This is a genomic window from Sphingopyxis sp. GW821-FHT12F08 (assembly GCF_058806755.1).
This window is the reverse complement of the sequence record NZ_JBXAQA010000003.1, coordinates 228,147-642,505: the sequence shown is the minus strand read 5'-3', so window position 1 is coordinate 642,505 and position 414,359 is coordinate 228,147. Positions and strand designations below refer to the sequence as shown.

Genomic DNA, 414,359 nt, shown 5'->3' with positions numbered 1-414,359 from the left:
TTGCCCACCGAATACAACATCACCGGAGCCACCGCATCCGCCAAAACCTCACGCATTATGTGAATGCTCTCCGACTCGAGGCGGTCAAGGTGGGTCAGGTTCGATGGACTTTGCGGCTGGGGAGACGACAAGCTCCGGTTCCTCTTTATTCGATGGCGCTGGATTGGCGACATACGCGCCAATCCAGCGTAGAACATTCCCAAATGGGAGCCACGCGGACAAACGCGCCGATCGGCCCTAGCCATTCCGCGCGCCGACAAGCAAGCAGGATGGGCTTTGCGGCAAAATAGTCTGGCTTGTGCATCCCCTTCTGTTTGCGGCACCTTCCTGCTAGTCGCAACCCGAACAGAATAGAGGATTCCATGCGCGCCACCCCCGATTTCGACTTCGCGCTCGGCGAAAATGCCGAGATGATCCGCGAAAGCGCCGCCCGCTTCGCCGACGAGAAGATCGCACCGCTGGCGGCCAAAGCAGACGCGGAAGACTGGTTTCCGCGCGACGAGCTGTGGACCGCGATGGGCGAACTCGGCCTGCACGGCATCACCGTCGAGGAAGAGTTCGGCGGCCTCGGGCTCGGTTATCTCGAACATGTCATCGCGGTCGAGGAAGTGTCGCGGGCTTCGGGCGCGATCGGCCTGTCGTACGGCGCGCATTCGAACCTGTGCGTCAACCAGATCCGCCGCTGGGGGAATGAAGAGCAGAAGGCGAAATATCTGCCCAGGCTGATTTCGGGCGAGCATGTCGGCAGCCTCGCGATGTCCGAGGCGGGCGCGGGCAGCGACGTCGTGTCGATGAAGCTGAAGGCCGAGCGCGTCCAGGGCGGCTATGTGCTCAACGGGACGAAATTCTGGATCACCAACGCGACGCATGCCGATACTTTGGTCGTCTATGCCAAGACGAGCCCCGAGGCGGGGTCGCGCGGGATCACCGCCTTCCTGATCGAGAAGGACATGCCGGGCTTTGCGATCGGGCAGAAGATCGACAAGGTCGGCATGCGTGGATCGCCCACCGCCGAGCTGGTGTTCACCGACTGCGAGGTGAGCGAGGAGCAGGTGATGGGACCCGAGAACGGCGGGGTCGGCGTGCTGATGTCGGGGCTCGACTATGAGCGCGTCGTGCTCGCGGGGCTGCAACTCGGGATCATGCAGGCGTGCCTGGACACCGTCATCCCGTACGTGCGCGAGCGCAAGCAGTTCGGCAAGCCGATCGGCGGCTTCCAGCTGATGCAGGCCAAGGTCGCCGACATGTATGTGATGCTCCAGTCGGCGCGCTCCTATGTCTACAACGTCGCCAAGGCGTGCGACGCCGGGCAGACGACGCGCTTCGACGCCGCGGGCTGCATCTTGCTCGCGAGCGAAAATGCGGTGAAAGTCGCGGGCGAAGCGATCCAGGCGCTGGGCGGCGCGGGTTACACCAGGGACTGGCCGGTCGAGCGTTACTGGCGCGACGCCAAATTGCTCGATATCGGCGCCGGGACGAACGAGATTCGGCGCATGCTGATCGGCCGCGAGCTGATAGGCGCGATTTAGGTCTTCACCTGAAAACTTGGGGGGCAAGTGATGATGAAGGGACATAGCAGCATCGATCATCCGTTGGAGCGGACGATTTTTTTCTCCGATGCGGTCTTTGCAATCGCAATCACGCTTCTCATCATCGAAGTTCATGTGCCGCACCTGCCCCACGGCGCGCCGGTAGCGGCGTTCGGGGATGCGCTTTCCCAGCTCTTGCCGAGCTTTTTTGCCTTTGCCCTGAGTTTTCTTGTCATCGGCCGCTTCTGGATCGGGCATCACAATGCCTTCAGCCTGCTCGACCATTATGACCGGCGGCTGCTCTGGCCGAACCTTCTGTTCCTGATGGGCATTGCCTTTACGCCATTTGCGACCGCTTTTTTGGGCCTTAATCTCGGCGCGTTGGTATCGGCGTTGTTCTATAACGCCACGATGCTCGCGCTGGGGCTGCTCAACATGCTCCTGATGTGGGCCGTAACACGGGCGCTGCGCGACAATGTCGAAGTTCCCGAGGATCAGATACGCGACCTGTCGGCCCGGCCGCGCAGCCTCGCGCTCGCGGCTCTGGTGTCGATCGCCTTGTCGTTTCTCGCGCCGATGTACAGCCAGGCGGGCTTGCTGACCATGCCGCTTTGGCGGCGGCTGCTTTTGGCCTGGTCGGCGTCTCCGAAGCCAGCGCCGACCGACGAGGTACGCGCATGACCGACCGCTCGCCGAAATCGTCGGGACGAGGCGTATGAGGATCGAACGGAAGCAGATCGCGGCGTGACGTGGCTATGGCTATCCGCCGCGGCAATGGTCGCGTCGGCCCTCACCCATTCGATCCTCGGCGAGAAAAGGCTGATCCAGCCGCTGCTGCGCATCAAGCGTGGCATTTTGTTGGCCGATATGCCGCGCAAGGTCTTCCGCTTCGCCTGGCACGCGATGGCGGTGCTGATGCTGCTCTCCGCGGCGACGGTCGCCTGGCCGGACACCCCGCGCGGGCTGCTCGTCGTCATCGGTTTCGGCTGGGTGGGAACCGGACTGGTCAATGCGGCGTGTACCGGGGGACGGCACATCATCTGGCCCTTCCTCGCGGGGTCGGGGGTGCTGGCCCTGATCGGAGCATGGGTTTGAGCGATTTTACGGTGCGCGGGTTCGACCATATCGTGCTGTGCGTGCGCGATGTCGGGACGACGTGCGCCTTTTACGAACGCGTGCTCGGCATGGCGGCGCGCGAGGAGCGGCCGGGCAAATTTTCGCTGCAATTCGGTCCGCACAAGATCAGCCTGCAGGATGCAGCGACCGCGCCGGGCATCGCGCGCGATACGGTGCCGGGCAGCGGCAATTTCTGCCTGCTCAGCGACACTCCGGTCGCGCGGTGGCGCACGCATCTGGCGACCGAAGGCGTCGCGGTGATCGACAGTGGGCTGCGCGACGGGGCGACGGGGACGATCGACTCGCTCTATTTCCACGATCCCGACGGCAATCTGGTCGAGGTCAGCAACCTCGTCGAAGCGCGATGAACGATACGCTGCTCACGGCGCTGCAATATTATGGCGCGGGCGCGGCGACGCTCGCGGCGCTGGTGGTGTCGCTGAACCTCGGGCGGCGCTGGACCGGCTGGGCGTTCGTCGTGTTCGTGACGAGCAGTATCGCGCTGATCCTGTGGGGGTTCCTGCAGGAGGACAGCGAGGGGATCGGGTGGCAGAATATCGCGCTGCTGCTCATCAATACGATCGGGGTGTATCGGTATCTGATCTTGAAGGAAAAGCCGGAGGGTGACCAGCCTCCCCTCCCTGAAAGGGAGGGGTAGCGAGACTTGCCAGCTTGCTGGCTAGTCACAGCTAGGGGTGGGTCTGGCGGATAGCGCAGACGCTCGCTGCGCTCGCGACCCACCCCCAACCCTCCCTTGCAGGGAGGGGGGTATCTTACCCCCACACCCGCACGCGCCTGTCGGGCGCCAGATACAGCTTGTCGCCTTCCTTGACGTCGAACGCCTTGTACCAGGCGTCGAGGTTGCGCACGGTCAGCGCGCGGTACATGCCCGGGGCGTGGCCGTCGGTCGCGACGCGGGCGCGGAGCGCTTCGGCGCGCATCTTGGTCGCCCAGGTTTGCGCAAAGGCGATGAAGAAGCGCTGGTCGCCGGTGAAGCCGTCGATCACCGGCGCCTCCTTGCCGCCGAGCGAGGCGCGATAGGCGTCGTAGGACGCCTGTAAGCCGGCAACGTCGGCGATATTCTCGCCCAGCGTCAGCCGGCCGTTGAGCGCGAGGTCGGGGAACGGCTTGTAGGTGTCATATTGCGCGGCGAGCGCGTCGCCCGCGGTGTTGAACCTGGCGAGATCGGCCGGCGTCCACCAGTTGCGCAGCGCGCCCGTCGCGTCGAACGCCGCGCCATTATTGTCGAAACTGTGGCTGATCTCGTGGCCGATGACGGCGCCGATCGCGCCATAGTTGAACGCGGGGTCGGCCTTGGCGTTGAAGAAAGGCGGCTGGAGGATCGCGGCGGGGAAGTTCATCGCATTCTGGACGGGCAGGTTCACCGCATTGACCGTCTGGGGGACCATCCACCATTCGCCCTTGTCCATCGGCTTGCCGATCTTGGCGAGCTGGTGCGCGGTCTCGGCCTTTTCGCCGGCGACGACATTGGCATAGGCGTCGCTTGCGCTGATCTTATACGCGCCATAGTCGCGCCAGGTGTCGGGATAGCCGACGCCGACCGCGATCGTTTCGACCTTCCTGATCGCTTCTTTCTTGGTTTCGGGCGCCATCCAGTCGATCGTCTCGACGCGTTTCGCAAAGGCCGCCTTGATCCCCGCGACCATGTCGCCGACCTCGGCCTTGGCCGAGGCGGGGAAATATTTGTCGGCATAGGCCTTGCCCACCGCGTCGCCGAGATAGATGTCAAGCGCATCGAGCGCGCGCTTGTCGCGGGCACGCTGCTGCGGCGTGCCCGCGAGCGTGGTGCCGTAAAAGGCGAAATGCGCGCGATCGACCGCGGTCGGCAGCACGTCGCTGTGGCTGTTGATCTGGTGGAAGACGAGCCAGTCCTTCCACGCGTCGAGCGGCTCGGAGGCGACGAGCGCCGAGAGGCCGGTGATCGCATTCGCATGATAGGCGCCGAATTTGGCGGCGCCGTCGAGCCCGGCGGCGCCGAACCAGGCGTCCCAGTCGATCCCCGGCGCCTTCTTGGCGAAATCGCCCTTGGCCCAGACCGCCGCCGATTTGGTGAAATCCTCGCTCGCCTCGCGCGTCGCGTGCGCCTTGGCGATCTTCACTTCGAGGTCGTAAATGCGCTTCGCCTTCGCGGCGGCGTCGGGTTGGCCCGCGGCGGTCAGGAGCTTGGCGATATAGGCCTGATATTCGGTCCGGATCTCCGCCATCTTGGGATCGGCGGAGAGATAATATTCGCGCTCGGGCAAACCGAGGCCGCCTTGCAGCACATAGGGGATGACCTCGCCCGGAGTAGCGAGGCCCTGCGCCACGAAGAGGCCGAAGAGATTTTCGGTGCCGAAATCGGTGGCGTTGAGCGGATCGACGTCGGCGCGCGTCTGTTCGCCGAGCACCTTCGACAGCGCGGCCTTGTCGGGAATCGCGTTGAAGCGCGCGATGTCGGCGGCGACGGGTTTCATCCCCGCGGCGTCGATCGCCTTCGTGTCGGTATAGGCCTTGTAGAAGGCGGCGATGCGGCCCTCGTTGGTGTCCGGGGCGGCGTCGCCCTTGACGATCGCGTCGACCAGTTCGCGGTTGCGCTTCTCGGTTTCGAACTGCGCGACGTAAAAGGCGCCGATCGACGAGCGGTCGGCGGGGATTTCGGTCGTCTTGTCCCAATTGCCGTTGGCGTAGGCGTAGAAATCGTCGCCGGGCTTGGCGGTGATGTCCATCGCCGCCTTGCTGATGCCGAGCTCGGTGCCGACGGTATAGGCGGCGCTGCTTTCCTCCTTGCCGCTGGTGCAGGCGGCGGTGGAGCCGAGGATCGTGGCGCTGGACAGCAGGATAGCGAGAAGGCGATGGTTCATAACTGACGACCTTGTGTTTGGAAAATATGCCGAAGCAACGGGCCTGTGTGCCGATGGTTTGGGCGCCACCCGATTTCGGCCTGCGGCGCTTTCCAATCGACGAACGACCGGCTAACCCGGCCATTCTGAACGGGAGAGAAATCGACGTGAGTGCACCGGTCCTGGGAACCATGATCAATGCCGATAGCGAGACCTATCGCGCCAATGCCGCGCATAATATCACGCTGAAGGACGAACTGCGCACGCGCGTCGCCGAGGCGGCGCTGGGCGGCAACGAGAAATCGCGCGAACGCCATACGAGCCGTGGCAAATTGCTGCCGCGCGAGCGCGTCGAGCACCTGCTCGACCCGGGTTCGCCCTTCCTCGAAATCGGCCAGCTCGCGGCGAACGACCTGTACGAGGGCGAAGTGCCGGGCGCGGGGCTGATCTGCGGCATCGGCCGCGTGTCGGGGCGCCAGTGCATGATCCTGTGCAACGACGCGACGGTGAAGGGCGGCACCTATTATCCGATGACGGTCAAGAAGCATCTCCGCGCGCAGGAAATTGCCGAGGCGAACCGCCTGCCGTGCATCTATCTGGTCGACAGCGGCGGCGCGAACCTGCCGCATCAGGACCAGGTGTTTCCCGACCGCGACCATTTCGGGCGCATCTTCTTCAACCAGGCAGTGATGTCGGCGAAGCGCATCCCGCAGATCGCGTGCGTGATGGGGAGTTGCACCGCAGGCGGCGCCTATGTGCCGGCGATGAGCGACGAAACCGTCATTGTACGAAACCAGGGTACGATCTTCCTCGCCGGTCCGCCGCTGGTGAAGGCGGCGACGGGCGAGGAGATCAGCGCCGAGGATCTGGGCGGCGGCGATTTGCACGCGAAGAAATCGGGCGTGGTCGATCATCTCGCCGAGAATGACGAGCATGCGCTGACGATCGTGCGCGATATCGTCAGCCATTTGGGGAGCGACGCGGGCTTCGAGGTCGCGATCAAGGATCCGCGGCCGCCCAAATATGACGCGGCCGAGCTTTACGGAGTGATCCCGCAGGATGTGCGCGCGCCTTATGATGTGCATGAAGTGATCGCGCGGATCGTCGACGGTAGCGAGTTTCACGCGTTCAAGGCGAATTACGGCAGCACGCTCGTGTGCGGCTTCGCGCATATCTGGGGCATCCCGGTCGCGATCCTGGCCAACAATGGCGTGCTGTTCAGCGAATCCGCAGTCAAGGGCGCGCATTTCATCGAGCTCGCGCAGCAGCGGCGCATTCCCCTGCTCTTCCTCCAGAATATCTCGGGCTTCATGGTCGGTGGCAAATATGAAGCCGAAGGCATTGCAAAACATGGCGCGAAGCTGGTGACTGCGGTGGCGACCGCGACGGTGCCCAAAATCACTGTGCTGATCGGCGGCAGCTTCGGCGCAGGCAATTATGGCATGTGCGGACGCGCCTATTCGCCGCGCTTCCTGTTCACCTGGCCCAATGCCCGGATTTCGGTGATGGGGGGCGAGCAGGCGGCGTCGGTGCTGGCGACGGTGCACCGCGATGCCGACAAATGGACGGCGGAAGAGGCCGAGGCCTTCAAGGCGCCGATCCGCCAGAAGTACGAGGATGAGGGCAATCCCTATCATGCGACCGCGCGGTTGTGGGACGACGGGATCATCGACCCGGCGCAGACGCGCGACGTGCTGGGACTGGCCTTTGCGGCGACGCTGAATGCGCCGGTCGAGGAGCGTGGGTTTGGCGTGTTTAGGATGTGATGGAGGAACCGGCCAAGTTCCTCCCCGGGACGGGGAGGTGGCGCCGCGAAGCGGTGACGGAGGGGTCGGAGCCTCTCCGGATGGCGCCGGCGCATGATCGATAGGTCCCGGCCCCTCCACCATCCTTCGGATGGTCCCCCTCCCCGTTCCGGGGAGGAATTGGGGCGGGTTCGACATCGAACGGTTGGTGCCGACGACAAGACTGTGAGCCTGGCGCGAAGATTGCGTCGCGAGATGACCTTGCCGGAGGGGCTGTTGTGGCGTCAATTGCGCGGTAGGCAGACAGGATTGAAATTTCGACGGCAGTTTCCCGTTCTGGATTATGTCGCCGACTTTGCCTGTGTCGAACACCGCCTGCTCGTCGAGATCGACGGGCTGGCGCATGACTTGGCAGATCGCCCGGAACGAGACGCGCGGCGCAACCGAATTTTGAACGAGAGAGGATGGCAGATCGTGCGAATAGCGGCGAGTGAAGTCTTGAAGGACGCGGCGGCGGTTGCCCAATCGATCGCAACCTTCGCCGATAGCTTGCGGCCCCTCCACCATACTGCGGATGGTCCCCCTCCCCGTACCGGGGAGGACCGGCTGTGATTGGGTCCCTCCTCATCGCCAATCGCGGCGAGATCGCCTGCCGTATCATCCGCACCGCGCGCGAGATGGGCATAAGGACCGTTGCGGTCTATTCGGACGCCGACGCCAAGGCGCTGCATGTGCGCGAGGCCGATGAGGCAGTGCATATCGGGCCGTCGCCGGCGCGTGAATCCTACCTCGTCGGCGAGAAGATCATTGCCGCCGCGAAAGCGACCGGGGCCGAAGCGATCCACCCCGGATACGGCTTCCTCTCCGAAAACGCAGAGTTCGCGCAGGCGGTCGCCGATGCCGGGATCGTTTGGGTCGGACCAAAGCCTTCGTCGATCACCGCGATGGGGCTGAAGGACGCCGCCAAGAAGCTGATGGCCGCGGCAGGCGTACCGGTGACGCCGGGCTATATGGGCGAGAATCAGGACCCGGCCTTCCTCGCCGAACAGGCCGGGCAGATCGGCTATCCCGTGCTGATCAAGGCGGTCGCGGGCGGCGGCGGCAAAGGGATGCGCAAGGTCGACGCCGCGGCGGACTTCCTCGACGCGCTCGCCTCGTGCCAGCGCGAGGCGGCGTCGTCGTTCGGCAACGACCATGTGCTGATCGAAAAATATATCCTGACCCCGCGCCATATCGAGGTGCAGGTGTTCGGCGACACCCACGGCAATGTCGTCCATCTGTTCGAGCGCGACTGCTCGCTTCAGCGCCGCCACCAGAAGGTGATCGAGGAGGCCCCTGCCCCCGGCATGGACGAGGCGACGCGTGCCGAGCTCTGCGCCGCCGCGGTACGCGCCGCGAAGGCGGTCGACTATGTCAGCGCGGGGACGATCGAATTCATCGCCGACGCCTCGGAAGGCCTGCGCGCCGACCGCATCTGGTTCATGGAGATGAACACGCGGCTGCAGGTCGAGCATCCGGTGACCGAGGAAATCACCGGGGTCGATCTGGTCGAATGGCAGCTCCGCGTTGCGTCGGGCGAGCCGATCCCGCTCAGGCAGGAGGAACTCGCGATCAACGGCTGGGCGATGGAAGCGCGGCTCTATGCCGAGGATCCGGCGAAGGGCTTCCTGCCCTCGATCGGCACGCTGGAGCTGTTCCAGTTGCCCGATCAGATGGGGCGCGTCGACACCGGGGTCTATGAGGGCGCGGAGGTCTCGCCGTTCTACGATCCGATGATCGCCAAGGTCATCGCCTGGGGCGAGGATCGCGAGGAAGCGCGCGAATTGCTGTCGGAGATGCTCGAGGACAGCGCGATCTGGCCAGTGAAGAGTAATTCGGCCTTTCTGATCAATGCGCTCGACCACCCCGATTTCGTCGCGGGCAGCGTCGACACCGGGCTGATCGGCCGCGACAGCGACGGCATGACCGCCGAGCCCGAACCCTCGGCGCAGGCGCTGACCAACGCCGCGATGGCGATGACGCCGCGCGCGCTGCAGGCGGGCTTCCGGCTCAACGCGCCCGACGTGCGCAGCGCGCCCTTCCTGCTCGACGGCCGACGCGTCGAGGTCGAACTCCACGGCCCCGGCGCCGAGGACCCCGCGCCCGCGATGCTGGTCGCCGAGAGCGGATCGGTGTGGCAGCTCACGCCGTGGCGCACCGCGGGAAGCACCGGCGGCGCGGCGGGCGACGGCGCGATCCTGTCGCCGATGCCGGGCAAGGTCATCGCGGTCGACGTCGCCGCGGGTGACAAAGTGACCAAGGGGCAGAAATTGCTGACGCTCGAGGCGATGAAGATGGAGCATAGCCTGACCGCGCCCTTCGACGGGGTGGTGGCCGAGCTCAACGCATCGGCGGGCGCGCAGGTGCAGGTCGAGGCGCTGCTGGTGCGGATCGAGAAGGAAGAATGATCCCCTTCCCCGTTTGTGCTGAGCTTGTCGAAGCACCGCTCTTGCCTTTGACGTCGCGTGAAAAGAACAGCCCTTCGACAAGCTCAGGGCGAACGGAGTTTTGAAATGGCCGGCAAATATTTCGACGAATGGGCGGTCGGCGACACGCTGACGCACGATATCCGCCGCACGGTGACCGAGACCGACAATCTGCTGTTCACGGTCATGACGCACAATCCGCAGCCGCTGCACCTCGACATCGAGGCGGCGAAGGCGTCGGAGTTCGGACAGATCCTGGTCAACGGCACCTTCACCTTCAGCCTGATGGTCGGGCTGTCGGTCGGCGACACGACGCTGGGGACGCTGGTCGCGAATCTCGGCTACGACAAGCTGGTCATGCCCAAGCCGGTGTTCATCGGCGACACGCTCTACGCGACGAGCGAGGTCGTGGCGCTGAAGGAGAGCAAGTCGCGGCCGGGTGCCGGGATCGTGACCTTCCTGCACAAGGCGATCAACCAGCGCGGCGAGACCGTGTGCCAGTGCGAGCGGTCGGCGTTGCTGAAGAAGCGGTCGTAAAATCCTCGCCACTCGTGGGGAGGTGGCAACCCGCAGGGTTGACGGAGGGGGGTGGCGGCCTCAAACCTCGTTCCATGACGAAAGCCCCCTCCACCATCCTCCGGATGGTCCCCCTCCCCGTTCCGGGGAGGATCGGATCATGAGACTCCGCTCGCTCCTCTTCGTCCCCGGCGACCGCCCCGAACGTTTCGCCAAGGCTGCGGCGTCGGGCGCCGATGCGATCATCCTCGATCTCGAGGATTCTGTCTCGCTCGCCAACAAGGATGCGGCGCGGCACGCAATCGCCGATTACCTGGCGGGAACACGCGAGGTGATCACGCTGGTGCGCGTCAACCCGCTCGACGGGCACCTGACCGCCGCCGATGTCGCCGCGATCGCCGGCGCGCGGCCCGATGCGATCATGCTGCCCAAGGCCGAGGGCGCGCCGAGCATCCTGCAGCTCGACACCATCCTGCGCAGCGAATCCGCCGCCGATGCCTCGCTGCCCGCGATCCTGCCGATCGCGACCGAGACGCCGGCGGCGATCTTCACCTTGGGGAGCTACCGTGAGGTCAGGGACCGGCTGCTCGGGCTGACCTGGGGCGCCGAGGATTTGCCTGCCGCGATCGGCGCGGCGGCGAGCCGGGAGGCCGACGGCAGCTATACCGCGCCCTATGAGGTCGCGCGCGCGATGACCCTGTTCGCCGCGCACGCGGCGGGGGTCGCGGCGGTCGATACCGTGTTTCCCGCGATCAAGGACGACAGCGGTCTGGCGGCTTATGCCGCGCGCGCGCGACGCGATGGCTTTACGGGCATGATGGCGATCCATCCGTCGCAGGTCGGCACGATCAACGCCGCCTTTACGCCTGCCGCCGAAGAGGTGGCGCGCGCGCAGGCGATCGTCGATGCCTTCGCCGCCAATCCCGACATCGGGGTGCTGCAGGTCGACGGCAAGATGGTCGACGCCCCGCACCTCAAGCAGGCGCGGCATATCCTGTCGCTGGCGGATTAAGCTCGCCCTCCCCCTCGATGGGGGAGGCAGCGAGACTTACGAACTTGTTCGTTAGTCGCAGCGGTGGGGATGCGCGCTCGGCCTGAAACCCCGGGGGAGGGGCAAGGACGCGTCATCACCCTCATCCAACTTCGCCTAATCGCTTCGCGATAAGGCTTCATATCCTTCTCCCATCAAGGGGGAAGGGATCAGCTCCCAAACGGTCGATGCCGCCGCATCCACACCTTGCCCCGATGCCAGTTCTTGCGGAGTCCGCGTTCGGGGATCGCCTCGAACATCGCGTCGGGGCTTTCGGGGTCGAGGAGTTCGTGCTCGGCGATATATTCGTCGAACGGGCCGGGCTCGATCAGGTCGAGCAGTTCGAGCGAACGCCCCTCGCCGCGCAGCGCCTCGATCGTGTCGATCAGCGACCCGCTCGCTTCGAAGCCGCGCCCGACCATCACCGGCTCGACCCCCAGATGCTCGGCGATCAGCGATTCGCGCAGGCGCCGGATCGTCGGCTCGACCCCGGTGTTCGCCGCCAGCGCGGCGTCGATCGTCACGTCGCATTCGCTGTCGAGCCCCATCGAACGGTTGTTCATGTTCGCCGAACCGACGCGGATCAGCCGGTCGTCGACGATCGTAGTCTTGGCGTGGACATAGATGGGCTCGCCGCCCGCGGTGTGCGGGACATAGACGCGGAGGCGGTCGCCGTGCTTCGCCTTGGCGATCTCGCGCACCAGTTGCACGCGCGCGGCGTCCATCGCCATCTGCTCGAGCCAGCCGTCGGCCTGCTTGGGCATCACCATGACGAATTCGGGCGGATAGTCCTCGTTCAGCCGCTCGGCGATCGCGGCGGCGATCCTGGCGCTCGTGAAATATTGATTCTCGAAATAGATGAAGCGCTTCGCCGCCGCGATCATATCGAGATAGAGCTGCTCGATCTCGCGGATTTCCTCGTAACCGTCATATTCGGCGCGGGTGCGCGAGATGGCGACGTCGACGCCGAAGAAATCGGATTCGAGCGCCTCGGGCCAATTCTCGCCATCGCCCTCGATTTCGCGGAGCGGCTTCCTGGTTGCACGCTGCCAGCGTTCGTTGCCGAGTTCGGCGAGCGCGCTCCCGACGGGGCCCGCGAGGATCATCGTCGAATCGTGCCAGGGCATATAGGGCTTGCCGCCGGGGTCGATGCGATGCGCATCGCCGTCGGCGTGCTCGCACGTATCCCAGCGCCGCGAACTGACGTCGATGCCGCCGCACACCGCGAGATGGTCGTCGAACACCGCGACCTTCTGGTGATGGCTGCAGCCCACGGGATGCGCGCTGTCGAGGCGGAAGCTGATCGCGCGCGTCAGCTTCCAGCGTGCGATCATCGCGACGATCGCGGGCGAGAAGAATTGCTTCAGCCCGCCGAAATTCCAGCGGAGGATGTCGATATCGCGGTCGGGGGCATCATGCGCGAGCCGGAGCAGATAGTGGCCGAGCGCTTCGCCCTTGCCCTTGCCGTCGGGACAGAGCGGGATGCGTGGGTCGAAATCCCAGCCGATCAGCAGGATGCGCTGCTTCGCGCCTGCCATCAGGTCTTGGAGCAGCGCATAATAGTCGGCGGCATCGACGATCATCCGCGCCTTGTCGGCGCGTTCGATCCGCCAGCAATTGCGGCCTTCGACGACGATCGGGGAAAGCGCGCCCTCGCTCATGCTCGCTGAGACGCGCTGCGGCTGAATTGGTTGCGGGGATCAGTGGCAAAGATCCTCCCCCACCGGGGGAGGGGGACCACCCGAAGGGTGGTGGAGGGGCACGGGAGTTTTGCGCTATGCATCACTGAAGGGACCGTCATCTCCAACTGCCGGAGCGGAGCGCTCGGCATCGACGGCAAGGCAAACCGCCTGTGCCCCTCCACCAGCTTCGCTGGTCCCCCTCCCCGTTACGGGGAGGACCGGTCAGGCCGCGTGGAACTGTTCCGGGGTCAGCGCCATCATCGCTTCGCTGCCCGCCTCGATCTTGCGGCGGAGCGCGCCCGCGTCGGGCATGAAGCGCTCGGCGAAATGGCGTGCGGTGATCAGCTTGGCTTCGAGGAAGCCCTTGTCGCCGCGGCCTTCGGCGAGCGCCTTTTGCGCCGCTTCGGCCATCATCAGCCACATCGAGCCCAAGGCGACGATGCCCATGATGTGCATATAATGATGCGCGCCGGCGCCGACATTGTTGGGGTTCGCCATGCCGTTCGCCATGAACCACATCGTCGCGGCCTTGAGCTCGCCATTGGCCTTTTCGAGGCGTCCGGCAAAGTCGGCGAGTTCGGGGACGTCCTTCGCGCGCGCGCACTCGCCATCGACCACGGCGAACAGCGCTTGCACCGCGCGGCCGCCATTCTGCGCAAGCTTGCGCCCGACGAGGTCCATCGCCTGGACGCCGTTGGCGCCCTCGTAGATCATCGTGATGCGGGCATCGCGGACGTACTGGCTCATGCCCTGCTCTTCGATGTAGCCGTGGCCGCCGAACACCTGCTGCGCGTTGGTCGCGACGTCATAGCCCTTGTCGGTGCCATAGCCCTTGATCACCGGGGTGAGCAGGCTGACGAGGTCGTCGGCCTGCTGGCGCTCTTCCTCGGTCTCTGCGGCGTGCGCGAGATCGACCTGCAGCGCGCCCCACAGGCAGAGCGCGCGCAGACCCTCGACGGTCGCCTTGGCGTCCATCAGCATGCGGCGCACGTCGGGATGGACGAAGAGCGGGTCGGCCTTTTCCTGCGGGTCGGCGGGGCCGGTGAGTGCGCGGCCCTGACGGCGGTCCTGCGCATATTGGACGGCATTCTGGAAGGCGATGTCGGCCTGCCCCAGCCCCTGGATGCCGACGCCGAGGCGCGCGGCGTTCATCATCACGAACATCGCGGCGAGGCCCTTATTCTCCTCGCCGACCATCCAGCCCTTCGCGCCGTCGTAGTTCATTACGCAGGTCGAATTGGCATGGATGCCCATTTTGTGCTCGATCGAGCCGCAGATCAGGTCGTTGCGGTCGCCGAGTGTGCCGTCCTCGTTGACGAGGAACTTGGGCACGATGAACAGCGAGATGCCCTTGACGCTGTCGGGCGCATCGGGGGTCTTCGCGAGGACGAGGTGGACGATATTGTCGGTGAGGTCGTGCTCGCCCGACGAGATGAATATCTTGGTGCCGGTCACCGCATAGCTGCCGTCGCCGTTAGGGACCGCGCGGGTGCGGATGAGGCCGAGGTCGGTGCCGCAATGCGGCTCGGTCAGGTTCATCGTCCCGCCCCACTCGCCCGAGATCATCTTGGGGACATAGACGGCCTTCTGCTCGTCATTGCCCTTGACGAGGATCGCGGCGACCGCGGCCTGGGTGAGGCCCGGATACATCGAAAAGGCCTGGTTCGCGGCCATGCGATATTCCTCGACCGGGAAGCCGACGACGTGCGGCAGCGCCTGGCCGCCGAACTCCTCGGGCGCGGTGAGCAGGGTCCAGCCGGCGTCGCAATAGGCCTTATAGGCTTCCTTGAAGCCCTTGGGCGTCGTCACGCTGCCGTCGTCGTGGCGCGTGCAGCCCTCCTGGTCGCCCGAATAGTTGATCGGGAAGAGCACTTCCTCGCAGAATTTGCCGGCCTCGGTCAGCACCGCCTCTACCAAGTCGGGGCTGGCGTTGGCGAAACCCGGGAGGTTCGCATAGCGTTCGATGCCAAGCACGTCGTTGATCAGGAACAGCGAGTCTTGAATGGGGGCGCGATAGACGGGCATGCCGAATCTTTCCGAAAAATCAGGGGTTGGCGATATCTCGCCCGGGGAGGCTGTGGCTTCGGGTTCAGTTCGCGGTCTGGCGCGCGTCGACCTTTTTGACCATGTCGATGAAGCGCGCCAGTTCGTCGACCGCACTGTCGATATCATCGCGCTGGCGCTGGAGCAACGCGATGCGCTCCTGGCATTTCTCGATCGTGACCTGGCGCTGGGTCTTGCGCCCGTCGCCGACGTCGTAGAGGTCGATCATCTCGCGGATGTCAGCGAGGCTGAAACCGGTGCGCTTGGCGCGCAGAATCCAGGCAAGCCGCGCGCGGTCGCGCTTCGAATAGATGCGCGACAATCCCCGGCGCGAAGGGCTGATCAGCCCTTCATCCTCGTAGAAGCGCAGCGCGCGGGCGGTCACCCCGAATTCGGACGACAGATCGGTGATGCTGAACTGTTCGCGTCCGAGATGGTCGGGGGTGTCGATATGGGCGTGGCCGTATTCGTCGGTCATCGCGCGAGTCTAGTTTCCGTTGACGTGAACGTCAAGGCTGGCTGGCGCTGGGAAAGGCCCGCAGATCAGGCGCCGCAGGGCCGTGTCATATTGCCGTCATCACCCTTCATCTGCAAGCCTTTTGCGTCGGCCTCGGACCAGCTGGCGCGCGGCAGGCGCAGGCCCGACAGCGAGGCACGTGCGGGACAGAGATTGTCGCATTGCGACGGCAGGCTGCCGGGCAGGCGCAGCTCGTCCTCTTCCTCGCGGACGAGTGCGCTGCACCCCTCGGCGCCCGCAAAATCGAGGCGCCAGCCGTCCCCGTCGCGCGTCACACCGCCATGCGCCTCGCAGGTGAGGCCGGGGCCGTAAGCGGCGGTGAGCGCGAAGCGCCAGCGCCCGGCGCCGTCGGGGACGACGCACATCGCGTCGCGGCCGATATCGTGGCGCCGCTCATAGGCGCCGGTGAGGTCGGCGGCCTCGGGGCGCACCACGCCGCGCTCGCGCGCCGCCATCTCGAGCGGATTGTCCGCATCGCCCTTCCCCGCCTCGGGCGCAGGGCGGTCGCAGGCGGCGAGCAGCAGCAGGAAAGCGAGGCTAGCCCTGCGCATCGTCGTCCAGAAAGGTCAGCGAGCCGTCGACCTCGACGCGGCGGTAGAAGCAGGAGCGGCGCCCGGTGTGACACGCCGGCCCCGCAGGAGTCACGCGCAGCAGCAGCGCATCCTGGTCGCAATCGACGCGCATCTCGACGAGCGTCAGCCCGTTGCCCGAGGTTTCGCCCTTGCGCCACAAGGACCCCCGCGAACGCGACCAGAAATGCGCCTGCCCCGTCTCCTGCGTCAGCCGGATCGCGTCGGCGTTCATATGCGCGACCATCAGCAGCGTGCCGGTCGCGGCATCGGTGACAATCGCGGTCACCAAGCCGGTGGTGTCGAAACGTGGGTCGAAACGGTCTATACTGTCGCGCAGATCGGTCATGAAGCGCGCTTTAGAGCAGGTCGCAGGGCGCTGTCACGCAAGAGTCCAAATTGGGGGGGCGACATTTGCGATTCCCCTCCCTATATGCGCCGCAGCCGTTGCCCCGAAGCTGGACACAGATGCTCACCACACACCCGTTCGACGACGACAAGCTCCGCGAGGAGTGCGGCGTCTTTGGTATCCACGGCGCCGAGAGCGCCGCAGCCGTGGTCGCGCTGGGCCTCCACGCGCTCCAGCACCGCGGCCAGGAGGCGGCGGGCATCACCGGCTTCGACGGCAAGGACTTCCACACGCACCGCGCGATGGGGCATGTCGCGGGCAATTTCGACCGCGACGACATCATGCGCCAGCTCGCGGGCGCCTCGGCGGTCGGGCATGTCCGTTATTCGACCACGGGCGAGACCGCGCTGCGCAACGTCCAGCCGCTCTACGCCGACCTGTCGACCGGGGGCTTCGCCGTCGCGCACAACGGCAATATCTCGAACGCCACGGCGCTGAAGAAGATCCTCGTGCGCCGCGGCTCGATCTTCCAGTCGACGAGCGATACCGAGGTGATCATCCACCTGGTCGCGACGTCGAACTATCGCACCCTGCTCGACCGCTTCATCGACGCGCTGAAGCAGGTCGAGGGCGCCTATTCGCTGATCTGCCTGACCGCCGAGGGCATGATCGGCTGCCGCGACCCGCTCGGCATCCGCCCGCTGGTGATCGGCAAGCTCGGCGACGCGCATATCCTGGCGTCGGAAACGGTCGCGCTCGATGTCGTCGGTGCCGACTTCGTCCGCTCGGTCGAACCCGGCGAACTCGTCATTATCCGCGAAGGCCAGCTGACCTCACACCGCCCCTTTGCCGAGCGCCCCGCGCGCCCGTGCATCTTCGAATATGTCTATTTTTCGCGCCCCGATTCGATCGTCGACGGCACCAGCGTCTATTCGGTGCGCAAGGCGATCGGCGCCGAACTGGCGCGCGAGAATGGCGTCGAGGCCGACCTGGTCATCCCGGTCCCCGATTCGGGCACCCCCGCGGCGATCGGCTACGCACAGGAATCGGGCATTCCCTTCGAGCTCGGCATCATCCGCTCGCACTATGTCGGGCGTACTTTCATCCAGCCGGGCGACAAGGTCCGCCACCTGGGCGTCAAGCTGAAGCACAACGCCAACAAGGCGCTGATCGCGGGCAAGCGCATCGTCCTGATCGACGATTCGATCGTCCGCGGCACGACGAGCCTCAAGATCGTGCAGATGATGCGCGATGCCGGCGCAACCGAAGTGCATATGCGCATCGCGAGCCCGCCGACCCAGCACAGCTGCTTCTATGGCGTCGATACGCCCGAGCGCGCGAAGCTGCTCGCGGCACAGATGACGGTCGGCCAGATGGCGAACTTCATCAACGCCGACAGCCTGTCCTTCATCTCGATCGACGGCCTCTACCGGGCGCTGGGCGAGGCCGAGCGCAGCGACCGCACGCCGCAATATTGCGACGCCTGCTTCACCGGCGACTATCCGACCACGCTCACCGATTTCGACGAGCATGGGCTGGAGGATCAATTTTCGCTGCTCGCCGAACGGGTTGTCTGACATCATGCTTATCAAGTCTGAAGAACTGGCGGGGCAGGTCGCGCTCGTCACCGGGGCGAGCCGCGGCATCGGCGAGGCGATCGCCGAGGCGCTGGCGGCGCGCGGCGCGCATGTCGTGATCACCGCGCGCACCGCGGGCGGGCTCGAGGAGCTCGAGGACCGCATCCACGAAGCCGGCGGCAGCGCGACGATCGCGCCGCTCGACCTGACCGACGGCGACAGCATCGCGCGGCTGGCGAGCGCGATGGCCGAACGCTGGCAGAAGCTCGACATGCTCGTCCTGAACGCGGCGATGCTCGGCACATTGACCCCGGTCGCGGCGATCGACGGCAAGGAATTCAACAAGCTGCTGACGCTGAACCTGATCGCGCAGCAGGCGCTGATCGCCAATTTCGACCCGTTGCTGCGCCGCGCCGCGAGCGGCCGGCTGGTCGCGCTGTCGACCGGCGTCGCGCGCGAGCCGCGCGCCTATTGGGGCGCTTATGCCGCATCAAAGGCGGCGTTCGAGACGCTGGTGACGAGCTATGGCGCCGAAATGCGCAATATTTCGGGGGTGCGCACCGCGATCCTCGACCCCGGCGGCACGCGCACCCAGATGCGCGCGCGCGCCTATCCGGGCGAGGATCCGCAGAGCATCAAGGAGCCCGCGGCGGTCGGCGCCTTCGTCGCGCAGCTGATGGTCGATGGTTTCGACAGCACCGCCTATCATGCGCTGCCCAAGGTGATGGCGGACGCTTAACGCGATCTTTGCTTTCCTGCCCTAGGACGTCCGCCCATGCGGATTTTCATAGGGGCGTTTCCATGACCCAGGGTCTTGTTCGGTCGATCATCGCCGCGGTCGTCGGCATCGTCGTCGCCTTCGGCCTCGTCTATCTTTTCCAGATCGCGGGCAGCAACCTGTCGCCCGCCGAATATGACCTCGAAACGGGCGAGATCCTCATCCCGCTCGGCTCGACGATCGCGCTGATCGTGGGCTGGTTCGTCGGCACCTTCGCGGGCAGCTGGCTCGCGATGCGCGTGTCGGGCGGCAATGGCGCGGGCTGGATCGTCGCGGGCGCCGTCATTGGCGCGGCAATCTACCGCGCGATCACGCTGGCCGATGCGTGGTGGATCATGGCGCTGGCGGTGCTGCTGCCCGCCTTGGCCGCGTGGATCGCGCAGCGCGCGACGGGGATGGCCGAGCCGGTGGCGGCCTGAGCGTCATCATTGCTCTCTCCCCTTCAGGGGAGAGATACGAAGGCTCGGCAGCTTGCTGCCTAGCCCGCAGTTGAGAGCGGGTTGCCATGCCCCTCTCCAAGCTTCGCTAGCTCCTGACGGAGCAAGCTGCGCTATCCTCTCCCCTGAAGGGGAGAGGGCGACGCTACTTCGCTTCCTTGTCCACCGCCGTCTGCACCGCCTTGTAAAAGGCCTCGCGCGCGGCGCCCACGCCCTCGGGATCGGTCGCGGTGGGCCAGTTGCCGTTCGACGCGATGACGAGCCCCCGCTTGGGATCGATGAAGATCCCCTGCCCGAAAATGCCCTGCGCGGCGTAGCTGCCGTCGTCGTTGGTCCACCATTGATAGCCATAGCCGCGGCCCGGGATATCGATGCCGGTCTGCTTGACGGTCGCCGAGGCGATCCAGTCGTCGGGCAAGACCTTCTGCCCGCCCGCGACCCCGCCGTTCAGCATGAACTGGCCGAAGCGCGCATAATCCTTGAGGCTGGCCGACATGCAGCAGCCGCTGATCTCGTGCCCCGTGGCGCCGAGCATCCACACCGCATCCTGTTCCATGCCGAAGGGCTTCCAGACCTTTTCGGACAGATAGGCCGACAAAGTCTTGCCCGTCGCGCTCGACACCAGCACCCCGATCAAATTGGTCTCGCCCGTCTTGTACACCCACTTCGACCCCGCGGGCGCTTCGCGCGGCAAGGTCTTCATATAGCTGACGGTGATGTCCTCGCCCGCGACGGGTTTCTGCAGGTTGAACAGCGCGACGTCGGACTTGGGATCGGTATAATCCTCGTTCCATTTGACCCCCGAAGTCATGGTGAGCAGCTGCTTCACCGAGACATCGTCGTACGCCGAACCCTTGAGCGTCGGGATGTAGGTGGTGACCTTGTCGTCGAGGCTCTTGATATAGCCGTCCTTCACCGCCGCGCCGACGAGGGTCGAGGTGAAGCTCTTGGCGACCGAGAAGCTGGTCCAGCGACCCGACGCGGCATAGCCGAGCGCATATTTCTCGACGCGAATCTTGCCGTCCTGGACGATGATCAGCCCGGCGTTGCGCTGTTTCGCCATATAGGCGTCGACATCCTGCCCGACGTCGAGCGCCTTGCCCTCGGGCAGCGGATAGACGGTGCCGCCCGCCTTGACCGTGTTGACGACGACCTTGGGCACCGTCTCCATCGTGCGGAAGGCGGCGTCGCGTTGGTCCTGGGTCCAGAAGAGCACGTTGAGATCCTTTGGCAGAGTGTCGGTCTTTGCGGGTTCGGGGGACGAGCATCCCGCCGCCGCCGCGCACAGCAGCGCCGCCGCCAGAAATCTTCGCATGTCTGTCCTCCCCTGTTCTGTTTTCAGGCTGTTTTTTCGAGCGTGACCTGCGCGACGTCGATGCCGCCGCCGCGAAAGCCCCCCTCGCAATATTGCAGATAATAGCGCCAGAGCCGCACGAAACGATCGTCGAAGCCCGGCGGCAGGCGCCCCTCGCCCACCGCCTTGTCGAAACCCTCGCGCCACAGCCGCAAGGTTTCGGCATAGTCGCGCCCGAAGCGGCGGACGTTGCGCCAGGCGAGCCCGCGCGCCTCGGCCAGCGCGCGGAAACGGCTTTCGGAGATCAGGCAGCCGCCGGGGAAGATATAGGCCTGGATGAAATCGCTGCTGGCAGCGTAGCGTTCGAACAGCGCGTCATCGATGAGGATATACTGGATCGCGGCCTTGCCGCCCGGACGGAGCAGCCGCGCGATCGCGTCCAGATAGGCGGGCCAATATTCCTGCCCCACCGCCTCGACCATCTCGACGCTGGCGATGGCGTCATAAGGACCCTGCGCGTCGCGATAGTCGCAAAGCTCGACGCGGCTGCGCGCCGACAGGTCGACCGCAGCGAGCCGAGCGTCGGCGACCTCGGCCTGCGCGGGCGAGAGGGTGATGCCGGTGTAGAGGACGTCGTGGCGCTCGACCGCGCGTTCGGCAAGCGCGCCCCAGCCGCAGCCGATTTCGAGCAGCCGGCTGCCCGAGCGGAGATCGAGCCGGTCGAGGATCGCGTCGAGCTTTTCGGCCTGCGCCTCTTCCAGCGACTGGCCGGGGTCGGCGAACAGCGCGCTCGAATAGTTCATCCCCGCGTCGAGCCACAGACGGTAGAAATCATTGCCGAGGTCGTAATGCGCATGGATGTTGCGCTTTGCGCCGCTGCGACTGTTGCGGTTGAGGAAATGCGCGGCGCGGTTGACCCAGCGCCACGGCCCGCGCGAGCGCGCGGCATTGCCCAGCGTCTCGCCGTTGCGCATGAAGAGGTCGAACAGCGGCACCGGGTCGGGCGACGACCATTCGCCCTTGTCCCACGCGCGGTACCAGCCGACCGAGCCCGAGAGCGCGAGCCGTACCAGCGCGGCCCAGCTGTGCAGATACACCACCGCGGTGGGGCCGCGGCCGCGGCCGCCGAGGATGCGAATGCTGCCGTCGGGCAGATGCCCCTCGAGCGTGCCATGTTCGAGCCCCGCGTCGATGCGGTCGAGCCGACGGTGGAAAAAGGCCGCAGGCGCGCGCGCCATCAGCGCCGCAGCCACCCCGCCCGAGCGGAAGGCCCGGTCCGCCTGAAGCAGCGCTCCCCCGCGCTTCCGCCTGACATGCGTGTTCATAAGCGTCTTGTCGCGCAAGCAAGGTTAAAGCGCAATCCGCCATATGCCGTTGTCGCGGCGCCGGGAGGCCGCTATTTGTCGCCGCGGGGAGGGTCGTAGCATGCAGAATCCCATCGTTCGCGCCATCGTTGCCGTCGTGGCGGGCGTCGTCGCCGCCTTTATCGTCGTCGCCCTGCTCGAGGGTCTCGGCCATATGATCTTTCCGCCGCCGCCCGGGCTCGACCCGATGAAGCCCGAGGATCAGGCGAAGCTGATGAGCGTGATCCCGCTCGGCGCGAAGATCGCAGTCGTGGTCGCCTGGTTCTTCGGGTCGCTCGCCGGGGCTGTCGTCGCGGCGAAGATCGGGCAGAAACCGCTCTATGCCTGGGTGATCGGCGTGATCATGATCGCGCTGAGCGTCGTCACGACGACGATGTTCCCGCATCCCGTGTGGATGGTGATCGCGGCGGTCGTGCTGCCGGTGGTCGCCGCGGCGATCGCGATCCCGCTGAGCCGGCCGCGCGTCAGCCCTTGATTCGCGCATAGGCCGCGAGCGCGCGTTCGCGCGCCTCGCGGTGGCCGATGCGCTTTTCGGGATAGGCCGGCGGGCGCGCGCCGTGCGCGTCGGGATCGTGGATGGCTGTGCCGTCGAGACCCGCGAGTTCGGGCACCCACGCGCGGATATAGTCCGCCGCGTCGAATTTCTCCGACTGGGTGAGCGGCGCCATGATGCGCGGGAACATGTTCGAGTCGACCCCGGTGCCGGCGGTCCATTGCCAGTTCACGGCGTTGTTGCCGTAATCGGCGTCGACGAGCGTGTCCCAGAACCATAATTCGCCGCGGCGCCAGTCGATCAGCAGATGCTTGATGAGGAAGCTCGCGGCGATCATCCGGACGCGGTTGTGCATCCAGCCGGTCGCCCAGAGCTGGCGCATGCCGGCGTCGACGATCGGGTAGCCGGTGCGGCCTTGCTGCCAGGCTTTGAGGTCTTCGTCGGCGGACTTTCCGGTGTACCATGGGAAAGCGTCGAACGCCTCGCGGGCGTTGCGGGCGCCGTAGTCGGGGAATTGGAGGATGACATTCTGGGCATAATCGCGCCAGGCGATCTCGCTCAAGAAAACATCCGTATTTCCAGAGGCTTCGGATATGCGGCGCCAGACGTAGGCGGGGGAGGCTTCGCCGAAGTGGAGATGGGGAGAGAGGCGCGAGCTGCCTTCCTCCGACGGAAGGTTGCGGCGGCGGTCGTAATCGGCCGCTTCGTCGACGAAATCGGCCACGCGCGTGCGTGCGCCTTCTTCGCCTGGGGTCCATGCGCGGCCGAATCCCGTGGCCCAGTCGGGTTTGGTGGACAGGAGGTTCCAGTCGGCGAGTTTGTCCGAAGCCGGCCACTTCGGCGGCGCGGCGATCTCGCGCGGGCGGTTGGTCGGCGGCGGGGGCGGCATGCGCTCCTTGAGCGCGCGCCAGAAGGGGGTGTAGATCTTGTACAGGCCGCCGGTGCCGGTGGTGACCGAACCCGGTGGGGCGAGATAATTGCCGTCGTGGCAGATGAGGTCGAGGCGCTTGCCTACGGCGCGCTCGGCGTTACGCCACCAAGGCTCGTAATGGTGCAGGCAATGGACCTGCCATGCCCCGCATTCCTCTGCAATTCGAGCCAGTTGCTCGTCGCTCTTGCCGCGGCGCAGAATCAGGCGCGAGCCTTTTTCGCGCAGGCTCGCGTCGAGGCTGGCCAAGCTGTGGTGGAGCCACCAGCGCGACGCAGCGCCCATCTTGCGATGCTTCGGCGTTTCGTCGTCGAGGATATAGACGGGAATTACCGGGCCCGCCGACGCGGCGGCGAGCAGCGCGGCCTGATCGGAGAGGCGAAGGTCGCGGCGGAACCAGACGATCGAGGGCTTGGTCAGGGCTTGGCTTCCGGCTGAGGGTCGATGATGACCTCAAACTGTCCGCGGCTGAGCGGGTTCCCGAAGCGCTGGTCGGAGAGGATCAGGCGGCCCTTTGCGTCGAATTTGGCGACGGGCATGCGCGACCAGAAGAGGAAGGCCTGCGCGACGGGGCTGGTGGCGATCATCGGCGCGACGCGCGGGTCTTCCATGCCGGTGGGCGTACCGCTGATGTCGACATTGCCGCCCGCGCCGAGGTCGAAGCTGGCGCTGCCGTAACGGTCGCCGCTGCGCCAGAAGACGTCGCGTTTCCAGAATATCAGCGGCGGCGGACTGGCGACGACGAGCGCGTCGGGATGGCCGCCGCCGTGGAGCACCGCGGCGATCTCGCGCTCGGCGGTACCGGTGATTGCGCCGTTGAAGAGGATATAGGCGCAAACCGCAGTGAAGCCGACCCACGCGGGACGCGTCCACGCCGCGACCTTCGCGCGCTCGCGGCGCAGCGAGAGCCAGATCGACAGGCCGAGCGCGATCCAGATCCACAGGTCGATGATGAAGATGCTGTCGCCGTAGAACCAGCGATGGCTGAAAGGCTCGAGGAGGCGGATGCCGTAATTGTTGAGCCAGTCGAGCGCGGGGTGGCTGAGGCAGCCCACATAAGCGAGCGCGAGCAGCCAACCCTTATGGATGGGCAAGCGGTTTTCGGGGCGCTTGCCGCGTCTGGTCTGCCAGCTGTCGAACGCGATCATCGTCGCCCAGAGCAGGACCGGCAGGAGGATCAGCGCGATCGGGCCATGGGTGATGCCGCGGCGCATCGACAGCGAAAGCTGGCCGTAGGCGGCGCAGGCAGCGTCGATATCGGGGATATTCGCCGCGATGACCAGCGTCGGCATCGCGAGCCCGGTCCTCTTCTTGAGCCCCATCTGGCCGAGCACGGCACCGACTAGGCTGTGGGTCAGGTTGTCCATTTTACCTCGATCTTGTGTCTGGAAATGACTCGCACAAAGCCACGAAGCCACAAAGGGGTTTATGGGCTCAAGGGACGATAATAGTCGTTGGCGAGGCGCTTGACGCCTTCTTTGAAGCTGGGTGCGCCGAAGTTCATGAGCAGTCCGAGGGGCAGGTCCATCAGGCGGAGATAGGTCAGCACCTGCTTGGCGTGCACCGGGGCATGGCGTTCGGTCGATTTGAGTTCGATCACCAGCCGGTTCTCGACCAGAAGATCGACGCGGAAGGTCTCGTCGAGCAATTTGCCGCGAAAGATGATCGGGACGATCTTTTGCCGCTCCACGCGGAGCCCGCACTCAACCAGGAACTCGGCAAGCAGAAGCTCGTAGACCGTTTCGAGGAGGCCCGGCCCGATTTCCCGATGTAGCTTGTAACCGCAGTCAGCGCCATCCGGGCCAGTTCTTCAACATCCGTCGTCAAACCGGCCCCCTTTGTGGCTTCGTGGCTTTGTGCGAGTCTTTTACAACTCCGGCCCGCCCTCGGTTACCGTCCAGGTCTGGCCCTTTTTGAGCAGGCTCTGGAGGTCGGCTTTCTTGCCTTCGGCCGCGGCCTTGTTCTGGCGCCAGACGTCGGCTTCGAAGGTCGGGCGGGGGTCGTCGTAGAGGACGCCGAGGGCCATCGGGAATTCGCCGAAGCGCATTTCGACGAGCATGTGCGCGACGCTGCGGTTGGTGACGTCGTGGACGATCACGCCCGCGGACTGCCAGTCGCCGTCTACGACGTCGACGACCTTGAGGTGCAGTTCCTCATTGTCGAGCGCGATGCCCTTGGTGCCGCCAGTCTTTTCATTGCCGAAGAGCATCGGTTCGCCGTTCTCGAGCCAGAGCTGGCGGTCCTCGGCACCCTTGGGGGCGGCGAAATCCTCGAACACATCCTTGTTGTAGACGATGCAGTTCTGGAAGATTTCGATGAAGGCCGCGCCCTTGTGCGCATGCGCGGCTTTCAGCACGTCGGGCAGCTTCTTTGACACGTCGAAGCCGCGCGCGACGAAGCGCGCGCCGGCGCCGAGCGCGAAGGCCGCGGGCTGTGCGGGACGGTCGACCGAGCCATAGGGCGTCGAGGGGCTGGACGTGCCGACGCGGCTGGTCGGCGAATATTGGCCCTTGGTGAGGCCATAGATCTCGTTGTTGAACAGCATGATCTGGCAATCGAGGTTGCGGCGGATCAGATGCATCGTGTGGTTGCCGCCGATCGACAGCCCGTCGCCGTCACCGGTTACGATCCAGATGTCGAGACCCGGATTGGCGAGCTTCAGCCCCGTCGCGAAGGCCGGCGCGCGGCCGTGGATCGTGTGGAAGCCATAGGTTTCCATATAATAGGGAAAGCGCGACGAGCAGCCGATGCCGCTGATGAACACGGTATTCTCGGGCGCGGTGCCGATTTCGGGCATGGTGCGCTGCACCGCCTTCAGGATCGCATAGTCGCCGCAGCCGGGGCACCAGCGGACTTCCTGATCGGTTTCCCAATCCTTGAGCGTCGTCGGGCGTGCGATGGTGGTCATCTCGTTCATCAGAGGGCTTCCTCGATCGCGGCTTCGATTTCGGCGATGGTGAAGGGCTGGCCCGACACCTTGTTCACCGGCTTCGCATCGACCAGATATTGGTCGCGCAGCACGGTCTTGAGCTGGCCGGTGTTCATTTCGGGCACGATCACCTTGTCATAGCTCTTCAAAAGCTCGCCGAGATTGGCGGGCAGCGGCCAGATGTGGCGGATGTGGATGTGGCTGACGTCGGCGCCCTCGGCGCGCTTGCGGCGCACCGCCTGGTGGATCGGGCCGAAGGTCGAGCCCCAGCCGACGACCGCGAGCCTGCCACCCTCGGCGCCGAGTTCGACGACCTGGTCGGGCACCTTGACGCCGTCGACCTTGGCCTTGCGGATGTCGGTCATCGCCTGATGGTTCGACGCCTCATAGTTGATGTGGCCGGTATCGATTTCCTTCTCGATCCCGCCGATGCGGTGGAGCAGGCCCGGCGTGCCGGGCTTGACCCACGGACGCTTCAACTTTTCGTCGCGGCCATAGGGCTTGAAGCCGTCCTCGGGCACTTCGGTGAGGAACTCGACCGGGAAGGCTTCATAGCTCGTCAGGTCGGGCACCGCCCAGGGTTCGGCAGCGTTGGCGATATAGCCGTCGGTGAGCAGCATCACCGGGGTCATATATTGCACCGCGATGCGAACCGCCTCGATCGCGCATTCGAAGGCGTCGCCGGGCGAGCGTGCCGAGATCACCGGCATCGGCGCGTCGCCGTTGCGGCCGTAGACCGCCTGGTAGAGGTCCGACTGCTCGGTCTTGGTCGGCAGGCCGGTCGAGGGGCCGCCGCGCTGCGAGTTGACGATGACGAGCGGCAGTTCGGTCATGATCGCGAGGCCCATCGCCTCGCCCTTCAGCGCGATGCCGGGCCCCGACGAGCTGGTGACGCCGAGCGAACCGCCGTAGCTGGCGCCGATCGCCGAACAGATGGCCGCGATCTCGTCCTCGGCCTGGAAGGTCGTGACGTCATATTCCTTGAGCCGCGACAGGTGATGCAAAATTGCCGAAGCAGGCGTGATCGGATAGCCGCCGAAGAACATCGGCAGCTTCGCGAGCTGCGCGCCCGCGACGAGGCCGAGCGCGATGCCCTCGGCGCCAGTCAGCGTACGGTAGAGGCCGGGCGCGACGGGGGCGGGATCGACATGATGCTGCTTGAGCGGCCCCGCGAGCTCGGCGGTCTCGCCATAGGCGTGGCCGGCGTTGAGCGCGGCGACGTTGGCGGCGGCTAGGTTCGGGTCTTTGGCGAATTTGGCATTGAGCCAGTCGATCAGCGGCTGACGGTCGCGGTCGAACATCCAGAGCGAAAGTCCCAGCGTCCACATATTCTTGCAGCGCAAGGCTTCCTTGTTGCCGAGGCCGAAGGGCTTGACCGCGTCCATGGTGAGCTGGCTGATGTTGAGCTTGAGGAGCTGCCATTTGGCGAGGCTGCCGTCGTCGAGCGGGTTGGCGTCATATTTCGCCTTGGCGAGGTTGCGGTCGTTGAACTCGCCCTCGTCGGCGATGATCAGGCCGCCCTGCCTGAGCTGGGGCACATTGGTCTTGAGCGCCGCGGGGTTCATCGCGACGAGCACGTCGGGCGCGTCGCCCGCGGTCTCGATCGCCGAGGAACCGAAATTGATCTGGAACGCCGAGACGCCGAAGAGCGTGCCCTGCGGCGCGCGGATCTCCGCCGGGAAATCGGGGAAGGTCGCGAAGTCGTTGCCCGCGAGCGCCGACGAGAGGGTGAACTGACCGCCGGTCAGCTGCATCCCGTCGCCGCTATCGCCTGCAAATCTGACTACCACTGCGTCCGAAAGGGGGGACTGCCGATCGTCGGCCCGGTCCTCTACCGCACTCGCCATTTTTTCTGTCTGCCTTTGAATCTTGCGAACCTGTGACAGTGGCCTAGGCCTCTACGGCACGGGCCGCAATTCAGAAAAAATTGTGCGCTGCAAAGCGAATGCGCGGCGCGAGCGGCGCGATCGGTTGCCAATTGCCATTGAATTATCGGCCGCGATGCCGAATAGCGGGGGCAACTATAAAAGCGGGAGAGACTGAGATGACCGACGGCCCCACCCATTATACGCGCCCCGATGTCGCGGGCTTCCTCGCCTTCCTGAACGCGCAGGAAGGCCCGAAGATGGAGGAGCTGCCGCCCGAGGGCGCGCGCGAGATGTTCCGGGTGATGACGCAGATGGCCGACAGCCCGCGCGGCGAGATCGCGAAGGTCGAGGATCGCACCATTCCGGGACCCGCGGGCGAAATTCCCGTGCGGCTCTATGATACGCGCCCCGACCGCGGAGTCGGGCCGGTGCTGGTCTTCTATCATGGCGGCGGCTGGGTGATCGGCGACCTCGACACGCACGACGGCTGGTGCGCCGAGGCGGCGCGGCAGCTCGACATGCCGGTGGTCGCGGTCGATTACCGCCTCGCGCCCGAACATCCCTTCCCCGCCGCGCCCGAGGATTGCGAGGCGGCGACGCGCTGGGTCGCCGACAATATCGCGTGCACGGGGCTGGTGCTCGCGGGCGAGAGCGCGGGCGGCAATTTGACCATCGCGACCGCTTTGACGCTGCGCGACACGCCGGCGTCGAAGCCGGTTCTGGCGATCCATCCGATCTATCCCGCGGTGACGACGCACGACGACTGGCAGAGCTATCGCGATTTCGGCGAGGGGCATCTGCTGACGCAGGGCAGCATGACCTGGTTCGGCAATCATTATGCCGCCGACCCGGGCGACTATCGCGCGTCGCCGCTCGATTTCCCCGCCGAGGGCCTGCCGCCGACGGTGCTGGTGACCGCGGGGCTCGACCCGCTGCGCGATCAGGGGCGTGCCTATGCCGCCAAGCTGGTCGCGGCGGGGGTGACCACCGTGTACCGCGAGGGTGCGGGCACCATTCATGGCTATATCAACCTGTCGCAGGCGATCCCGAGCGCCAAGGACGACATCAAGGGCGCGCTGACGATCCTGAAGGCGCTGGTCGCCGAGGCTGGTGCGGCCGCATGATCGATCACAGCGCCCTGCCCTATCGCCCCTGCGCGGGCGTGATGCTCGCCAATCGCGACGGGCGCATCTTCGTCGGCCAGCGGCTCGATACGACCAGCGAAGCCTGGCAGATGCCGCAGGGCGGGATCGACCCCGGCGAGGATGCCGAACAGGCGGCGATCCGCGAGCTGGGCGAGGAGACCGGGGTGCACGGCGGGCTGGTCGAGATCATCGCGCGCAGCAAGGAAGAATATTTCTACGACCTGCCCGACCATCTGATCGGCAAGATGTGGGGTGGAAAATATCGCGGCCAGCGCCAGCACTGGTTCCTGATGCGCTTCATGGGCGACGACGGCGACGTGAATATCCACACCAGGCACCAGGAATTCCGCGCATGGAAATGGGCCGAGCTGAACGAAATCGAGAAACTGATCGTGCCGTTCAAGCGCGCGCTTTATCGCGGGCTGGTCGAGGAATTCGGGCCGCTGGTCTGATCCCTTAGCGCGAACGCGGTGCGGAAGACGTCGGCGAACATGTCGGCCGTCAGGCGGCCAGTGTTCGTGTTGTAGCGCGAGCAATGATAGCTGTCGACGAGATGGCGGCCATCGGGGAGCCGGTGGACCGCGCCATGGGCGAAGGGAAAGGCGGCAAGGCGGCCGCCCGCGGCGCGCACCGCGGCGTCGTGGGCGATCCGGCCCAGCGCGATCACCACGCGGACGCTGGGCAAGGCCGCCATCTGCGCTTCGAAAAAGGGGCGGCAGGCGGCGATTTCCTGCGGCGTCGGCTTGTTCTGCGGCGGCAGGCATTTGACGCTGTTGACGATGATCGCGCCGTCTAGGGTGAGCCCGTCGTCGATGCGCGCATCATACGCGCCACGGCTGAGCCCGAATTCGGCGAGCGTCACGAAGAGCAGGTCGCCGGCATAGTCGCCGGTGAAGGGGCGCCCGGTGCGGTTGGCGCCATGCTTGCCCGGCGCGAGCCCCGCGAGCGCGAGCCAGGCGCCGGGATCGCCGAAAGCGTAGACCGGGGCGTTCCACCAGTCGGGATAGTCGGCGTGGCATTGCTCGCGAAACGCGACCAGCCGCGGGCAGCGCGGGCAATCGCACGGCGGCTCGGTTCCCGGCAGGGGGCTTACAATCTCCACCCCGCTGCGATAGGCGCTGGGCCATGTCCGACGCAACGCCGCCTTCGCAGACTCCCTTGGCCCTCTATGCCATCGGCTTAGGCTCGAACCGCCGCCACGCGCGCTTCGGCCATCCGCGGGGGGTGCTGATGGCCGCGCTCGCGGCGCTCGAGGGCGACGATATCGAACCCGTCGATGCGAGTCCGATCATCGCGAGCGACCCCGTCGGCCCCTCGCGGCGACGCTATGCCAATGCGGTCGCGCTCATCGCCTCGCCGCTGTCGCCGCCCGCGATGCTCGAACGGCTGCAAACGATCGAAGCCGATTTCGGGCGCCGCACCGGTCAGCGCTGGAGCGCGCGAACGCTCGACCTCGATATCCTGCTCTGGTCGGGCGGCGCGTGGAGCGACGCCGCGCTGACCATCCCGCACCCCGCAATGACGGAGCGCGCTTTCGTGCTCGGCCCGCTGCGCGCGGTCGCGCCCGACTGGCAGCACCCGCTGCTCGGCCGCAGCGTCCGCCAGCTCGCGGCGCGGCTGGTGCGGGCAAAGCCGGTTGACCGCCGCGCATCGGCGCACTAGGGCGGCGGCTCACTTCGAGGCAGCCTTTGTGGCGCCGCGATGGGGCCCTTAGCTCAGTCGGTAGAGCAACTGACTTTTAATCAGTAGGTCGCTGGTTCGAACCCAGCAGGGCTCACCATCCAACCCTTTATCGGCGAACCAGCGAGTCTTGTCCGGCCCAATCGCCAAGCCGATTGGGCGTGGTTCAAACCCAGCAGGGCTCACCACTCCCCTCCCCGTCATCCCGGAAACGCCGGCGCCTTGCTGACCATCGCGGGCAAGGGACGACCCATCACGCCCGTGAACCAGGTCGCCGCCTCGACGATGGCGGGCAGCGCCAGCCCGGTCGCCACGCCAGCGCGTTCGAGCATGTAGACGACATCCTCGGTCGGGACGTTGCCTGCGGCGCCGGGGGCGAAGGGGCAGCCGCCGAGGCCGCCGAGCGAGGCGTCGACGGTGGTCGCGCCCTCGGCGACCGCGGCCCAGACATTGGCGAGGCCCGTGTTGCGGGTGTTGTGGAAATGCACGCGGACTGGGAGGTCGCCCACCGCTTCGCGCACGCGGCCGACCATTTCGGACACTTGCGAGGGCACGCCGACGCCGATGGTGTCGGCGAGCGCGATCTCGCGCGGTGCGGCGTCGGCGGCGCGCTTGGCCATGTCGACGGCGCGGGTGATCGCGACCTCGCCTTCGAAGGGGCAGCCGAAGGCGGTCGCGATGGTGATCTGGCCGCTGCGGCCTGTTTGCTTTGCCAGCGCAACGATCTCGATCGCGGCGGCGAGCGATTCGTCGGAGGTCTGGCCCTGGTTGCGGATGCCGAAGCTGTCGCTGGTGACGCACACCGCGCCGAGTTCGTCGATGCGGCCCGTCGCGAGCGCGCGTTCGGCGCCGCGGCGGTTGAGGACGAGGCCCACGTAAGTGACGTCGTCGCGATCGGGCAGAAGCGCCACTAAATCCTCGGCGTCGGCGAGTTGCGGGACCTTCTTCGGGTTGACGAAGCTGGTCACCTCGATGCGGCGTGCACCGTAAGCGATGGCGCGCTCGACCAGTGCGAGCTTGTCGGCGGTGGAGACCGCAAGCGCTTCATTTTGCAGGCCGTCGCGGGGGCCGACTTCGACGATTTCGATGCTGCTCTGCTTCACGATTATGCCTATCTTCACGCTCATCCGAGATTGCGGTTGCCAATTACATAGCATTCTAAGTATATTATGGCCACAGGGATGAGGAGGACCGCGGGCGGTCCCTTCCTAGGCGAAATATGGGCCCGAAGGGAATGATATGACGGAGACGAGCGGCGCCGGGGCGCTGGACGGGGTGAAGGTCGTCGAGATGGGGCAGCTGATCGCGGGCCCCTTTTGCGGCCAGCTGCTCGGCGACATGGGCGCCGAGATCGTCAAGCTCGAGCCGCCCGGCGGCGGCGACCAGATGCGCCACTGGGGCCAGGGCGACAAGCCGAGCTGGTGGCGCGTGATCGCGCGCAACAAATATTCGGTCGCGGTCGACCTGCGCAGCGAAGAGGGGCAGCAGCTCGCGCGCGAGCTGATCGCCAAGGCCGACATATTGATCGAGAATTTCCGCCCCGGCACGCTCGAGAAATGGAACCTCGACCCCGCGGAGCTGCGCAAGGCCAACCCCGGACTGATCGTCGTGCGCGTGTCGGGTTACGGCCAGACAGGCCCCTATTCGGCGCGCGCGGGTTTCGGCGGGATCGGCGAGGCGATGGGCGGGTGGCGCGGGATCGTCGGCTATCCCGAACTGCCCCCCGCGCGCATGGGGGTGTCGATCGGCGACACGCTCGCGGCGACCTACGGCTGCCTAGGCGCGCTCGCGGCGCTGCACCACCGTAGCAGGACCGGCGAGGGCCAGATCGTCGATTCGGCGCTGTACGAGGCGGTGCTGCAGGTGATGGAATCGACGGTGTCCGACTATTCGGCGAGCGGCGTGAAGCGGCGGCGCACCGGGTCGACGCTGCCCGCGATCGCGCCATCGAACGTCTATCCGTGCAAGGACGGTGAATATCTGATCGGTGCGAACCAGGACGGCGTCTTCGCGCGGCTGGCGGCGGCGATGGGGCGGCCCGAGCTGGCAACCGACGAGTGTTATGCGACACACCGGGCAAGGGGTACGCGGCAGGAGGAGCTCGATGCGCTGATCGGCGAATGGACCGCGACGCTGACGATCGCCGAGCTGGAAGCCAAGATGCTCGAGGCGGCAGTGCCCGCGGGGCGCGTCTACGACGCCGAGGATATGCTCGCCGACCCGCATTTCGCCGCGCGCGAGGCGCTGGTGACGGTGGCGGATGCGGAGCTGGGCGAAGTCACGATGCAGGGGGTGTTCCCGAAATTGTCAGGCACCCCAGGAAGCGTGCGGCGCCCTGCCCCGCTGATCGTCGGACAGGATGGGCCCGAGGTGCTGAAACGGTGGCTCGGCCGGGAGGGCTGAGGCGATGATCGTGGCCCGCGTAAAGGGGCGGGTGTTCGCGACGGGGCGGGAGCGACCCATCGCATAATGAAGGTCGATCATCAGAGTATCTCGTGGATCTGGTGGCGGACGCCGAAACCGGTGCGCTCGCCGACGCCGACCGCGAGCAGCCCGTTCAGCCAGCCGTATTTCTCGCTCGCGGTTTCGAAAACCGGGGCGATTCGCAGATAATAGAACGACGGGTCGACCGGCGGCGCGGCGGGATCGGCGAAGGCAGCGCGGACGGCGTCGGGAACGACGCTGCGGCCATTGTAAGTGAGGTAGATGAGCGCGCCGTCGTCGGTCTGCCACACCGCGCGCGCGTCGAAGGTGCCGACCGCTTCGCCCGTGGCCAGCCGCCCGGCGCGCGACCAGTTGCCGCCGCCCGGCAGTATGATGCCATTGATTCGCGGCCCGAAAAATCGCCCGCCCGTCACATAGCCGACGCGCTGGTCGCCGAAGGGCGAAGCGCCGATGCCGAAGATGCCACCCCCGACCTCGAACTCCACCGTGCACAGCGGGCGGCTCGCCAGTGGCGCAGCCGCGCCCGCTTTCTTTTCCTGCTCCATTCTTTCGACTCCTGCTCGTGGGGCTCTGGACAAGCATAAAACAATTAGTATACTAAGGGTCAATCAGATTGACGGACCGGAGGGCATTTCCGGCACCGTCGGCAGCATATCAATGGGAGGGTCATGATGAATATTCGCAACCGGATTCTGTTGTCGGGCGCCGCGTCGGCCGCCGTGCTGGCCTTGGCCGCGCCGGCGAGCGCGCAGGACAGCGCCGCCCCCGCCGACACCGGCGAAACCGCCGACGATGCGGGCACCGACGAGATCATCGTCACCGCGCGTTTCCGCAACGAAACGCTGCAGGACGTGCCGCAGGCGATCTCGGCGTTCGGCGAGGAGCAGCTGACCAATATCGCGGCGCGCGACATCACCGATCTCGCCCCCTCGACCCCGAACATTAGCATCCAGCCGGTCGCGACCTTCTCGAACTCGGCGGCGATCTTCATCCGCGGGCTCGGCGCGCAGGGCATCGAATCGACCGAGGAAAGCCCGGTCGGCGTGTCGATCGACGGCGTCTATGTCACACGCCCGGTCGCGACGATGCTCGACACCTTCGACCTCGACCGCATCGAGGTGCTGCGCGGCCCGCAGGGGACGTCGTTCGGCAAGAACTCGCTGGCGGGCGGCATCGCGGCCTATACCAAGAACCCGGGGCGCGACTGGGGCGTGCAGGCCGAAATCACCGTCGGCAATTACGGCCGCATGGACGCGCGCGCCGCGGTCGACATGCCGCTGATCCAGGACACGCTGGCGGTGCGGCTGGTGCTGAACAAGGAAACCTATGACGGCTATTTCACCAACCGCCTGAACGGCAAGAAGATCGGCGGGCAGGACCGGCTGACGCTGCGCGGCACGGTGGTGTTCACCCCGACCGACAATCTCGACATCAATCTGAAGGCGTTCCTGCTGCGCGACCGGTCGAGCGCGCCGGGCGGCGACGCCGCGCCGAACCGCAACCAGCTGCTATGGCAGGTCTTCCGCTTCGAGGAGCCGAACGACGGTGCCTATACGATCGGGCGCGATTTCCCCGCCGACCACGACACCGACCAGCTGGGCCTGATCAGCAACATCGGGCTCGACATGGGGTCGTGGCAGGCCAAGTCGATCACCGGCTATATCGAGACCGACGATTTCAACGACAGCGATTTCGACCAGTCGGAGATTTTCTTCTTCCCGACTTTCCGCCTGCAATCGCACCGCCAGTTCAGCCAGGAGCTGCGCCTGCAGTCCGATTTCTCGGACCGCACGGACGCGCTCGCCCGCCTGAACCTCGTCTTCGGCGGCTATTTCCTCAAGCAGAGCTTCGAACTGGCGCAGGCTTTTCCGACGCTCCCCGTGCTGCTCGCACCGGCGTTGCGCTTCGGCAGCCAGGATTTCGTCACGCAGGACAATATGGCCAAGGCGCTGTTCGCGCAGGCGATCTATGGCATCACCGACCGGCTGAACGTCACGCTGGGGGTCCGGCAGAGCTGGGAATCGAAGGATTATTTCCGCGACCCGACCGGGACCTTGCTGTCGCCCGCCTTCTTCAGCTCGCGCTCGGTGGTGAAATCGCTCGCCGAGATGGAGGCGATCGCCAACACCAACCTCGCCGCCGGCCGCGCGTTCAAGCTCGGCTACGACCGCGACCGCATGACCTTCAAGGCCGGGATCGACTATCGCCTGACCGACGACGTCATGGTCTATGCCGGCTTCAGCCAGGGCTATAAGGGCGGCGGCTTCGGCGCGCGCTCGGCGACGACGACCACCGCGGGGCCGACCGAGGACAATACCGCCGACCTGTTCGAGGCGGGTTTCAAGGGCGATTTCTTCGACAATCTGCTGCGGCTCAACCTCACGGGCTTCGTGACCAAGTTCAAGCAGCTCGAATTCGGGGTCTTCTTCCCCAACCCCAATGTCGCGTCGGGGCAGGAAACCGCGCAGCTCAACATCGGTTCGGCGACCACCAAGGGCCTCGAGCTCGAGGCGACGCTTAAGCCGACGCAGGATTTCCGCCTGTCGGCCAATGTCGGCTATCTCGACGCGAAATATACCGACTTCTGCGCCGACATCGACGGCCCATCGGCCTTCCCGACCCCGCCGACCTCTACCTGCGGCGACGTCACGCTGCTGCCCAACGGCACCTATCTGGTCGACGTCGACCATAGGGGCAAGAAGCTGGTCCGCGCGCCGAAGTGGCAGACCAATTTCTCGGCCGAATATAGCGTGCCGCTGGGCAGCGCGGGGACGATCAACCTGCGCGCGTCGATGCTCTATCGCAGCACCTATTATTCGACCGTCGCCAACGACCTGGCGGGCAAGACCGGCGACTTCACCCTGTTCGACGGATCGATCGGCTGGGAGAGCGCGGACGGGCGGTTCCGCGCGCAGCTGTGGGGCAAGAACCTGACCAACAAGACCTATGTCGCGGCGCTGACCCCGACCGCGCAATTCTTCACCCAGCGCTTCTACAACGCGCCGCGGACCTTCGGCCTGACGCTCGGCGCGAGCTTCTGAGCGGAGGGCCGGACGGCGCTCCTTTCCACGTCCGGGTCCCACGGACGAGGGCCCCCTGCCCCCGCGGGCGGAGGGGCTTTTCCTTGGCAGCCGAGATAGGGTGGCTAGGCGCGATCCTCCCCCGCAGGGGGAGGGGGACCATGCGAAGCATGGTGGAGGGGCACAGTCGGCTTGCCTTGCCGTCGAGGTCGCGCATCACGGAACCATTGCCGGAAATGAGGAGCTTTTCGCTTCATCCCCGCGCAAACCTCATGTGCCCCTCCACCACCCTTCGGGTGGTCCCCCTCCCCGTTCCGGGGAGGATCGCTTATGACTCCCAGCCACCGTAAAGCGCGTTGACAGATAAACTTAAATACCTAAGTATTTTTCGGGCGAAGACTCATGTTGTCAGGGAGAGTTATGAGCGAGGCCACCACCCTCCACGGCGCCGCGGCGCCCGACAGCGGGCTTGCGCTGCGGCGCAACGTCGCGCTGGCGATGCTGTTTGTGGTCGGCACGATCAATTTCGTCGACCGCCAGCTGCTCGCGATGCTGATCGAGCCGATCCGCGCCGATATCGCGCTCAGTGACACGCAGTTCGGGCTGCTCACCGGCCTCGCCTTCGCGCTTTTCTATGCCGGCATGGGCGTGCCGGTCGCGATCCTCGCCGACCGCTGGAACCGCGTGAAGCTGGTCGGCATCGCGTGCATCGTGTGGAGCGGCTTCACCGCGGCGTGCGGGCTGGTGTCGAATTTCTGGCAGCTGGCCCTCATGCGTTTTGGCGTCGGGGCGGGCGAAGCGGGCGGCACCGCGCCGTCGGTGTCGGTGCTCGCCGATTATTATCCGCCCCACCGGCGCCCGATCGTCATGGCGCTGTTCACCTGCAACGGGCCGTTCGGGGTGTTCGTCGGCGCGGCCTTCGGTGCCTGGGCGGCGTCGACGATCGGCTGGCGCAACGCCTTCCTGCTGATCGGCGCGGTGGGCATCGTCGTCGGGCCGCTCTTGATCTGGCTGGTGCGCGAACCCACGCGCGGCCAGATGGACAAGGGCGCGAGCGACGAGGCGGTACCCTTTTCGCGCGCGCTGGCGCTGTTCGGCGAGCGCCGTTCGCTGATGCTGGTCCTGCCCGCGACCGCCTTTGCCGCCTTCGTGAGCTATGGGATGCTCAACTGGATCCCCGCCTATCTGATGCGCGTGCAGGGCATGCCGCTCGCCGCGATGGGGACGTGGTTCGCGCCCGTCGCGGGCATTACCTTCGCCGCGGGGACGCTGGGCGGCGGCTGGCTGGTGGCGCGGCTGTCGCGCAAATCGCCGCGCGCCTATGGGCTGGTCCCGGCGATCGCGACCGCGATCCTGATCCCGTCGCTGATCGCCGCGCTGATGCTCGACGGCTGGCCCGCGGTGCTGGCGCTGATGGTGGTGCCGCTGACCGCCTGCACCTTCTATATCGCGCCGTCGCTGGCGCTGGTGCAGAATCTGACCCCGCCGCGCGCGCGCGCCACCGCGACGTCGATCCTGATGCTGATGTTCAACATCATCGGGCTGGGCTTCGGCCCGCTGTTCGTCGGCTTCGTCAGCGATGCGCTGAAGCCCGAATATGGTATCGACAGCCTGCGCTGGGGATTGATCGCGCTGATGCCCTTCGCGCTCGCGGCGTGCGCGGCGCAGCTGGCGATGACACGGCATCTGGAGCGGGATTTCGCAGCCTGATGATGGAGAGCAAGATGAGCGAGCTGGACGAGATCCGCGCTATGGCGACGCGCTTCTTCGACGCGATCGAGGCGGGCGATATCGAGACGATGCGCGAAAGCTTCGCCCCCGATGCCGAGATCTGGCACAACACCGACGAGCTGGCCGTGACGCGCGACCAGACCGCGGCGACGCTGACCGGCATGGTCGCCCGGATCGGCGAGCGCGAATATGCCGACCGCCGGCTGACCGTCTTTCCCGGCGGTTTCGTGCAGCAGCATGTGCTGAAAGGCGTGCGCACGCACGACGGCGGCGCGGTGCGCCTGCCCTGCGCGATCGTCTGCAAGGTCGAGGGCGGCCGGATCACGCGCCTCGACGAATATTTCGACAGCGCGCATGTCGCCGAGTTCCGCAAATTCGCCAACGCCTGAGGAGTTTTTATGCCCGTCCTGCGCCAGGTTCCCCGCTCGGAAGTCACCGACGAGACCGTCCTCGCTTATTACAACCGCCTGTTCGGCGAGCGCGACCCCGTCGCCGAGCCGGGCACCGCGACCGGCACGCCGGGCGACTGGTGGACGGTGTTCGCGCTGTCGCCCGACATCTTCGAGCATGCGGTCAAGGGTTTCGCGGTGTATCGCAACCCGGCGCGCACGATCGATCCGGTGCTGCGCGAGCTGGGCCAGACGCGCGCGGGGTGGGTCAAGGGCAGCCAGTTCGTCTTTTCGCAGCATTGCAAGTCGCTGCGCGGGCTGGGCGTCAGCGAGGAAAAGATCGCGGCGATCGCCTATTGGACCGTCGCCGATTGTTATGACGAGCAGGAACGTAGCGTGCTCGCCTATGCCGATTGCCTGAGCCAGGCGGGCGGGCGCGTGCCGCTCGAGGTCTTCGAGAAATTGAAGAGTTTCTGGAACGACGAGCAGATCTTCGAATTCACCTACATCACCTGCCTGTACGACATGCACGCGGTGATCACCCGCGCGCTGCGCATGGAATATGACGCACGCGAGGACCCGATCGTCGAGGTCGCGGCGCCCGAGGGCTTCAGCGCCGCCGACTTCCTGAGCGCGCCGCGGCCGGCGGGTGAATAACCGTCAATCTACTTGACGATTATTCACCGATGCGATAAGAAAGAAACGAGAGGATGGGCATGAAATTTTATAACTCCATCGGCCCCAACCCGCGCGTCGTGACTTTGTTCATGGCCGAAAAGGGTATCGAGATCCCCGCGGTCGAGGTCGACCTGCGCGGCGGCGAGAACCGGCGGGCGCCCTATACGATCGAGGTCAATCCCGCGGGGCAGACCCCGGCGCTCGAGCTCGACGACGGGTCGGTGATCACCGAGATCACCGCGATCTGCGAATATTTGGAAGAAGTGTTCCCCGACACGCCGCTGATCGGCACGAGCGCGGAGGAGCGCGCAACGACGCGGATGTGGACACGGCGCATCGACCTCAAGATCTGCGAGCCGCTGACCAACGGCTTTCGCTTCGCCGAGGGGCTGCCCTTGTTCGAGCCGCGGCTGCGCTGCCTGCCCGAAGCGGCGGCGGGGCTGAAGGCGACCGCGCAGGACGGGGTGCGCTGGCTCGACCCGCTGATCGCGGGGCGCGAGTTCGTCGCCGGCGAGCGGCTGACGCTCGCCGACCTGATGCTTTTCGCCTTCCTCGATTTCGGGATTTCGGTCGGCCAGCCGATCGATGCCTCGGCGACCAACGTCATCGCCTGGTACGCGCGGATAAAGGCGCGTCCCACGACCTGAATATATGGAATGCACAAGGAGACCGATCATGGCTGCAGCGAATAGCGAGTTCGAATTTCTGGGGGTCAACCACCTGGCGCTGGTGTGCAAGGACATGGCGAAGACGGTCGAATTCTATCGCGACATATTGGGCATGCCGCTGACCAAGACGATCGACCTGCCCGGCGGGCGCGGCCAGCATTTCTTCTTCGACATCGGCAATGGCGACAGCCTGGCATTCTTCTGGTTCCCCGAGGCGCCCGAGGCGGTACCGGGCATTTCGGCGCCGGCGCATCTGCCGACGCAGGGCAGCTTCGTGTCGGCGCACGGGTCGATGAACCATATCGCGATCAACATACGCGCCGACAAATTCGACGATTATTACAACCGGCTGGTCGAGAAGGGGATCGAAGTCAGCAAGATCCTGAACCACGACGACAGCCCGATGCAGTCGACCGACGAACTGCACCCCGGGGTGTTCGTGCGCTCGGTCTATTTCTTCGACCCCGACGGCGTGTGCCTGGAATTCGCCGCGTGGACCAAAGTGTTCGACGAGAGCGACGTCGCGCACGACCCGGTGCAGGCCGACGGGACGAAGCGCGAAGGCTTCATCACCCGGCGGACGCCGGTGCCGGCGGAATAACAGCTCCTCCCCAGCTACTCCTCTTGGCCCGGTGTGCGAGCATTGGGCCTTTTTTGAGAGCGGCGATCCTCCCCGGCACGGGGAGGGGGACCAGCGAAGCTGGTGGAGGGGTACAGGCGGTCTACACTTCGCCAAGACCGTGACGGAGGGATAAGGACGCACCTGCCCCTCCACCATCCTTCGGATGGTCCCCCTCCCCGTGCCGGGGAGGATCGCCGCTCACCCCACCGCCCTGCCCTTGCCTTCCCAATAGGGCGCGCGGAGTTCGCGGCGGAGGACCTTGCCCGAGGGGTTGCGCGGGAGGGCTTCGATGAAGTCGATGCTCTTGGGCGCCTTGTACGCCGCGATGCGTTCGCGTGCCCAGGCGATGACCGCGGCGGGATCGGGCGCGCCGCCCGCCGAGGCGACGACGAGCGCCTTCACCGACTCGCCCCATTTGTCGTCGGGGACGCCGATCACCGCGACGTCGGCGACGCCGGGGCAGCCCATGATCGCGCTCTCGACCTCGGCCGGATAGACATTCTCGCCGCCCGACACGATCATGTCCTTGATGCGGTCGTGGACGAAATAAAAGCCGTCGGCGTCGCGGTAACCGACATCGCCCGTGTGGAGCCAGCCGCCCGCGAGCGTCTCCTCGGTCGCCGCGGCGCGGTTCCAATATTCCTTCATCACGATCCCGCCGCGGATCGCGATCTCGCCGATCTCGCCGTCGCCGAGTTCCCTGCCCTCGCCGTCGAGGATCGCGAGGTCGACGTTCGGCCAGGGCTTGCCACACGAGGTGAGCTTGCCGGGAATATCGTGCGCAGAGGGCGACAGATAGGAGCCGCCGCCGGCGGATTCGGTCATGCCGTAGAATTGCACGAAGTCGCAGCCAAAGGCGCTGCGCGCGCGGCGCAACACGTCCTCGGCGATCGGCGAGGCGCCATAGGCGATCGACTTGAGCGCGGGATAGCGGCCGGCGGTCGCCGAGGGCTGCATCAGCATCATCTGGATCATCGCGGGGGCGAGGAAGGCGTGGGCGACGCGCTCGTGACGGAGCATCTGGATCGCGTCGTTGGGGGTGAAATCCTTGACGAGCAGCAGGCGGCCGCCCTGCGCCAGCCCCGAGAAGCTGACGTTGGTACCCGCGACGTGGAAGAGCGGCATGACGATGATCACCGTCTCGTCCTCGCCATAGGCGAAGCCGTCGACCTCGGTCGCGGCCTCAAGGAAGCTCCGGTAGTTGCGGTGGGTCAGCACGACGCCCTTGGGCAGGCCAGTGGTGCCGCTGGTGTAGAGTTGCAGCACATCGTCGGCGAGGTCGGGGCCGGGCAGCGCGGCGTCGGAGGCGTCGCCGAGCCACTGGTCAAACGGGGTGAATTGCGGATGCTCGCCATAGAGCGCGACCAGGCGCGGCGGGTTCGCGAGGCCGGCGACCGCAGCGAGCGCGCAGTCGAAGAAATCCTCGCCGACGAAGAGATATTCGGGCGCGGCGTCGCCAACGATGAAGCCGACCTCGGCGGGCACGAGGCGGTTGTTGATCGGCGCAAAACAAGCGCGTGCGAGCGCGGTGCCGAAGAAGAGCGGATACCAGGCGTCATGGTTCTTGGTCAGCGCCGAGACGCGGTCGCCGGGCTGGATACCCGCGGCGATCAGCGCGTTGGCGACGCGGTTCGAGCGCTGGTCGAGTTCGCTGAAGCTGGTTTCGCGCTCGCCATATTTCACCGCGATCGCGTCGCCGCGCACGCGCGCCTGCGCGCCCGGGATGTGGGCCAGGGTCCGGATGGCATCCAGATCGATCATTTCGCTCTCCCTCGGTTCATTTTTCTTGAATTAGATAGAATACTAAGCAAATGTTTGGCCAGCCCAAAAATCGAGAGGATTGGCCTTGTTCGACCACCCCATATTGCCGACAACGATCGTCGGAAGCTACCCCCAGCCCGACTGGCTGATCGACCGCGAGCGGCTGAAGGCGAGCCTGCCGCCGCGGGTGCGCGCCGAGACCTTGTGGCGCATCCCCGAACCCTGGCTGGCCGACGCGCAGGAGGCCGCGACGCTGATGGCGATCCGCGACCAGGAGGAGGTCGGCATCGACATTATCGGCGACGGCGAGATGCGGCGCGAAAGTTACTCGAACCGGCTCGCGACCGCGCTGTCGGGGATCGATACCGAGAAGCACGGCACCGCGATCGACCGCACCGGCAACGCCAACCCGGTACCGCTCGTCTCGGGCCCGATCCGGCGGGTGGCGCCGATCGAGGCGCAGGATGCGGCGTTCCTGCGGCGCCATTCGGCGCGACCGGTGAAGCTCACCCTGCCCGGCCCGTTCACGATGACGCAGCAGGCCGAGAATGGCTGGTATCCCGACGCGAAATCGCTCGCGATGGACTATGCCGACGCGGTCAATGCCGAGGTGAAGGACCTGTTCGCGGCGGGGGTCGACGTGGTGCAGCTCGACGAACCCTATCTGCAGGCGCGCGCCGCCGAGGCCAATGCCTATGCGATCGAGTCGATCAACCGCGCGCTCGACGGGGTCGGCGGCACGACCGCGCTGCACATCTGCTTCGGCTATGCGCTGGTGCACCATGGCGCGGGCGCGACGGGGCCGAAGCCCAAGGCATACGACTTCCTTGCCGAGCTCGAGGCGTCAGCAATCGACGTGATCTCGATCGAGGCGGCGCAGCCGGGGCTCGACCCGTCGATCCTCGCCGAGCTGCCGACCAAGACGATCATGTACGGCGTGCTCGACCTGTCGATCCCCGAGGTGGAGACACCCGAGGCAGTCGCGGGGCGCATTCGTGAGGCTTTGCGTTACGTCGATGCCGAACGGCTGTGGATCGCGCCCGATTGCGGGATGAAGTACCACAGCAGGGCGCATAGCCAGGCCAAGCTGAAGGCGATGGTCGATGGGGCCGCGATGGTGCGGGCGGAGTTGAAATAGCCCCGCCGTCATCCCCGCGTAGGCGGGGATCCAGCTCTCTTTTTTGTCTTTTCTTCGTGCCTTTGCGCCTTTGCGTGAAACCAGAAAAATCTCACGCAAAGGCGCAAAGGCACGAAGAAAGAAAAAGCTGGATCCCCGCCTACGCGGGGATGACGGATTATGCGTCGATAAAGTCGGTTAGCAACGGCACCACAACCTCCGGTGCCTCGACCGTCGGCAGATGCCCGGCTCCCGCGATCACCTCAAGCCGCGCGCCGGGGATCGCGTCCAAGATTTCGTCATGATGCGCGCGGCTGGTGATGCCGTCCTTTTCGCCCCAGATCAGCAGCACCGGCACGGCGATCTCGCCGAGGCGCGGGCGGCTGTCGATGCGCGCCATGATCGCGCGCTGCTGGGCGAGGAAGGTGTCGGCGCCGGTGTCCGCTGCCATCCGGCGCGCGATGCCGAGCAGGCGAGCGTCGCCGCGCTTTTCCTCGGGGAAGAGGATCGGGATGCGCTCCTCGACGACCTGGTCGAAGTTTCCGCTCTCGACGAGGTCGATATAGCCCTGCCGCCGCGCGGTCTGCGCGGGGCCGTCGGCGGAGGCCAGCGTCGAGATCAGCGCGAGCTTGACGACGCGCTCGGGGGCGCGGCGCATGATCTCGAACGCAACGAAGCCGCCCATCGCGTGGGCGATGAGGACGAATTCAGGCGGGGCGTTGTCGAGGAGGCGCTGGGCGAAACCATCGATCGTGTCGTCGCTTTGATTGTCGGCGACGATGATCTCGCGGTCGGACCAGGCGTCGAGCAAAGGTTGCCAGACGGCGTCGGTCAGAAGCTGGCCGGTGATGAGGACGATGGGGAGAGTCATGGTTGGCGATCCAATAGGTCGTCATTGCGAGCGCAGCGAGGCAATCCAGAGTAGGCGTAAACCGCTCTGGATTGCCTCGCTGCGCTCGCAATGACGGGGTTTTTCATATGACTTGGTGCAACAGAGATTCACCGGCGGCGAGGCGGCGGCAATTTTCATGCGCCACCGTCAGGCTGCGCACGAGCGTTTCGGGGGTGAGCCAGGCGATATGCGGGGCGAGCACCGCGTTGGGCAGGCCGAGCAACGGATTGCCGCGCGGCAGCGGCTCCTCGGCGAAGACGTCGAGGCCGGCGCCGCGGAGATGGCCACTGGTCAGCGCGTCGACCAGTTTCGCCTGATCGACGAGTTCGCCGCGCGCGGTGTTGATCAGCACCGCGCCTTTCTTCATCGCGAAGGGATCGATGCTGGCGCGCGTTTCGTCGGTGAGCGGGATGTGCAGCGAGACGATGTCGCTTTCCCCGAGCAGGCGGTCGAGCGATAAGAATTCGTAAGGCACGTCGCGCTTGCTGCGCGCGGTGTAGACGATCTTCGCACCGAACGCGGCAAGCGCGGGGGCGAGAAGCTGCGCCGAATGGCCGAAGCCGACGAGGCCGATGGTGCGGCCGCCGATCTCGCCGACCTGATCGAGCTCGGACGGGTCGGCGGTCCAACCCTCCCCGGCGCGAGTGCGCGCGTCGAAGAAGCAGGTGCGGCGCAGCACCGCCGTCATCAGCGACAGCGCCATTTCGGCGACCGCCTGGCTGTTGGTGCCGGGCATGTTGCACACCGCGACACCATGCTCGCGCGCGGCATCGAGCGCGATGGTGTTGACCCCGACGCCGAGTTTCTGGATCAGTTTGAGCTTGGACGCCGCGGCGATGAAATCAGGGGTCACCGGGGTCAGCACGTGGAGCAGCGCGGTGATCTCGGGCGCGACGTCGTCGAGCGGGGCGGCCTCGTCGACATGCGTCACGACGCCCGCGCCGAAGATCGTGTCGACCGCGTCGCGAAAGCCGGGGCTGGGGCGTGCGTGGAGGACGATCATGCCTTCACCGCGCCGATGGAGCCCGCGAAGGCCGAGAAGCCCGCGAACACCGCGTCGGCGCCCATCGCCTCCTCGATGCGCAGCATCTCGTTCCACTTCGCCATGCGCTCGGACCGGGTGAAGCTGCCGACCTTCAATTGCCCGGCGTTCCAGCCGGTCGCGAGATGCGCGATGGTGACGTCCTCGCTCTCGCCCGAGCGCGCCGAGACGATCGCGCCCCAGCCGCGCGCGACGGCGGCGTCGAGCGCGGCCTTGGCCTCCGTGACGGTGCCGACCTGGTTAACCTTGATCAGCGCGGCGTTGCACACCCCCGCGTCGGCGGCGCGGACGACGCGTTCGGCATTGGTGACGAGCACATCGTCGCCGATGATCTGGACCCGGTCGCCGATCGCGGCGGTGACGGCAGCCATCGCCGTCCAGTCGTCTTGCCCCGCCGGGTCCTCGATCGACAGGATCGGATAGCGCCCCGCCCATTCGATAATGCGCGCGGCCATCGCTTCGCTCGTCATGCGCCCGTCGTCGAGCGCGAGGCTGTAGCCCGAGGCGTCGCCGAGTTCGTTGGCGGCGATGTCGAGCGAGATGAAGACATCCTCGCCCGCGCGGTGGCCGCTCGCCTCGATCGCCTTGGCAAGCGTGCCCAGCGCATCCTCGTTCGAGGCGAAATTGGGCCACCACCCGCCTTCGTCGGCGACGCCGCTGAGCGGGCCTTTCGCCTCCATCAGCCTGCCCGCGGCGCGATAGACATCGTCGGTGATTTCGAGGGCGCGGCGGAAGCTGCCCGCTGTGGGGCACATGATCATGAAGTCCTGCACATCGGTGCGCCGCCCCGCGTGAGCGCCGCCGCCGAAAATCTGGATTTCGGGCAGCGGGATGCGGACCTTGGCATCGCCCGCGAGATAGCGCCACAAAGGCTGGCGGGCATCGGCGGCGGCGGCGTGGAGCACCGCCATCGACACCGCGACAACAGCGTTGGCGCCGAGGCGCGCCTTGTTCGTGGTGCCATCGAGCGCGCAGAGCGCGGCGTCGACCGCCGCCTGATCCTGCGCGTCCATGCCGGCGATCGCTCGCGCGATTTCCGATCCGATGCCCGCGACCGCGCGCGCGACGCCATAACCGCCGAAGGCGGTGCCGCCATCGCGCAGGTCGATCGCCTCATGCGCGCCGCGCGAGGCGCCCGCGGGGGCGATGGCGCGGCCGACGGCGCCCGAGGCGAGCGTGACTTCGGCCTCGACCGTGGGGCGGCCGCGCGAATCCCAGAGCTGGCGGCCGGTGACGGAGGCGATGGGCGAAGTCATTTCAAATCCTTTTCCAATTGGCGGCGAGCGCGTCGATGGGTTGCGACGCGCGGATCAGCGCGCGCGCTTGATCGCACACGATATGCTTGTGTTCGGGATCAGTGAGATAGGGAGCGGGCGACTTGCCCTCAACGCGCGCGAGGAGCAGCGCGGCGGTGAGCTTGCCCGCGCGGAGCAGCAGGTCGTCCGCATCTTCCCAATCGATGCCGGCGCGATAGGCGGCGACGAGCGCGGCTGCGGCCGCGTTCAGCCGGGCGTCGCCCGACCAGACCGCCTTGAGCAACAGGTGCGTGGTGCAGAAGGCGAGGTCGAAGGCGGGGTCGCCATAGACCGCGCATTCGGCGTCGAGAAAGACCGGACCGTCGGCGCCGACGAGGATATTCTTCGGGCTGACGTCGCCATGGACGAGCGCGATCTTGCGCCCCGACAGATCCGCGGCGAGCGCCGTCAGCGCGGGCGCGAGTTCGGCGTCATGCTGCGCAACATAAAGCAGGAAGGGATCGACGCGCAGCGCGCGGAACATGTCGTCATTGGGGAAATCAGCGCGGTCGCTGTCGCTATAGGCCGTGGCGGCGTGGACGGCCGCAATGCCCTTCCCGACCTGTGCAGCAAAACCGGCGTGGACGCGGCCCGCCATCAACTCGTCCTTCCACACAGGGCGGCCGGGGAGGAAGCGCATCGCGAAGGCGTGGCCCGGCAGTTCGGCGAGCACTTCGGGCGCGATATGCGGATCGACGCCGCGCGCGCGGCGCAGCCAGCGCACCTCGCTGGTCCCGCGTTCGACGGGGGCGAGCCATTCGGCGGCGACGCGCAGTTGCGGCAGCGGGCGCTTGACGACGATCGGGCCGGCGGGGCTGTCGACCTTCCACACGTCGCACGACACGCCGCCGGTCAGCGGCTCGAGGGCGACCTCGCCCTCCCCCGCCAGCCCGGCTCCGCGCAGCGCGGTGATGATGTCGGCGTCCGCCGTTTCCATAACAATTCTGCCCATATTGAACCGTAGCCCTGAGCCTGTCGAAGGGCGCTTCTCGGATAGGCGCCCTTCGACAAGCTCAGGGCTACGGTGATTGCTTACAGCTTCTCCCGGATCCACGCGCCGACGAGGTCGGCGGCGTCCTGGCGTTCCTTGATCGAATCCTCGAAATAATGCGCCCCGGGGATCAGTTCGATCCTTTTGTCGGTCGAGCCCAAAAAGTCGAAGATCTTGCGTGCGTCGCTGGGGAAGACGCCTGTATCGGCAAGGCCCTGCACCACCAGCGCGGGGGTGTCGTGCTTCGCGAGATGCGGCTGGCCCTGGCACGGCGAGGTTTCGAGGCTCCACATGTTGAGCCAGGTCTTGAGCGTGTTGGCGCGGCCGATGCTGGGGGTGCGGTTGGCGATCGCGGGGTCGCCGCGATAGCACCAGTTGGGCTTGCGCTCCGACGGGTCGATCGCGGGATCGACGCAGCGGATGTCGCCCCAGCAGCGGAAGAGCGGGAAGATGCGGTCGGGGATGCCCGCGGCATTGAGCCGCGCGAGCTCGGCCTTGGCCCAGTCGGTGATGCGCTGGTTGCGCGCGCGCTGGCCGGCGCGATATCTGGCGATGAACGCGTCCGAATAGGGCGGGCCATTGTCGGGATTGAAGGGGTCGAGTTCGGGATCGGTCAGCGTCGGATCGTTCTCGTCGACCACCGAGGCGTCCATCCAGTCGGTGAGGACTTCGGGGCGCCCCTGGTGCGCGTTGAAGCTGATGTAGAGGTCGCCCTTGATCAATTGCGCGAGCGCGTCCTGGCCGACGGACGGCAGGCGGTCGGTGAGCGTCGGCGCGATCGCCTCGGCCTGATAGGCGCCCATCAGCGAACCGCCGCCCGAATTGCCGAGGATGACGACCTGTTCGACCCCCGCCTCTTCCTTCAGCCATCGCACGCCGACGCCGATGTCGAGCACCGCATGTTCGAGCAGGAACTGGTCCTCGAAACCGCGATAACGCGTGTTCCAGCCGAGGAAGCCGAAACCCTGCCGCGCGAAATAGGGCGCGATATAGTGTTCGGAGAAATCGACGTTATAATGGGTGGCGATGATCGCCACTTTCGGGCGCTTGCCCGCCTCGGTCCAATAAATGCCCTGGCACGGGTGGCCGCCCGCCTGGATGCGCGGCGCGGTCGGCGGCGCGCGGCCGATGAAGTGCGCGTCGAGGCCCTCGATGCCATTGGGGTCCATTCGTCTCTCTCCTGTTTATCGTTTATGGATTTTGGCGGAACGCACGCAGAAGCGGCGGATATTTAGGTTCACGCGGAGACGCGAAGGCGCGGAGGGTTCCTGCCTTCGTCACCCCGGACTTGATCCGGGGTCCGCCTTGCTCCGCAAGAAGAGGCGGATGCCGGGTCGAGCCCGGCATGACGGAAACAAGCGGTGGCCGACGCTCCGCGTCTCCGCGTCTCCGCGTGAACAATATTATCCGGCATTCCGGTCACCGGCTCACCTCGAAGGGCAGCTTGTATCCTTCCAGCCCGGCGCGGATCGCCTTTTTGTCGATCTTGCCCGTCGGGCCGAGTGGGATGTCGTCGACGAAAAGCACGTCGTCGGGCATCCACCATTTGGCGATCTTGCCGTCGAGGTAGGCGGTCAGGTCGGCGGCCGTGGCGCTCGCGCCGGGCTTCAATTGGCAGAGCAGGATCGGACGCTCGTCCCATTTGGGATGCGACACGCCGACGACCGCGGCGTTGGCGACCGCCTCATGCCCCATGGCGATATTCTCGATCTCGATCGAGCTGATCCATTCGCCGCCCGACTTAACCACATCCTTGGCGCGATCGGTGATCTGCATATAGCCTTCGCCGTCGATCGTGCTGACGTCGCCGGTGTCGAAAAAGCCCTCGGCGTCGAGCACATCGCCGCCTCCACCGCCGAAATAAGCGCCGGCGATCGTCGAGCCCTTGACCATCAGCCGGCCCGGGGTCTTGCCGTCGTGCGGCAGGCGATTGCCGGCATCGTCGACGAGCTTCATCTCGAGCCCGCAGAGCAGGCGGCCCTGCTTGAGCTTGTAGGCCAGCTGTTCGGGATCGGATTTCGCCGCGACCGAGGCGTTGGGCACCGACACGGTGCCGAGCGGCGAGGTTTCGGTCATGCCCCAGCCCTGGATGACGTCGACGCCATAATCGTGGCGGAAGGTGCGGATGATCGATTCGGGGCACGCCGAGCCACCGATGGTGACGCGTTCGAGCGTGGTGAAGCTTTTGCCGTTTTCCTGCATATAGGTGAGCAGCATCTGCCACACCGTCGGGACGGCCGCGGAATAGGTCACCCCCTCCTGCTCGATCAGATTGTAGATCGATTCACCGTCCATCCGCTGCCCCGGCAGCACGAGCTTGGCGCCGACAGCGGGCGCCGAATAGACAACGCCCCAGGCATTGGCATGGTACATCGGGACGACGAGCAGCACCGTATCGCGCGCCGACAGGCCGAGCGCGTCGCGCTGGAGCGTCATCAGCGCGTGGATATAGTTGGAGCGGTGGGAATAGAGCACGCCCTTCGGATTGCCCGTCGTGCCGCTGGTGTAGCAGAGGCCGCAGGCGGCGTTCTCGTCGAAGCCGCCCCACGCATAGTCGCTGGGCTGGCCGGCGATCCAGTCGTCGAAGGCGATGGCGGGAAAGCTCGTCTGCGGCAGAGAGGCGGCGTCGCAGAAGAAGATCACCTGCTCGATGCTCGGCACCTGGGGCAGCAATTGCTCGACCAAATCGGCGGTCGCGGGATCGGCGATCAGCAACCGGTCGCCGGCGTGGTTCGCGATATAGGCGATCTGTTCGAGGAAGAGTCGCGGATTGAGCGTGTGGAGCACCGCGCCCATGCCCGCGGCGCCGTACCAGGCCGACAGGTGGCGCGCGCTGTTCCAGCCCATCGTCGCGACGCGGTCGCCCTGCTTGATGCCCTCGGCAGCGAGCGCGTTCGAGACGCGCTTCGCATCAGCATGGACCGCGTCATAGGTTGAGCGGGTGACATCGCCCTCGGCGTCGCGCGACACGATTTCGCGCGCGCCGTGCCAGTTCGCGGCATGACCCAGGATGCGGTCGACCGTCAGCGGCACATCCTGCATCAATCCCATCATCACTTCGGCCTCTCCTGTCCCGCGCTGCGCCTAGCGTCTCTTATAAGGATAGTATACTAAGTATTTTACCGTTGCAACGCCGCGCTGCCTTGCGTCCCCCCTGCCCTTCTTCTAGCGTTGCGGCAAAGGCAACGGGGGCCCATCGCAGCATCTTATGCGCACCAACCAATTGATCATCGCGCTGTTTCAGCGCTTCTGCTGGCTCGACGAGGGGCTGCAGGCGCGGCTGCACGATCGCGGTTGGCCCGACGTCAATCGCCCCCAATCGATGGTGATGACCAATATCGTCAGCGGGGTCGTGCGCCCGTCGGACATCGCGCGCAACCTGGGCGTATCACGCCAGGCGATCCACAGCACGATCGGTCAGATGATCAAGCTGGACATGGTGAAGATGGAGACCGACCCCGACGATCGGCGGCACATGATCGTGTCGCTGACCGAGACCGGCGCGCGCATGCGCAAGGACGCGCAGCGCGCGATGGACACGCTGACTGCGCAGATCGCCGAGGTGCTGGGGCAGGAGCGTTTCGATGCCCTGCTGGCCGCGCTCGAGGCCGACTGGGGCGACAATATCGAGCGTGATCCGGCGGCGGGGAAGAAGAAGCGGGCTTGAGATAAAGCCCCTCCCCTTCAGGGGAGGGGTTGGGGTGGGGCCAGAGGCCTTGCGCAAGGCCTCTGGCCCCACCCGCTGCGACTAACGAACAAGTTCGTAAGTCTCGCTGCCCTCCCCTGAAGGGGAGGGCGTGATCATTTGAGCGCCTTCGCCACCGCGACCAGCCGCGCCGCGGTCATGTCGATGAGCGAGGCCGGGAGCGCTTCCTTGAGCTGGCCGGCCTCGTCGAAGGCGGCGTGGGCATTGGGCACCAACACCTGGTCGGGGATCACCAGCATCTGGATGGTGCCGAGGATCTGGCGCAGGTGCGCAAGCGCGCGGATGCCGCCGAAGGGGCCGATCGAGGCGCTCATAATGGCCGCCGCCTTGCCGCGAAAGGCGGTGAGCGCGACCGGCCCCTCGCCGCCGGTGGGGCGCGAGGCCCAGTCGATCGCGTTCTTGAGCAGTGCCGGGATCGAACCATTATATTCGGGCGACACCATGAGCAGCCCGTCCTGCGCGACGAGCAGCTCCTTGAGCTTCAGCGCGTCGGCGGGAAAGGCGTTCGCTTCGAGCGCGGCGGTGTAGATCGGCAGGTCGAGCGCCGCGAGGTCGACGACGGCGACCTCTGCGCCATGCGCCGCGAGCCGCGCCGCCGCGAGCGCGCCGAGCGCCCGGTTGTACGATCCGTCGCGCGTGCTGCCGACGATCACCGCGATTTTCGTCATGATCCCTCCTGAAACGAATAGTTAGAATACTAACCTATTCGCGCCGGGCATGGCAACTCCGAATGCCGCGATCAAGCCTTGACGTCGGAGAGTATCGCGAGGTTGCGCGTCTCGTCGGCGAGATTGCCGATCACGCGGCGCATCAGCGCCTGCAGCTGCTCGACTTCCTCGTCGCTCATCCCGCGCGTCGCGATCTCGTGGATCTCGGCGTTCATCGGCGCGAGCACCAGTTCGAGCTTGCGCGCGTGCGGGGTGAGGAAGATGAAGGTCTTGCGGCGGTCTTCGCTGGTCTTCTTGCGCGTGATGAAACCGGCCTTTTCGAGGCCTTTCAGCGCCACCACCGTGGTCGGTTCGCGCATGCCGACGCGCTCGCTGAGCTCGCGCTGGGTGATGCCGTCCTCGCGCCACAACTGGCGCAGGAAACGCCATTGGCCCGCCGATACATCGTGCGTCAGCGTGCGGCGTTCGAGCAGCCGCGAAAAGGAGCGGAAGACCACGCGCGCAAGATAACCGATACTGTTTTCGGGATCGGTGTAATATTCGGCGGGATGCCGAAAGCTCTGTTTGGTCTTGGCCAATGCACTGCTCCCCTGTGGCCGATTGGGCGGCCTTGAGCCTTCAATTCTTAGTGGCCGAAGATTCGGGCGGCAACCTCTATCGTCGCCGCGATGGCCCAAAGGATTGGTTGGACAAAGCGGCGATCCGATATTACTTAGAATACTAATCTATGGCAAGGGAGGCTCGGGTGCGGAAGTTCGATCGGGTGCGCGGGGTCACGGCATGCTTGCCGCTGGCCAATATCGACACCGACATGATCATCCCCGCGCGCTTCATGAAGGCACTGACCCGCGACGGGCTGGGCCGGCATCTGTTCGAGGAATTACGCTATGCGCCGGACGGCAGCGAGCGCGTGGACTTCGTGCTGAACCGCCCCGCGGGCCGCGCCGCACGGATATTGATTGCCGACCGCAATTTCGGCTGCGGCTCGTCGCGCGAGCATGCGGTGTGGGCGCTCGCCGATTTCGGCATCCGCTGCGTGATCGCGCCGAGCTTCGGTGACATCTTCGCGGGCAATGCGCGCAAGAACGGGCTGCTGCTGATCCGCCTGCCCGAGGAGATGTGCGCCCGGCTGGCGCGCGCGATCGAACTGGCGCAGCATGCGCCGGTCGAGATCGACCTGGCGGCGCAGGAAATCCGGCTGGCCTCGGGCGAGGTCGTCGCCTTCGCGATCGATGCGGGCGACCGGCGGGTGCTGATGGAAGGGCTCGACGATATCGGGCGGACGTTGCGATATGAGGCGGCGATTGCGCGGTTCGAGGGGGTGGCCTAGTCCAGCATCTCCGGCGAAGCGATCGCGCCGGCGATCGCGCTCGCCGCCGCGAGCGCGGGGCTCATCAGATGGGTGCGGCCGCCGCGGCCCTGGCGGTTTTCGAAATTGCGGTTCGAGGTCGAGGCGCAGCGCTCGCCCGGCGCGAGACGGTCGGGGTTCATGCCAACGCAGAGCGAACAGCCGGGCTCGCGCCAGTCGAAACCCGCGGCGCGAAAGATCCTGTCGAGGCCCTCGGCTTCGGCTTGCTTTTTCACCAGACCCGACCCCGGCACGACCATCGCACGAATATGCGGCGCGACCGTGCAGCCGCGCACCACGGCGGCCGCGACGCGCAGATCCTCGATCCGGCTGTTGGTGCAACTGCCGATGAAGACGCGGTCGAGCCGCTGCCCGGCGATCGGCTGCCTTGGGGTGAGGTCCATATAGGCGAGCGCGCGATACGCGCTCTCGCGCGCTTCGGCGTCGTCGAACGCGGCGGGGTCGGGCAGAAGCTCGCCGATGACGACGACCTGCGACGGGTTGGTGCCCCAGCTGACCATCGGGCCGACACCGGCGGCGTCGACGCGGAGTTCGCGGTCGAAGCGCGCATCGGCATCGCTGGCCAGCGTGCGCCAGCGGGCGACCGCCCTTCCCCATTCCGCACCCTGGGGCGCCGACGGGCGTCCCCGAAGATAGGCGAAGGTCTGCTCATCGGGCGCGACCAGCCCCGCACGCGCGCCCATTTCGATGCTGAGGTTGCAGAGCGTCATCCGCGCCTCCATCGACAGCGCGCGCACCGCCGATCCCGCATATTCGATGACATGGCCGGACGCCCCGTCGACGCCGATGCGCCGCAGCAGATGCAGCGCGAGGTCCTTGGCCGAGACATGCGGCGCGAGCGCCCCGTCGACGATGATCCGCATGTTGCGCGCGCGGCGCTGGCGGATCGTCTGCGTCGCGAGCACATGCTCGACCTCGCTGGTGCCGATGCCGAAAGCGAGCGCGCCGAAGGCGCCGTGCGTCGAGGTGTGGCTGTCGCCGCAGACGATCGTCATGCCGGGCAACGAGCGCCCCTGTTCGGGGCCGGCGACATGGACGATGCCGCCCCGCGGGTCGCCCATCGCGAAGCGCGCGATACCGAAGCGGTCGGCATTGGCCTCGAAAGCCATCAGCTGCGCGCGCGCCGCTTCGTCGGCGACCGCCGGCACGCCTGCCGATTGCCGTTCGGTCGGGACAACATGGTCGGAGAGCGCCAGCGCGCGTTCGGGCCGGCGCACCGCGCGGCCCGCGGCGGCGAGCGCGGCGAAAGCCTGCGGCGAGGTCACCTCGTGCAGCAGGTGCAGATCGATGTAGAGGATCGCTTCGCCGTCGTCGTCGGCGACGACGTGCGCGTCCCATATCCTGTCGTAGAGCGTCCTCGCCGCGCCGCCCTCTCCCCGATCCCGCACCCTGTCGCCGCCTTCGCATAATAGTTAGATATCTAACTATTATGCGAAGGCGGCGCGAACGGCAAGGGAAATTGCGGCCGGTCAGGCGATGGAGAGTTCGCCGCGCGCCTGGCGGAAGACCTCGAGGCTGCCCCAGATCGCGAGGCCGGCCATGATCGCGGCGACCGCGAGATCGGGCCAGCCGCGCCCGGTGCCGAACACCCCGAGCGCGGCAGCGAGCACCGCGAGGTTGCCGATCGCGTCGTTGCGCGAGCAGATCCACACCGAGCGCATGTTCGCGTCGCCGGTCCGCCAGCGGTAGAGCATCAGCGCGACGGCGGCATTGGCGGCAAGCGCGGCGCCGCCGACGATACCCATCGTCTCGGCATGCGGCGCGGTACCGCTGAGGAAGCCCCAGACCGTCGCGCCGAGCACGCCGAGGCCGAAGGCGAGCATCGTCGCGGCCTTGAACAGTGCGGCGCGGGCGCGCCACGCGATCGCCATGCCCGCGACGCCGAGGCTGATCGCATAATTGGCGGCGTCGCCGAGGAAATCGAGCGCGTCGGCCTGGAGCGCGCGCGAGTCCGCCGCGACCCCCGCAGCGATCTCGACCGCGAACATGCCCGCGTTGATCAGGAGCGCGATCCACAGCACGCGCCGCCATTGGGGGTCGTTGAGTGCGGTGGTCCCGCTTTTACCGGCGCAGCATTGGTCGGCCATTGCCGAATCTCCTTGGGATTTCGAGTCGCCCGCCTATATGGACCCTGTAGCAACTACAGGGTCAAGGCATGAAAATCGGCGAACTCGCGCGCGTTACCGGCGCCAATATCGAGACCATCCGCTATTATGAGCGCATCGGCCTCCTGCCCGAACCGCATCGCACCGCGGCCAATTACCGCAGCTATGGCGAGGCGCACCGGTCGCGGCTGGCGTTCGTGCGCCATTCGCGCGACCTGGGTTTCACCATCGAGGAAATCCGCTCTTTGCTCGATCTGTCGGACCATCCCGAGCGCGACTGCGGCGAGGCCGACCGGATCGCGACGCGCCATCTGGAACAGGTCGAGGAAAAGATCGCGCAGTTGGGCCTGCTCCGCGACGAGCTGGCACGGATCATCGGGCGCTGCCGCGGCGGGCTGGCGGGCGATTGCCGGGTGATCGAGGCGCTGGGCGACCATGGATATTGCGAAAGCCACCACGCATGAGCGTGCCGCTGACGACGATCGGCTGGTATGTCCTCGCGGCGCTCGGCGAGATTGGCGGCTGTTTCGCTTTCTGGGCGGTGCTGCGGCTGGATAAATCGCCGTGGTGGCTGGTGCCCGGCGCGCTCGCCCTCGCCTTTTTCGCTTATGCGTTGACGCGCGTCGAGGCCGAGGCGGCGGGGCGCGCCTTTGCGGCCTATGGCGGCGTCTATATCGTCGCGTCGCTGGTATGGCTCAGGTTGGTCGAGGGCGTGTCGCCGGACCGCTGGGACCTGCTCGGCGGGCTGATCTGCCTCGGCGGCGCGGCGCTGATCCTGTGGGGGCCCGGCCGCAGCTAGCGGAACGAAAGCGGGCGCCCGATCGCTCGGCCGCCCGCCCCTTTGGCCCGGTCAGTGGCCTCCATGATCCTTGTGCGGATCGCCGTCGGCGGCGGGCTTCGGCGCTTCCTTGTCGCCGTCGCAGCACTTCATCGCGCCGTCCGCCTTCATCTTGGCGCAGCATTCGCACTTGGGCTTCTCGGCGGCCGGTTCGGCGGCGAGCACGGGGGTTGCAATCGCCAGCGCAAGCGCGGCGACAAAAATGCGGTTCAACATGATATGTCTCCTGAAATCTGAAAATTCGAATGAATGTCAGTTCTCAGGCGCGCCTCGGCGGCGGCGTCGCGGGAGCGGTCGCATGGTCGTGGCGGGCCGCCGGCCATGCCGATGGCTGCGCCGACGGTAAGGCAAACCGCGCGGCAAGGCCCGGTTCCGCCACCGCGACGCCAGCGAGATAGCACAGGCGTTCGCAGCTGTGCGGCGCCTTGTCGCCAGGCGCCTCTTTGTCGGTGTCGGGGTCGGCTTGCATCGCCTCCATCGACGCGCAATGGTCGGGGGGCGGCGCGGGCGACGCCAGCACCGCGGCGCACCCCGCCGTACCGTGCAGCGACAGCATCAGCGCCAGAAGCATGCCGAGAAACGTGCGCATCATGCAGTGGTTATGGCGGCTTCGGCGCGGCAGCGCAATGCACCGTCCCCTATTTGGCGGGCCAGTAGCGCTGGCGCACCGCCTGCTTGTAGAGCTTGCCCGTGTCATGCCTGGGCAGCGCGGGGTCGAAGTCGACCGAGCGCGGGCATTTGACCGGGCTGAGATGTGCACGGCAGTGCGCGATCAGCCGCGCGGCGAGGTCGGGGCCGGCGGCGCTCCAGTCTTTCGGCTGGACCACTGCCTTGACCTCCTCGCCCATCTCGGCGTGCGGGACGCCGATGACCGCGACGTCGGCGACCTCGGGGTGCTGGATGAGCAGATTCTCGGCCTCCTGCGGATAGATGTTCACGCCGCCCGATATGATCATGAAGCTCTTGCGGTCGGTGAGGTAGAGATAACCCTCTTCGTCAACATGGCCGATGTCGCCGAGCGTCGACCAGCCCGGGTGCTGCGGGTGGCGCGCGTCGCGGGTCTTGGCGGGGTCGTTCAAATATTGGAAGTCCCAGCCGCCCTCGAAATAGACGAGACCGTCGACGTTCGGACCGACCTCTTCGCCGTCGTCGCCGCAGATGTGGAGCGTGCCCCAGTCGGCGCAGCCGACCGAGCCGGGATGCGCGAGCCACTCCTCGGGGGTGATGAAGGTCGAGCCATTGCCCTCCGACCCGCCATAATATTCGTAGACGATCGGGCCGAGCCATTCGATCATCCGGCGCTTGACCTCGACCGGGCACGGCGCGGCGGCGTGGACGATCTTCTGGAGTGACGAGATGTTGTAGCGGATACGCATTTCATCGGGAAGCGCGAGCAGGCGGATGAACATCGTCGGCACCATCTGCATGAAGGTGACGCGGTGTTTCTCGATCAGGCGCAGCACCTCTTCCGCGTCGAACTTGTCCATGATGACGAGCGTCGCGCCGAGGCGGTGCGCCGACATGCCATAGGCGAGCGGCGCGGTGTGATAAAGGGGTGCGGGCGAGAGCAATGTGCTGGTTTCGCCGATACCGTAGCGCGCTGCCATGCGCTCGGCGAGCATATGCGGCGCGTCGGCGGGCTCGCCCGAGAGCGGCAGGCGGATGCCCTTGGGCCGCCCTGTGGTGCCCGAGGAATAGACGAGATGATAGCCCGCCGATTCGTCGGCGATGCGGGTCGCGGGCTGGGCGGCGACGGCAACCTGCCATGAGGGTACGAGGCCAGTGCCGAGTTCGTAGATATGCGCGACATTGGGGACCAGTTCGGCACGCGCCGCAATCAGCGCCGCGACGGCGGGCACATCGGCGTGGGTGACGAGCAGCTTCGCGCCGCTGTCGTTCAGGATATAGGCGGCTTCGTCGGCGGTGAGTTGGCTCGAGATCGGGCAGAGATAGAGACCGGCGCGCTGGGCGGCCCAGTAGATTTCGAAATATTCGCGGACATTCTTCAACCAGACCGCGACGGTATCGCCCGGGCCGATTCCGAGCGTGCGGAACAAGTGTGCGCCGCGGTTTGCGACCACCTCGAGTTCGGCGTAGCTTGTCGCCGCGCCGCTCGCCGCCATGACGATTGCCGGGCGATCGGGCGCCGCTGCCGCAAAATGCCGTGGATGCATCGCTCTCCCTTTGCTCTTTTGAGTTATATAACTACGTTTACTTTCTATGTCGATTGACATATTGGCGAAGCAAAGGCGACAGACGGGCGCCACGGGAAAGGATCGAGTGACATGGAACTGAAGCCGGGTTCGCGCTGGAAATCGGCGGTGTGCGATGCACAGCTGGTCGTCGTGCGGCCGCCGAGCGCCGCCGGCGAACTGCAGTGCGGCGGGGCGCCGGTGCTGCCGATCGACGATGCGGCCGCGCCGAGCGGCGACGTCAGCGCCGATTTCGCCGAGGGCGTGATGATCGGCAAACGCTACACCGACGAGGCGAGCGGGATCGAGGTGCTTGGCGCCAAGGCGGGCAAGGGATCGCTGGCGTTCAACGGCACCGCGATGACGATCAAGGGCGCGAAGCCGCTTCCCGCTTCGGACTGATACCATGCGCACGCCGCTGCTTCTCGACATCGCCGCCGACGCCTGTTGCGACCGGCAGGCGCTCGGCGGGCGCGCTGATGGCCTCGATTTCGGCGGCTATCGCGCGCGGGCGACGCAGGTCGCGGCGTGGCTGGCGGCCAAGGACAAGGCGAACACCGCCTTTCTGGGGATGAACGGCAATGCCCTGCCCCTGCTGCTGTTCGCGAGCGGGATGGCGGGAACGCCCTTCGTGCCGCTCAATTACCGGCTGGCCGATGCCGATCTGAACAAGCTCGTCGCGCGGAGCGCACCCGCGGTGCTGATCGCCGACGACGACATGCTGGCGCGAATCGCGCCGGTCGAGGGCGTCGAGCTGGTCGCGCGCAGCGACTTCGAGGCGCAGTTCATGGGCGGTGAGGCGCCCGCGAAGCTCGACCTGCCCGAGGCCGGGAACGATATCGCGGTGCTGCTGTTCACCAGCGGCACGACGGGCGAGCCCAAGGCGGCGGTGCTGCGCCACGGCAACCTTACCTCCTATGTGATGTCGACGGTCGAGTTCCTCGGCGCCGATGCGGACGAGGCGGCGCTGGTCAGCGTGCCCTCCTACCATATCGCGGGGATTTCGGCGATCCTGACCGCGGCCTATGGCGGGCGGCGGATCGTCTACCTCCCCGCCTTTACCGCCGAGGACTGGGTCAGGGTCGCGGCGCGCGAGGGCATCACACACGCGATGGTGGTGCCGACGATGCTCGGTCGCATCCTCGATGTGATGGCGGCGACGGGCGAAAAATTGCCGAGCCTGCGCGCGCTCTCCTATGGCGGGGGCAAGATGCCCGAGCCGGTGATCGCGCGGGCGCTGGCAACGCTGCCGCATGTCGCCTTCGTCAACGCCTATGGGCTCACCGAGACGAGCTCGACGATCGCACTGCTCGGCGCCGAGGATCATCGCGCCGCCTTCGCCTCCGACGATCCGCAGGTCCGCCGGCGCATCGCCTCGGTCGGCCAGCCGCTGCCGAGCGTCGAACTCGAGATTCGGCGCGAGGACGGAACCTGCTGCGACGCCGGCGAGCAGGGCGAGATCCATGTCCGCGGCGAACAGGTGTCGGGCGAATATCTGCACAAAAAGGCGATCGCCGACGACGGCTGGTTCGCGACCAACGACGCGGGCTGGCTCGACGCGGGCGGCTATCTGTTCGTCGAGGGGCGGCTCGACGATGTGATCATACGCGGGGGCGAGAATATCTCGCCGGGCGAGATCGAGGATGTGCTGCGCGGTTTCGCCGATATCGCCGATTGCGCGGTGCTGGGCATCCCCTGCGAGAAATGGGGCGAGAAGGTGGTGGCGGTGATCGTGTCGCGCTCGGGCACTCCCGATACCGAGGCCATGACGGGGGCGATCCGGAGCAAGCTGCGGTCGACCAAGACGCCGGAGCAATGGTTCGTGCGCGACGAACTGCCGTATAACGAGACCGGAAAGCTGCTCCGCCGCGTGCTCAAGGCCGAACTGGCGGAAGAAGCCTGCGCCGGGTAGGACGGCGCGATGACGACGCCCGATCATCGCGCCGACCATCTTGGGGCTGATCGCCTGTCCGCACCGGGCGGCGAGCCGGTGCTGGTCGTCGATGCGGCGCGCTGGGTGCGGCCGAGGGTTCATCTGCAGGCGGTGGTGATCGGCGTCGATCGCGAGGGCGTGCTGCCCGCCGTCGTGGCCGACGATTTCGATCTGTTGGTGACCGCCGCGGTGGGCGCCCCGCGGCCATGGGTGTCGCTGGGCGGCTTCGAGCAGGTCGAGGAGTTGGCGGCCGCGGTGCGGGCAACCCCGCTGGCGGCGACGATCGCGGCGCAGCTGTTGCGGCTTTCGGCGAAGATGCCGTTGGCCGATGCGCTGACCGCCGAATCCCTGGCTTATTCGACGCTGCTGGGCGGGACCGAATTTGCGCGCTGGTTGAGCGCGGCGAAGATCGGCGATGGTCCGCCGCCGCCTGCCGAGCCGGTGACCGCCGAACGCGACGGCGACCGGCTGACGCTGACCTTGAACGATCCGGCCAATCGCAATGCGATGACGGCGGCAATGCGCGACGCGCTGTATGAATCGCTTGCCAATGCGCTCGACGATCCGAGCGCGCCCGCGGTGCTGCTCGCGGGCGCTGGCAAATGCTTCTCGACCGGCGGTGCCCTGCCCGAATTCGGCACCGCGCGCGACCTGGCCGAGGCGCATATGGTGCGGACACTGCACAGCTGCGCGCGGGCGCTCGACGCGCTGGGCGAGCGGGGGACGGTGCGGCTGCACGGCGCGTGCGTCGGGTCGGGGATCGAGGTCGCGGCGGCGGCGCATCACCGGATCGCGGCGCGCGATGCCTGGTTCCAGCTGCCCGAGCTCGGCATGGGGCTGATCCCCGGCGCGGGCGGCACTGCGACGGTGGTGCGCGCGATCGGGCGGCATCGCACGCTGTGGATGCTGCTGTCGGGCAAAAGGCTCGGCGCCGCGCAGGCCTGCGACTGGGGGCTGGTGCACCGGATCGAGGACGCTGCGTGACCGCGTTGATGGATGCGGTCGCCGCAGCGGGCGAACGGCTGGTCGCGGCGGCGGGCGGGCGCATCGCATTCGATCCGCGCCGCGCGCTGTCGCGCCACGACGACCTCAAGCTCGCTGCGCCGGGCGAGTGGTCGCCGAACCGGCATTGCCGGATGGTGCGCTGCCGCGACGGCTGGATGGCCGTGTCGCTGGCGCGTGACGAGGACCGCGAGCTGGTGCCGGCGTGGACGGGTTGCGGTTTCGACGATGCGCCGTGGGACGCGATCACGGGTGTCGCCGCCAGGCGCGATGTCGCCGCGATGGTCGGCGCGGCGGCGGAGCTGCATATGCCGGTCGCGCGGACCGGCGAAGCGGAGCCGCTGGCGGGTGCGGCGCTGCCCGCTTGCCAGGCGAGCGACGGCATCGTCGTCGATCTGTCGGCGCTGTGGGCCGGGCCCTATTGCGGGGCCTTGCTCGCCGAGGCTGGCCAGGCGGTGATCAAGGTCGAGAGCGCGGGTCGACCCGATCCGACGCGCCTGCATACGCCCAAGCTCGATGCGCGGCTGAACGGTATGAAACGGCAGGTCCGGCTCGATCTCGATGGCCCCGAACTGCGCGCGATGATCGGCGCGGCGCGGGTGCTGATCACCTCGGCGCGGCCGCATGCGCTGGCGCGGCTGGGGCTCGGCGAAGAGCGGCTGTTCGAGATCAATCCCGACCTGCTGTGGGTCGCAATCACGGCGCATGGCTGGACCGGCGATGCCGCGATGCGCGTCGGCTTTGGCGACGATTGCGCGGCGGCGGGCGGGCTGGTGCGGTGGGAGGACGACCGACCGCATTTCATCGGCGACGCGCTGGCCGATCCGCTGACGGGGCTGACCGCGGCCACGCTGGCGCTCGAAGCGCTGGCGGAGGGGCGGTGCGGGTTGCTCGACGTTTCGCTTGCGCGGACCGCGGCGGGTTTTGCGAAAGCGATGGCGTGAGCGAGCGCTTCGACCTCATCATCCGCAATGCACGCGGGGCTGATGGTGCACCGCTGGCGCTGGCGGTGCGCGGCGGACGGATCGCGGCGATGGGACCGGCGGTCGAAGGGCATGGCCTCGAATATGATGCGCAGGAGCGGACGTTGGGCGGCGGGCTGCACGATCATCATCTGCATCTGCTCGCGACGGCGGCGCGGATGGAGTCGGTCGATCTGGTCGATTGCCCGACGGTCGATGCGGTGATCGCCAGGCTGCGTGCGGGAGCGAAGGCGCCGGGGACATGGGTGCGCGCGGTCGGTTATAACGAGCGGGTGGCGGGGCTGCCCGACCGGGACATGCTGGATGCGTGGTTGCCCGAGCATCCGCTGCGCGTACAGGACCGAACGGGCGCCTACTGGCTGCTCAACAGCGCGGCGCTTGCCAGGCTCGGCGGACCGCCCTTCCCCGATTGCGTCGAGCTGGGTACCGACGGCGAGCCGGTCGGGCGCATCTGGCGCGGCGATGCGTGGCTGCGCGAGCGGATCGGCGGGGCGCCGCCTTCGCTGGCAGCGCTGGGCGCAAAGCTCGCCGCATGGGGCGTGACCGGGGTGACCGACGCGGGGGCGTCGAACGGCGCGGACGAGGCGGCGCTGCTTTCGGGGGCGATGCCGCAGCGGCTGGTGATGATGGGGACCGAGGATTTGCCGGCGGGCGACGGCTATGCCTTGGGGCCGGTGAAGCTGCTGCTCGACGAGAATGATTTGCCGCCGGTCGAGGCGGTGGCGGGGCGGATCACGGCGGCGCGGGCGCTGGGACGGAATGTCGCGGCGCATTGTGTGACCTTGGGGGAACTGGTCTTCTATCTGGAAGCGTTGGCGGTCGCGGGCGGCGCGAGGCGCGGCGATCGGATCGAGCATGGCGGGATGATCGCCGCGAGCCTGATCGGCGATATTGCCGCGGCGGGGCTGACGGTGGTGACGCAGCCCAATTTCATTCACCACCGCGGGGATCGGTATCGGGCGCAGATGGAGACCGACGATCTGGATGATCTGTACAGACTGGGGTCGCTGATGCGCGGCGGGGTGCGGGTGCTCGGGGGGTCAGACGCGCCTTATGGCGATGCGAATCCGTGGGTGGCCCTGCGCGCGGCGACCGACCGGCGGACGCGGGCGGGCGATGTGATCGGTGGCGGCGAGGCTGTCGGTCGGGCGGAGGCTTTGGCGCTGTATCAGGTGCCGCTTGCAATCGGGGCGCCTGCCCACCTGATTCTGTACGAATGGGCAGAGGGTTCAGAGGCGCTGGGGGCAGTGTCGCTGACGCTGATCGGTGGCAAGATCGTCTGGCAGCGGTAAACCGCCCATACCGACTATCCCGTCATTCCCGCGAAGGCGGGAATCCAGCTTTTCTCTTCCCTTCTCTTTGTGCCTTTGTGCCTTTGTGTGAGAAAAATGAAATCTCGCGCAAAGGCACAAAGAAGGAGCTGGATCGTGCCGGGAGTCACGTGCCTCCCGTCACCCTTCGCGGGGATGACGAATAGAGATTGGGGATGGGAGCTGGGGGACTTCTAATCGCGCACCAACAGCATCGCCCCCGCGAGTGGCCCGCCCGAGGTCGAGGTCGCGCAGACCTGCGGGTCGCCCTTGACCTGCCGCGCCCCTGCCCGGCCCCACAGCTGGGTGCAGGCTTCGTGGACTGCGCCATAGGCGTGGAGGCGGCCGCCCGATAGCGCGCCGCCGCTGGTGTTGACCGGGAGTTCGCCGTCGAGCGCGATGCGTGTGCCGCCGTCGATGAACTCCTTGGCGCCGTAGCGTTCGCAGAAGCCGAAATTTTCGAGCCAGTTGATCGTGTGGAAGCTGAACCCGTCGTAGAGCTGCGCGATGTCGACGTCGGCGGGTTTGAGGTCGGTGCGGCTCCACAGCATCTCCGCAACCCTGGGCTGCGCCTGGGTGTCGAGTTCGCTTAGCTGGGTCCAGCTGTTGCGGTAGCGCATCGACGAGCCGATCGCCTCGATCCGGATCGGCGGATTCCTGAGATCGCGTGCGACGTCCATGCGCGAGACGATGATCGCGGCGGCGCCGTCGATGGGGACGTCGCAGTCGTAGATGCGGAGCGGGGTCGCGATGAGCGGCGAGGCCAGATAATCGTCGATGGTGATCGGCGCCTTGTAGATCGCCTTCGGGTTGAGCGCGGCGTTGCGGCGCTGGTTGACCGCGATCTGGCCCACTTGCTCGGGCCGGATGCCGCTCTTGTGGGCATAGAGGTTGAAGAAGAGCGCCTGCTGGAGCGCGGCGGCGTAGGTGTAATAGGGGGCGTACCAGGCGAAGGGGCCGGCCTGCCGCTGGCCCTCGCGGAGCAAAGAATTGGCATAGGCACTCTTGCGCGCGGTCGCTTCGTACATGGAGCGGAAGATCAGGACGTTGCGGCAGAGGCCTGCCGATATGGCACCGATCGCATTGAACACCGCGCCATATTGGCCGGGTGCCTCGCTACCGCCGCCGTACCAGCCGACCTCGAGCCGCAACGCGTCCTGCAACGCCGCGCAGCCGACGGGCGAGAAGCCCGAGCCGTCGGCGCGCTCGCCGGGCCAGGTCGCGATGCCGTCGATATCGGCGCGGGTCAGGCCCGCGTCGGCGATCGCCTCGAGCGCGGCATCGACAGTCAGCGCGAGCGCCGACTTGGTCGCGCCGCGCGAGACGTCGGATAGGCCGACGCCGGTGATCGCGGTGTTCTTCTCCGCGAAGCGGGTCATGATTGCACCGGACGGAAGAGCGGGATCCAGAGATCCTCGGCGGGTTCGAAGACGACCTCGACCTCCATGTCGAAATCGACCGCATCGGGGGCGCAGTCGACGATGTTGCAGGCGAGGCGCACATCGTCCTGCTCCTCGATCGCGACCAGCGCGAGCACATAGCGTTCGGTCAGGTCGGGCACCCAGGCCTTGTGGTTGACGGTGAACGTCACCACCCTGCCCCGCCCCGACACCGCCTGCGGCGCGACGTCGCGGCTTTCGCAGCGCGGGCAGAAGGGCACCGGCGGATGGACATAATATGCACAGGCGGCGCAGCGGTGGATCGCGAGATTGCCGTCGCGGCCCCACGTCCAATAGGCCTCATTGTCCCGGTCGATCACCGGCAGCGTTCGCGCGATCATGCCTCTCTCCACTTATTACACTATGTCATACTTCAAGAGTTGACACTTCGTCAATTTTTGCGATGATGAGCCCAACAACAAACCATTTGAGAGGAGAGTCGCCATGCAGATGGACGATATGGTGATCATCAGCGTCGACGATCATGCGGTCGAACCGCCAGAGGCGTTCATCCGCCATTATCCCGAAGGAAAGAAAGACCGCGCCCCGCGCATCGTGCAGGACAATGGCAAGGACATCTGGTCGTGGAACGGCCAGCGTTTCCCGACCATCGGGCTCAACGCCGTCGTCGGCCGTCCGCGCAGCGAATATGGGATGGAACCGAGCGCGTTCGCGCAGCTCCGCCCCGGCACTTACGATCCCAAGCTGCGCGTCGATGACATGAACGCCAATGGCGTGCTCGCCTCGCTGAACTTTCCGACGATGCCGAGCTTTGCCGGCGGGACCTTCGTGTCGATGGCGCAGAAGGACCCCGAGGAAGCGCTGCTCGCCTGCCGCGCGTGGAACGACTGGCACGTGCAGGAATGGTGTGCAACCGCGCCGGGCCGCTTCATCCCGATGTGCCTGATCCCAATGTGGAACATGGACGACACGCTCGCCGAGCTGAAGCGGATGCGCGATCTCGGCGTCCATGCGGTCAGTTTCTCCGACAATCCGTCGAACATCGGCCTGCCGAGCATCCACAATGAATATTGGGAGCCGTTCTGGAAGGCGTGCAGCGACTACAAGATGGTGATCAACTGCCATATCGGCACCGGCGCCCGCGCGATGCACCCCTCGCCCGAAAGCCCGATCGACGCGTGGATCACCGCGATGCCGATCTCGATCGCCAATTCGGCCGCCGACTGGACCTTCGCGAAATTCTGGCAACGCTACCCCGACCTGCGCATGGCGCTGTCCGAAGGCGGCATCGGCTGGATCCCCTATTTCCTCGAGCGTGCCGATTTCACGCACGAGCATCATCACGAATGGACCTTCACCGACTTCAACGGCGAGCGCCCGTCCGACCTGTTCAAGCGGCACATCATCTGCTGCTTCATCGACGACCAGTTCGGGGTGAAGAATCTCGACTATATGAACACCGACATGGTCGCCTATGAATGCGACTATCCGCATTCGGACACGGTTTGGCCCAATGTCCCCGAATATCTATGGGCGTCGGTCAACGGGCTCGACAAGCAAGTGATCGACAAGATCACCCACCTCAATGTGATGCGCGAGTACAGCTTCGATGCCTTTGCGCTGAATGGCGGGCGCGAATATTGCACCGTCGCGCACCTGCGCGAACTCGGCAAGGACGTCGATGTCAGCCCGCGGCACAATCTTGGCGGGCTCAAGACCGACAGCATGGATGCGATCGGCCAGGCGCGGCGTCCGGTGACGTCGGGCGACATCGAACGCATGTTCGCCTCGGCCTGAGCGGAGGAAGACATATGACCGAGACGATTCTCTCCCGCTGTCCGATCGCGCATGCTCCGGCGGACGCTCCGCCGGTGCCGGCGCATGTTCCGCCCGAACTGGTGCTCGACACGCGCTTTGCGCAGGGGCAGATCGAATATGACCTGCCCGACCCCTATCTGCCCGCCGACGTGATGCGGTCGCCCGATGTGCCGCGGATCCTCTATTATCCGTGGCCGACGAGCGGCCGGCAGCACGGCGCGTGGACGGTGTCGCATTATGACGACATCCGCCGCGTCTATGAGGACAATGACATCTTCTCGACCGAGGGTGCGGCGCAGTTCCAGGCGCTGGCGGGCGAGACCTTTCCGTCGATCCCGCTCGGCATCGATCCGCCCGACCATGGCCGCTATCGCAAGTTCCTGAACCCATGGTTCACCCCGGTCGCGATGAACGACATGGAGCCCAAGATTCGCGTGATCGTCACCGAGATGATCAATGCGATCGTCAAGGACGGCGAGGTCGATATCGCCTATGATTTCGGGCGCATCTATCCGGTTCGGGTGTTCCTGAACCTGATGGGTTTTCCCTTCGGCATGTTCGACCAGTTCCTCGAATGGGAATATGCGATCCTGCACAACCCCGACATCGGCGCCAAGGCCGAGGCGGTGAAGGGCATCCTCGCCTACCTCCGCGGCTTCATCGCCGAGAAGCAGGCGAGCCCCGACGAGACGCTGGGCAGCTATATCGCCAACGGGTCGATGGACCGCCAGCCGCTGACCCCCGACGAGACGATCGGCATGACCTGGTTCCTGTGGCTCGGCGGGCTCGACACCGTCGCATCGACGATCAGCCAGATGTTCCGCCGCATGGGGATGGACACCGAACTTCAGGCGCGCATCCGCGCCAATCCGGAAATCATCAACAGTGCGGTCGAGGAATTTTTGCGCGTGCAGCCGCTGGTCAACAGCGGGCGTCGGATCAGGAAGGATTTCACCTGGCACGGCGTCGACCTCAAGGAAGGCGACTGGATCGCCTGCATCAACAGCGCGGGCAATTTCGACGAGAAGCAGTTCGCCTGTCCGCGCGACTTCGACCCCGAGCGCAAGAACAACCGCCATTTCACGCTGATCGGCGGGGTGCATATCTGCCTCGGCGCGCATCTGGCGCGGCGCGAGCTGCGCGTGCTGCTGCAGGAATTCCTGTCGCGCGTGCCGCCCTTCACGATCAAGGAGGGCGCCGACACGACGGTGATCCCGGGGCTGCTGTCGATCCGCAACCTGCCGATCGTCTGGGACGCAAAAGCCGTTTCATAAGGACAACAACATGGCTTTCTTGAAATATGACGACGCCATCTATGTGGGCGGCGAATGGCAGAAGACCGACCAGCGCGAGGCGGTGATCAACCCCGCCGACGAAAGCCTTCTCATCGAGGCTCCGGTCGGCAGCGCGGCGCAGGTCGACGCCGCAATCGGCGCGGCACGCACCGCGTTCGATCAAGGCGATTGGGCCTATATGCCCGTCGCCCAGCGGCAAGCGGTGCTGACGAAGTTCCTCGATGCGCTCGACGCGCGCAAGGGTGCGATCGTCGACATGATCGTCGCCGAGGCGGGCGCGACACGCATGCTCGCCGAGTTCCTGCAATATGGCATCCCGATGAAGCATGCGCGGCGGACGATCGAGGTCGCCTCGCGCCCCGCTGTGTCGTCGTTGCCCGTCGAGCTCACGCCCAATGCGCAGGGCCGCACGACGCTGGGCACCGGGGTGGTGAGCCGCGAGCCGGTGGGTGTCGTCGCCGCCATCTCGCCGTACAACTTCCCGTTCTTCCTCAACATCGGCAAGGTGATCCCCGCGCTCGCGGTCGGGTGCACGGCGGTGTTGAAGCCGTCGCCCTACACGCCGATGCAGGCGTTGATCCTCGGCGAGATCGCCGACGAGGTCGGGCTGCCGAAGGGCGTGCTGAGCATCGTCACCGGCGATATCGAGACGGGCAAGCTGCTCACCACCGATCCGCGCGTCGACCTGGTCCATTTCACCGGGTCGGACAAGGTCGGATCGATGATCCAGGCGCAGGCGGCGCCGACGCTGAAGCGCATCGTGATGGAGCTCGGTGGCAAGTCGGCGCTGATCGTGCGCGCCGACGCCGATGTGCAAAAGGCCGCAGCGGCGGGCATCATGGGGTTCACGACCCATGGCGGCCAAGGCTGCGCGCTGACCACGCGGCATCTGGTCCACAACAGCGTCCGCCCGCAGTTCGTCGAGGCGATGAAGGCGATGCTCTGCCATCTGAAGATCGGCAATCCGGTCGATCCGAGCGTCAATTACGGGCCGCTGATCCGCGAAGTCGCGAGGCAGCGCACCGAGGATTATGTCGCGATCGCGCAGGACGGGGGCGCGACGTTGGTCGCTGGTGGCAAGCGGCCCGCGGGGCTCGACAAGGGCTATTATTACGAGCCGACCTTGTTCGACAATGTGAAGAACGACAGCCGGATCGCGCAGGAAGAGGTGTTCGGGCCGATCGGCGCGGTTATCGGCTTCGACGACGATGCCGAGGCGATCGCGATGGCGAACGACAGCGATTTCGGGCTGTCTGGCGCCATTTACTCGGCCGATGCGGGTGAAGCCTATCGCATGGCGCTGAAGATCCGCACCGGCGGCGTGTCGATCAACGGCGGCGCGGGCACGATGCAGTCCGACGCGCCCTTCGGCGGCATCAAGCGCTCGGGCTATGGCCGCGAATATGGCGAGGATGGCCTCAACGAATTCACCTATCAAAAGGTGATCAGCTTCCACGCCGAATAGGGAGAGACGGCGATGACAAAGGTCATGGAGGGCATCCGCGTCCTCGAGGTCGCGCAATTCACCTTCGTTCCGGCGGCGGGCGGGGTGATGACCGACTGGGGCGCCGATGTGATCAAGATCGAGCATCCGGTGCGCGGCGATGCGCAGCGCGGCATCCAGATGCTGCAGCGGCTGGCGGTCAATCCGCAGCGTTCGTCGCTGATGCAGCATCCAAACCGCGGCAAGCGCAGCGTCGGGATCGACATTTCGACCGAGGAAGGCCGCGAGCTGCTCTATGAGATCGCGAAGACCGCCGACGTCTTCCTGACCAATTACCTGCCCTCGGCGCGGCAGAAACTCAAGATCGACATCGAGCATATCCGCGCCGCGAACCCCGACATCATCTATGTCCGCGGCAGCGCCTTTGGCGACAAGGGGCCCGAACGCGACAAGGGCGGGTTCGACAGCACGGCTTATTGGGCGCGCGGTGGATCGGCGGTGCTGGTTACGCCGAAGGAGCTCGACGGTCCGCTGACGCAGCCGGGGCCGGCCTATGGCGACACGATCGGCGGCATGAACATCGCGGGCGGCATCGCCGCGGCCTTGTTCCACCGCGAACGCACCGGCGAAGCGACCGAGGTCGATGTGTCGCTGCTGTCGTCGGGGATCTGGGCGACCGCCTGTTCGGTCGACGTCGCGATGGAACTGGGGAAGGATCCGTTCGAGAACCTCATGCCCGGTGGCGGGCAGTCGGTCGGCACCAACCCCTTCATGGGGGTGTTCAAGACGGCGGACGGCAAGTTCATCAACCTGACCGTGCTGTCGCCCGGACCCTATATCGACGATGTGTTCGGGCATCTCGGCATAGCCGAAGCGGCACAGGACGAACGCTTCTCGACCGCCGAGGCGATCATGGCGAATGCGGCGGAGGCCTATCCGCTGGTCAAGGCGGCGATCGCGGCACAGCCCTATGCCTATTGGATCCAGCATCTCAAGACGATGCGCGGGCAATGGGCCGCATACCAGTCGGTCCACGATGTCGCGAGCGACGAGCAGGTGCTGGCGAACGACCTGATCTTCGAAGTCGAAAGCGCCGACGGCGGGGCGCCGATCCGGCTGGTCGCGAACCCGGTGCAGTTCAATCGCGCGGGCGTCGAAAACACCCGCGCGCCCGAGGCGTCGGAGCATACCGAATTGTTCCTGATGGAGATGGGGCTCGAATGGGACCGGATCGAGGATCTGAAGAACAGGAAGGCGATCGCCTGAGGGCGTAAGCGCGATGGCCCCTCCCCTGCGCGTCGGCATCATCAGCGCCGCCTGGGGCGCGAAGGCGCATTTGCCCGCGTGGCGCAGCCTCGACGGGGTCGAGGTGACCGCGATCTGCACCTCGCGGCCCGAAACCGCAGCGAAGGCGGCGGATGAGTTTAAGGTCGCGCGCGCCTTTCACGATTTTCGCGCGATGGCCACCGATCCCGATATCGACATCGTCGATTGCGGGACGCGCCCGCCGCTGCGCTACGCGATGGTGATGGCGGCGCTGGGCGCGGGCAAGCATGTCTATAACGGCATTCCCTTCACCAAGGATCTGACCGATGCGCGGGCGATAACCGAAGCGTGGCGGCGTGCCGGCACTGTCGCGGTGGTCGACGCCTTCATGCAGGCGGTGCCGGCGATGGTGCAGATGAAGGCGATGTTGGGCGCCGGCTGGATCGGCGAGGTCTTTGGCGCCGATGTCGCGTTCGAGGTGCCGCTGTTCAGCGCGAACCAGACCAATGTGCCGGGTTATGTCTGGTTCGCCGATCCCGCGAACGGCGCGAGCGCAGGGCGCAATCTGGGGAGTCATGTGCTGCACCTGCTGGTGCATTTTTTCGGGCCGGTGGCTTCGGTGACTGCCGACCAGTCGCTGGCGCTGAAGGCGTGGCCGCTGGACTGCGAAATCATCCGTCCCGCGGTGCCCGACCGCGCATCGATGCTGCTGCGCCACGCGTCGGGATTGCCGACGCGGGTCGAAGCGAACTGGTGCAAGATCGGCGGCGAGGGGTTCCGTTTTTCGGTGTGGGGATCAAAGGGGCGGATCGAAGCGCGCGCGCCGGTGTTTCCGATGGCGCATGATACGCGGTTGTTCGGAACGCGCGATGCGGCGCTTGGCACGGCGGCGATGGACGAGATTGCGGTGGAGACGGAATATCGGACGGTGCTAGGTTGCCATGCGGTGGCCGAGCGCCCCGAGAGCGGGTTGTTCGCGCTCGCGTCGATCTTTGCGGCGATGCGCGATGCGATCAATGGCGTGGGTATGGTGGCGCCCGATTTCGCGCAGGGGTTGCATGTGCAGGAGGTGGTTGAAGCGGCGGTGCGGGCGAGTGATGAGCGGCGCTGGGTTGATCTGAGCTAACCCACTCTCCCCTTCAGGGGAGGGGCTTTTCATTATCAATCCCGCCGCAGCAGCATCGAGCCGGCGATAAAGCCGCCGCCCATGCCGCACGCCGCAACCTTGGCGTCAGCGACCTGACGTCCGTCGGCCTGCCCCCAAAGCTGCATGCAAGCCTCGTGCAGCAACCCGAAGCCGTGCAGCCGCCCCCCAGACAATTGTCCGCCGCCGGTGTTCACAGGAAAGCGTCCGCCGGGGCCGATATTGCCCTCGGCGATGAAATCCTTCGCTTCGCCATGGCCGCAGAAGCCGAGCGCTTCGAGCCAATAGGGCACAAAAATGCTGAAGCCGTCGTAGAGCGCGAGCATATCGACGTCGGCGGGCTTCAGGTCGGTGCGTTTCCACATGTCGGCGGCGCTGTCGTGCGCGCCCATCGTCGTCAGGTCGGTCCGCTGATCCCATGTTTCCTGCGAGCCGAGCGCGGCGCCCATCGCCTCGATCGTCAGCGGCGCGCGCGCGCAGTCCTTGGCGGCGTCGGCGGCGGAAACGATCACGACGCAGGCGCCGTCGATCGGCACGTCGCAGTCGAACAGCCCGAGCGGCGACGAGATCATGCGGGCGCCAAGATAATCCTCCATCGTCAGCGGGGTGCGCATGACGGCCGACGGGTTTTGCTGCGCAAAGGCGCGCTGGCCAGTGGCAACGAGGCCGAGATGCTCGCGGGTCATGCCGAATTCATGGAAATAGCGCTGCGCCATCCAGCCGGCCCAGTTCGAGGCCGACATCGCATTGGCGGGAACGAGATAGGAGTACCAGCCGCCGAGCCGCGCGCGGCCGGCGCCGGGGATACTCGCACGCCGGGTCGCGGTCTGCGAACTGCTTTCGGTGAGCGCGCGGAAGCAGAGGACATGCCGCGCCTGTCCTGTGGCGACCGCCATCGCCGCCACTTGTATCGGCGCCATCTGTGAGGGGCCGTCGGGGACGGCACTGTGCCAGCGCGTCTTGAGGCCGAGGGCGTTACGGACTTCTCCCGTGCCGAGCGGCGACATACCCGGCGAATTGTCGGCCTTGCCCGGATAGGTCGAGATGCCGTCGATATCGTCCTTCGTCAGCCCGGCGCTTTCGAGCGCGCGCTTCGCGGCTTCGGCAAGGTGGAGGATCGCGGCGCGGTTCGTCTTGCGGCCGATGTCGGACATGCCGACCCCGGTGATGGCGGCGTTCAGGGTCATTGCGCCGGCTCCCATAAAGGCAACCAGACATCGTCGAGGTTGAGGAAGCTCACACGCATCTTCTGTCCGATCGCGACGCTCTCGGGGTCGGCGTTCACCACTTCGGCGGTGACGCGAACGCCGGGGGCGCCGTCGAGGTCGACGACCGCAAGCGCGAAAGGGACCGGCAGGTCAGGCATCCATGGCTGGTGGTTGACGGTGTGGGTGTAGACCGTGCCTGTACCGGGAACCGCTTTGCTTTCAACCGCTTCGCTCCAGCATTTGGGGCAGATGAGTTGCGGCGGGTGGATCGCGTGCTGGCAGTCGGCGCAGAAGGCGATCATCAGCTTGCCCTCGGCACCGCCGGTCCAGAAGGCGGTGTTTTCGGGGGTGAGTTCGGGGAGTGGTCTCATGGGTTTTCCTGCAAAACGATCTTGGAAGTTCAAACCTGGAGCGTGGCACCGCCGCTGACGCGGAGCGTTTCGCCGGTGACGAAGCTTGCGCCCGGCGACACGAGCCACAGCATCGCCTCGACGATGTCGCGCTCCTCGCCCTCGCGCGGCAGGATTTGCATCGCCATCACCTGGCCGATCACCGGCGGCGGCAGCTCGGCGCGGATGGTGTCGGTAAAGATCAGCCCGGGCGCGATCGCGTTGACCCTTATGCCCTCGGGCGCGAGTTCGTGGGCGAAGGACGCCGTGAGGCCGCGCACCGCGAGCTTGGACACGCCATAGGCCTTGGCCGCGCCATAGGCCGCCATCGAGGCGATGTTGACGATCGACGCGCCCTCGCGTCCGGCCATGAAGGGCCGCGCGCCGAGGGTGCAATAGACGACGCCCCAGACATTGACGTCGAACATGCGGCGTGTTCGCGCGGTCCCGAGTTTGCCGATGAACTCATTGGCTTCGGCCGAATGGATGCCGGCGTTGTTGATCAGGATGTCGATGCCGCCGTGGCGCTCGGCAATGCCGGCCATCGCCGCGTGAACGCCCTCCTCTTCCGCGACATCGACCATGATCGCTTCGGCGCCGCGGCCGATTTCGGCGGCGGCTGACTTTGCCGCGGCTTCGTCGAGATCGAGCTGGACCACCTGTGCGCCGCGCTCGGCCAGCGCCATGCCGAAGGCCTTGCCGAAGCCGCGCCCGCCACCGGTGATCGCGGCGACCTTTCCGGTCAAATCATGCTGGGTCACGGACTTGTTCCCTGGCTGTTACGGGCAGCGCGAACGCGGTCAGCACCGCGGCGGTGCACAGCGCGGCGATGACCGTGACGGTGATGTCGTAGGCAAAGGGCGACGGGTAGATTTCGCCGCCGCGGCGGACGATGTCGGCGGCGAGCAGCGTCGTCACCATCTGCGCGCCGATACCCATGAAGAGCTGGCGGATGACGGTGAGCAGGCCCGAAATCTCGCTGATCCGCTCGGGCGGCGAGGCCTGGGCGATGATCGTCGGCGCGACCGAGAAGAGCATCGTCGTGCCGAAACTGATAACGATCAGCTGCACGACCACCTTGGCGAAGCTGTCGACATCCATGACGAACCAGAGCAGCCAGCCGGCGATCGTGATGACGCCGCCGGCGATCAGCGCGAACCGCCCGCCCCCGCGCGCCGCGAGCCAGCCCCCGAGCGGCCCCGCGAAGACCGAGCTGATGTTCGAGGGCAGCTTGGCGAGCCCCGCGAGCGTCGCGGTGAAGCCGAGCCCGGCGAGCGTCCACAGCGGCGCCTGCATCAACAGCGAGAAGAAGACAGTGATCTGGAGCGTGCTCATCGCGACGAGCGCAGTCACCGCGCCGCCGATCGCGATGGTGCGGTCGGAGAAGCTGCGCACCGCGATCAGCGGGTTGGGGCTCGCGAGGCTGGCACGCAGCCACCAGAGGGTGAGCAATATTCCCGCGCCGAGCGCAGCAAGCGGCAGCGGGCTGGCCCAGCCCCAGTCCTTGCCCATGCTGAAATAGACGAGGACGAGCGCGACGCCGGGGGCGAAAGCAAGCCCCGAGAGCCAGTCAACGGGCTCGGAGGCGGTCTGACGCGGCGAGCGCGGGAGCAGGCCACCGATCGCGAGCGCCGAGACGGCGCAAAGGCCTGCGCTGGCGAAGAAGACGCCGTGCCAGCTGAAATTGTCGACGATCATGCCGCCGGCGACCAGCCCCGCCGCGGTGCCGATCGACGCGCCCGAGATCATCAGCCCGATCGCCATCGGCGCGCGGTCCTTGCCGGCATTTTCGTGCACGAGGCCGATACAGAGCGGCAGGATCGCGCCGGTGACCCCCTGCATCAGGCGCCCGGTGAGCAGCACCGGGAAATTGGTCGACAACGCGCTGATCAGCGAGCCGACCGCGCCGATCATAAGCACGACGACCAGCACCTGCCGCCGCCCGAACAGGTCGCCGAGGCGGCCGACGATCGCGGCGATCGCGGCGCCGACGATGAGGTAGCCGGTGATCAGCCAGCCGACCATCGCGGGGTTGCCGAAATCCTCGATCAGCTTTTTCAGCGCGGCGAGGATCATCGCGGTTTCGAAGGAGCCGGTGACCTCGGCGATCCAGAGGGCGCCAATGATGAGCGGGAGGTTGGTGCGGGGGGTCATTGAGAGCGCAACCTAAAGCCCCTCCCCTTCAGGGGAGGGGTTGGGGTGGAGGCTCGCGGCGTGGCGCACGGCCGATGGCGCCCACCCGCTGCGACCAAGCAGCAAGCTGCCAAGTCTCGCTGCCCTCCCCTGAAGGGGAGGGCGTGATTGTGGTCTCGTCTCACGCCTCCAGCTTCTTCGCGCCCTCGGGCACGCCGACCTGCGCGGCGCGGACCTCGATCAGGTCGACGCCGATGTCGGCGGGCAGGCCGATCACCGACAGCAGCGCCTGCGCCATCGATTCGGGAGTCGCCCCGTCGCCCGTCATCGCCGCATGGCCGGTCTCGACGATCTTCTTGTAGAAGGCCGCGACGGTATCCTGCGACCAGCTCTTGCCCCCCGAGCCGCCCTTGACCGACCCCGAGCGCAAGATGGTGAAGCGGATATCCTCGCTGCGCAGTTCGTCGCGCAGGCCGTGGCACAGCGTTTCGACCGCAGCCTTGGTCGCGGCGTAGAGCGCGAGCATCGGGAACGGCATATTCACCGACTCGCTGCTGATCGCGATGATCTGTCCTTTGGTGGCGCGCAGATGCGGAATCGCGGCGCGGACCAGCCACGAGACGCCGAGGATGTTGATGTCGACATGACTGCGGATCATGTCATCGCTGCCGGTTTCGAAAGCGAAGGGATGATAGACCGCGGCATTGGCCACGACCACGTCGATGCGGCCAAAATGCGCGGCGGTCCGCGCGATGGCGGCGTCGACCGCCTCAGACGAGGCGACGTCGCACGCGACCGGCAGCACCGCATCGCCGAACTCGGCGGCGAGGCTGCCCAATTCTTCGGAGGCGCGCGCGAGGCACGCGACCTTCACCCCCGATGCGACGAGCGCGGCGACGAAATGCCGCCCCATGCCTTTCGATGCACCGGTCACGACCGCGACCTTGCCGGCTAGCCTCTCCATGTCGAATCCCCAATTTGCTATCGTTTTCGTATCTTTTTTGACGATACGTCAATTTTTTGCCATATCGCAAGCCCGCTGTTAGGATGGCGGACGAATATCGGGGCAGGATCATCCATTTGGCGCAGACACAGTCCATCATCGCGGCGGAAGCCCCCCCCGAACGCAAGCTGGGCGCCAAGGGACAGCGGACGCGGCAGCAATTGATCGACGCGACGGTCGACCTGCTGGAGACGCACGGGCTGCGCGATGTGTCGGTGGTCGACGTCGCGCGCGCGGCGCAGACCTCGCCCGCGACCTTCTACGTCTATTTCAAGGGGGTGCCCGAGGTCGTGCTCGCGGCGCTCGAACATGCGAGCCAGACCTCGCCCGAACTCGAGGCGATCGTCGCGCGCGACTGGCTCGCGCCGGAGGCCGAGGCGGCCGCGGCGGCGTTCGTCGAGGAATATACCGGTATCTGGAACCGCAACCGGACGATCTTCGTCGTGCGTAACCTGGCGGCCGAGGAAGGCGACACGCGCTTCTACGAGGCGCGGATGACGCAGGCGCGGCCGATGATGGACGCGATCAGCAAGCAGGTCGAGCGCGCGCAGGCCGCGGGGCGCACCCCGGCGCATCTGTCGCCGCGGTCGTGCGCGGGCACGGTGCTGATGATCCTCGAACGGCTGTCGGCGATCGGACCGATGAGCAGCCATAGCGATGGGGTCGGCTATCCGGATCTGAAGGCGGCGGCAGCGCATAGTATCGCGATGATGCTGGGGGCGCGGGGGTAGGCTCCGTGTAACCCGCTCCCCCGAGCCGAACGCTTCAATCTTCGTCATGCTGAACTTGTTTCAGCATCCATGGCCCGCGCTCTCGTTCGACGCGGCGTCGAAGCAAACGGCAGGCCATGGACCCTGAAACAAGTTCAGGGTGACGAGAGAAGATAGGCCGGATAGCGGGTTCACGGTGACGACTTATCCCCCCGCTGCCTCGGCAATCATCTTCTGGATGTCGAGCACGCCCGTCGCGAGACCGCCCGCGAGGCCGGCGTCGACGGGCAGGCACACGCCGCTGATGAAGCTCGCGGCGTCGCTGTTGAGCAGGATCAGCGGCAGCGCCTGTTCCTCGGCGGTCGAATAGCGGCCCTTGGCCTTGGCGAAGGCGCCGAGCACCGCGTCGCCCGCGACTTTCCGGAATTCGCCGAGCATCGGGGTGTCGATCGGGCTGGGCATGGTGCAGTTGATGCGGATGTCGCGGCCGATCAGGTCGGGCGCGCGCACCTGCGTCCAGGTGTTGATCGCTTCCTTGGCGAGGCTGTAGGGGTCGCCGACTTCCTCCTTGCGGTCGAGATACCATTGACGCGCCTCGGCGAAATCCTCGAGTCCGATAAACTCGCGCAGCAGCGGCTGGCGCGTGAGCCATTTCATGCCGCCGAGCGACGAGACCGAGACGATCGCGGCGCCGGGGTTGAGGTGCGGAACCCAGCCTTCGGTCCAAGCGCGGATGCCGAGGAAGTTGACCGTAACGACATCTTCGCCGGGAAAGGTCTGCGGCAGGCCCGAGACGTTGAAGACGGCGTCGATCTTGCCGCCGATCTTGACGATGCCCGCGGCGATGGCGTCGGGGTCCTTGAGGTCGACGGTGGTGAAGCTCGCGAGATTGACCGGCGAGGGCTTGACGTCGGCGCCATGGACCTCGGCGCCAAGGTCGACGAGCGCGCGGGCGCAGGCCTCGCCGGTGCCCGAGAAGCAGCCCATGACGACGACGCGCTTGCCCTTGTAGCCCAAGATATCTTTCGACATGTCCTCAACCTTCCTGATCTTATTGTAATGGTGCGAATTTGGTGTCGGCGAGGCCGCCCATCGCGTCGGCCATCAGCGCCGCCTCGCGCGTTTCATGCGCGTTGCAGAGGATGATCGCGGCGTCGGTGGCGATGCGATCGCCCGCGACGGCGTCGCGGAAAGCCGTCCAGGCTGTGCGATAATCGGCGAATTCGAGCGCCAGCGCGGCTTCGATCTCGGCCTTTTCGGCGGCGTGGAAGCCGGGTTCGAAGCGCTCGATCGCACGCCACCATTTGATCAGGCGCGCCATGCCCTTGGCTTTCACCGCCGCCTGCTGGTCGGCGAGGCGCGGAACGATGGTGTCGCGGATGTCGTCGAGGGCGATGGCGAAGCTCTTGTCGTGCGCGCCGACGGGGGCGTCGGGCAGCGCGACGGGCGGCAGGTCGATACCCGCGGCGTCGGCGAGCGCCGACGAAAGCACGCGGCGGTGGATCGTCGAATAGACGAGGTTCATGCCGAGATTGGGCGGCGGCGGCGCGTCGGGATCGTCGTAGCGCGAGCGGCGCGCGAAGCTCGTCTGGAAGAGCAGGCGCCAGTAGACAAGGCGCGGCAGATCGACCGTGTGTCCGCCCGCGGCTTCATAGGCGGCGAAGGCCTGCGGCAACGGCACGAAGCCCTGAAACAGCATACGGATCGCGAGCATCGCGAGGTCGGCCATCGGGTCGCCATAATGGACGAGTTCCCAGTCGAGCAGCGCGGTGACCTTGTCGCCTTCGTAGAGAAAGTTGCCGGGGCCGGCGTCGCCATGGACGATGACGGGGGCGGGCATGTTCGCGGGAATATTCGCCTCGAGCCAGTTCAGTGAGAGGTGGATCAGCGGGTCCCAGCCCTTGCCGCTGTTGCCCGCGCGCAGCTCGGCAATGCGGCGGCGGATAAAGGTCTCGGCGGGTTCGACGGGGCCCATGCCGTCGACTGGGCTGGCCGCGACGTCGATGCGGTGGAGCGCGGCGAGCTGGGCCATGAAATCGGCGGCGAGCGCGTCGCGCTGCGCGGGGTCGGCGATGGCGCCGAAGCGGTCCTTGCCCGCGACCATGCCGCAGACGAGCGCGCGCTGATCTGGGACCGACGCATAATAGGGTGCAACGCGGACGCCGGTGTGGGCGAGCGGGCCCGAGAGCGCTCGCAGGACGGCGGCCTCGCGCAGGAAGGCGGCGTCGTCGCCTGCGCCCGCCTTGTGGACGTCGTAGTTCATGTAGGCGCTGGCGGCGCGACCGTCGGGCCATTGAAGGTCGAGCTCGGCGCCCTCGCGCGACGCGCCGCCGCCGCCGCGTGGGCGTACCGCGACGACGCTGGCGCCGCTGGCACTTTCGACGGCGGTGGCCAGTCCATCAGGGAGGAGGTCGTGCGGGTTCATCTTCTCTCCAACATCCCTCCCCTTCAGGGGAGGGCAGCGAAACTTGCCAGCTTGCTGGCTAGTGTAGCGGGTGGGGGGCAGCGGCCTTGTGCGAGGCCGCGGGCCCCCACCCCAACCCCTCCCCTGAAGAGGAGGGGCTTATGGTACTCAGCCCACGATCTTTGCCTCCCGGAAGGCGGCGATTTCTTCGTCCGAATAGCCGATTTCGCGGAGGATTTCGTCGCTATGTTCGCCGACGGCGGGGCAGCAGCGTTTGAAGACGACCGGCACCCCGCCGAAATTCCAGAAGGCGCCGGGCTGCTCGACGATGCCGTAGAGCGGCTGCGGCAGGACCGAGATCAGATTCAGTTCGCGATTGAACGGGTCGTCGAAGAAGCGGTGCATCGCATTTTCGAAATTGACGCTGTCGCAGGGCACCCCCGCGGCTTCGAGCGCGGCGATCAGTTCGCCGGTCTTGCTGCCCCTGGCCGCGTCGGCAAAACCCGCTTCGTCGCTGCCCATCGCTTCGCGCATCGCGGCCTGCTGTCCGAGCTTGAGCGCGGCAACCGCGACCCAGCCGTCGATGCATTCATAGATGCGGTGGTAGGGCGAAAAGCCGGTCTGGTCGCTGGTCAGGTGGTAGGTGTCGGTGAGGTCGCCGTCGGCGCCGATCAACCGCTCGCCTTGGGTGAAGGCGGCCATGCCGAGCAGCGAGGTCTGGGTGGTGTAGCCGCGCCCCGTCGTGCGCTTGGCATAAAGCGAGGCCATCAGCTCGACGAGGCAGCTTTGCGCGGTCGAGACGTCCATCGTGCCGGGGCGGTTGAAGACGGGGCGGTTGCCCTCGCCCGCATTTTCGAACTCCCAGCCGGCGATCGCGTTGAAGATCGAGTCGTAGCCGGGCCAGTTGCCGCGCGTCCCGCGCTGGCCATAGGCGCTCGAATAATTAAACGCGATGTCGGGATTGTATTTGCGGATGCCCTCTTCGCTGAGGCCCAGCTTCGCGGCGCCCTTGAAGCGCATATTGTGGTGGACGAGTTCGGCCCATTTGAGGAGGCGTTCGAGGATCGGCTGCGCTTCGGGCCGGGTCAGGTCGAGCGCAAGGCTGCGCTTGCTGCGCGCGGCCGCCTGATAATAGCGGTGCATGAAGCGGATGCGGTCGCCGGTCAGCGCCTCGACCTTGATGACGTTGGCGCCCATATCGCCCATCATCGACGGCCCCATCGGCCCGGCGAGGAACATGCCGAGGTCGAGGACGCGGACGCCGGTGAGGACTTCGGCGGGGGTGGTTCCCAGCGCGGGCGCGGGTTTAGCGGGCCATGGAACGTCGCCGCCTTCGCCGAGGCGCGGGGCCGGGCGACCCTGTGGCAGGTCGGCGTCGCTGTGGAAGGGCGTGTTCGGCTGGCGCGTCAGGCCGAGGTCGGGATCGTCGACTTCGATCACGTAGCGGTTCGCCTCGGCATCGTCGTGGCGCAGCACTTCGCCCATCGGGAAGGCGGGTTCGGCGGCGATGTCGGCGGCGCGGAGGTCGGCGAGCCAATTCTCGAGCGGGCGGAGTTTGAAGGCGGCGGCCTGCCCGGCCTCGGTCTCGAGATCGACCTCGGTTTCGGCCATGACGTCCCACATGGTGGGCATCGTCGCGTAATCGAACTGGCGGGTCGGATCCATGATCTGCAGCCAGTCGCCGCCCGCGCACTGAAACAATTGCTGCGCGATCGGGCGCGGGCCAAGCGGATAGGTGACCGGGTTCGGCATCGGGCCTTCGCTGTTGCGCGCCCAGACGAGCGGGAGCGTCGCGAGGAAGCCCTGGAAGATCGAGGTATGCGCGGGCCCGCCCTGCCCCGTCTGCAACCGCATCACAAGCCGCGCGAGCAGGCCCGCGGCGGCGAGATGCGCGGCGGACCAGCTGCCTTGGCGGTAGCGATAGGCGATCGGGCCGGCGCGGTGGCCGTCATTCTCGTACATCGCGCCGACGCGCGCGGCGACGAGCAGCTCGTCGTCGCTGCGTTCGACATCGGGATGGTTCGCCGGCGAGCCGGTGATCGCGGTGACGACGAGATGCGGGTGGCGCGCCGCAAGGCTCGCATCGTCGAGGCCGAGCGCCCCGGCGCACAACGGGGTGAACTGGTGGAGCAAGGCGTCGGCGCCGGCGAGGCGTTCGTCGAGCGCGGCCCTGCCCTCCGCGCTATCGAGATCGAGGGCGACGCTCTTCTTGCCGCGGTTCCAGTTGGCGAAGGGCGCGGTGCCGCGCGCGGGGTCGCCGGTGGGACGCTCGACCTTGAGTACGTCGGCGCCGAGTTCGGACAGCATCAGCCCGGCGACCTGGACCGCCATGCCCTCGCCTATCTCGACGATGCGAAGGTCGCCCAGCATCGCGTCAGGCCTTGAAGTTGGGGAGGACCCAGCCGTCCTGGATCGGGGTCCAGTCGACGCTGACCTTCATCCCGATATGGACGTCGTCGGCATCGCAGCCCGAGACATTGGCGTTGAGGCGCGTGCCCGGGGCGCCGTCGAGATCGACGACGACGGGAACATAGACATAATCCTCGCCATTTTTGGGGTTCTTGCTGCAGATAGCGTAGCTGAACACCGTCGCGGTGCCGGGGAGCGTCGGCCAGTTCTTGGCGCGGCTGCCGCATTCGGGGCAGATCGCGGTCGGCGGCATGCGGAAATGGCCGCACTCGCCGCACTGGCACGCCGTCAGTTTACCCTCCTTCGCCGCCTGCCAGAAAGGCTCGGTGTCGGGGTTGGTGGTGATGCGGATCTGGTCGCCGGGGAGCGCGCGGGCGGGGCCATAGGTCATGTCGGTCAGTCCTTGCGCAGGATGAGGCTGGAGACGGGCAGCGACGCCGGGCCGCCCGAGACGAGCGCGAATTCGGCGTCCTGGACCTGGTTGATCGCGGTACCGCGCACCTGTTCGACGCCCTCGACGATGTGCGTCATGCCGATGATATAGGCTTCGTTGAGGTTGCCGCCGTGGGTGTTGACCGGGGTACCGCCGTTGACGCCCTTGCCGGTCGCGGGATCGTAGCGCAGCTTGCCCGAGAGGACATAGTCATTGCCCTCGCCCTTTTCGCAAAAGCCATAATCCTCGAGCTGCATGAGCACCATCGGGCTGAAATGATCGTAGATCAGCGCGACATCCATGTCCTTGGCGCTGAGGCCCGACTGCGCCCAGACGCGGTCGGCGGTGAACTTGTGGCCCGAACTGGCGAAATGCGGGTCGGGCATCCCCATCCACGCAAAGGCGCGGCCCCATTCGCGCTGGCCGCCATGCGCGGCGGCGTGGACGACCGCGGGTTTGTGGCGACAGTCCTTCGCACGGTCCATCGTTGTCGTGATCACCGCGACCGCGCCGTCGGTTTCGAGGCAGAAGTCGAGACGGCGCAGCGGGTCGGCGAGCATCACCGAGGCGTCATATTGCTCCTTGCTCAGCGGCTCCTTGCGCACCGCTTTCGGCCGGTTGTGCGTGTTGGCGCGGGTCGCCATCACCACCTCGCCGAACGCGTCCTGCGTCGTGCCGTAGAGGTGCATGTGGCGGCGCGCGAGCACCGACATCAGATGGCCGGGGCCGACGAGGCCCGAGGGCTGGAGGAAGCTGTTTTCGGGATTCGGCGCGGCAGCGCCGAAGACGACGCCGAGGCGGTGCTGCGGCAATTGCTGCAGCGCCATCAGGGTGACGGTGTAGGTGCAATCCTCGTTCATCAGCCCTGCGGTCGCGAGGCCGATCGCGCCGGGGCAGCCGCCGCCGCCGCTGGTCAGCGTCGCCGACCAGCTGATGTGCGGCATGCCCAGCGTTTCCATCAGACTGGCGGTGTCGAACTTGTCGAGATAGCCCGCGCCCGCGGTCGAATAATAGGAGAAGCCGTCGATCTGCTTGTGGCTGATCCCCGCATCGGCGCAGGCGTTCATGATCGCCTCCGCCGCCATGTCGTTGATCGTGCGCGGCCAGCTTTTGCCGCGAACATAATAGTCGGTCGCCCCGACCCCCACGATCGCGCATTTGTCCTGATTGACCCAGGCCATGCTTCTCTCCCGATTCCCAGTTATCTAACTAGGTTGGATATGATGCCTAGGCCATTTTGTCCAGCCGTCAAGCAAAATGGAGTTTGCGATATTTGCCGCGGAAGTAGAGCAAAGGGTCGCGGCGCGGCTCGAAAATGGCTTTCAGCACGCGCCCGACGAGGATGAAATGGTCGCCGCCGTCGTGCACCGCATCGCGCGCGCATTCGAAGCTGGAGAGCGAGCCGGTGAGCACCGGGGTGCCATATTCGCCGACTTCCCACGGGGTGACGCCGAAGCGGTCCTCGCCCTTGCCCGCGAAGCGGTTCGACGTCGGCTGCTGGCCAATTTGCAGCACGTTGACCGCGAAGCGTTCGGCGGTGCGCAGATAGTCGGCGCTGCCCGAACTGTTCGCGATGCAGACGAGCAATAGCGGCGGGTCGAGCGACACCGAGGTGAAGCTGTTCGCGGTGAGCCCGACCGGCGTGCCGTCGGGGCACATGACGGTGACGACCGTGACCCCGGTCGCGAAACAGCCGAGCGCGTCGCGGAAGGTGCGCGCGTCGCTGCCGGCGCGGAATTCGGGCGAGCCGCGTGGGGCGCGGCGTTCGAGAAAGTCGATGAGATAGCCGCCGAGCGCGTCGGCGCGGTCGTCGGTAACCACCAAGGCGCTATTCTCGACCTCGACCAGTTCGCCGTCGGGCAATTGCGCGACGAAGGCGGCGGCGGCGTCCTTCGAGACGAGTTCGCTGATCGCGCCGCGCACATAGAGCGTCGGCAGCGCGATCTTGGTCGCGACGCCATCGAGGCGGTCGGCCATGGCGGAGGTGTCGAGCGTGTCGAAGAGGCGGACGTCCCATTGCGCCTGCCCCGGCGCGAGCGTCGCGGCTTCGCGGAGGCGATCACCGACGCGCTGTGCGAGTGCGGGATCAACCTGGACGGGCGAGTCGACGAGGACGAGGCCCGAGGCGAGCACCGCGGCATCGCGTTCGAGCGCGGCGCTGGCGATCCAGCCGCCGAGCGTCGAGGCGACGACGACGGGGCGCGTGCCCATTTGCGACAGCACGGCGCGCAGGTCCTCGACCAGCGCCTCGAAATCATAACGCGCATCCTCGGGCCATTCGCTGCCGCCATGGCCGCGCAGGTCGAGGCTGATGACGCGGCGGCCCGCCTTTTCGAGGGCGTTCGCGACGCCCGACCACACCGCGCGCGTCTGGCCAGCACCGTGGAGCAGCAGGACCGCGGGGTCGTTTTCGGCGCCGATCACCTCGGCCTCGAGCCGGACGCCGGCAAACCCGCGATATTCGACGATGCTCATGCCTGCTTCTTCTCCTCAGTGGCGCCCAGATGCAGCCATGCGTCGAACTGATCCGACCGGCGGCGCATCATCAGCCGCGCGATGTCGGCATCGCCGTCGATGATCGCTTGGCACAGGCTGCGCTGCATCGCGCGGGTGCGCGCGCGCCGGTCAGGATCGGCGTAGAGGTCGCCGCCGCGTTCGTCGAGACCAAAGCTGTAGCCGATTTCGAGGATCAGCTCGACCACCGGATTGCCGCTCATGCCCGAGATCAGGCGCGCCATCTCGACCTCCGCGGCGATCAGCTCGCGCGGGGTGTCGCGGGCGTCGATAGTGGCGACGAAGGCCCGCAGCGCGTCGACGTCGGCGGCGCCGCGGTGGCGCGCTGCGGCGACGGCGGCCTCTTCGGATACGGGACGGGTGACCTGGATGACATGACCGAGGTTCGCGCCCTTCATGCGCAGGAAGCGCGCGAGCGACTGGATCGCGTCGCGGGCGTCGGGGCGCTCGGCATAATAGCCGCCCTGTGCGCCGCGGCGGATGCTGATCAGGCGGTCACGCTCGACGAGCTTGGCGGCCTGGCGCAGCGTTGGGCGGCTGACCCCGAAGCGCGCGAGCAGATCGTCCTCGGCGCCGAGGTGGGTGCCGGGGGTGGCGGCGAGACTGAGCTGCGCGAGGTCGCGGGCGGTGCGGGCGGCGAGGGTTTCGGTTGCGACGGCCATACAGGTATCTGTTTAAGCTTCATACGGTGTGATGTCCACCCCATGTGGCGCTTGACTTATATAACTAGGTATCTTTTAATCGCGCCAAGACCGATAGCGAGTCGCGAGGAGACTGCCCGTGAAACCCTTTGTGTTCAGTGCCGACAGCCACATCATGGAACCGTCGGACATCTTCCTCGACGGCCTGCCCGCCGCGCTCAAACATCATGCGATCCATGCGCGGATGGAGGGCGAATATCTGGTCACCGGGACCAGGGACAAGATCATCTATCGTCTGCGCGTCGGCCAGCATCGCGAAAAGCAGCTCGGCGATGCGCAGCGGCGCGGCATCCGCGAGATCGCGGGGCGGCTCGAGGATATGGAGCTGGAGGGGATCGACAGCGAAATCTGTTTCCCGTCGCTCGGGCTGTGGCTTTACTGCCTCGACAGCCCCGATGCCGAGGCGGCGTCGGCGCGGCTCTACAACGACTGGAACGACGGCTTTTTGGGCGGGCACCCCAATCGTTTCGTGCGCTGCGGCATGCTGCCGGTGCTCGATTTCTCGAACACGCTCGCGGAGCTGGACTACCTCGCCTCGAAGGGTTTTACGGCGGCGATGCTGCCCGCCGTGACGCCGCCGGGGCTGCCCAAGTACAACAATGAGGCGTGGGATCCGATCTTCGCCAAGGGTGCGGCGCTGGGCGTGGTGTTCGTGATGCATACGGGCACGGGGCTGGAGAGCGTGATCGTCGAGCGCGGGCCGGGCGCGGGGATCATCAACTACACCAACCAGATGAACGATGCGCAGCACAGCGCGATGTATCTGACCGCGGGCGGGGTGCTCGACCGCAATCCGGGCGCGAAGGTCGCGTTCATCGAGAGCGGCGCGAGCTGGCTCGTCGCGCTCGCCGAGCGTATGGACGAGGTGTCGGTGGCGCACGCGAACTTCGTGTTTCCCAAGCTGACACGCTCGCCGAGCCAGATCGTCGACGACCAGATCTGGGCGAGCTTCCAGCACGATCGTGCGTGCATCGCGTCGGCCGCCGCGGGGTTGCCGGGGGCGAAGAATGTGATGTGGGGATCGGATTATCCGCACGCCGAGGGCACCTTCCCGATCAGCCGGCGGATCGTCGACGAATTGTTCGAGGGGATGGAGGTCAGCGAAGAGGTGCGGCGGAACATCCTGGGGTTGAACGCTGCGCGGCTGTTCGGGCTGGAGCCGCAGGTGGCGACGAGCGAGCGGGTGGCGGCGTAACATTAAGCCCCTCCCCTTCAGGGGAGGGGTTGGGGTGGGGTCCATCGGCCTTGCGCAAGGCCGATGGACCCCACCCGCTGCGACTAACCAGCAAGCTGGTAAGTCTCGCTGCCCTCCCCTGAAGGGGAGGGATTTATGTTATTCCGCCAGCGGCTTTGCCGTCCGCCCCGCCATGATCGCGGCGATCCCCCCGACCAGCAGGCATCCCGACAATATCGCCAGTGACGGCTGCAGCGACAGTTCGCCATAGCCCGGCGTGAAGGCCTTGCTGAGATAGCCGGCGACCGTGCCGCCCAGCCCAACCCCCGCCAACCCGATGAACATGTTGATCGTCGCCGACATCATCGCGCGCATCTGCACCGGGACCTGCGCGAAGCAGAGCGCGATGATCGGGCCGAGGTGAAGCGTCATCATGAACTTCACCACGACGAAGCAGGCGAGCGCGACATAGGCGCTCTCCGCGAGCGCGAAGCCCACGCCGAAGGGGAAGCTGACGAGCAGGCCGATGCCGGCGAACCAGCCGTTAAAGCGCGGGTCGGCCTTGCCATAGCGGTCGCTGACCCAGCCCGCGACGAGATTGCCGATGACCAGCCCCGCTGCCATCGCGCCGCCGAGCCAGAAGCCGGTCTCGGTCTTGTCCATGCCGTGGACGCGCTGGAAGAAGGAGGCGCCCCACAGGATGAAGGCGAAGCCGGTGAGCGGGACCATGCAGAGCAGGAGCCCGACCCAGCGCAGCGAGGTGCTGGCGGCCATCGTTCGGAGAACCTCGCCGAGGCTGGTTTGCGGCGGGGCGACGGGCTCAACCACCCCGCGGCGGCGCGGTTCGGCGGCGAGCAGATAGACGAGCAGGCCGACCGCGATCCCCGGCAGGCCGACAATCAGGAAGACGGTGCGCCAGTCGTACCATTGCGACAGCCAGCCCGCGAGCGCGAGCCCGCCCGACAGGCCGACGGCGTTGGCGGCAAGCATCACCGAGATGATCGTCGTGCGGCGATCCTTGGGGAAGATGTCGGTGAGCAAGGACATGCCCGCGGGCCCCGCCCCCGCCTCGGCCGCGGCGAGGCCGATGCGCGCGAGCAGCATCTGCCAGAAACTGTGCGCGAAGGCCGACAGCGCGGTCGCGGCGCTCCAGATCGAGACGCAGACGGCGATGACCAGGCGGCGATCGCCGCGGTCGGCGTAGCGCGCGATCGGAAAGGCCGCGAGTGCATAGAAGGCCGCGAAGGCGATGCCGGTGAGCAGCCCGAGCTGGCCGTCGTCGAGCCCGAGCTCGACCTTGATATCGTCCTGGAACAGGGTGAAGACTTGGCGGTCGACATAGGAGAGGATCGCAACGACGACGAGCAGGCCCAGCGTCAGGCCGCGGCGGCTCGAGATTTCCGAAGACATGTCATTCCTTTCGCGGGGGTACGAAGGCAAAGATGGGGGCGGAAAAAAAGAGGGGAGGTCCGGCAAGCCGTCCCTCCCCCAATGCTCCCTAGAGAGCGCCCTGTGGTCCTCAGAATTTCACGGTACCCGTCACGCCGAAGGTGCGCGGTTCCTGGCGCGTCGACGAGACATAACCCACCGGCGCGACGAGCAAGTTGTTCACATAGGATCGGTCGTTGGTGATGTTGCGGACGAACACCGCGAGCTCGTACATATCGTCGGCGAAGCTGACCGCCGCGCGCGCGCCAAACAGATCCTGTGCATCGCGCGTGGTCGTGGCGACGACGGCGGGGTTCTGCGTGTTGACCGCCCCCGGAACCGCTGTCGATCCCGGCGGAACCGTCGCCGCATTCTGCGCGAAGAAATAGGATGCCGTCGGGCTCTTGCCGAGGTGGCTGTAGTCGGCGTGGAGCTTGAGGCGGAAATCGCCGAAGTCGCGGTCGAAGTCGAGCGCCGCGCCCCACTGCCAGCGCGCGATCGATTCGAACCGTTCGAAGCTGCGGTCGCCCGATAGGTCCGAATAGCGGACATATTTCGGATCGACATGCGCGAGGAAGCCGCTGAGCCGCAGATCGTCGGTGATGGCGAACATCGTTTCGGTCTCGAAGCCGCGCACGCGCACCTTGCCCGCGTTGCCGAGGACGGTTGCCGATGCGCCCTGGTTCGCGCCCGGCTGCGCGATCAGCGTGCTGCGCTGAATGTCGTTGATGTCCGACTGATAGATGGCAGCGTTGAAGCGCAGGCGGCGGTCGAAGAATTCGCCCTTGAACCCCGCCTCATAGGAATAGGCGACTTCGGGTTCGAACGGGATGAGGAATACCGCCGACGGCGCGCGAAGATTCTGGCCGCCCGAGCGGAAGCCCTTCGCGGTCTTGAGATAGACCATCGTGTCGTCGGTCAGCTTATATTCGAGCCCCGCGGTATAGGACCAGCCCGAGAAATCGTCGCGGCGCTTGACCGCGCATTGCGGCGTGGCGACGAGTTCCGGACCAACGATCGGCGGCGCGGTGAACAGCGAACAGGTCGTCGTCTGCGTCGTGCGGTTGAAATTGTTGTTGAGGCTGGTGATTCCCTTGTCGTCCACCGAATAGCGCAGGCCGCCGGTGAAGGAGAAGCGATCGGTGAAGTGGTAGGTGCCCTGCGCGTAGGCACCCATGCTGTCGTTGTCGATATTGGCATAGAAATGCGAGGTCACGGGGTTGATCGCCGGCGCGACGATCGAGATCGACTGGTCGAAACCGGTTTCGTGGAAGGCGAAGAAGCCCGTCGCAAAGTCCAGCTTGTCGTCGAACGCCGTGCCGGTGATCTGGAACTCGCCCGAATATTGTTCGACCGACTGCTGGCTTTCGGTGAAGTGGATCGCAAAGCGGCTGCCGTCGAGGTCGACGCCGGCATAGGCGTCGATCTTGCGATAGCCGAGGATCATCTGCATCTGGCCGAAGCTGGTGTCGAGGATGCCCGTCGCGCCGAAGGTCTTCGTCTTGGCGAAGGCATAGCCCACTTCGTTGTTCGAGGTGATCGACGGGTCGGCGGCGAGCGCCGCGATCTCCGGATTGATCAGCGACAGCCCCAGCGCGGTCGCCGTCGCGGGCGGCGCGCCATTGATCAGCCCGACGAACAGCGCGCCCGTGCCGCCCAAATTATAGGTGGAGTTGGACGCGGTGAAACCCGAGGTCGCGAGACGGATCTGGCGCGACGGCGACTGCTCGTCCATCCGGAAATATTCGCCCGACAAACGGAGCGTGAAATTCTCGGTCGGCTTGAAATCGACCTTGACCCGGCCGTTCCAGCGGTCGCGATTGTCGAGCTTGACGCCGTTGGGCGTGCCAACGAACGGCGCCTTGGCGACAACGGGGTTGTTGGCCGGGATCGCCGACACCGTGCCCGCCGGCACCACATTGGTGGTGTAGCCGTCGCGGGTCAGGCGCTGCAGCGCGACGCGAATGCCGAGCTTGTCCTCGACGATCGGCAGATTGAGCACGCCGGTCGCCTGAAATTCGTTGAAGCGACCGTAGGTGAGCGACAGGCTGCCGCCGAACTCGCTGAGATCGGGGTTGTTCGAGTTGATCAGCATCGCGCCGCCGGTCGTGTTGCGGCCGAACAAAGTGCCCTGCGGACCTTTGAGCACCTGCACCGACTGGACGTCGAGGAAGTCGCCGTTCAGGCCATAGGAACGCGCCCAATAGACGCCGTCGACATAAGTGCCGACCGACGGGTCGAGCGTAATCAGCGTATCGGTCTGGACCTGGCCGCGCAGCGTGACGGTCAGCGCGCTCGGCGTGTTCGAGCCCGAACGGATCAACAGGCCGGGGGTGAAATTCGTCAGGTCCTGCACCCGCTGGACATTGCGGTCGGACAGATCCTCGCCCGAGAGCACGGTGACCGCGACCGGCACTTCCTGGAGGTTTTCGTCAACCTTGCGCGCCTGGACGATGATCGCTTCGAGACCGCCATATTCGTCGGTGTCATCGGCAGGCGCGGGTGCGTCCTGCGCATAGGCGGGGACCGACGACAGTGCCAACGCCGCCATCGACGCGGCGACGAGCAAGCGGGCCGAATCGCGCTTTTGCTTGAAATTCATGGTCAACATCCTCCCCGCGAGGCTTCCTGGCGTCCTCGCTTGGCCAGTTATATAACTAAGTCTAACACGTCAGACAAGTGGATTGCGGCAAATTGTCACAATACGCTACGGAAACGGTGTCAATCGTGGTTTTCGGGCAACATAAGTGCGAGCGCCGGAACGTCGGCCAGCGCGCGCAACACATCGTTGAGGTGGGTGCAGCCGATCGTCCCGACGAGCGTATCGAGCACCGCCTGGCGGAAGCCAGCGACATCCTGCCCGACCATGCGCGCCGCCTTCATCGAGGCGCCGGGGCACTCGCGGAACGGCAGGATCAGCGGCAGCGCCTGCAATGCGAGCAACGTCCCGTCGGCCTCGTCGATTTCGGCATAGACGCGATATTCGTGGATCGCGGTGCGCGTGCCCTGCGGGTTGGGGCCGCTGTCCTGGAAGCCCGCGTCGACCTTGAGCACCCCCTCGGCGCGCCACAGGTCGATGCGGCGCGCGCGGCGCGCGAGCGGATGCCCCTCCTGCACCGGCATCTCGTGCCAGCCGGTGGGATCGTCGGGGTTGGCGAGCGGGCCGACCTCGGTCGCCGACTGGTCGCTGTGGTCGACGCTGCCGTCCTCGCTCAGCGAACTGCCGCCTTCGGTGAAGCCGGTGCAGATATTGACCATGCGCCCCTTGTTGCCCGCGGTCGATTTGAGTTTCTGGCTCGCCATGCGCGCGTGCCAGTCGTCGCTCCAGCGCGACCAGATCCACCCCGCGACGAGGCTGGCGCCCGCGAAATCGTCGAGCACCTGGAACAGCGGCGTGCCGCGCAGGTCGCCGAGCGTCGCGGCGAGCGCCTGGCGGCTGGCGCCCCCTGCCCGCACCCCGACCATCTCCTGCGCGCGGACGTGATGCGGCGCGACGTCGATCTCGAGAATCTCGCGGATCGGCGAGGTGCGGATGCGAAACTCGCCGCTCGCCAGCACCGCCGGTGCACCGTCGAACGGGGTGAGCAGGTCGCGCGCGCGGCCCGCCATGATCCATGGCTGGCCGAAGCCGTCGGGCCAGTCCGAATCGATCGAGCTGGTGCGGCGGATCGAGCCCGGGCGGCGGAGCGGCGCGGGGCCGGCCGACTGGCGCGCGAAGGGGAATTGCTGGGGTGCGTTCAAATCATCGATCCTATTTGGGGGGCATGCGGATGGCGCCGTCGAGGCGTAAGGTCTGGCCATTGAAATAGCCGTTGCGCGCGAGTTCGAGGACGAGCGACCCGAATTCATGCGGATGGCCGAGGCGTTTGGGGAAGGGCACCGACGCCGCGAGGCCTTCGAAGATCGCGGGCGCCTTGTCCTTCACCGCGAGCATCGGCGGGGTCGCAAAAATGCCGGGCATGATCGAATTGACGCGGATGCCGAGGTCCATCAGGTCGCGCGCCATGGGGAGGACGAGGCCGTTCACGCCGGCCTTGAGCGAGCCGTACCCGACCTGCCCGATCTGTGCGTCCTGCGCCGCGGCCGAGGCGGTGAGCACGATCGCACCGCGCTCGCCATCCTCGTTCAGCGGATCGGCATTGGCCATGCCGAGCGCGGCGAGCGAGGCGAGGCGGTAGCTCGCGATCAATATGCCCTGCGCCGAAAAGGCATAATCGTCGGTCGCGTAACGGACATAGCCGCCGCTCGCCTTGTCGAAACGCACCGTCTTGCCGCCCTTCGATATCTGCGCACAATGGACGAGGATACGCTCCTGCCCGTGCGCGGCGCGGGCGGCTTCGTAGCCCGCGACGACGCTGTCCTCGCTGGTGATATCGACCTTGCAGAAGACGCCACCAATCGCCTCGGCGACCGCCTTGCCGCCCTCTTCGTTGACGTCGAAGATCGCGACCTTCACGCCCTCGCCAGCCAGCGCCTCGGCGCTCGCGCGGCCGAGGCCCGAGGCGCCGCCGGTCACCACCGCCGATATGTCGTTACCCAGCTTCATACCACTTCCTTCGATTGCTAATCGTTACTGCAGAACTTCGAGATTGCCACCATCGATCACGAGCACCTGCCCGGTGATGAAACCCGCGCGGTCGGAGCAGAGAAATGCAGCCGCGGCCGCCATATCCTCGGGCGTGCCCATGCGCGGGATCGGATAATGGCTGGTGCGCTCGGCGATATGCTCGTCATAGGTCTGGCCGTGCTGGGCGGCGATCTTCGTGAACACCTCCCTGAACTGCGGCGTCGCGATCGCGCCCGTGCCGAGCGTGTTGACGGTGATGCCCATCGGGCCAAGCTCGGCCGAGATCGTTTTCGACAGCGCGAGCGCACCGACACGGTAGGTGTTCTGCGCCGCGCGCGCGAGCTTGCGGTGCGGCGCCTTCACCGAATTGGTGCCGATGGTGAGGATGCGGCCCCAGCCCTGCTCCTGCATATGCGGGATGACCGCCTGCACCGCCCAGCGGAAGGCCATGACATTGTTGGTGTTGGCGGCGGCGAAAGTGTCGTCGTCGACCTCGAGGAAGCTGCCCTTGGGGCCGGAATCGACGTTGAAGATCAATATGTCGGGCGGACCGAAGGCGGTGCTCGCCGCCAGCGCCGCTTGCCCGATGCCATCCTTGGTCGTGCAGTCGGCGGAGATGCCGACCGCCTGCCCGCCCGTGGCCTGGATTTCGGCGACCGCCGCGTCGATCGTCGATTGCGTGCGCGCGGCGATGACGACACGACAGCCTTCGCGCGCGAACTCCTGCGCGCAGCCGAGACCGATGCCTTTCGAGCCGCCGAAGACGAGCGCGACCTTGCCGGAAATACCGAGGTCCATCAGGGTGCCTTTCCTTGCTGGAGCTTGAGCCGTTCCTGCAGGACGTCGCCCCGCCCCGGCGACGCCGCGACGGTCGAGCCGCCGTCCATCTTGATCGTCGTTCCGGTGATGTAATCGGACTTCGCCGAGGCGAGGAACAGGCAGGCGTGCGCGATATCGGCGGGCGTGCCCGCGCGGCCCACCGGGACGGTCGCGCCATAGGCGGCGAGGCCTTCGTCGCCGAGCACGGCTTTGGCGCGGTCGCTGGCGACGAGGCCGGGGTTGACCGCGTTGACGGTGATCCCCTCGCCCACCACGTCGCCCGCGGCGGCGCGGATGAAGGCGTCGAGCGCGGCCTTGGCCATGCCGTAGGCGGTCATGTTGGGGACGACGTTGAAGGTGCCGTTGATCGAGCCGATCGCGATAAAGCGGCCGCCGTCGCGGGCCTGCGCCAGATACGGGCGCGCGGCGTCGAGCAGCCACCAGGCCGCCTTGGCGATGCTCGCGAAGCCCGCCTCGAGGCGCTCGTCGTCGACATGGCCGACCCCGCCGTGCGGGATATCAGCCGCGGCGTGGACGACGATGTCGACCCCGCCGAACGCCTGCACCGTCGCCTCGACGAGCGCGCGGCAATCGGCGTGCCTGGCGATGTCGGCGGCGAAGCATTCGGCGATACCGCCGGCCTTCTCGATTCCCGCCTTCACATCCTGTGCGGCGGAAATGGTGCGCGCGCCGAGCATGACGTCGGCCCCGGCGGCGGCAAAGGCCTCGGCGATGCCCCGCCCGACGCCCTTGCCGCCCCCCGTGACCATGACCGACTTGCCGGAAAAATCTTCCATCAGGCTGCTCCTTCTTCGAACAGGGCGCGCAGCCCCGGCGCCGACGGCTTCATCGACGGAGTGCGCGGAAAATCGGGGACGATGCGGATATGGACGGGGACCTGATAGGCGATGAGCCGGTCCCTGAGCCACGCCTTGAACTCGTCGGCTGCAGGCGCAGCAGCACCGTCCTTGAGGATGATCGCGGCCGCCGGGACGGCGCCGAGGCGATCGTCGGGGACACCGACGACGGCGGCTTCGCGCACCGCGGGATGATCGTTGAGCGCGTGGACGACATCGTCGGGATGGACCTTGAAACCACCGCGGATGATCGCATTGTCGGCGCGGCCCTTGATGAACAGGAAGCGGTCGGCGTCGAGTACGGCGCGGTCGGTGGTGCGCAGCCATTGCATCGCGTTGCCGAGCTGCTCGCCCCTGAGTTCGAGCAGACCTTCCTCGCCGTGCGGCAGGATCGCGCCGCTCTCGGGATCGACGATCCGCGCCTCCATATTGGCGTGAACGCGGCCCACTGCGCCGCGCTTTTCGGCCCAGTGACGGTGGAAATCATCGATCGTCCAGCCGGCGATCGCGCCCGCGAATTCGGTCGCGCCATAGTTGCTGCAGATTGGGATGCGGTACCGCGCGTAAAAGGCATCGACGAGGTCGGGGGCGAGCGGCGCCGTGCCCGAGATGAGCGATTTGAGGCTGGCCAGATCGGCGAGATCGACATCGGCGTCGAGCAGCATCCGCACCGCCGAAGGTACCGCCGAGGCGACGGCGGGCCGGTGGCGCCGTACCGCATCGACCCATCCGTCAACGCTGAATTTTTCGAGCAGCGCAATTTTCCGCCCCGCCATCAGCGCGCCGATGCAACCATAGATGCCGCCGATATGGGTGAGCGGGTTGATCACCATCGTGACCCCCGACCCGAGCCGCGGCGGATCGTCGAAGCTCTTGCCGCGCTCATATTGGGTGAAGCCGCGGAAGCTGGCGTCGAAGGCGTCGCGGCTGAGCGGGACGCGCTTCGGGGTGCCGGTGGTGCCGCTGGTGAGCATTTCGATCGCCACGCCGGGCGAGGTGTGGATGGCGCTGTGCGGTTGCCCCTGCACGACGCGCACCCCTTCGAGGCACGGGCCGATTTCGATCACCGCCGATCCGGCGCGGGTCAGCGCTTCGGCAAGACCGGGGCGGGCGAGATCGGTGGCGTCGGCGATGACGAGCGGGAGACCGAGCGTTTCGACGTCGGCGAAGAGCATCGCATCGGGCAGGATCGGGTTCAAGGTGACGAGGCAGCGGTCGGTCGATAACACCGCGACGATCGCCGCCACATGGCCGGGGCGGTTGCGCAGCATGACGCCGATCCGCGCATCCTCGGGCAGGCGCATCGCTTCGAGCGCGGCCTCGATCGCGCGGACATTGTCGGCGATCCGGCGCCAGCTGTAATCGACGCCTTCGAAATCGATCTGGGTGCGATCAGGATCGAGCGCCATGATCGCGCGCAATTTTTCGGTCATCAACGCCATCAGAGCGCAAGGCCTCCGCTCGCTTCGATGATCTGCCCCGTCACCCAGCGCGCGTCGTCACCGAGCAGCAGCATCACCGCGCCGGCGATGTCCGCGGGCTCGCCGAGGCGGCCCATCGGTGTGTGTTTCGCCGTCGCTTCGTCCCAGCCGGGCTGGTCGCGCAGCGCGGTGATGAAGTCGGTCGCGACCGCGCCGGGGGCGACGCAGTTGCAGGTGATCTGGCGTTTCGCCACCGCGAGCGCGGTCGAGAAGGTCAGGCTCTGCACCGCGCGCTTGGTCATCGCATAGCTGGCGGCGAAGGGCTGGCCGACCTTGCCCGACATCGACCCGATGTTGACGATGCGGCCGCCGTCGCGGAGCCGCGGCAGCGCGCCCTGCGTCACGAAATGCGGCCCCTTCACATTGACCGCGAACAGCTCGTCGAACAGGTCCTCGCCGGCGCCCTTGAGCGTGCCGTCGCGCCCGCCGCGCCCGACCCCGGCATTGTTGATGAGGATATCGAGGTTGGGGCCACCACCGAAGGCGGCATCGCAGGCGGTGAACATCGCCTCGATCCCCGACAGCGAGGAGACGTCGGCCTGGACCGCGAAGGTCTTTCCGCCGGCGGTTTCGATTTCGGCGACGAGCGCGTCGGCAGCTTCGCGGCTGCTCGCATAGTTGATCGCGACATGCGCGCCCGCCTGCCCCAGCCGCCGCACGATCGCGGCGCCGATGCCGCGCGAGCCGCCGGTGACGAGCGCGGTCTTTCCGGACAAATCGCTCACAAGAATAATCCTCCGCTGGCTTCGACGATCTGGCCGGTGACCCAATGCGCCTCGTCGCGGCAGAGCATCATCACCGCGCCCGCGATATCCTCGGGCACGCCCAGGCGTTTCATCGGGGTCAGCTTCGAGGTCGCTTCGGCCCAGCCGGGCTTTTCGGACAGCGTCTTGTTGAATTCGGTGTCGACCGCGCCGGGGGCGACGAGGTTGCAGGTGATGCCGCGCGGACCGACGACGACCGCGGTCGATAGGGTCAGGCTCTGCAGCGCGCGCTTGGTGGCAGCATAGGCGGCGAAGGGCGGCAGCGCCGAGCGGCCGCCGAGCGAACCGATGTTGACGATGCGCCCGCCGTTGCGGAGGCGACCCAGGCAGAGCTGGGTGATGAAGTGCGGCGCCTTCTGGTTCACCGCGATCATGCGGTCGAACAGCTCCTCGCTGCATTTCTTGAGGCTGCCGGTATCGCCCTCGCCGCCGACCCCGGCGTTGTTGACGAGGATATCGAGATTGGGGGTGCCGCCGAAGGCCGTATCGCAGGCGGCGAGCATCGCTGTGATGCCGGCCATGGTGCCGACGTCAGCCTGCACCGCGAAGGCCTGGCCGCCCGCCGCGACGATCTCTGCCACCAGCGCTTCGGCAGCGTCCTTGCTGCCGGCATAATTCACTGCGACATGCGCGCCCGCCTCGGCGAGTCGGCGCGCGATCGCGGCGCCGATGCCGCGCGATGCGCCGGTCACGAGCGCGGTCTTTCCGCTGAGCTCCGCCATTTTTCTCTCTCCCCGTGTCTTTCAACATAATTGACTTAGTTATATATGTCGTGCAAGCCCTGTCGCAAAGAAAAAGGGAGCGGAGATGTCCGGACTGATCCTGAGCGAGCGCGAGGGCGCCCTGCGTATCCTGACGCTGAACCGGCCCGACCGGCACAATGCGATGGACGACGAAATGTCGTCGCTGTTCCAGAAATTGCTCGGCGAGGCGCTGGAAGAGACGGAAACGAGCACGATCCTGATCCGCGCCAATGGCAAGAGTTTCTGCTCGGGGCGCGACACCAATGTGCTGGGGCATCGGGCGCGCGACGAGAGCGATTTTCACTTCGTGCGGCGGCATCAGGAGGGACGGCTCCGGATGCAGGAATCGACCAAGCCGATCGTCGCGGCGCTGAAGGGCGGCGCGATCGGCGGGGGGTGCGAGCTGGCGCTGGCGGCGGACATTCGCATTGCCGACACGACGCTGAAGATGGCGCTGCCCGAGATTTTGTACGGCGTTTTGCCCGACACCGGCGGGACGCAGATGATGACCGCGCTGATCGGGCCGTCGCGGACCAAATTCATGGTGATGTCGGGGCAGAAGATCGACGCCGCGACCGCGATGGAATGGGGCGCGGTCGATTTTGTCGTCGCGCCCGAAGATCTGGATGCGAAGGCGCTGGAGATCGCGCGCGATATCGCCGCCAAGCCGCCGATCAACCTCGCGCTGGCGAAGGAGATGATCAATCTGATGCACGGCCCGACGATCCGCACCGGCACCCGCGCCGAACTTTATGCGCAATCCTATCTGTTCAAGACCGACGATTATCGGGAAGCCCGCGCCGCGATCCGCGAGAAGCGCGCGCCGCAGTATAAGGGGAAATAGGATGGGGATTCGGACGATCCTCCCCGGCACGGGGAGGGGAACCATGCGAAGCATGGTGGAGGGGTACGCGGTGTCGAGCGCGGCGTATGACCTCCTGTGCCCCTCCACCACCCTGCGGGTGGCCCCCCTCCCCCGTTGGGGGAGGACCTGATGCTCCCCTCCCCTCCGCCCCTCGGCGCGAAAGCATTGCCCGACGGGACTTACGACGGACAGGTTGTCGCGGTCACGGGCGGCGGTACCGGGCTCGGCAAGGGCATGGCGGTCGAGTTTGCGCGGCTGGGTGCGAAGATTGCGGTGTTGAGCCGGAAACCCGAACATCTCGAAGCCGGGCTTGCGGCGATCCGCGAAGTCGGGGCCGAGGTCATCGCCGTCGCGTGCGACGTGCGCGATCCCGACGCGATCACCAAGGCCTTCGATGCGATCGAGGCCAAGCTGGGGCCCGTCGATGTGCTGATCAACAATGCCGCGGGCAATTTCCCCGCGCCCGCCGAGGAGATGACCCCGAACGGCTTTCGCACCGTCGTCGATATCGTGCTCAACGGCACCTATAATTGCAGCCGCGAGTTCGCGCTGCGGCGGTTGGCGGCGGGGCTGCCGGGGGCGATCCTCAATATCGGGGCGACCTACAGCTGGACCGGCGGGCCGGGGACGTCGCATTCGGCGGCGGCGAAGGCGGGGGTGACCAACCTCACGCAGAGCCTGGCGGTCGAATGGGCGCCCGACGGCATCCGCGTCAATTGCATCGCGCCGGGGCGCTTCCCGCACGACGATCTGCCCGATCATATGACGCGCCACCGCGTCGGCGAGCGCGGCGACAATACGATCCCCGGACAGCGCGTCGGCGAAGTGCGCGAACTGGGCTGGGCGGCGACGTTCCTCTGCTCGCCTTATGCGAGCTATATCAGCGGGCACACGCTGGTCGTCGATGCCGCCAACTGGCTGCGGCGGTCGCTGGTGATGCCCGAGTTCGTGCCCATCCGCGAACAGTTCGGCAAGCGCGCGCGAGCGAGTGGGACCGCGGCGGCGGCGATCGCCAGGACGCGCGGAGACAAGGCATGAGCGACGCTCTGGTCCTGCGCGAGGATGCCGATGGCGTATGCACGCTGACGCTGAATCGGCCCGACAAGCGTAATGCGATCGACCGCGCGCTGTTCCGCGAATTTCGCGCGCAGATCCGCGATATCGAGGAGGGCACCGGCGAGGCCGGGCTGGTGGTGATCACCGGCGCGGGCGAGCATTTCTGCGCGGGGCATGACCTCAAATCGGCGCCGCACGCCGATGCGCTCGGCTGGTTGCGGCAGGAGATGCTGATCATCGAGCGGCTGACCAGATTGCGCCAGCCGGTGATCGCGAAGGTGCGCGGGACTTGTTACACGGGCGGGCTGGAACTCGCGCTGGCCGCCGACTTCATCGTGTGCGGCGAGAGCGCGCGGTTCGCCGATACGCATGGTAAATGGGGGCTGGTCCCGGGCTGGGGGCTGTCGCAGCGGCTGCCGCGGCGGATCGGGCAGGCGAAGGCGCTCGAGATGATGCTGACGTGCCAGCCGGTTTCGGGCGTGGATGCGGCGGCGATGGGGCTGGCGAACCATTGTGTCGCCGACGATGCGCTCGATGCGAAGGTTGCCGAGCTCGCGGCGCTGATCCTCGGCAACAGCCGGCACAGCAATGCCGAGAACAAGCGGCTGATCTATGACACCGATGGGATGGCGATCGGCGCGGGGCTGAACCATGAGCTGATGCGCAATGCGGGGTTCGATCCGGCGATGCGCAAGAAGGGCGAGCCGATCGCGGCCGCAAAAGGGGCCGGCTGATGGATATCGGTTTCTCGCCCGCGGAGACTCGCTTTCGCGAGGAGTGCCGCGACTGGCTGCACGCCAATGTGCCCGCCGAAAAACGACCGCTCGATGCGAGCGATGCGATCGGGTTCGACAAGGCGTGGCAGCGGCGGCTGTTCGATGCCGGTTGGGCGGGGATCAACTGGCCCACGGACTATGGCGGGCGCGGGCTGTCGATCGTCGAGCAGGTCATCTGGCTAGAGGAATATGCCAAGGCTCATGCACCGTGGATCGGGGCGAATTTCGTCGGGGTGAACCATGGCGGGCCGACCTTGATCCTCAACGCGAGCGAGGAGCAGAAGGCCTATCACCTGCCGCGGATTCTGCGGGGCGAGGCGATCTGGTGCCAGGGCTTTTCGGAACCGGGCGCGGGGTCGGACCTGGCCGGGATCAAGACGCGCGGGCGGGTTGAGGGCGACGAGCTGGTCATCAACGGATCGAAGATCTGGACGAGCTTTGCGCATGTCGCCGACTGGCAGGAACTGGTGCTGCGCACCGAGGAAGGGTCGGTGCGGCACAAGGGGCTGAGCTGGGCGATTTGCGACATGCATGCGCCGGGAATCACGATCCGGCCAATCAGGAAGATGTCGGGGCAGACCGAATTCGCCGAGGTGTTTTACGACGATGTGCGCATCCCGCTGGCCAATGTCGTCGGCGGGCTGGGCAATGGGTGGAAGGTCGCGATGTCGACCTTGAGCTTCGAGCGCGGCACGGGGTTCATCGCCGATCAGGTCAAACAGTCGCAGGAAATCGCCGAGCTGATCGCGGCGGCGCGCGGCAACGGCATGATCAAGGACGACCGCATCGCCGACAGCCTCGCACAGATGCGCGCCGAAGTCGCGGCGCTGCGCGCGATGACCTACCGCAATATTTCCGAAGTCGTGCGCACCGGCCAGCCGGGGCCCGAGGCGTCGGTGATCCGGCTGTTCACCTCCGAACTCGGCCAGCGGCTCGAACGCATGGCGGTGTTACTGATGGGCGAGCAGATGATCGACTTTGCCTATGGCGACGACAATGGCGTGCAGGACTATCTGCGCGGCTTTGCCTCGACGATCGCGGGCGGCACGGCGCAGATCCAGCGCGACATCATCGGCGAGCGCTTGCTCGGCCTGCCGAAGTCGAGGTGAGATCATGGACCTGACCCCGAACGACGACCAGATCGCTTTCCAGACCGCCGCTGTCGATTGGTGCCGCGAGCATATGCCGCTGGAGCAGGCGCGCGGTCGCCCCCCCGGGCTGTGGGATCAGCTCGAAGCGATGGGTCTGCCGCGGCTCACCGCGCCCGAGAGCAATGGCGGGCTGGCGCTCGACCATGCGACCGAGGCGCTGGTGTTTGCCGAGCTGGGCCGCTTCCTTGCGCCGGTCGGGCTGCTTTCCTCGGCGGTCGCCAACCGCTGGTTTGCAGAGCCTTTCGACGGCAAGGTCGCGCTGGCGCTGGCGAGCGACGAGCCCGATCCGATGCGCGTGCTCGACCCGGTGGATTCGGCGGCGGTGCTGATGCAGCAACCCGGATCGGTGCGGGTCTTCGATATCCCCGACAGCTTTACCAACCAGGTCAGCGGACGGCTCCACGTTACCGAGCACCGCCCGACGATCGACCTGTCGACGATGCAGAGCCGGCAGGAGTGGACCACGACCGCCGTGTGGACCGAGAACGATGCCCGCCCTCCCCTGCAACTGCAGTTGCTGGCGGCTGCCTATGCGGTCGGTTGCGCCGATGCGGCACGCGACATGGCGGCGGACTATGCCAAGCTGCGCGAGCAGTTCGACCGGCCGATCGGCTGGTTCCAGGCGCTCAAGCATATCTGTTCGGACATGGCAGTGCGCGCGGCGGTAGCGCGGTCGCAGCTCTATTATGCGGCGTGCGCGCTCGACGAAAATGCTGCGGATGCGGCGTTTCATGTCGCCGCAGCAAAACGGCTTGCCGATCAGGCGGCGCTCGACAATGGGCGCGCCAATATCCAGGTCCATGGCGGCATCGGGATGACCGACGAAGCCGCGCCGCACCTCTGCCTCAAGCGCGCGCATCTGTTGCAGTTCATCGCGCCCGCCGATGCGGCGCTGCTGCTCGATTGACGATGTCAGTCGTCGACGATGGCCTGGAATTCGCGCTCCAGCCATCGGCGCAGGCGCGGTTCGACGCGGCCGGCGAATTCGGCGAGCGGAAGCTGGTCGCGATAGGCGAAGAAGCCGAGCGAGACCATCATGAAGCGCGCCGCCTTCACATCGGCATCGCCACCGCCGAACCAGTCCTTCAGCGGTTCGAACACGCGGTCGCGCAGCAGGCGCTGCGCGACCGCACGCGCCTCGCGGTCGGAGGCGGCGCTGAACATCATCGGCAGCGGGCTGACACGGTCGTCCTCGTCGGCGAAGCGCGCGACGATCATCTTGCCGAACTGCGCCTTTGGGAGATCGGTCATCAGCCGCGGGTCGAGCGCGGCGTCGAGCGCGGCTTCGAACAATTTGAGCTTGCCGCCGAAATAGCGGCTGACCAGCGACGGGTTGACCCCCGCGAGCGCGGTGATGTCGCGCACCCCGGCTTCGGCAAAGCCTTTCTGGGCAAAAATTTGCTGCGCAGCAAAAAGGATCGCCGCTTTTGTGCGGTCGGCATCGCGGGCGGGCAATTCAATCGTCGTCGGCATCACATCTCCCCGTTGACTCCTTATGTAAACACTCGTTTACTTACGTCAATGGGAGAGAGAAAATGACCGAGTCGCAGGCGCCGGCGCGTTCGCCGGTCTATGAATTCGATTATATCGCGGACCCCGCGCTGCTGGTCGATTGCCACGACCGCTATTGGGATTTGAAGGCGACCGCGCCGCCGGTGTTCTGGACGAGCGCGCATGGCGGGCATTGGGTGTGCAACACCGGCGCGTCGGTGCAGCATGTCGTGCGGCATCCTGAGATCTTCTCGAGCCGCTACCTGTCGATCCCGCCCAATCCCGACCAGCCGAAGATGATCCCCGAGATGCTCGATCCGCCCGAGCACCGGCCCTATCGCCAGATGCTGCGCCCCTTCTTCGAATCGAAGGCGATCGAGCCTTTGGAGCCGCGCGTCGCGGCGTGGACCGACCAGTTGCTGGACGAGGTGGTCGGCAAGGGCGAATGCGATTTCGTCGAAGCGATCGGGTCGCGGCTGCCCGTCGCGGTGTTCATGGAATTGTTCGGCTTCCCGATGGAAAAGTTCGAGGAATTCCGCCGCCTCGTCACCGGATTTTTCCATTCGCAGGCGAGCAACGAGAACCGCAACGAACTGGCGCAGGCGATCGTCGGCCATCTCGCCGAACTGATCCAGCAGCGCATGGCGACCCCACGCGACGACATGATTTCCAGGATCGTCGTGAGCGAGGTCGACGGGCGCAAGGTGACGTTCGAGGAGCTGATGTCGATCGGCTTCCTGATGTTCCTCGCCGGGCTCGACACGGTGACCAATGCGATGAGTTTCGGCATGCGCCACCTCGCGCATGACGAGAAACTGCGCCAGCGTGCGATCGACGACCCGGCGGTGATCCCCGATCTGGTCGAGGAATTGCTGCGCCGCTATGCCTTTGTCGCGACGCCGCGTTATGTCACCGAGGATGTCGAGCTCGGCGGGGCGCAGCTGCGCGCGGGCGACTGCATCCTTGCGCCGCTGCCGCTCGTCGGCTGGGACGAAGGGCTGACCGAGGACCCGAAGACAGTATCGGTCGAGCGCCAATTCTATCGCCATGCGGCGTTCGGGTCGGGCATCCACACCTGCCTCGGCCTGCATCTCGCGCGCATGGAATTGATCGTATTCTATCGCGCCTGGTTCAGCCGCGTCGGCCATTTCCGGCAGGTCGAAAAGGGCGACGAGACGTGCCGCGGCGGCAGCGTGATGGCGCTCGAACATCTGCATCTGGCGTGGAACGCCTGAGCTTTTCATTGGGAGATAGAGACATGGCCAGCGCACCCGCAGTTCACCTGCATCTGGGGCACGAACAACGCAGCAGCGGCAGCGGCGGGACGCACTCGCATCTGCACCCCGTCACGCAAGTGACGCAGGCCGATATCCCGCTCGCCGGTGCGAAGGAAGTCGAAGAGGCGGTCGCCAAGGCGGAGAGCGTCCGCGAGGATTGGCGCCGGACGCCGCCCGAGACCCGGCGCGACATTTTGAACCGCCTCGCCGACCTGCTTGAGGCGAACAAGAGCGAACTGGCGCGCATGGCGGCGCTCGACGGCGGCACGACCCTGATGGTCGGCGAGCGCGGGGTCGATACCGCGGTGGGCTGGACGCGCTATTGTGCCGGCTGGTGCGACAAGATGTCGGGCGAGCTGATCTCGACCTTCGATACGCGCGGCGAGCTGAGCTACACCGTCCCCGAGCCGATCGGCATCGTCGGCATCATCATCACCTGGAACGGCCCGCTGATTTCACTGGGCATGAAGGTCGCGGCGGCATTGGCGGCGGGCAATTGCGTGATCTGCAAGCCCGCCGAAATCACCCCCTTCGCGCCCGAGATGTTCGCGCAGCTTTGCAAGGAAGCGGGAGTGCCCGACGGGGTGCTGTCAATCCTGCCCGGCACCGCCGAGGCGGGCGAGGCGATCGTGCGCAACAAGAAAATCCGCAAGATCAGCTTCACCGGCGGGCCGATCACCGCGCGCAAGATCCTGATCGCCTGCGCCGAGGAGATCAAGCCGTCGGTGATGGAACTCGGCGGCAAGTCGGCAAGCCTTGTCTTCCCCGATTGCGACGTCCAGGCCGCGGCCGAGCGCGCGGTGTTCTGGACCGTCGGCTGTCTGTCGGGACAGGGCTGCGCCCTCCCCACCCGCCAGCTGGTCCACGCCGATATCTATGACGATTTCGTCGCGCGGCTCAAAGCGATCATCGGCCAGTTCAAGGTCGGCGACCCGATGGACCCGACGGTGATGGTCGGGCCGGTGATCAACAAGGCTGCGGTCGACCGCATCACCGGCATGTTCGACCGCGCCAAGGCCGACAAGGCCGCGACCTTCCTGCTCGGCGGCGGACGCTGCGGCGGCGACCTGGCCGAAGGGAATTTCATCGAGCCAACCTTGATCGTCGATGCCGACCCCGATCACGAGATCAGCCAGGTCGAAATTTTCGGTCCGGCGGTGGTGGTGATCAAATTCCACGACGAGGATGAGGCGATCGCGATCGCCAACAACAGCGAATATGGCCTCGCCGCGATGATCCAGTCGAACGACCTGCAGCGCGTCCACCGGCTGTCCGAACGGCTCAACGCCGGCGGCGTCTATGTCAACGGCGGGTTCCAGATCAATCCCTACACCCCCTTCGGCGGCATCGGCATCTCGGGCTTCGGCAAGGAAGGCGGCAGGGCGGGGATCGACGAATTCCTGCACTACAAGACCGTGACCATCGGAGTCGGCGCGCCGATCTTTCCCAAGCAGGAGGCTTGAGCATGGCCGACTTCAGCAACGATCAGTTCCGGCTCGACGGCAAGGTCGCGATCGTCACCGGCGCGGGCGGGCGCGGCAACAGCATCGGGCGCGCCTATGCGGTCGGGCTGGCCAATGCGGGGGCGAGCGTCGTCGTTGCCGATCTCAACAAGGAGGGCGCCGCGCGCGTCGCGGGCGAGATCGAAGCGGCAGGCGGCAAGGCGCTGGCGGTCGAGGTCGATATCGCCGACGAGGCTTCGGTCGCGGCGATGATGGAAGCGACGCAGGCGGCGTTCGGCGGGCTCGATATCCTCGTCAACAATGCCGCGCTGATGGTCGAGGCGGTGGGCACGCCGGCGATCCAGACGAGCATCGCCGATTTCGACAGGCTGATGCGCGTCAACCTGACCGGGGCGCTGATCTGTTCGAAAGCGGCGGTTCCCTTTTTTCAGGCGCGCGGCGGGGGGAAGATCGTCAACCAATTGTCGGCGGGGGGTTTTCCGGCGCAGACGACCTACGGGATCAGCAAGGTCGCGCTGCTCGGGCTGACGACGACGCTCGCGACCGAGCTCGGGCGGATGAACGTCAACGTCAATGCGATCGCGCCGGGGATGACGATGTCCGACGCCGGCAAGGCGCTCACCCCCGACGAAAGCCCCTTCGTGCAGGCGGCGATGGCGCGGGTGGTGAAACAGCCGCGCGGGCTGCCCGAGGATCTGGTCGGAGCGCTGCTGCTGCTCTGCTCGCCGGCGGGGGACTGGATTACCGGGCAGGCGCTCAACGTCGACGGCGGGTTTATCATGCGGAATTGACCGGCCCCACCCTCCCCTTCAGGGGAGGGCAGCGAGACTCGGCAGCTTGCTGCCTAGTCGCAGCGGGTGGGGGCCAGCGACCTTGCACTATCTCGCGGGCCCCCACCCCAACCCCTCCCCTAAAGGGGAGGGGCTTTAAGCTGTCCGCCGCAGTTCGTGCTTCAGCACCTTCCCCGACGCATTGCGTGGCAATTCGGCGAACAGGCTCAGCCGTTCGGGCGTCTTCTGCTTGGCGATGCCCGCCGCGAAGAAATGGTCGCGCACCTCGTCAAGCGTCAACGTCGCATCCGGCGCCAGCACGACGCAGGCGCGCACCACCTCGCCCATGCGGTCGTCGGGCGCCGCGACCACCGCCACGTCGGCGATTGCCGGGTGCGCCAGCAGCACCGCCTCGACCTCTTTCGACGAAATATTCTCGCCGCCGCGGATGATGATGTCCTTCTTGCGGTCGGTGATCAGCAGATAGCCGCCCTCGTCAAGCCGGCCGATATCGCCGGTGCGGTACCAACCGCCCGGCAGGAAGGCGCTTTCGTTGAGCGCGGGGTCGAGATAGCCCATGAACAGTTCGGGCCCGCGGGTGCAGATTTCGCCGTCCTCGCCGGGCGCGACGTCATTGCCGTCATCGTCGACGAAGCGCATTTCGGAACCGATGATCGCGCGCCCCTCGGTATGGAGCTGTTTGTCGAGCGGATCGTCGACGACGCCCGAAGTCACGGTCGGATGCTCGCTCGAACCGTAGCAATGATAGACCGCGAGGCCCAAAGCCTGACAGCGCGCGATCAGCGACGGCGGCACCGGCGCTGCGCCGACGAGATATTGGCGGAGCGACGTCAGATCATAGCCGTGGGTATCGGCGGCGGCGATCATGCCCGAGAGGTGGAAGGGCGTGCCCGACGAGGAGGTTACCTTGTGCCGGTCGATCAGCTGCGCGGCGAGCACCGCGTCCCACTGGTCCATCAGCACCAGCGGCACGCCCTGCGTCAGGAAGCGATACATCGACAGCGCGCCCGCGACATGGCCGGGCGGCCAGGGCGAGATGACGGCATCGTCGTCGCTGCCCGCGCGCATCGCCCGCATCGTCTCCATCTCGGCGAGGAAGCCGCGCGCGCTGTGCATCACGCCCTTGGGATCAGCTGTGGTGCCCGAGGTATAGACGAGCAGCGCGAGGTCGTTGGCGTCGACCGGCGCCGGGTCGGCGATCGGCCCCTCGGCTTCGAGTGCGTCGAAATCGGGGCCGCTCACGATATGGCGTTCGAGCGCGGGCAAGTCGCCGCAATCGGCCACGACCTGTGCATAATCGACATTACGAAAGCGGCCGGGCGTGAACAGCCATCGTGCGCCCGACTGGCGCAGGATGAAGCCGAGTTCCTTGGCGCCATAGATGGTCACGACCGGCAGCATCACCGCGCCCGCCTGCGCCGCGGCGACCGCGACGACGGGCCATTCGCGCCAGTTGGGCAGCATGCACGCGACAATATCCCCGCGCCCAATTCCGGCGGCCGCCAAGCGCGTGCCCATGCGGCGGCCTGCGGCAACGACTTCGCCGAGCGTGGTTTCGGCAGGATTGCTGTCCGACGCGACGGTCAGGCCCGCGTCCGGCGCGCGCGCCGCCGCGGCGATCATCGCATCGGCGAAGTTCATCCGTGCAGGGAGTCGACGGTCCGCTCGCCCTCGCCGCGCGCCGCCCAGGTCTCGTTGGCGTTGCGCAGGTGGAGCCGCCAGTGCGACACCGCGCCCTCGACGTCGCCCGCCTCGATCATCGTCACCAGCTTCTCGAAGGATTTGAAGCCCGCGCGCAGGCTCTTGAATTTGTCCTCGGTCGTGCGCGGATGGCGGCGCTGATAGTCGTTCTGGTGATGGCGGCCGAGGTTGAGCAGCATGCGGTTCATGAAGCTCAGCGTCTTGTTCCCCGTCGCCTCGACCAGCGTCTGGTGGAAGTGCGAGACATTGTCGACGAACTCGGCATAGGCTTCGGTCTTCAGCATTTCGTCGAGTTCGCCGAGCACCTGCTTCAGCCGCGCAAAGCCGGGGGTCTGCCCCTTGGCGGTCGCGAGCCAGCGCACGACGGTCGGCTCGATCGCGAGGCGCGCCGCATAGAGATCGGCGATGGTCGTGCCCTGCGCCTCGAGCACATAGCCGGCGTAGCGCGAGACGAGTTCGGTCGAGGGCTGGTGGACGCGCGCGCCGCTGCGCGAACCGCGCACGACGCTGATCAGATTTTCGGCCTCGAGGATGCGGAACGCCTCGCGCAGCGTCGGGCGCGAAATTCCGAGCGTCGCCATCAGCGTGCCCTCGGGGGGCAGCGAGTCGCCTTCGGTCAGTTCGCCGCGGATGATCTGCGCCCGAATCTGGTCGGCGACCAGTTCGGACGTCTTCGGCACCCGGATGCGCGCGCTGCCATTTTCCATATTCACTTATCCTGCCCCTGCTCCGGCCATTCTATAATTAACCGTTACTCAAGCCGCGTCTGTAGGGCTTTTGTCAAAGGGCCGCAATGTCGCTGCCATTTCCTCATTTTAGGCCCCAAAAGACAGTCCTTCGTTGAGCGTCCATTTACCATCGCGCCCACGCACCCAGCCCGACGCGCCCCAGGTGCCACCGTCGACGGGCAGCAGCACGCCGGTGATATAGCTCGCCATCGCGCTCGACAGGAAGACCGCGGCGTCGCCGCATTCCATGTCGGCGCCTTCGCGGCCGAGCGGGATCAGGCGGTTCATCGCATCGGCCGCTTCGGCGCTGTGTTGCTTCCAGGTCGCGCGGTCGACCGGGCCGGCGCGATTGCCCTGGTTGCCCGGGGTGACCGTGTGATCGGGGGCGATGCAGTTGACGCGGATGCCGTGGCCCGACAGCTCGACCGCCATCGATTTGGTAAAGCTGAGCATGCCCGCCTTGCACGCGGCGTAGACCGCGAAATTGGGCGCGGCGCGGCTCGCCTCGATGCTCGCGACATTGACGATCGAGCCGCCGCGCCCGCCGGCGACCATATGCTTTGCGGCCGCCTGTGTGGCGACGAGCATCGACATCAGGTTGATGTCGATATGCTTGCGCATGCTGCGCTCGCTCTGCTCGAGGAAGGGGCGTGCAGAGACGCCGCCGGCGTTGTTGGCGAGGATGTCGAGGCGGCCGAACTCGGCGGCGGCAGCCTCGATGGCGGCGCGCAGGTCGTCGCTGTCCATCACGTCGCCGGGGATGGCGAGCGCGCGAGCTCCGGCCTCGCGGACGCGTGCCGCCGCCTCCTCGGCGCGTTCGGGGAAGATGTCGTAGATCGCGACGTCGGCGCCGGCCTCGGCCAGCCGGATCGCGATCGCGCGCCCGATGCCGCCCCCGCCCCCCGTCACGAACGCCGCCTGCCCGGCGAGGCGGATGCGGTCAGTCATCGAGGGCGATGCCCATGACCGCGCCCGTCACATAGGCGGCATAGTCACTCGCGAGATAAGCGGCGAGCGTGCCGAGCGTGTCGCCCGTCTCGCGGGTGAGAATGCTGTTCACGCGAATGCCGTCGCGCGCCCATTCGACGCCCAAGGTCTTGGTGAGGTTGCCGAGCGCACCCGCGGCGGCAGCCTGATCGGCGCCCAGCGCTTGCTCGGGGGCACCGACGAAGAGCACCGCCCCGCCCTGCCTACGCGCGCGGCAGGCGGCGGCGAAATCCTTGGCGCCGAGGAAGCGCCGGTCAAGCCCGGCGTCCATACTCGCGCGCCATTCGGCGTGGGTGAGTTCGTGCGCGGCCTTGGCTGCGGGCGGCGCGGCAACATGGACCCAGATATCGGCCTCGCCATCGCCGACCAGAACCGCTCCTGCTGCTTCGAAAGCCCTGGTGATCACGGGGCTGTTCCCCTCGATCCGTGCGTATTTGCCCGCCAGCCAGCCGCTCATTTCCACCCCCAGGGCCCGTCGGCCCGTTCGCGCGGCGGGACATAGTCGGGCATGATCAGCGAGCGGCGCAGGCTTTCGCCGCCATCCTGGACGATCACCTGGCCCGTCATGTCGCCGAACAGCGGGGTGCACGTCATCGCCGAGAGCCAGCCGAACTCCCAGATATTGCCGGTGCGGCCCGCGGGGATCATGTTCTGCAACACCTCGGTCCCGCCCTCGCGGCGACCCGACACCGAGCCCTCGTGCGGGAAAAAGCCCGCCGCAATCGCGTTGACGCGGATACCATAGGGCGCCCAGTCGGCGGCCATCTTCTTCGTCATCGTCGCCTGCGCGGTCTTGGCAGCGGCGCTGTGCGCGTCACCGGGAAAGCCCGTCCAGATATATTGCGCGCTGTTGTTGACGATCGCCCCGCGCTCTCCCGCGGCGATGCGGCGGCGGGCATATTCGGCCGAGCAGAGGAAGGTGCCGTCGATCGCGATGCGCGTGACCGCGCTCCAGGCGTTGAGCGAGATATCCTCGGCGAGCACCGGAAAATTGGCGCCGGCATTGTTCGCGAGCAGGCTGATCGGCCCGAGCGCTTCCTCGGCCTCGTCGAAAGCCGCGGCGACCGCTTCGGGCAGGCGGACGTCGCAGCTCATCGCGAGGGTGCGCACGCCGAGCGCAGCGATCTGCGCGGCGCCTTCCTCGGCACGCTCGATGCTGCGGCCCAGGACCGCGACGTCGGCGCCGCCCTGCGCAAAGGCCTTGGCCATCGCGAGCCCCATGCCCGATCCGCCGCCGGTGACGAGCACCACCTGCCCCGCGAAGATGTCGGCGGGATAGGGCGGCGCGTCGAGGGGTGGCGGCGTGGCCACGATATGATGGGCTGGAACCGGCAATCTGTCTCTCCCTGTGCGCAGGGTTGCGCCCTGCCCCGCCGCGTGTCAAGACATACATAACTAAGTTATACAGGAGAGGTCCTTATGGTCGATATCGCGAGCGACCGCGACGAAATCCGCGACCTGCTCGCGCGCTATACCTATAATGGCGACCGCGGGCGCCTCACCGAGATGACCGCCTGTTTCGCCGAGGACGGCGTGCTCGAATATCCCGGCAAGGCGCCGCGGGGACCCGCCGCGATCGAGGCCGCGCTTGCGTCGGGAACGCGCGACGCGCGGCTGACTTTCATCCGCCACCATATCACCAACCCGCTGATCGCGGTGGACGGCGACGGCGCGACCGCGCGCAGCTATTTCACCGTGCACAGCAATTTCGGGCCCGACCATAGCGGCACCTATGACGACCGGCTGGTGCGCACCGCGGGTGGCTGGCGCTTCGCGCATCGCCGGGTGCGGATCGACTGGCAGGCCGAGGGGTCTCTGTTCGAGACGATGACGACGCGCTGATTCACCCTCCTCCGTCATCCCGGGCTTGACCCGGGATCCGCCTTTTTTCCTTCAAGACAAGGCGGAACCCGGATCAAGTCCGGCGTGACGAGATAAGATATATTGACACTATAGTGTCAATTTGACATCGAAGTGCCATGTCCGAACGCTTCACCGATTTCGAACGATTCGCCGACGAGGTCGCGCGGCTACGTGGGCGGATGCGGGCGCTGTTCACCGACACGCGTGCCGAAAGCGGGCTGCCCGAAATGGAGCTGACGGTACTGACCGCGGTGGTGAACGCTTCGGCACCGCCGACCGTCGCGCAGATCGGGCGCAGCCTCGGCCACCCGCGGCAGGTGGTGCAGCGCGCGGCGAACCGGCTCGCCGAACTGGGGCTAGTCGAATTTTCCGATAATCCGGAACATAAGCGCGCGTCGCTGATCGTCGCGACCGAGGCGGGGCGTGCGCTGAAAGCGGCGGACCATGATCGCGCGCAAGCGGTGACGCGCGCGGTGATGGCGCGGATCGACAGCGCGACCTTCGCCGATGCCGCCGAGCGAATGCACAAGATCCGCACCGAGATCGAAGCCTATTTGCGGGAGCGCGAGGCATGAGCGACGATGTAGCGGCGCTGGCCGATCCCGAGCGACTGACGGCTTGGCTCGACGCGAATATTCCCGCGCTCGGCGACGGGCCGCTAGCGATCGCGAAGATCCATGGCGGGACGTCGAACGTCATTCTATCGCTCAATCGCGGCGGCAAAACCTTGATCCTGCGCCGCCCGCCTGCGGTGCCGCCGCCGGGCAGCGAAAAGACGGTGTTGCGCGAGGCGCGGGTGCTGACCGCTTTGAATGGTACCACCGTCCCCCACCCCGTTTGCCACGGCAGCTGCGCCGATGCCGAGGTGATCGGCGCACCCTTCTATGTGATGGATCTGGTCGAGGGTTGGCCCGCCGACCTGACCGACGGGAAGATCCACGACCAACCGCCCTTCGACAAACCCCCGCATGCGCGCGAGGTGCCCTTCGCGATGGTCGATGGGCTGATCGCGCTCGCCAATGTCGATTATAAGGCGGTCGGGCTCGAGGATTTCGGGCGGCCCGACACTTTCCTCGAACGGCAGGTCGACCGCTGGGAAGGCCAGATCAAAAGCTACAAGCAGCTCTATGATTTCGAGTGGCGCGAACTGCCCGGCTTTGCGCTCGCGCGCGACTGGCTGCGCGCGAACCGGCCCGCCGATTTCCGCCCCGGCATCATCCACGGCGACGTCGGCACGCCGAACGCGCTCTTCGCTTTCGCCCCGCCGTGCCGGCTCACCGCGCTGATCGATTGGGAGCTGTCGACGATCGCCGATCCGCTGCTCGACCTCGCCTGGTTCTGCAACGGCATATGCGACGAGCGTTTCCCCGGCCATGTCCCCGAAAAATTGCTCTACAATGTCATGGACTGGCCGACGCGGCAGGCGCTGATGGCGCATTATGCCGCGGGCACCGGGCGCAGCATGGCGAGCTTCGATTATTATCTGATCCTCGCGATGTTCAAGGGCGGCTGCATCCTCGAGTACAAGGTCGCGCAGGCCGCCAAAGGGATCTTGAGCGCCGAAACCGGGCGCTTTTTCGACCGGCTGGTCCGCGGCAATTTCGCCGAAGCCGAAAAGCTGATCCGGTGGATCGGGTGATGCACACCCCTTCGTCACCCCGGCGAAGGCCGGGGTCTCGACGTCGATGGGAGACAGATAGGGAGAGATCCCGGCCTCCGCCGGGATGACGAGGAGCAGACATGATCGATTTCCGCATCGAACCCGAATTGCAGGCGAAGCTCGACTGGATGACGAAATTCGTCCGCGAGGAATGCGAGCCGATGGACCTGCTCTTCCCCGGCCACGGCGCGCCCTATGACGTCGCGCACACGGAATCGCGGGCGTATATGAAGCCGCTGCAGGATCAGGTGAAGGCGCAGGGATTGTGGGGATGCCACCTCGGCACCGAGCTTGGCGGGCCGGGCTTTGGCCAGCTGACGCTCGCACTGATGAACGAGATCCTCGGGCGCAGCTATTGGGCGCCGACGGTGTTCGGCACTGCGGCGCCCGATACCGGCAACAGCGAAATCCTCGCGATGTTCGGGACCGAGGAACAGAAGGCGCAATATCTGCAGCCGCTGATGGACGGCACGATCGTCTCGACCTTTTCGATGACCGAGCCGCAGGCAGGCGCCGATCCCAAGGAATTCACCTGCCGCGCGTGGCAGGAAGGCGAGGAGTGGGTGATCGAGGGCGAGAAATGGTTCTCGTCGAACGCGCGCTTTGCCGCCTTCCTGATCGTGATGGTGGTGACCAATCCCGAAAACCCGCCGCACGGGCGCATGTCGATGCTGATCGTGCCGACCGACACGCCGGGGGTCGAGTTCATCCGCCATTCGCAGACGATGGGCGACAGCAAGGGCGCGGACGACGGCACCCACGCCTATATCCGCTACAACAAGGTGCGCGTGCCATTGGACGCGATGCTCGGCGGGTCCGGCGAGGGGTTCAAGGTCGCGCAGGCGCGGCTCGGCGGCGGGCGCGTTCATCATGCGATGCGCACCGTCGGCAAATGCCAGCGCGCCATCGACATGATGCTCGAACGCGCGGTGTCGCGGCGGACGCAGGGCAAGATGCTCAGCGAATTGCAGTTCGTGCAGGGCGCGATCGCCGATTCGATCATCGAGCTCGAGCAATTTCGCCTGCTGGTGCTCAAGACCGCATGGATCATCGACAACGAGCCGCACGGCGCGGCACGCACGCATATCGCGATGTGCAAGGTTCAGATGGCGAAAGTCTATCACGACATCGTCCAGCGCGCGATCCAGCTGCACGGCAGCCTCGGCATGACGCTCGAACTTCCGCTCGCCGATATGTGGATGGGTTTGCCCGCAATGGCACTGGCCGACGGCCCGACCGAAGTGCACAAGATACAGGTCGCCAAAGCCTATCTGAAGAATGCGACGCCCGCGCCGGGGCTGTTCCCGAGCGAGCATATCCCGACCCGGCTGGAGGCGATCCGGGCGCGGGGCTGAGAGGAGAGTTCGCCATGGGTACCCGCCATCTGGTCGACCGCGAGATCGCGCCGCTGCTCGACATGTTCCCGCCGGTCGACCTCGAAGCCGCGCCGATCGCCGAAATCCGCGAGAAGGCGGGACAGGTCTATGCCTTCATGCCGCCCCCGGCGATCCTGCCCGAAAAGCTGGTCGTTCCGTCGGTCCATGGCGGGCCGGACATCGACGTCTACCTCTACCGCCCGCCCGAGGCGAAAGCCGGCGGCGGCGCGATATTGCATATCCATGGCGGCGGCATGGTGATGGGATCGGCGCAGCAGATCCAGTCGGTCCCGGCGACGCTCGCCATGGCGGCGGGGGTGCCCGTGGCGTCGGTCGAATATCGGCTGGCACCCGAACACCCCTTCCCTGCGCCGCAGGAAGATTGCCATTCGGCGCTGGTGTGGCTGGCGGGGCAGGCTGACGAGCTCGGCTTCGACGCGCGAAAGATCATCGTCGCGGGCGAGAGCGCGGGCGGCGGACTGGCGGCGGCGCTGGCGATCCTGGCGCGCGATCTCGGCGGACCGGCGATTGCGGGGCAGCTTTTGACCTACCCGATGCTCGATCATCGGACGGGGAGCGACGCCTGTCCCTATGCCAACCCGAACACCGGCGAGTTCATCTGGACGCGCGCGAGCAACCGCTTCGGATGGGGTGCGCTGCGCGGCGATTATGCCGCCGACGATGGACGCAAGGGCTGGTTCTCGCCGAGCCTGGCCGACGACCTCGCGAACCTGCCGCCCGCCTATATCGCGACGGGCAGCCTCGACCTCTTCTTCGACGAAAATCTCGATTATGCGCGGCGGCTGACCGCGGCGGGGGTGCCCGTCGAACTGCACAGCTATGCCGGCGCGATCCATGCTTTCAACGCGGTGCCCGGCGCCGCGGTTGCCGAGCGGTGCAACGCCGGGCTGATGGCCGCCGCCGCCGCGATGACCGCCCCGACAGGAGAATAGAATGACCCCCGATCCGCTTTTTGATTTCACCGGCAAGGTCGCGCTCGTCACCGGCGGGTCGCGCGGGCTCGGCTATCGCATGGTCAAGGCGCTGGCCGAGCGCGGTGCCGACGTCATCGTCGCGAGCCGAAAGCTGGAGAATTGCGAGGCGGTCGCCGAAGAATGCCGCGCGCTTGGGCGCAAGGCGATGGCTTTTGGGGTGCATTGCGGGCGCTGGGACGAGATCGATGCGTTGATCGCGGCGGCTTATGCCGAATTCGGGCGCGTCGACATCCTGATCAACAACGCCGGCATGTCGCCCGCCTGCCCCAGCCACGAGATGCCCGAGGCATTGTTCGATTCAGTGCTGAATCTGAATTTCAAAGGGCCGTTCCGGCTCGCGAGCCAGGTCGCGCACCGGATGAGCGAGGGCGATGGCGGGTGTATTATCAACATCAGCTCGTCGGGCGCGTTGATGGCGCTGCCGATGGTCATCCCTTACGGGTCGGCGAAGGCGGCGCTCAACGCGATGACGGTGTCGCTGAGCCGCGAATATGCGCCCAAGGTGCGGGTCAACACCATCAGTCCCGGGCCGTTCCTGACCGATATCGCCGAAGCATGGGACGAGCGGAAGCGTGAGAAGCAGCCGGTCGCGCTGGGGCGGCCCGGCTATCCCGAGGAGATCGTCACCGCGGCGCTGATGCTGGCGAGCCCCGCGTCGTCCTACACGACGGGGGCGCTGGTGCGCGTCGATGGCGGGCAGCAGTGACGCCTATAAGCCCCTCCCCTTCAGGGGAGGGGTCGGGGTGGGGGCCATCGGCGTAGCGCAAGGCCGCTGGACCCCACCCGCTGCGACTAGGAAACAAGTTTCCAAGTCTCGCTGCCCTCCCCTGAAGGGGAGGGCATGGTGCATGTCAGCGCCGAAATCCCGCCAGCCTCTGGTCGAGGATCGCTTCGGCTTCCGAAATGATCCGGTCGATCAATTCCTGACAGGTCGGGATATCGTGGATCAGCCCCTGGATCATGCCCGCCCAGAACACGCCCTTGCTGAGGTCGCCGGTCTGGAGCAGTTCGCGGCCCGCGGTGCCCGCGACCAGTTCCTGCACATCGCTGAACTTGGCGTCGGGCTGGGCGAGGCGGCGGACGACCTCTTCGCTGACTTCGCTCTTGCCGACGCGCGCGGTGTTCTTGAAGTTGCGAAAGATCAGGAAGCTGCCGCGCTCGTCATTGTCGACATAGGCCTGCTTGACGTTGTCATGGACCGGTGCTTCCCTGGTGGCGCAAAAGCGCGTGCCCATGTTGATGCCCTCGGCGCCGAGGCTGAGCGCGGCGATGAGGCCGCGCCCGTCGCCGAAACCGCCCGACGCGAGCATCGGAATCTTGACCTTGTCGGCGGCGACGGGAATCAGGATCAGGCCGGGGACATCGTCCTCGCCCGGATGACCGGCGCATTCGAAACCGTCGATCGAGATGATGTCGCACCCGGCTTTCTCGGCGGAGAGTGCATGACGAACCGCGGTGCATTTGTGGAGGATCGTGACGCCGTGCGGCTTCACCCGTGCCCAGATTTCACGCACCGCCGGGGTGCCCGCGGTCTCCATGATCTTGACCCCGCTTTCGACGATGGCATCGGCATAGGCGTTATAGTCGGGCGAGTTGATCGTTGGAAAGACGGTAAGGTTCACCCCGAACGGCTTGTCGGTCATCGAGCGGCAGCGTTCGATCTCGTCGCGCAGCGCCTGCGGCGTCGGCTGGGTCAGCGCGGTGATGATGCCGAGGCCGCCGGCGTTCGACACCGCGCTTGCCATGTCGGCGGTGCCCACCGCCTGCATGCCACCTTGGACGATCGGATGTTCGATGCCCAGCATTTCCGTGATCCGCGTCTTGAAGCCCATCAGCTTTTCCTCCAATAGTTATATAACTTGGTTATACTTCTAAATCCATGATGACAAGAGGTGTCCGATGACCGTTCCCCTGCCCCGCGCCGTTCGCGCCGACGAACTCGGCCCGCCCGAAAATTATGCGCTCGTCGAGCATGATCCGGGCCCACCCTCGCCCACTCAAGTGAGCATTTCTATCAGGGCGGCGGGGATCAGCTTCGTCGACGTGCTGACCGCGAGCGGCGGATATCAGGTGAAGCCGCCCGCGCCCTTCATTCCGGGCAGCGAATGCGCCGGCGTGGTCACCGCAGTCGGCGGCGAGGTTTCGGGGTTAGCGGTCGGCGACAAGGTCGTCGCGAGCGGCTGGGGCGGGATGTTCGCCGAGGCGGTGAACCTGCCCGCACGGACGGTGCGCAAGATGCCCGCGGCGCTGTCGTTCGAGGAGGCGGCGGTGTTTCCGGTGAGCTATGCCACCGCGTGGCACGCTCTGGTCGATCGTGGGCGACTGCAGGTGGGCGAAACGCTACTCGTGCTCGGCGCGGGTGGCGCCACGGGCTATGCGGCAGTGCAGATCGGCAGGCATCTGGGCGCGCGGGTGATCGGGTCGGCGTCGAGCGAAGCCAAACGCGCGCTGGCGACAAGGGGCGGCGCCGATGCAGTGATCGACGCGCGCGGCGACGATTGGCGCGATCAGGTCAAGGCTGCGAACGGCGGCAAAGGCGTCGACGTCGTGTTCGACCCCGTCGGCGGCGAGGCGACCGATCCGGCGTTCCGCTCGCTGGCGTGGAACGGGCGGCATCTGGTGATCGGCTTTCCGGGCGGGATCGCGGCGCTGCGGACCAATCTGCCGTTGCTGAAGGGCGCAAGCCTGGTCGGGGTCGATGTGCGGCAGTTCGGGATTTTCGAGCCCGAGAAGAGCGAGAGCAATCGCGATACGGTGTTTGCGCTGGCGGGTGAAGGCAAGCTGCGGCCGGCGGTCGAGCGGACTTACAGGCTGGAGGATTTTCGCGCGGCGATGGCGGATGCCGCGGCGGGGAAGAGGGCAGGAAGGATCGTGCTGGTGATGGGCTGAAAGCCCCTCCTCTTTGAGGAGGGGTTTGCATATCAACCCCAGCCTGCCGTCACTGCAGCAATCCGCGCGCGCCAGTCGGGGCGGGCAGGCAGCGCCTCGAATTCAGCCTTCAACCGCGCTACCAGCTCCGTCACCGGCTCGACCGCGTCGATCAGTCCGGCGCTCTGCCCCGCGCTCCAGATGTCGCGCCACGGCATCACGCCTTCGGGCATATCCGACCGCACGTTAGGCAGTGTTTTCGCGTCGAGCCCGACCGCCTCGATCGACTGGCGCATCCAGTGTGCGGGCACGCCGTTCATCGCCGCCGAGGCGATGATGTCGTCGGCGCTGACGTTCGGGATCATCGCGCGATGCCCCTCGACGACGCCGCTTTCGGGGGTCGCGATGAAGCGCGTTCCCATGCAGGCGATATCGCCACCGAGCGCCAGCGACGCAGCGATGGCATGCGCGTCGGCGATCCCGCCCGCGACGATCAGCAACCCGCCGAACATCCGCCGCACCGCGGGCACGAAGGCCATCGGGGTCAGGAAGCCGGTGTGCCCGCCCGCCCCGGCACAGGTCAGCATCAGGCCGTCGGCGCCCGCCGCGATCGCCTTTTCGGCATGCTTCATCGTCGTCACATCGTGGATCAGGCGGCCGCCCCAACCGTGGACGCGCGCAGCCAGCGCCGAGGGATCGCCGAGGCTCGAGAGGACGAGCGGGGCGCGATAGCGCTCGAGCAGGTCGAGGCGGTCGGCGGCTTTGGGATCGCTGCCCCAGCGCGCGGGCATGTTGACGATCGGCGGCGCGCCATCGACATCGGCGATCGCCTTCAGATAATCCTCGAACTGTTCGAACGGTGTTATCGTGCCGCCCTGCCAGCCGCCGATCACACCCGCTTTGCAGCAGGCGGTGGCGAGGGGCACCGACGAGGCGAAGCTCATCGGCGCGCACATCAGGGGAAGCGACAGGTTCGAAAAGATCGTCATCCGCCCGTCTTGGCAGATTTTTTGGCGTCCTGCGCCTGTTTGAACACCGCCTTGTGCGCCGCCTGTTCGGCCGCCGGATAGACGCGCTGGTGAATGTCCTGGTAAAAGATGATCTTGCCGTCCTTCACCTGATAGACGCCCACCCACGGTTGCTCGTCGCCCGGTGCGTGCAACGTCCAGAAGGCCCAGCCGACATTGCCGTCGGTCACCAGCCGGTCGAGCGTACAGCAGCCATCGCCCGCGCCCTCGAACTGCGCGAGGAATTTGGTGGCGGCGTCCTTGCCTTCGTAGCGGCCCCAGATCGGGTCGATGAAGACGATGTCGTCGGCGAGCAGCGCGCCATTGGCGCCGAATCGGTTCGCGTTGGTGTTCTTCCAGAACTCCTCCATCACCGCCTTGGCATCGCGCGCCGGCGCGGCGGCTCCGTGTTTTGGTTGGCATGCTGAAAGCGCAAGCGCCGCCGTGAGGCCCAGCAAGATCTTCCGCATCTCTCTTCTCCCCCTTGGTATCAGACGGTCGCCTTCAGCGCGTCGAGCACGCGGACATAATGGACGGGATTCCACACATCCTGATCTTCACCCCAGCCGATGCCGCCGTCGATGTCCCAGCGCATCAACTGGTTCACGCTATAGCCGGCCTCGCTCATCGTGCTGACGGTGAAGCCTTCGCTCTTCATCTCGCGGCCATGCTCGTCGACGAGTTCGACCTGCATATGCGTGCTCCAGCCGGTCTTCGGGCTGCGGAACACACGCATCCGCGATTTGCCCGCGTCGAGGCTGCCGAAGCTCCCGTCGCGGCGGATCCAGCCGGCGTTCATCGGCGACCAGCCCTCGGCGTCGCCATCCTGCACCCGCGCGAAGCCTAGAAAACCGGTGCCGTCGCGGCGATGGCCGAAGATGTACTGGATACGCCCGCGCCCACGCTCGCGCTCGATTTCGCGCCAGCGGGCGCCGCCGGGATTTTTCACGCGCTCCATGTCGTTCGCATAGACTTTGGGGCTCGCCGCATAGGGGCCGCCGCGCGGGCCCCAGGTGCGATCGCGCACGCCGATGCCGTCGATACGGATGCGCTCGCCGCGCAGCGTCATCCAGCCCTCGACATGGCCGAGTTGGTCGTAATGCGGCGTCGCCATGAAGGGCGGCTTGCCGGGCGGGAAGCGGTGCGGTTCGTGCAGGCCGGTGTGGGTGCAGTCGAGCGCGAAGCCGCGCGCGGAATCCTCGTACTGCAGATGATATTTCATGCCCGGCTCGAGCATCTTGAGGCTGTAGCCTGGGCCGTTCTTGTCGCCGGGAAAGACGATATCAGTGAGGTCGGGGGCGTCGGGCATCGGCGCTTCCTCGACCTTGCGGTAATAGGCCATGCGCGCCTGGTCGTATCCCTCGTCGTCCCAGGCGAAGATGCGCCAGGTGACCGCCTTGCGGTTCGGATAATAGGGCGCGTGGATCCAGCAACCGATCTTGCGTTCGGGAATGTTGAATGACCACCAGTTGGTCTCGGTCTCATAGGGATCGTCGGACAGCTGGTGGTAGCGGTCGTCCTCGGGCTTGAAGGCGAGGTCGTCGGTCATGCAAGGGACTCCAGTTCGCCGAGCGCGGCGGTGAACAGCGCGGCGATGCGGCCGACGTCGGCCACTTTCTCCGCATCGGTAATCACGCCCATGTCGAGATTGTCGCCGCTGCGCCGCGAGGTGATGTTGAGGAAACGGCCCGAGCCGATGATCGGCACCGGATAATTGTGGCGCTGGGCAAAGCCCGCATAGCTACGCGGCTCGGCAGGACCCGGCACATTCGACAGCGTGAGGTTGCCGGGGATCAGCCTTTTGCCGCCCGCCATGCGGTCCGCGAACGCAGCGCGGCGGTCGCGCGCGCCGAACGGTTTTTCGGCGGCGTCGAGCAACGCCTCGTCGTGACCGGTGCGGCGCATTTCGGCGGCCATCGAGGCCCGGATCGCGCGCAGGCGTTCGAGGGGGTCAGCGAGGTGCGTGGCAAGATGCGGGTGCAGCGCAACGATGCGGTTGCCGAAATCGCCATGTTCGGGGCGGCGGTAAGATCGCGCCGAATTGATGACGAGCGGGGTGTCGGGGAGGTCGCCGGTCTCGATCAGGTAATGGCGCAGCGCGGTGCTGGCGAGGGTCAGGAAGATGTCGTTGATCGTCGCATCGAGCTTTTTGCCGACCGCTTTCACCCGCACGAGCGGCAGGCTGATCGTCGTATAACGGCGTTCGGCGGAGGTCGGGCCGGAGAGCGCAAATTCGGGGGTGGGCTCGCGGTCGCCCTTGAACGCTTCGAGCGCGGCGAGCGCTTGCTTGCGCCGCGCCGATTGTTCAGCGCGCAGTTCGGCTTCGGCGGCGAAACGTGTGTCGGCCTTTTCGCGCCATTTTTCGGGTTCGGGCAGGATCGCATTGGCGAAACGCGCGGTGGCGGGCGGGGTACTGTCGCTCAGGAGGCCCATCACCGTCTGGAAACCGATGCCGTCGGCGACGCTGTGGTGCATCTTGAGATAGAGCGCGCTGCCGCCGGTCGCGAGCCGTTCGAAGATATGCGCGGCGAAGGGCGGTGCCGATAGGTCGAGCCGCCACATGTTGAGCCTGGCGACCGCAGCGTAGAGCTCGGCGTCGCTCCATGCGCCGTCATGCGGTTCGACCGCGACGAGGCTTTCGAGATCGGCGCGCGCCACATCGGCCCAGACGTCGCTGTCATAACCGTCGGGGGCTTCGTGCAATCGGACGAGCAACGGCGTCGCGGGGAGTCGGTCGGCGAACTGGCGGCGGATCGCCGCGGCGACTCCGTCCTGCTGGTCGGCTGGCGCATCGAGCAGGATCAACGCGCCGACATGCATCGGCGAGGCGTCGGTTTCGGACAGGATCATGAAATGATCGTCGGGGCGCAGGCGGCGGACGCCCGGCGCGAGCCGCAACGGATCGGCGGCGCTCACGCCCTACCAGCCGGCCAGATCGGCCGCGCGGGCGCGATGCTCGGCGGGGCTGCCGAGCCAGGCGCGGTCGGCCATCGCGCGGCGGAACCAGTAGTTGAGGCCATATTCCCACGTATAACCGATGCCGCCGTGGGCGGCGACTGCGGCGCGGGTGGTGTGGACATAGGTGTCGCACAGATGCGCCTTCGCCATCGCGGCGGCGCGCGGCGCGTCGGGGAGCCCGGCATCCCAGGCGTAGGCCGCGTACCAGACGAGCGAGCGCGCGGGTTCGACGGCCAGCGCCATGTGCGCGAGCTGGTGCTTGAGCGCCTGGAAGCGCCCGATCGGCTGGCCGAACTGCTCGCGCTCCCTGGCGTAAGCGACGCTCATGTGGGTGACCTTCTGCGCGCCGCCGAGCGCATCGGCGGCGACGAGGACGAGCGCGGCGTCGGCGAGGCGGGCGGTCATCGGGTCGGAGGCGGAAAAGAGCGTTTCGCCTGCGTCATCGGGAATGGCGACTTTCGACATCGGGCGGGTGCGATCGGCGGCTTTCACGGGTTCAATGGTGGCTTCAGCGGCAGAAACGAGGCGGACGCCGGAGGCACGGTCGACGATCAGGAACAGATCGGCGGCGCGCGCCGAGGGCGCATAGGCGCTGCCGCCGTGGAGCAGCGTCGCGACTTTCGCGCCGCTCGCCAGCGCCTCGGCGTCGCCCCTGCCGCTCGCCGCCACCGCCGCGACTGCCAGCAATTGCCCGATCAGCGGCCCCGCCGCCGCCGCTTCGCCCGCGACCTCGCAGACGAGTGCCGCGTCGAGCAGGCCCATGCCGCTATCGGGCGCCAGCATGCCGCCGAGGCCGAGCGCCATCAGCGCAGCCCAGCTCTCGCGGTCAAAATCCTCGTCGCCATCGGCGAAGGCGTGAATGCGTTCCATCGGCCAGCTGTCGGCGAGCGTGCCGCGCACCGCGTCCTGGATCGCCTTCTGCTCTTCGGTCAGGTGGAAATGCACGTCAGCGCTCCCCGCTCATCGCGAGGTCGCGCGGCAGGCCGAGGCCGCGTTCGCCGATGATGTTGCGCTGGATATTCGACGCGCCGCCGGCGATCGAATTGCCGAGGCTGCCCATGATCTGGTCGAGCCACTTTTCGGGACCGCGCGGCCCGCGATTGCCGCGCCCGCCTGCACCCGCGGGTTCGAGGAAGCCGTGCTCGCCGATGAGGTCCTGAGCGAGCAAAGCCATATCGTGACCGATCTCGGTGAGCAGCAATTTCATCATCAGCGCGACCGGGCCGGGGTCCTCGCCCGCGGCGGCGCAGCTGAAGATGCGGTAGCTCGAATAGCGGTGCGCGAGGACCGAGCCCTCGATTTGCGCCAGTTTGTCGCGGACGATCGGATCGTCGATGCGGTCGACCTCCTTGGCGAGATCCACCAGCTTGGCGAACTGTTTGCCCAGCCCGTCGGCGCCGCCGATGCTCGCACGTTCGTGCTTCAGCGTCGTGCGGCTGACATACCAGCCCTGTCCGCGCTCGCCGACCTGCCAGGACACCGGGGTCTCGGCATTGTCGAAGAAGAATTCGCAGAAGGTGTGATCGCCCTCCTCGCCGGTCATTTGCCGGATCGGGCGGCGGGTGACGCCGGGCTGGTCGAGATCGATGAGCAGATAGGTGATGCCGTCGTGCTTGGGCGCCTCGGGTTCGGTGCGCACGAGCATGAACATATGCGTCGATTGCATGCCCTGCGAGGTCCAGATTTTCTGGCCGTTGATGATCCATTTCGTGCCGTCGGCGGAGAGTTCACCCTTGGTCCGCACGCTGGCAAGGTCGCTGCCCGATCCGGGCTCGCTATAGCCCTGCCCCCAGACATAGTCGCCCTCGACGGTCTTGCGGATGAAGAACTCCTTCTGCTCGTCCGTCCCCTTTTCGAGCAGGGTCGGCACGGTCATGTTCATGCCGTTGCCCCCGACCTCTGTCGGCGCGCGGGCGCGCGCGAACTCCTCGCGGATCACCTGCGCCTTGATCACGTCGACCGGCTGTTCCGAGCCGCCGTAACGCCTCGGGATCGCGCGATAGAGATAGCCCTCACCCGTCGCGAGCGCGCGAAAGGTGCGGATGAACGCCTTGAGGTCGGCGCCGCGCGCGTCCGACGGCGGTGGCCAGTGCAGCGACAGGAAAGCGCGGACCTCCGCGCGAAAGGCTTCGGCGGCCGCGCCATAGCTCAGGTCCATCGCTCGCTCTCCCTCATGCCCGGCGATTCTATGCTTGAGTTATATAACTACGTCAACCATGTTGTGTGCCGCGTGGGGACTGGTTTTTGCTCGACACGCGTACCGAGGATGCGGGCAACGGCCATGCGGTGGCGCAGAGCGTGTTTGCGGACGAGCGCGGCGTCTATGCCAAAGGGGCGCAGATGGTGTTCATCGGGCCGGGGCGGCCGCGCAACTAATACCGTAGCCCTGAGCCTGTCGAAGGGCGCCTATCCGGGAAGCGCCCTTCGACAAGCTCAGGGCTACGGTGCCTAATCTGGCGTTATTCCCCCCGGAAAACGGGCGCGCGCTTTTCGGTCACCGCCGCCAGCCCCTCGCGATGATCCTGGCTGCCGAGCAGCAGCGCCTGGTTCAGCAGGTTCGCCTGCCATTCGGCCTCCATGCTGCTTTCGAGCGCGCGCTGGATCGATTGCTTGACCGTCGCGTAACCAAGCGGCGCCGAGGCGGCGAGTTCGCGCGCCAGTTCCATACCGCGCGCCGCGAGATCGTCCTTCGCGGCCACCTCGCCGACCAGCCCGATGCTCAACGCCTCCGCAGCGCGGACCTGGCGCCCACGCAGGCACATCTCCATCGCGTGGCCGAGCCCGACGATGCGCGGGAGCAGGAAGGTGCCGCCGAGCGGGGGCATGATCCCGAGCTTGATCCAGCTTTCCTGGAACATCGCCGTATCGGCGGCGATACGGAAGTCGCAGGCGAGCGCGAGCTCGCAGCCGACGGTGACCGCCGCGCCCTGTACCAGCGCGAGCGTCGGTTTGGGACAGCGGTAGATGGCGCGCGCGGCGCCCTGGAAATTGGTGTAGACCGTGTCCTTGATCTCGCTTGCAGACATGGACGTAAGCCGCTGCAAAAAGGCGAAATCGGCGCCGACCGAGAAATGCTTGCCCTCGGCGGCGAAGATGATCGCGCGCACGTCTTGGTCCGTGGACAGCGCGGCAAAGGCGTCGCGAATCTCGCCGAGCATTTCGGGTGAGGAAGCATTGCCAATATCGGCGCGCGCGACGACGACCGCGGCGATCCCGCCGTCGTGACGGTCGATGCGGATATGATCGAAGTCAGCCACCCTGCTCGTCCTGCTTCTTCTTCTCGCGCCAGATCATCGCGGTCGCGCTGGTCGACAGCCCCATATTGAGCGCTTCGGCGTCGAGCGCGGCCTCGAAGGCCCAATCCTCGGCATTGTTGAGGTTCGCCTTCATATAGCGGTAGCCCATGCGCGGGCCATCGGCGAGGCGGCGGGCGGCTTTCATCGTTTCTTCGCGCAGCGCCGCGTCGTCGAACAGGCGGGTGTAGAGGCCCTTGGCGAAGGCGTCGTCGGCCGACAATTTCTCGCCGAGGAAGAAGAGTTCGCGCGCGACGCCGGTGCCGACGATCTTGGTCCAGAACCAGGTCGAGCCGAAATCGCCGCCCGCGCCGATGCGGTCGAAGGCGGTGAGGAAGCTTGCGCTCTTCGCGGCAAAGCGCAGGTCGCACGCGCCCGCGATGCCGATGCCCGCGCCCGCGACGGGGCCGTTGACCATCGCAATGGTCGGCTTGGGCATTTCGTGGAGCAGGCGCGAGGTTTCCATGAACCCGCGCAGCCGCATATGGCCCTGTTCGGTGCGGCTGCCGACCTCGGCATTGGCGGGCACGACCGCCTTGTCGGCGCCGCCTTCCTTGAGATCGCCGCCGGCGCAAAAGCCCCTGCCCGCGCCGGTCACCACGACGCAGCCGACCGACGCATCGCGCGCCGCATCGGCGCAGGCGTCGGCAAGCGGCGCCATGATCGCGCTGGTCAGCGCGTTGAGCCGGTCGGGCCGGTTGAGGGTGATGGTGCGGACCCCCGCATCATCGTCGATCAGTATTTCGTCAGCCATAGTTCCTCCCCGGCCGTCACGATGCTGGTGTGGGTTTACGGGTAGTAGGCAGCCCTTCTCAACCCCTCCTCTTCAGAGGAGGGGCAGCGAGACTTGGTTCGGCGCAGCCGGACCTAGTCGCAGCGGGGTGGTGGCCGAAGGCGCACGCCCAGCCTCGAACACCACCCCGCTGCGACTAGCGAACACGTTCGCAAGTCTCGCAGGCCCCTCCTCTGAAGAGGAGGGGCTTGGCGTTTGCCGCCCGGTCAATCCCCGCCGAGCTCGCGGTGGCGCGCGAGCATGGCCACCGCCTTTTCGGCGAGTTCCTCGGGCACCTGCGGATAGAGTGGCAGCGGACGGGTCTTGCTCGGCAATGCGATCGTCGCGGTCGCGCGCACCGTTTCCTCGTTGCGCTGGTTGGTGAATTTCACCGCGACGTCGACCAGGCTCTGACCGCCCTCCTGCCGCTTTGCGAGTACCTCGCCGGTGACGCGCTGGACGTCGCCCATATAGTTGAACTTGCGGATCTCGTCGTGGATGTGGGTGATGACGGCGTCGTCGCCCGCCCAGTCGCTGAGATATTGCCACAGGTAATTTTCGCGCATGACGCCATAGTCATAGGCCATCGGGTTGCCGATCGCCTGCGCCCATAGCGGGTCCCAGTGCAGCCGCTGCGCGACATCGGGGATGCCATGTTCGTTCTTCACATAGAAGGCGGGGATGCGCTGGCGATTCTTGTGCGCGAGGCGGTTCGCGGTCGGCGCATAGGGCACGAAGCCATAGCCGCCGGCGTGGAAACAGATGACGTCGGTGACGGTCAGCGGGCCCTTGGCCTGCAAGCCGACCGAATCGCCCTTCTCGACGCTTTCAAACCAGCGCTTCTCGGCACCCTGTACGCGTTCGGCGGCATAGATGTCCTCGATCGCCTGCATTTCCTCGTCGGTGTAGCTCGCGGGTTCGATCGCCGAATATTTGCCCTTCTTCACCGCGGTCTTGCGCTCGGTCAGGACGCGCAGGATGCGGTAGACCGCTACGACCTCGCCACGCTGGTTCATTTTGACGTCGCGCCGCACGCCGATCACCGATCGGCCGGCGAATTCGGACTGCTTGACCTCGCACGATTCGTCGCCGTTGAAGCTGTAGATCGTGTCGCCCGGAAAGATCGGGCGGTAGAAATCCCATTGCGAGCCCGACACGAAGACATGGATGCCCTTGAACAGGCTCTTCTTGAGCGCCTTGATCTCGTCAGGCACGGGGTCACCCAGCATCGGGCGATTGATGATGCCGGCCATCATGCCCGGCGCGATCACGCTGCCCCAACGGGTCTTCTTCGCATAATGCGGGTCGGTGTAGAGCGGCTTGTCGTCGCCCATGCCGTGCGCGAAGTTGCGGATATTATCCTCGGTCGCGGTCTGGATATATTCGCGCGTCTTCGCCGCCTGGTCGAATCCCAGCAATTTGCGCTGCCGCTCGATATCCGCATCGGTAATCTCGTAGGCGACGGCTTTCTGCCACTCATCGCTCTGCTTGATGTCGGTTTCTGCCTCGGCCATCTTTATCTCCCTTGTCACGAGTTATATAACTAGGTAATACATCCCCAGAAGTGACGCAAGGGGATTAAGCCGAATGGAAGTTCGCCGCATAAGCGATGCATTGAAGGTGCGCGCCGCGCACCAGTCGGACGACATCGCGCACGACGATACGCAGCGGCAAATCACCTTCGCCGAATGGGATCGCGAGGCCGACGAAGTGGGCGGCGGGCTGGCGGCGGCGGGGCTGGTTCCGGGCGACCGCGTGTTCCTGCCGATCAGCAACATGCATGCGGTCGAAATGGCGATCGCGGTGTTCGCGGTATTCCGCGCCGGCGGCATCGCCTGTCCGATCAGCACAAGGCTGAACCCGCGCGAAATCGCCGATTATGCGGCATTGTGCATGCCGCGATTCTGCCTGACCGACGCGCCCGATCTGGTGAAGGACTTGGGTCTCGCGGGCTGCTGGCATGTCGCCGATATGCCGCGCGATATCACCGCCCTACCCGATCAGGCGCGCCTCGACCCCATGGCCGACGCCGAAATCCTCGGCACCTCGGGCACCACCGGCAAGATCAAGGGCGTCGTCGTGTCGCATCCCGATTTGATGACCAATGTCACCGGTTATAATATGGACCGCTCGCGTTCGACGCTGAACGCGCTGCCGCTGACCGGGTCGGGGGGTAATATCGGCATCGTGATGCTGCCCGCGCGCGGCGGCGCGACCGCGATCACCCAGCAGAAATTCGACCCCAAGGGTTTCCTCGAGCTCGCGCGCGAAAAGCGGCCGAACCTCGTCTATCTGGTGCCGTCGATGCTGCGGCTGGTGCTCGATCACCCCGATGTCGCCGACTACGACATGGCCGGGGTCAAATATCTGATGACCGGCACCGCGCCGCTGCCGCATGATTCGGTCAAGCGCGCCGCCGACCTGTGGCCGCACCTGCGCATCCGCAACAGTTACGGCATGTCCGAGGGCGGCGTGGGGCTTGGCACGACGAGCCAGGAGCAGGTCCTGAAACCCGGCTGCGTCGGCAAGCTGCCCGCGCATATGCAGATCCGCGACGAGGCCGGCCAAGTCGTCACCGAGACGGGAGTGGTCGGCGAAATCTATGGCTGGCAGAAGCATGCGCGGCGATACTGGAACGACGCCGAGGCGACCGCGGCGAGCTTCAAGGGCGGCTGGACCAAGACCGGCGACCTGGGTTTCGTCGACGCGGACGGCGACCTGATCATGGCCGGCCGGTCGAAGGAGCTGATCATCCGCGGCGGCTACAACATCACCCCGCTCGAGATCGAGACCGTGCTGCATTTGCATCCGGCGGTGCAGCAGGCGGCGGTGGTCGGCGTCCCGCACGAGGTGCTGGGCGAGGATATCGCGGCAGCGGTGACGCTGCGGCCCGGCTGCGGCGAAGCGACGGCGGACGAGATCATCGCGTTCTGCAAGGCGCATCTGGGCGACAACAAGGTGCCGCGGACGCTGGTAGTGATGGACAATATGCCGCTCAATCCGAACGGGAAGATTTTGAAGAAGGATCTGGCCGAGCCGCTGGCGAAGGCGGCAGCGGAGCGGCGGGCGGCCTGATTTACGCCCTCCCCTTCAGGGGAGGGCAGCGAGACTTACGAACTTGTTCGTTAGTCGCAGCGGGTGGGGGCCAGCGGCCTTGCGCTACCTCGATAGCCCCACCCCACCCCCCCTGAAGGGGAGGGGCTAAGTAGCGTTACCCCTTCAGCGTCTCGAACGGCACATCTTTGTCCATCCGCACCTCGCCCGGCATCCCGAGCACGCGTTCGGCGATCTGGTTGCGCAGCACCTCGTCGGCGCCGCCGGCGATGCGCATCACGGTCGAATAGATATAGTCGTACTGGACATCGCCGGTCGCGGTGTCACCCGCCTCGGGCGCGATGCCCGCGAGGCCGCGCAGTTCGAGCGCGAGGCCGTTGGTCTTCTGGTAGCGGCCGGCATAGGCGAGCTTGACCATGCCCGCGAGCGCGCCGGGGTTTTCGCCCTTCGAGACCATCGTGCGCAGCCGCGCCTGGAAGAAGCGTTCGCCCTGCTCCTCGGCCAGCGCCTCGGCGAGCTGCTGGCGGATCGCGCGGTCGTCGAGCATCGTGCCGCCATGGCCGTCGGGGGTCGCGGCGGCATAGTCAATCAGCGGCTCGACCCCGCTGCGATGCGCGCCCGAGCCGAGGCGTTCGCCCATCAGGACGGTCATGCAGCACGCCCAGCCCTCGCCCTCGGCCCCGAGCCGGTTCGCGTCGGGGATGCGCACGTCGGTGAGGAAGGTCTCGTTGAACTCGCTCGCGCCCGAAATCTGGCGGATCGGGCGCGTCTCGATCCCCGGCGTCTTCATGTCGACGACGAAGAAGGTCAGCCCCTTGTGCTTGGGCAAGGTCGGATCGGTGCGCACGACGAGGATGCCCCAGTCGGTGAGATGCGCCCAGCTCGACCAGACTTTCTGCCCGTTGACGATCCAGTCGCCCGAACCATCGCCGGCGCGCACCGCCTTGGTGCGCAGCGCCGCGAGATCGGAGCCTGCCGAAGGTTCGGAGAAGAGCTGGCACCAGGTGATGTCGCCCTTCAGCGTCGCCTCGATAAAGCGCGCCTTTTGTTCGTCGCTGCCATGCTTCGCGATCACGGGCAGCGCCATGCCGGTGCCGATCGAGGTGAAGGGCCCCTTGGGGAGGTGATATTTGCCCTCTTCCTCGGCGAAGATAACCGCTTCGGGGCCCGACAGCCCGCGACCGCCGAGCCCCTTGGAGAAAGTCAGGCCGGACCAACCGCCGGCATAAAGCTCGCGCATCCAGGCGCGGCCGCGGTCAGCTTCTTCGGTGTCGGGGATCTTCTTGCCGGGCGTGAACACATGCGCCGGGGCGTGGGCGGCGAGCCAAGCGCGCGCTTCGGCGCGGAAAGCGGCTTCTTCGGGGCTGTCGTTGAAATCCATTTTACGCCGCCTTTCCCTGGCTGCCCGGCTGCGCGTTCAGCAGGCGATCGGCCCAGAAGCCGCGATTGCCGAGATGCACCGCGAGCATCCGTTCGCGCCGGTAATAGAAATGGCAGTTCGCCTCGAAGGTATAGCCGATGCCGCCATGGACCTGCAGATTCTCGCGCGCCGCTATTTCGAGGCATTTGATGCCCGAGAGGCGCGCGGCGGCGGCGGCGGCGGGCAAGTCGTCGGGCGAGGACTCGGCCGCCCAGCCGCCATAATAGGCGTTGGAACGCGCCAGCTCGGTTGCCACCGCGACATCGGCGAGCTTGTGCTTGATCGCCTGATAGCCCGCGAGCGGACGCCCGAACATCTGGCGCTCCATCGCATAGTCGCGCGCCATGGTGAGGCAGGCGTCGGCAGCGCCAGCAGCCTCGAACGCCGCCTGCACCGCGGCCTGGTCGATCAGCCGGTCGAGCTTGCCGATGCCCGGCATCGCCTCGGCGGCGGCATCGGCGAAGTCGAGGCGGTAATGCGCGCGAAGCTGATCGAAGCTGTCGAGTTTGGTGCGGGCGACGCCGGGCTGGTCGAGTTCGACGAGCGCGAAGCTGCCGCCCGCGACGAGCACCACTGCGATGTCGGCGATGCCCGCGTCGGCGACAGGCGACTTCGAGCCGTTGAGCTTGCCGCCGTCGAGTTTCGCCCCGGTCGCGAAGACGGGCCCCGGCCCTTCGGCGTAAGCGAAAGTCGCCACCGCCCCGCCGCTCGCGAGCTTGGGCAACCACGCCGCCTTCTGCGCGTCGCTGCCCGTAAGGCGGATCGCTTCGGCGGCGAGGATGATCGAGCTCATGAAGGGCACCGCGGCATTGGCAGCGCCCAGCGCCTCCATGATCACGCCGAGGTCGAGCGCGCCGAGGCCGAGTCCGCCATGCTCCTCGGGAATCGCGGCGCCGAGGAAACCCATGTCGGCGAGGGTGCGCCACAGGGGCTCGTCCCATTCGGCGCCCGAATCGATCAGCGTGCGCAAACGGTCGAAAGATGACATATCCGCCAGAAGCGCGCGGGCTTGCTCGCCGAGCATTTTCTGTTCATCGCTAAGGTCGAAATTCATCGCAGGCCTTGCCCCTCCATATCGGTCTGTGTCATAGCGAGTTGTATAACTAGGTCAACCATGAGCGCTCAGTCATGACAGGCGCCGGGAGAGGAGCCGCTGGCCATGCAATATGAAACCATCCTGGTCGACGTCGCCGATCATATCGCGACGATCACGATCAACCGCCCCGACGCGATGAACAGCTTCACCAAGCGGATGATGGACGAATTCGAGCATCTGTGGAAGTGGATCGGCCGCGAGGACGATGTGCATTGCTGCGTGCTGCGCGCCGCGCCGGGCAAGGCCTGGTGCACCGGGGTCGACGTCAAGGAATCGCAGCAGGAAGGCGGCACGGTCGTCGACCTCGACAATATCTGGCACTGCGAGGATCCGGGCAATTACCTCGGCCCCAAGTCGATGAAATGCTGGAAGCCGGTGATCGCCGCGGTGCACGGCATGGCGGCGGGCGGCGCCTTCTACTGGCTCAACGAGAGCGACATCATCATCTGTTCGGAGGATGCGACCTTCTTCGACCCGCATGTGACTTACGGGATGACCAGTGCGCTCGAACCGATCGGCATGACCTATCATATGCCGCTGCACGATGTGCTGCGCATGGTGCTGCTCGGAAATGACGAGCGCATCGGCGCGGGCACCGCGCTGCGCATCGGGCTGGTCAGCGAGATCACGACGCTGGGCGACCTGTGGCCGCGCGCGCACGAACTGGCGACGACCATCGCCGCCAAGCCGCCCGCGGCGACCGCGGGATCGGTCAAGGCGATCTGGGAATCGCTCGATCTCCCCCGCTCGGTCGCGCTGCAGCAGGGCCTCAAATATTGCCAGATCGGCAATCCGATCGGCGTGCCGCAGGTGAACCGCGCCGCGCTGATGGCCGACAAGACAAAGAAATTCACCGTCCGCTAGCCGTAGCGTCAACTACTGCTTGACGTTTACGTCAACGTCCGGTTGGATAGTCTCAACATAGAGGGTGAGGACTCGAACGCGCATGTCGATCTTATACGACGAGGGCCAGCAAGCGATCGCGACCGAGTCGCGGCGTGTGCTCGAAGCCCGGGTGAGCAAGGACGAGTTGCTGCCGCTGCTCGAGGTCAGCGGGCAATATCATGAGGGCTTCTGGAACACGGCGAAAGAACAGGGCTGGACCGCCCTCGCCCTTCCCGAGGCCTATGGCGGGCTCGACCTCGGGCTCGTCGAGCTCGGGCTGATCGCGCACCAGGCGGGGCGCAGCCTCAGCGGCGCGCCCTTCCTCACCGGCAGCTTCGGCGCCGCCAAGGCGATCGAACTTTATGGATCGGACGAGCAGAAGGCGAAATATCTGCCCGGCCTCGCGAGCGGCGAGACGATCGGCGCGGTCGCCTTCGCTTCGGGGTCGAACGCGCTGCCGATCCTTCCGAGCGTCACGCTCACCGACAACCGCCTCGACGGCACCTCCACCGGCGTCGCGGGCGGGCTCGCCGCCGATATCGCGGTCGTCTATGCCAATGGCCCGGGAATGCCGGTGCTCGCGGTCGCCGACCTGTCGGACGTCACGCGCACCGCGATCGACAGCTTTGACAACAGCCGCCTCTATGCCGATCTCGAATTTGCCGGCACCCCGGCCGAGACGCTGGTGGTCGGCGGCGCGGCGCGCGATGCGGCGCTGCATATCCTCGCGCTGCAGGCGGTGATCACCGCGCACGAACAGACCGGCGGCGCCGAGGCGATGATGGAGATCGCGCGCGACTATGCGGTCACCCGCCGCGCCTTCGGGCAGGTCATCGGCGCCTTCCAGTCGATCAAGCACCGCATCGCCGAGCTCTACGGCTTCGTCGAGCTGGCGCGTGCCAACTGCATCCATGCCGCGTCGCGTGAGGGTCAGGCCGATTTCATCACTGCGGCGGCCGCGGCGCGCATCTCGGCGACCGAGGCCTATGACTGTGCATCGCGCGACTGCGTGCAGATCCATGGCGGCATCGGGGTGACGTGGGAGCTGGGGCTCCACCTCCACACCCGCCGCGCGCGCAGCCTCGCGATCGAGCAGGGCAATCTGCTGTTCTGGGAAGATATTCTCGTCGACCGCCTGACCGGAGAAGGTGCATGAGCGATTTGACCGCCTATCGCGCCAAGGCCGCGGCTTGGCTGGAATCGATGGTCCCGACCTATGGCAAGGAAACGCGCAAGGGGCTTTCAGAAGCCGAAGACCTTGCCGTCGCCCGCCGCTATCAGCGCGCCAAGTTCGACGCGGGCTATGCCGGGATCAACTGGCCGACCGAGTTCGGCGGCCAAGGGCTCGGCCATCTCGAAAAGGTGACTTTCGACAGCGAGGAAATGAAGCACGGCTTCCCGAGCTTCTATTTCGGCATCTCGCTCGGCATGCCGATCCCGGTGCTGATGCAGTTCGGCAGCGACAAGGATTTCGTCAAGGAGCGGGTGCTAAAGGCGCTGAAGGGTGAGGAAATCTGGTGCCAGCTCTTCTCCGAACCCTCGGGCGGCTCGGACCTCGCTGGGCTGCGCACCAAGGCCGAGGCCGACGGCAACGGCTGGAAGATCAACGGCCAGAAGGTGTGGACGAGCTGGGCGCAGTACAGCGACTATGGCGTCATCGTCGTGCGCACGGACCCCAATGTGCCCAAGCATAAGGGGCTCACCTATTTCTGGGTCGATATGAAGGCGCCGGGCGTCACCGTGCGCCCGATCAAGCTCGTGGGTGGCGACTCTCATGTCAACGAAGTCTTCTTCGACGATGTGAAGATCGGCGACGATCACCGCATGTCGCCGGTCGGCGGCGGTTTCGCCGTCGCGATCGCGACGCTGATGATCGAGCGCTATGTCGCGACCGACAGCGCGGGTTTCGGCCCGCACCTCGACCTGTTCGTCGACCTCGCCAAGGACACCGACCTCAACGGCAGGCCGGCGATCGAGGACGGACGCATTCGCCAGCAGATCGCGCGCAACTATGCGATGCGGAGCGGGCTGCAGTCGATCACCGCGCGCGCGATGGCGATGATGCAGGCGGGCATGGTTCCGGGACCCGAGGGCTCGCTCAACAAGCTCGTCGCGGTACGCTCGCGCCAGAAGCTGTCCGAGCTCGCGATCGACCTGCAGGGGTCGGGCGGTTTCGCTTATGATGACCATGCCTCGCAGAAGGAGAATTGGACATCGAGTTGGATCAACGCCCCCACCGGTCGCATCGCCGGCGGGTCGGACGAGACCCTGCTCAACACCATCGCCGAAAAGATCCTCGGCCTGCCGCAGGACCATCGCCCCGACAAGGGCGTGCCGTTCAATCAGATCCCGGCCTGAGGAGGCGCGCATGAAGTTTGATTCCACCACCGCAGCCGTCGTCACTGGCGGAGCCTCGGGCCTCGGCCGCGCGACCGCCGAGGCGCTCGCCGCAGCGGGCGTGAAAGTCGCGATCTTCGACATCAACGATGCGCTGGGCGAAGAAGTCGCGACGTCAATCGGCGGGCTGTTCGTCCATGTCGACATCACCGACGAGCAGTCGGTGCTCGACGGCTATGCGACCGCGCGCGCCGCACATGGCCAGGAGCGCGTCTGCGTCCATTGCGCAATGACCTCGCGCCGCGGCAAGACGCTGGCGTTCGACAAGGCGAGCGGAACCTTCCGCCGTACCCCGACCGAGGATTATGCCTATGGCGTCGCGGGCATCCTGACCGCGAGCTATCGTATCGCATCGATCTCGGCCGAAGGCATGGCGACCCTGCCCGAACTCGAGGACGGCGAACGCGGTGCGATCATCCTCACCGCCTCGGTCGCCGCGCAGGACGCGCAGATCGGCCAGGTCATCTATGGCTCGGCGAAGGCCGGCGTGAACGGCCTCGTCCTGCCGATGGCGCGCGACCTGATGGACCTCGGCATCCGCGTCAATTCGATCATGCCCGGCGTGTTCAGCACGCCGCTGGTCGCGGGCCTGCCCGAACCCGTGCTCGCCAGCCTGGGCGCGTCGGTCCCCTTCCCCAAGCGGCTCGGCAAGGCCGAGGAATATGCGAGCCTGGCGATGGAGATGGTCCGCAACAGCTATTTCAACGGCCAGGCCGTCCGGTTGGACGGCGCGATCAGAATGGCCCCGCGTTAATCGTCAAACTCCCCTCGAAGAAGGAATCCTGTGATGACCGAAGCCTATATCATCGACGCCGTCCGCACCCCGCGCGGGGTCGGCAAGCCCGGCAAGGGCGCGCTGTCGCACCTCCACCCGCAGCATCTCGCCGCGACGGTGCTGAAGGCGATCAAGGAACGCAACAATCTCGACACGTCGACGGTCGACGACATCATCTGGTCGACTTCGACCCAGAAGGGCAAGCAGGGCGGCGACCTCGGCCGCATGGCCGCACTCGCCGCGGGTTACGACACCAAGGCGTCGGGGACGACGCTCGACCGTTTCTGCGGGGGCGGTATCAGCAGCGTGAACTTCGCCGCCGCGACCGTCATGTCGGGCATGGAAGATTGCGTCATCGCCGGCGGCACAGAGATGATGAGCTACACCGCGCAGATCGGCGCCGAAGAAGCCAATGCCGGGCTCAAACCGCTCGGCATGGGGTCGGGAAACGTCGCCCTCGACGTGATCCACCCGCAGTCGCACCAGGGCGTGTGCGGCGACGCGATCGCTGCGCGCGAAGGCATCAGCCGCGAGGCCGTCGATGCATTGGCGCTCGTCAGCCAGCAGCGCGCCGACCGCGCGATCAAGGAAGGACGCTTCGCTAAGTCGGTCGTCCCCGTCTATAACGAGGACGGCAGCGTCGCGCTCGACCGCGAGGAATTCCCGCGCCCCGAAACCACCGCCGAAGGCCTCGCCGGCCTGAAAGCCAGCTTCGGCGCGCTCGCCGATTTCGACCTCGGCGGCGGGGTGACCTTCAAGAAGCAGATCCAGCGCCGCTATCCCGACCTCGAATGGGAGGGCGTGCACCACGCCGGCAACTCGTCGGGGGTCGTAGACGGCGCCGCGGCGCTGCTCCTGACCTCCAAGGACTATGCCGACAAGCATGGCCTCAAGCCGCGCGCGCGCATCGTCGCTTACGCCAACCAGGGCGACGATCCAACGCTGATGCTCAACGCCCCCGTTCCCGCGGCGAAGAAGGTGCTCGAAAAGGCCGGGCTGACCAAGGACGACATCGACGTCTGGGAAATCAACGAAGCCTTCGCGGTGGTCGCCGAGAAGTTCATCCGCGACCTCGACCTCGACCGCGAAAAGGTGAACATCAACGGCGGCGCGATGGCGCTCGGCCATCCGATCGGCGCGACCGGCTCGATCCTGATCGGCACCGCGCTCGACGAACTCGAACGCTCGGGCGGCCGCTACGGGCTCGTCACCATGTGCGCCGCGGGCGGCATGGCACCGGCGATCGTCATCGAACGGATCTGAGGTGCCTCTTTCAGAACGGCCCGCGCACGGCGATCGTCCGGGCCGGGCTGTAGAGGTTCAAAAACATCGTCTTGCCGTCGGGCGCGAAGCACACGCCCGAGCATTTGGTCGCGGCGGTCACGCGGGCGAAGGGATAGACTTTCCCGTCCGGCGTGACGCCGCGCAGCCAATTGTCGGGCCTCGCGCCGCGGCGGTCCTCGCAGACGATCAGGTCACCGTTCGGCGCGACGCTGAGATTGTCGCCGAAGCTGAAATGTTCGGGATCGCTGGTTTCGAGGAACAATTGCAGCTGCCCCGGCCGCGCTGCTTCGGCCGCCGTGCCCTCGGCGGGCGACGGGCGGTAGCGCATGATCTGCCCGCGCCGCGCCGGGCCGCCCGAGGTGCAGGTGAAATAGATTTCGCCGTCGCCGCCGTGGATGCCCTCGCCGCGCGCGAAGATCGTCGCGCCGGCGCGTGCGCCGCGCTTGCGCAGATCGTCCTTCGGGCTTTCGACCTCGTCGAGGTCAATCCAGCGGACATCGTGCCAGCCGCCGCTCGCCAGCACCGGGCGCGCCCAGTTGCGCGTGTCGGCGAGCGCGGGGTCGACCAGCGCCAGCGCCTGCAGCCGCCCGCCCTGGCGAAGCTCTCCGGGCACCGCGGGCAGGAAGCGGTAGAAGAGGCTGTCCTGCCGGTCCTCGGTCATATAGACCGCGCCGCTCCTGGGATCGACGACCGCCGCCTCGTGATTGAAGCGCCCCATCGCCTTGATCGGCTCGGCGGCAACCAGCCCGCCCGGCGCGACAGGCATTTCGAAAACCCAGCCGTGATCTTCCTTGTGTTGCCCGCCGGCGCGCGAGACGTCTTCTTCGCAGCTGAGCCAGCTGCCCCAGGGGGTGATGCCGCCCGAGCAATTGTAGATCGTGCCGACGAGCGAGAGATATTGCTCCTCGACCGCGAGGGTCGCGGGATCGAGGATCAGCGTCGAGACGCCGCCGGGCAGCGCCTCGCCGCTGCCGCCGCGGTAGCAGTCGAACGCCGCCGCGTCGCCGCTGGCGCCGACCGGGCACGCGCCATGCTTGAGTTCGTCGGCGCCGAGTTCGTGGTTGCGCATCAGGCACAGCCGCCCGTCGGGCAGCGTGGTGCAGCCCATGCCGTCGGCGCTGTTGGGGACCTGGCGCCCGTCGCTCATCACCTGGCCATATTGCGACAGAATCTTGTACGAAAAGCCCGGCGGCAGGTCGAGAATGCGCGCCGGATCGGGGATCGGCGCCCCGAAGCCCTTGCCTTCGGCGAGGATCGCGGCGGAGACATGGCGGCTGTGAAGCGCGAGGCCAGCGAAGGCGGTGGCCATCAGGCCCTTGGCAAAGCCGCGGCGATCGAGAGCGATGGATGCCCGTTCCATGGCGGGGCCATAAGGTCAGGACGTGACAGGCGGGCTGCGAAAGTCTGACATTTTGGCGACAGTTTGAAGTTCACCGGCACATTAGTGCAATATTTCGGCAGGGCCCCGGCGGGCCGCAAGGGAGATAAGAGACATGGCAGGACCGCTCACCGGGATCAGGATCATCGAGTTCGCAGGGATAGGCCCCGGCCCCTTTTGCGGTATGATGCTCGCCGACCATGGCGCCGAAGTGATCCGCATCGACCGCCCAGGCGGCTTCATGGACCCGCGCGATCCGCTGTCGCGGAGCCGCACCTCGATCGCGCTCGACATGAAGAACCCCGAGGCGGTCCAGATCGCCCGCGACCTGTGCAAGAGCGCCGACGGGATCATCGAAGGCTATCGCCCCGGGGTGATGGAACGGCTCGGGCTCGGCCCCGAGGTTCTGCTCGGCGATAATCCGAAGCTCGTCTATGGCCGCATGACCGGCTGGGGGCAGTTCGGCCCCTATGCACAGGCGGCGGGGCACGACATCAATTATATCTCGCTGTCGGGTGTGCTCCACACCATCGGGCTTGCGGGGCAAAAGCCGGTCCCGCCGGTCAATTATGTCGGCGATTTCGGCGGCGGCGGCATGATGCTGGCGTTCGGCATGTCGAGCGCCTTGCTCCATGCGGCGAAGACGGGTCAGGGTCAGGTGATCGACTGCGCGATGACCGACGGCTCGGCGCTGCTCGCGGGGATGAGCTGGTGGTTCCACGGCGCGGGCATGATCCAGGATCAGGCCGGGGTGAACCGCCTCGACGGCGGCGCCCCCTATTACGACACCTACACCTGCAGCGACGGTAAGTTCATCTCGATCGGGTCGATCGAGCCGCAATTTTACGCGCTGCTGCGCGAAAAGACCGGGCTCGACGTCGACGCCGATTTCGACGTGCAGGATGACCAGGAGAATTGGCCCGCGAAGAAGGCCAGGGTCGCCGCGCTGTTCGCGACCAGGACCCGCGATGAATGGTGCGAGTTGATGGAGATGACCGACGTCTGCTTTGCCCCCGTGCTGTCGCTGAGCGAGGCGCCGCATCATCCGCACAATGTCGCGCGCGAGACCTTCGTCACCGTCGCGGGCGTGCCGCACCCTGCCCCGGCGCCGCGCTATTCGGCGACGGTCAACGACAGGCCGCGTGCCGCGCCGGTGCCGGGCAGCGATGGCGATGCGGTGCTCGCGAAGCTCGGTTACGATACCGACAAGATCGCGGCATTGCGTAGCGGCGGCGCGGTGCGCTGACCTTGCAAGGAGAGGCTGCGAGGCGTAGCCTGCTCCGGCCGATAAGGAGAGAATAATGGGCGAATTTCTGAGCGTCGAACGGCGCGGCAAGATCGCGATCCTGACGATGATCAAGCCCGAGAGCATGAATGCGATCGGTACGCACGAAGATTGCCAGGACATCATCGACACGCTGCGCGCGCTGGGCGACGACCGCGGCGTCAGCGCGATCATCCTGACCGGCAGCGGCAAGGCGTTCAGCGCCGGCGGCAATCTGAAAGGCATGCAGGACCGCCAGGGCATCGGCGTGCTCGACCAGCCCGATTCGACGCGCGCCAATTACCGCAAGGGCGTGCAGGCGGTGATCCGCGCGCTGATGGACTGCGAAGTGCCGATGATCGCCGCGGTCAACGGCCATGCCATCGGCCTCGGCGCCGACCTCGCCTGTACCTGCGATATCCGCATCGCGGCCGAGAGCGCGAAATTCGCGTGCAGCTTCATCAAGGTCGGCATCGTCCCCGGCGACGGCGGCGCCTGGCTGCTCCAGAAGATCCTCGGTTATCCGCGCGCCGCCGAGCTGTTCCTGACCGGCGACCGCTTCGACGCCGCGCAGGCGAAAGAATATGGGCTGGTCACCGAGGTCGTGCCCGACGCCGAACTGCTGGATCGCGCGGTCGCCATCGCCGAGCGCATCGTGTGCAACCCGCCGCGCGCGCTGCGGCTCACCAAGCGGCTGCTCCGCGAGGCGCAGCACAGCCGGATGAGCGATATCCTCGAGCTTAGCGCGGCCTATCAGGCGATCGTCCACGAAACCGCCGACAACCGCGAGGCGATCAACGCCTTCGTCGAAAAACGCCCCCCCGTTTTTACAGGAGACTGATCATGCTCGCCGAGCGCGTCCTGCCGCTGTCCGGCATCCACAATTTCCGCGATTACGGCGGTTACGACGTCGAGGGAGGCGGCAAGCTGCGCGGCGGGATGCTGTGGCGCTCGGCGCATCATGTCGAGGCGAGCGACGACGATCTGGCGGCGGTCGATGCGCTGGGGATCGAGACGGTGATCGACCTGCGCGGCGACGACGAGCGCGAGGTCCACCCGTGCCGCCGCAGTGCCGATTTCAGCGCGCGCGTGCTGTTCGCGGGCGGGGTGACCGCGGGGCTGGCACCGCACTTGCAGGCCGCGGGCGGCGCGATCGATGTGACGACGGCGCGCGAGCGGATGATCGACACCTATGCCGGCATGCCATACCGCCCCGCGCTGGTCGCGACGCTGCGGCTCTACCTGTCGGCGCTCGCCGAATATGATGCGCCGAGCCTGGTCCACTGCGTCGCGGGCAAGGACCGCACGGGGTTTGCGGTCGCGGTCGTCCACCGTCTGCTCGGCGTCCATGAGGACGACCTGATGCAGGATTATCTGCTGACCAACAGCGCGGGCAAGATCGACGAGCGGATCGCGCAGGGCGCGGCGCATATCCGCGCGCGCTATGGCACCGAGATCCAGGAGGATGCGATCCGCGCGCTGATGTCGGTCAACCCCGCCTTCCTCGACGCCGCGCTGACGACGGTGCGCCGCGACCATGGCGATGTCGCGACTTACGCCGAGACGGTGCTGAATCTGACCCCCGAGATGCACGAGGCGATGGTGGACCGGCTGGTGGTTTGATCCACCTCCGTCATCCCGGCGAAGGCCGGGATCTCGCCGTTGCGTTATAGCGACAGGGTGAGATCCCGGCCTTCGCCGGGATGACAGAAATAGGGTTGGGCGCTGCTCAGTTGCCCTTCACCAGCACCCCGCCCTTGACCACCGCGTCGACGCTTTCCAACTCGCGCACGTCGACGAGCGGTTCACCGCCCACCGCGATGATGTCGGCGTAGCGGCCGACCGCGATCGCCCCGACGTCCTTTTCGCGGTCGAGCGCCTGCGCGGCGTTGCGCGTCGCGGCCTGAATGGCCTCCAGCGGGGTCATGCCATATTGGACCATGATCTTGAACTGGCCGCCGACCAGCGCGTGCGGCATCACGCCCGCGTCGCTGCCGAACACCATGCGCACCCCGGCCTTGTGCGCCTTCCTGAAATTGTCGCGCTGGATCTGCGCGATCTCGCGGTCCTTGCGCAGATTATCCTCGAGCACGCCGTTCTTCGCGCCCTCGGCCTGGGTATAATCGGTGTTGAAGATATCCATCGAGAACCACACCGGCCGCTTGCGCGCCACGGCCATGCGGATGCCCTCGTCGTCGACGAGGCTGGCATGTTCGATCGTGTCGATGCCGGCGGCGATCGCCGCGCGGATGCCCGACGCGCCATGCGCGTGCGCCGCGACTTGAATCCCCCACTGATGCGCTTCGTCGGCGATCGCCTTCAGCTCGGCCTCGCTCAGCTGCTGCTGTCCCGGCTCGGTGTTGCGCGAAAAGACGCCGCCGGTTGCGCAGACCTTGATCACCTCAGCGCCATATTTGCGCTGGCGGCGGACCTGGTAGCGCAGCTCGTCGGGGGTATCGCCGATCCCTTCCTTCTTCGCGTCTTCCTTTTCGAAGCTCGGCGGGAAGAAGGTCGAATCGCAGTGGCCGCCGGTCGCGCCGAGCGCATAGCCCGCGCCGATGATCCGCGGACCGACGGCGTAACCCGCATCGATCGCCTGCTTGAGCCCGATGTCGTTGCGCTCCGACGCGCCGACGTTGCGGATCGTCGTGAAGCCGGCGCCCAGCATGTCGCGCGCATTTTTGACCGCGGTCATGCCCCAGAAGCTGTCGGTGAATTCGAGCCCGTTATATCCGCCGATATCGGCCGGCCCGTCGATATGGACGTGCATGTCGATGAGGCCCGGCAGCAGCGTCTTGTCGCCGAGGTCGATATGCGTCACGCCGCTGCCCCAGCGCACCGTGCGAGCGTCGGCGATGCTCATGATGCGCCCGTCGGGGCCGACGAAAATCGCGGGATAATCGACCGTCTTGCCGGTCAGCACGTCGATGTAGTGCGCGGCGGTGATCACCGTCTGGCCCGCGCCGTCCTGCGCCTGTGCGGGGGCGGCCCCGGCGCCGAGAAGCGCGGCGCCGCCAAAGGCGATTCCCCGCAGAAAAGTGCCGAACTTCACTCGTGATTGCATGTCTGATCCGCCTGTTTTGGGTGCCCTGACCAAGTGATGGCAAAGCCGGGGAAATTAGGACAGCGGAAAATGCGGATGGCGTTCCCGTCCTATACCCATGCTGCGGTGCAGCGTAAAAGACTCGCGGGGTTCGCCAATAACGGGTCCGGCGGGAATGGGCCGCCGGGATAGTCTGTCAGTTCTTCTGCAGGAGAAACGCCATGCCCCACCATGCGGGCAAACTCTCCCTCGCCCTGTTGACGACGATCGTGGCGAGCGGCTGTAGCGAAAAATATGTGATCGTCCCGGGCGCGGTCGAAGCGGCATCGACCGGCAGCATCCCGGTCGGCGACACCGCCGGCGGGCCGCTGGACCATCGGACGCTCAGCGGCTCGTTCCGGATCGAGCGGTCGTCGTCGATCGACGCGATCGCATCCGGCCGTGTCGGCGGCGGCTGCCTGCTCGCCGACCTCAACCATCTGGGCATCCCCGACAAGGCCGAACTGGGCAACACCGGCGGCGCATGCCGCACCGATTCCGATTGCCACAATGCAATCCCCCAGGCGCAGCGCGCCAAAGGCTTCTGGGGCTATTGCGTCACCGAGCGCAAGGAGACGACGACGGCGGACGGCATCGTGCCGGCGAAGCGCGTCTGCTGGACGCGCCCGGGGCCGCAGCCCAATTATTGCAACGTCGGCCCGGCGGCGCGCGAGGCCGGCAAGACCCTGCCGATCCCCGCGACCGCGGGCGCGGCACGGCCCTATCCGTTGCACGAGGGCGGGGTCCGCTGGCGCGTGCGCACCTGCCTCAACGGCAGCGATGGCGCAGCCGGCCAACCCCCCTGCGCGGGCCATCCCGGGACGAAGCTCGTCGTCGACGGGCCGGTCTTCACGCTGCCGGTGCCGCCGAAATTCACGCCGCCGCCCAAGGTGTTGCCACCGAAGGACCTGCCCAAGAAGCCCGGCGCCTAAGCGGTGAGCTTGTACCGCGCCAGATAGTCGTAGCCGGGGCGGCACGCGTCGGCGACCGCCTGCCCCTGCGCATCGAGTTCGGGCACCGGCTTGTCGGGCACGCCGAAGCCGGTGCTGGTCATCACGGCGTCGTACCAGTGCGACGCCCAGATGCCGTCGGTGTCGCGCAGCCCTGCCTCCCAGCGCAGCATCGCGGGGTCCCAGGCGATATCGAGCGCGGTGCAGAGCTTCGCGAGCATGACGGGCGGGTCGCGGAGGATGTCGGCGCTGTCGATCACCGGCGGAGCATGGCCGAGCCGGTCGGCCTCGCGGTCGAAGAACTCGACCTGTTTGTCGGTGCCGAGATGGTCGGGGCGCACTGCGACGCGTTTCGCGGCATAGCTCGCGACGACGCGCGCGGGATCGCGGATCAGGAAGGCGTGACGGAGGCCCGGCAGGTCGTGATGCGCGATCGGGCCGACCATATGGTGCGCCATATGCTTCTGGTACCAGATCGGCGTGCCCGCGGGGTTCGACCCGGTCATGGCGCGCGCGACGCCGAACCAGTCGCAGTCCATCGACGCCATCACCTCGTCCATCATCGGCTGCGGATCGCCGGTGTGTCGGAGGTATGCGCCATAGAAGGGCTCGTCGCTGACATGGGTGTCGGCGCGGGCGCCGAAGCTGCGCATCATCGCAGTGGAGAGATTGCGCGGACCCGACCACATGGCAATCTTGAGCGGTTCCCCGCTCGGGGCGATGCGGATGCAGTCGGTCATTCTTCAGGCTTGTCCCGAAATATCGCGCTCGATCAACGCTTTATAGAGGGTCTGCAACCGCTCGACCATCGGCCCCCTGCCCTCGGTCAACACGCGCCCGTCGATCGTATGCGCGGGCACGACACCCGCGAAGGTGCCGGTGACGAAGGCCTCATCGGCGCCATAGACGTCGGTGAGCGAGAAATTCTTCTCATATACCGGGATGCCCGCCTCGCGGCAGAGGCGGATGACGTTGCCGCGCGTGATGCCGCCGAGGCAATAATCGCCGCTCGACGTCCACACCTCGCCCCTGCGCACGATGAAGAAATGCGTCGAGTTGCACGTCGCGACGAAGCCGTGCGGGTCGAGCATCAGCGCCTCGTCGGCGCCCGCCTGCGCCGCCTGGATGCAGGCGGTGATGCAGTTGAGCTTCGAATGCGAATTGAGCTTGGGGTCCTGCACCGCGGGGTCGCCGCGGCGGACATGGACGGTGAAGAGCGACAGGCCCTTCTCGACCGTGGCTGGTAGCGGGTCCTTATGCTCGGCGATGATCACGATGGTCGCGGGCGAGATCACGACGCGCGGGTCCTGATAGGGGGTCGAGCGGATGCCGCGCGTGACCATCAGGCGGATGTGGCAGGCGGTCATCTGGTTGCCGGCGATCGTGTCGTACAGCCGCTGGATCAGCGCCTCGCGCGAAATCCCGATGTCCATCGCGATCGCCTTCGCGCCCTCCCACAAGCGATCGAGGTGCTGGTCGAGGAACGCCATGCGGCCCTCATGGACGCGGATGCCCTCCCACACCCCGTCGCCGAGCATGAAACCGCTGTCGAACACCGACACGCTCGCCTGGGCGCGCGGCACCAGCGTGCCGTTGACGTTGATCAGGATCGCATCGTTGCGCGGATCGGGGACGAAATCGTGGGTGCCTTGAGCCATGTCCGCGACACTAGACGTCGCGGCGCGCCTGTCGAGGGGTCAGACGCCCTTGCGGCCGAAACCGCCCGGGCGCGGGGCCGGGCGCTGCGGATCGGTTTCGACCGGCGGCGGGGTTTCGCGCCGGCTCATATAGCTGGCGAAGGCGGCGTCGGCGTCGAAACCCTCGGTCGGCATGTCGTCGCCGATGTCGAGCCCGGCGCCCGGGACGCGGTTCGCGCCCGACGCGACGCGGAGCAATTTGACCAGCGGGCCGATCAGGAACAGCAGCCCGATGACCGACAGGCCGAGCACGGTGGGGCCAAGCCCGATGCCGGCGATCCCCTGCATCGACCCGCCGCCGACCCCGGCGAAATGCCAGAGCAGGAAGCCGATATAGGCGACGGGGACCAGTGCCAGGAGCCAGCCGACGAAAGCGCGCATGAAAAAGCCCTCTTCCTTGTGCGGAAAAGGCCATAGCAGCGGACGGTTAGGATTTTCTTATGCCGCGGGCGTGTCGCGGCGCGCGAAGACCGCGCCGAGCAGCGCGAAGGCGGCGCCGAGCATCGTGCCGCCGATAATGTCGCTCGCCCAATGCACGCCGAGCATCATGCGCGACACGCCGTTGAGCAGGATCATCACCCCCGCGAGGCTCCACGCCGCGCGGCGCCAGCGCGGCGGCGCTAGCCAGGCCAGCGTCAGATAGACGACCGCCGCGCTCGTCGCATGGCCGCTGGGATAGGAGAAGCTCGTCTGGTGGTCGAGATGCGGGATGAGGTCGGGACGCGAGACGCCGAAACCGAACTTGAGCAAGCTCGAGGCGAGGTTCGACAGCAGCGACGCGCCCGCGAGCGCGGCCGCGCAGCGCGGCCCGCACCAGTGCCAGACGAGCGCCGACAGCGCGATGACGATGATCCAGCGCGGCAGCCCGCCGCCGATCCAGCTCACCCCCTGCATGAAGGCGATGAAGGCGGGTTCGCTTTTATCGACGTGGAGCACGAGATCGGTCGAGATGCGGAGGTCCATCGCCTGCGTCCAGCCGGCGACCACCGCGAAGCCGAGCAGGACGACGGCGACGAGCAGCGCGACGGCGGCGATCAGGAAGCGGCTGTGGCGGCTGGCGATGGCTCGAATCCTCAAATCGGAAAAACTCGCACAAAGCCACGGAGCCACAAAGAGAACTATCCAGTTCCGTTCGTGCTGAGCTTGTCGAAGCACCGTATTTCTTCATCGTCGCAAGAAGAACGGTCCTTCGACAAGCTCAGGGCGAACGGGGTTAAGACCTCTTTGTGGCTTCGTGGCTTCGTGCGAGTCCAATCAAATATGCAAAGGCCGCCCGAACGCCGCGAGCACGCCTTCGTGCATCGTTTCGCTGAGCGTCGGGTGCGGGAAGACGGTGCCGATGAAATCATCCTCGACCAGCTCGGCGGTCTTGCCGATCGTATAGCCCTGGATCAGCTCGGTGACCTCGGCGCCGATCATATGCGCGCCCAGCAGTTCGCCGGTCCTGGCGTCGAACACGGTCTTGGTGAAACCCTCGGCCTCGCCCAGCGCGATCGCCTTGCCGTTGCCGATGAAGGGGAAGGTGCCGGCCTTGACCTCATACCCCAGCTCCTTCGCCTTGGCCTCGGTCAGCCCGACGCTGGCGATCTGCGGGCGGCAATAGGTGCAGCCGGGGATGTTGCGGACGTCCATCGCGTGCGGATGATTGCCCGCGATCGCCTCGACCGAAATCACCGATTCGTGCATCGCCTTGTGCGCGAGCCACGGCGGCGCAGTGACGTCGCCGATCGCCCACAGGCCGGGGACGTTGGTGCGGCATAGCGCGTCGGTGTCGATATGGCCCCTGGTGGTCTTCACGCCGAGCGTTTCGAGGCCGATATTTTCGGTGTTCGGAACGATGCCGATCGCGACGATCGCGTGGCTGAACTCGGCGCTTTCGACCTTGCCGTCCTTGCCCTTGATCTTCGCCGAGACCCCGGTCGCGGTCGCCTTCAATTCCTCGACGCCCGCACCGGTGTGGATCGTCATGCCCTGCTTCTTGAGCGATTTTTCGAGGAAGGCCGAGACGTCGGCATCCTCGACGGGGACGAGCCGGTCGAGCATCTCGACCACCGTAACGTCAGCGCCCATGTCGCTGTAGAAGCTCGCGAATTCGATCCCGATCGCGCCCGATCCGATGACGAGCAGCTTCTTGGGCATTTCGGGCGGGACGAGCGCGTGGCGATAGGTCCAGATGCGCTTGCCGTCGGCGGGCGCGAAGGGCAGGTCGCGCGCGCGCGCGCCGGTCGCGATGATGATGTTCTTGGCGGTCAGGGTTTCGCTGCCGTTCTCGCCCTTCACCTCCATCTTGCCGGGGGCGGTCAGCTTGCCCTCGCCCATATGGACGGTGATCTTGTGCTTCTTCATCAGGAAGGCGACGCCCTGGCTGAGCTGCTTGGCGACGCCGCGCGACCGCTTCACCACCGCGTCGATATCGGCGCTGATCTGCTGCGCGATCAGCCCATAGTCGCCCGCATGCTGCATATAATGATAGATTTCGGCCGAGCGGAGCAGCGCCTTGGTCGGGATGCAGCCCCAGTTGAGGCAGATGCCACCGAGATTCTCGCGCTCGACGATCGCGGTTTTCAGGCCCAGTTGCGCCGCGCGGATCGCCGCGACATAGCCGCCGGGGCCCGAGCCGAGGACGATGAGGTCGTAATTGGTGTCAGCCATTATGGGCTCCTTCAAAAGCCCCTCTCCCCTTGCGGGAGAGGGGTTGGGGTGTGGGGTCGGCGCGCGTCTGCGCGCCATGGGAATCGATGGCATGGAGGATGTTCGCAGCGACGCCATCGCTATTGGCGAGGATATCGTTGTTCCAGAAGCGCAGGATGCGAAAGCCTTGCGCGGTCAGATAGGCATCGCGTTCAGCGTCGTAGGGATTTTCGCCATGCTGGCCGCCATCGGCTTCGACGATCAGGCGATGTTCGAAGCAGATGAGGTCGGCGATATAGCGATCGTCGATGATCTCCTGACGACGCCAGCGGAGCCCTTCGAGCCGACCCGCACGAAGGATCGACCAGAGCCGGCGTTCGGCATCGGTAGGGTTCGATCGCATCTGGCGGGCGCGGTCGAGCAACAGGGCTTTGCGGGCGAGGACTTCGGAGAGAGTCTTGTGCGCCGCGGACGCGGCGCGGACCCCACTCCCCAACCCCTCTCCCGCAAGGGGAGAGGGGCTATTCGGCCCCTCGGGCATGTTACGCCACCAGCCCCAGCGGGTTCTCCACCAGTTCCTTGAAGGTCTTCATCAGGAGCGCCCCGTCGGCGCCGTCGATCGCGCGGTGGTCGAAGCTGCCGGTCGCCGACATCACCGTCGCGATCGCGAGCGCGTCGTCGACCACATAGGGGCGCTTTTCGCCCGCACCGATCGCCATGATCATCGCCTGCGGCGGGTTGATCACCGCGGTGAACTGCTTGATCCCCATCATGCCCATGTTCGAGATCGAGGCGGTGCCGCCCTGATATTCGCTGGGCTGGAGCCTGCCTTCCTTCGCCTTCGCCGCTAGTTCGGCCATTTCGGTCGAGATTTTCGACATCGACTTGCCGCCCGCGTCGACGATGATCGGGGTGATCAAGCCGCCCGGGATGCTGACCGCGACCGAGATATCGGCGCGGCTGTATTTGCGCATCACGTCGCCGCCGAAGCTGACGTTGCACGACGGCACGCGTTCGAGCGCGACCGCGAGCGCCTTGATCAGCATGTCGTTGACGCTGAGCTTGACCCCGCGCCCCTCGAGGCTGGCGTTGAGCTCGCCGCGGAGCTTGAGCAGCGCGTCGAGGCGGATATCGACGGTGAGGTAGATGTGTGGCGATTCCTGCATCGACTGACTGAGGCGGCGCGCGATCGTCTTGCGCATGCCGCTGAGCTTCTCGTCCTCGTGCGGGATGCCGAAATCGGGGATCGCGCCAGCGGTTGCGGGCGCCGGAGCGGCGGCAGGCGCGGCTGCAGCAGGCGCTGCAGCAGCGGCGGGCGCCGCCGCACTGGTCGGGGCACCGTCGAGGTCGTCCTTGACGATGCGGCCGCCGGGGCCGCTGCCCTTGATGGTCGAGAGGTCGATGCCGCGCTCGGCGGCGAGGCGCTTGGCGAGCGGGCTGGCCTTGATGCGTTCGCCCGATGCGGCGGGCGCGGCGGCGGCTGTCGGAGCCGGGGTCGACGTAGCAGCGGCAGCAGGAGCCGGCGCGGGTTCGGCAGCCTTGGGCGCTTCTTCCTTCGCGGCCGGAGCCGGGGCGGCAGCAGCGGGCGCCGCCTTGGCGGTGCTGGCGTCTTCGCCCTCGCCCGCGATCGTCGCGATCACCGTGCCGACCTTCACATTGTCGGTGCCCTCGGCGACCAGGATCGAGGCAATCACGCCTTCGTCGATGGCTTCGAACTCCATCGTCGCCTTGTCGGTCTCGATCTCGGCGAGCAGATCGCCCGACTTGACGCTGTCGCCCTCCTTGACCAGCCATTTGGCGAGCGTGCCCTCCTCCATCGTCGGCGAGAGGGCGGGCATTTTGAGTTCGATCGGCATCGTTGGACTTGTCCCTGTCAGTCTTGCAGGCCGGGCCTGCCGCTACGGATTACCCCCTCGTCATAAGACCATCGTTCGTCAACGTCCATCGGGGCAAACTTGCGTTTCATACGAATGTGACGCACTCTCTCCTCGCAAAAAGCATAGCGGGGTCCTCCCCGCAAAATGATCAGCGGGGGGTCGGGGCATGCGTACTTATCTGGTCGTGATCGACGACAGCCCGGAAGCGAGCCTGGCGCTGCGCTTCGCGGCGCGGCGCGCGGCGCGCACCGGCGGCGGGGTCGCGGTGCTGGCGATCATTCCGCCGCAGGATTTCGTGGCGTTCGGCGGGGTGCAGGCGACGATCGAAGCCGAAGCGCGCGAGCATGCCGAGGCGCTGGTCGCAGCGGCGGCCGATACGGTGGCGCAGGAATGCAATGTCGTGCCGCAAATCCTGGTCAAATCGGGCAAGCCCGCCGAGGTCGTGTGCGAGGTGATCGCCGAGAATGAGGAAATCGCCGCGCTGGTGCTGGCGACGGCGGCGAGCGGCGCGCCGGGGCCGCTGGTCGCGCATTTCACCGGACAGGATGCGGGCACGCTCCCCTGTCCGGTGATGCTGGTGCCGGGCGGCATCGACATCGCCCGACTCGATGCGTTGAGTTGATTTCAAAGCCGTAGCCCTGAGCCTGTCGAAGGGCGCTTCCCGGATAGGCGCCCTTCGACAGGCTGAGGGCTAGGGTGGGGTTAGACCAGCGCGAGCCGGGTGCTCGCTCCCGCGGCTTTCCATTCGAGCACCGCGAAGGCGAAGACGCCCACGGCCTGCGCGATCACGACCGCGATGCCGAGGCCGGTCATCGTCGCAGCGAAAGTGCCGACGATGCCAAGGCTGGCGGCGACCCAGCCCAAGTTGCCGAGCGCGATCAGCTTGACGAGCGCGGAACCCGGCACCGCCTGCCGCGCGGCGACGACCATCAGCAGCGCCGCGGCAAGGCAGATCCAGCCGCCGATCGCGACGACATGGGCAGGCAGCCCGAGCAGCTCGCCGACGGGCGCGGCGGCGAGCAGGCCGATGGCGAAGACGCCGGTACAGGTAACGGCGTCGAGGACGAGGATGGTCTTGAGGTTGAAGATCGACATATGGGTTCTCCTTTCGAACCCGGTCCAGATATGCCGCGAATCGCCGCGGGTCGATTACGCCCGAGGTAATGGAAATGTCGAAGGCCGAGGTATAGCTGCTGCCCGCGAAGGAGAAGGACGATGCAGGCATCACCATTGGGCGAGCAGCTCCGCGAATGGCGCACGCGGCGCCGGATGAGCCAGATGGACCTCGCGCTCGACACCGAAATCTCGACGCGGCACCTGAGCTTTATCGAGACCGGCAGGTCGAAACCCAGCGCATCGATGCTCCAGCGGATCGCCGACTGCCTGGAAGTGCCGCACCGCGCGCGCAACGCGCTGCTACTCGCCGCTGGCTACGCGCCAAATTATCAGGAGCGCCCGCTCGACAGTGCCGAGATGGCGGGGATGAAGACGATCGTCGAACATGTGCTGAAGGGCCACGAGCCCTATCCGGCGCTCGCGGTCGACCGGCACTGGAACATGATCGCGGCGAATGACGCCATTGCCATTTTGATCGAACAGGTGTCGCCCGAACTGCTGGCGCCGCCGGTCAATGTCCTGCGCATCGCGCTGCATCCCGACGGGCTGGCGCCGCAGATCGTCAATTATGCGATGTGGCGCGCGCATATATTGCACCGGCTCGACCTGCAGATCGAGGCGAGCGCCGACGCCGGGCTGATCACGCTGCGGGGCGAAATCGCGGGCTATCCGGGGCCGGCGAACGACATCGGCCATGGCGCAGTGAGCAGCATCGCGGTGCCTTTGCTGCTCGATACGATCGCGGGGCGGATTTCGTTCGTGTCGACGGTGACGATCTTCGGGACGCCGGTCGATATCACGCTGTCGGAGCTGGCGATCGAGGCTTTTTTTCCTGCGGATGCCGAGAGCGCGGCGTTGTTGCAGCGATTGGCGGGCAAATAATCTCCCCTCCCTGAAAGGGAGGAGCCGGGGGTGGGTCAGCGACTTCGCGGCGAAGGTCAACGTCGGTACGGCTCGCTCCGCTCTCACCCACCCCTAACCCCTCCCTTGCAGGGAGGGGAAAAGCTCAGCGCTTCCGCCCCTTGTGCTTGATATTCGCGGGCCGGCCACGCTTCCCGACGACATGCTTGCCCGCCTTCTTCAGCCCGTCGCGGCGCGGCGGGCTGCCCCGGAAGCCGCCCTCGGGCGCATCGGGCAGTTCGAAGCGCAGCGCGCCGCTCACCGGATTGGCTTCCATCAGCCGGAGGTCGAGCCGCTGGCCGACGCTATAGCTCACCCGTCCATGCTCGCTGTCGAGCGTGCGCGCCGCCTCGTCGTAGAAGAAACGTTCGCTGCCCAAGGTCGACACCGGCACCAGCCCGTCGCCGCCGAGCCCGTCGACCGTCGCGAAGAAGCCGAAGGGCTGCACCCCGGTGATCCGCGCCGCGACGATCTCGCCGGTCTTGTTCGCGAGATAGGCCGCGACATAGCGGTCGATCGTCTCGCGCTCGGCCTCCATCGCGCGGCGTTCGAGCGCGCTGATCGCCTCGCCGATACGCGACAGCCCCTTGGCATCGGCCTCGCCCAGCCCGGTGCGCGCAGGCAGATCCTTTGACTTTCCAGGCACTTCGAGGCGGTAGCTGTCAACGAGCGCGCGATGGACGACCAGATCGGCGTAGCGGCGGATCGGCGAGGTGAAATGCGCGTAGCTGCCCAGCGCGAGGCCGAAATGGCCCGAATTGGCGGGGCCGTAATAGGCCTGCGTCTGACTGCGCAGGATCGCCTGCATGATCTCGGGCAGCCGGTCGTCCTCCGAAAAGCCGTCGATCAGCCGGTTGAACACTGCGGGCGTGATGACCTGCCCCAGCGCGAAGCTCTGCTCGAAGGTTTCGAGATAATCCTTGAGGCTGATGAGCTTTTCGCGGCTCGGCGGCTCGTGGATGCGGTACATCACCGGCGATTTCTTCGCCTCGAGCGCCTTCGCCGCCGCGACATTCGCCGCGATCATATAATCCTCGATCAGCCGCATCGAATCGAGCCGCTCGCGGACACGGATCTCGGCGATGCCGCCCGCTTCGTCGAGGATCACCTGGCGCTCGGGCAGGTCGAGGTCGAGCGGCGCGCGCGCAGCGCGCGCCTTGGCGAGCAAGGCCCAGCAGTCCCAAAGATTCTGAAGCGCGGGCAGCACGTCGGCATCCCAGCCTTCGCGCGCTTCGCTCGCATCATAAGCCGCCTGCGCTTGCTCATAAGCGATATTCGCGCGCAGCCGCACCAGCGCGCGGGTGAAACGCCATGACCTCACCTTGCCATGCTTGTCGACGACCAGGTGGCACGCCATCGCGGCGCGATCGGCACCGGCCTTCAGCGAACAGACGCCCGCCGACAGCGTCTCGGGCAGCATCGGCACCACGCGGTCGGGGAAATAGACGCTGTTGCCGCGCCGCCGCGCCTCGCGGTCGAGTTCGCCGTCGGGGCGGACATAGTAGCTGACGTCGGCGATCGCGACGATCGCCTTGAAGCCGCCCTTGTTGCCCGCATCCTCGTCGGGGATCGCCCACACGGCGTCGTCATGGTCGCGCGCGTCGATCGGATCGATCGCGACGATCGGCAGGTCGCGCAAATCCTCGCGCTCCTCGGGGGTAAGCGGCAGCTTCGCGGCCCTTTCGGCCTCGGCGAGCGTCTCGGCGCCGAAGACATGCGGGATTTCGTGGCGCGCGATCGCGATCATGCTGAGCGCCCTGGGCGCGAAAGGATCGCCGATGCGCTCGATGACCTTGGCCTTGGTCGCGGGGCCGCGCCCGGTCAGTTCGGCGCGGACGAGGTCGCCGATGCCGGCATCGCCCATGTCGGCGACGGCGAAGTCGAAACGCGCGCGCTTGTCGGCGGGGCGCAGCCAGGTCATCGCCTTGCCGCCCGGGCCGACGTCGTGCACGAGCACGCCGATGATGAGTTCGGCGCTCGCCTGCAGCCGCTTCATCGGATGCGCGACATGGCCGCCGCCGCGCTCTTCGGTGCGCGCGAGCACGCGGTCGCCGACGCCGAGCGCGCCTTTGCGGCCCTGCTCCATCACGCGCAGCCGCGGCGGCGGGCCCGCGCCTTCCCAGCGGTCGGGCACCGCCCAGACATTGCTGCCCTCGATCGCGGCGACGCGCAGCACGGTGACGCGCGGCAATCCGCCATGTTTGTGAAAGGCGCGGCCCGGCGCCATGTCGACGAGCCCCTCGTCGGTCATGTCCTTGAGCAGCGCCTTCAGCGCGACCTTGTCGGCGCCGTGGAGGCCGAAATGCTTGGCGATCTCGCGCTTGCCGACCGCATCGGAACTGTCGGCGATGAAGCGCATGATCTGGTCGCGTGAGGGCAGACCGGCCTGGATTTTGCGTGGCATCGTACGCAGATAGGGGGCAACGCGGCACGCGTCACCCCCATCGCTGCGTCAATAGGGCGAAATGTCGATCACGCGCCCCGACGCATCGGCGGTGCAGAGCGAACGATAATGGCCCGTGGCGATGGTGAAGACCGTGTTGCCCGAGCCGTCGCCGCGCTGGCTGACCGCGACGCTGCTGCCGCCCGGCGCGTTCTGATACTGGTCGCCGCGCGCCTCGCACGCCGCGCGCGCCGCCTGCGACCCGCCGCGCGCATAGCCGCGGTTCGACGCGCGGCGGTTCGACGCCTCGGCCTCGCCGGCCATGAAGCCGTCGTGATAGCCCTCGCTGTCGTTGCGATCATACTGGCCGCCGTAGAGACCGTCGTTATACCCACGCGAATATTCGCTGTCGTGATCCCCGCCGTTGTCGCCATGCTTTTTCTTGTGGCTGGCGAGCGCGGCGATCAGGCCGATCGCTGCGACCGCGCCGACCGCTGCCGCCGCCGAGCCGCCGCCGCCCTTGCCGCAGTCGCTCGCATCCGCCTTGTCGACACTGGCATAGCGCCCCTGGCTGACGACAACGCGCACGCAGATGTCGCTGTCGCCGTTCCACCAATATTGGCCGCCGTTCCTGAAACTCTCCATCTTGTAGCCGCGGTCCTGCATCTCGCTTTCCGCGCCGGGCGCGCGCGCGCCGACGAGGTCGGACAGGCTGCCGGGAGTCTTGGCGTAAGCCGGCGCTATGCCGGCACCCATCGTCGAGGCAGCCGCCATGGCCGCGATCGTCCGTCGCATCATGATTTTTCCCCTGTCAGCGCGCGCGGCGCACGACCTCACCGCTACGCAGTGCGCGGAACTTCCTTCGGCCGAGTCCCTGTAAGCCCTGCATAGCCGAAAAGCCCTTCGCGAAGGACGACATTCGGGGTTTCCACGCGGCTAACCAAGCCGCGGGCAAGGCTTTAGTAGGTGCGTCCGACGAGCACGCGTTCGACCGCCGGGTCGCCGGTGAAGAAACACGCACCAGCGGCCGGCGCGGCATCGAGCGGCGTGTTGCGCATCGTCAGCTTGAGCGCCTTCAATTGCTCGACGATCTTGTCGAGCGCGGCGCCGGTCGGGCGCGACCATTGCACTTCGACCCAGCCGACGAATTTGTCGTCGCCCGCGAAATGTGCTTTCAGATCCGTGACATCGCGGGCGATATTCGCATCGAGTCGCGCCTTGGCCTCGGCGTAGAGGCCCGCCTGGATATCTTCCAGTATCGCGACGGCACCCGCGACGAACTCGCCCTTGGCGACGAACGCCGTGTCGAGCTTGCCGCTCTCCTGATATAGACGATCGCGGCGGATCACCGCGACATTGCCGCCCGCGACGTCGCGCGGGCCGACTTCGACGATCAAAGGCGCGCCCTTCTTGACCCAGCCCCAGCGCTTGGTCTGCGCCTTCGCGCCGCTGGTGTCGAGCAGCACGCGCACGGGCTCGCGGAAGGCGTCGAGCGCCTTGAGGCCCGCCTCCAGGTCGCGGCAATAGTCGAGGATCGCCGCGTCCTCGTCGTTGTCGCGCAGCATCGGGACGATGACGATCTGGTGCGGCGCGATGCGCGGCGGACAGCGCAGACCATCGTCGTCGCCATGCGTCATGATGACGCCGCCGATCATCCGCGTCGAGGTGCCCCAGCTGGTCGTGTGGCACAGGCTGTGGCCGCCGTCCTTGTCCTGGTAGCGGATGCCCGCCGCCTCGGCGAAGCCGGTGCCGAGATAGTGCGAGGTGCCGGCCTGGAGCGCCTTGCCATCCTGCATCATCGCCTCGATCGAATAGGTCGCGACCGCGCCGGGGAAGCGCTCATTCTCGGGCTTCTCGCCCGCGATCACGGGCATTGCGAGGACATCTTCGGCGAAGGCGCGGTACATTTCGAGCGCGCGCAGCGTCTCGGCCATCGCGTCGGCCTTGTCGGCGTGCGCGGTATGGCCTTCCTGCCACAGGAATTCGCTGGTGCGCAGGAACATGCGCGTGCGCATTTCCCAGCGCACGACATTGGCCCACTGGTTGACCTTGAGCGGCAGGTCGCGCCAGCTCTGCACCCAGCGGCTCATCGCATTGCCGATCACCGTTTCCGAGGTCGGGCGGACGATCAGCGGCTCCTCGAGCTTCGCTTCGGGATCCGGCACCAGCTTGCCCTTGCCGTCCGCGATCAGCCGGTGGTGGGTAACGACCGCCATTTCCTTGGCGAAGCCGTCAACATGGTCGGCCTCCTTCTCGAAGAAGCTCAGGGGGATGAAGAGCGGGAAATAGGCGTTCTGGACCCCGGCGTCCTTGATCGCGGCATCCATGACCTTCTGGATGCGCTCCCAGATGCCATAGCCCCACGGCTTGATGACCATGCAGCCGCGCACGCCCGATTCCTCGGCGAGATCGGCTTCGGCAATGACATCCTGATACCAGGCCGCGAAGTCGGCCTGACGGGTTACGCTGAGCGCATGTTTGACCATGATATTTCGATTTTCCGTCGTTGAGGGCGGGAGAAGCCCTTCTTATTTCTTCTTGGCGAGCTCGGCCTTGAGGTCGGCGATTTCGGCCTTGAGCGCCGCGATCTCGGCATCCTTGGCCTTGGTCCCGGCCGCCCCCGGGATGAAGGCGCTGGTCGCCTGCTGGAACATCTCGAGGTTGCGCCGCGTGAGCTCGGCGAGCGGGTTCGAGCCCAGCGCGCCTTCGAGCGCGGCGCGCACATCCTGCTGGTTCTTGCGGAAGGTCGCCATCGACGCTTCAAGATATTGCGGCACCATCGACTGCATCTTGTCGCCGTACATGCCGATCAGCTGGCGCAGGAAATTGACGGGCAGCAGCGTCTCGCCGCGCGTTTCCTCGTCCATGATGATCTGGGTCAGCACATTGTGCGTGATATCCTCGCCGCTCTTGGCGTCGACGACGCGGAAATCGCGGCCGTCGCGGACCATCGTCCCCAGATCCTCGAGCGTGATGTAACAGCTGCGCTCGGTATCATAGAGGCGCCGGTTCGCATATTTCTTGATCGTAACCGTGTCGCCGTCGGCCGGCGCCTTGGACTTCGCCATGGTGTTGCTGCTCCCTGACCCGTGACAAAGGCGACCCCGCCGCGCCGGGCTTGAACGTTGAAAAGCGGCAATAGCATCAATCTATGATGCGTCGCAACATGAAGGCGGGTCCGGCGGCGATTCGCCGATATCGCGCGCCCCAAAGATCTGTGCGGCAGCCCGGCCGCGCCGAGCGGCGGACTGCTGCCTCAAGGATGCGACGAGCCGAGTAAAGTAATATAGTTTCAACTGAAACGTTGGATTTGACATAATTATGGCCCCACCCAAGCCTTGGCACCGCCTCTGTTTCGCGCTCCCACAACCTTGTTATTCTGCCCAATTCCGGTGCCGCGCCGGCGACTGTTGCGAAAATGACACAATGTCATGCGGATGGCGTGCAGCCGTCAGAAAATTGCCACAGGGGGCTTGTGCCTGTTTCGTTTTCGGTCTTTCTAGAGCGTAATCCGTTCATCTCTATTTTTGAACGGGCAACCGGGGAGTTACCACATGAATAAGTCGCACCTGCTTATGGGTGCTGCTGCCTTTGCAGTAGCGATATCCGTGAGCCAGCCTGTTCTCGCACAGGACGCCGCGGATTGCGTCGACGCCAATGAAAACGGCGTCTGCGATTCGGACGAAAATACCGATCGCGCCATCGTCGTCACCGGATCGCGCATCGCGCGTCCGACGCTCGAATCGTCGGTTCCGCTGACTTCGGTCGACGTCGGCGAGCTGACCGACACCGGCGACGTCTCGCTGGGCGACGCGCTGAACGACCTGCCGTCGCTGCGTTCGACCTTCAGCCAGGGCAACTCGACCCGCTTCATCGGCACCGCCGGCCTGAACATCCTCGACCTTCGCGGCCTGGGCATCGCCCGCACGCTGGTGCTGGTCAACGGCAAGCGCCACATCACCGCGCTGCCGGGCGACTATCTGGTCGACGTCAACACCATTCCCGTCGACCTGCTCGAGCGCGTCGACATCGTCACGGGCGGCAACTCGGCGATCTACGGCTCGGACGCCGTCGCCGGCGTCGTGAACTTCATCACCAAGCGCAACTTCGACGGCATCAACCTGCGCGCGCAGGGCGGCGTCTCGTCGCGCGGCGACCGTGGCAATGTGTTCGTCAGCGGCACCTGGGGCAAGAATTTCGCCGACGGCCGCGGCAACGTCGCCGTGTCGGCCGAATATGCTCGCTCGGAAGCGTTGTATTTCAGCGATCGTGACAGCCTGACCGGCGCCTATTCGGGTCGCTGCCAATATCAGCTGACCGACCTTGGCGGTGCTGCGGGCGGCGAAACCGGCCCGAGCAACAGCGACGGCATTCCCGACAGCACCTTCCTGTGCGGCATCAAGAACGCCGCGATCAGCGATGGCGGCACGATCGGCGCGCTCGACGCGGCATCGAACGCCCGTCGCCGCTATCTGCGCTTCGGGCCGAACGGCGACCTGTTCATCGACACACCGGATCAGGCGTTCTCGCCGGTCGGTTCGGGCAACCAGCAAGGCGGTTTCGGTTCGACGCTGCGCAACACCGGCCAGCTCGCGGCCGGCCTGCAGCGCTATGCGGTCAACCTGCTCGCGCATTATGACATCAGCGACGCCTTCCGTCCCTATGTCGAAGCGAAGTATGTCCATGTCGACGCGGTCCAGGAAGGTCAGCCGAGCTTCTTCCAGGGCAGCGTCCCCGGTTTCTTCGGCGGTGGTACCAACCTGCGCTGCGACAACCCGTTCCTGACCACCCAGGCGTTACAGACGCTGCAGGGCTTCGGCGTCTGTAACGCGACGCCCGACAGCCGCACCTTCACGATCCAACGCTTCAACACCGACTTCGGTGGTCGCGGCGAAATCCACGATCGCGACACCTATCGCATCGTGGGCGGGATCGAAGGCACGTTCAACGACGACTGGAACTATGAAATCTCGTTGAACTACGGCCGGCTCGAGACCAAGCTGCAGTCGCTCAACAACCTGAAGCTGTTCGATCTTCAGGGCAATGACGACGGCTTCCTGCTGGCGCTCGACGCGACCCGCAACGCCGCCGGCCAGATCGTCTGCCGCGTCAACGCGGTGACCGTGACGCGCCCGGACTGCGTTCCGATCAACGTCTTCGGTGTCGGCGCGCCGAGCCAGGCCGCGCTCGACTTCGTCAACACGACGGCGATCCGCAAGGAAAAGGCCGAACAGTTCGTCGCGCTCGCGAGCGTCGCCGGCGACCTGTCGCAGCTGTTCGAACTGCCGGGCGGCCCGATCGGTTTCGCACTCGGTGCCGAATATCGCGAAGAAAAGGCCGAATCGGCTTTCGACGCCCTGACGGCAAGCGGCGGCACGTTCCTGAACGCGATCCAGCCGTTCACGCCGCCCAAGCTGACGGTGAAGGAAGCATTCGGCGAAATCAGCCTCCCGCTGCTCGCCAACATGCCCTTCGCCGAGGAACTGTCGGTCAACGCGTCGGCGCGCGTGTCGGATTACAACTCGTCGGCCGGCACGGTCTGGGCGTATAACGTCCAGGGTCTGTATGCGCCGATCCCGGACATCCGCTTCCGCGCCGCCTATGCACGCTCGGTGCGTACGCCGACCCAGACCGATCTGTTCTCGCCCCAGTCGCAGAACTTCGCGTTCATCGCGGATCCCTGCGACAGCGCGAACATCGGCCTGGGACCGAACCGCGTCGCAAACTGCGCCGCAGCCGGTGTGCCGACCACCTATAATGCGGCGCTCGTCGCGGCTTGCGCCGGCACGTCGTTCACCGGCACCATCGGCGCACCGTTCGTTAACTGTACCGCGCGTACGTCGTCGACCAGCTTCCTGCAGGGCGGCAACCCCACGCTGCAGAATGAAATCGGCAAGAGCTTGACGCTCGGCGCTGTCGTCGAACCCAGCTTCCTGCCGGGCTTCAACTTCACCGTCGACTATTACAAGATCAAGGTCCAGAGCCTGATCGCGGTTCTCGGTGCGCAGCAGATCATCAACCTCTGCTATGACGACGCCGGCGGGATCAACAACCCGTTCTGCGCCACCGTCCAGCGCGATGCGACCACCGGCCTGTTCGACAACACCGCGGCCGTGATTTCGGGCGGCGTGAACTTCGCTTCGCAAAAGACCGAAGGCATCGACTTCGACGTCCAGTATCGCCGGACGTTCGACAATGGTCACCGCATGTCGTTCCGCGCGATCGCGACCTATCTGCTTCGCCTCGACAACTTCACCAACCCGCTGAACCCGAACGACCCGAACCGTCAGATGAGCGAGCTGGGCGACCCGCGCTGGGCCGCCAACGCGAGCATCAACTACGACTTCGGCGAACTCGATGTCAGCTGGACGGTGCGGTACATCGGCAAGCAGACGATCGGCCTTTGGGAAGCGCAGAACTCGTACAAGGATCCGTGCCCCACGAGCGGTACCATTCCCGGCGGCGGCACCTGCACCCCGGGCGAGATCGTGACGCTCCCGCCGCAGAATCTGGATGCGTTCGACCGCGTTTATTACCCCGATGCGCTGTACCACAGCTTCCGCGCGAACTTCGAAATCGACAAGAAGTTCAACTTCTACATGGGCATCGACAACGCGTTCGACAAAAAGCCGCCGCTCGGCCTGCTGGGTACCGCTGGTGGCGATCCGTACGACACTTTCGGTCGTTATTTCTACGCCGGCATCCGCGCCAACTGGTAAGCCAGTCGGCACGGGCCACGGAAACGGGCCGCCTTCCCTCGGGAAGGCGGCCTTTTTCTTTTGGTGATTGGGGCGGAATTGAGGTGGAAACGAGACGATCCTCCCCACTTGTGGGGAGGTGGCAGCGCGAAGCGCTGACGGAGGGGGGGGGGGCGTCCTTTAGCGACGCGTCAGGCCGAGAGCCCCCTCCAGCGCGGTCCCCCTCCCCGCAAGCGGGGAGGAGATGAATGTCAGGTTTCGCCCGAAAACGGTCCCCTAGCCCCAGACGCGGTCGAAGCGGGCGCCAAGGCCGGTCAGCAGCTCATATTGCGACAGGCCCGATCGCGCCGCGACCTCGGGCAGATCGTATCCGAGCGTCAGCCAGTCGCCCTCGCCGATCGCGAGATCGCCCGCGTCGAAGGCGGTGAGGTCCATCGAAACACGTCCCGCAACGGGCAGCATGTGCCCCTGCCGGTGCGCGAAGCCGACGCCGCCCGACTGGCAGCGCAGATAGCCGTCGGCATAGCCGATATTGGCGACCGCGACCCGCGTGCGGGCGCCGGCGCGCCAGGTCGCGCCATAACCCACCGTATCGCCCGCCTCGACCGTCCGTAGCTGCAGCACGCGCGTTTCGGGATAGACCACCTGGCGGAGCTGCCCCGCCGCCTCGCCGCGCGGCACGCCGCCGTAGAGCGCGAGCCCGGGGCGCGTGAGGTCGAAGGCATAGTCGGCGCCGAGGCAGATGCCCGCGCTGTTCGCGAGGCTGTAGCGCCGCGCCGGAATCACCTCGCGCAGCGCGCGGAAGGCCGCCAGCTGCTGCGTATTTTGCGCACTGTCCTCGTCCGCCGAGGCGAGGTGGCTGAGCAAGGTCTCGATCGCGAGCCCGTTTAGCGCGCCGCCCGCCGCCTCGGCGACAGTCAGCCCCAGGCGGTTCATGCCGGTGTCGACCATCACGTCGCACGGCCGCCCTTCGCCGCCGTCACGCCAGCGCGCGACCTGCTGGACGCTGTTCAGCACCGGCCGCGCGGGCAGCGTAAGCGCCGCGACCATGTCGACCTCGCCCACCCCGTGGAGCACTGACAGCGACACGCCCGCGGGCAACGGCATCAACGCCGTCGCCTCGGCCCAGGTCGCGACGAAGAAGTCGCGGCAGCCAGCGGCCGCCAGATGCTGCATCACCGCGCGCGCGCCGAGGCCATAGCCGTCGGCCTTGAGCGCCGCGCCGGTCGCCGCGCCGCCGCTCGCCCGCGCAAGCCAGCGCCAGTTGGCGACGAGCGCCTCGCTGTCGAGGCGGAGACGGAGCGGGGCGGCGATATCGATCATATCCCGCCCCTAGCGGCGAAAAGGCGCAGCGCCAATGGGGCGATCAGGCCGCGGGCGCCGCCGCGTCCTTGTCCCACTGCCCCTCGACCGGATCCTCGAGCATGAAGGCGCTGACGAGGAAAGCGAGGAGCACCACGCCCCAAGTGTACCAGAGCCCGGCATAGGCATCGCCGGTCTTGGCGATGATGAAGCTCGCGATCAGCGGCAGGAAACCGCCGAAATAGCCGGTGCCCAAATGATAGGGGATCGACAGCGACGAATAGCGCACATGCGGCGGGAACATCTCCGAGAGAAGCGCGGCAACGGGGCCGTAGGTGAAGCCCGACAAGGCGCTCAAACCGAGCAGCGCGGCGACGATCACCGCGATGCCGAGCGGCCCCGGAATCTGCTTTTCGAAATCATAACCCATCGCCTCGAGCGCGGGTTTGAGCACCGCGACATCCTCGCCCGCGACCTCGCGCCCGCCGATCGTCACCTTGACGCTATCGAAGCCGCTGCCGCTGCCGACGATGGTGTAAGGCACGCCGAGCTTGGTGAGTTCGCCGAGCGTCTTGCCGCACGCGGTTTCCTGCACCTGCGCGAAGGGATCATAATCGCATAGCGAGCCGGTGACGACGACGGGCGCCTTTTCGGCCGCCGCGGTCAGCGCGGGGTTACCGACGCTGCCCATCAGCCAGAAGAGCGGGAACAGCAGCACCAGCGTCGCGGCATAGCCCCAGACGATCGGCTTCTTGCGCCCGATGCGGTCGGAAATATGCCCCGCCCACAGGAAGAAGCCCATGCCGAGCGCGGCGGAGACGCCAACGATGATCTCGGCGGCGGTGTCGTCGACCTTCATCGGCCCCTTGAGGAAGGAGAGGCCCGAGAACATCGCGGTGTACCAGATCACCGTGAGCCCCGCGGCGATGCCGAACAATGCGATGAAGATGCGGCGCGGGTTGCCGGGATAGGTGAAGCTTTCCTTGAGCGGATTCTTGGCGAGCTCGCCCTCGGCCTTCATCGCCTGGAACACGGGGCTTTCGGAGAGTTTGAGGCGCATCCACAGCGAGATGGCGAGCAGGATCAGCGACAGCAGGAAGGGCACGCGCCACCCCCAGCTTTCCCACACCGCGTCGGACATCGCCGCCTTGCACCCGAGCACGACGATCAGGCTCAGCACGAAACCGCCGACGACGCTCGCCTGGATGAAGCTGGTGTAGAAACCACGCTTTTCGGGCGGCGAATGTTCGGCGACATAGACCGCGGCGCCGCCATATTCGCCGCCGAGCGCCAGCCCCTGCAGCACGCGGAGCAGGATCACGATGATCGGCGCCGCGATGCCAATCGCCGCCGCCGAGGGGATCATGCCGACCCCGGCGGTCGCGATGCCCATCAGGGTGACGGTGACGAGGAAGGTATATTTGCGCCCCAGCCGGTCGCCGAGGAAGCCGAAGAGCACCGCGCCCAGCGGCCGGAAGCCGAAACCCACCGCGAAACCCGCCCAGACGAGCAGGATTTCGAGCGTCGCATTGTCGCTGGGAAAAAAGGCCTTGCCGATGATCGCCGCGAGCGTGCCGTAGATGAAGAAATCATACCATTCGAAGATCGTCCCCGCCGACGAGGCGGCGATGACCATGCGAATATCCTTCGCGGTCGGCTGATAGGCGGCGCCATGGTCGGCGGCCGCGGCTTTATCGGTCATAGTCTCTCCCTCGGCCTCGCGGGCCAATCCCCTTCCCGTTCGCATCGAGCGAAGTCGAGATGCCTGGAAGGCAAGCCCGACCGATGGGTGTCTCGACTTCGCTCGACCCGAACGGGTTCGCGCCGGTGTAGCTGCCCGGTCGCACCGCGCAAGCCTTCTTGGCGTAGCGTCATTCCGGTGGCAGACTGGCCCCCATGCAGTTCATCGACCTCTCGATCCCGATCACCAACGACGTCGTGTCCGACCCGCCGGTGATGCGCCCGCAGATCACCTATATGACCCACGAAAATACGTGGCAGCAGATCGCGATGTTCTTTCCCGGGCTGACGCAGGACGACCTGCCCGACGGCGAAGGCTGGGCGGTCGAGAGTCTGACCTTGAGCACGCACAACGGCACGCATATGGACGCGCCCTGGCATTTCCATTCGACCACCGACCGCGGCGCGACGCCGGCGCCGAGCATCGACGAGGCGCCGCTCGACCTCTTTTTCCGGCCGGGCGTGAAGCTCGACTTTTCGGATCGCCCCGCGGGCCATGTGATCGGCGCCGCCGAGGTCGAGGCCGAACTCGCGCGCATCGGGCACGAACTCCGGCCCTATGACATCGTGCTCGTCCAGTCGGGCGCGGTGTACGGCACCGACAATTTCACCGACCAGGGCTGCGGCATGGGCGAGGAAGCGACTTTGTACCTCACGGAGCGCGGGGTGCAGGTGGTCGGCACCGACGCGTGGAGCTGGGACGCGCCGTTCAGCCACACCGCGCGGCGCTGGGCGGAGACGCGCGACCCGAAGATCATCTGGGAAGGCCATAAGGCGGGGCGCATCCAGCCCTATTACCAGATCGAAAAGCTCACCAACCTCGCCGCGCTACCCCCGACCGGCTGGACGCTGAGCTGCTTCCCGGTGAAGATCGAACGCGCGAGCGCGGGGTGGATCCGGGCGGTGGCGTTGGTGGGGGATTGAAGGCCGCCCGGCGGTCTGAGTGGCGGGTTTCGCGCGTTGGCCGCCATTGAAAGGCTATGCTCTCTCCCCTTCAGGGGAGAGATACGAAGGCTTGGCAGCTTGCTGCCTAGCCGGAGTAGAGAGGGGTTTCCGTCCGCTGGCGGCTAGGCCCCTCTCCAAGCTTCGCTAGCTCCTGACGGAGCAAGCTTCGCTATCCTCTCCCCTGAAGGGGAGAGGGCTATAATGTCCTAAAACCAGCCCAAACCGCCCTACAAATTCACCGTCGCCAATATCCACAAGGTCCAGCCGCCCAGCGCCAGCAGGCTGGCGAAGGTCGCGACGACGCCAATCTGGCGGCCGAGCGGGGCCTTTCCGGGCGGGGACGGGGTGTGGAGTCCCACGATATGCGCCACGCGCCCGATCAGGAAGATCGCGCCGATCGCCACCAGCGCCATATGGTTGGCGCGTGCGCTTTCGAGCAAGCCGAGCAGGATGATCGTGATCGGCGCATATTCGGCGAGGTTGCCGTGGCTGCGGCTCGCGGCGATCAGCTTGTCGTCGCCATGGTCACCAAACGCCGCGCCCAGCCGCAATCGCTGGCGTACCGTCAGGATCGCAGTGAACAGCAGGAGCAGCGCGCAGACGGCGCCCACAAAGGCGGTTACCGGTAAAGTCATGGTCGTCCCTCCCCTTTTAGTAGGAAGCCTAACCCGCATCCGCGGTCAGGGGAAGATCAGAACAGCCGCGATCCGTTGGGCACGGCGGTGTCGGGCGCGAAGAGGATCACCGCGCCCGCTTCGTCGGCGAAACCCAGGGTCAGCACCTCGGACATATATTTGCCGATCTGGCGCGGCGGGAAATTGACGACCGCGGCGACCTGCCGCCCCGGCAGGTCTTCGAGCGCATAGCGGTCGACGATCTGCGCGCTGCTCTTCTTCACCCCGATCGCGGGGCCGAAGTCGATCTCGAGCTTGAACGCGGGCTTGCGTGCCTCGGGAAAGGGCTCGACCGCGACGATGGTGCCGATGCGGATGTCGACCTTCAGGAAATCGTCGAAGGCGATTTCGGTCGCGGCGCCCGCGTCGGCATCATGATTGACGTGCATTTCAATCCTCCGTCAGCCCCGCGAAGGCGGGCTTCGGCTTTCCACCTTATCTTCGTGCCTTTGCGCCTTTGCGCGAAACCAGAAAATCTAAATCTCACGCAAAGGCGCAAAGGCACGAAGAAGGAAAAAGCTGGATCGTGCCGGGAGTCGCTTGCCTCCCGACACCCTTCGCGGGAATGATGAAAACTAGGCGAGCCGAAACAGCCTATTCCATCTCCAAAATCACCGCATCGACGGCCAGGCTGTCGCCCTGCGCCGTATTGACGGTTTTCACGGTGCCTGCCTTCTCGGCGCGCAGGATATTTTCCATCTTCATCGCCTCGACCGTCGCGAGCGGCTGGCCGGCCTCGACCTTGTCGCCTTCGCCGACGTGCAGCGCGACGAGCAGGCCGGGCATCGGGCAGATGAGATATTTCGACAGGTCGGGCGGCACCTTCTCGATCATGTGCGTCGCCAGCGGCGCGATGTGCCAGGGCAGCACGCGCACCTCGTGGATACGCCCGCGCGTCGTCATGCGCCAGCCGGCGCGCGTCTTGGCGACCTTCACCGCCAGCTCGCCGTCGTCGATCTCGGCGACGACCAGTCTGTCGCCCGGCGTATATTCAAGCGCGATATCGACCTTGTCGCCCTCGACCCTGATATGCTTGCCGCCGAGCTTGACCTTGTGCGGCGTGCCGTCGACCGTCACCTGCCATTTGGCGGGCGGGTCGAGCCGGTCGCCGAGCTGGCCGTCGGTGCGCCGCGCGCGGTCGGCCTCGGCCGAGGCCATGAAGCCTGCGATCGCCGCGAGCGCGCGCAGGACGCCGGCATCGGTGTCGGCGCCGTGGAAGCCTTCGGGATATTCCTCGGCGATGAAGCCGGTGGTGAGCTCGCCCGAGCGGAAGCGCGGATGCTGCATGATCGCCGACAGGAAGTCGATATTATGGCCGAGCCCCTCGAGCTCGAAGCGGTCGAGCGCCGCGACCTGCAGGTCGGCCGCCTCGTCGCGCGTCGGTGCCCATGTCACCAGCTTGGCGATCATCGGGTCGTAGAAGATCGACACCTCGCCGCCTTCCTCGACCCCCGCGTCGACACGCACGCCGTCGATCCCGCGCTCCTCGCCCGCCCACGCCGGAACCGGGGTGCGATAGCGCACGAGCCGCCCGGTCGAGGGCAGGAAGCCGCGATACGGATCCTCGGCATAGACGCGGTTCTCGATCGCCCAGCCGTCGAGCTTGACGTCGTCCTGCGTCAATTCGAGCTTCTCCCCCGCCGCAACGCGGATCATCTGTTCGACCAGGTCGATGCCGGTGATCGCCTCGGTCACCGGATGCTCGACCTGGAGCCGCGTGTTCATTTCGAGGAAGTAGAAGCTCTCGCCCGTCGGGTCGGCGCCCGACACGATCAGCTCGACCGTGCCCGCGCTATAATAGCCGACGGCACGCGCCAGCGCGACGCACTGTTCGCCCATCGCTTTCCGCATCTTTTCGGTGACGAAGGGCGACGGCGCCTCTTCGACCACCTTCTGGTGGCGGCGCTGGATGCTGCACTCGCGTTCGTTGAGGTAGAGGATGTTGCCATGCTGGTCGCCGAGGATCTGGATCTCGATATGGCGCGGATTGAGGATGAACTTCTCGATGAAGACGCGGTCGTCGCCGAAGGAATTGAGCCCCTCGCGTTTGGTCGCCTCGAAGCCCTCGCGGACGTCCTTCTCGTCATAGGCGAGCCGCATGCCCTTGCCGCCGCCGCCCGCCGATGCCTTCATCATCACCGGATAGCCGATCTCGTTCGCGATGCGTACCGCATGCTCGGTATCGTCGATCTCGCCGACGAAGCCGGGCACGACATTGACCCCCGCCTCCAGCGCAAGCTTCTTCGATTCGATCTTGTCGCCCATCGCCGCGATCGCACCCACCGGCGGGCCGACGAAGGCGATATTTTCCTTGGCGAGCGCCTCGGCGAAGCTGGTACGCTCGGACAGGAAGCCATAGCCCGGGTGCACCGCATCGGCGCCGGTCTGCTTGCACGCCGCGATGATCTTGTCGGCGATCAGATAGGATTCGGACGCGGGCGACGCGCCGATATGCACGGCTTCATCTGCCATCTGGACGAAGGGCGCACGCGCGTCGGCGTCCGAATAGACGGCGACGGTGGCGATGCCCATGCGCCGCGCGGTCTTGATGACGCGGCAGGCGATTTCGCCGCGGTTGGCGATCAGGATTTTCTTGAACATCAATATTCCTCGACAAGTGCCTTGAGTTGTTCGGTGCGTTCCCGCGTCAGCCGCGCCATGCAGCCGCTGTGCAGCATCGGCGCCATCGTTCCGCCGCGCGCGGCGAAGCTTTCGGAGAGGCACTGCTGGTCGCGATAGGCGAGCCACGCGCGCTGCGCCGCGAGCAGCGTGTCGTAATGCGTCGGCTGGGTGTCGTAACTGCGGTCGATATCCTTGTCGCGCGCCTTCAGCGCCGCGACGGTCCGCTTGTATTGCGCGTTCAACTCCGCATCGGCGGCGTCATAATCCTTGCCCGCACAGAAGTTCATCTCGACCTGATATTGCGGGTTCTCGCAATCGATCTCGGGCTCCTGTGCGGCGGCGGCCAGCAGCATCAACGACATCAGCATCATTCGCCCGTCTCCTTCTCGGCCGGTTCGGTCCGATAGATTTTCGACACCTGCCGCGCCCACAGGATGATCAGCGCCAGCGCGCCCAGCCACAGCAGATTCTCGATCCACAGCGGCGAGTCCGCGCCCGCCTCGGTCCCCAGCCGCACGCCCTGCATCCGGTTCGCGCCATAGCCGCACGCGCAGGACGCGGGCAGCAGCAGGAGCGAGCTCAGCAGGCCAAGGAGCGGCTTGCGGATCATTTGACTCGCGATTCCCCGGCCAACGCTTTCAGCTGTTCGGTCCGCTGCCGGGTCAGTTTCGTTTTGCAGGTCACGATCAAAACCGGCTCCAAAGACCCGCCGCGCGCCTCATAACCCTCGCTGGCGCAATGCTGATCGCGATAGATCAGCCACGCCCGCTGCGCCGCCTGCAATGTGTCGACATAGCCCGGACGGTCATCATCGATGCGGTCAAGCCGGCCGTCGCGCGCCTTCATGCCCGCGACGGTCCATTCCCACTGCTGGTCCAGCGCCGCTTCGGCGCGGACAAATTCCACATTGGGGCAGCCGGGAGGCGCCGACAACGGATCGGTGCAATCGGGATCGAGTTCCTGCGTCGCCGCGGCGAGCGCGATCAATGTCGAGAATATCATAGACCCACGACCTCCATTTCAGCCGCCTGGCGCATCGGCTCTTCGCTCACCATCGGCACGATCCCCAGCTTCGCAAACAGCGCCGCATCCGCGCTGTCGCCGCGGTTGCCCGTGGTCAGCAGCTTGTCGCCGGTGAAGATGCTGTTCGCGCCCGCCATGAAGCAGAGCGCTTGGCATCCTTCCGACATGCTCTCGCGCCCCGCCGACAGGCGGACCATCGACAGCGGCATGGTGATGCGCGCGACCGCGACGGTGCGCACGAACTCGATCTCGTCGATCTGCGCCAGCGGGGTATCGGCGAGCATGTCGCCGAGCACCGTGCCCTTCACCGGCACCAGCGCATTGACCGGGACGCTTTCGGGGTGGCGCGGCAAGGTCGCGAGCGCATGGATGAAGCCGACGCGGTCGCTCCGCGTCTCGCCCATGCCGACGATCCCGCCCGAACAGACGTTGATCCCGGCACTCCGGACCTCTTCGAGCGTGTCGAGCCGGTCCTGGAAGGTCCGCGTCGAGATGATATTCCCGTAATTCTCCGGGCTCGTGTCGACATTATGATTATAATAGTCGAGCCCCGCGACCGCGAGTTGCTGCGCCTGTTCCTTGGTCAGCATCCCCAGCGTCATGCAGGTTTCCATGCCCATCTGGCGCACGCCCTCGATCATCTCGACGATCGCGGGCATATCGCGGTCCTTGGGGTTGCGCCAGGCGGCGCCCATGCAGAAACGCTGCGAGCCGGCATCCTTCGCCTGCGCCGCGGCCTGCAGCACCGCGCGAACGTCCATCAGCTTGGTCGCCTTGAGCCCGGTCTCGGCATGCGCCGACTGCGAACAATAGCCGCAATCCTCGACGCAGCCGCCGGTCTTGATGCTGAGCAAGGTGCACAGCTGCACCTCGCCGCGCGCATGATGGCGGCGGTGGACGCCCTGCGCCTCCCACATCAGCTCATCGAACGGCAGGTCGAACAGCTCGGCGATTTCCTCGCGGGTCCAGTCGATCCTGCTCTCCCCTCCCGCTTGCGGGAGAGGTCGGGGGAGGGCCTGTTTGAAGGACGGCGATGCGGACATGCCCTCCCCTAGTCCCTCCCGCAAGCGGGAGGGGGACATGTTGATTTCGTTGGTCATGCGGCTTCTCCAAGAGGGGGCATATTGTGGCCGAGCAAACGCAGCACGTCCGCCGCGCACTCCACGACATTCGATCCGGGGCCGTAAATCCCCTGCACCCCGGCATCGCGCAGATAGTCATAATCCTGCGGCGGGATGACGCCGCCCGCGATCACCTTGATGTCGGTGCGCCCCGCTTCGCGCAGCTTGCCGATCAGTTCGGGGATCAGCGTCTTGTGCCCGGCGGCGAGGCTCGACGCGCCGACGACGTCGACGCCGCTGTCGAGCGCCAGCACCACCGTCTCCTCGGGCGTCTGGAACAAAGGCCCCGACACCACGTCGAAGCCCATGTCGCCGAACGCCGAGGCGATGATGTTCGCGCCGCGGTCATGCCCGTCCTGCCCCATCTTGGCGACGAGCAATTTCGGCTTGCGCCCCATGCGGCGTTCGACCGCCGCGACGCCGTCGAGCACCTGCTGCCAGCGCGCATCGCCTTCGTAAGGCGCGGCATAGACGCCCTTCACCGGGGTCGGCTGGGTGCCGTAGCGATCGAAGCTTTCCTCCATCGCCGAGCTGATTTCGCCGAGCGTCGCGCGCGCGCGCGCCGCCTCGACCGCGAGCGCGAGGAGGTTGTTCTCGATGCTCGACTGGCCCGCCGCCCCGTCGCGCAGCGCCTTCAGCGCCGCCTGGCACGCCGCTTCGTCGCGGCCCGCCTTGGTCTTGTTGATCCGCGCGATCTGGCCCTCGCGCACCTTGGCGTTGTCGACCTCGAGCGTTTCGAGCAGATCCTCGTCCTTCAGGCGATATTTGTTCACCCCGACGATCACATCGTCGCCGCGATCGACGCGCGCCTGCCGCGAGGCGGCGGCGGTCTCGATCATCGCCTTGGGCCAGCCCGCCGCGACCGCCTTCGCCATGCCGCCCTCGGCCTGGACGCGGTCGATGATTTCCTGCGCCGCATCGACGAGTTGCTGGGTCAGCGCCTCGACATAATAGCTGCCGCCGAGCGGATCGACGACCTTGGTCATCCCCGTCTCTTCCTGGATGACGATCTGGGTGTTGCGTGCGATGCGCGCCGAGAAATCGGTCGGCAGTGCGATCGCTTCGTCGAGCGCGTTCGTATGAAGGCTCTGCGTACCGCCGAGCATCGCCGCCATCGCCTCGATCGTCGTGCGCATCACATTGTTGTACGGGTCCTGCTCGGTCAGCGACACGCCCGACGTCTGGCAATGCGTGCGCAGCATCTTCGACCGCTCGTCCTGCGCGCCGAGCGTGGTCATCGCGCGGTGCCACAACACGCGCGCCGCGCGAAGCTTGGCGATTTCCATGAAGAAGTTCATGCCGATCGCGAAAAAGAAGCTCAGCCGCCCGGCGAATTTGTCGATGTCGAGGCCAGATGCCACGCCATATTTCACATATTCCATGCCGTCGGCGATGGTGAAGGCCAGCTCCTGCACCTGCGTCGCGCCGGCTTCCTGCATATGATAGCCCGAAATCGAGATGCTGTTGAACTTCGGCATCTCGCGGCTCGTGTAGCCGAAGATGTCGCTGATGATCCGCATGCTCGGCTCGGGCGGGTAGATATAGGTGTTGCGGACCATGAACTCCTTGAGGATGTCATTCTGGATGGTCCCGTCGAGCAATTTGCGCTCGACCCCCTGCTCCTCGCCCGCGACGATGAAGAAGGCCAGGATCGGGATCACCGCGCCGTTCATCGTCATGCTGACCGACATCTGGTCGAGCGGGATGCCGTCGAACAGGATCTTCATATCCTCGACGCTGTCGATCGCCACGCCCGCCTTGCCGACGTCGCCGACGACGCGGGGGTGGTCGCTGTCATAGCCGCGGTGGGTCGCGAGGTCGAAGGCGACCGACAACCCCTTCTGCCCCGCGGCAAGGTTGCGGCGATAGAAGGCGTTCGATTCCTCGGCGGTCGAGAAGCCCGCATATTGCCGGATCGTCCAAGGCCGTCCGGCGTACATCGACGCGCGCACGCCGCGCGTGAACGGCGCGAAGCCGGGCAGGCCCGGATCGGTCTGCACATCCTCGGCGGTGTAGAGCGGCTTGACGTCGATCCCCTCGGGGGTGGCCCAGGTGAGGTCCTTGCCCTTCACTTCCTTGGCGGCGGCGTCGGCCCATTGGTCGAGGGTCGGTTTGTCGGTCATGGTCTTTGCTTTCAGGCCTGCGCGCTGGGCCGGGCCGACACACGGTCGTGCCAGGCGCGCAGATGGACGAGGTCTTCGGGGATCGGGATGCCGATGAAGGCGGCAAAATCTAAGGTGGTGAGCAGCAGGATATCGGCCATGCTATACGCCGCGCCCGCCAGCCAGGGCGACCCGGCGAGTGCGGTGTCGCACATCGCAAAGGCGTCGAGCACGCGCGGGCGGTTGGTCTCGCCATAGTCGGGAAAGCGCTGGATCGGCAACCGCGCGGTAAAGGGGTGGGTGTGCACCCACACCTTGCCGGTCGGCTCCATCAGCACCAGTTCGATACGGCGGATCCACATTTCGATCGCGCCGATCTCGGCAGGCCTCGTGCCGAACAACGGCGCGTCCGGATGCAGCGCCTCGAGATAACGGCAGATCGCGACGCTCTCGGTCAGCACCGATCCGTCGTCGAGCTTCAGCGCAGGGGTCTGGCCGCGCGGATTGATCGCGAGATAGGCCGGCGCCTTATGCTCGCCCGCGACGATCGAGATCGTCTTGCTCGGCAGGTCGATCCCCTTCTCCGCCGCGAAGATGCGGACGCGGCGCGGGTTGGGCGCGGGATTGGGGCTGTCGTAGAAGATCATCAATGCGCGCCCTTCGGCGTCTCCATGATCTCGGTCAGCACCCCGCCCATGTCCTTGGGGTGCAGGAAGAAGATCAAGGTCCCGTGCGCCCCGATGCGCGGCTCGCCGAGCACGCGCTTGCCCATGCCCTCGAATTCGGCCTTGGCGGCGTGGATGTCGGGCACTTCGTAGCACATGTGATGCTGGCCTCCGGCGGGGTTCTTCTGCAGGAAACCGGCGATCGATTCATTGCCGGGCAATGGCTCGATCAGCTCGATCTGTGTGCCGTTCAGCGCGCCGTCGGCACCCGGCGTGTCGACGAAGCACACTTTGACGCCCTGCTCGGGCAGGTCGAACGGCGCGTGGATCTTCGTCGCGCCCATCACGTCGCGGTAAAAGACGATGCTGTCGGCGATCGACGGCGTCGCGACGCCGATATGGTTCAAACGTCCCAGTTTCATAAGGCCCTCGATATCCATCCAAACGTGATCGCGATCCCGATCGCGACGAAAACCAGCGCCAGCGCCGCGACGGCCTGCGTGCCATGCACCGCCAGCGCGAAGCCCGCCGGATTGGCCTCGCGCGTCAGCCCGCGGCCCATGCCACGGTCGATGACGCCCGCCTGCCCCCAGTGGCGCGCCATCATCCACGCGCTGCGCGCGACGACCCAAGCGCCGAGCGTCCAGCACACCGAAATCGCGGCCCAGAGAAATTCCATCGCGTTCGCCTCAGCAGCCCGGCAGTTCACTCACAGCGGAATATTATCGTGCTTCTTCCACGGATTCTCGAGCTGCTTGTTCCGTAGCTTGCGCAGCCCCACCGCGATCCGCTTGCGCGTCGAGTGCGGGTAGATCACCTCGTCGATATACCCCCGCGACGCCGCGACGAACGGGTTCGCAAAGCGGTCCTCATATTCCTTCGTCCGCTCGGCGATCTTTTCGGGGTCGCCGATGTCCTTGCGGAAGATGATCTCGACCGCGCCCTTCGCGCCCATCACCGCGATCTCGGCGGTCGGCCAGGCATAATTCAAATCGCCGCGCAGATGCTTCGACGCCATCACGTCATAGGCGCCGCCATAGGCTTTGCGCGTGATCACCGTGATCTTGGGCACCGTCGCCTCGGCATAGGCGAAGAGCAGTTTCGCGCCATGCTTGATGATGCCGTTATATTCCTGCGCGGTGCCGGGCAGGAAGCCGGGGACATCGACGAAGGTGATGATCGGGATCTCGAACGCGTCGCAGAAGCGCACGAAGCGCGCGGCCTTTTTCGACGAGTTGATGTCGAGCACCCCCGCGAGCACCAGCGGCTGGTTCGCGACGATGCCGATCGTGCGCCCCTCGATGCGCCCGAAACCGCAGATGATATTGCCCGCATGCGCCGGCTGCACTTCGAAGAAATCGCCCTCGTCGACGGTCTTCCGGATCAGCTCGTGCATGTCGTACGGCTGATTGGCATTGGGCGGGATGAGCGTGTCGAGGCTGTCCTCGGCGCGATCATAAGGGTCGCTCGTCGGGCGCACCGGCACGCCGCTGCGGTTGTTTTCGGGGAGGTAATCGAAGAAATCGCGCGCCGCGAGCAGGGTCTCGATATCGTTCTCGAACGCCAGATCGGCGACCGAGCTCTTGGTCGTATGCGTGATCGCGCCGCCAAGCTGCTCCTGCGTCACCACCTCGTTGGTCACCGTTTTGACCACATCGGGACCGGTCACGAACATATAGCTGCTGTCCTTCACCATGAAGATGAAGTCGGTCATCGCGGGGCTGTAAACCGCGCCGCCCGCGCAAGGGCCCATGATCAGGCTGATCTGCGGCACCACGCCCGAGGCGAGCACGTTGCGCTGGAACACCTCGGCATAGCCGCCCAAGGAAGCGACGCCCTCCTGGATGCGCGCGCCGCCGCTGTCGTTGAGGCCGATGACAGGCGCGCCGACCTGCATCGCCTTGTCCATGATCTTGCAGATCTTTTCGGCGTGGCGCTTCGACAGCGCGCCGCCGAAGACGGTGAAATCCTGGCTGAAGACATAGACGAGCCGGCCGTTGATCGTGCCCGAGCCGGTGACGACGCCGTCGCCCGGGATCTTCTGGTCCTGCATGCCGAAATCGACGCAATCATGCTCGACATAGGCGTCGAGCTCCTCGAACGAACCCTCGTCGAGCAGCACGTCGAGCCGCTCGCGCGCGGTCAGCTTGCCCTTGCTGTGCTGCGCGTCGATGCGCTTCTGCCCCCCGCCCAGGCGGGCGGCGGCGCGGCGTGCTTCCATTTCGGCGATATTGGCGGACATGCGGCTCTCCGGTTTTCTGGAACATGCCGTCTGCGCCCGCGCAGCGCACGATGCAAATGCGAATTTGCAAAGTTGCAAAGTCCGGATTTGCAAAGTAGCCTTGCGCTATGCAACCCACCCGCCTCTACGCCGGACGCCAGCTTCGCGGGCTTCGCGAAAGCCGCGCGATCCGGCAGGCCGACTTCGCAGGCCAGCTCGGTATCTCCGCCTCCTACTTAAGCCAGATCGAGCATGACGACCGTCCGCTCACCCCCGCCCTCCTCGACCGGCTGCAAAAGCTCTTCCCGCTCGAATGGGAGGAGGTCGCCGCCGAAACGGGCGATCGCCGCGCCGGCGCGCTGCGCGAGGCGGCGGCCGACCCGCTGTTCGCGGCATCGCCCCTGCCCCCCGAACAGCTCGAACGCGCCGCGCTCCAGCAGCCGCAACTCGCCGACCAGTTCGTCGCGCTCCACGCCGCCTATCGCCGCGCAGGACAGCGGCTGCAGATCATCGACGAGGCGCTGACCGGCGGGACCGCCGAGGGCAGCCGCCTGCCGTGGGAGGAGGTGCGCGACTGGTTCCACGACGCGGGCAATTATGTCGACAGCATCGACCGCGCCGCGGAGGCGCTCGCGGGCCAGCTGCGCGGCAAGGAACCCTCGCCCGCGATCGAGACGATCGAGCGGCGGCTGCGCGACGCGCTCGGCATTTCGATCGTCTATAACCAGGCGCAGGCGCTGCGCGATTATGACGCGACGATGCGCCACCTGGTGATCGACCCCTCGCAGCCCGCCGAAAGCCGCCGCTTCCAGCTCGCGCACCAGCTCGCCGCACTCGCGCTCGCGAACGAGATCGCCGCGGTGGTCGAGGCCAGCCCGCTGCGCACCGCGGCGGCACGGCAATTGCTTCACGTCGGGCTCGCCAATTACGCCGCGGGCGCGGTGCTGATGCCCTATGCCCCCTTCCGCGCCAGCGCGCGCGCGGTACGCCACGACATCGACCGGCTGCGTATGGACTATGGGGTAAGCTTCGAACAGGCGTGCCACCGCCTCTCGACCCTCCAGCGCCCCGGCGCGCGCGGCATCCCGATGTTCTTCTGCCGGGTCGACATGGCGGGCAATATCACCAAGCGGCACAGCGCCACCCGCTTGCAGTTCGCGCGCTTCGGCGGCGCCTGCCCGCTGTGGATCGTGCACGAGGCAGCGGCGATCCCCGACCGCATATTGTTCCAGCTCGCCGAGACCCCCGATGGCCTGCGCTATGTGTCGATGGCGAAGGGGCTGGTGAAACCCTCGGGCAGCTACGCGCGCAGCCCGCGCCGCTACGCCGTCGCGCTCGGCTGCGAGGCGCAATATGCCGCCGACTTCGTCTATGCCGACGGGGTCGACGTCGCCGCCCCGCAGGCAGCGACGCGCATCGGATCGTCGTGCCGCATCTGCCCGCGCGACGATTGCGACCAGCGCGCCTTCCCGCCGAGCGACCGCCCGATCCTCGTCGACCCCGACCGGCGCGACGTGGTGCCGTACCGCATCGGTTAGCCGGCGATCACCAGCTCCTCGTCGAGGAAATCGAGGAAGGCCCGGATGCGCGCGGCGGCGCGGTCTTCGGGCGCGTAGAGCGCGTGGATATCCTCGCCGTCGCCGGGGTGGTAATCGGCGAGCAGCTCGACGAGCCGCCCTGCAGCAAGGTCGGCGGCGACGTGGAAATGGCCGTGGCGCGAAATCCCGCCCCCCGCGACCGCCATCTGGCGCACCAACTCGCCCGAATTGCCGAAAAAGCTGCCGGGGACCGGGCGGTACACGGTCCGGCCGCCGATACGGAAGGGCCAGCTGTCGATCGAGCGGCGGAAGCTGAAGCGCAGGCAGTCGTGCCCGTCGAGCTCGACAGGGGTGTGCGGCGTCCCGCGCCGCGCGAGATAGGCCGGGCTCGCGACGAGGACCATGCGGCTGTGGCCGAGCTTTTTCGCACGCAGGCGGGTGTCCCGCAGCGGGCCGATGCGGATCGCGATATCGGCGCGCTCCTCGACCAGGTCGACGACCGTGTCGGAGAGCGCGAGGTCGAGGACGATCTCGGGATAGCGCGCCGTAAATTTCGGCAGGATCGGCAGCAGGGGCACCCCGATCGAGGGCGAGGCGTTGACGCGGAGCAGCCCGCGCGGCCCCTGCTTCTCGCGCCCAAGATCGCTCTCGACGGTCTCGATCTCGGCGAGCAGCACGCTCATCCGGTCGCGATAGGCGCTGCCCTCGGCGGTCAGCGCGAGCGAGCGCGTCGTGCGGCGGAAGAGGATCGTGCCCAGCCTCTGCTCGAGCCGCGCGATGCTGCGGCTCACCGCCGACGGAGTCAGCCGCAGCGCCTTGGCCGCCGCGGCGAAGCTGCCGCCGCTCGCCACCGCGAGAAAGGTCTCGATATCGCCGAACCGGTTATCCATGATTCTGAATCACTTCTGAAATGACAAGTGACATTCTAATCAACAATGGCCGGCAACGCTATCTTCGGTTCATCAAAATGGCTTCCATCCAAGGAGACGCATCATGGACCTGAAACTTCAAGGCAAGACCGCCCTCGTCACCGGATCGACCGCCGGCATCGGCTTCGCGATCGCCAAGCGCCTCGCCGAGGCGGGCGTCGCGGTGGTCATCACCGGCCGCAACCAGGCGAAGCTCGACGAGGCCGCCGCCGAGCTGGCGCAGGCGGGGACGATCCGCGCCGTGCTCGCCGACCCCGCGACCGCCGAGGGTGCCGCGACGCTGATCGCCGCGGTTCCCGCGGTCGACATCCTCGTCAACAATCTCGGCATCTACGAAGCCAAGCCCTTCGCCGAAATCAGCGATGCCGACTGGCACCATATCTTCGAGGTCAATGTGGTGAGCGGCGCGCGGCTGTCGCGCCATTATTTCCCGAAGATGCTCGAGAAGAACTGGGGCCGGGTGATCTTCATCGCGAGCGAGAGCGGGCTGCTGCCCCCTGCCGAGATGATCCACTACGGCATGACCAAGACCGCGCAGCTCACCATCGCACGCGGGCTCGCCGAGCAGACCAAAGGTAGCGGCGTGACGGTCAATTCGGTGCTGCCGGGGCCGACGCGCTCGGAGGGTATCGTCGACTTCATCCAGTCGGTGGTGTCGAACCCCGACGCGCCCGAAGCCGAGCGCGAAGCGGCCTTCTTCGACGAGCTGCGCCCGCTGTCACTGATCCGCCGCCTGATCGATGCCGACGAGATCGGCGCGACGGTAGCGTTCCTCGCAAGCCCGCTCGCCGCGGCAACCAACGGCGCCGCGATCCGCGCCGAAGGCGGGATCGTGCCGACCATTGCGTGACGATAACTCCCCTCCCGCTTGCGGGAGGGGTCGGGGGAGGGCTTGTTAGGGAAGTGAGCAACGAAACATGCCCTCCCCTAGCCCCTCCCGCAAGCGGGAGGGGAATCAGACCTTCACGATACCCCGCTCGATCAGGCTATGCGCCGTCGCCAATATCGCTTCCTCCGTCGGCCGCATCATCCAGCCGAGGCGCGCCATCGCATGGCTGCTGTCGCCGCCCCGGACATTGCCGAGTTCGGCGACCACCTGCTTGAGCTCCGGCCGAAAGAGCGCGAGCGCCTTGAGCAGCCAGTCGGGCATCTTGCGCGTCGGCACCTTGCGCGCCCGCGCGCCCAGATTGGCGGTCAATATGTTCGCGACGTCGACGAATTTCAGGAACGGTCCCGAGCAGACGAAGCGCTCGTCCTTGATCCCCTCCATCGTCAGCGCTCGATAATGCATGTCGGCGACATCGCGCACGTCGATGATGCCGAAGCCGACGTCGGGACACATCGGCACCTTGCCTTCGAGCAATTGCTTCACCACCTCGATCGAGGTCGACAGATCGTCGCTGAGCAACGGCCCGAACACCGCCGCGGGATTGACCGAGGCGAACTCCATGTCGCCGCCCTCGGCCGCGACCCAGTCGCGCGCGGCGCGCTCGGCGACGGTCTTCGAGCGCGGATAGGGCATGACCTCGGGATTGGCGAGGTTGGTCCAGTCGGCCTCGCTGTAAAGCTCGCGCCCCTTGCCATGGCCATAGGCGATCGCCGCCATCGACGAGGTCAAAACGAAGCGCCTGATGTCGGCTGCCCGGGCGAAGCGCAACGCCCGCAGCACGCCCTCGCGCGCCGGAACGACCAGCTCATCGGCATGTTTGGGCACAGCAAGCGGAAAAGGGGAGGCGACATGCGCGACGTGCGTACAGCCCGCGATCGCCTCGGCCCAGCCGGCGTCATGCTCGAGATCGGCGGCGAAGAAGCTGAGCTTGCTGTTGTCGACATTCAGCCAGCCGCGCACCTCGCCCTCGCGCGCCAGGCTGCGCACCGTCGTGTGGACGTGCCAGCCATTGTCGATCAGCTGCCGGATCAGGAAGCCCGCGATATAGCCGCTGCCCCCGGTGACCAATGCCGTGCCCGCCATGCGCCCCTCCCCTCGCTTGCTATAAGGAGGATATAGAGCATCGTGGGCCAATAAAAAACCGTTCGCCCTGAGCTTGTCGAAGGGCCGTTCTTTCTCTGCGAGTTGGATAAGAAGAACGGTGCTTCGACAAGCTCAGCACGAACGGAATTGGGGTGCGCTCGCTATTTCAGCAGCACCAGTTCCTCGGCCATGCTCGGGTGCAGCGCGACGGTGTTGTCGAAATCGGCCTTGGTCAGCCCCGCCTTCACCGCAACCGCCGCGGCCTGCAAAATCTCGGGCGCATCGGGGCCAATCATGTGCAGCCCCACGACCTGGTCGGTCGCGGCGTTGACGACCATCTTGTACAGCGCGCGCTCGTTGCGGCCCGCGAGGACATTCTTCATCGCGCGGAAATCGCTGGTGTAGACGCGGATGTTGCCCAGCTTGTTGCGCGCCTCGGCCTCGGTCATCCCTACCGCGCCGATCGGCGGGTGGCTGAACACCGCGCTCGGCACATTGGCATAGTCGACGACGGTCGGCTTGCCACCGAACACCGAGTCCGCGAACGCCTGCCCCTCGCGGATCGCGACGGGGGTCAGCTGGATCCGGTTGGTGACGTCGCCGACGGCGTAGATGCTCGGCACCGACGACTGGTTGTCGTCGCCGACCTTGATCGCACCATGCTCGTCGAGCTCGACGCCGACGTCTTCGAGACCGATGCCCTTGGTGTTGGGGACGCGGCCGGCGGCGACCAGCACCGCATCGGCCTGGATCGGATCGCAGCCTTCGAGCATGACGGTCAGCGTGCCGTCTTCATTCTTTTCGATCGACTGGAAGGGCGCGTTGAACTTGAACTCGATGCCCTTGGTCATCGAAATCTGCAGCAGCCGGTCGCGGATCTGTTCGTCATAGCCGCGCAGAATCGTGTCGCCGCGGTTGACGATCGTCACCTTGCTGCCGAATTCGTTGAAGATGCCCGCGAACTCGTTGGCGATATAGCCGCCGCCCGCGATGATGATGCGCTTGGGCAGCGTTTCGAGGTGGAAGACCTCGTTCGAGGTGATCGCATATTCGCTGCCCGGGAATTCGGGGACGTGCGGCCAGCCGCCGGTCGCGATCAGGATGCGCCCAGCGGACAGCTCGGTGCCGTCGGCGAGCCGCACCTTCTGCGGCCCGACGATCGTCGCGCGCGTCTTGAACACGGTGACCTTGTGGTTGTCGAGCGTCTGGCCATAAAGGCCTTCGAGCCGGTCGACCTCCGCCAGCACATTGTCGCGCAGCACGTCCCAGTTGAACCGGCACTCGGGCACGTCCCAGCCGAACTTGCGCGCGTCGTGGAGATCCTCGGCGAAATGCGCGCCGTAAACGAGCAGCTTCTTGGGCACGCAGCCGCGGATGACGCAGGTGCCGCCGACCCGATGCTCCTCCGCCACCGCGACGCGCGCGCCGTGCGAGGCCGCGATGCGCGATGCCCGCACCCCGCCCGACCCGGCGCCGATGACGAAAAGATCATAGTCGAAATCGCTCATGGAAGACCCCTGAAGTGCACCGCCAAGCATTCGCAGCGGCCGCCTATGTGGTTACGCCGCGGCGGCTTGCCAATCGAATTTTGCGTTGAGGGCCAGCGAGCGGGCCTCACTCCCCCAGCGCCGCGGCCATCAGCGCCTGCGTCGCGGCGTCGAACGCGACCGTGCCTTCGGCGAGGCCCTTGGCCATTTCCTTGCCAAGCTCGACCCCGAACTGGTCGAAGGGGTTGATACCGAGCAGCACCGCATTGGCGAAGACGCGGTGCTCGTAGAAGGCGATCAGCGCGCCCAGGCTGCGCGGGGTGACCTGACCCAGCAGGATCGTCGTCGACGGCCGGTCGCCCGGATAATGGCGCGCGCCGTCCTCGCTCGTCCGCCCCGCCATCAGCGCCGCGCCCTGCGCGATGCAATTGGCGACGAGCGTTTCGTGATGCGCCTCGTCGAGCAGATGGTCGGGCTCGCGCGCGACGACGAACTCGACCGGGGTCAGATGCGTGCCCTGGTGGAGCAATTGGAACACCGCATGCTGCGCATCGGTCCCCACCCCGCCCCAGGTGATCGCCGCGCTCGTCCGGCCGAGCGGGGCGCCGTCCAGCGTCACCGACTTGCCGTTCGATTCCATCTCGAGCTGCTGTAGATAGGCGGGGAGCAGGCGCAGGCGTTCGTCATAGGCGAAAACCGCGCGCGTCTGGCAGCCGAGGCGGTTGGTGTAGAGCTGATCGGCGAAGGCGGCGAGCAGCGCGACATTGTCGGCGCCGTCGGCCAGCCGGAAATGCCGGTCCATCTCGGCCGCGCCCTCGAGCATGTCGGCGAAGGCGTCCCAGCCGAGCGCCAGCGCGGCGGGAAAGCCGATCGACGACCACAGCGAATAGCGCCCCCCGACCGATTCCGCGAAGGGCAGGATGCGCGTCTCGTCGACGCCCCATTCCATCGCGCGTTCGGGCATCGCGGTCAGCGCGATGACGCGGCCATAGGGATCGGGCACCCCCGCCTCCTCGAGCCATTGCAGCGCCGACGCGGCGTTGAGCAAGGTTTCGGTCGTGGTGAAGGTCTTCGACGCGACCGCGATCAGCGTGCAGGCGGGGTCGAATTTGGCGAAAGCCTCGGCGAGCGCGGCACCGTCGACGTTCGAGACTACTGCCACATCATAGCGCGAGCCGTGGCGGCCGAGCGCATCGACGAGCAGGTCGGGGCCGAGCGCCGAACCGCCGATGCCGATGTGGAGCAGATGCCGGATCTCGCCGAACGCTCCCGCCTCGATCGCGTCGATCATCATCCGCATCCGCTGGTGGAAGGCCTGCGCGCGGTGGACGGACTCGGGCGCGCCATCGCCGCGTTCGGCGCTATGTTCGGCGGCGCGCTCCTCGGTCGGGTTGGCAATACCGCCGGCGAACAGCGTCTTGCGGCGCTCGGCAAAGTCCTGCGCTTCGGCGAGGTCCGAGAGGATGGCGATCACCGCATCGTCGAGATGCGTCTTGGCGAAGTCGAAACGGATGTCGGCGACACTGCGCACCAGCGCCTGCAGCCGCGCCTCGGGATCGGCGGCGACGAGGTCGGTCAGCGTCTGCGGCTGCCAGCCGGCGAGCGCCTGCCAGGCTTGGTCGGCGATGGTCATGTCTGCGCTTCCCTTCGGACTGAACGAGCGGCTTTCTCTAGGCGCGCCGCCGCGCGCGCGCCAGTGCGATCCGCCGATATTTGCTTGCGCGAAAACCTATTCACCGCCAAATGCGCGCCATGACCGACGCCAGCCTGACCGCCGATACGCCGCCCCCCGCCGGCCCCGCGACGCCCTCCCCCGCCCCTGCCCCCGCGCCGATGAGCGCCAAGGAAGAAGCGATCGACACCGTGCGCTTCCTCGCGTGGCTGGTGGTCGCGGTGATCGTCTTTCGCAGCTTTTTCCTGTCGCCGTTCAACATTCCCTCGGAATCGATGCAGCCACGACTGCTGATCGGCGACTATCTGCTCGTCAACAAAATGGCCTATGGCTATTCGAAATACAGCCTGCCGTTCAGCGTGCCGCTGATCCCCGGGCGCCTGTTCGCCAAAACCCCCGAGCGCGGCGATGTCGTCGTGTTCAAGGCGCCACCGGTCAACGACAACGACTATATCAAGCGCGTGATCGGCCTCCCCGGCGACACGGTACAGGTGGTCGACGGCATCGTCTGGCTCAACGGCAAGCCGCTGCCGCGCGAGGCGATGGCGGATTTCGTGATCCCGGTGACCCCGAACATGCTCGAGGCCGCGCGCGACGAATATCGCAAGCAGGGCTTTCCGGTGCCCGCCGATGCCGACCTCCGCCCCTGTTTCCAGCGCGTGTTCGAGGAAGTCGGCGCCGACGGCCAGCGCCAGTGCCGCTACAAGCAGTTCAGGGAAACGCTGCCGAACGGCAAAAGCTATGCGATCCTCGACATCACCACCATCGCCGAGGACAATACGACGCTGAAGACGGTGCCCGAGGGGCATCTGTTCCTGATGGGCGACAACCGCGACCGCAGCGCCGACAGCCGCTTCCCGGCGATCGAAAACCAGGGCATCGGGCTCGTTCCGCAAGAAAATCTGGTCGGCAAGGCGCTGGTCGGCATGTTCTCGACCGATGGCTCGGCGAGCTGGCTCAACCCGATCAGCTGGTTCACCGCGGCGCGCTGGAGCCGCATCGGGGATGGCTTTTGACCGAGCGGCCCTCCGCCGCCACGATCGCAGCCCTCACCGGCGCGCGCCCAAGCGACCTCGCCCTCTATCATGAGGCGCTGACCCACGGCAGCAGCGGTGCCGGCGACTATCAGCGGCTCGAATTCCTCGGCGACCGCGTGCTCGGGCTGGTGATCGCGTCCGAACTCTTCCGCCGCTTTCCGAAGGCCGCCGAGGGCGAACTTTCGTCGCGGCTCCACGCGCTCGCCTCGGGCGAAACCTGCGCGCGGATCGCGCAGGAGCTCGACCTCAATGCTTATGTCCGCTTCGGCGTCCAGGCGATCGGCGACGGCGGGCGGTATAGCGACAACATCGCCGCCGACGCGCTCGAGGCGCTGATCGGCGCGCTGTGGCTCGACCTCGGCGACGAGGCCGCGCGCGCCTTCATCGTCGCCAAATGGGGCAAGATGATCGACGGCCAGGTCGCAGCGCCCAAGCACCCCAAGGCCGCGCTGCAGGAATGGGCCGCGGCAAAGGGCCGCAAGCCCCCCGAATATCGCCTGATCCGCCGCGACGGCCCCGACCATGCGCCGCGCTTCCACGTCGGCGTGACCGTCGGCAAGCTCGCCGAAGCAACAGGCGAAGGCGCGTCGAAGCAGGCCGCCGAAAAGGCCGCGGCGACCGCCATGCTCGAAATTTTGACACAGGAAGATAAAAAATGACCCAGCGTTGCGGTTTTGTCGCCGTCGTCGGCGCGCCCAATGCGGGCAAGTCGACCCTCGTCAACGCGCTCGTCGGCCAGAAGGTCGCGATCGTCAGTCCCAAGGCACAGACCACGCGCACCCGGCTGATGGGCGTCGCGATGGAGGGCGAGGTGCAGATCGTCCTGATCGACACGCCGGGCATCTTCGCGCCGACCCGCCGCCTCGACCGCGCGATGGTCGCGGCAGCCTGGAGCAGCCTCGAGGAGGCCGAAGCGATATTGGTGATGGTCGACGCCGCCGCGAAGCTCTCCGGCCGCGTCGAGCGCGTGCTCGAGGGCATCGCGAACCGGCCCGAGAAGAAATATCTGATCCTCAACAAGGTCGACCTGACCAAGAAGGACAAGCTGCTGACGATCGCGACCGAACTCAATGCCAAGGTCGCGTTCGACGAAACCTATTTCATCTCGGCCAGCAGCGGCGACGGCGTCGCCGAACTGAAGGCGCATCTCGCGAAGCTGATGCCCGAGGGGCCGTGGCATTTCCCCGAGGACGAGGTCAGCGACGCGCCCGAACGCATGCTGGCGGCCGAGATTACGCGCGAGCAACTCTATCGCCAGCTCCACGAAGAGCTGCCCTATCAGTCGACCGTCGAGACCGAGAAATTCGCGAACCGCAAGGACGGCAGCGCCGAAATCCACCAGCAGATTCTGGTGGCGCGCGACAACCAGCGCGCGATCATCCTCGGCCACAAGGGCGAGCGGATCAAGGAAATCGGCAGTCGCGCACGCGCCGAGCTGACCGAATTGCTCGGGCGTAAGGTCCATCTGTTCCTGCACGTCAAGGTCAAGGCGAACTGGGACGAGGACCGCGGCGTCTATCGCGACATGGGGCTCGACTGGGTCGATTGAGGAGACAGATGATGCACCGTCCGCCGTCGATCGTGCATTTCGAGCGCCTCTTCTGGGCGTCGCTGGTCGTGGGTCTGATCACCACCTGGCTCGCATGGTCCGACATGCAGGCCGTGCTGGAAAAATCCGGGACGTCGTACAGCATGACCAGCATCCTGTTCATGCTGGCCTTCGTTCTCGCGATCCCCGTGGGCCTGTGGTTCGGCATCGCGCGGCGGGCCAGCAATATCGTGCGCTGGATCTATGTCGTCTGGATGGGCTTCGGGGTGATCTCGACCCTGGTCTCGCTCGCCGACCCGCAGGGTTTCACGGGCACCCTGCTCGCCCTGTCGCTGATTTCGACCTTGCTGACGGCCGCCTCGATCATCTGCCTGTTTCGCGCCGATGCCGTCGCCTGGCTGACCGGAAAAGCGCCGGTCGATCCAAAAATCTTCGAATAGGGAACGCGGCGTCAGACCCGCCGGCAATCGTCGGGCGGGGGCTGGCCGTCGAAGCGCGCGCCGATCCAGCTCAGCGTCTCGGTCACGCTGTCCTTCGCGCTCGCGCCATGTTCGGTGCCGCGCATCTCGATCCAGCGCAGCTTCGTGCGATTGCGGCAGACGGCTTTCGCGAATTTGCGCGTCACCGCAGGCGCGACGATCGTATCCCTGTCGCCCTGCGCGATCAGCAGCGGCCCGGGCACGCGCGCGGGATCGACGCTGTTGGCGCGGGCGAGCGATTTCCACGGCTCGATCTGGCCGATATCCTTGGTCCGCGTCGCGCGCGCGACGGTCAAGATGCCGAGGATCGTGCCGAGCTTCGGCTTCTTTTCCAGGCTGACGCAATTATTCTCGGCCAGCCGGTGGACGATCCCCGCATTGGTCTTGTTGACGATCCCGTCCATCGAATAGCCGTAGAGCGTCGACCAGCTGTGGAGCGCGAAGGAGAGCAGCAGCGCGCGCGCATTCTTGTCGCTGCCCTCGCGCAGGTTCGCCGCTAGATCGGTCGGCGGGGCGGCGGCGGCGGCGCCCACCAGCGTCAGGTCGGGGGCGTAACGCCGCGCGTTGGTCGCGGTCCACAGCGCGGCATGGCCGCCCTGCGACTCGCCCCAGACCGCAAAGCCGTTGCCCGCCGCCGCGCCGGGAATGCCGCGCGCGGCGCGCACCCCGTCGAGCACCGCGTGCGAGGTATCGTCGCCGATCAGGAAGGGGTGCATTGTCGGACTGGCGAGCCCGATATAGTCGGGCGCGACGACGACATAGCCCTGGCGCACCGCGGGCTCGACGCCTGCCGAGGCCGGGAAGAAATTGCTGCTGAGCGACGGCGCGCATTTTTCGGCGACGCCCCAGGCACCGTGCGTCCAGGCGATCACGCGGCGCGGACGCGGCGGGATCGCCTCGCGCGGCGCGGCGACGATGCCGGTGACGCGCAACGGCGCGCCGCTGCCGTTCGTCGTCCAATATTGGATGCGCCACGCCTGCACCCCCGGCGGCGTATCGGTCATCGGATCGGCGGCGATCAGGCTGCCCGCCTGTTGTGCCTGGGCGGCCGCGGGCGCGGCGATGGCAAGAGCCAGCAGGAGCAGCAAATAGCGCATCGAACACCTCCCTGTTGGCGGCACAATAGCACGGGTCGCACCCGGCGGATATGGCGAGCGCGCACCGGCTTCCAGCCACTATTGTGCGCATGATATTGCCATTATGGCAGCATTATTTGGCTTCCATCGAATAAAGCATAATATATTCCCGCCATTCCCAAATAACCGTCTGACTTATTGGCAAGCCATGATAGTCTCTGCGCCATTCCAGGGGGAGACAAGACATGACGCCGAAAGATTCCGGACCCGTTCCCGTGCCGCCGTCCGAAGTGCTGATCAAGCTGCCGCAGGACCAATATTGCCACGCCGACGCGCCGACCGAATGGTGGTGGCACACCGGCACGCTGGTCGCGGGCGACCGCGTCTTCGGTTTCGAGATCAACGCCGCGAGCTTCGCGCCCGCCGCCTTTACCGAGGTGATGCTGACCGACGTCGCGAACCAGCGCCATTACCAGAAGACCGCGCCGCAAACGGCTGGCGAATGGGCCGAAACCGACCCCAGCAAGGACTGGTACGTCCGGCTCGGCAATCCCGAGCTCGAGCATGACTGGATCTGGATGACCGCGCCGCAGGCCGACCCGAGCAACATGACGGTGAAGGCCGCGCTGCAGGACGAGGCCACGGGCACCACGATCCTCTTCGACCTCGTCATGGCGCAGCAGGGTCCGCCGCTGATCGTGTGGGGCACCGGCTGCAATCCCACGCCGCCGAACGACGGCGGGTCGGTGACCGCGAACAATTATTATTACAGCTTCACCCGGCTCCAGGCGTCGGGCACCATCGCGCTCGGCGGCGAGGTTTTCGAAGTCAGCGGCCAGACGTGGATGGACCATGAATATGGGTTGTTCGGGTCGTCGGCGCAGCCGGTGCTCTGGTATCTGCAGGACATGCAGCTCGATAACGGGGTGCATATCTCGCACTATATGACGCTGACCGGAGACAATCCGCCGCAAGCGGGGCAGAGCTATCCCTCGAACGCGACGATCCAGTTTCCCGACGGCACGACCTATTTTGTCCGCGACTGCATAATGACGCCGGGCACGCGCACTTGGACCGCGCCGAGCGGGCAGGTCTTCTTCCTCGATTTCCAGGTCGGCATCCCCGATTTCAGCGCATCGATCGCGGTGACGACCCCGGTCGATGATCAGGCATTCCTGGCGTACGGCAGCTATGTCTACGAAGGGCTGGCGACCGCGAGCGGGACGTTCGACGGCCAACAGGTCAGCGGCACGGCGTGGAACGAGCAGCGGCCTTAGGCGGACCCGCCGCCTGATATCAAACCATCCCTCCCCTTTAGGGGAGGGCAGCGAGACTTGCAGCTTGCTGCCTAGTCGCAGCGGGTGGGGGCCCGAAACCTTGCGCAAGGCCGCGGGCCCCCACCCCAACCCCTCCCCTGAAGGGGAGGGGCTTTCGCGTGCACCTTCCGGTGCTTATTCCTTCGCCGCGGCTTTCTTCTTCGCGGGCGTCTTTTTCGCCGCCGGCTTCTTCGCCGCGACCTTTTTCGGCGCCGCCTTCTTCTTGCCCTTCGCGGGTCCCTTCGCCGCGCGCGCGTCGATCAGCGCGATCGCTTCCTCCTCGGTCAGCGCGTCGGGTTCCATCGACTTGGGCAGGGTCGCGTTGGTCGTGCCGTCGGTGACATAGGGACCGAAGCGCCCCGCCATCAGCTTCATGTCGCCGCCGCTGGTCGGATGCGCGCCGAAGGTCTTGAGCGGCTCGACCTTGGCGCGCGCGCCACGCCCGCCGCCGTTCGCCGCCTCGGCGATGCGCACCACCGCGGCGTTCATCCCGATGTCGAAGATTTCGGCGGTGCCCGTCAGCTTGGCATATTTGCCGTCGTGGAGCAGATAGGGGCCGTAGCGCCCGAGCCCCGCCATGATGGTCTTGCCGCTTTCGGGATGCGTCCCGACCTCGCGCGGCAGGTTCAGGAGCCGGATCGCATAGTCGAGGTCGAAATCCTCGCCCGGGATATCCTTGGGGATCGACGAGCGCTTCGCCTCTTTGCCCTCGCCGAGTTGGATATAGGGCCCGAAGCGCCCGCTGCGCTTCGTGACTTCGAGCCCGCTCTCGGGATCGGTGCCGAGCGCTTCGGGTCCGGTGTCGGCGCCGTCGCTGCCGCCCGGCTGCGCGAATTTGCGCGTGAACTTGCAGTCGGGATAGTTGCTGCACGCGATGAACGGCCCGAACTTGCCGCCGCGCAGCGCCAGCTTGCCGGTGCCGCAATTCGGGCAAAGCCGCGGGTCGGTGCCGTCGCCCTTGTCGGGGAAGAGATAGGGGCCGAGGAATTCGTCGAGCGCCGCGGTGATCTCCGACGGCTTCTGCTCCATCACCTCGCCGGTGCGCGGCTTGAAATCGCGCCAGAAACGGTCGAGCACCGCCTGCCACTGCGCGCGGCCGCCCGACACGTCGTCGAGCTCTTCCTCGAGCCCCGCGGTGAAGTCGTAGCCGACATAACGTTCGAAGAAGCGCTCGAGGAACGCCGTCAGCAGCCGCCCGCTCTCCTCGGGAATGAACCGGTTCTTCTCGACCGTCACATAGGCGCGGTCCTTGAGCACCTGCAGGATCGACGCATAGGTCGACGGGCGCCCGATGCCGAGCTCTTCCATCTTCTTGACCAGGCTTGCTTCCGAATAGCGCGGCGGCGGCTGGGTCTCGTGCTTCTCGACCTCGACCCCGGTCTTCGCCGGGGCGTCGCCCTTGCTCATCGCGGGCAGCAGGCGCGCGTCCTCGTCCTCGGCCCCCTCCCGGGAGGGAGAACTACTTTCGTCGCGGCCCTCGTCGTAGAGCGCGAGGAAGCCCGGGAATTTCACGACCTGCCCGGTCGCGCGGAGCACCGTCTTGCCGGTGCCGTCGCTCAGATCGATGCTGGTGCGTTCGAGCCGCGCCGAGGCCATCTGACTCGCCATCGCGCGCTTCCAGATCAGCTCGTAGAGCCGGCCATGGTCGCCGCTGCCGGCCTTGTCCTTCGAAAAGTCGGTCGGACGGATCGCCTCATGCGCTTCCTGCGCATTCTTGGCCTTGGTCTGATACTGCCGCGGCTGGTCGGGGACATAGCCGCCGTCGTAGCGCGTCGCGATCGCCTTGCGCGCGGCGCTGATCGCGCTGTGATCCATCTGGACGCCGTCGGTCCGCATGTAAGTGATCGCGCCGTCCTCGTAGAGTCCCTGCGCGATACGCATCGTGTGGCTCGCCGAGAAGCCGAGCTTGCGCGCCGCTTCCTGCTGCAGCGTCGATGTCGTGAACGGCGGCGGCGGGTTGCGCGTCAGCGGCTTGGTCTCGACCGTGTCGACGGTGAAATGGCCCGCCTTCACATCGGCCTCGGCGGCGCGCGCGTCGGCCTCGCTGGTGATCGTCAGCCGCTCGATCTTGTCGCCGCGCCAGCGCGACAGCCTTGCCCGGAACGGCGTTCCGGACATTTCGAACAGCCCGGTGACTGACCAATATTGCTGCGCGACGAACGCCTCGATCTCGCGCTCGCGCTCGACGATCAGGCGCAGCGACACCGACTGGACGCGCCCCGCCGACTTGGCGCCGGGCAGCTTGCGCCACAGCACCGGCGACAGGGTGAAACCGACCAGATAGTCGAGCGCGCGGCGCGCGCGATAGGCGTCGATCAGGTCGGTATCCAACTCGCGCGGCGCCGCCATCGCGTCGGTCACCGCCTGCTTGGTGATCGCGTTGAAGGTCACGCGGTCGACCTTGGCGGGCAGCGCCTTTTTGCTGCGTAGCAATTCCTGAACATGCCAGCTGATCGCCTCGCCCTCGCGATCGGGGTCGGTGGCGAGGATCAGGCGGTCAGCGGTCTTGGCGGCGTCGGATATCTCCTTCATCCGCTTCGCCTTGTCGGGATAGAGCAGCCACTGCATCGCGAAGCCGTCGTCGGGATCGACCGACCCGTCCTTGGGCGGCAGGTCGCGAACATGACCATAGGATGCCAATACCTTGAAATCGCGACCGAGATATTTCTCGATCGTCTTCGCCTTGGCGGGCGATTCGACAATGACCAATTGCATGAAAAACGGATTCCCCGAAAACTCTTACGTACGTACGCGCGAGGGTGGCGGGGGTCGCGGCGTCCCGTCAAGGAGTTTCGGACTCGCCGGGCAGACCATATCATAGCCCTGAGCTTGTCGAAGGGCGCTTCTCAGTGAGGCGCCCTCGACAGGCTCAGGGCTACGGTGATGATCCGCCGCGCGCCTCAGCGCAGCGGCGCCAGCCGTCCGATCAACATCGCGCTCGTCAGGCTGGCCGCCTTCGCCGCGCCTTCCTCATAATTGCCGGGCTTCGCGGTGAAGGCGAATTTGCGCGTCTTGCCGAACTTGAGCCCTCCGAAGCCGAACACCGCGGCGACCCCGCCCGCGACATTGGCGGCCGATTGCATCGCCTTGTCGCCGCCGCTCGACGCGTCGCTCTTCTCGACGAACTCGCCTTCGACCGCGACGGGCGCCTTGACGGTGATCACCGCCTGCTTGCCGTTGGGCGCGATCAGCGTGACGCGCGAATAATCGGCGCTGACCGAGAGCGCGCTGTTCACCTGCAGCCCGCCGAAGCTGAAGGCACCGGGGCGCTTCTGCTGCGAAAAGTCGATCAGATAGACGACGTTCACCACCCCGATATTGGCCGCTTTCGCATAGTTGGTGAGCGCGATGCTCGCCTGTCCGGCCTGCATGTTCATGCCCATGCTGCTGAGCCCCGATCCCATGAAGTCGCCGGGGATCATCAGCAGCGAGGGCAAGGCCGACGGCTTGTAATAGGTCGCCTTGCCCTTGCTGCCCTTTTCGAGCGCGATGTTGATGTCGAGCGGCATGTCCTGCGACTTGGTTTTCGCCAGCGTCGTATGGCCGAAGAGATCGGTCGGCGCCTGCACGCTATAGCCGCTCGCGGTCAGCTGCGTCACGAAGTCGGCATAGGCGGCGTCGGTCACCGCCTGCATCATCTCGGGCGTTACCCCGACGAGTTCGCTCTGCGCCTTGGTGGTCCCGCCGAACGCCCCCATCAGCCCGCCGCTGCTCGCGGTGCGGTCGGTCGATTCGAAGATGAAGCCGATATTGAACGCGCCGATCGCGACTTGCGTGACGCCCTTGGCATTCGCCGGGCCGGCGATCTTCACCGGCTCCTTTTCCTTGGCGATGGTGTGGACGGGCTGGAGCAGCATCGCGGCGATGGCGATGGCCGACAGCAATTTTTTCATGGGTCTTCCTCCGGCCCTCAGCCGACAGACCCACTAGCCGGCGAGAGAGCGATACGAGGCGACCCGTGGGCCCTGCATCGGTCAGATGCAGGGGCGTGTCAATGGTTTGGCTAACCGAGGATTAGCCTTGATCCTGCCAGCGGAAGTCGGCGGGGAGCACGCATTTGCCGGCGTCATATTTGCCGACGCTGCGGATCACCTCATTGTCGTCGGGTTCGATGCGGCGACCGCTGATCTGGCTGTCGACCACGCGGCGGACGAGCGCGTCGAGGCGCGTGACGAGGTAGCAGTCGATCGCCGGCGGCGCGTGCGGATTGCCGACCCCGCTGTCGTCGGTCAGGAACAAATAGCGCGACTGGGTCGCCGCAGCCATCGCGCGCATCGCATATTCGGCCTCGTCGGCGACCCCCGATGCAGCAACCGGCGTGATATGGATGCGCTTGGCGCGCGCCGCCTCGGCCGCCTGCCAGGTCCGTCCGAACAGCTCGCCGTGCGGCGGCGCGTCGGCGACGAGCAGCATCGATTTCACGGCGTCGGGACGCCATTCCTGCGCCACCGCGCGGATCAGCGCCTGATCCATCGCCTCGGGATAGTCGCCGCCGCCGGTCGCATATTGCGCCGCGAGCGCGCCTTGTGCGCGGGCGATGTCGCGGTCGAAGGTCACGGTGCGCGTGACATATTCGTCGCCGAGGTCGCGGTAGAAGACGAAGCCGACGCGGATGTCGAGGTCGCGGTGCTTCGCGGTGATCGACGATATGATCGAGCGCATCTCGGCCTGCAGGAAGCGGATCTCGTCGCCCATGCTGCCCGTCGTGTCGACCACGAGCATCAGGTCGAGCTTGGTCGCCTTGGCCGCGAGCTGGTTCGCGGTGAGCCCGACGGTCTGCCCGCCCGGCGCGTCGACGACGAACAGCGGCCGCGCGGTCGCGATCGGCCGTCCAGCCTTGGTCGCCGACACGGTGACACGCTCGCTCAGCCGGTCGAGCCCGGGGAAGAAGACCGCGCTGCCGTCGGCCTGCGTCGCCATGGTGATGCTGTTGCCGTCGCTGCACGTCAGCTTCACGTCGGCGAAGGGCACCGGCTGGCCGTTGCGGTCGCTGACCTTGACCGTCACGACGCGCGTCGTGTCGACGCGCGGCAGCGCGCGGACGTCCTGGCCCAAGCTGCTGCGATTGACATAAGCCGCGTACAATTCCGGGTTGAGCAGATCGTCATGCTCGCCCGCGGTAAGGATGCCCGATTGCGGCTGCGGCTGCGGATAGGGGCGCGGCGGCATGCGCCGGTCGACATAGTCGGACGAGGATCCCGGAGCCGGCGGTGCCGCGGCGGGCGCATAGTCGGCGCTCTTGCTGGCCGACAAAGCGCCATCGGCGCGCGCGCCCGTGACGGCAATGGCGTCGGAGCCGCTTTCGCTCTCATAGACGGGTGCAGGCGGCGGAGGTGGCGGCGGCGGTGCGGGCGGCGGGGGTGCCATCGGCGGCGACGCGGCGTCGACCGCCATGGCACGGCTTTCGCCACGCTCGCGCTTGGCCGCGCCCCTGGCATAGCCGCCATTTTGCTGCTGGCGGACCTGCTGCTCGGCGTCGAGCCGGGGCAGCGGGTCGGCGTTGCGGCAGAAGCCCTGCGCGGGCGTCCGCGCCGCGGCGATCGAGAGCGGCGTCGGCGCCAGCCCCGTCGCCAGCACCGCGATCATCGTCGTTCCGGTCAGAAATCGGCTGCGCATCATCAAACTCCCCGGCCATGTGATACAATATCATCAACCTCGGCCCCAGCCGCTGAACCGTGGCTGAACCGCGATAAGCCGTGAAATTATTTGGGGGCCAACGCTATGCACGCGGTCACAGCAGCGAAATTCGGGCCCCCGCGTGGCGTTCGATGCGCCCCGCCAGCTCCATTTCGAGCAGCACCAGCTGCACCGTCGCCGCGGCGCAGCCCGACTGGCGAACGAGCTCGTCCACCGCGACCGGGGTGGGTCCCAGCAATCCGGCGATACGGCCGCGATCGCCCTCGCCGGCCTCGGCGACCGGGGGCACCGGCGCAAAGCCGCGCGCGGGCTCACGCACCATCCGCGCGTCGATCGGCCCCAGCGCTTCGAGCACGTCGTCGATCGTCTGGACCAGCGTTGCGCCCTCGCGGATCAGCAGGTTGCAGCCCTGCGCGCGCGGGTCGAGCGGCGAGCCCGGCACCGCCATCACCTCGCGCCCATAATCGCCCGCACGCCGTGCGGTGATCAGCGAGCCCGATTTCGGCGCCGCCTCGATCACCAGGGTTCCGTGCGACAGCCCGGCGATGATCCGGTTGCGCGCCGGGAAATGGCGCGCCAGCGGCTCGGTGCCCGGCGGCTGTTCGGCGATGAGCAACTGGTCGGTCGCGATCTTTTCCTGGAGCGCCGCATTTTCAGGCGGAAAGGTGATGTCGATCCCGCTGCCGATCACCGCCGCGGTCGCGCCGGCGAGCGCGCCGATATGCGCCGCGGTGTCGACCCCGCGCGCGAGCCCGCTGACCACGGTCACGCCCTGCCCCGCCAGCTCGGCGGCCATCTGCCGCGCGAAGCGGCACGCGACGGCCGAGGCGTTGCGCGCGCCAACGATCGCAACGCACGGGCGCCGCAGCATCGCCGCATCGCCGCGCACGATCAGCACCGGCGGCGCCCCCTCGACCTCGCGCAGCAGCGGCGAATAATCGGGATCGTCGCTGAACATGTGCCGCGCGCCAAGCTGCGCGACGCGCGCGATTTCACGCTCGGCAAGATCGGCGGGCGCGACGCGCAGCCTGCCGCCGCCGCGCCCGACGAGATCGGGCAGCGCCGCGAGCGCGGCCTCGCCCGATCCGAAGCGCAGCATCAGCTGGTGCCAACTCACCGGGCCGACATGCGGCGTGCGGATCAGCCGCAGCCGCGCCAGCCGCTCGGCGTCACTCACTCGCCCGTACTTTCTCCCGGCGCGTCCTTTTTCGCGCCGACGCGCGGCTCGGTGCCCGCGCGCAGCCGCGCGATATTCTCGCGGTGGCGCCACAGCACGATGACCGCGAGCCCGGCGAGGCCGATGGCATAGGTCTGATAGCCCATCAGCAGCGCCGCGACGGGCGCCGCGACCGCCCCTATCATCCCGCCGAGCGACGAGATGCGCAGGACGAGCACGGTGCCGATCCACACCAGGGCGAAGATCAAGCCGATCGGCCAGGCGAGCGCGAGCGACAGGCCGAGCAGCGTCGCGACCCCCTTGCCGCCCCTGAACTTCAGCCAGACGGGGTAGCAATGGCCGATCATCGCCGCGGCGCCCGCGACCATCGCGCCGTCCTCGCCCAGCCCGGGCACGAAATGCCGCGCCAGCAGCACCGCGACCGCGCCCTTCGCGCCGTCGAGGATCAGCGTCGCCGCCGCCAGCCCCTTGCGCCCGGTACGCAGCACATTGGTCGCGCCGATATTGCCCGATCCGATCTGGCGCAGGTCGCCCGCCCCGAACGCGCGCGTCAGGATCACCCCGAACGGGATCGAGCCGAGCAGATAGCCCGCGACGATCAGCAGATAGATGGTCATGATGCTCCCCAACCTCGTCCGGGTTCACTGTGGCGATGTTGGCGCGGCCAAGCAATGGATTCGAACAAGGAAGCGGTCAGAACGGACCCTTATCCTCCTTCGTCATGCTGAACTTGCTTCAGCATCCATGGCCGGACGACGCAGCAAATGCAGCGCATCAGGCACGCACAGACCATGGACCCTGAAACAGGTTCAGGGTGACGACGAATTGAAGGGGTCTCTTATGACAGGGACGATTGAGCGCTTTCCGCTCGCCTGCTAACGCCCCCGCCATGTCCTCCCCCGCGCCCGACGCCCCCATCCTCTTCTTCGACTCCGGTCTCGGCGGCCTCACCGTGCTCGGCCCGACGCGCGCGCTGCTGCCGACCGCGCCGATCGTCTACGCCGCCGACTATGCCGGGCTGCCCTATGGCCAGAAGAGCGAGGCCGAGCTCGCCGCGCGCGTCCCCGCATTGCTCGGCCGCCTCGTCGAGCGCTACCAGCCGCGGCTCGCGGTGATCGCGTGCAACACCGCCTCGACGATCGCACTCACGCATGTCCGCGCCGCGCTCGACCTGCCGATCGTCGGCACCGTCCCCGCGATCAAGCCCGCCGCCGAACTGACGCGGACCGGCGTGATCGGCGTGCTCGGCACCGAAGCGACGGTGCGCCAGCCCTATGTCGACGATCTTTCGGCGCGCTTCGCCGCCGGCAAGACGGTGCTCCGCCACGGCAGCCCCGGCCTCGTCACCGGCGCCGAGGCGAAGCTGCGCGGCGAAGCGGTCGATCCCGCGGTCATCGCGCGCGCGATCGCGGGGCTCACCGGACAACCCGGCGGCGACAAGCTCGACGTCATCGTCCTCGCCTGCACCCATTTCCCGCTGCTCGCCGACGAACTGCAGGCCGAGGTCGGTCCGCACGTCCGGCTGATCGACGGCGCCGAAGGCATTGCGCGCCGCATCGCGGATCTCACCGACGGCCAGCCCTGGCCCGCCACCGCCGCGCCGGGGATCGCGGTGTTCACGCGCAGCGACGACCGCCCGCCGCCGCTGTCGGCGCTCGCACCCTATGGCCTCGACCGGATCGAGCTGATCTAGCGGCTCGATCAGGCTGATTTGCCGCACAAATTGCGAATCGTTCGCACTGGCTTTCGGCGGCATCCGGGGTTATTGGCGCGCATGTTAATAGCCGCCCGGAGGGAGCGGTGCTGGCACCTGACTGCGGGGCTGAGACGTGAACTATAACGATATTTTCGCACGCGCCATCGATCGGTTGCACGAAGAGGGACGCTACCGCGTCTTCATCGACATCCTGCGCAACAAGGGCGCCTACCCGAACGCGCGCTGCTTCGCCGGCCACAACGGGCCGAAGCCGATCACCGTCTGGTGCTCGAACGACTATCTCGCGATGGGCCAGCACCCCAAGGTCGTCGCCGCGATGGAAGAGGCGCTGCACGACGTCGGCGCCGGCTCGGGCGGCACGCGCAATATCGGTGGCAACACCCATTATCATGTCGACCTCGAAGCCGAACTCGCCGACCTGCACGGCAAGGAAGGCGCGCTGCTCTTCACCTCGGGCTATATCTCGAACGAGGCGACGCTCGGCACGCTGGGCAAATTGCTGCCGAACTGCATCATCTATTCGGACGAGCTGAACCACGCCTCGATGATCGCGGGCATCCGCAATTCGGGCTGCGAAAAGCGCGTGTGGCGCCACAACGACCTCGCCCATCTCGAAGAATTGATGGCCGAGGACGATCCCGAAGCGGCCAAGCTGATCGCCTTCGAAAGCGTCTATTCGATGGACGGCGACGTCGCCCCGATCCACGCGATCTGCGACCTCGCCGAAAAATATAACGCGCTGACCTATTGCGACGAAGTCCATGCCGTCGGCATGTACGGCCCGCGCGGCGGCGGCATCACCGACCGCGACGAGGCGGCGCACCGCGTGACGATCATCGAGGGCACGCTCGGCAAGGCGTTCGGCGTGATGGGCGGCTATATCGCCGCCGACAAGAATATCATCGACGTGATCCGCAGCTATGCGCCGGGCTTCATCTTCACCACCAGCCTGTCGCCGGTGCTCGTCGCCGGCGTGCTCGCCAGCGTGCGCCACCTGAAAGCGTCGAGCGTCGAGCGCGAGGCGCAGCAGGCCAATGCCGCCTACCTCAAGCAATGCTTCCGCGACGCCGGCCTGCCGGTGATGGATTCGACGACGCACATCGTGCCGCTGATGGTCGGCGATCCGGTGCGCGCGAAGAAGATCAGCGACATCCTGCTCGCCGAATATGGCGTCTATGTGCAGCCGATCAATTTCCCGACCGTGCCGCGCGGCACCGAACGGCTGCGCTTCACGCCGGGCCCGGCGCACGACGAGGCGATGATGCGCGAGCTGACGCAGGCGCTCGCCGAAATCTGGGATCGTCTGGAACTCCGCAAGGCCGCGTGAGCGACTTCGGCATTTTCCCGGCGGACGATTGGGCCGTGGCCCAGGGCATGGGTCCGAACGGCCCCATCCTGACGCGCTATCGCAGCGGGATGCCGTCGAGCGCGGACCGCGCGCTGTTTTCGAACCTCGTCATCATCCGCTGGCAATATGCCGATGCGGGCACGGGTGCGCTCCCCGACGGCGACACGCTGGACCGGATGACCGAGCTTGAGGACGCCGTTCTGGATGCCGCCGATTATGAGAAACATTGGGGCTCCGGCGTTGCCGCCGTGACCGAAGACGGCGTTCGCGAATGGCGCTTCTATACGCCCGACACGTCCGAATTCATGGTCAATTTCAACCGGGTGCTGGCGGGCAAGGAAGCGTTCCCGCTCGAATTCCGGGCGTTCGACGACCCCGAATGGATCGCCCTCACCGAGCTTCAGGCAGCATCGTCGCACGGGAGCGACCGTGCAGACGTTTGACGAAGTCGTAACAGGCCGCCGTTCGATCCGCGGCTTCCTCGACAAGCCCGTTCCGAAAGCGCTGATCGCCGAGATTATCGAGGTCGCGATGCGCGCGCCCTCGTCGTTCAACAACCAGTGCTGGAATTTCTCGGTCGTCACCGGCGAGGCGCTCGATGCGATCCGCCGCGGCAATACCGAGGGCATCCTCGCCGGCAAGCCCGACAGCCGCGAATTCCGCCGCTTCGACGGCATCGCCGACGACCATCGCGCGCGCCAGATCGAGATCGCCAAGCAGCTGTTCGGCGCGATGGGCATCGCGCGCGAGAACAAGGACGCGCGGCAGGACTGGGTGCTGCGCGGCTTCCGCCAGTTCGACGCGCCGGTCAGCATCGTCGTCACCTACGACCGCGTCCTCCTCGGCAGCGACATCGCGCCATTCGACTGCGGCGCGGTGACCAACGCCCTCGTCAACGCCGCCTGGTCGCGCGGATTGGGCTGCGTGATCAACAGCCAGGGCATCATGCAGTCGCCGGTGGTGCGCGAGCATGCGCAAATCCCCGACGACCAGGTGATCATGATCTGCGTCGCGATGGGCTGGCCGGAAGCAGATTTCCCCGCCAACGCGGTGGTATCGAACCGCAAGAGCGTCAGGGACGCGGTCCGTTTCGTCGGGTTCGACGACTGACGCCCGCGTGCCGTTCGACCTGCTCGAGGCGCTGGGATTTGCCGCCGAGGCGGCGACGGAAGTCCCCGACCTGCGCAAGCGGCGCAATCGCATCGGCTGCGTTATCGGCTTCGCCCTGCTGCTGATTTTCTTTGCGGCGCTCACCTGGTGGTCATGATAGCGGTCGCGCAATCACCCCCCCCAGCACGAGAGATCATATGACCGCAGAGCGCTACAGCAGCACCGCCATCACGCTTCACTGGCTGCTCGCGCTGCTCCTCGCCTTCCAGATTTCGCTTGGCTGGGCGCTCGAGGGCAACAACAGTCCTGAATTGTTCGCGCGCTTCCAGCTCCACAAATCGATCGGCATCGCGATCCTGCTGCTCAGCGTCGCGCGGCTGGTGACCCGTTTCGTCACGCCGCGCCCGCCCGCATCCGACGGACCGGCGTGGACCCGCGCGCTCGCGGGCATAGTCCACTGGCTTTTCTACCTCGTGCTGATCCTTGGCCCGATCACCGGCTGGCTGGTCGTCTCGACCGCGCGGATCCAGGTCCCGACATTGCTCTTCGGAATCGTCCCCTGGCCGCACCTGCCCGTCGGCCGCGGCTGGCACGATCCCGCCGAGTCGATCCACGGCGCGATGGCATGGCTCGCGCTCGGGCTGTTCCTGCTCCACATCGTCGGCGCGCTCCGCCATCAGTGGCTGCTCGGCAAGCCCGAACTCCAGCGGATGATCCCCTTCGCGAAGGGCAAGGCGGCGGGCGCCGCGATCGGCGCACTGGCGCTGGTCTTCGCGGCGGCAGTCGCGGGCAAGCTCGTGCATGCGGACAAGCCGCGCATGGCGGCCGAAAAGATCGAGGCGCCGGTCGCTGCTGCGCCCACCGCAGCGCCCGTGATCGAAAGCGAAGAGGAAAATCCGGAAGAAGTCGCAGAGGCACCCGAGGAAGCCGCGCAGCCGCTCGCCGACTGGAGCGTCGCATCGGGCGGCCGGCTCGGCTTTACCGCGCGCTGGAACGGCGAGGCGGTCGCGGGCCGCTTCGGTCGCTGGGACGCCGACATCAAATTCAGCCCCGACGATCTCGCCAAATCGCGGATCGAGGTGACGGTCGACCTCGCCTCGGCCGACACCGGCGATGCGCAGCGCGACGATTCGCTGAAGGGCAGCGATTTCTTCGACAGCAGTGCGCACCCGAAAGCGGTCTATACCGCGCGCGACATCCGCCACCTCGGCGGCGACCGCTACGAGGCGCGCGGCACGCTCGACCTGCGCGGGGTCAAAAGGCCCGCAACGCTCCGCTTCACCCTGACCATCGACGGCGACCGCGCACGTGTCGCGGGCACCACGCGGATCGACCGTACCACCTTCGGCGTCGGCCAGGGCGAATGGGCGGCGACCGACGCGATTGCGGCCGGGGTCGACATCGCCTTTTCGTTCAGCGCCACGCGCCCGGCGCGCTGAGCTCAGCGCGGCCACCGCTTGGCAAGCCGCTTAGCGGCGCGGGCCCTTGTCGATCCGCACCGACCAGGCGTAGCCGCGATAGAGGCGCACCAGCGTCATGCGCCCGCCGACGTCGCTCGCGATCTCGCGCGCCGCCTCGGCCAGCATCGCGCGCGGCGCGACGTGGAAACGTGCTAGCCAGCCGAACAGTCCCGCACGGAACCAGGCGGGCAAACCTTCCTGCTGGCCGAAATCGACGATATGCAGCGAACCATTGCGCGCCAGCCGCTGTGCCGCCTCGCGCATCGCGCCCTGCCAGTCGGGGATCATCGACAGCGTATAGCTCTGGAATATCCGGTCGAACCCCGCGACGCGAAACAGCGCATCGGGGTCGAAGCCCGTCGCATCGCCCTGCGCCACGGTGATACGCCGCGTCAGCCCGGCGCGCGCGATCGCCGTGCGTGCGCTCTTCAGCATTTCCTCCGAAATATCGATGCCATAGAAGCGCGCGCCCGGCCAGCAGCGCGCCGCCGCGATCAGGTTGCGCCCCGTGCCGCAGCCGACCTCGAGCACATGGCCGCCCACCGGCGGCTGCAACTCGTCGATCATCCGGTCGCGCCCGAGCAGATAATATTTGCGCGTTATATCATAGACATGCCGCTGGCCGCGATAGACATTGTCCATCAGCGCGGCATGGCCCTCCCCCCCGGCCATCGCTCAGCGCTTCAATATATAGAGATGCACCCCGCCGTAGATCGCCGAGCGGTCGCGCTGTGTATACCCAAGCGATTCTTCCGCGCGATAGTCCCAGCGATCGAGCAAGACCTCGGGCAGCCGCCCGGGGAGCAGGCTCGGTTCGGCGGCGGTGCGGAACAGCACCCGCGCGCGCGGCCGCGCGGTGCGCGTCACCTCGGTCCACAAAGCTAGCAGCTGCGCGTCGCTCATCCAGTCCTGCGCGTCGAGGAAGATATAGCGGTCGAAGCTCGCATCCTCGGCGGCCGCGAGCATGTCGGTCATATTGGCGTGAAGCATCGTTACGCGTTCGGCACGCGCCTTGACCGCGTCGTAGTTCGCGGCCTGCAGATAGGGCGGCAACGGCGCCTCGACGCCGCGCCCATAGCCGCGCCCGAAGGCCTGCCACGCGAAATAATTGTCCTTGAGGTCGAAGTCGCAGCTCAATTTCTCGAGCCGCGCGCGCAGCACATCGGCCATCGGCTTGCCGCCCGCCAGCGCGTCATATTGCGCGGGCGGGATGCCCAGCCCGAACAGCGACGAGCGCTGGTCGGTGACCCAGCGCACGAATTTCCGGTCGAAGAAGGGCGCGAACTTCGTCTCGAAAATATACCGCTGCTCGTCGAGGTCGCGCGCTTCGAGCAGCATGCGCGGATCGATCTTCATCATCCGCGCGAGCAGATGCGCGACCCCGATGAAATTGCCGAGCAGCCCGCGCTTGTAGAGCCCCGTCGCAAAGCCGTTGATCCGCCGCCGCCCGATCAGGTCGCGCCCTTCCCAATAGCGGCGGCTGACCTCGTCGAGGTGCGGGCGGACATGGGTCTTGTACGCCTCGACATTGTCGCGGCTGTCGGCGTCGGCGAAGAAGCGGCGAAAGCTCGCATAATCGGACAGCCGCGCCGCAGCGACGCGCTTCAGATGCCCAAGCGCGACATGCGCGGTGTTAAGGTCGACCGCGACGATCTCGGCGGGGTCGGCGGTGAGGTAGGAAAAGACGTTGCAGCCGCCGCTCGCGATCGTCGCGATGCGGTTGCCGGGCTGGATGTCCAGCGCCTCCATGTCGACGACCGGGTCTTCCCAGATCTGCGCATAGACGAGGCCGCGAAAGGCCAGCGCGAAGGCGCGGTCGAGCAGGCGTTGCTTCTGCTCGGCATCCTCGCGGACGACGGCGGCGGCGATCTTGCGATTGGGCTGGCTGGCCATGGCAGGTCTCCCGGAGAAAGGTGGATCCGGGCCGCGCATGGCAGCGTTTCTTGCGATTCTGGCGACGGTTCGGTGACAAAATGGGGACAGGGGTGAAAAAACCGACCAACTCTCTCCCCTTCAGGGGAGAGATACGCAGGCTTGCCGGTTTGCCGGCTAGCCGGAGTTGAGAGGGGATTGGATGCTTCCCCCTCTCCCAACCCTCTCCCCTGAAGGGGAGAGGGCTAAGAGCCTCAATCCTTACAATAACCCTCGCCGTCCTTGACGATCAGGCATTCCTTCTTGCCCGCGAGATATTTGAGCCCCGTCTCGTCGCCGCTCCCGCGGCGCAGGCTCAGTTCCTCGGCGCCGCGCTGGAACTTGATGCCATGTTCGCTGTCGGTGCCGTCGTACGTCCCCTTGGTGTCGAGGTCCGACTGCATCTCCAGCTTATACTGGCCCGGCTCGCCGGGGGTGATCGTCACGAACATGCCCTCGACGCCGGTCCATTTGCCCGCCCAGCTCGCGAATCGGTGCGGCGCGGTCGCGGGGTCGGTTTCGCCTTCGGCACCCTCGGGCGGCACCGTCTCGTCGACGACTTCGGTGGTCTCGGTCGGCGCGGGCGCCGGCGCTTCGGCCTTTTCGCAGCCACTCAGCACCACCAGCGCCGCAGCTCCCATCAGGATCATGCTCTTCTGCATCGACTTTCTCCTTCGCGGTCTCAACGCATAACGGCGGATTAGTATCCGGCCAGTATTTCCGCATATTTCTGCGGGTCGACATTGCCCCCCGACAGGGTGACCAAAGTCGCGTTTCCGGGCACGACCTTGCCCGCGAGCAGCGCCGCCAGCGCCGCCGCGCCGCCGGGCTCGACGACGAGGTGCAATTTCTCGAACGCGATGCGCATCGCATGGCGCACTTCCTCGCGCGTCACGACCACGCCGCGCACCCCACGCGCCTGCAGCACCGCGAAGTTGATCGGCCAGGTCTGCGGCGTCTGCAGCGCGTCGCATTCGGTCGGATAGGCGAGATCCTCGACCGACAATATCTCGCCGGCCTCCAGCGAGCGCGTCACATCGTCCCAGCCCTCGGGCTCGACCGCTACGATCTCGGCATTCGGCAGCGCGAGCGCCAGCCCAGCCGACAGCCCGCCGCCGCCGCAGCAGGCGACGACCTTGTCGAAGCCATCGATCCCGCGCGCGCGCAGCTGTGCCTCGGCCTCGATCCCGGCCGTCCCCTGCCCCTCGATGATCCACGGGTCGCCATAGGCGTGCACCAGCGTCCCGCCGCGCTCCTCGAGCAATTTCGCCGCCACGGCATCGCGCGATTCGGTGACGCGGTCGTAGAGCACGACCTCGGCCCCCAGCTTGCGCGTCGCGGCGAGCTTCATCGCCGGCGCGTTGCTCGGCATCACGATCGTCGCCCTGATCCCAAGCCGTTTCGCCGCCCAGGCGACGCCCTGCGCATGGTTGCCGCTCGACACGCCGACGACGCCCGCGGCCGCCTGTTCGGGGGTCAGGTCAGTGAGCCGGTGCCACGCGCCGCGAATCTTGAACGCGCCGACGGGCTGCAGGCACTCGGCCTTGCACCGGACCGTAACGCCGTCGATTTCGAGCGGCAGCAGCGGCGTCGGCGGCAGCAATGCAGCGACTTTCGCCGCCGCGCGTTCGACCCCGACGAGGGTCGGTGCGCGCGCCGGATCGCGCAGGGTAGAGTGACCGGGTTCGGGGCTTTGCTGTGTCATGGCTTCGTCCTATAGGGCGCGGCATAGAGAGCAAGCCGCATAGGTTCGCGGACAGGAGATTTTCACGATGAGCAAGATTCTGGTGATCGGCGCGGGCGGCGTCGGTTCGGTCGCGGTGCACAAGATGGCGATGAACGCAGATATCTTCCCCGACATCACGCTGGCGAGCCGCCGCAAGTTCAAATGCGACGCGATCGCCGAATCGGTCAAGACCCGCACCGGGGTCACGATCAAGACCGCCGAGGTCGACGCCGACCATATCGACGCGACCGCGGCGCTGATCCGCTCGATCGGCGCGACGCATGTCGTGAACCTCGCTTTGCCCTATCAGGACCTCACGATCATGGAGGCATGCCTGTCGACCGGCGCGCATTATATGGACACCGCGAACTACGAACCGCGCGACGAGGCGAAGTTCGAATATCACTGGCAATGGGCCTATCAGGACCGTTTCAAGGATGCGGGGCTGATGGCGCTGCTCGGTTCGGGCTTCGACCCCGGGGTGACGAGCGTCTTCACGACCTGGCTCAAGAAGCATCATTTCGAGCGCATCGACACGCTCGACATCCTCGACTGCAACGGCGGCGACCATGGCCAGCATTTCGCGACCAACTTCAACCCCGAGATCAACATCCGCGAAGTCACCGCGGTCGCGCGCCACTGGGAAAATGGCGACTGGGTCGAAACCCCGCCGATGTCGGTGAAGCAGAAATTCGACTTCGAGGCGGTGGGCGAGAAGACGATGTACCTCATGTATCATGAGGAGATCGAAAGCCTGAAGACCCACCTGCCCGAAATCCGGCGCATCCGTTTCTGGATGACCTTCGGCGAGGCCTATATCACCCACCTCACCGTGCTGCAGAACGTCGGCATGACGCGGATCGATCCGGTGATCTACGAAGGCCGCGAGATCGTCCCGCTGCAGTTCCTGAAAGCCGTGCTGCCCGAACCGTCGAGCCTGGGCGAAACCACCAAGGGCAAGACCAACATCGGCGTCATCGCGACCGGCCTCGGCAAGGACGGCAAGGAAAAGACGCTCTACCTCTATAACATCTGCGACCATGAGGACGCCTATGCCGAGACCGGCAACCAGGCGGTGAGCTACACCACCGGCGTGCCCGCGATGATCGGCGCGGCGATGATGGTGACGGGTGCGTGGAGCGGCACCGGCGTGTTCAACATGGAGCAGTTCGATCCCGACCCCTTCATGGACATGCTGAACCGGCACGGCCTGCCTTGGCAGGTGAAGGAACTGGGCGCCCCGCTGGATTTCTGAGCGTCTCCGATGCCACATTCGTCATCCCGGCGCAGGCCGGGATCTCGCCGGTGGGGTAATCCGACAGGGTGAGATCCCGGCCTTCGCCGGGATGACGACATCAAGAGGCAGGCGCGTTAAGGACCGGCCATGAGAATCGCCCTCCTGACCGCCGCGCTGCTCGCCGCTTTCGTTTCCCCCCGCCGCCGCGCAGACCGAGGACGCCTACGCCCCCGCGCGCGCGATCATCGCCGACATCGGCCGATTGCGGCATAGCCGATCCTCCCCCCAACGGGGGAGGATCACCCCCTTTCTTCCCCGCCCCAAACCCCCTACATGCGCGCGCATGGAAACCAGAGCCGGCGATCCCGGGGCCTTTGCCCATTTCGACCTCACCCGCGTCCCCTCGCCCGCTTTCGTCGTCGATGCGGCGAAAGTGCGCGCGAACCTCGGCGTCCTGCGCCATATCGGCGATGCGTCGGGGGCGCGGGTGCTGGCAGCGCTCAAGGCCTTTTCGATGTGGTCGCTGGGTTCGACCGTCACCGATTATCTCGACGGCGTCTGCGCCTCGGGGCTCTATGAAGCGAAACTCGGGCGCGAGGAATATGGCGGCGAGGTCGCCACTTACTGCGCGGGCTACAAGGCCGAGGACCTGCCCGAGATCGCGAAGCTTTCCGACCATCTGATCTTCAACTCGCCCGGCCAGATCGCGCGCTTCCGTTCCCTGCTCGACGAACTGCGCGCCGCGGGCGAGAGCTTCGACATCGGGCTGCGCATCAACCCGCAGCACAGCGAGGGCGAGGTTCCCAAATATGATCCCGCCGCGCCGTGCAGCCGCCTCGGCTTCCCGGTGAGCCAGCTTCGTGCAGAGCATATGGAGGGCGTCGACGGCATCCACATGCATGTGCTGTGCGAACAGGATTTCCCGCCGCTCGCGCGCACCTGGGCCGCGGTCGAACCCTTGCTCGCGCCCTATGTGGGCCAGCTCAAATGGCTCAATTTCGGCGGCGGCCATCATGTCACCCGCGCCGATTATCAGGTCGATGATCTGATCGCCTTCCTCAAGAACGTCCGCGAAACGACCGGTTGCGAGGTGATGATCGAGCCCGGCGAAGCCGTCGCGCTCGACGCGGGCATCCTCGTCGGCGAGGTGCTCGACCTGTTCGACAATGGCATGCCCATCGGCATCACCGACGTCAGCGCGACCTGCCACATGCCCGACGTGATCGAGGCGCCCTATCGCCCCGCGATGCTCGGTGAGCAGAACGACGGCGCGGTCACCCGCCTAGGCGGCCCCTCGTGCCTCGCGGGCGACGTGATCGGCGACTATCGCCTGCCCGGGCGCGCGAACATCGGCCAGCGCTTCGCCTTCCTCGACCAGGCGCATTATTCGATGGTCAAGACCAACAGCTTCAACGGCGTGCCGCTGCCCTCGATCTGGCTGTGGGACAGCGAGAGCGACGCATTGAAGCTGGTTCGCGAATTCGGTTACGAGGATTTCAAGACGCGGCTCAGTTAACCCACATTCGCCGGGATGACGGTTAAGTTGGTGGTGCGCCCACCTCCGCCAGCGCCGCGTGGATGTCGCTCACCACCACCGATCCCTCGCCCACCGACGAGGCGACGCGCTTCACCGATCCCTTGCGGACGTCGCCGATCGCATAGATGCGCGGCCAGCTCGTCTCGTAACGGCTCGGCATGCGGTCCAGCGACCAGCCCGCCTTGACCAGCTCCATCGGCGCGATGTCGGTGCCGGTCTTCACGAAACCGCGCTCGTCGCACACCATTTCCTTGGGCAGCCAGCGGGTGTTCGGCGTCGCGCCGAGGAAGAGGAACAGGAAGCCGCAGTCGCAATGCCCCTCCTCGCCCGTGTCGCGGCAGCGATAGGTCAGCCCCGCGAGCCGGTCCTCGCCGTGCAGCGCGACGACGTCGGTCGACCCGATGATCTCGATATTCGGATGTTCTTCCAGCCGCTTGACCAGATATTCGGACATCGTCTCGCGCAGGCTTTCGCGGCGGAAGATGACGTAAACCTTCTTCGCGACGCTCGCGAGGTAGATGGCGCCCTGCCCCGCCGAATTGCCCGCGCCGACGATCGTCACCTCGGCATTGCCGCACAGTTGCGCCTCCATCGGGGTCGCGCCATAATAGATGCCGCGCCCTTCATAGGCCTCGATCCCCTCGATCGGCAGCCGCTGGTACTGCGCGCCGCTCGCGACGACGACCGCGCGGCTGCGCAGCTTGCGCCCGTCGGCGAGGTGCAGGCAGTACGCGTCGCCGTCGCGTCCGATCTCTGCCGCGCGCACCGGTGCGACCAGCCGCGCGCCGAATTTCTGCGCCTGCACCGTCGCGCGCCGCGCCAGCTCGTTACCCGAAATGCCGGTCGGGAAACCGAGGTAATTTTCGATCTTCGACGAGGTCCCCGCCTGCCCGCCAGGCGCGAGCGAATCGAGCGCGATCACCGTCAGCCCCTCCGACGCGGCATAGACCGCCGCGGCGAGCCCGCCGGGGCCGCTGCCAACGACGAGCACATCGGCAGTCGCGCCGTCGGGGAGCAGGTCGAGCCCCATCGCCTGCGCCAGTTCCTCGGGCGTCGGCTGTACCAATATGTCGGTGGCGCCCAGGATCACCGCGGGCAATTGCTCGTCGGTCAGCCCGCGCTCAGCCATCAGATGCCCCGCGACCGGGCCATCGGCGGGGTCGAACCAGCGGTGCCCGACACCATGCTTCATCAAGAGGTCGCGCAGCGCATAGACGCTGCGGTCGAGCCCCGCGCCGAGGATGATGATCGCCGCAAAGCCGCGCACATTGCCGAACTCGCGCCGCGCCGCGAACACCCGCACGAAGACGTCGGAGAAATGGCTGTTCCCCGCGATCATCCGCTGGAAATCGGCGTGCGGGATGCGCAGGATGTCGCCGTCGACGCCCATGACGACGCGCGACAAATGCCGCTGGCCGGTGAGCACCGACAGATCGCCCGCGAACTGCCCGCGCTCCATCCACCCGACGCGCCGGCTGCCCTCGTCGGTCTGGACGAAGATGTCGGTATGCCCCGACAGGGTGACGATGCAGTCGGGCGCCATCGTCCCCTCGGCGAGGATCAGGTCGCCCGCGCGGTGCGATTCGACCGTGCCGAACGCGATCAGCTCTTCCAGTTCGGCGTCGGGAAAAGTGTGGTTCACGTCGGCAGGCGGGATCATGCGGCACGGTCCTTTCGGCGGGAAGAGCGCCGCATCGATAGCGCGAGTCGCCCGGTTTGTCTCGCTTGTCCCCCGGTTACCGCGCGCCAGGCCCGTTTCGGCGCGACTGTTACCGTCGCGTTACAAAATTGCGCCAAAGGGTCTTTACAGGGGGGACCCCCCTCCATATATGCGCTCTCCGCTGCCCCAGGGGGACTTCCAATAACCGCAAGGCAGCCTTGGATGTTTAACGTTATTTTTGGGGGTCCCTTGAGTTGCACCAGCATCATAGCGCCCACGGGCTGATTCAGGCACTTTCGCCGGTCGAACCTGTCACGCTTGTCCGCCCGCACGCCGCGGCGCGCGCAGCGCGTTTCTTCATCGAGCGATTTCCCGGCACGACCATGTATGCGGTCAAGGCGAATCCCTCGCCCGACCTGCTGCGCGTGCTGTGGGATTCGGGTGTCACGCACTACGACGTCGCCTCTATCGCCGAGGTGCGCCTCGTCGCGCGCACCCTGCCGAAGGCGACGCTCTGTTTCATGCATCCGGTGAAGGCCGAGGAAGCGATTTCCGAAGCCTATTGGAAGCATGGCGTGCGCACCTTCTCGCTCGACACGATGGATGAGCTCGAAAAGATCGTCCGCGCCACCGAAGGCGCCGAGGATCTCAACCTGCTCGTGCGCCTGCGCGTCTCGTCGGACTATTCGAAGCTCAGCCTCGCCGCCAAGTTCGGCGCCGAGCCCGAGGATGTTGCCGAACTCTTGATGGCGACCCGCCAGGCCAGCGACGCGCTCGGCATCTGCTTCCACGTCGGCAGCCAGGCGATGACCCCGCACGCCTATGCGCAGGCGATGGAGCGCGTCCGCGCGGCGATCGTCGCGGCGTCGGTCACGGTCGACATCATCGACGTCGGCGGCGGCTTCCCCTCGTCCTATCCGGGCATGGAACCCCCGCCGCTCGGCGCCTATTTCGAGACGATCCACCGGACGTTCGAGAGCCTGCCGATCAGCTATTCGGCCGAACTGTGGTGCGAACCCGGCCGCGCGCTCGCCGCCGAGTATAGTTCGCTGATCGTCCGCGTCGAAAAGCGCCGCGGCGACGAGCTCTACATCAACGACGGTGCTTACGGGGCGCTGTTCGACGCCGCGCACGTCGGCTGGCGTTTCCCCGTCACGCTGCTGCGCGAGCCCGAGAGCGACGCCGAGACCACCGCGTTCAGCTTCTACGGCCCGACCTGCGACGACCTCGACCATATGGCCGGTCCCTTCTTCCTGCCGGCCGATATCAAGGCCGGCGATTTCATCGAGATCGGCATGCTCGGCGCCTATGGCTGCGCGATGCGCACAAAGTTCAACGGCTTCGGCGCCGACGAGACCCACGTCGTCAGCGACGAACCGATGGCCAGCCTGTACATGGGCGAGGCGGAGCCGGAGCGGCGGAGTGCTACGGTGACGAAGCTGTTCTGAAGCGAACGGTAAAGCGATAGGGAAAGGGCCGGCGCTGCGAAGCGACCGGCCTTTTTCTTGAGCGAGATCGCCGCGGATTCGACGTATATCCTGCCGCGAGAAATGCTCTCAGTCACGAACATCGCTGTGAGGTTTGCTCGTTCCCGAGAGGATAGCGGTGAGCGTCTGATACTTATATGCATCGGGTTCACCGATCATGTCCTCCACGCCACGATCATTCTGCGGGTCCGTCTCGTAATAGGCGGACACGACTGCTTTTTTTACAACCTCGATATCGTTTTCAATAGAGGCCGGCTGATTGTCGCCCAAGGGCCAAGCTTTTGAATATTCCTCAAAATAGCCCAGCGCCTTTGGGTCGAGATCCTTCAGACAGAGACCCAGGCGACCGCAGGCGGCATGCGCCTTGATGAATTCTTGCTGATCGGTATCCGCGGCCAGTTCCCGGAAAGCGGCGCCGAGTCCGGCGAGCCCAAACTTACAGGTCTTCGCATCGTGGGGGTTCGAGCGATCGTCTGCAAGAGACCGGGCAGCAAGCCAGGCGTCGAGTCCATGGTCTCCCACCATCCCGGCCGCGACACTCCATTCGTAGAGGAAAGCACGGTCCCGTTTGAAGCGCGCACCATGTCGGTGCATTAGCGCAAGCGCCTCCCCGGGCCTTTCAGTCTTGCGAAGTACGCCCGAATAGTTGGTCAGCAGAATGACGTTGTCTGGTTCGCAGTCGGATATGGCCTTCGCAACCGCCCGGGCGACTGGCCAGCGCGATTGGCCGGCGTCCAGGAAATGCCGTGCAAGTTGCCATTGCCAACTATTGATGTCGGCATGTCCCGAGCGCCGATCCTTCAAGAAAGAAAGAATAGCGGCCTGAACCAAAGCGGGATACCATCGATCCACATCCTGACCGCTCTCCACAAGCAAATCGCGCGCGACTTCAGCAATCCGCCGGTGACGGGTCAATATATAAGCGGCCCCGCCGTCGACCATTGCTTCTCGCCGGAGGATGCGAAGAGGGCCCGAATCGAGCGCGGCCTCCTCGCACTTCAAGGCATGGGCCAATATAGTACGGGACAAATAAAGCTGGTTTTCGGCATGCATGGCCGCAATCGCCGTATATATGTCCAGCAGAGAATGGCCGCCAATTCCGGACTGCGTTCGCCAGGGCAGCATGAGACGACCCACGCGCTCTCGAAGCTCCTCGCCCTCGCGAACCATCAATAGCGCGCCAAGTAGCGTGCCCTCTTCCTTCCGCGTCGAGAGTGTCTGCGCGCCTTCCAGCAAGATCTTGGCCGCGTTTTCGGACGACTGGCCCTGAAGCCTGCCCATAGCGGCGGGGCCCCAAGCTTCCCACCCATCGGTTATGCGCCGCGCATCTTCTTCATCGATGCCGGCGAGCAATATGCGCCGATAATTGGCGATATTCTGCCACATACTATCCTGCAGACCCCGAAGCATCCAATCGGCTTCGCGTGCGGCCAAGATCAAGTGTACGTCGGTACGCGCTCCCAGCCCGCGCAAAACGTCGGCCAGGCCTGCGCCCACATTCTCCGCGTCATCGATCGCAACGATCCACGCTTGACCCTCGTTGCGGGGAAGCAGTGCCATCCAGTCTTTGGGCAGATCGGCGGCAGCGCTTTGTCGCCAAAGGCAATGCCAAGACTGGGCGCCCCGCAAAAGTCCGGCAACAGTTTGCAGCAGCGCCGCTGATTTACCGTCGCCTCCCGCACCGGTCAGCAATCGCAACACGGGCTGCGGCGCCGCGTGGTGGGCTGCCTCGAATACGCGCACCAGTTCGTCCACAATCTGCCGGGGGCGAACGCCCTCGGCCGCAGCCACCTCCCATCGCGGGAAACTGCCATCGAACCAGTCGGCCATTTCTTCGGCGCTGGGGCGCGCGGCGGTAATCTCGGCGAGCTGTGCCGCGTCGATGACCTTCCACCCCTCGGGAAGGGGCACGACCGGTCGCGACGACGATTCGGGAGGGGAAGCGGATTTTCGGCCAGGCAGAGGATAAGCATAGGCATCTCGCCCTTCGACGCGGTATCCGCTGGAGGCCGCGTCGCTGTCGAATACATACTCCCTGTTGTCTCGGTTCCACCGCAGGGGTTCGATGACCAGGCGACCCTGATCAAAATCGACTTCGCCCCACATGATGCCGTTGCGCCAGACCGAGCTGTCGCCAGCCTGAAAACCCGAAGGCGCCTGAATCGCGAGAAGAGATCCCGTCGCATCCCCTGCTCGTTGGATTCCCGAGCGGTGGAGATGGCCGTGCAGGTAAATGGCGTTTGCCTGCTCGAGCCGCTTTCCGATTCGCTCTCCGTCTGACCATGGCCGCTCACCCGTGAGCGCGGCGAGCGGATGATGGCCGAGAACGATCGTCAGATCCGCCGCTTCGCTCGCCGCCCTTTTGAGCGCCGCCTCCAACATGGTCATTCCGCCGCCAAGCCGGCCCCAATCCTCGTCATCATGGCACAGCCACGCCGTATTCGTGCCTATTATCGCAAGGCGACGGCCGTCAAGGTCCCGGATGGAGCACCCCGTGCCGCTTTCGGAGGCCAGCCAATCTTCGCCCCAAGCCCCCAGGGAACGCTCCATAGCGCGATAGTTTTCGAACCGTGGAAGGATCGCGTCGATCCGTTTTTGGCGTCCCTCGGCGCCGACTTGCTGGAACGTCTGCTGCTCGGCGGCATCGGTCATCCAGGATCGAGGATTCACGGCGCGCTTGCGATCGACATCGTGATTTCCCGGGACCGTCAAAACGGGGCAGTCGGGACCCGAGGCCGCGCGAAGAGGGTCCAGAAAGCGCTCTTGCAACATGTCATATTCAGCTTTGGAGCCCGAGAAGGCCAGGTCGCCGGTGAAGAATATCAGGTCCGGTTTTTCCGGTCGATCGCGGACATTTTGCACGATCGAATCGTACATGGCCTCGCGATGGAACCCCTCGCGCGAGCATTCGTGAACATCGGAGACATGAAGCCAGCGAATTGACAGAAACACCCCCTTCCAAACCCGTCGCGACCGTGCAGCATTTTTGAAAGCAATGGAATATGCGGACGCAGAATTACTTGTCCGGACCTCTCCCAGACGACAATCGCAACAGCCCATTCCGGGTTTCACCCTGTTTCCCGGGCCAGCCAAGCTTCATCCGCCCCGCTGCTCGCGATCGGCTGCTTCATCTGGCTCTTCCTCGGCCCCTATGCCGAGGCCGCCGAGCATACGACGCTGCAAAAGGTCGTGCCCTTCGGGCGGCAGGGCCGCGTCTTCGGCTTCGCGCAGGCGATCGAGCAGGCCGCGGCGCCGGTCACCGCCTTCGTCATCGCGCCGCGAGGCGCGACGACGATCCCGAGGCCGTCGCCGCCCGAACGACCCGGAAAGCGACGCAATGACACAAAGGGGCATTGCCTCTCCGGTTTTCTTCCGCAACCATTCGTCCGACGTACAACGAACGAGGGGAGACGATGTCGGTGGCCATGCTCGAGGGAATCCGGATCGTCGACCTGACCACGGTCATCTTCGGCCCCTATGCGACGCAGATGCTCGCCGATCTCGGCGCCGAGGTGATCAAGGTCGAGGCGCCGGGGCTCGGCGACATCTCGCGCTATCTCGGCAACGGCATCCCCGATCCGACGATGGGGTCGGTCCATCTGACCGTCAATCGCGGCAAGCGCTCGATCGCGCTCGACCTCAAGAAACCCGACGACGCTGCATTATTGCGCGAGTTGATCGCCACCGCCGACGTCTTTTTCCACAATGTTCGCGGCAAGGCGATCGCGCGGCTCGGCTTCGATTACGACGGCTGCAAGGCGATCAAGCCCGACATCGTCTATGTCCACGGCACCGGCTTCGGGCAGGACGGGCCCTATGCCGACCTCCAGGCCTATGACGACGTCATCCAGGCCGCGACGGGCACCACCAGCCTGCTGCCGCGCGTCGACGGCGATCCGCGTCCGCGCTACCTGCCCTCGCTGATCGCGGATAAAGTGGCGGGCCAATATGGCGCGCAGGCGATCCTCGCCGCGCTGGTCCACAAGCTGCGTACCGGCGAGGGGCAGGCGGTCGAGGTGTCGATGTTCGAATGCTTCACCAGCTTCATGATGGTCGAGCATCTGCGCGACGACACGCTCGACCCGCCGATCGGCCCTGCGGGCTATCCGCGCCAGCTCGACCCGACGCGCCAGCCCTTCCCGACCAGCGACGGCTATCTCGCCATCGTGCCCTACACCCCCGAATCGACCGCGCGGCTGCTCGGCCTGCTCGGCTGCCCCGAACTGCTGGGCACCCCCGAATTCGAGGCGGCGAAGGCGAAGGCGCAGCATATGCCGCTCGTCTACACCGCGATCGCCGAACGCACCCCCGCGCGCTCGACCGCCGAATGGCTCGCACTCTTCGCCGAAAACGATATCCCGGCGATGGCGGTGCGCGACCTGCAGGATATCCGCCAGGACCCGCATCTGACCGAAACGGGCTTCTTCCGCCACCGCGTCCATCCCGACGTCGGCGGCTATGTCGAGATGCAGCCGCCGGTGAAATATGGCGCGACGCCGGTTCGCGATATCGGCTTCGCGCCGCGGATCGACGGCGACGGCGAAGCGATCCGCGCCGAACTGGCGGCACGGCGCAGGTGAATTTGGGCAATTGCATATCGGCGCGCGATCCCTAGCATCGCGGCCAAATAAAGGGGGAGCGATATGACGCCGAACATCCTCGCGCCGGGCGCGGTGCTGGTCCTGTGGACGCTCGTGATGCTGGTGTGGACCGCGGTGACGCGCTTCCGCGCGCTCGCCAAGTCGGGGATCGACCTGAAAGCCGCGCCGCCGGGCGGGCGCGGCGGCGACCTCGAAGGCGTGTTGCCACCGCTGACCAACTGGAAGTCGCACAATTATACGCATTTGTGCGAGCAGCCGACACTCTTCTACGCCGTGATCCTGATCCTGCACGGCGCCGGCGGCTATCCGGCCTATGTCGCGTGGATCGCCTGGGCCTATGTCGTGCTGCGCATCGTGCACAGCCTGTGGCAGTCGACCGTGAACCGCATTCCGGTGCGCTTCACCATTTTTGCGCTGGCGACGCTGTGCCTGTTCGCATTGGCGCTGCTGGCGGTCATCGCCACTCTGGGTTGAAGGGGGAGAAGAGAATATGGAAACCAACGCTATTCTGGGACCGGTCGCGACGCTCGCGCTCTGGTCGATGGTGATGTGGGTGTGGATGTACGCGACGCGCATCCCCGCGATGAGCCGCGCCAAGATCGACGCCGCCAAGATGGTCGGCGGCACCGGCAAGAATCTCGACGAGGTGCTGCCGCCCGAGGTCCAGTGGAAGGCGCACAACTACAACCATCTGATGGAGCAGCCGACGGTGTTTTACGCCGTCGCGATCGCGCTCGCGATCGGCGGCATGGGCGGCGGGCTGAACACGCAGCTCGCCTGGGCCTATGTGGGCCTGCGCATCCTGCACAGCCTCGTCCAGGTGACGGTCAATCGCGTGATGTGGCGCTTCGGCATCTTCGCGCTGGCCAGCCTCGCGCTGCTCGCGCTGTGCGTACACGCGTTCATGGGGTTCGTGCTGCATTGAGCCAGCTTTCCCCTCCCTTCTAGGGAGGGGCAGCGAGACTTGGCAGCTTGCTGCCTAGTCGCAGCGAGGGTGGGTATGAAGTCATGCGCCTTCGGCGCGACCCACCCCTAACCCCTCCCTTTCAGGGAGGGGAATTACCGACTGAACCGCCCCGCCAGCTCGACATGCGTCGACCAGCGGAACTGCCCCACCGGCTGCACCCAGTCGAGCCGATACCCGCCCGCGACCAATAGCTTCGCATCGCGTGCGAAGCTCGCGGGGTTGCAGCTGACATAGGCGATCACCGGCACGTCCGACGACGCCAGTTCCTTGACCTGCTCCTCGGCCCCCGCGCGCGGCGGATCGAGGATCACCGCGCCGAAACGACCCAGTTCGGTCGGCACCAGCGGCCGCCGGAACAGGTCGCGATGCTCGGTCGCGACCAGCGCGCGCGCGCGGTTCGCCGCCCCGGTCAGCGCCGCGACCGCATCGCGCGCGCCCTCGGCGGCATAGACTTTGCGTCCCGCCTGCACCGACAGCGCGAAGGTGCCGACGCCGGCGAACAGGTCGGCGACCGCGCCCGCATCGCCGATCGCCTTCGCCACCGCAGCAACCAGCGCCGCCTGCCCCACCTCTGTCGGCTGCAGGAAGGCAAAGACCGGCACCTCGACCGCGATGCCGCCGAAACGCACCGTCGGCGGATCCGGCTGCCACAATATCTCGGGGCCGTCGCCCTGGTCGATCACGAAGCGCGCGAGCCGGTTCGCGCCGGCGAAATCCTGCAACGCCATTGCCGCGTCGAGCCCCTCGGCCTTCACCCCCTCGAGGAGCAGTTCGACGCCCTGGTCGAGCATCTGCAGCTTGACCTTCACTGGCCGCCGCTGCGGCGCGATCAGCGTCAGCAATTCGCGCACCGGCGCGACGAGCGCGAACAATTCCGGCAGCAGCAGCGGGCACATCCGCATGTCGACAATCTGGTTGCTCTGCGCCGCGTTGAAGCCGATCGCGACCTGCTTGCCCGTCCGCAGCGCGGTCAGCGCGGCGCGGCGGCGGCTGTGCGGGGGCGACAGCAAGGCGGGCAGCACCTCGCCCGCCGCGACATCCTGCCCTTCGAGCCCGCCGATCACCCGGTCGCGCACATAGTCCGCGAGCCCGGCCTCGGCGACATGCTGCAACTGGCACCCGCCGCATTTACCGAAATGGCGGCACGCGGGTTCGGCGCGGTTGGGCCCGGGGATCAATATGCCGTCGGGGCGCACCCGGTCGCCCGGCGCCGCGCCCGCCACATGGCGACCATCGTCGGTAACACCGTCGCCGCGCGCGGCAATGCGGGTAATCAGGGCTGTTTCGTTCACGTCAGTCTTTCACCAGGTCGTCGGCCACAAGGCCGGGGCCGATAGCCTGCGCGCGCGCAATATGCCAGCCCACCGCAGCGACGGCGGCGTCGAAGGCATCGCCCCCGCGCGCCAGCATCGCCCCGCACGCCCCCGCGAGCACATCGCCCGTCCCCGCTGTGGCAAGCCAGGGACTGCCCGGCCATGCCGCGACGACGCGGCCGTCGGGCGCGGCGACGATGGTATCGGCGCCCTTGTAGATAACGACCGCGCCCGCATCGGCGGCGGCGGCCTTGGCACGGTCGATCTTGCTGCCCGCCAGCCCCGGGAAGGCCTTGGCAAACTCGCCCTCATGCGGGGTCAGGATTGCCGGCACCGCGCCGCCGAGCGCCCGCAAGCGCGGTAAAGCCGAAGCAATGGCGCCGGCATCGAGCACCAGCGGCTTGCCGCTATCGAGCGCCGCCGCGACATCGCGATTCAGCGCCTCGTCCGCCGGATAGCCCGGCCCGACGATCACCGCTCCGACCCGCGGATCGCCCAGCCGCGCGCCGTAACCGCCGCCGCCTTCGGCGATGATCGCATCCAAAGGCGCATCGTCCGCGCCGCTCAGCACGACATAGCCCGCCCCGCTGCGCAGCGCCGCCGCAGCGGTCAGCCGCGCCGCACCCGACATCGGCCCCGACCGGACCAGCACCATCCCGCGATCGAACTTGTGCGCCGTGGCATCAGGCGCGGCCATCTTCGCGATCGGCAAAATGCGCATCGTCCGTTCCGCCGCGATCCCGATCGGCGCCAGCAGCACGCGCCTGCAATGTGCCGCGGCCGGCAGCAGCACATGCGCAGGCTTGAGCGCCCCCAGCGCCAGCGTCACATCGGCGGGCAGCGGCGGCACCCAGTCGCGCACCCCGTCGCCATCGACCCCGCTCGGCACATCGACGGCGAGCACCCGCCGCCCGGCGAAGCGCTGCAATATCGCCGCCAGGTCGGCGCCGACCGGCCGCGTCAGCCCGACACCGAACAGCGCATCGACGATCAGCGGCGCCGGCGCCGTTTCGAGGGTCAGCGCCTCGACCGGCCCGCTCCACCGCACCCGCGCGGCCCGCGCCAGATCGGTCGCCGGCTCGGCGATCGCGGCAATCCGCACCTTGGCCCCGCGCCCCGCAAGCAATCGCGCCGCGACATAACCGTCGCCGCCATTATTCCCCGGCCCGCACAGGATCAGGACGGGGCCGCCCGCCGCCATACGCCACGCCATATCGGCCACCGCGGCGCCCGCGCGGTCCATCAATTCGGCGAGCGAAGTCCCCGACGCCGCGCAATCCGCCTCGGCCGCACGCATCGCGGCGGTGGTCAGGATCGGGGCGTCGGCTGGGACGGGCATGGCGCTGTGGTAGCGCGTTTTGGGGCGAGTGAGAACTCCAGGACCGGTTCAATCCGAGACGAACGTCTCGTTCATCGTCACCCCGGGCTTGACCCGGGGCCTGCCTTGTCTTGAAGAAAAAGGCGGTTCCCGGATCAAGTCCGGGATGACGAAGGGAACAATTGCAACGGCAGCTCCCCACGCCAAAGCGCGCGATTAATCCACCCCACCGGTATCCGCCGGCAACCGGTAGCGATCACCCCCGACCGCCACTTCGATCACGCCCTCATCGACGATCGAGACATTCGCGACCTCCGCGCCGTCGGCCGAAATGACGCCGCGCCCGTCGGTGGTGATCTGCAGCCGGCGATAGCCGACGTCGCTCCGCCCGACGACCAGCACGGCACCGTCCGCGCCGCTTATCTCCTGCACCGTACAGGTCCGGTCGAACAGCTTCGCGCCCTCGAGCGCGCATTCAATGCGGCCGTCGTTGGCGGCGTCGCGCGACTGCTTCGCCTCGGCGGCGGCGATGTCGGCATTGTTCGGCTTGTCGCTGCATCCCGCGAGCAGCAACAGCGGCAGAATCGCCAGTCCTGAGATCCTCAACCCTTGGCCCCCTTCAGCTGCGACAGGTCGCGCACCGCGCCGCGCGCGGCGCTCGTCGTCATCGCGGCATAGGCCTGAAGTGCTACCGAAACCTTGCGCGGCCGCGGCTTGGCGGGGGTCCAGGCCGTATCGCCCTTCGCCTCCATCGCCGCGCAGCGCTCGGCCAGCACGCTGTCGGCGACCGCGAGGGTGATCGTCCGCGACGGGATATCGATGTTGATCAGGTCGCCATTCTCGACCAGCCCGATCGCTCCGCCCTCGGCCGCTTCGGGCGAGACATGGCCGATCGACAGCCCCGAGGTGCCACCCGAAAAGCGCCCGTCGGTGATCAGCGCGCAGGCCGCGCCGAGCCCCTTCGATTTGAGGTAGCTCGTCGGATAGAGCATTTCCTGCATCCCCGGCCCGCCCTTCGGTCCCTCATAGCGGATCACGACGACGTCGCCCGCCTCGACCTGCCCGGTCAGGATGCCCGCGACCGCCGCATCCTGGCTTTCATAAACCTTGGCAGGTCCAGAGAATTTGAGGATGCTCTCGTCGACCCCCGCGGTTTTGACGATGGACCCGTCGAGCGCGATATTGCCCGACAGCACCGCGAGCCCGCCGTCCTGGCTGAACGCGTGGCTTGCCGAACGGATCACCCCGCCCTCGCGGTCGAGGTCGAGATCGTCCCAGCGCCGGTCCTGGCTGAACGCGGTCTGCGTCGGCACCCCGCCCGGCGCCGCCATGAAGAATTTCTGCACCTCGGGATCGTTGGTCCGCGAGATGTCCCATTTGTTGAGCGCGTCGCCCAAGGTTGCGCTGTGGACTGTCGGCAAATGCGCATGGATCAACCCCGCACGCTCGAGCTGGCCGAGGATCGCCATGATCCCGCCGGCGCGGTGGACGTCCTCCATATGCACGTCACTCTTCGCCGGGGCGACCTTCGACAGGCACGGCACCCGGCGCGACAGCCGGTCGATATCTTCCATGGTGAAGTCGACCCCCGCCTCGAACGCCGCGGCGAGCAGATGGAGCACCGTGTTGGTCGACCCGCCCATCGCGATGTCGAGGCTCATCGCATTCTCGAACGCCTCGAAGGTCGCGATATTGCGCGGCAACACGCTGTCGTCATCCTCTTCATAGTGGCGGCGGCACATGTCGACGACCAAGCGGCCGGCGTTGAGGAACAACGCCTTGCGGTCGGCGTGGGTCGCGAGCGTCGAGCCATTGCCGGGCAGCGACAGCCCCAGCGCTTCGGTCAGGCAATTCATCGAATTGGCGGTGAACATGCCCGAACAGCTGCCGCAGGTCGGGCACGCCGCCTGCTCGATCGCGGTGACTTCCTCGTCGCTGTACTTCTCGTCGGCGGCAGCGACCATCGCATCGACCAGGTCGAGCGCGACGGTCTTGCCCTTGATGACGACCTTGCCCGCCTCCATCGGCCCGCCCGACACGAACACCACGGGGATGTTGATGCGCAGCGCGGCCATCAGCATGCCCGGGGTGATCTTGTCGCAGTTCGAGATGCACACCATCGCGTCGGCGCAATGCGCGTTGACCATATATTCGACGCTGTCGGCGATCAGGTCGCGGCTCGGCAGGCTGTAGAGCATGCCGTCGTGCCCCATCGCGATGCCGTCGTCGACCGCGATGGTGTTGAATTCCTTGGCGACCCCGCCATGCGCCTCGATCTCGCGCGCGACCATCTGGCCCAAGTCTTTCAGGTGGACGTGCCCCGGCACGAACTGGGTGAAGCTGTTGACCACCGCGATGATCGGCTTTCCGAAGTCGCTGTCCTTCATCCCCGTCGCGCGCCACAGCCCGCGCGCGCCGGCCATGTTGCGGCCATGGGTGGTAGTGCGCGAACGATAAGAAGGCATTTCAACTAATCCTAGTAATTATATTTCACAAATCTTACGCGCCCCTACACGCTTCGAGCGGCGGGGACAATGCCAGTTTATTGCACATGCGAACGAGCCGCCCGGCGAACAACGCCTGCCCCGCGGCGTCGCGCACCAGATCCTGCCGCATCTCGATCCCGACATAGGGAATATCATTCGCCTCGGCGTGCCGGTTCATCGTCGCGTTGAGCAGCTTGCCCGAATAAGGAAGCTGGTCGCCGACGATCAGGTCTTCGGCTTCCAGCGCCACGATCGCGGGCGCCGCGAGCCGCTCGTCCGCATTGTACAGCACCCCAACATGCCACGGCCGCGCCTGCCCGGGATCGCTCGCCAGCGAGGGCGTGAAGCTGTGCAGCGACAGGATGAACGCCGGCCGCGCCGCCGCGATCGTCGCGGCGATATGCTCGTGATAGGGGCGGAAGAAGCGCGCCATCCGCGCCTCGCGCCCGTCATGATCGAGCGCATTGCCCGGGATCGCATGGCCATCGCTGGCGATCGGCACCGCGCCCGGCGCCTCCTCGTCGCGGTTGCAGTCGACCACCAGCCGCGACACCCCGCCGAGGATCGCCGCATCGACCGCGCCCGCATCGACCAGCAGCGCCGCGACCTCGGCGACGCCGATATCGATCGCGATATGCGCGTCCAGCAGCGCCGGGTCGATGCCGAGGTCGATGTCGGCGGGCACATGGTTCGACGCATGGTCGCCGATCAGCAGCACCCCGCCCGCCCGCGGGCTGCCGAGCGCCACCCATGCCTCGCTCATCGCAGCGTTCCCGCCATCTGCCACCAATGCGGATGGCTTTCCGCGAGCTTCACCGACGCCGCATCGCGCTCGGCGAGCGCATCGAACAGCGCGAAGCAGGTCGCCCCCGACCCCGACATGCGCGCGAGCCATGGGCTCAGCGCGCCGAGCTCGGTGAGCATTTCGACGATCGCCGGGCACTCTGCGATCGCCGCGCGCTGCAAGTCGTTGCGCGCGGCGAAGAGCTGCGCGCGCCCCGCCGGATCGCCGAACAGCGCCCCGCGATCGATCCCGTCCCACGCCGCGAACACCGGCCCGGTCGCGACGGGCTGGCGCGGGTTGACCAGCAGCACCGGCGTCCCGCCGAGCCTAAGTTCGGGCACCGGCGACAATTCTTCGCCGACCCCGACGCCCAGGCAGGTCCGGCTCGTCACGCACGCCGCGACATCGGCGCCCAGCGGCGCGATAACGCGCGCCAGGATGCCGTCGCCCAGTTCGGGCAGGAAATGCGCCCGCACCAGCCGCGCCATCGCCGCGGCATCGGCCGACCCGCCGCCGATCCCCGCCGCGACGGGCAGCCGCTTGGTCAGCTTCACCGCCAGCGGCGGCACGCGGTCGGCGCCATAATGCGCACGCAGCAACGCCACCGCGCGCAGCACCAGATTGTCGGCCCCGACGCTCAGTCCCTCGGCGAACTCGCCGTCGATAACCAGCCCGTCCGCCCCCGCCACCCGCGCCTCGATCGTATCGCCATGGTCGACGAAGGCGAACAAGGTCTCGATTTCATGATAGCCGTCGGGCCGCCGCGCGCGCACATGCAGCGCCAGATTGATCTTCGCCCAGCCCGTCTCGGCAAACACCGTCATGGCGCGGTCGTCATGGGGGTCAGCCCGTCGCGCAATTTCGCCTCGATCCGCGTCGCCATGTCGGCCTCGGCGACCAGCGCCGCGGCGCGCCAGGTATAGCGCGCCTGGAAATGCCGCCCCGTCGCCCAATAGGCGTCGCCCAGATGCTCGACGATCACGGCATTGGCCGGATCGCCTGCCTGCGCCTTTTCGAGCAGGGGCACCGCCTCGCCGGGCTTGCCGGTCAGGAAATAGGCCCAGCCGAGCGAATCGGTGATCGCCGCGCTCTGCGGGTCCTGCGCCCACGCCGCCTCGATCTGTTCGAGCGACCGGTCGACATTCTTCCGCCGCTCGATCGACGAATAGCCGACGAAGTTCAGCACATTGGGGTCGTTCGGCCGCAGCCTGATCGCCTTGTCGAGCAAAGGCGCCGCCGCGTCCCAGTCACCGGCCTTGAGCAGCAGTTCGGCGCGCGCGATCAGCAGGCTGCCGCGCAACGCCGCATCATTCTCGCCGTCGCCCAGATCGGCTTCGAGCGCCGCATAGGCACGCTCGGCCACCGCGGCATCGCCGCCGCGCCGCGCGACATCGGCGTAGCGCACGAGCAGGCTGCGCGACCCCGGCTCGCGCGCGATCGCGCGTTCGGCAAGGTTCACCGCGGCGGGGAAGCCGCCCTTGTCGGCGACCAGCTCGGCATAGCGCATCGCGAGCACCGGCGGCGGATCGCGGAACTCGGCGAGCGTGCCCAGCGCATCGTCGATCTGCCCATTGCCCGCCAGCGCCTCGAGCAGCGCGCCGCGCACCTGCCAGTCGCTCGGTTCCAGCCAGAAAGCGACGCGCGCAAAGAGCAAAGGCACCTTGGGATTGCTGTTCGGTGTCTGCGCGAAGCCGTCGGCGAGCAGCCCGAACCAATGCGCCGCCCCGCCGCGCGGGGCCGTGACGAGCTGGTCGGGCAGCAACAGCACCGGATCCTCGCGCTCGCCCGTCGCGAGCGCGATCCGTCCGCGCAGCCGCTCGGCCGCCGCGCCCTCGCCCGCCTTGGCGAGCGCCGCGGCGACGCGCACCGCGACGAGCTGGCTCGTGCGGTCGGTCAAGATCACCTTGTCGGCGAGCGCCGTGGCCTCGGCCGGACGCTGCGCGGCCAGCTGGACCAGCGCCGCCTCGAGCTGGAATGCCGGCTGCGGCGGTCCGCGATCGCCCGCGCCGAGCAGATGGCGCTCGGGCGCGGCCTCGCGCGCACCCACCGCGATCCAGCTGCTGAGCGGCGGCGTCACCAGCCGCGCGATCGCATCGCCGCCGCCCTTGTCGCTACGCCCGGCGACATAGGCCTGCGCGCCCTTCCAGTCCGCGCGTCGCAGCGCATCGGCGACGAGCACCAGCTGCGCGTCGAAGCGCCGGTCGCCTGCCTGCCACAGCAGGAAGGCCGCGCTGCGTGCCGCGGCGAAATCGCCCGCCTCGATTGCCTGCTCGAGCATCCGCCCGCGCAACCCCGGCAGTTCGGGCGCCGCGCTCGCCACCGCGGCCAGCGCCGCGAGCGCGGTCTGCGGATCGCCCGCATCCTCGGCCAGCCGCGCGCGCGCCAGCGCGTTCAACGCCGCGTCCCCGCCATCGGCCGCCTGCACGGCGAGCGGCATCAGCGCCGCCGCCGCGAGCAGGCCCAGCTTACATATTCGGATAATTGGGGCCTCCGCCGCCTTCGGGGGTGACCCAGTTGATATTCTGGGTCGGGTCCTTGATGTCGCACGTCTTGCAATGCACGCAATTCTGCGCGTTGATCACGAATTTGGGATCGCCGACGTCCTGCCCGACGATCTCGTAAACCCCCGCCGGGCAATAACGCTGCGCGGGCTCGTCGTACATCGGCAGATTATATTCGACCGGGATCGACGGGTCCTTCAGCTGCAGGTGGACCGGCTGGTCCTCCTCGTGATTGGTGTTCGAGATGAACACCGACGACAGCCGGTCGAAGGTCAGCACGCCGTCGGGCTTGGGATAGTCGGGCTTGGCCATCATGTCGGCGCGGTACAGGCTCGCATTGTCCGGATGATGCTTCATCGTGAAGGGCATCTTGATCTTCAGCGTCTCGGCCCACATCGTGATGCCCGACAGGATCGTGCCGAAGAAATCGCCCCATTTCTCGACGAGCGGCAACACGTTGCGCACGACGCTGAGTTCCTTCTTCACCCAGCTGTCGTCATAGGCGTCCTGATAGGCGGTCAGCGTGTCGCTGCCGCGCCCCGCGGTCACCGCCGCGAAAGCCGCCTCGGCGGCCATCATGCCCGACTTCATCGCGGTGTGCGTGCCCTTGATGCGCGGCACGTTCAGGAAACCGGCGCTGTCGCCGATCAAGGCGCCGCCCGGGAAGGCGAGCTTGGGCACCGACTGATACCCGCCGTCGCTGATCGCCCGCGCGCCGTACGACACACGCTTGCCGCCCTTGAGGATCTTGGCGATCTCGGGGTGCGTCTTCCACTTCTGCATTTCCTGGAAGGGCGAGGTGTGCGGATTGCGGTAATTGAGCCAGGTCACGAACCCGAGCGCCACCTGCCCGTTCGCCTGGTGATAGAGGAAACCGCCACCGTTCGAATGTTCGTCGAGCGGCCAGCCCTGCGTGTGGATCACGCGCCCCGGCGCGTGGTTCTCGGGATCAATGTCCCAGAGTTCCTTGACGCCCAGGCCATAGACCTGCGGCTCGCAATCGGCGTCGAGCGCGAACTGCAGCTTTAGCATCTTGGTCAGATGCCCGCGCACGCCCTCGCCGAAGAAGGTGTATTTGGCGTGCAGCTCGAGCCCCGGCTGATAATCGCCCTTGTGGCTGCCGTCGCGCGCGACGCCCATGTCGCCCGTCGCGACGCCCTTCACCGAGCCATCGTCATTGTAGAGGATCTCGGCCGCGGGGAAGCCCGCAAAAATCTCGACCCCCAGCCCTTCGGCCTGCTCGGCGAGCCAGCGGCAGAGGTTGCCGAGGCTGCCCGTATAGGTGCCCTTGTTGTGCATGAAGCCGGGCGAGATGAATTCGGGCAGGTTGAACTTCTTGGTCTTCGTGAGCACCCAATGCTGGTTGTCGTTGACCGGCACCTCGGCGAGCGGGCAGCCTTGGTCGCGCCAGTCGGAGATCAGTTCGTCCAGCGACTTGGGATCGATCACCGCGCCCGACAGGATATGCGCGCCGACCTCGGACCCTTTTTCCAGGATACAGACCGACAATTCGCTGCCCGCTTCGTTCGCGAGTTGCTTGAGGCGGATCGCCGCCGAAAGCCCCGCCGGACCCGCGCCGACGATGACCACGTCATAGGGCATCGATTCCCGTTCGCTCACCGCAAATACCTTTCTGCCGTCCCTGCGCGGACATTCATCGTGCCCTGCGCTCATTCTGTCACGAAATGCGATGCCCGCCAATTGACGCGTCCGTCAACTGCCTGTTTGAAACAAATCGATGGGTGGGAAAAATTCAGCCTTGCTGGCGCAAAGCTATAGCGACTGGTGGTCGCTGGCGGGCGTCGAGGCGCTGGTGGGCGAAACACCGGCGGGATGGCTTGCTGCGCCCCCCGCAAACGACCCTGCCCCTGCGCGCCCCAAAATGGCAGTCGCAGCCGAACCCGAGCAGGTCCCGCTCCCCGCCGCGCTCCAGCGCCAGGAGGTGGCGGAAGCCCCCGTCGCCAGGGGCCCGGTCGAGCTCCCCGCCGAATGGGCCGCCTTCCAAAGCTGGCTCGCCGAACATCCGGGCGTCCCCGGCAGCCAGTGGGACGCGCGCCGTGTCCTGCCCGCCGGCGAGCCCGGCGCGTCGCTGATGCTGCTCACCGCCTGGCCCGAAATCGACGACCAGCGCGAGGGCACGCTCTTCGCCGGTCCCGCGGGCAAGCTGCTCGACGCGATACTCCGCGCGATCGGCACGACGCGCGAGCAATGCTATCTCGCCAGCCTCGCGGTCACGCGTCCGCCCGGCGGGCGCTGCGACGAAGCGGCCACGGCCGATCTCGACCGGCTGCTCTGGCACCACCTCCGCCTCGCCCGCCCCGGCCGCCTGCTGCTCGTCGGCAGCGACATCGTCCGCATGGCGGCGAAAATCGCGCTGCCCGACGCGCGCGGAAGGTTACTCGATATTAACCAAGATGGCGGCAAGGTGGAGGCGGTGGCAATCGCGCATCCCGCGATGCTGCTCGCCCGGCCGGCCCAGAAAGCGGCCGCCTGGGATAGTCTCAAACTGTTCAACCGGGGACGTTGACAGATGAAAAAAACCACGGCTCTCGCCGCCGCCCTCCTGTTTTCCGCCGCCAGCCCGGCGATCGCCGCCGACGCGGGCGATCCGATCGCGATGGCGCCGCAGACCGTGCCGCCGGTGCTGTCGGCGAAGCAGAAGCAGCTCTATTCGCAAGTGGTGAGCGCGATCCGCGGCCAGCGCTGGGCCGAGGCCAGGGCGCTGCTCGACGGCGCAGAAAACGGCCCGCTCAATGATTTCCTGCGCGCCGAGCTGCTGGTCGCGCCGAACAGCCCCAAGGCCGAAGTCGCCGACATCATGCCGATCCTGGCGCGCTCGCCGAACCTGCCGCAGGCCGAACAGCTCGGCCGCCTCGCGGCGAAGCGCGGCGCGACCGACATCCCCGCGCTCCCCTATCAGACGCGGCTCAGCTGGGCGGGCAGCGCCCCGCGCCGCGTCGGCGCCGACAGCGTCAGCGACCCCTTCGCGAACGGCCTCGCCAGCAGCATCCCCGAGCGCATCAAGAACGACGACCCCGCGGGCGCCGAGGCTTTGCTCAACGCGGTGATCGACAAGCTCAGCCCGCAGGCGCGCGCCGAATGGCAGCACAAGGTCGCCTGGTCCTATTATATCGAGAATGACGATGCGAATGCGCTGCGCCTGTCGCTCGCCTGCACGCAGAATGGCGGTGCCTGGGCGACGCAGGGTGCGTGGACGCAAGGCCTCGCCGCGTGGCGCCTGCGCGATTACCGCACCGCGCTGATCGCCTTCGACCGCGTCGCGAAAGAAGCCCCCGACAGCGAGCTGCGCGCCGCGGCCCATTATTGGGCGTCGCGCGCCGCGATGGCGGCGGGCGAACCCGCCTCGGTCCAGCCGCGCCTCCGCGCCGCTGCCGCGAACGAGGAAACCTTCTACGGCCTGCTCGCCGCCGAGACGCTCGGCGACGGTGTCGTGGGCCAGCAGACCGCCCGTCCCGACCGCAGCGCCTGGCGCGCGCTCGAGGAACAGCCCAATGTCCGCGCCGCGATCGCGCTCGCCGAGATCGGCGAGGAGCAATATGCCGGCGAGGCCCTCCGCCACCAGGCGCGCATCGGCAGCGCCGACCAGCACGAACGGCTGGTCGCCATCGCCAATGCCTTGAGCCTGCCCGAAACCCAGCTCTGGCTTGCGCATAACACCCCGCAGGGGCGCAAGCTGTCAGCCTCGACCCGATATCCGCAGCCCAAATGGGAGCCCAACGGCGGCTGGCGCGTCGACCCCGCGTTGGTCTTTGCCCACACCCTCCAGGAATCGCGCTTCCAGCGCGCCGCGGTCAGCGGTGCGGGCGCGATGGGGCTGATGCAGGTGCGCCCCGGCACCGCGCGCGACCTCGCGCGCTGGAACGGCGACGCGAGCGGCCCCGGGGACCTCAAGACTCCCGCGGTCAACATGGACTTCGGCCAGCGCTACCTCGAATATCTCAGCCGCGACGGCTCGACCGGCGGTCAGCTGCCGAAAGTGATTGCGGCTTATAACGCCGGCCCCGCGCCGATCGCGCGCTGGCAGACCGAGGTGCGCGACGGCGGCGATCCTTTGCTCTACATCGAATCGATCCCCTATTGGGAAACGCGCGGCTATGTCGGCATCGTGCTGCGCAACTACTGGATGTACGAAGCGCAGCAGGGCAAGCCCTCGGTCAGCCGCGCCGCGCTGGCGCAGGGCAAATGGCCGCGCTTCCCCGACACCAAGGACCGGGTGCGGCTAAGCTACGCGCCCGGCCTCGCCAATGCCGATTGACGAAAGCCTTGCGTTCAAGCCGGTCCGCATCGCGGCACTGACCATCTCGGACAGCCGCAGCGCGGCCGACGACCGCTCGGGCGACGCGCTCGTCGAGCTGCTCACCGGCGCAGGCCACATCCTCGCCGACCGCGCAATCATCCGCGACGAAAAATCGCTGATCGTCTCGCGTCTCCACAACTGGATCGACGATCCCGGGGTCGATGTGGTGATCACCACCGGCGGCACCGGAGTCACCGGCCGCGACGTCACCCCGGAGGCGCTGCACGCGCTCGACGGCAAGGACATCCCGGGCTTCGGCGAACTCTTCCGCTGGCTGAGCTACCAGACGATCGGTACCTCGACGATCCAGTCGCGCGCCTGCGCGGTGGTCGCGCGCGGCACCTACATCTTCGCGCTCCCCGGCTCGACCGGGGCAGTGAAGGACGCGTGGAACGGCATCCTGTCGACCCAGCTGGACTCTCGGCATAAGCCCTGCAACTTCGTAGACCTGATCCCGCGGTTGACCGAATAAGCGACCCTATAATTCGCCACAAACCGTCACCCCGGGCTTGACCCGGGGTCTGCCTTCTCTTGCAGAAAAAGGCGGATCCCGGGTCAAGCCCGGGATGACGAGGATAGAGCGGATGTCCGATTTCGGACTTTTTGTTCTTCCTTTGTTCTATTCGGCGCGATATCCTCCCCCGGTGGAATCGTCCAAACCCCTGCCCCCCATCGCCGGCCGCGGTGCGCCGACCAACCTCCGCCCGACCCGCACCGGCTCGCTCGCGCGCGAGGCCGATCGAGATTGGCTCGACGAAGCCGAACAAATCGACGGCGCCGCGCCGCGGCTGCGCACCACCGTCACCGTCGAGCATCCCAGGACGATCATCGCGCGCAACGCTTCGCCCGACATCGGCTTCGACCGCTCGATCAACCCCTATCGCGGTTGCGAGCATGGCTGCATCTATTGCTTTGCGCGCCCGACCCACGCCTTTCACGATCTCTCGCCCGGGCTCGATTTCGAGAGCAAGCTCTTCGCCAAGCCCGACGCCGCCAAGCTCCTCCGCGCCGAACTGGCAAAACGCAACTACAAGGCCGCGCCGCTCGCGATCGGGACCAACACCGACGGCTACCAGCCGATCGAGCGCGAATGGGGCATCACGCGCGGCGTGATCGAGGTGCTGGCCGAAACGAAACATCCGCTGATCGTCACCACCAAGTCCGACCGCGTGCTGCGCGACATCGACCTCTTGAGCCAGATGGCAAAGGACAATCTCGTCGGCGTCGCGGTCTCGGTCACCACGCTCGACCCCGCCGTCGCGCGCACGCTCGAACCGCGCGCCCCGCACCCCCGCCGCCGCCTCGCCGCGATCCGGGCGCTGATCGACGCGGGCGTGCCGACGCAGGTCAATATCTCGCCGATCATCCCCGCGATCACCGATCACGAGATCGAAGCGATCGTGAAGGCGGCGGCCGACGCGGGCGCGATCCGCGCCTCCTACATATTGATGCGCTTGCCTTACGAGGTCGCCCCGCTGTTCCGCGCCTGGCTCGCGGCGCATTATCCCGACCGCGCCGACAAGGTGATGCACATGGTGCAGGACATCCGCGGCGGCCGCGACAACGATCCCGATTTCTTCACCCGCATGCGCGGCCACGGGGTCTGGGCCCAGCTCATCCGCACCCGCATCAAACGCGCCGCGCGCGAACATGGGATGGACAAGAGCTTCCCCCCGATCCGCAGCGACCTGTTCCGGCCGCCGGAAAGAGACGGGCAGATGGAGCTGTTCTAGGCTTCCGCCAGCGACTTCAGCTTATAATCCTTATAATCGTCGCGGATCTGCCGCTTCAATATCTTGCCCGTCGCGGTGTGCGGCAGTTCGTCGACGAACACCACCTCGTCGGGCAGCCACCATTTGGCGACCTTGTCCTTGAGATAATCGACGATCACCGCCTCGCTCGTCTCGGCGCCCGGCTTCCTGACGATCAGCAAGATCGGCCGTTCGTCCCATTTGGGATGATAGACCCCGACCGCCGCGGCCTCCTGCACTCCCGGCGCGCCGACCGCAGCATTTTCGAGCTCGATCGAGCTGATCCACTCGCCGCCCGACTTGATCACGTCCTTCGCGCGGTCGGTGATCTGCATGACCCCGTCGGGGTGGATCACCGCGACATCGCCGGTGTCGAACCAGTCGTCGGCGTCGGTCGCATCCTCGCCCGCCTTGAAATAGCGCCGGATGATCCACGGCCCGCGGATCTGCAGCCGCCCGCTCGTCTCGCCGTCGCGCGGCAGCAGCCGGTCCTCGTCGTCGACGATACGCAGTTCGACCCCGAAGGGCGGGCAGCCCTGCTTCGCGACATTGTCGACCTTCTCCTCGAAGCTCATCGCGTCCCAGTTCCACGGGCGCTTGCCCATCGTCCCGATCGGGCTCGTCTCGGTCATGCCCCAGGCGTGCGCGACCTCGATATCGTCCTTCATGAAGCGCTCGATCATCGCGCGCGGACACGCCGAGCCGCCGATGATCACGCGTTTGAGCTTGCCGTAACCGATGCCGGTGGCGTCCATATGCGCGAACATCGCGATCCACACCGTCGGCACCCCAGCGCTGTGCGTCACGCCCTCATTGTGGATCAGGTCGCACAATATCTGCGCATCGTTGCTCGCCGAAAAGACCAGCTTCGCCCCCACCGTCGCCGCGGCGAAGGGGATGCCCCAGCTGTTGGCGTGGAACATCGGCACGATCGGCAGCACTACGCTGCGGTTCGCCATGTCGAACACGTCGGGCTGAATCTCGGTGATCGCGTGGATGACGTTCGAACGATGCTCGTAGAGCACGCCCTTGGGATTGCCCGTCGTCCCGCTGGTGTAGCAGAGCCCGACCGGGTCGCGTTCGTCGAGTTCGACCCATTCGAAGCTGCCGTCCTCGGCGTCGACCAGGTCGCGGTACGATTTGTAATCGCCCTGCGCCGGCGCATCGAACAAGACAAAATGCTCGACGGTCTTGAGCTCGGGGCGCAGCCGCTCGACGATCGGCAGGAACATCGCGTCGAAGAACAAAGCCCGGTCCTCGGCGTGGTTGATGATATAGATCAGCTGCTCGTCGAACAGCCGCGGGTTCACCGTGTGCAGCACGCCCCCAAGGCCCGCGCTGCCGTACCAACTGACGAGGTGATGGCCGTGGTTCATCGCCAGCGTCGCGATGCGATCGCCCTTGGTCACGCCCAGCCGCGTCATCGCCGCGGCGAAGCGGCGCGCATCCTTTCCGACCTCGCCCCAAGTCGATCGCGTCATGCTGCCGTCGGCCCAGCGCGAGACGATCTCGCGCCCGCCATGCTCGCGCGCGGCATGATCGATCAAGCTGGTGACGAGTAACGGCTGGCCCTGCATTCCCATTTCGGCATCCTCTTTGTGGTTTTGCCTTGGATAAGGCGGGGAATGCCGTGGGCGCAAGGGGCAAGGAAGCCCCTCCCCTTCAGGGGAGGGGTTGGGGTGGGGTCCATCGGTCTTGCGCAAGGCCGATGGACCCCACCCGCTGCGACTAGGCAGCAAGCTGCCAAGTCTCGCTGCCCTCCCCTGAAGGGGAGGGCGTCAAATCAGCCCCGCACCCGGAAATCCTTGGCCGCCGCGAGCGACAGCCGGGGCTCGACCACGCCCGCGACCAGTTCGAGCCGCGCGACGAGGTCGGGGTCGAGCGCGAAGCGGCGGCCGAGGTTGATGCGGATGTCGCGCCCCGTGTCGGGATCGAGCGTCATCACGATGATCGCGCCGCGCGCATCGTCGCGCCGCTCGACGAGCCGCGCCAGCTCGGCGACCGCCTCCACCGCCTCGATCCGGCATTCGAGCTGCAGCGCCGCGGTCGCCGCGATGTCGGCGAGCGGCTGCGCGCCGCGCACCGTGACGCGCGGCGTCTCCTCGCCTTCGAGCAGGTCGAGCTCGACCGACAGCATCGCGCAGCCGCCGAAACCCGCCAGCGTTTCCAGCACCTTGCCCGCCTGTTCGTCGAAGCAGCTCGACTGGAACTGCCCGCTGCGGTCCGACAAGGTCAGGTTCAAGAAGCGGTTGCCACGCTGCGACATGCGCGGGCGCGCGCTTTCGACCATCGCCGCCATCACCATCGGGATGCGTGTCCCCGGCGTCATCGCGACATTGGCGCAGATATCGCCATAGCTGCGCGCGCCGCGCGCGACGACGATCGCCTCATATTGCTCGACCGGGTGCGCCGAGAAATAGAAGCCGAACGCTTCCTTCTCGCGCGTCATCCGCTCGCCGAGCGTCCAAGGCTCGGCCGCGGGCAATTGCAGCGCGGGCGCCAGATCGACGTCGCCGCCGAACAGCCCGCCCTGCCCCGTCGAACGTTCGTGCGCCGAATTGTTTGCGCAGGCGAGCAAGGCCTCGGCACCGGCATAGGCGCGCGGCCGCTCGGGCTCGACCGGGTCGAAGGCGCCCGCGCCGGCAAGCGCCTCGATCTGGCGCCGGTTGAGCTGCTTCGGGTCGATCCGCCCTGCAAAATCGTCGAGGCTCGCGAAATCGCCATGCGCGCGGCGTTCGGCGACCAGTGCCTCCATCGCCTTCTCGCCGACGCCCTTGAGCGCGCCGAGCGCATAGCGCACCGCGAGCTCGCCATCGGCCTCGCCGACCGAAAAATCGGCCTCGCTGTCGTTGACCGACGGCGGCGCGATACCGACGTTCAGCCGCCGCATATCGTCGATGAACACCGACAATTTGTCGGTCTGGTGGCTGTCGAACGACATCGATGCCGCGAAAAATTCATGCGGATGATGCGCCTTCAGCCACGCCGTCTGGTACGACAGCAAGGCGTAAGCGGCGGCATGGCTCTTGTTGAAGCCATAGCCCGCGAATTTGTCGATCAAGTCGAACAGCTCGTTCGCCGCCTTGGGCGCGATCTGGTTATGCTCGCCGCAGCCCTTGACGAAGGTCTCGCGCTGCGCGTCCATCTCGGCCTGGACCTTTTTGCCCATCGCGCGGCGCAGCAGGTCGGCGCCGCCGAGGCTGTAGCCCGCCAGGATCTGCGCCGCCTGCATCACCTGTTCCTGATAGACGAAGATGCCATAGGTTTCGGCGAGGATTCCCTCGAGCAAGGGGTGCGGATAGGCGATCGCCTCGCGCCCGTTCTTGCGCGCGCCGAACAGCGGGATATTGTCCATCGGCCCCGGGCGATAGAGCGCGACGAGCGCGATGATGTCGCCGAAATTGGTCGGTTTCACCGCCGACAGCGTCCGCCGCATGCCTTCGGATTCCAGCTGGAACACCCCGACCGTCTCGCCGCGCTGGAGCAGTTCGTAAACGGCGGGATCGTCCCACGCGAGCGTATCGAGATCGACGTCGATCCCGCGCAGCGCGAGCAGCCGCCGCGCCTCTTTCAGCACCGACAGCGTCTTCAAACCCAGGAAGTCGAATTTCACCAGCCCCGCGCTCTCGACATATTTCATGTCGAACTGCGTCACCGGCATGTCCGAGCGCGGGTCGCGATAGAGCGGCACGAGCTGGTCGAGCGGGCGGTCGCCGATCACCACCCCCGCGGCGTGGGTCGAGCTGTGCCGCGGCAGGCCTTCCAGCTGGCGCGCCATGTCGAACAGCCGCCGCACGCCGTCGTCCTGCTTATATTCGGTCATCAATTCGGCGACGCCGTTCAGCGCGCGGTCGAGCGTCCAGGGATCGGTCGGATGGTTGGGCACCAGCTTCGCGAGCCGGTCGACCTGGCCATAGCTCATCTGCAGCACGCGCCCGGTGTCCTTGAGCACCGCGCGCGCTTTCAGCTTACCGAAGGTGATGATCTGCGCGACGGTATCGCGGCCGTATTTCTCCTGCACATAGCGGATCACCTCGCCGCGCCGCGTTTCGCAGAAGTCGATGTCGAAGTCGGGCATCGACACGCGCTCGGGGTTGAGGAAGCGTTCGAACAGCAGACCGAGCTTCAACGGATCGAGGTCGGTGATCGTCAGCGCCCAGGCGACGACGCTGCCCGCGCCCGAACCGCGCCCCGGCCCCACCGGAATATCGTGCGTCTTGGCCCATTTGATGAAGTCGGCGACGATCAGGAAATAGCCGGGGAAGCCCATCTGGACGATGACCCCGACCTCGAAGTCGAGCCGTTCGACATAGGCCTGACGATCCTCCGCCGACAGATCGGCGATGAGCGCCAGCCGCGTCTCCAATCCCGCGCGCGCGTCGGCGGCGAGCTGCGCCGCCTCGCCCTCGCGGTCGCCCGCGAGGCTCGGCAGGATGGGGCTGCGCTTCGGCGCCATATAGGCGCAGCGCTGCGCGATCACGACGCTGTTGCGGATCGCCTCGGGCAGGTCGCTGAACGCGTCCTCCATCGCCTCGGCGGGCTTCAGCCAGGCTTCGGGGCTCGATACGCGCCGGTCCTCGCTCTCGACATAGGCCGATTGCGCGATGCACAGCATCGCGTCGTGCGCGGCGTGGAACTGCGGCTCGACGAAGGAGGCCGGGTTGGTCGCGACCAGCGGCAGCGCGCGCGCATAGGCCATCTCGACCAGCGCCTTTTCGGCCGCTTTCTCCGCCGCATCGCCGCGCCGCGAGAGCTCGATATAGAGCCGCCCGCCGAACAAGGCCTCGAGCTGCTCGACATAAGCCTCGGCGGCGGTCTGCTGTTCGCCCGCGAGCAACCGCGTCAGCGCGCCTTCGCCGCCGCCGGTCAGGCAGATCAGCCCGTCGGTCCGGCCCGCGAGCGATGGCAGGGTGACATGCGGGTCCTGCTCGACCGGCCGCCCGAGGTGCGCCGCCGACACGAGCGCGCACAGATTGTCGTAGCCCGTCTCGTCCTGCGCATAGAGCGCGAGCCAGTCGATCTGCGGCGCACCGTTCGCCAGCAGCGGCCCCGGCCGCGCGACGCTCAGGTAAATGCCGACGATCGGCTGGACGCCCGCCGCCTTGCACGCCTCGCCGAACGCCATCGCGCCGTAGAGCCCGTTGCGGTCGCAGATCGCCACCGCCGGAAAGCCGCGCTCGCGCGCCGCTTTCGCAATCGCCTTGGGGTCGATGGCCCCTTCGAGCATCGTATAGCTGGAAAAGACGCGCAGGGGGACAAAGGGGCTGTAGGCCATCGGATGACGCTACCGTGACAGGCGCGATTCGGCCATGCTCAATCGCGCGGCCCGCTTCGCCGAAATGGCCTTTTCATTGCATCCGCCCGCAATCCATGCCCCAATCGCGTTCATCGAAACAGCAAGGGGAAAGTGACCATGACGAACGGTTCCGCCAGCCTGATCGAACGAGCCAAGGCAATGATATTGCGTCCTAAAAGCGAGTGGCAGGTCGTCGCGACCGAACCCGACTCGGCGCAGGGCATCTTCATGCGCTACGTCGTCCCCCTCGCCGCAATCGGCCCGATCGCCGGTTTTATCGGCATGCAGGTCTTCGGTTTCCAGGCGTTCGGCGTCAGTTTCAAACCCAGCCTGATGGCCGGGCTGACGCAGGCGATCGTCTCCTATGTGCTCGCCCTCGTCGCGATTTGGGTGGTCACCTTCATCATCGACGCGCTGGCGCCGTCGTTCGGCGGCACCTCCGACCGCACGCAGGCGATGAAGCTCGCGGCCTATTCATCGACCGCCGGCTATCTCGGCGGCATATTCGGGCTGGTCCCGGCGATCGCGCTGCTGAGCCTGCTCGCCATGCTCTACGGCCTCTACCTGCTCTATCTGGGCGCCACGCCGGTGATGAAGGTGCCGCAGGACCGCGCGGTCATCTTCGTGATCATCATCATCGTCGCGACGATCGCCGCCTATCTCGTCATCGGCATGATCACCAGCGCGATCACCGCGCCGATGATGGCGCCGCCGGCGGTGACGATCAGTTAGCGGACATGCTGTGACCCAAAATCCTCTCCCCTTCAGGGGAGAGGATAGCGCAGCTTGCTCCCGTCAGGAGCTAGCGAAGCTTGGAGAGGGGCATAACCGCCAGCGCGCGGAAACCCCCTCTCAACTGCGGCTAGGCAGCAAGCTGCAAGCCTGCGTATCTCTCCCCTGAAGGGGAGAGAGCAGCCCCCTACCCCAGCAATTCCTCGATCTCTTTGCGCAACTGCTCGGGCTTGGTCGTCGGCGCGTGGCGCGACACGACCTTGCCGTCGCGGCCGACCAGGAATTTGGTGAAATTCCACTTGATCCCGCTGCCCAGCAGCCCGGTCTTTTCCTTCTTCAAATGCTTGAAGATCGGATCGGCATTGTCGCCATTGACGTCGATCTTGGCCATCAACGGAAAGGACACGTCGTAGGTCAGCGAGCAGAAATTGGCGATTTCCGCCGCATCGCCGGGCTCCTGCGCGCCGAACTGGTTGCACGGAAAGGCGAGGATCTCCAGCCCGCGATCCTTGTAATCGCGGTACAGCTCCTCCAGCCCCTCATATTGCGGGGTGAAGCCGCATTTCGACGCGGTGTTGACGATCAGCAGCACCTTGCCCTCGTAATCGGCCAGCGACTGCATGGCCCCGCCCGGCAGCTTCGCCGAAAGATCATAAAGCCCCATTCCGCCCTCCCCTGATTTCCACCATCAACATCACGCCTCGATCCGCCCCTCGTGCAAGCGCAGCACGCGGTCCATCTTCGCCGCCAGCCGCTCGTTGTGCGTCGCGACCAGCGCCGCCGAGCCATGGTCGCGCACCAGCGCGACGAACTGGTCGAACACCTTGTCCGCCGTCGCCTCGTCGAGATTGCCCGTCGGCTCGTCGGCGAGCACCAGCAGCGGCCGGTTCGCCAGCGCGCGCGCCACCGCGACGCGCTGCTGCTCGCCGCCCGACAGCTTGCTCGGCTTGTGGTGCAGCCGCTCGCCCAGCCCCAGCCGTGTCAGCAGCTCCCCGGCGCGCTCCTCGGCCTCGGCCTGACCCGTTCCCCGGATCAGCTGCGGCAGCACGACATTCTCGACCGCGTTGAAATCGGGCAACAAATGGTGGAACTGATAGACGAAACCGATCTTCTCCCGCCGCGTCCTGGTCCGCGCATCCTGGTCGAAGCGCGTCACATCCTCGCCGTCGATCATGATCTTGCCGCCAAAGCCGCCCTCAAGCAGGCCGACCGCCTGCAGCAAAGTCGACTTGCCCGACCCCGACGGGCCGAGCAGCGCGACGATCTCGCCGGGGCGCAGCCGCGCGTCGACCCCGCGCAGCACGTCGATCCGCACCCCCGCTTGCTCGAAATGGCGGGTCAGCTGGGTGAGGTGCAGCACGTCATTCATAACGCAGCACCTGCACCGGATCGGTATTCGCGGCCTTGAACGCAGGATAGAGCGTCGCGAGGAAGCTGAAGACGATCGTCATCACGACGACCACGCCGATCTCGACCGGGTTGGGTTTCGACGGCAGTTCGGTCAGGAAGCGCACCGACGGATCCCACAGATTCTGGCCCGAGAGATAGCCGATCCCGGCCAATATCCCCTTGCGGAAGAACAGCAGGGTAAAGCCGAGCACCAGCCCGACCAATGTGCCGCCGACGCCGATCGAGACCCCGATCGCGACGAATATCCGCAGCACCGAATTGCGCGGCGCCCCCATCGTGCGGATGATCGCGATGTCGCGCGTCTTGGCGCGCACCAGCATGATCAGCGACGACACGATGTTGAACGCCGCGACCAGGATGATCAGCGACAGGATCACGAACAAGGCGACGCGCTCGACCGACAGCGCCTCGAACAGGCTGCTGTTCATCGACCGCCAGTCGGAGACCACCGCCTGCGCCGCCAGTTTCTGCGCCAGCGGGTCGAGTATCTCGCCTACCCTGTCGGCATCCTCGGTCTGCACCTTGATCAGCCCGATCTGGTCGCCGGTCAGCAACAGCAATTGCGCATCGGCCATCGGCATGATGATATAGGTCTTGTCGAAGTCGTAGACCCCGATCTCGAAGATCGCGCCGACGCGGTAGCTGATCTCGCGCGGCACCGTGCCGAACGGCGTCGAGCGGCCCGCCGGATTGATGATCGTGATCTGCGATCCGACGGTCGCGCCCAGATTGCGCGCCAGCTCGGAGCCCAGCGCGACCTCGCCCGATCCGTCGGTCAGCCGCGCCAGGCTGCCCGCCTTGACCTCGCCCTTCAATATGTCGTTGTTGCGGATGTCGGCGACCAGCATGCCGCGCACCGCCACCCCCTCGACGCGGCCGTTGAAGGTGGTGAGCAAGGGCTGTTCGACGATCGGCGTCGCCGACGTCACCCCGGGCGTCGCGCGCACTTCCTTCAGCACGTCGCGCCAATTGTCGATGCGCCCGCCGAAGCCCTGCACGACCGCATGGCCGTTGAGCCCGACGATCTTGTCGAACAGCTCGCCGCGCACGCCGTTCACGACGCTCATCACGATGACGAGCGACGCGACGCCGATCATGACCGCGACGAAGCTGAACGCCGCGGCGACGAAGATGAAACCCTCGCCGCGATGCGGAAGCAGATAGCGTTTGAAGATGGTGCGCTCGTACGGACGCAGGATCATGAGCGGGTCGGTCCCTCGAACCGGCGGGAAAAGGCGGTCATAGCGCCGCTTTAGGGGGCCGCTCGGGCGCTGGCAATGGCTGCCGTCGCCGCAATCTCCTTGCGAGCGATTCGCAAAATCTGTTGCCCATCGGCCACAGCCCTGCGCAAAAGCATCGCATACTAACCGCCAGAGGGTGACAAGCCGCCCCCGGGGGCCTAGCCCAATGACTTCTGGATCACGCGGCTAAAGGCCCGGTTCCGGGGAGTGTGGACGCTTCGCCTCGTCCACGCAAAAGGGGGATGGCGGTAGTTCGTCACAGGCGCCCGGGTCTCAGCAGAGGCCCGGGCGTTGTGATTCCGGCGCGAAGCGTCGCCCCCGCGAAGGCGGGGGTCCAGGTCAACCTTCAGATTCGCTGATATCCTCAAGCATGTCGGTATCGAGCACGCGCACCCGCCCCTGTTCGAGCGAGATGATCCCCGATTCCTCCCAGCTTCGCAGCTGCCGGTTGATGTGCTCGCGGCTCATCCCCGCAAAATTGCCGAGTTCGGTCTGGCTGAGTTCGACGCGGTGCGTCGTGTCGGGGCTGTCCTTGCGAATCAGGCGCTTCAAATAGCGCGCGAGCCGCGGGCCCGAGGCATAGGCACGATCGCTCTCGATCGTCTGGTCGGCGGTGCGCAGCCGCCGCGCGAGCTGCTGCATCAGTGACCAGGCGAATTCGGGATGGCTGGTGACGAAGTCGCGCAGCGCGTTGCGGCCGAGCTGCAAGCCCCCGCCCGCGCTGGTTGCGGTCACCGACGCGGTGCGCTCGCCGCCGTCGAGCAGCGCGATCTCGCCGAGCACCGCGCCGGGCTCGGCATAGGCAAGCACGATCTCGCGCCCGCCGGCGGTCAGCATCGACACGCGCGCGGTGCCGCTGGTCAGGATCAGCAGGCTGTCGCCCGGGTCGCCCTGGCAGAGCAATTCCTTGCCCTTGCCGAACTGGACCTGCACCGCGCGGCCCGCGATATCGGCCCAATCCTGGACCGTCAGGCCGGAAAATATGCTGTCGGGGCCCTGCAGTTCGGCGAGTTTCGCATGATCCATAAGCCCCGGTTTCCCCTGTTAAAGCGTGACGCTTACACCAGCCGGCTGTGCTTCACCGCCGCTTCGATGAACCCCGCGAACAACGGGTGCGGGTCGAAGGGCTTCGACTTGAGCTCCGGATGGAATTGCACCCCAATGAACCACGGATGGTCAGGTCTTTCAACGATTTCGGGTAGCATGCCGTCGGGCGACATGCCCGAGAAGACCAGCCCGCCCGATTCCAGCCGGTCGCGGTACGCGCCATTGACCTCGTAGCGGTGGCGGTGGCGCTCGCTGATGTCGTTCGCGCCATAGACCGCCGCGACATGGCTGTTCGGCGACAGTTTCGCCTCATAGGCGCCCAGCCGCATCGTACCGCCGAGGTCGGTATCGGCGCCGCGCTGCTGCAGCCCCTCCGCGCTCATCCATTCGGTAATCATGCCGACCACCGGCTCGTCGGTCTTGCCGAATTCGGTGCTCGACGCGTCCGCGATGCCGCTGGTGTTCCGTGCCCCCTCGATGCACGCCATCTGCATGCCGAGGCAGATGCCGAAGAAGGGCACACCCCGTTCGCGCGCAAAACGCACGCTCGAAATCTTGCCCTCCGACCCGCGCTCGCCAAAGCCGCCGGGGACGAGAATGCCGTGCAGCGGCTCGAGATTCTCGGCGAGATTGCCGTCATTCTCGAACATCTCGGCGTCGAGCCAGCGGATGTTGACCTTGACCCGGTTCGCCATGCCGCCATGAACGAGGGCCTCATTGAGCGACTTATAGGCGTCGGGCAGCGAGACATATTTGCCGACGACGCCGATCGTGACCTCGCCCTCGGGGTGCTGCTTGCGGTCCATGATGTCGAACCAGCGCGTCAGGTCGGGCGCCGGCGCGTCGTGGATACCGAAGGCGCGCAGCACTTCGTCGTCGAGCCCCTCGCCATGATATTGCACCGGCACCGAATAGATCGAGTCAGCGTCGAGCGCCGGGATCACCGCTTCTTTCCGCACGTTGCAGAATTGCGCGATCTTGGCGCGCTCGCCCTCGGGCAGCGGCCGTTCGCAGCGGCAGAGCAAGATGTCGGGCTGGACGCCGAGCGATGCCAGTTCGCGCACGCTGTGCTGCGTCGGCTTGGTCTTCAATTCGCCCGCGGCGGCGATGTACGGCACCAAAGTGACATGGACCGACAGCGTCTTGTCGCGCCCCTCTTCGTTGCGCAGCTGGCGGATCGCCTCGATGAACGGCAGCGATTCGATGTCGCCCACCGTGCCGCCGATTTCGCACAGGACAAAGTCGAGGTCGTCGAGTTCGGCTCTGGCAAAAGCCTTAATCGCATCGGTGACGTGCGGGACGACCTGGACCGTCGCGCCGAGGTAATCGCCCCGACGTTCCTTGGTGATGATCTGCTGGTAGATGCGGCCCGAGGTGACGTTGTCGCTCTGCCGCGCCGCGACGCCGGTGAAGCGCTCATAATGGCCGAGGTCGAGGTCGGTCTCCGCCCCGTCGTCGGTCACATAGACTTCGCCATGCTGATAGGGCGACATCGTACCCGGATCGACGTTGAGATAGGGATCGAATTTCCGGATGCGGACGCGATAGCCACGCGCTTGCAGCAAAGCGGCGAGGCTTGCCGCCATCAGACCTTTGCCAAGCGAGGAGACCACGCCGCCGGTGATAAAAATGAACCGCGCCATGGGAGGAAAGACTTACTCAAAAGGAGGGGGACGGCGCAAGCCGTCGAATCGCCTGCCGCGGAAATAATCCGCTGCAGGCGAATGCGGGGGTGCGGGAAGCGCCGCGCGGCGCCGCCGCTTATTTCTTGGCGGGTGCCGGGGTCTCGGCGGGCGGCGCGCCTGCCGCGGCAGCGGCGGCGAGCGGGTCGTCGCTGGGCAGCGCCTGCGTGGCGCCGGTCGCGGGAGCGCCAGTTGCCGGAGCTTGGGCCGGACCGGTCAGCGGCGACGCGCCGCCGGTGACCGGAGTGGCCTGGCCGGCTTTCGACAGCGAGGTGTCGATCGTCGAACCGCCCGAACCGCGCACCGAGGCCATCGCCGCGAGGATGATCGACAGCGCGACGAAGGCGGTGGCGAGGATGGTGGTCGCGCGCGTCATGAAATCCGCCGCGCCGCGCGCGGAAAGCAGGCCCGCGGGGCTACCGCCGACGCCGAGCCCGCCGCCTTCCGACTTCTGCATCAGGATGACCCCGATCATCGCCGCGGCGACGACGGCCTGGACGACGAGCAGGAAGGTGAAGAGGTTCGACATCGATAGTTCCCGGAAAATCTGTGAGGCCGTCATGCAGCCGATCTGGCGGTGCACATAGAGAGGGCGGGCGATTTCTTCAACCCGCGAAGGATCGCGCGTGACCGCACGCCGAACGAGCAGCCTCATACGCCCACCCTTTTGTCCGTTCGTGTCGAGCGAAGTCGAGACACGCGACCGTATGCTCTCCCCACACGTATCTCGACTTCGCTCGATACGAACGGGGTTGGGAGGCCGGGCCTAAAGCCCTGCCCCCGCCGCCACGATCGGCAGGAATTTCGCCGCGGTCAGGCTCGCGCCGCCGACCAGCGCGCCGTCGACGTTGCCCGCACCGAGCAATTCGGCGGCATTCTCGCCATTCACCGAACCGCCGTACAGCAGCCGCATCGCCTCCGCCCCCGCGCCGATCCGCGCGGCCAGCGCCGCGCGGATCGCACCGTGCATCGCCGCGACGTCTTCCACCGTGGGGACAAGCCCGGTCCCGATCGCCCAGATCGGCTCATAGGCGATCGCGAGGAGCGCGGGGTCGAAGTCCCCCGGCAGCGATTCGCGCACCTGCGCCAGCACATGGTCGATCGCCCCGCCCGACTCGCGCACCGCGCGCGGCTCGCCGACGCACAGGATTACATCAAGCCCCGCCGCAAGCGCCGCCTCGGCCTTGGCCTTCACGTCGGCATCGCCTTCGCCGCAGCCCTCGCGCCGCTCGCTGTGCCCGACGATCACCAGCGTCGCGCCGGCATCGACCAGCATCGGTGCCGCGACCGACCCGGTATAGGCGCCCGACGCCGCGGCGTGGCAGTCCTGCCCGCCGATCGCGGCATCGGGCAGCGCCGCCGCCATCGCGCCGATCAGCGTGAAGGGCGGGCAGATCGCGACGTCGACCGCCGGATGCTCGCCCGCCGCGGCGAAAATCGCGCGCGCTTCGGCGACCGCGCCCGACAGCCCGTTCATCTTCCAGTTGCCGACCACATATTTGCGCCGCGCCATCTTCGCTCCCTCCAATATCTCTGCCTGTCGCCGCCCTAGCGGCGCGCGGGCGCCATAGGCAAGCCGCCTTTCCCGCCTTGATGCCATCGCCGGTCCCGCCTAAAGCCGCACCGAACCGCGCGTCCGCGCGCCCGCTCGAAAGAATGCCCGCTCGATGATTACCGCGATCCGCAGCCTCTTTTCCTCCACGCTCGGCAAGGTCATCGCCCTCGCCTTCATCGGTCTCATCGGCGTGCTCTTCGCATTGAGCGACGTGGGCAACACGGGCTTCGGCGGCGGTATGGGCGACACGACCGTCGCCGATGTCGGCGACGAGCAGATCGGCCTCGCCGAACTGCGCCAGAGCATCCAGCAGGCCTATGACCGTGCGCGCGAGCAGCAACCCGGCCTGACGCGCGAAGCCTTTATCGAGGAGGGCGGCTTCGACCTCGTGCTCGAGGATGTGATCCAGGGCGCGGCCTTCCGCCAGTTCGCGCGCGACCTCGGCTTCGGGGTCAGCAAACGCCTCGTCGACGGGCAGATCGCCGACGCCTTCGCCGGCGTGTCGGGCAGCTTCGACCAGACGCGCTACAACGCCTATCTGCGCGAAAGCGGCACCAGCGAGATGCAGCTCCGCCGCAATTTCGAAACCTTGCTGCTGATGCAGCAGCTGGGCGCGCCCGCCGGCACCATGCCGCGCACCGGCAACGCCATGGCCTTTCCTTACGCGGCGCTGCTCGTCGAGGAACGCCGCGGCCAGGCGACCTTCATCCCCGCCAGCGCCTTCGCGCCCGCCAGCGATCCGGGCGACGCGGTGCTGCAGAAGCACCTCAAGGGCAACCGCTCGCGCTTCAGCATCCCCGAGCGCCGGATCCTGCAATATGCGGTGTTCGACCGCAACGTTGCGCCGGCTCCCGCGGTGACCGACAAGGAAATCGCCGATCTCTACAAGGCGAATGCCGCGCGCTTCGCCGCCAGCGAGACGCGCCGCTTCATGCAGGTGATCGCCCCCGACCAGGCCGCCGCCAACGCCATCGCCACGAAAGTGCGCGGCGGCACCTCGCTTGCCGCCGCCGCGCAGGCCGCGGGGCTGACCGCCGCGCCGTCGGGCGACGTGACGCAGAGCGCCTATTCGGGGCTGACCAACGCCGCCGCGGCCAAGGCCGCCTTCGCCGCCAAGCGCGGCGACGTGCTCGGCCCGACGCAGACCGACCTCGGCTGGTCGGTCGCGCAGGTCGACGCGATCACCGCCACCGCGGCGAAGACGCTGGCCGAGGCGACCCCCGAAATCCGCGCCCAGCTCGAAAAGAACAAGGCCGAAGAGGCGCTGATCACCTATTACAACGCCGTCCAGGACGCGGCGAACAGCGGCGTGTCGATCGAGGAGATCGCCGGCGACCGCAAGCTGACGCTGGTCGAGACCCCGGCGCTGTTGCCCAGCGGCCGCGCCCCCGCCCAGCCGACCTATGCGCTCCCCGCCGACCTCGCGCCGATGATGGCGCAGGCCTTCCAGGGCGCCAGCGAGGGCGAGACGCATCTTGCACAGCTCGTCGAGAACGAGAAATTCGCGGTCTATGCGGTCAAGTCGATCGTCGCCGCGGCGCCGCCGCCCTTCGCGCAGATCCGCGGCGACCTGCTCGCCGACTGGAAACTGGCGCAGGGGCAGAAGGTCGCGCGCGACAAGGCGCGGGCAATCGTCAAGGCGTTCGAGGGCAAGGCGAGCTTCGCCGACGCGGTGCGCGCCGCCGGGCCCGAGGTCGGCAGCATCCAGACGATCGGCGGGCGCCGCGGCGAACTCGGCCGCAACGGCGAGCGCGTGCCCCCCGAACTCGCGCTGCTCTTCTCGATGGCACCGAACACCGTCAAGACGCTGGAGATTCCCGGCAATCGCGGCTGGATGGTGCTCCAGCTCGGCGAGGTCAAGCGCCCCGAAGCGAAGGAGGTCGATCCCAGGCTCGTGGCTGGCCTCTCGCAATCGCTCTCCAAGCAGTTCGGCCCCGAACTCGCCGAACAGCTGATCGCCGAGGCGAAGCGCCGCGTCGGGGTGAAGATCAACCAGAAGCTGGTCAAACTGCTGCGCGACGAACTGACCGGTAAAACGCCGGTCGCGCAATAAGCGTGGCGCTCGAAGGCAGGGCTGCAGCGCTCGAGGCGCTTGCGCGCGGCGACGGCGCGGTCGTCTGGCAGCGGCTGATCGCCGACGTCGAGACCCCGGTCTCGGCGGCGCTCAAGCTGATCGAGCCCGGCCGCGGTGACTGGGTCCTCGAATCGGTCGAAAGCGGCGAGACGCGCGGGCGCTACAGCCTGCTCGGGCTCGATCCCGACCTGATGTTCGAGGTGCGCGGCGACGCGGCGCGGATCAACCGGAACTGGCGGCACGACCGAACGAGCTTCGAGCCCGTCACCGCCCCCGCGCTGCAGGCGCTGCGCGACCTCGTCGCCGAATGCCGCTTCGACGTGCCCGCGGCGCTGCCCAAGGCGCTCGCGACGCTCGTCGGCTTCTTCGCCTATGAAACCATCGGCCTCGTCGAGCGCATCCCGCGCGCGCCGGGCGCCGGGCTCGGCCTGCCCGACATGGTCTTCGTGCGCCCGACGGTGATCCTCGTCTTCGATCGCCTCGCCGACGAACTCTTCCTGATCGCGCCGATCTGGCCCGACGCCGATGGCGCGATCGACCGGATGATCGAGGCGGCGCAGGAAAAGCTCGACACCATCGCCGCGCGCCTCGCGAGCGCGAACCCGCATGCGGCGCGCGCGACTACTCTCACAGACCCCACGACCATCGCCGCCAATCCGGCGGTCACGCCGCAGCATTTCGCCTGGATGGTCGCCACCGCGAAAGACTATATCGCCGCGGGCGACATCTTCCAGGTCGTGCTGTCGCAGCGCTTCTCGACGCCGTTCGACCTGCCGCCCTTCGACCTCTATCGCGCGCTCCGCCGCGTGAACCCCTCGCCCTTCCTCTACTTCCTCGACCTGCCCGGCTTCGCGCTGATCGGCTCGTCGCCCGAGATCCTCGTCCGGGTGCGCGACGGCGAGATCACGATCAGGCCCATCGCGGGCACGCGCCCGCGCGGCCGCACGGGCGCCGAGGATGTCGAGAACCGCGACAGCCTGCTCGCCGACCCCAAGGAACGCGCCGAGCATCTGATGCTGCTCGACCTCGGCCGCAACGACGTCGGCCGCGCCGCAGTCGGCGGCAGCGTTATGGTCACCGACAGCTATACCGTCGAATATTACAGTCACGTCATGCACATCGTGTCGAACGTCATCGGCCGCATCGCGCCCGACAAGGACGCGATCGACGCACTGTTCGCCGGCTTCCCCGCGGGCACGGTCAGCGGCGCGCCCAAGGTCCGCGCCTGCCAGATCATCGCCGAACTCGAAGCCGACGCGCGCGGGCCCTATGCCGGCGGCGTCGGCTATTTCGCGCCCGACGGCAATATGGACAGTTGCATCGTGCTGCGCACCGCGATCGTCAAGGACGGCGAAATGCACGTCCAGGCGGGCGCGGGCATCGTCGCCGACAGCAACCCCGCGTACGAACAGCGCGAATGCGAGGCCAAGGCCGGCGCGCTCTTCGCCGCCGCGCGCGAAGCAGTGCGGCTCGCGGGCACGCCGGGCTACGGCCAGTGAAACGCCGCGCGGCGCTCCTGCTGGGCGCCGCGGTGATTGCCGGGGGCTGGTTCGCGCTCCGCGGCGGCGAACCAGCCCCACCCGCCAGGCCCAAAGCGCCCGACGCCTGCAAGCCCATCACCTTCGACGGCAAGCGCTTCACCGAGTGCATCGCGGTTCCCGGCCAGCACCGCATCACCACCAAAATTACAGGCACCAACGGCGTCATCTACCGCGGCTTCGCGGGCCTCGCCGAGGATGTCGACCCCGCGACCGTCGCCTTCGCGGTCAACGGCGGCATGTACGACACGGGCAGCGAGCCGATCGGCTATTATGCCGAGGGCGGCGAGCGCCTCTATCCGCTCAACATCCGCGACGGCGGCGGCAATTTCTACCTCAAGCCCAACGGCGTCTTCTTCGGCGAGCCCGACGGCGGCTGGCAGGTCATGACCAGCGACGACTTCGCCGCGAAGGTCAGCCAGCGCCCCAATTTCGGCACCCAGTCGGGCCCGATGCTGCTGATCGGCGGCGCGCTCAACCCGCAGATTTCGCCCGACGGCACCTCGCTCAAGCTCCGCAACGCCGTCGGCGTCGACACCGAGGGCCGGGCGCATTTCGTCATCTCCGACGAGCCCGTCTCCTTCGGCACCCTCGCGGCGCTCATGCGCGACCGTGCCAGGACCAGCGACGCGCTCTTCCTCGACGGCACCGTCTCGGCGCTCTGGGATCCGGCAAGCGGCCGCATGGACGGCCGCTACCCGCTCGGTCCGCTGATCCTTGTAACGCCGGTGAAAGATTAGCCCCCTCCTCTTGAGAGGAGGGGCAGCGAGACTTGGTTCGGCGTTAGCCGGACCTAGTCGCAGCGGGGTGGTGCTCGGCACCGGCGCTCACCACCCCAACCCCTCCTCTAAAGAGGAGGGGCTTATATCGGCTCGACAAACGCGCTAACCCTCGCCCCATGCTGAAATTCATCGCCCCCCTCGCCCTGCTCCTCGCCAGCGCCACCCCCGCTCACGCCCAGGTCGAAGGCGCCACCGAAGCCGATGCGATCCTCGAGGATTTCACCTTCGCCACCGGCGAAAAACTGCCCGAGCTCAAGCTCCACTACACCACGCTCGGCACCCCGCAGCGCGACAGGGCGGGTAACGTCACCAATGCCGTGATGATCCTCCACGGCACCGGCGGCACCGGAAAGCAATTCTTCCAGCCGCAGTTCGCCAGCGAGCTTTTCGGCCCCGGCCAGCCGCTCGACACCTCGAAATATTACGTCATCCTCCCCGACAATATCGGCCATGGCAGCTCGTCGAAGCCCAGCGACGGCCTCCGCATGAAATTCCCCAAATACGACTATGCCGATATGGTCGCCGCGCAGCACCGGCTGCTCACCGAAAAGCTCGGCGTGAAGAAATTGCAGCTCATCCTCGGCACGTCGATGGGCTGCATGCACGCCTTCGTCTGGGGCGAGGCTTATCCGGGCTTCGCCGAGCGCCTCGCCCCCTTCGCCTGCCTGCCGGTCGAGATCGCGGGGCAGAACCGGATGTGGCGCACGCTGTCGATCGACGCGATCAAGGCCGATCCTTTGTGGCAGGGCGGCAATTACAGCCATCCTCCGGCCGCGGGCCTGCGCACCGCCGCGACGCTGACGCTGATCGCGGGCGCGAATCCCTATGCGCTGCAGGCGCAGTTCCCGACGCGCGAAGCCGCCGAGAAGAACAAGGATGAAGCATTTGCGCGGGTTTACGGCCGCAACGACGCCAACGACACCATCTACCAACTCGAAAGCTCGCGCAGCTACAACCCTTGGCCGGACCTCGAAAAGATCACCGTCCCCGTGCTCTGGATCAACAGCGCCGACGACTTCATCAACCCGCCGCTCTACGGCATCACCGAAAAGGCGGCGCCGCGCATGAAGCGCGCGAAATTCATCCTGATCCCGGCCAGTCCGGAGACCAAGGGACACAGCACGCACACATGGGCGAAATTCTGGAAAGACGATCTCGCGAAGCTGATGGGGGAGTAGAATGATGAAGGCCCTTGTCCTCACCCGCTACGGCGGCCCCGAAGTCACCGAAATCCGCGACGTCCCCACGCCAGCCCCCGGCCCCGGCGACATCCTCGTACGCGTCCACGCCGCGGGGCTCAACCCCGTCGATTTCAAGATCCGCGACGGCAAGCTCAAGGTCGTCCAAGGCTACAAGATGCCCGTCGTCATGGGCAATGAACTCGCCGGCGTGATCGAGGCGTGCGGCGCCAATGTCACCGGCTTCGCGCCCGGCGACCGTATCTTCGCGCGCGTGCCCAAGGAGCGCATGGGCGCCTTCGCCGAACTCGCCGTCGTCCCCGCCGATCACGCCGCGCGCCTGCCTGCCGGCCTCGATTTCGCGACCGCCGCGGGCGTCCCGCTCGCCGGCCTCACCGCGCTGCAGGCGTTGCGCGACGAATTGGGTCTCGGGCCCGGCAGCCGCGTCTTTATCCCCGGCGGCGCGGGCGGCGTGGGCACTTTCGCGATCCAGCTCGCCAAATGGCTCGGCGCCGAGGTCGTCACGACAGCCTCGCCGCGCGGCCGTGAGCTCGTCGAGCGCCTCGGCGCCGACCGCGTCATCGACTATACGACGCAGGATTTCGCGAATGAAGTCCGCGACATGGATGGCGCCTTCGATCTGATCGGCGGCGATACGCTCGAAAAATGCTTCGCCGTGGTCAAGCCGGGCGCGACGGTTGTCTCGGTCGCGGGCATGCCCGAACCGCTCACCGCGACGAAGGACCTCGGTCGCGGCCCGCTGCTTGCCGCGCTCTTCTGGTTCGCGAGCTTCGGCCTCCGCGCGAAGGCGCGCAGGCATGGCGTCACCTACCGCTACCTGTTCATGCACCCCAGCGGCGCCGAACTCGCCGAACTGGCGGCGCTCATCGAGCAAAAGCGGCTCGAACCGGTGATCGACCGCGTCTTCCCCTTCGCCGACATCGCCGAGGCGATCGCCTATCTCGAATCGGGCCGCGCCAAGGGCAAGATCGTCGTGCGGATGACCGGCTAGGCCCGAAAAGCGCGGCTTGCGCGCCGACAAGCTTCTATCCCTTCCCCCTCCAGCGCAAAATCGCTACCGCCGCTCCCCATGATCCTCGTCATCGACAATTACGACAGCTTCACCTTCAACCTCGTTCATTATCTGATCGAGTTGGGGGCCGAGGTGCGCGTCGAGCGCAACGACGCGCTGACCGCGGCCGAGGCGCTCGCGACCGGTGCCGATGCGATCCTCATCTCGCCGGGCCCCTGCACCCCCAACGAGGCCGGGATCAGCCTCGACCTCGTCGCCGCCTGCGCCGACGCCGCGCGCCCCTTGCTCGGTGTGTGCCTCGGCCATCAGGCGATCGGCCAGCATTTCGGCGGCACCGTCCAGCGCGGCCATCTGATGCACGGCAAGACCTCGCCCATCTGCCACGACGGCAGCGGGCTGTTCACCCGCCTGCCCTCGCCGCTCACCGCGACGCGCTACCACAGCCTCGAAGTCGTCGATATTCCCGACAGCCTTATCATCAACGCCACCAGCGACGACGGCGCGGTGATGGGTTTCCGCCACGCCGACCTGCCGATCCACGGCGTGCAGTTCCACCCCGAGAGCATCGCCACCGAACATGGCCATGCGATGCTCGCCAATTTCATGGCGAGCGCGGGCCTGCCGGTGCGCGAACGCCAGTCGGCATGAGCCGCTTCGGTCCCTTCCCCGATCCGGCCGCGCTGCTCGATCATGACGAGGCTGCGCACGCCTTTGCGACGATGCTCGACGGCGGCGGTAGCGACGACGATATCGCCGCTTTTCTGACCGCGCTTTCCGACCGCGGCGAGACGATGGTCGAAATCGCCGCCGCGGCGCAGGCGATGCGCGACCGGCTGATCGCGATCGAGGCGCCCGCCGGCGCGATCGACGTCTGCGGCACCGGCGGCGACGGCCATCATACGTTGAATGTCTCGACCGCGGTCGCGATCGTCGTGGCAGCATGCGAGGTTCCGGTCGCAAAGCACGGAAATCGCGCCGCTTCCTCAAAATCTGGCGCCGCCGACACCCTGGAGGCGCTGGGCCTCGACATGGACCGCGCCGACCGCATGGCCGAGGCGCAGCTCGCCGATCTCGGCATCTGTTTCCTCTTCGCCGGCACGCGGCATCCGGCGATGAAGCGCATCATGCCGATCCGCCGCGCGCTCGGCCGCCGCACGATCTTCAACCTGATGGGCCCGCTCGCCAACCCCGCGCGCGTCACGCGCCAGCTCGCCGGCATCGCGCGCCCCGCCTATGTCCCCGTCTACGCCGAGGCGCTGCACCGGCTCGGCACCGACCATTCGCGCGTGATCTCGGGCGACGAAGGCCTCGACGAACTGTCGCTCGCGGGCGGCAACGAGGTCGCGGTGGTTACCCGCGACGGCGTCGCGATGCAGCGCAGCCGCGCCGCCGACGCGGGCCTGCCGACGCGCCCGCTCGAAGAACTGCGCGGCGGCGACGCCGATTTCAACGCAAAGGCCCTCCGCGCCCTGCTCCAGGGCGAGCCCGGCGCCTATCGCGACGCGGTGCTCTACAACGCCGCCGAGGCGCTGCTCGTCGCGGGCGCGGTCGAAACGCGGGCCGAAGGCGCCGAGGAGGCGGCCGAGGCGATCGACAAGGGCCTCGCCAATACGCTGCTCGACTGCTGGATCGCCTACAAATGAACAAACTCACCCAAATCCTCGCGACCAAGGCCGAGGAGGTCGCCGAGCGCCGCCAGTCGCGCAGCATCGCCGATCTCGACGCGATCGACGCCGGCCCGGTCCGCGGTTTCCACGCCGCATTGCAGGCGAAGATCGACGCGGGCCGCTTCGCGCTGATCGCCGAAATCAAGAAAGCTTCGCCATCCAAAGGACTGATTCGCGACGATTTCAATCCCGCCGATCACGCCCGCGCTTACGAAGCCGGCGGCGCGGCCTGCCTCTCGGTGCTCACCGACGCGCCCTATTTCCAGGGCCATGAGGAATATCTGATCGCCGCGCGCACCGCCTGCGCCCTGCCCGTGCTGCGCAAGGATTTCATGATCGATCCCTGGCAGGTCGCCGAGGCGCGCTCGATCGGTGCCGACGCGATCCTGATCATCGTCGCCGCGCTCGACGATGGCGCGATGCGCGAGATCGAGGCCGCGGCCTTCGAGCGCGGCATGGATGTCCTCGTCGAGGTCCATGACGAAGCCGAACTCGAGCGCGCGTTGACCCGGCTCAAATCGCGCCTGATCGGCGTCAACAACCGCGATCTGCGCAGCTTCGAGACCGACCTCGCGGTCACCGAACGCCTCGCCAAACGCGTCCCGCCGGGCACGTTGCTGGTGGGCGAAAGCGGCATCGCGACCCACGCCGACTGCCGCCGCCTCGCGGCGAGCGGCGTGAACACCTTTCTCGTCGGAGAAAGCCTGATGCGGCAGGAAGATGTGACCGCGGCAACCAAGGCGTTGCTCGAGGGGTAATGCCCGGCAAAATTTCGCGCAAAGACGCAAAGACACGAAGATGTCGCGCCAGCTCGCTTCGGATGGCTATCGCCGCAGGCGAAATAGAAGGCGCTACCGCGGTATCATATGCAATCGCAGCGATCTTGCGCTGTCCTCTTCGTGTCTTTGCGTCTTTGCGCAAAACAAAAAATCACAACGGCGCAGCCATAGACGACGGTCAACTTGCAACCCGCCCCTTGCCTTTCGCACCTCGCCTTGCTTGGCTCACCGCCATGACGCTCAAACCGACTCATCTTGACGACTCCGGCGCCGCGCATATGGTCGATGTCGGCGCCAAGCCCGCAACGCCGCGCCGCGCCGTCGCGACCGGCCGCATCACCATGTCGGCGGGCGCGCTCGAAGCCATCCGCAGCGGCAACGCCCCCAAGGGCGACGTCCTCTCGACCGCGCGCCTCGCGGGCATCATGGCCGCCAAGCGCACATCGGACCTCATCCCGCTCTGCCACCCGCTCGCCCTCACCAAGGTCGGCGTCGATTTCACCTGGGAGGAAAGCGGCATCGCGGTCACCGCCACCGCCGCGACCACCGGCCCCACGGGGGTCGAGATGGAGGCGCTCACCGCCGCCTCGGTCGCGCTGCTCACCCTCTACGACATGGCGAAGGCGCTCGACCGCGCGATGGTGCTCGGCGACATCCGCCTCCTCGAAAAGAGCGGCGGGCGCTCGGGCGACTGGTCGGCAGCATGAGCAAATTGCTCCCGGTCGAGGAAGCGCAGGCGCGGTTGCTCGCGCTCCGCGGCCCGCTCCCGCCGGAAAAAGTCGCTTTCTCCGAATCGCTTGGCCGCTATCTTCCAGAAGATATCTTCGCGCAGCGCGACCAGCCGGCCGCGCCGCTGTCGGCGATGGACGGCTATGCGATCCGCTTCGCTGACCTGCCCGGCCCGTGGACGGTCACCGGCGAAGTCGCGGCGGGCGCCGCCCCCGCCGCGCCCGTCGGCCCCGGCCAGGCGATGCGCATCTTCACCGGCGCGATCCTTCCGGACGGCGCCGACACCGTGCTGATCCAGGAAGATGTCGCCGTCGACGGCGCCACGCTGACGCGCACCGACCCGGGACCGGCGCTGTCCGGCCAGCATGTCCGCGACCGCGCCGGCGATTTCGCCGCCGGGACCGCGCTGCTCGCCGCGGGCACCCGCCTGACCCCCGGCGCGATCGCGGCGGCGATCATGGGTGGCGCGGCGCAGCTCGCGGTCGGCGCCCGCCCACGCGTCGCGATCCTCACCACCGGCGACGAGCTCGTCCCGCCCGGCCGCGCGCTCGCGCCGGGGCAGATCCCCGATAGCAATGGCCCGATGCTCGCTGCGATGCTCACCGCCGAACCCGCGGTCGTCGGCCTGCCGCTCCACATCCGCGACGACCGCGAGACTCTTGCCAAAGTTTTGAAAGACTTGGCGCGACGCCACGACGTCATCGTCACCGTCGGCGGCGCCTCGGTCGGCGATCACGACCATGTCCGCGGCGCGCTTGAGGATGCCGGTGGGCGCCTCGATTTCTGGAAGATCGCGATGCGCCCCGGCAAGCCGCTGATCGCCGGGACGGTCGGCGACGCGCTGCTGCTCGGCCTGCCCGGCAACCCGTCGTCGGCCTTCGTCACCGCGATCCTGTTCCTGATCCCGCTCGTCCGCCACCTCGCCGGCGCTGTCGCCCCGCTCCCCCAACTCCGCCACGCGCCGCTGCTCGCCCCGCTCGGCGCGGGCGGAAAGCGGCGCGACTATCTGCGCGCGCGGCTCCTCGATGGGCGTCTCTCGGTCTTCGACAGCCAGGACAGCGGCCGGACCTTTCCGCTCGCCGCCGCGACCGCGCTGGTCCTGCGCGAGATCGACGCCGCGCCGCGCGCTGCGGGCGAGGTCGCGGCCTATATCGACATCGCTTGACAAGTCCCGCTCTGTTCCACTATCGTTCTCCTTATGTCCGAAACCGGCACCATGGAGAACGCCCGATGTTGACCGCCAAGCAGCATGAACTGCTCCACTTCATCCAGCAAAAGCTCGACGCGAGCGGCATTTCGCCCTCGTTCGAGGAGATGAAGGAGGCGCTGGGCCTCAAGTCCAAGTCGGGAATCCACCGCCTTATCAGCGCCCTGGAGGAACGCGGTTTCCTCCGCCGCCTCCCCAATCGCGCCCGCGCGCTCGAGGTGGTCAAGCTGCCCGAGGGCGGCAAGGCGGCTGTGCGGGGCGATAGCAACAATGTCGTGCCGCTGCGCAAGCCCGCCCCCGCGCTGCGCCCGATCGCCGCGAACGATGTCATCTCGGTGCCGCTGCACGGCAAGATCGCCGCGGGCGTGCCGATCGAGGCGTTCGAGGATCACAATAATCTCGCGGTCCCCGCCGCGCTGCTCGGCGCGGGCGAACATTATGCGCTCGAAGTCTCGGGCGACTCGATGGTCGAGGCGGGAATCTTCGACGGCGACTATGCGCTGATCCAGAAAGCGAGCACCGCGCGCGAGGGCGACATCGTCGTCGCGCTCGTCGACGGGCAGGACGCGACGCTCAAATATTTCCGCCGCGAGGGCAAGATGATCCGCCTCGACCCCGCGAACAGCGCCTATGAACCGCAGCGCTACGAGGCCGAGCGCGTCATCGTGCAGGGGAAATTGTCGGGACTGCTTCGTCGTTACCACTGACCTGCGGCGGGCGGCGCCAGGGATGCTCGTCGCCCGTGCGTAACGTCGCGACCGCGCGCGGACGGTCGCGCAGATAGAGCGCGAGGCCGCCGGTTTCGGCCAAGCTGTCGCGGTCGATCGTCAGCCAGCGCCCCACGCATTCGCGCGGCAGCCAGCGGTCGCTGATCACCACATCGGCCGCTGCGCACGCCGGCGCCATCTCGGCGCCCTCGATCCGGTCGCGTCCGCGCGCCGCGAGGATGATGCGCTCGCGCTGGGTCCAGCGGCAGAAGTCGCGGTTGCACACCACATGGTCGAGATCCGCCAGCACGCCGAGCGGGGCGTCGATCCCCGCCGCCTCGGCGACCGAATCGCGCACATAATCGCCCGCGCGGTCGCGCAGCAGCGCATAGTCGCCACCCGGCAGCGCCGCCGCGACATGCTTGCCGTCGCTCGTCACCAGCAGATCGGGGCGCGGCTGGACAAGCAGCACCGCCATGCCGGCTAGCAAAGGCACGATGCCCCAGCGCCGCCACCCGGTCTGCCACAGCAATAGCCACAGCCCGCCGAACACCGCGAGGCCGAACCCCCAGGGCGGAAACACCGGCAGCGTCGCCACCGCACCCGGCGCATCGGCGACGAGATGCGCCAGCCAGATCAGCAGCTTCAGCGCCTGTTCGGCGACCCACCAGAAAGGCGCGCCGAGCCCGACCGCGTCGAACAGCAACGCCAGCGCCTCCGCGGGCATGATCACGAAAGTGGTGAGCGGGATCGCGACGACATTGGCGAGCGCGCCGTAGAGCCCCGCCTTGTGGAAATGGAACAAAGCGATCGGCGCCAGCGCGACTTCGACCACCAGCCCGGTGATCAGCAGGCCGACGATCCCGCGGCCAAGCCGCAACGGCCAGCCCTCTTCGCGCCGCGCCATGAACCGCTGCATCCACCGCCCCTCGTGCAGCGCGACGATCGCGGTGATCGCGGCGAAGCTCAGCTGGAAGCTCGGACCAGCGAGCGCCTCGGGCCGCCATAGCAGCACGATGAGCGCGCCCGCGGCGACAAGCCGCAAGGTCAGCGCCTCGCGCCCGAGCAGGATCGCGACGAGTACCAGCAGCGCAGCGATGAACGAGCGCAGGGTCGGCACCTCGGCCCCCGCGAGCAAAGTATAGCCGCCCCCCACCAGCGCCGCGGCCGCCGCGGCGAGCGGCAGCACATAGCCGCCGAGCGCCAGCCGCCTGCTCAAACCCAGCAGCCGCATCGCGAGCAGCATCGCGAAGCCCACGACCGCGGTCACGTGCAGCCCGCTGATCGACAACAGGTGCGCGAGCCCGCTCCGCCGCATCGCCTCCTCGTCGGCGGGGTCGATCGCACCGCGGTCGCCCGCGACCAGCGCCGCGGCGATTCCGCCCGCCGATCCGTCGACCTGCGCATGGATATGACTGCTGAGCCGCGCGCGCAGCGTCTGCTCGCCCTGCCCCGCGCCGCGCGCGCGCCGCACCTCGCCCAGCACCGTCCCGACCGCGCCGAGCCGGTCGAACCAGGCGCGCTGGGCGAAATCATAGCCGCCGGGCAGGCTCGCCGCCGGCGGCGGCATCAGCCGCGCGCGCAGCCCGACCGCCTCGCCCGGCGCGATTCCCGCGCCCTGCACCCCGTCCGCGGTCAGCCGTACGCGCGGTGGCAGGTCGGGCCGGCCGTGCGGGCGGACGATCAGCCGCACCTGCGCCTTTGCCGGCAGCGGCTCGACGCTTTCGACCACGCCCGAAAATTGCGTGACCACCGGCGCCGCGAGCACCGGCGCCTCGACCCACAGCGCGCGGCCCCAGATCAGCAGCATCCCCGCCGCGGCCACGGCGCAGCCGACGACGAGCATGCGCCCCGCACGGCGCTGCCATCCCGCGAGCAGCCCCGCGAGCGCCAGCGCCGCAAGCGCCAGCAACAGCGCGATCCAGTGCATTTGGGTGGGCAGCGCGAACCAGGCCGCGATCCCGGCCCCCAGCATCACCGGCAGCCACAGCGCGATCCGCTCGCGCTCGGCGTCGAGCCGCGCCTCGATCGCTCCGGACAGCCGGGCGGCGGCCGCCGCGACCGCCGCACCAATGGGCGTTTGAAGCGGCCTTGTCGCCATGCTAGGGGCACCCCCGAACCCCGCGCCCGGACCTTCGCCGGGGCCGGCAAAGTGAGTGAAAGAGGCCTTGGTGGCAACCGAAAATCGAGCAATATCATCCGAAGCGACCGGCGCCGACGTGGTCACGCGTTTCGCGCCGTCGCCCACGGGTTTCCTGCACATCGGCGGCGCGCGCACCGCGCTGTTCAACTGGCTGTACGCGCGCCACCATGGCGGCAAGTTCCTGCTGCGCATCGAGGATACCGACCGCGCACGCTCGACCGACGCCGCGATCGAAGCGATCCTCGACGGCATGCAGTGGCTCGATCTCGACTGGGACGGCGAGACGGTGTTCCAGTTCGCGCGCGCCGGCCGCCACGCCGAAGTCGCGCACGACCTGCTCGCGAAGGGCGCCGCCTATCGCTGCTACCTCACGCAGGACGAGCTCGCCGCGATGCGCGCCGAGGCGCAGGAAAAGCGCCTGCCCTTCCGCGTCCGCAGCCCGTGGCGCGACCGCGACGACGGCGATCCGGCGGTGCCGCACGTCGTACGCCTGCGCGCGCCGCAGGACGGCGCCGAGACGATCCACGACAAGGTGCAGGGCGAGGTCACCGTCCAGAACGCCGAACTCGACGATTTCGTGCTGCTGCGCAGCGACGGCACCCCGACTTATATGCTCAGCGTCGTCGTCGACGACAACGACATGGGCGTCACGCACGTCATCCGCGGCGACGACCATCTCAACAACGCCTTCCGCCAGCTCGCGCTGATCGACGCGATAGATTGGCGCCGCCCGGTCTATGCGCATGTCCCGCTGATCCACGGCGCCGACGGTGCGAAATTGTCGAAGCGCCACGGCGCGCTCGGCGTCGACGCCTATCGCGACGAAATGGGCTACCTCCCCGAAGCCGTGAACAATTATCTCCTCCGCCTCGGCTGGGGACATGGCGACGACGAGATCATCAGCCGCGAACAGGCGACGCTATGGTTCGACCTCGACCATGTCGGCCGCTCGCCGTCGCGCTTCGATTTCAAGAAACTCGAAAATCTCAACGGCCATTACCTGCGCGAAGCCGACGATACCCGCCTCGCCGCGCTGGTCGCGCCGATGACCGGTACGCTGCTCGGCCGCGCGCTGACCGCGACCGAACAGGATTTGCTGGCGCGCGCGATGCCCGCGCTCAAGCCGCGCGCCAAGACGCTGCACGAGATCGCCGACGGCGCGGCCTTCCTCTTCGTCCCCCAACCGCTGGCGATGGACGAAAAGGCCGCGGCGGTGCTAAGGGACACGCCGGAGGGGATGCTCGTTTCGATCGCCGATCGTTTGCGCGCGCTGCCGACATGGTCGCAGGAATTGGTGGAGGCCGCGGTTCGCGAAGAGAGCGAGGCGGCCGGCGTCGGGCTGGGGAAACTGGCCCAGCCACTGCGGGCGGCCCTCACCGGGCGCACCGTATCGCCGGGTATTTTCGACGTGCTGCTCCTGCTGGGCCGCGATGCCAGCCTGGCGCGACTTGACGCAGCGCACAATAATCCGGCAGGGGCGTAGCCACCGCGACTCTCCCGCCGCAAGATCAGGGGAATGACATGACCGAAACTGCGAAAATCACCCTGGGCGACACGACCGTCGACAATCCGGTGCTCAAGGGCACCGTCGGCCCCGACGTCGTCGATATCCGCAAATTCTACGCCCAGACGGGCGCCTTCACCTACGACCCCGGCTTCACCTCGACCGCCAGCTGCGAATCGCAGATCACCTATATCGACGGCGACGAGGGGGTGCTGCTGCACCGCGGCTATGCGATCGGCGACCTCGCCGAAAATTCAAGCTTCATGGAGGTCTGCTACCTCCTGCTCAACGGCGAACTGCCGAGCGCCGACGAACTGGCGAGCTTCGACAACACGATCACCCGCCACACGATGCTGCACGAACAGCTCGCGACCTTCTACCGCGGCTTCCGCCGCGACGCGCACCCGATGGCGATCATGTGCGGCGTCGTCGGCGCCCTCAGCGCATTCTACCACGACTCGACCGAGATCCACGACCCGCACCAGCGCATGATCGCCAGCCACCGGCTGATCGCCAAGATGCCGACGATAGCGGCGATGGCGTATAAATATTCGGTCGGCCAGCCCTTCGTCTATCCGCGCAACGACCTCTCCTACACCGGCAATTTCCTGCGCATGACCTTCGGCGTTCCGGCCGAGGAATATGTCGTGAACCCGGTGGTCGAACGCGCGCTCGACCGCATCTTCATTCTCCACGCCGATCATGAGCAGAATGCGTCGACCTCGACCGTCCGCCTCGCGGGTTCGTCGGGCGCCAACCCCTTCGCGTGCATCGCGGCGGGCATCGCCTGCCTGTGGGGTCCGGCGCATGGCGGCGCCAACGAAGCTGCGCTCAACATGCTGCGCGAGATTGGCCGCCCCGAGCGCATCCCCGAATATATCGCGCGCGCCAAGGACAAGGACGACCCGTTCCGCCTGATGGGCTTCGGCCACCGCGTCTACAAGAATTACGACCCCCGCGCGACGGTGATGCAAAAGACCGTGCGCGAAGTGTTCGAAGCGCTGAAGGTCAGCGACCCGGTGTTCGAAGTCGCGCTCCAGCTCGAGGAAATGGCGCTGAGCGACCCCTATTTCGTCGAGAAGAAGCTCTTCCCCAACGTGGATTTCTATTCGGGCGTGATCCTGTCGGCGATCGGTTTCCCGACGACGATGTTCACCGCGCTCTTCGCGCTCGCCCGCACCGTCGGCTGGGTCGCGCAGTGGAACGAGATGATCTCGGACCCCGCGCAGAAGATCGGCCGTCCGCGCCAGCTCTACACGGGTCCGACGCAGCGGCCGTACGTGCCGGTCGGCGAACGCTGATCGGACGAGGGACTGAAACGAGAAAGGGGCCGGTTTCCGGCCCCTTTTTGTTGCCGTGAATGTCGGATCGCGGGCGGGAGCGGACGTTTCCCAGCCCCTCCTCTTCAGAGGAGGGGCAGCGAGACTTACGAACTTGTTCGTTAGTCGCAGCGGGGTGGTGTTTGAGGCTGGGCGCGAGCCTTCGGCCACCACCCCGTTCGACTAAGGCCCGGCTGCGCCGGACCAAGTTTCTCTGCCCCTCCTCTAAAGAGGAGGGGTTTAATGTCTCGCCCCAACCCCAAAGCAGACCTTCCCGCCCGCGCTCAATCCCGCGCCGGCAAGCTCAGCGTAAACCTCGCCCCCTGCCCCGGTGCGCTGTCGACGGTCAGGTCGCCGTCCATCGCGCGCGCCAGCCGCCGCGCGATATAGAGGCCGAGCCCCGATCCGCCGCTGTCGGTGCGCCCCAGCCGCTCGAACTTCTCGAACACCACCGCCTGTTGCGCGGCGTCGATCCCCTGCCCCTGGTCGGCGACGGTCACCATCGCGCGGTCGCCGTCGCTATCGAGACGGATCCAGATCAGCGAATCGTCGGGCGAATAGCGGATCGCATTGCCGAGCAGGTTGAGCAGCACCTGCAGCACGCGGCGGAACTCGCCCGTCGCGGGCATCTTGTCGTCGACCGGCGGCGCGTCGATGCGGATGCCCTTTTCCTCGGCCTTCATGCCGAGCAGGCCGACGGCGCGCCGCGCCAGATCGCCCAGATCGATCTCGTCGCGCGCCGCCTTGAACCCCGGCCGTTCTATATTCTGGAGGTCGGCGAGATCGTCAACCAGCCCCAGCAGATGCCGCCCTGCGTGCGCGATATCGCCGGCGTAGCGCGCATAATCAGCGCGGATCGGCCCGTCGAACTGGCCCGAAATCGTCTCGGCCGTCGCAATGATGCGCGCCAGCGGCCCGCGCAGCGCACCGTCGATCCGCCGCCCGAAAGCGGGATCGGACAGCGGCAGCGAGCCGAAGGCGGGATCGGTGAGCGCCGCGGGCGCCGGTGCGGGTTGCGGCGCGGCGTCGGGCAGCGCGGTGCCGCGAAAACCCGTGAAGCCCCCCGTCGCGTCGAACAGCGGCTCGGCGGCGAGCGTCATTGCCATCCGCCCGCCCTTGCCGTCATCGGTGCGCACCCGCTGCCCGGCAAAGCGCGCCTGCCGCGCCAGCGCGCGCAGCACCGCGAAATGCCCGTCGTCGTCGGGCTGCAATTCGAACAACTCGGACAGCGACCGCCCTTCCCAGTCCGCGGGAACCGGCGCGGCCTCGGCGGCGGCGCCGAGCGCGATCAGCCGCAGCTGGACGTCGCTTTCCCACATCCACGCGCGCGGCGACACCGCCGCGACCTCGGTGACCGGCGGAATCTGCGGCCGCGCGATGGGGCGCGTGCGCCAGTCGCTGATCTCCAGCGTCGCGCCATCGGGGTCGGGGAGGATGCGCACCAGCGCGTGGATGTCGCTATGGTCGTCGGCGGCAATCAATGGCCGGCTGATTTCGCGCTGCAACCGCTGCGCCAGCGCGACGAGCCGCGCCAGATTGGGCAGCGCCAGCGGCTTGCCCTCGCCACCGCCGGCGCGCTGCTGCAGCCGCAGCAGCGGCGCATCGCCGCTGACGAGTATCCCGCCGCGGTCGATGCGGCCGCGAATGACGCGCTCGGCCATCACGCCGTGCCTTCCGGGTCGCCGAGCAGCGCGGCGCGCGCCTGCAGCGCTGCGGCATAATCGTCGGGCGCCGCGCTCGCCACCGCGCGGCCCGGCAGCATCGCCAGCGAGCCTTCGAGCGGCACCAGCGCCGCATGATCGCGCAGCAGCGGCGCCAGCATCGGCACCAACTGCGCGGGTTCGGCGGTGATCAGCGTCAGCGCCATCGCGTCGTAACGATATTGGTGCGCCGCCGCGGCGAGCGCGATGAAGCTCGGCCAGTCGTGGCGCGCAATCGCCGCCGCCGCGCTGTCGGCGAGCGTTCCCGCCCCGACCAGCGCGGCATGATAGTCGGCCGCCGCACGGTCGATCCCGCGCTCGGGGCGGTGCTGCGCCAGCGCGCCGCGCACCGCTTCACCCAGCCGCGCGGCCTCGGCACTATCCTTGTCCGCCTGCACCAGCCGCCACGCCGCAATGTCGAGCAGCAGTCCGCGGAGCAGGTCGGGACCCAGATCGTCGATCGCGACGCGCGGATGGCCGAGCGCGTCGAAGCGCCGCCGGTCGGCGATCTGCAGCGCCAGATAGGCGCGGTCGATCGCCGACAGTGGATCGTCGGCCGATACAGGAACATCGATCTCGGCGTCGGCCACGATCGCGGCGGGCGCCGCCGCCACCTCGCCCATGTCGCGCCCCGACTGGTCGCGCCAACGATGCTCCTCGGCGCGCGCGAAGCACAGCCCCGCAAGCTGCCCGGCGCCGGGCAGCCCGTGCGCGGCCCAATCGTCCCAAAGCGAATAGGTATCGACCGCACCGCCGAGCAGGTCAGCGACACCCTCGACCAGCCGCCGCGCGACCCCCAGGATCAGCGCGCGCTGCTCCTCCGACAACCGCGTCGCGGCGGGCGCGGCGAGGAAATCCGCGCTTTCCTTGAGGCGCGCCGACAGCGCCGGATTCACCGACGCCAGCTGCGAAAAGAGAGGGGTCTCAGCCATCTTCATTCGCGCATAGCAGCTTGGCGTTAATGCGCGCTAAACCTTGATCGCAGCTTTTGAATCAGGCTTCGGGCCGCCGCGCGAGGCGCACCCACAGCAATATCTGGAACAGCGCGAGCAAAGGCAGGATCGCGAACATCAGCGGCGCGAAGCCGAAGATCAGCGCGGGGGCGAGCATGATCCACGCCTGGTCGGCGTCGGGCAGCAGCCAGTGAAAGCGCCGCCGCTCGCCCGAATCCTCGTAAAGCCAGCGCGCGAGCAGGATCGCTGCCGCGAGGCACGGCGCGAGCGCGGCTTCGGAAAAGGGCGGCATGTCATGCCGCGCCCCGCCGAGCGCGACGAGCCAGGGGAAGAGAGCGAGCAGCAGCCAGGCGAAGCTGCGGATCAGGTGGCGCACGCGGTCCTGCGCCGCGCTTTCGGCGCGGAAGGCGGCGACGAAGCGCATCGCCGCCAGCCCGAAACCGCCGAGGATCGCGACCAGCGCCCCCGCAGCCGCCAGCCCGCTCGCCGTCAGCCCCGCGACCGCAATCCACAGCACGCCGGTGATGTAGGGCAGATAGCGCGCGGTCGCCGACGATTTGACGAGCAGCGGCCCCAGCAACCGCACCACCGGCATCATGATCGCCGACCGGCCCAGCCCCATGCCGCCATATTCGACGCGCTGCAGGCTCGATTGCTCGATCAGCGCCGCGGTCGGCCGGTCGGCGACGATCGCGATCTCGCCCTGTTCGAACAGCGCGGGTTCGCAATAGAGCCGCCGTGCGCCGGCCTGCACCGCCATGCGCAGCAGCGTCAGGATCATGTCCCATTCGCCCGGCATCGCGGCCAGTTCGCGCACCATATGGTCCGAAATACTGGCCAGCCCGCCCCAGCGCCGCGTCGCGTCGATGCGCTCGAACCCCTGCGTCAGCATCGTGTCGCCGGTGACCAGGATCGCGGGCGACCCCGGCTTGGCGATGGCCGCGTAGTGCGTTCCCCCCGCGCGCAACCCGTCGGCCACCAGGATGATCCGGTCGTCGCCCTCGACCAGCGCCAGCAGGTCGCCGGCCTCGCGTACCGGCGTCACCTTCATGCCGCGACGGCGGATGCGGTCGCACGTCGCGAGCAGGTCGGCGGGCACCGCGGCGACCGCGATCGCGATGTGGGTGACGCCGACGTCGGCGAGCCGCGCCGCCTGGCGCTCGATCAGCGTTTCGCCGGCGACGGTGACGAGCGCGCGCAGCCCGCCGTCGGGCACACTCTCGCTCGCGCCGATCAGCGCGATCAGGGCCATCGGCGGCCAGGGATCTGCATGCGTGTCACCCGCGGACCTTTAGGCGCGGAAGGCCGATTGGCAAGCCCTGCATTCGTGCCTTCATGACGTCATTTCCGGCCGCCGCGATGCCCGGTCGGGCAGTGAAATATTCCTGCAAAAATCGCCCGAATCGCTGGCCTTTGCCGCCCCCATCGGCTAGACCGAACCCACCTCCCGAAAAGCAGAAAAAAGGCCGGGTCTTGACCGAAGAAAATACGCCTACGCCGACGCCCGACGACGGCATTTCGCCGATCAACATCGTCGACGAGATGAAGACGTCTTACCTCGATTACGCGATGAGCGTGATCGTCAGCCGCGCGCTCCCCGACGTGCGCGACGGACTCAAGCCCGTGCACCGCCGCATCCTCTATTCGGCCTATGAAAGCGGCTACGTCGCGAACAAGCCCTATCGCAAATCGGCGCGCATCGTCGGCGACGTCATGGGTAAATATCACCCGCACGGCGACAGCTCGATCTACGACGCGCTCGCGCGCATGACGCAGGACTGGTCGATGAGCGTCCCGCTCATCGACGGCCAGGGCAATTTCGGCTCGATGGACCCCGATCCGCCGGCGGCGATGCGCTACACCGAATCGCGCCTCGCCAAAGTCGCGATCACCCTGCTCGACGATCTCGACAAGGAAACCGTCGATTTCCAGCCGAACTATGACGGGTCGGAAAGCGAACCGACCGTCCTTCCCGCCCGCTACCCCAATCTGATCGTCAACGGCGCCGGCGGCATCGCGGTCGGCATGGCAACCAATATTCCGCCGCACAATCTCGGCGAAATCATCGATGCGACGCTCGCGATGATCGACCGCCAGCTCGCCGGCGGCGAAGCGTTGACGCTCGAGGAACTGATGGCGATCGTCCCCGGTCCCGACTTCCCGACCGGCGCGATGATGCTCGGCCAGGGCGGCGCGCGCAACGCCTATGCCACCGGCCGCGGCTCGATCATGATGCGCGCGACGCATATCATAGAGGAAGGCAGGAACGACCGCCAGTCGATTGTATTGACGTCGATTCCTTTCCAGGTCGGCAAGTCGGGCCTGGTCGAGAAGATCGCCGAAGCGGCGCGCGACAAGCGCATCGAGGGCGTCGCCGACATCCGCGACGAAACCAACCGCGAGGGCGTGCGCGTCGTCATCGAACTGAAGCGCGATGCGACCGCCGACGTCGTGCTCAACCAGCTCTGGCGGCACACGCCGGCGCAATCGAGCTTCCCCGCGAACATGCTCGCGATCCGCGGCGGCCGCCCCGAGATGATGGGGCTGAAGGACATTCTTTCGGCCTTCATCGAGTTCCGTGAAGAGGTCATCACCCGCCGCTGCAAATATCAGCTCGGGAAGGCACGCGACCGCGCGCATATCTTGCTCGGCCTCGTCGTCGCGGTCAGCAACCTCGACGAAGTCGTCCGCATCATCCGCGGCTCGTCGAGCCCGGCGATGGCCCGCGAAGCCCTGCTCGCGCGCGAATGGCCGATCGGCGAGATTGCACCCTATATCCGCCTCGTCGAAGCCATCGAAGGCGAGACCGAGGAAGGCACCTCCTACCGCCTGTCCGAAGTGCAGGTGAAGGCGATCCTCGACCTCCGTCTCCACCGCCTGACCGCGCTCGGTCGCGACGAAATCGGCAAGGAACTTGGGGAGTTGGCGGCCGAGATTGAGGAACTGCTTTCGATCCTCGCCGACCGCGTCAAGCTCTATGGCGTGATGCGCGAAGAGCTCGTCGCGGTGCGCGACGAGTTCGCCAAGCCGCGCCGCACCGTCGTCGCCCCCGCCGCCGACGGCATCGACGACGAGGATCTGATCGAGCGCGAAGAGATGGTCGTCACCGTCACCCTCGACGGCTATATCAAGCGCACCCCGCTCGACACCTTCCGCGCCCAGCGCCGCGGCGGCAAGGGCCGCGCCGGCATGGCGACGAAGGACGAGGATGTCGTCACCGAGCTGTTCGTCACCTCGACCCACACCCCGGTGCTGTTCTTCTCGACCGCGGGCAAGGTCTATCGCATGAAGGTGTGGCGCCTGCCCGAGGGCGGGCCCGCGACGCGCGGCCGCCCGATGATCAACCTGTTGCCGCTGGCGACCGGCGAGACGATCTCGACCGTGCTCCCGCTGCCCGAGGACGAGGGCGAATGGGGCGCGCTGCACGTCATGTTTGCAACCGCAAAGGGCAATGTGCGTCGTAACAGCATGGACGCCTTCACCAACATCCCCTCGAACGGCAAGATCGCGATGAAGTTCGAGGGCGAGGACGAGGACGACCGGCTGATCGGCGTCGCGCTGCTCGACGAAAGCGACGACGTGCTGCTTGCGACGCGCCAGGGCAAGGCGATCCGCTTCGCCGGCGACGACGTCCGCGAATTCCAGAGCCGCAATTCGACCGGCGTGCGCGGCATGCGCCTCGCCGAGGGCGACGAGGTGATCTCGCTCTCGATCCTGCACAAGGTCGGTACCACCAGCGACGAGCGCGAAGCCTATCTCCGCGCCGCGCCGTGGAAGGATAATGAGAACGAGCCCACGCTGCCCGCCGAAAGGATGGAAGAGCTGGCCGCGCGCGAGGAGTTCATCCTCACGGTCTGCGCCAACGGCTATGGCAAGCTCTCCTCGGCCTATGAATATCGCCGCACCGGCCGCGGCGGCCAGGGGATCACCAACATCGACAATATCGCGCGCAACGGCCTCGTCGTCGCGAGCTTCCCCGCCACCAAGGTGCACCAGCTGATGCTCGTCACCGACCAGGCGAAGCTGATCCGCATGGGGCTCGATTCGATGCGCGTCATCGGGCGCGGCTCGGCGGGCGTCCGCCTGTTCGACGTCGCGAACGACGAGCATGTCGTCTCGGCCGCACTGATCGAGGACAGCGACGAGGAGGACGGCGAAGATGCGGCCGAAACCCCGGTGACGGAGGCTCCCTCGGAATGACGCCATCGACGGCCTTCAAGGTGCTGACCGCACAGCAATGGGCCGATTTCGAGCGCGAGCGCGTGTTCCGCGGCGCCCCGGTGGATATCGCCGACGGCTATATCCACCTGTCGACCGCGGAGCAGCTCGAGGCGACGATCGCCAAATATTTCGCGGGGCAAAGCGGGCTGATGATCGCCGAGGTGGACCTGGCCCAGCTCGGCGACAGCGTCCGCTGGGAACCCGCGCGCGGCGGCGACCTCTTCCCGCACATCTATGCCGAGATGCCGATGCACGCGGTGATCGGGCTGCAGAAGCGCGACTGAAAACGCCGCGCCCGCCAAGGCATCGGTTGAACGAACATTTCCGGCCTTTGGTCGTATCTTGCTTCGCGCGTCCAAATAGCCCACCCACCGTAACGCTTTGCGACTGGGGAGATTTGACACGATGCGCCTGCTTTTGACCGCCGCCCTGCTGGCCTCCACCGCCACCCTCCCCGCTTTCGCGCATGAGGCGGCGCCCGCCCCCGCGGCGCAATCCAAGCCCGTCCCCAAGGAAGAATTGCTCAAGCCCCCCGCCGACGCAGTCCATTATGTCGTCGTGTCCGAAGCCGGCAAGCATGGCGACCAGTGGCGCTGGCAGCTCGCCGACGGCCGCACCGCCTATCGCTGGTCGCAGGAACTGCGCGGCTGGATCACCGAAATGGACCAGGTCACGAGCTTCGCGCCCGACGGCACGGTCGCGGCCACGACCGTGCGCGGCGTCACCATCGCGGGCGACGCCGCCGAGGCGTATCGCGTCGCCGACGGCCGCGCGACCTGGAAGACCGCGAACGACAGCGGCGAGGCCCCCGCCAGCGGCTGGTACATCCCCGCGGGCGGCGTCGGCATCGCCAACGCCCCGCTGATGGATGCGCTCGCCGCCGCGGGCGACGCCGGGCTTTCCTTCCTCCCCAGCGGCAAGGGACGCATGACCCTCGCCGGAACGCAGACCATCGAGGGCCCGGACGGCCCGAAGACCGTCCAGCTCGCCTTCATCAGCGGCATCCTCCCCTCGCCGCTCCCCGTCTGGCTCGACGAGAATAAGCGCTATTTCGCCGACATCAGCTATATCTCGGTGATGCCCGCCGGCTATGAGGGTGCGCTCAAGCAGCTCCGCAACACGCAGGAAAGCGCCACCGCCGAGGCCGTTGCCGGGGTCGCCAAACGCTTCCTGACCCCCGCGGCCAAGGCCCCCGTGCTGTTCGACAATGTCCAGCTGTTCGACGCCGACAAGGGCGAATTCCTCCCCGCCCGCGCGGTGCTGGCAGCGGACGGCAAGATCGCCGCGATCGGCGGCGCCGGCTCGCTCAAGGCCCCCGCCGGCGCGCGCGTCATCGACGGCAGGGGCAAGACGCTCGTCCCCGGCATCTGGGACAGCCACCTCCACATCGGCGACGATTGGGACGTGCTGTCGAACATGGCGAACGGCATCACCAGCTTCCGCAGCCCCGGCACCACTTTCGACCGCGCGGTCGAGGCGACGAAGCGCCGTGCCGACGGCAGCCTGCTGATGGGCGAACCCTTCATCTCGGTGATCATCGACAAGAAGGACCCGCTCGCCGCGCAGGGCGCCGAGGTGGTGAGCAGCGCCGACGAAGCCGTCGCCGCGGTCCGCCGCGTCAAGGATGCGGGCCTGTGGGGCGTCAAATTCTACACCTCGATGAACCCCGCGTGGATCGCCCCCGCTGCCGCCGAGGCGCACAAGCTCGGCCTCCACGTCCACGGCCATGTCCCCGCGACGATGAAGCCCAGCGAGGCGGTCGCCGCGGGCTATGACGAGCTCACCCACCTCAATTTCGTCGTCATGGAATCGATGCCGCGCGAGGTGATCGACAAGGCGAACACGCGCCAGCGGATGGAGGGACCCGCGCGCTTCTTCAAGGACGTCGACCTCGACGCCCCGCTGATGAAGGGTTTCGTTGCCGACCTCGCGGCAAAGAAGACCATCGTCGACCCGACGATCGTCATCTTCGAGGGCATGCTGACGCAGGACGGCGGCAAGCCGCACCCCGCCTACGCCCCCTATATGGGCATCATCTCGCCCGTCATCGAACGGTCGGCGTTCACCAGCGGCGGCTATCCGCTGGTCGAAGGCTATACGCGCGACGATTACCGCAAAAGCTATGCGAAGATGGTCGATCTCGTCGGCCGCCTGCACAAGGCGGGCGTGCCGATCGTCGCGGGCACCGACGGCTGGGGCATCGAACTGATCCGCGAGCTCGAAATCTACCGCCAGGCGGGCTTCACCCCCGCCGAGGCGCTCCAGAGCGCGACGATCCTTCCTGCGCGCGTCGTCGGCGCCGACCGGCGCACCGGCTCGATCGCGGTGGGCAAGGAAGCCGACATGGTCCTCGTCGACGGCGACGCCTCAACCGACCTCGGCGCGCTCCGCCGCGTGGTGACGGTGGTCAGCGACGGTTATGTGATGGACGCCGACGAACTGCGCAAGGCGGCGGGGTATAGCGGGCGGCCGAAGTAGGGGGCCTGCCCATCTCGCGTCACCCCGGGCTCGACCCGGGGTCCCGCTTGACCGCTTTGGAGTGGGAAGCGGACGTTAATCTCCCCTCCCGCAAGCGGGAGGGGTTGGGGGTGGGCAGCAACGTTGCGGTGGCCCACCCCGCTGCGACTAGGGCGCAAGCGCCCAAGTCTCGCTGCCCCTCCCGCCTGCGGGATGGGAAACCAGCTCATTTCTTCAACGACCCCAATCGCCCGAAAATGGTGGAATTGGGTCTTCGGGCTCAAAGTTCCGCCGTTTTCTCTTCGGCCCAAAGCATAGCTGCCAGCTCGGCATCTAGTATTTCCAATGTTGCTACGACTTGGGAGAAGTCGCCGGGCAAGGGAATTTCGGCGGGCCGATCATAGCGAAACCAATGCGCTTTGTACGGCTCGTTCATGACCTCCAATATGGGTCGGAGGTGAGGTGCGTTCGGAACAAAACCCGCCTGCTCAGCTGCATCAAAAGCGGCAATCAAGTCATGGCCGATATCTCTCAGGCACCTATCATCCGTGTTCGGGTCCCTTTCAACGAGGCCAGCCTTGAGCATCAGCTCTAAGCCCAGTCCAAGAAGATAATGGACCGATAGAGAATAAGGACCGTTGAAAGAAAATAGGTCTGGATCAGCTACCTCGCGACGATGCCCCTCTTCAATAGAAGCTCTATATAACAAATCCGCCGAGAGAGCGTGGCCGCGCCCCGATTCAAACAGACTGCGAGCGAACTCATTAGGCATCGGCGCTAGAGCCCTCCCTGCTGCCCTAATCGCACCAACGGCCAATCACCGCCGCCGCCCCTTCCACGCGCGTACCGCCGCCATCGTCTTCTCGACATGTGCCTGCGGCTTGCTGTCGGTGTAGCTCAGCAGGATCGTCCCGTCGGGGGCGATGACGTACGACGTCCGGCTCGACAGCGTCGACCCATCCGGACGCTGCATCGTCGCGTCGAACTTCGCCGCGATCTTCGCGCCCGGGTCGGCGGCCACCGCGAATTTGTCGCGGCACTCCGACCTCGAAAACTCCGCCACGCGGTCGATATTGCCCGCGGTCACCCCGATCACGCGTGCGCCGAGCTGGTTGAACTTGCTATTCGCCTCGGCGAACAGATGCGCCTCGACGGTGCAGCCGGGGGTGAAGGCGGCGGGGAAGAAATAGAGGACGACCGGCCCATTGCGTAGCGTCGCCTTCAGCGACAGGTTGAACTCCTTGCCGCCCTGCGCGGCCTTTAGCGTGAAATCGGGCGCCTTGCCCCCCTGCTGGAGCGCGGCGATGCCCTGCGCGGGCAGCACGGCGAGCGACAGGCCGAGGCTCAGCGGCAAGGCGATTTTGATCAGGCTTTTCATTTGCGACCTCCACCAACGGCGGAAGCCGGCTCCGCCGCGGTCAGCTTAGCCGATATTCGCTGGCGCGCAGAAGAAATTTCGGCGCGCGACATCACAAATCACCGTAGCCCTGAGCCTGTCGAAGCGTGGAACGAGTTACGTGCCTCGTTCCACCCTGAGCGCCTGCCTTGCAGGCAGTCGAAGGGGGCGCGTCTCGTTATAGGCGCCCTTCGTCAAGCTCAGGGCTACGGTTCAATTGGACGAGGGTCGCGTCAGCAGCGGCGGCCGCCGCGATCGATCTCGCGCCCGATCAGCGCGCCGGCGGCGCCGCCGATGATCGTGCCGGGCAAGCGGTCGCCGTAGCGATCGACCTCGCGGCCGAGCAAGGCGCCCGCGGCGGCGCCGACGATCAGCCCGGTCGTCCCGCTGCCGCGCCGACAATGATAGCGACGGTCGCGATAGTCGTTGCGCCGGTAATCGCGGCGATAATCCCGCCGATAGTCGCGGCGGTAATCGCTATAACGATCATGATCGCGGTAATAGCCATGGCGGTGATGCCGGTCGCGCGCCTCGGCTTCGACCGGCAAGGCCGTGATGGCACTCGCGCCGATCAGCGCCGTCAGCGCCAGTTTCTTGAGCAGGAACATGTCTCTTCTCCGTCTTGGTCCCCGTGGATCAGACTAGGCGCGCGAAGATGGCGCCTGGCTGAATTACCGCTGCCCTCAATCCCCCGGAACCATCGGCTCGGCCAGCTTTCGGGGCAGCCCACCGCGCCCGATTGACGCCGCGCCGCAACAGGCGCAGCATTCGGCCATGACCCTGACCACCACCCCCAGCGGCCAGTCCTGCGGCGCCCGGGTTACCGGCGTCGACCTGACGCAACCCCTCGACACCGCCACCGTCGCCGACATCCGCGCCGCCTGGCTCGACCATCATGTCCTCGCCTTTCCGGGGCAGGAGATGAGCGACGACGATCTCGAGCGCTTTACGGGCTATTTCGGCGGTTTCGGCGACGATCCCTTCATCAAGCCGATCCCCGGCCGCCAGCACGTCATCGCGGTGCGTCGCCGCCACGACGAAACCGCGCCGCTCTTCGCCGAGAATTGGCACAGCGACTGGAGCTTCCAGGCGCGTCCGCCCGCGGGCACCTGCCTGCTCGGCATCACCATCCCCCCGGTGGGCGGCGACACCGAATTTTCGAACCAGCACGCGGCGCTCGATGCGATGCCCGATGCGCTGCGCACGAGAATCGAGGGCAAGCAGGCGATCCACAGCGCGCGCGCCGGCTATGCCCCCTCGGGCATGTATGGCGCGCTCGACAAGGGCCGCAGCATGGACATCGTCTCGGGCGACGAAGCGCTCGAAACCCAGCTCCACCCGCTGATCCGCAAGCACCCCGAAACCGGCCGCGAAGGCCTGTTCGGCTGCGCCGGCTACATCATCGGGATCGACGGCATGGACGATGCCGAGGCGATCCCGCTGATCGTCGAGCTGCTCCGCTGGCAGGGCCGCGAGGAGTTCCGTTACACCCACAAATGGGAGCCCGACATGTTGATCATGTGGGACAACCGCTCGGTCCTCCACCGCGCGACGGGCGGCTACGACGGCTATGACCGCCTGCTCCACCGCACGACGATCGCGGCGTGGGATGGGGGCTGAGGCACGATCGACGGCGTTGGAGTGGAAACAGGACGATCCTCCCCACTTGTGGGAAGGTGGCAGCGCGCAGCGCTGACGGAGGGGGCTATCGTCCTGAAGCGGCGTCGCGCAAGGGCGCCAACCCCCTCCACCACCGCCTGCGGCGGCGGTCCCCCTCCCCGCAAGCGGGGAGGATCTTTATGTCCGCTACCCCCCAAAGCGGCTGAACTGCCACTTGCGAATTTGATGCGCGCAGAGGCCGCAGAGACGACGGTCCCTCTCTGCGGTCTCTGCGCCTCTGCGCGAATATAAAAATGGCCGGCGGCAGTTCCCGCCCGAAACGCCCCCACTCGACCAACCGCCCCCTCCATCCGACGCCCCGCCGAAACCCCGCACCGCCCCCATGCGTTGACCCTTCACCAACGAAGGAGAAACATTCATGCCCCTGTCCCACGACACGCTCGTCCTAGTCGCCGACGGCCGCAAGGCGCTGTTTCTGCGCAACGAGGGCGACAAGGGCCGGATCGACCTGCGCACCACGGCGCATGAGGAGCGCGAGGATCGCAAGAACAGCGACATCAAGACCGCCCCTTCGGGCCAGTCCTATGCCCCCGCGGGCATCGGCCTGTCGGGCGGGACGATGGGCGAACCCGATTTTCACCAGCAGGAAGAGGACCGTTTTGCGAAGAAGCTCAGCGAAAAGGTCAACGCCATGGCGCTTGCCGGCGAATTCGACGAGCTCGTCGTCGTCGCCCCCGCGCGCACGATGGGCGAGCTTCGCCCGCTCTGGCACAAGGAGGTACAGAGTCGACTCAAGGGCGAGCATGTCAAGGAAATGACCGCGCGCCCGATCGGCGATATTGAAGCGCTGCTTATCGGCGAAGCCGCGCCGCCGGGCTGATCAGCCGCGCGCCTCGTTCGCGAGCGTGCTCACCACACCCCACGCAATCAGCGCCTGCCCGCCGAAATAGAGCGGCCAGACGAGCCACATCGTTGCGTCCTTGGACAGCGTTCCGCCCTCGCCCGCGAAGATGAACAGGTCGCTCGCGAGGAACAGCATCGCGCCGATGCCGGTGCGATAGCGCGGGAAGCGGCTCGCCCAGGCAGTCGCCGCCATCACCGCGACCCCGCCGGTATAGGCGATCGCCGCGATCATCTGCCCCTGCTCCGCCGTGCGCGTCAGCGCCCAAGCGATGACCAGCGCCAGCGGAACGACACCGAAGACGAGCAATTTCTGCGAGGTGGACAGGCTCGGCCGCCGGTTGCGCAGATACAGCGCGATCGCGATCAAATGCCCCGTCGCGAACGCCGCGGCGCCCTCGAGCATTCCCACCGCGTCGAGCAGCCAGTCGCCGAGCGCGCCGAACGCCAGCGCCGCGGCGATCAGCCGCCCATCGGCCCCGCGCGCATTCGCCGCCGCCCACAGCGCGAGCAAGGCGACGCCCGAGGTCTTCCACAGATGGATTTCCGGCCCGTCCCAGCGCTGGAGCACCGCCCAGAAAAAGCTCACCCCGCCGAGCAGCGCCAGCCACCACAGTCCCCGCGCGCGATCCCAGCCCTGTTCCGCCATCGAACGTCCGCCCCTTTGCATCTTGCTCTCAAGGCGCCTACTGCGCGGCGGACGAAATACAGTCAATGGACAGGCAATGGCGGGTTACGACATTCACATCATCGGCGGCGGCCTCGCGGGCTCCGAAGCCGCCTGGCAACTCGCCGAGGCGGGCTATCGCGTCCGCCTCTCCGAAATGCGCGGCAGCGGGGACATGACGCCGGCGCACCAGGGCGACACGCTCGCCGAGATGGTCTGCTCGAACAGCTTCCGCAGCGACGACGGCGACAGCAACGCCGTCGGCCTGCTCCACCGCGAGATGCGTGAGCTGGGCTCGATCATCATGCGCGAAGCCGACGCCACCAAGGTCCCTGCCGGTTCCGCCCTCGCGGTCGACCGCGACCTCTTCTCGGGCGGCGTCACCCGCGCGCTCGAAGCCCATCCGAACATCACCATCGTCCGCGAACGCATCGACACGCTGCCGAGCGAGGGCCTGACCATCGTCGCGACCGGCCCGCTCACCGCCGCGGGCCTCGCCGACAGCATCGGCGCCGCCACCGGCAAGGACGCGCTCGCCTTCTTCGACGCCATCGCCCCAATCGTCTACCGCGACAGCATCGACATGGACATCGCCTGGATGGCGAGCCGCTGGGACAAGGTCGGGCCGATCGGTGACGGCAAGGACTATATCAACTGCCCGATGGACAAGGAGCAGTATCACGCCTTCGTCCAGGGCCTCGTCGATGGCGACAAGACCGAGTTCAAGCAGTGGGAGACGAACACCCCCTATTTCGAAGGTTGCATGCCGATCGAGGTGATGGCCGAGCGCGGCCCCGAAACCCTGCGCTTCGGCCCGATGAAAGGCGTCGGCCTCGACAATCCGCGCACCGGCCGCTGGCCCTACGCCGTCGTCCAGCTGCGCCAGGATAACGCGCTCGGCACGCTGTGGAACATGGTCGGCTTCCAGACCAAGCTCAAGCATGCGGCGCAGGTCGAGCTGTTCCGCACCATCCCCGGGCTCGAAAAGGCCGAATTCGCGCGCCTCGGCGGGCTCCACCGCAACAGCTTCATCCGCTCGCCCGAGCTGCTCGACGGCCAGCTGCGGCTCAAATCGGCACCGCATATCCGCTTCGCCGGACAGATCACCGGCTGCGAGGGCTATGTCGAGAGCGCCGCGATCGGCCTCGTCGCCGCGCGCTTCGCCGCTGCCGAGCTTGGCGGCCGCGCCCTGCCCCCGCCGCCGCCCGAAACCGCGCTCGGCGCGCTGCTCGGGCATATCACCGGCGGCGCGGATGCTGCAAGCTACCAGCCGATGAACGTCAATTTCGGCCTCTTCCCGCCGCTCGCCGAGGATGTGCGCAAGAAGGACCGCAAGCTGGGCTATACGCAGCGCGCGGGAGCCAAGCTCGCCGAGTGGATGAAACAGGCGGAGGGCGTCGCGGCCTAAAGATCCTCCCCATCGCGAAGCGTTGGGGAGGGGGACCGCCGCCGCAGGCGGTGGTGGAGGGGTTTCGACGTCGTGCCATTACCCCTCCGTCAGCGGCTACGCCGCTGCCACCTCCCCAGCGCTTCGCGTGGGGAGGACCTTGAGCGTCAACACTTACACTTCGCCGCCACCGCCCGTTTCGGCGCCGTCGTCGCGAACTCCGCGCGGCTCAGCCCGCCCGACTTGTCGCGATCAGCCCCCGCAAAGCGCTCGCCCGTCGCCGCCGCCCATTCCTCGAAGGTCAGCAGATTATTGCCGTCCTTGTCGAGCTTGCGGAACGCTGCCGTCCGCGTCGACATCATCTCGATCCGGCTCACCGCCTCGTTGCGGTCGCGGTCGTAGCGGTTGAAGCGCCGCTCCTCGCGCGACGCCTCCTTCGCGGCGGGCAAGGCGGGCGGCGCGGGGCCGCGCTTCGGTGCCCCCGCCGCGGCGACCGGGATCGGCCCCGGATCGGGCGGCGCGTCGGGCAGCACCGCCTCCTCGGCGAGCTGCGTCTGCCCCTTCCACAGGAACACCCCGCCGGTGAGCAGCAGCACGCCGGCGATGCCGCCGATCAGGAAGCGCGAAACCGCCATCTCCATCCCCTCGACCCGAAGAGCCGGACGCTATCATGGCGTCGCGGCTGGAGGCAACCGGATCGCCCCATAGCGGACGCATGATTTTATCGAAAAGATTGTTCAATATCGCATCGCTCATAGCTATATCCGATCAATGCAATATTACCTCCCCTCGCTCAAACAGATGCAATATCTCGTCGCGCTGCACGAACATGGCCATTTCGGCCGCGCTGCCGACGCGTGCAACGTCACCCAGTCGACGCTGTCAGCGGGCATCCGCGAGCTCGAGACCCTGCTCGGCCAGACGCTGGTCGAGCGCACGCGCCGCGTCGTGCGCTTCACCACGCTCGGCAATGCGATTGTCGCCAAGGCGCACCGCGTGCTGCGCGAGGCCGAGGAACTCGCCGACATGGCCGCCGCCGCCGCCGCGCCGCTCGTCGGCGAACTCAGGATGAGCGTCATCCCGACGATCGCGCCCTTCCTGCTCCCGAACATGCTGCGGCTGCTGCGCAAGACCCGCCCCGCGCTCAAGCTGTTCCTCCGCGAAGAGCCGAGCGCGCAGGCGTGCGAATCGCTCCATCACGGCGCGGTCGACTGCGTCCTCCTCGCGCTCCCCTATGCCTGCGGCGACGTCGAGAGCGAGGAACTATTCGACGACGCGCTCTTCGTCGCCTTCCCCGGCGACCAGAGCGAAGACCTTCCCGCGATGGTCAGCGCCGACCAGATCGACCCCGCGCAGATGCTGATGCTCGAGGATGGCCATTGCCTGAAGGATCATGCCCTCGCCGCGTGCAACCGCCCCGAACTGCGCGCCGGCGCGCGGATGATGGGCACCTCGCTGCATACGCTCGTCCAGATGGTCGACAATGGCCTCGGCATCACCATGCTGCCGCAGATGGCGATCGAGGCGGGCATCCTCGACCACACCGACATCGACACCCGCCCGCTCGATTCGGACCATGACTGGCGCACGATCGCGCTCGTGTGGCGCAAGGGCAGCCCCCGCGCCGACGAGTTCAAGATGCTCGCGGATATTTTCAGGCAGCATCGGGCAGCCTGAACTCATTCGTCATCCCGGCGAAGGCCGGGATCTCACCCTATCGCTATCACGCACCGTCGAGATCCCGGCCTTCGCGGGGATGACGGTGATTGGGATGGACTACTCCCACCTTTCAGCGCGCTTGTGATCCCCCTCGCGCTGCTCGACCCACGCCATTCGCCCGTCCCCGAACGTCTCGCGCTTCCACAGCATCACATCGGTCTTCAGCCGGTCGATCAGGAATTCGACCGCCGCCAGCGCCTCGGCGCGGTGCGAACTGCTCGCGAGCACCAGCACGATCGTCGCGCCCGGCGCCATCGCCCCGACCCGGTGGATCAACGTCAGCGCGCCCAGGCTCCAGCGCCCGCCCGCCTCGGCCGCCAACGCCTCCAGCCCGCTTGGCGTCAGCACCGGATGATGGTCGAGGAACAGCTCGACGAGCCCATCGTCGCCGCGCACCCGCCCGACAAAGCTCGCGCTCGCGCCATGCCTGCCCGCATCATGCGCCGCATATTCGGCCGCGACGTCGATCGCGCCACTCTGGATCGCGACGCGGATCATCCGCCCGTCACCGGCGGAAACAGCGCGACCTCGCCGCTCCGCGGCACCACCGCGCCCGGCCCCGCCATATGCCCGTCGACCGCCGCGCGGATCCGCGCCGGCTCGGCAAAGGCCCGCGCCCCCGCGTCGTCTCGCGCCGCGAGCCAGGCGATCAGGTCGGCGACCGTGCGCACATCGTCGGGCAGCGCCACCGACTCCTCACCGGTCCCCATCCGCTCGCGCACCCAGGCGAAATAGCTGAGCTTCAGCGCCATGGTTCAATCCATATGCTTCAGGCCGACGCGCAGATAATCCCAGCCGGTGATCAGCGTCAGCACCGCCGCGCCCCACAGCGAGGCAAGCCCTACCGTCTTGATCCACAGCATCGCGGGCAAGGCCCCCGCGAGGATCAGCGCGCCGAAGGCGACGAGCTGGAAAGTCGTCTTCCATTTGGCGAGCTGGGTCACCGGCATCGACACCTGCAAGGTCGCGAGGAATTCGCGCAGCCCCGACACAATGATCTCGCGCAGCAGGATCATCAGCGCCGCGATGACGTGATAACCGTCGATGTCGCGCGTGAAGACCAGGAGCAGGATCACCGCGGCGATCATGATCTTGTCGGCGATCGGGTCGAGGAACGCGCCCAGCCGCGACACGATCCCGCGCGAGCGTGCAACATAGCCGTCAAAATAATCGGTAATGCCCATCAGGCAATACAGGCCGAAGGCCAGCGCATAGTCGATCGGCTTCGGCTGGTGCGATCCTTCGACCACGCCCGGCCACAGCAGGAACAGCAAGATGGGAACCGCCAAAATACGCGACAAAGTCAGGATGTTCGGAAGGCTGAGCATGACCCCTGTTTCCCGCTCGCGCGGCCTTTAGGCTTTGACCCTGCCCGCCCTAGCCGATAAGCCCGCCGGGCGACAACCATATTGCCGGGGGGACGTTGGATGATCGCGCGATTTTTGACGGGATGGAACCACGCATGACCGGCTCTTTTGCGCTGTTGAAGCAACGCCGGTTCCTGCCCCTCTTCGTCACCCAGCTGCTCGGCGCGTTCAACGACAATCTGTTCAAGAACGCGATGGTGCTGTTCGTCGTCTATGGCGTGTTCAACGACGAAGCCTCCGAAACCATGTTCAGCGCGGTCGCGACGGCGCTGTTCATCATCCCATTTTTCCTCTTGTCGGCGCTCGCCGGGCAGCTCGCCGATACGCGCGACAAGGCGCGGATCATCCGCATCGTCAAATTCTGCGAGATTTTGATCATGCTCGTCGGCGGGATCGGGCTCGTCCTCGCCTGGCTGGGCTTCGCAGTGCACCTGATCGCGATCCCGCTGATGATGCTCGCTTTGTTCGCGATGGGCATCCACTCGACCTTCTTCGGCCCGATCAAATATGCGATCCTGCCGCAGCATCTCAAAAGCGACGAGGTTCTCGCGGGCACGGGCCTGGTCGAGGCCGGCACCTATATCGCGATCCTAGCGGGCACGATCCTCGCGGGAGTGATCGAGGTCGAATGGGCCGCGCTCGGCGTCGTGCTCGTCGCGGCGCTCGGTTACTGGACCGGCCGCAAGGTCCCGCCCGCGCCGCCCGAGCATGAGGAACATGGCATCGACTGGCACATCGTGCGCTCGTCGATCGCGCTGGTGCGCGGCACGATGCACATCCCGCGCCTCTATCTCGCGATCCTGTCGATCAGCTTCTTCTGGACGATCGGCGCAGTGCTGTTCATCCAGTTCCCGCCGCTGGTGAAGAATATCCTCCACGCCGACAAGAGCGTCGCCAGCCTGTTCCTCGCCATCTTCTCGATCGGCATCGCGATCGGCTCGGTCGCGGTCAACCGCCTGCTCAAGGGTCAGGTCTCGGCGCGCTACAGCCCCGCCAGCGTGCTCGTGATGGGCGGCTTCGTCCTCGCCTTCTACTGGGTGTGCCGCAACTGGGAGCATGATCCCTCGGGGGTGATGTACGGCATCGACGGCTTCCTCGGCCACGCCGACGTGATCCCGCTGCTCGCCGCGCTGCTCGGCATCGCGATCAGCGGCGGCATGTTCGTCGTCCCGCTCTACGCCTTCCTGACCACGACCGTGCCCAAGGACCAGACCGCGCGCACCGTCGCCGCGAACAATATCGTCAATTCGGGCGCGATGGTCGCGGGCTCGTTGCTCGCGATCGGGCTCGGCCTCGTCGGCGTCGGCGTCGTCGACCAGCTGCTGATGAGCGCGGTGATGTGCATCATCTCGGCCTGGCTCGCGGTCAAGCTGCACAAGGCCTGCGACCATGTTCCGGGCAAGGCGGACGAGGACGGTGAGGTTCGAGTTTGAGGGCTCGGTTTAAATGATTCCCCTCCCTTTTAGGGAGGGGTTAGGGGTGGGTAGCGAGCGTAGCGAGCAAGAAGCAGAGCGCCGCCTTCGGCGGCACACCCACCCCCAGCCCCTCCCTTGCAGGGAGGGGAGTTAAGGCCTGTGCCCGCGACCGGGCATCACATCAAAAACACCATCGTCGCCGTAAAGAACATCAGGAAGCTCTGCACGAACAGCTTCAGGTCCGATCCCCTGAAGACCTTCACCGGCTCGCGATGCTGGCGGATCGCCTGGCGCAGCGCGCCTTCCCAATCGGCAGGCGCGCTCATGCGCGCGATGACCAGCTGACGCTGGCCATGGTCGCGGATACGGTCGCGGATGTCGATGCGAAGCTCGGGGTCGAAATCGTCCATGCCCCGCAGGCTAGGCCGATGTTAACGAGTCGATAAGGTTAAAAAGTCGTTAACGCCCGGCACCTTCCCGAGTGTCCCGCCCCGGGACGCGCGTGCGCCTCCGGATTAACCCGGCATCGGGCGGACACGCACCGTCCTTTTGTCCGCCAACCCGCGCTGGAAGCTCTCACAGCGCCGCAGCTTCATGCGCGGGCCGAGGCAGAAGCGGACCTCCTTCAGCCACCCCTTGTCGTCGGCCGATACCGCCAGCATTTCGGGCCGGATTCCCTTGTTCGCCGCGACGAACGCCGCGCGGATCGACCCCGCGGTCTGCGGCCTGGCGGCCAGCTTGCCCATGTCGGGAAAGCGCACCGCGCGGAACAGGATCGCCCCCGCATTAAAGTAGGACGCGGGATTCGGGCTCATGCACGTCCCGTGCTTCGCCCATTCGTGCTGCAGCAGTTGCGCCGACGGCGTCATGCACAGATGCTGTTTCAGCACCGGCTGCGGCACGATCTTCGCGGGGCGGCACCATTGCGGATAGCCCGGCGTCGCCGCCTCGGGCCACAACCCGTGCAGCACCCAGCCGAAGCGGCCATTCTCGCCCGAACATTGGAAGCGGTCGCGTACATCCTTCGCATTCCGCACCCCCGCGCAATGCTGCGGCGACCAGCTGAGGCTCAGCAGATAGCCCGCGGTCGGCGGCGTCCGCACCGGCTCGCCGCGCTTGGGCTGTTCGAGCCGCGGGACGGGCACGCGGTCGGGCGCCTTGCAGGACCGGGCCTGCGCATGCGCGGCGGTGGGGGCGAGCGCGAGCAGCGCCGCAGCGGCGCTAAGCCAGCGCAAAATCGAGCCCGATATCCGCCGCGGGCGCCGACTGGGTCAGCCGCCCGACCGACACATAGGTCACCCCCGTCGCGCCGATGGCGCCGATCGTGTCGAGCCGCACCCCGCCCGACGCCTCGGTCGGCACGCGCCCGGCGACGATCGCGACCGATTCGCGCAGCATCGCCAGGTCCATATTGTCGAGCAGCAAATGCGTCGCGCCGGCGCTCAGCGCGGGCTCGACCTGGTCGACGCGGTCGACCTCAACGATGATGTTCGCGATTCCCGCGTCCACCGCGCGGCGCACCGCTTCCTCGACCGAACCCGCGACCGCGACATGATTGTCCTTGATCATCGCGGCGTCCCACAGCCCCATGCGATGGTTCGTCGCGCCGCCCATCCGCGTCGCATATTTCTCGAGCACCCTCAGCCCCGGGATCGTCTTGCGCGTGTCGAGCAGGGTCGCCTTGCCGCCCAACGCATCGACATATTGCCGCGTCAGCGTCGCGATTCCCGACAGATGCTGCACGGTGTTCAGCGCCGACCGCTCGGCGGTCAGCATCGCGCGGGCATTGCCCGACAGCCGCATCAGGTCGGTCCCGGCGGGCACCTGCGCGCCCTCTTCGACCAGGATTTCGATCGCCATGGCAGGATCGAGCGCACGAAAAAAAGCTTCGGCGATCGGCAAACCCGCGACGATGATCGCATCGCGGCTGTCCATGACGCCCTCGAAACGCGCCTCGGCGGGGATCACGGCCATCGAGGTGACGTCGCCCCCCGCGCCCAGATCTTCGGCAAAAGTGCCACGGACAAAGGCGCCCAAGTCGAAACCGTTCAGGGAAAAATCGCTCATGCCGCCCGCGATAAAGGCCCGCCCACGCAAATCAACTTGACGTTTACGTAAACTAGCGCTGACATGCACGCTCCGTGGCACTTTCGCCAACATCCGGAGAAATTCGATGCTGTCCCCCATTTGCGCGATGCTCGGCATCGAATTCCCCCTCCTCGCCTTCTCGCACTGCCGCGACGTCGTCGTCGCGGTGTCGAAGGCGGGCGGCATGGGCGTCTTCGGCGCCGCCTCGCTCCCGCCCGAACGGCTTGAGGAAGAACTGGCGTGGATCGACCAGCATATTGGCGGCCGCCCCTATGGCGTCGACCTGATCGTCCCCAACAGCTTCGCCGGCAAGGGCGAGGAAAAGCCCGCGCGCCCCGCGATTCCCGACGAGCATAAGGCCTTTGTCGCGGGCCTCCTCGAAAAGCACGGTGTCGAGAGCGACGGCCTTGGCGGCGCCAGCTCCAGCCTCGGCGACAATATGAGCGACGCCGGCGCCGCCGCGCTGCTCGAAGTCGCATTTCGCCATCCGATCGGCCTGATCGCCAACGCGCTCGGCGTGCCGCCGCCGCTGATGCTCGAACTCGGCAAGCGGGGCAACGTCCCCGTCGCGGCGCTCGTCGGCACCCGCGACCATGCGCTCGCACAGGTCCGCGCCGGGGTCGACATCCTCGTCGTCGCGGGCGGCGAAGCCGGCGGCCATTGCGGCGAGGTCGCGACGATGGTGCTCGTGCCCGAAGTCGCGGCGGCGGTCGAGGCGGTCGGCGCGAACACGCCGATCCTCGCCGCGGGCGGCATCGTCACCGGGCGCCAGATGGCCGCGGCGATGGCGATGGGCGCGCACGGCGCCTGGACGGGCTCGGTGTGGCTGACCACGGCGGAGGCCGAGACCAACCCGGTGGTGAAGGAAAAGATGCTCGCCGCCTCGTCGCGCGACACGGTGCGCTCGAAGAGCCGCACCGGCAAACCCTCGCGCCAGCTCCGCTCGCCCTGGACCGACGCGTGGGAGGCCGAAGGCGCGCCCAAACCGCTGCCGATGCCGCTGCAGTCGCTGGTCAGCGAACCCGCGCTGCGCAAGGTCGACAAATTGTCCGAAGGCGGCCACGAGGGCGCGAAGCATCTCGCGACCTATTGGGTCGGCCAGGGCGTCGGGCTGATGAACGAGGCAATGGGCGCCGGACAGGTCGTCCAGGAATTCAAGGCCGACTGGATCGCCGCATGCGAACGGCTGAACGGCTTTATCGGCGACTGAAAAAATCCCCGCCGAAGCGGGGATTTTCCTTTATTCGCTGACGGTCGCTTTGACGATCTTGCCCGGCTCGCGCGGCGGCTCGCCCTTGGGCAGCGCGTCGACATTCTCCATGCCTTCGACCACTTCGCCCCACACGGTGTACTGCTTGTCGAGGAAGCGCGCATCGTCGAAGCAGATGAAGAACTGGCTGTTCGCGCTGTTCGGATTCTGCGAACGCGCCATCGAGCACACGCCGCGGACGTGCGGCTCGGCGTTGAATTCCTGCGGCAGGTCGGGAAGCTTGCTGCCGCCCATGCCGGTGCCCGTCGGGTCGCCGCCCTGCGCCATGAAGCCGGGGATCACGCGGTGAAAGACGACATCGTCGTAGAAACCTTCGCTGGCAAGCTGGCTGATGCGCTCGACGTGCAGCGGCGCCAGGTCGGGGCGCAGGCGGATGACGACGTCGCCGGTCGACAGCGACAGGGTGAGGGTCTGATCGGTCATGAAAAGCTCCTGTGAAAGGGGATTGGCGGTCCCATAGCCAAGGCCGGCGCAGATGCCACGCAGAAATTACGCCCGCCGTTGCCTTATGCTGGGCGCGGCACTAGGGGGAGGCAGAGACACCGCACAGCCAGGGAGGACCGCGCGATGGACAAACGCGAAGATTCCCTGCCCCCCGACGACGTGCTCGTCGACGCGGCGACCCCCGAAACCGAACTCGACGAGGACGACCGGCTGAAGCCCGAATTCGTGCGCGATGTCATCGAGCTGGCCGAGGCCGGCGAAGGCGAAGCCGCGCGCGAACGCATCGGCCGCCTGCACCCCGCCGACATCGCCGACCTGTTCGAACTCGCGCGCGCCGACGAGCGCCCGATGCTCGCCGCGGTCATCGGCGACCTGCTCTCCGCCGACGTGCTCGCGGAAATGAACGATTATGTGCGCGAGGAGCTGATCGACCTGCTCGCGCCCGAGCAAGTCGCCGAACTCGCCGCCGAACTCGATACCGACGACGCCGTCGCGATCATCGAGGACATGGAGGAAGACGAGCAGCAGGCGGTGCTCGAGGCGATGGAGCCCGAGGATCGCGCCGCGATCGAGGACGCGCTCTCCTTCCCCGAGGAAACAGCCGGCCGCCTGATGCAGCGCGAGTTCGTCGCAGTGCCCGAACATGTCACCGTCGGCGACGTCATCGACCGGCTGCGCGAAGACACCGACCTGACGAGCGATTTCTGGGAAATCTTCGTCGTCGACCCGAAACACCGGCCGGTCGGCACCTGCCAGCTCAGCTGGATCCTGCGCACCCCGCGCGACATCGCGATCGGCGACGTGATGAAGCGCGAACAGACCTTGATCCCGATCGACATGGATCAGGAAGAGGTCGCGCTGCGCTTCCAGAAATATGCGCTGATCTCGGCCGCGGTCGTCGACAAGGCCGGGCGTCTCGTGGGCATGATCACGGTCGACGACGTCGTCCACATCATCCAGGAGGAAGCGGGCGAGGATATCCTCCGGCTGTCGGGTGCCGGCGACGGCGACATCAACGAACCGATCCGCGAAACCTATAATGCCCGCGTGCGCTGGCTGGTCGCGAACCTCGGCACCGCGCTCGTCGCCTCGTCGATCGTCGGTTTCTTCGGCGGCGCGATCGAACAGATGGTCGCGCTCGCGGCGCTGATGCCGATCGTCGCGGGGGTCGGCGGCAATGCGGGGACGCAGACGCTGGCAGTGACGGTGCGCGCGCTCGCGATGAACCAGCTCACCGATTCGAACAGCTGGCGCGCGATCTTCCGCGAGATGAAGATCGCGCTGCTCAACGGCGGGACGATCGCGGCGATCGCAGGGGTCGCGACCGCGCTGTGGTTCGGCAACCCGCTGCTCGGCGGGGTCATCGCCGCCGCGATGGTCGTCAACATCTTCGTCGCCGGGGTCGCGGGGGTCGCGATCCCGCTTTTGCTCGACCGGCTCGACCAGGATCCCGCCGTTGCGAGTTCGATTTTCGTGACGATGACGACGGACTCGATGGGCTTTCTGGCCTTCCTCGGGCTTGCGGTCGCCAGCGGGCTCACCGCCCTCGGCTAACAAGGCGCTGGAATCGCAAGCGATTCATTTGAATCGAAAAAAATCATCGGTAGTGATTTTTTTTGGGAACTTATCCGCTGCTCTGGTCGTTTCCCATTTGAGCAGCGGTCATCGCCCCCCCGCAGCGCTGCTCAGCAACATTGGCCCGGTGCGCATTCCCTCCCCCCCCTCGAAGCGTGCCGGGCCATTTTGCATCTGGTCCCAAAACAAGGTGAAGAACGATGTCGAGTTTTCGCGTAATCATTCTGGCGTTGATGGCGAGCTTTCTGGTCGCTGGCTGCAACACCGTTAAGGGTGCCGGTCGCGATATCGAATCGGTCGGCAAGGCTGGCGAAGACGCGATCGACTGATCGCGGCTCTCCCGCTATTTGGCCTCTTCGAGAGGCTCGACAGGCGCCGTTTCGGCGCCTGTTTTGCGTCGGCGCTGGGTGAACCAGATCGCGAAGATCGACAGCTCGTAGAGCAGGATCAACGGCACCGCGAGCAGGAACTGGCTGAGGATGTCGGGCGGCGTCGCGACCGCGGCGATCGCAAAGGCCGCGACGATCATGTAGCGCCGCGCCGACACCAGCTGTTCGCGCGTAACGATCCCCGATCGTTCGAGCAGCATCAGCAGGATCGGCAGCAGGAAGCAGATGCCGAACGCCATGATGAACTGCATGATGAAGCTCAGATAATTGGCGACCGAGGGCAGCGCCTCCTGCTGGATACCGCCGAGATCGCCCTGAAAGCCGAGCAGGAATTTGAGCGCGACGGGCACCGTTACGAAATAGGCGAGGCAGGCGCCCGCCGTGAACAACACCGGCGTCGCGAAAATGAATGGCAGCAGCGCGCGCTTTTCCTGGCGATACAGCCCGGGCGCGACGAATTTCCACAGCTGGTTGGCGATCACCGGAAAGGCGATCATCGTCGCCGCGAACAGCGCGACCTTGATCTGGACGAAAAACGCCTCGAACAGCTGGGTGTAGATGATCTTGCCCTGCCCCGCCGCGACGAGCGGCTGGACGAGGATGCGGAAGATATCCTCGGCGAAATAGAGGCAGACGCCGAACGCTATGGCGATCGCCAGGAGCGACTTGAGCAGCCGCGAGCGGAGTTCGACCAGATGGTCGAGCAGCGGCATCTTGCCGCCGGCGCCATCCTCGTCCGACGTCACGGGACCTTCCACGCTCATGGCAGCGGGCCATCCTTCGGCGGAACGACATGCGTTTCGGGCGTCGCCTCATCGCCGGGCGCGCCAGCGTCTTCGTCCTTCACCGGTTCGGGCAAGGCCTTGGCGATCGACACCGCGGGCGGCGTGTCGTCGTCGACGCGCGGGAATTCGCGCATGATCGCCTCATTCTGCGCGCGCCATTGCTTTTCCAGCTCCTCGAGCTCGGCCTCGCGCATCATCGTGTCGAGGCCGGCGCGGAAGTGGCGTGCCATGCCCTTCGCCTTGCCCATCCATTTGCCGACGAAGCGCATCGCCTTGGGCAGGTCCTTGGGGCCGATGACGACCAAGGCCACCACCACCACGAGAAGCAATTCCGTGGGCGCAACGTCGAACATCTAGTGCGGCTTCCCGGCAGGCGGAGCGGTCAGAGCTTGTCGTGCTCGTTGGTCGGCGTGGCCATGGGGGTGGCGTCGGGCGCGCGCTGGCCTTCGAGATGCTTGGGCGCCGGGGGTGTCTCGTCTTCCGACATGCCCTTCTTGAAGCTTTTGATGCCCTTGGCGACGTCGCCCATCATGTCCGAAAAACGGCCCTTGCCGAACAGCAGCAGGACCAGAATCCCGACGATCAGCCAGTGCCAGATGCTCAAACCACCCATCTCAAATCTCCTTGAGCCGCCCATATAGGGGCTAGCCCTGCCGAATGCACGTCTGTGATTGAAAAAACGTCAGGCCTCTTCGCCGTCCTTGACCAGGTCCAGCTCGCCCATCGCCTCTTCTAATGCCAGATCCACCGGGTCGAGCAGACCCGCTGCGCGCAGATCTTCGATACCCGGCAGATCCTTGCGGCTGCTAAGCCCGAAATGCTGCAAAAATGCGTCGGTCGTCTTGTAGATCAGCGGCCGCCCGGGAACCTCGCGGCGCCCCGCGGGCGCGATCCATTCGGCCTCCATCAGCACGTCGAGCGTGCCCTTCGAGGTCTGCACCCCGCGGATCGCCTCGATCTCGGCGCGGCTGACCGGCTCGTGATAGGCGACGATCGCCAGCACTTCGGACGCCGCGCGCGACAGCTTGCGCGGATCGTCGCGCTCGCGGCGGAGCAGATGCGCGAGGTCGGCTGGGGTCTGGAAATGCCAGTGCCCGCCGCGCTCGACCAGCTCGATCCCGCTCCCGGCATGGCACGCCGCGATCGCCTGGATCGCCGCCTTGACCTCGGCCACCGGGATTTCCTCGGCGAAGCGCGCCGCGACCTGGCGCGCGTCGAGCGGCTCGTCGCTGGCGAACAGCATCGCTTCTATCGCGCGTTCGCGGTCGTCGATCATGGCGCTTGTTGTCCCATTTGGGCAGCCCTCAGATAAAGCGGTTCGAACGGCGCGTCCTGTTTCAGGTCGACGCGCCCCTGCCGCGCGAGTTCGAGCGCGGCGACGAAGCTGGACGCGATCGCCGAGCGGCGCAAGGGCCCGTCATAGTCGGGCGGCAGGAAATCGGCGAGTTCGGCCCAGTCAAGCTTGATCCCGATCAGCCGCTCCAGATGATGAAGCGCCGCATCGAGCGTAATCACCGGCCGCCGCGCGACCATATGCACGACGGGCTCGGTGCGCGCCTTCACCTGGCCATAGGCCGCCAGCAGGTCGTAGAGGCTGGCGTCCCAGCGCCGCAGCTTGACGTCGCGCAGCCCCTCGGGCCTGGACCGCAGGAACACGTCGCGCCCGATGCGGTCGCGCGCGAGCAGCCGCGCCGCCGCCTCGCGCATCGCCGCCAGCCGCTGGAGCCGCAGCTGCAGCCGCAGTGCGAGTTCGTCGGGCGACGGCTCCTCGAGCGGATCCTTGGGCAGCAGCAACGCGGACTTCAGATAGGCGAGCCACGCCGCCATCACCAGGTAATCGGCGGCAATCTCCAGCTTCGCGCGCATTTCGGCGATGAAGCCCAGATATTGCTCGACGAGCTGGAGGATCGAAATCTGCCGCAGGTCGACCTTCTGGCTTCGCGCCAGCGTCAGCAGCAGGTCGAGCGGCCCCTCCCAGCTGTCGAGGCTGAGTTGCAGCGCGTCCTCGCGCTCGCTCGCTGCCGGCGCCACATCATAGTCGAGCGGCAGTTCCTCCATTCGGGTCAGGCCCCCATCACGCGAGCGCCAGCAGCGCGTCGCGCTGGTCGACGAGCATCGCGAACTGGCGCTCGTCGTGCGTGCCCGCGATGCGGTCCATCGCGCCTTCGAGCCGCGCGCGCGATACCGTGCTGATCGGGTCGAGGCTGTTGGCGATGCCGATCATGTCGTCCATCTTGCCCCAGCAATTGAGCGCGATGTCGCAGCCCGCCGCGACCGCCGCGGCGGCGCGCGACGGAACGTCGCCCGACAGCGCTTCCATGTCGAGATCGTCGCTCATCAGCAGCCCGTGGAAACCGATGCGCTGGCGGATCACGCTGTCGATCACCAGCGGCGACAGCGTCGCGGGGCGGTCGGGGTCCCAGGCGGTGAAGACGACGTGGCAGGTCATCGCCATCGCCGCGTCGCGCAGCGCCGCGAAGGGCGCAAGGTCGGTCTGGAGATCGCGGTCGAGCGCGTGCACGACGGGCAATTCCTTGTGCGAATCGAGCAGGGCGCGGCCGTGACCGGGGATATGCTTGACGATGCCGACGACACCCCCGTCCTGCAGCCCGCCGAGGATCGCGCGGCCCAGCGCCGCGACGCGCATCGGCTCGCTGCCGAGCGCGCGGTCACCGATCACATCGCTCGCGCCCGGCTGGCGCACGTCGAGCAAGGGCAGGCAATCGACGGTGATCCCGACTTCGGACAGCATCGAGGCGAGCGCCATTGCGTTGAGCCGCGCCGCCTCGATCGCACTCGCGGGCGCGCGCTCATAGAGCGCGTCGAACGCCGCGCCGCTCGGGAAATGGGGCCATTCGGGGGATTTCATGCGCGCGACGCGCCCGCCCTCCTGGTCGATCAGGATCGGCAGATTCTCGCGCCCGTCGAGCTCGCGCAGGCTGTCGGTCAGCCGGCGCAATTGCGCGCGATTTTCGATGTTGCGGCCGAAAAGGATATAACCCGCGGGATCGCTGTCGCGGAAAAAGGCGCGCTCGTCGTCGGTGAGGGTCAGGCCCGAGAGGCCGAAGATGGCGGGTATCATGCGTCGATCTCCATCGGCCGGCGCCCCCTCGAGCGGCAACCAATGCTGGAATGATGGCATGACAAGGTTACCAACCCAACGCCCCCTGCGGCAGGGCGGGCCGAATCAGCGGACGACGACGCAATTTTCACCGGCAACGCGCAATTTTCCGCACAGGCTCTGCGCATTGGCGGCGGTTCCCGCCACCGCGCGGAGGCGATAGACCTTGCCGCTGTCGACCGTCGCCGGCGACACCGATTTGCCGAGCCCCGACAGATAGGCGAAGCGCTTGGTGAGGTTGATCCACGCCTTGGCCGCGGCTTCCTCGCTGCTGAACGCGCCGAGCTGGATCATCGCCGACCCCGCCGGGGCGGGCGCCGCCTTGGTCGCAGCACCGGCGGTCTTGACCGAGGTCGCGACCGGCTTGCCCTTGTCGACCGCCCCGCCCTTCGCGGGCGCAGCCTTGGCTGCCGCCGCCTTGGCCGCGACCGCTTTGTCGGCTTCGGCTTTTTTCAGGGCCTTGGCCGCGGCTTCGCGCTCCGCAGGGGTCGCCGCCGGCTCTTCGGGCATGCGCGTCGGATCGACCTTGCCCGCGGGCAGCACGCCTTCGCTCGCGGCGAAGCTCGCGTCGCCTTCGCCCTCGAAGGTCTTGGCGGCATCGTTCTTCGGCGCGACCTTGTAATCGCCTTCCTGCGCCGCGATCAATTCGCCCTGCCCGCGCGCGCCGCCATTCTGGATCCACCACAGCCCGCCGAGCACCGCGCCGATCAGGACCAGGCCGCCGAGCACCAGGACGAGCAACCGGGTCGGCGAGACCTCCCCATCCTCCTCATATTCGTCGGCGGCTTCGAGCCAGGGCAGCCGATCCTCGTCGTCGAGCCCCAGTCCGGCGTCCTTCGCGGCGTCCTTGTCCTCGGCCATCAAAGCATCTCCTCGAGTGCTTGCACCCCCATCAAGTGGAGCCCGTTACGAAGTACCTGCCCGATTCCATCGGCCAAATAAAGGCGAGTCGCGGTCAATTCGGCGTCACCCGCAATAATGACCCGCGCCTCGGGCCGGTCGTTGCCCATATTCCACCAGGCGTGGAAGGCGGCGGCGACCTCGCCGAGATAGAAAGCGATGCGGTGCGGTTCGCGCGCCGCGGCCGCCGATTCGACGATCCGCGGGAATTGCGCGAGCAATTTGACCAGCGACAGCTCATGCTCTTCGAGCCGCGCGGGATTCGGCTCCGCAGGCGCGACGCCGGCGTCGGCCAGGCGGCGCTTGAGCGACGCGATCCGCGCATGGGCGTATTGGACGTAGAAGACCGGATTGTCGCGCGACGCCTCGACCACCTTGGCGAAGTCGAAATCCATCTGCGCATCGGCCTTGCGCGTCAGCATGGTGAAGCGCACCGCATCCCTGCCGACCTCGTCGACGATGTCGGCCAGCGTCACGAAATTGCCCGCGCGCTTCGACATCTTGAACGGCTCGCCATTCTTGAGCAGCCGGACCATCTGGACCAGCTTGACGTCGAACTTCTTCCGGCCCTCGGTCAACGCCGCGACCGCGGCCTTGATCCGCTTGACCGTCCCGGCATGGTCGGCGCCCCAGATGTCGATCAGCTCGTCGGCGTCCTGGCTCTTCTGGAAATGATAGGCGAGGTCGGCACCGAAATAGGTCCAGCTGCCGTCCGATTTCTTGATCGGCCGGTCCTGATCATCGCCGAACTGGGTCGAGCGGAACAGCGGCAGCTCGACCGGCTCCCAATCTTCAGGGGTCTCGCCCTTCGGCGCTTCGAGCACGCCGTCATAGACAAGATCGTGGTCGCGCAGCCATTGTTCGGCGTCGGCGGGCTTGCCCGCGGCCTGCAACTCGGCCTCGGACGAGAAGAGGTCGTGGTGGATGCCGAGCTTGGCGAGGTCGGCGCGGATCATGTCCATCATCGCGCTCACCGCCTCGGCGCGGAACAGGCCAAGCCACGCGCTTTCGGGTGCCTCGACGAAGCGCGTGCCATATTCGGTCGCCAGCTTCCCGGCGACAGGGATCAGATAATCGCCGGGATAGAGCCCCTCGGGGATCGCGCCGATAGCCTCGCCCAGCGCCTCGCGGTAGCGCAGGTGCACCGAGCGCGCGAGCACGTCGACCTGCGCGCCGGCGTCGTTGACATAATATTCGCGGATCACCTTGTGCCCGGCATATTCGAGCAGCGCGGCGAGCGCGTCGCCGACGACCGCGCCGCGGCAATGACCGACGTGCATCGGCCCGGTCGGGTTCGCCGAGACATATTCGACGTTGACGATGCGCCCTGCGCCCATCGCCGAGCGGCCGTAATCGCCCGCATCGGCGTGGATCAGCGCCAGTTCGGCGCGCCAGCTGTGATCGGCGAGGCGCAGGTTGATGAAGCCGGGGCCCGCGACGCTGGCCTCGGTCACCTCGTCCAGCACGCCGAGTTCGGCGACGAGCAGGTCCGCGAGCGCGCGGGGGTTCATGCCCGCGGGTTTAGACAGCACCATCGCGGCGTTGGTTGCTACGTCGCCGTGCGACGCATCGCGCGGCGGCTCGACGCTGATCGAGGCGCGATCGAGGCCGGCAGGGATCGCGCCCTTGGCGGCGAGTGCGTCGAGAGCGGTGCCGATATGGTCGGTGAAACGGCTGAACAGGGTCACGGGCTTAGGCCTATCTTTGATCATAGTGCTGGCGCGCGCCCTATAGCAGCTTGGGCAACGCGAAAAGCCCTGCGTCGCCCAGTGGCGCCGCAGGGCGAAGCGAGAGGCGAACGGCGCGGTTAGCGCGCCGCCGCAAATCCTATCGTCGGACGTTATATTCGAGCTGTTCCTGCGTCAGCTGGAAGCCGACGAGCAGTTCGAAGCTCGCGCGCTGCACCGCGGCGCGCACTTCGGGGACGCTCAGCGGGTCGATCGCGGCATCCTGGTCGCCGGCTTTGCGCTTGCGCGTGATGCGTTCCATGATGTCGGCGGGCAGCGTCGCTGCGGCGCGGTCGACATAGGCCGAGGCCTGGCCGCGGCCCGAACCGCGGATCTGGCCGTCGGCGAAGGTCACGGTGACGTTGCCGATGCGCTTTGCGACGACGGCAGTGCCGCCCTGCACCACGGTCGAGAAATAGGGGATGGTGACCGAGCGCGCCGGGCCGGCGTCGCGGCGCGTCGCGACGACGTCGAAGCTCGCAAGCTGATATACCTTTTCGCCGCTGTCGTTGCACTGCGGGGTCAGGTTGGTAATCGTCGCCACCACGTCGATCGCCGCGGCGTCGCGGCTGGTCGCGGGGTCGAACAAAGTGACGTCGCCGGTGTGCATCGGCACTGCGACCGCGGGGCAGGCCGAGCGCGTCGCGGTTATGCCGACACCCCCCGACAGGTCGATCTCGTTGTCCTTCGCGCAGCCCGCCACCGTCGCCACGGCCGCCGTGCCGCACAGGACGGCGAAAAACTTGTGCGACGGGGACGAAATGCGATTCATAAAGGCAGGCTTTCCAACTGGGCCGGAGCGACGAGGACGAACAATCCCTGCTCCATGCGCGCCGCTTCTTATCGGGGGGATGAACGGGGCGCAACACGGACAAGCCGCTTTACCCCATATGCCTTGCTGCGCTAGAGCGCGCGCAAGATGAACGCACCCCACCCCTTGCCCCCCGCGAAGCGCGGCGAAGCGACGGAACTCAAGGTTTTGATCGCGGCGCCGCGCGGATTCTGCGCGGGCGTCGATCGCGCGATCCGCATCGTCGAGCTGGCGATCGAGCGCTATGGCACGCCGGTCTATGTGCGCCACGAGATCGTCCACAACCGCTATGTCGTCGACACGCTGAAGGCCAAGGGCGCAATTTTCGTCGAATCGCTCGACCAGGTTCCCGACGGCGTGCCGGTGGTGTTCAGCGCGCACGGCGTGCCCAAGGCGGTGCCCGCCAAGGCCGAAGCGCGCGGGCTCGACTATATCGATGCGACCTGCCCGCTGGTGTCGAAGGTCCACCGCCAGGCCGAACGCGCGAATGAGGGCGGGCGGCACATCATCTTCGTCGGCCACGCCGGCCATCCCGAGGTGGTCGGGACGCTGGGGCAATTGCCCGAGGGCGCGATGACTTTGGTCGAATCGGTCGACGATGTCGCCGCGCTGATGCCCCCCGATCCCGAAAAACTCTCCTTCCTGACCCAGACGACGCTGTCGGTCGACGACACGCGCGACATCATCGCGGCGCTCCAGCACCGCTTCCCGGCGATCGCTGGGCCACGCGGCGAGGATATCTGCTACGCCACCTCGAACCGGCAGGAAGCGGTGAAGGCGATCGCCGGGCGCTGCGACCGGATGATCGTGATCGGCGCGCCGAACAGTTCGAACAGCGTGCGGCTGGTCGAAGCCGCGGAGCGGCTGGGAACCCCCGCGCACCTGGTCCAGCGCGGCACCGACGTCGACCCGGCGTGGCTCGCCGATATCGGCACGCTCGGCATCACCGCCGGCGCCAGCGCGCCCGAGACGCTGGTGCGCGAAGTGATCGACGCCGTGGCGGCGCACCGCCCGGTCGACGAGGAAGTCGTCGTCATCGCCGAGGAAAATATGATCTTCAAGCTGCCGCGCGGCCTCGAACCCGCAGCCGCCTGATGGCCGTCTATACCGAAGTCGATCCCGACGACCTTGCTGCGCTCGTCGCCCGCTACGCCATCGGGACGGTGGTGTCGTGCAAGGGCATCGCCGAGGGGGTCGAGAACAGCAATTTCCTGCTCGAAACGAGCGGCGGACGTTTCATCCTGACGCTCTACGAAAAGCGCGTGAGCGTCGGCGACCTGCCCTTTTTCGTCGACCTGCTCGCGCATCTCGCGGCCAGCGGCTGCGCGGTGCCCGCGATGATCCGCGACCGCGGCGGCGAGGCGATCCAGCAGGTCGCGGGCCGCGCGGCGTGCATCATCCAGTTCTTGCCGGGCATTTCGCTGACCAAGCCGACCACCGGCCAGTGCCGGTCGGCGGGCGCCGCGCTCGGCGGCATGCACCGCGCGCTGGCGGACTATGCCGGCGGGCGCGAGAACAGCATGGGGCATCGCCACTGGCGCGGTATCGCCGAGGCGACGGGCGATCTCGACGCTGTGCGGCCGGGCCTTGCCGCGATCGTCGCGGCCGAACTCGATTATCTGGGCGCCCACTGGCCCACGGACCTGCCCGCGCATGTCGTCCACGCCGACCTGTTCCCCGACAATGTGCTGATGCTCGGCGAGCGCGTGACCGGGCTGATCGACTTCTATTTCGCCGCGACCGACTATCGCGCCTATGACGTCGCCGTCACCCACGCCTCGTGGACCTTCTCCCGCGATGGCATCAGCTGCGACCGCGCGCGGGCGGGCGCGCTGATGGCCGGCTATTCGAGCGAAATCGCGCTCACCGACGCCGAGCGCGAAGCGCTGCCGCTGCTGGCGCGCGGCGCATCGCTGCGTTTCCTGCTCACCCGCGCGCACGACTGGATCCACACCCCTGCCGACGCGCTGGTGACGCGCAAGGATCCCTCGCCCTTCCTCGAACGGCTGCGCCGCTACCAGGCGGCCGACGCCGCCGACCTGTTCGCCGCCGCATGAGCGAGGGCAAGACGGTGATCGTCGCGACCGACGGCGCGTGCAAGGGCAACCCCGGCCCGGGCGGCTGGGGCGCGGTGCTGCGCTGGGGCGATGTCGTGAAGACGCTGTCGGGCGGCGAACCCGACACGACGAACAACCGCATGGAAATGATGGCGGCGATCGAGGCACTGACCGCCCTCAAGCGCCACTGCAAGGTCGAGCTCTCGACCGACAGCGTCTATGTCCGCGACGGCATCACCAAATGGGTGTTCGGCTGGCAGAAGAACGGCTGGAAGACCGCGGCGAAGAAGCCCGTGGCCAACGCCGATTTGTGGCAGCGGCTGGTGGCCGAGGCCGCGCGCCACGACATCGAATGGCTGTGGGTCAAGGGTCACGCCGGGCACGGCGATAATGAAATGGCCGACAAGCTGGCGAGCGACGCCGCGCTGGAGGTCATGCGAAAGGCGCGGGCGCGCTGAACGCCCGCGTTCGGGGCCTGAACCCATAAATTACGCGTTCGAGGTTTGAGCCAATTTTGTTCAGGGCTAGGAGGCGAGGCGTAGGTATATAAACATATTCCAAGGCTCGCCGACGCAGCCATGGACAAAATTGGCCAAATCCCGAAGGGACGCCGAAATGGCTTCGATCTTGGGCCCGGGCGGCCTTGCGGGTAGCGATGCTACCCGCTGCAGCCACCCGAACCCAATATCTTCGCCATTTCGACGCCTCGAACGCGTAATTTATGGGTTCAGGCCCCAATCGCTCATTCGGCTTCGCGCGTCTCCGCGCCCGGACCGTTTTTCTTGATCGATTCGATGGCGTTCACCGCGGACGCCTTGCTCGAATAGCCCTCGGTCCAGAAGATGGTTTCGCTATTATATTTGAAATAGGCGACAAATTCGCCGCCCTTGTTCTTCTTGATTTCGAAATAATGGGCCATTGGGGGTTCTCCAGATAAGGCCGCCGGTCCGTGCGGCCAACCCATGTTAGACCGCCTGCGGCGCCGCGCAAGCCGGTCGATGGGGGGTATCAGGCGAAGCGTGAGGGCGCATAGGCAGCCGGGTCGATCGCACCGACGGCGCCGCCCGGGGCGGGCGCGCCGAGCTGCGCGGCGGCCATGCCGGCGATCGCCGGAGCGGTCTGGATGCCGAAGCCGCCCTGCCCGGCGCACCAGAAGAGGCCGGGAACCGCCGGATCGGGTCCGAACACGGGCAGGCGGTCGGGCGCGAAGCTGCGCAGCCCCGCCCATCTGCGTTCGACCGCAGCAACCGGCCAGTCGACCACCGATTGCAGCCGGTCGACCGCCAGCGCGACGTCGATCTCCTCGGGCGCCGCATCGCACGGATCGCTCGGGGTTTCGTCGTGCGGGCTCAGCCAGATGCGCCCTTCGCCCTCGCCCTTGAAATAGAAGGTGCCGCCGATGTGCCCGATCAGCGGCAGCGTGGGCGGCGTCGGGACGCCCAGCCGGACCTGCGCGAGCGTGCGGCGATAGGGCTGGATGCCGACCGGCGCCGCGCCGCAGGCGAGCGCGACCGTGTCGGCCCAGGCCCCCGCGGCATTGACGATGACCGCAGCCCGGATCGTCCCCTGCCCCGTTTCGACCGCCCATCCGCCCGGCGCGCGCCGCGCGTTCACGAAGGGCGTCCGCACGGCAAGCAGTGCCCCGGCGCGCTTCGCCGCGCGCAGATAGGCCGCGTGCAGGCCCCCGACGTCGATGTCGCGGCACGACGGCTCGAAGGCGCCCTCGCTCCATTCGGGCCGCAGCCCGTCGATCCGGCCGGCCAGCTCGGCCGGGGAAAGCCGCGATACCTCGACCCCCTGCGCCCCGAACTCGGTCACAAAATCGTCGACCGCGGTGGCCTCGGCGTGGCGCCCGATCATCAGCGCCGACCGCGGCGCGAGGAAGGGACGATCCGAAAAATCCGGATCGGGATGCGCGAGCGCGTCGAAGGAAGCCGCGGTCAGCGGCTGCACCCCTACGCCGCCATAGCTCTCCTGCCAGAAGGCGGCCGACCGCCCGGTGGCGTGATAACCCGGCATATCCTCGGCCTCGATCATCAGGACGGCGCGATGCGGCGCGAGCGATGCTGCCAGGCTCGCTCCCGCGATGCCGGCGCCGACGATCAGCACATCGATGTCGGAAAGGGGAGCGGATGCCATGCCCGGCGCATATCGGCTGGCGGGCGGATTGCAAGCCGGGCGCGGCGGAACATGGTTACCATTTGGTAAGCCATGATCTCTAGGGACGGGGCCATGACCAGCCATGCTCCCCAGCTGATCCTGATGACGCTCGCGGCGATCCTGATGATCTGCTCGGCGATCAGCGACCTGCGCTGGCGCGAGATTTCGAACGGGCTGAATGGCCTGATCGCGGCCTTCGCCATTCCCTTCTGGTATTTCGCGGGATGGTCGCTGTGGCCCGATGCCGCGATAGTCGTGGGGATCGCGCTCGCGACCTTCGCCTTTTTCCTGCTGCTTTACGCGCTGAACGCGATGGGCGGCGGCGATGTGAAGAATGTTTTTGCGGTGTTTTTGTGGGTACCGGCAGCGCTGGCGACGCAGGCGCTGATGGTGATGGCGCTCGCCGGCGCCGCGGTGTCGGCGGCCATGCTCGTGCACCAGATCGTCAAACGCCCGGAGGCCAAGCCGGAGGTGCCCTATGGGGTCGCCATCGCCGCCGCGGGGCTTTGGGCGCTTCACCAACAATATCTTAACCAGTTTCAGGCTATCGGGTCGAGTTGAGGGCAAGCACCGCCGCGTCTGGTGGGTGCAGGAGGCGAAAAATCGTCATGGATACGCGAAAGATTATGCTGATCGTCGGCGCGCTGGTTATTGCGATCGGTGCGGCGTTCGGGGTCAACCAGATGATGCGCGGCGCATCGGCTCCGGCGGCACGCGCCGCCGCGGCGCCCAATGCCCAGGGTCCGATGATCCTGGTCGCCACGCGCCAGCTGCCGGTCGGGACGATCATCGGCCCCGACAGCTTCCGTTTCCAGCCCTGGCCCAAGGAACTGGTCGAAAAGGCCTATTTCCTGAAAGAGAAGACCGAGGTGAACAACCTGGTCGGCACGGTCGTGCGCTATCCGATCACTGCGGGCCAGCCGCTGACGCAGGGTGCGCTCGTCCATCCCGACGACCGCGGCTTCCTCGCCGCGGCGCTCGGCCCCGGCATGCGCGCCGTGACGGTCAAGGTGTCTCAGGAACAGGGCGTCGCCGGCTTCGTCTTCCCGGGTGACCGCGTCGACGTCGTACTGGCGCAGGAAATCGCGGTCAAGGAAGGCGGCAGCTATCCCGACGACCAGTTGTTCACCGCCGAGACGATCGTCAACAACGTCCGCGTGCTCGCCACCGACCAGCGCTATGACGCCGAGGACGAGACCGGCAAGACCCCGGTCCGCACCTTCGGCTCGGTGACGCTCGAAGCGACGCCCGAGATCGCCGAACGGATCGCCGTCGCACAAAGCATGGGCAAGCTTTCGCTCTCGCTGCGTCCGCTTGCCGAAAACGCCGGCGACCTCGACGCCGCCATCGCCTCGGGCGCGGTCAATGTGCCGACCAAGGGCGGCACCGCCGCCGAAAAGAAGATGATGGCCGACGCCGCCGGACGCCCGACCTCGGGCCGCGCGTCGGCGACGACCGGCGGCGACGTGTCGCGCTTCTGGGTCCCGGTCAGCGGCCGCGTGTCGCAGCCGCGGCCGCAGCAGAATGTCAATGGGGGGGCGCCGATGGCGTCCATGGGCGCCGCACCGGCGGCTCCCCGTGGCCCGGTCGTGCGCGTGACGCGCGGCGAAAAAGTGACCGAAGTTCCGGTTGGGGGTAAGTAAGATGAAGAGCAAAGCCAATTTCAAGGCAGCGGCGCTGGCCCGCACCCTGGCCATCGGCCTGGTCGCGACGGCCCTCGTGTCCGCCCCCGCCCAGCACGCTTCGGCCCAGGCGGTCCAGAATGCGAGCAGCAGCGTCGACCTGTCGGTCGGGCGCGGCCGCCTGATCAGCCTGCCGACGGCGATGACCGACATTTTCGTCGCCGACGACAAGGTCGCCGACGTCCAGGTCCGCTCGAGCCGCCAGCTCTATATCTTCGGCAAGACGCCGGGCGAGACGAGCATCTATGCCACCGATGCCAGCGGCCGCGTCGTCTATTCGACCGTTGCCCGCGTCGGCAACAATATCGAGACCATCGACCAGATGCTTTCGCTGGCAATGCCCGATGCCAAGGTTTCGGCGAACACGATGAACGGCTTCGTGCTGCTGACCGGCACCGTCCAGTCGCCCGACGACGCCGCCGAGGCCGAACGCCTCGTCCAGGCCTTCGTCGGCGACCAGACCAAAGTGCTGTCGCGCCTGCGCACGGCGACGCCGCTGCAGGTCAACCTGCAAGTCCGCATCGCCGAGGTGAACCGCTCGCTGGTCAAGGAAATCAGCGGCAATCTGCTGACCCGCGACACCGATGGCCCGCTCGGCAACGGCTTTCTGGGAGGTGTATTCGGTGGCCGCAGCCCCGGCACGATCAACTACCCCACTGCGCCGACCGCCGTCTTCCCCGGCAGCCCGGTTCCGCGGCCTTATAACCCGGTCACGGGGCTGCCCATCGACAGGACCACGCTCGGCACCGAATATGGCATCTCGACGCCGGCCGGCGTTCGCAGCCTGGCCGGCGCGGGCCGCCTGTTCGGCCTCGACCTGATCGCCTCGCTCGACATCGGCGAGCGTTCGGGCCTGGTCGCGACGCTGGCACAGCCCAATCTGACCGCGATTTCGGGCGAAACCGCCGACTTCCTCGCGGGCGGCGAATTCCCGGTTCCGATTCCGGGCAATTTTGCGGGCACGACGATCGAATATCGCAAATATGGCGTCAGCCTCGCTTATACGCCGACGGTGCTGTCGAACGGCCGCATCAGCCTGCGCGTACGCCCCGAAGTGTCCGAACTGTCGACCGAGGGCGCGATCGAGCTCGACGGCTTCCAGGTTCCCGCGCTGACGGTTCGCCGTGCCGAGACCACCGTGGAACTCGGATCGGGCGAAAGCTTCATGATCGCCGGCCTGATGAACAACCGTTCGATCGGCGCGATCGACAAGATGCCCGGCCTTGGCGACGTGCCGCTCCTCGGTATGTTGTTCAAATCGGACAGCTTCCGCCGCGGCGAAACCGAGCTGGTGATCGTCGTGACGCCCTATCTGGTCCAGCCGGTGTCGGCGAACGAGATCAAGCTGCCGACCGATGCCTTTCAGGATTCGAACGACCTTTCGCGCCTGCTGCTCGGCCAGACCAGCAATGGCGTGACCGGCGGCGATCGTCCCAAGCCGCGGCTCGAGACGTCGCCCGCCGATGCCGACCGCCTGCGCGGCGGCGCCGAAGTGTCGCCGGGTTTCAGCATCAAGTGACGCGCTGGTTTTCAGGAGCAAGGGTATGAAGAAGATCGCAACTTGGACCGTCCTGGCGCTGGCGACGACGATCGCCGGATGCACCGGCAGCGCCCACACCAACGCCAGCCTCGATTCGGTGCACCAGCCGCTCGTGCGCAACTCGATCTATCAGTTCGACGTCGCGACCAGCGGCGGCGAGCTGCCGCCGAGCGAACAGGGCCGCCTGCAGGGCTGGCTCGACGCGATGGGCGTCCGTTATGGCGACCGCATCTCGGTCGAGGATCCCTCGTCCTATGGCTCGGGCTCTGCGCACGCGACGATCCGTTCGATGATCGAGCGCCGCGGCCTGCTGATGAGCGATGCGGTTCCGGTGACCACGGGCGCCGTACCGCAGGGCAGCGTCCGCGTCATCGTGACGCGTGCCTCGGCGCATGTGCCGGGCTGCCCCGACTGGTCCAGCAAATCGTCGGTAAACTTCACCAATGCAACGTCGGCCAACTATGGCTGCGCGACGAACAGCAACCTCGCCGCGATGGTCGCCGACCCCAATGACCTGATCAAGGGATCGAGCGACGCGGGTTACGACCCCACCACCGCGACCCGCGCAATCAAGACCTATCGCGAGAAACCGCCGACGGGCTCGGGGGCGCTGAAGGCCGTCTCGACCAGCGAAGGAGGCAGCCAGTGAACGCACCTTTCAAAGCAGCCGGGCTGCGCGAACCCTTCAACGCCTTCGTCTGCGACGACGACACGCTGGAGCTGATCCGCGCCGCCGCGAACGACATGGGCTGGCCGATCGAGAAGTGCAACAAGGGCGGGCTGCGCAACGCGGTCCAGTCGCTCTCGGTCTCGGCGAGCCCGAACATCCTGTTCGTCGACATGTCCGAATCGGGCGACCCGATCAACGACATCAACGCGCTCGCCGAGGTCTGCGAACCGGGCACGGTGGTGATCGCCGCCGGCCAGGTGAATGATGTCCGGCTGTACCGCGACCTCTTGTCGAGCGGGATCCAGGACTATCTGCTCAAGCCGCTGTCGCTCGACCAGGTGCGCGAATCGCTGACGATGGCGCAGGCGATGCTGTCGGCGCCGAAACATGCCGACATGGTCGACGACAAGCCGCATCACATGATGGCGGTGGTCGGCGTCCGCGGCGGCGTCGGCGCTTCGCTGGTGTCGACCTCGCTTGCCTGGGCGATGAGCGAGCAGGCGGGCCGCCAGACCGCGCTGCTCGACCTCGACGTCCATTTCGGCACCGGTGCGCTGACGCTCGACCTCGAGCCCGGCCGTGGGCTGATCGACGCGATCGACAATCCCAGCCGCATCGACGGCCTGTTCATCGAGCGCGCGATGGTGCGCGCTTCGGACAAGCTCAGCCTGCTGTCGGCCGAGGCGCCGATCCACCAGCCAGTGCTGACCGACGGTTCGGCCTTCTTCCAGCTCGAGGAAGAGCTGCGCAACGCGTTCGAGATGACGATCGTCGACATCCCGCGCCACGTGCTGATTCCCTTCCCGCACCTGGTGTCGGAGGCCGGGACGATCCTGCTCGTCAGCGACGTCACGCTCGCCTCGGCGCGCGATACGATCCGTATCCTGTCGTGGTTCAAGCAGAATGTCCCCGGCGCGCGGGTGATCCTGGTCGCGAACAAGTTCCAGAACGCGGTCGGCGAACTGTCGCGCAAGGAGTTCGAATCCTCGATCGAGCGCCAGATCGACATCACCATCCCGTTCGACCCCAAGCTGGTCAGCCAGTCGGCGAAGCTCGGCAAATCCTATGCCGAGATTTGCAAGGGCACCAAGTCCAGCCAGGCGTGGAACGGCCTGATGCGCCTGATCCTCGACGGCGCCGATGCCGAAGAGGAAGCGCCGAAACCGGTCGCCAAGGCCAAGTCGGGCGGCTCGCTGCTCGGCAAGATCGGCGGATTCAGCGGCGTGATCCTGAAAAAAGGCGCGAAATGAGCTCGATGGCGGCCGGCTAGCCCGGCCGCCGCCAGCCACGGAATAGAAGCGGACGAAATCCCATCATGGATCTGTCAGTCATCCTCATCATCGGCGGCGCCTTCCTGGCCTTCACGATGCTCGTGATCCTGCTTGGCGGCCCGTCGGTCGGCAAGGCGAAGGCGCGGCGCCTTGCGATGGTCAAGGACCGGCACGCCGCCTCGACCGAGGCGGTGGTCGCCGCCCAGATGCGCAAGACGATCCAGGCATCGAGCAGCAAGGGCGGGACGAACCTGTCGAGCCTGATGCCGCGCCGCGAAGAAATGGAAAAGCGGCTGCGGCGTACCGGCAAGACGTGGAACGTCAGCCAGTATATGCTCGCCTCGATGGTGATTTTCGTGGTCGTGACCGGCCTCCTGATCGCGATCCGCAGCCCCTTCCTGCTGGCAGCGATGATCGGCGCCTTCGCCGCGATCGGCCTGCCCTATTTCATCGTCGGCAAGCTGATCAAGAAGCGCGTCGCCAAATTCAACACGCGCTTCCCCGATGCGATCGACCTGCTCGTTCGCGGCCTGAAATCGGGCCTGCCGGTGACCGAGACCTTCCAGGTCGTCAGCCAGGAGCTGCCGGGCCCGGTGGGCGAGGAATTCAAGGGCGTGGTCGAACGCATCCGCATCGGCAACACGATGGAAGCCGCGCTCCAGGAATCGGCCGATATGCTCGGCACGCCCGAGTTCCAGTTTTTCTGCATCACCATCGCGATCCAGCGCGAAACGGGCGGCAACCTTGCGGAAACGCTGGCCAACCTGTCCGACGTGCTGCGCAAGCGCGCGCAGATGAAGCTCAAGATCAAGGCGATGTCGTCGGAAGCCAAGGCGTCGGCCTATATCGTCGGCGCGCTCCCCTTCTTCGTCTTCGGTCTCGTCTATACGATGAACCCCGAATATCTCGGCGGCTTCTTCTCCGAGCAGCGGCTGATCATCGCGGGGCTCGGCGGGCTGGTCTGGATGAGCATCGGCGCGTTCATCATGTCGCGCATGATCAGCTTCGAAATCTGACGGGAGCGGACGAATGAACAGCACCCTGCTCCTTTCCGCTTTCACCGGAGCCGCCAGCGGTCCGACCCTGATGGGCATCGACGTCGTCTGGGTCGGCACGCTGCTCGCCGCGGTCGGCGTCGGCGCGGTCCTCGTCGCCCTCTATGGCGCGCTGACCGTCCGCGACCCGATGGCGAAGCGCGTCAAGGCGCTCAACGAACGCCGCGAACAGCTGAAGGCCGGCATCACCGCGTCGACCGCGAAACGCCGCGCAAAACTGGTCCGCAAGAACCAGACCGCCGACCGGATGCGCACCTTTCTGGGCAAGCTGCAGGTGCTGCAGGAAGACCAGATCAAGGATGTGCAGCAAAAGCTGGCGCAGGCGGGCATCCGCTCGAAAGATCTTGCCGTCGCGGTGATCTTCGGGCGCCTGATCATGCCGATCGTGCTCGGCGGCCTTGCCGCCTTCCTGATCTATGGCCTCGACATGTGGCCCGACCTGACCCCGGTCAAGCGCGCGGGCAGCCTGATGAGCGCGCTGATTCTCGGCTACAAGGCGCCCGACCTGTTCGTGGAGAACAAGCGCACCAAACGCACCCATGCGTTGCGCAAGGGCCTTCCCGACGCGCTCGACCTGCTCGTCATCTGCGCCGAGGCCGGTCTGACCGTCGACGCCGCCTTCAGCCGCGTCGCCAAGGAACTGGGCCGGGCCTATCCCGAACTGGGCGAGGAATTCGCGCTGACCTCGATCGAACTGGGTTTCCTCACCGAACGCCGCCAAGCGTTCGAGAATCTCGCCTATCGCGTCAATCTGGAATCGGTGAAGGGCGTGGTCACGACCATGATCCAGACCGAGAAATACGGCACGCCGCTCGCCAGCGCGCTGCGCGTGCTTTCGGCCGAGTTCCGCAACGAGCGCATGATGCGCGCCGAGGAAAAGGCTGCGCGCCTGCCCGCGATCATGACGGTGCCGCTGATCCTGTTCATCCTGCCCTGCCTGTTCATCGTGATCCTGGGCCCGGCCGCCTGTTCGCTGAAGGACGCGCTCGTCGACGCGGCGTAAGGATGCGGGGAGCAGCAACTCCCCGCACCTTAAACTCAGGCTACGGTCTGCTCGATCGCGCCGAAGATGCTGTGGTGGCGGTCGTCGTCCATCCAGATGCGGACGGTATCGCCCTTCTGCATGAACGGCGTCTTCGCTTCGCCCTCCAGGATCGTCTCGACCGTGCGCACTTCGGCGAGGCAGCAATAGCCGAGCCCGCCCTGCGATATCGGCTTGCCCGGACCACCGTCGGCGTCGCGGTTCGAAACCGTGCCCGATCCGATGATCGTCCCTGCCCCAAGATCGCGCGTTTTAGCGGCGTGCGCGATCAGCGCGCCGAAATCGAAGGTCATGTCGACACCCGCATCGGCGCGGCCGAGCGCCTGGCCGTTGAGATCGACGCACAGCGCACCGTGCAGCTTGCCGTCCTTCCACCGCTCGCCGAGCGCGTCGGGCGTGACGAACACCGGCGACATGGCGCTCGACGGCTTCGACTGGAAAAAGCCGAAGCCCTTGGCGAGCTCGGCGGGGATCAGCCCGCGCAGCGACACGTCGTTGGTCAGGCCGACGAGCAGGATGTGATCGCGCGCCGCGACCGGGTCGGTGCCGGCAGGCACGTCGCCGGTGACCACCACGACCTCGGCCTCCATGTCGCAGCCCCAGGCGGGATCGCCGAGCGGGATCGGGTCGCGCGGCGCCAAAAAGGCGTCGCTGCCGCCCTGGTACATCAGCGGATCGTGCCAGAAGCTGTCGGGCATTTCGGCGCCCCGCGCCTGCCGCACCAGCGCGACATGGTTCACATAGGCGCTGCCGTCGGCCCATTGATAGGCGCGCGGCAGCGGCGACGCCGCGTCGCGTTCGTGGAAGCGCTCCTTGGGAATCGCGTCATGGTTGAGATCCTCCGCCAGTGCGGCGAGGCGCGGCGCGGCATAGGCCCAATTGTCGAGCGCGGCCTGCAGCGTCGGGACGATCTGTCCGGCGTCGGCGTACCAGGCGAGATCGTCCGAAACGACGACGAGCCGGCCGTCGCGGCCGCCCTTGAGCGAAGCTAGTTTCACATTTGTCCCTTCATACGGCGATGCGGGCGCATCGCCGCCGCGGGGGGACGGTCAGCGCGGCATCTGGATCGATGCGAAACAGGTAAAGCCGCTCTGCCCGGCCTGCAAGCGCCGGATATATTGCAGATAGGCCTGCGACTGGTTGTAGCTGGTGCCGGGCAGCGTCTGGCCGCGGAACGCGCGCTTCACTTCTTCGCCGGTGAACGGCCGCGGCGAACCCGGGAAGGCGCCCTTGGTGCCAGCCGCGACCAGATTGCCCTGCGCATCGATATATTTGCCCGCGCCCGACACGTCGGGGACCGGGATCTGGCAATTCATCACCGACACCGCGGTCTGCGCGAAGGCCGGGCGGATCGTCAGCGCCGCCGACACGCCGACCGCGCCGAGCATCAGCGCCCGGCGGCGCGTCGGGACGGTTTCGACGCTTTCGTCGATTTCGGGCGCCCCCGCGCCGGTCGGCTGATCCTGTTGTTCCATGCCCGGCGCATAAACCACCAAAAGCCCAAGGAAAAGCAAAAGACCGCGCACACCGCGGCGCTTCCCGTTTCGGGACATTCGCGGCGCAAGCGTTAATCGCGGTAAAGCCGCTTGCGCGCCCGCCCCGCCCGTGCGAGGCGAAGCGCCGATGTTCGACCGACTCTCCAGCCTCGTCGTGGCGCTGACCCTGGTCGCCATCGCCGCGATTTTCGCGATGCTCGCCGGCGGCGACGCGCTGACGATCGCGATCCTGGCCGTCGCGGGCATCCTCGCCACGCTCATCGTCCATGGCGCGGCGCCCGATAGCGCGCTCGCCGCGCCGGGAGAAGCCGCCGCCGAGCCCCTCCCCGCACTGCCCGGATCGCTGCTGCGCCATCCCGATTTCGCACGCTGGGCCGACCAGGAGCGCGAGCCGCTGATCGGCACCGACGACCATATCGTCACCATCGCCAACGACGCCGCGATCCGCCTGCTGGGCCGCCATATCGTTGGCGCCGACATCCGCACAGCGATCCGCCACCCCGGCGCGATCGACGCGCTGGCGGTGCCGGGGAGCCCCGACACGCTCCAGGAAATCCATCTCGCCGATTTCCCGCGCGCCGGGCAGCGCTGGACGATGCACGTCGCCGCCTTGTCGGGCGGCGAACGCATCATCTTTCTCTCCGACCGCTCGGCGATCGACGCCGCCGACCGGATGCGGTCGGACTTCGTCGCCAACGCCAGCCACGAGCTGCGCACGCCGCTCGCCGCGATCCTCGGCTATGTCGAGACACTGCAGGACATGAACGGCGAAGCCGACGGCGCGACGCGCCACCGTTTCCTGTCGATCATCGACCGCGAGGCGCGGCGGATGCAGCAGCTCGTCATCGACCTGCTCTCAATCTCGCGCGTCGAGGCCGACCGTTTCCGCCGCCCGACCACCCCGGTCGACCTGACCGCGATCGTCCGGTCGACGATCGCCCAGCTCCAGGACAGCGAGCATCCGCGCGCCAAGGATGTGGTCGCCAGCTTCGACGCCGCGCCGCTGCCGATGCTCGGCGACGAGGCGCAGCTCGGGCAGCTCGCGCACAATATCGTCTCGAACGCGATGAAATATGGCCGCACCGACACCCCGGTGACGGTCGAGCTGCTGCGCGAAGGCCGGCGCGCGCGGCTGTCGGTGCGCGACGAGGGCGAAGGCATTGCGCCCGATCATCTCCCGCGCCTGACCGAGCGCTTCTACCGCGTCGACGAGGCGCGCAGCCGCTCGGTGGGCGGCACCGGCCTCGGCCTCGCGATCGTCAAGCACATCAGCGAGCGGCACCAGGGCCAGCTCGACATCGAGAGCGAAGTGGGCAAGGGCACGCGGGTCTCGGTCACCTTCCCGCTGGCAGGCGACGCCTAGGCGACGCCCGCGCGCCGGCCCTTGCATTTCCGCCGCTTCCCCGCTATGCGCCCGCGCTTCCGTCCATGGTCATCCCTGGAGGCGTGGCGGAACTGTGTAATCTGTTTCGGAGAAAAATGATGAGCGACCAGCTGGTGCTGTCGGCCGAGACGCGGACCCGCGGAGGCAAGGGAGCCTCGCGTGAACTGCGTCGTAATGGCCGCGTCCCCGCCGTTGTCTATGGCGGCAAAGAAGAACCCCTGATGATCCACGTCGAAGAAAAGCTGCTGATGAAGCAGTTGATGACGGGTCACTTCATGAACTCGGTCGTGATGATCGAGGTCGATGGCAAGCAGGTTCGCACCCTGCCGAAGGACGTCGCTTTCCACCCGGTCAAGGATCGCCCGATCCACGCCGACTTCCTGCGCATCACCAAGGATGCCAAGGTCCATGTCGCGGTGCCGGTGATCTTCGCCAACGAAGAAGCCTCGCCCGGCCTGAAGCGCGGCGGTGTGCTGAACATCGTGCGTCACGAGCTGGAACTGGTCTGCGACGCGGACAAGATCCCCGACGACATTTCGATCGACGTGACCGGCTTCGACGTCGGCGATTCGATCCACATCAGCCACGTCACCCTGCCCAAGGGCAGCGAGAGCGCGATCACCGACCGCGATTTCACCATCGCGACGATCGTCGCCCCGTCGGCGCTGAAGTCGACCGGCGGCGACACGACCAAGGATGACGGCGAAACCGCCGAAGAAGCCTGAATCTGATCGGGCCGCCTCCCTCTGCGGAGGCGGCCCCTTCCGGACCTGGAGAAAGGCAGTACCATGCAGCTCTGGGTCGGCCTCGGCAATCCCGGGCCCCAATATGCGATGCATCGTCACAATGTCGGCTTCATGGCCGCCGACGTCATCGCCGACGTGCATGGTTTTCCCGCGCCGACGAAAAAATTCCAGGGCTGGCTGCAGGACGGCCGCATCGGGCGCCACCGCGTCCTGATCCTGAAGCCCGGCACCTTCATGAACGAAAGCGGGCGTAGCGTGCGCGCCGCGCTCGATTTCTACAAATTGACGCCGCAGGACGTCACCGCCTTCTACGACGAGCTCGACCTCGCGCCGATGAAGATCAAGGTCAAGCAAGGCGGCGGCGCGGCCGGACACAATGGCATCCGCAGCATGATCCAGCATATGGGCGACGATTTCCGCCGCGTGCGCATCGGCATCGGCCATCCGGGGCACAAGGACCGCGTCACCGGCCATGTGCTCGGCAATTATCACAAGAGCGAGATGGAACCGCTGGTCGATCTGCTCGGCGCGATCGCGGCCGAAGCGCCGTGGCTGGCCGACGGCAACGATGCGCGCTTCGTCAGCGATGTCGCGCTGCGGTTGCAGGGCTGACGCACCGTGGAGCGGGTGCTGGTCATTGGCCCGTGTGGCGCCGGCAAATCGACGCTGTCGGTCGAGCTGGGCCGGCGGCTGGGCCTGCCCGTGCATCATCTCGACCGGCTGCACTGGGCGCCGGGTTGGGTCGAGGGCGACAAGGACGAACTGATCGCGCAGGTCGCCGCGATCACCGCCGGCACCCGTTGGCTGATCGACGGCAACTACGGGAGCACGATGCCCGAGCGGCTCGCGCGCGCCGATAAGGTCGTCTATCTCGACTTTCCGATCCGGCTTTGTTTCTGGCGCGCGCTGAAGCGGGTCTGGACCTGGCGCGGCCGGTCGCGCCCCGATATGACCGAAGGATGTCCCGAGCGCTTCGACATGGAATTCTTCCTGTACATCCTTCGCTGGAATCAGGGGCCGCGCCCCCGGACCGAGGCGATCCTGTCGCGTTTCGAGGGCGACCTGATCCGGCTGAAGACTCCACGGGCGCTGGAAACATGGCTGGCGGGGCTGCCTGCCACGCGCTGACCGCGATTTGGTGCTTGCGCCGCTTTGAGGCATGATGGCCTCCGAAAGGAGCCCCCCATGCCCCACGCTTCCCCTAATCGCCGCCAGCTGCTCGCCGGCGCCGCCGCGCTCACGGCCGCCACGCCTACCCTGCTGCGCGCCGCCGAGCCGTTGGGGCCCGATGCGCTGAAGGGGCGCACCGTTCTGATCACCGGCGCGTCGAGCGGGTTCGGGCGCGTCGGCGCGCTGCTCTATGCGAAGCATGGCGCGAAGGTGATCGCGACGATGCGCAATATTCCGCGCCCCGAGGCCGATAGCCTGATCGCCGAAGCGAAGAAGGACAGGCTCGACCTGCATATCGTCGAGATCGACGTCACCGACGACGCTTCGGTCGCGAGCGGCACGGCGAAGGCGCTGGAGATCGCGGGCGGGCGCATCGACACGCTGGTCAACAATGCCGGCATCGGCATCACCGGGCCGGTCGAGGTGCAGGACATGGAAGCGACGAAGTTGATCTTCGAGACCAATGTGCTCGGCATCCAGCGCATGCTGCGCGCGCTGCTGCCGCAGATGCGCGCGGCGAAGAGCGGGCAGGTCTTCAATATCAGCTCGCAATTGGGCCGCGTGATCGTCCCCGGCGGCGGCCATTATTCGGCGACCAAATTCGCGGTCGAGGCTTTGTCCGAGCAGCTCGCCTACGAACTGGTACCGCATGGCATCGAGGTGACCATCATCCAGCCCGGCGGCTATCCGACCAAGGTCTGGGTCAACCGCAACATCTATACCGGCGCACTGAAGGACCGCAGCGATGCGGCGTTGCTCAAGGCGTACGAACCTTTCACCCGCGGCATGGGGACCGAGGACGGCAGCGGGCGCAGCGCCGACCCCGCCGACGTGCCACGCGCGATCGCCGGGATCATGGCGATGCCCGCGGGCACGCGCCCGCTGCGCCGCGCGGTGCATCCGGGGAACAAGCCGCAGGAAGCAATCAACAAGGTCGCCGCCGAGGTCCAGCTCGCCTGGCTCGGCGGGTCGCCGCTCGGACCGCTGATCAAGGCGGTGCACGACTAGCGCCAGCAAAGCCACTGTCAAATCTCTGTCATCAAAGTCATTTTTTCCGCAACCTTGCGGCCATCCAACTGACACCTCCCCCTGCCATCGGGGCCACCTCACCGGGACGACTCCAGTCCCGGGGCTCAACCGAAACAGGGGTACTGCATGTCACATCTTACCGACGAAGCCCGCGCGCCCTATCGCCGCGCGACCGACGATCTCGATGGCCCGAACAGCCTGGAGGCCATCGTCGCCGCCAACCCGTCGCGGCGCTCGATGCTGACGGGCGGCCTGTTCGGCCTGTCGGTGCTGCCGCTCCTCGCCGCGTGCGACAGCGACGGCGCGCCGGTCGTGACGGTGCCGCCGACGCCCACCCCGACGCCGACCCCCACCCCGGCGCCGAGCTTCGCGGTCAATTTCACCTCGGTCGCGGCGAACCGCAACGACACGGTCACCGTGCCGGCGGGCTATACGGTCGACGTGCTGCTGAAGGCCGGCGATTCGGTCGAGACCGGCACGCCCTATTCGGGCAGCTTCCCCGCCAGCCCCGCGGTCGCCGAGAAATGGGCCGGCGGCAACCATGACGGCATGGAATATTTCGCGTTCCCGGGCGTCGATGCCAACAACCGCGGCATCCTGGCGCTGAACTTCGAATATCCCGACTTCAACATCCTGATGGCGGGCAATTACGACCCCGCGACCGCAACCGCTGATCAGAAGGCGATAGCGCTGTCGGCGGTCGGCATCGGCGTCGTCGAGATTTCCAAGGGTAGCGACGGCAAATGGTCGGTGCAGGCGGGGTCGACCTATAACCGCCGCTACACGGGCAACAGCGCCTATCGCGCCGGCGGTCCCGCCGCGGGGCTGCTGTCGGGCAGCATCAAGGGCATGCTCAACAATTGCGCGAGCGGCCGCACCCCGTGGGACACCTATCTGACCTGCGAGGAAACCACCGACAATTATCTCGACCCCACCAGGCCCGCGAACGATTATGGCTGGGTGGTCGAGATCGATCCGCTGCGCGAACTCGCCGTCCCGACCAAGCGCACCGCGATGGGCCGCTTCAGCCACGAAAATGTCGCCTTCATGGCCAATGCCGACCGCCGCGTCGCTTTCTACATGGGTGACGATTCGACCCCGGGGTGCATCTACAAGTTCATTCCCGATCGCGCCTATAGCAGCAGCAACCGGGCGGCGAACACCGACCTGCTCGATTATGGCACGCTCTATGTCGCGCGCTTCAACGCCGATGGCACGGGCGAATGGCGCGCGCTGGTCGTCGGGCAGAACGGCCTGACCGCGGGCGCATCGGACCCCGGCAATATCAGCCAGAGCACGACGCCGCCGGCCCCTTCGATCGTCAACTTCAACAACCAGGCCGATGTGCTGATCAATTGCGCCTCGGCGGCACGCGTTGCCGGTGGCACCGTGATGGACCGCCCCGAGTGGATCACCGTCGCGCCCGATAACAAGGCCATTTTTGTTACGCTGACCAACAACAGCGGCCGCCGGGTGACCGACCCCGCCAACCCGCGCGTCACCAACCGTCACGGCCATATCCTGAAGTTCCGCGAAGAAGGCGATTCGCCGCTGGCGACCAAGTTCAGCTGGGAAATCTTCCTGCTCGCGGGCGATCCGGCCTGGGCCTCGGGCGGTTCGAACCTGACGGGCAACATCAACGGCGACACCTTCTCCAGCCCCGACGGCCTCCGCATCGACCCGCAGGGCCGCCTGTGGGTACAGACCGATCATAGCATCCCCGGCACCTCGGGCGCCTCGGGCGTCAGCATCGAGGACACGGTCGGCCAGAATGCGATGTTCTACCTCGATCAGGCGACGAAGCAGTCCAAGCGTTTCCTGGTGGGTCCGGTCGGGTGCGAGATCACCGGGCTCGCCTATACCCCCGACCTTCGCACCTTCTTCGTCAACATCCAGCACCCGACGGGCAACTGGCCGGTCGCGGGCCAGCAGCCGCGCTCGTCGACGATCGTGGTGCGCCGTACCGACAACCAGCCGGTCGGCAACTGACCCGCGCGCCGCCTGCTCCCGCCCGAAGCGGGAGCGGGCGGCCGCTTCAGACGAATTTCATATCGCCGAAGATCCAGCGCCACGGCGCCAGCCAAATAGCGCAGCCCGCAAGCCGGATCGGTCGCGGTCAGGGCGACCGTTTCGGGGGCGGCGGCGGCGAACCATCGGGCGTTTGCGACATCATGATCACGCACATCGTGCGATGGACCCTGTGCGTGCCGCACGCGACGCCCGCATAGCGATGCCCCGCGCGCAGCAGGCTGTGGCGATGCCCGCGGTCGGGTACGCCATCGTCGATCAACAGCTGGTGGACGACCCCTGCCGGGCTATGGTGGCCATAGGTGATGACCTCGCTGACATAGGGGCCGCCGCCGCGCGCCGTCGCGCGCTCGCCCGGGCCGCGGCCACCGGTATAGTGGCCGACGGCGCCCGAGCGCGACTGGTCGCGGACATGGTCGCCCGCCGCGCGTTCGAGCACGGCGCCGCGTTCGAGCGATGCCAGCGGTTTCGCCGGGCGCAGGTCGCGGATCGCATCGTCGACCGCGGCGACGCCCTCGTTGGTCAATATGTCGATCTCGTCCCGGTCGCGCCCGCGCAGCAGCCTGCCTTCGAAGCGCGGGCGATAGGCGCGCAGCACGTTGGCATAGCCCGCGGGATCGCCGCGGAAGCGGTTGAGTTCGGCAAGGACGCCGGCCTCGAAGTCGTCGGGCGCGAGCGCGGCGGCACCCGCCGCTCCGCCCGCCAGCAGCCCCGCGGCCGCGATCCATCGGAAATATGTCGTCATCGCACGCGCCATAAAGGCGCGGCGCTGAACGTCACGCAACCATTATCGCGGTGCCAAGGCTGGCGCGCGGCGCCACTTATCGCTAGGGGCGCGGGCAAAGGCCGGCGCGACGCCGGAATCCTCATGGAGTTTTTATGGGTTTCAAATGCGGCATCGTCGGGCTGCCCAATGTCGGCAAGTCCACCCTGTTCAACGCGCTGACCGAGACCGCGGCGGCGCAGGCGGCGAACTATCCCTTCTGCACGATCGAGCCGAACATCGGCAATGTCGCGGTGCCCGACGACCGGCTGGAGAAATTGGCGGCCATTGCGAGCAGCAAGAAGATCATCGCGACCCAGCTCGCCTTCGTCGACATCGCGGGGCTCGTCCGCGGCGCGTCGAAGGGCGAGGGCCTCGGCAACCAGTTCCTCGGCAATATCCGCGAAGTCGACGCGATCGTCCATGTGCTGCGCTGTTTCGAGGATGACGACATCCAGCATGTCGAAAACCGCGTCGATCCCGTCGCCGACGCCGAAACCGTCGAGACCGAGCTGCTGCTCGCCGACCTCGAAAGCCTGGAAAAACGTGTCCCCGCGCTCGCCAAGAAGGCCGCGCAGGGCGACAAGGAATCAAAGGTCGCCGCATCGGTGCTCGGCCAGGCGCTCGACCTGCTGCGCGAAGGCAAGCCCGCACGGCTGACCGCCCCCCGCGACGAAGAAGAAGCCCGCGCGCTGCGCACCGCACAGCTGCTGACCAGCAAACCCGTTCTCTATGTGTGCAACGTCGATGAAGGCAGCGCCGCGAACGGTAATGCGTTCGCCGAAAAGGTCTTCGCCAAGGCGGCCGCCGAGGGCGCGCAGGCCGTGGTCGTCTCGGCCGCGATCGAGAGCGAACTGGTGACGATGGACATGGCCGACCGCATGGAATTTCTAGAGGAAATGGGCCTTCACGAAACCGGCCTCGCGCGCGTGATCCGCGCGGGATACGAGCTGCTCCACCTGATCACCTTCTTCACCGTCGGCCCGCAGGAAGCGCGCGCCTGGACCGTCCACACCGGCGCCACCGCGCCCGAGGCCGCGGGCGAGATCCACAGCGACTTCCAGAAGGGCTTCATCCGCGCCGAAACGATCGCCTATGACGATTATGTCGCGCTCGGCGGCGAAGCGAAGGCGCGCGAAGCCGGCAAGCTGCGCGCCGAGGGCAAGGCCTATGTCGTGCACGACGGCGACGTGATGCACTTCCTGCACAGCTGAGCCGTCTTCGCAATTGCGAAGCCGGTGGGTGCCTAAAACCACAATAGCCCCGCATGCAGGCATCCGCATTGTGCCCTTTGTGGCTCCTTCGACAAGCTCAGGACAGGCTTAAGGCGACAAAGAATAGGCATGCGCGCGTCGAAAATGTCTTTTGTCGCTTTAAGCAGGGGAACGGAATTTCGACGAATTTAAAGAGCCAGTGATGTGCCGCGATATCGAAACGAGGGTCGCGATATTCCAAAGTTCAGTAAAGTTCAGCCCTGTGCGGCGCCGCTTTGGACTTCGCGATATACTGGACACTTGCGGGGCGTCTCGCGTTTTTATCCACCAAATGAAAGAGCCAGATGAAGGCTGGCACAGCCAGATAATGTAGGAAAGACTTTTTTTGAGGGTATGTCGGCTTTGGAGTGGTGATCTGCCGTCGCCGATCCTCCCCGGCACGGGGAGGGGGACCAGCGAAGCTGGTGGAGGGGCACAGGCGGTTTACCTTGACGGCAAAGCGGCGCGCTACCGATATGTTTCTGTAAATGAGGGACTAGCGGTTCAACGCTGCGTAAACTTCACGTGCCCCTCCACCACCCTTCGGGTGGTCCCCCTCCCCCGTTGGGGGAGGATCGCTCGCGCCCGCAACCGCCCGTTAACCGTCATTGCCAAGCGGGCTACGGCTCGAACGCCGCCAAGATCGGGCACGGCCCCTTGTCGCTCGCCGCACACAGGTCGGCTAGCCGCGCCAGCGCCGCCCGCGTCTCGGTCATCTGCGCGATCTTCGCGTCGAGCGCCTCGATCCGCTGGCGCGCGAGATGGCGCACCTGTACGCGGTCGTCGCCCGCCTCGAGCGCGAGCAGCTCGCCGATCTCGTCGAGCGTGAAGCCCGCCCCCTGCGCGGCGCGGATGAACTTGAGGCGGCGCAAGTCGTCCTCGTCGTAACGCCGGATGCCGCCGCCCCAGCCGTCGCCGCCACTGCGCGCAGGCGTCGGGAGCAGGCCGCGGCGCTGGTAATAGCGGATCGTCTCGACCCCGACCCCGCCCGCGGCCGCCAATTTTCCGATGGTGAGCTGCATCGCTTGACTCCGTACCATGGTACGGATGCCATATGGGGCACATGACACAGGAAACAACCACCCCCGCGGGCCGCAAGACGGCCGTTCTCCACCGCATGGTCATGCCGGGGCACATCTGCCCCTATGGCCTCAAGGCGCGGCACCTCTTGAAGCAGAAGGGCTATGCGGTCGAAGACCGCTGGCTCACGACGCGCGAAGAGACCGACGCCTTCAAGGCCGGGCATGGCGTCAAGACCACGCCGCAGACCTTCATCGATGGCGTGCGGATCGGCGGCTATGACGACCTCCGCCGCCATTTCGGCCTGACCGTGCGCGATCCCGACGCGGTGAGCTACCGCCCGGTGATCGCGCTTTTCGCGATGACCGCGCTGATGGCGCTCGCGGCGAGCCACGCGGCGTTCGGCGACGCCTTCACGCCGCGCGCCGCCGAATGGTTCGTCTCGTTCAGCATGATCGTCCTCGCGCTGCTCAAACTGCAGGATATCGAGAGCTTTTCGACGATGTTCCTCAATTACGACCTGCTCGCGAAGCGCTGGGTCCCCTATGGCCGCATCTATCCCTTTGCCGAGGGGCTGGCGGGCGTGCTGATGACCGCGCACGCGCTGCCCTGGCTGTCGATCCCCGTGTCGCTGTTCATCGGGACGATCGGTGCGGCGTCGGTGTTCAAAGCGGTCTATGTCGAGAGGCGGGAGCTCAAATGCGCGTGCGTCGGGGGCAGCAGCAAGGTGCCGCTGGGCTTCGTCTCGCTCACCGAGAATCTGGCGATGGTCGGCATGGCGCTGTGGATGCTGACGATGCTGGTCTGACGCCGTCCGTCCCGCGGGGTGCAACCCCATTGTCACGATCCCGGCACATGGGATTTCGCCAGCGGCTGGGCTATGCCCGGCGCAACGAATCATCAGACTATGGGAACTGCCATGTATAATCGCCGCTCGTTTCTGGCCGGGGCGACGCTCGCCGGGCTCGCCGCCCCCGCGATCGTGCGGGCACAGGGACTGTTTCGCGACTTTCCGTTCAGCCTGGGCGTCGCGGCGGGCGACCCCGCGAGCGACGGCTTCGTCATCTGGACGCGCCTCGCGCCCGAGCCGATGGAACGCCACGGCGGCATGCCGCTGGCCAATGTCCCGGTCGACTGGGAGGTCGCGAGCGACACCGGCTTTCGCGACGTGGTGGCGAAGGGCACCGAGCTGGCGCGCCCCGAGCTCGGCCACAGCGTCCATGTCGAGGTCGCGGGGCTGCTGCCCGACCGGCCCTATTATTACCGCTTCACCGCCGCGGGCGAGCGCAGCCTGCGCGGACGCGCACGCACGCTGCCCGCGCCAGGCGCCAAAGTCGACGCGCTGAAGTTCGGCGTCGCGGGGTGCCAGCATTATGAAGCGGGCTTCTATGGCGCCTATCGCCACATGGCGCGCGAGGACCTAGCCTTCGTCTATCATTATGGCGACTTCATCTACGAATATCGGCAGGACTATCTGTTCGACAGCGGCCTGCCGATCCGCCCCGTGCGCCATTATGCGCAGCGCGCTTTGGCCGACCTCGACGATTTCCGTCTGGCCTATGCCCAGACCCTGCTCGATATCGACCAGCAGGCGGTACGCTCGGTCCATGCCCATCTGTCGAGCTTCGACGATCATGAGATCCACAACAATTGGGTGTCGGACATCGACAATTGGACGATGGACAATGGATCCTCCCCCGATGCACCCCCGCCCGAAGTCTTCATGCTGAAGAAGCAGGGCGCTATGCAGGCGTGGTACGAGCATATGCCGGTGCGCAAGGCGCTGCTGCCGCGCGGCGGCATGGTCGCGGCCAACCGCGAGTTCCGCTATGGCGACCTGATGGCGATGCAATTGCTCGACACGCGCCAATATCGCAGCGACCAGCCGTGCGGCGACGGCTTCAAGCCGATCTGCCCCGACGTGATGGCCAAGGACGCACAGGTGCTGGGCAAGGCACAGGAAGAATGGCTGGCGCGCAATCTGGCGAAGGGCGGCGCGCAGTGGAACGCGCTGGCGCAGCAGGTGACGATGATGTCGCTCGACCGCCGCCGCAAACCCGACGAGCCCCAGAAGATCCTCAATATCGACAGCTGGGCGGGCTATGAAGCGCCGCGCGAGCGCATCCTGTCGCGCATGGCGGGGCTGAAGAATTGCGTCGTCCTGACCGGCGACGAGCACCAGAATTTCTGCGGCGACCTGGTCCTCAAGGACAAGATCGTCGGCGCCGAATTCGTCGCGACCTCGATCAGCAGCAACGGCGACGGCAGCGACAAGCGCGCGGGCACCGACGAGTGGCTGAAGCTCAACCCCGAGCTCAAATTCGCCAACGACCAGCGCGGCTATCTTGTCTGCGAAATCGGCCGCGAGGCGTGGCAGACGCATTTCATGGTCGTCGACAAGGTGACCACCCCCGTCAACAATCTGTCGAAGCGCGCGACCGGGGTGGTCGAGAATGGCGTCGCCGGGATCAAGATGGCCTGACGATGCGGATGATCGGCATGATCGGCGGCATGAGCTGGGAAAGCTCGGCCGAATATTACCGGCTCATCAACCGCGACATCCGCGGGCGGCTGGGACCGACCGCGTCCGCGCGCTGCCTGCTGTGGTCGTTCGATTTTTCGGAGATCGAGCGGTTGCAGAATGCGGGCGACTGGGACGCGCTGACCGCGATGATGATCGACGCCGCGCGGCGGCTGGAGGCCGCGGGCGCCGAGCTGCTGATCATCTGCACCAACACCATGCACCTGATGGCCGACGCGGTGCAGGCCGCGGTATCGGTGCCGCTGCTCCATATCGCCGACGTCGCGGCCGACCGGCTGCACGCCGCGGGGGTCGCCAGGGCCGGGCTGCTCGGCACTGCCTTCACGATGGAGAAGGATTTCTACCGCGACCGGCTGGCCGCGCGGCACGGGCTGTCGGTCGTCGTGCCGGGCGCCGAGGACCGTGCGGTCGCGCACCGGATCATCTATGACGAGCTGGTGGCGGGCCTCGTGACCGAGGCGTCGCGCGACGCCTATCGCGCGATCATCGCGCGGCTGGTCGAGGCGGGCGCCGAAGCGATCATCCTCGGCTGCACCGAAATCATGCTGCTGGTGCAGCCCGAGGACAGCCCGGTGCCGCTGTTCGACACCACGACGCTGCACGCGGCTGCGGCGGTTGAACTGGCGCTTGGTTGAGGGTCGATCCTCCCCCGCAGGGGGGAGGGGGACCACCCGAAGGGTGGTGGAGGGGTACGGGAGGTCATGGGCAGCGTTCGACTGCCGGTACCCCTCCACCATGCTTCGCATGGTCCCCCTCCCCGCTCCGGGGAGGATCGCTTAAGTCCGCCCCGACCGAAAGCTTATACGCCATAACCCCTTCATTTTCGTCCAAATAGCCGTTCCACATCGTCCATCGCAAGCTTCACCCAGGTCGGGCGGCCGTGGTTGCACTGGCCCGAGTGCGGGGTGATTTCCATCTGGCGCAGCAGCGCGTTCATCTCGGTCACGCCGAGCGTCCGCCCCGCGCGCACCGAGCCGTGGCACGCCATCGTCGCGGCGACCAGTTCGAGCTTTTCGTTGAGCCCGAGCGCGGCGTCATAGCCCGCGAGGTCGTCGGCGATGTCGGTGACCAGCTTGATACAGTCGATCGCGCCGAGCATCGCCGGCGTCGCGCGCACCATCACCGCGGCGGGGCCGAAGCGTTCGAGCTCTACGCCGAGCGCCGCCAGCTGCGGCGCGGCGGCTTCGAGCCGGTCGCACGCGGGTTCGTCGAGCTCGACGACCTCGGGCAGCAGCAGCCCTTGCGAGGGCACCGTCCGGCCCGCCATGCCGGCGCGCAATTGTTCGAGCACCAGCCGCTCGTGCGCGGCATGCTGGTCGACGATCACGAGCCCGTCCTCGGCCTCGGCGACGATGTAGGTGCGCGCAATCTGCCCGCGCGCGATGCCGAGCGGATGCGCCTCGGCCTGCGGCACCGGCGCCACGGCGACCTCGGCGCGGCCCGCGAGCGGCGCCGGCGAGGCGAAGGGCACGAGCCGGTCGTAGACGCGCGCGACATCCTCCGAGGGCGGCGCGATGTCGGCGCCGAACAGATGCACCGCGGGCTCGCCGCGGGGCGCGCCGCCGAAGAGGAAGCCCGTCGTCGGCGCGGGCGCCACCGGTTCCTGCTGCCAGGCGGCAAGCGCCGCCTCGGCGGGGCGCTGGACGCTGCGGAAGCCATGCTCGTCCAGCGCGCGGCGGAGGCCGCCGACGATCATGCCGCGGACGAGCTGCGGGTCGCGGAAGCGCACCTCGGTCTTCGCCGGGTGGACGTTCACGTCGACCTCGCTCGCGGGCACGTCGAGGAACAGCGCAACCACCGGATGACGGTCGCGCGCGAGCAGGTCGGCATAGGCGCCGCGCAGCGCGCCGACGAGCAGCCGGTCCTTCACCGGGCGGCCGTTGACAAAGAGATATTGATGGTCCGACACGCCGCGATTGTAGGTCGGCAGGCTGATCACGCCGCCGAGGTGCACCTCGCCGCGGTCGAGGTCGACCCCGATGCTGTTCGCCGCGAGATCGCGGCTGGTGAGCGCCGCGACGCGCGCGAGCCGGTCCTGCCCGCCCTGCACGTCGAGCACGCGGCGCCCGTCATGCTCCATGGTGAAGCCCACGTCGGGATTGGCCATGGCGAGCCGCTTCACCACGTCGAGGCAGGCGGCATATTCGCTGCGCCCGCCGCGCAGGAACTTGCGCCGCGCGGGGATGCGCGCGAAGAGGTCCTCGACCAGCACGCGTGTGCCCTTCGCCAGCGCCGCGGGCCCCTCGGCGACGAGCGCGCCATTGTCGACGACGCGCTTCCAGCCATCGGCACCGGGCATCCGGCTTTCGAGCGTCAACCGCGCGACGCTGGCGATCGAGGGCAGCGCCTCGCCGCGGAAACCGAGCGTGGTGACGCGCTCGATCGCGTCGTCGGGCAGCTTCGAGGTCGCATGGCGTTCGAGCGCCAGCGCCATGTCGGCGGGGGTCATTCCCGACCCGTCGTCCTCGACCTCGATTCGCGCGATCCCTCCGTCGGCGATTCGCACCGAAATACGCGTCGAACCCGCATCTATGGCGTTTTCAACCAGTTCTTTGAGCGCCGCAGCCGGTCTTTCGACCACTTCACCGGCTGCGATCCGATTTACGAGCGTTTCCGGCAGGCGGCGTATTGACATAATCCCTTCCCTAGCGCAGTCGGACGCAATTCGCGACCCACCCGCACAGCCTGATCATTTTGTCCAGCCAGCCCCCCATGGACAGGCCGGAATCTCCCCCTGATTGGTCCTGCCCGCGGACGGGAATGCGTCGGCAAACACGGCGACGGGGCGGTCCGTTCGCAATGCAGACAGGAATGACGATCGATGTCCTTTTTCTCGCGTTGGTTTAAGTTCAATTCCCAAGACATGGCGATCGACCTCGGCACCGCCAATACGGTGGTCTATGTGCGGGGCAAGGGCATCGTGCTCAACGAACCCTCGGTCGTCGCGATGGAGACGTTGAACGGCCACCGCCGCGTCAAGGCGGTCGGCGACGACGCGAAGCTGATGATGGGCAAGACCCCCGACAGCATCGAGGCGATCCGCCCCTTGCGCGACGGCGTCATCGCCGACATCGACATCGCCGAGGAGATGATCAAGCATTTCATCACCAAGGTCCATGGCGGCAAGCCCAATGCCTTCCGCAGCCCCGAGATCGTGATCTGCGTGCCCTCGGGCTCGACCAGCGTCGAGCGCCGCGCGATCCGCGATGCGGCGTCGAACGCCGGCGCCAGCGAAGTGTGGCTGATCGAGGAACCGATGGCCGCGGCGATCGGTGCCGATATGCCGGTGACCGAGCCGATCGGCTCGATGGTCGTCGACATCGGCGGCGGCACCACCGAAGTCGCGGTGCTCTCGCTCCGCGGCCTCGCCTACACCACCTCGGTCCGCGCGGGCGGCGACAAGATGGACGAGGCGATCGTCTCCTATGTCCGCCGCCACCATAATCTGCTGATCGGCGAGACCACCGCCGAGCGGATCAAGAAGGATTTCGGCATCGCGCGCGTTCCGGCCGACGGCGTCGGGCTGACGATCCACATCAAGGGCCGCGACCTCGTCAACGGCGTGCCCAAGGAAATCTCGATCAACCAGGCGCAGATCGCCGAGGCGCTGTCCGAACCGATCGGCACGATCGTCGAGGGCGTGCGCATCGCGCTCGAGAATACCGCGCCCGAACTCGCCGCCGACATCGTCGACCAGGGCATCGTGCTCACCGGCGGCGGCGCGCTGATCGCCGAGCTCGACGAGCTGCTCAAGGACGCGACCGGCCTGCCGGTCACCGTAGCCGACGACCCGCTGACCTGCGTCGCGATCGGCACCGGCCGCGCGATGGAGGACCCCGCCTTTCGCGGCGTGCTCCAGCAAGCCTGATAGGGTAAAGTCGCACCATGGTCCGCCCGGCAGCTAGGCGTCCGGGGCAATCCCGAAAGGCCCAGACGAGCCTGTTCGTCGCCTATGTCATCGCGGTGACCGGGGCGGTGACGGGGCTGTTACTGGCGATCCTGTCGGTTGCCGATCCGGTCGGTTTCGCGGCGCTGCGCGTCGCGAGCCATGAGGTGACCGCGCCGGTCGCGCGCGGCACGCGGTCGGCCATCGGCTCGATCTCGGGAATCGACGACGCGGTATCGGCCTATGTCGGAGCGGGATCGCAGAACAGCAGGCTGCGCGCCGAGCTCGCCGACGCGCGGCGCCAGCTCGTCGCGACCAGCGCGCTGCAGGAAGAGAACCGCCAGCTCAAGACGCTGCTGAAACTGCAGGAGGCCGACAAGACCGGCGTCGCCAACGGCTATCTGCTCACCTCGACCTCGACCAGCAGCAAGCGCATCGCGCTGCTCAGCATCGGGCGCAATGTCGGCGTCGCCGCGGGCCAGCCGGTGCGCGGCGCCGACGGGCTGATCGGCCGCATATTGTCGAGCGGGCCGTCGGTGTCGCAGGTGCTGCTCCTCACCGACGTCGACAATATCGTGCCCGTCCGCCGCGCGCGCGACGGCCTGCCCGCGCTTGCCTATGGCCGCGGCAACGGCGACCTCGACGTGCGCACGCTCAACATCGCGAACAACCCGTTCAAGCCGGGCGACATCATGGTCACCTCGGGCACCGGCGGCCTCTATCCGCCCAACATTCCGGTCGCGATCGTCGTCCGCCGCACCAGCGAGGGCGCGCTGGCGCGGCCGCTCGCCGACCCGGCCAAGGTCGACGCGGTTTCGGTGCTGCGCCCCTATACGCCCGACACTATCGAGGCGCAGGCCGTCGCCGCTCCCCCTCCTCCGGCCCCCGCGCCCAAGACCGCGCCATGAACCGCGCCGCCGCGCCCCTGCAGCGCGAGCCGGCGTCGCGCTGGCGCATGCGCGCGGTACCGGTCGCCACGGTGATGTTCGCGTCGGCGCTGCCGCTGATGCTGCCGATGGTCGCGAGCTCGCCGGTGCTGCCGCCGCTCGGGCTGTTGCTGTTCCTCTGCTGGCAGCTGCTGCGTATCGAGATGTGGCCGGTGTGGATCGGCCTGCCGCTCGGGCTGTGGGACGATCTGTTCAGCGGCGCGCCGATCGGCACCGCGGTCGGGCTGTGGACGCTCGCGACGATCGCGATCCATTATTTCTCACAACGCGTTTATTGGCGCGGCTTCATCCACGACTGGGGCGTCGCGGCGCTGTTGATCGCGGCGGTGCAGGCGCTCGCCGCGCTGATCGCGCATCCCGACGCGCATATGGGCCGCGTATTGGGCCTCGTCGCGCCGCAGATCGTCATCTCGGCGCTGCTCGTCCCCCTGTTCCTGCGCCTGACCGGCAAGTTTGACAATTTCCGCCTGAAACGCCGATAGACTGGTCCTAATAGCGCATGTTCCGCAAAAAGAGCCCGCCGATCACCGAAGCCTGGAGGGGCATGACCTTCACGCGCCGCGCGATGCTGGTCGGCGGCGGCCAGATGGTCATCGGCGGCGCGCTCGCGGTGCGCATGGCCTATATATCGATTATCGACAACGACCATTATGTCCTTGAATCGGAAAGCAATCGTGTCAATCTGACGCTGGTACCGCCGCGGCGCGGCTGGATCGTCGACCGCCACGGCAAGGCGCTCGCGAACAACCGCGTCAGCCTGCGCATCGACCTGATCCCCGACCGGCTGCACGACAAGGACATGGTGCTGGGGCAGCTCAAGACGCTGCTGCGGCTCGATGGCGACGCGATGGAGCGGATCAACCGCGACCTCAGGGCCGCGTCGGGCTTCCAGCCGGTCGCGGTGGCCGAGGATCTGTCGGAGGCCGATTATGCGTCGATCCTGGTCCGCTTGCCCGACCTGCCCGGCATCGCGCCGCAGCGCGGCTTTGCCCGCAACTATCCGACCGGCGCCGCGGTCGGCCACCTGATCGGCTATGTCGGCGCACCGACCGCCGAGGAATATCAGGCGGCGAACAAGGACCCGCTGTACATCACCCCCGGTTTCCGCGTCGGCAAGGACGGGCTGGAGAAATATTTCCAGCCGATGCTGCGCGGCGAGCCCGGTGCCAAGCGCGTCGAGGTGACCGCGCGCGGCAAGGTGGTACGCGAACTCGACACGACCGAGGACAAGCAGGGCAAGACCGTCCATCTGACGATCGACGCCGACCTGCAGGAATATGTCGCGCGGCGCATGGGGCGCGAATCGGGCGCGGCGGTCGTCATCGACTGCCGGAATGGCGACATCCTCTCCTTCGTCTCGATGCCCAGCTTCGACCCGAACAGCTTTTCCGACGGGATCAGCAGCAACGAATATGCCTGGCTGCGCGCCGACGATCATCAGCCGCTGATCAACAAGGCGACACGCGGCCTCTATCCGCCAGGCTCCACGCTGAAGCCGATGGCGGCGATCGCGGCGGTCGACCATGGCGTCGACCCCAGCGAGCGCCACACCTGCATCGGCGGCTATCGCCTCGGCAGCCGTTTCTTCCGCTGCCTCGGCACGCACGGCAGCGTCGACATGCCGACCGCGATCATGAAGAGCTGTAACAGCTATTTCTACTGGCTCGCGCACAGGCTCGGCTACGACGCCATGGCGCCGACCGCGAAGCTGCTGGGCCTGGGTGAGGAATTCCAGCTCGCGGGCAGCAACCAGCGCTTTGGCACCATTCCCGACAGCGCATGGAAGATGCGCAAATATGACCAACCATGGTCGGCGTCGGATTCGCTGAACGCGGTCATCGGCCAGGGCTATGTCAGCGTGAACCCGCTCCAGCTCGCGGTCATGACATCGCGGATCGCCTCGGGGCGCCGGCTTTATCCGCGCCTGATCAACCGCGAATTCAAGAACGAGCCCCTGCCCTTCTCGCCCGAAGCGCTGGCCGTCGCGCGGCAGGGCATGGACCTGGTCGTCAACGGCGCCGGCACCGCGGTGCGCAGCCGCCTGCCGCTCGACGGCATCACCATGGCGGGCAAAACCGGCACCGCGCAGGTCCGCGGGCTCAACACCGGCAACGGCAAGGCCGGGACGTGGAAATTCCGCGATCACGGCCTGTTCATCGGCTTCGCGCCGGTGGCCGAGCCCCGCTATGCGACCGCGGTCGTGATCGAACATGGCATGGGCGGGGCGCGCGCCGCGGCGCCGGTGGCCAAGGATTTCATGACCTTTCTCTTCGACCGCGAAAAGGCGATGGAGGCGCTCGAAAGTTTCGAGGCCGGCTGGGGCGGCACGATCAAGGAGCGCATGGACCGCGACTATGCGGCGTGGAAATCGGGCGCGTCGAGCGATCCCGATCCGGGGGTGCCGCAATGATCCCGGTTCCCGCCGCCGTCCAGCGTATCCCGTGGAAGCTGATCGCGATCCTGTCGGGGATCACCGGCTTCGGGCTGCTCGTCCTCTATTCGGCGGCGGGCGGCAGCTGGTCGCCCTGGGCGCTGCAACAGGGCGTTCGCTTTCTCGTCTTCCTCACCGCGGCGCTCGTCATCGGGCGCTTCAGCATCAAGATTTTCGAGGATTTCGCCTATCTCGGCTATATCGGCATCCTGATCTTGCTGATCGCGGTCGAACTGCTCGGCTTCGTCGGCGGGGGCAGCCAGCGCTGGCTCAATCTCGGCTTCATGAACCTCCAGCCGTCCGAGCTGATGAAGGTCGCGATCGTGCTCGCGCTCGCGCGCTTCTACACCCAGCTTCCGCCCGGCAGCACGCGGACCTGGACCGCGCTCTGGCCCGCGCTGGTGATGATCGGCGTCCCCGCGGCGCTCGTGATGCTCCAGCCCGACCTCGGCACCGCGCTCGCGATCTGCATCGGCGGGGTGATCGTGATGTTCTGCGCCGGCCTGCCCTTCTGGTGGTTCGGCAGCACCGCCGCGGCGGGCGTCGCCGCCCTCCCGATCCTCTTCTCCTTCCTCCACGACTATCAGCAGAAACGCGTACTGATCTTCCTCGACCCCGAAAGCGACCCCTTGGGCGCCGGCTATCATATCAGCCAGTCGAAGATCGCGATCGGATCGGGCGGCATCGGCGGCAAGGGTTTCCTCAACGGGTCGCAAAGCCACCTCGACTATCTGCCCGAGGGGCATACCGACTTCATCTTTGCGACGATGGCCGAGGAATGGGGGCTGATCGGCGGTCTGGTGCTGCTCGGGCTCTTCTTCCTGCTGCTGCGCTGGTCGACGCGCGTCGCGCTGAACGCGCGCACGCGCTTCGGGCAGCTCGCCGCCACCGGCCTGACGATGACGATCTTCTTCTACATCGCGATCAACCTGATGATGGTGATGGGCCTGGCACCCGTCGTCGGCATTCCGCTGCCGCTCTTCTCCTATGGCGGCTCGTCGATGCTGACGATCATGACCTGCGTCGGCATCGTGCTGGCGATCGAAAATGACGCGAAAAAGGCCGGCGGGCGGCTGCGGTGAAAAAATAGTCAGCAAAAAAGCGCACGGGCCATTGCCATCCCCGCACGGCCATGATAGCGGGCCGCTCGCTTCGCAGCAAAGGGCCCTGCCCCCAGCTTCGAAACGTGCCGGAAACCGGCAGTGGACGCATAGCTCAGTTGGTAGAGCAGCTGACTCTTAATCAGCGGGTCCTAGGTTCGAGCCCTAGTGCGTCCACCATTTCCTCCATGATATTAAACGCATATAGCCCGGCGCTCTGGTGCCTTTGGCCGCACCGCGGGCTGTTCGCGCGCTAGACGCCCATCATCCCGGCGGTGGTCGCGCCGTCGATCACATAGTCGGCGCCCGAGATGAACCCGGCTTCGTCGGACGCGAGGAAGGCGACGAGCGCGCTCACCTCGCCCAGCTGCGCCATGCGCTGCATCGGTGCCATGCCTTCGAACGCCGCGCGCGCCGCCACGGGATCAGGCGAGCGGTCGATGACGCCGCGGATCATGTCGGTTTCGACGACGCCGGGAAGGATCGCATTGACGCGGATTTGATAGCCCTTGCCCGCGCAGTGGATCGCCGCCGACTTGACGAGCGCGACGACCGCCGCCTTGGTCACTGAATAAGCGGCGTAGTTGCCCATCGCGCGGTGCGCGTTCATCGACGAATTGACGATGATCGAGCCCGCGGGTCCTTGCGGATTCTTCGCCATCGCGCGGATCGCGTGCTGGACCGACAGCATGACGCCGGTCTGGTTCACCCCGATAATATGATTCCAGGCGTCGATGCCGATATCCTCGACGCTCGCGTCGCCCGCCTCGGTCCCGGCGTTGGCGAAGGCGATGTCGAGTCGGCCATATTCGGCCTCGATCTCAGCCATCAGCGCGGGCCAAGCCGCGGCGTCCTCGACGCGGTGCGTGCGGAAGATCGCGCCGGAATCGGCTTCCACCTTGGCCGCCGCCTCGGCATTCGAGCCGGTGAAGACGACCTTCGCGCCTTCTTTCGCGAGCCGCTCGACGGTCGCCGCGCCGATCCCGCTCGTCCCGCCGGTGACCAAAGCGATCTTACCGCTTTGTCTCTGCTGCATCGCACCTCTCCTCTCGCCTGCCCTATTGCCAGTTTCATGGGCGACAGGAACCTATCAATACAGCAAGGTGACGCGTGCGGCTGGCGCCCGCATGATGGCGCCACAACAAAGGGAGAGGACCGGCGATGAGCGACAGCGAGCATCCGCCCCGCATCGATTGCGTGCTGATCTGCGGCGGCGTCTGGCACGACATGGATTTCGCGCGGCTCGAGCTGCTCAAATTGCTTGCCGAGGACCAGCGCATCCGCACGCGGGTGTTCGAGAATTACGACCATATCGAGGCGATCGAGGGCGCCGATATCCTGATCACCTACACCTGCGACGTCACCCCGTCGCTGCCCGCGCAGGAGGCGCTCAAGCGCTGGCTGGCGAAGGGCGGGCGCTGGTACGCGCTGCACGGCACCAACTCGATCCTGCGACTGCTCGATAGCGGCGTCTGGGACGCACCGCGCTGGGCGCCGCTGATGATGAACCTCCTGGGATCGCAGTTCATCAGCCACCCCGCGATCGAGCCCTACACCGTCCGCGTCGTCGATCCCGATCACCAGCTCACCAAAGGCATCGAGCCGTTCGAGACGACCGACGAGCTCTATCATCTGGAAACGCATGGCGACCTGCACGTGCTGATGGACGCCGAGTGCACGGGTCCTGGAACCGGCTTCGTCGAAGCGGAAGACGCACCGGGCACCTATCCGGTCTTCTACATCAAGCGGCATGGCGCCGGCGCGGTGCTCTACCTCACGCTGGGCCATTGCCGCGGGCATTACGACCTGCAGCCGATGATGGACTGGTGGCCGACAGTCGACCGCTGTGCATGGGAACTGCCCGTCTTTTACGACCTGCTACGCCGCGGCATCGACTGGCTAAAGGAACGGTAAAGCGTTTGAGCGGAGGCGGCTGATTTCGGGCGGGAGCGGACGTTTCTGGTCCTCCCCGCTTGCGGGGAGGGGGACCGCCGCCGAAGGCGGTGGTGGAGGGGGCTCTCGGCCTGACGCGCCGCTTCAGGACGCCACCCCCCCTCCGTCAGCCCTGCGGGCTGCCACCTCCCCACAAGTGGGGAGGATCGTCTTATTTCCACCCCCCACCGGACATTGCCGAGTGCTTCAAGCCACCGCCCGCAAAGTCCGGCGGTCCTCGCGGATCAGCCCCGCCGCGCGCAGCGCGAGCGCCATCGCGGGGGCATTGGTATTCCCCGTCACCGGCGAGGGCATCACCGAGCAATCGACGACGCGCAAGCCCCCGACGCCGTTGACGCGCAGCCGCGCATCGGTGACCGCGCGATTGTCGCTGCCCATCCGGCACGTCCCCACCCCGTGCAGCCCGCAGGTCGCGAGGCGGCGGAAGGCGGCGAGGATTTCGGCATCGCTCTGCACCGCCGCGCCGGGGAGCAATTCGCGCTCGATCAGCCCGACGAGCGCCGGCTGCGCCATATAGCGGCGCATTGCATGCACCGCGGCGATCGCGCTGCGTTCGTCCTCGCGCGTCGTCAGCCAGTTGGGCTTGATGTCGGCGTGGGCATCGCTGTCGGCGCCCGTGATGTGGATGCTCCCCTCGCTCGTCAGGCGGAGGAGCTGACCATAGATGGTCATGCCCGGCTTGCGATCGATGCTGCTGAGCGGCACCGGATGCTTGTCGTCGCCGAGCGCGAAGGTGTAGCCGCCGAGGTAGAGCTGCAAATCGGGACGCATGTCGCGGCTGGTCAGGTTCAGGAAGGCGCCGACCTCGAATGGCCCGGTCGCCATGATCCCGCCGCGCGTCAGCATATATTGCGCCATCGCCCGCATCAGCCCGACGCCGAAGAAGCTGCGGTTGCTGCCGATATCGCGCGACAAGCGGTGCGGCATCGAAAAGCCCAGATGCTCGCGCATCCGTCCGCCGACGTCGGGGGCGTCGATCACGGGATCGACCCCGGCGGCGCGCAGCACGTCGGCGGGCCCGATGCCCGAGCGCTGGAGCAGCAGCGGGCTCTCCAGCGTACCGCCCGCCACGATCACCTCGCCGCGGCAGTCGAAGCGCTGCGGCCGGCCCGCGACCTTCGCCTCGACCCCGGTCACGCAGCCATTCTCGAGGACCAGCCGCTCGGCCATCGCATGGGTGACGATATGCAGGTTCGGCCGCTTCTTCGCGCGCGCCAGGAAAGTGGTCGCCGCGCTCTCGCGCCGGCCGCGGCGGACATTGTGCGCATAGAAACCGACGCGGTCGGATGTCGACGCATTGAGGTCGTCGACGGGCTTGAGCCCCATCTCGACCCCCGCCTGCACCATCGTCTCGGCGAGCGGATAGCTGTGGATCTTGGGCGCGACGCCGACCGGCCCGCCCGCCCCACGCATCGCGCTGGCGCCGAGGCCATGGTCCTCGAGGCTGCGGAACGCCTCGGTCATCGCCTCGCCGTTCCAGCCGGTGCCGCCGAGCTTTTCCCATTCGTCGTAATCAGCCGGCTCGCCGCGGCTCCAGATCATGCCGTTGACCGCCGACGATCCGCCCAGCCCCTTGCCGCGGATCCAGACCTCGCCCGGCGCGCCGCCGTCGCCGCGCGGCTGCGCCACGCCATAGGCCCAGATATGATCGGGGTTGGTGACGAGTTTCGCCACCCCCTTGGGGATCGCGACCCAGCGGCTGTCGTTGTCGCCGCCCGCTTCGAGCAGCAGCACGCGGATCTGCGGATCGGCGCTCAATTGCTCGGCGACGACGCATCCCGCCGATCCCGCCCCGACGACGATATAGTCCCAGCTGTCCGCCATGGCGCCTCTCCTGTCCCGCCACGATGTGGAACCGACCGCGCTGTCCCCGCACCTAGCGCAATAAATAGTCCCCTCGCTCTCCGCGCGGCATGATAGTGCCGGGGCAAGGAGGGAGGACAGGATGGCAGAGCACGGCCGTATCGCGGGCAAAATCGCGTTCGTCACCGGCGGCGCATCGGGGCTGGGGCTCGACATCGTCCGCCGCTTCGTCGCCGAGGGCGCGCGCGTCGTGATCGCCGACATCGACGTCGCCGCAGGCGAAGCGCTCGCCACCGAGCTCGGCCAGCGCTTCGTCAAGCTCGACGTGTCGAAGGAAGCCGACTGGCTCGCGGCGCTAGGCAGCTGCGATCGCATCGACATCCTCGTCAACAACGCCGGCATTACCACCCACGGATCGATCGAGGATTTGACGCTCGAAGCCTTTCGCCACGAATTTTCGGTCGACGTCGACGGCGTCTTCCTCGGCTGCAAGCATGCGATCCCGAAGATGAAGGATCATGGCGGGTCGGTGATCAACATGTCGTCGATGTGCGGCGTGCGCGCGCAGGGCGACCTTGCCGCGTACAACGCCGCCAAGGCCGCGGTGACGCACCTCACCAAGTCGGTCGCGCTGCACTATGCGCGCAGGGGCTATGGCATCCGCTGCAATTCGGTGCATCCGGGGGCGATCCACACGCCGATCCTCGACAAGGTGATGGCGCAGGTCGACGATCCGCAGGCGCTCTATGACGGCTGGGTCGCGACGCATCCCGTCGGGCGCCTTGGCAAGCCCGAGGAGATTTCGGCAATCGCCCTCTATCTCGCCTCCGATGAATCGGCCTTCGCGACCGGCGCCGAATTCCGCGTCGACGGCGGCAGTTCGCTCTGATGGCGGGGCGCTTCGCGGGCCGCGCCGCGCTCGTCACCGGGGCGGGGTCGGGGATCGGGCTCGCTACTGCAAAACGACTCGCCGCCGACGGCGCACGGGTGCTGACCACCGACCGCGCGGGCACCGTCGACATCACCGCCGACGTCACCGAACCCGGCATCAACGCCAAGCTGGTCGCCGAAGCCGAGGCGCGTTTCGGCGCGCTCGACATTGTCGTCGCCTGCGCGGGCATCACGGGCATGCAGATACTCGACGGTCACAGCGACGAATTCTTCGACCGGATGATGGCGGTCAACGTCACCGCGGTCTTTCGCCTGATGCGCGACGCGCTGCCGCTGCTCAAAGCCTCGCCGCACGGGCGGATCATCCTGATCGGATCGGTGATGTCGAGCTTCGGCGAAGCGGGCATGACGGCATATAGCGCGTCGAAACATGCGGTGCTCGGCATGGCCAAATCGGTCGCGGCCGAGGTCGGCGCCCATGGCATCACCGTCAACTGCATCCAGCCCGGCGCGATCGACACGCCGATGACCGCGCCGGCCTTTTCGGCGATGCCCGAGTTCAAACAAGGATGGATCGACAAGGCCGCGCTCGGCCGCCTCGGCCAGCCCGAAGACATCGCCGACGTCGCCGCCTTCCTCGCCTCCGACGACGCGCGTTTCATGTCCGGTCACGGCTTGTTCGTCGATGGCGGGGCGACCCAGCGCCAATAGAATCCCGTAGAATCAGGAGCTTTGCCGCCGCTACGGCATGCCTGATATTTTTGATGATTGTTGAATCGGGGCAATCGGCGGACCTTGCCCGTAACGTGACCTGCGAAGCTATGCGCCGGCACGAGAGGGAGGGAATCCGAATGTCCACGCATGCCCGCAAGCTGTCCGCCGCCTATGCCACCGTGTCGCTCGTCGCGCTCGCAACCGCTGCGCCGGCCTTCGCACAGGACGCATCTGCCGATGACGATCAAGGCGCGATCCGCGAGATCGTCGTCACCGCCCAGAAGCGCGAAGAGAGCATCCAGACCGTTCCGGTCGCGGTGACCGCGTTCGACGAGAAAGCGCTGGAATCGGCGACCGTCAACGACATCCGCGACTTCGCCGGGCGCGTGCCGAGCCTGGTCGTCGATAGCGTCTCCGCCGGTCCCAGCGCGGCCGCCATTTCGATTCGCGGTATCAGCTTCGAGGATATCGAAAAAAGCTTTGACCCCGCCGTCGGGGTGGTCGTCGATGGCGTGTTCATCGGCACCAACACCGGCCAGTTGCTCGACAGCTTCGACCTTGAAAGCCTGCAGGTGCTGCGCGGCCCGCAAGGCACGCTGTTCGGCCGCAACACGATCGGCGGCGTGATCGAGGTCAAGCGCACCCGCCCGACCGAGCAGGCCGGCGTGCGCGGCCGCTTCTCCTACGGCAATTACGACACGAAGAGCGGCCGGCTGGTCATCAACAGCGGCAAGCTCGGCGATTTCATCTCGATCAAGGCCTTTGGCTATTACGACGATACCGCAGGCTATGTGTATAACGCGATCCAGGACCGCCGCGATGGCGGCTATGAGACACTGACCGGCGGCGTCACGGTCCTGATCGAGCCAAGTTCGGCCTTCTCGGCCGAAATCACCTATGAACATATGCGCGAACGGGGTGAAACCGTTTCGGTGCCCGAATCCAAAAGCTCGGAACTGATCTGCGCCTTTGCCGGCGCGCCCGGATTTTCGCCCGCCAACGAGTGCAACCGCTTCGCGGCCGGCGATCGCGGCGCCTACGTCACTTATGAAACCGCGCCGCGCGGCGTCCGCAACGATACCGATGCGATCACCGCCAATCTCGAACTCGAACTCAGCCCGGCGCTGAATCTCTATTCGGTCACCGGCTATCGCAAGAACAAGGAAAACGTCCAGCAGGATTTCGACGGCAGCTCGGCCAACTTCTTCGCCACCCAGCGCATCCAGAATTTCCGCCAGTTCAGCCAGGAGCTGCGCCTCGTCGCCGAGCTCGGCGACCGCGTCAACCTGCTGCTCGGCGGCTATTATTACGACAGCAAATACGACCTCAGCCAGACCACCAACTTCGGTGCGGTGTTCGGCGGCTTCCAGCTCCACCAGGTGGTCGATCACAGCGCCAAATCCTACGCCGGCTTCGCCGATGCGCAGTTCAAGCTGACCGACGATTTCACGGTGTCGGTCGGCGGCCGTTACACCGAAGACAAGAAGAGCATCTTCAACAACTATGGCAAGATCGACGCGCTCGTCGGGCTTTCGATCCCCGGCTATGCGGGCGAAAGCTGCGTCGGCGTCACCGGGCTCATCGCGCCAGGGGTCCCGGCCTATGGCCCGGCCACCAATTGCAACGGGTCGGTGTCGTTCGGCAAATTCACCTGGCGCGCCAATGCCGAATATATGATCGAACCCGGCAAGATGGTCTATGCATCCTATTCGAAGGGCTTCCGCTCGGGCGGCTTCAACGGCCGCGCCGCCTCGCCGACCTCGCTCGGACCCTATCAACCCGAAACGGTCGATGCGTTCGAGCTCGGATTGAAGGCCGACTGGCTCGACCGCACGCTGCGGACCAATGTCGCGCTCTACTACACCAAATATGACAACAAGCAGGAAGAGGTGGTGCAGCCCGCTCCGCCGGGATCGGCCAACCCGCAGGAAACGGTGGTCAAGAACGCCTCTTCGGCGACGATCAAGGGCGTCGAGCTCGAGGCGATCGCCCAGCTGTCGGACGCGCTGAGCTTCAACGCGTCGTTCAGCTATACCGATGCCGAATACGATGATTTCTTCAACGACGTCGTCGGCCTGACCACCGGCAGCGCCCCCGACGGCATTCCCGACGACGTATCGACGCTGACGCTGCGCCGCGCCCCCAAGGTGCAATGGTCGGCCGGGCTCAACTATGAGAAGGACGTCGGGCGGGGACGCATCGACGCTTCGGTTCTGCTGCGCTTCCAGAGCAAATATGCCACTTGTATCGCGCCCAATCGTCCAGTCGTTCCGGGCGCGGTGACCAACGATGTCCGCTGCGTGACGAAGGACCGCGAAAACCTCTCGGCGCAGCTCGGCTATACCTTCGACCTCGGCAGCGACCGCGAGTTGAGCCTCTCGATTTTCGGGCGCAATCTCACCAATGTCCGCGACATTGCATCGACCTTGCCGGTGGCCGGATTGTTCACCTTCTCCTCGGCAACCCAGCCGCGCACCTATGGTGTCGAGGTCGGCTTCAAATTCTAGGCCGGGGAGCAAAAGGCGATGCGCGACGAAGGGGACCGAAGTCCCGGCGCCTTCCAGCGCATCGCCGATGTGGCGCGGATCAACGGTCGCGACCGGCCCGACCGCATCGTCTTTCATTTCGAGGGCCGCGCGACCAGCTATGGCGACTTCGACGCGAACAGCAATCGCGGTGCCAACGCGCTGATCGCGCTCGGGCTGCAGCCCGACGACCGCGTCGCCTATCTTGGCAAGAACAGCGATATCTATTTCGAACTGCTGATGGCCGTCGCCAAGGCCGGCGGGGTGATGACCCCGGTCAACTGGCGGCTCGCGGTGCCCGAGATCGCGTGGATCATCGACAATTGCGCCGCGCGCTTCCTGTTGGTGGGGCCCGAATTCACCGAGCTGGTCGCGGCGAACCGTGCCGCCTTCCCCGGCGCCCGCCATGTCGTCGCGGCCGAAGGCGCCGCGAGCGGCTTTCCCGACTACCGGACCTGGCGCGACACCTTCCCCGATAGCGACCCCGATATCGCGCGCGGCGAAAGCGACGCCGTCATCCAGATGTACACCTCGGGCACCACCGGCAAGCCCAAGGGCGCGGTGCTGACCAACGGTTCGGTGCTGCGTTCGAAGCTCGACCGCGATCCCGCGCTGCAAGCCGAGTGGGAACGCTGGGAGGAAGACGACGTCGGGCTCGTCGCCATGCCCTGTTTCCATATCGGCGGCACCGGCTACGGCATTACCGTGATGACCAATGGCGCGACCGGCGTCATCACGCGCGAGTTCGACCCCGGCGGCGTGCTCGACCTGATCGAGGCTTACGGCATCTCGAAAATCTTCCTGGTCCCCGCCGCGATGCAGATCATCGTCAATCAGCCGCGGGCGGCCGAGGTCGATTTCTCGCGCCTCCGCCATATCGCCTATGGCGCCTCGCCGATCCCGCTCGACCTGCTGCGCCAGTGCATCGACATCTTCCAGTGCGGCTTCGTCCAGATGTACGGGATGACCGAAACCTCCGGCACGATCGCCGCGCTGCCGCCCGAGGACCACCACCCCGCGGGCAACGAGCGGATGCGCTCGGTCGGCAAGCCGCTGCGCGGGGTCGAGATGCAGGTGATCGACGCGGACGGCCATGTCCTGCCCCCGCGCGCGATCGGCGAGATCGCGATCCGCGCACAGGCGAATATGCGCGAATATTGGGGGCGGCCCGAGGCGACGGCGGAGACGATCGACGCGGGCGGCTGGCTGCGCACCGGCGACGCCGGCTACACCGACGAGGACGGCTATTTCTACCTCCACGACCGGGTGAAGGACATGATCATCTCGGGCGGCGAGAATGTCTATCCGGCCGAGGTCGAAAATGCGGTCTACGGCCATCCCGCGGTCGCCGACGTCGCGGTCGTGGGGGTGCCCGACGAAAAATGGGGCGAGGCGGTGAAGGCCTGCGTCGTGCTGAAGGACGGTCAGACCGCCGACGCCGCCGAGATCATCGCCTGGGCGCGGACACGGATCGCGGGCTATAAATGCCCCAAGTCGGTCGACTTCATCCCCGCGCTGCCGCGCAACCCATCGGGCAAGATCCTGCGCCGCGAACTCCGCGCCCCCTATTGGGAAGGCCGCGAGCGGCAGATCGGCTAGCTAGCTACCCAATCTTCCGTTCGTGCTGAGCTTGTCGAAGCACCGCTCTTCCTTGACGCCAGAAAGAACAGCCCTTCGACAAGCTCAGGGCGAACGGGATTTAGGTAATCAAGCGTTGTTCTGCAACTTCGCCATCGCCGCACCGACCGCCGCGGCGATATCGCCTTCCTGCGGATTGCCGCGCAGGCGCATCCCGCCGTTCGGTTGCAGATTCTCGCCGGTAACAAAGGCCTCATCGCTTGCCAGCCACAGGCAGGCGTTCGCGACATCATCCACCGTGTTGAGCCGCCCCAGCGGATAGCGAGGCAGAAAGGCATCGACCATCCCGGGCGTCGAAAAATAGTCGCTGGTCATCGGCGATTCAGTGAACGCCGGCGACACCGTATTGGCGCGGACGCCGTACGCGCCGAAGTCATTGGCGATACAGCGGATCAACGCCTCGGCTCCCGTTTTGGTGCCAATATAGGCGGCGTGGTTGCTGACCAGCGAATGGGTCGTCGCCGACGATAGCTGGATAATCGACCCGCCCTGCGGATCGTTGGCCAGCATCGCGCCGACAAAAGCCTGGAGGAAATGATGCACCCCGGTGAATTGCAGCGCGACGATGGCCGCGAGTTCCTCCTCGGTCACCTCGAGCAAAGGCTTGAGCAGCCCCCAGCCGCTCGCGTTCATCGCGATGTCGACCCCGCCCATCTTCGCCTTCGCCGCTTCGGCAAGCGCGAAGACCGACGCCTTGTCGGTGATATCGCAAAGCGCGGCGCGGCCGCCGATCTCCGCCGCGAGCGCATCGAGCGGCTCCGCCTTACGCCCCGCGACCATCACCGTCGCGCCCTCGCGCGCGAAGAGCCGCGCGGTCACCTGCGCCATATTTCCCGTCGATGCCGCGCCGATGATGACGGCGCGCTTGCCTGCCAGCCTGCCCATTTGCCTCTCCTCAGAGCTTCAAGAGTTGCTTGCCGCGGTTCTGCCCGCTGAACAGGCGCTTCAGCGTGTCGGGCGCATTTTCGAACCCGTGCTGCACATCCTCGCGATAATTGAGCCGGCCATCGAGCACGAAGCCCTCCAGCCGCTTGCGGATCTCGGGAAACTCGTTCGCCCAGTCGAGCACGATGAAACCCGCCATCGATCCGCGGCGGAAGATCAGATTGAAATAATTCTGCGGCCCCGCGGGCAATGCGCCCATCTCGTAGCGGCTGATCCCGCCGCACACGGCGACGCGCGCGCCGGTCGCGATCTCGCCGAGCATGTCGTTGAGGATCCCGCCGCCGACATTGTCGAAAATCACGTTCACGCCGCCGGGGCAATGCTCGCGGATCTGGCGCCGCACATCGCCCGCCTTGTAATCGATGGCCGCGTCGTAACCGGCTTCCTCGACGAGCCAGCGGCACTTGTCCTCGCCCCCCGCGATCCCGACCGCGCGGCATCCGGAGATCCTGGCGAGCTGGCCGACGACCGATCCCGTCGCCCCCGCCGCGCCCGACACCAGCACCGTGTCGCCCGCCACCGGCCGCCCGACCTTGAACAGCCCGCAATAGGCGGTGACGCCCGTCGTCCCGAGCACCGACAGCATCGCGGTCGGCGGCAGCGCGGTGTCGATCTTCACCAGCCCCTCGCCGCTCGAAAGATGCCATTCGGTCCAGCCGGTCGATCCCATCACCAGGTCGCCGACCGCAAAGCCCGGATGATTACTCTCCGCGACTTCGCTGATCGCGCTGCCGCGCATCACGTCGCCGATCGCCATCGGCGCGACATAGTCGGCGATATTCTCCATCCAGCCCTTCTGCGCCGGGTCGAAGCCGAGATAGAGGGTCTTCAGCAGCAGTTCGCCTTCGCCGGGCGCGCCGATGTCGGTCTCGACGAGCCGGAAATCGCCATCCTTGATCCCGCGCCCGCGCGGATGTCCGTTCAGCAGCCATTGGCGCGATGTCGGCATCGATACTCTCCCCTTTATCGCCGCCGAAACTGCGCCCGCGCCCCGCCGCCAGCCACCGCCAAAAGTGCCAGTCGCTTGCGGGTGGCGGGGGGCTAGGTTGCGATCAGGAGAGACATGATGCCCGACAACCGCCGCTTCCTGCTCGTCCGCCGCCCCAATGGCGAACCCGTGCCGGCGGACTTCTCGCTGGTCACCGAACCCACGCCCGAACTCGCCGAAGGCCAGTTCCTGATCCGCAATCATTATGCCTCGCTCGACCCCGCGATCCGCGGCTGGATGGACGATGCGCCGAGCTATATGCCGCCGATCCCGCTCGGCGATCCGGTTCGCGCCTCGACCGTCGGCGTCGTCGAAGCGAGCAAGTCCGAAGGCTTCGCGCCGGGCCAGTGGGTGATGGGGCTCAACGCGATCGAGGACTATTCGATCGGCACCGTCGGCGGCTTCACCCAGCCGATCGACCCGGCCGCAGTCCCCAGCGTCACCAACTATCTGTCGGTGCTCGGCGCAGTCGGGATGACCGCCTATTTCGGCTATATCGACGTGTGCGAGCCCAGACCGGGCGACGTCGTCCTCGTCACCGGCGCAGCGGGCGCCGTGGGCTCGCTCGTCGGACAGATCGCGAAGACCAGGGGCGCGGGCAAGGTCATCGGTATCGCGGGCGGGGCCGCGAAATGCGAAAAGCTGACGACACGCTACGGCTTCGACGCGGCGATCGACTATCGCGGCAAGGACCTCGCCGCGCTCACCGCCGCTATCCGCGCCGAAGCCCCCGACGGGGTCGACATCATCTTCGAAAATGTCGGCGGCGACATCCTCGACGCCGGCCTCAACAATCTGCGCCACGGCGCACGAATCGGGCTGTGCGGGCTGATCAGCGAATATAACAGCGTTGACAAGGTCGGCGCGCGCAACATCTGGCAGCTGATCGTCCACCGCGCCTCGATCCGCGGGCTGCTCGTCGCGGACTATATCCCGCGCTTCGCCGAAGGCGGCGCCGCGATGGCGAACTGGCTGCAACAGGGCAAGCTCGTCGCCGACGAACATGTCGACGAAGGGATCGAGAACAGCTTCGACGCCTTCATGCGGCTGTTCGCGGGGAGCAACCAGGGCAAGATGATCCTGAAGATCGCATGACGGGACCACGCCGCCTTCTCGTCCTGTCGGGCGGCCATCCCTATGAAGCCGAGCCTTTCGCCGATCTTCTCGCAAGTTTCGACGGCTGGACAGTCACGCACCTGGTCCATCCCGAGGCCGAAACCGCGGTTGCGGAAGGCGCGGCGGGCGACGCCGATGCGATCCTCTTCTACGACATGCCCGGCTACAGCTTCGGCGATGGCAAGGCAGCGACGCGCCCGCCATCCCTCACCTATCGCCGCGCGATCACCGATTATTTCGCGCGCGGCGGCGGTGCGGTCGCGATGCACCATGCGATCGCGGGCTGGGCCGACTGGCCCGAATGGGCCGAGATGCTCGGCGGACGCTTCCTCTACGATCCGGGCGCGGCGCATGGCGAGCCCCATCTCGACTCGGGCTACCGCCACGAGGTGCGCTACGATGCGGTCGTGCTCGATCCGGATCACCCGGTAACGGTGGGCTTACCGCCGCGTTTTCCGTTTTGCGACGAACTCTATCTGGCGCCGATCTGGGGCGCGGCCAAGCCGCTGCTCCGCGCCGATCACGCCTTCGTCCGCGACAATTTCTATTCGGCGGCGCAGGCGGTCGCGGGACGGATGTTCAGCAATGAAGGCTGGGATCACCGACCCGAAAGCGACCTCATCGCATGGGAAAAACCCGTCGGCGCGGGCCGCCTCGTCTATCTTCAGCCCGGCGACGGACCCGCCGCCTATGCCGATCCGAACCTCCGCCGCCTGCTCGCCAACGCCCTCGCCCATGTCGCCCCAAACCCCGCGCACTCCTAACGAAATTGTGCATCGCGCCGCCGGAGCGGCTGCATATAGTTGCGCGCATAAAGAGAAGATCGAGGGAAGAGGCGCGTGAACACTATCGCCGCAGGCAGTTTTTTCGAACCGCAGGTCATCGCCGACCCGTTCGACTATTATCGCGCCTGGATGCCGAAGAGCCCCGTCGTCCAATTGTCGGAGGGTATGTTCCTCGTCCTCTCCTACGATCTTTGCGCGCAGGCGACGGGCGACGTCGACACCTTCTCGAACGATTTCCAGGGCACGCTGTCGGGCGCGATGGCCGAGGATGGCGATGTGTCGGCGATCCTCGCCGAGGGCTGGCCGCAGGTCGACACGCTGCTCACCGCCGACCCGCCGACGCACACACGCTTCCGCAAGCTCGTCAACCTCGCCTTCTCGATGAAGCGCGTCGCCGCGATCGAGGAGGATATGCGCGGCGTCGTCGCCAGGCTGATCGACAGGATGGCGAATGCCAACGATTCTGGGGGCGAAACCGATTTCGTCCGCGATTTCGCCATCCCCCTGCCCGTCGCGATGATCGCCAGCCAGATCGGCATGTCGAACGACGATCTCGACAAGGTCAAGCGCTGGTCCGACGCCTTCGTCGACCGGCTCGGGCGGATGATCCCCAAGGAGCGCGAGCTCGAATGCGCGCGCGAAGTCGTCGAATTCCAGCATTTCGTCAAAGCGAAGATCGACGAGCGCCGCGCCGAACGCACCGAGGACCTGCTCTCCGACCTCGTCCACGCCGAAGTCGATGGCGAGCGCCCGCTCGAAGACGCCGAAATCCTCTCGATCATGCAGCAGCTGATGGTCGCGGGGAACGAGACGACGACCTCGGCGCTCGCCGGCGGGCTGCTCCAGTTGATCGAAAACCCCGACCAGATGGAAAAGGCGGTCGCCGCGGCCGACCAAGGAAACGAACGCGCGATCATCAACCTCGTCGAGGAAGTGCTGCGCATCGAAAGCCCGACCGCGGGCATGTGGCGCATGGTGCTGAAGGACACCGATCTCGGCGGGGTGAAAATCCCCAAGGGCGCGATGGTCCAGCTGCGCTATGCCGCGGCGAACCGCGATCCGGCCAAATATCCGGACCCCGACCGCTTCGACATCGAACGGACCAATGCGCGCAGCCATCTCGCCTTCGGCAAGGGCATCCATATGTGCGTCGGCAATATGCTGAGCCGCAAGGAGATAGCGGTCGCTTACTCCGAGCTGCTGAAGCGCCTCACCGATTTCCGCGTCGTCGAGGGGCACATACCGAGCTGGCCGCCGAACATGCTGCTGCGCGGGCTCACGACCCTGCCGATCACCTTCGGGCGGCGCGCATGAACTTCGACCTCGACGAAGACCAGCAGCTGACACGCGACACGATCGCGCGCTTTCTTGGCCCGGTCGACATCGCGGCGCGGCATGCGATGCGGGGGACCGAGGGTGGCTATGCGCGCGCGCGCTGGCAGGAGGTCGCCGACCTCGGCCTGCTCGCGCTCGCCGCGCCCGAAGCGATGGGCGGCATCGGCGGCACGATGGTCGATCTCGCGCTCGTCGCCGAGGCGCTCGGCAAGGGGATCGCGATCGATCCCTGGCTCGAAAATGGCGTGCTGCCGATCCGGCTCGCCGCAGCGGCCGGCGATGCGGCGCTGGTCGGCGATCTTGTCACGGGCGTGCAGTTTGCCGCGGCCGCCTTCGCCGAACCGGGACGCCGCTATGAAACCGAAGCGATCGGGACCAAGGCCGAAGGCAATCGGGTTGCGGGCGCGAAGACCTTCGTCCTTGGCGCCCCCATCGCCGACACGCTGCTCGTCACCCTCGCGGGGAACCGGCTGGCCAGGATAGCGCGCGATGCGACGGGGGCCGTGCGGCGGGACTATCCGGTCATTGACGGGTCGAACGCCGCGACGGTCGACCTGCACCGCATCCCGGCCGACATCTTCGATCTGCCCGAGGCGAAATTCCAGCGCGTGATCGGCGATGTCCGCCTGCTCGCTGCCGCCGAGATGCTCGGGCTGGCGCAGGCGATGTTCGACGACACGCTCGCCTATGTCGGCGAGCGCCGGCAGTTCGGCGCGGCGATCGGCAGCTTCCAGGCGCTCCAGCACCGCCTCGTCGAATGCTATGCCGCACTCGAACAGGCGCGCTCGATGGTGCTGCGCACCGCGATGCTCGATCCCACGACCGACGATGCTAACTGGCCGCGGATCGCCGCGGGCGCAAAGGCCTTCGTCGGCGAGGCCGCAACGCGGATCGGGCTCGAGGCGGTGCAGATGCACGGGGGCATGGGGCAGACCGACGAACTCGCGATCGGCCATGCGCTGAAACGCGTGATGCTGCTCGACCGGTTCTTCGGCGATCAGGATCATTGCCTGCGCAGCTTTGCGAGGGCGGCGTGAGCATGCGCGCGCCGATCGCGCCGGGCCTGTGGACCGACGAGGCCGAACCGCGGCTGATCGGTGCTCGCCGCGCCGATGGCGAGATCGTCTTCCCTGTCCCGTCGGGCGACGCCGCCGCGCTGGTCGAGCCCGTCGCGCTGTCGCGCAAGGGCACGCTCTGGTCGTGGACGACGCAGGGTTTCGAACCCAAGGAGCCCTATAGCGGCCCGCAGCCCTTCCAGCCCTTCCTCATCGGCTATGTCGAACTGCCCGGCGAGGTGATCGTCGAGACCCGGATCGTCGACGCCACGCCCGCCGACCTGATCATCGGCATGCCGATGGAGTTCGCCGTCGTCACCTTCGACGAGACGCGGTCGACCTATGCCTTCCGCCCGGAGCGCCAGCCATGAACGACGACGTCCATATCATCGGCGCCGGCATCCACCCCTTCGGGCGCACCGACGGCCGTTCGGGGCGCGATCAGGGCGTCTATGCGGTACGCGAAGCGCTCGGCGACGCCGGGATCGAATGGCGCGACGTCGAATTCGCCTATGGCGGCTCGGCTGCGGCGGGGTCGGCCGACATCATGGTCAACGAACTCGGGCTGACCAGCGTGCCCTTCATCAACGTCGCGAACGGCTGCGCGACCGGGGGCAGCGCGCTGACCGCCGCGCGCAATGCCATCGCGGCGGGCGCCTGCGACATCGCGCTCGCGGTCGGCTTCGACAAGCATCCGCGCGGCGCCTTCAACGCCAGGCCGTCCGATTACGGCCTGCCCTTATGGTATGGCGAAACCGGCATGATGCTGACGACGCAATTCTTTGCGCTCAAGATCCAGCGCTATATGGCGCTCCACGGGATCAGCCGGCGGACACTCGGCCTCGTCGCCGAAAAGGCGTTTCGCAACGGCACGCTGTGCGACCACGCCTGGCGGCGTTCGCCGGTCGATCTCGACACGATCCTCAATGCGCCGATGGTCAACGATCCGCTGACCAAATATATGTTCTGCTCGCCCGCCGAGGGCGCGGTCGCGCTCGTGCTCGCCAGCGGCAGGAAGGTCCGCGAACTCGGATCCGACGCGGTGCGCATCGCCAGCGTCGCCTTCCGCACCCGCCCCGAAGGATCGTTCGAAGTCTTCGCGCCGTCGATCAGCGTCAACGGCGGCGGCAAGCCCACCCAGATCGCGAGCCGCGCCGCCTTCGAAATGGCCGGCATCGGCCCCGAAGACGTCGCGGTCGCGCAGTTGCAGGACACCGAAAGCGGCGCCGAGATCATGCACATGGCCGAAAACGGCTTCTGCGCCGACGGCGAGCAGGAACAATGGCTCGCCGAAGGATGGAGCGAGATCGGCGGCAAGCTGCCGATCAACACCGACGGCGGATGCCTCGCCTGCGGCGAGCCGATCGGCGCCTCGGGCCTGCGGCAGGTCTACGAAAACACGGTGCAACTGCGCGGTCGCGGCGGCGAGCGGCAGGTGCCGAACGGCCCGAAGGTGGGTTATTCTCATGTCTATGGAGCGCCCGGCCTGTCGGCGGTGGCGATCCTCGAACGCTAGTGGAATTATGGATCTAGACCTCACCAAGGACGAGCTGGAATTTCGCGAGGAGGTGCGCGACTTCCTGCGCACGTCGCTTCCGGACTATGTCCGCGACGGCGCGAAGCGGACGCCCGGCGTGTTCGTCGAGCCCGATATCGGCCTCGTCTGGCACCGCATCCTCAACGACAAGGGCTGGGTCGCCTATCACTGGCCCGAGGATTGCGGCGGCACCGGCTGGTCGCCGATGCAGCGCTATATCTTCGAAAAGGAATGCGCGATCGCCGGCGCCCCGGCGCTGTCGGTGCTGGGCCTCCGTCTCGTCGGCCCGGTCATCTGTGCCTTCGGTACCCAGGAGCAGAAGGACCGTTTCCTCCCTGCGATCCGCGCCGGAACCGACTATTGGTGCCAGGGCTATTCCGAACCGCAAAGCGGCTCCGACCTCGCCTCGCTGCGCACCCGCGCCCGCCGCGAAGGCCACACCTATGTCGTCGACGGCTCGAAAATCTGGACCACCCACGCGCATCACGCCAACTGGATCTTCTGCCTCGTGCGCACCGACGGCGAGGTGAAGAAGCAGGCGGGGATCAGCTTCCTGCTCGTGCCCATGGACCAGCCCGGCGTCACCGTCACCCCGATCATCACCATGGCCGGCGACCATGAGGTCAATCAGGTCTTCCTCGACGGCGCACGCACGTCGGTCGACAACCGCATCGGCGAAGAGGGGCAAGGCTGGACGATCGCCAAGTTCCTGCTCGAAAACGAACGCGGCGGATCGTTCCACGCCCCGCGCCTGATCCGCGCGATCGACCATATCGAAGCGCTCGCCGGAATCGCGCCGAGCGGGCACAACGGATCGCTCGGCGCCGATATCCAGATCGCGACGCGCATCGCGCGGCTCCGGCTCGAAGCCGAGGCGCTCGAGACGACCGAACTCCGCATATTGGCGGACATCGCCAAGGGCCGCCCCGCGGGTCCGCAGACCTCGCTCGTCAAACTGCTCTCGTCCGAAATCCACCAGCGGATCGACGGGCTCGCGATGAACCTGCACGGCTATGACGGGCTGCAACTGCCCACCGTGCGCCCGCTCTACGGCAATGAAGCGCCGCCGCCGATCGGCGACGAGGATGCGCAGGTCGCCGCCGCCCGCTATCTCAACAGCCGTGCCTGGACCGTCTTCGGCGGTTCGAGCGAAGTCCAGAAAAACATCATAGCAAAGACGGTGCTACGCCTATGACACATGCATTGCGACTTGCCGCCCAGTGTGAAATAGTCCCGGATATGGGAGAACAGGCGGAAAAACCGCCGGTCGACGGGTTCGCGCCCCCAATGGATGCCAGGACGCTCGTCGACGCGGTCACGATCCGCAACGTGGAGGATATCCACGATGCCGCAGTGCTGCTGCGCGACTATGCGGCGGCTTTCGACCTGCGTGTCGCGCTGTGCGACGATATCGCGTCGAAGGAAACGATGGTCGACGCCGACGGCGCGGTGCTCGCCGCCGACCTGTTCGGCTGGCTCGGTGACGGCGAGCGCTGGTGGGAGGATCATCGGCTGGCGCTGCATTCGCCCCTGCCGCGGTCGTGCCGTTATGAGAGCGAGCCCTTCTGGTGCAACAGCGACGGGTTTCGCACCGCGCAGCCCAACCCCTATCTCGAAGAGATCGACCCGGCGCGCTATTTCGCCGCCAATCCGCGCTATCAGGCGGCGATCGTCGTTCCCGTGCATCTGCCGTTCGGGCAGATTTCGGCCAACAGCTTCCATCCGACCGATCCCGACATCGCCGACCTGTCCGACCTGTTCGCACAGATCGGCGACACGCTGGGGCTCGCGACGCGGCGTTTCATCGCGGGCTATGCCTCGGCGATGCGCACCAAGCGGCGGATCCCGTCGGATTGCGAGCTGTCGAAGCGCGAGGTCGAATGCCTGCGCTGGGCGGCGATCGGCAAGACCGACCGCGAGATCGGGATGATCATTTCGTTGAGCCACGCGACGGTGCGCTATCATGTCCACCGCGCCGGCGAGAAACTGAACTCGGTCAACCGCGCGCAGACGATCTTCAAGGCCGGGCAGCTGGGATATCTGGGGGCGAATAGCTAACCGGGTCCTATATTCCGTTCGTGCTGAGCTTGTCGAAGCACCGTCCTTCTCTTCTGCGACGTCAGAAGAAAGAACGGCCCTTCGACAAGCTCAGGGCGAACGGAGTTAGGTGGGCGTGGCGAGTTTACCCCAACGACCGCAACGGCTCGCTGCCGTCCCAGTCCTTCGCCGCATCGCGCATCATCGCGAACAGTTCGCGCGTGCCCGCCTGCGGTTCGAGCAGCTCGACCAGCGTCCCCGGACCGGTGCCGGGATCGGCATAGATCACCCCGCCGGTATCGCCCACCGGCGCCTCGAACACGATCTCCGCGCCGACCGCCTTGCAGCGCGCCCGAGCCTCGGCGATCGAATCCACCAGCACGCAGACATGGTGCAACCCTTCGCCCACCGCATATTCGCCGCGATAGAGAGATTTGGCGTCATTCTCGGGCCGGATCAGCTCGATCTGCATGTCGCCCCAATAGCCGAGCGCCATGGTGAACACCGGATCGCTCGGCTCGCCGCGATAGCGCCCGCCGGGCAGCGACACATTGGGGAGCAGGAAGAAGGGGCCCGCGCCCATCACTTCGGTCCAATGTTTCACCGCGGCGTCGAAATCCGACGGCACATAAGCGAGCTGCATGATATCGCCGAGCGATGCGAGCGTTGCGGGTCCGGCCATGTCTCTCCCCTCAAAAGCGATAGCGCACAAGCGCCTGCCTTTGTGCGATAAGCTTTTCGAGACCCGGAGTCATACTGGGCAAAATGTGAGGGAGTGCCATGGCCGAGTCCGATCCGAAAATCGCGCCGCAGGACTGGTTCGCCGTCCGCAAGCGCAATGCGCGCGCGGGGCTGCGCAAGCTGGTGGCGATCGTCGCCGAGAACCGCACCGACCGGGCGGAGGCACCGCTGCCGCTCCACAAGTCGATCTATACCAGCGACGCCCGCAACGCGGCCGAGATGGAGCATATCTTCCGGAACGAGCCGATCGTCGCGGGGCTGTCGGGCGACATTCCGAAGGCCGGCGACACGCTCGTCTTCGACTCGGTCGGCCCGTCGATCCTCGTCGCCCGCGGCAAGGACGGCGTCGCGCGCGCCTTCCTCAACATGTGCACGCATCGCGGCGCCAGGCTGGTCGAGGAGAAGGAACCCTGGCAGGGGCCGCGCCCGCGGCTCGTCTGCCCCTTTCATGCCTGGACCTTCGATCCCGCCGGTAACCTCGTCGGCCAGCCGGGCAAGGATGGTTTTGCCAATTGCGAGATCGGCGCCCGCAACCTGATCGAACTGCCCTGCGCCGAGCACCTTGGCCTGATCTTCGTGCGCGCCAATCCCGATGGCGCGCCGATCGACGCCGCGGCGCATCTCGGTGATTTCGGGCCGGTGCTCGCGCAGCTCGAGCTGCACCGCGCCGAGCCGGTGAAGAAAGGCATCCTCACCGCCGACGCCAACTGGAAATTCGCGCTCGACACCTATGGCGAGGGCTATCATTTCAAGATGCTCCACGCCTCGACGATCGGCGGCACGCATTACAGCGACCGCCATGTTTACGAGCGTTTCGGACGACATCACCGGATCGGCTTTCCCGACCTGTCGGTCGGCGCGCTCGTCGGCAAGGACGAGAGCGAATGGCCCGAGACCGACTATGGCGGCGTGCATTTCCTGTTTCCCAATGTTGTCGTTTTCTTCGGCGCGGTGACGCCCGGCGTCTATTTCACCCAGGTCTTCCGCCTCTTCCCCGACGGCGCGGGCAAGATGTTCTGCCAGTTCGCGGTCTATGCGCCCTTCGGCGTCGAAAGCGCGGAGCATCGGCAAGCGTGCGAGATGGCCTATGACGCGACCGCGACCGTCGTTCAGACCGAGGATTATCGCGTCGCGAGCAGCGGCTATTCGAACCTGATGACCGCCCCCGCCGACTTCCACGTCGTGCTCGGCGCGAACGAGCCCGCGCTGCACGGCGTCCATCGTTCGATCGCCGCCGCGTGCAAGATGCCGCTCGACCAGATCGCCTGACCTTCCGGAGCTTATCGATGAACGACCTCTCCCCTCCCCAGGCTTCCGATCGCGACGACCGCTGCCCGGGGACCAGCTATACCGACATGCTGAACGCCGACACGCGGCGCGTCCCCGACTATCTGTTCGCCGAATCGAACCAGGAACTCGGTGACGAGCCGATTGCGATCGAGCGTTATGTCAGCGAGGATTGGGCCAAGCTCGAACGCGAGAGGATGTGGCCGAACATCTGGCAGTTCGCCGCGCGCGAAGAGGACATGCCGGACCCCGGCGACACCGTCGTCTATGACATCAACGAAAAGAGCATCCTGCTCGTCCGGCAGAAGGATCTGTCGGTCAAGGCCTTCTACAATGTCTGCCTCCACCGCGGCCGCAAGCTGCGCACCGAAAGCGGCCCCGCGGTGAACCTGCGCTGCCCCTTCCACGGCTTTTCCTGGCATCACGACGGGCGCTTCAAGGAAGCGCCCTGCGCGTGGGACTTCAAGCATCTCGAAGGCAAGGACATGAGCCTGCCCGAGTTGAAGGTCGAAAGCTGGCAGGGTTTCCTGCTCGTCACCGAGAACCACGACCTGCCGAGCTTCCGCGACTGGGTCGGTCCCGGGGTCGAACATTATGACCATTGGCGGCTCGACGAATGTTACACCGGCGCCTGGGTCGGCCGCGTCATCCCCGCCAACTGGAAAGCGGTCGCCGAGGCGTTCATGGAGGCGTGGCACAGCATCGTCACCCATCCGCAGATCCTGGGCTTCACCGCCGACGCCAACACCCGCTACGACCTCTACGGCGACTTCCTCAACCGTGCGATCACGCCGGCGGGCGCGATGTCGCCGCACATCAAGGGCAAGGACCAATTCTACGTCCTGAAGTCGCTCGAGGAATTCATCGGCGGCGGCGACAGCCGCGCGCGACGCAGCACCGGCGATCCGGCCGACCTGAAAGGCTTCGAAGCCGACGACCCGATGCTCGCGCGCAAGGTGCTCGCACAGGCGAACCGCGACGCCTTTTCGGCGATGAACGGGCATGATTATTCGGCCGCGACCGACAGCGAGATGCTCGACAATTTCACCTACAACGTCTTCCCCAATTGGGCGCCATGGGGCGGGCTGGTGCCGAACATCGTCTACCGCTGGCGGCCGTGGGGCGACACCGACCATTGCCTGATGGAAGTCCGCATCCTGATGCGCACGCCCAAGGGCGAGAAACCGCCCAAATCGGCACCGATGCACCTGATCCCCGACGACCAGCCCTTCGCCAGCGCGAGCCACCTGATCGGCGCGGCGCTCGCGGGGGTGTTCGACCAGGACATGGAGAACCTCCCCTATGTGCAGGAGGGGATGAAATCATCGCCGGGCGGCGTGATCGAGCTCGGCCATTATCAGGAAAGCCGGATCCGGCATTTCCACCGCACGCTGGGGAAATATGTGGGCGGGCAATTGCCCTAGCCCCTCCGCATTACCCTATTTTCCGTTCGTGCCGAGCTTGTCGAAGCACCGTCCTTTTCTTCTGCAAGGTAGCAAGAAAGAACGGCCCTTCGACACGCTCAGGGCGAACGGTTGTAAGGCTATGCAGGAACCTTCACCGGCGACCAGTCCTGCCGCGCTGCCCATTCCGCAAACGGCGTCGGCGTCACCCCCAGCAGCCGCGCCGCCGGCACGGCGTCGAACGCGACGGGCGACACCGGCTGGTCGTTGTACCAGCGATAGAATTTCGCCATCCCGTCATAGATGCTCGCCGGCTGCACCGCGCGCGATCCGGTGACGAGCTCGCTCATCCGCGCCGCGAATTCGTCAGGCGACAGGCTCTGGAAGCGCACCGGGCGACCCGCCGCGACGCTCAGCCGCTCGGCAACCTCGGCGCCGACCAGCGCCTCGGGCCCGCCTACCGCGATGCGGTCGGCGACCAGATCTTCGTGGAGCAATGCCGAGACCATATAGGCCGCGACATCCTCCAGGCAGACCCAGCTGATCTTCAAAGTCTCAGCCGCGGGATAGGCGAATACCCCGCTGTTCACGATCGCCGGGCGCGACCAGATGCGGGTGATATTGTCCATGAACACCATCGGCTCGATGATCACATAGGGCACGCCGCTGTCGTGGATCGCGCGCTCGATGTCGCGCCGCCCGTCGTGCGCCGACAGGTCGAGATCGCGGCCGGCGACGAAGCAGCTCGTGTTGAAGACGATCTTCCCCAGCCCCGCCGCACGCGCAGCGACGGCGATATTGCGTCCCATCGTCGCAGCCCGCTCGCGGTCGAATTCGAACGGCAGATGCATCGCCAGCGCATCCTGCCCGCGAAAGGCGGCGGTCAGGCTGGCGACGTCATAGAGGTCGGCCGCGACCTCGGGCACGTCGGGATGGACCGTCGCCGCCATCGCACCCGGCCGCCGCACGCCGGCCGTGAGTTCGAGCCCCCTCGCCTTCAGCGCCGTCAGCAAGGGAATCCCCTGATCGGCAGGCGCGCCGAGGACGAGAATCTTCTTCATGCCGCACCATCCAGCTGCTTCGCCGAGACGGCCGCCGCGTGGCGCCCCGCGAGGAAACCGAACACCATCCCCGGGGCGATCGTCCCGCCGGGACCGCCGTAGGTCATGCCCATCGCCGAGGCCATGACATTGCCCGCAGCATAGAGGCCGGGGATCGCCCCGCCGTCGACGCTCAGCACCTGCGCATTGGCGTCGGTCTGCGGCCCGCCCTTGGTGCCGAGCGCGCCGCTCTTGATCTCGACCGCGAAGAAGGGCCCCTTGCCGATCGGCCCCAGCGTCGCGGCGGTCGATCCGCGCCCGTCGGGATCGCCCCACCATTGATCGTGCGCCGCATCGCCGCGCCCGAAATCGGGATCGCGCCCGCTCGCGCAATGGCCGTTGAACCGCTCGACCGTCGCAGCAAGCGCATCGGCGTCGATCCCGAGCCGCGCCGCAAGGTCGGCCAGGCTTTCGGCCCGCATCGCCCATTGCGGCGGCGCGACGCCGCGCTCGCCGCTGATCATGCCGAAACCGAAGCGGTCGATATATTGCTGGTCGAAGATCAGCCAGCACGGCAGGTTCTTATAATCGAACTTGCTGACGTCCTGGTCGTGGAACGCCGCGCCGATCGCGTTGTAATTCGCCGCCTCGTTGGTGAAGCGCTGGCCCGCGCGATTGACCATGATCGAATGCGGCAGGCTGCGCTGCCCGGCGACAAGCGTCTTGCCCGTCGAACTTTCGCTTGTCGGCACCTCGGCGACCGGCATCCACCAGGCCTCGCGCATATTGCCGAGCATCGCGCCGACGCGCATCGCCATCTTGAGCCCGTCGCCGGTGTTGGTCTTCGGGCTCAGCGGATGCGTCATCGGCCCGCGGATGAAGGCGCGGAGCAAGTCCGCGTCCCACTCGAACCCGCCGGTCGCGAGCACCACCGCATCGGCCGCAACCTCGACCTCGCCCTCGACGGTCTCGAACACCACGCCCGCCACGCGGTCGCCGTCCATCAGCAGCCGCACCGCGCGATGTCCGGTCTGCGGTTCGATCCCGCGATCGAGGCACGCACGCAGCAATCGCCCGACAAGCGCCTGCCCGCTCCCGCGCAGGTCGCCGTCGATCCGCCGCTGCAATTCCGCGGGCGCGAGCGGCTGCGGCTTCGCCTGTCCGAGCGGGGTGTCGTAGATCGAGAAATGCGGCGAGGGATAATAGGGCGACTTCGTCACTTTCGCCGCCCATTCGCCGAGTTCGAGGAACGAATAGAGCGGACAGTCGAGCGAGCGCCCGCCGTTCGGCATGCCGCCCGGAAATTCGGCATGATAATCCGGAAATTCCGGAATCGGCCGGAACTGCACCGGCGTGTTCGCTTCGAGGAACGCTACCATCTCGGGCCCATGATCGAGGAACGCCTCGACCAGATTCTGCTGCATCAGCCCGTGCGACATCGACAGGAGGTAAGTCAGCGCCTTGTCGCGGCTGTCCTCGACGCCGAGCGTCGCCTCATGATGATTGTTCGGGATCCAGATCATCCCGCCCGACCAGGCCGTGGTGCCGCCGACCTGGTCGCCCTTTTCGAACAGCGAGACGCGCGCGCCGGCTTCATGGGCCGAAATCGCGGCGGTCAGCCCCGCCCCGCCGGTGCCGAGGACGATCACGTGCGGCGCTTCGCTCATCTCTTATGCCTTCAATTGCTCGACCATGTGCGCGGTGTCGAAATAATGGATGCGCATCGACGCCATCTTGCCCGCGTCGTCGAATTCGGTGACCTCGGCGATATGCGTCTCGAACCTTTTGCCGCTCGACTTCGCGGTCACGGTGAAATGAAGCAGCGCGACGGCGTATTTTTCGCCGCCGACCAGTTCCTGCCATTGGACCACCGGGTCTTCCCAATAGCCCATGACATGCGCGTAGAGCCGTTGCAGCGCGTCACGCCCGCGCCATTCGCCCCCGTAAGGAAGCGAGGTCGGTTCGTAGATGACGAGATCGTCGGCCATGAAGTCGGCGACTGCATCCCAATCACCGGCGTGCACCGCGGCGTACATCGCCTTGCTGGCTTCGAGCGGCGTCATTCGATCGTGCCGACCAGCGCGCCGACCGGATAGACCTCGCCCTCGATCCCGGTCGGACGGATCGTCCCCGCGACCTGCGCCTCGATCTCGACCGTCGTCTTGTCGGTCTCGACGGTATAGATGATGTCGCCGACCTCGACGCGCTCGCCGTCGCCGACCATCCATTCGTTGAGCGTCATTTCGGTCGCCGACATGCCGATCTTCGGGATGCGCAGTTCCTCCGCCATCGCCTCAGCCTTTCCAGTTCACCGCGGCCCGCACCGCATCGGCGATCGCGTCCTTGTTCGGGATCCACGCCTGTTCGAGCGCGTTCGCCATCGGGACCGCCGAGAAGGCCCCGCCGATGCGCGTTACCGGCGCCTTCAGCTTGCCGAACAATTTTTCGCCCAGCCGCGAGGCGATCTCAGCGCCGGTGCCATATTGCTTCACCGCCTCGTGCAGCACCACCGCGCGGCCGGTCTTTTCGACCGATGCGGTGACGGTTGCCTCGTCATAAGGGGCGATGGTGCGCAGATCGATCACCTCGACCGAAATGCCCTCGCCCGCGAGCCGCTCGGCGATCTCGAGCGCGTCGAGTACGGTGCGGCCATAGGTAATGATCGAACAGTCGGTCCCTTCGCGCGTGACCGCCGCCTTGCCGAGCGGCACGACATGTCCCGGCCCCGGATCGTCGGATTTCAGGCCGTAGCAGAGGATATTCTCGATAAAGATCACCGGGTCGTTGCACGCGATCGCCGCGCGCATCAGCCCCTGCGCATCGGCCGCGTTCGACGGCGTCACGACCTTCAGCCCCGCAACATGCGCGAACCAGGCTTCGAGCATGTCGCTGTGCTGCCCGCCGAAACCGACCCCGACACCGGTCGTGGTGCGGATCACCAGCGGGACGTTGGTCTGCCCGCCCGACATGAAACGCAGCTTCGCGGCATGGTTGACGATCTGGTCCATCGCGACCGTCACGAAGTTCATCAGCATGATCTCGGCGATCGGGCGGAAACCCGCGAGCGCCGCGCCGACGCACGCCCCGACGATCGCCTGCTCCGAAATCGGCGTCGCGCGGACGCGGTGCTCGCCATATTTCTCGGTCAACCCCGCCGAGATTTTGAACACGCCGCCCCCCTGCTTCGCCGCGACATCCTCGCCGAGCAGGATCACGCCCTCCTCCTCGGCCATCGCCTCGTCGATCGCGCGGTTGATCGCCTGCGTCATCGTGATCTGGGTCATGCCGCAATCTCCTCTTCGAAGACATCCTTGCGGATTTCCTCGGGCCCCGGCAGCGGGCTGTTCGCGGCGAATTCGGTGGCGGCGTCCATCTGCGCGTCGAGGTCGGCGACGATCGCGTCGAGCTCGGCCTCGCTGAACTGATGGTCGAGCATCAGCTGGCGCAGCCGCGGCAACGGGTCCTCCGCCGCCATCTCGGCGAGATGCTCCTTGGGCATGTACGAGAAATCGGCGCCGAAGAAGTGGCCCATCATGCGGTAGCACATCGCCTCGATCAGCGTCGGCCCCTCGCCGGCGCGCGCGCGATCGACCGCCGCCTTGGTCGTATTGTACATCGCGATCGCGTCGTTGCCGTCGACCTTCACGCCGTTCATTCCATAGGCCTTGGCGCGGGTGACGATCGAATCGACCTTGGTGTGGTCGGCAAAAGCGGTATGCTCGCCATAGCGGTTGTTCTGGCACAGGAAGATCACCGGCAGCTTCCACAGCTGCGCCATGTTCATCGCCTCGTGGAAGGCGCCGATATTGGTCGCGCCGTCGCCGAAGCAGACCATCGTCACCTTGCCGTCGCCGCGGTTCTGCGACGCGAGCGCGAGTCCGTTAGCGATCGGCAGCCCCGATCCGACGACACCCGTCGTCACCATCACCCCGGTCTCGGGGTGGGTGATGTGCATCGACCCGCCCTTGCCGCGGCAGGTACCGCCGACCTTGCCCGCGATCTCGGCGAACAAGGGGTTCAGTGGTACGCCCTTGGCGATCTGGTCGTGCTGGCCGCGATAGGTGGTGACGAGATAATCGTCCTGTTCCAGCGCCGCCATCGCCGCCGCCGACACGAGTTCCTGCCCGCGCACGGTGTAATAGATCACCGCGAGCTTGCCGGTCATCAGCAGCGAGCGGAACTTCTCGTCGGCGCGCGCGACGCGCATCGTGCGGGTGTAGATGTCGCGCAGCGTGTCGCGATCGATCGTCGTCTCGGTCATGCAGGCTCTCCGATGCCATATTGGGGGTTGGCGCTGGCGGCGGCGCCGGGGCGGGCGGCAACGCGGTCGCGCCAGGCAGCAAGATTGGCAAGCGCGGGATCGAGCGGTTGCCCGACCATCGCGCCGAACTCGACGAAGGAATAGAGCAGGATATCGGCGAGGCTGAAGCGCTCGCCCGCAAGCCAAGGCCCCGCCCCGACGATCCGGTCGACCTGCGCCAGCCCGTTGGCGGCGAGCCGCTTCAGGTCGGCCGCCGCATCGGGCAGGCAGAGCAGCCGGCTCTCGAACATCGGCAGCCCCTCGGCGCCGCGGAAACCCGCGGTCATCGGCACGACGACGAGCTGGTCGACGATCCGCACCAGCATTCGCGTCCGCGCGCGTTCTTCGGCAGTCGCGCCGAGCAGCGTGTGCCCGGCGGCCGTCTCGTCGAGATATTCGCAGATCGCGATGCTCTCGGCGATGCAGCCGCCGTCGTCGAGTTCGAGCAATGGTGTGTGCCCGAGCGGGCTTTTCGCGCAGAAATCGGGCTGGCGGTTTTCGGCCGCCATGATGTCGACGAATTGCCGATCGACCGCGATGCCGGTCTCGGCGAGGTACATCAGCACCACGCGCGGATTGGGGCCGAGCGACTGGTAAAGTTTCATTCCGCGCGGCCTAGAACTGGACGCGTTTGGTGAAGCCGCCGTCGATGACGAGATGCGCGCCGGTCATATAGGGACAGGCGGGCGAGGCCATGAAGACGATCGCCTTCGCCACTTCCTCGGGCTCGCCGAAGCGCCCCATCGGCATCTGCGCCAGCGTGCCTTCATAGAGCGGCGGCACCGCCGACTTGATGACTTCCCAATTGCCGCCGGGATAATAGATCGCACCGGGCGAGACGATGTTGACGCGGATATTCTGCGCCGCGAGCGCCTGGCTCAGCTGCGAGCCATAGGTGATCAGCGCGGCTTTCAGCGCATTGAACGCCTGCGGCACGATGAAGGTCTCGACCGCCGCGGTCGACGACATGAAAATGATCGACCCCGATCCCGATGCGGCCAGCGCCTCGGTCAGCACCTCGACCCCGTGCACCGCGCCCATGACGTCCATGTCGAGCCCGCGCTGCCAGTCGCCGGTCGCACCCTGCCCCGACGAGCTGGCGGTGTGGATGAAGATGTCGCAGCCGCCAAGCGTGTCGCGCGCTTTCGCCAGCCACGCGCGATAGCCGTCGGGGTTGCCGGTCATGTCGAACTGTTCGCCAAGCACCTTGCCCGGCCCCGCGGCATCGATCGCCGCGACCGCCGCGGCGACCTTCTCGGCATCGCGCGAGAAGAAGGCGACGTCGGCGCCCTCGGCAGCGAAAATCTTGAGCGAGGCGAGCCCCAGCCCATGCGCGCCGCCGTTGATGATCACCTTCTTGCCGGCCAGATCCAAGTCCATCGCATCCTCCTCATGTCATTTTGGAGAGGAGAGTATCGGGCTAGTCCGCGCAGGGACATCAGCAAAAATGGGAGCGGCCTGCATCCTGCGGCCAAGGCAATGACCGGGACCACTTCGCCGACATACCGCGCATCGCGGCAGCACCGCGCTTCGCGCGCCGATTACGCGCGCAGCAAGGGCTCCTTCACGACCCCAGGATCGTCGGCAGGTCCAGGTCGAAGCGCGCCAGATATTTGCGCAGGCGATCCGCGTCGTTGGTCGATTTGCGCAGTTCGCGCGACGCCGCGAACAATTTTCGTCCCGCCGACGACAGGTTCCCGCTGCGACGGCACACCTCGACCGTATAGGCCAGTTGCACGCGATCGAACGGATCGATCCGGGCGAGCGCTTCGCCGGGCAGCAGCTTGCCGAGCAGGTCGTCCTCGCCCTTTGCCCCCGACCAAAGCGCGCGGAGCCGCGATATCTCGACCGCGACGCTATCGGCGTCGATGCGCCCGGCGGGACTCAGCGTCGCCATCCGCGTAACGCTGGCGGCGAGGTCGCGAAAATTGCCGTGCCACAGCGCGGCGGAATCTTCGGCAAAGCGCAAATAGCGATCGCGTCCCTCCCGGTTGAAGGTCACGCGCGTGCCTTCGCGTTCGGCAAAACGCTCGAGCTCGAAATCGAGATTCGGGGCGATATCCTCGCGGCGCTGTGCCAGCCCCGGCAGGCTGAACGTCCAGAGATTCAGGCGCGCGAACAGATCCTCGCGAAACCGCCCCGCTGCCACCTCGCCGACCAGATCGCGATTGGTGCCGGCGATGAGCTGGAAATCGCTCGCCGCCTCCCTGTCCGCCCCGACCGGCAGGAAACGCCCGTCCTCGATCGCGCGCAGGATCATCGCCTGCTCGTCGAGCCCCAGTTCACCGATCTCGTCGAGGAAGAGCAGCCCCTTGTCGGCCGTCCTGAGCAGGCCGGGGCGATCCTGGATCGCACCGGTAAAGGCGCCCTTGTGATGGCCGAACAGCGCCGACATCGCGCTGTCGCCCTTCAGCGTCGCGCAATTCACCTCGACGAAGGCGCCGCCGATCTGGTGGCGCAGCTTCTTGAGCTCATAGATCTTGCGGGCAAGCTGGCTCTTCCCCGCCCCCGTCGGCCCCATCAGCAGGATCGGCGCGCGGCTGCGCACCGCGACCTGCTCGATTTCCTCGATCAGCCGGTTGAAGGCGGGATTGCGCGTTTCGATCCCGCTTTTGAGGAAGCTGGCGCTCTCGGCGCTCGCCTCGGCAAAGCGCGTCGCGATGCTGTCGTAGCGCGAGAGGTCGAGGTCGATGGCATTCCATGTCCCCACCGGCTGCGGCGCGCCGCGCTGCGGCTGCGTCTGGAGCAGGCGGCCGGGCAGGTAACGCGCCTCGGTCAGCAGAAAGAGGCAGATCTGCGCGACGTGCGTCCCGGTCGTGATGTGGACGAGATATTCGTGCGTGTCGGGATCGAAGGGAAAGTCGCGCGCGAAGTCGAGCAGCTTGCCATAGACCTCCTCGAAATCCCACGCGTCGTCGAAATCGAGCAGGTGCGGCACGACTTCGGTTTCGGGCGAGACGTCGCGGATATCGTCCATGACATATTCGGCGAGGCGGCGGTGATAGCTGCCGTGGAGCAGGACGAAGCGATCGACGCGCAGATCCTCCTGCATGCAGATGCTGACCGTCGGGCGCCACTTGTTCCAGCGCGAAGGGCCGAACTTGGCGGCGTCGAGCGTCGAACCGAGGAATCCGATGACGGTGAGAGGCTTCATGCCGATCTTATAATATTTTATAACCTGCGCGACAACAGGATATGATTTTTCGGAGGCGCAGCGATCGACGCTTTAACCGTCAGCAATAATTATCGTTTTAAAATAATACATTATGAACTTACCGTTCAGCTTCCCGCCATTTGGCACGCCTCCTGCTTAGCCATGGGCGCCGGGATCACGTCACCCGGCGACGCGGGACGAAGGGGCGGCCGGAATGGGCCGGCCGCCCCAAAGGGTCCCCAGCGATTTTTGGAAGGCTCGCCATCGCGGCGTCCTTGCCCCAAGGAAGTGAAGAGGAGGTCAGCCATGACCCAGACGACTTACGAAGTGCTGAACGTCGAGGGCGGACGCCCGGTCAAGATGTGGACCCGCGGCGTGCCCGTGGAGGATATGGCGCGCGCGCAGCTGACCAAGGCGGCCAAAATGCCGTTCGTGTTCAAGCATGTCGCCGCGATGCCCGACGTCCATGTCGGCATCGGCGCCACGGTCGGATCGGTGATCCCGACCAAGGGTGCGGTGATCCCGGCGGCAGTCGGGGTCGATATCGGCTGCGGCATGATGGCCGCGCGCACCACGCTGACGGCGCACGACCTGCCCGACAACCTCGAGGGCATTCGCAGCGCGATCGAGGCGGCGGTTCCGCACGGCCGCTCGATCGGCCGCGGCAAGCGCGACCATGGTTCGTGGGGCGATCCGCCGCCGGCGATCGTCGACGCCTGGGCGACGCTCGCCGAACGGTTCGGCCATCTCGTCGCCAAGCATCCGCGGCTGAAGAACACCAACAACCTCACGCATCTGGGGACGCTCGGAACGGGCAACCATTTCATCGAGCTGTGCCTCGACCAGGATGCGCGGGTGTGGGTGATGCTGCATTCGGGATCGCGCGGCGTCGGCAATGCGATCGGCACCTACTTCATCGAACTGGCGAAGAAGGACATGCGCAAGTGGTTCATCAACCTGCCCGACGAAGATCTGGCGTACTTCCCGGAAGGGACCGACCATTTCGACGATTATGTCGAGGCGGTGGGCTGGGCGCAGGACTTCGCCGTGCTGAACCGGCGCATGATGATGACCAATGTCATCGCCGCGCTGCGCCGGCAGATCGCGAAGCCCTTCGAGGCCGAGGCCGAAGCGGTGAACTGCCATCACAATTATGTGACGCGCGAGAACCACTTCGGCGAGAATGTGCTCGTCACCCGCAAGGGTGCCGTGCGCGCGGCGAAGGGGGTGATGGGGATCATCCCGGGCTCGATGGGCGCGAAATCGTTCATCGTACGCGGGCTCGGAAACCCGGAGTCGTTCGACAGCTGCAGCCATGGCGCGGGCCGCGTCATGAGCCGCACCGCGGCGAAGAAGCTCGTCACCCTCGACGAGCATATCGCCGACACCGCGGGCGTCGAATGCCGCAAGGACGAAGGCGTGATCGACGAGACGCCCAAGGCGTACAAGCCGATCGAGGCGGTGATGGCGGCGCAGGCCGACCTGGTCGAGATCGTCCATACGCTGAAGCAGGTGGTGTGCGTGAAGGGGTGATCCCCCTTCACGCCGCCATCGGAGGGGGGCGAACGGTGAAAAAGACCCTGTGCTGCGGCGCCTGCGAAGCGCGCCTGACGCGCGCGCTGACGGTCGTGTCGAGCAAGGTGCCCGGCGTCGTGCCGCCCGATCAGGTGCCAGGCAAGCTGCTGGTCGCGCACGGGATCGCGTTCAAGAGTTGGGAGCCGATCGAGCGATCCTTTGGCAACGTGCGGTCGCTGCTCGAATTTGTCCCGCAATATTGGCTCAATCCGGACGATTTGACCGAAGCTGTGCGTGACACGCGCAATGGGGACCGTCTGGGCGGGTGTTGCGGGCTTGGCGGGCTTAGCGGTCCCAATCAGATATGCCGGTGCGGCGCCGAAGTCGGCACGCTACGCACCGACTGCTGGACACCGCACCTGTTCGTCCCCGACCCTATGAACACGAATTGGATAGAAGAAGAAGAAGAAGAAGAAGAATGATCATCATCGACGGATCCGAAGGCGAAGGCGGGGGGCAGGTGCTGCGCTATGCGTGTGCGCTGGCGCTGCTCACCGGCACCCCCTTCACGATCGAGAATATCCGCGGCGGACGCGAGAAGCCGGGGCTCATGCGCCAGCATGTGACCGCGATCGAGGCCGCCTGCGTGATTGGCGGCGCCGAATGCAGCGGGCTGGCGGTCGGCTCGAACAGCATTTCCTTCCGCCCCGGGCGCGTGACGCCGGGCGACTATCATTTCGCGGTCGGCACCGCGGGCAGCACGGGCCTCGTCCTCCAGACGATCCTCGTGCCGCTGATGCTCGCCGACGCACCCTCGCGCCTCGTGATCGAGGGCGGGACGCATGCGATGGCGGCGCCGCCGTTCGAATTCATCGCGCGCACATTGCTGCCGGTGATCAACCGTATGGGGCCGTCGGTCTCGGCGCGGCTGGTCCGCCACGGCTTTTTCCCGCGCGGCGGTGGACGGATCGAGGTCGACATTCGCCCGGCTCCGCTCACCGCGATCGAATGCATCGAGCGCGGGGCGGCGGGGGCCGTGCAAGCGACCGCCCTAGTTGCCGGCATCCCCTTCGATGTCGCCGCGCGCGAGATCAAGGCCGCGAAGAAAATACTCGCGGACTGGCCGGCGGAAGCGTTTGTTACGCACGAACTTCCCGCGGATCGGGGTCCGGGCAATGCGCTGCTGATCGAAGCGCAGTTCGACGATGTGACCGAGATCGTGTCGGCCTTCGGCAAGCTCGGCGTCCCCGCCGAGCGGCTCGCAACGACGGCGGCGCGGCGCATGGCGGGTTACCTCGTGTCGCGCGCCTTCGCCGGCCCCTATCTGCAGGACCAACTGCTGCTGCCGATGGCCTTCGCGGGCGGCGGCGCCTTCACGTCGGTCAAGCTCAGCGAGCATAGCAGCACGGCGATGGCGCTCATCGAGCGGTTTACCGGCCGCCGGTTTCGCGTGTCGGCGACGGGCGACGCCAACCTCGTCGAAGTGATCGCCTGACCGGCGACCGTCTCAGGGGCGATAGGGTATCGAGTCCGGCGCGAGCACGCCGACGTCGCGCGCGTAGCGTTCCCACGCCGCCGCGAGGGCGTCACGCCGCGCCGGCTCCGCGCGCGACAGGTCGCGTGTCTCACCGGGATCGCGCGCCACATCGAACAGGCGCCACTGCCCGTCGCCGATATCGGTGAGCTTCCACTCGCCCCGGCGATAGGCCTTCGAGCCGAAAAGCTCGGCGCCGAAGCCGTCGGTGGCGCCATAGACGCGCGCGGAGGGATTGCGCAGCCACGCCAGCCACGAACGGCCTGTGATCGGCTTGACCGCCTTGCCCCCGACATCGGTCGCTGCCGGGTCGACGCCCGCAAGATCGAGCAAGGTCGGCGCGACGTCGGCGACCGAAAGGAACTGCGTATCGGCGCCCTGCCGCCGCGGAATGCCCGCGCCGCTGATGAAGGCGACCGCGCGCGCTCCGCCCTCGCTCTGATAGCCCTTGGTCAGCCACGACGGCGCCGTCGCGGCCTGCGCCCAGCCCGCGCCATAGGTGATATAGGAGGACGCTGCACCGCGGTTGGCGAAGCCGTTGTCGGCGCCCTTGATCCGCGCGGCGAGCATTTCGGCGCCCGTCGTCTCGACGTCGAGCGCCTCGGCGCCGTTGTCGGCAAGGAAGAGGATCACCGTATTGTCGAGCTCGCCCGAGGCACGCAGCGCGTCGATCACGCGGCCGACATTCTGGTCGAGCCGGTCGACCATCGCGGCATAGATTTCCATGTTGCGCGCCGCGATGCGCTGCTGGTCGGCGGTCAGGGAATCCCAGCTGCCATCGCGGTTGCGCGGGGTGTGCGCCGCGACGTCGGCGGCAAGTATCCCGAGTTCGCGCTGGCGGGCGAGGCGGCGCTCGCGCAGCGCATCGAAGCCGTCGTCGTAGCGCCCCGCGTAGCGCGCGATGTCCTCGGGATGCGCCTGCAGCGGCCAATGCGGCGCGGTGAAGGCGAGATAGGCGAAGAAGGGCTGCCCCTCGCCCTGCCCTTCGCGCTCGCCGAGGAAATCGACCAGCCGGGTCGCGAAATAGTCGCTCGAATAGAAATCGGCGGGCAGCTTGGTCAGCGGCTTGCCCTGTTCGGTGTAGGTCGCGGTGGTGCCGACATCGGTGCCGAAATGATTGTGCCCGCCCTGGAGCAAGGCAAAGCTGCGCTGGAAGCCGCGTGCGTGCGGATCCTGTTCGGGGGTCAGGCCGAGGTGCCATTTGCCCGAGAAGAGGGTTTGGTATCCGCCCGCCGCCAATCGCTCCGCGAGCGTCGCGACATCGCTGCGCAAATAGCCTTCATAGCCGGACTTGCCCTGCTGGTTGGGGCGGATCATCTCGGCCATCGTGCCGAGGCCCGCGAGATGATTGTCTGTGCCCGAAAGCAGCATCGAGCGCGTCGGCGAACAGGTCGGCGCGGTGTGGAAGCCTGCGAGGCGGACCCCCGCGAGCGCCAGCCGGTCGAGATGCGGCGTGCGGATCTCGCCCCCGAACGCGCCAAGGTCCGAATAGCCGAGATCGTCGGCGACGATGATCAGGAAATTGGGGCGCCGTTCCTCCGCCTGCGCGGGCGCGGCGGCGATAACGAGAAGGAACAGCAGGGACGCGAGGCGCTTCATTCGGGACATCCTGTCAGGAAAGGGGCGGCGCGCCGCGGGCGAATGGAACCCGGGCGCGCCGCAGTCTGGACCGGCGCAGTCGCAGGAAGGGAGGTGGGAGGCCGGTCCGCGGGATTGATCAGGCGGGTTCGTATTCGACCGGCTTTTCCTGCCGCACGATACGGCTGCGGCGACCGTCGATCGCGACCGGCACCTCGCCGTGGATCGTCGCGCGGCGCAGCGTCCGGCGCTGGAGCCCGAAGTCGGCGGTCGCGCGGTGCTGCGTCGCCTGATTGTCCCAGATGGCGACGTCGCCCGCCTGCCAGCGCCAGCGCACGACATTCTCGGGCTTGGTGATATGCTCCTGCAGCGTCTGGAACAGCCGCGCGCTGTCGATCTGGTTCAGCCCGACGAACTGCTTGACGAAATGACCGAGCAGCAGGCTGCGCTGCCCGCTGACCGGATGAACGCGCACCACCGGATGCTCGGTCTCGTACACCGTCGAGGCGAAGACATTGCGATGCTCCTTGATCCGCTTCGCCGCGCTTTCGGCGTCGGGCGCCGACTGCAGGATCGCCGCATAGTCATAGAGGTTGGTGTGCGTCGCCCACAGATTGTTGACGAGCTGGCGCAGCACCTCGGGCAGGCCCTCGTACGCCGTCTCGCCGTTCGCCCATTGCGTGTCGCCGCCCGCCTCGGGGATGGTCAGCGCGCGCAGGATCGACGCCTTCGGATAGGCATCGACGAAGGTCACGTCGGTGTGCCAGCTCGACGCGGCATAGCCTTCGCGGCTGTCGAGTTCGAGCAGGTAGCGCGAGCCTTCGGCGACCGGCACCGTCGGGTGCGCGACCGGATCGCCGAGGAGCGCGGCGAAATCCTCATGCTCCTTGTCGGTCAGATGCTGCTGGTCGCGGAAGAACAGCACCTTGTGCCGCACCAGCGCGGCCCCGATCGCCTGCACCACCGGCGCCGGCAGGTCGCCTGACAATTCGATGCCATGGACGATGGCGCCGATGGTGCCGGTCACCGGCGTGATGTCGAGCGGGATGCTCTTGTCGCGGGCATTGGCATAGCTGTTGTGAAGGTCCGTCATGTCAGTCTCCTTTGGGGGTTGGACGGGTACTCATTCGGCGAAGGCATAATCCGGCGGTCCCGGATCGAGCTGTCGGCGAATTTCGGCGTGCGCCGCCTCGTCGAGCGGGAAGCGCGCGATGAGGGCGGCGGACAGGGCGTGGGCGATGGCGGGGCCAAGACCGAAGACGAGGAGCAGGCCGTTCAGCGCTTCGGGGCTGTTCGTGCCCTTCGGATCGAAGCCGAGCCAGGCGACGAGCGGCAGCGCGATGCCGACCGCGACCGCGGTGGCGGTCTTTCCGGCAAGGCTGAACACCGAATAATAAAGCCCGGTGCGGTCCTCGCCGCTGTCGAGGCGGTGCTTGTCGGCGACGTCGGCGACGATCGCGCGGAGCATCAGATTGCCCGATCCCTGCGCCAGCCCCTGCGCGAGCGTCAGCGCGAGGAGCAGCGGGAAGCTATCGGGGGTAACGAGCAGCAGCGACAGGTTGATCGCGACCTGCACCAGCTCGCCCGCCACCGCGGTGCGATGCTTGCCGTATCGGCGCCCGATCTTCAGCCAGATCGGCCCGGCGAAGATGCCGAAGACGAACTGGAAGAGGAACAATCCGCCCGCCCATTCGGGACGGCCCATGTAAAAGGTCACGAAGAAGACGATCAGCGCCGCGCGGATATTCTGCGCCAGCGTCACCGCGAAATCGGACGCCAGCACGCGCAGCAACAACGGCTCGCCGGTGATCGCGCGGATGCTTTCCTTCAGGCTCAGCCGCGCGGTCGGCAGCGGCGGCAGCGGCGGCTCTTTCAGTGCGGTCAACGTCAGGAGCAGCGCCGGGACGATCGACAGCAGGACGAGCCCGCCCATCAACGACAGCTGCAGATGTCCGTCGCCCGGCCGCAACTGGTCGGCGATCGTCGGCAGGATCAGCGTCAGCAGCAAGGCGCTCGACGTCACAACGGTCTGATAGGTCGCGATGCGCGTGCGCTGATGATAGTCGCCCGACACCTCGCCCGACCAGGCCTGGAACGGGATCTGCACCGCGGTCCAGCCGAGATAGAAGAAGAACAGCACGATCCCCAGCGACAGCGGCGTCACCCCGAAGGGCGGGAAGAAAAGGAAGATCGACGACAGGCCGAACACCACGCCGCCTGCCGCGATCCACGGCTTGCGGCGGCCATGGCGGCCGCGCGTGCGGTCGCTGAGCGATCCCATGAAGGGGTCGGCGATCGCATCCCACAGCCGCCCGAGCAGGAAGACCACGCCGATCACCGTCAGCGACAGGCCGTAATCGCGCGCATAGATGGCGGGCAGATAGACGCCGAGCGGCAGCCCGGCGGCGGCGAGCGGGACCGCGACCGCCGAAAAGCGGATCAGCTGGCCCGAAGTGGCGGGCGCCGCGCTCACAGCTTCGTCCTCAGCGTGACGCCGAGCGTGCGGGGCTCGCCGATCAGCGCGGTGACGATGCCGGTGTTTTGCGCCGACAGCGTCTGGAAATAATCCTTGTCGAACAGGTTGCGCGCCCACAGCGACAGGTCGAACAGCCCGTCGTCGGTGCGGATGCCGATGCGCGCATTGGCGATGCCGTAGGCGGGAACGTCGGCGTAGATGCTGTTGCTCGACGAGGTATTGAACGACGAGCGGTGCGAATAATCGCCATGCGCATAGAGTGACAGGTCGCGCCCGCCGAGCGCCCCGAGTGGCGCCGACACATCGCCGCCGAGCGTATAGGTGAACTTCGGTACCCCGGGCAGCTGCTCGCCGGTCAGGTCCTGGATGCCGCCCTGGTTGAGCCGTTCGGGCGCCTGCGGGGCATTGGGATAATCGCTGTAGGTCGTGTCGGCATAGGCGACCGACGCATAGAAGCTCGCGCGGTTCGACGGCGCGAAGACCAGGTCGCCCTCGACCCCGCGCGAGCGCACGCCGGGTATGTTCGCGATATATTGGCGGACGTTGACCGTGTTCGGCACCTGCTCGGTGATCGCGGTCTGGTAATCGCCGATCTCGGTCCAGTAGCCCGCGACGTTCAACGTGACGCGCCGGTCCCACCATTGCGACTTGATGCCGATTTCGTAACTGTCGACCTTTTCGGGCGCGACGTCAGGGTCGATGCCGGGGGGCAGGTTGGTGAGGTTGAGCCCGCCCGACTTGTTGCCGCGCGAATAGGTCGCATAGGCAAGCGCGTCGTCGGTGAACTGCCACGACAAGGTCGCGAGCCCCGACAGGCTGTCGTCGCCGAACGCCGTCGAATAGCTCGTCACCGGATTGAACTGCGCGCGGACCGTCGCCGCCTGCGCCGCGAGCGCGGGGGTCAGGGTCGAAAGGTCGATGCCCGCGACATGATACTGGTTGAACGACCCGCTTTTCTTCTCATGCGTGTAGCGCAGCCCCGCGGTCAGCGTCAGCCGGTCGGCGAGTTTCCAGTCGAGCTGGCCGAACAGCGCATAGCTTTTGGTGCGCGGGTTCGAGGTCGAATTGGCCTCGAACCCGTCGAGCGCCGCCTGCCACGCCTCGAGCGGGATCGGCGACGTCGCCGGCCGGTTCCACAGCGCCGCGGCGGGACCATAAGCGCTCTTTCCATAGCCGCGGATGACCTGCCAGAAATAATAGGCGCCGACGACATAGTCGACCGGGCCGCCGCTGTCTGATGCCAGGCGGAGCTCCTGGCTGAACTGGCGCTGACGGTTCGCCTGCTGCGCCTTGGTGACGATCGGCAGCGACGTCGAATCGCCGTCGTTCGCGGGGTTCCAGTCCCACCAGCGATAGGCGGTGATCGAGGTCAGCTTGGCGCCGCCGAGGGTCCAGTCGACCTGCCCAGAGGCGCCATAGCCGTCCATGTTCGACTGATAATGGCTGTTCGCCTCGCCGCGCCGCGCGAAGGGATCGATCGTCGGAAAGCCGTAGCCGGGGAAGCGCGCCGCGCGTGCCGCGAAATTGTTCGGGATGACCGCGCCGTTCGAATAGGTGCCGAAATAATCGGCGAAGATGTTGAGGACGTGGTTCTGCTTCTGGCGCGAGAAGTCGCCGATGATCCGCACCTCGAGACCGGGCGCCGGGGTGATCAGCACCTGCCCGCGCACGCTCCAGTTCGAATAATCCTGCGCGCGCTCGTTCTGCGTCACATTGTAGAGGAAACCGCGCCGCTCGGTAACCGCGCCGCTGAGGCGCACCGCGATCAGATCGTCGACAAGCCCGGTCGAGGCCGACCCGCGCAGTTGGTAATAGCCATAGTCGCCGACGCTCGCCTCGCCCGAAAATTCGGGGTCGAAGCTCGGCTTCTTCGACGTGATGTTGATCGCACCCGAAGTGGTGTTCTTGCCGAACAGCGTCCCCTGCGGCCCGCGCAGCACCTCGATCTGCTGCAGGTCGACCAGGTCGAACTGCGTCTGGCCGACGCGGCCGTAATAGACATTGTCGATATAGAAACCGACGCCATTCTCGAGCCCGTCGTTGGTCAACGCGACATTGCTGCCGAGCCCGCGGATATTGATGTTGGTGTTGCGCGGGTTGAAGCTGAACACCTGCAGGCTGGGCACGATCTGCTGAATCTGCGTCAGCGTGTAATTGCCGGTCTTTTCGAGCGTTTCGGCACCGACGACGGTCAGGGCGATCGGTACGTCCTGCGCGCTTTCGTCCCGGCGGCGGGCGGAAACGATGATTTCGGTGCCGTCATAGCTGTCGCCGGCGGACTCGGCCGCGTCGCCCGCGGCATCCGCCGCTGCGGCGGCCTCTGTGGTGCCAGCCGCCTCGGCGGCAACTTCTTCGGTGGCCCGGGCGGGCACTGCCGGAGCCAGCAGCGCCGCGCCGAGCAGCAGTTTCAGACGATGGTCGGGAGAGAATCTGGACATTATATTTTTTCCCCGGGCGGCAGTCCCGCCCCCTTTTTGATGTGATGAATGGTGGCGCGGGGCGCCGCGCCGGACCAGGCAGCCGCCGGCTCGCGTCCCCACAGCGCACGGGCGGCGCTGCGCAAGGATGCGGGATAGCGGGCCAGATCCGACAGGTCGGACTGGGTCAGTATGGGCATGATTCACCTGCCGCCGGCGCGCAGGCGCCGGACGCAAGGCCGCATTGCGCCCTCGCGAAAGGGAGGCGCGGCCAGGACGAAAGGAACGTGCCGCCGCGCGGAGGGGAAGCGGTCGTCCGCTATCCCGCGCGCGGGTCCGGCTATGGTCTAGACGCTGCTGTTACACATGCGCATCGCAATACCCCTACTGGGGGAACGCAATGCCTGGCGCTGTCGCCCGAGCATCACGCGCTTTAGCCGTTGGTAACGCGGAGCAAGCTGCTTCCCGATCAAAAGCCGCGGGTCGAAGAAAGGCGGGAGAGCCTGCCACCCGGTCCGACCAGTTCCGAATGACAAACTCAACTTAAAAGATTGATATTAGATTCGTCAACCGCCGCGCGTCGTTTCTGCGACGAAGAAAATCTTTCGCAAGACGAGTTGCGCCTATGGCCGAGGTGTCCGGGGCGGCTGCGCCGCGGCAAGCGGAAGTTTCAAGAAGCAGACGCCGGACATCGCGAATGGATCGCGATCGATAATCCTGCTGGCAGATTTGTGCGCTGCAGCGTAAAGGCGCGGCTATGAGGATCGCGATCATCGATACCAGCACGACGCGCGCCGCCATCATCTCCGATGGTCTGCGCGAGGCCGGGCTCGACGATCTCATCCTCATCGATCCCGCGGGCCCGCTCGTCGCGCAGGTCGAGGCCGCGAAGCCCGAAGTCGTCCTCATCAACCTCGAGAACCCGAGCCGCGACCTGCTCGAGGATTTCTTCGCGATGTCGCGCGCGCTCGCGCGGCCGATCGCGATGTTCGTCGACCAGAGCGACGCCGAGGCAACCGGCGCGGCGATCGATGCCGGGGTGTCGGCCTATGTCGTCGACGGTCTGTCGAAGCAGCGCATCAAGCCGGTGATCGACTTGGCCGTCCGCCGCTTTCAGGCCTTCTCGCGGCTCCAGCGCGAACTCGACGAGGCCAAGAATGCGCTGGTCGAGCGCGCGGTGATCGACAAGGCCAAGGCGATTTTGATGAAGCGCCGCCAGGTCGACGAGCCCGCCGCCTATGCACTGCTGCGCGGCCAGGCGATGCGCACCAACCGCCGGATCGCGGAGATCGCCGAGGCGATCGTGACCAGCGAAGCGCTGATGGGAGACGTGGAATGACGGGCGAGCGTTTCCGCATCGGGTTCCTGCCGCTGGTCGATGCCGCGCTACCGATCCTCGCGCATGAGTTGGGCTTTGCGGCGCGCGAAGGCGTGACCGTCGAACTGGTGCGTGACATGACCTGGGCGACGGTGCGCGACCGGCTGCTCTATGGCCACACCGACGCCGCGCACATGATCGCGCCGCTCGCGATCGCGACGACGCTCGGCCGCGACCGGCCGCCGGTACCGCTGGCGGTCCCGTTCGTGCTTGGGCTCAACGGCAATGCCGTGACCTTCTCGGCGCGGCTCGCCGGCGAGGTCGGGCTGGGCGACGCGCTCGGCGATCCCCTCGCGATCGGCGCCGCGCTGAAGCGGGTCGCCGCGGCACGCGCCGTCGCCGGCAAGCCGCTGCGCTTCGGCGTCGTCCACCGCTATTCGAGCCACAATTATATGTTGCGCTACTGGCTCGCGGGCGTCGGCATCCGCCCCGACCAGGATGTCGAGATCATCGTCACCAGCCCGCCCTTCGCCGCCGACGCGCTCGCCGCCGGCGACGTCGACGGCATCTGCGTCGGCGAGCCGTGGAACTCGATCGCGGTCGAGCGCGGCGTCGGCCATATCGCGCTCGCCACCGCGCAGATCTGGCGGCGCGGGGTCGAAAAAGTGCTCGCGATGCGCGAGGCGGTCCTGGACGAGCGCCGCGACGCCGTCGAGGCACTGGTCCGCGCCTTGCATGCGGCCGCGGCCTATTTCGTCGAGCCGGGCGCGGCGGAGGAAAGCGCCGACATATTGGCGCGGCCCGAATATCTCGATGCCTCGCGCGACGCGATCTTGCGCGCGATCACTGACCGCATCCGCCTCGTCCCCGGCGGCGAGCCGATCCACTATCCCGACTTCATGTTCCAGTATCGCGAGGCGGCGAACTTCCCGTGGCGCAGCCAGGCGGCTTGGCTCTATTCGCAGATGGTGCGCTGGGACTATATGGCGTTCGACGCGGCGGGCGCGGCGGCCGCCGGCAAGGTCTTCCGGCCCGACGTATACCGCGCCGCGCTCGCGGGTTCGGGGGCACCACTGCCCGGCGCCAGTTCGAAGCTCGAGGGCGGGCTCGACGAGCCGATCGGCGCGGGCTCGACGCAGGGCCGGCTGACGCTCGGCAGCGACCGGTTTTTCGACAGCCGCGCCTTCGATCCCGACGATATCGAGGCCTATCTTGCTGAACTTCCCTAGCGTTATATTTATGCTGCACCTGCGAAATAACCGCTTGCGGCGTGCCTAAAAATCAGGCAGGTTAAACGCACTCGGCAGGGCTGCCGGGGCAGGATAAAGCGGCGCCGGCTCCAACGAGGGGGTCGAACCGCAGGCGGACGGGGAGCCATTTCCCCGATATCCCAACAGGCAATGAAGCCGTCAGGATGCGCCCGCGTGGCCGCCGTCCTGGCGGCTTTTTTATTGCCCGTCACACGAAAGGGACGGACGATGACGACTGCAACCACGGGCGCCGCGGCACCCAAATCGAATTTCTGGACCAGCGGGCACTGGCCGACGCTGGTCGCGGCCTTTCTCTATTTCGACCTCGCCTTCATGGTGTGGGTCATCCTCGGCCCGCTCGCGCCCGCGATCTCGGAAGACCTTGGCCTGACCCCGGCGCAAAAGGGGCTGATGGTCGCGGTGCCGACGCTGGCGGGCGCGGTGCTGCGCGTCGTCAACGGCCTGCTCGTCGACCGCATCGGCCCGAAGCGCGCGGGCGCGACCAGCCAGGTCATCGTCATCGCCGGATTGTTCGTCGCCTGGTTCATGGGCGTGCACAGCTTCGCGGGCACGCTCGCGCTCGGCGTGATCCTCGGCTTTGCAGGCGCCAGCTTCGCGATCGCCCTCCCGCTCGCCAGCCGCTGGTACCCGCCCGAGCATCAGGGCAAGGCGATGGGGCTCGCCGGCATGGGCAATTCGGGCACCGTGCTCGCCGCGCTCTTCGCGCCCGGCCTCGCCAAGCTCTTCGGCTGGAACGCGGTGCTCGGCCTCGCCTGCATCCCGCTGACGGTCGTCTTCTTCGTCTATCTCCTCATGGCCAAGGACGCACCTAACGCGCCAGCACCCAAGAAGCTCGCCCATTATTTCGAACCGCTCAAGACCGCCGACGCCTGGTGGCTGATGGCCTTCTATTCGGTGACCTTCGGCGGTTTCGTGGGTCTCGCCGCCTCGCTCCCCATCTATTTCACCGACCAATTCCATCTGACCCCGGTGATGGCGGGCTATTGCACCGCGGCCTGCGTCTTCGCCGGATCGCTGGTGCGGCCGATGGGCGGCGCGCTCGCCGACCGGATCGGCGGGGTGAAGGCGCTGATGATGGTCTTCGTCGTCGCCGCGCTCGCGCTCGCCGGGGTGCCGCAGGCGGCGAACCTGCCCGCCGCGCTCACCTTGTTCGTGATCGCGATGCTCGCGCTCGGCACCGGCAACGGCTCGGTGTTCCAGCTCGTGCCGCAGCGCTTTTCGGCCGAGATCGGCGTGATGACGGGGCTCGTCGGCATGGCGGGCGGGGTCGGCGGTTTCTACCTCGCCTCCTCGCTCGGCTTCGCGAAGCAGTGGACGGGCAGCTTCGCGCCGGGCTTCTACATCTTCGCGGGGCTCGCGGTGCTCGCGCTCGTCGCACTGATCTTCGTCAAGGGCCAGTGGCGCGCGACATGGGGCGCCGCCGAAGGCGTGCGGATCTAGCCATGACCCGCACCCTCATCCTCTTGCTGGCGCTCGCGCCGGCCGGGGTGGCGCACGCCCAGAACGTCGCCCTCAAGCCGCTCAGCGAAGCCCGGCTCCGCTACGAGAGCGTCGACCAGGACGGCTTCGCCACCGACACCGACAAATTTTGGCTCCAACTGGACTGGATGCTTTGATGGAACATCGCCCCCTCAAGCCCGAAACCGACACGCGCGAGCACCTCGTCGTCGTCGGCAACGGCATGGCCGGCTGCCGCGCGGTCGAGGAACTGCTCGCGCGCGATCCGAACCGCTATCGCGTGACGATTTTCGGCGCCGAACCGCGGGTCAATTACAACCGCATCATGCTCTCTCCCGTCCTCGCCGGCGAGAAATGCTTCGACGATATCGTGATCAACGATGCCGGCTGGTACGCCGACAACGGCATCGCGCTCGTCGCCGGCGATCCGGTCGCGACGATCGACCGCGCCGCGAAGACGGTAACGACGCGCAGCGGGCTCGCCGAAGGCTATGACCGCCTGCTGATCGCGACGGGCTCCGATCCCTTCATCATCCCGGTGCCGGGCAAGGACCTTCCCGGCGTCATCGCCTTTCGCGACATGGACGATGTCGACACGATGCTCGCCGCCGCCGACGCGGGCGGCGATGCAGTGGTGATCGGCGGCGGGCTGCTCGGGCTCGAGGCGGCGCACGGCCTCAGCTTGCGTGGGATGAAGGTCACGGTCATCCACCTGATGCCGACGCTGATGGAGCGCCAGCTCGACGAGGCGGCGGGCTGGCTGCTCAAAAATGCGCTCGAAGCGCGCGGCCAGACGATCCTGACCGGCGCCGACACCGCCGAGATCATAGGCGACGGCAAGGTCGAGGGCGTCAGACTGAAGGACGGCACGCTGATCCCCGCCAGCCTCGTCGTGATGGCGGTGGGCATCCGCCCTTCGACCCAGCTTGCCCGCGACGCGGGGCTCGCGGTCGGGCGTGGCATCCAGGTCGACGACCATATGGTGACCAGCGACCCCGCCGTGCTCGCGGTCGGCGAATGCGTCGAGCATGACGGGCAGGTCTATGGCCTTGTCGCACCCTTGTGGGACATGTGCCGCAGCCTCGCCGACGGCCTCGTCGAAAAGCCCAGCGGCTATCGCGGCTCGGTCACCTCGACCAAGCTCAAGGTCTCCGGCATCGACGTCTTTTCCGCCGGCGATTTCTCGGGCGGCGACGGGTGCGAGGACATTGTCCTCCGCGACGCGAGCCGCGGCGTCTACAAGCGCGTGATCGTCAGGGATGACCGCATTGTGGGCGCGGTGCTCTATGGCGATACCGCCGACGGTAGCTGGTATTTCGACCTCCTCAAGAAGCAGGAAGACGTCTCGGACCTTCGCGACTTGCTGATCTTCGGCCAGGCCTTCGCCGCGGGAGGCGGCGCGGCGGACCCTAAGGCGGCCGTTGCGGCGCTTTCCGACGATGCGGAAATCTGCGGCTGCAACGGCGTCACCAAGGGCCAGGTCGTCTCGTGCATCGCCAAGGGCGCGCACAGCCTCGACGCGGTGCGCGGCACCTGCAAGGCGTCGGCGAGTTGTGGCAGTTGCACCGGGCTCGTCGAGAATCTGCTCGCGCTGGCCTTGGGCGACGAGGTGCAGGCGGGTCCGAAGACGATGTGCAAATGCACCAGCTTCGGCCACGACGATGTCCGCCGCGAGATCGTCGCGCAAACCATGCGCTCGATCCCCGAGGTGATGCAGAAGCTGCACTGGACCACCCCCGACGGCTGCTCGTCGTGCCGACCGGCGCTCAACTATTACCTGCTCTGCGCGCTCCCCGGCGACTATGTCGACGACCAGCAGAGCCGCTTCGTCAACGAACGCCTGCACGCCAATATCCAGAAGGACGGGACCTATTCGGTCGTCCCGCGCATGTGGGGCGGGCTCACCAACCCCACCGAGTTGCGCGCGATCGCCGATGTCGTCGAGAAGTACAATGCGCCGATGGTCAAGGTGACCGGCGGCCAGCGGCTCGACATCTTCGGGATCAAAAAGGAGGATCTGCCCGCGGTCTGGGCTGATCTCAACGCCGCGGGCATGGTGTCGGGCCACGCCTATGGCAAGGCGCTGCGCACCGTGAAGACCTGCGTCGGGTCCGAATGGTGCCGCTTCGGCACGCAGGATTCGACCGGGCTCGGGGTCAAGATCGAACGGATGAGCTGGGGCAGCTGGATGCCGCACAAGTTCAAGATCGCAGTGTCGGGTTGCCCGCGCAATTGCGCCGAGGCGACGATCAAGGATTTCGGCATCGTCTGCGTCGACAGCGGCTACGAACTCCACGTCGGCGGCAATGGCGGGATCCACGTCCGCGCCACCGACCTCCTGTGCAAGGTCGCGACCGAGCAGGAGGCGATGGATTATTGCGCCGCCTTCATCCAGCTCTACCGCGAGGAAGCCCGCTATCTCGAACGCACCGCGCCGTGGATCGAGCGCGTTGGGGTCGATTACATCAAATCGCGGATCGCCGACGACGATACCGGCCGCGAGGCGCTGCGCGCGCGCTTCCTTTTCGCACAAAGCTTCAGCCAGGATGACCCTTGGGCGCAGCGCGCCGAAGGCGCCGAAGCCGAACATCATGCGCCGATGGCGCGCTTCACCCCGCAGAAGGCGTTTTTGGAAGAGGAGGTTGGGGCATGACCACCGCATTATGGCTCGACATCGGCTGGGTCGACCAGATTCCCGTGCGCGGCAGCCGCACCGTGCAGGTCGAGGGGGGCGACGACATCGCCGTCTTCCGTACCGCCGAGGGCAAGGTATTCGCACTGCTCGACCGCTGCCCGCACAAGCATGGCCGGCTCAGCCAGGGCATCGTCCACGGCGGCGCGGTCGCCTGCCCGCTGCACAACTGGCGGATCAGCCTGGCGACCGGCGAGGCGCTCGGCGAGGACAAGGGCTGTACGCCGACCGTCCCCGTCAAGATCGACGGCGGCCGCGTCCTCATCTGCCGCGCGAGCACGTTGAAAGCCGCGGCGTGAGGGTTGCGCATCATAAAGCCCCTCCCCTTCAGGGGAGGGGTTGGGCGTGGGGGCCATCGGCCTTGCGCAAGGTTTCGAGCCCCCACCCCAACCCCTCCCCTGAAGGGGAGGGGCTCAAGTGACGATCATCCGCACCACCTGCGCCTATTGCGGCGTCGGCTGCGGCATCCGCGCGACGGTGACGGGCGAGCGGACGGTCGACATCGCAGGCGACCCCGATCATCCGGCAAACCGGGGCCGCCTGTGCTCGAAGGGAACGCATCTCGGCGAGACCGTCGGCCTCGAAGGCCGCCTGCTCCATCCGATGATCGGCAGCAAGCGGGCGAGCTGGGACAAGGCGCTCGACCTTGTCGCCAGGCGTTTCAAGGAGACCATTGCGCGCCACGGCCCGGGTAGCGTCGCCTTCTATGTCTCGGGGCAATTGCTCACCGAGGATTATTATGTCGCGAACAAGCTGATGAAGGGCTTCATCGGCACCGCGAATATCGACACCAATTCGCGGCTGTGCATGTCCAGCGCGGTCGCCGGGCACATGCGTGCCTTCGGCGAGGATGTCGTGCCCGCGACCTACGACGATCTCGACGCCGCCGACCTGTTCGTCCTCGTCGGATCGAACACCGCCTGGTGCCACCCGATCGTCTATCAGCGCATCCGCGCGCGCTGCGAGGCCGGCGCGAAGCTCGTCGTCATCGACCCGCGCCGCACCGAGACCGCCGAGGAAGCCGACCTGCATCTGCCGGTCCGCCCGGGCAGCGACGTCGCGCTGATGAACGGCCTGCTCCGGCATTGCCGCGAAGCCGGCGTCGTCGACGAGGATTATCTCGCGGCGCATGTCGCAGTACCGCCGGATTTCTGGGACCAGCTTGGAGAGGGGAATGACCTTTGGTCGGTGGCGCGCACCTGCGACGTCCCCGCCGCCGACCTCAGGCATTTCTATGACCTGTTCGCCGCGAACCCGCGCACCGTCACGCTGTTCAGCCAGGGGATCAACCAGTCGACTGCGGGCACCGATCAGGTCAATGCGATCACCAACCTCCATCTTGCGACCGGCCGCATCGGCAGGCCCGGCGCCGCGCCCTTTTCGATCACCGGTCAGCCCAATGCGATGGGTGGGCGCGAGGTCGGCGGGCTCGCCTCGACGCTCGCCGCGCATATGGATTTCGCCCCCGCGAACCGCACCCGCGTCCAGCGCTTCTGGGCCGCGCCGACGATGGCGGAAAAGCCGGGCCTCAAGGCTGTCGATCTGTTCCGCGCGGTCGGCGAGGGGCGAATCAAGGCGCTGTGGGTCATGGCGACCAACCCCGCGGTGTCGATGCCCGACGTGAACCGGGTTCGCGAAGCGCTCGCCGCCTGTCCCTTCGTCGTCGTCAGCGACGCGATCGAAAAGACCGACACCGGCGCCTTCGCGCATGTTCGCCTGCCCGCCGCGGCATGGGGCGAGAAGGACGGCACGGTCACCAACAGCGACCGTATGATCAGCCGCCAGCGCGCGCTCTTCCCCCTCCCCGGCGAGGCGATGCCCGACTGGTGGATCGTCAAGGAGGTCGGGCGTCGGATGGGCTGGAAGAACGCTTTCACCTATGACCGCGCCGCCGACATCTGGCGCGAGCATTGCCGGCTGTCGAATTACGACAATGACGGCGCGCGCCTGTTCGCGCTGCCCGGCGCGGCGCAGGGTGGCAACGCGGCCTATGACGCGATGGAGCCGTTTCGCTGGGGCGGCGATCACCCCTTTGCCGACGGCCGTTTTTCGACCGACGACGGCCGGGCGCGGCTCGTCCCCGTCGCGCAGAAGCCCCTGCCCGAACCGCTCGTGAAATGGCCGCTGACGCTCAATAGCGGCCGCTACCGCGACCAGTGGCACACGATGACGCGCACCGGCCTCGCCCCCAAGCTCGCGCGCCACCGCGAGGAGCCGCTGGTCGAGGTCCACCCGGACGACGGTGCGCGGCTCGGCCTCACCGACGGCGGTCTCGCGCGCGTCGAAAGCCCGCAAGGCGACAGCCTTTACCGCGTCGCTTTCCACGCGGGTCAGCGCCCCGGCGAACTCTTCGTCCCGATCCACTGGACCGACCGCACGTCGAGCGGCGGGCGCACCGGCCTGCTGCCGCGCCCCCTCGTCGATCCAGTGTCGGGCCAGCCGGGATTCAAACGCACCCCGGCGTCGATCGCCGCCGTCACGCCCAAATGGCGCGGCTTCCTGCTTCTGTCGCGCGAGCTCGCAGCCACCCCGCGCTGCCTGTGGGCGACGCGCGTCGCCGTACCGTCGGGCGTGATGTGGGAGGTCGCGGGCAACGGCGATCTCAAGGCCATCGAGGCGCTGCTCCCCAAGGGCGAGCGCATCGAGGCACAGGACGCCGCGCGCGGCACGCGGCGCACCGCGATCGTCGCGAACGGCCGCCTCGTCGGCGCACTGTTCGTCACCGAGAGCGGCGAGCTGCCGCCGCGCGACTGGCTCATCGCGCAGCTCTCCGCCCCCGAGGTTGCGCCCACCCTGCTCGCGGGCCGCGCGCCCGGCGTGCAGGCCGACCGCGGCCCGATCGTCTGCGTCTGCTTCGACATCGGGCTGAAGACGATCATCGCGGCGATCCGCGACCAGAGCCTCGCCGACGTCGCCGCGATCGGCGGCGCCATCGGCGCCGGCACCAACTGCGGCTCGTGCCGCCCTGCGCTCGCGCGCATCCTCAGCGAGGAGACCAGCAATGCAGCCTGATGATTTTACACCCGGCACCGTCTGGCTCGTCGGCGCCGGACCCGGCGATCCGGAGCTGCTCACGTGCAAGGCCGTGCGCCTGATCGGGGCTGCCGACATCGTCTTCTACGATGCGCTGGTCGGCCCCGCCATTCTCGGCATCATTCCTGCAGGTGCGGAACGGGTCAGTGTGGGCAAGCGTTCGGGTCGCCATTCCAGGGATCAGAAAAGCATCGACACGATGCTCGTCGAGGCCGCGGCCGCGGGCAAGCGCGTCGTCCGTTTGAAGGGCGGCGACCCTTCGCTTTTCGGCCGATCGGCGGAGGAAATGGCCGCGCTGCGCGCCGCGGGATACGCCGTCCATGTCTGCCCCGGCGTCACCGCCGCGAGCGCGGCCGCGGCATCGGGGGGCGTTTCGCTGTCGCTGCGCGGCGTCGCGCGCGAGGTCCGCTTCGTCACCGCGCATAGCCGGCGCGGTGCGGCGCTGGATCTCGACTGGAGCGAGCTGGCGCGTGCGGGAACGACGCTGGCCTTCTACATGGGGCGCGACGCCGCATCCGAAATCTCGCGCGAGCTGATCGCGGCTGGAATGTCGGCAAGAACACCCGTCCTCATCGCCTGCAACATCAGCCTGCCGCAGGAATCGCTGTTGTCGACCCGCCTCGACCTGCTGGGGCTGGCCACCCGGGCCCTCGCCGCGACGGCGCCCACGCTGATCCTCGTCGGCGAGGCGGTGAAGACCGAAAGCCGTCAAGTGGCGACGGCCGAAAAGGACGAGGCCGGCGCGACCCCGGGGGTCGTGCCGGCCTCTAACCACCAGAACCGAAACAGATCGGGTCGCTAGATCGGAAAGCGGTTCGGGAGGCTAAGCAGGCACCATCGCCGGCGCAGGTTAACACCGGCGCACGCCCACCCGCTCGGCGTTGTTTCTGCTTGTTATTTCGCGCGCGGGCGGCGCGTCTACCCAATGTTTATTGGGATGGCGTCAACCTGCGGCATAGGCCAGCAGCGCGCATCCCGGCTGCGCAGCGAGACCCCGCGCAACGGGCAGCGGCGGCGGCGGAGAGGGGGCCGTCCGTCGCCGCGACCGATCGAGATTGCCGACCTAGGGCCTTATTTTCCAAATGAAAATTGACTTTCGTTGGTCAGCACGCGACAGATTTGGCGGATGTCGCAGCACTATCGGCTCGCACGATTCTGGTTCGCCCTGCTGACCCTGCTGCTGGCGGGCCTTTCGTCGCGGGTGGAGGCGGCGGGGGCCGATATCCCGACGGTCCAGCTCCGCGCCGGGCAGGACGCGCCTGCGCTCGCGCCCTATGTCCGCTATATCATCGACGACGCCGACCCGCTGGCGACCACCCCCGCCGAGTTGCTCGCCGGGCCGTTGCAGCGCGTCACCGGCTCCACGATCCATTTCGGTCCGCCGGGGCGCAAGACGATCGTCGCGGTGCGCGTGCGCAACGGCGGCGACAGCCAGGGCAGCTGGATCTTCACCACCGGCCGCGGATCGCTTGCCACTTTCCGCCTCTACGAGGTCGCGAGCGGCGACCTCGATCTGCTGGTCGACGGTTCAAACCCCGATGCCGCGGGCGAGAATCTGCAGACCTATCAGGCATTCAGCACCGAATTCGTGCTCGATCCGGGACAGGAGAAATTGCTGCTGATCGATTTCCTCTCCGAAAACTCGACCTACCTCCCGCTCAAGATCAACAGCTACGGCACCTTCTTCAAGGAGCGGCGCGCGAACATCGCGATGGTGTCGGGCGTCGTGTTCGGGGTCGCCGTGCTGATCCTGCTCAACTTCCTCTTCTTCTCGATCACCGGCCACCGCGAATTCGTCTGGCTTGCCGTAGCGCAGGCCTTTTTCGCGCTGAACACCGTCCATTCCGAAGGCTATATCACCATCTTCTTCCTCGCCGATCAGCCGCTCACCGGGGTCGCGGTCGAGGATGTCTTCAAATGCGGTTTCGCCGCCGCGATGGCGCAGTTCGGCCGCAGCTTCATCAATACCCGGCAGCATTTCCCGCGGCGCGACATCGCGCTGCGCGTGCTGATCGGCGCCGCCTTGCTGATCATGACGCTCCAGCCAGCGCTGTCGCTCTATCCGCCGGCGATGCGCCACACGCTCCACATCGGCGGCTGGCTCGTCGCGATCGGCAGCGCGCTGTTCCTGCCCTTCGTCGGCTTCGCCGCGATGCAGCAGCTCGGCCGCCAGCTCTGGCCGCTGTTCGTCGGCTGGGGCAGCCTCGCGCTCTTCATCGTCTATTCGGCGATCGCCTCGATGGGGGTTTTCGCCTGGCTGCCGATCAACTGGCACCTCGCGGGGCCGGTGGGGCTGTTCGAATCGATCATGGTGACGCTCGCGCTCGGCCTCAACCTCAAGAAGATCCAGAACGACAAGCTGGCCGCCGACGGCAATTATGCGCGGTCGATGGCCGAACGGCTCGAGATGAGCGAGCGTGCGGCGCGGCTCGCCGAGGAAAAGGCCTTCGCGCTCGAAACGGTGAACAGCCAGAACGCCCTGCTCCACGCCTCGGGGCACGACAGCAGACAGGTCATCCTCGCGCTCAACAGCGCGATCGACGTGCTCAAGCGCGGCGACGACACAGGGGTGAACGCCGACCTCACTGCGATGCTGCAAAGCTCGGCCACCTATCTGGGCGAGATCGTCTCGACCACCATCTCGGGCGCCAATATCGCGGGCAGCGACGCCGATTTCCTCGCGCTCGGCGCCTTCGACGCGCGCGCGCTGGTCGAGCCGCTGCAGATGATGTTCAAGACGCCCTTCGCGGGGAAAAAGCTGACGCTCGACACGCACGTCGAAGGCGCGATCACGATCATCTCGGACAAGCCCTTGTTGATGCGCGCACTCGCGAACCTCTTGAGCAATGCCTATCAATATACCGACGGCGGCGGGGCGCGCGTCGCCGTCGAGCGGCGCGGCGAGCAGGCCCTGATCACCATCGCCGACACCGGCCGTGGCATGGCCGGCGAGACCGTCGACGCGCTGAACGAGGGCCGCGCGACGCGGCTGCGCGCCGACGACGGCGCCGAGGGGACCGGATCGGGCTTCCGCGCGGCGAAGCGATTGGTCGAGGCGTTGTCGGGCACGCTCGTCATCACCGCCTCGTCGGACGCCGGGACGGTCATCGAAATCGCCCTGCCCGCCGCCTTCGCCAGCATCACGCCCTGCACCGCCGACGAACTGCAGGCCGGCATCCCGCACTGGCGCATCCTCGACTTCGACCAGCGCACCGCTTTCGACAATGCAATCGCGGCGGCCGGCCGCCCGGCGCACGCCTCGCTCGCAGCGTTGACCTATGACGACACCAGCGTCACCCGAGGCCGCCTGGGCGAGATCGTCGCCATGGCGATCATCAAGCCGCCGTGCCGCGAGATGCTGCGGCACCCCGCGCTAGCGGGATCACAGCAACCCTAGCTCCTGCGCGCGCTCGACGATCTTGCGGTTGTTCGCGACCTCGAGCTTGCGGCGCAGTTCGGCGATGTGGAAGGATACCGTCGGCTGCGCGATCGCCAGCCGATAGGCGATTTCCTTGTTGCTCTCGCCCTGTGCCAGATAGTGGAGGATCGCCATCTGGCGCGACGACAGCGCGACGGGCGGCTGCTGGAACTTGCCGAGCGCCTCGCGCATGTGCGGCGACACGAAGATGTCGCCCGCCAGCGCCGCGTCGCACGCCGCGACGATCTGGTCGGACGGATCGGCCTTGCTGACCACCGCGCGCGCGCCGAGCTTCAGCGCATAGTCGATCTCGCCCGGCACCGTCTCGCCGGTCAGGATGATCACGGTCATGTCCCGCGACCCGACGATCTCCGCCAGCACGTTGATCCCGCGTACATCGGGCAGGTTGAGGTCGAGGATGACCAGGTCGACCGGCTGCGACTGGACGAACGCGTTGACCATGGCGCCCCGATCCAAGGCCCCGACGATCGCATAACGGTCGAGTCCGGCGAACAGCAGCTTGATCCCGCTCTGGGTGATCGCATGATCGTCGACGATCAGGATATTATGCTTGGCCGTCATCGCAGCGCCCCCGTTCCCTGTCTGCGAATGCCCGACAAGATCGCGTCGCCGCAACTCGAATATAATTGGGTCCCGCTCCATCGTCAGCTTCCTTCCGCCAGGGCGCCGGCGCGCGGACGCCCGTAGCGCGCGTACAGCGTCGGCAGCACGAACAGGGTGAGCAGGGTGGCCGAGACCAGCCCGCCGATCACGACCGTCGCGAGCGGCTTCTGCACCTCGGCCCCCGCCCCGGTCGCGAGCGCCATCGGCACGAAGCCGAGCGACGCCACCAGCGCGGTCATCACCACCGGTCGCAACCGCGCGAGCGCGCCCTCCCTCGCCGCCCGGACGCGCGCCATGCCGCCCGCGATCAGCCCCTGGATCGAGGTCACCATCACCAGCCCGTTGAGCACCGCGATGCCCGACAGCGCGATGAAGCCCACCGCCGCCGAGATCGAGAAGGGCATGCCGCGCAGCAGCAGCGCGAGCATCCCGCCGACCAGCGCCAGCGGCACCCCGGTGAAGACGATCGCCGCATCGCGGACGCTGCCGAGCGCGCCGTAGAGCAGGAGCAGGATCAGCGCGAAGCACGCCGGGACGACGAGGGCGAGCCGCGCGCGAGCCGAGGCGAGATTTTCGAACTGCCCGCCCCATTGCAGATATTGGCCCGCGGGCAGGCGCAGTTGCTCGCGGATCGCCTCTCGCGCATCCTCGACCACGCTCGCGACGTCGCGGCCGCGGACATTGGCCTGGACGACGATCCGCCGCTTGCCATTTTCGCGGCCGATCTGGTTCGGGCCGTCGGTGACCGCCAGCTTGGCGACGCTCTCCAGCGGCACGAACTGTCCATCCGGCAAGGGCACCGGCAGCTGGCCCAGCGCCGCGAAATCGGCGCGCGCGGTATCCGAAAGGCGGATGGTCACGGCAAAGCGCCGGTCGCCCTCGAAGATCACCCCAGCGTCGCGGCCGCCGATCGCCGCCGCGACGGTTTCCTGCAACGCCGCGGCACTGACGCCGAGCCGCGCCATCGCGTCGCGCCTGGGCTGGATGTCGAGCATCGGCAGCCCCTCGGTCTGCTCGACGCGCACGTCGGTCGCGCCCTCGGTCTTCCGCAGGATCGCCGCGATCCGGTTGGCCGTCGCCGCCATCGCGTCGCTGTCGTCGCCGAAGACCTTGACCGCGACGTCGCCGCGCACCCCCGCGATCAGCTCGTTGAAGCGCATCTGGATCGGCTGGCTGATCTCGAAGGCGCTGCCGGGCAGGTCGGCGAGCCGCTTTTCGACCTTGCCGATCAGCCCGGCCTTGGTCAGCCGCGGGTCGGGCCAGTCCGTCCGGTCCTTCATGATGATGAAGGTGTCGGAGATGTTCGGCGGCATCGGGTCCGACGCGAGCTCGGCGGTGCCCGTCTTCGAAAAGACGAATTTCACCTCGGGAAGCGCCGACAGCGACCGCTCGACACGCAGCTGCATCGCCTGGCTCTGGTCGACCGAGGTGCCCGGCACGCGCAGCAATTGCGCGGTCAGGTCGCCCTCGTCGAGTTGCGGCAGGAACTCCTGCCCCAGCGCGACGTAGGCGCCGGCGGCGACGAGCAAGGCTGCCCCCGCGGCGAGCATCGTACCCTGCGGCTTCGCCATCGCATGGTCCAGCCGCGGCGCATAATGCCGGCCGAGCCACGCCATGATCCGCCCCTCCTTCTCCTCGACCGGCTTCGACAGCCAGATCGCGAGCATCGCAGGGACGAAAGTCAGCGACAGGACGAAGGCGCCGACCAGCGCGAAGATCACCGTCAGCGCCATCGGGGTGAAGCTCTTGCCCTCGACCCCGGTCAGCGTCAGCAGCGGGACATAGACGAGGATGATGATCGCCTGCCCATAGACCGACGGACGGATCATCTCGCGCGCGGCCGCGGCGACCGCCGCCAGCCGCTCGTCGCGGGTCAGCGTCCGCCCGATCCTGTGCTGCTGCTCGCCGATCCGCCGCAGCGCATTTTCGACGATGATCACCGCGCCGTCGACGATCAGGCCGAAGTCGAGGGCGCCGAGGCTCATCAGGTTCGCCGACACGCCCCCCTGCAACATGCCGAAGCTGGTGAGCAGCATGGTGACGGGGATGACGAGCGCCGCGATCAGCGCCGCGCGGAAATTGCCGAGTAGCAGGAACAGGATGACGATGACCAGCAGCGCGCCCTCGGTCAGGTTCTTCGCCACCGTCTTCACAGTTGCCTCGACCAGCCCGGTGCGGTCGAGCACCGGCTGGATCACGACGTCGGTCGGCAGCGAGGCGTTGATCTCCTCGAGCCGCGCCGCGACGCCGCTCGCGACGTCGCGGCTGTTCTCGCCGATGCGCATGATCGCGGTGCCGACGACGACTTCGCGGCCGTTTTCAGAGGCCGAGCCCATGCGGATCGCCTGCCCCGTCTTCACCGCCGCGACCTGGCCCAGCGTGATCGGCACGCCGCCGCGCGTCGCGATGACGGTTTCGGCGAGTTCGGCCGCGCCGCCGATACGCGCGTCGGAGCGTACCGCCAGGCCCTCGCCGTTGCGGTCGACGACGCCCGCGCCGATCGCGCGATTATTGGCCTCCAGCGCCCCCGCAAGGTCGGTCAGGCCGAGGCCGAGTGCAGCCAGCCGCTGCATGTCGGGCACTACCTGATATTGCTTCACATAGCCGCCGATGGTGTCGATGCCCGCGATGCCGGGCACGGTCTTGAGCAGCGGCGTCACGATCCAGTCCTGCGCGGTGCGCAAATAGGTCGCCTTGTCGGCCTCGCTCACCAGCCGCTCGCCCTCGGGGGTGATATAGCTGCCGTCGGGCTGCAGCCCGGGCTCGCCCGGTTGGTGCCTGTCCTCGGGCCGGTGCGCGAGGTGGACGGTCCACATCATGACCTCGCCCAGCCCGGTCGCGATCGGCCCCATTTCGGGGTTCACCCCCTCAGGAAGCCCCTCCTCGGCCTCGCGCAGCCGTTCGGCGACCTGCGCGCGCGCGAAATAGATGTCGGTCGAATCGGCAAAGACCGCGGTGACCTGCGCAAAGCCGTTGCGGCTGAGCGAGCGCGTATTCTCGAGCCCCGGAATGCCCGCGAGCGCCGTCTCGATCGGAAAGGCAACCTGGCGCTCGACCTGTTCGGGCGACAGCGCCGGCGCGCGGGCGTTGATCTGGACCTGGTTGTTGGTGATGTCGGGAACCGCGTCGATCGGCAGGCGCGCGAGCGCCCACGCCCCGACGAGGGTGGCGATGGCGGTGACGAGCAGCACGAACCAGCGCCGCGCGACCGCGAAGTCGACGATTTTGGCGATCATGATCAATGCCCCCCATGCTCGGCTTCGCCCTTGCCGAGCTCCGCCTTCAGCGTGAAACTGCCCTTGCCCGCGATTTGCTCGCGGCCCGACAATCCGGTGACCGTCGCCTGCCCGCCGCCGCGCGCGGCGACCGCGACCGGTACGGCGCGGAACCCCTCGGCGGTGCGCACGAAGACGACCGTCCTGCCCTCGACCGTCTGGAGCGCGCTTTCGGTTATGGTGATCGCATCCGACGCCGCGCCAGTCTGAACAGCCACGGTCACGGGCTCGCCCGGACGCCAGAGCGCCGCGCCATTGTCGAGCAGCGCGACGGCGGGGACCAGCCGTGTCGCCTCGTCGAGAACCGGCGACACGAATCCGATGCGCGCCTGCGCACGGCGGTCGCCCGATCGCACCTCGACGGGCATCCCGACGCGAACCTTCCCGGCATCCGAGGGCGACAGCGTCAGGTTGATCGCGACGCGGCCGAGGTTGGCGACGCGGAAGAGTTCGGCGTCGGGGGCGACGGTCTGGCCGAGGACGACGCTGCGCGCCGTCACCTGCCCGCCGATCGGCGCGGTCACGCCGATGCGGTTGAGCGCGCCGCCGCCGACCCCCGCGGCGGCGAGTTGCTGCTGCGCGAGACGGAGCGCGATATTCGCCTCGGTCATCGCCGTGCGCGCGGCGATCAGGTCGCGCTCGGGCGAGACATTGAGCTTGAACAGCCGCTCCTCGCGGTCGAGGGTCGACCGCGCGAGCGCCGCGCGCGCCCGCGCGGCCTCGACCTCGGCGCGCAGCCCCGCCGCATCGCGGCTTTCGATCACCGCCATGATTTCGCCGCGACGCACCGCCTGGCCGAGGTTGCGGTTGAGCGCGACGATACGCCCGCCGATCGCCGCCGAGACGACCTGCGTCGCCTGCGGGTCGCTTTCGATCGTCGCGGGCAGGGTCAGCAGGCCGGCCCCGCCGGCAGCGGGACGCACGATCCCGATCCCCGCCGCCGCGATCTGCTGTGCGGTCAGGTGGATCGCGCCTTCTTCTTGCTCATGCCCCTTTTCGGCCTCGACCGGCTTTTCGGGGGCCGGCTGGCCGCAGCCCGGCAGGGCGAGGGTCAGGGCGAGCGGCAGCGCCGCGCGGATGATGGTCTTCGATGTCATCGGATATCTCCTGCGCCCTCGAGGCGCGTCGTCAGGCGCGCGAGGCGTGCGACGGCATTGTGATAGTCGGCGCGCGCGTCGATCGCGGCGCGCTGCGTGTCGAGAAGCATGCGCTCGGCGTCGAGCAGCACCATCTGGTCGAACTTGCCCTCGGCATAGCCGATGCGCGCGATGCGCGCCGCCTCGCCTGCGGCCGCGAGCGCGGGGTTCGATCCCCATACCGCCGACGCCGCGCGGTCGCGCTCGGCTTCGGCGGCAGCAATCGCCCGCTGCGCCTCGAACAGCGTGACGCGCTGCCGCGCCTCGGCATGATCGCGCTCGCGCGCTGCCTGCGCCACCGCCGCCTTGCCGCCATTGAAGACGGGCAGCGGGATCGAGACGCCGAAGACCATCGCCTGGTCGTTCGACGCCTCCAAGCGCCGCGTCCCTGCCGTCAGCATCAGGTCGGGAACGCGCTGGCTGCGCGCGAGGCGCAGCCCGGCTTCGGCCGCTCCGGTATCGGTCGCGGCGGCGGCGAGCGCGAGCGTGCCCTCGGCGCCGGCGGGCGCCGCCGGGCCATAGGCACCGGTTGCTGCCCGGTCGAACCACGCGGTATCGAGCGCGCCGAGCGCCGGATCGCCGGCATAGCGGCGCAGGATCGCGCGCGACGCCCCCGCCGCTCCCCGCGCGGTGTTGGCCTCGGTCCGCGCCTTCGCCGCTTCGAGCAACGCGCGCTGCGCATCGATCGGCGAATTGGCGCCGACCATCACGCGGTCGCGCGCGATACGCAGATTCTCGGTGGCCACCGTCAGCCGGTCCTCGGCGACCCGCGCGCGGCGGTCGGCCGCTATGGACGCGATATAGGCCTCGGTTACCTCCAGCCGCAGGTCCGCCGCCGCGATCGCGACCTCGACCTCGGCCCGGCGGATGCGCGCGTCGGCGACGGCGATGCGCGCCGAACGCTTGCCGCCGAGTTCGAGGGGCATCGCGAACGCGAGCGTCGTGTCGCTCTCGTCGAAACCCCTGTACGGCCCGGTGCCGAGCGCATTTTCGGTATCGATGCCGACCGACGGATTGGGCCGCAGCCCGGCGACCGCGCGCCCGGCTTCGGCGGACAGCCGGCCCGCCTCGGCCGCGACGGGTGCGGGCGATCGGCGCCCGGCTTCGGCCAACGCCTCGTCGAGGGTGAACACATCGTCGCCCGAAGCGGGCGGCGACGTCTGCGCCTGCGCTGCGAGGACGCAGAGCGGTGCGGCCAGCACGGCCGCGATGAATCGCTTCATAAAATCTATCCTGAACTATCCGGAAGGAACCGGCGTCGCCAAGCGGACGTCGGCGCGGACGGTTCAGGCGATGGGCGGGCGCAGACTGGCGTCGGGGACGAGTTGCGGCAGGAAGTCGTCGCCGCCGGCGAAATTCAGCGCGCGAACGGGCCGGGTGACGGCCGCCGTGCCCTTGCCGACGGCGTCGCCCTGATGATGGCCGTGGCAGCCGCCATGGGCATGGAGGCCCCATTTGTCGCTGTCGCCGTCTTGAGGCTGTTCGCCGCCCCGATCGTGCGCGGCACTTTCGACGCAGGCATTGGCGCCGCTTTCGATCAGCGCCTCGCCGGCATGCGCGACCGCGCCCATCCCGAGGGAGAGCGCGACCATGAGGCCGAGAAGGAGGCGCATCAGCGGACGCATGGCGCGGCTATAATCGGGCGCTCGTGCGAAGTCACCCATGGAAAGCCGACCGGCGTTTCGCCGGTCGCCCCGATGATGCGTCAAGGCGAGATCACGGACCTTGCCACGCCATAAGTGTATTACTATATTAATACACAAGGGCCGGTGCTCCTGCCGGCCGAAGTCAGGGACAGGAAAGACCATGCCGCATAATCGCCTTCCATCCGCGCTCCGCGCGTGCATCGCCACCGTCGCGCTCGTCGCGGTGGCCGGCCCGGCGCGCGCGGCGGAAAGCGCCGAATGCCATGTCGGCAGCTACCGCCTCGCCGACGGGCGGATCGTCGATATCGCCCCGCTCGAGGCCGACCGGCTGCGCTGGCGGAGCTTCGACGGCGCGGTCGGCGAGCTGAAGCCGCAGCCCGGCGGCGGATGGCAGAGCCTGTACGGCTGGACCGGCCGCCCCGACGGAATCGAGGTCGCGCTCGGCGCGTGCGGCGAAGGCAAGATTCGCTTTGCGGGATCGGAGGGCCAGCGCCTGTCCTTCGACGGGACCGAGGCCGATTTCGCGGGCCGCGACGGCGTGACGCTGAAGGGACGGCTCGTGATGCCGAAGGGCCGGGACAAGGTGCCCGTCGTGGTGCTCGTCCACGGTGCCGAGCGCGACGCGGCGCTGCGCTTCAATTTCCTGCAGCGGCTGTTCCCTGCGGTCGGGATCGGAGTCTTCGTCTACGACAAGCGCGGCACGGGCACCTCGGGCGGCGTCTATACGCAGGACTTCGACCTGCTCGCCGACGATGCCATCGCCGCGATGGCGACCGCGCGGAAACTTGCGGGCGAGCGCGCCGGGCGCGTCGGCTATCAGGGCGCCAGCCAGGGCGGCTGGGTCGCGCCGCTCGCCGCCAATCGCGCGCCCGCCGACTTCGTCGTCGTCAGCTTCGGCCTCGCGGTCAGCATTCTCGACGAGGATCTGCAGCAGATGGAGATGGAGCTGACCGACAAGGGTTATCCGCCCGAGATCATCGCCAAGGCGCAGGAGATCGCGCGCGCCGCGGGCGAAATCTTCGCGAGCAATTTCAAGCGCGGCTACGCCGAATTCGACGCGGTGCGCGCCAAATATCGCGGTGAGAGCTGGTACAAGGACCTCCACGGCCACATCACCTGGCTGCTGCTGCCGCACGAGGAAGCCGCGATCCGCGCCGAGGCGGCCAAATATGACTGGGGTACGCCTTTTCGCTACGATCCGATGCCGACGCTGACCGCGAACAAGACCCCGCAGCTCTGGGTCCTCGGCGGGCGCGACTATCAGGCGCCCGCCAAGGAAACCAGCCGCCGCCTCGGCACGCTGATCGACGCGGGCAAGCCCTTCACCTTCGCCGTCTATCCGGGGGCCGAGCATGGCCTCACCCTGTTCGAGACCGCCGCCGACGGCAGCCGCGTCTCGACGCGCTTCGCCGAAGGCTATTTCGCGATGATGCGCGACTTCATCGCCGATGGCGAAATCGACGCCGCCTATGGCGACGCGTCGATCACGCGCGCCGCGACGGACGACTGACATGCGCATGTACCGGAATGCGCTTCGGCCGCCCCATGCCCCGGCACGCCGGCGATCCGGGAATATTCCTGCACGATCTGTGACAGCGCCGACAGCGCCAATGTCGCGGGATCGCGCGTCGCGGGGATGAGGCCCACCGAGGTCCGCAGCCGCCGGCAGAGGCGATCCGGCACGCCCGCGCCGCGCAGCGCATCGAGCCGCATCGCCTGCGTCCGGCGGCTCCCGATGGCGCCGATGTAGAAGCCATCGAGGCCCAGCGCGTGAGGCAGGATTTCTTCCTCCCAGTCACGGTCGTGGAACATGGACAGGATCGCCGTCCAGGGGTCGGTGGTCATCGACGGCGGAACGGCGCGCGTCGTGAGCGCGATGGTGTCGAACCCTTCGGCGCCCAGGTCCGCCAGAACGCGCCGGTCGGGTGAAACGACGCCGATCTCCGCGCCGAACGCGCGCGCGAGACGCGCCAGCGCCGCCAGCTCCTCGCCCTGCCCCATCGCGACGATCCGGAGCGCGGGGCAATAGCGGAGCCGGAAACGGCCATCCTGCCATCCCGTCGTACCGGTCTGCCCGTCGGCCAGGTCCGAACGCACGCCATCGTCCGACAGGCACAGCATGGCCATCTCGCGCCGATCGTGCCGCGACAGGGCGTCCGCGATCGCGCGCGGATCGGGGTGCGGATTGAACAGCAGGTCGATCCCGCTGCCGCACGGCAGGCGAATGTCGAGATAGGGCGAACCCGCGCCGAAGCGCACCAGCCTGGCGCGCCCGTCGGCGAGCGTTTCGATCGCCTCGGCCACGACCGCCGCCTCGATACAGCCGCCCGAGAAGGAACCAGCATATCGCCCGTCCGCGGCGACCGCCATCTGCGCGCCGATCGCGCGCGGCGCCGAACCCTCGATCCCGGTGAGGGTCACCAGGATCGTCTCGACGCCTTCGTCGATCCGCGCCAGGGCAAAGCGCAAAATATCGGCGGGGGTGGTTGCTATCATGCGCCTTTTGCCCCGATTATGGCGGCAGCGCCGGAAACAAGGGGAGCAGATATGATCGACGCGTGCGACATCGCCGCCATCCTGCTCGCGGCCGGCGGATCGCAGCGCTTCGGGGCCGAAGACAAGTTGCTTGCGCCGGTCGCCGGAGAGCCCTTGGCGCTGCATGCCGCGCGGCGGATCGTCGAGCTGGCGCCGCGGCGCCGTATCGCGGTGTGCCGCGACGGCGACGGGGTGCTGGTGGAGCGGCTCGCAGCCCTCGATTTCGAGATCGTGGTCAACCCCGATCCGGAGCAGGGATTGTCGCAGTCGCTGGCGCGCGGGATCGCCGAAGCCGCGCGCGGCCCCGAAGCGGCGGCGCTGATCTGCCTCGCCGATATGCCCTTCGTCGGCATCGGCCATCTGCGCAACCTGCTCGCGCGCTTCGAGGCGGCAGATGCGCCTGTGGTGGCATCGACCGACGGGACCGCGACGATGCCGCCCGCGCTGTTCGCCCGATCGCTGTTCGGCGCCTTGCAGGAGGGGAAGGGCGACCGCGGCGGCAAGGCGCTGCTGGCCGATGCCGCGCTCGTCCGCGCCGGCGCGAACGAGTTGGCGGATATCGACCGGCCCGAGGATCTTCGGGGCTGAGGCTGCATCGTCCGCCGGGTTGGCGTCATGCGACGTCCGGGAGTTGGCCGAGCAGCTTGTCGAGCGTGACCGGATAGTTGCGCACGCGCACCCCGGTCGCGTTATACACTGCGTTGGCGACCGCCGCCGCGACGCCGCAGATGCCGAGTTCGCCGACCCCCTTTGCCTTCATCGGCGAGGTCGTCGGATCGGTTTCGTCGAGGAAGATCACCTCCTGGTGCGGGATGTCGGCGTGGACCGGCACCTCGTAACCCGCGAGGTCGTGGTTGACGAAAAAGCCGAAGCGCTTGTCGACCGCGAGCTCCTCCATCAGCGCCGCGCCGGCGCCCATCGTCATCGCGCCGATCACCTGGCTGCGCGCCGCCTTCGGATTGAGGATGCGCCCCGCCGCGCAGACCGCGAGCATGCGGCGGACGCGGATCTCGCCGGTCATTGCGTCGACGCCGACCTCGGCATAATGGGCGCCGAAGGTCGATTGCTGATAGGTCTTGTCGAGGTCGCCATATTCCATCTTGTCCTCGGCGACGATCTCGCCGTCGGCCGCCGCATCGCCGAGCGCCGCGCTGCGGCCGCCCGACCGGACCTTGCCGTCCGCGAACTGCGCGTCGGCGGGGTTCATGCCCAGCTTTTGCGCCACCGCTTCGCGCAGCTTGACGCAAGCCGCATAGACCCCCGCGGTCGAGCTGTTCGCGCCCCACTGCCCGCCCGAGCCCGCCGAAACCGGGAAGGCCGAGTCGCCGAGCTTTACGACAATCTTTTCGAGCGGCAGCCCCATCATCTCTGCGGCGGTCTGCGCGATGATCGTGTAGGTGCCGGTGCCGATGTCGGTCATGTCGGTTTCGACCGTGACGACGCCCGATTTGCTCAGCCGTACGCGCGCCGCCGACGGGCCGTTGAGGTTGTTGCGGAAGGCCGCGGCGACCCCCATGCCGACCAGCCAGCGCCCGTCGCGTCGCTGACCCGGTTTGGCATTACGCTTGGCCCAGCCGAATTTGTCGGCGCCCGTCTGAAGGCATTCGTTGAGCCGCCGCTGCGAAAAGGGGCGCTCCGGCTTTTCGGGATCGACCTGGGTGTCGTTGAGGATGCGCAACGCCACCGGATCCATGTCCAGCTTCTCGGCGAGCTCGTCGACCGCGATTTCCAGCGCCATCAGCCCCGGTGCCTCGCCGGGCGCGCGCATGGCATTGCCCTCGGGCAGATCGAGCACCGCGAGGCGCATCGCGGTCATCCGGTTTTCGCCGGCATAAAGCAGGCGGGTCTGCCCGACCGCGGTTTCGGGGCCGCCGCCGGGCAGGTCGCCCGACCAGCTTTCATGGCCGATCGCGGTGATCTTCCCTTCCGCCGTCGCGCCGAGGCGGATGCGCTGGATCGTCGCGGGACGGTGCGGCGTGTTGTTGAACATGAAGGCACGCGGCAGCGCGACCTTGACCGGGCGCTTCGCCGCCCTGGCGCCGAGCGCGGCGAGAACGGCATCGGCGCGGATGAACAATTTGCCGCCGAACCCGCCGCCGACATAGGGCGAATCGAGCCGGATATTCTCCTTCGGGATGCCCAGCGTCTTCGCCATGTCGCCGACCGACCAGGCGATCATCTGGTTCGAGGTCCACAGGGTGAGCTTGTCGCCCTCCCACGCCGCGATCGAGGCATGAGGTTCCATCATCGCATGCGCATGATCGGGGGTGGTATAGCGCGCGTCGACCTGCACCGGCGCCCCGGCGAAGGCGCCCGCGAAATTGCCGACCGCGGAGTCCGCCTCGGTCCCGAACGACGCCGGCGGCTTGATCGCGCCGTCGAGCGATTTGGCGAGGTCGAAATTGCCCTTGCCGCGCGCATATTCGACGCGGACAAGCGCGGCGGCGGCGCGCGCCTGTTCGAAGCTTTCGGCGACGACGAGGGCGATCGCCTGATGATAATGGTCGACCGCGGGCCCGCCGAGCAATTTGGCGGTATTGAAATCCCCCTTGCCGAGCTTTCCGGCGTTGTCGGCGGTGACGATCGCGAGCACCCCGGGCGCGGCCCTGGCCTCGTCGAGGTTCATCGAAGCGATGCGCCCCTTGGCAATCGCCGAGCCGACGACATAGCCATAGGCCTGGTTCGCCGCGACATCGTGGCGTTCATAGGCATAGGGCGCGGTGCCCGTGGTCTTGAGCGGCCCGTCGATGCGGTTGGTGGGTTTGCCGACGACCTTCAGCTGGTCGATCGGATTGGTCGTGGCGGGGGTGTCGAATTTCATGGTTCAGCCCCTCGCCTGCGCCAGCACCCCGGCGAGCGTTCGCTCGACCAGGGGCAGCTTGTAGGCATTTTCATGGGTGGTCTTCGCGCCCGCGAGCAGCCCGGCGGCCACCGCCTTTGCGCCGCGTGGCAGCTCGGCCTCGGCCGCCTCGACGCGCCACGGTTGGTAACCAACGCCGCCGAGCGCGACACGGCCGCTGCCGTCCTTGTGCACGATCGCGCCGACCGAGATCAGCGCAAAGGCGTAGGAGGCCCGGTCGCGCACCTTGTGATAGACATGGACGCCGCCCACCGGCCTGGGCAGCGTGACCGCGGTGATCAACTCGCCCGGCGCCAGCACGGTTTCGAGATGCGGCGTCGCGCCCGGAGCCCGATAGAAGCCCGCGAGCGGGATCGCGCGCGCCTTGCCCGCGGCGTCGACCGTTTCGACCACCGCGTCGAGCGCGCGCATCGCGACCGCCATGTCGCTGGGGTGCGTCGCGATGCACGCCTCGCTGGCGCCGACCACCGCGTGCAGCCGGTTGAACCCGCCGATCGCCGCGCAGCCGCTGCCCGGCTTGCGCTTGTTGCACGGCTGGTTGGTGTCGTAGAAATAGGGACAGCGCGTCCGCTGGAGCAGATTGCCCGCGGTCGTCGCCTTGTTCCTCAGCTGCCCCGAAGCGCCGGCAACGAGCGCGCGCGACAGCAGCCCATAATCCTTGCGCACCCGCGCATCGCTGGCGAGGTCGGTGTTGCGCACCATCGCGCCGATGCGCAGCCCGCCGTCGTCGCTGCGCTCGATCTTGTCGAGCGCGAGGCGGCTGACGTCGATCAGATGCGCCGGCGTCTCGATCTCGAGCTTCATCAGGTCAAGCAGATTGGTGCCGCCGGCGATGAAACGCGCCCCCGGGGCGCGGGCGAAGGCGGCGGTCGCGGCGGCGGGCGTCGCGACCCGCTCGTAGGTGAAGCTCCTCATGCCTTGGCCCCCGCGACATCGACGATCGCGTCGATGATGTTCGAATAAGCGCCGCAGCGGCAGATATTGCCGCTCATCCGCTCGCGCAATTCGGTCGGCGTCACCTTGGGCCTGGCGGTGAGGTCGGCGGTGACATGGCTCGGCACGCCCGCCCTGATTTCATCGAGCACCGCGACAGCCGAGCAGATCTGCCCCGGGGTGCAATAACCGCATTGATAACCGTCGTGGACGACGAAGGCGTCCTGCATCGCGTGCATCTTGTCGGGGGTGCCCAGCCCCTCGATCGTCGTGATGCTTTCGCCGTCGTGCATTACGGCAAGCGTCAGGCAGCTGTTGATGCGCCGCCCGTCGGCGATCACCGTGCACGCGCCGCACTGGCCGTGATCGCAGCCCTTCTTGGTGCCGGTGAGCTTCAGATGCTCGCGCAGCGCATCGAGCAGCGAGGTGCGCGTGTCGAGATCCAGCGTGTGCGGTGTGCCGTTCACGTCGAAGGTCACTTTGGCCGTCGGCGGCGTCGCCGGCGCGGGCGCCGCGGGCGCCGATCCGGCCGGAACGAGCGTCACCGTTGCGACCGATGCCGCGCCGCCGACGAGCATGCCTCGCCGCGACAATTCGAACTCCTCGGGAGTCTGCACCGCGTGCCTCCATTTCTGTTTCTGTCGCCAGCGGGCACGGGCACCCGCGGGAAAGTCAGGCAGTCGATGCCGCGCGGCGATTATCGGCTGCCGCTTCGGCTCAGAAAATTTGGATTCGATTACAGACGTTACCATAACAGCGCGGCGGTGAACAACCGCCGTTGGCCTACCAGCGGAGCAGCGGGGTCAGGAACAATCGGCCCGCGAGCGCCGAGAGGATCACCGCCAGGCCGTGCCAGAGCGCGATGTGGATCAGTCCGTTGTCGGCGCAGTGCAGCGCGACGATCGTAGCACCCGCGGCGCCCGCGGCGAGGCCGATGACCCATCCCGCGCGCGCTGGCGAGGTCGGGGCGCCGGCCTTGAGCCAGGCGAAGAGCGCGGCGCCGACGCCGAGACCCGAGAGCGCGCCCTGGATCAGGCAGCGCGGGCCATAGCCGTGGCGGACCGCTTCCATCGCGGCGTGGCTGTCGCCGAGACCCACGACCAGCGCCGCGAGCGGCAGCGACAGCGCGGCCAGCCCGGCCCAGCGCCAACCGCTATAGTCGCGCCCGACCCCCGGGAGGCCCATGCGCAGCGCGCTCCACGTCGCGGCGAGCCCCGTCGCGGCGATCAGCCAGAAGGCGAGCATCGACAGCGGCGGCATGCCGCCGGGGGCGAGATCGTGCCGCATGCCGTAGAGCCATAGCAACAGGCCTGCACCCGCCAGCCAGCCCGCCACGACCCACAACGACCCGCGCACGATCCGGCGGGGACGCACCGGGGTGAGCTCGCCGGCCAAGCCGTCGATCAACTGGTCGATCGATGCGTCGGTCATGTCATTCGCTTTCAATGAGTTCGGCGAGCTTCTTGAGCCCTCGATGGATATTCACTTTGACGAGCGATTCGCTCTGCCCGCAGATGTGCGACGCTTCGGCGATCGACGCGCCTTCGATCTTGACCAAGGTGATCGCCTGCGCCTGTTTCGGCGGCAGCAGCGTCATCAGATGGTCGATGCTGAGCCGCGCGTGCACCGCCTCGTCCTCGGCGCCGACCGCGGCGTCATTGTCGCCAAGCTCGGCCTCGTCGCGCTGGCAGCGCAGCATGTCGATCCAGCGATAGCGCGCGATCGCCGCGAGCCAGGGCAGGAAGGCGCGGTCGCTGTCCCACGTCGCGAGCTTGCGGTGGAGCGACACGAGCGTTTCCTGGACCAGATCGTCGATCTGCTGCGGCGCGATGCGGCGCGCGAAATAGCGGGTGAGCCATTTGCGGCAATCGCCGAGCAGCGCGCGATAGGCGGTGCGATCCCCCCGCTGCGACGCGGCCATCAGCCGCGCCAGCGAGGGTTCGTCGATGCTCATTTCGCGCGCAGCCTGGCGATCATGGCGTCGAGCGAAAACATCCCGCCGCCGCGCACGATCAGGATCGCCGCCATCGCCGCCCACAAAGAATGCACCGGCCACCAGGCGTCGGGAAAGACGAACATCTGGATGACGAGCGTCATCGCCAGCAAAGCGCCCGCCGAGAAACGAGTCGCGAGCCCGAAGAAGAGGAGCAGCGGAAAGAAATGCTCGGCAAAGGTCGTCAGCGGGACCGCGAGCAAGGGATCGAGCGGCAGACCCGAAAACTCGCTGCGGAACAGATCATATTGCGACGGGTCGATCCGGAGGAAGCTGCCCTCGACGACCTTGGTCTGGCCCGAGCGCCAGAACACGCCCGCGAGCGCGACGCGGAGCAGCAACAGCGCGAGACCTTCGGTCAGGCGCGATGCGGCGATTGCGACACCGCGATCGTAGAATCCGACAATCCGGCTCATCTCTCAAACCTTTTCAAAAGCCCCTGCGTCGATCAATGCCGCGAGCGCGGCACCACCGTCGCGATGGTCTTCGGCCAGGTCGGCGATCAGGTTACCGAGCGCGAAAATTTCCCGTCCCATATCGAACAGCCTGGCCTCGACCGCGCCGATCGCGAAGAGCCGAACGTCCGCGTCGGGCCGCGTGACGAGCAGCGCCGCCGTGTCCGCAGCAAAGCTCGCATCGACGAGCGGCGCGACGTCGCTCGCCAGCGTCAGGGCGCGCGCGGCGGGATGGCGGCGAACCGCCAGCGCGAGCAGCGCCGCCTCGTCGCGGCCCGCGAGGTCGGTCAGCGCCAGCGCGGACGCCTCCGCGGCGTGATAGCTTTCGAGCCAGAGCCATTCGATGCGCGCGAGATCGGCGGCGCGCGGATCGGCGAGCCAGTCGGGGAAGCCGGCGCCGATGTCGGTCAGCGACCGCCCCTGCGCCCCGCCCTGCTCGAAGAAGGCGCGCGACAGAAGGTTGAACTCGGCCTCGCCCAGATAGTCGCGGGTGCGCGGGAAACTCTCTTCGAGCGCCACGAGCCGCGCATGCGAGATGGTGTTGGCGTGGACACGCAGGCCGCGCAGCACCGAGCTGTCATCGCCCGCGAACAGGCCGGACGGCAGATGGCTGGGTCCGTGCAGCAAGGTCGCCGCAATCGCCGACTGGCCCCGTTCAAGCATCGACCGGCTCGGCAAGCAGCAGCGCGTCGGCGGTCGCCGCCTCGGCGCATAAAATGGCATAATCGGGAACATCGGTGTCCCATTCGACAAGCACCGGCTTCGCCCCGGCGCGTTCGAGGAAGGCCGTCAGCAATTCCCAGCAACTCGGCCGCACTGGCGAGCCATGGTCGTCGATCGCGATCGTGCCGCCCATGTCGTCGTCCTTCACCGCATGCCCCGCGACATGGATCTCTCCGACGAGCGCGGGGTCGAAAGCAGCGAGCCACGGCGCGGGATCGCGCCCGAGGTTGAAGGCCGACACCTCGACGTTGTTGATGTCGAGCAGCAGGCCGCAGCCGCTGCGGCGGCACAGTTGGTGGAGGAAATCGACCTCGTCCCAGTCGCCCTTGGCATAGGCGAGGTAGCGCGAGGGGTTTTCGACCAGGATCGTCCGGCCGAGGCGATCCTGCACCCGGCCGACCTGGGCCGCAAAATGATCCAGCGCCTCATCGGTATAAGGAATGGGCAGCAGGTCGGGAAATTTGTCGTGCGGCCCGTTGCTCCAGCTGAGATGGTCCGAGACCATCGCGGGCGCATAGCGCTCGCACAACGCCGCCAGCGCCTCGAGCTCGCCCGTATCGACGCCCGCCGCCGATCCCAGCGACAAGCCGACCGAATGGAAGCTCAGCGGCAGATGCTCGGCGATCGCGGTCAGCCAGCGATGCGGTGGCCCGCCCGCGCCGAAGTAATTTTGGGGGTGTACTTCGACCCAGGCGGGCGCCGTTCCCCGCTCCGCCGCTGCGAGCACATCGGCATAGTGCCGGGATTTGAGCCCTATGCCGGCACGCGGCGGCAGCGAGTGGAGCGGAGGCGCGGACATGGTGGCCGGCGATCAGCCCTTCTTGGGGACCGGCTTGGCATTGCCCTTGTGCGCGGTCAGCGTGCCGCCCACCTTGACGCAGGTGCCGGCCTTGACGTGCTTCCAGGCATTGCCCTGATAGTCGACGGTCGAGGTGCCGGCGCAGCTGGTGCCCGGACCCGCGGCACAGTCGTTCTTGCCCTTCAGCGAAACCCCATAGCATTTCTCTTTGGCGCCCTCGGCGGCGACGGCGGTGCCGTTGATCGCGGCGCCGGCGGCCATGGCGAGAACGGCGGAGGCGGCGAGCGAAAGTTTCAGCGTATTGGTCATTATAGTCTCCCTTTGGAAATGGGCGATGCGGGGGATGGCATCGTCCCATGTTCGCGGCGACGGCTGCGATGGTTACGCCCCAGGGTCCCTAGTCATCCGATCGGCAGCGCCGTCGTGCTCTTGATCTCCGACAGCGCGATCGCCGAGTTGATTTCCTGGACCCCCGGCAGCCGCGACAATTTTTCGAAGAAGAGTTTTTCATAGGCTTCGACATTGGCCGCGACGATCCGGAGCAGGAAGTCGACCGTTCCCATCAGCACATGGCATTCGATCACTTCGGGGATGTCGGCGATCGCCGCCTCGAAGTCGGCGAGATGCGCGCGGCCGTGCGCCGACAGCTTGACCTGCGCGAAGACCTGCGCGCTGAGCCCGACCTTGCGGCGGTCGACCAGCGCGACGCGCTTGCGGATCACCCCCGCCTGTTCGAGCGCGGCGACGCGGCGCCAGCAGGGCGATTGCGAGAGCCCGACGCGCTCCGCGAGCTCGGCGGTCGAAATGTCCGCATTCTCCTGAAGGATGTTCAATATCGCCTTTTCGTGCCGGTCCAGCTGCATAAAAATCCCCGATATGTCCGCATTCTGGAATAGACTTACCGATTATCTGCTATCTTGGGAAGCAATGCGACCAGATATTCCGGCCTTCTTGCGTCATTTTCTGTCTGCCATTTCCGACGGAGCCAGACCTATGCCGCATCGCGACCCGCCCCAATTGCCGCACGAGGCGGTCCACCTGTTCCAGGACGACCAGACAGGTTTGCGCGCCGTGGTCGCGATCCATTCGACCGCGCTCGGTCCCGCAATCGGCGGTTGCCGCGTGCAGCGCTACGCGAGCGAGAGCGACGCGACGCAGGATGCGCTGCGCCTGTCCGAAGCGATGACGTACAAGAACGCGCTCGCCGGCCTGGCCTTCGGCGGCGGCAAGGCGGTGATCATGCTGCCCGCGCATGGCGTGCCCGATCGAGCGGCGCTGTTCGAAGCCTTCGGGCGCTGCGTCCAGTCGCTCGGCGGGCGCTTCATCACCGCCGAGGATGCCGGGAGCGGCGTCGCGGACATGCAGGCGGCGGCGCGCGCGACGCAGTTCGTGACGGGTCTGCCGCAGCAGGCGGGCGGGCTCGGCGGCGACCCTTCGCCCTGGACCGCGAGCGGCGTGTTCCAGGCGATGCGCGCCGCGGTCACCGCGCGCGGCGGCTGGCTCGACGGTGCGGTGGTGGGCATCCAGGGGCTGGGTAACGTCGGCATGGCGCTCGCGGGCCTGCTCCACGGCGCGGGGGCCAAGCTGCTGGTCAGCGACATCGACGACGCGCGGGTTGTCGATGCGGTGGCGCGCTTCGGTGCCGAGCGCGTCGCGCCCGACAAGATCGTCACGTCGCCGATGGACATCTTCGCGCCGTGCGCGCTCGGCGGCGCAATCAATGCCCGCACGGTGGGCAAGCTGCAGGCGCAGATCGTCTGCGGCGGGGCGAACAACCAGCTCGCGCATCCGTCGCTCGGCGCCGAACTGGCGCGGCGCGGGATCTTCTATGCGCCCGACTATCTGGTGAATGCGGGCGGGATCATCGCCGTCTGCGCCGAATATCAAGGCGGCGACGTCGGTGCGGTCGAGGCGGCGGTGGCCGCGATCGGCCCGCGGCTGGTCGACGTCATGCGCGACGCCGACCTGCACGGCGGCACCCCGGCGGAAGTCGCCGACCGCCGCGCGCGGCGGATGGTCGCCGAGGGCTGGTCGCGGCGGCGCGCGGCATGAGCGACGCCGACAGCGCGCTGCGCCTGCGGAGCGGCGGCGAACTGGCCGGGGCGCTGCGCATCCTCAACCTGTTCGCGCAGCGCGGGCTGGCACCACGCTCGGTCGCGCTGACGCTGGCCGACGGCGGTTATGAGCTGGCGATCGATGCAGGCGATGCCGATCCGCGCATGGTAGCGATCGTGCGCGAGAAGATCGCGGTGATGCCGATGGGCGTGGAGTTCCGCGCGGGCTGATCGCTAGGGCAGGATCAGGCGCTCCAGATGCTCGCGGATCGCCGGAGCCAACGCGCCGCCTGCTGCGACGACGATGCTGTCGGCGCAGCCGATGCAGCGTCCCTCGACAAACAACCCCTGCCCGATCGTGATCGACCGCTCGCCGACGCGTATGACGCCGGTCGCGACATCGATGACGCCGGGATAGCGCGCCTGTCCGAGGAAGGCGGTATCGACATTGGCGATCACCAGGGTCGGGCTGTCCTCGCGCGGCACCATTGCGCGCAGGTCCGCGAGCAGTTCGTAGCGCGCCTCCTCGTAGAATTGCCCGGTCGCGACATTGTTGAGGTGGCGGAACATATCGACGTCGGCGAAGCGGATCGGCACCGGCTTGTGTAGCGGATAGGCGGCAGCGTCGAGGCGGGCGGGGGCGGGTTTCATAGCGTCATCCTTTCGCGCCAGCGCAGCAGCATCGCGCAGGTCGGGTCGGCCGCCTCGCGCTGGGGGACATGGCCGCAGTCGGGGATCATCGCGAGCACCGCATCGGGAATGGCCTCTGCCATCTCGCGCGAACGGTCGGGCGCCACGATCGCGTCCTGCGATCCGGCGAGGATGAGTGCGGGGACCGCGATGCGGGGCAACAGGTCGCAGCGATCGGCGCGTGTCGCGGTCGCTGCCTGTTGCTCGGCGAAGCGGTCGGCGCCGCAGCGCAGGATCATCGCATGCGTATCGGCCAGCAGCGCAGCGTCGGCGCGGCTGCTGCGCGAGAGCATCGCGCGGGCGAGGCGGTCGGCGAGCGCGGGGAAGCCGGCGCGCGCCTGCTCGATCGCGGTCTGGCGCCCCGCCTTCGCCTCGTCACTGTCGGCGGCGCAGGCGGTGCTGAGCAGGGCTAGGCCAGCTAGCCGTTCGGGCGCGAGTGCCGCGATCGCGAGCGCGACATAGCCGCCCATCGAATGTCCCGCGAGCGCGAAGCGATCGGGCAGTTCGGCGAGGATCGCGGCCGCCATCGCGTCGAGCGTCGCGCCTCTGGGCACGAAGATGCGATCGACGGGCATGCCCTGCCAGCTCGCCTCGTCGATGGCGATGCCGCAGATCGCGATGACCGGAACGTCCACGCCCTCTCCTCTCGCGGCGATGCTGCTATTCCTCGGCGATTCCCGCAAGGTCGCGCGCGAGGCCCTTTTTGGTTTCGACGTCCATGCCGCGCAGAATCTGGATACGCTGCGCCTGCGGCGATCCCGCGCCGTGCATCGATTCGGTGAGGTAACCGACAGCGTTGCGGCCGAGGGTCATATTCTCGATCAGGCGCAGGATACGCTGGCGATATTCGACGGGGACATTGTGCTTGCCCTTCATATATTTCGCGAGGATCGGGCCGATCGTCTCGTTCCGGAAGTCCGCATCCGAGGGCATTGTCACCATGATCCCGCCCGCGAGATCCTGCGCGAGGCGGGAAATCTCGTAGGGGAAGCGCGTGACGTTGTGCTTGCACACATTGGCGAGCATCGCGTCGTTCATGAAGATGCCCGAGGGCAGCTGCTTCGCTTCGTGGCTCGACGCGATGGCCGAGGAGTAGATGGTCTCGTTGAGGTGCGTCATCTCGACGAGCTTGTCCTTGATGTGGCTCGCCGCCTCGGCGCCATTATAGTCGGCGACCTGCGCCGCGGCGCCGACCAGCACGTCGCCGAGGCCGGTTTTGCAGACATAGGACGCGCGGTGGTACGAAGTGAAGCGCACGACCATGTCCTGCGCGAACTCATATTCGCCGTCCATCAGCACATGGTCGTGCGGGATGAAGACATTGTCGAAGACGACGAGCGTCTCCTGCCCGCCAAAGCGCGCATTGCCCTGATCGATGTCGCCCGCCTCCATCGCGCGCGTATCGCACGACTGGCGACCGTAGATATAGGTGATGCCCGTCGCGTCGCCGGGGACCAGCCCGACGATCGCGAAGTCGCGGTCGGCCTCGCCCATGTTCATCGTCGGCATGACGCAGATCCAGTGCGAATTGAGCCCGCCGGTCATATGCGCCTTGGCGCCGGTGACATAGACGCCCGCGTCGGTGCGCCTGGTGACGTGCAGGAACATGTCGGGGTCGGCCTGTTCGTGCGGGCGTTTCGAGCGGTCTCCCTTGGGGTCGGTCATGCCTGCGCCGATGATGATGTTCGCGCGCTGGGCATGCGCCATGAAGTCGAGGTATCGCTGGTGGTAGGATGTGCCGTGTTTCGCATCGATGTCGAAGGTGATCGAGTGGAGGACGCTGATCGTGTCGAGCCCGGCGCAGCGCTGGAAGCAGGTGCCGGTGAGCTGGCCCATCTTGCGCTGCATCCGGTTCTTCATGACCAGATCCTGCGGCGAGCCGACGATGTGGAGGAAGCGGTTGACGGGCGCGTCGATCAGGTCGCTGTGCGCGGTCGCAAGCTCGGGATCGGCGAGCGCGAGGTCGTAGGTCATCTTGAGCGCGTTGATCGAGGGGCGGATGATCGGGTGATCGACGGGTTCCGCGACGCGCTCGCCGAAGAGCCAGACCTCGACGCCGCGATTCCGGAGCGAGGCGACATAGTCGTCGCCGGTGACGATCGGCTGGAAGCGCGCCCAGCGGTCGGCGGCGCTTTCCTCGCGGGGGTGGATGGGCATGTGCAGTCTCCCGATGGTGTCGAAAGTGCCGCGTAGCGTGAATCCGGGGCGCGCAAACAGGGCATGACAGGCGAAGAAAACTCACCATAATGTGCAGCCATCATGGCGACGATCGACGGCTATTATTTCGGGGTGTGCACCAAGGGGGCCGAGCGCAAAGGGAAGCGCGTGTCCGAGCTGGTCGCGGGAACCGGGCTGAACCCCACGGATTTCGCGGTGCCGGGGTGGCGCGGGTCGGCCGCGGCGATGGCGCTGCTGGTGCGGAACATCTGGGCGGCGCTGGACGACGAATTTATGGGGTACACCGGAAAGTGCGTGCGGCGCGGAAGTTTCGCCTTTGCGTGCGAACTGGCGCTGGAGGGGGCCGATGTCGCCGACGGGCTCGCGCGGGCGGCGCGCTTTTACAATCTGCTGGACGCCGGAATCGAGACGCGGATCGGCGCGACAGCCGAAGGGCTGGAAGTCGCGGTGCGCTTCGCGGCACCCGCGCTCGACCCCGACCATTATTTCGGCGAATTCTGGCTGATCATCTGGCACCGGCTCGCCTGCTGGCTGGCGGGCGAGACGATCTCGCTGCTGTCGGCCGAGTTCGATTATCCGCGGCCGGACGCCTATTTCGAGGAGTTCAAATATCTCTTCCCGTGCCGCCACCGCTTCGACGGCGGCGCGCGGCGAATACTGATGGACGCGCACGCGCTGCACGCGCCGGTGCGGCGGACGGCGGGCGAACTGGAGGCGATGCTGGCGGCGGCGCCGCTCGACATCATGACGATCCCCGCGAGCGACGCGAGCGTAGCGCGGCGGGTGCGGCAGTATCTGACGCGCGGCCCCGACCTGACGCTGGAGGAACTGGCGCACGAAACCGGGCTGTCGCCGCATAAATTGCGCCGCCTGCTGCGCGCGGAAGGCACGACGCTGGCGACGATCCGCGAGAATGTGCGGCGCGACAAGGCGATGCGGATGCTGACGAGCGGCAATGCGACGGTCGAGGCGATCGCAGAGATGCTGGGCTATGCCGAGGCGCGGAGCTTTACGCGGGCGTTCCGGCAGTGGACGGGGAAGTCGCCTTCGGCGTGGCGGGCGAACTCTGGCTGATCCTCCCCCGCAGGGGGAGGGGGATCACCCGCAGGATGGTGGAGGGGCACAGGAGTTCATACGGAGCGTTCGACTGCGCGTACCCCTCCACCATCTTCGATGGTCCCCCTCCCCGTTCCGGGGAGGATCTTTAGCTCCCCCCGCCCCGGCACATGCCGATGACATAGTCGACGATCATCCGGTCGCGCCGGGGCGATGGGGGACCGAGGACGCCCTGGGCGTGCGGGGGAAGATGCGCGACGGCTTCCAGCGCGCCCTCGCCGAAGACATAATGGTCGAACCAGGTGCGCCACGCCTCGCGTTCGGCCTCGGGCAGCTCGCGGATCGAGTGCATCGCGAGCATCAGCGCGGCGAAGGGGAAGCGGTCGGCGCGCTGGCCGAACCAGTAGTTGACCAGCACGTTGAGCGCGCCGCTGCTGCGCACATGGTGCCACCACATCGGCAGCATGAAGAGCGCGTCGCCGGGGGCGAGGTCGGCGACCAGCTTGTGGCGCGCGGCCTCGGCATAGAGCGGGAAGCGGCCCAAGTCGGGGTGGTCGGGGTCGACGAGGCTGGTCGGCTGGCCGGCGATGGTGCGGTCGACCGGGCCGACATAGAGGTTCGTGATCTGCCCGGGCGGGAAGAGCGAGAAGCGGCGGCGGCCCGCGACGACCACCGCGATGTTCGAGGCCATGTCGTAATGCGGCGCGATGCGGCTGGCGTTGCCGACCCAGATACGCGGCGCGACGCCGATATCGATCGGCAGCGGATTTTCGGCGGCGAAGCTGGCGACGCTGTCGGCGGTCGGGGTCGAGCCGGCGTAGAGCGTCGCAGGCGCGGGGTCGCCCGCGAGCGCGAGCAGCCGCTCGACGAGGCTGCGCATCGGCATATTCTCGCTGCGGAAATTTACGCCGCGCATGTCGTCGGTGTAGAAATAGCGGCCGCCGGTTTCGGGCGGGCCGACGAGCACGGTGAGCGGCTTGCCATTGTCGCGCGCGGCGAGATAGCCGGCGATGGCGTCATCGCCCTGCCCCGCCGCGGCGACGGCGGGCCAGTGCGATGCGAGGCCGCGTATGACGAAGGGGCGCTCGGCGGCGGCGACCGCTTCGGCGATGGCGGTCAGATTACCGCCGTCGAGTTCTTCGACTGCCTGCTCCGTCACTTTGACTTCATCCCGATGATGTCCAAACCGCCGACAAGATAGCTCCCAGCGCAACCACCTACACGGTCCGCCCTGAGCTTGTCGAAGGGCCGTTCTTCCTGTGAGGCGAAGAAAGAACGGTGCTTCGACAAGCTCAGCACGAACGGAAGATAGGGATGGCCGCGATTTGGCCCGTTCGCTCCAAAGCTTTCGCGCTTACCGCCCCGGTTCGACCCGGACCGTGCGGCTGGCGCGCTTGCCGTCGGCGGAGCGGGTGCGGAGGTCCACCGCGCCGGTCACCGCCACAGGGCCGGCGTAGCGCGTCCAGGCGCCGCCTTCGAGGCGATATTCGATGGCAGTGCCGGGGAATTCGCTGTTCGCCTGAAGCTTGCCGTCCGCGATGCGCGCCCCCGGCGGGGCGACGCGATAGGCGACGCCCATCGCGTCGAGCAGCGGGAATTGCGCCGCGACACGACCCGCGAAACCGGACCAGCCGGCGGCGAGCTTCGCGCCATCGACACGCTTGTCGTTCCATTCGTAGCTGGCGCCGGCCTGATAGGCCGGGGTCCAGGGCGCGGCGCTCCAGCCGCGCTCGGCGAGCGCGAGCAGGCGCGGGAAGAGCATATAGTCGACCTGCGCATCGGTGCGGATCGTCTCGCTCCACAGCTGTCCCTGCACCCCCGCGACGCGGCGGCCGGGTTCGAGCAAGGGCTTGTCCTCGATCGGCTGGCCCTCTGCGCCCGTGTTGCGGATCGTCGCGGCGTTGGCGGGCAGGTTATCGGGCATGAAGCCGAACACCTGATGGACGTCGACCCCGCGCGAGGCCCAGTCGTAGCCTCCTTCCTCCGGATGCGGGGCATAGGGCATGTCGAAATAGCCGAGGTCGGGGATCGACAGCACGGTAAACCAGCCGCGGTTCATCTGGTCGTGCGCTTCGCGGATCGCGCCAGTGTGGAGCACGCCCCAGATATTGGTCTGGACGTCCTTCGGCATGCTGGCGGTCTGGGTGTGGCCCATGCCGTCGCTCCAGCCGCCGGCGCGCAGGCCCTTCGCCGCGAGGCTGGCGGTGACGCGTTCGATGAAGCGCGGGGTGAGTTCGCCCGATTTGCCGCCGTTTTCGGCGATCATCGCGGCGCAGGCGGGGGATTGGACCCAGGCGCCCGCGGTCTCGTCGGCGCCGAGATGGAAGGTCTTGAGCGGCACGCCCGCCTGCCGGTGCATGTCGGCCAGCGCATCGACCACCGTATCGACGAAGCGATAGGTCGCGGGCAGGCAGACGTTGAGCGTGTTGTCGTCGTAATTCTGGATGCTGCGATATTCGGTGGTGTCGGCGGGGTCGATCAGGCGGTAGGCGTCGGCCTCTTCCTTCCTGCCCGCGGCGGCGAGGCGCGCGTGGCGGAGTTCCATCGCCTTGATCGCGGCGCGGCTATGCCCGGGCATGTCGATCGACGGGATGACCTCGATCTGGCGCGCCGCGGCCGCCTGCACGATCGCGACATAGTCGGCGGTGCTGAGATAGCCGTTGACGCCGCTGGTGCCGTCGGGGCCGGCGCCGAGCTGCGGCAGGATGCAGGTTTTTTCCTCGGGATCGTGGCAGCGTTTCGAGCCGATCTCGGCGAGCTCGGGGAGCGCGGGGATCTCGATGCGCCAGCCTTCGTCCTCGGCGAGGTGGAGGTGGAGCTTGTTGAGCTTGTACGCGGCCATCGCCTCGACGAGCTTCAATATCTGGTCGCGGCCGTGGAAGTTGCGGCCGAGGTCGAGGTGGAGGCCGCGATAGGGGTAGAGCGGCGCGTCCTCGACGTGGAGCGGGGTCACCCTGCCCTTTTCGAACGCGGCCTGCTGCGCGAGCGAGCGCAAGGCGTTGCTGGCGCCGGCGGCGTCCTTTGCGGCGATGGTCACGCCCTTGGTCGTGACGTCGAGCGTATAGCCTTCGGGCGCGAGCGACGCGGCGCCGATGCGGATAGTGAGCGGCAGCTTGCCGGTGTCGGCCACGCCCGCCTTGGCCAGCGCGGCGATGGCGGGGGCGAGCGCGGTGCGGTCGGCGCCTTCGACGGTGATTGCGACGCCGGCGGTCAGATCGACGGGCTGGCCTTTGCTCTGCGTGGCTTTCGCGGGGGCGGGCAGGATGACGACGCCACTCGCGGGCGTGGTCGGGCGTGCGGCTTGGAGGTCGTAGGCGCGCTCCGCGGTGAGCCAGCGCGTCTTGTCGGCATCGCTCTTGACCGCGAGCTTCGCCTCGTCGGTCATCGGCGCGACGAAGGGCAGGATTTCGAGCCCGGTGTCGGGGTCGATGACGGGGCGCGTCGCGGCGATGGTGCGCGCCTGCAGGCCATCGGCGGCGAGATAGGCGTTGGGCATGCCGAACGCCTTCGAGAAGTTCGAGCCGACGCCCCAGAGCTTGATCTCGTGTTTGGACCCGGGTTTGAAGGTGACGCCGGGTTTCAGCGTCAATTGCTGGAGGTCGCCGTTGATCAGCTTGTGGTCGAAGATGTCGCTTTCGACCTTGGGCAGCCGGTTGACGAAGTTGAAGTAGAGCGAGAATTGCTTCAGATTCGCGGGGACGGTTTCGGGCACGGTCAGCGTGATCGTCGAGAGGAAGCAGCCGTCGAGTCCCGCTGGGCAGTCGGGGCCGTTGTCAACCATCGTCAAGCGGTAGCCGAGCGTGTCGGCGAAGCGGTCGAGCGAGGCCTGCGCGGGGCTCGCGGCCGCCTGCGCGGGTGCCGCAACCATCAGCGCCGCCGCCATCGCCGTGATGCCAATCGCTTTGGCCACAACCCGCATCGTCATTCTCCCGCTCGACAATTTGTATCTAATTTGTCATGTCATGTGCCGACGGTCAACGCCTTTCCAATCGGCAGCTTTCAGGGGAGAAATTGCAAAATGCTCGGAAACTCGGCCTTTCGGCGCATGGCGGCGGCCTTGATTGGTTTCATATTAGTCCTATCGGCGACCCCAGCCGCGGCGCGGGCGGACAAGCCCGTTGTCGTCGGCTATCTCGCGGCGTTCAAGGGGCTCGAGCTGTCGATCGATCGCACCGACCTCAGCGCCTACACGCATTACAACCTGTCCTTCGCCAATCCCGATGCCGAGGGGGCGTTCGTCCGCGATGGCGTGATGACGTGCATGGGCGACGCCGGCGGCGCGAACATGACCGTCGAGGCGGTGCAGAAAGCGATCACGCGGCTGCAGGCGGCGGGGGGCAAGGTTCTACTATCGACCGCGGGCGGGGTGATCCCGGGATGTTCGGGCGACTGGGCGGCGCTGCTGACGCCCGAACGGCGCGGCGCGACGGTGGCGGCGCTCGTCGAACTGGCCGAGACGCTGGGGCTCGACGGAATCGATATCGATATCGAGGGCGGGCTGCTCACGCAGATCGACAAGGCGGGCGATTATGTGCCCTTCATCGCGGCGCTGTCGAAGGAGCTGAAGGCACGCGGCAAGCTGCTGACCTGCGCCACCGCCTCCTATGAGGGCGGGATGATCCCGGTCGGGTCGATCCCTTATTTCGACCTCGTCAATGTGATGTCCTACGACGCGATCGGGCCGAGTTGGGGGCAGGCGGGTGACGAGCATTCGACGCTGGCGATGGCGGAGCGCGACCTGGCGCTGTGGCTGAAGCGTGGGGTGGCGCGCGAGCGGCTGGTGCTGGGGGTGCCCTTCTACGGCTATGGCTTCGGCGGCGAGACCGCCAATTGGTCCTATCGCGACCTGGTCGCGGCGCGCGGGGTGGATGCTACCAAAGCCGACGTGCTCGGCGACCGCCGTGCCGGGGGCCGCTATATCACCCATAACAGCCCCGCGACGATCGAGGCCAAGGCGCGGCTCGCGGCGGAAAAGGCGGGCGGCGTGATGGTGTGGGAATTGTCGCAGGACAGCCCGGACCATGCGCTGACCAAGGCGATCCAGAGGGGCATTTCGCGCGAATAGATCGCAACAAGGTTGACGCGAGCATACCAATGCAACACATGGGGACGAAGCGCTGGTCCTATCGGGCGGCGCAATGGACCAACCGGGTGGAGCATCGTCCTTGTCGCTGATCGAACATGTGGGCCCGCTCCAGAAGGAGGATCCGACCCCGCTCTACCTGCAGCTGCAGAAGATCCTGCGCGACGCGATCGAGGGGCAGGTCGTCAAGGCCGACGAGGCGATCCCGACCGAGCGCGACCTGGCCGAGGAGTTCGACGTGTCGCGCATCACGGTGCGCAAAGCGATCGACGGGCTGGTCGGCGACGGGCTGGTCGCGCGGCGGCGCGGCGCGGGGACCTTCGTGACGCGGCCGCGCGTCGAGAAGAGCTTTTCGAAGCTGACTTCGTTTTCGGAGGACATGATCTCGCGCGGGCGGCGGCCGTACAGCAAATGGGTGAGCAAGACCGCGGGCGCGGTGACCCCCGAGGAGGCGCTGTCGCTCGGGCTGTCGCCGGGCTCGCTCGTCTATCGTTTCCACCGCATCCGCTATGCCGACGACACGTCGATGGCGCTCGAATATGCGACGATCCCGGCTTACTGCCTGCCGTCGGTCGAGGCGGTGGGCAATTCGCTCTATGAGGCGCTCGAGGCGGCGGGGCATCTGCCGGTGCGCGCGCTGCAGCGGCTGCGCGCGATCGCCTTTTCGCCCGAGCAGGCCGAGGTGCTGGGGATCGAGCCGGGGATGCCGGGGCTGTTCATCGAGCGGCGCGGCTTTTTGTCGGACGGGCGGACGGCCGAATATACGCAGAGCTATTATCGCGGCGATGCCTATGACGTCGTCGCCGAATTGAACGGCTAGGCCAGACTCTTCAGAAATTCGGCGTGCGGGGGCAGGTCGGCGAGCTGCTCGGCGACGCGGCTGCGCAGAATCGCGAGGCGCTTGGCGAGTTCGTCGGCGGGGAGCGTGTCGGCGATCGGGTGGTGGCTTGAAGGGCGAACCCCCTGCCCTGTCAGGACCGCGTACCAGTTGGTGGGGCCGAAGAGGTCGCCGGGCTCGAACAATATGTTGCCGGTGGCGCGGAACGCCGCGATGCGCTCGGCGAGGCTGTCGGGGAGGCCCGCGGCGGCGACGTCGCGCCAGAAGGGCGTGTCGTCGCGGTTGGCGGTGGCGTAGTGGGCGATGACGAAGTCGCGGATCGTGGCATATTCGTGGAGCGCGTCGCGGTTGAAGTGCGCCACTACGTTCGGGTCGATGCCGTCGCGCGGGAGCAGCGACAGCAGGCGGATGATCGTCGTCTGGATGAGGTGGATCGAGGTCGATTCGAGCGGCTCAAGGAAGCCGCCGGCGAGGCCGATCGCGACGCAGTTGCGGTTCCAGATCGCCTTGCGGTGGCCGGCGACGAAGCGGAGGCGGTTGGCGTCGGCGAGCGGCTCGCCGGGGAGGCGCGACCGCAGCAGGCTTTCAGCCTCGTCGTGGGCAAGGTGCGCGCTCGAATAGACATAGCCGTTGCCGTCGCGGTGCTGGAGCGGGATGCGCCACTGCCATCCCGCCTCGCGTGCGGTCGAGACGGTGAAGGGCATCGGGTCGCCCTCGCGCGCGCAGGGCATCGCGACCGCGCTGTCGCAGGGGAGCCAGTGCTGCCACGAGGTGTAGCCCGTCTGGAGCGCGCCCTCGATGAGGAGGCCGCGGAAGCCCGAGCAGTCGATGAAGAAGTCGCCTTCGACCTGGCGGCCGTCGTCGAGGGTGAGCGATGCGATGTGACCGTCCTCGGCGCGGAGATGGACGTCGGCGACCTTGCCCTCGATGCGCGTGACGCCCTTCGCCTCGGCGTAGGCGCGGAGATATTGGGCGTAGCCCGCGGCGTCGAACTGGACCGCGTGGTGGACCGGGCCATGGCGCGTCGCGGGGGCGAAGCGGCCGGCGCGCGCGGCCATGGTCTCGAGGTTGTAGGGGCCGTGGTCCGCGTCGCCGCCCTCGGCCAGATGGCGGAGCCAATGGTGGTGGAAATGGATGCCCGCCATCTCGATCCCGAGATAGCCGAAGGGGTGGAAATAGCTGTTCCCGAGCCCGCCCCAGTCGTGGAACTGGATGCCGAGCTTGATCGTGCCGTGCGTCGCGCGGAGGAAGTCGGCGGTGTCGATGCGCAGAAAGCGGTTGAATTCGTGGATCGGCGGCACGGTCGCCTCGCCGACCCCCACGATGCCGATCGCCTCGCTTTCGACGAGGGTGATGGCGTGCGTCTGCGGAGCGAGCGCGCGGCCGAAGGCGGCGGCGGTCATCCAGCCCGCGCTGCCGCCGCCGACGATGACGATGCGGCGCATCATGCGCGCAGCCGCCCGAGCGCGTCGGCGTGGCGCTCCATCGCGCGGACGTCGGTCGCGACCGCGCGGAGCTGGCGCTGGAATTCGGCCATCAGCGCCTGATCCTCGACGCGCAGCGCCTGCGGATCGAAACCGCGCGGGACGATGCCGTGGCCGGTCATCACGAGCGCCCAGCCGTCCTCGACATGCGCCTCGTGGTTGAAATGCGCGAACATGCCGCGCGCGGCGAAAAGCTCGATCTTGGCAGCGAGTTCGGGCGAGATGGGCGCGGCGCGGGCGTCGGTCCAGAAGGGCTCGGTTCGAGTGTTCAGGCGGAAATGCTGCGCGGTGAAGTCGCGCACGCGGCTCCAGGTGCCGCCGATTTCCTCATTGTAGATATCGGCCTCGGGCATCGCGGCGGCGCCCAGCGGCCAGAGCAGCACGAGCTGGGCGATCGAGAGCTGGAGCAGCAGCAGTTCGGCGCCGTCGAGCGGCGGCGCGCTGCCCGCGGCGCGGCCGAGCGCGACGGTATTGCCGATCCAGAAGCGTGCGCGCGTGGCCGCGGCGACGGGTTCGAGTACGGCTTCGAGCTTCTGTCCGGTGAGCGCGGCAAGCATCGCGGGGGCATCGGCATCGGCGAGGTGGCGGCTGTCGTAGTGGAATTCGAGCGCGGTGCGGTCGGCGAGCGGGACGAGGGTGAGCCAGCCCGCGGCGTGTGCGGCGACGCGGCTGTAGAGCGGCAGCGGACCGAAGGGCGGCGCCGAGGCGCGCAGCAGCCGGTCGCACCAAGGGCGGCCGGGGGTTGCGGCGGCGGGATCGAGCGCGTCGATGAGCACGCCGTCGGTGTCGACGAAGAGATCGGCGGACAGCGTTTCGCCGTCAATATCGAGCGCGACGATGCGGCCGTTCGCGACTTGCGGGGTCGCCTTCGCTGCGGCGAGGATCCGCACCCCTTCCCTTGCGCAGCCCGCGCGGAGCAGCGCGGCGTAACCCGCCGCGTCGAGATGCCAGCCCGCCTTGACCGCCTGCCGCGTCGCGGGCTTGTCGGGCGCGCCGGTGCGGCCTTCCTTGGCGGCGGCGGCGGCGAGGCTGAAATCCTCGAGCGCGACGCGCAGTCCGGCGGCGCGCGCGCGGCTCCAGTGCTGGACGAAGGGCAGGTCGGCAAAGGCGCTGCCCGCATCGCCATAGGCATAGATGAAGGCGCTATCGCCGCCCGACCAGCCCGCGAATTGTTGGCCCATATTGAGCGTCGCGGCGGCGCTAACCGTCAACGCGTTATCGTCGAGGCCGAGCAGGCGGTGGAAGGTCGCGAGGTCGGGCGGCGCGACGAGCGCGCTGTGCGGCGCGGGGGCTTCGCCGGTGTCGGCCCAGACGACTTCGACGCCGAGGCGGGCGTAGGCGCGGGCGATCGCGAGCGCGGCCATCGGCGCGGCGACGCCGCCGCCGTGGACGACGACGCGCTGCACCACCCCGCTCATGGCGCGGGCGCCGGGCAATAATGCGCGACGAAATCGGCGTGGAGCGGCGCCGAGGCCGCGCTGCGCGCGATGGTGGCGTGGAGCCCCGCGAGCCGCTCGACGAGCTGGTCGTCGGGGAGCATATCGGCGAGGCGGTCGGCGGCTTCGGGGACGACCCCCTGCCCCACGAACACCGCCTGCCAGCTCGGTGGGCCGAACAGGCCGTCGCGGTACGCCTGGACGTAGGAACGGTGGCGGAAGCGGTCGATCTTGCCCGCGAGCGTGTCGGGGACGTCCATCGTCGTGACGCGCTCCCACAAAGGCGCGTCGGCGTCGTTGGCGATATAATGGAGGATCAGGAAGTCGCGGATGCGGTCATATTCGACGTCCATCACGCGGTTGAATTCGGCGGGCAACGCGGGGTCGATGTCGGAGCCGGGGGGCAGCAAGGTGAGCATATGCATGATCGCCATCTGGACGAGATAGATGCTCGTCGATTCGAGCGGCTCGAGGAAACCGCCCGCGAGCCCCATGCCGACGACATTGTGCGCCCAGGCCTTTTCGCGCTTGCCCGCCTTGAAGCGCAGCACGCGCGGCTCGGCGAGCGCCTCGCCGTCGAGATTGGCGAGCAATGTGGCGGCCGCCTCGTCGTCGGAGATGTCGGCGCTCGAATAGACATAGCCGTTGCCGGTGCGATGCTGGAGCGGGATGCGCCATTGCCAGCCCGCGGGGCGGCGCGTCGAGCGGGTGTAGGGGGTGAAGTCGGGCGAGCGCACCGAGGGCACCGCCTGCGCGCTGTCGCACGGGAGCCAGCGCGACCAGTCCTCGAGTTCGACGCCGAGCGTGCCCCCGAGCAGCAGCGAGCGGAAACCCGAGCAGTCGACGAACATGTCGCCCGCGACCCGCGTGCCCGAGGCGAGCGTCACCGCGGCGACCTTGCCCGATCGGCCGTCGCGCTCCACGTCGACGATGCGCCCCTCGACGCGCTCGATCCCGCGCGCCTCGGCCCAGCGGCGGAGGTAGCGCGCGTAGAGGAAAGCATCGAGGTGGTAGGCGTAGGCGAAGGCGTTACGGACGTCGTTCGGATCGCCATTGGGCAGCATGAAGCGGTTCTGCAGCGCCGCGACGATCGGGAAACAATAGTCGAAGAGCGGCGCAGCCTGTCCGGCGTTGTGCACGCGCACCCAGTAGCTGAAGAAGTCGGCCTCGCCGATCGGGCGGCCGAAGGTGCCGAAGGGGTGGACATAGCGATCGCCCTGCCGCCCCCAGTTGACGAATTCGATGCCGAGCTTGAAGCTCGCCTGCGTCGCCTGCATGAATTCGACCTCGTCGAGGCCGAGGAAGTCGTTGAAATCCTTCATCTGCGGCAGCGTCGCTTCGCCGACGCCGACGGTGCCGATTTCCTCGGATTCGATCAGCCGCACGCGGTACAGCGCCGGGTCGAGCTTGGCCGCGCAGGCGGCGGCGCACATCCAGCCGGCGGTCCCGCCGCCGACGATGATCAGGTTGAAGGGCTCTCCGTCCATCGCCTCACACTAACGTCGCACGAGACCGGCGCCACCCCGAAGAGTGGCGCCGGTTCCCCCGTTTTTTAGAAGGT

The 414,359-nt window shown here is 67.0% G+C and carries 387 protein-coding genes, 2 tRNA genes and 1 pseudogene (1 of these 390 only partly in view); 181 read left to right on the top strand and 209 right to left on the bottom strand.

All coding sequences use genetic code 11. The features are described 5' to 3' along the window. The first annotated feature begins 362 nt into the window (after positions 1-362). The 5 genes from AC1RNQ_RS11930 to AC1RNQ_RS11910 all read left to right on the top strand — a co-directional run bounded on the left by AC1RNQ_RS11930 (position 363) and on the right by AC1RNQ_RS11910 (position 3,303). The gene (locus AC1RNQ_RS11930; RefSeq protein ID WP_493171359.1) at positions 363-1,529 is read left to right on the top strand and encodes an isovaleryl-CoA dehydrogenase; all 1,167 of its coding nucleotides are present in this window, start codon (positions 363-365) and stop codon (positions 1,527-1,529) included. Positions 1,530-1,559: 30 nt separating this feature from the next. After that, positions 1,560-2,210, top strand: coding sequence for a TMEM175 family protein (locus AC1RNQ_RS11925; RefSeq protein ID WP_493171358.1), 651 nt, complete (start codon positions 1,560-1,562; stop codon positions 2,208-2,210). A 93-nt stretch (positions 2,211-2,303) separates the two neighbouring features. Beyond that, positions 2,304-2,624, top strand: a complete 321-nt coding sequence (locus AC1RNQ_RS11920; protein ID WP_493171357.1) for a hypothetical protein — start codon at positions 2,304-2,306, stop codon at positions 2,622-2,624. Next, positions 2,621-3,013: a VOC family protein gene (locus AC1RNQ_RS11915; RefSeq protein ID WP_493171356.1), complete on the top strand. Its 393-nt coding sequence runs from the start codon at positions 2,621-2,623 to the stop codon at positions 3,011-3,013. Before AC1RNQ_RS11920 ends, AC1RNQ_RS11915 begins: the two co-directional genes overlap by 4 nt. Next, positions 3,010-3,303 carry a hypothetical protein gene (locus AC1RNQ_RS11910; RefSeq protein WP_493171355.1) on the top strand — a complete coding sequence of 98 codons (294 nt, stop codon included), beginning with the start codon at positions 3,010-3,012 and terminating at the stop codon, positions 3,301-3,303. Before AC1RNQ_RS11915 ends, AC1RNQ_RS11910 begins: the two co-directional genes overlap by 4 nt. 115 nt (positions 3,304-3,418) lie before the next feature. On the opposite strand, the gene AC1RNQ_RS11905 is transcribed toward AC1RNQ_RS11910, so the two are convergent. After that, positions 3,419-5,506: a M13 family metallopeptidase gene (locus tag AC1RNQ_RS11905; protein ID WP_493171354.1), complete on the bottom strand. Its 2,088-nt coding sequence runs from the start codon at positions 5,504-5,506 to the stop codon at positions 3,419-3,421. 146 nt (positions 5,507-5,652) lie between these two features. Between AC1RNQ_RS11905 and AC1RNQ_RS11900 the strand changes: the two genes are divergently transcribed. From AC1RNQ_RS11900 to AC1RNQ_RS11880, 5 genes are all read left to right on the top strand, one after another. Beyond that, a complete protein-coding gene (locus AC1RNQ_RS11900) occupies positions 5,653-7,251 on the top strand; it encodes a carboxyl transferase domain-containing protein (protein WP_493171353.1) in 1,599 nt (532 codons plus the stop codon). A 204-nt stretch (positions 7,252-7,455) separates the two neighbouring features. Next, complete coding sequence (locus AC1RNQ_RS11895) at positions 7,456-7,842, top strand: endonuclease domain-containing protein (protein WP_493171352.1); 387 nt, start codon at positions 7,456-7,458, stop codon at positions 7,840-7,842. Next, complete coding sequence (locus AC1RNQ_RS11890; RefSeq protein WP_493171351.1) at positions 7,839-9,677, top strand: acetyl/propionyl/methylcrotonyl-CoA carboxylase subunit alpha; 1,839 nt, start codon at positions 7,839-7,841, stop codon at positions 9,675-9,677. Before AC1RNQ_RS11895 ends, AC1RNQ_RS11890 begins: the two co-directional genes overlap by 4 nt. Before the next feature lie 105 nt (positions 9,678-9,782). Continuing rightward, positions 9,783-10,232 carry a MaoC family dehydratase gene (locus tag AC1RNQ_RS11885; protein ID WP_493171350.1) on the top strand — a complete coding sequence of 150 codons (450 nt, stop codon included), beginning with the start codon at positions 9,783-9,785 and terminating at the stop codon, positions 10,230-10,232. Positions 10,233-10,371: 139 nt separating this feature from the next. Continuing rightward, on the top strand, positions 10,372-11,223 hold the full coding sequence (locus tag AC1RNQ_RS11880) for an HpcH/HpaI aldolase/citrate lyase family protein (protein WP_493171349.1): 852 nt from the start codon (positions 10,372-10,374) through the stop codon (positions 11,221-11,223). Between the two features lie 188 nt (positions 11,224-11,411). On the opposite strand, the gene AC1RNQ_RS11875 is transcribed toward AC1RNQ_RS11880, so the two are convergent. The 5 genes from AC1RNQ_RS11875 to hisI form a co-directional block, all read right to left on the bottom strand. Continuing rightward, positions 11,412-12,902: a phospholipase D-like domain-containing protein gene (locus AC1RNQ_RS11875; protein WP_493171348.1), complete on the bottom strand. Its 1,491-nt coding sequence runs from the start codon at positions 12,900-12,902 to the stop codon at positions 11,412-11,414. Between the two features lie 243 nt (positions 12,903-13,145). Continuing rightward, on the bottom strand, positions 13,146-14,948 hold the full coding sequence (locus AC1RNQ_RS11870) for an acyl-CoA dehydrogenase C-terminal domain-containing protein (RefSeq protein ID WP_493171347.1): 1,803 nt from the start codon (positions 14,946-14,948) through the stop codon (positions 13,146-13,148). A gap of 64 nt (positions 14,949-15,012) precedes the next feature. Further along, positions 15,013-15,444 (bottom strand): MerR family transcriptional regulator, encoded by a 432-nt coding sequence (locus tag AC1RNQ_RS11865; protein WP_493171346.1) that lies wholly within the window; start codon positions 15,442-15,444, stop codon positions 15,013-15,015. A 65-nt stretch (positions 15,445-15,509) separates the two neighbouring features. Beyond that, entirely contained in the window at positions 15,510-16,034 is a 525-nt protein-coding gene (locus tag AC1RNQ_RS11860) for a hypothetical protein (RefSeq protein WP_493171345.1), read from the bottom strand. After that, positions 16,021-16,401, bottom strand: a complete 381-nt coding sequence (hisI, locus tag AC1RNQ_RS11855; protein ID WP_493171344.1) for a phosphoribosyl-AMP cyclohydrolase — start codon at positions 16,399-16,401, stop codon at positions 16,021-16,023. The genes AC1RNQ_RS11860 and hisI overlap by 14 nt, the downstream gene beginning before the upstream one ends. A gap of 119 nt (positions 16,402-16,520) precedes the next feature. Between hisI and purF the strand changes: the two genes are divergently transcribed. From purF to AC1RNQ_RS11840, 3 genes are all read left to right on the top strand, one after another. Further along, entirely contained in the window at positions 16,521-17,978 is a 1,458-nt protein-coding gene (gene purF, locus AC1RNQ_RS11850) for an amidophosphoribosyltransferase (RefSeq protein WP_493171343.1), read from the top strand. A gap of 4 nt (positions 17,979-17,982) precedes the next feature. Next, positions 17,983-18,717: an SDR family NAD(P)-dependent oxidoreductase gene (locus AC1RNQ_RS11845; RefSeq protein ID WP_493171342.1), complete on the top strand. Its 735-nt coding sequence runs from the start codon at positions 17,983-17,985 to the stop codon at positions 18,715-18,717. A 62-nt stretch (positions 18,718-18,779) separates the two neighbouring features. After that, complete coding sequence (locus tag AC1RNQ_RS11840) at positions 18,780-19,175, top strand: hypothetical protein (RefSeq protein ID WP_493171341.1); 396 nt, start codon at positions 18,780-18,782, stop codon at positions 19,173-19,175. A gap of 163 nt (positions 19,176-19,338) precedes the next feature. Here AC1RNQ_RS11840 and AC1RNQ_RS11835 read toward each other — a convergent pair whose 3' ends face one another. Both AC1RNQ_RS11835 and AC1RNQ_RS11830 read right to left on the bottom strand, forming a co-directional pair. Next, complete coding sequence (locus AC1RNQ_RS11835; protein WP_493171340.1) at positions 19,339-20,508, bottom strand: serine hydrolase domain-containing protein; 1,170 nt, start codon at positions 20,506-20,508, stop codon at positions 19,339-19,341. Positions 20,509-20,531: 23 nt separating this feature from the next. Then, positions 20,532-21,812: a class I SAM-dependent methyltransferase gene (locus AC1RNQ_RS11830; RefSeq protein WP_493171339.1), complete on the bottom strand. Its 1,281-nt coding sequence runs from the start codon at positions 21,810-21,812 to the stop codon at positions 20,532-20,534. A 100-nt stretch (positions 21,813-21,912) separates the two neighbouring features. Here AC1RNQ_RS11830 and AC1RNQ_RS11825 point away from each other — a divergent pair, with 100 nt between their 5' ends. Continuing rightward, a complete protein-coding gene (locus tag AC1RNQ_RS11825; protein ID WP_493171338.1) occupies positions 21,913-22,326 on the top strand; it encodes a hypothetical protein in 414 nt (137 codons plus the stop codon). Here AC1RNQ_RS11825 and AC1RNQ_RS11820 read toward each other — a convergent pair. From AC1RNQ_RS11820 to AC1RNQ_RS11800, 5 genes are all read right to left on the bottom strand, one after another. Further along, positions 22,316-23,692, bottom strand: a complete 1,377-nt coding sequence (locus AC1RNQ_RS11820; protein WP_493171369.1) for a cryptochrome/photolyase family protein — start codon at positions 23,690-23,692, stop codon at positions 22,316-22,318. The genes AC1RNQ_RS11825 and AC1RNQ_RS11820 overlap by 11 nt on opposite strands. Continuing rightward, entirely contained in the window at positions 23,689-24,639 is a 951-nt protein-coding gene (locus tag AC1RNQ_RS11815; RefSeq protein ID WP_493171337.1) for a metal-dependent hydrolase, read from the bottom strand. Before AC1RNQ_RS11815 ends, AC1RNQ_RS11820 begins: the two co-directional genes overlap by 4 nt. Before the next feature lie 59 nt (positions 24,640-24,698). Further along, complete coding sequence (locus AC1RNQ_RS11810) at positions 24,699-25,034, bottom strand: GxxExxY protein (protein WP_493171368.1); 336 nt, start codon at positions 25,032-25,034, stop codon at positions 24,699-24,701. Between the two features lie 105 nt (positions 25,035-25,139). Beyond that, on the bottom strand, positions 25,140-26,189 hold the full coding sequence (locus AC1RNQ_RS11805; protein WP_493171336.1) for a 2-oxoacid:ferredoxin oxidoreductase subunit beta: 1,050 nt from the start codon (positions 26,187-26,189) through the stop codon (positions 25,140-25,142). Beyond that, a complete protein-coding gene (locus AC1RNQ_RS11800; RefSeq protein WP_493171335.1) occupies positions 26,189-28,048 on the bottom strand; it encodes a 2-oxoacid:acceptor oxidoreductase subunit alpha in 1,860 nt (619 codons plus the stop codon). The genes AC1RNQ_RS11805 and AC1RNQ_RS11800 overlap by 1 nt, the downstream gene beginning before the upstream one ends. 197 nt (positions 28,049-28,245) lie before the next feature. Here AC1RNQ_RS11800 and AC1RNQ_RS11795 point away from each other — a divergent pair, with 197 nt between their 5' ends. Further along, the gene (locus tag AC1RNQ_RS11795; protein ID WP_493171334.1) at positions 28,246-29,193 is read left to right on the top strand and encodes an alpha/beta hydrolase; all 948 of its coding nucleotides are present in this window, start codon (positions 28,246-28,248) and stop codon (positions 29,191-29,193) included. After that, entirely contained in the window at positions 29,190-29,666 is a 477-nt protein-coding gene (locus AC1RNQ_RS11790) for an RNA pyrophosphohydrolase (RefSeq protein WP_493171333.1), read from the top strand. Before AC1RNQ_RS11795 ends, AC1RNQ_RS11790 begins: the two co-directional genes overlap by 4 nt. Here AC1RNQ_RS11790 and AC1RNQ_RS11785 read toward each other — a convergent pair. Beyond that, positions 29,627-30,316 (bottom strand): uracil-DNA glycosylase, encoded by a 690-nt coding sequence (locus AC1RNQ_RS11785; protein WP_493171332.1) that lies wholly within the window; start codon positions 30,314-30,316, stop codon positions 29,627-29,629. The genes AC1RNQ_RS11790 and AC1RNQ_RS11785 overlap by 40 nt on opposite strands. Positions 30,317-30,339: 23 nt before the next feature. Here AC1RNQ_RS11785 and folK point away from each other — a divergent pair, with 23 nt between their 5' ends. Together folK and AC1RNQ_RS11775 are read left to right on the top strand one after the other, a co-directional pair. Next, positions 30,340-30,876 carry a 2-amino-4-hydroxy-6-hydroxymethyldihydropteridine diphosphokinase gene (gene folK, locus AC1RNQ_RS11780; protein WP_493171331.1) on the top strand — a complete coding sequence of 179 codons (537 nt, stop codon included), beginning with the start codon at positions 30,340-30,342 and terminating at the stop codon, positions 30,874-30,876. Between the two features lie 42 nt (positions 30,877-30,918). Beyond that, positions 30,919-30,994: transfer RNA gene (locus AC1RNQ_RS11775), tRNA-Lys, on the top strand. Positions 30,995-31,094: 100 nt separating this feature from the next. Here AC1RNQ_RS11775 and AC1RNQ_RS11770 read toward each other — a convergent pair. Next, positions 31,095-32,021, bottom strand: a complete 927-nt coding sequence (locus tag AC1RNQ_RS11770) for a hydroxymethylglutaryl-CoA lyase (RefSeq protein WP_493171330.1) — start codon at positions 32,019-32,021, stop codon at positions 31,095-31,097. A 112-nt stretch (positions 32,022-32,133) separates the two neighbouring features. Here AC1RNQ_RS11770 and AC1RNQ_RS11765 point away from each other — a divergent pair, with 112 nt between their 5' ends. Continuing rightward, positions 32,134-33,297: a CaiB/BaiF CoA transferase family protein gene (locus AC1RNQ_RS11765; protein ID WP_493171329.1), complete on the top strand. Its 1,164-nt coding sequence runs from the start codon at positions 32,134-32,136 to the stop codon at positions 33,295-33,297. Between the two features lie 80 nt (positions 33,298-33,377). Here the strand turns inward: AC1RNQ_RS11765 and AC1RNQ_RS11760 are convergent, their stop codons facing one another. Beyond that, positions 33,378-33,884: a DUF3237 domain-containing protein gene (locus AC1RNQ_RS11760; RefSeq protein WP_493171328.1), complete on the bottom strand. Its 507-nt coding sequence runs from the start codon at positions 33,882-33,884 to the stop codon at positions 33,378-33,380. A gap of 123 nt (positions 33,885-34,007) precedes the next feature. Here AC1RNQ_RS11760 and AC1RNQ_RS11755 point away from each other — a divergent pair, with 123 nt between their 5' ends. The 6 genes from AC1RNQ_RS11755 (at position 34,008) to AC1RNQ_RS11730 (ending at position 40,426) form a co-directional block, all read left to right on the top strand. Then, complete coding sequence (locus AC1RNQ_RS11755; protein ID WP_493171327.1) at positions 34,008-36,380, top strand: TonB-dependent receptor; 2,373 nt, start codon at positions 34,008-34,010, stop codon at positions 36,378-36,380. Between the two features lie 399 nt (positions 36,381-36,779). Continuing rightward, positions 36,780-38,069, top strand: coding sequence for a spinster family MFS transporter (locus tag AC1RNQ_RS11750; protein ID WP_493171326.1), 1,290 nt, complete (start codon positions 36,780-36,782; stop codon positions 38,067-38,069). Between the two features lie 14 nt (positions 38,070-38,083). Continuing rightward, entirely contained in the window at positions 38,084-38,479 is a 396-nt protein-coding gene (locus AC1RNQ_RS11745; RefSeq protein WP_493171325.1) for a nuclear transport factor 2 family protein, read from the top strand. A 9-nt stretch (positions 38,480-38,488) separates the two neighbouring features. Then, positions 38,489-39,136: a carboxymuconolactone decarboxylase family protein gene (locus AC1RNQ_RS11740; protein ID WP_493171324.1), complete on the top strand. Its 648-nt coding sequence runs from the start codon at positions 38,489-38,491 to the stop codon at positions 39,134-39,136. A 59-nt stretch (positions 39,137-39,195) separates the two neighbouring features. Further along, positions 39,196-39,804: a glutathione S-transferase family protein gene (locus tag AC1RNQ_RS11735; protein ID WP_493171323.1), complete on the top strand. Its 609-nt coding sequence runs from the start codon at positions 39,196-39,198 to the stop codon at positions 39,802-39,804. 28 nt (positions 39,805-39,832) lie between these two features. Beyond that, positions 39,833-40,426 carry a VOC family protein gene (locus AC1RNQ_RS11730; protein ID WP_493171322.1) on the top strand — a complete coding sequence of 198 codons (594 nt, stop codon included), beginning with the start codon at positions 39,833-39,835 and terminating at the stop codon, positions 40,424-40,426. A 219-nt stretch (positions 40,427-40,645) separates the two neighbouring features. On the opposite strand, the gene AC1RNQ_RS11725 is transcribed toward AC1RNQ_RS11730, so the two are convergent. Beyond that, entirely contained in the window at positions 40,646-42,208 is a 1,563-nt protein-coding gene (locus tag AC1RNQ_RS11725; protein ID WP_493171321.1) for a long-chain-fatty-acid--CoA ligase, read from the bottom strand. Positions 42,209-42,287: 79 nt separating this feature from the next. Here AC1RNQ_RS11725 and AC1RNQ_RS11720 point away from each other — a divergent pair, with 79 nt between their 5' ends. After that, positions 42,288-43,346, top strand: coding sequence for a 5-methyltetrahydropteroyltriglutamate--homocysteine methyltransferase (locus AC1RNQ_RS11720; RefSeq protein ID WP_493171320.1), 1,059 nt, complete (start codon positions 42,288-42,290; stop codon positions 43,344-43,346). 157 nt (positions 43,347-43,503) lie between these two features. Here the strand turns inward: AC1RNQ_RS11720 and AC1RNQ_RS11715 are convergent, their stop codons facing one another. The 6 genes from AC1RNQ_RS11715 to AC1RNQ_RS11690 form a co-directional block, all read right to left on the bottom strand. Beyond that, complete coding sequence (locus tag AC1RNQ_RS11715; protein ID WP_493171319.1) at positions 43,504-44,196, bottom strand: alpha/beta fold hydrolase; 693 nt, start codon at positions 44,194-44,196, stop codon at positions 43,504-43,506. Positions 44,197-44,299: 103 nt separating this feature from the next. After that, complete coding sequence (locus AC1RNQ_RS11710; protein ID WP_493171318.1) at positions 44,300-45,220, bottom strand: NAD(P)-dependent oxidoreductase; 921 nt, start codon at positions 45,218-45,220, stop codon at positions 44,300-44,302. Next, on the bottom strand, positions 45,217-46,515 hold the full coding sequence (eno, locus tag AC1RNQ_RS11705; protein WP_493171317.1) for a phosphopyruvate hydratase: 1,299 nt from the start codon (positions 46,513-46,515) through the stop codon (positions 45,217-45,219). The genes AC1RNQ_RS11710 and eno overlap by 4 nt, the downstream gene beginning before the upstream one ends. Position 46,516: 1 nt before the next feature. Beyond that, positions 46,517-47,491 (bottom strand): phosphotransferase family protein, encoded by a 975-nt coding sequence (locus tag AC1RNQ_RS11700; protein ID WP_493171316.1) that lies wholly within the window; start codon positions 47,489-47,491, stop codon positions 46,517-46,519. A 95-nt stretch (positions 47,492-47,586) separates the two neighbouring features. Further along, entirely contained in the window at positions 47,587-48,714 is a 1,128-nt protein-coding gene (locus tag AC1RNQ_RS11695; protein ID WP_493171315.1) for an alpha/beta hydrolase, read from the bottom strand. A 250-nt stretch (positions 48,715-48,964) separates the two neighbouring features. Continuing rightward, the gene (locus AC1RNQ_RS11690) at positions 48,965-50,599 is read right to left on the bottom strand and encodes a long-chain-fatty-acid--CoA ligase (RefSeq protein ID WP_493171314.1); all 1,635 of its coding nucleotides are present in this window, start codon (positions 50,597-50,599) and stop codon (positions 48,965-48,967) included. A 154-nt stretch (positions 50,600-50,753) separates the two neighbouring features. Between AC1RNQ_RS11690 and AC1RNQ_RS11685 the strand changes: the two genes are divergently transcribed. Then, on the top strand, positions 50,754-51,212 hold the full coding sequence (locus AC1RNQ_RS11685; protein ID WP_493171313.1) for a MarR family winged helix-turn-helix transcriptional regulator: 459 nt from the start codon (positions 50,754-50,756) through the stop codon (positions 51,210-51,212). A 134-nt stretch (positions 51,213-51,346) separates the two neighbouring features. Here the strand turns inward: AC1RNQ_RS11685 and AC1RNQ_RS11680 are convergent, their stop codons facing one another. Together AC1RNQ_RS11680 and AC1RNQ_RS11675 are read right to left on the bottom strand one after the other, a co-directional pair. Beyond that, positions 51,347-51,919 (bottom strand): NADPH-dependent FMN reductase, encoded by a 573-nt coding sequence (locus AC1RNQ_RS11680; RefSeq protein ID WP_493171312.1) that lies wholly within the window; start codon positions 51,917-51,919, stop codon positions 51,347-51,349. A gap of 71 nt (positions 51,920-51,990) precedes the next feature. Beyond that, on the bottom strand, positions 51,991-52,497 hold the full coding sequence (locus AC1RNQ_RS11675) for a MarR family winged helix-turn-helix transcriptional regulator (RefSeq protein ID WP_493171311.1): 507 nt from the start codon (positions 52,495-52,497) through the stop codon (positions 51,991-51,993). 167 nt (positions 52,498-52,664) lie between these two features. Between AC1RNQ_RS11675 and leuD the strand changes: the two genes are divergently transcribed. After that, positions 52,665-53,249 carry a 3-isopropylmalate dehydratase small subunit gene (gene leuD / locus AC1RNQ_RS11670; protein ID WP_493171310.1) on the top strand — a complete coding sequence of 195 codons (585 nt, stop codon included), beginning with the start codon at positions 52,665-52,667 and terminating at the stop codon, positions 53,247-53,249. Here leuD and leuC read toward each other — a convergent pair. Both leuC and AC1RNQ_RS11660 read right to left on the bottom strand, forming a co-directional pair. Then, a complete protein-coding gene (leuC, locus tag AC1RNQ_RS11665) occupies positions 53,246-54,676 on the bottom strand; it encodes a 3-isopropylmalate dehydratase large subunit (RefSeq protein WP_493171309.1) in 1,431 nt (476 codons plus the stop codon). The two genes, leuD and leuC, sit on opposite strands and share 4 nt — an antisense overlap. Positions 54,677-54,757: 81 nt before the next feature. Continuing rightward, positions 54,758-55,375, bottom strand: coding sequence for a cation efflux transmembrane domain-containing protein (locus AC1RNQ_RS11660; protein ID WP_493171308.1), 618 nt, complete (start codon positions 55,373-55,375; stop codon positions 54,758-54,760). A gap of 68 nt (positions 55,376-55,443) precedes the next feature. On the opposite strand from AC1RNQ_RS11660, the gene AC1RNQ_RS11655 reads away from it, so the two are divergent. Further along, positions 55,444-55,857 (top strand): MerR family transcriptional regulator, encoded by a 414-nt coding sequence (locus AC1RNQ_RS11655; protein ID WP_493171307.1) that lies wholly within the window; start codon positions 55,444-55,446, stop codon positions 55,855-55,857. Further along, the gene (locus AC1RNQ_RS11650) at positions 55,854-56,192 is read left to right on the top strand and encodes a YnfA family protein (RefSeq protein ID WP_493171306.1); all 339 of its coding nucleotides are present in this window, start codon (positions 55,854-55,856) and stop codon (positions 56,190-56,192) included. The genes AC1RNQ_RS11655 and AC1RNQ_RS11650 overlap by 4 nt, the downstream gene beginning before the upstream one ends. Before the next feature lie 51 nt (positions 56,193-56,243). Here AC1RNQ_RS11650 and AC1RNQ_RS11645 read toward each other — a convergent pair whose 3' ends face one another. Genes AC1RNQ_RS11645 through AC1RNQ_RS11635 form a run of 3 tightly spaced genes read right to left on the bottom strand, consistent with a single transcriptional unit; the run spans position 56,244 to position 58,405 of the window. Beyond that, positions 56,244-56,447 carry a hypothetical protein gene (locus AC1RNQ_RS11645; protein WP_493171305.1) on the bottom strand — a complete coding sequence of 68 codons (204 nt, stop codon included), beginning with the start codon at positions 56,445-56,447 and terminating at the stop codon, positions 56,244-56,246. 43 nt (positions 56,448-56,490) lie between these two features. Next, a complete protein-coding gene (locus tag AC1RNQ_RS11640; protein ID WP_493171304.1) occupies positions 56,491-56,823 on the bottom strand; it encodes a hypothetical protein in 333 nt (110 codons plus the stop codon). Between the two features lie 46 nt (positions 56,824-56,869). Then, the gene (locus AC1RNQ_RS11635; RefSeq protein WP_493171303.1) at positions 56,870-58,405 is read right to left on the bottom strand and encodes an acyl-CoA synthetase; all 1,536 of its coding nucleotides are present in this window, start codon (positions 58,403-58,405) and stop codon (positions 56,870-56,872) included. Positions 58,406-58,516: 111 nt separating this feature from the next. Here AC1RNQ_RS11635 and AC1RNQ_RS11630 point away from each other — a divergent pair, with 111 nt between their 5' ends. Genes AC1RNQ_RS11630 through AC1RNQ_RS11610 form a run of 5 tightly spaced genes read left to right on the top strand, consistent with a single transcriptional unit; the run spans position 58,517 to position 63,633 of the window. Further along, positions 58,517-58,825, top strand: a complete 309-nt coding sequence (locus AC1RNQ_RS11630) for a hypothetical protein (protein WP_493171302.1) — start codon at positions 58,517-58,519, stop codon at positions 58,823-58,825. Between the two features lie 4 nt (positions 58,826-58,829). Further along, positions 58,830-60,335: a class I adenylate-forming enzyme family protein gene (locus AC1RNQ_RS11625; RefSeq protein ID WP_493171301.1), complete on the top strand. Its 1,506-nt coding sequence runs from the start codon at positions 58,830-58,832 to the stop codon at positions 60,333-60,335. 9 nt (positions 60,336-60,344) lie between these two features. Then, positions 60,345-61,340 carry an enoyl-CoA hydratase/isomerase family protein gene (locus tag AC1RNQ_RS11620; RefSeq protein WP_493171300.1) on the top strand — a complete coding sequence of 332 codons (996 nt, stop codon included), beginning with the start codon at positions 60,345-60,347 and terminating at the stop codon, positions 61,338-61,340. Next, positions 61,337-62,302 (top strand): CoA transferase, encoded by a 966-nt coding sequence (locus AC1RNQ_RS11615; protein WP_493171299.1) that lies wholly within the window; start codon positions 61,337-61,339, stop codon positions 62,300-62,302. The genes AC1RNQ_RS11620 and AC1RNQ_RS11615 overlap by 4 nt, the downstream gene beginning before the upstream one ends. Then, a complete protein-coding gene (locus tag AC1RNQ_RS11610) occupies positions 62,299-63,633 on the top strand; it encodes an amidohydrolase family protein (protein ID WP_493171298.1) in 1,335 nt (444 codons plus the stop codon). The genes AC1RNQ_RS11615 and AC1RNQ_RS11610 overlap by 4 nt, the downstream gene beginning before the upstream one ends. A 212-nt stretch (positions 63,634-63,845) precedes the next feature. Here AC1RNQ_RS11610 and AC1RNQ_RS11605 read toward each other — a convergent pair whose 3' ends face one another. After that, positions 63,846-65,030 (bottom strand): thiolase family protein, encoded by a 1,185-nt coding sequence (locus tag AC1RNQ_RS11605; RefSeq protein WP_493171297.1) that lies wholly within the window; start codon positions 65,028-65,030, stop codon positions 63,846-63,848. Beyond that, the gene (locus AC1RNQ_RS11600) at positions 65,027-65,431 is read right to left on the bottom strand and encodes a Zn-ribbon domain-containing OB-fold protein (RefSeq protein WP_493171296.1); all 405 of its coding nucleotides are present in this window, start codon (positions 65,429-65,431) and stop codon (positions 65,027-65,029) included. Before AC1RNQ_RS11600 ends, AC1RNQ_RS11605 begins: the two co-directional genes overlap by 4 nt. Positions 65,432-65,534: 103 nt before the next feature. Between AC1RNQ_RS11600 and AC1RNQ_RS11595 the strand changes: the two genes are divergently transcribed. Genes AC1RNQ_RS11595 through AC1RNQ_RS11575 form a run of 5 tightly spaced genes read left to right on the top strand, consistent with a single transcriptional unit; the run spans position 65,535 to position 72,000 of the window. Then, entirely contained in the window at positions 65,535-66,848 is a 1,314-nt protein-coding gene (locus AC1RNQ_RS11595; RefSeq protein ID WP_493171295.1) for an amidohydrolase family protein, read from the top strand. A gap of 14 nt (positions 66,849-66,862) precedes the next feature. Next, entirely contained in the window at positions 66,863-68,143 is a 1,281-nt protein-coding gene (locus tag AC1RNQ_RS11590; RefSeq protein ID WP_493171294.1) for a cytochrome P450, read from the top strand. A gap of 10 nt (positions 68,144-68,153) precedes the next feature. Beyond that, complete coding sequence (locus AC1RNQ_RS11585; protein WP_493171293.1) at positions 68,154-69,629, top strand: aldehyde dehydrogenase family protein; 1,476 nt, start codon at positions 68,154-68,156, stop codon at positions 69,627-69,629. Between the two features lie 12 nt (positions 69,630-69,641). Beyond that, positions 69,642-70,874, top strand: a complete 1,233-nt coding sequence (locus AC1RNQ_RS11580) for a CaiB/BaiF CoA transferase family protein (protein WP_493171292.1) — start codon at positions 69,642-69,644, stop codon at positions 70,872-70,874. A 13-nt stretch (positions 70,875-70,887) separates the two neighbouring features. Next, positions 70,888-72,000, top strand: coding sequence for a Gfo/Idh/MocA family protein (locus tag AC1RNQ_RS11575; protein ID WP_493171291.1), 1,113 nt, complete (start codon positions 70,888-70,890; stop codon positions 71,998-72,000). A 35-nt stretch (positions 72,001-72,035) separates the two neighbouring features. Here AC1RNQ_RS11575 and AC1RNQ_RS11570 read toward each other — a convergent pair whose 3' ends face one another. The 5 genes from AC1RNQ_RS11570 to AC1RNQ_RS11550 form a co-directional block, all read right to left on the bottom strand. Next, positions 72,036-73,205 carry a thiolase family protein gene (locus AC1RNQ_RS11570; RefSeq protein ID WP_493171290.1) on the bottom strand — a complete coding sequence of 390 codons (1,170 nt, stop codon included), beginning with the start codon at positions 73,203-73,205 and terminating at the stop codon, positions 72,036-72,038. After that, a complete protein-coding gene (locus tag AC1RNQ_RS11565; protein WP_493171289.1) occupies positions 73,202-73,597 on the bottom strand; it encodes a Zn-ribbon domain-containing OB-fold protein in 396 nt (131 codons plus the stop codon). Before AC1RNQ_RS11565 ends, AC1RNQ_RS11570 begins: the two co-directional genes overlap by 4 nt. 29 nt (positions 73,598-73,626) lie before the next feature. Further along, the gene (locus AC1RNQ_RS11560; RefSeq protein ID WP_493171288.1) at positions 73,627-74,376 is read right to left on the bottom strand and encodes an SDR family NAD(P)-dependent oxidoreductase; all 750 of its coding nucleotides are present in this window, start codon (positions 74,374-74,376) and stop codon (positions 73,627-73,629) included. Then, positions 74,363-75,769, bottom strand: a complete 1,407-nt coding sequence (locus tag AC1RNQ_RS11555) for an MFS transporter (protein WP_493171287.1) — start codon at positions 75,767-75,769, stop codon at positions 74,363-74,365. Before AC1RNQ_RS11555 ends, AC1RNQ_RS11560 begins: the two co-directional genes overlap by 14 nt. 160 nt (positions 75,770-75,929) lie before the next feature. Continuing rightward, complete coding sequence (locus AC1RNQ_RS11550; RefSeq protein ID WP_493171286.1) at positions 75,930-76,712, bottom strand: SDR family oxidoreductase; 783 nt, start codon at positions 76,710-76,712, stop codon at positions 75,930-75,932. A 116-nt stretch (positions 76,713-76,828) separates the two neighbouring features. Between AC1RNQ_RS11550 and AC1RNQ_RS11545 the strand changes: the two genes are divergently transcribed. After that, positions 76,829-77,482, top strand: a complete 654-nt coding sequence (locus AC1RNQ_RS11545; protein WP_493171285.1) for a TetR/AcrR family transcriptional regulator — start codon at positions 76,829-76,831, stop codon at positions 77,480-77,482. Positions 77,483-77,665: 183 nt separating this feature from the next. On the opposite strand, the gene AC1RNQ_RS11540 is transcribed toward AC1RNQ_RS11545, so the two are convergent. From AC1RNQ_RS11540 to AC1RNQ_RS11510, 7 genes are all read right to left on the bottom strand, one after another. Continuing rightward, positions 77,666-78,493 (bottom strand): coniferyl-alcohol dehydrogenase, encoded by an 828-nt coding sequence (locus AC1RNQ_RS11540; protein ID WP_493171284.1) that lies wholly within the window; start codon positions 78,491-78,493, stop codon positions 77,666-77,668. A 19-nt stretch (positions 78,494-78,512) separates the two neighbouring features. Continuing rightward, complete coding sequence (locus tag AC1RNQ_RS11535; RefSeq protein WP_493171283.1) at positions 78,513-79,886, bottom strand: phosphotransferase family protein; 1,374 nt, start codon at positions 79,884-79,886, stop codon at positions 78,513-78,515. Between the two features lie 147 nt (positions 79,887-80,033). Further along, positions 80,034-82,235 (bottom strand): CoA transferase, encoded by a 2,202-nt coding sequence (locus AC1RNQ_RS11530; RefSeq protein WP_493171282.1) that lies wholly within the window; start codon positions 82,233-82,235, stop codon positions 80,034-80,036. Positions 82,236-82,239: 4 nt separating this feature from the next. Further along, entirely contained in the window at positions 82,240-82,665 is a 426-nt protein-coding gene (locus AC1RNQ_RS11525; RefSeq protein WP_493171281.1) for a Zn-ribbon domain-containing OB-fold protein, read from the bottom strand. Positions 82,666-82,670: 5 nt separating this feature from the next. Beyond that, a complete protein-coding gene (locus tag AC1RNQ_RS11520; RefSeq protein ID WP_493171280.1) occupies positions 82,671-83,888 on the bottom strand; it encodes a thiolase C-terminal domain-containing protein in 1,218 nt (405 codons plus the stop codon). 67 nt (positions 83,889-83,955) lie between these two features. Further along, on the bottom strand, positions 83,956-85,182 hold the full coding sequence (locus AC1RNQ_RS11515) for an alpha/beta fold hydrolase (RefSeq protein ID WP_493171279.1): 1,227 nt from the start codon (positions 85,180-85,182) through the stop codon (positions 83,956-83,958). After that, positions 85,179-85,883: a FadR/GntR family transcriptional regulator gene (locus AC1RNQ_RS11510; protein WP_493171278.1), complete on the bottom strand. Its 705-nt coding sequence runs from the start codon at positions 85,881-85,883 to the stop codon at positions 85,179-85,181. The genes AC1RNQ_RS11515 and AC1RNQ_RS11510 overlap by 4 nt, the downstream gene beginning before the upstream one ends. Before the next feature lie 118 nt (positions 85,884-86,001). Between AC1RNQ_RS11510 and AC1RNQ_RS11505 the strand changes: the two genes are divergently transcribed. Continuing rightward, the gene (locus AC1RNQ_RS11505) at positions 86,002-87,117 is read left to right on the top strand and encodes an amidohydrolase family protein (RefSeq protein ID WP_493171277.1); all 1,116 of its coding nucleotides are present in this window, start codon (positions 86,002-86,004) and stop codon (positions 87,115-87,117) included. Positions 87,118-87,255: 138 nt separating this feature from the next. Here the strand turns inward: AC1RNQ_RS11505 and AC1RNQ_RS11500 are convergent, their stop codons facing one another. The 9 genes from AC1RNQ_RS11500 to AC1RNQ_RS11460 form a co-directional block, all read right to left on the bottom strand. Beyond that, a complete protein-coding gene (locus AC1RNQ_RS11500; protein WP_493171276.1) occupies positions 87,256-88,506 on the bottom strand; it encodes an MFS transporter in 1,251 nt (416 codons plus the stop codon). Between the two features lie 109 nt (positions 88,507-88,615). Then, complete coding sequence (locus AC1RNQ_RS11495; RefSeq protein ID WP_493171275.1) at positions 88,616-91,126, bottom strand: TonB-dependent receptor; 2,511 nt, start codon at positions 91,124-91,126, stop codon at positions 88,616-88,618. A 119-nt stretch (positions 91,127-91,245) separates the two neighbouring features. Beyond that, on the bottom strand, positions 91,246-92,265 hold the full coding sequence (locus tag AC1RNQ_RS11490; RefSeq protein WP_493171274.1) for a DUF2889 domain-containing protein: 1,020 nt from the start codon (positions 92,263-92,265) through the stop codon (positions 91,246-91,248). A 10-nt stretch (positions 92,266-92,275) separates the two neighbouring features. Then, the gene (locus AC1RNQ_RS11485) at positions 92,276-93,070 is read right to left on the bottom strand and encodes an SDR family oxidoreductase (protein ID WP_493171273.1); all 795 of its coding nucleotides are present in this window, start codon (positions 93,068-93,070) and stop codon (positions 92,276-92,278) included. Positions 93,071-93,094: 24 nt separating this feature from the next. Beyond that, positions 93,095-93,889, bottom strand: coding sequence for an SDR family oxidoreductase (locus AC1RNQ_RS11480; RefSeq protein WP_493171272.1), 795 nt, complete (start codon positions 93,887-93,889; stop codon positions 93,095-93,097). Continuing rightward, positions 93,889-94,707 (bottom strand): SDR family NAD(P)-dependent oxidoreductase, encoded by an 819-nt coding sequence (locus AC1RNQ_RS11475; RefSeq protein ID WP_493171271.1) that lies wholly within the window; start codon positions 94,705-94,707, stop codon positions 93,889-93,891. The genes AC1RNQ_RS11480 and AC1RNQ_RS11475 overlap by 1 nt, the downstream gene beginning before the upstream one ends. Next, positions 94,707-96,200, bottom strand: coding sequence for a class I adenylate-forming enzyme family protein (locus AC1RNQ_RS11470; protein WP_493171270.1), 1,494 nt, complete (start codon positions 96,198-96,200; stop codon positions 94,707-94,709). The genes AC1RNQ_RS11475 and AC1RNQ_RS11470 overlap by 1 nt, the downstream gene beginning before the upstream one ends. 8 nt (positions 96,201-96,208) lie before the next feature. Continuing rightward, positions 96,209-96,973, bottom strand: coding sequence for an SDR family NAD(P)-dependent oxidoreductase (locus tag AC1RNQ_RS11465; protein ID WP_493171269.1), 765 nt, complete (start codon positions 96,971-96,973; stop codon positions 96,209-96,211). Then, entirely contained in the window at positions 96,970-97,734 is a 765-nt protein-coding gene (locus AC1RNQ_RS11460; RefSeq protein ID WP_493171268.1) for an SDR family NAD(P)-dependent oxidoreductase, read from the bottom strand. Before AC1RNQ_RS11460 ends, AC1RNQ_RS11465 begins: the two co-directional genes overlap by 4 nt. Positions 97,735-97,819: 85 nt before the next feature. Between AC1RNQ_RS11460 and AC1RNQ_RS11455 the strand changes: the two genes are divergently transcribed. The 5 genes from AC1RNQ_RS11455 to AC1RNQ_RS11435 all read left to right on the top strand — a co-directional run bounded on the left by AC1RNQ_RS11455 (position 97,820) and on the right by AC1RNQ_RS11435 (position 102,510). Continuing rightward, complete coding sequence (locus AC1RNQ_RS11455) at positions 97,820-98,599, top strand: enoyl-CoA hydratase/isomerase family protein (protein WP_493171267.1); 780 nt, start codon at positions 97,820-97,822, stop codon at positions 98,597-98,599. 150 nt (positions 98,600-98,749) lie between these two features. Then, positions 98,750-99,658 carry an SDR family oxidoreductase gene (locus tag AC1RNQ_RS11450; protein ID WP_493171266.1) on the top strand — a complete coding sequence of 303 codons (909 nt, stop codon included), beginning with the start codon at positions 98,750-98,752 and terminating at the stop codon, positions 99,656-99,658. After that, on the top strand, positions 99,655-100,410 hold the full coding sequence (locus AC1RNQ_RS11445) for an enoyl-CoA hydratase/isomerase family protein (protein ID WP_493171265.1): 756 nt from the start codon (positions 99,655-99,657) through the stop codon (positions 100,408-100,410). The genes AC1RNQ_RS11450 and AC1RNQ_RS11445 overlap by 4 nt, the downstream gene beginning before the upstream one ends. Next, a complete protein-coding gene (locus AC1RNQ_RS11440) occupies positions 100,410-101,561 on the top strand; it encodes an acyl-CoA dehydrogenase family protein (RefSeq protein ID WP_493171264.1) in 1,152 nt (383 codons plus the stop codon). The genes AC1RNQ_RS11445 and AC1RNQ_RS11440 overlap by 1 nt, the downstream gene beginning before the upstream one ends. Positions 101,562-101,565: 4 nt before the next feature. Next, complete coding sequence (locus AC1RNQ_RS11435; protein WP_493171263.1) at positions 101,566-102,510, top strand: acyl-CoA dehydrogenase family protein; 945 nt, start codon at positions 101,566-101,568, stop codon at positions 102,508-102,510. A gap of 5 nt (positions 102,511-102,515) precedes the next feature. Here AC1RNQ_RS11435 and AC1RNQ_RS11430 read toward each other — a convergent pair whose 3' ends face one another. Then, complete coding sequence (locus AC1RNQ_RS11430; RefSeq protein ID WP_493171262.1) at positions 102,516-103,076, bottom strand: TetR/AcrR family transcriptional regulator; 561 nt, start codon at positions 103,074-103,076, stop codon at positions 102,516-102,518. Positions 103,077-103,138: 62 nt separating this feature from the next. Here AC1RNQ_RS11430 and AC1RNQ_RS11425 point away from each other — a divergent pair, with 62 nt between their 5' ends. Genes AC1RNQ_RS11425 through AC1RNQ_RS11415 form a run of 3 tightly spaced genes read left to right on the top strand, consistent with a single transcriptional unit; the run spans position 103,139 to position 106,625 of the window. Continuing rightward, complete coding sequence (locus tag AC1RNQ_RS11425; RefSeq protein WP_493171261.1) at positions 103,139-104,329, top strand: cytochrome P450; 1,191 nt, start codon at positions 103,139-103,141, stop codon at positions 104,327-104,329. Positions 104,330-104,352: 23 nt separating this feature from the next. Next, on the top strand, positions 104,353-105,834 hold the full coding sequence (locus tag AC1RNQ_RS11420; RefSeq protein ID WP_493171260.1) for an aldehyde dehydrogenase family protein: 1,482 nt from the start codon (positions 104,353-104,355) through the stop codon (positions 105,832-105,834). 2 nt (positions 105,835-105,836) lie between these two features. Beyond that, a complete protein-coding gene (locus AC1RNQ_RS11415) occupies positions 105,837-106,625 on the top strand; it encodes an SDR family oxidoreductase (RefSeq protein WP_493171259.1) in 789 nt (262 codons plus the stop codon). A gap of 135 nt (positions 106,626-106,760) precedes the next feature. Here the strand turns inward: AC1RNQ_RS11415 and AC1RNQ_RS11410 are convergent, their stop codons facing one another. From AC1RNQ_RS11410 to AC1RNQ_RS11390, 5 genes are all read right to left on the bottom strand, one after another. Beyond that, positions 106,761-108,266 carry an AMP-binding protein gene (locus AC1RNQ_RS11410; protein ID WP_493171258.1) on the bottom strand — a complete coding sequence of 502 codons (1,506 nt, stop codon included), beginning with the start codon at positions 108,264-108,266 and terminating at the stop codon, positions 106,761-106,763. Then, complete coding sequence (locus AC1RNQ_RS11405; protein WP_493171257.1) at positions 108,263-109,033, bottom strand: FadR/GntR family transcriptional regulator; 771 nt, start codon at positions 109,031-109,033, stop codon at positions 108,263-108,265. The genes AC1RNQ_RS11410 and AC1RNQ_RS11405 overlap by 4 nt, the downstream gene beginning before the upstream one ends. A gap of 108 nt (positions 109,034-109,141) precedes the next feature. Then, complete coding sequence (locus tag AC1RNQ_RS11400; RefSeq protein ID WP_493171256.1) at positions 109,142-110,002, bottom strand: SDR family NAD(P)-dependent oxidoreductase; 861 nt, start codon at positions 110,000-110,002, stop codon at positions 109,142-109,144. Continuing rightward, positions 109,995-110,498, bottom strand: a complete 504-nt coding sequence (locus tag AC1RNQ_RS11395; protein WP_493171255.1) for an SDR family oxidoreductase — start codon at positions 110,496-110,498, stop codon at positions 109,995-109,997. Before AC1RNQ_RS11395 ends, AC1RNQ_RS11400 begins: the two co-directional genes overlap by 8 nt. Continuing rightward, positions 110,495-111,352 carry an SDR family oxidoreductase gene (locus tag AC1RNQ_RS11390; RefSeq protein WP_493171254.1) on the bottom strand — a complete coding sequence of 286 codons (858 nt, stop codon included), beginning with the start codon at positions 111,350-111,352 and terminating at the stop codon, positions 110,495-110,497. Before AC1RNQ_RS11390 ends, AC1RNQ_RS11395 begins: the two co-directional genes overlap by 4 nt. Positions 111,353-111,460: 108 nt before the next feature. Between AC1RNQ_RS11390 and AC1RNQ_RS11385 the strand changes: the two genes are divergently transcribed. The 6 genes from AC1RNQ_RS11385 (at position 111,461) to AC1RNQ_RS11360 (ending at position 116,641) form a co-directional block, all read left to right on the top strand. Next, complete coding sequence (locus tag AC1RNQ_RS11385) at positions 111,461-111,883, top strand: nuclear transport factor 2 family protein (RefSeq protein WP_493171253.1); 423 nt, start codon at positions 111,461-111,463, stop codon at positions 111,881-111,883. Between the two features lie 137 nt (positions 111,884-112,020). Then, positions 112,021-112,479, top strand: coding sequence for a MarR family winged helix-turn-helix transcriptional regulator (locus tag AC1RNQ_RS11380; RefSeq protein ID WP_493171252.1), 459 nt, complete (start codon positions 112,021-112,023; stop codon positions 112,477-112,479). Next, on the top strand, positions 112,476-113,543 hold the full coding sequence (locus AC1RNQ_RS11375; protein ID WP_493171251.1) for a phosphotransferase family protein: 1,068 nt from the start codon (positions 112,476-112,478) through the stop codon (positions 113,541-113,543). Before AC1RNQ_RS11380 ends, AC1RNQ_RS11375 begins: the two co-directional genes overlap by 4 nt. A 101-nt stretch (positions 113,544-113,644) precedes the next feature. Next, the gene (locus tag AC1RNQ_RS11370) at positions 113,645-114,919 is read left to right on the top strand and encodes an acyl-CoA dehydrogenase family protein (RefSeq protein WP_493171250.1); all 1,275 of its coding nucleotides are present in this window, start codon (positions 113,645-113,647) and stop codon (positions 114,917-114,919) included. Positions 114,920-114,933: 14 nt separating this feature from the next. Next, positions 114,934-115,893 (top strand): alpha/beta hydrolase, encoded by a 960-nt coding sequence (locus tag AC1RNQ_RS11365; RefSeq protein ID WP_493171249.1) that lies wholly within the window; start codon positions 114,934-114,936, stop codon positions 115,891-115,893. A 1-nt stretch (position 115,894) separates the two neighbouring features. Then, positions 115,895-116,641 carry an SDR family NAD(P)-dependent oxidoreductase gene (locus AC1RNQ_RS11360; RefSeq protein ID WP_493171248.1) on the top strand — a complete coding sequence of 249 codons (747 nt, stop codon included), beginning with the start codon at positions 115,895-115,897 and terminating at the stop codon, positions 116,639-116,641. Between the two features lie 145 nt (positions 116,642-116,786). On the opposite strand, the gene AC1RNQ_RS11355 is transcribed toward AC1RNQ_RS11360, so the two are convergent. Further along, on the bottom strand, positions 116,787-117,767 hold the full coding sequence (locus AC1RNQ_RS11355; RefSeq protein WP_493171247.1) for an NAD(P)H-dependent flavin oxidoreductase: 981 nt from the start codon (positions 117,765-117,767) through the stop codon (positions 116,787-116,789). Between the two features lie 67 nt (positions 117,768-117,834). On the opposite strand from AC1RNQ_RS11355, the gene AC1RNQ_RS11350 reads away from it, so the two are divergent. Then, positions 117,835-118,824 carry an NADPH:quinone oxidoreductase family protein gene (locus AC1RNQ_RS11350; protein WP_493171246.1) on the top strand — a complete coding sequence of 330 codons (990 nt, stop codon included), beginning with the start codon at positions 117,835-117,837 and terminating at the stop codon, positions 118,822-118,824. Positions 118,825-118,856: 32 nt separating this feature from the next. On the opposite strand, the gene AC1RNQ_RS11345 is transcribed toward AC1RNQ_RS11350, so the two are convergent. From AC1RNQ_RS11345 to AC1RNQ_RS11320, 6 genes are read right to left on the bottom strand one after another with little or no spacing between them, the layout of a single operon-like run. After that, the gene (locus tag AC1RNQ_RS11345) at positions 118,857-119,792 is read right to left on the bottom strand and encodes an NAD(P)H-dependent flavin oxidoreductase (protein ID WP_493171245.1); all 936 of its coding nucleotides are present in this window, start codon (positions 119,790-119,792) and stop codon (positions 118,857-118,859) included. Next, the gene (locus AC1RNQ_RS11340) at positions 119,789-120,280 is read right to left on the bottom strand and encodes a nuclear transport factor 2 family protein (protein WP_493171244.1); all 492 of its coding nucleotides are present in this window, start codon (positions 120,278-120,280) and stop codon (positions 119,789-119,791) included. The genes AC1RNQ_RS11345 and AC1RNQ_RS11340 overlap by 4 nt, the downstream gene beginning before the upstream one ends. 20 nt (positions 120,281-120,300) lie before the next feature. Continuing rightward, positions 120,301-121,359, bottom strand: coding sequence for a DUF7064 domain-containing protein (locus tag AC1RNQ_RS11335; RefSeq protein WP_493171243.1), 1,059 nt, complete (start codon positions 121,357-121,359; stop codon positions 120,301-120,303). Next, positions 121,356-122,726 carry a wax ester/triacylglycerol synthase domain-containing protein gene (locus AC1RNQ_RS11330; protein ID WP_493171242.1) on the bottom strand — a complete coding sequence of 457 codons (1,371 nt, stop codon included), beginning with the start codon at positions 122,724-122,726 and terminating at the stop codon, positions 121,356-121,358. Before AC1RNQ_RS11330 ends, AC1RNQ_RS11335 begins: the two co-directional genes overlap by 4 nt. A gap of 3 nt (positions 122,727-122,729) precedes the next feature. Next, positions 122,730-123,713 (bottom strand): acyl-CoA dehydrogenase family protein, encoded by a 984-nt coding sequence (locus tag AC1RNQ_RS11325; protein ID WP_493171241.1) that lies wholly within the window; start codon positions 123,711-123,713, stop codon positions 122,730-122,732. 1 nt (position 123,714) lies between these two features. Next, positions 123,715-124,926: an acyl-CoA dehydrogenase family protein gene (locus tag AC1RNQ_RS11320; protein ID WP_493171240.1), complete on the bottom strand. Its 1,212-nt coding sequence runs from the start codon at positions 124,924-124,926 to the stop codon at positions 123,715-123,717. Positions 124,927-125,012: 86 nt separating this feature from the next. Between AC1RNQ_RS11320 and AC1RNQ_RS11315 the strand changes: the two genes are divergently transcribed. Next, entirely contained in the window at positions 125,013-125,144 is a 132-nt protein-coding gene (locus tag AC1RNQ_RS11315; RefSeq protein WP_493171239.1) for a hypothetical protein, read from the top strand. Positions 125,145-125,227: 83 nt separating this feature from the next. On the opposite strand, the gene AC1RNQ_RS11310 is transcribed toward AC1RNQ_RS11315, so the two are convergent. The 3 genes from AC1RNQ_RS11310 to AC1RNQ_RS11300 all read right to left on the bottom strand — a co-directional run bounded on the left by AC1RNQ_RS11310 (position 125,228) and on the right by AC1RNQ_RS11300 (position 128,347). Next, positions 125,228-126,025 carry an enoyl-CoA hydratase/isomerase family protein gene (locus AC1RNQ_RS11310; RefSeq protein WP_493171238.1) on the bottom strand — a complete coding sequence of 266 codons (798 nt, stop codon included), beginning with the start codon at positions 126,023-126,025 and terminating at the stop codon, positions 125,228-125,230. Next, on the bottom strand, positions 126,018-126,815 hold the full coding sequence (locus tag AC1RNQ_RS11305) for an enoyl-CoA hydratase-related protein (protein WP_493171237.1): 798 nt from the start codon (positions 126,813-126,815) through the stop codon (positions 126,018-126,020). Before AC1RNQ_RS11305 ends, AC1RNQ_RS11310 begins: the two co-directional genes overlap by 8 nt. Before the next feature lie 245 nt (positions 126,816-127,060). After that, the gene (locus tag AC1RNQ_RS11300) at positions 127,061-128,347 is read right to left on the bottom strand and encodes an FAS1-like dehydratase domain-containing protein (RefSeq protein WP_493171236.1); all 1,287 of its coding nucleotides are present in this window, start codon (positions 128,345-128,347) and stop codon (positions 127,061-127,063) included. Between the two features lie 73 nt (positions 128,348-128,420). On the opposite strand from AC1RNQ_RS11300, the gene AC1RNQ_RS11295 reads away from it, so the two are divergent. Continuing rightward, positions 128,421-129,908 carry a class I adenylate-forming enzyme family protein gene (locus AC1RNQ_RS11295; protein ID WP_493171235.1) on the top strand — a complete coding sequence of 496 codons (1,488 nt, stop codon included), beginning with the start codon at positions 128,421-128,423 and terminating at the stop codon, positions 129,906-129,908. Positions 129,909-130,044: 136 nt separating this feature from the next. On the opposite strand, the gene AC1RNQ_RS11290 is transcribed toward AC1RNQ_RS11295, so the two are convergent. Further along, positions 130,045-131,268, bottom strand: a complete 1,224-nt coding sequence (locus AC1RNQ_RS11290) for an acyl-CoA dehydrogenase family protein (protein ID WP_493171234.1) — start codon at positions 131,266-131,268, stop codon at positions 130,045-130,047. A gap of 1 nt (position 131,269) precedes the next feature. After that, entirely contained in the window at positions 131,270-132,361 is a 1,092-nt protein-coding gene (locus AC1RNQ_RS11285; protein ID WP_493171233.1) for an acyl-CoA dehydrogenase family protein, read from the bottom strand. 105 nt (positions 132,362-132,466) lie between these two features. Between AC1RNQ_RS11285 and AC1RNQ_RS11280 the strand changes: the two genes are divergently transcribed. From AC1RNQ_RS11280 to AC1RNQ_RS11260, 5 genes are all read left to right on the top strand, one after another. Next, on the top strand, positions 132,467-133,267 hold the full coding sequence (locus AC1RNQ_RS11280) for an enoyl-CoA hydratase/isomerase family protein (RefSeq protein WP_493171232.1): 801 nt from the start codon (positions 132,467-132,469) through the stop codon (positions 133,265-133,267). A gap of 82 nt (positions 133,268-133,349) precedes the next feature. Beyond that, complete coding sequence (locus AC1RNQ_RS11275) at positions 133,350-134,444, top strand: acyl-CoA dehydrogenase family protein (protein WP_493171231.1); 1,095 nt, start codon at positions 133,350-133,352, stop codon at positions 134,442-134,444. Further along, positions 134,441-135,646 (top strand): acyl-CoA dehydrogenase family protein, encoded by a 1,206-nt coding sequence (locus tag AC1RNQ_RS11270; RefSeq protein ID WP_493171230.1) that lies wholly within the window; start codon positions 134,441-134,443, stop codon positions 135,644-135,646. Before AC1RNQ_RS11275 ends, AC1RNQ_RS11270 begins: the two co-directional genes overlap by 4 nt. Positions 135,647-135,656: 10 nt before the next feature. Continuing rightward, on the top strand, positions 135,657-136,439 hold the full coding sequence (locus AC1RNQ_RS11265) for an SDR family NAD(P)-dependent oxidoreductase (protein ID WP_493171229.1): 783 nt from the start codon (positions 135,657-135,659) through the stop codon (positions 136,437-136,439). Between the two features lie 33 nt (positions 136,440-136,472). Further along, positions 136,473-137,723 (top strand): acetyl-CoA C-acetyltransferase, encoded by a 1,251-nt coding sequence (locus tag AC1RNQ_RS11260; protein WP_493171228.1) that lies wholly within the window; start codon positions 136,473-136,475, stop codon positions 137,721-137,723. Positions 137,724-137,733: 10 nt separating this feature from the next. Here AC1RNQ_RS11260 and AC1RNQ_RS11255 read toward each other — a convergent pair whose 3' ends face one another. After that, positions 137,734-139,053 (bottom strand): alkaline phosphatase PhoX, encoded by a 1,320-nt coding sequence (locus AC1RNQ_RS11255; protein WP_493171227.1) that lies wholly within the window; start codon positions 139,051-139,053, stop codon positions 137,734-137,736. Positions 139,054-139,237: 184 nt separating this feature from the next. On the opposite strand from AC1RNQ_RS11255, the gene AC1RNQ_RS11250 reads away from it, so the two are divergent. The 3 genes from AC1RNQ_RS11250 to AC1RNQ_RS11240 are packed head-to-tail and all read left to right on the top strand — an operon-like array spanning position 139,238 to position 142,009. Next, a complete protein-coding gene (locus AC1RNQ_RS11250; protein WP_493171226.1) occupies positions 139,238-140,368 on the top strand; it encodes a CaiB/BaiF CoA transferase family protein in 1,131 nt (376 codons plus the stop codon). A gap of 55 nt (positions 140,369-140,423) precedes the next feature. After that, on the top strand, positions 140,424-141,227 hold the full coding sequence (locus tag AC1RNQ_RS11245) for a crotonase/enoyl-CoA hydratase family protein (protein WP_493171225.1): 804 nt from the start codon (positions 140,424-140,426) through the stop codon (positions 141,225-141,227). Positions 141,228-141,229: 2 nt separating this feature from the next. Then, the gene (locus tag AC1RNQ_RS11240; RefSeq protein ID WP_493171224.1) at positions 141,230-142,009 is read left to right on the top strand and encodes a tyrosine-protein phosphatase; all 780 of its coding nucleotides are present in this window, start codon (positions 141,230-141,232) and stop codon (positions 142,007-142,009) included. A 106-nt stretch (positions 142,010-142,115) separates the two neighbouring features. Here AC1RNQ_RS11240 and AC1RNQ_RS11235 read toward each other — a convergent pair whose 3' ends face one another. After that, positions 142,116-143,450: a Xaa-Pro dipeptidase gene (locus AC1RNQ_RS11235; protein WP_493171223.1), complete on the bottom strand. Its 1,335-nt coding sequence runs from the start codon at positions 143,448-143,450 to the stop codon at positions 142,116-142,118. Between the two features lie 200 nt (positions 143,451-143,650). Here AC1RNQ_RS11235 and AC1RNQ_RS11230 point away from each other — a divergent pair, with 200 nt between their 5' ends. Continuing rightward, positions 143,651-144,400, top strand: coding sequence for a hypothetical protein (locus AC1RNQ_RS11230; protein WP_493171222.1), 750 nt, complete (start codon positions 143,651-143,653; stop codon positions 144,398-144,400). Here the strand turns inward: AC1RNQ_RS11230 and AC1RNQ_RS11225 are convergent. From AC1RNQ_RS11225 to AC1RNQ_RS11195, 7 genes are all read right to left on the bottom strand, one after another. After that, positions 144,397-145,158: a sulfotransferase-like domain-containing protein gene (locus AC1RNQ_RS11225; RefSeq protein ID WP_493171221.1), complete on the bottom strand. Its 762-nt coding sequence runs from the start codon at positions 145,156-145,158 to the stop codon at positions 144,397-144,399. The two genes, AC1RNQ_RS11230 and AC1RNQ_RS11225, sit on opposite strands and share 4 nt — an antisense overlap. Positions 145,159-145,161: 3 nt before the next feature. Then, on the bottom strand, positions 145,162-146,076 hold the full coding sequence (locus AC1RNQ_RS11220) for an aminotransferase class IV (protein ID WP_493171220.1): 915 nt from the start codon (positions 146,074-146,076) through the stop codon (positions 145,162-145,164). Between the two features lie 39 nt (positions 146,077-146,115). Next, positions 146,116-146,496 (bottom strand): hypothetical protein, encoded by a 381-nt coding sequence (locus tag AC1RNQ_RS11215; RefSeq protein WP_493171219.1) that lies wholly within the window; start codon positions 146,494-146,496, stop codon positions 146,116-146,118. A gap of 57 nt (positions 146,497-146,553) precedes the next feature. Then, positions 146,554-147,192, bottom strand: a complete 639-nt coding sequence (locus AC1RNQ_RS11210; RefSeq protein ID WP_493171218.1) for a phosphatase PAP2 family protein — start codon at positions 147,190-147,192, stop codon at positions 146,554-146,556. Positions 147,193-147,369: 177 nt separating this feature from the next. Beyond that, positions 147,370-148,767: a dihydrolipoyl dehydrogenase gene (gene lpdA, locus AC1RNQ_RS11205; protein ID WP_493171217.1), complete on the bottom strand. Its 1,398-nt coding sequence runs from the start codon at positions 148,765-148,767 to the stop codon at positions 147,370-147,372. Next, positions 148,760-149,170 (bottom strand): endonuclease domain-containing protein, encoded by a 411-nt coding sequence (locus tag AC1RNQ_RS11200; RefSeq protein ID WP_493171216.1) that lies wholly within the window; start codon positions 149,168-149,170, stop codon positions 148,760-148,762. Before AC1RNQ_RS11200 ends, lpdA begins: the two co-directional genes overlap by 8 nt. Positions 149,171-149,288: 118 nt before the next feature. Continuing rightward, entirely contained in the window at positions 149,289-150,602 is a 1,314-nt protein-coding gene (locus AC1RNQ_RS11195; protein WP_493171215.1) for a pyruvate dehydrogenase complex dihydrolipoamide acetyltransferase, read from the bottom strand. 187 nt (positions 150,603-150,789) lie between these two features. Between AC1RNQ_RS11195 and AC1RNQ_RS11190 the strand changes: the two genes are divergently transcribed. Beyond that, entirely contained in the window at positions 150,790-151,245 is a 456-nt protein-coding gene (locus AC1RNQ_RS11190; RefSeq protein ID WP_493171214.1) for a universal stress protein, read from the top strand. Positions 151,246-151,325: 80 nt separating this feature from the next. Here AC1RNQ_RS11190 and AC1RNQ_RS11185 read toward each other — a convergent pair whose 3' ends face one another. Continuing rightward, positions 151,326-151,718 (bottom strand): hypothetical protein, encoded by a 393-nt coding sequence (locus AC1RNQ_RS11185; protein ID WP_493171213.1) that lies wholly within the window; start codon positions 151,716-151,718, stop codon positions 151,326-151,328. Positions 151,719-151,838: 120 nt separating this feature from the next. Between AC1RNQ_RS11185 and AC1RNQ_RS11180 the strand changes: the two genes are divergently transcribed. Continuing rightward, entirely contained in the window at positions 151,839-152,621 is a 783-nt protein-coding gene (locus AC1RNQ_RS11180) for a helix-turn-helix domain-containing protein (RefSeq protein WP_493171212.1), read from the top strand. A gap of 124 nt (positions 152,622-152,745) precedes the next feature. Here AC1RNQ_RS11180 and AC1RNQ_RS11175 read toward each other — a convergent pair whose 3' ends face one another. The 4 genes from AC1RNQ_RS11175 to phaR all read right to left on the bottom strand — a co-directional run bounded on the left by AC1RNQ_RS11175 (position 152,746) and on the right by phaR (position 158,090). Next, a complete protein-coding gene (locus tag AC1RNQ_RS11175; RefSeq protein ID WP_493171211.1) occupies positions 152,746-155,043 on the bottom strand; it encodes a ribonuclease R family protein in 2,298 nt (765 codons plus the stop codon). Between the two features lie 48 nt (positions 155,044-155,091). Further along, the gene (locus AC1RNQ_RS11170) at positions 155,092-155,820 is read right to left on the bottom strand and encodes a hypothetical protein (RefSeq protein ID WP_493171210.1); all 729 of its coding nucleotides are present in this window, start codon (positions 155,818-155,820) and stop codon (positions 155,092-155,094) included. A 161-nt stretch (positions 155,821-155,981) separates the two neighbouring features. Next, positions 155,982-157,508: a proline--tRNA ligase gene (gene proS / locus AC1RNQ_RS11165; protein ID WP_493171209.1), complete on the bottom strand. Its 1,527-nt coding sequence runs from the start codon at positions 157,506-157,508 to the stop codon at positions 155,982-155,984. 42 nt (positions 157,509-157,550) lie between these two features. Then, positions 157,551-158,090: a polyhydroxyalkanoate synthesis repressor PhaR gene (gene phaR, locus AC1RNQ_RS11160; RefSeq protein WP_493171208.1), complete on the bottom strand. Its 540-nt coding sequence runs from the start codon at positions 158,088-158,090 to the stop codon at positions 157,551-157,553. A gap of 540 nt (positions 158,091-158,630) precedes the next feature. On the opposite strand from phaR, the gene AC1RNQ_RS11155 reads away from it, so the two are divergent. After that, positions 158,631-161,741: a TonB-dependent receptor domain-containing protein gene (locus AC1RNQ_RS11155; RefSeq protein ID WP_493171207.1), complete on the top strand. Its 3,111-nt coding sequence runs from the start codon at positions 158,631-158,633 to the stop codon at positions 161,739-161,741. A 255-nt stretch (positions 161,742-161,996) separates the two neighbouring features. Here the strand turns inward: AC1RNQ_RS11155 and AC1RNQ_RS11150 are convergent, their stop codons facing one another. Both AC1RNQ_RS11150 and AC1RNQ_RS11145 read right to left on the bottom strand, forming a co-directional pair. Continuing rightward, on the bottom strand, positions 161,997-163,043 hold the full coding sequence (locus AC1RNQ_RS11150; RefSeq protein WP_493171206.1) for an alanine racemase: 1,047 nt from the start codon (positions 163,041-163,043) through the stop codon (positions 161,997-161,999). A gap of 43 nt (positions 163,044-163,086) precedes the next feature. Continuing rightward, a complete protein-coding gene (locus AC1RNQ_RS11145) occupies positions 163,087-164,724 on the bottom strand; it encodes an MFS transporter (RefSeq protein ID WP_493171205.1) in 1,638 nt (545 codons plus the stop codon). A gap of 194 nt (positions 164,725-164,918) precedes the next feature. Between AC1RNQ_RS11145 and AC1RNQ_RS11140 the strand changes: the two genes are divergently transcribed. Beyond that, the gene (locus tag AC1RNQ_RS11140; RefSeq protein WP_493171204.1) at positions 164,919-165,686 is read left to right on the top strand and encodes a cyclase family protein; all 768 of its coding nucleotides are present in this window, start codon (positions 164,919-164,921) and stop codon (positions 165,684-165,686) included. Positions 165,687-165,934: 248 nt separating this feature from the next. Here the strand turns inward: AC1RNQ_RS11140 and AC1RNQ_RS11135 are convergent, their stop codons facing one another. The 12 genes from AC1RNQ_RS11135 to AC1RNQ_RS11080 form a co-directional block, all read right to left on the bottom strand. Next, the gene (locus AC1RNQ_RS11135; RefSeq protein WP_493171203.1) at positions 165,935-166,342 is read right to left on the bottom strand and encodes an MAPEG family protein; all 408 of its coding nucleotides are present in this window, start codon (positions 166,340-166,342) and stop codon (positions 165,935-165,937) included. Between the two features lie 56 nt (positions 166,343-166,398). Then, positions 166,399-166,770 carry a tRNA-binding protein gene (locus tag AC1RNQ_RS11130; RefSeq protein WP_493171202.1) on the bottom strand — a complete coding sequence of 124 codons (372 nt, stop codon included), beginning with the start codon at positions 166,768-166,770 and terminating at the stop codon, positions 166,399-166,401. Between the two features lie 205 nt (positions 166,771-166,975). Further along, positions 166,976-168,982 carry an ATP-binding protein gene (locus tag AC1RNQ_RS11125; RefSeq protein WP_493171201.1) on the bottom strand — a complete coding sequence of 669 codons (2,007 nt, stop codon included), beginning with the start codon at positions 168,980-168,982 and terminating at the stop codon, positions 166,976-166,978. Then, positions 168,982-169,374, bottom strand: a complete 393-nt coding sequence (locus AC1RNQ_RS11120; RefSeq protein WP_493171200.1) for a lysozyme inhibitor LprI family protein — start codon at positions 169,372-169,374, stop codon at positions 168,982-168,984. The genes AC1RNQ_RS11125 and AC1RNQ_RS11120 overlap by 1 nt, the downstream gene beginning before the upstream one ends. Further along, entirely contained in the window at positions 169,371-169,613 is a 243-nt protein-coding gene (locus AC1RNQ_RS11115) for a hypothetical protein (protein ID WP_493171199.1), read from the bottom strand. Before AC1RNQ_RS11115 ends, AC1RNQ_RS11120 begins: the two co-directional genes overlap by 4 nt. Further along, positions 169,610-169,990, bottom strand: coding sequence for a lysozyme inhibitor LprI family protein (locus AC1RNQ_RS11110; RefSeq protein WP_493171198.1), 381 nt, complete (start codon positions 169,988-169,990; stop codon positions 169,610-169,612). Before AC1RNQ_RS11110 ends, AC1RNQ_RS11115 begins: the two co-directional genes overlap by 4 nt. A gap of 11 nt (positions 169,991-170,001) precedes the next feature. Further along, positions 170,002-171,069, bottom strand: a complete 1,068-nt coding sequence (bioB, locus tag AC1RNQ_RS11105; protein ID WP_493171197.1) for a biotin synthase BioB — start codon at positions 171,067-171,069, stop codon at positions 170,002-170,004. Between the two features lie 53 nt (positions 171,070-171,122). Then, the gene (gene scpA / locus AC1RNQ_RS11100; protein WP_493171196.1) at positions 171,123-173,270 is read right to left on the bottom strand and encodes a methylmalonyl-CoA mutase; all 2,148 of its coding nucleotides are present in this window, start codon (positions 173,268-173,270) and stop codon (positions 171,123-171,125) included. A gap of 11 nt (positions 173,271-173,281) precedes the next feature. Continuing rightward, a complete protein-coding gene (locus AC1RNQ_RS11095; RefSeq protein ID WP_493171195.1) occupies positions 173,282-173,896 on the bottom strand; it encodes a glutathione S-transferase family protein in 615 nt (204 codons plus the stop codon). Beyond that, entirely contained in the window at positions 173,896-174,336 is a 441-nt protein-coding gene (gene mce / locus AC1RNQ_RS11090; protein WP_493171194.1) for a methylmalonyl-CoA epimerase, read from the bottom strand. Before mce ends, AC1RNQ_RS11095 begins: the two co-directional genes overlap by 1 nt. Then, entirely contained in the window at positions 174,333-174,593 is a 261-nt protein-coding gene (locus tag AC1RNQ_RS11085) for a hypothetical protein (RefSeq protein ID WP_493171193.1), read from the bottom strand. The genes mce and AC1RNQ_RS11085 overlap by 4 nt, the downstream gene beginning before the upstream one ends. A 30-nt stretch (positions 174,594-174,623) precedes the next feature. Continuing rightward, a complete protein-coding gene (locus AC1RNQ_RS11080; RefSeq protein ID WP_493171192.1) occupies positions 174,624-176,156 on the bottom strand; it encodes an acyl-CoA carboxylase subunit beta in 1,533 nt (510 codons plus the stop codon). 107 nt (positions 176,157-176,263) lie between these two features. Between AC1RNQ_RS11080 and AC1RNQ_RS11075 the strand changes: the two genes are divergently transcribed. Next, the gene (locus AC1RNQ_RS11075; RefSeq protein WP_493171191.1) at positions 176,264-177,673 is read left to right on the top strand and encodes a helix-turn-helix domain-containing protein; all 1,410 of its coding nucleotides are present in this window, start codon (positions 176,264-176,266) and stop codon (positions 177,671-177,673) included. Here the strand turns inward: AC1RNQ_RS11075 and AC1RNQ_RS11070 are convergent. After that, entirely contained in the window at positions 177,670-178,563 is an 894-nt protein-coding gene (locus AC1RNQ_RS11070; protein WP_493171190.1) for a LysR substrate-binding domain-containing protein, read from the bottom strand. The genes AC1RNQ_RS11075 and AC1RNQ_RS11070 overlap by 4 nt on opposite strands. A gap of 103 nt (positions 178,564-178,666) precedes the next feature. Here AC1RNQ_RS11070 and AC1RNQ_RS11065 point away from each other — a divergent pair, with 103 nt between their 5' ends. Next, a complete protein-coding gene (locus AC1RNQ_RS11065) occupies positions 178,667-179,452 on the top strand; it encodes an SDR family NAD(P)-dependent oxidoreductase (RefSeq protein ID WP_493171189.1) in 786 nt (261 codons plus the stop codon). Positions 179,453-179,557: 105 nt separating this feature from the next. Here AC1RNQ_RS11065 and AC1RNQ_RS11060 read toward each other — a convergent pair whose 3' ends face one another. The 3 genes from AC1RNQ_RS11060 to pgi form a co-directional block, all read right to left on the bottom strand. Beyond that, positions 179,558-180,574 (bottom strand): NAD-dependent epimerase/dehydratase family protein, encoded by a 1,017-nt coding sequence (locus AC1RNQ_RS11060; protein ID WP_493171188.1) that lies wholly within the window; start codon positions 180,572-180,574, stop codon positions 179,558-179,560. A 161-nt stretch (positions 180,575-180,735) separates the two neighbouring features. After that, the gene (gor, locus tag AC1RNQ_RS11055) at positions 180,736-182,082 is read right to left on the bottom strand and encodes a glutathione-disulfide reductase (protein WP_493171187.1); all 1,347 of its coding nucleotides are present in this window, start codon (positions 182,080-182,082) and stop codon (positions 180,736-180,738) included. Between the two features lie 106 nt (positions 182,083-182,188). Further along, positions 182,189-183,694, bottom strand: coding sequence for a glucose-6-phosphate isomerase (pgi, locus tag AC1RNQ_RS11050; RefSeq protein WP_493171186.1), 1,506 nt, complete (start codon positions 183,692-183,694; stop codon positions 182,189-182,191). A 200-nt stretch (positions 183,695-183,894) separates the two neighbouring features. Between pgi and lepB the strand changes: the two genes are divergently transcribed. From lepB to AC1RNQ_RS11030, 4 genes are read left to right on the top strand one after another with little or no spacing between them, the layout of a single operon-like run. Further along, a complete protein-coding gene (gene lepB, locus AC1RNQ_RS11045) occupies positions 183,895-184,749 on the top strand; it encodes a signal peptidase I (protein ID WP_493171367.1) in 855 nt (284 codons plus the stop codon). Then, complete coding sequence (rnc, locus tag AC1RNQ_RS11040) at positions 184,746-185,429, top strand: ribonuclease III (protein WP_493171185.1); 684 nt, start codon at positions 184,746-184,748, stop codon at positions 185,427-185,429. The genes lepB and rnc overlap by 4 nt, the downstream gene beginning before the upstream one ends. After that, positions 185,426-186,319: a GTPase Era gene (gene era / locus AC1RNQ_RS11035; protein ID WP_493171184.1), complete on the top strand. Its 894-nt coding sequence runs from the start codon at positions 185,426-185,428 to the stop codon at positions 186,317-186,319. Before rnc ends, era begins: the two co-directional genes overlap by 4 nt. A gap of 8 nt (positions 186,320-186,327) precedes the next feature. Continuing rightward, positions 186,328-186,759: a hypothetical protein gene (locus AC1RNQ_RS11030; RefSeq protein WP_493171183.1), complete on the top strand. Its 432-nt coding sequence runs from the start codon at positions 186,328-186,330 to the stop codon at positions 186,757-186,759. Between the two features lie 11 nt (positions 186,760-186,770). Here the strand turns inward: AC1RNQ_RS11030 and AC1RNQ_RS11025 are convergent, their stop codons facing one another. Next, the gene (locus AC1RNQ_RS11025) at positions 186,771-187,895 is read right to left on the bottom strand and encodes a lipase family protein (protein WP_493171182.1); all 1,125 of its coding nucleotides are present in this window, start codon (positions 187,893-187,895) and stop codon (positions 186,771-186,773) included. 224 nt (positions 187,896-188,119) lie between these two features. Here AC1RNQ_RS11025 and AC1RNQ_RS11020 point away from each other — a divergent pair, with 224 nt between their 5' ends. Beyond that, positions 188,120-189,151 carry a lipocalin-like domain-containing protein gene (locus AC1RNQ_RS11020; protein ID WP_493171181.1) on the top strand — a complete coding sequence of 344 codons (1,032 nt, stop codon included), beginning with the start codon at positions 188,120-188,122 and terminating at the stop codon, positions 189,149-189,151. Positions 189,152-189,325: 174 nt separating this feature from the next. On the opposite strand, the gene topA is transcribed toward AC1RNQ_RS11020, so the two are convergent. From topA to plsY, 5 genes are all read right to left on the bottom strand, one after another. After that, positions 189,326-191,905 (bottom strand): type I DNA topoisomerase, encoded by a 2,580-nt coding sequence (gene topA / locus AC1RNQ_RS11015; RefSeq protein ID WP_493171180.1) that lies wholly within the window; start codon positions 191,903-191,905, stop codon positions 189,326-189,328. Between the two features lie 185 nt (positions 191,906-192,090). After that, a complete protein-coding gene (locus tag AC1RNQ_RS11010; protein WP_493171179.1) occupies positions 192,091-193,083 on the bottom strand; it encodes a hypothetical protein in 993 nt (330 codons plus the stop codon). Positions 193,084-193,204: 121 nt separating this feature from the next. Continuing rightward, on the bottom strand, positions 193,205-194,806 hold the full coding sequence (locus AC1RNQ_RS11005) for a vWA domain-containing protein (protein WP_493171178.1): 1,602 nt from the start codon (positions 194,804-194,806) through the stop codon (positions 193,205-193,207). Positions 194,807-194,921: 115 nt separating this feature from the next. After that, complete coding sequence (gene dprA / locus AC1RNQ_RS11000) at positions 194,922-196,004, bottom strand: DNA-processing protein DprA (RefSeq protein ID WP_493171177.1); 1,083 nt, start codon at positions 196,002-196,004, stop codon at positions 194,922-194,924. Continuing rightward, the gene (gene plsY, locus AC1RNQ_RS10995) at positions 196,001-196,621 is read right to left on the bottom strand and encodes a glycerol-3-phosphate 1-O-acyltransferase PlsY (RefSeq protein WP_493171176.1); all 621 of its coding nucleotides are present in this window, start codon (positions 196,619-196,621) and stop codon (positions 196,001-196,003) included. Before plsY ends, dprA begins: the two co-directional genes overlap by 4 nt. Before the next feature lie 272 nt (positions 196,622-196,893). On the opposite strand from plsY, the gene murI reads away from it, so the two are divergent. The 6 genes from murI (at position 196,894) to AC1RNQ_RS10965 (ending at position 201,618) form a co-directional block, all read left to right on the top strand. After that, on the top strand, positions 196,894-197,697 hold the full coding sequence (gene murI / locus AC1RNQ_RS10990; RefSeq protein ID WP_493171175.1) for a glutamate racemase: 804 nt from the start codon (positions 196,894-196,896) through the stop codon (positions 197,695-197,697). Positions 197,698-197,833: 136 nt separating this feature from the next. Beyond that, on the top strand, positions 197,834-199,048 hold the full coding sequence (hemA, locus tag AC1RNQ_RS10985; RefSeq protein WP_493171174.1) for a 5-aminolevulinate synthase: 1,215 nt from the start codon (positions 197,834-197,836) through the stop codon (positions 199,046-199,048). Positions 199,049-199,083: 35 nt separating this feature from the next. Next, the gene (locus tag AC1RNQ_RS10980; RefSeq protein ID WP_493171173.1) at positions 199,084-199,512 is read left to right on the top strand and encodes a DUF695 domain-containing protein; all 429 of its coding nucleotides are present in this window, start codon (positions 199,084-199,086) and stop codon (positions 199,510-199,512) included. Continuing rightward, the gene (locus AC1RNQ_RS10975; protein WP_493171172.1) at positions 199,499-200,179 is read left to right on the top strand and encodes a nitroreductase; all 681 of its coding nucleotides are present in this window, start codon (positions 199,499-199,501) and stop codon (positions 200,177-200,179) included. Before AC1RNQ_RS10980 ends, AC1RNQ_RS10975 begins: the two co-directional genes overlap by 14 nt. 7 nt (positions 200,180-200,186) lie before the next feature. Further along, positions 200,187-200,336 (top strand): hypothetical protein, encoded by a 150-nt coding sequence (locus AC1RNQ_RS10970; protein ID WP_493171171.1) that lies wholly within the window; start codon positions 200,187-200,189, stop codon positions 200,334-200,336. Positions 200,337-200,376: 40 nt separating this feature from the next. Beyond that, on the top strand, positions 200,377-201,618 hold the full coding sequence (locus tag AC1RNQ_RS10965; RefSeq protein ID WP_493171170.1) for a YceI family protein: 1,242 nt from the start codon (positions 200,377-200,379) through the stop codon (positions 201,616-201,618). A 30-nt stretch (positions 201,619-201,648) separates the two neighbouring features. Here the strand turns inward: AC1RNQ_RS10965 and AC1RNQ_RS10960 are convergent, their stop codons facing one another. From AC1RNQ_RS10960 to AC1RNQ_RS10945, 4 genes are all read right to left on the bottom strand, one after another. Next, complete coding sequence (locus AC1RNQ_RS10960; protein WP_493171169.1) at positions 201,649-202,311, bottom strand: class I SAM-dependent methyltransferase; 663 nt, start codon at positions 202,309-202,311, stop codon at positions 201,649-201,651. Positions 202,312-202,314: 3 nt separating this feature from the next. After that, positions 202,315-203,532, bottom strand: coding sequence for a BtaA family protein (locus AC1RNQ_RS10955; RefSeq protein ID WP_493171168.1), 1,218 nt, complete (start codon positions 203,530-203,532; stop codon positions 202,315-202,317). Positions 203,533-203,765: 233 nt separating this feature from the next. Next, positions 203,766-204,212: a hypothetical protein gene (locus AC1RNQ_RS10950; protein WP_493171167.1), complete on the bottom strand. Its 447-nt coding sequence runs from the start codon at positions 204,210-204,212 to the stop codon at positions 203,766-203,768. Positions 204,213-204,250: 38 nt separating this feature from the next. Beyond that, the gene (locus AC1RNQ_RS10945; protein ID WP_493171166.1) at positions 204,251-205,255 is read right to left on the bottom strand and encodes a threonine ammonia-lyase; all 1,005 of its coding nucleotides are present in this window, start codon (positions 205,253-205,255) and stop codon (positions 204,251-204,253) included. 67 nt (positions 205,256-205,322) lie between these two features. On the opposite strand from AC1RNQ_RS10945, the gene AC1RNQ_RS10940 reads away from it, so the two are divergent. Continuing rightward, entirely contained in the window at positions 205,323-206,531 is a 1,209-nt protein-coding gene (locus AC1RNQ_RS10940; protein WP_493171165.1) for a saccharopine dehydrogenase family protein, read from the top strand. A 325-nt stretch (positions 206,532-206,856) separates the two neighbouring features. Continuing rightward, entirely contained in the window at positions 206,857-208,029 is a 1,173-nt protein-coding gene (locus AC1RNQ_RS10935) for a carboxynorspermidine decarboxylase (RefSeq protein ID WP_493171164.1), read from the top strand. A gap of 22 nt (positions 208,030-208,051) precedes the next feature. Here AC1RNQ_RS10935 and AC1RNQ_RS10930 read toward each other — a convergent pair whose 3' ends face one another. After that, the gene (locus AC1RNQ_RS10930) at positions 208,052-209,710 is read right to left on the bottom strand and encodes an FAD-dependent oxidoreductase (RefSeq protein WP_493171163.1); all 1,659 of its coding nucleotides are present in this window, start codon (positions 209,708-209,710) and stop codon (positions 208,052-208,054) included. 254 nt (positions 209,711-209,964) lie between these two features. On the opposite strand from AC1RNQ_RS10930, the gene AC1RNQ_RS10925 reads away from it, so the two are divergent. Next, positions 209,965-211,158 (top strand): type III PLP-dependent enzyme, encoded by a 1,194-nt coding sequence (locus tag AC1RNQ_RS10925; protein WP_493171162.1) that lies wholly within the window; start codon positions 209,965-209,967, stop codon positions 211,156-211,158. A 108-nt stretch (positions 211,159-211,266) separates the two neighbouring features. Here AC1RNQ_RS10925 and AC1RNQ_RS10920 read toward each other — a convergent pair whose 3' ends face one another. Together AC1RNQ_RS10920 and AC1RNQ_RS10915 are read right to left on the bottom strand one after the other, a co-directional pair. Continuing rightward, on the bottom strand, positions 211,267-214,257 hold the full coding sequence (locus AC1RNQ_RS10920) for a metallophosphoesterase family protein (RefSeq protein ID WP_493171366.1): 2,991 nt from the start codon (positions 214,255-214,257) through the stop codon (positions 211,267-211,269). A gap of 36 nt (positions 214,258-214,293) precedes the next feature. Then, a complete protein-coding gene (locus AC1RNQ_RS10915) occupies positions 214,294-214,575 on the bottom strand; it encodes a hypothetical protein (protein WP_493171161.1) in 282 nt (93 codons plus the stop codon). 35 nt (positions 214,576-214,610) lie between these two features. Here AC1RNQ_RS10915 and AC1RNQ_RS10910 point away from each other — a divergent pair, with 35 nt between their 5' ends. The 3 genes from AC1RNQ_RS10910 (at position 214,611) to AC1RNQ_RS10900 (ending at position 216,723) form a co-directional block, all read left to right on the top strand. Further along, positions 214,611-215,777, top strand: coding sequence for a CaiB/BaiF CoA transferase family protein (locus AC1RNQ_RS10910; RefSeq protein ID WP_493171160.1), 1,167 nt, complete (start codon positions 214,611-214,613; stop codon positions 215,775-215,777). A 63-nt stretch (positions 215,778-215,840) separates the two neighbouring features. Further along, positions 215,841-216,272, top strand: coding sequence for an MAPEG family protein (locus AC1RNQ_RS10905; RefSeq protein ID WP_493171159.1), 432 nt, complete (start codon positions 215,841-215,843; stop codon positions 216,270-216,272). A 16-nt stretch (positions 216,273-216,288) separates the two neighbouring features. Then, the gene (locus AC1RNQ_RS10900) at positions 216,289-216,723 is read left to right on the top strand and encodes an MAPEG family protein (protein ID WP_493171158.1); all 435 of its coding nucleotides are present in this window, start codon (positions 216,289-216,291) and stop codon (positions 216,721-216,723) included. A 134-nt stretch (positions 216,724-216,857) separates the two neighbouring features. Here the strand turns inward: AC1RNQ_RS10900 and AC1RNQ_RS10895 are convergent, their stop codons facing one another. The 8 genes from AC1RNQ_RS10895 to AC1RNQ_RS10860 form a co-directional block, all read right to left on the bottom strand. Then, entirely contained in the window at positions 216,858-218,057 is a 1,200-nt protein-coding gene (locus AC1RNQ_RS10895; RefSeq protein WP_493171157.1) for a class I SAM-dependent RNA methyltransferase, read from the bottom strand. 1 nt (position 218,058) lies between these two features. Continuing rightward, entirely contained in the window at positions 218,059-219,417 is a 1,359-nt protein-coding gene (locus AC1RNQ_RS10890) for an NAD(P)H-hydrate epimerase (protein WP_493171156.1), read from the bottom strand. 195 nt (positions 219,418-219,612) lie between these two features. Further along, complete coding sequence (locus AC1RNQ_RS10885) at positions 219,613-220,002, bottom strand: hypothetical protein (protein WP_493171155.1); 390 nt, start codon at positions 220,000-220,002, stop codon at positions 219,613-219,615. Continuing rightward, the gene (gene ilvD, locus AC1RNQ_RS10880) at positions 219,999-221,861 is read right to left on the bottom strand and encodes a dihydroxy-acid dehydratase (protein WP_493171154.1); all 1,863 of its coding nucleotides are present in this window, start codon (positions 221,859-221,861) and stop codon (positions 219,999-220,001) included. Before ilvD ends, AC1RNQ_RS10885 begins: the two co-directional genes overlap by 4 nt. A gap of 34 nt (positions 221,862-221,895) precedes the next feature. Further along, positions 221,896-222,645 (bottom strand): N-formylglutamate amidohydrolase, encoded by a 750-nt coding sequence (locus AC1RNQ_RS10875; RefSeq protein WP_493171153.1) that lies wholly within the window; start codon positions 222,643-222,645, stop codon positions 221,896-221,898. Beyond that, complete coding sequence (locus tag AC1RNQ_RS10870; RefSeq protein ID WP_493171152.1) at positions 222,642-223,490, bottom strand: 4-(cytidine 5'-diphospho)-2-C-methyl-D-erythritol kinase; 849 nt, start codon at positions 223,488-223,490, stop codon at positions 222,642-222,644. The genes AC1RNQ_RS10875 and AC1RNQ_RS10870 overlap by 4 nt, the downstream gene beginning before the upstream one ends. Continuing rightward, the gene (locus AC1RNQ_RS10865; protein ID WP_493171151.1) at positions 223,487-225,103 is read right to left on the bottom strand and encodes a tetratricopeptide repeat protein; all 1,617 of its coding nucleotides are present in this window, start codon (positions 225,101-225,103) and stop codon (positions 223,487-223,489) included. Before AC1RNQ_RS10865 ends, AC1RNQ_RS10870 begins: the two co-directional genes overlap by 4 nt. A gap of 28 nt (positions 225,104-225,131) precedes the next feature. Then, on the bottom strand, positions 225,132-226,787 hold the full coding sequence (locus AC1RNQ_RS10860) for an electron transfer flavoprotein-ubiquinone oxidoreductase (protein ID WP_493171150.1): 1,656 nt from the start codon (positions 226,785-226,787) through the stop codon (positions 225,132-225,134). A gap of 118 nt (positions 226,788-226,905) precedes the next feature. Between AC1RNQ_RS10860 and AC1RNQ_RS10855 the strand changes: the two genes are divergently transcribed. The 4 genes from AC1RNQ_RS10855 to AC1RNQ_RS10840 all read left to right on the top strand — a co-directional run bounded on the left by AC1RNQ_RS10855 (position 226,906) and on the right by AC1RNQ_RS10840 (position 231,218). Next, positions 226,906-227,694, top strand: a complete 789-nt coding sequence (locus AC1RNQ_RS10855; protein ID WP_493171149.1) for a uracil-DNA glycosylase family protein — start codon at positions 226,906-226,908, stop codon at positions 227,692-227,694. Positions 227,695-227,697: 3 nt separating this feature from the next. Continuing rightward, entirely contained in the window at positions 227,698-229,443 is a 1,746-nt protein-coding gene (locus AC1RNQ_RS10850; RefSeq protein ID WP_493171148.1) for a lytic transglycosylase domain-containing protein, read from the top strand. Then, on the top strand, positions 229,433-229,957 hold the full coding sequence (gene moaB / locus AC1RNQ_RS10845; RefSeq protein WP_493171147.1) for a molybdenum cofactor biosynthesis protein B: 525 nt from the start codon (positions 229,433-229,435) through the stop codon (positions 229,955-229,957). The genes AC1RNQ_RS10850 and moaB overlap by 11 nt, the downstream gene beginning before the upstream one ends. A 172-nt stretch (positions 229,958-230,129) precedes the next feature. Next, positions 230,130-231,218, top strand: a complete 1,089-nt coding sequence (locus AC1RNQ_RS10840) for a PA0069 family radical SAM protein (protein WP_493171146.1) — start codon at positions 230,130-230,132, stop codon at positions 231,216-231,218. Here AC1RNQ_RS10840 and AC1RNQ_RS10835 read toward each other — a convergent pair. Further along, complete coding sequence (locus AC1RNQ_RS10835; protein WP_493171145.1) at positions 231,215-232,819, bottom strand: long-chain fatty acid--CoA ligase; 1,605 nt, start codon at positions 232,817-232,819, stop codon at positions 231,215-231,217. The genes AC1RNQ_RS10840 and AC1RNQ_RS10835 overlap by 4 nt on opposite strands. Positions 232,820-233,019: 200 nt before the next feature. After that, positions 233,020-236,511 (bottom strand): DNA polymerase III subunit alpha, encoded by a 3,492-nt coding sequence (gene dnaE / locus AC1RNQ_RS10830; RefSeq protein ID WP_493171144.1) that lies wholly within the window; start codon positions 236,509-236,511, stop codon positions 233,020-233,022. 138 nt (positions 236,512-236,649) lie between these two features. On the opposite strand from dnaE, the gene AC1RNQ_RS10825 reads away from it, so the two are divergent. Beyond that, positions 236,650-237,264: a Yip1 family protein gene (locus AC1RNQ_RS10825; protein WP_493171143.1), complete on the top strand. Its 615-nt coding sequence runs from the start codon at positions 236,650-236,652 to the stop codon at positions 237,262-237,264. Between the two features lie 187 nt (positions 237,265-237,451). Here AC1RNQ_RS10825 and AC1RNQ_RS10820 read toward each other — a convergent pair whose 3' ends face one another. The 7 genes from AC1RNQ_RS10820 to tpiA form a co-directional block, all read right to left on the bottom strand. Beyond that, the gene (locus AC1RNQ_RS10820; protein WP_493171142.1) at positions 237,452-237,928 is read right to left on the bottom strand and encodes a glutathione peroxidase; all 477 of its coding nucleotides are present in this window, start codon (positions 237,926-237,928) and stop codon (positions 237,452-237,454) included. A gap of 30 nt (positions 237,929-237,958) precedes the next feature. Next, on the bottom strand, positions 237,959-238,633 hold the full coding sequence (locus AC1RNQ_RS10815) for an ABC transporter ATP-binding protein (protein WP_493171141.1): 675 nt from the start codon (positions 238,631-238,633) through the stop codon (positions 237,959-237,961). Continuing rightward, positions 238,626-239,876: a lipoprotein-releasing ABC transporter permease subunit gene (locus AC1RNQ_RS10810; RefSeq protein ID WP_493171140.1), complete on the bottom strand. Its 1,251-nt coding sequence runs from the start codon at positions 239,874-239,876 to the stop codon at positions 238,626-238,628. The genes AC1RNQ_RS10815 and AC1RNQ_RS10810 overlap by 8 nt, the downstream gene beginning before the upstream one ends. A gap of 378 nt (positions 239,877-240,254) precedes the next feature. Beyond that, positions 240,255-240,941 carry a Crp/Fnr family transcriptional regulator gene (locus AC1RNQ_RS10805; protein ID WP_493171139.1) on the bottom strand — a complete coding sequence of 229 codons (687 nt, stop codon included), beginning with the start codon at positions 240,939-240,941 and terminating at the stop codon, positions 240,255-240,257. Positions 240,942-240,973: 32 nt separating this feature from the next. Continuing rightward, the gene (pyrG, locus tag AC1RNQ_RS10800) at positions 240,974-242,605 is read right to left on the bottom strand and encodes a CTP synthase (RefSeq protein WP_493171138.1); all 1,632 of its coding nucleotides are present in this window, start codon (positions 242,603-242,605) and stop codon (positions 240,974-240,976) included. A gap of 118 nt (positions 242,606-242,723) precedes the next feature. Next, positions 242,724-243,173 carry a preprotein translocase subunit SecG gene (secG, locus tag AC1RNQ_RS10795; protein WP_493171137.1) on the bottom strand — a complete coding sequence of 150 codons (450 nt, stop codon included), beginning with the start codon at positions 243,171-243,173 and terminating at the stop codon, positions 242,724-242,726. A 237-nt stretch (positions 243,174-243,410) separates the two neighbouring features. Beyond that, entirely contained in the window at positions 243,411-244,157 is a 747-nt protein-coding gene (tpiA, locus tag AC1RNQ_RS10790; RefSeq protein WP_493171136.1) for a triose-phosphate isomerase, read from the bottom strand. Between the two features lie 154 nt (positions 244,158-244,311). Between tpiA and AC1RNQ_RS10785 the strand changes: the two are divergent. The 12 genes and pseudogenes from AC1RNQ_RS10785 to lexA all read left to right on the top strand — a co-directional run. Then, positions 244,312-244,749 (top strand): annotated as a pseudogene (locus AC1RNQ_RS10785) (SurA N-terminal domain-containing protein); the annotation flags it as partial. A 99-nt stretch (positions 244,750-244,848) separates the two neighbouring features. Beyond that, positions 244,849-246,252: a peptidyl-prolyl cis-trans isomerase gene (locus AC1RNQ_RS10780; RefSeq protein WP_493171365.1), complete on the top strand. Its 1,404-nt coding sequence runs from the start codon at positions 244,849-244,851 to the stop codon at positions 246,250-246,252. Positions 246,253-246,254: 2 nt separating this feature from the next. Next, the gene (locus tag AC1RNQ_RS10775) at positions 246,255-247,772 is read left to right on the top strand and encodes an anthranilate synthase component I family protein (RefSeq protein ID WP_493171135.1); all 1,518 of its coding nucleotides are present in this window, start codon (positions 246,255-246,257) and stop codon (positions 247,770-247,772) included. Continuing rightward, entirely contained in the window at positions 247,769-248,551 is a 783-nt protein-coding gene (locus tag AC1RNQ_RS10770) for a phosphodiester glycosidase family protein (protein ID WP_493171134.1), read from the top strand. Before AC1RNQ_RS10775 ends, AC1RNQ_RS10770 begins: the two co-directional genes overlap by 4 nt. Positions 248,552-248,709: 158 nt before the next feature. Beyond that, positions 248,710-249,771 carry an alpha/beta fold hydrolase gene (locus AC1RNQ_RS10765; protein WP_493171133.1) on the top strand — a complete coding sequence of 354 codons (1,062 nt, stop codon included), beginning with the start codon at positions 248,710-248,712 and terminating at the stop codon, positions 249,769-249,771. A gap of 4 nt (positions 249,772-249,775) precedes the next feature. Next, on the top strand, positions 249,776-250,783 hold the full coding sequence (locus tag AC1RNQ_RS10760) for an NADP-dependent oxidoreductase (RefSeq protein WP_493171132.1): 1,008 nt from the start codon (positions 249,776-249,778) through the stop codon (positions 250,781-250,783). A 78-nt stretch (positions 250,784-250,861) separates the two neighbouring features. Next, a complete protein-coding gene (locus AC1RNQ_RS10755; RefSeq protein ID WP_493171131.1) occupies positions 250,862-251,452 on the top strand; it encodes an anthranilate synthase component II in 591 nt (196 codons plus the stop codon). Continuing rightward, a complete protein-coding gene (gene trpD / locus AC1RNQ_RS10750) occupies positions 251,449-252,447 on the top strand; it encodes an anthranilate phosphoribosyltransferase (RefSeq protein ID WP_493171130.1) in 999 nt (332 codons plus the stop codon). Before AC1RNQ_RS10755 ends, trpD begins: the two co-directional genes overlap by 4 nt. Then, positions 252,444-253,229 (top strand): indole-3-glycerol phosphate synthase TrpC, encoded by a 786-nt coding sequence (gene trpC, locus AC1RNQ_RS10745; RefSeq protein ID WP_493171129.1) that lies wholly within the window; start codon positions 252,444-252,446, stop codon positions 253,227-253,229. The genes trpD and trpC overlap by 4 nt, the downstream gene beginning before the upstream one ends. A gap of 254 nt (positions 253,230-253,483) precedes the next feature. After that, positions 253,484-253,957 (top strand): cyclic pyranopterin monophosphate synthase MoaC, encoded by a 474-nt coding sequence (gene moaC, locus AC1RNQ_RS10740; protein ID WP_493171128.1) that lies wholly within the window; start codon positions 253,484-253,486, stop codon positions 253,955-253,957. After that, the gene (locus tag AC1RNQ_RS10735; RefSeq protein WP_493171127.1) at positions 253,954-255,144 is read left to right on the top strand and encodes a molybdopterin molybdotransferase MoeA; all 1,191 of its coding nucleotides are present in this window, start codon (positions 253,954-253,956) and stop codon (positions 255,142-255,144) included. Before moaC ends, AC1RNQ_RS10735 begins: the two co-directional genes overlap by 4 nt. Before the next feature lie 65 nt (positions 255,145-255,209). Then, positions 255,210-255,893, top strand: coding sequence for a transcriptional repressor LexA (lexA, locus tag AC1RNQ_RS10730; RefSeq protein ID WP_493171126.1), 684 nt, complete (start codon positions 255,210-255,212; stop codon positions 255,891-255,893). On the opposite strand, the gene AC1RNQ_RS10725 is transcribed toward lexA, so the two are convergent. Then, positions 255,847-257,994 carry a ComEC/Rec2 family competence protein gene (locus AC1RNQ_RS10725; protein ID WP_493171125.1) on the bottom strand — a complete coding sequence of 716 codons (2,148 nt, stop codon included), beginning with the start codon at positions 257,992-257,994 and terminating at the stop codon, positions 255,847-255,849. The two genes, lexA and AC1RNQ_RS10725, sit on opposite strands and share 47 nt — an antisense overlap. Before the next feature lie 70 nt (positions 257,995-258,064). Between AC1RNQ_RS10725 and gltX the strand changes: the two genes are divergently transcribed. Together gltX and AC1RNQ_RS10715 are read left to right on the top strand one after the other, a co-directional pair. After that, on the top strand, positions 258,065-259,519 hold the full coding sequence (gltX, locus tag AC1RNQ_RS10720; protein WP_493171124.1) for a glutamate--tRNA ligase: 1,455 nt from the start codon (positions 258,065-258,067) through the stop codon (positions 259,517-259,519). A gap of 38 nt (positions 259,520-259,557) precedes the next feature. Beyond that, positions 259,558-260,841, top strand: a complete 1,284-nt coding sequence (locus AC1RNQ_RS10715) for a citrate synthase (protein WP_493171123.1) — start codon at positions 259,558-259,560, stop codon at positions 260,839-260,841. A gap of 302 nt (positions 260,842-261,143) precedes the next feature. Here AC1RNQ_RS10715 and AC1RNQ_RS10710 read toward each other — a convergent pair whose 3' ends face one another. The 3 genes from AC1RNQ_RS10710 to AC1RNQ_RS10700 all read right to left on the bottom strand — a co-directional run bounded on the left by AC1RNQ_RS10710 (position 261,144) and on the right by AC1RNQ_RS10700 (position 264,764). Beyond that, entirely contained in the window at positions 261,144-262,520 is a 1,377-nt protein-coding gene (locus AC1RNQ_RS10710; protein WP_493171122.1) for a sensor histidine kinase, read from the bottom strand. Beyond that, entirely contained in the window at positions 262,520-263,491 is a 972-nt protein-coding gene (locus AC1RNQ_RS10705; RefSeq protein ID WP_493171121.1) for a hypothetical protein, read from the bottom strand. Before AC1RNQ_RS10705 ends, AC1RNQ_RS10710 begins: the two co-directional genes overlap by 1 nt. Before the next feature lie 61 nt (positions 263,492-263,552). Beyond that, positions 263,553-264,764 (bottom strand): hypothetical protein, encoded by a 1,212-nt coding sequence (locus AC1RNQ_RS10700; protein ID WP_493171120.1) that lies wholly within the window; start codon positions 264,762-264,764, stop codon positions 263,553-263,555. Positions 264,765-264,985: 221 nt separating this feature from the next. Between AC1RNQ_RS10700 and gyrA the strand changes: the two genes are divergently transcribed. The 3 genes from gyrA (at position 264,986) to AC1RNQ_RS10685 (ending at position 270,211) form a co-directional block, all read left to right on the top strand. Continuing rightward, positions 264,986-267,712, top strand: a complete 2,727-nt coding sequence (gyrA, locus tag AC1RNQ_RS10695) for a DNA gyrase subunit A (RefSeq protein WP_493171119.1) — start codon at positions 264,986-264,988, stop codon at positions 267,710-267,712. Further along, entirely contained in the window at positions 267,709-268,017 is a 309-nt protein-coding gene (locus AC1RNQ_RS10690) for a DUF952 domain-containing protein (RefSeq protein ID WP_493171118.1), read from the top strand. Before gyrA ends, AC1RNQ_RS10690 begins: the two co-directional genes overlap by 4 nt. A 121-nt stretch (positions 268,018-268,138) precedes the next feature. Then, positions 268,139-270,211: an amidohydrolase family protein gene (locus tag AC1RNQ_RS10685; RefSeq protein WP_493171117.1), complete on the top strand. Its 2,073-nt coding sequence runs from the start codon at positions 268,139-268,141 to the stop codon at positions 270,209-270,211. Between the two features lie 259 nt (positions 270,212-270,470). On the opposite strand, the gene AC1RNQ_RS10680 is transcribed toward AC1RNQ_RS10685, so the two are convergent. From AC1RNQ_RS10680 to AC1RNQ_RS10670, 3 genes are all read right to left on the bottom strand, one after another. Next, positions 270,471-270,962 carry a hypothetical protein gene (locus AC1RNQ_RS10680; protein ID WP_493171116.1) on the bottom strand — a complete coding sequence of 164 codons (492 nt, stop codon included), beginning with the start codon at positions 270,960-270,962 and terminating at the stop codon, positions 270,471-270,473. 45 nt (positions 270,963-271,007) lie between these two features. Next, entirely contained in the window at positions 271,008-271,568 is a 561-nt protein-coding gene (locus tag AC1RNQ_RS10675; protein WP_493171115.1) for a peroxiredoxin, read from the bottom strand. Between the two features lie 251 nt (positions 271,569-271,819). Beyond that, positions 271,820-272,194 carry a glycine zipper 2TM domain-containing protein gene (locus AC1RNQ_RS10670; RefSeq protein WP_493171114.1) on the bottom strand — a complete coding sequence of 125 codons (375 nt, stop codon included), beginning with the start codon at positions 272,192-272,194 and terminating at the stop codon, positions 271,820-271,822. A 166-nt stretch (positions 272,195-272,360) separates the two neighbouring features. On the opposite strand from AC1RNQ_RS10670, the gene AC1RNQ_RS10665 reads away from it, so the two are divergent. Together AC1RNQ_RS10665 and AC1RNQ_RS10660 are read left to right on the top strand one after the other, a co-directional pair. After that, positions 272,361-273,206 carry a TauD/TfdA dioxygenase family protein gene (locus tag AC1RNQ_RS10665; RefSeq protein WP_493171113.1) on the top strand — a complete coding sequence of 282 codons (846 nt, stop codon included), beginning with the start codon at positions 272,361-272,363 and terminating at the stop codon, positions 273,204-273,206. 418 nt (positions 273,207-273,624) lie between these two features. Further along, the gene (locus tag AC1RNQ_RS10660; RefSeq protein WP_493171112.1) at positions 273,625-274,086 is read left to right on the top strand and encodes a host attachment family protein; all 462 of its coding nucleotides are present in this window, start codon (positions 273,625-273,627) and stop codon (positions 274,084-274,086) included. Here AC1RNQ_RS10660 and AC1RNQ_RS10655 read toward each other — a convergent pair whose 3' ends face one another. Further along, positions 274,087-274,755 (bottom strand): lysoplasmalogenase family protein, encoded by a 669-nt coding sequence (locus AC1RNQ_RS10655; RefSeq protein WP_493171111.1) that lies wholly within the window; start codon positions 274,753-274,755, stop codon positions 274,087-274,089. A 76-nt stretch (positions 274,756-274,831) separates the two neighbouring features. On the opposite strand from AC1RNQ_RS10655, the gene trmFO reads away from it, so the two are divergent. Further along, positions 274,832-276,181 (top strand): methylenetetrahydrofolate--tRNA-(uracil(54)-C(5))-methyltransferase (FADH(2)-oxidizing) TrmFO, encoded by a 1,350-nt coding sequence (gene trmFO, locus AC1RNQ_RS10650; RefSeq protein ID WP_493171110.1) that lies wholly within the window; start codon positions 274,832-274,834, stop codon positions 276,179-276,181. Positions 276,182-276,327: 146 nt separating this feature from the next. On the opposite strand, the gene AC1RNQ_RS10645 is transcribed toward trmFO, so the two are convergent. Further along, a complete protein-coding gene (locus tag AC1RNQ_RS10645; protein WP_493171109.1) occupies positions 276,328-276,795 on the bottom strand; it encodes an EF-hand domain-containing protein in 468 nt (155 codons plus the stop codon). A gap of 136 nt (positions 276,796-276,931) precedes the next feature. Between AC1RNQ_RS10645 and AC1RNQ_RS10640 the strand changes: the two genes are divergently transcribed. Further along, the gene (locus AC1RNQ_RS10640; protein WP_493171108.1) at positions 276,932-277,837 is read left to right on the top strand and encodes a hydrogen peroxide-inducible genes activator; all 906 of its coding nucleotides are present in this window, start codon (positions 276,932-276,934) and stop codon (positions 277,835-277,837) included. 99 nt (positions 277,838-277,936) lie between these two features. On the opposite strand, the gene AC1RNQ_RS10635 is transcribed toward AC1RNQ_RS10640, so the two are convergent. Genes AC1RNQ_RS10635 through pgsA form a run of 3 tightly spaced genes read right to left on the bottom strand, consistent with a single transcriptional unit; the run spans position 277,937 to position 279,207 of the window. Beyond that, positions 277,937-278,377, bottom strand: coding sequence for a molybdenum cofactor biosynthesis protein MoaE (locus tag AC1RNQ_RS10635; protein WP_493171107.1), 441 nt, complete (start codon positions 278,375-278,377; stop codon positions 277,937-277,939). Next, entirely contained in the window at positions 278,374-278,631 is a 258-nt protein-coding gene (moaD, locus tag AC1RNQ_RS10630) for a molybdopterin converting factor subunit 1 (protein ID WP_493171106.1), read from the bottom strand. Before moaD ends, AC1RNQ_RS10635 begins: the two co-directional genes overlap by 4 nt. 3 nt (positions 278,632-278,634) lie before the next feature. After that, on the bottom strand, positions 278,635-279,207 hold the full coding sequence (pgsA, locus tag AC1RNQ_RS10625; protein ID WP_493171105.1) for a CDP-diacylglycerol--glycerol-3-phosphate 3-phosphatidyltransferase: 573 nt from the start codon (positions 279,205-279,207) through the stop codon (positions 278,635-278,637). A gap of 134 nt (positions 279,208-279,341) precedes the next feature. Between pgsA and AC1RNQ_RS10620 the strand changes: the two genes are divergently transcribed. Then, positions 279,342-280,679: an MFS transporter gene (locus AC1RNQ_RS10620; protein WP_493171104.1), complete on the top strand. Its 1,338-nt coding sequence runs from the start codon at positions 279,342-279,344 to the stop codon at positions 280,677-280,679. Between the two features lie 158 nt (positions 280,680-280,837). On the opposite strand, the gene AC1RNQ_RS10615 is transcribed toward AC1RNQ_RS10620, so the two are convergent. The 3 genes from AC1RNQ_RS10615 to nadC all read right to left on the bottom strand — a co-directional run bounded on the left by AC1RNQ_RS10615 (position 280,838) and on the right by nadC (position 282,728). Then, a complete protein-coding gene (locus tag AC1RNQ_RS10615; protein WP_493171103.1) occupies positions 280,838-281,071 on the bottom strand; it encodes a hypothetical protein in 234 nt (77 codons plus the stop codon). Between the two features lie 105 nt (positions 281,072-281,176). Next, complete coding sequence (locus AC1RNQ_RS10610) at positions 281,177-281,896, bottom strand: ribonuclease T2 family protein (protein WP_493171102.1); 720 nt, start codon at positions 281,894-281,896, stop codon at positions 281,177-281,179. Continuing rightward, complete coding sequence (gene nadC, locus AC1RNQ_RS10605) at positions 281,883-282,728, bottom strand: carboxylating nicotinate-nucleotide diphosphorylase (protein WP_493171101.1); 846 nt, start codon at positions 282,726-282,728, stop codon at positions 281,883-281,885. Before nadC ends, AC1RNQ_RS10610 begins: the two co-directional genes overlap by 14 nt. Before the next feature lie 106 nt (positions 282,729-282,834). Between nadC and AC1RNQ_RS10600 the strand changes: the two genes are divergently transcribed. After that, a complete protein-coding gene (locus tag AC1RNQ_RS10600) occupies positions 282,835-283,959 on the top strand; it encodes an NAD(P)H-dependent flavin oxidoreductase (protein WP_493171100.1) in 1,125 nt (374 codons plus the stop codon). Positions 283,960-283,989: 30 nt separating this feature from the next. Here the strand turns inward: AC1RNQ_RS10600 and AC1RNQ_RS10595 are convergent, their stop codons facing one another. Beyond that, positions 283,990-284,442, bottom strand: a complete 453-nt coding sequence (locus AC1RNQ_RS10595; protein WP_493171099.1) for a peptidylprolyl isomerase — start codon at positions 284,440-284,442, stop codon at positions 283,990-283,992. A gap of 144 nt (positions 284,443-284,586) precedes the next feature. Between AC1RNQ_RS10595 and mgtE the strand changes: the two genes are divergently transcribed. Together mgtE and AC1RNQ_RS10585 are read left to right on the top strand one after the other, a co-directional pair. After that, positions 284,587-286,017 carry a magnesium transporter gene (gene mgtE, locus AC1RNQ_RS10590; protein WP_493171098.1) on the top strand — a complete coding sequence of 477 codons (1,431 nt, stop codon included), beginning with the start codon at positions 284,587-284,589 and terminating at the stop codon, positions 286,015-286,017. A gap of 254 nt (positions 286,018-286,271) precedes the next feature. Continuing rightward, positions 286,272-286,367 carry an entericidin A/B family lipoprotein gene (locus tag AC1RNQ_RS10585; protein ID WP_443029374.1) on the top strand — a complete coding sequence of 32 codons (96 nt, stop codon included), beginning with the start codon at positions 286,272-286,274 and terminating at the stop codon, positions 286,365-286,367. 14 nt (positions 286,368-286,381) lie between these two features. Here the strand turns inward: AC1RNQ_RS10585 and tatC are convergent, their stop codons facing one another. The 9 genes from tatC to AC1RNQ_RS10540 all read right to left on the bottom strand — a co-directional run bounded on the left by tatC (position 286,382) and on the right by AC1RNQ_RS10540 (position 293,732). Next, on the bottom strand, positions 286,382-287,191 hold the full coding sequence (tatC, locus tag AC1RNQ_RS10580; protein ID WP_493171097.1) for a twin-arginine translocase subunit TatC: 810 nt from the start codon (positions 287,189-287,191) through the stop codon (positions 286,382-286,384). Beyond that, complete coding sequence (gene tatB / locus AC1RNQ_RS10575) at positions 287,188-287,565, bottom strand: Sec-independent protein translocase protein TatB (RefSeq protein ID WP_493171096.1); 378 nt, start codon at positions 287,563-287,565, stop codon at positions 287,188-287,190. Before tatB ends, tatC begins: the two co-directional genes overlap by 4 nt. A 29-nt stretch (positions 287,566-287,594) precedes the next feature. Further along, the gene (locus AC1RNQ_RS10570) at positions 287,595-287,825 is read right to left on the bottom strand and encodes a twin-arginine translocase TatA/TatE family subunit (protein WP_493171095.1); all 231 of its coding nucleotides are present in this window, start codon (positions 287,823-287,825) and stop codon (positions 287,595-287,597) included. A 69-nt stretch (positions 287,826-287,894) separates the two neighbouring features. After that, complete coding sequence (gene scpB, locus AC1RNQ_RS10565; protein WP_493171094.1) at positions 287,895-288,488, bottom strand: SMC-Scp complex subunit ScpB; 594 nt, start codon at positions 288,486-288,488, stop codon at positions 287,895-287,897. Beyond that, the gene (locus tag AC1RNQ_RS10560) at positions 288,485-289,270 is read right to left on the bottom strand and encodes a segregation and condensation protein A (RefSeq protein WP_493171093.1); all 786 of its coding nucleotides are present in this window, start codon (positions 289,268-289,270) and stop codon (positions 288,485-288,487) included. Before AC1RNQ_RS10560 ends, scpB begins: the two co-directional genes overlap by 4 nt. Before the next feature lie 16 nt (positions 289,271-289,286). Beyond that, on the bottom strand, positions 289,287-290,294 hold the full coding sequence (gene nagZ, locus AC1RNQ_RS10555; RefSeq protein WP_493171092.1) for a beta-N-acetylhexosaminidase: 1,008 nt from the start codon (positions 290,292-290,294) through the stop codon (positions 289,287-289,289). Positions 290,295-290,399: 105 nt separating this feature from the next. Then, positions 290,400-291,194: an SPOR domain-containing protein gene (locus AC1RNQ_RS10550; protein ID WP_493171091.1), complete on the bottom strand. Its 795-nt coding sequence runs from the start codon at positions 291,192-291,194 to the stop codon at positions 290,400-290,402. After that, positions 291,194-292,921: an arginine--tRNA ligase gene (argS, locus tag AC1RNQ_RS10545; RefSeq protein WP_493171090.1), complete on the bottom strand. Its 1,728-nt coding sequence runs from the start codon at positions 292,919-292,921 to the stop codon at positions 291,194-291,196. The genes AC1RNQ_RS10550 and argS overlap by 1 nt, the downstream gene beginning before the upstream one ends. A 139-nt stretch (positions 292,922-293,060) precedes the next feature. Beyond that, entirely contained in the window at positions 293,061-293,732 is a 672-nt protein-coding gene (locus tag AC1RNQ_RS10540; protein ID WP_493171089.1) for a hypothetical protein, read from the bottom strand. A 147-nt stretch (positions 293,733-293,879) separates the two neighbouring features. On the opposite strand from AC1RNQ_RS10540, the gene ispH reads away from it, so the two are divergent. From ispH to rnhA, 3 genes are read left to right on the top strand one after another with little or no spacing between them, the layout of a single operon-like run. Then, on the top strand, positions 293,880-294,866 hold the full coding sequence (ispH, locus tag AC1RNQ_RS10535; RefSeq protein ID WP_493171088.1) for a 4-hydroxy-3-methylbut-2-enyl diphosphate reductase: 987 nt from the start codon (positions 293,880-293,882) through the stop codon (positions 294,864-294,866). Next, positions 294,866-295,828, top strand: a complete 963-nt coding sequence (thrB, locus tag AC1RNQ_RS10530) for a homoserine kinase (RefSeq protein WP_493171087.1) — start codon at positions 294,866-294,868, stop codon at positions 295,826-295,828. The genes ispH and thrB overlap by 1 nt, the downstream gene beginning before the upstream one ends. Continuing rightward, entirely contained in the window at positions 295,825-296,286 is a 462-nt protein-coding gene (gene rnhA / locus AC1RNQ_RS10525) for a ribonuclease HI (RefSeq protein WP_493171086.1), read from the top strand. Before thrB ends, rnhA begins: the two co-directional genes overlap by 4 nt. Before the next feature lie 284 nt (positions 296,287-296,570). Here rnhA and AC1RNQ_RS10520 read toward each other — a convergent pair whose 3' ends face one another. Continuing rightward, positions 296,571-296,747, bottom strand: a complete 177-nt coding sequence (locus AC1RNQ_RS10520) for a YegP family protein (protein WP_237837884.1) — start codon at positions 296,745-296,747, stop codon at positions 296,571-296,573. 89 nt (positions 296,748-296,836) lie between these two features. Further along, entirely contained in the window at positions 296,837-297,967 is a 1,131-nt protein-coding gene (locus tag AC1RNQ_RS10515; RefSeq protein ID WP_493171085.1) for an NAD(P)/FAD-dependent oxidoreductase, read from the bottom strand. Positions 297,968-298,060: 93 nt separating this feature from the next. On the opposite strand from AC1RNQ_RS10515, the gene AC1RNQ_RS10510 reads away from it, so the two are divergent. The 7 genes from AC1RNQ_RS10510 to AC1RNQ_RS10480 all read left to right on the top strand — a co-directional run bounded on the left by AC1RNQ_RS10510 (position 298,061) and on the right by AC1RNQ_RS10480 (position 305,209). Then, entirely contained in the window at positions 298,061-298,549 is a 489-nt protein-coding gene (locus AC1RNQ_RS10510) for an A24 family peptidase (protein WP_493171084.1), read from the top strand. Between the two features lie 47 nt (positions 298,550-298,596). Further along, complete coding sequence (gene cpaB, locus AC1RNQ_RS10505; protein ID WP_493171083.1) at positions 298,597-299,631, top strand: Flp pilus assembly protein CpaB; 1,035 nt, start codon at positions 298,597-298,599, stop codon at positions 299,629-299,631. Between the two features lies 1 nt (position 299,632). Then, complete coding sequence (locus AC1RNQ_RS10500) at positions 299,633-301,189, top strand: type II and III secretion system protein family protein (protein ID WP_493171082.1); 1,557 nt, start codon at positions 299,633-299,635, stop codon at positions 301,187-301,189. Positions 301,190-301,214: 25 nt separating this feature from the next. Beyond that, positions 301,215-301,859, top strand: a complete 645-nt coding sequence (locus AC1RNQ_RS10495; RefSeq protein WP_493171081.1) for a CpaD family pilus assembly protein — start codon at positions 301,215-301,217, stop codon at positions 301,857-301,859. Then, positions 301,856-303,130 carry a CpaE/TadZ family protein gene (locus AC1RNQ_RS10490; protein WP_493171080.1) on the top strand — a complete coding sequence of 425 codons (1,275 nt, stop codon included), beginning with the start codon at positions 301,856-301,858 and terminating at the stop codon, positions 303,128-303,130. The genes AC1RNQ_RS10495 and AC1RNQ_RS10490 overlap by 4 nt, the downstream gene beginning before the upstream one ends. 65 nt (positions 303,131-303,195) lie before the next feature. After that, positions 303,196-304,167, top strand: coding sequence for a type II secretion system F family protein (locus AC1RNQ_RS10485; RefSeq protein WP_493171079.1), 972 nt, complete (start codon positions 303,196-303,198; stop codon positions 304,165-304,167). 13 nt (positions 304,168-304,180) lie between these two features. Then, positions 304,181-305,209, top strand: coding sequence for a type II secretion system F family protein (locus AC1RNQ_RS10480; RefSeq protein WP_493171078.1), 1,029 nt, complete (start codon positions 304,181-304,183; stop codon positions 305,207-305,209). Positions 305,210-305,244: 35 nt separating this feature from the next. On the opposite strand, the gene AC1RNQ_RS10475 is transcribed toward AC1RNQ_RS10480, so the two are convergent. Both AC1RNQ_RS10475 and AC1RNQ_RS10470 read right to left on the bottom strand, forming a co-directional pair. Next, a complete protein-coding gene (locus AC1RNQ_RS10475) occupies positions 305,245-306,246 on the bottom strand; it encodes a fumarylacetoacetate hydrolase family protein (protein ID WP_493171077.1) in 1,002 nt (333 codons plus the stop codon). 51 nt (positions 306,247-306,297) lie between these two features. Beyond that, positions 306,298-306,723, bottom strand: a complete 426-nt coding sequence (locus AC1RNQ_RS10470; RefSeq protein ID WP_493171076.1) for a hypothetical protein — start codon at positions 306,721-306,723, stop codon at positions 306,298-306,300. 148 nt (positions 306,724-306,871) lie between these two features. Between AC1RNQ_RS10470 and AC1RNQ_RS10465 the strand changes: the two genes are divergently transcribed. The 6 genes from AC1RNQ_RS10465 (at position 306,872) to AC1RNQ_RS10440 (ending at position 313,062) form a co-directional block, all read left to right on the top strand. Continuing rightward, a complete protein-coding gene (locus AC1RNQ_RS10465) occupies positions 306,872-308,107 on the top strand; it encodes a sensor histidine kinase (RefSeq protein ID WP_493171075.1) in 1,236 nt (411 codons plus the stop codon). Between the two features lie 119 nt (positions 308,108-308,226). Continuing rightward, positions 308,227-308,853: a 50S ribosomal protein L25/general stress protein Ctc gene (locus AC1RNQ_RS10460; RefSeq protein WP_493171074.1), complete on the top strand. Its 627-nt coding sequence runs from the start codon at positions 308,227-308,229 to the stop codon at positions 308,851-308,853. A gap of 63 nt (positions 308,854-308,916) precedes the next feature. Next, complete coding sequence (pth, locus tag AC1RNQ_RS10455) at positions 308,917-309,486, top strand: aminoacyl-tRNA hydrolase (RefSeq protein ID WP_493171073.1); 570 nt, start codon at positions 308,917-308,919, stop codon at positions 309,484-309,486. A gap of 6 nt (positions 309,487-309,492) precedes the next feature. Then, positions 309,493-310,002, top strand: a complete 510-nt coding sequence (locus AC1RNQ_RS10450) for a P-loop NTPase family protein (RefSeq protein WP_493171072.1) — start codon at positions 309,493-309,495, stop codon at positions 310,000-310,002. A gap of 57 nt (positions 310,003-310,059) precedes the next feature. Continuing rightward, positions 310,060-311,052, top strand: a complete 993-nt coding sequence (locus AC1RNQ_RS10445; protein WP_493171070.1) for an SDR family oxidoreductase — start codon at positions 310,060-310,062, stop codon at positions 311,050-311,052. Positions 311,053-311,199: 147 nt separating this feature from the next. Next, complete coding sequence (locus tag AC1RNQ_RS10440; RefSeq protein ID WP_493171068.1) at positions 311,200-313,062, top strand: PhoX family protein; 1,863 nt, start codon at positions 311,200-311,202, stop codon at positions 313,060-313,062. Between the two features lie 127 nt (positions 313,063-313,189). Here AC1RNQ_RS10440 and AC1RNQ_RS10435 read toward each other — a convergent pair whose 3' ends face one another. Next, positions 313,190-313,846 carry a CAP domain-containing protein gene (locus AC1RNQ_RS10435; protein WP_493171067.1) on the bottom strand — a complete coding sequence of 219 codons (657 nt, stop codon included), beginning with the start codon at positions 313,844-313,846 and terminating at the stop codon, positions 313,190-313,192. A gap of 134 nt (positions 313,847-313,980) precedes the next feature. Between AC1RNQ_RS10435 and ychF the strand changes: the two genes are divergently transcribed. After that, a complete protein-coding gene (gene ychF, locus AC1RNQ_RS10430) occupies positions 313,981-315,078 on the top strand; it encodes a redox-regulated ATPase YchF (RefSeq protein WP_493171065.1) in 1,098 nt (365 codons plus the stop codon). Positions 315,079-315,737: 659 nt separating this feature from the next. Here the strand turns inward: ychF and AC1RNQ_RS10425 are convergent. Beyond that, complete coding sequence (locus AC1RNQ_RS10425; RefSeq protein ID WP_493171064.1) at positions 315,738-316,139, bottom strand: MerR family transcriptional regulator; 402 nt, start codon at positions 316,137-316,139, stop codon at positions 315,738-315,740. Positions 316,140-316,180: 41 nt separating this feature from the next. Here AC1RNQ_RS10425 and AC1RNQ_RS10420 point away from each other — a divergent pair, with 41 nt between their 5' ends. The 3 genes from AC1RNQ_RS10420 to AC1RNQ_RS10410 all read left to right on the top strand — a co-directional run bounded on the left by AC1RNQ_RS10420 (position 316,181) and on the right by AC1RNQ_RS10410 (position 319,314). Beyond that, entirely contained in the window at positions 316,181-316,945 is a 765-nt protein-coding gene (locus AC1RNQ_RS10420) for a MauE/DoxX family redox-associated membrane protein (protein WP_493171063.1), read from the top strand. Between the two features lie 111 nt (positions 316,946-317,056). Beyond that, positions 317,057-318,619 carry an alkaline phosphatase D family protein gene (locus tag AC1RNQ_RS10415; protein ID WP_493171061.1) on the top strand — a complete coding sequence of 521 codons (1,563 nt, stop codon included), beginning with the start codon at positions 317,057-317,059 and terminating at the stop codon, positions 318,617-318,619. A 2-nt stretch (positions 318,620-318,621) separates the two neighbouring features. Next, entirely contained in the window at positions 318,622-319,314 is a 693-nt protein-coding gene (locus AC1RNQ_RS10410) for an aspartate/glutamate racemase family protein (protein WP_493171059.1), read from the top strand. A gap of 182 nt (positions 319,315-319,496) precedes the next feature. Here AC1RNQ_RS10410 and mutL read toward each other — a convergent pair whose 3' ends face one another. Further along, the gene (mutL, locus tag AC1RNQ_RS10405; RefSeq protein ID WP_493171058.1) at positions 319,497-321,314 is read right to left on the bottom strand and encodes a DNA mismatch repair endonuclease MutL; all 1,818 of its coding nucleotides are present in this window, start codon (positions 321,312-321,314) and stop codon (positions 319,497-319,499) included. Between the two features lie 186 nt (positions 321,315-321,500). Here mutL and AC1RNQ_RS10400 point away from each other — a divergent pair, with 186 nt between their 5' ends. The 6 genes from AC1RNQ_RS10400 to AC1RNQ_RS10375 all read left to right on the top strand — a co-directional run bounded on the left by AC1RNQ_RS10400 (position 321,501) and on the right by AC1RNQ_RS10375 (position 327,223). Next, a complete protein-coding gene (locus AC1RNQ_RS10400) occupies positions 321,501-322,547 on the top strand; it encodes a rod shape-determining protein (protein WP_493171056.1) in 1,047 nt (348 codons plus the stop codon). Between the two features lie 17 nt (positions 322,548-322,564). Then, the gene (gene mreC / locus AC1RNQ_RS10395; protein WP_493171055.1) at positions 322,565-323,473 is read left to right on the top strand and encodes a rod shape-determining protein MreC; all 909 of its coding nucleotides are present in this window, start codon (positions 322,565-322,567) and stop codon (positions 323,471-323,473) included. After that, positions 323,470-323,994: a rod shape-determining protein MreD gene (locus tag AC1RNQ_RS10390; RefSeq protein ID WP_493171054.1), complete on the top strand. Its 525-nt coding sequence runs from the start codon at positions 323,470-323,472 to the stop codon at positions 323,992-323,994. Before mreC ends, AC1RNQ_RS10390 begins: the two co-directional genes overlap by 4 nt. Positions 323,995-324,011: 17 nt before the next feature. After that, positions 324,012-325,922, top strand: coding sequence for a penicillin-binding protein 2 (gene mrdA, locus AC1RNQ_RS10385; RefSeq protein WP_493171052.1), 1,911 nt, complete (start codon positions 324,012-324,014; stop codon positions 325,920-325,922). Continuing rightward, the gene (rodA, locus tag AC1RNQ_RS10380) at positions 325,919-327,025 is read left to right on the top strand and encodes a rod shape-determining protein RodA (protein WP_493171050.1); all 1,107 of its coding nucleotides are present in this window, start codon (positions 325,919-325,921) and stop codon (positions 327,023-327,025) included. The genes mrdA and rodA overlap by 4 nt, the downstream gene beginning before the upstream one ends. Before the next feature lie 122 nt (positions 327,026-327,147). Then, positions 327,148-327,223, top strand: a tRNA-Lys gene (locus tag AC1RNQ_RS10375). A 73-nt stretch (positions 327,224-327,296) separates the two neighbouring features. On the opposite strand, the gene AC1RNQ_RS10370 is transcribed toward AC1RNQ_RS10375, so the two are convergent. After that, positions 327,297-328,079 carry an SDR family NAD(P)-dependent oxidoreductase gene (locus AC1RNQ_RS10370; protein WP_493171049.1) on the bottom strand — a complete coding sequence of 261 codons (783 nt, stop codon included), beginning with the start codon at positions 328,077-328,079 and terminating at the stop codon, positions 327,297-327,299. 125 nt (positions 328,080-328,204) lie between these two features. Here AC1RNQ_RS10370 and AC1RNQ_RS10365 point away from each other — a divergent pair, with 125 nt between their 5' ends. Further along, a complete protein-coding gene (locus AC1RNQ_RS10365) occupies positions 328,205-328,957 on the top strand; it encodes a ThuA domain-containing protein (protein ID WP_493171048.1) in 753 nt (250 codons plus the stop codon). A gap of 225 nt (positions 328,958-329,182) precedes the next feature. Here the strand turns inward: AC1RNQ_RS10365 and AC1RNQ_RS10360 are convergent, their stop codons facing one another. After that, positions 329,183-330,820, bottom strand: coding sequence for a GMC family oxidoreductase (locus tag AC1RNQ_RS10360; protein ID WP_493171047.1), 1,638 nt, complete (start codon positions 330,818-330,820; stop codon positions 329,183-329,185). 121 nt (positions 330,821-330,941) lie between these two features. Here AC1RNQ_RS10360 and AC1RNQ_RS10355 point away from each other — a divergent pair, with 121 nt between their 5' ends. The 4 genes from AC1RNQ_RS10355 to AC1RNQ_RS10340 all read left to right on the top strand — a co-directional run bounded on the left by AC1RNQ_RS10355 (position 330,942) and on the right by AC1RNQ_RS10340 (position 336,528). Further along, a complete protein-coding gene (locus AC1RNQ_RS10355) occupies positions 330,942-331,688 on the top strand; it encodes a glucose 1-dehydrogenase (protein WP_493171046.1) in 747 nt (248 codons plus the stop codon). Beyond that, positions 331,688-332,401: an SDR family NAD(P)-dependent oxidoreductase gene (locus AC1RNQ_RS10350; protein ID WP_493171045.1), complete on the top strand. Its 714-nt coding sequence runs from the start codon at positions 331,688-331,690 to the stop codon at positions 332,399-332,401. The genes AC1RNQ_RS10355 and AC1RNQ_RS10350 overlap by 1 nt, the downstream gene beginning before the upstream one ends. A gap of 140 nt (positions 332,402-332,541) precedes the next feature. Then, positions 332,542-334,911, top strand: a complete 2,370-nt coding sequence (locus AC1RNQ_RS10345) for a TonB-dependent receptor (RefSeq protein ID WP_493171044.1) — start codon at positions 332,542-332,544, stop codon at positions 334,909-334,911. An 18-nt stretch (positions 334,912-334,929) separates the two neighbouring features. Further along, a complete protein-coding gene (locus tag AC1RNQ_RS10340; protein WP_493171043.1) occupies positions 334,930-336,528 on the top strand; it encodes a fatty acid--CoA ligase in 1,599 nt (532 codons plus the stop codon). 108 nt (positions 336,529-336,636) lie between these two features. On the opposite strand, the gene AC1RNQ_RS10335 is transcribed toward AC1RNQ_RS10340, so the two are convergent. Together AC1RNQ_RS10335 and AC1RNQ_RS10330 are read right to left on the bottom strand one after the other, a co-directional pair. Continuing rightward, positions 336,637-337,452, bottom strand: a complete 816-nt coding sequence (locus AC1RNQ_RS10335) for an SDR family NAD(P)-dependent oxidoreductase (protein WP_493171042.1) — start codon at positions 337,450-337,452, stop codon at positions 336,637-336,639. 10 nt (positions 337,453-337,462) lie between these two features. Continuing rightward, on the bottom strand, positions 337,463-338,461 hold the full coding sequence (locus AC1RNQ_RS10330; protein ID WP_493171040.1) for an NADP-dependent oxidoreductase: 999 nt from the start codon (positions 338,459-338,461) through the stop codon (positions 337,463-337,465). 117 nt (positions 338,462-338,578) lie between these two features. On the opposite strand from AC1RNQ_RS10330, the gene AC1RNQ_RS10325 reads away from it, so the two are divergent. The 8 genes from AC1RNQ_RS10325 (at position 338,579) to AC1RNQ_RS10290 (ending at position 346,386) form a co-directional block, all read left to right on the top strand. Then, positions 338,579-339,595 carry an NADP-dependent oxidoreductase gene (locus AC1RNQ_RS10325; protein ID WP_493171364.1) on the top strand — a complete coding sequence of 339 codons (1,017 nt, stop codon included), beginning with the start codon at positions 338,579-338,581 and terminating at the stop codon, positions 339,593-339,595. Further along, positions 339,592-340,380 carry a ThuA domain-containing protein gene (locus AC1RNQ_RS10320; RefSeq protein ID WP_493171038.1) on the top strand — a complete coding sequence of 263 codons (789 nt, stop codon included), beginning with the start codon at positions 339,592-339,594 and terminating at the stop codon, positions 340,378-340,380. The genes AC1RNQ_RS10325 and AC1RNQ_RS10320 overlap by 4 nt, the downstream gene beginning before the upstream one ends. A 75-nt stretch (positions 340,381-340,455) precedes the next feature. Continuing rightward, positions 340,456-341,715, top strand: a complete 1,260-nt coding sequence (locus AC1RNQ_RS10315; RefSeq protein WP_493171037.1) for a cytochrome P450 — start codon at positions 340,456-340,458, stop codon at positions 341,713-341,715. Then, positions 341,712-342,773, top strand: a complete 1,062-nt coding sequence (locus AC1RNQ_RS10310; protein ID WP_493171036.1) for an acyl-CoA dehydrogenase family protein — start codon at positions 341,712-341,714, stop codon at positions 342,771-342,773. The genes AC1RNQ_RS10315 and AC1RNQ_RS10310 overlap by 4 nt, the downstream gene beginning before the upstream one ends. 2 nt (positions 342,774-342,775) lie before the next feature. Next, positions 342,776-343,162, top strand: a complete 387-nt coding sequence (locus tag AC1RNQ_RS10305; RefSeq protein WP_493171035.1) for a Zn-ribbon domain-containing OB-fold protein — start codon at positions 342,776-342,778, stop codon at positions 343,160-343,162. Beyond that, positions 343,159-344,307, top strand: coding sequence for a thiolase family protein (locus AC1RNQ_RS10300; RefSeq protein WP_493171033.1), 1,149 nt, complete (start codon positions 343,159-343,161; stop codon positions 344,305-344,307). Before AC1RNQ_RS10305 ends, AC1RNQ_RS10300 begins: the two co-directional genes overlap by 4 nt. A gap of 7 nt (positions 344,308-344,314) precedes the next feature. Next, on the top strand, positions 344,315-345,523 hold the full coding sequence (locus AC1RNQ_RS10295; protein ID WP_493171032.1) for an acyl-CoA dehydrogenase family protein: 1,209 nt from the start codon (positions 344,315-344,317) through the stop codon (positions 345,521-345,523). 44 nt (positions 345,524-345,567) lie between these two features. After that, positions 345,568-346,386, top strand: a complete 819-nt coding sequence (locus AC1RNQ_RS10290) for a helix-turn-helix transcriptional regulator (protein WP_493171030.1) — start codon at positions 345,568-345,570, stop codon at positions 346,384-346,386. A 124-nt stretch (positions 346,387-346,510) separates the two neighbouring features. On the opposite strand, the gene AC1RNQ_RS10285 is transcribed toward AC1RNQ_RS10290, so the two are convergent. Then, the gene (locus AC1RNQ_RS10285) at positions 346,511-347,047 is read right to left on the bottom strand and encodes a VOC family protein (protein WP_493171029.1); all 537 of its coding nucleotides are present in this window, start codon (positions 347,045-347,047) and stop codon (positions 346,511-346,513) included. Positions 347,048-347,145: 98 nt separating this feature from the next. Between AC1RNQ_RS10285 and AC1RNQ_RS10280 the strand changes: the two genes are divergently transcribed. Continuing rightward, positions 347,146-348,375, top strand: coding sequence for an aromatic ring-hydroxylating oxygenase subunit alpha (locus AC1RNQ_RS10280; protein ID WP_493171027.1), 1,230 nt, complete (start codon positions 347,146-347,148; stop codon positions 348,373-348,375). 17 nt (positions 348,376-348,392) lie between these two features. Then, positions 348,393-349,817 (top strand): aromatic ring-hydroxylating oxygenase subunit alpha, encoded by a 1,425-nt coding sequence (locus tag AC1RNQ_RS10275; protein ID WP_493171026.1) that lies wholly within the window; start codon positions 348,393-348,395, stop codon positions 349,815-349,817. A 119-nt stretch (positions 349,818-349,936) separates the two neighbouring features. Here AC1RNQ_RS10275 and AC1RNQ_RS10270 read toward each other — a convergent pair whose 3' ends face one another. The 9 genes from AC1RNQ_RS10270 to rtcR form a co-directional block, all read right to left on the bottom strand. Then, positions 349,937-350,857: an SDR family oxidoreductase gene (locus tag AC1RNQ_RS10270; protein ID WP_493171024.1), complete on the bottom strand. Its 921-nt coding sequence runs from the start codon at positions 350,855-350,857 to the stop codon at positions 349,937-349,939. After that, on the bottom strand, positions 350,854-352,503 hold the full coding sequence (locus AC1RNQ_RS10265) for an FAD-dependent oxidoreductase (protein ID WP_493171023.1): 1,650 nt from the start codon (positions 352,501-352,503) through the stop codon (positions 350,854-350,856). The genes AC1RNQ_RS10270 and AC1RNQ_RS10265 overlap by 4 nt, the downstream gene beginning before the upstream one ends. 3 nt (positions 352,504-352,506) lie before the next feature. Next, positions 352,507-352,899, bottom strand: a complete 393-nt coding sequence (locus tag AC1RNQ_RS10260; protein ID WP_493171022.1) for a nuclear transport factor 2 family protein — start codon at positions 352,897-352,899, stop codon at positions 352,507-352,509. Next, positions 352,896-353,126 carry a biotin/lipoyl-containing protein gene (locus tag AC1RNQ_RS10255; RefSeq protein WP_058536382.1) on the bottom strand — a complete coding sequence of 77 codons (231 nt, stop codon included), beginning with the start codon at positions 353,124-353,126 and terminating at the stop codon, positions 352,896-352,898. Before AC1RNQ_RS10255 ends, AC1RNQ_RS10260 begins: the two co-directional genes overlap by 4 nt. 4 nt (positions 353,127-353,130) lie before the next feature. Then, entirely contained in the window at positions 353,131-354,120 is a 990-nt protein-coding gene (locus tag AC1RNQ_RS10250) for an alpha-ketoacid dehydrogenase subunit beta (RefSeq protein WP_493171021.1), read from the bottom strand. Then, positions 354,117-355,097, bottom strand: coding sequence for a thiamine pyrophosphate-dependent dehydrogenase E1 component subunit alpha (locus tag AC1RNQ_RS10245; protein WP_493171020.1), 981 nt, complete (start codon positions 355,095-355,097; stop codon positions 354,117-354,119). The genes AC1RNQ_RS10250 and AC1RNQ_RS10245 overlap by 4 nt, the downstream gene beginning before the upstream one ends. Further along, positions 355,094-355,741 (bottom strand): glutathione S-transferase family protein, encoded by a 648-nt coding sequence (locus tag AC1RNQ_RS10240; protein ID WP_493171018.1) that lies wholly within the window; start codon positions 355,739-355,741, stop codon positions 355,094-355,096. The genes AC1RNQ_RS10245 and AC1RNQ_RS10240 overlap by 4 nt, the downstream gene beginning before the upstream one ends. A gap of 10 nt (positions 355,742-355,751) precedes the next feature. After that, the gene (locus AC1RNQ_RS10235; protein WP_493171016.1) at positions 355,752-356,516 is read right to left on the bottom strand and encodes an SDR family NAD(P)-dependent oxidoreductase; all 765 of its coding nucleotides are present in this window, start codon (positions 356,514-356,516) and stop codon (positions 355,752-355,754) included. A 184-nt stretch (positions 356,517-356,700) separates the two neighbouring features. Continuing rightward, positions 356,701-358,290, bottom strand: coding sequence for an RNA repair transcriptional activator RtcR (gene rtcR, locus AC1RNQ_RS10230; protein ID WP_493171015.1), 1,590 nt, complete (start codon positions 358,288-358,290; stop codon positions 356,701-356,703). 306 nt (positions 358,291-358,596) lie between these two features. Between rtcR and AC1RNQ_RS10225 the strand changes: the two genes are divergently transcribed. Genes AC1RNQ_RS10225 through rtcA form a run of 3 tightly spaced genes read left to right on the top strand, consistent with a single transcriptional unit; the run spans position 358,597 to position 361,300 of the window. Further along, positions 358,597-359,823 (top strand): RtcB family protein, encoded by a 1,227-nt coding sequence (locus tag AC1RNQ_RS10225; protein ID WP_493171013.1) that lies wholly within the window; start codon positions 358,597-358,599, stop codon positions 359,821-359,823. A 35-nt stretch (positions 359,824-359,858) separates the two neighbouring features. Continuing rightward, positions 359,859-360,287, top strand: a complete 429-nt coding sequence (locus tag AC1RNQ_RS10220; protein ID WP_493171011.1) for a hypothetical protein — start codon at positions 359,859-359,861, stop codon at positions 360,285-360,287. Then, a complete protein-coding gene (gene rtcA, locus AC1RNQ_RS10215; protein WP_493171010.1) occupies positions 360,284-361,300 on the top strand; it encodes an RNA 3'-terminal phosphate cyclase in 1,017 nt (338 codons plus the stop codon). The genes AC1RNQ_RS10220 and rtcA overlap by 4 nt, the downstream gene beginning before the upstream one ends. A 12-nt stretch (positions 361,301-361,312) precedes the next feature. On the opposite strand, the gene AC1RNQ_RS10210 is transcribed toward rtcA, so the two are convergent. The 5 genes from AC1RNQ_RS10210 to AC1RNQ_RS10190 all read right to left on the bottom strand — a co-directional run bounded on the left by AC1RNQ_RS10210 (position 361,313) and on the right by AC1RNQ_RS10190 (position 368,010). Continuing rightward, positions 361,313-362,938 carry an arylsulfatase gene (locus AC1RNQ_RS10210; RefSeq protein WP_493171008.1) on the bottom strand — a complete coding sequence of 542 codons (1,626 nt, stop codon included), beginning with the start codon at positions 362,936-362,938 and terminating at the stop codon, positions 361,313-361,315. A gap of 118 nt (positions 362,939-363,056) precedes the next feature. Next, positions 363,057-364,010 carry a TauD/TfdA dioxygenase family protein gene (locus AC1RNQ_RS10205; RefSeq protein ID WP_493171006.1) on the bottom strand — a complete coding sequence of 318 codons (954 nt, stop codon included), beginning with the start codon at positions 364,008-364,010 and terminating at the stop codon, positions 363,057-363,059. 30 nt (positions 364,011-364,040) lie between these two features. Continuing rightward, complete coding sequence (locus AC1RNQ_RS10200; RefSeq protein WP_493171005.1) at positions 364,041-365,390, bottom strand: MFS transporter; 1,350 nt, start codon at positions 365,388-365,390, stop codon at positions 364,041-364,043. Continuing rightward, positions 365,387-367,831 (bottom strand): TonB-dependent receptor, encoded by a 2,445-nt coding sequence (locus AC1RNQ_RS10195; protein WP_493171004.1) that lies wholly within the window; start codon positions 367,829-367,831, stop codon positions 365,387-365,389. Before AC1RNQ_RS10195 ends, AC1RNQ_RS10200 begins: the two co-directional genes overlap by 4 nt. Then, positions 367,831-368,010, bottom strand: a complete 180-nt coding sequence (locus tag AC1RNQ_RS10190; RefSeq protein ID WP_493171003.1) for a hypothetical protein — start codon at positions 368,008-368,010, stop codon at positions 367,831-367,833. Before AC1RNQ_RS10190 ends, AC1RNQ_RS10195 begins: the two co-directional genes overlap by 1 nt. 557 nt (positions 368,011-368,567) lie before the next feature. On the opposite strand from AC1RNQ_RS10190, the gene AC1RNQ_RS10185 reads away from it, so the two are divergent. The 9 genes from AC1RNQ_RS10185 to AC1RNQ_RS10145 all read left to right on the top strand — a co-directional run bounded on the left by AC1RNQ_RS10185 (position 368,568) and on the right by AC1RNQ_RS10145 (position 380,979). Further along, complete coding sequence (locus AC1RNQ_RS10185) at positions 368,568-369,149, top strand: ANTAR domain-containing response regulator (RefSeq protein WP_493171002.1); 582 nt, start codon at positions 368,568-368,570, stop codon at positions 369,147-369,149. Then, positions 369,146-370,357, top strand: coding sequence for a CmpA/NrtA family ABC transporter substrate-binding protein (locus AC1RNQ_RS10180; protein WP_493171000.1), 1,212 nt, complete (start codon positions 369,146-369,148; stop codon positions 370,355-370,357). Before AC1RNQ_RS10185 ends, AC1RNQ_RS10180 begins: the two co-directional genes overlap by 4 nt. A 249-nt stretch (positions 370,358-370,606) precedes the next feature. Continuing rightward, positions 370,607-371,839 carry a nitrate/nitrite transporter gene (locus AC1RNQ_RS10175; protein WP_493170998.1) on the top strand — a complete coding sequence of 411 codons (1,233 nt, stop codon included), beginning with the start codon at positions 370,607-370,609 and terminating at the stop codon, positions 371,837-371,839. Positions 371,840-371,841: 2 nt separating this feature from the next. After that, positions 371,842-372,015, top strand: a complete 174-nt coding sequence (locus AC1RNQ_RS10170) for a hypothetical protein (RefSeq protein WP_493170996.1) — start codon at positions 371,842-371,844, stop codon at positions 372,013-372,015. Beyond that, entirely contained in the window at positions 372,015-374,510 is a 2,496-nt protein-coding gene (gene nirB, locus AC1RNQ_RS10165) for a nitrite reductase large subunit NirB (RefSeq protein WP_493170994.1), read from the top strand. The genes AC1RNQ_RS10170 and nirB overlap by 1 nt, the downstream gene beginning before the upstream one ends. Further along, positions 374,507-374,848: a nitrite reductase small subunit NirD gene (gene nirD, locus AC1RNQ_RS10160; RefSeq protein WP_493170992.1), complete on the top strand. Its 342-nt coding sequence runs from the start codon at positions 374,507-374,509 to the stop codon at positions 374,846-374,848. Before nirB ends, nirD begins: the two co-directional genes overlap by 4 nt. 118 nt (positions 374,849-374,966) lie before the next feature. Next, complete coding sequence (locus AC1RNQ_RS10155) at positions 374,967-377,561, top strand: molybdopterin-dependent oxidoreductase (RefSeq protein ID WP_493170991.1); 2,595 nt, start codon at positions 374,967-374,969, stop codon at positions 377,559-377,561. Continuing rightward, a complete protein-coding gene (gene cobA, locus AC1RNQ_RS10150) occupies positions 377,551-378,384 on the top strand; it encodes a uroporphyrinogen-III C-methyltransferase (protein ID WP_493170989.1) in 834 nt (277 codons plus the stop codon). The genes AC1RNQ_RS10155 and cobA overlap by 11 nt, the downstream gene beginning before the upstream one ends. A 324-nt stretch (positions 378,385-378,708) precedes the next feature. Continuing rightward, a complete protein-coding gene (locus tag AC1RNQ_RS10145; RefSeq protein ID WP_493170988.1) occupies positions 378,709-380,979 on the top strand; it encodes a sensor histidine kinase in 2,271 nt (756 codons plus the stop codon). On the opposite strand, the gene AC1RNQ_RS10140 is transcribed toward AC1RNQ_RS10145, so the two are convergent. From AC1RNQ_RS10140 to AC1RNQ_RS10120, 5 genes are all read right to left on the bottom strand, one after another. After that, complete coding sequence (locus AC1RNQ_RS10140) at positions 380,965-381,582, bottom strand: response regulator (RefSeq protein ID WP_493170986.1); 618 nt, start codon at positions 381,580-381,582, stop codon at positions 380,965-380,967. The genes AC1RNQ_RS10145 and AC1RNQ_RS10140 overlap by 15 nt on opposite strands. 83 nt (positions 381,583-381,665) lie before the next feature. Then, entirely contained in the window at positions 381,666-384,860 is a 3,195-nt protein-coding gene (locus AC1RNQ_RS10135) for an efflux RND transporter permease subunit (RefSeq protein WP_493170985.1), read from the bottom strand. A gap of 2 nt (positions 384,861-384,862) precedes the next feature. Continuing rightward, positions 384,863-385,996: an efflux RND transporter periplasmic adaptor subunit gene (locus tag AC1RNQ_RS10130; RefSeq protein WP_493170984.1), complete on the bottom strand. Its 1,134-nt coding sequence runs from the start codon at positions 385,994-385,996 to the stop codon at positions 384,863-384,865. Next, positions 385,993-387,258, bottom strand: coding sequence for a TolC family protein (locus tag AC1RNQ_RS10125; protein ID WP_493170982.1), 1,266 nt, complete (start codon positions 387,256-387,258; stop codon positions 385,993-385,995). The genes AC1RNQ_RS10130 and AC1RNQ_RS10125 overlap by 4 nt, the downstream gene beginning before the upstream one ends. Positions 387,259-387,321: 63 nt before the next feature. Continuing rightward, positions 387,322-387,660, bottom strand: coding sequence for a hypothetical protein (locus AC1RNQ_RS10120; RefSeq protein WP_493170980.1), 339 nt, complete (start codon positions 387,658-387,660; stop codon positions 387,322-387,324). Between the two features lie 181 nt (positions 387,661-387,841). Here AC1RNQ_RS10120 and AC1RNQ_RS10115 point away from each other — a divergent pair, with 181 nt between their 5' ends. Further along, positions 387,842-389,191: an alpha/beta hydrolase family protein gene (locus AC1RNQ_RS10115; protein ID WP_493170979.1), complete on the top strand. Its 1,350-nt coding sequence runs from the start codon at positions 387,842-387,844 to the stop codon at positions 389,189-389,191. Here AC1RNQ_RS10115 and AC1RNQ_RS10110 read toward each other — a convergent pair. Further along, positions 389,149-390,177, bottom strand: a complete 1,029-nt coding sequence (locus AC1RNQ_RS10110) for an XdhC family protein (protein WP_493170977.1) — start codon at positions 390,175-390,177, stop codon at positions 389,149-389,151. The two genes, AC1RNQ_RS10115 and AC1RNQ_RS10110, sit on opposite strands and share 43 nt — an antisense overlap. Before the next feature lie 51 nt (positions 390,178-390,228). On the opposite strand from AC1RNQ_RS10110, the gene AC1RNQ_RS10105 reads away from it, so the two are divergent. Then, a complete protein-coding gene (locus AC1RNQ_RS10105; protein ID WP_493170976.1) occupies positions 390,229-390,804 on the top strand; it encodes a nucleotidyltransferase family protein in 576 nt (191 codons plus the stop codon). Positions 390,805-390,829: 25 nt separating this feature from the next. Here AC1RNQ_RS10105 and paoC read toward each other — a convergent pair whose 3' ends face one another. The 10 genes from paoC to AC1RNQ_RS10055 form a co-directional block, all read right to left on the bottom strand. Further along, complete coding sequence (paoC, locus tag AC1RNQ_RS10100; protein ID WP_493170973.1) at positions 390,830-393,037, bottom strand: aldehyde oxidoreductase molybdenum-binding subunit PaoC; 2,208 nt, start codon at positions 393,035-393,037, stop codon at positions 390,830-390,832. A gap of 3 nt (positions 393,038-393,040) precedes the next feature. Beyond that, positions 393,041-393,991, bottom strand: coding sequence for an FAD binding domain-containing protein (locus AC1RNQ_RS10095; RefSeq protein ID WP_493170971.1), 951 nt, complete (start codon positions 393,989-393,991; stop codon positions 393,041-393,043). Next, positions 393,988-394,626, bottom strand: coding sequence for an aldehyde dehydrogenase iron-sulfur subunit PaoA (gene paoA / locus AC1RNQ_RS10090; protein WP_493170969.1), 639 nt, complete (start codon positions 394,624-394,626; stop codon positions 393,988-393,990). The genes AC1RNQ_RS10095 and paoA overlap by 4 nt, the downstream gene beginning before the upstream one ends. A 166-nt stretch (positions 394,627-394,792) precedes the next feature. Continuing rightward, the gene (locus AC1RNQ_RS10085; protein ID WP_493170967.1) at positions 394,793-395,440 is read right to left on the bottom strand and encodes an NrsF family protein; all 648 of its coding nucleotides are present in this window, start codon (positions 395,438-395,440) and stop codon (positions 394,793-394,795) included. Between the two features lies 1 nt (position 395,441). Next, a complete protein-coding gene (locus AC1RNQ_RS10080; RefSeq protein WP_493170965.1) occupies positions 395,442-395,963 on the bottom strand; it encodes a sigma-70 family RNA polymerase sigma factor in 522 nt (173 codons plus the stop codon). Beyond that, the gene (locus AC1RNQ_RS10075) at positions 395,960-396,418 is read right to left on the bottom strand and encodes a DoxX family protein (RefSeq protein WP_493170963.1); all 459 of its coding nucleotides are present in this window, start codon (positions 396,416-396,418) and stop codon (positions 395,960-395,962) included. Before AC1RNQ_RS10075 ends, AC1RNQ_RS10080 begins: the two co-directional genes overlap by 4 nt. A 3-nt stretch (positions 396,419-396,421) precedes the next feature. After that, on the bottom strand, positions 396,422-397,120 hold the full coding sequence (locus AC1RNQ_RS10070; protein ID WP_493170961.1) for an HvfC/BufC family peptide modification chaperone: 699 nt from the start codon (positions 397,118-397,120) through the stop codon (positions 396,422-396,424). Beyond that, positions 397,113-397,979 carry an MNIO family bufferin maturase gene (gene bufB / locus AC1RNQ_RS10065; protein ID WP_493170960.1) on the bottom strand — a complete coding sequence of 289 codons (867 nt, stop codon included), beginning with the start codon at positions 397,977-397,979 and terminating at the stop codon, positions 397,113-397,115. Before bufB ends, AC1RNQ_RS10070 begins: the two co-directional genes overlap by 8 nt. A 12-nt stretch (positions 397,980-397,991) precedes the next feature. Beyond that, positions 397,992-398,288 carry a BufA1 family periplasmic bufferin-type metallophore gene (locus AC1RNQ_RS10060; protein WP_493170959.1) on the bottom strand — a complete coding sequence of 99 codons (297 nt, stop codon included), beginning with the start codon at positions 398,286-398,288 and terminating at the stop codon, positions 397,992-397,994. A gap of 92 nt (positions 398,289-398,380) precedes the next feature. Then, positions 398,381-398,842 carry an Lrp/AsnC family transcriptional regulator gene (locus AC1RNQ_RS10055; RefSeq protein ID WP_493170958.1) on the bottom strand — a complete coding sequence of 154 codons (462 nt, stop codon included), beginning with the start codon at positions 398,840-398,842 and terminating at the stop codon, positions 398,381-398,383. 130 nt (positions 398,843-398,972) lie between these two features. Between AC1RNQ_RS10055 and AC1RNQ_RS10050 the strand changes: the two genes are divergently transcribed. Then, positions 398,973-400,031, top strand: coding sequence for a Leu/Phe/Val dehydrogenase (locus tag AC1RNQ_RS10050; RefSeq protein ID WP_493170956.1), 1,059 nt, complete (start codon positions 398,973-398,975; stop codon positions 400,029-400,031). Beyond that, on the top strand, positions 400,028-400,264 hold the full coding sequence (locus AC1RNQ_RS10045; protein ID WP_493170953.1) for a hypothetical protein: 237 nt from the start codon (positions 400,028-400,030) through the stop codon (positions 400,262-400,264). The genes AC1RNQ_RS10050 and AC1RNQ_RS10045 overlap by 4 nt, the downstream gene beginning before the upstream one ends. A gap of 3 nt (positions 400,265-400,267) precedes the next feature. Here AC1RNQ_RS10045 and AC1RNQ_RS10040 read toward each other — a convergent pair whose 3' ends face one another. From AC1RNQ_RS10040 to AC1RNQ_RS10030, 3 genes are read right to left on the bottom strand one after another with little or no spacing between them, the layout of a single operon-like run. Next, entirely contained in the window at positions 400,268-400,684 is a 417-nt protein-coding gene (locus AC1RNQ_RS10040; RefSeq protein WP_493170951.1) for an acyl-CoA thioesterase, read from the bottom strand. Then, positions 400,681-401,358, bottom strand: a complete 678-nt coding sequence (locus tag AC1RNQ_RS10035) for an alpha/beta fold hydrolase (protein ID WP_493170949.1) — start codon at positions 401,356-401,358, stop codon at positions 400,681-400,683. The genes AC1RNQ_RS10040 and AC1RNQ_RS10035 overlap by 4 nt, the downstream gene beginning before the upstream one ends. A gap of 25 nt (positions 401,359-401,383) precedes the next feature. After that, complete coding sequence (locus tag AC1RNQ_RS10030; RefSeq protein WP_493170947.1) at positions 401,384-402,880, bottom strand: 4-hydroxyphenylacetate 3-hydroxylase family protein; 1,497 nt, start codon at positions 402,878-402,880, stop codon at positions 401,384-401,386. Positions 402,881-402,982: 102 nt separating this feature from the next. Here AC1RNQ_RS10030 and AC1RNQ_RS10025 point away from each other — a divergent pair, with 102 nt between their 5' ends. Further along, complete coding sequence (locus AC1RNQ_RS10025) at positions 402,983-403,975, top strand: AraC family transcriptional regulator (RefSeq protein WP_493170945.1); 993 nt, start codon at positions 402,983-402,985, stop codon at positions 403,973-403,975. A gap of 130 nt (positions 403,976-404,105) precedes the next feature. Here AC1RNQ_RS10025 and AC1RNQ_RS10020 read toward each other — a convergent pair whose 3' ends face one another. Together AC1RNQ_RS10020 and AC1RNQ_RS10015 are read right to left on the bottom strand one after the other, a co-directional pair. Beyond that, on the bottom strand, positions 404,106-405,116 hold the full coding sequence (locus tag AC1RNQ_RS10020) for a cupin-like domain-containing protein (RefSeq protein WP_493170943.1): 1,011 nt from the start codon (positions 405,114-405,116) through the stop codon (positions 404,106-404,108). Between the two features lie 195 nt (positions 405,117-405,311). Then, positions 405,312-407,867, bottom strand: coding sequence for a beta-N-acetylhexosaminidase (locus tag AC1RNQ_RS10015; protein ID WP_493170941.1), 2,556 nt, complete (start codon positions 407,865-407,867; stop codon positions 405,312-405,314). 135 nt (positions 407,868-408,002) lie between these two features. Here AC1RNQ_RS10015 and AC1RNQ_RS10010 point away from each other — a divergent pair, with 135 nt between their 5' ends. Further along, positions 408,003-409,022 (top strand): glycosyl hydrolase family 18 protein, encoded by a 1,020-nt coding sequence (locus AC1RNQ_RS10010; protein ID WP_493170940.1) that lies wholly within the window; start codon positions 408,003-408,005, stop codon positions 409,020-409,022. 100 nt (positions 409,023-409,122) lie between these two features. Further along, complete coding sequence (locus tag AC1RNQ_RS10005; protein WP_493170938.1) at positions 409,123-409,860, top strand: GntR family transcriptional regulator; 738 nt, start codon at positions 409,123-409,125, stop codon at positions 409,858-409,860. On the opposite strand, the gene AC1RNQ_RS10000 is transcribed toward AC1RNQ_RS10005, so the two are convergent. The 4 genes from AC1RNQ_RS10000 to AC1RNQ_RS09985 form a co-directional block, all read right to left on the bottom strand. Continuing rightward, a complete protein-coding gene (locus AC1RNQ_RS10000; RefSeq protein ID WP_493170935.1) occupies positions 409,857-411,326 on the bottom strand; it encodes a tryptophan halogenase family protein in 1,470 nt (489 codons plus the stop codon). The genes AC1RNQ_RS10005 and AC1RNQ_RS10000 overlap by 4 nt on opposite strands. Continuing rightward, on the bottom strand, positions 411,323-412,780 hold the full coding sequence (locus AC1RNQ_RS09995; RefSeq protein WP_493170934.1) for a tryptophan 7-halogenase: 1,458 nt from the start codon (positions 412,778-412,780) through the stop codon (positions 411,323-411,325). The genes AC1RNQ_RS10000 and AC1RNQ_RS09995 overlap by 4 nt, the downstream gene beginning before the upstream one ends. Further along, a complete protein-coding gene (locus tag AC1RNQ_RS09990) occupies positions 412,777-414,285 on the bottom strand; it encodes a tryptophan halogenase family protein (protein WP_493170932.1) in 1,509 nt (502 codons plus the stop codon). The genes AC1RNQ_RS09995 and AC1RNQ_RS09990 overlap by 4 nt, the downstream gene beginning before the upstream one ends. A 65-nt stretch (positions 414,286-414,350) precedes the next feature. After that, on the bottom strand, positions 414,351-414,359 hold the 3' end of the coding sequence (locus AC1RNQ_RS09985) for a TonB-dependent receptor (protein WP_493170930.1). 3,162 nt of this gene lie beyond the right edge of the window; only the last 9 of its 3,171 coding nucleotides appear in the window; its start codon lies off the right edge, out of view; it ends in the stop codon at positions 414,351-414,353.

Excerpts from the sequence above, each read along its gene's own strand:
- AC1RNQ_RS10170 (WP_493170996.1), top strand. The coding sequence starts at position 371,842 with ATGACCCGCACCCTCATCCTCTTGCTGGCGCTCGCGCCGGCCGGGGTG.
- AC1RNQ_RS10655 (WP_493171111.1), bottom strand. The coding sequence starts at position 274,755 with ATGGCGGAACAGGGCTGGGATCGCGCGCGGGGACTGTGGTGGCTGGCG.
- AC1RNQ_RS10515 (WP_493171085.1), bottom strand. The coding sequence starts at position 297,967 with ATGGCATCCGCTCCCCTTTCCGACATCGATGTGCTGATCGTCGGCGCC.
- AC1RNQ_RS11550 (WP_493171286.1), bottom strand. The coding sequence starts at position 76,712 with ATGGAGAGGCTAGCCGGCAAGGTCGCGGTCGTGACCGGTGCATCGAAA.
- AC1RNQ_RS11365 (WP_493171249.1), top strand. The coding sequence starts at position 114,934 with ATGGGTACCCGCCATCTGGTCGACCGCGAGATCGCGCCGCTGCTCGAC.
- AC1RNQ_RS10225 (WP_493171013.1), top strand. The coding sequence starts at position 358,597 with ATGACCCAGACGACTTACGAAGTGCTGAACGTCGAGGGCGGACGCCCG.
- AC1RNQ_RS11065 (WP_493171189.1), top strand. The coding sequence starts at position 178,667 with ATGGACCTGAAACTTCAAGGCAAGACCGCCCTCGTCACCGGATCGACC.
- AC1RNQ_RS11695 (WP_493171315.1), bottom strand. The coding sequence starts at position 48,714 with ATGGACCCCAATGGCATCGAGGGCCTCGACGCGCACTTCATCGGCCGC.
- AC1RNQ_RS10890 (WP_493171156.1), bottom strand. The coding sequence starts at position 219,417 with ATGCCCGTCCCAGCCGACGCCCCGATCCTGACCACCGCCGCGATGCGT.
- AC1RNQ_RS11660 (WP_493171308.1), bottom strand. The coding sequence starts at position 55,375 with ATGGCCGACCAATGCTGCGCCGGTAAAAGCGGGACCACCGCACTCAAC.
- AC1RNQ_RS10940 (WP_493171165.1), top strand. The coding sequence starts at position 205,323 with ATGAGCAAGATTCTGGTGATCGGCGCGGGCGGCGTCGGTTCGGTCGCG.
- AC1RNQ_RS11450 (WP_493171266.1), top strand. The coding sequence starts at position 98,750 with ATGCTCCCCTCCCCTCCGCCCCTCGGCGCGAAAGCATTGCCCGACGGG.
- nadC (WP_493171101.1), bottom strand. The coding sequence starts at position 282,728 with ATGAGCGATTTTTCCCTGAACGGTTTCGACTTGGGCGCCTTTGTCCGT.
- AC1RNQ_RS10010 (WP_493170940.1), top strand. The coding sequence starts at position 408,003 with ATGGCGGCGGCCTTGATTGGTTTCATATTAGTCCTATCGGCGACCCCA.
- AC1RNQ_RS10260 (WP_493171022.1), bottom strand. The coding sequence starts at position 352,899 with ATGACGCCGCTCGAAGCCAGCAAGGCGATGTACGCCGCGGTGCACGCC.
- thrB (WP_493171087.1), top strand. The coding sequence starts at position 294,866 with ATGGCCGTCTATACCGAAGTCGATCCCGACGACCTTGCTGCGCTCGTC.
- era (WP_493171184.1), top strand. The coding sequence starts at position 185,426 with ATGACCCAGCGTTGCGGTTTTGTCGCCGTCGTCGGCGCGCCCAATGCG.
- AC1RNQ_RS10050 (WP_493170956.1), top strand. The coding sequence starts at position 398,973 with ATGCCGCATCGCGACCCGCCCCAATTGCCGCACGAGGCGGTCCACCTG.
- AC1RNQ_RS10640 (WP_493171108.1), top strand. The coding sequence starts at position 276,932 with ATGCAATATTACCTCCCCTCGCTCAAACAGATGCAATATCTCGTCGCG.
- cobA (WP_493170989.1), top strand. The coding sequence starts at position 377,551 with ATGCAGCCTGATGATTTTACACCCGGCACCGTCTGGCTCGTCGGCGCC.
- AC1RNQ_RS11570 (WP_493171290.1), bottom strand. The coding sequence starts at position 73,205 with ATGACCCTGAACGCCGCCATCACCGGGGTCGGCATGTCCGACATCGGC.
- AC1RNQ_RS10255 (WP_058536382.1), bottom strand. The coding sequence starts at position 353,126 with ATGGCGGAGGAACTGCGCATCCCGAAGATCGGCATGTCGGCGACCGAA.
- AC1RNQ_RS11875 (WP_493171348.1), bottom strand. The coding sequence starts at position 12,902 with ATGAGCGAGGGCGCGCTTTCCCCGATCGTCGTCGAAGGCCGCAATTGC.
- AC1RNQ_RS11405 (WP_493171257.1), bottom strand. The coding sequence starts at position 109,033 with ATGGAAAATGGCAGCGCGCGCATCCGGGTGCCGAAGACGTCCGAACTG.
- AC1RNQ_RS11715 (WP_493171319.1), bottom strand. The coding sequence starts at position 44,196 with ATGACTCTCCCCATCGTCCTCATCACCGGCCAGCTTCTGACCGACGCC.
- AC1RNQ_RS10835 (WP_493171145.1), bottom strand. The coding sequence starts at position 232,819 with ATGGGAATGCAGGGCCAGCCGTTACTCGTCACCAGCTTGATCGATCAT.
- AC1RNQ_RS11070 (WP_493171190.1), bottom strand. The coding sequence starts at position 178,563 with ATGGATAACCGGTTCGGCGATATCGAGACCTTTCTCGCGGTGGCGAGC.
- AC1RNQ_RS11805 (WP_493171336.1), bottom strand. The coding sequence starts at position 26,189 with ATGAACGAGATGACCACCATCGCACGCCCGACGACGCTCAAGGATTGG.
- AC1RNQ_RS11375 (WP_493171251.1), top strand. The coding sequence starts at position 112,476 with ATGAGCGACGATGTAGCGGCGCTGGCCGATCCCGAGCGACTGACGGCT.
- AC1RNQ_RS10440 (WP_493171068.1), top strand. The coding sequence starts at position 311,200 with ATGTCACATCTTACCGACGAAGCCCGCGCGCCCTATCGCCGCGCGACC.
- AC1RNQ_RS11690 (WP_493171314.1), bottom strand. The coding sequence starts at position 50,599 with ATGATGGGATTGATGCAGGATGTGCCGCTGACGGTCGACCGCATCCTG.
- AC1RNQ_RS10680 (WP_493171116.1), bottom strand. The coding sequence starts at position 270,962 with ATGCCTAATGAGTTCGCTCGCAGTCTGTTTGAATCGGGGCGCGGCCAC.
- ispH (WP_493171088.1), top strand. The coding sequence starts at position 293,880 with ATGAACGCACCCCACCCCTTGCCCCCCGCGAAGCGCGGCGAAGCGACG.
- AC1RNQ_RS10465 (WP_493171075.1), top strand. The coding sequence starts at position 306,872 with ATGTTCGACCGACTCTCCAGCCTCGTCGTGGCGCTGACCCTGGTCGCC.
- AC1RNQ_RS11275 (WP_493171231.1), top strand. The coding sequence starts at position 133,350 with ATGTCGATCTTATACGACGAGGGCCAGCAAGCGATCGCGACCGAGTCG.
- AC1RNQ_RS11185 (WP_493171213.1), bottom strand. The coding sequence starts at position 151,718 with ATGTCGATCTTCAACCTCAAGACCATCCTCGTCCTCGACGCCGTTACC.
- AC1RNQ_RS11360 (WP_493171248.1), top strand. The coding sequence starts at position 115,895 with ATGACCCCCGATCCGCTTTTTGATTTCACCGGCAAGGTCGCGCTCGTC.
- AC1RNQ_RS11480 (WP_493171272.1), bottom strand. The coding sequence starts at position 93,889 with ATGGACCTCGGTATTTCCGGCAAGGTCGCGCTCGTCTTCGGCGGCTCG.
- AC1RNQ_RS10335 (WP_493171042.1), bottom strand. The coding sequence starts at position 337,452 with ATGGGCAGGCTGGCAGGCAAGCGCGCCGTCATCATCGGCGCGGCATCG.
- cpaB (WP_493171083.1), top strand. The coding sequence starts at position 298,597 with ATGGATACGCGAAAGATTATGCTGATCGTCGGCGCGCTGGTTATTGCG.
- AC1RNQ_RS10810 (WP_493171140.1), bottom strand. The coding sequence starts at position 239,876 with ATGATCCTGCGTCCGTACGAGCGCACCATCTTCAAACGCTATCTGCTT.
- AC1RNQ_RS11400 (WP_493171256.1), bottom strand. The coding sequence starts at position 110,002 with ATGACTGACCGCATCCGCCTCGCCGGGCAGGCGGCGTTCGTGACGGGG.
- AC1RNQ_RS11910 (WP_493171355.1), top strand. The coding sequence starts at position 3,010 with ATGAACGATACGCTGCTCACGGCGCTGCAATATTATGGCGCGGGCGCG.
- trpC (WP_493171129.1), top strand. The coding sequence starts at position 252,444 with ATGAACAAACTCACCCAAATCCTCGCGACCAAGGCCGAGGAGGTCGCC.
- AC1RNQ_RS11425 (WP_493171261.1), top strand. The coding sequence starts at position 103,139 with ATGACCGAGTCGCAGGCGCCGGCGCGTTCGCCGGTCTATGAATTCGAT.
- AC1RNQ_RS11500 (WP_493171276.1), bottom strand. The coding sequence starts at position 88,506 with ATGTCTTCGGAAATCTCGAGCCGCCGCGGCCTGACGCTGGGCCTGCTC.
- secG (WP_493171137.1), bottom strand. The coding sequence starts at position 243,173 with ATGTCGAACCTCTTCACCTTCCTGCTCGTCGTCCAGGCCGTCGTCGCC.
- AC1RNQ_RS10055 (WP_493170958.1), bottom strand. The coding sequence starts at position 398,842 with ATGCAGCTGGACCGGCACGAAAAGGCGATATTGAACATCCTTCAGGAG.
- AC1RNQ_RS10360 (WP_493171047.1), bottom strand. The coding sequence starts at position 330,820 with ATGGCGGACAGCTGGGACTATATCGTCGTCGGGGCGGGATCGGCGGGA.
- AC1RNQ_RS11815 (WP_493171337.1), bottom strand. The coding sequence starts at position 24,639 with ATGGACAACCTGACCCACAGCCTAGTCGGTGCCGTGCTCGGCCAGATG.
- AC1RNQ_RS11355 (WP_493171247.1), bottom strand. The coding sequence starts at position 117,767 with ATGGGCTTCAAGACGCGGATCACGGAAATGCTGGGCATCGAACATCCG.
- AC1RNQ_RS10365 (WP_493171048.1), top strand. The coding sequence starts at position 328,205 with ATGAGCGACAGCGAGCATCCGCCCCGCATCGATTGCGTGCTGATCTGC.
- AC1RNQ_RS10080 (WP_493170965.1), bottom strand. The coding sequence starts at position 395,963 with ATGAGCATCGACGAACCCTCGCTGGCGCGGCTGATGGCCGCGTCGCAG.
- AC1RNQ_RS10570 (WP_493171095.1), bottom strand. The coding sequence starts at position 287,825 with ATGGGTGGTTTGAGCATCTGGCACTGGCTGATCGTCGGGATTCTGGTC.
- AC1RNQ_RS11620 (WP_493171300.1), top strand. The coding sequence starts at position 60,345 with ATGACGACGCCCGATCATCGCGCCGACCATCTTGGGGCTGATCGCCTG.
- AC1RNQ_RS11860 (WP_493171345.1), bottom strand. The coding sequence starts at position 16,034 with ATGCGCAGGGCTAGCCTCGCTTTCCTGCTGCTGCTCGCCGCCTGCGAC.
- AC1RNQ_RS10670 (WP_493171114.1), bottom strand. The coding sequence starts at position 272,194 with ATGTTCCTGCTCAAGAAACTGGCGCTGACGGCGCTGATCGGCGCGAGT.
- AC1RNQ_RS11370 (WP_493171250.1), top strand. The coding sequence starts at position 113,645 with ATGATCGATTTCCGCATCGAACCCGAATTGCAGGCGAAGCTCGACTGG.
- bufB (WP_493170960.1), bottom strand. The coding sequence starts at position 397,979 with ATGTCCGCGCCTCCGCTCCACTCGCTGCCGCCGCGTGCCGGCATAGGG.
- AC1RNQ_RS11170 (WP_493171210.1), bottom strand. The coding sequence starts at position 155,820 with ATGATGCGACGGACGATCGCGGCCATGGCGGCTGCCTCGACGATGGGT.
- AC1RNQ_RS11640 (WP_493171304.1), bottom strand. The coding sequence starts at position 56,823 with ATGATGCGCACGTTTCTCGGCATGCTTCTGGCGCTGATGCTGTCGCTG.
- AC1RNQ_RS10340 (WP_493171043.1), top strand. The coding sequence starts at position 334,930 with ATGCGCGACGAAGGGGACCGAAGTCCCGGCGCCTTCCAGCGCATCGCC.
- AC1RNQ_RS10900 (WP_493171158.1), top strand. The coding sequence starts at position 216,289 with ATGGAAACCAACGCTATTCTGGGACCGGTCGCGACGCTCGCGCTCTGG.
- AC1RNQ_RS10960 (WP_493171169.1), bottom strand. The coding sequence starts at position 202,311 with ATGGCCGGGGGGGAGGGCCATGCCGCGCTGATGGACAATGTCTATCGC.
- AC1RNQ_RS11445 (WP_493171265.1), top strand. The coding sequence starts at position 99,655 with ATGAGCGACGCTCTGGTCCTGCGCGAGGATGCCGATGGCGTATGCACG.
- AC1RNQ_RS10910 (WP_493171160.1), top strand. The coding sequence starts at position 214,611 with ATGTCGGTGGCCATGCTCGAGGGAATCCGGATCGTCGACCTGACCACG.
- AC1RNQ_RS11295 (WP_493171235.1), top strand. The coding sequence starts at position 128,421 with ATGGAAGTTCGCCGCATAAGCGATGCATTGAAGGTGCGCGCCGCGCAC.
- rodA (WP_493171050.1), top strand. The coding sequence starts at position 325,919 with ATGATCCCGGTTCCCGCCGCCGTCCAGCGTATCCCGTGGAAGCTGATC.
- AC1RNQ_RS10765 (WP_493171133.1), top strand. The coding sequence starts at position 248,710 with ATGCTGAAATTCATCGCCCCCCTCGCCCTGCTCCTCGCCAGCGCCACC.
- AC1RNQ_RS10095 (WP_493170971.1), bottom strand. The coding sequence starts at position 393,991 with ATGAGGAGCTTCACCTACGAGCGGGTCGCGACGCCCGCCGCCGCGACC.
- AC1RNQ_RS10735 (WP_493171127.1), top strand. The coding sequence starts at position 253,954 with ATGAGCAAATTGCTCCCGGTCGAGGAAGCGCAGGCGCGGTTGCTCGCG.
- AC1RNQ_RS11270 (WP_493171230.1), top strand. The coding sequence starts at position 134,441 with ATGAGCGATTTGACCGCCTATCGCGCCAAGGCCGCGGCTTGGCTGGAA.
- rnhA (WP_493171086.1), top strand. The coding sequence starts at position 295,825 with ATGAGCGAGGGCAAGACGGTGATCGTCGCGACCGACGGCGCGTGCAAG.
- AC1RNQ_RS10850 (WP_493171148.1), top strand. The coding sequence starts at position 227,698 with ATGAAAAAAACCACGGCTCTCGCCGCCGCCCTCCTGTTTTCCGCCGCC.
- folK (WP_493171331.1), top strand. The coding sequence starts at position 30,340 with ATGTCCGACGCAACGCCGCCTTCGCAGACTCCCTTGGCCCTCTATGCC.
- AC1RNQ_RS10250 (WP_493171021.1), bottom strand. The coding sequence starts at position 354,120 with ATGACCCAGATCACGATGACGCAGGCGATCAACCGCGCGATCGACGAG.
- AC1RNQ_RS11190 (WP_493171214.1), top strand. The coding sequence starts at position 150,790 with ATGCGTACTTATCTGGTCGTGATCGACGACAGCCCGGAAGCGAGCCTG.
- AC1RNQ_RS10410 (WP_493171059.1), top strand. The coding sequence starts at position 318,622 with ATGCGGATGATCGGCATGATCGGCGGCATGAGCTGGGAAAGCTCGGCC.
- mgtE (WP_493171098.1), top strand. The coding sequence starts at position 284,587 with ATGGACAAACGCGAAGATTCCCTGCCCCCCGACGACGTGCTCGTCGAC.
- AC1RNQ_RS11795 (WP_493171334.1), top strand. The coding sequence starts at position 28,246 with ATGACCGACGGCCCCACCCATTATACGCGCCCCGATGTCGCGGGCTTC.
- AC1RNQ_RS10445 (WP_493171070.1), top strand. The coding sequence starts at position 310,060 with ATGCCCCACGCTTCCCCTAATCGCCGCCAGCTGCTCGCCGGCGCCGCC.
- AC1RNQ_RS11385 (WP_493171253.1), top strand. The coding sequence starts at position 111,461 with ATGGTCGATATCGCGAGCGACCGCGACGAAATCCGCGACCTGCTCGCG.
- AC1RNQ_RS11630 (WP_493171302.1), top strand. The coding sequence starts at position 58,517 with ATGGAACTGAAGCCGGGTTCGCGCTGGAAATCGGCGGTGTGCGATGCA.
- AC1RNQ_RS10310 (WP_493171036.1), top strand. The coding sequence starts at position 341,712 with ATGAACTTCGACCTCGACGAAGACCAGCAGCTGACACGCGACACGATC.
- AC1RNQ_RS10060 (WP_493170959.1), bottom strand. The coding sequence starts at position 398,288 with ATGACCAATACGCTGAAACTTTCGCTCGCCGCCTCCGCCGTTCTCGCC.
- AC1RNQ_RS11150 (WP_493171206.1), bottom strand. The coding sequence starts at position 163,043 with ATGATCGATATCGCCGCCCCGCTCCGTCTCCGCCTCGACAGCGAGGCG.
- proS (WP_493171209.1), bottom strand. The coding sequence starts at position 157,508 with ATGGTCAAACATGCGCTCAGCGTAACCCGTCAGGCCGACTTCGCGGCC.
- gor (WP_493171187.1), bottom strand. The coding sequence starts at position 182,082 with ATGAGCGATTTCGACTATGATCTTTTCGTCATCGGCGCCGGGTCGGGC.
- AC1RNQ_RS11085 (WP_493171193.1), bottom strand. The coding sequence starts at position 174,593 with ATGGAATTTCTCTGGGCCGCGATTTCGGTGTGCTGGACGCTCGGCGCT.
- AC1RNQ_RS11595 (WP_493171295.1), top strand. The coding sequence starts at position 65,535 with ATGCAGATGGACGATATGGTGATCATCAGCGTCGACGATCATGCGGTC.
- AC1RNQ_RS10755 (WP_493171131.1), top strand. The coding sequence starts at position 250,862 with ATGATCCTCGTCATCGACAATTACGACAGCTTCACCTTCAACCTCGTT.
- AC1RNQ_RS11755 (WP_493171327.1), top strand. The coding sequence starts at position 34,008 with ATGATGAATATTCGCAACCGGATTCTGTTGTCGGGCGCCGCGTCGGCC.
- AC1RNQ_RS11470 (WP_493171270.1), bottom strand. The coding sequence starts at position 96,200 with ATGACCGAAAAATTGCGCGCGATCATGGCGCTCGATCCTGATCGCACC.
- moaD (WP_493171106.1), bottom strand. The coding sequence starts at position 278,631 with ATGGCGCTGAAGCTCAGCTATTTCGCCTGGGTGCGCGAGCGGATGGGG.
- AC1RNQ_RS10935 (WP_493171164.1), top strand. The coding sequence starts at position 206,857 with ATGGAAACCAGAGCCGGCGATCCCGGGGCCTTTGCCCATTTCGACCTC.
- ychF (WP_493171065.1), top strand. The coding sequence starts at position 313,981 with ATGGGTTTCAAATGCGGCATCGTCGGGCTGCCCAATGTCGGCAAGTCC.
- mutL (WP_493171058.1), bottom strand. The coding sequence starts at position 321,314 with ATGTCAATACGCCGCCTGCCGGAAACGCTCGTAAATCGGATCGCAGCC.
- AC1RNQ_RS10945 (WP_493171166.1), bottom strand. The coding sequence starts at position 205,255 with ATGACACAGCAAAGCCCCGAACCCGGTCACTCTACCCTGCGCGATCCG.
- AC1RNQ_RS11230 (WP_493171222.1), top strand. The coding sequence starts at position 143,651 with ATGCCCCACCATGCGGGCAAACTCTCCCTCGCCCTGTTGACGACGATC.
- AC1RNQ_RS10025 (WP_493170945.1), top strand. The coding sequence starts at position 402,983 with ATGGCGACGATCGACGGCTATTATTTCGGGGTGTGCACCAAGGGGGCC.
- AC1RNQ_RS10235 (WP_493171016.1), bottom strand. The coding sequence starts at position 356,516 with ATGGACTTGGATCTGGCCGGCAAGAAGGTGATCATCAACGGCGGCGCG.
- AC1RNQ_RS10725 (WP_493171125.1), bottom strand. The coding sequence starts at position 257,994 with ATGGCGACAAGGCCGCTTCAAACGCCCATTGGTGCGGCGGTCGCGGCG.
- trpD (WP_493171130.1), top strand. The coding sequence starts at position 251,449 with ATGAGCCGCTTCGGTCCCTTCCCCGATCCGGCCGCGCTGCTCGATCAT.
- AC1RNQ_RS10620 (WP_493171104.1), top strand. The coding sequence starts at position 279,342 with ATGACCGGCTCTTTTGCGCTGTTGAAGCAACGCCGGTTCCTGCCCCTC.
- AC1RNQ_RS10965 (WP_493171170.1), top strand. The coding sequence starts at position 200,377 with ATGACCGCAGAGCGCTACAGCAGCACCGCCATCACGCTTCACTGGCTG.
- lpdA (WP_493171217.1), bottom strand. The coding sequence starts at position 148,767 with ATGGCTGACACCAATTACGACCTCATCGTCCTCGGCTCGGGCCCCGGC.
- AC1RNQ_RS10140 (WP_493170986.1), bottom strand. The coding sequence starts at position 381,582 with ATGACGGCCAAGCATAATATCCTGATCGTCGACGATCATGCGATCACC.
- AC1RNQ_RS11725 (WP_493171321.1), bottom strand. The coding sequence starts at position 42,208 with ATGATCGATCTGGATGCCATCCGGACCCTGGCCCACATCCCGGGCGCG.
- AC1RNQ_RS10000 (WP_493170935.1), bottom strand. The coding sequence starts at position 411,326 with ATGATGCGCCGCATCGTCATCGTCGGCGGCGGCAGCGCGGGCTGGATG.
- AC1RNQ_RS10585 (WP_443029374.1), top strand. The coding sequence starts at position 286,272 with ATGGCGAGCTTTCTGGTCGCTGGCTGCAACACCGTTAAGGGTGCCGGT.
- AC1RNQ_RS11730 (WP_493171322.1), top strand. The coding sequence starts at position 39,833 with ATGGCTGCAGCGAATAGCGAGTTCGAATTTCTGGGGGTCAACCACCTG.
- AC1RNQ_RS10265 (WP_493171023.1), bottom strand. The coding sequence starts at position 352,503 with ATGAGCGAAGCGCCGCACGTGATCGTCCTCGGCACCGGCGGGGCGGGG.
- AC1RNQ_RS10930 (WP_493171163.1), bottom strand. The coding sequence starts at position 209,710 with ATGATCCCGCCTGCCGACGTGAACCACACTTTTCCCGACGCCGAACTG.
- AC1RNQ_RS11130 (WP_493171202.1), bottom strand. The coding sequence starts at position 166,770 with ATGCACGTCAATCATGATGCCGACGCGGGCGCCGCGACCGAAATCGCC.
- nagZ (WP_493171092.1), bottom strand. The coding sequence starts at position 290,294 with ATGATACCCGCCATCTTCGGCCTCTCGGGCCTGACCCTCACCGACGAC.
- AC1RNQ_RS11680 (WP_493171312.1), bottom strand. The coding sequence starts at position 51,919 with ATGACGAAAATCGCGGTGATCGTCGGCAGCACGCGCGACGGATCGTAC.
- AC1RNQ_RS11475 (WP_493171271.1), bottom strand. The coding sequence starts at position 94,707 with ATGGAAGATTTTTCCGGCAAGTCGGTCATGGTCACGGGGGGCGGCAAG.
- AC1RNQ_RS11135 (WP_493171203.1), bottom strand. The coding sequence starts at position 166,342 with ATGACTTTACCGGTAACCGCCTTTGTGGGCGCCGTCTGCGCGCTGCTC.
- AC1RNQ_RS11255 (WP_493171227.1), bottom strand. The coding sequence starts at position 139,053 with ATGGCCACCGCCTTCGCTGGCCTCGCGCTTCACAGCCGCCATGTCTCC.
- AC1RNQ_RS09995 (WP_493170934.1), bottom strand. The coding sequence starts at position 412,780 with ATGAGCGGGGTGGTGCAGCGCGTCGTCGTCCACGGCGGCGGCGTCGCC.
- AC1RNQ_RS11265 (WP_493171229.1), top strand. The coding sequence starts at position 135,657 with ATGAAGTTTGATTCCACCACCGCAGCCGTCGTCACTGGCGGAGCCTCG.
- hisI (WP_493171344.1), bottom strand. The coding sequence starts at position 16,401 with ATGACCGATCTGCGCGACAGTATAGACCGTTTCGACCCACGTTTCGAC.
- AC1RNQ_RS10710 (WP_493171122.1), bottom strand. The coding sequence starts at position 262,520 with ATGGCCGAGCGCGTCATTCGCGGCCGCATCGACCGCGGCGGGATACTC.
- AC1RNQ_RS10460 (WP_493171074.1), top strand. The coding sequence starts at position 308,227 with ATGAGCGACCAGCTGGTGCTGTCGGCCGAGACGCGGACCCGCGGAGGC.
- AC1RNQ_RS11735 (WP_493171323.1), top strand. The coding sequence starts at position 39,196 with ATGAAATTTTATAACTCCATCGGCCCCAACCCGCGCGTCGTGACTTTG.
- AC1RNQ_RS11415 (WP_493171259.1), top strand. The coding sequence starts at position 105,837 with ATGGCCGACTTCAGCAACGATCAGTTCCGGCTCGACGGCAAGGTCGCG.
- AC1RNQ_RS10615 (WP_493171103.1), bottom strand. The coding sequence starts at position 281,071 with ATGGACGATTTCGACCCCGAGCTTCGCATCGACATCCGCGACCGTATC.
- AC1RNQ_RS10040 (WP_493170951.1), bottom strand. The coding sequence starts at position 400,684 with ATGAAACCCGCCCCCGCCCGCCTCGACGCTGCCGCCTATCCGCTACAC.
- AC1RNQ_RS11260 (WP_493171228.1), top strand. The coding sequence starts at position 136,473 with ATGACCGAAGCCTATATCATCGACGCCGTCCGCACCCCGCGCGGGGTC.
- AC1RNQ_RS10400 (WP_493171056.1), top strand. The coding sequence starts at position 321,501 with ATGTCCTTTTTCTCGCGTTGGTTTAAGTTCAATTCCCAAGACATGGCG.
- AC1RNQ_RS10560 (WP_493171093.1), bottom strand. The coding sequence starts at position 289,270 with ATGGAGGAACTGCCGCTCGACTATGATGTGGCGCCGGCAGCGAGCGAG.
- AC1RNQ_RS11635 (WP_493171303.1), bottom strand. The coding sequence starts at position 58,405 with ATGCATCCACGGCATTTTGCGGCAGCGGCGCCCGATCGCCCGGCAATC.
- AC1RNQ_RS11350 (WP_493171246.1), top strand. The coding sequence starts at position 117,835 with ATGACCGTTCCCCTGCCCCGCGCCGTTCGCGCCGACGAACTCGGCCCG.
- AC1RNQ_RS11020 (WP_493171181.1), top strand. The coding sequence starts at position 188,120 with ATGACGCCGAAAGATTCCGGACCCGTTCCCGTGCCGCCGTCCGAAGTG.
- AC1RNQ_RS11540 (WP_493171284.1), bottom strand. The coding sequence starts at position 78,493 with ATGTCGAAAGATATCTTGGGCTACAAGGGCAAGCGCGTCGTCGTCATG.
- AC1RNQ_RS11865 (WP_493171346.1), bottom strand. The coding sequence starts at position 15,444 with ATGACCGACGAATACGGCCACGCCCATATCGACACCCCCGACCATCTC.
- AC1RNQ_RS10350 (WP_493171045.1), top strand. The coding sequence starts at position 331,688 with ATGGCGGGGCGCTTCGCGGGCCGCGCCGCGCTCGTCACCGGGGCGGGG.
- AC1RNQ_RS11710 (WP_493171318.1), bottom strand. The coding sequence starts at position 45,220 with ATGATCGTCCTCCACGCACGCCCCAGCCCCGGCTTTCGCGACGCGGTC.
- AC1RNQ_RS10070 (WP_493170961.1), bottom strand. The coding sequence starts at position 397,120 with ATGCTTGAACGGGGCCAGTCGGCGATTGCGGCGACCTTGCTGCACGGA.
- AC1RNQ_RS10550 (WP_493171091.1), bottom strand. The coding sequence starts at position 291,194 with ATGGCCGAGGACAAGGACGCCGCGAAGGACGCCGGACTGGGGCTCGAC.
- AC1RNQ_RS10700 (WP_493171120.1), bottom strand. The coding sequence starts at position 264,764 with ATGGCCCTGATCGCGCTGATCGGCGCGAGCGAGAGTGTGCCCGACGGC.
- AC1RNQ_RS11650 (WP_493171306.1), top strand. The coding sequence starts at position 55,854 with ATGAGCGTGCCGCTGACGACGATCGGCTGGTATGTCCTCGCGGCGCTC.
- AC1RNQ_RS11410 (WP_493171258.1), bottom strand. The coding sequence starts at position 108,266 with ATGAACTTCGCCGATGCGATGATCGCCGCGGCGGCGCGCGCGCCGGAC.
- AC1RNQ_RS11120 (WP_493171200.1), bottom strand. The coding sequence starts at position 169,374 with ATGATGCTGATGTCGTTGATGCTGCTGGCCGCCGCCGCACAGGAGCCC.
- AC1RNQ_RS10305 (WP_493171035.1), top strand. The coding sequence starts at position 342,776 with ATGCGCGCGCCGATCGCGCCGGGCCTGTGGACCGACGAGGCCGAACCG.
- AC1RNQ_RS11280 (WP_493171232.1), top strand. The coding sequence starts at position 132,467 with ATGCAATATGAAACCATCCTGGTCGACGTCGCCGATCATATCGCGACG.
- AC1RNQ_RS10645 (WP_493171109.1), bottom strand. The coding sequence starts at position 276,795 with ATGGCGGTTTCGCGCTTCCTGATCGGCGGCATCGCCGGCGTGCTGCTG.
- AC1RNQ_RS10115 (WP_493170979.1), top strand. The coding sequence starts at position 387,842 with ATGCCGCATAATCGCCTTCCATCCGCGCTCCGCGCGTGCATCGCCACC.
- AC1RNQ_RS10270 (WP_493171024.1), bottom strand. The coding sequence starts at position 350,857 with ATGAAGAAGATTCTCGTCCTCGGCGCGCCTGCCGATCAGGGGATTCCC.
- murI (WP_493171175.1), top strand. The coding sequence starts at position 196,894 with ATGTCCTCCCCCGCGCCCGACGCCCCCATCCTCTTCTTCGACTCCGGT.
- AC1RNQ_RS11195 (WP_493171215.1), bottom strand. The coding sequence starts at position 150,602 with ATGCCGATCGAACTCAAAATGCCCGCCCTCTCGCCGACGATGGAGGAG.
- AC1RNQ_RS10175 (WP_493170998.1), top strand. The coding sequence starts at position 370,607 with ATGACGACTGCAACCACGGGCGCCGCGGCACCCAAATCGAATTTCTGG.
- AC1RNQ_RS11585 (WP_493171293.1), top strand. The coding sequence starts at position 68,154 with ATGGCTTTCTTGAAATATGACGACGCCATCTATGTGGGCGGCGAATGG.
- AC1RNQ_RS11060 (WP_493171188.1), bottom strand. The coding sequence starts at position 180,574 with ATGGCGGGCACGGCATTGGTCACCGGGGGCAGCGGCTATATCGCGGGC.
- AC1RNQ_RS11760 (WP_493171328.1), bottom strand. The coding sequence starts at position 33,884 with ATGGAGCAGGAAAAGAAAGCGGGCGCGGCTGCGCCACTGGCGAGCCGC.
- AC1RNQ_RS10595 (WP_493171099.1), bottom strand. The coding sequence starts at position 284,442 with ATGACCGATCAGACCCTCACCCTGTCGCTGTCGACCGGCGACGTCGTC.
- AC1RNQ_RS11745 (WP_493171325.1), top strand. The coding sequence starts at position 38,084 with ATGAGCGAGCTGGACGAGATCCGCGCTATGGCGACGCGCTTCTTCGAC.
- AC1RNQ_RS11300 (WP_493171236.1), bottom strand. The coding sequence starts at position 128,347 with ATGGCCGAGGCAGAAACCGACATCAAGCAGAGCGATGAGTGGCAGAAA.
- nirB (WP_493170994.1), top strand. The coding sequence starts at position 372,015 with ATGGAACATCGCCCCCTCAAGCCCGAAACCGACACGCGCGAGCACCTC.
- AC1RNQ_RS11790 (WP_493171333.1), top strand. The coding sequence starts at position 29,190 with ATGATCGATCACAGCGCCCTGCCCTATCGCCCCTGCGCGGGCGTGATG.
- AC1RNQ_RS11145 (WP_493171205.1), bottom strand. The coding sequence starts at position 164,724 with ATGACCGATAAAGCCGCGGCCGCCGACCATGGCGCCGCCTATCAGCCG.
- AC1RNQ_RS11590 (WP_493171294.1), top strand. The coding sequence starts at position 66,863 with ATGACCGAGACGATTCTCTCCCGCTGTCCGATCGCGCATGCTCCGGCG.
- AC1RNQ_RS11340 (WP_493171244.1), bottom strand. The coding sequence starts at position 120,280 with ATGCGGAAGATCTTGCTGGGCCTCACGGCGGCGCTTGCGCTTTCAGCA.
- paoC (WP_493170973.1), bottom strand. The coding sequence starts at position 393,037 with ATGAAATTCGACACCCCCGCCACGACCAATCCGATCGACCAGCTGAAG.
- AC1RNQ_RS11080 (WP_493171192.1), bottom strand. The coding sequence starts at position 176,156 with ATGTCCGCCAATATCGCCGAAATGGAAGCACGCCGCGCCGCCGCCCGC.
- AC1RNQ_RS11840 (WP_493171341.1), top strand. The coding sequence starts at position 18,780 with ATGACCCAGGGTCTTGTTCGGTCGATCATCGCCGCGGTCGTCGGCATC.
- AC1RNQ_RS10135 (WP_493170985.1), bottom strand. The coding sequence starts at position 384,860 with ATGATCGCCAAAATCGTCGACTTCGCGGTCGCGCGGCGCTGGTTCGTG.
- AC1RNQ_RS11920 (WP_493171357.1), top strand. The coding sequence starts at position 2,304 with ATGGTCGCGTCGGCCCTCACCCATTCGATCCTCGGCGAGAAAAGGCTG.
- AC1RNQ_RS10295 (WP_493171032.1), top strand. The coding sequence starts at position 344,315 with ATGGATCTAGACCTCACCAAGGACGAGCTGGAATTTCGCGAGGAGGTG.
- AC1RNQ_RS11125 (WP_493171201.1), bottom strand. The coding sequence starts at position 168,982 with ATGTTCAAGAAAATCCTGATCGCCAACCGCGGCGAAATCGCCTGCCGC.
- AC1RNQ_RS10195 (WP_493171004.1), bottom strand. The coding sequence starts at position 367,831 with ATGTCCAGATTCTCTCCCGACCATCGTCTGAAACTGCTGCTCGGCGCG.
- AC1RNQ_RS11575 (WP_493171291.1), top strand. The coding sequence starts at position 70,888 with ATGGCCCCTCCCCTGCGCGTCGGCATCATCAGCGCCGCCTGGGGCGCG.
- AC1RNQ_RS10435 (WP_493171067.1), bottom strand. The coding sequence starts at position 313,846 with ATGACGACATATTTCCGATGGATCGCGGCCGCGGGGCTGCTGGCGGGC.
- AC1RNQ_RS10715 (WP_493171123.1), top strand. The coding sequence starts at position 259,558 with ATGACCGAAACTGCGAAAATCACCCTGGGCGACACGACCGTCGACAAT.
- AC1RNQ_RS10245 (WP_493171020.1), bottom strand. The coding sequence starts at position 355,097 with ATGACCGAGACGACGATCGATCGCGACACGCTGCGCGACATCTACACC.
- AC1RNQ_RS11880 (WP_493171349.1), top strand. The coding sequence starts at position 10,372 with ATGAGACTCCGCTCGCTCCTCTTCGTCCCCGGCGACCGCCCCGAACGT.
- AC1RNQ_RS10030 (WP_493170947.1), bottom strand. The coding sequence starts at position 402,880 with ATGCCCATCCACCCCCGCGAGGAAAGCGCCGCCGACCGCTGGGCGCGC.
- pgi (WP_493171186.1), bottom strand. The coding sequence starts at position 183,694 with ATGACCATCGCCGACCAAGCCTGGCAGGCGCTCGCCGGCTGGCAGCCG.
- AC1RNQ_RS11335 (WP_493171243.1), bottom strand. The coding sequence starts at position 121,359 with ATGACCGACGACCTCGCCTTCAAGCCCGAGGACGACCGCTACCACCAG.
- AC1RNQ_RS11750 (WP_493171326.1), top strand. The coding sequence starts at position 36,780 with ATGAGCGAGGCCACCACCCTCCACGGCGCCGCGGCGCCCGACAGCGGG.
- tpiA (WP_493171136.1), bottom strand. The coding sequence starts at position 244,157 with ATGGCGCGGCGCAAATATGTGGTCGGCAACTGGAAGATGAACGGGCTG.
- AC1RNQ_RS10325 (WP_493171364.1), top strand. The coding sequence starts at position 338,579 with ATGCCCGACAACCGCCGCTTCCTGCTCGTCCGCCGCCCCAATGGCGAA.
- AC1RNQ_RS11885 (WP_493171350.1), top strand. The coding sequence starts at position 9,783 with ATGGCCGGCAAATATTTCGACGAATGGGCGGTCGGCGACACGCTGACG.
- AC1RNQ_RS11235 (WP_493171223.1), bottom strand. The coding sequence starts at position 143,450 with ATGCAATCACGAGTGAAGTTCGGCACTTTTCTGCGGGGAATCGCCTTT.
- AC1RNQ_RS10370 (WP_493171049.1), bottom strand. The coding sequence starts at position 328,079 with ATGCAGCAGAGACAAAGCGGTAAGATCGCTTTGGTCACCGGCGGGACG.
- dnaE (WP_493171144.1), bottom strand. The coding sequence starts at position 236,511 with ATGGCCTACAGCCCCTTTGTCCCCCTGCGCGTCTTTTCCAGCTATACG.
- AC1RNQ_RS11455 (WP_493171267.1), top strand. The coding sequence starts at position 97,820 with ATGTCCGGACTGATCCTGAGCGAGCGCGAGGGCGCCCTGCGTATCCTG.
- nirD (WP_493170992.1), top strand. The coding sequence starts at position 374,507 with ATGACCACCGCATTATGGCTCGACATCGGCTGGGTCGACCAGATTCCC.
- AC1RNQ_RS11565 (WP_493171289.1), bottom strand. The coding sequence starts at position 73,597 with ATGAGACCACTCCCCGAACTCACCCCCGAAAACACCGCCTTCTGGACC.
- AC1RNQ_RS11645 (WP_493171305.1), bottom strand. The coding sequence starts at position 56,447 with ATGTTGAACCGCATTTTTGTCGCCGCGCTTGCGCTGGCGATTGCAACC.
- AC1RNQ_RS10105 (WP_493170976.1), top strand. The coding sequence starts at position 390,229 with ATGATCGACGCGTGCGACATCGCCGCCATCCTGCTCGCGGCCGGCGGA.
- lexA (WP_493171126.1), top strand. The coding sequence starts at position 255,210 with ATGTTGACCGCCAAGCAGCATGAACTGCTCCACTTCATCCAGCAAAAG.
- AC1RNQ_RS11240 (WP_493171224.1), top strand. The coding sequence starts at position 141,230 with ATGCTCGCCGAGCGCGTCCTGCCGCTGTCCGGCATCCACAATTTCCGC.
- AC1RNQ_RS10345 (WP_493171044.1), top strand. The coding sequence starts at position 332,542 with ATGTCCACGCATGCCCGCAAGCTGTCCGCCGCCTATGCCACCGTGTCG.
- AC1RNQ_RS11175 (WP_493171211.1), bottom strand. The coding sequence starts at position 155,043 with ATGCCACGCAAAATCCAGGCCGGTCTGCCCTCACGCGACCAGATCATG.
- AC1RNQ_RS11870 (WP_493171347.1), bottom strand. The coding sequence starts at position 14,948 with ATGCCCGTCTATCGCGCCCCCATTCAAGACTCGCTGTTCCTGATCAAC.
- AC1RNQ_RS11600 (WP_493171296.1), bottom strand. The coding sequence starts at position 65,431 with ATGATCGCGCGAACGCTGCCGGTGATCGACCGGGACAATGAGGCCTAT.
- AC1RNQ_RS10905 (WP_493171159.1), top strand. The coding sequence starts at position 215,841 with ATGACGCCGAACATCCTCGCGCCGGGCGCGGTGCTGGTCCTGTGGACG.
- AC1RNQ_RS11580 (WP_493171292.1), top strand. The coding sequence starts at position 69,642 with ATGACAAAGGTCATGGAGGGCATCCGCGTCCTCGAGGTCGCGCAATTC.
- AC1RNQ_RS11225 (WP_493171221.1), bottom strand. The coding sequence starts at position 145,158 with ATGACCGACTGCATCCGCATCGCCCCGAGCGGGGAACCGCTCAAGATT.
- AC1RNQ_RS10390 (WP_493171054.1), top strand. The coding sequence starts at position 323,470 with ATGAACCGCGCCGCCGCGCCCCTGCAGCGCGAGCCGGCGTCGCGCTGG.
- AC1RNQ_RS11605 (WP_493171297.1), bottom strand. The coding sequence starts at position 65,030 with ATGACCCGCTTCGCGGAGAAGAACACCGCGATCACCGGCGTCGGCCTA.
- AC1RNQ_RS11180 (WP_493171212.1), top strand. The coding sequence starts at position 151,839 with ATGCAGGCATCACCATTGGGCGAGCAGCTCCGCGAATGGCGCACGCGG.
- AC1RNQ_RS10495 (WP_493171081.1), top strand. The coding sequence starts at position 301,215 with ATGAAGAAGATCGCAACTTGGACCGTCCTGGCGCTGGCGACGACGATC.
- AC1RNQ_RS10500 (WP_493171082.1), top strand. The coding sequence starts at position 299,633 with ATGAAGAGCAAAGCCAATTTCAAGGCAGCGGCGCTGGCCCGCACCCTG.
- AC1RNQ_RS10665 (WP_493171113.1), top strand. The coding sequence starts at position 272,361 with ATGACCCTGACCACCACCCCCAGCGGCCAGTCCTGCGGCGCCCGGGTT.
- AC1RNQ_RS10185 (WP_493171002.1), top strand. The coding sequence starts at position 368,568 with ATGAGGATCGCGATCATCGATACCAGCACGACGCGCGCCGCCATCATC.
- AC1RNQ_RS10110 (WP_493170977.1), bottom strand. The coding sequence starts at position 390,177 with ATGATAGCAACCACCCCCGCCGATATTTTGCGCTTTGCCCTGGCGCGG.
- AC1RNQ_RS10130 (WP_493170984.1), bottom strand. The coding sequence starts at position 385,996 with ATGACATCGAAGACCATCATCCGCGCGGCGCTGCCGCTCGCCCTGACC.
- AC1RNQ_RS10820 (WP_493171142.1), bottom strand. The coding sequence starts at position 237,928 with ATGGGGCTTTATGATCTTTCGGCGAAGCTGCCGGGCGGGGCCATGCAG.
- topA (WP_493171180.1), bottom strand. The coding sequence starts at position 191,905 with ATGCAATTGGTCATTGTCGAATCGCCCGCCAAGGCGAAGACGATCGAG.
- AC1RNQ_RS10300 (WP_493171033.1), top strand. The coding sequence starts at position 343,159 with ATGAACGACGACGTCCATATCATCGGCGCCGGCATCCACCCCTTCGGG.
- AC1RNQ_RS10485 (WP_493171079.1), top strand. The coding sequence starts at position 303,196 with ATGGATCTGTCAGTCATCCTCATCATCGGCGGCGCCTTCCTGGCCTTC.
- AC1RNQ_RS11380 (WP_493171252.1), top strand. The coding sequence starts at position 112,021 with ATGTCCGAACGCTTCACCGATTTCGAACGATTCGCCGACGAGGTCGCG.
- AC1RNQ_RS11655 (WP_493171307.1), top strand. The coding sequence starts at position 55,444 with ATGAAAATCGGCGAACTCGCGCGCGTTACCGGCGCCAATATCGAGACC.
- AC1RNQ_RS11835 (WP_493171340.1), bottom strand. The coding sequence starts at position 20,508 with ATGCGAAGATTTCTGGCGGCGGCGCTGCTGTGCGCGGCGGCGGCGGGA.
- AC1RNQ_RS10145 (WP_493170988.1), top strand. The coding sequence starts at position 378,709 with ATGTCGCAGCACTATCGGCTCGCACGATTCTGGTTCGCCCTGCTGACC.
- eno (WP_493171317.1), bottom strand. The coding sequence starts at position 46,515 with ATGACTTCGCCCATCGCCTCCGTCACCGGCCGCCAGCTCTGGGATTCG.
- AC1RNQ_RS11765 (WP_493171329.1), top strand. The coding sequence starts at position 32,134 with ATGACGGAGACGAGCGGCGCCGGGGCGCTGGACGGGGTGAAGGTCGTC.
- pyrG (WP_493171138.1), bottom strand. The coding sequence starts at position 242,605 with ATGGCGCGGTTCATTTTTATCACCGGCGGCGTGGTCTCCTCGCTTGGC.
- AC1RNQ_RS11530 (WP_493171282.1), bottom strand. The coding sequence starts at position 82,235 with ATGCTGGGCGACCTTCGCATCGTCGAGATAGGCGAGGGCATGGCGGTC.
- AC1RNQ_RS10470 (WP_493171076.1), bottom strand. The coding sequence starts at position 306,723 with ATGGAACAACAGGATCAGCCGACCGGCGCGGGGGCGCCCGAAATCGAC.
- AC1RNQ_RS10865 (WP_493171151.1), bottom strand. The coding sequence starts at position 225,103 with ATGCCGCTCGCCGTGCAGGCGGCCGATGGCGGGGACGCGGCGTTGAAC.
- AC1RNQ_RS11525 (WP_493171281.1), bottom strand. The coding sequence starts at position 82,665 with ATGACCTATGGCCCCGCCCGCGCGCTCCCCGGCGACCAGATCCGCATC.
- AC1RNQ_RS11845 (WP_493171342.1), top strand. The coding sequence starts at position 17,983 with ATGCTTATCAAGTCTGAAGAACTGGCGGGGCAGGTCGCGCTCGTCACC.
- AC1RNQ_RS10920 (WP_493171366.1), bottom strand. The coding sequence starts at position 214,257 with ATGGGCTGTTGCGATTGTCGTCTGGGAGAGGTCCGGACAAGTAATTCT.
- AC1RNQ_RS11460 (WP_493171268.1), bottom strand. The coding sequence starts at position 97,734 with ATGGCGGAGCTCAGCGGAAAGACCGCGCTCGTGACCGGCGCATCGCGC.
- AC1RNQ_RS10210 (WP_493171008.1), bottom strand. The coding sequence starts at position 362,938 with ATGAAGCGCCTCGCGTCCCTGCTGTTCCTTCTCGTTATCGCCGCCGCG.
- rtcA (WP_493171010.1), top strand. The coding sequence starts at position 360,284 with ATGATCATCATCGACGGATCCGAAGGCGAAGGCGGGGGGCAGGTGCTG.
- AC1RNQ_RS10870 (WP_493171152.1), bottom strand. The coding sequence starts at position 223,490 with ATGACGGTGTTTGCCGAGACGGGCTGGGCGAAGATCAATCTGGCGCTG.
- AC1RNQ_RS11555 (WP_493171287.1), bottom strand. The coding sequence starts at position 75,769 with ATGACCCCCCGCACCAACCTCCCGCTCATCATTGGCGCCCTCTGGATC.
- AC1RNQ_RS10240 (WP_493171018.1), bottom strand. The coding sequence starts at position 355,741 with ATGAAACTTTACCAGTCGCTCGGCCCCAATCCGCGCGTGGTGCTGATG.
- mce (WP_493171194.1), bottom strand. The coding sequence starts at position 174,336 with ATGAAACTGGGACGTTTGAACCATATCGGCGTCGCGACGCCGTCGATC.
- AC1RNQ_RS11830 (WP_493171339.1), bottom strand. The coding sequence starts at position 21,812 with ATGAACACGCATGTCAGGCGGAAGCGCGGGGGAGCGCTGCTTCAGGCG.
- AC1RNQ_RS10355 (WP_493171046.1), top strand. The coding sequence starts at position 330,942 with ATGGCAGAGCACGGCCGTATCGCGGGCAAAATCGCGTTCGTCACCGGC.
- moaC (WP_493171128.1), top strand. The coding sequence starts at position 253,484 with ATGACGCTCAAACCGACTCATCTTGACGACTCCGGCGCCGCGCATATG.
- AC1RNQ_RS10280 (WP_493171027.1), top strand. The coding sequence starts at position 347,146 with ATGGCCGAGTCCGATCCGAAAATCGCGCCGCAGGACTGGTTCGCCGTC.
- AC1RNQ_RS10190 (WP_493171003.1), bottom strand. The coding sequence starts at position 368,010 with ATGCCCATACTGACCCAGTCCGACCTGTCGGATCTGGCCCGCTATCCC.
- bioB (WP_493171197.1), bottom strand. The coding sequence starts at position 171,069 with ATGTCCGCATCGCCGTCCTTCAAACAGGCCCTCCCCCGACCTCTCCCG.
- AC1RNQ_RS11075 (WP_493171191.1), top strand. The coding sequence starts at position 176,264 with ATGCAACCCACCCGCCTCTACGCCGGACGCCAGCTTCGCGGGCTTCGC.
- AC1RNQ_RS11625 (WP_493171301.1), top strand. The coding sequence starts at position 58,830 with ATGCGCACGCCGCTGCTTCTCGACATCGCCGCCGACGCCTGTTGCGAC.
- AC1RNQ_RS10075 (WP_493170963.1), bottom strand. The coding sequence starts at position 396,418 with ATGAGCCGGATTGTCGGATTCTACGATCGCGGTGTCGCAATCGCCGCA.
- AC1RNQ_RS11420 (WP_493171260.1), top strand. The coding sequence starts at position 104,353 with ATGGCCAGCGCACCCGCAGTTCACCTGCATCTGGGGCACGAACAACGC.
- AC1RNQ_RS10805 (WP_493171139.1), bottom strand. The coding sequence starts at position 240,941 with ATGGATCATGCGAAACTCGCCGAACTGCAGGGCCCCGACAGCATATTT.
- AC1RNQ_RS10085 (WP_493170967.1), bottom strand. The coding sequence starts at position 395,440 with ATGACCGACGCATCGATCGACCAGTTGATCGACGGCTTGGCCGGCGAG.
- AC1RNQ_RS10510 (WP_493171084.1), top strand. The coding sequence starts at position 298,061 with ATGACCAGCCATGCTCCCCAGCTGATCCTGATGACGCTCGCGGCGATC.
- AC1RNQ_RS10320 (WP_493171038.1), top strand. The coding sequence starts at position 339,592 with ATGACGGGACCACGCCGCCTTCTCGTCCTGTCGGGCGGCCATCCCTAT.
- AC1RNQ_RS10855 (WP_493171149.1), top strand. The coding sequence starts at position 226,906 with ATGGGTGGGAAAAATTCAGCCTTGCTGGCGCAAAGCTATAGCGACTGG.
- pth (WP_493171073.1), top strand. The coding sequence starts at position 308,917 with ATGCAGCTCTGGGTCGGCCTCGGCAATCCCGGGCCCCAATATGCGATG.
- AC1RNQ_RS11290 (WP_493171234.1), bottom strand. The coding sequence starts at position 131,268 with ATGGATTTCAACGACAGCCCCGAAGAAGCCGCTTTCCGCGCCGAAGCG.
- AC1RNQ_RS11095 (WP_493171195.1), bottom strand. The coding sequence starts at position 173,896 with ATGATCTTCTACGACAGCCCCAATCCCGCGCCCAACCCGCGCCGCGTC.
- AC1RNQ_RS11430 (WP_493171262.1), bottom strand. The coding sequence starts at position 103,076 with ATGCCGACGACGATTGAATTGCCCGCCCGCGATGCCGACCGCACAAAA.
- AC1RNQ_RS10520 (WP_237837884.1), bottom strand. The coding sequence starts at position 296,747 with ATGGCCCATTATTTCGAAATCAAGAAGAACAAGGGCGGCGAATTTGTC.
- AC1RNQ_RS10120 (WP_493170980.1), bottom strand. The coding sequence starts at position 387,660 with ATGCGTCCGCTGATGCGCCTCCTTCTCGGCCTCATGGTCGCGCTCTCC.
- AC1RNQ_RS11320 (WP_493171240.1), bottom strand. The coding sequence starts at position 124,926 with ATGGACCTGAGCTATGGCGCGGCCGCCGAAGCCTTTCGCGCGGAGGTC.
- AC1RNQ_RS10330 (WP_493171040.1), bottom strand. The coding sequence starts at position 338,461 with ATGCCGACATCGCGCCAATGGCTGCTGAACGGACATCCGCGCGGGCGC.
- AC1RNQ_RS11485 (WP_493171273.1), bottom strand. The coding sequence starts at position 93,070 with ATGAAGCTGGGTAACGACATATCGGCGGTGGTGACCGGCGGCGCCTCG.
- AC1RNQ_RS11495 (WP_493171275.1), bottom strand. The coding sequence starts at position 91,126 with ATGAATTTCAAGCAAAAGCGCGATTCGGCCCGCTTGCTCGTCGCCGCG.
- AC1RNQ_RS10675 (WP_493171115.1), bottom strand. The coding sequence starts at position 271,568 with ATGAAAAGCCTGATCAAAATCGCCTTGCCGCTGAGCCTCGGCCTGTCG.
- AC1RNQ_RS11250 (WP_493171226.1), top strand. The coding sequence starts at position 139,238 with ATGGCAGGACCGCTCACCGGGATCAGGATCATCGAGTTCGCAGGGATA.
- AC1RNQ_RS09990 (WP_493170932.1), bottom strand. The coding sequence starts at position 414,285 with ATGGACGGAGAGCCCTTCAACCTGATCATCGTCGGCGGCGGGACCGCC.
- AC1RNQ_RS11520 (WP_493171280.1), bottom strand. The coding sequence starts at position 83,888 with ATGGCCTGGGTCAATCAGGACAAATGCGCGATCGTGGGGGTCGGGGCG.
- tatC (WP_493171097.1), bottom strand. The coding sequence starts at position 287,191 with ATGAGCGTGGAAGGTCCCGTGACGTCGGACGAGGATGGCGCCGGCGGC.
- AC1RNQ_RS10415 (WP_493171061.1), top strand. The coding sequence starts at position 317,057 with ATGTATAATCGCCGCTCGTTTCTGGCCGGGGCGACGCTCGCCGGGCTC.
- AC1RNQ_RS10290 (WP_493171030.1), top strand. The coding sequence starts at position 345,568 with ATGGGAGAACAGGCGGAAAAACCGCCGGTCGACGGGTTCGCGCCCCCA.
- AC1RNQ_RS11535 (WP_493171283.1), bottom strand. The coding sequence starts at position 79,886 with ATGAACCCGCACGACCTCCTCCCTGATGGACTGGCCACCGCCGTCGAA.
- AC1RNQ_RS11825 (WP_493171338.1), top strand. The coding sequence starts at position 21,913 with ATGCAGAATCCCATCGTTCGCGCCATCGTTGCCGTCGTGGCGGGCGTC.
- AC1RNQ_RS11440 (WP_493171264.1), top strand. The coding sequence starts at position 100,410 with ATGGATATCGGTTTCTCGCCCGCGGAGACTCGCTTTCGCGAGGAGTGC.
- AC1RNQ_RS11215 (WP_493171219.1), bottom strand. The coding sequence starts at position 146,496 with ATGCGCGCTTTCGTCGGCTGGCTCCTGGCACTGGTCCCCGTCGCCTAT.
- AC1RNQ_RS11740 (WP_493171324.1), top strand. The coding sequence starts at position 38,489 with ATGCCCGTCCTGCGCCAGGTTCCCCGCTCGGAAGTCACCGACGAGACC.
- AC1RNQ_RS10125 (WP_493170982.1), bottom strand. The coding sequence starts at position 387,258 with ATGAAGCGATTCATCGCGGCCGTGCTGGCCGCACCGCTCTGCGTCCTC.
- AC1RNQ_RS11700 (WP_493171316.1), bottom strand. The coding sequence starts at position 47,491 with ATGGAAACGGCGGACGCCGACATCATCACCGCGCTGCGCGGAGCCGGG.
- AC1RNQ_RS11115 (WP_493171199.1), bottom strand. The coding sequence starts at position 169,613 with ATGATCCGCAAGCCGCTCCTTGGCCTGCTGAGCTCGCTCCTGCTGCTG.
- mrdA (WP_493171052.1), top strand. The coding sequence starts at position 324,012 with ATGTTCCGCAAAAAGAGCCCGCCGATCACCGAAGCCTGGAGGGGCATG.
- AC1RNQ_RS11925 (WP_493171358.1), top strand. The coding sequence starts at position 1,560 with ATGATGAAGGGACATAGCAGCATCGATCATCCGTTGGAGCGGACGATT.
- AC1RNQ_RS10955 (WP_493171168.1), bottom strand. The coding sequence starts at position 203,532 with ATGGCCAGCCAGCCCAATCGCAAGATCGCCGCCGCCGTCGTCCGCGAG.
- trmFO (WP_493171110.1), top strand. The coding sequence starts at position 274,832 with ATGGCGGGTTACGACATTCACATCATCGGCGGCGGCCTCGCGGGCTCC.
- AC1RNQ_RS11220 (WP_493171220.1), bottom strand. The coding sequence starts at position 146,076 with ATGGCTCAAGGCACCCACGATTTCGTCCCCGATCCGCGCAACGATGCG.
- pgsA (WP_493171105.1), bottom strand. The coding sequence starts at position 279,207 with ATGCTCAGCCTTCCGAACATCCTGACTTTGTCGCGTATTTTGGCGGTT.
- AC1RNQ_RS11025 (WP_493171182.1), bottom strand. The coding sequence starts at position 187,895 with ATGCGCTATTTGCTGCTCCTGCTGGCTCTTGCCATCGCCGCGCCCGCG.
- AC1RNQ_RS10875 (WP_493171153.1), bottom strand. The coding sequence starts at position 222,645 with ATGAGCGAGGCATGGGTGGCGCTCGGCAGCCCGCGGGCGGGCGGGGTG.
- AC1RNQ_RS10635 (WP_493171107.1), bottom strand. The coding sequence starts at position 278,377 with ATGATCCGCGTCGCGATCCAGAGTGGCGCGATCGACGTCGCGGCCGAA.
- AC1RNQ_RS10825 (WP_493171143.1), top strand. The coding sequence starts at position 236,650 with ATGACGAACGGTTCCGCCAGCCTGATCGAACGAGCCAAGGCAATGATA.
- AC1RNQ_RS10780 (WP_493171365.1), top strand. The coding sequence starts at position 244,849 with ATGGCCTTTCCTTACGCGGCGCTGCTCGTCGAGGAACGCCGCGGCCAG.
- ilvD (WP_493171154.1), bottom strand. The coding sequence starts at position 221,861 with ATGCCTTCTTATCGTTCGCGCACTACCACCCATGGCCGCAACATGGCC.
- AC1RNQ_RS10420 (WP_493171063.1), top strand. The coding sequence starts at position 316,181 with ATGACACAGGAAACAACCACCCCCGCGGGCCGCAAGACGGCCGTTCTC.
- AC1RNQ_RS11245 (WP_493171225.1), top strand. The coding sequence starts at position 140,424 with ATGGGCGAATTTCTGAGCGTCGAACGGCGCGGCAAGATCGCGATCCTG.
- AC1RNQ_RS11395 (WP_493171255.1), bottom strand. The coding sequence starts at position 110,498 with ATGAGCGGCTGGCTGGCGGGCAAATACGCACGGATCGAGGGGAACAGC.
- AC1RNQ_RS10705 (WP_493171121.1), bottom strand. The coding sequence starts at position 263,491 with ATGGCTGAGACCCCTCTCTTTTCGCAGCTGGCGTCGGTGAATCCGGCG.
- AC1RNQ_RS11770 (WP_493171330.1), bottom strand. The coding sequence starts at position 32,021 with ATGAGCGTGAAGATAGGCATAATCGTGAAGCAGAGCAGCATCGAAATC.
- AC1RNQ_RS10690 (WP_493171118.1), top strand. The coding sequence starts at position 267,709 with ATGACGCCATCGACGGCCTTCAAGGTGCTGACCGCACAGCAATGGGCC.
- AC1RNQ_RS10760 (WP_493171132.1), top strand. The coding sequence starts at position 249,776 with ATGAAGGCCCTTGTCCTCACCCGCTACGGCGGCCCCGAAGTCACCGAA.
- AC1RNQ_RS11510 (WP_493171278.1), bottom strand. The coding sequence starts at position 85,883 with ATGGCCGTCGCAACCGAAACCCTCGCCGCCCGCACCGCCCGCGACCTC.
- moaB (WP_493171147.1), top strand. The coding sequence starts at position 229,433 with ATGCCGATTGACGAAAGCCTTGCGTTCAAGCCGGTCCGCATCGCGGCA.
- AC1RNQ_RS11005 (WP_493171178.1), bottom strand. The coding sequence starts at position 194,806 with ATGCGCAGCCGATTTCTGACCGGAACGACGATGATCGCGGTGCTGGCG.
- AC1RNQ_RS10950 (WP_493171167.1), bottom strand. The coding sequence starts at position 204,212 with ATGCAGAAGAGCATGATCCTGATGGGAGCTGCGGCGCTGGTGGTGCTG.
- AC1RNQ_RS11030 (WP_493171183.1), top strand. The coding sequence starts at position 186,328 with ATGATGCACCGTCCGCCGTCGATCGTGCATTTCGAGCGCCTCTTCTGG.
- AC1RNQ_RS11305 (WP_493171237.1), bottom strand. The coding sequence starts at position 126,815 with ATGGCTGACGAAATACTGATCGACGATGATGCGGGGGTCCGCACCATC.
- AC1RNQ_RS11285 (WP_493171233.1), bottom strand. The coding sequence starts at position 132,361 with ATGAATTTCGACCTTAGCGATGAACAGAAAATGCTCGGCGAGCAAGCC.
- mreC (WP_493171055.1), top strand. The coding sequence starts at position 322,565 with ATGGTCCGCCCGGCAGCTAGGCGTCCGGGGCAATCCCGAAAGGCCCAG.
- AC1RNQ_RS11800 (WP_493171335.1), bottom strand. The coding sequence starts at position 28,048 with ATGGCGAGTGCGGTAGAGGACCGGGCCGACGATCGGCAGTCCCCCCTT.
- AC1RNQ_RS10045 (WP_493170953.1), top strand. The coding sequence starts at position 400,028 with ATGAGCGACGCCGACAGCGCGCTGCGCCTGCGGAGCGGCGGCGAACTG.
- rtcR (WP_493171015.1), bottom strand. The coding sequence starts at position 358,290 with ATGAAGCCTCTCACCGTCATCGGATTCCTCGGTTCGACGCTCGACGCC.
- AC1RNQ_RS11685 (WP_493171313.1), top strand. The coding sequence starts at position 50,754 with ATGCGCACCAACCAATTGATCATCGCGCTGTTTCAGCGCTTCTGCTGG.
- scpB (WP_493171094.1), bottom strand. The coding sequence starts at position 288,488 with ATGATCGACGACCGCGAACGCGCGATAGAAGCGATGCTGTTCGCCAGC.
- AC1RNQ_RS11930 (WP_493171359.1), top strand. The coding sequence starts at position 363 with ATGCGCGCCACCCCCGATTTCGACTTCGCGCTCGGCGAAAATGCCGAG.
- purF (WP_493171343.1), top strand. The coding sequence starts at position 16,521 with ATGCTCACCACACACCCGTTCGACGACGACAAGCTCCGCGAGGAGTGC.
- AC1RNQ_RS10275 (WP_493171026.1), top strand. The coding sequence starts at position 348,393 with ATGAACGACCTCTCCCCTCCCCAGGCTTCCGATCGCGACGACCGCTGC.
- AC1RNQ_RS10425 (WP_493171064.1), bottom strand. The coding sequence starts at position 316,139 with ATGCAGCTCACCATCGGAAAATTGGCGGCCGCGGGCGGGGTCGGGGTC.
- AC1RNQ_RS10205 (WP_493171006.1), bottom strand. The coding sequence starts at position 364,010 with ATGACGGACCTTCACAACAGCTATGCCAATGCCCGCGACAAGAGCATC.
- AC1RNQ_RS10285 (WP_493171029.1), bottom strand. The coding sequence starts at position 347,047 with ATGGCCGGACCCGCAACGCTCGCATCGCTCGGCGATATCATGCAGCTC.
- AC1RNQ_RS10180 (WP_493171000.1), top strand. The coding sequence starts at position 369,146 with ATGACGGGCGAGCGTTTCCGCATCGGGTTCCTGCCGCTGGTCGATGCC.
- AC1RNQ_RS10815 (WP_493171141.1), bottom strand. The coding sequence starts at position 238,633 with ATGAATGACGTGCTGCACCTCACCCAGCTGACCCGCCATTTCGAGCAA.
- lepB (WP_493171367.1), top strand. The coding sequence starts at position 183,895 with ATGAGCGCCAAGGAAGAAGCGATCGACACCGTGCGCTTCCTCGCGTGG.
- AC1RNQ_RS11140 (WP_493171204.1), top strand. The coding sequence starts at position 164,919 with ATGCAGTTCATCGACCTCTCGATCCCGATCACCAACGACGTCGTGTCC.
- AC1RNQ_RS11515 (WP_493171279.1), bottom strand. The coding sequence starts at position 85,182 with ATGAGCATCGTCGAATATCGCGGGTTTGCCGGCGTCCGGCTCGAGGCC.
- AC1RNQ_RS10600 (WP_493171100.1), top strand. The coding sequence starts at position 282,835 with ATGCTGTCCCCCATTTGCGCGATGCTCGGCATCGAATTCCCCCTCCTC.
- AC1RNQ_RS10540 (WP_493171089.1), bottom strand. The coding sequence starts at position 293,732 with ATGAATCGCATTTCGTCCCCGTCGCACAAGTTTTTCGCCGTCCTGTGC.
- AC1RNQ_RS11010 (WP_493171179.1), bottom strand. The coding sequence starts at position 193,083 with ATGAAAAAATTGCTGTCGGCCATCGCCATCGCCGCGATGCTGCTCCAG.
- AC1RNQ_RS11345 (WP_493171245.1), bottom strand. The coding sequence starts at position 119,792 with ATGACGATCTTTTCGAACCTGTCGCTTCCCCTGATGTGCGCGCCGATG.
- plsY (WP_493171176.1), bottom strand. The coding sequence starts at position 196,621 with ATGACCATCTATCTGCTGATCGTCGCGGGCTATCTGCTCGGCTCGATC.
- AC1RNQ_RS11435 (WP_493171263.1), top strand. The coding sequence starts at position 101,566 with ATGGACCTGACCCCGAACGACGACCAGATCGCTTTCCAGACCGCCGCT.
- AC1RNQ_RS10480 (WP_493171078.1), top strand. The coding sequence starts at position 304,181 with ATGAACAGCACCCTGCTCCTTTCCGCTTTCACCGGAGCCGCCAGCGGT.
- tatB (WP_493171096.1), bottom strand. The coding sequence starts at position 287,565 with ATGTTCGACGTTGCGCCCACGGAATTGCTTCTCGTGGTGGTGGTGGCC.
- AC1RNQ_RS11905 (WP_493171354.1), bottom strand. The coding sequence starts at position 5,506 with ATGAACCATCGCCTTCTCGCTATCCTGCTGTCCAGCGCCACGATCCTC.
- AC1RNQ_RS10685 (WP_493171117.1), top strand. The coding sequence starts at position 268,139 with ATGCGCCTGCTTTTGACCGCCGCCCTGCTGGCCTCCACCGCCACCCTC.
- phaR (WP_493171208.1), bottom strand. The coding sequence starts at position 158,090 with ATGGCGAAGTCCAAGGCGCCGGCCGACGGCGACACGGTTACGATCAAG.
- scpA (WP_493171196.1), bottom strand. The coding sequence starts at position 173,270 with ATGACCGACAAACCGACCCTCGACCAATGGGCCGACGCCGCCGCCAAG.
- AC1RNQ_RS10660 (WP_493171112.1), top strand. The coding sequence starts at position 273,625 with ATGCCCCTGTCCCACGACACGCTCGTCCTAGTCGCCGACGGCCGCAAG.